420 protein-coding genes, 2 tRNA genes and 3 pseudogenes (2 of these 425 only partly in view) are annotated in these 452,708 nt (G+C 68.7%); 269 read left to right on the top strand and 156 right to left on the bottom strand.

The genetic code is table 11. The features are described from left to right. The 5 genes from DX914_RS14780 to DX914_RS14760 form a co-directional block, all read left to right on the top strand. A protein-coding gene (locus DX914_RS14780; protein ID WP_115860001.1) for a tyrosine-type recombinase/integrase crosses the window boundary here: on the top strand, positions 1-942 show its 3' portion. It extends 285 nt beyond the left edge of the window; only the last 942 of its 1,227 coding nucleotides appear in the window; the start codon falls outside the window, past its left edge; its stop codon occupies positions 940-942. After that, positions 939-1,829: a hypothetical protein gene (locus DX914_RS14775; protein WP_115859999.1), complete on the top strand. Its 891-nt coding sequence runs from the start codon at positions 939-941 to the stop codon at positions 1,827-1,829. Before DX914_RS14780 ends, DX914_RS14775 begins: the two co-directional genes overlap by 4 nt. A 64-nt stretch (positions 1,830-1,893) precedes the next feature. Beyond that, positions 1,894-2,718, top strand: a complete 825-nt coding sequence (locus DX914_RS20080; protein WP_147300690.1) for a DUF6602 domain-containing protein — start codon at positions 1,894-1,896, stop codon at positions 2,716-2,718. Positions 2,719-2,811: 93 nt separating this feature from the next. Next, positions 2,812-3,408: a hypothetical protein gene (locus DX914_RS20075; protein WP_147300689.1), complete on the top strand. Its 597-nt coding sequence runs from the start codon at positions 2,812-2,814 to the stop codon at positions 3,406-3,408. A gap of 41 nt (positions 3,409-3,449) precedes the next feature. Then, entirely contained in the window at positions 3,450-4,634 is a 1,185-nt protein-coding gene (locus DX914_RS14760; RefSeq protein ID WP_147300688.1) for a hypothetical protein, read from the top strand. A 176-nt stretch (positions 4,635-4,810) separates the two neighbouring features. On the opposite strand, the gene DX914_RS14755 is transcribed toward DX914_RS14760, so the two are convergent. Beyond that, positions 4,811-6,691, bottom strand: coding sequence for an ATP-dependent nuclease (locus DX914_RS14755; RefSeq protein ID WP_115859991.1), 1,881 nt, complete (start codon positions 6,689-6,691; stop codon positions 4,811-4,813). Between the two features lie 126 nt (positions 6,692-6,817). Continuing rightward, positions 6,818-7,651: a helix-turn-helix transcriptional regulator gene (locus tag DX914_RS14750; protein ID WP_158549334.1), complete on the bottom strand. Its 834-nt coding sequence runs from the start codon at positions 7,649-7,651 to the stop codon at positions 6,818-6,820. Positions 7,652-7,742: 91 nt separating this feature from the next. On the opposite strand from DX914_RS14750, the gene DX914_RS14745 reads away from it, so the two are divergent. The 9 genes from DX914_RS14745 (at position 7,743) to DX914_RS14705 (ending at position 20,417) form a co-directional block, all read left to right on the top strand. After that, complete coding sequence (locus DX914_RS14745) at positions 7,743-9,173, top strand: Wadjet anti-phage system protein JetA family protein (RefSeq protein WP_115859987.1); 1,431 nt, start codon at positions 7,743-7,745, stop codon at positions 9,171-9,173. Continuing rightward, positions 9,173-9,784, top strand: a complete 612-nt coding sequence (locus DX914_RS14740; protein WP_115859985.1) for a DUF4194 domain-containing protein — start codon at positions 9,173-9,175, stop codon at positions 9,782-9,784. Before DX914_RS14745 ends, DX914_RS14740 begins: the two co-directional genes overlap by 1 nt. Beyond that, positions 9,771-13,187: an SbcC/MukB-like Walker B domain-containing protein gene (locus DX914_RS14735; RefSeq protein ID WP_115859983.1), complete on the top strand. Its 3,417-nt coding sequence runs from the start codon at positions 9,771-9,773 to the stop codon at positions 13,185-13,187. Before DX914_RS14740 ends, DX914_RS14735 begins: the two co-directional genes overlap by 14 nt. Positions 13,188-13,215: 28 nt before the next feature. Next, positions 13,216-14,412: a Wadjet anti-phage system protein JetD domain-containing protein gene (locus DX914_RS14730; protein WP_158549332.1), complete on the top strand. Its 1,197-nt coding sequence runs from the start codon at positions 13,216-13,218 to the stop codon at positions 14,410-14,412. Then, the gene (locus tag DX914_RS20620; RefSeq protein ID WP_231118283.1) at positions 14,402-16,957 is read left to right on the top strand and encodes an AAA family ATPase; all 2,556 of its coding nucleotides are present in this window, start codon (positions 14,402-14,404) and stop codon (positions 16,955-16,957) included. The genes DX914_RS14730 and DX914_RS20620 overlap by 11 nt, the downstream gene beginning before the upstream one ends. Positions 16,958-16,964: 7 nt before the next feature. Further along, positions 16,965-18,227 (top strand): McrC family protein, encoded by a 1,263-nt coding sequence (locus tag DX914_RS14720; RefSeq protein WP_115859979.1) that lies wholly within the window; start codon positions 16,965-16,967, stop codon positions 18,225-18,227. A gap of 339 nt (positions 18,228-18,566) precedes the next feature. Beyond that, the gene (locus tag DX914_RS14715; protein ID WP_115859977.1) at positions 18,567-19,523 is read left to right on the top strand and encodes a DUF932 domain-containing protein; all 957 of its coding nucleotides are present in this window, start codon (positions 18,567-18,569) and stop codon (positions 19,521-19,523) included. A gap of 140 nt (positions 19,524-19,663) precedes the next feature. After that, positions 19,664-20,032, top strand: coding sequence for a JAB domain-containing protein (locus DX914_RS14710; RefSeq protein WP_231118282.1), 369 nt, complete (start codon positions 19,664-19,666; stop codon positions 20,030-20,032). Positions 20,033-20,099: 67 nt separating this feature from the next. Then, positions 20,100-20,417 (top strand): hypothetical protein, encoded by a 318-nt coding sequence (locus tag DX914_RS14705; RefSeq protein WP_115859973.1) that lies wholly within the window; start codon positions 20,100-20,102, stop codon positions 20,415-20,417. Positions 20,418-20,425: 8 nt separating this feature from the next. Here DX914_RS14705 and DX914_RS14700 read toward each other — a convergent pair whose 3' ends face one another. Further along, positions 20,426-20,836, bottom strand: a complete 411-nt coding sequence (locus DX914_RS14700) for a helix-turn-helix domain-containing protein (protein ID WP_115859971.1) — start codon at positions 20,834-20,836, stop codon at positions 20,426-20,428. Positions 20,837-20,984: 148 nt separating this feature from the next. Between DX914_RS14700 and DX914_RS14695 the strand changes: the two genes are divergently transcribed. The 12 genes from DX914_RS14695 (at position 20,985) to DX914_RS20710 (ending at position 33,484) form a co-directional block, all read left to right on the top strand. Next, positions 20,985-22,292 (top strand): J domain-containing protein, encoded by a 1,308-nt coding sequence (locus tag DX914_RS14695; RefSeq protein WP_115859969.1) that lies wholly within the window; start codon positions 20,985-20,987, stop codon positions 22,290-22,292. Between the two features lie 63 nt (positions 22,293-22,355). Continuing rightward, positions 22,356-22,568 carry a hypothetical protein gene (locus DX914_RS14690; protein ID WP_115859967.1) on the top strand — a complete coding sequence of 71 codons (213 nt, stop codon included), beginning with the start codon at positions 22,356-22,358 and terminating at the stop codon, positions 22,566-22,568. 20 nt (positions 22,569-22,588) lie between these two features. Further along, positions 22,589-23,317, top strand: a complete 729-nt coding sequence (locus tag DX914_RS14685; RefSeq protein WP_147300687.1) for a lysozyme inhibitor LprI family protein — start codon at positions 22,589-22,591, stop codon at positions 23,315-23,317. Positions 23,318-23,463: 146 nt separating this feature from the next. Next, a complete protein-coding gene (locus tag DX914_RS14680) occupies positions 23,464-23,958 on the top strand; it encodes an antirestriction protein ArdA (protein WP_158549330.1) in 495 nt (164 codons plus the stop codon). Positions 23,959-24,053: 95 nt separating this feature from the next. After that, entirely contained in the window at positions 24,054-25,019 is a 966-nt protein-coding gene (locus DX914_RS14675; RefSeq protein WP_115859961.1) for a YqaJ viral recombinase family nuclease, read from the top strand. Between the two features lie 24 nt (positions 25,020-25,043). Continuing rightward, the gene (locus tag DX914_RS14670) at positions 25,044-25,943 is read left to right on the top strand and encodes a recombination directionality factor (RefSeq protein WP_115859959.1); all 900 of its coding nucleotides are present in this window, start codon (positions 25,044-25,046) and stop codon (positions 25,941-25,943) included. 932 nt (positions 25,944-26,875) lie between these two features. Further along, the gene (locus DX914_RS14660) at positions 26,876-27,970 is read left to right on the top strand and encodes a DNA adenine methylase (protein WP_115859955.1); all 1,095 of its coding nucleotides are present in this window, start codon (positions 26,876-26,878) and stop codon (positions 27,968-27,970) included. Next, entirely contained in the window at positions 27,967-30,198 is a 2,232-nt protein-coding gene (locus tag DX914_RS14655) for an Eco57I restriction-modification methylase domain-containing protein (RefSeq protein ID WP_115859953.1), read from the top strand. The genes DX914_RS14660 and DX914_RS14655 overlap by 4 nt, the downstream gene beginning before the upstream one ends. A gap of 13 nt (positions 30,199-30,211) precedes the next feature. Then, positions 30,212-30,787, top strand: a complete 576-nt coding sequence (locus DX914_RS14650) for a hypothetical protein (protein WP_196778919.1) — start codon at positions 30,212-30,214, stop codon at positions 30,785-30,787. Further along, positions 30,777-31,913: an AAA family ATPase gene (locus tag DX914_RS14645; RefSeq protein WP_115859948.1), complete on the top strand. Its 1,137-nt coding sequence runs from the start codon at positions 30,777-30,779 to the stop codon at positions 31,911-31,913. The genes DX914_RS14650 and DX914_RS14645 overlap by 11 nt, the downstream gene beginning before the upstream one ends. Positions 31,914-31,916: 3 nt before the next feature. Beyond that, positions 31,917-33,221, top strand: a complete 1,305-nt coding sequence (locus DX914_RS14640; protein WP_115859946.1) for a 5-methylcytosine restriction system specificity protein McrC — start codon at positions 31,917-31,919, stop codon at positions 33,219-33,221. 140 nt (positions 33,222-33,361) lie between these two features. Beyond that, on the top strand, positions 33,362-33,484 hold the full coding sequence (locus tag DX914_RS20710) for a hypothetical protein (RefSeq protein WP_269204252.1): 123 nt from the start codon (positions 33,362-33,364) through the stop codon (positions 33,482-33,484). Between the two features lie 152 nt (positions 33,485-33,636). Here DX914_RS20710 and DX914_RS14635 read toward each other — a convergent pair whose 3' ends face one another. From DX914_RS14635 to DX914_RS14625, 3 genes are all read right to left on the bottom strand, one after another. After that, entirely contained in the window at positions 33,637-34,458 is an 822-nt protein-coding gene (locus DX914_RS14635) for a hypothetical protein (RefSeq protein WP_115859944.1), read from the bottom strand. Positions 34,459-34,636: 178 nt separating this feature from the next. Then, entirely contained in the window at positions 34,637-35,479 is an 843-nt protein-coding gene (locus tag DX914_RS20615; RefSeq protein ID WP_231118280.1) for an HNH endonuclease, read from the bottom strand. Between the two features lie 3 nt (positions 35,480-35,482). Continuing rightward, positions 35,483-38,281, bottom strand: a complete 2,799-nt coding sequence (locus tag DX914_RS14625) for a UvrD-helicase domain-containing protein (protein ID WP_115859942.1) — start codon at positions 38,279-38,281, stop codon at positions 35,483-35,485. Between the two features lie 211 nt (positions 38,282-38,492). Between DX914_RS14625 and DX914_RS14620 the strand changes: the two genes are divergently transcribed. Both DX914_RS14620 and DX914_RS14615 read left to right on the top strand, forming a co-directional pair. Further along, positions 38,493-39,374: a PDZ domain-containing protein gene (locus tag DX914_RS14620; protein ID WP_158549328.1), complete on the top strand. Its 882-nt coding sequence runs from the start codon at positions 38,493-38,495 to the stop codon at positions 39,372-39,374. Positions 39,375-39,783: 409 nt separating this feature from the next. Continuing rightward, positions 39,784-40,494, top strand: a complete 711-nt coding sequence (locus DX914_RS14615) for a MobA/MobL family protein (RefSeq protein WP_115859938.1) — start codon at positions 39,784-39,786, stop codon at positions 40,492-40,494. A 414-nt stretch (positions 40,495-40,908) separates the two neighbouring features. On the opposite strand, the gene DX914_RS14610 is transcribed toward DX914_RS14615, so the two are convergent. From DX914_RS14610 to DX914_RS14585, 7 genes are all read right to left on the bottom strand, one after another. Next, positions 40,909-41,118: a hypothetical protein gene (locus DX914_RS14610; protein WP_115859935.1), complete on the bottom strand. Its 210-nt coding sequence runs from the start codon at positions 41,116-41,118 to the stop codon at positions 40,909-40,911. A gap of 290 nt (positions 41,119-41,408) precedes the next feature. Then, complete coding sequence (locus DX914_RS14605) at positions 41,409-42,218, bottom strand: hypothetical protein (protein ID WP_115859933.1); 810 nt, start codon at positions 42,216-42,218, stop codon at positions 41,409-41,411. A gap of 488 nt (positions 42,219-42,706) precedes the next feature. After that, positions 42,707-44,200 (bottom strand): YfjI family protein, encoded by a 1,494-nt coding sequence (locus DX914_RS14600; protein ID WP_115859930.1) that lies wholly within the window; start codon positions 44,198-44,200, stop codon positions 42,707-42,709. 5 nt (positions 44,201-44,205) lie between these two features. Further along, a complete protein-coding gene (locus DX914_RS14595) occupies positions 44,206-44,634 on the bottom strand; it encodes a hypothetical protein (protein WP_115859928.1) in 429 nt (142 codons plus the stop codon). 9 nt (positions 44,635-44,643) lie between these two features. Further along, the gene (locus DX914_RS14590; protein WP_115859926.1) at positions 44,644-45,072 is read right to left on the bottom strand and encodes a helix-turn-helix transcriptional regulator; all 429 of its coding nucleotides are present in this window, start codon (positions 45,070-45,072) and stop codon (positions 44,644-44,646) included. Between the two features lie 110 nt (positions 45,073-45,182). Then, entirely contained in the window at positions 45,183-46,112 is a 930-nt protein-coding gene (locus DX914_RS20070; protein ID WP_147300686.1) for a hypothetical protein, read from the bottom strand. A 752-nt stretch (positions 46,113-46,864) separates the two neighbouring features. Further along, positions 46,865-47,725 (bottom strand): NmrA family NAD(P)-binding protein, encoded by an 861-nt coding sequence (locus tag DX914_RS14585; RefSeq protein WP_115859924.1) that lies wholly within the window; start codon positions 47,723-47,725, stop codon positions 46,865-46,867. 258 nt (positions 47,726-47,983) lie between these two features. Here DX914_RS14585 and DX914_RS14580 point away from each other — a divergent pair, with 258 nt between their 5' ends. The 6 genes from DX914_RS14580 to DX914_RS14555 all read left to right on the top strand — a co-directional run bounded on the left by DX914_RS14580 (position 47,984) and on the right by DX914_RS14555 (position 55,356). Continuing rightward, positions 47,984-48,469 (top strand): pyridoxamine 5'-phosphate oxidase family protein, encoded by a 486-nt coding sequence (locus DX914_RS14580; protein WP_115859922.1) that lies wholly within the window; start codon positions 47,984-47,986, stop codon positions 48,467-48,469. After that, entirely contained in the window at positions 48,466-48,849 is a 384-nt protein-coding gene (locus DX914_RS14575) for a hypothetical protein (RefSeq protein WP_231118296.1), read from the top strand. The genes DX914_RS14580 and DX914_RS14575 overlap by 4 nt, the downstream gene beginning before the upstream one ends. A 68-nt stretch (positions 48,850-48,917) precedes the next feature. Then, a complete protein-coding gene (locus tag DX914_RS14570) occupies positions 48,918-50,000 on the top strand; it encodes a sensor histidine kinase (RefSeq protein ID WP_115859920.1) in 1,083 nt (360 codons plus the stop codon). A gap of 2 nt (positions 50,001-50,002) precedes the next feature. Further along, on the top strand, positions 50,003-50,860 hold the full coding sequence (locus DX914_RS14565; protein ID WP_115859917.1) for a LytR/AlgR family response regulator transcription factor: 858 nt from the start codon (positions 50,003-50,005) through the stop codon (positions 50,858-50,860). Between the two features lie 279 nt (positions 50,861-51,139). Further along, complete coding sequence (locus DX914_RS14560; RefSeq protein ID WP_115859915.1) at positions 51,140-54,235, top strand: efflux RND transporter permease subunit; 3,096 nt, start codon at positions 51,140-51,142, stop codon at positions 54,233-54,235. A 23-nt stretch (positions 54,236-54,258) separates the two neighbouring features. Then, a complete protein-coding gene (locus DX914_RS14555) occupies positions 54,259-55,356 on the top strand; it encodes an efflux RND transporter periplasmic adaptor subunit (RefSeq protein WP_115859912.1) in 1,098 nt (365 codons plus the stop codon). A 43-nt stretch (positions 55,357-55,399) separates the two neighbouring features. Here the strand turns inward: DX914_RS14555 and DX914_RS14550 are convergent, their stop codons facing one another. Next, positions 55,400-57,310: a TonB-dependent receptor domain-containing protein gene (locus tag DX914_RS14550; RefSeq protein WP_158549326.1), complete on the bottom strand. Its 1,911-nt coding sequence runs from the start codon at positions 57,308-57,310 to the stop codon at positions 55,400-55,402. A 116-nt stretch (positions 57,311-57,426) separates the two neighbouring features. On the opposite strand from DX914_RS14550, the gene DX914_RS14545 reads away from it, so the two are divergent. Beyond that, positions 57,427-58,416, top strand: a complete 990-nt coding sequence (locus DX914_RS14545) for a GlxA family transcriptional regulator (protein ID WP_115859908.1) — start codon at positions 57,427-57,429, stop codon at positions 58,414-58,416. A 21-nt stretch (positions 58,417-58,437) separates the two neighbouring features. Here DX914_RS14545 and DX914_RS14540 read toward each other — a convergent pair whose 3' ends face one another. The 3 genes from DX914_RS14540 to DX914_RS14530 all read right to left on the bottom strand — a co-directional run bounded on the left by DX914_RS14540 (position 58,438) and on the right by DX914_RS14530 (position 61,487). After that, positions 58,438-59,388 (bottom strand): alpha/beta fold hydrolase, encoded by a 951-nt coding sequence (locus DX914_RS14540; protein WP_115859906.1) that lies wholly within the window; start codon positions 59,386-59,388, stop codon positions 58,438-58,440. A gap of 342 nt (positions 59,389-59,730) precedes the next feature. After that, entirely contained in the window at positions 59,731-60,450 is a 720-nt protein-coding gene (locus DX914_RS14535) for a LytR/AlgR family response regulator transcription factor (RefSeq protein WP_115859904.1), read from the bottom strand. Then, positions 60,447-61,487, bottom strand: coding sequence for a sensor histidine kinase (locus DX914_RS14530; protein ID WP_158549325.1), 1,041 nt, complete (start codon positions 61,485-61,487; stop codon positions 60,447-60,449). Before DX914_RS14530 ends, DX914_RS14535 begins: the two co-directional genes overlap by 4 nt. A gap of 356 nt (positions 61,488-61,843) precedes the next feature. On the opposite strand from DX914_RS14530, the gene DX914_RS14525 reads away from it, so the two are divergent. Further along, positions 61,844-64,987, top strand: coding sequence for a TonB-dependent receptor (locus tag DX914_RS14525; protein WP_115859900.1), 3,144 nt, complete (start codon positions 61,844-61,846; stop codon positions 64,985-64,987). A 45-nt stretch (positions 64,988-65,032) separates the two neighbouring features. Here the strand turns inward: DX914_RS14525 and yczR are convergent, their stop codons facing one another. Continuing rightward, positions 65,033-66,484, bottom strand: coding sequence for a MocR-like transcription factor YczR (yczR, locus tag DX914_RS14520; protein WP_115859898.1), 1,452 nt, complete (start codon positions 66,482-66,484; stop codon positions 65,033-65,035). A 60-nt stretch (positions 66,485-66,544) separates the two neighbouring features. Between yczR and yczE the strand changes: the two genes are divergently transcribed. Then, positions 66,545-67,225 carry a membrane protein YczE gene (gene yczE, locus DX914_RS14515; protein WP_115859896.1) on the top strand — a complete coding sequence of 227 codons (681 nt, stop codon included), beginning with the start codon at positions 66,545-66,547 and terminating at the stop codon, positions 67,223-67,225. Between the two features lie 25 nt (positions 67,226-67,250). Here yczE and DX914_RS20065 read toward each other — a convergent pair whose 3' ends face one another. Next, positions 67,251-67,841: a hypothetical protein gene (locus DX914_RS20065; protein WP_147300685.1), complete on the bottom strand. Its 591-nt coding sequence runs from the start codon at positions 67,839-67,841 to the stop codon at positions 67,251-67,253. 25 nt (positions 67,842-67,866) lie between these two features. On the opposite strand from DX914_RS20065, the gene DX914_RS14505 reads away from it, so the two are divergent. Beyond that, positions 67,867-68,391, top strand: a complete 525-nt coding sequence (locus DX914_RS14505; protein ID WP_115859889.1) for a hypothetical protein — start codon at positions 67,867-67,869, stop codon at positions 68,389-68,391. A 68-nt stretch (positions 68,392-68,459) separates the two neighbouring features. Here the strand turns inward: DX914_RS14505 and DX914_RS14500 are convergent, their stop codons facing one another. Beyond that, positions 68,460-70,214 (bottom strand): sensor domain-containing diguanylate cyclase, encoded by a 1,755-nt coding sequence (locus tag DX914_RS14500; protein ID WP_158549323.1) that lies wholly within the window; start codon positions 70,212-70,214, stop codon positions 68,460-68,462. Between the two features lie 310 nt (positions 70,215-70,524). Between DX914_RS14500 and DX914_RS20270 the strand changes: the two genes are divergently transcribed. Continuing rightward, positions 70,525-71,034, top strand: a complete 510-nt coding sequence (locus tag DX914_RS20270; RefSeq protein WP_158549321.1) for a lipocalin-like domain-containing protein — start codon at positions 70,525-70,527, stop codon at positions 71,032-71,034. Positions 71,035-71,061: 27 nt separating this feature from the next. On the opposite strand, the gene DX914_RS14490 is transcribed toward DX914_RS20270, so the two are convergent. From DX914_RS14490 to DX914_RS14425, 14 genes are all read right to left on the bottom strand, one after another. Beyond that, the gene (locus DX914_RS14490; RefSeq protein WP_231118279.1) at positions 71,062-72,153 is read right to left on the bottom strand and encodes a polysaccharide biosynthesis/export family protein; all 1,092 of its coding nucleotides are present in this window, start codon (positions 72,151-72,153) and stop codon (positions 71,062-71,064) included. Positions 72,154-72,268: 115 nt separating this feature from the next. After that, the gene (locus DX914_RS14485) at positions 72,269-73,120 is read right to left on the bottom strand and encodes a YdcF family protein (protein ID WP_115859885.1); all 852 of its coding nucleotides are present in this window, start codon (positions 73,118-73,120) and stop codon (positions 72,269-72,271) included. A 7-nt stretch (positions 73,121-73,127) separates the two neighbouring features. Beyond that, positions 73,128-74,189 (bottom strand): EpsG family protein, encoded by a 1,062-nt coding sequence (locus DX914_RS14480; protein ID WP_115859883.1) that lies wholly within the window; start codon positions 74,187-74,189, stop codon positions 73,128-73,130. Continuing rightward, positions 74,186-75,043, bottom strand: a complete 858-nt coding sequence (locus DX914_RS14475) for a glycosyltransferase family 2 protein (RefSeq protein WP_158549319.1) — start codon at positions 75,041-75,043, stop codon at positions 74,186-74,188. The genes DX914_RS14480 and DX914_RS14475 overlap by 4 nt, the downstream gene beginning before the upstream one ends. Then, positions 75,013-76,188: a polysaccharide pyruvyl transferase family protein gene (locus tag DX914_RS14470; protein ID WP_115859879.1), complete on the bottom strand. Its 1,176-nt coding sequence runs from the start codon at positions 76,186-76,188 to the stop codon at positions 75,013-75,015. Before DX914_RS14470 ends, DX914_RS14475 begins: the two co-directional genes overlap by 31 nt. Beyond that, positions 76,185-77,513 (bottom strand): lipopolysaccharide biosynthesis protein, encoded by a 1,329-nt coding sequence (locus tag DX914_RS14465; RefSeq protein ID WP_115859877.1) that lies wholly within the window; start codon positions 77,511-77,513, stop codon positions 76,185-76,187. Before DX914_RS14465 ends, DX914_RS14470 begins: the two co-directional genes overlap by 4 nt. Beyond that, complete coding sequence (locus tag DX914_RS14460; protein ID WP_115859875.1) at positions 77,486-78,649, bottom strand: glycosyltransferase family 4 protein; 1,164 nt, start codon at positions 78,647-78,649, stop codon at positions 77,486-77,488. The genes DX914_RS14465 and DX914_RS14460 overlap by 28 nt, the downstream gene beginning before the upstream one ends. Positions 78,650-78,925: 276 nt before the next feature. Continuing rightward, positions 78,926-80,128, bottom strand: coding sequence for a right-handed parallel beta-helix repeat-containing protein (locus DX914_RS14455; protein WP_147300684.1), 1,203 nt, complete (start codon positions 80,126-80,128; stop codon positions 78,926-78,928). Positions 80,129-80,400: 272 nt separating this feature from the next. Further along, positions 80,401-81,474 carry a right-handed parallel beta-helix repeat-containing protein gene (locus DX914_RS14450; protein WP_158549317.1) on the bottom strand — a complete coding sequence of 358 codons (1,074 nt, stop codon included), beginning with the start codon at positions 81,472-81,474 and terminating at the stop codon, positions 80,401-80,403. Next, on the bottom strand, positions 81,452-82,867 hold the full coding sequence (locus DX914_RS14445; protein WP_115859869.1) for an asparagine synthase-related protein: 1,416 nt from the start codon (positions 82,865-82,867) through the stop codon (positions 81,452-81,454). The genes DX914_RS14450 and DX914_RS14445 overlap by 23 nt, the downstream gene beginning before the upstream one ends. A 2-nt stretch (positions 82,868-82,869) precedes the next feature. Next, entirely contained in the window at positions 82,870-85,137 is a 2,268-nt protein-coding gene (locus DX914_RS14440) for a polysaccharide biosynthesis tyrosine autokinase (protein WP_115859867.1), read from the bottom strand. A 57-nt stretch (positions 85,138-85,194) separates the two neighbouring features. Further along, positions 85,195-86,979: a UDP-N-acetylglucosamine 2-epimerase gene (locus DX914_RS14435; protein ID WP_115859865.1), complete on the bottom strand. Its 1,785-nt coding sequence runs from the start codon at positions 86,977-86,979 to the stop codon at positions 85,195-85,197. 219 nt (positions 86,980-87,198) lie between these two features. After that, a complete protein-coding gene (locus DX914_RS14430) occupies positions 87,199-87,693 on the bottom strand; it encodes an arsenate reductase/protein-tyrosine-phosphatase family protein (protein WP_158549315.1) in 495 nt (164 codons plus the stop codon). 150 nt (positions 87,694-87,843) lie between these two features. Beyond that, positions 87,844-88,782: a LysR substrate-binding domain-containing protein gene (locus tag DX914_RS14425; protein WP_115859861.1), complete on the bottom strand. Its 939-nt coding sequence runs from the start codon at positions 88,780-88,782 to the stop codon at positions 87,844-87,846. A 106-nt stretch (positions 88,783-88,888) separates the two neighbouring features. Here DX914_RS14425 and DX914_RS14420 point away from each other — a divergent pair, with 106 nt between their 5' ends. The 8 genes from DX914_RS14420 to DX914_RS14385 all read left to right on the top strand — a co-directional run bounded on the left by DX914_RS14420 (position 88,889) and on the right by DX914_RS14385 (position 99,626). Continuing rightward, positions 88,889-90,001, top strand: a complete 1,113-nt coding sequence (locus DX914_RS14420; protein WP_231118278.1) for a hypothetical protein — start codon at positions 88,889-88,891, stop codon at positions 89,999-90,001. A 305-nt stretch (positions 90,002-90,306) separates the two neighbouring features. Beyond that, entirely contained in the window at positions 90,307-91,896 is a 1,590-nt protein-coding gene (locus tag DX914_RS14415; RefSeq protein WP_115859859.1) for an XVIPCD domain-containing protein, read from the top strand. A gap of 60 nt (positions 91,897-91,956) precedes the next feature. Further along, entirely contained in the window at positions 91,957-93,477 is a 1,521-nt protein-coding gene (locus DX914_RS14410) for a GH-E family nuclease (RefSeq protein WP_115859857.1), read from the top strand. A gap of 199 nt (positions 93,478-93,676) precedes the next feature. Continuing rightward, positions 93,677-95,872 carry a DUF5916 domain-containing protein gene (locus tag DX914_RS14405; RefSeq protein ID WP_115859855.1) on the top strand — a complete coding sequence of 732 codons (2,196 nt, stop codon included), beginning with the start codon at positions 93,677-93,679 and terminating at the stop codon, positions 95,870-95,872. 138 nt (positions 95,873-96,010) lie between these two features. Beyond that, positions 96,011-96,580, top strand: a complete 570-nt coding sequence (locus DX914_RS14400; RefSeq protein WP_158549312.1) for an RNA polymerase sigma factor — start codon at positions 96,011-96,013, stop codon at positions 96,578-96,580. Positions 96,581-96,583: 3 nt separating this feature from the next. Further along, positions 96,584-97,405 (top strand): hypothetical protein, encoded by an 822-nt coding sequence (locus DX914_RS14395; protein WP_115859851.1) that lies wholly within the window; start codon positions 96,584-96,586, stop codon positions 97,403-97,405. After that, a complete protein-coding gene (locus DX914_RS14390) occupies positions 97,402-98,499 on the top strand; it encodes an outer membrane protein assembly factor BamD (RefSeq protein ID WP_115859849.1) in 1,098 nt (365 codons plus the stop codon). Before DX914_RS14395 ends, DX914_RS14390 begins: the two co-directional genes overlap by 4 nt. Positions 98,500-99,059: 560 nt before the next feature. Continuing rightward, entirely contained in the window at positions 99,060-99,626 is a 567-nt protein-coding gene (locus DX914_RS14385) for an ankyrin repeat domain-containing protein (protein WP_158549310.1), read from the top strand. Here DX914_RS14385 and DX914_RS14380 read toward each other — a convergent pair. Next, complete coding sequence (locus tag DX914_RS14380) at positions 99,623-100,540, bottom strand: LysR substrate-binding domain-containing protein (RefSeq protein WP_115859845.1); 918 nt, start codon at positions 100,538-100,540, stop codon at positions 99,623-99,625. The genes DX914_RS14385 and DX914_RS14380 overlap by 4 nt on opposite strands. Before the next feature lie 114 nt (positions 100,541-100,654). Between DX914_RS14380 and DX914_RS14375 the strand changes: the two genes are divergently transcribed. The 4 genes from DX914_RS14375 (at position 100,655) to DX914_RS14360 (ending at position 104,387) form a co-directional block, all read left to right on the top strand. Continuing rightward, positions 100,655-101,359: a glutathione S-transferase family protein gene (locus tag DX914_RS14375; protein WP_115859843.1), complete on the top strand. Its 705-nt coding sequence runs from the start codon at positions 100,655-100,657 to the stop codon at positions 101,357-101,359. 156 nt (positions 101,360-101,515) lie between these two features. After that, the gene (locus tag DX914_RS14370; protein WP_115859841.1) at positions 101,516-102,544 is read left to right on the top strand and encodes an NAD-dependent epimerase/dehydratase family protein; all 1,029 of its coding nucleotides are present in this window, start codon (positions 101,516-101,518) and stop codon (positions 102,542-102,544) included. A gap of 98 nt (positions 102,545-102,642) precedes the next feature. Further along, complete coding sequence (locus DX914_RS14365) at positions 102,643-103,629, top strand: ABC transporter ATP-binding protein (RefSeq protein ID WP_115859839.1); 987 nt, start codon at positions 102,643-102,645, stop codon at positions 103,627-103,629. Continuing rightward, positions 103,626-104,387: an ABC transporter permease gene (locus DX914_RS14360; protein WP_115859837.1), complete on the top strand. Its 762-nt coding sequence runs from the start codon at positions 103,626-103,628 to the stop codon at positions 104,385-104,387. The genes DX914_RS14365 and DX914_RS14360 overlap by 4 nt, the downstream gene beginning before the upstream one ends. 284 nt (positions 104,388-104,671) lie before the next feature. Here DX914_RS14360 and DX914_RS14355 read toward each other — a convergent pair whose 3' ends face one another. The 3 genes from DX914_RS14355 to DX914_RS14345 form a co-directional block, all read right to left on the bottom strand. Then, on the bottom strand, positions 104,672-104,956 hold the full coding sequence (locus DX914_RS14355) for a DUF4031 domain-containing protein (RefSeq protein ID WP_115859835.1): 285 nt from the start codon (positions 104,954-104,956) through the stop codon (positions 104,672-104,674). 86 nt (positions 104,957-105,042) lie between these two features. Next, the gene (locus DX914_RS14350) at positions 105,043-105,552 is read right to left on the bottom strand and encodes a GGDEF domain-containing protein (RefSeq protein ID WP_158549308.1); all 510 of its coding nucleotides are present in this window, start codon (positions 105,550-105,552) and stop codon (positions 105,043-105,045) included. 21 nt (positions 105,553-105,573) lie between these two features. Then, positions 105,574-106,092 carry an MASE2 domain-containing protein gene (locus DX914_RS14345; protein WP_115859830.1) on the bottom strand — a complete coding sequence of 173 codons (519 nt, stop codon included), beginning with the start codon at positions 106,090-106,092 and terminating at the stop codon, positions 105,574-105,576. A 203-nt stretch (positions 106,093-106,295) separates the two neighbouring features. Here DX914_RS14345 and gloA2 point away from each other — a divergent pair, with 203 nt between their 5' ends. Further along, positions 106,296-106,691: an SMU1112c/YaeR family gloxylase I-like metalloprotein gene (gene gloA2, locus DX914_RS14340; RefSeq protein WP_115859828.1), complete on the top strand. Its 396-nt coding sequence runs from the start codon at positions 106,296-106,298 to the stop codon at positions 106,689-106,691. A 10-nt stretch (positions 106,692-106,701) separates the two neighbouring features. Here the strand turns inward: gloA2 and DX914_RS14335 are convergent, their stop codons facing one another. From DX914_RS14335 to DX914_RS14325, 3 genes are all read right to left on the bottom strand, one after another. Beyond that, positions 106,702-107,619, bottom strand: coding sequence for a rhodanese-like domain-containing protein (locus tag DX914_RS14335; RefSeq protein ID WP_115859825.1), 918 nt, complete (start codon positions 107,617-107,619; stop codon positions 106,702-106,704). Positions 107,620-107,747: 128 nt separating this feature from the next. Then, positions 107,748-109,172, bottom strand: coding sequence for a nicotinate phosphoribosyltransferase (locus tag DX914_RS14330; protein ID WP_115859823.1), 1,425 nt, complete (start codon positions 109,170-109,172; stop codon positions 107,748-107,750). 61 nt (positions 109,173-109,233) lie between these two features. Then, a complete protein-coding gene (locus DX914_RS14325; protein ID WP_115859821.1) occupies positions 109,234-110,283 on the bottom strand; it encodes a bifunctional nicotinamide-nucleotide adenylyltransferase/Nudix hydroxylase in 1,050 nt (349 codons plus the stop codon). A gap of 157 nt (positions 110,284-110,440) precedes the next feature. Here DX914_RS14325 and DX914_RS14320 point away from each other — a divergent pair, with 157 nt between their 5' ends. Beyond that, entirely contained in the window at positions 110,441-111,259 is an 819-nt protein-coding gene (locus DX914_RS14320) for a class I SAM-dependent methyltransferase (RefSeq protein WP_158549306.1), read from the top strand. A gap of 557 nt (positions 111,260-111,816) precedes the next feature. Here the strand turns inward: DX914_RS14320 and DX914_RS14315 are convergent. After that, a complete protein-coding gene (locus DX914_RS14315; RefSeq protein WP_115859817.1) occupies positions 111,817-112,263 on the bottom strand; it encodes a carboxymuconolactone decarboxylase family protein in 447 nt (148 codons plus the stop codon). Positions 112,264-112,362: 99 nt separating this feature from the next. Between DX914_RS14315 and DX914_RS14310 the strand changes: the two genes are divergently transcribed. Both DX914_RS14310 and DX914_RS20410 read left to right on the top strand, forming a co-directional pair. After that, complete coding sequence (locus DX914_RS14310; protein WP_115859815.1) at positions 112,363-113,265, top strand: LysR family transcriptional regulator; 903 nt, start codon at positions 112,363-112,365, stop codon at positions 113,263-113,265. Between the two features lie 331 nt (positions 113,266-113,596). Further along, positions 113,597-113,812, top strand: coding sequence for a hypothetical protein (locus DX914_RS20410; protein ID WP_196778918.1), 216 nt, complete (start codon positions 113,597-113,599; stop codon positions 113,810-113,812). An 83-nt stretch (positions 113,813-113,895) separates the two neighbouring features. On the opposite strand, the gene DX914_RS20405 is transcribed toward DX914_RS20410, so the two are convergent. Further along, the gene (locus DX914_RS20405; RefSeq protein ID WP_196778917.1) at positions 113,896-114,510 is read right to left on the bottom strand and encodes a nucleotidyltransferase family protein; all 615 of its coding nucleotides are present in this window, start codon (positions 114,508-114,510) and stop codon (positions 113,896-113,898) included. Then, positions 114,507-115,511 carry an XdhC family protein gene (locus DX914_RS20400; RefSeq protein ID WP_231118277.1) on the bottom strand — a complete coding sequence of 335 codons (1,005 nt, stop codon included), beginning with the start codon at positions 115,509-115,511 and terminating at the stop codon, positions 114,507-114,509. Before DX914_RS20400 ends, DX914_RS20405 begins: the two co-directional genes overlap by 4 nt. A gap of 158 nt (positions 115,512-115,669) precedes the next feature. On the opposite strand from DX914_RS20400, the gene DX914_RS14300 reads away from it, so the two are divergent. From DX914_RS14300 to DX914_RS14290, 3 genes are all read left to right on the top strand, one after another. After that, entirely contained in the window at positions 115,670-116,125 is a 456-nt protein-coding gene (locus tag DX914_RS14300) for a (2Fe-2S)-binding protein (protein ID WP_115859813.1), read from the top strand. 61 nt (positions 116,126-116,186) lie between these two features. Further along, positions 116,187-118,355 carry a xanthine dehydrogenase family protein molybdopterin-binding subunit gene (locus DX914_RS14295; protein ID WP_115859811.1) on the top strand — a complete coding sequence of 723 codons (2,169 nt, stop codon included), beginning with the start codon at positions 116,187-116,189 and terminating at the stop codon, positions 118,353-118,355. A 10-nt stretch (positions 118,356-118,365) separates the two neighbouring features. Continuing rightward, on the top strand, positions 118,366-118,935 hold the full coding sequence (locus DX914_RS14290; RefSeq protein ID WP_115859809.1) for a hypothetical protein: 570 nt from the start codon (positions 118,366-118,368) through the stop codon (positions 118,933-118,935). 500 nt (positions 118,936-119,435) lie between these two features. Here DX914_RS14290 and DX914_RS14285 read toward each other — a convergent pair. From DX914_RS14285 to DX914_RS14265, 5 genes and pseudogenes are all read right to left on the bottom strand, one after another. After that, positions 119,436-120,305 (bottom strand): annotated as a pseudogene (locus DX914_RS14285) (cation diffusion facilitator family transporter); the annotation flags it as partial. A gap of 59 nt (positions 120,306-120,364) precedes the next feature. Beyond that, a complete protein-coding gene (locus tag DX914_RS14280; RefSeq protein ID WP_115860228.1) occupies positions 120,365-123,583 on the bottom strand; it encodes an efflux RND transporter permease subunit in 3,219 nt (1,072 codons plus the stop codon). 34 nt (positions 123,584-123,617) lie between these two features. After that, positions 123,618-124,622, bottom strand: coding sequence for an efflux RND transporter periplasmic adaptor subunit (locus tag DX914_RS14275; RefSeq protein WP_115859805.1), 1,005 nt, complete (start codon positions 124,620-124,622; stop codon positions 123,618-123,620). Continuing rightward, positions 124,619-125,920 carry a TolC family protein gene (locus DX914_RS14270; RefSeq protein ID WP_115859803.1) on the bottom strand — a complete coding sequence of 434 codons (1,302 nt, stop codon included), beginning with the start codon at positions 125,918-125,920 and terminating at the stop codon, positions 124,619-124,621. Before DX914_RS14270 ends, DX914_RS14275 begins: the two co-directional genes overlap by 4 nt. A gap of 81 nt (positions 125,921-126,001) precedes the next feature. Beyond that, positions 126,002-126,364 carry a hypothetical protein gene (locus DX914_RS14265; RefSeq protein ID WP_115859801.1) on the bottom strand — a complete coding sequence of 121 codons (363 nt, stop codon included), beginning with the start codon at positions 126,362-126,364 and terminating at the stop codon, positions 126,002-126,004. A 130-nt stretch (positions 126,365-126,494) separates the two neighbouring features. Here DX914_RS14265 and DX914_RS14260 point away from each other — a divergent pair, with 130 nt between their 5' ends. From DX914_RS14260 to hemC, 5 genes are all read left to right on the top strand, one after another. Beyond that, complete coding sequence (locus DX914_RS14260) at positions 126,495-127,439, top strand: energy transducer TonB (protein ID WP_147300683.1); 945 nt, start codon at positions 126,495-126,497, stop codon at positions 127,437-127,439. A 63-nt stretch (positions 127,440-127,502) separates the two neighbouring features. After that, positions 127,503-128,186, top strand: coding sequence for an alpha/beta hydrolase (locus DX914_RS14255; RefSeq protein WP_115859797.1), 684 nt, complete (start codon positions 127,503-127,505; stop codon positions 128,184-128,186). A 2-nt stretch (positions 128,187-128,188) separates the two neighbouring features. Continuing rightward, positions 128,189-129,253, top strand: coding sequence for a sensor histidine kinase (locus tag DX914_RS14250; RefSeq protein WP_115859795.1), 1,065 nt, complete (start codon positions 128,189-128,191; stop codon positions 129,251-129,253). An 8-nt stretch (positions 129,254-129,261) separates the two neighbouring features. Further along, positions 129,262-129,993, top strand: coding sequence for a LytR/AlgR family response regulator transcription factor (locus DX914_RS14245; protein WP_115859793.1), 732 nt, complete (start codon positions 129,262-129,264; stop codon positions 129,991-129,993). Between the two features lie 115 nt (positions 129,994-130,108). Beyond that, positions 130,109-131,023 carry a hydroxymethylbilane synthase gene (gene hemC, locus DX914_RS14240; RefSeq protein ID WP_115859791.1) on the top strand — a complete coding sequence of 305 codons (915 nt, stop codon included), beginning with the start codon at positions 130,109-130,111 and terminating at the stop codon, positions 131,021-131,023. Positions 131,024-131,432: 409 nt separating this feature from the next. Here the strand turns inward: hemC and DX914_RS14235 are convergent, their stop codons facing one another. The 6 genes from DX914_RS14235 to DX914_RS14210 all read right to left on the bottom strand — a co-directional run bounded on the left by DX914_RS14235 (position 131,433) and on the right by DX914_RS14210 (position 137,845). Next, complete coding sequence (locus DX914_RS14235) at positions 131,433-132,107, bottom strand: DUF481 domain-containing protein (RefSeq protein WP_158549304.1); 675 nt, start codon at positions 132,105-132,107, stop codon at positions 131,433-131,435. Positions 132,108-132,199: 92 nt separating this feature from the next. Continuing rightward, positions 132,200-133,189: a dimethyl sulfoxide reductase anchor subunit family protein gene (locus DX914_RS14230; RefSeq protein WP_115859787.1), complete on the bottom strand. Its 990-nt coding sequence runs from the start codon at positions 133,187-133,189 to the stop codon at positions 132,200-132,202. Between the two features lie 103 nt (positions 133,190-133,292). Beyond that, positions 133,293-134,078, bottom strand: coding sequence for a 4Fe-4S dicluster domain-containing protein (locus DX914_RS14225; protein WP_115859785.1), 786 nt, complete (start codon positions 134,076-134,078; stop codon positions 133,293-133,295). After that, the gene (locus tag DX914_RS14220; protein ID WP_147300682.1) at positions 134,075-134,293 is read right to left on the bottom strand and encodes a hypothetical protein; all 219 of its coding nucleotides are present in this window, start codon (positions 134,291-134,293) and stop codon (positions 134,075-134,077) included. Before DX914_RS14220 ends, DX914_RS14225 begins: the two co-directional genes overlap by 4 nt. After that, on the bottom strand, positions 134,290-137,157 hold the full coding sequence (locus tag DX914_RS14215; RefSeq protein WP_115859781.1) for a molybdopterin oxidoreductase family protein: 2,868 nt from the start codon (positions 137,155-137,157) through the stop codon (positions 134,290-134,292). Before DX914_RS14215 ends, DX914_RS14220 begins: the two co-directional genes overlap by 4 nt. A 73-nt stretch (positions 137,158-137,230) precedes the next feature. Continuing rightward, positions 137,231-137,845 (bottom strand): hypothetical protein, encoded by a 615-nt coding sequence (locus DX914_RS14210; RefSeq protein ID WP_115859779.1) that lies wholly within the window; start codon positions 137,843-137,845, stop codon positions 137,231-137,233. Positions 137,846-138,015: 170 nt separating this feature from the next. On the opposite strand from DX914_RS14210, the gene DX914_RS14205 reads away from it, so the two are divergent. The 20 genes from DX914_RS14205 (at position 138,016) to DX914_RS14115 (ending at position 159,826) form a co-directional block, all read left to right on the top strand. Then, positions 138,016-138,984, top strand: a complete 969-nt coding sequence (locus DX914_RS14205; protein WP_115859777.1) for a helix-turn-helix transcriptional regulator — start codon at positions 138,016-138,018, stop codon at positions 138,982-138,984. Continuing rightward, positions 138,984-139,943, top strand: coding sequence for a patatin-like phospholipase family protein (locus tag DX914_RS14200; RefSeq protein ID WP_115859775.1), 960 nt, complete (start codon positions 138,984-138,986; stop codon positions 139,941-139,943). The genes DX914_RS14205 and DX914_RS14200 overlap by 1 nt, the downstream gene beginning before the upstream one ends. A 284-nt stretch (positions 139,944-140,227) precedes the next feature. Further along, positions 140,228-140,566 carry a hypothetical protein gene (locus DX914_RS14195; RefSeq protein WP_115859773.1) on the top strand — a complete coding sequence of 113 codons (339 nt, stop codon included), beginning with the start codon at positions 140,228-140,230 and terminating at the stop codon, positions 140,564-140,566. A 169-nt stretch (positions 140,567-140,735) separates the two neighbouring features. Continuing rightward, on the top strand, positions 140,736-142,883 hold the full coding sequence (locus tag DX914_RS14190) for a prolyl oligopeptidase family serine peptidase (protein ID WP_115859771.1): 2,148 nt from the start codon (positions 140,736-140,738) through the stop codon (positions 142,881-142,883). A 292-nt stretch (positions 142,884-143,175) separates the two neighbouring features. Beyond that, positions 143,176-145,329, top strand: a complete 2,154-nt coding sequence (locus tag DX914_RS14185) for a S9 family peptidase (protein WP_115860226.1) — start codon at positions 143,176-143,178, stop codon at positions 145,327-145,329. Positions 145,330-145,387: 58 nt separating this feature from the next. After that, positions 145,388-145,822 (top strand): YbaN family protein, encoded by a 435-nt coding sequence (locus DX914_RS14180; RefSeq protein ID WP_231118295.1) that lies wholly within the window; start codon positions 145,388-145,390, stop codon positions 145,820-145,822. 37 nt (positions 145,823-145,859) lie between these two features. Continuing rightward, positions 145,860-146,156 (top strand): LPS translocon maturation chaperone LptM, encoded by a 297-nt coding sequence (lptM, locus tag DX914_RS14175; protein WP_115859767.1) that lies wholly within the window; start codon positions 145,860-145,862, stop codon positions 146,154-146,156. After that, the gene (gene dapF, locus DX914_RS14170) at positions 146,153-147,004 is read left to right on the top strand and encodes a diaminopimelate epimerase (protein WP_115859765.1); all 852 of its coding nucleotides are present in this window, start codon (positions 146,153-146,155) and stop codon (positions 147,002-147,004) included. Before lptM ends, dapF begins: the two co-directional genes overlap by 4 nt. Next, on the top strand, positions 147,004-147,675 hold the full coding sequence (locus DX914_RS14165; RefSeq protein ID WP_425480689.1) for a DUF484 family protein: 672 nt from the start codon (positions 147,004-147,006) through the stop codon (positions 147,673-147,675). The genes dapF and DX914_RS14165 overlap by 1 nt, the downstream gene beginning before the upstream one ends. 195 nt (positions 147,676-147,870) lie before the next feature. Beyond that, positions 147,871-148,776 (top strand): tyrosine recombinase XerC, encoded by a 906-nt coding sequence (xerC, locus tag DX914_RS14160; RefSeq protein WP_231118276.1) that lies wholly within the window; start codon positions 147,871-147,873, stop codon positions 148,774-148,776. Positions 148,777-149,189: 413 nt separating this feature from the next. Continuing rightward, positions 149,190-150,326 (top strand): cytochrome P450, encoded by a 1,137-nt coding sequence (locus DX914_RS14155; protein WP_158549302.1) that lies wholly within the window; start codon positions 149,190-149,192, stop codon positions 150,324-150,326. Between the two features lie 306 nt (positions 150,327-150,632). Then, the gene (locus DX914_RS20060) at positions 150,633-150,896 is read left to right on the top strand and encodes a hypothetical protein (protein ID WP_147300681.1); all 264 of its coding nucleotides are present in this window, start codon (positions 150,633-150,635) and stop codon (positions 150,894-150,896) included. A 357-nt stretch (positions 150,897-151,253) separates the two neighbouring features. Then, positions 151,254-152,486 (top strand): cytochrome P450, encoded by a 1,233-nt coding sequence (locus DX914_RS14150; RefSeq protein ID WP_115859756.1) that lies wholly within the window; start codon positions 151,254-151,256, stop codon positions 152,484-152,486. Positions 152,487-152,507: 21 nt separating this feature from the next. Continuing rightward, on the top strand, positions 152,508-153,887 hold the full coding sequence (locus tag DX914_RS14145) for an MATE family efflux transporter (protein ID WP_115859754.1): 1,380 nt from the start codon (positions 152,508-152,510) through the stop codon (positions 153,885-153,887). A 1-nt stretch (position 153,888) separates the two neighbouring features. Continuing rightward, positions 153,889-155,169, top strand: coding sequence for a M16 family metallopeptidase (locus DX914_RS14140; RefSeq protein ID WP_115859752.1), 1,281 nt, complete (start codon positions 153,889-153,891; stop codon positions 155,167-155,169). Further along, positions 155,166-156,437 carry a M16 family metallopeptidase gene (locus tag DX914_RS14135; protein WP_115859750.1) on the top strand — a complete coding sequence of 424 codons (1,272 nt, stop codon included), beginning with the start codon at positions 155,166-155,168 and terminating at the stop codon, positions 156,435-156,437. Before DX914_RS14140 ends, DX914_RS14135 begins: the two co-directional genes overlap by 4 nt. Before the next feature lie 71 nt (positions 156,438-156,508). After that, positions 156,509-157,060: an ATP-dependent protease subunit HslV gene (hslV, locus tag DX914_RS14130; protein ID WP_115859748.1), complete on the top strand. Its 552-nt coding sequence runs from the start codon at positions 156,509-156,511 to the stop codon at positions 157,058-157,060. 166 nt (positions 157,061-157,226) lie between these two features. After that, positions 157,227-158,594: an ATP-dependent protease ATPase subunit HslU gene (gene hslU / locus DX914_RS14125; RefSeq protein WP_115859746.1), complete on the top strand. Its 1,368-nt coding sequence runs from the start codon at positions 157,227-157,229 to the stop codon at positions 158,592-158,594. A 90-nt stretch (positions 158,595-158,684) separates the two neighbouring features. Beyond that, complete coding sequence (locus DX914_RS14120) at positions 158,685-159,239, top strand: RNA polymerase sigma factor (protein WP_115859743.1); 555 nt, start codon at positions 158,685-158,687, stop codon at positions 159,237-159,239. Beyond that, the gene (locus tag DX914_RS14115; protein ID WP_115859741.1) at positions 159,236-159,826 is read left to right on the top strand and encodes a hypothetical protein; all 591 of its coding nucleotides are present in this window, start codon (positions 159,236-159,238) and stop codon (positions 159,824-159,826) included. The genes DX914_RS14120 and DX914_RS14115 overlap by 4 nt, the downstream gene beginning before the upstream one ends. A gap of 9 nt (positions 159,827-159,835) precedes the next feature. On the opposite strand, the gene DX914_RS20055 is transcribed toward DX914_RS14115, so the two are convergent. The 3 genes from DX914_RS20055 to DX914_RS14105 form a co-directional block, all read right to left on the bottom strand. Beyond that, the gene (locus tag DX914_RS20055; protein ID WP_147300680.1) at positions 159,836-160,801 is read right to left on the bottom strand and encodes a hypothetical protein; all 966 of its coding nucleotides are present in this window, start codon (positions 160,799-160,801) and stop codon (positions 159,836-159,838) included. An 86-nt stretch (positions 160,802-160,887) separates the two neighbouring features. Further along, positions 160,888-162,129 (bottom strand): hypothetical protein, encoded by a 1,242-nt coding sequence (locus DX914_RS14110; protein ID WP_147300679.1) that lies wholly within the window; start codon positions 162,127-162,129, stop codon positions 160,888-160,890. Positions 162,130-162,268: 139 nt separating this feature from the next. Further along, on the bottom strand, positions 162,269-162,724 hold the full coding sequence (locus DX914_RS14105; protein WP_115860224.1) for a nucleoside deaminase: 456 nt from the start codon (positions 162,722-162,724) through the stop codon (positions 162,269-162,271). 105 nt (positions 162,725-162,829) lie between these two features. Between DX914_RS14105 and DX914_RS14100 the strand changes: the two genes are divergently transcribed. Then, positions 162,830-163,957 carry a helix-turn-helix domain-containing protein gene (locus DX914_RS14100; protein ID WP_115859738.1) on the top strand — a complete coding sequence of 376 codons (1,128 nt, stop codon included), beginning with the start codon at positions 162,830-162,832 and terminating at the stop codon, positions 163,955-163,957. Here DX914_RS14100 and DX914_RS14095 read toward each other — a convergent pair. Further along, the gene (locus DX914_RS14095; RefSeq protein WP_115859737.1) at positions 163,937-164,596 is read right to left on the bottom strand and encodes a DUF2306 domain-containing protein; all 660 of its coding nucleotides are present in this window, start codon (positions 164,594-164,596) and stop codon (positions 163,937-163,939) included. The two genes, DX914_RS14100 and DX914_RS14095, sit on opposite strands and share 21 nt — an antisense overlap. A 153-nt stretch (positions 164,597-164,749) precedes the next feature. Between DX914_RS14095 and DX914_RS14090 the strand changes: the two genes are divergently transcribed. Continuing rightward, entirely contained in the window at positions 164,750-165,625 is an 876-nt protein-coding gene (locus tag DX914_RS14090; RefSeq protein WP_196778916.1) for a DUF417 family protein, read from the top strand. Here DX914_RS14090 and DX914_RS14085 read toward each other — a convergent pair. Continuing rightward, complete coding sequence (locus tag DX914_RS14085; protein ID WP_115859736.1) at positions 165,622-166,098, bottom strand: GNAT family N-acetyltransferase; 477 nt, start codon at positions 166,096-166,098, stop codon at positions 165,622-165,624. The genes DX914_RS14090 and DX914_RS14085 overlap by 4 nt on opposite strands. Positions 166,099-166,153: 55 nt before the next feature. On the opposite strand from DX914_RS14085, the gene ubiE reads away from it, so the two are divergent. From ubiE to DX914_RS14070, 3 genes are all read left to right on the top strand, one after another. After that, entirely contained in the window at positions 166,154-166,945 is a 792-nt protein-coding gene (gene ubiE / locus DX914_RS14080; RefSeq protein ID WP_115859735.1) for a bifunctional demethylmenaquinone methyltransferase/2-methoxy-6-polyprenyl-1,4-benzoquinol methylase UbiE, read from the top strand. Positions 166,946-166,985: 40 nt separating this feature from the next. After that, positions 166,986-167,459 carry a GNAT family N-acetyltransferase gene (locus DX914_RS14075; protein WP_115859734.1) on the top strand — a complete coding sequence of 158 codons (474 nt, stop codon included), beginning with the start codon at positions 166,986-166,988 and terminating at the stop codon, positions 167,457-167,459. A 189-nt stretch (positions 167,460-167,648) separates the two neighbouring features. Next, a complete protein-coding gene (locus tag DX914_RS14070) occupies positions 167,649-168,158 on the top strand; it encodes a DUF4189 domain-containing protein (protein ID WP_115859733.1) in 510 nt (169 codons plus the stop codon). Positions 168,159-168,204: 46 nt separating this feature from the next. Here the strand turns inward: DX914_RS14070 and DX914_RS14065 are convergent, their stop codons facing one another. Both DX914_RS14065 and DX914_RS14060 read right to left on the bottom strand, forming a co-directional pair. Further along, positions 168,205-168,537 (bottom strand): DMT family transporter, encoded by a 333-nt coding sequence (locus tag DX914_RS14065; RefSeq protein ID WP_425480688.1) that lies wholly within the window; start codon positions 168,535-168,537, stop codon positions 168,205-168,207. 3 nt (positions 168,538-168,540) lie between these two features. Next, entirely contained in the window at positions 168,541-169,281 is a 741-nt protein-coding gene (locus DX914_RS14060; RefSeq protein WP_115859732.1) for an SDR family NAD(P)-dependent oxidoreductase, read from the bottom strand. A gap of 219 nt (positions 169,282-169,500) precedes the next feature. Between DX914_RS14060 and DX914_RS14055 the strand changes: the two genes are divergently transcribed. The 5 genes from DX914_RS14055 to DX914_RS14035 are packed head-to-tail and all read left to right on the top strand — an operon-like array spanning position 169,501 to position 174,340. Beyond that, positions 169,501-171,444 (top strand): M1 family metallopeptidase, encoded by a 1,944-nt coding sequence (locus DX914_RS14055; protein WP_115859731.1) that lies wholly within the window; start codon positions 169,501-169,503, stop codon positions 171,442-171,444. 43 nt (positions 171,445-171,487) lie between these two features. Further along, on the top strand, positions 171,488-172,429 hold the full coding sequence (locus DX914_RS14050; RefSeq protein WP_231118275.1) for an alpha/beta fold hydrolase: 942 nt from the start codon (positions 171,488-171,490) through the stop codon (positions 172,427-172,429). After that, complete coding sequence (locus DX914_RS14045; protein WP_115859729.1) at positions 172,426-173,145, top strand: hypothetical protein; 720 nt, start codon at positions 172,426-172,428, stop codon at positions 173,143-173,145. Before DX914_RS14050 ends, DX914_RS14045 begins: the two co-directional genes overlap by 4 nt. After that, a complete protein-coding gene (locus DX914_RS14040) occupies positions 173,142-173,864 on the top strand; it encodes a GH25 family lysozyme (RefSeq protein WP_196778915.1) in 723 nt (240 codons plus the stop codon). The genes DX914_RS14045 and DX914_RS14040 overlap by 4 nt, the downstream gene beginning before the upstream one ends. Beyond that, positions 173,861-174,340, top strand: a complete 480-nt coding sequence (locus DX914_RS14035) for a GNAT family N-acetyltransferase (RefSeq protein ID WP_115859728.1) — start codon at positions 173,861-173,863, stop codon at positions 174,338-174,340. The genes DX914_RS14040 and DX914_RS14035 overlap by 4 nt, the downstream gene beginning before the upstream one ends. 66 nt (positions 174,341-174,406) lie before the next feature. Here the strand turns inward: DX914_RS14035 and DX914_RS14030 are convergent, their stop codons facing one another. Beyond that, on the bottom strand, positions 174,407-175,339 hold the full coding sequence (locus DX914_RS14030) for a carbohydrate kinase family protein (RefSeq protein WP_115859727.1): 933 nt from the start codon (positions 175,337-175,339) through the stop codon (positions 174,407-174,409). 322 nt (positions 175,340-175,661) lie between these two features. Between DX914_RS14030 and DX914_RS14025 the strand changes: the two genes are divergently transcribed. From DX914_RS14025 to DX914_RS13990, 8 genes are all read left to right on the top strand, one after another. After that, entirely contained in the window at positions 175,662-176,708 is a 1,047-nt protein-coding gene (locus tag DX914_RS14025; RefSeq protein WP_115859726.1) for a rod shape-determining protein, read from the top strand. A gap of 143 nt (positions 176,709-176,851) precedes the next feature. Next, positions 176,852-177,901: a rod shape-determining protein MreC gene (gene mreC, locus DX914_RS14020; RefSeq protein ID WP_115859725.1), complete on the top strand. Its 1,050-nt coding sequence runs from the start codon at positions 176,852-176,854 to the stop codon at positions 177,899-177,901. Continuing rightward, the gene (mreD, locus tag DX914_RS14015) at positions 177,898-178,383 is read left to right on the top strand and encodes a rod shape-determining protein MreD (protein WP_115859724.1); all 486 of its coding nucleotides are present in this window, start codon (positions 177,898-177,900) and stop codon (positions 178,381-178,383) included. The genes mreC and mreD overlap by 4 nt, the downstream gene beginning before the upstream one ends. 2 nt (positions 178,384-178,385) lie before the next feature. Further along, positions 178,386-180,515 (top strand): penicillin-binding protein 2, encoded by a 2,130-nt coding sequence (gene mrdA, locus DX914_RS14010; protein WP_115859723.1) that lies wholly within the window; start codon positions 178,386-178,388, stop codon positions 180,513-180,515. Further along, the gene (gene rodA, locus DX914_RS14005) at positions 180,512-181,627 is read left to right on the top strand and encodes a rod shape-determining protein RodA (protein WP_115859722.1); all 1,116 of its coding nucleotides are present in this window, start codon (positions 180,512-180,514) and stop codon (positions 181,625-181,627) included. The genes mrdA and rodA overlap by 4 nt, the downstream gene beginning before the upstream one ends. A 231-nt stretch (positions 181,628-181,858) precedes the next feature. Further along, positions 181,859-183,022, top strand: coding sequence for a lytic murein transglycosylase B (mltB, locus tag DX914_RS14000; protein WP_115859721.1), 1,164 nt, complete (start codon positions 181,859-181,861; stop codon positions 183,020-183,022). Continuing rightward, a complete protein-coding gene (locus DX914_RS13995; RefSeq protein ID WP_115859720.1) occupies positions 183,019-184,431 on the top strand; it encodes a septal ring lytic transglycosylase RlpA family protein in 1,413 nt (470 codons plus the stop codon). The genes mltB and DX914_RS13995 overlap by 4 nt, the downstream gene beginning before the upstream one ends. Positions 184,432-184,637: 206 nt before the next feature. Beyond that, positions 184,638-185,867 carry a D-alanyl-D-alanine carboxypeptidase family protein gene (locus tag DX914_RS13990; RefSeq protein ID WP_115859719.1) on the top strand — a complete coding sequence of 410 codons (1,230 nt, stop codon included), beginning with the start codon at positions 184,638-184,640 and terminating at the stop codon, positions 185,865-185,867. 547 nt (positions 185,868-186,414) lie between these two features. Here DX914_RS13990 and DX914_RS13985 read toward each other — a convergent pair. Beyond that, on the bottom strand, positions 186,415-186,981 hold the full coding sequence (locus DX914_RS13985) for a hypothetical protein (protein WP_115859718.1): 567 nt from the start codon (positions 186,979-186,981) through the stop codon (positions 186,415-186,417). 127 nt (positions 186,982-187,108) lie between these two features. Here DX914_RS13985 and DX914_RS13980 point away from each other — a divergent pair, with 127 nt between their 5' ends. The 5 genes from DX914_RS13980 (at position 187,109) to DX914_RS13960 (ending at position 192,603) form a co-directional block, all read left to right on the top strand. Then, the gene (locus tag DX914_RS13980) at positions 187,109-187,387 is read left to right on the top strand and encodes a DUF493 family protein (protein ID WP_115859717.1); all 279 of its coding nucleotides are present in this window, start codon (positions 187,109-187,111) and stop codon (positions 187,385-187,387) included. Continuing rightward, positions 187,387-188,067 (top strand): lipoyl(octanoyl) transferase LipB, encoded by a 681-nt coding sequence (gene lipB / locus DX914_RS13975; protein ID WP_115860216.1) that lies wholly within the window; start codon positions 187,387-187,389, stop codon positions 188,065-188,067. The genes DX914_RS13980 and lipB overlap by 1 nt, the downstream gene beginning before the upstream one ends. 58 nt (positions 188,068-188,125) lie before the next feature. Further along, positions 188,126-189,175, top strand: coding sequence for a lipoyl synthase (lipA, locus tag DX914_RS13970; RefSeq protein WP_115859716.1), 1,050 nt, complete (start codon positions 188,126-188,128; stop codon positions 189,173-189,175). Between the two features lie 258 nt (positions 189,176-189,433). Further along, on the top strand, positions 189,434-191,620 hold the full coding sequence (locus tag DX914_RS13965) for a carboxy terminal-processing peptidase (RefSeq protein ID WP_115859715.1): 2,187 nt from the start codon (positions 189,434-189,436) through the stop codon (positions 191,618-191,620). 122 nt (positions 191,621-191,742) lie between these two features. Next, positions 191,743-192,603 carry a bifunctional transcriptional activator/DNA repair enzyme AdaA gene (locus tag DX914_RS13960; protein WP_231118274.1) on the top strand — a complete coding sequence of 287 codons (861 nt, stop codon included), beginning with the start codon at positions 191,743-191,745 and terminating at the stop codon, positions 192,601-192,603. Between the two features lie 774 nt (positions 192,604-193,377). Here DX914_RS13960 and DX914_RS13955 read toward each other — a convergent pair. Then, on the bottom strand, positions 193,378-193,875 hold the full coding sequence (locus DX914_RS13955) for an Lrp/AsnC family transcriptional regulator (protein WP_115859714.1): 498 nt from the start codon (positions 193,873-193,875) through the stop codon (positions 193,378-193,380). Between the two features lie 81 nt (positions 193,876-193,956). Here DX914_RS13955 and DX914_RS13950 point away from each other — a divergent pair, with 81 nt between their 5' ends. From DX914_RS13950 to rarD, 3 genes are all read left to right on the top strand, one after another. Further along, complete coding sequence (locus tag DX914_RS13950) at positions 193,957-194,514, top strand: GNAT family N-acetyltransferase (protein ID WP_196778914.1); 558 nt, start codon at positions 193,957-193,959, stop codon at positions 194,512-194,514. A 78-nt stretch (positions 194,515-194,592) separates the two neighbouring features. Beyond that, positions 194,593-195,528, top strand: coding sequence for a drug/metabolite exporter YedA (yedA, locus tag DX914_RS13945; protein WP_115859713.1), 936 nt, complete (start codon positions 194,593-194,595; stop codon positions 195,526-195,528). Further along, the gene (rarD, locus tag DX914_RS13940) at positions 195,525-196,433 is read left to right on the top strand and encodes an EamA family transporter RarD (protein ID WP_115859712.1); all 909 of its coding nucleotides are present in this window, start codon (positions 195,525-195,527) and stop codon (positions 196,431-196,433) included. Before yedA ends, rarD begins: the two co-directional genes overlap by 4 nt. Positions 196,434-196,520: 87 nt before the next feature. On the opposite strand, the gene DX914_RS13935 is transcribed toward rarD, so the two are convergent. The 6 genes from DX914_RS13935 to DX914_RS13910 all read right to left on the bottom strand — a co-directional run bounded on the left by DX914_RS13935 (position 196,521) and on the right by DX914_RS13910 (position 202,125). After that, positions 196,521-197,825 (bottom strand): ABC transporter permease, encoded by a 1,305-nt coding sequence (locus DX914_RS13935; RefSeq protein ID WP_115859711.1) that lies wholly within the window; start codon positions 197,823-197,825, stop codon positions 196,521-196,523. Positions 197,826-197,844: 19 nt separating this feature from the next. Then, complete coding sequence (locus DX914_RS13930) at positions 197,845-199,002, bottom strand: ABC transporter permease (RefSeq protein WP_115859710.1); 1,158 nt, start codon at positions 199,000-199,002, stop codon at positions 197,845-197,847. Between the two features lie 99 nt (positions 199,003-199,101). Beyond that, positions 199,102-199,791, bottom strand: a complete 690-nt coding sequence (locus DX914_RS13925; protein WP_115859709.1) for an ABC transporter ATP-binding protein — start codon at positions 199,789-199,791, stop codon at positions 199,102-199,104. Between the two features lie 41 nt (positions 199,792-199,832). Beyond that, positions 199,833-201,128 (bottom strand): efflux RND transporter periplasmic adaptor subunit, encoded by a 1,296-nt coding sequence (locus tag DX914_RS13920; protein ID WP_115859708.1) that lies wholly within the window; start codon positions 201,126-201,128, stop codon positions 199,833-199,835. 128 nt (positions 201,129-201,256) lie between these two features. After that, positions 201,257-201,556, bottom strand: coding sequence for a winged helix-turn-helix domain-containing protein (locus DX914_RS13915; protein ID WP_115859707.1), 300 nt, complete (start codon positions 201,554-201,556; stop codon positions 201,257-201,259). Next, positions 201,553-202,125 (bottom strand): hypothetical protein, encoded by a 573-nt coding sequence (locus tag DX914_RS13910; protein WP_115859706.1) that lies wholly within the window; start codon positions 202,123-202,125, stop codon positions 201,553-201,555. Before DX914_RS13910 ends, DX914_RS13915 begins: the two co-directional genes overlap by 4 nt. A gap of 180 nt (positions 202,126-202,305) precedes the next feature. On the opposite strand from DX914_RS13910, the gene DX914_RS13905 reads away from it, so the two are divergent. After that, positions 202,306-203,484, top strand: coding sequence for a Fic family protein (locus tag DX914_RS13905; RefSeq protein ID WP_115859705.1), 1,179 nt, complete (start codon positions 202,306-202,308; stop codon positions 203,482-203,484). 69 nt (positions 203,485-203,553) lie between these two features. Here DX914_RS13905 and DX914_RS13900 read toward each other — a convergent pair whose 3' ends face one another. From DX914_RS13900 to DX914_RS13865, 8 genes are all read right to left on the bottom strand, one after another. Continuing rightward, the gene (locus DX914_RS13900; RefSeq protein WP_115859704.1) at positions 203,554-205,422 is read right to left on the bottom strand and encodes a Calx-beta domain-containing protein; all 1,869 of its coding nucleotides are present in this window, start codon (positions 205,420-205,422) and stop codon (positions 203,554-203,556) included. 338 nt (positions 205,423-205,760) lie between these two features. Beyond that, complete coding sequence (locus DX914_RS13895; protein ID WP_115859703.1) at positions 205,761-207,137, bottom strand: leucyl aminopeptidase family protein; 1,377 nt, start codon at positions 207,135-207,137, stop codon at positions 205,761-205,763. Further along, complete coding sequence (locus tag DX914_RS13890) at positions 207,134-207,868, bottom strand: HAD family hydrolase (protein WP_115859702.1); 735 nt, start codon at positions 207,866-207,868, stop codon at positions 207,134-207,136. The genes DX914_RS13895 and DX914_RS13890 overlap by 4 nt, the downstream gene beginning before the upstream one ends. 77 nt (positions 207,869-207,945) lie before the next feature. Next, positions 207,946-209,064, bottom strand: coding sequence for an AI-2E family transporter (locus DX914_RS13885; protein WP_115859701.1), 1,119 nt, complete (start codon positions 209,062-209,064; stop codon positions 207,946-207,948). After that, on the bottom strand, positions 209,061-209,465 hold the full coding sequence (locus tag DX914_RS13880; protein WP_196778913.1) for a hypothetical protein: 405 nt from the start codon (positions 209,463-209,465) through the stop codon (positions 209,061-209,063). Before DX914_RS13880 ends, DX914_RS13885 begins: the two co-directional genes overlap by 4 nt. A gap of 31 nt (positions 209,466-209,496) precedes the next feature. Further along, positions 209,497-210,096: a phage holin family protein gene (locus tag DX914_RS20610; protein WP_231118273.1), complete on the bottom strand. Its 600-nt coding sequence runs from the start codon at positions 210,094-210,096 to the stop codon at positions 209,497-209,499. Positions 210,097-210,102: 6 nt separating this feature from the next. Next, a complete protein-coding gene (locus tag DX914_RS13870; RefSeq protein WP_115859700.1) occupies positions 210,103-210,465 on the bottom strand; it encodes a hypothetical protein in 363 nt (120 codons plus the stop codon). A 73-nt stretch (positions 210,466-210,538) separates the two neighbouring features. Next, complete coding sequence (locus DX914_RS13865; protein ID WP_115859699.1) at positions 210,539-211,975, bottom strand: Do family serine endopeptidase; 1,437 nt, start codon at positions 211,973-211,975, stop codon at positions 210,539-210,541. A 599-nt stretch (positions 211,976-212,574) separates the two neighbouring features. On the opposite strand from DX914_RS13865, the gene DX914_RS13860 reads away from it, so the two are divergent. The 5 genes from DX914_RS13860 (at position 212,575) to DX914_RS13840 (ending at position 218,028) form a co-directional block, all read left to right on the top strand. Next, a complete protein-coding gene (locus DX914_RS13860; protein ID WP_115859698.1) occupies positions 212,575-214,728 on the top strand; it encodes an adenosylcobalamin-dependent ribonucleoside-diphosphate reductase in 2,154 nt (717 codons plus the stop codon). Between the two features lie 289 nt (positions 214,729-215,017). Next, positions 215,018-215,533 carry a hypothetical protein gene (locus tag DX914_RS13855; RefSeq protein ID WP_115859697.1) on the top strand — a complete coding sequence of 172 codons (516 nt, stop codon included), beginning with the start codon at positions 215,018-215,020 and terminating at the stop codon, positions 215,531-215,533. A gap of 103 nt (positions 215,534-215,636) precedes the next feature. Beyond that, positions 215,637-216,413, top strand: a complete 777-nt coding sequence (locus tag DX914_RS13850) for a TSCPD domain-containing protein (protein WP_115859696.1) — start codon at positions 215,637-215,639, stop codon at positions 216,411-216,413. 506 nt (positions 216,414-216,919) lie between these two features. Continuing rightward, positions 216,920-217,186 (top strand): hypothetical protein, encoded by a 267-nt coding sequence (locus tag DX914_RS13845; protein WP_115859695.1) that lies wholly within the window; start codon positions 216,920-216,922, stop codon positions 217,184-217,186. A 176-nt stretch (positions 217,187-217,362) separates the two neighbouring features. Continuing rightward, positions 217,363-218,028, top strand: coding sequence for a L,D-transpeptidase (locus DX914_RS13840; RefSeq protein WP_196778912.1), 666 nt, complete (start codon positions 217,363-217,365; stop codon positions 218,026-218,028). A gap of 104 nt (positions 218,029-218,132) precedes the next feature. On the opposite strand, the gene DX914_RS13835 is transcribed toward DX914_RS13840, so the two are convergent. After that, the gene (locus DX914_RS13835) at positions 218,133-218,789 is read right to left on the bottom strand and encodes a phytanoyl-CoA dioxygenase family protein (RefSeq protein WP_115859694.1); all 657 of its coding nucleotides are present in this window, start codon (positions 218,787-218,789) and stop codon (positions 218,133-218,135) included. 181 nt (positions 218,790-218,970) lie between these two features. Here DX914_RS13835 and DX914_RS13830 point away from each other — a divergent pair, with 181 nt between their 5' ends. From DX914_RS13830 to DX914_RS13820, 3 genes are all read left to right on the top strand, one after another. Further along, the gene (locus tag DX914_RS13830) at positions 218,971-219,327 is read left to right on the top strand and encodes an ArsR/SmtB family transcription factor (protein WP_115859693.1); all 357 of its coding nucleotides are present in this window, start codon (positions 218,971-218,973) and stop codon (positions 219,325-219,327) included. A gap of 49 nt (positions 219,328-219,376) precedes the next feature. After that, positions 219,377-219,808 (top strand): SRPBCC family protein, encoded by a 432-nt coding sequence (locus DX914_RS13825; protein WP_115860208.1) that lies wholly within the window; start codon positions 219,377-219,379, stop codon positions 219,806-219,808. A 135-nt stretch (positions 219,809-219,943) separates the two neighbouring features. Further along, complete coding sequence (locus tag DX914_RS13820) at positions 219,944-220,777, top strand: S1 family peptidase (RefSeq protein WP_115859692.1); 834 nt, start codon at positions 219,944-219,946, stop codon at positions 220,775-220,777. Positions 220,778-220,834: 57 nt separating this feature from the next. Here the strand turns inward: DX914_RS13820 and DX914_RS13815 are convergent, their stop codons facing one another. After that, on the bottom strand, positions 220,835-221,329 hold the full coding sequence (locus tag DX914_RS13815; RefSeq protein ID WP_115859691.1) for a lipocalin-like domain-containing protein: 495 nt from the start codon (positions 221,327-221,329) through the stop codon (positions 220,835-220,837). A 98-nt stretch (positions 221,330-221,427) separates the two neighbouring features. Between DX914_RS13815 and DX914_RS13810 the strand changes: the two genes are divergently transcribed. Further along, complete coding sequence (locus DX914_RS13810) at positions 221,428-222,276, top strand: LysR family transcriptional regulator (RefSeq protein ID WP_196778911.1); 849 nt, start codon at positions 221,428-221,430, stop codon at positions 222,274-222,276. Positions 222,277-222,291: 15 nt separating this feature from the next. Here DX914_RS13810 and DX914_RS13805 read toward each other — a convergent pair whose 3' ends face one another. Then, positions 222,292-223,233, bottom strand: a complete 942-nt coding sequence (locus DX914_RS13805) for a GlxA family transcriptional regulator (RefSeq protein ID WP_115859690.1) — start codon at positions 223,231-223,233, stop codon at positions 222,292-222,294. Positions 223,234-223,336: 103 nt separating this feature from the next. Here DX914_RS13805 and DX914_RS13800 point away from each other — a divergent pair, with 103 nt between their 5' ends. Beyond that, positions 223,337-224,140 (top strand): SDR family NAD(P)-dependent oxidoreductase, encoded by an 804-nt coding sequence (locus DX914_RS13800; RefSeq protein ID WP_115859689.1) that lies wholly within the window; start codon positions 223,337-223,339, stop codon positions 224,138-224,140. Between the two features lie 71 nt (positions 224,141-224,211). Next, positions 224,212-224,433 carry a DUF2798 domain-containing protein gene (locus DX914_RS13795; RefSeq protein ID WP_115859688.1) on the top strand — a complete coding sequence of 74 codons (222 nt, stop codon included), beginning with the start codon at positions 224,212-224,214 and terminating at the stop codon, positions 224,431-224,433. A gap of 206 nt (positions 224,434-224,639) precedes the next feature. On the opposite strand, the gene DX914_RS13790 is transcribed toward DX914_RS13795, so the two are convergent. The 4 genes from DX914_RS13790 to DX914_RS13775 form a co-directional block, all read right to left on the bottom strand. Further along, on the bottom strand, positions 224,640-224,900 hold the full coding sequence (locus DX914_RS13790; RefSeq protein ID WP_115859687.1) for a hypothetical protein: 261 nt from the start codon (positions 224,898-224,900) through the stop codon (positions 224,640-224,642). Continuing rightward, positions 224,900-226,210 carry a TFIIB-type zinc ribbon-containing protein gene (locus tag DX914_RS13785; protein WP_115859686.1) on the bottom strand — a complete coding sequence of 437 codons (1,311 nt, stop codon included), beginning with the start codon at positions 226,208-226,210 and terminating at the stop codon, positions 224,900-224,902. The genes DX914_RS13790 and DX914_RS13785 overlap by 1 nt, the downstream gene beginning before the upstream one ends. A gap of 19 nt (positions 226,211-226,229) precedes the next feature. Then, positions 226,230-227,375 carry an SPFH domain-containing protein gene (locus DX914_RS13780; RefSeq protein WP_115859685.1) on the bottom strand — a complete coding sequence of 382 codons (1,146 nt, stop codon included), beginning with the start codon at positions 227,373-227,375 and terminating at the stop codon, positions 226,230-226,232. A 104-nt stretch (positions 227,376-227,479) separates the two neighbouring features. Further along, positions 227,480-228,556: a hypothetical protein gene (locus DX914_RS13775; protein WP_115859684.1), complete on the bottom strand. Its 1,077-nt coding sequence runs from the start codon at positions 228,554-228,556 to the stop codon at positions 227,480-227,482. A 118-nt stretch (positions 228,557-228,674) separates the two neighbouring features. Here DX914_RS13775 and DX914_RS13770 point away from each other — a divergent pair, with 118 nt between their 5' ends. Then, entirely contained in the window at positions 228,675-229,094 is a 420-nt protein-coding gene (locus DX914_RS13770; protein ID WP_147300678.1) for a hypothetical protein, read from the top strand. Here the strand turns inward: DX914_RS13770 and DX914_RS13765 are convergent. The 3 genes from DX914_RS13765 to DX914_RS13755 form a co-directional block, all read right to left on the bottom strand. Continuing rightward, a complete protein-coding gene (locus tag DX914_RS13765) occupies positions 229,083-229,970 on the bottom strand; it encodes an RNA polymerase sigma-70 factor (protein ID WP_115859682.1) in 888 nt (295 codons plus the stop codon). The genes DX914_RS13770 and DX914_RS13765 overlap by 12 nt on opposite strands. A gap of 54 nt (positions 229,971-230,024) precedes the next feature. Then, positions 230,025-230,453 (bottom strand): cupin domain-containing protein, encoded by a 429-nt coding sequence (locus DX914_RS13760; protein ID WP_115859681.1) that lies wholly within the window; start codon positions 230,451-230,453, stop codon positions 230,025-230,027. Positions 230,454-230,543: 90 nt separating this feature from the next. Then, on the bottom strand, positions 230,544-231,023 hold the full coding sequence (locus DX914_RS13755; RefSeq protein WP_115859680.1) for a carboxymuconolactone decarboxylase family protein: 480 nt from the start codon (positions 231,021-231,023) through the stop codon (positions 230,544-230,546). 429 nt (positions 231,024-231,452) lie between these two features. On the opposite strand from DX914_RS13755, the gene DX914_RS13750 reads away from it, so the two are divergent. Continuing rightward, positions 231,453-232,481, top strand: coding sequence for a LysR family transcriptional regulator (locus tag DX914_RS13750; protein WP_115859679.1), 1,029 nt, complete (start codon positions 231,453-231,455; stop codon positions 232,479-232,481). A 147-nt stretch (positions 232,482-232,628) separates the two neighbouring features. Continuing rightward, complete coding sequence (locus DX914_RS13745; protein WP_115859678.1) at positions 232,629-233,399, top strand: SDR family oxidoreductase; 771 nt, start codon at positions 232,629-232,631, stop codon at positions 233,397-233,399. Positions 233,400-233,564: 165 nt separating this feature from the next. Here the strand turns inward: DX914_RS13745 and DX914_RS13740 are convergent, their stop codons facing one another. Both DX914_RS13740 and DX914_RS13735 read right to left on the bottom strand, forming a co-directional pair. Next, positions 233,565-236,528, bottom strand: coding sequence for a serine/threonine protein kinase (locus DX914_RS13740; RefSeq protein ID WP_115859677.1), 2,964 nt, complete (start codon positions 236,526-236,528; stop codon positions 233,565-233,567). Between the two features lie 13 nt (positions 236,529-236,541). Further along, positions 236,542-237,210 (bottom strand): ECF-type sigma factor, encoded by a 669-nt coding sequence (locus DX914_RS13735; protein ID WP_158549300.1) that lies wholly within the window; start codon positions 237,208-237,210, stop codon positions 236,542-236,544. A 231-nt stretch (positions 237,211-237,441) separates the two neighbouring features. On the opposite strand from DX914_RS13735, the gene DX914_RS13730 reads away from it, so the two are divergent. Continuing rightward, positions 237,442-237,807, top strand: a complete 366-nt coding sequence (locus tag DX914_RS13730) for a DUF11 domain-containing protein (RefSeq protein ID WP_115859675.1) — start codon at positions 237,442-237,444, stop codon at positions 237,805-237,807. Here the strand turns inward: DX914_RS13730 and DX914_RS13725 are convergent. Continuing rightward, on the bottom strand, positions 237,804-238,616 hold the full coding sequence (locus DX914_RS13725; protein WP_115859674.1) for an arginase family protein: 813 nt from the start codon (positions 238,614-238,616) through the stop codon (positions 237,804-237,806). The genes DX914_RS13730 and DX914_RS13725 overlap by 4 nt on opposite strands. A gap of 323 nt (positions 238,617-238,939) precedes the next feature. On the opposite strand from DX914_RS13725, the gene DX914_RS13720 reads away from it, so the two are divergent. From DX914_RS13720 to DX914_RS13705, 4 genes are all read left to right on the top strand, one after another. Then, entirely contained in the window at positions 238,940-239,236 is a 297-nt protein-coding gene (locus tag DX914_RS13720) for a hypothetical protein (RefSeq protein ID WP_196778910.1), read from the top strand. Between the two features lie 179 nt (positions 239,237-239,415). Beyond that, positions 239,416-240,567, top strand: a complete 1,152-nt coding sequence (locus DX914_RS13715; protein WP_115859673.1) for a sensor histidine kinase — start codon at positions 239,416-239,418, stop codon at positions 240,565-240,567. Then, positions 240,564-241,322: a LytR/AlgR family response regulator transcription factor gene (locus DX914_RS13710; RefSeq protein ID WP_115859672.1), complete on the top strand. Its 759-nt coding sequence runs from the start codon at positions 240,564-240,566 to the stop codon at positions 241,320-241,322. The genes DX914_RS13715 and DX914_RS13710 overlap by 4 nt, the downstream gene beginning before the upstream one ends. Before the next feature lie 209 nt (positions 241,323-241,531). After that, positions 241,532-242,617, top strand: a complete 1,086-nt coding sequence (locus tag DX914_RS13705; RefSeq protein ID WP_196778909.1) for a carboxypeptidase-like regulatory domain-containing protein — start codon at positions 241,532-241,534, stop codon at positions 242,615-242,617. Between the two features lie 7 nt (positions 242,618-242,624). On the opposite strand, the gene DX914_RS13700 is transcribed toward DX914_RS13705, so the two are convergent. Both DX914_RS13700 and DX914_RS13695 read right to left on the bottom strand, forming a co-directional pair. After that, a complete protein-coding gene (locus tag DX914_RS13700) occupies positions 242,625-243,641 on the bottom strand; it encodes a transporter (RefSeq protein WP_115859671.1) in 1,017 nt (338 codons plus the stop codon). 141 nt (positions 243,642-243,782) lie between these two features. Beyond that, positions 243,783-244,136: a hypothetical protein gene (locus tag DX914_RS13695; RefSeq protein WP_115859670.1), complete on the bottom strand. Its 354-nt coding sequence runs from the start codon at positions 244,134-244,136 to the stop codon at positions 243,783-243,785. Positions 244,137-244,274: 138 nt separating this feature from the next. Here DX914_RS13695 and DX914_RS13690 point away from each other — a divergent pair, with 138 nt between their 5' ends. Beyond that, positions 244,275-245,336, top strand: a complete 1,062-nt coding sequence (locus DX914_RS13690) for a DNA topoisomerase IB (protein WP_115859669.1) — start codon at positions 244,275-244,277, stop codon at positions 245,334-245,336. A 3-nt stretch (positions 245,337-245,339) separates the two neighbouring features. Here DX914_RS13690 and DX914_RS13685 read toward each other — a convergent pair whose 3' ends face one another. From DX914_RS13685 to DX914_RS13665, 5 genes are all read right to left on the bottom strand, one after another. Next, positions 245,340-245,903, bottom strand: coding sequence for a thioredoxin family protein (locus DX914_RS13685; protein ID WP_115859668.1), 564 nt, complete (start codon positions 245,901-245,903; stop codon positions 245,340-245,342). 2 nt (positions 245,904-245,905) lie between these two features. Next, a complete protein-coding gene (locus DX914_RS13680) occupies positions 245,906-246,610 on the bottom strand; it encodes a cytochrome c biogenesis CcdA family protein (protein ID WP_158549296.1) in 705 nt (234 codons plus the stop codon). Between the two features lie 76 nt (positions 246,611-246,686). Beyond that, positions 246,687-247,103, bottom strand: a complete 417-nt coding sequence (locus tag DX914_RS13675; RefSeq protein WP_115859666.1) for an organic hydroperoxide resistance protein — start codon at positions 247,101-247,103, stop codon at positions 246,687-246,689. A 37-nt stretch (positions 247,104-247,140) separates the two neighbouring features. Further along, on the bottom strand, positions 247,141-247,659 hold the full coding sequence (locus DX914_RS13670) for a cytochrome P460 family protein (RefSeq protein ID WP_115859665.1): 519 nt from the start codon (positions 247,657-247,659) through the stop codon (positions 247,141-247,143). Positions 247,660-247,674: 15 nt separating this feature from the next. Next, on the bottom strand, positions 247,675-248,694 hold the full coding sequence (locus DX914_RS13665; protein WP_115859664.1) for an alpha/beta fold hydrolase: 1,020 nt from the start codon (positions 248,692-248,694) through the stop codon (positions 247,675-247,677). Between the two features lie 281 nt (positions 248,695-248,975). Here DX914_RS13665 and DX914_RS13660 point away from each other — a divergent pair, with 281 nt between their 5' ends. From DX914_RS13660 to DX914_RS13635, 5 genes are all read left to right on the top strand, one after another. Then, on the top strand, positions 248,976-249,743 hold the full coding sequence (locus DX914_RS13660) for an alpha/beta fold hydrolase (RefSeq protein WP_115859663.1): 768 nt from the start codon (positions 248,976-248,978) through the stop codon (positions 249,741-249,743). Positions 249,744-249,787: 44 nt separating this feature from the next. Continuing rightward, positions 249,788-250,528 carry a response regulator gene (locus tag DX914_RS13655; protein ID WP_115859662.1) on the top strand — a complete coding sequence of 247 codons (741 nt, stop codon included), beginning with the start codon at positions 249,788-249,790 and terminating at the stop codon, positions 250,526-250,528. After that, positions 250,525-251,844, top strand: a complete 1,320-nt coding sequence (locus DX914_RS13650; protein ID WP_115859661.1) for a sensor histidine kinase — start codon at positions 250,525-250,527, stop codon at positions 251,842-251,844. Before DX914_RS13655 ends, DX914_RS13650 begins: the two co-directional genes overlap by 4 nt. 86 nt (positions 251,845-251,930) lie before the next feature. Beyond that, entirely contained in the window at positions 251,931-252,998 is a 1,068-nt protein-coding gene (locus tag DX914_RS13645; RefSeq protein WP_425480687.1) for a DUF5694 domain-containing protein, read from the top strand. A 112-nt stretch (positions 252,999-253,110) separates the two neighbouring features. Further along, positions 253,111-253,782: a hypothetical protein gene (locus DX914_RS13635; RefSeq protein WP_147300677.1), complete on the top strand. Its 672-nt coding sequence runs from the start codon at positions 253,111-253,113 to the stop codon at positions 253,780-253,782. A 19-nt stretch (positions 253,783-253,801) separates the two neighbouring features. Here the strand turns inward: DX914_RS13635 and DX914_RS13630 are convergent, their stop codons facing one another. The 6 genes and pseudogenes from DX914_RS13630 to DX914_RS13605 all read right to left on the bottom strand — a co-directional run bounded on the left by DX914_RS13630 (position 253,802) and on the right by DX914_RS13605 (position 261,045). Beyond that, the gene (locus DX914_RS13630; protein WP_115859658.1) at positions 253,802-255,607 is read right to left on the bottom strand and encodes an MFS transporter; all 1,806 of its coding nucleotides are present in this window, start codon (positions 255,605-255,607) and stop codon (positions 253,802-253,804) included. A 58-nt stretch (positions 255,608-255,665) separates the two neighbouring features. After that, on the bottom strand, positions 255,666-256,781 hold the full coding sequence (locus tag DX914_RS13625) for an N-acetylglucosamine-6-phosphate deacetylase (protein ID WP_115859657.1): 1,116 nt from the start codon (positions 256,779-256,781) through the stop codon (positions 255,666-255,668). Continuing rightward, positions 256,778-257,563: pseudogene (locus DX914_RS13620) on the bottom strand (DeoR family transcriptional regulator); the annotation flags it as partial. The pseudogene DX914_RS13620 and the gene DX914_RS13625, both read right to left, overlap by 4 nt. 30 nt (positions 257,564-257,593) lie before the next feature. Beyond that, positions 257,594-258,934: a D-tagatose-bisphosphate aldolase, class II, non-catalytic subunit gene (locus tag DX914_RS13615; protein WP_115860198.1), complete on the bottom strand. Its 1,341-nt coding sequence runs from the start codon at positions 258,932-258,934 to the stop codon at positions 257,594-257,596. A 16-nt stretch (positions 258,935-258,950) separates the two neighbouring features. After that, positions 258,951-259,877, bottom strand: coding sequence for an ROK family protein (locus DX914_RS13610; RefSeq protein WP_115859655.1), 927 nt, complete (start codon positions 259,875-259,877; stop codon positions 258,951-258,953). A 10-nt stretch (positions 259,878-259,887) separates the two neighbouring features. Further along, positions 259,888-261,045: an SIS domain-containing protein gene (locus tag DX914_RS13605; protein WP_115859654.1), complete on the bottom strand. Its 1,158-nt coding sequence runs from the start codon at positions 261,043-261,045 to the stop codon at positions 259,888-259,890. A gap of 333 nt (positions 261,046-261,378) precedes the next feature. Between DX914_RS13605 and DX914_RS13600 the strand changes: the two genes are divergently transcribed. From DX914_RS13600 to DX914_RS13535, 14 genes are all read left to right on the top strand, one after another. Continuing rightward, a complete protein-coding gene (locus DX914_RS13600; protein ID WP_115859653.1) occupies positions 261,379-264,744 on the top strand; it encodes a TIM-barrel domain-containing protein in 3,366 nt (1,121 codons plus the stop codon). A gap of 138 nt (positions 264,745-264,882) precedes the next feature. After that, positions 264,883-267,864 (top strand): TonB-dependent receptor domain-containing protein, encoded by a 2,982-nt coding sequence (locus DX914_RS13595; protein WP_115859652.1) that lies wholly within the window; start codon positions 264,883-264,885, stop codon positions 267,862-267,864. A 75-nt stretch (positions 267,865-267,939) separates the two neighbouring features. After that, positions 267,940-269,049, top strand: coding sequence for an RICIN domain-containing protein (locus DX914_RS13590; protein ID WP_115859651.1), 1,110 nt, complete (start codon positions 267,940-267,942; stop codon positions 269,047-269,049). A 105-nt stretch (positions 269,050-269,154) separates the two neighbouring features. Continuing rightward, the gene (locus tag DX914_RS13585; RefSeq protein ID WP_115859650.1) at positions 269,155-270,510 is read left to right on the top strand and encodes a Gfo/Idh/MocA family protein; all 1,356 of its coding nucleotides are present in this window, start codon (positions 269,155-269,157) and stop codon (positions 270,508-270,510) included. Between the two features lie 424 nt (positions 270,511-270,934). After that, positions 270,935-273,547 (top strand): Fe/S-dependent 2-methylisocitrate dehydratase AcnD, encoded by a 2,613-nt coding sequence (gene acnD / locus DX914_RS13580; protein ID WP_115859649.1) that lies wholly within the window; start codon positions 270,935-270,937, stop codon positions 273,545-273,547. Positions 273,548-273,732: 185 nt separating this feature from the next. Next, on the top strand, positions 273,733-274,920 hold the full coding sequence (gene prpF / locus DX914_RS13575) for a 2-methylaconitate cis-trans isomerase PrpF (RefSeq protein WP_115859648.1): 1,188 nt from the start codon (positions 273,733-273,735) through the stop codon (positions 274,918-274,920). Positions 274,921-275,123: 203 nt separating this feature from the next. Continuing rightward, positions 275,124-278,006: a ThuA domain-containing protein gene (locus DX914_RS13570; protein WP_147300676.1), complete on the top strand. Its 2,883-nt coding sequence runs from the start codon at positions 275,124-275,126 to the stop codon at positions 278,004-278,006. 352 nt (positions 278,007-278,358) lie between these two features. Continuing rightward, on the top strand, positions 278,359-278,859 hold the full coding sequence (locus DX914_RS13565; RefSeq protein ID WP_115859646.1) for a DinB family protein: 501 nt from the start codon (positions 278,359-278,361) through the stop codon (positions 278,857-278,859). A 164-nt stretch (positions 278,860-279,023) separates the two neighbouring features. Next, positions 279,024-279,935 (top strand): hypothetical protein, encoded by a 912-nt coding sequence (locus DX914_RS13560; protein ID WP_147300675.1) that lies wholly within the window; start codon positions 279,024-279,026, stop codon positions 279,933-279,935. A gap of 59 nt (positions 279,936-279,994) precedes the next feature. Continuing rightward, a complete protein-coding gene (locus DX914_RS13555) occupies positions 279,995-280,333 on the top strand; it encodes a hypothetical protein (RefSeq protein WP_147300674.1) in 339 nt (112 codons plus the stop codon). A 64-nt stretch (positions 280,334-280,397) separates the two neighbouring features. After that, positions 280,398-281,618: a helix-turn-helix domain-containing protein gene (locus DX914_RS13550; RefSeq protein WP_115859643.1), complete on the top strand. Its 1,221-nt coding sequence runs from the start codon at positions 280,398-280,400 to the stop codon at positions 281,616-281,618. Between the two features lie 43 nt (positions 281,619-281,661). Beyond that, positions 281,662-282,339: an NHL repeat-containing protein gene (locus tag DX914_RS13545; protein ID WP_231118271.1), complete on the top strand. Its 678-nt coding sequence runs from the start codon at positions 281,662-281,664 to the stop codon at positions 282,337-282,339. Positions 282,340-282,458: 119 nt separating this feature from the next. Next, on the top strand, positions 282,459-283,232 hold the full coding sequence (locus DX914_RS13540) for a DUF899 domain-containing protein (protein ID WP_115859642.1): 774 nt from the start codon (positions 282,459-282,461) through the stop codon (positions 283,230-283,232). Between the two features lie 22 nt (positions 283,233-283,254). Then, on the top strand, positions 283,255-283,881 hold the full coding sequence (locus DX914_RS13535; protein WP_115859641.1) for a hypothetical protein: 627 nt from the start codon (positions 283,255-283,257) through the stop codon (positions 283,879-283,881). A gap of 26 nt (positions 283,882-283,907) precedes the next feature. Here DX914_RS13535 and DX914_RS13530 read toward each other — a convergent pair whose 3' ends face one another. From DX914_RS13530 to DX914_RS20395, 3 genes are all read right to left on the bottom strand, one after another. Beyond that, positions 283,908-284,801 (bottom strand): hypothetical protein, encoded by an 894-nt coding sequence (locus DX914_RS13530; RefSeq protein ID WP_115859640.1) that lies wholly within the window; start codon positions 284,799-284,801, stop codon positions 283,908-283,910. Positions 284,802-284,927: 126 nt separating this feature from the next. Beyond that, positions 284,928-285,482, bottom strand: coding sequence for a hypothetical protein (locus DX914_RS13525; protein WP_115859639.1), 555 nt, complete (start codon positions 285,480-285,482; stop codon positions 284,928-284,930). Continuing rightward, positions 285,479-286,516: a hypothetical protein gene (locus DX914_RS20395; RefSeq protein WP_196778908.1), complete on the bottom strand. Its 1,038-nt coding sequence runs from the start codon at positions 286,514-286,516 to the stop codon at positions 285,479-285,481. Before DX914_RS20395 ends, DX914_RS13525 begins: the two co-directional genes overlap by 4 nt. Positions 286,517-286,829: 313 nt before the next feature. On the opposite strand from DX914_RS20395, the gene DX914_RS13515 reads away from it, so the two are divergent. The 7 genes from DX914_RS13515 (at position 286,830) to DX914_RS13485 (ending at position 295,855) form a co-directional block, all read left to right on the top strand. Continuing rightward, positions 286,830-288,011 carry a DUF4189 domain-containing protein gene (locus DX914_RS13515; RefSeq protein WP_147300673.1) on the top strand — a complete coding sequence of 394 codons (1,182 nt, stop codon included), beginning with the start codon at positions 286,830-286,832 and terminating at the stop codon, positions 288,009-288,011. Positions 288,012-288,081: 70 nt separating this feature from the next. Then, on the top strand, positions 288,082-289,596 hold the full coding sequence (locus tag DX914_RS13510) for a carboxylesterase/lipase family protein (RefSeq protein ID WP_158549295.1): 1,515 nt from the start codon (positions 288,082-288,084) through the stop codon (positions 289,594-289,596). 14 nt (positions 289,597-289,610) lie between these two features. Further along, positions 289,611-290,726, top strand: a complete 1,116-nt coding sequence (locus DX914_RS13505; RefSeq protein ID WP_115859636.1) for a sensor histidine kinase — start codon at positions 289,611-289,613, stop codon at positions 290,724-290,726. Then, entirely contained in the window at positions 290,723-291,484 is a 762-nt protein-coding gene (locus DX914_RS13500; protein ID WP_115859635.1) for a LytR/AlgR family response regulator transcription factor, read from the top strand. Before DX914_RS13505 ends, DX914_RS13500 begins: the two co-directional genes overlap by 4 nt. 126 nt (positions 291,485-291,610) lie before the next feature. Beyond that, positions 291,611-293,056, top strand: coding sequence for a serine hydrolase domain-containing protein (locus tag DX914_RS13495; protein WP_115859634.1), 1,446 nt, complete (start codon positions 291,611-291,613; stop codon positions 293,054-293,056). A gap of 46 nt (positions 293,057-293,102) precedes the next feature. Next, entirely contained in the window at positions 293,103-293,390 is a 288-nt protein-coding gene (locus tag DX914_RS13490; protein ID WP_115859633.1) for a hypothetical protein, read from the top strand. A 185-nt stretch (positions 293,391-293,575) separates the two neighbouring features. Further along, the gene (locus tag DX914_RS13485; protein WP_147300672.1) at positions 293,576-295,855 is read left to right on the top strand and encodes a DUF5916 domain-containing protein; all 2,280 of its coding nucleotides are present in this window, start codon (positions 293,576-293,578) and stop codon (positions 295,853-295,855) included. A 142-nt stretch (positions 295,856-295,997) separates the two neighbouring features. Here the strand turns inward: DX914_RS13485 and DX914_RS13480 are convergent, their stop codons facing one another. Next, entirely contained in the window at positions 295,998-296,909 is a 912-nt protein-coding gene (locus DX914_RS13480) for a sterol desaturase family protein (RefSeq protein WP_115859631.1), read from the bottom strand. A 106-nt stretch (positions 296,910-297,015) separates the two neighbouring features. Here DX914_RS13480 and DX914_RS13475 point away from each other — a divergent pair, with 106 nt between their 5' ends. Further along, on the top strand, positions 297,016-297,561 hold the full coding sequence (locus tag DX914_RS13475; RefSeq protein ID WP_115859630.1) for a hypothetical protein: 546 nt from the start codon (positions 297,016-297,018) through the stop codon (positions 297,559-297,561). Between the two features lie 3 nt (positions 297,562-297,564). Here the strand turns inward: DX914_RS13475 and DX914_RS13470 are convergent, their stop codons facing one another. The 4 genes from DX914_RS13470 to DX914_RS13460 form a co-directional block, all read right to left on the bottom strand. Further along, positions 297,565-298,596, bottom strand: a complete 1,032-nt coding sequence (locus DX914_RS13470; RefSeq protein ID WP_115859629.1) for a saccharopine dehydrogenase NADP-binding domain-containing protein — start codon at positions 298,594-298,596, stop codon at positions 297,565-297,567. Further along, entirely contained in the window at positions 298,593-299,483 is an 891-nt protein-coding gene (locus tag DX914_RS13465; RefSeq protein WP_231118270.1) for an alpha/beta fold hydrolase, read from the bottom strand. Before DX914_RS13465 ends, DX914_RS13470 begins: the two co-directional genes overlap by 4 nt. Further along, positions 299,480-299,617: a hypothetical protein gene (locus DX914_RS20390; protein ID WP_196778907.1), complete on the bottom strand. Its 138-nt coding sequence runs from the start codon at positions 299,615-299,617 to the stop codon at positions 299,480-299,482. Before DX914_RS20390 ends, DX914_RS13465 begins: the two co-directional genes overlap by 4 nt. 83 nt (positions 299,618-299,700) lie before the next feature. After that, a complete protein-coding gene (locus DX914_RS13460; protein WP_115859627.1) occupies positions 299,701-300,537 on the bottom strand; it encodes a helix-turn-helix transcriptional regulator in 837 nt (278 codons plus the stop codon). A 264-nt stretch (positions 300,538-300,801) separates the two neighbouring features. Here DX914_RS13460 and DX914_RS13455 point away from each other — a divergent pair, with 264 nt between their 5' ends. The 3 genes from DX914_RS13455 to DX914_RS13445 are packed head-to-tail and all read left to right on the top strand — an operon-like array spanning position 300,802 to position 303,456. Further along, positions 300,802-301,416 carry a hypothetical protein gene (locus DX914_RS13455; RefSeq protein ID WP_147300671.1) on the top strand — a complete coding sequence of 205 codons (615 nt, stop codon included), beginning with the start codon at positions 300,802-300,804 and terminating at the stop codon, positions 301,414-301,416. A gap of 56 nt (positions 301,417-301,472) precedes the next feature. Further along, the gene (locus DX914_RS13450) at positions 301,473-302,564 is read left to right on the top strand and encodes an AraC family transcriptional regulator (RefSeq protein ID WP_115859625.1); all 1,092 of its coding nucleotides are present in this window, start codon (positions 301,473-301,475) and stop codon (positions 302,562-302,564) included. Between the two features lie 58 nt (positions 302,565-302,622). Beyond that, positions 302,623-303,456, top strand: a complete 834-nt coding sequence (locus tag DX914_RS13445; protein ID WP_115859624.1) for a CPBP family intramembrane glutamic endopeptidase — start codon at positions 302,623-302,625, stop codon at positions 303,454-303,456. Between the two features lie 42 nt (positions 303,457-303,498). On the opposite strand, the gene DX914_RS13440 is transcribed toward DX914_RS13445, so the two are convergent. Genes DX914_RS13440 through DX914_RS13410 form a run of 6 tightly spaced genes read right to left on the bottom strand, consistent with a single transcriptional unit; the run spans position 303,499 to position 313,109 of the window. Beyond that, the gene (locus tag DX914_RS13440; RefSeq protein WP_115859623.1) at positions 303,499-304,173 is read right to left on the bottom strand and encodes a glutathione S-transferase family protein; all 675 of its coding nucleotides are present in this window, start codon (positions 304,171-304,173) and stop codon (positions 303,499-303,501) included. A 52-nt stretch (positions 304,174-304,225) separates the two neighbouring features. Next, on the bottom strand, positions 304,226-305,521 hold the full coding sequence (locus DX914_RS13435; protein ID WP_115859622.1) for a hypothetical protein: 1,296 nt from the start codon (positions 305,519-305,521) through the stop codon (positions 304,226-304,228). Beyond that, positions 305,518-306,492 carry a glycosyltransferase family protein gene (locus DX914_RS13430; RefSeq protein WP_115859621.1) on the bottom strand — a complete coding sequence of 325 codons (975 nt, stop codon included), beginning with the start codon at positions 306,490-306,492 and terminating at the stop codon, positions 305,518-305,520. The genes DX914_RS13435 and DX914_RS13430 overlap by 4 nt, the downstream gene beginning before the upstream one ends. Continuing rightward, positions 306,489-307,811 (bottom strand): condensation domain-containing protein, encoded by a 1,323-nt coding sequence (locus DX914_RS20265; RefSeq protein WP_158549293.1) that lies wholly within the window; start codon positions 307,809-307,811, stop codon positions 306,489-306,491. The genes DX914_RS13430 and DX914_RS20265 overlap by 4 nt, the downstream gene beginning before the upstream one ends. Continuing rightward, a complete protein-coding gene (locus tag DX914_RS13415) occupies positions 307,808-309,127 on the bottom strand; it encodes a glycosyltransferase (RefSeq protein ID WP_115859620.1) in 1,320 nt (439 codons plus the stop codon). The genes DX914_RS20265 and DX914_RS13415 overlap by 4 nt, the downstream gene beginning before the upstream one ends. Beyond that, positions 309,120-313,109, bottom strand: a complete 3,990-nt coding sequence (locus tag DX914_RS13410; RefSeq protein ID WP_115859619.1) for a non-ribosomal peptide synthetase — start codon at positions 313,107-313,109, stop codon at positions 309,120-309,122. Before DX914_RS13410 ends, DX914_RS13415 begins: the two co-directional genes overlap by 8 nt. A gap of 465 nt (positions 313,110-313,574) precedes the next feature. On the opposite strand from DX914_RS13410, the gene DX914_RS13405 reads away from it, so the two are divergent. The 4 genes from DX914_RS13405 to DX914_RS13390 all read left to right on the top strand — a co-directional run bounded on the left by DX914_RS13405 (position 313,575) and on the right by DX914_RS13390 (position 317,398). Continuing rightward, positions 313,575-314,000, top strand: coding sequence for a GNAT family N-acetyltransferase (locus DX914_RS13405; RefSeq protein WP_115859618.1), 426 nt, complete (start codon positions 313,575-313,577; stop codon positions 313,998-314,000). 127 nt (positions 314,001-314,127) lie between these two features. Further along, positions 314,128-315,078 (top strand): alpha/beta fold hydrolase, encoded by a 951-nt coding sequence (locus DX914_RS13400; RefSeq protein WP_115859617.1) that lies wholly within the window; start codon positions 314,128-314,130, stop codon positions 315,076-315,078. Positions 315,079-315,180: 102 nt separating this feature from the next. Then, positions 315,181-315,888 carry a hypothetical protein gene (locus tag DX914_RS13395; RefSeq protein ID WP_115859616.1) on the top strand — a complete coding sequence of 236 codons (708 nt, stop codon included), beginning with the start codon at positions 315,181-315,183 and terminating at the stop codon, positions 315,886-315,888. Between the two features lie 133 nt (positions 315,889-316,021). Then, positions 316,022-317,398 carry an amino acid permease gene (locus DX914_RS13390; RefSeq protein ID WP_115859615.1) on the top strand — a complete coding sequence of 459 codons (1,377 nt, stop codon included), beginning with the start codon at positions 316,022-316,024 and terminating at the stop codon, positions 317,396-317,398. Positions 317,399-317,530: 132 nt separating this feature from the next. Here DX914_RS13390 and DX914_RS13385 read toward each other — a convergent pair whose 3' ends face one another. From DX914_RS13385 to DX914_RS13370, 4 genes are all read right to left on the bottom strand, one after another. Continuing rightward, the gene (locus DX914_RS13385; protein ID WP_115859614.1) at positions 317,531-318,013 is read right to left on the bottom strand and encodes a hypothetical protein; all 483 of its coding nucleotides are present in this window, start codon (positions 318,011-318,013) and stop codon (positions 317,531-317,533) included. A gap of 80 nt (positions 318,014-318,093) precedes the next feature. Continuing rightward, entirely contained in the window at positions 318,094-319,623 is a 1,530-nt protein-coding gene (locus DX914_RS13380; protein WP_115859613.1) for an amidohydrolase family protein, read from the bottom strand. A 105-nt stretch (positions 319,624-319,728) separates the two neighbouring features. After that, a complete protein-coding gene (locus tag DX914_RS13375) occupies positions 319,729-321,435 on the bottom strand; it encodes a hypothetical protein (RefSeq protein WP_115860194.1) in 1,707 nt (568 codons plus the stop codon). A gap of 163 nt (positions 321,436-321,598) precedes the next feature. Further along, entirely contained in the window at positions 321,599-322,297 is a 699-nt protein-coding gene (locus DX914_RS13370; RefSeq protein ID WP_115859612.1) for a hypothetical protein, read from the bottom strand. Positions 322,298-322,478: 181 nt separating this feature from the next. Between DX914_RS13370 and DX914_RS13365 the strand changes: the two genes are divergently transcribed. Continuing rightward, the gene (locus DX914_RS13365; protein ID WP_231118269.1) at positions 322,479-322,898 is read left to right on the top strand and encodes a RidA family protein; all 420 of its coding nucleotides are present in this window, start codon (positions 322,479-322,481) and stop codon (positions 322,896-322,898) included. 10 nt (positions 322,899-322,908) lie between these two features. On the opposite strand, the gene DX914_RS13360 is transcribed toward DX914_RS13365, so the two are convergent. After that, positions 322,909-323,733, bottom strand: coding sequence for a hypothetical protein (locus DX914_RS13360; protein WP_115859610.1), 825 nt, complete (start codon positions 323,731-323,733; stop codon positions 322,909-322,911). Between the two features lie 294 nt (positions 323,734-324,027). On the opposite strand from DX914_RS13360, the gene DX914_RS13355 reads away from it, so the two are divergent. The 3 genes from DX914_RS13355 to DX914_RS13345 are packed head-to-tail and all read left to right on the top strand — an operon-like array spanning position 324,028 to position 326,590. Then, positions 324,028-324,798 (top strand): iron-containing redox enzyme family protein, encoded by a 771-nt coding sequence (locus tag DX914_RS13355; protein WP_115859609.1) that lies wholly within the window; start codon positions 324,028-324,030, stop codon positions 324,796-324,798. Continuing rightward, positions 324,795-325,229 (top strand): VOC family protein, encoded by a 435-nt coding sequence (locus DX914_RS13350; protein WP_115859608.1) that lies wholly within the window; start codon positions 324,795-324,797, stop codon positions 325,227-325,229. The genes DX914_RS13355 and DX914_RS13350 overlap by 4 nt, the downstream gene beginning before the upstream one ends. After that, positions 325,226-326,590 (top strand): aspartate aminotransferase family protein, encoded by a 1,365-nt coding sequence (locus DX914_RS13345; RefSeq protein ID WP_115859607.1) that lies wholly within the window; start codon positions 325,226-325,228, stop codon positions 326,588-326,590. The genes DX914_RS13350 and DX914_RS13345 overlap by 4 nt, the downstream gene beginning before the upstream one ends. On the opposite strand, the gene DX914_RS13340 is transcribed toward DX914_RS13345, so the two are convergent. Continuing rightward, positions 326,587-326,814 carry a hypothetical protein gene (locus DX914_RS13340; protein WP_115859606.1) on the bottom strand — a complete coding sequence of 76 codons (228 nt, stop codon included), beginning with the start codon at positions 326,812-326,814 and terminating at the stop codon, positions 326,587-326,589. The two genes, DX914_RS13345 and DX914_RS13340, sit on opposite strands and share 4 nt — an antisense overlap. An 84-nt stretch (positions 326,815-326,898) precedes the next feature. Between DX914_RS13340 and DX914_RS13335 the strand changes: the two genes are divergently transcribed. Further along, on the top strand, positions 326,899-327,291 hold the full coding sequence (locus DX914_RS13335; protein ID WP_231118268.1) for a putative quinol monooxygenase: 393 nt from the start codon (positions 326,899-326,901) through the stop codon (positions 327,289-327,291). Between the two features lie 10 nt (positions 327,292-327,301). Here DX914_RS13335 and DX914_RS13330 read toward each other — a convergent pair whose 3' ends face one another. After that, a complete protein-coding gene (locus DX914_RS13330) occupies positions 327,302-327,670 on the bottom strand; it encodes a GFA family protein (protein ID WP_115859604.1) in 369 nt (122 codons plus the stop codon). Positions 327,671-327,828: 158 nt separating this feature from the next. Here DX914_RS13330 and gnd point away from each other — a divergent pair, with 158 nt between their 5' ends. The 4 genes from gnd (at position 327,829) to DX914_RS13310 (ending at position 331,655) form a co-directional block, all read left to right on the top strand. Continuing rightward, positions 327,829-328,734, top strand: a complete 906-nt coding sequence (gnd, locus tag DX914_RS13325) for a phosphogluconate dehydrogenase (NAD(+)-dependent, decarboxylating) (RefSeq protein WP_115859603.1) — start codon at positions 327,829-327,831, stop codon at positions 328,732-328,734. 253 nt (positions 328,735-328,987) lie between these two features. Beyond that, a complete protein-coding gene (locus tag DX914_RS13320; RefSeq protein WP_115860192.1) occupies positions 328,988-329,728 on the top strand; it encodes an N-acetylmuramoyl-L-alanine amidase in 741 nt (246 codons plus the stop codon). Between the two features lie 256 nt (positions 329,729-329,984). Continuing rightward, the gene (locus DX914_RS13315) at positions 329,985-331,181 is read left to right on the top strand and encodes an MFS transporter (protein WP_115859602.1); all 1,197 of its coding nucleotides are present in this window, start codon (positions 329,985-329,987) and stop codon (positions 331,179-331,181) included. A gap of 183 nt (positions 331,182-331,364) precedes the next feature. Further along, the gene (locus DX914_RS13310; RefSeq protein ID WP_115859601.1) at positions 331,365-331,655 is read left to right on the top strand and encodes a hypothetical protein; all 291 of its coding nucleotides are present in this window, start codon (positions 331,365-331,367) and stop codon (positions 331,653-331,655) included. A 39-nt stretch (positions 331,656-331,694) separates the two neighbouring features. Here the strand turns inward: DX914_RS13310 and DX914_RS13305 are convergent, their stop codons facing one another. Beyond that, positions 331,695-333,032: an APC family permease gene (locus tag DX914_RS13305; protein WP_115859600.1), complete on the bottom strand. Its 1,338-nt coding sequence runs from the start codon at positions 333,030-333,032 to the stop codon at positions 331,695-331,697. Between the two features lie 151 nt (positions 333,033-333,183). On the opposite strand from DX914_RS13305, the gene DX914_RS13300 reads away from it, so the two are divergent. Further along, positions 333,184-333,780 carry a hypothetical protein gene (locus tag DX914_RS13300; protein WP_147300670.1) on the top strand — a complete coding sequence of 199 codons (597 nt, stop codon included), beginning with the start codon at positions 333,184-333,186 and terminating at the stop codon, positions 333,778-333,780. A 25-nt stretch (positions 333,781-333,805) separates the two neighbouring features. Then, positions 333,806-334,579 carry a lytic transglycosylase domain-containing protein gene (locus tag DX914_RS13295; protein ID WP_425480697.1) on the top strand — a complete coding sequence of 258 codons (774 nt, stop codon included), beginning with the start codon at positions 333,806-333,808 and terminating at the stop codon, positions 334,577-334,579. A gap of 4 nt (positions 334,580-334,583) precedes the next feature. On the opposite strand, the gene DX914_RS13290 is transcribed toward DX914_RS13295, so the two are convergent. Further along, entirely contained in the window at positions 334,584-335,087 is a 504-nt protein-coding gene (locus tag DX914_RS13290; protein WP_115859597.1) for a hypothetical protein, read from the bottom strand. 169 nt (positions 335,088-335,256) lie between these two features. On the opposite strand from DX914_RS13290, the gene DX914_RS13285 reads away from it, so the two are divergent. From DX914_RS13285 to DX914_RS13250, 8 genes are all read left to right on the top strand, one after another. Next, a complete protein-coding gene (locus tag DX914_RS13285) occupies positions 335,257-335,445 on the top strand; it encodes a CPXCG motif-containing cysteine-rich protein (protein WP_115859596.1) in 189 nt (62 codons plus the stop codon). A 269-nt stretch (positions 335,446-335,714) separates the two neighbouring features. Beyond that, positions 335,715-336,848 (top strand): winged helix DNA-binding domain-containing protein, encoded by a 1,134-nt coding sequence (locus DX914_RS13280; RefSeq protein ID WP_158549291.1) that lies wholly within the window; start codon positions 335,715-335,717, stop codon positions 336,846-336,848. Between the two features lie 320 nt (positions 336,849-337,168). Then, entirely contained in the window at positions 337,169-337,561 is a 393-nt protein-coding gene (locus DX914_RS13275; protein ID WP_115859594.1) for an EF-hand domain-containing protein, read from the top strand. A gap of 115 nt (positions 337,562-337,676) precedes the next feature. Next, the gene (locus tag DX914_RS13270) at positions 337,677-338,414 is read left to right on the top strand and encodes an HAD family hydrolase (RefSeq protein ID WP_115859593.1); all 738 of its coding nucleotides are present in this window, start codon (positions 337,677-337,679) and stop codon (positions 338,412-338,414) included. 131 nt (positions 338,415-338,545) lie between these two features. Beyond that, positions 338,546-339,007: a hypothetical protein gene (locus DX914_RS13265; RefSeq protein WP_115859592.1), complete on the top strand. Its 462-nt coding sequence runs from the start codon at positions 338,546-338,548 to the stop codon at positions 339,005-339,007. A 134-nt stretch (positions 339,008-339,141) separates the two neighbouring features. Next, the gene (locus tag DX914_RS13260) at positions 339,142-339,567 is read left to right on the top strand and encodes a hypothetical protein (protein ID WP_115860190.1); all 426 of its coding nucleotides are present in this window, start codon (positions 339,142-339,144) and stop codon (positions 339,565-339,567) included. Between the two features lie 8 nt (positions 339,568-339,575). Beyond that, positions 339,576-340,220: a hypothetical protein gene (locus tag DX914_RS13255; protein ID WP_115859591.1), complete on the top strand. Its 645-nt coding sequence runs from the start codon at positions 339,576-339,578 to the stop codon at positions 340,218-340,220. A 23-nt stretch (positions 340,221-340,243) separates the two neighbouring features. Then, complete coding sequence (locus DX914_RS13250) at positions 340,244-340,747, top strand: GNAT family N-acetyltransferase (RefSeq protein WP_115859590.1); 504 nt, start codon at positions 340,244-340,246, stop codon at positions 340,745-340,747. 137 nt (positions 340,748-340,884) lie between these two features. Here the strand turns inward: DX914_RS13250 and DX914_RS13245 are convergent, their stop codons facing one another. After that, positions 340,885-341,223, bottom strand: coding sequence for an EF-hand domain-containing protein (locus DX914_RS13245; RefSeq protein WP_115859589.1), 339 nt, complete (start codon positions 341,221-341,223; stop codon positions 340,885-340,887). A gap of 287 nt (positions 341,224-341,510) precedes the next feature. On the opposite strand from DX914_RS13245, the gene DX914_RS13240 reads away from it, so the two are divergent. The 8 genes from DX914_RS13240 (at position 341,511) to DX914_RS13215 (ending at position 348,699) form a co-directional block, all read left to right on the top strand. Next, a complete protein-coding gene (locus tag DX914_RS13240) occupies positions 341,511-342,353 on the top strand; it encodes a TIGR04255 family protein (RefSeq protein ID WP_115859588.1) in 843 nt (280 codons plus the stop codon). Then, complete coding sequence (locus DX914_RS20050; protein WP_147300669.1) at positions 342,350-343,042, top strand: hypothetical protein; 693 nt, start codon at positions 342,350-342,352, stop codon at positions 343,040-343,042. The genes DX914_RS13240 and DX914_RS20050 overlap by 4 nt, the downstream gene beginning before the upstream one ends. Before the next feature lie 157 nt (positions 343,043-343,199). Then, on the top strand, positions 343,200-343,919 hold the full coding sequence (locus DX914_RS20045; protein WP_147300668.1) for a hypothetical protein: 720 nt from the start codon (positions 343,200-343,202) through the stop codon (positions 343,917-343,919). Between the two features lie 47 nt (positions 343,920-343,966). Then, on the top strand, positions 343,967-344,965 hold the full coding sequence (dusA, locus tag DX914_RS13235; RefSeq protein WP_115859587.1) for a tRNA dihydrouridine(20/20a) synthase DusA: 999 nt from the start codon (positions 343,967-343,969) through the stop codon (positions 344,963-344,965). Between the two features lie 23 nt (positions 344,966-344,988). Further along, positions 344,989-345,873, top strand: a complete 885-nt coding sequence (locus DX914_RS13230) for an arginine deiminase-related protein (protein ID WP_231118266.1) — start codon at positions 344,989-344,991, stop codon at positions 345,871-345,873. Positions 345,874-346,055: 182 nt separating this feature from the next. Next, positions 346,056-346,430, top strand: coding sequence for a hypothetical protein (locus DX914_RS20735; RefSeq protein WP_331250650.1), 375 nt, complete (start codon positions 346,056-346,058; stop codon positions 346,428-346,430). 55 nt (positions 346,431-346,485) lie between these two features. Next, the gene (locus DX914_RS13220; RefSeq protein ID WP_115859585.1) at positions 346,486-347,169 is read left to right on the top strand and encodes a response regulator transcription factor; all 684 of its coding nucleotides are present in this window, start codon (positions 346,486-346,488) and stop codon (positions 347,167-347,169) included. A gap of 132 nt (positions 347,170-347,301) precedes the next feature. Continuing rightward, on the top strand, positions 347,302-348,699 hold the full coding sequence (locus DX914_RS13215; RefSeq protein WP_115859584.1) for an ATP-binding protein: 1,398 nt from the start codon (positions 347,302-347,304) through the stop codon (positions 348,697-348,699). Between the two features lie 146 nt (positions 348,700-348,845). Here DX914_RS13215 and DX914_RS13210 read toward each other — a convergent pair whose 3' ends face one another. Together DX914_RS13210 and DX914_RS13205 are read right to left on the bottom strand one after the other, a co-directional pair. Beyond that, on the bottom strand, positions 348,846-349,583 hold the full coding sequence (locus tag DX914_RS13210) for a M90 family metallopeptidase (protein WP_115860188.1): 738 nt from the start codon (positions 349,581-349,583) through the stop codon (positions 348,846-348,848). Between the two features lie 118 nt (positions 349,584-349,701). Beyond that, positions 349,702-349,956 (bottom strand): hypothetical protein, encoded by a 255-nt coding sequence (locus tag DX914_RS13205; protein ID WP_115859583.1) that lies wholly within the window; start codon positions 349,954-349,956, stop codon positions 349,702-349,704. Positions 349,957-350,092: 136 nt separating this feature from the next. On the opposite strand from DX914_RS13205, the gene DX914_RS13200 reads away from it, so the two are divergent. The 10 genes from DX914_RS13200 to DX914_RS13155 all read left to right on the top strand — a co-directional run bounded on the left by DX914_RS13200 (position 350,093) and on the right by DX914_RS13155 (position 357,320). Next, positions 350,093-351,904 (top strand): DegV family protein, encoded by a 1,812-nt coding sequence (locus tag DX914_RS13200; RefSeq protein ID WP_115859582.1) that lies wholly within the window; start codon positions 350,093-350,095, stop codon positions 351,902-351,904. 46 nt (positions 351,905-351,950) lie between these two features. Continuing rightward, a complete protein-coding gene (gene plsY, locus DX914_RS13195; RefSeq protein ID WP_115859581.1) occupies positions 351,951-352,610 on the top strand; it encodes a glycerol-3-phosphate 1-O-acyltransferase PlsY in 660 nt (219 codons plus the stop codon). Continuing rightward, positions 352,610-353,611, top strand: coding sequence for a bifunctional biotin--[acetyl-CoA-carboxylase] ligase/biotin operon repressor BirA (gene birA / locus DX914_RS13190; RefSeq protein ID WP_115859580.1), 1,002 nt, complete (start codon positions 352,610-352,612; stop codon positions 353,609-353,611). The genes plsY and birA overlap by 1 nt, the downstream gene beginning before the upstream one ends. Further along, complete coding sequence (locus tag DX914_RS13185) at positions 353,608-354,348, top strand: type III pantothenate kinase (RefSeq protein ID WP_115859579.1); 741 nt, start codon at positions 353,608-353,610, stop codon at positions 354,346-354,348. The genes birA and DX914_RS13185 overlap by 4 nt, the downstream gene beginning before the upstream one ends. Positions 354,349-354,457: 109 nt before the next feature. Continuing rightward, a complete protein-coding gene (locus DX914_RS13180; RefSeq protein ID WP_115859578.1) occupies positions 354,458-354,685 on the top strand; it encodes a hypothetical protein in 228 nt (75 codons plus the stop codon). A gap of 97 nt (positions 354,686-354,782) precedes the next feature. After that, positions 354,783-355,547 (top strand): SPOR domain-containing protein, encoded by a 765-nt coding sequence (locus tag DX914_RS13175; protein ID WP_115859577.1) that lies wholly within the window; start codon positions 354,783-354,785, stop codon positions 355,545-355,547. A 42-nt stretch (positions 355,548-355,589) separates the two neighbouring features. Continuing rightward, positions 355,590-355,665 (top strand) — tRNA-Thr (locus tag DX914_RS13170). A gap of 18 nt (positions 355,666-355,683) precedes the next feature. After that, positions 355,684-356,607: an arginase gene (rocF, locus tag DX914_RS13165; protein ID WP_115859576.1), complete on the top strand. Its 924-nt coding sequence runs from the start codon at positions 355,684-355,686 to the stop codon at positions 356,605-356,607. Positions 356,608-356,757: 150 nt separating this feature from the next. Beyond that, positions 356,758-356,907 (top strand): entericidin A/B family lipoprotein, encoded by a 150-nt coding sequence (locus tag DX914_RS13160; RefSeq protein ID WP_115859575.1) that lies wholly within the window; start codon positions 356,758-356,760, stop codon positions 356,905-356,907. Between the two features lie 212 nt (positions 356,908-357,119). Continuing rightward, a complete protein-coding gene (locus tag DX914_RS13155) occupies positions 357,120-357,320 on the top strand; it encodes a CsbD family protein (RefSeq protein ID WP_115859574.1) in 201 nt (66 codons plus the stop codon). Positions 357,321-357,406: 86 nt separating this feature from the next. On the opposite strand, the gene DX914_RS13150 is transcribed toward DX914_RS13155, so the two are convergent. After that, a complete protein-coding gene (locus DX914_RS13150; RefSeq protein ID WP_115859573.1) occupies positions 357,407-358,222 on the bottom strand; it encodes a hypothetical protein in 816 nt (271 codons plus the stop codon). 161 nt (positions 358,223-358,383) lie between these two features. Here DX914_RS13150 and DX914_RS13145 point away from each other — a divergent pair. From DX914_RS13145 to DX914_RS13135, 3 genes and pseudogenes are all read left to right on the top strand, one after another. Then, a pseudogene (locus DX914_RS13145) lies at positions 358,384-359,586 on the top strand (tryptophan--tRNA ligase); the annotation flags it as partial. Between the two features lie 648 nt (positions 359,587-360,234). Beyond that, a complete protein-coding gene (locus DX914_RS13140; RefSeq protein WP_115859571.1) occupies positions 360,235-361,158 on the top strand; it encodes an MBL fold metallo-hydrolase in 924 nt (307 codons plus the stop codon). Positions 361,159-361,321: 163 nt separating this feature from the next. After that, positions 361,322-362,425: a GGDEF domain-containing protein gene (locus tag DX914_RS13135; RefSeq protein ID WP_115859570.1), complete on the top strand. Its 1,104-nt coding sequence runs from the start codon at positions 361,322-361,324 to the stop codon at positions 362,423-362,425. 211 nt (positions 362,426-362,636) lie between these two features. Here DX914_RS13135 and DX914_RS13130 read toward each other — a convergent pair whose 3' ends face one another. From DX914_RS13130 to DX914_RS13095, 8 genes are all read right to left on the bottom strand, one after another. After that, positions 362,637-363,020: a VOC family protein gene (locus DX914_RS13130; protein ID WP_115859569.1), complete on the bottom strand. Its 384-nt coding sequence runs from the start codon at positions 363,018-363,020 to the stop codon at positions 362,637-362,639. A 10-nt stretch (positions 363,021-363,030) separates the two neighbouring features. Further along, positions 363,031-363,408 (bottom strand): bleomycin resistance protein, encoded by a 378-nt coding sequence (locus DX914_RS13125; protein ID WP_115859568.1) that lies wholly within the window; start codon positions 363,406-363,408, stop codon positions 363,031-363,033. A 22-nt stretch (positions 363,409-363,430) separates the two neighbouring features. Then, a complete protein-coding gene (locus DX914_RS13120; protein ID WP_115859567.1) occupies positions 363,431-364,777 on the bottom strand; it encodes a dihydrolipoamide acetyltransferase family protein in 1,347 nt (448 codons plus the stop codon). A 72-nt stretch (positions 364,778-364,849) separates the two neighbouring features. Further along, entirely contained in the window at positions 364,850-365,230 is a 381-nt protein-coding gene (locus tag DX914_RS13115; protein WP_196778905.1) for a cupin domain-containing protein, read from the bottom strand. Beyond that, entirely contained in the window at positions 365,227-365,580 is a 354-nt protein-coding gene (locus tag DX914_RS13110; RefSeq protein WP_115859566.1) for an SH3 domain-containing protein, read from the bottom strand. Before DX914_RS13110 ends, DX914_RS13115 begins: the two co-directional genes overlap by 4 nt. 10 nt (positions 365,581-365,590) lie before the next feature. Next, a complete protein-coding gene (locus tag DX914_RS13105) occupies positions 365,591-366,622 on the bottom strand; it encodes an alpha-ketoacid dehydrogenase subunit beta (protein WP_115859565.1) in 1,032 nt (343 codons plus the stop codon). Then, positions 366,619-367,692, bottom strand: coding sequence for a pyruvate dehydrogenase (acetyl-transferring) E1 component subunit alpha (pdhA, locus tag DX914_RS13100; RefSeq protein WP_115859564.1), 1,074 nt, complete (start codon positions 367,690-367,692; stop codon positions 366,619-366,621). Before pdhA ends, DX914_RS13105 begins: the two co-directional genes overlap by 4 nt. 445 nt (positions 367,693-368,137) lie before the next feature. Beyond that, the gene (locus DX914_RS13095) at positions 368,138-371,353 is read right to left on the bottom strand and encodes a lamin tail domain-containing protein (protein ID WP_158549289.1); all 3,216 of its coding nucleotides are present in this window, start codon (positions 371,351-371,353) and stop codon (positions 368,138-368,140) included. A gap of 191 nt (positions 371,354-371,544) precedes the next feature. Between DX914_RS13095 and DX914_RS13090 the strand changes: the two genes are divergently transcribed. The 10 genes from DX914_RS13090 (at position 371,545) to DX914_RS13050 (ending at position 379,558) form a co-directional block, all read left to right on the top strand. Continuing rightward, positions 371,545-372,420, top strand: coding sequence for a tryptophan 2,3-dioxygenase (locus tag DX914_RS13090; RefSeq protein WP_115859562.1), 876 nt, complete (start codon positions 371,545-371,547; stop codon positions 372,418-372,420). Continuing rightward, positions 372,417-372,833 carry an NUDIX domain-containing protein gene (locus DX914_RS13085; protein ID WP_115859561.1) on the top strand — a complete coding sequence of 139 codons (417 nt, stop codon included), beginning with the start codon at positions 372,417-372,419 and terminating at the stop codon, positions 372,831-372,833. The genes DX914_RS13090 and DX914_RS13085 overlap by 4 nt, the downstream gene beginning before the upstream one ends. 221 nt (positions 372,834-373,054) lie before the next feature. Continuing rightward, positions 373,055-374,590, top strand: a complete 1,536-nt coding sequence (locus DX914_RS13080) for a peptide MFS transporter (RefSeq protein ID WP_115859560.1) — start codon at positions 373,055-373,057, stop codon at positions 374,588-374,590. Between the two features lie 100 nt (positions 374,591-374,690). Then, the gene (locus DX914_RS13075; protein WP_115859559.1) at positions 374,691-376,169 is read left to right on the top strand and encodes a peptide MFS transporter; all 1,479 of its coding nucleotides are present in this window, start codon (positions 374,691-374,693) and stop codon (positions 376,167-376,169) included. 162 nt (positions 376,170-376,331) lie between these two features. Beyond that, positions 376,332-376,970 (top strand): dioxygenase family protein, encoded by a 639-nt coding sequence (locus DX914_RS13070; RefSeq protein ID WP_115859558.1) that lies wholly within the window; start codon positions 376,332-376,334, stop codon positions 376,968-376,970. A gap of 75 nt (positions 376,971-377,045) precedes the next feature. Beyond that, complete coding sequence (locus tag DX914_RS20040; protein ID WP_147300667.1) at positions 377,046-377,213, top strand: DUF2007 domain-containing protein; 168 nt, start codon at positions 377,046-377,048, stop codon at positions 377,211-377,213. 12 nt (positions 377,214-377,225) lie between these two features. Next, the gene (locus tag DX914_RS13065) at positions 377,226-377,489 is read left to right on the top strand and encodes a hypothetical protein (protein ID WP_115859557.1); all 264 of its coding nucleotides are present in this window, start codon (positions 377,226-377,228) and stop codon (positions 377,487-377,489) included. 62 nt (positions 377,490-377,551) lie between these two features. Further along, positions 377,552-378,199 carry a hypothetical protein gene (locus DX914_RS13060; protein ID WP_196778904.1) on the top strand — a complete coding sequence of 216 codons (648 nt, stop codon included), beginning with the start codon at positions 377,552-377,554 and terminating at the stop codon, positions 378,197-378,199. A gap of 34 nt (positions 378,200-378,233) precedes the next feature. After that, the gene (locus tag DX914_RS13055) at positions 378,234-378,650 is read left to right on the top strand and encodes a hypothetical protein (protein WP_147300666.1); all 417 of its coding nucleotides are present in this window, start codon (positions 378,234-378,236) and stop codon (positions 378,648-378,650) included. Positions 378,651-378,703: 53 nt separating this feature from the next. Continuing rightward, on the top strand, positions 378,704-379,558 hold the full coding sequence (locus tag DX914_RS13050) for a hypothetical protein (protein ID WP_115859555.1): 855 nt from the start codon (positions 378,704-378,706) through the stop codon (positions 379,556-379,558). 131 nt (positions 379,559-379,689) lie between these two features. Here DX914_RS13050 and DX914_RS13045 read toward each other — a convergent pair whose 3' ends face one another. Next, positions 379,690-380,523, bottom strand: a complete 834-nt coding sequence (locus tag DX914_RS13045) for a helix-turn-helix domain-containing protein (protein ID WP_115859554.1) — start codon at positions 380,521-380,523, stop codon at positions 379,690-379,692. Positions 380,524-380,618: 95 nt separating this feature from the next. Here DX914_RS13045 and DX914_RS13040 point away from each other — a divergent pair, with 95 nt between their 5' ends. Then, a complete protein-coding gene (locus DX914_RS13040) occupies positions 380,619-381,086 on the top strand; it encodes a DUF6265 family protein (protein WP_147300665.1) in 468 nt (155 codons plus the stop codon). A gap of 245 nt (positions 381,087-381,331) precedes the next feature. Here the strand turns inward: DX914_RS13040 and DX914_RS13035 are convergent, their stop codons facing one another. After that, complete coding sequence (locus DX914_RS13035; protein ID WP_115859552.1) at positions 381,332-381,808, bottom strand: MarR family winged helix-turn-helix transcriptional regulator; 477 nt, start codon at positions 381,806-381,808, stop codon at positions 381,332-381,334. A gap of 99 nt (positions 381,809-381,907) precedes the next feature. Here DX914_RS13035 and hppD point away from each other — a divergent pair, with 99 nt between their 5' ends. The 6 genes from hppD (at position 381,908) to DX914_RS13005 (ending at position 388,526) form a co-directional block, all read left to right on the top strand. After that, positions 381,908-383,002: a 4-hydroxyphenylpyruvate dioxygenase gene (gene hppD / locus DX914_RS13030; RefSeq protein ID WP_115859551.1), complete on the top strand. Its 1,095-nt coding sequence runs from the start codon at positions 381,908-381,910 to the stop codon at positions 383,000-383,002. A gap of 108 nt (positions 383,003-383,110) precedes the next feature. Further along, complete coding sequence (hmgA, locus tag DX914_RS13025; protein WP_231118293.1) at positions 383,111-384,433, top strand: homogentisate 1,2-dioxygenase; 1,323 nt, start codon at positions 383,111-383,113, stop codon at positions 384,431-384,433. Positions 384,434-384,526: 93 nt separating this feature from the next. Then, positions 384,527-385,159: a lectin gene (locus DX914_RS13020; protein ID WP_115860180.1), complete on the top strand. Its 633-nt coding sequence runs from the start codon at positions 384,527-384,529 to the stop codon at positions 385,157-385,159. Between the two features lie 268 nt (positions 385,160-385,427). Continuing rightward, positions 385,428-386,381 (top strand): sodium:calcium antiporter, encoded by a 954-nt coding sequence (locus DX914_RS13015; RefSeq protein WP_115859550.1) that lies wholly within the window; start codon positions 385,428-385,430, stop codon positions 386,379-386,381. A 49-nt stretch (positions 386,382-386,430) separates the two neighbouring features. Continuing rightward, positions 386,431-387,666 carry a Na+/H+ antiporter NhaA gene (nhaA, locus tag DX914_RS13010; RefSeq protein ID WP_115859549.1) on the top strand — a complete coding sequence of 412 codons (1,236 nt, stop codon included), beginning with the start codon at positions 386,431-386,433 and terminating at the stop codon, positions 387,664-387,666. Continuing rightward, positions 387,666-388,526, top strand: coding sequence for an NAD-dependent epimerase/dehydratase family protein (locus tag DX914_RS13005; protein ID WP_115859548.1), 861 nt, complete (start codon positions 387,666-387,668; stop codon positions 388,524-388,526). Before nhaA ends, DX914_RS13005 begins: the two co-directional genes overlap by 1 nt. A 3-nt stretch (positions 388,527-388,529) precedes the next feature. Here the strand turns inward: DX914_RS13005 and DX914_RS13000 are convergent, their stop codons facing one another. The 4 genes from DX914_RS13000 to DX914_RS12985 all read right to left on the bottom strand — a co-directional run bounded on the left by DX914_RS13000 (position 388,530) and on the right by DX914_RS12985 (position 393,262). After that, the gene (locus DX914_RS13000; protein ID WP_115859547.1) at positions 388,530-389,153 is read right to left on the bottom strand and encodes a hypothetical protein; all 624 of its coding nucleotides are present in this window, start codon (positions 389,151-389,153) and stop codon (positions 388,530-388,532) included. A 45-nt stretch (positions 389,154-389,198) separates the two neighbouring features. After that, positions 389,199-389,984, bottom strand: a complete 786-nt coding sequence (locus tag DX914_RS12995) for a hypothetical protein (protein ID WP_147300664.1) — start codon at positions 389,982-389,984, stop codon at positions 389,199-389,201. A gap of 80 nt (positions 389,985-390,064) precedes the next feature. Continuing rightward, the gene (locus DX914_RS12990; protein WP_115859545.1) at positions 390,065-390,955 is read right to left on the bottom strand and encodes a DMT family transporter; all 891 of its coding nucleotides are present in this window, start codon (positions 390,953-390,955) and stop codon (positions 390,065-390,067) included. Positions 390,956-391,204: 249 nt separating this feature from the next. Further along, entirely contained in the window at positions 391,205-393,262 is a 2,058-nt protein-coding gene (locus tag DX914_RS12985) for a TonB-dependent receptor (RefSeq protein WP_115859544.1), read from the bottom strand. Positions 393,263-393,555: 293 nt separating this feature from the next. Here DX914_RS12985 and DX914_RS12980 point away from each other — a divergent pair, with 293 nt between their 5' ends. From DX914_RS12980 to DX914_RS12955, 6 genes are read left to right on the top strand one after another with little or no spacing between them, the layout of a single operon-like run. Next, complete coding sequence (locus tag DX914_RS12980) at positions 393,556-394,785, top strand: isochorismate synthase (protein WP_115859543.1); 1,230 nt, start codon at positions 393,556-393,558, stop codon at positions 394,783-394,785. Continuing rightward, positions 394,782-396,437, top strand: a complete 1,656-nt coding sequence (locus DX914_RS12975; RefSeq protein WP_115859542.1) for a (2,3-dihydroxybenzoyl)adenylate synthase — start codon at positions 394,782-394,784, stop codon at positions 396,435-396,437. The genes DX914_RS12980 and DX914_RS12975 overlap by 4 nt, the downstream gene beginning before the upstream one ends. Then, positions 396,434-397,312, top strand: coding sequence for an isochorismatase (locus DX914_RS12970; RefSeq protein WP_196778903.1), 879 nt, complete (start codon positions 396,434-396,436; stop codon positions 397,310-397,312). Before DX914_RS12975 ends, DX914_RS12970 begins: the two co-directional genes overlap by 4 nt. Beyond that, positions 397,309-398,619 (top strand): condensation domain-containing protein, encoded by a 1,311-nt coding sequence (locus tag DX914_RS12965; RefSeq protein WP_115859541.1) that lies wholly within the window; start codon positions 397,309-397,311, stop codon positions 398,617-398,619. Before DX914_RS12970 ends, DX914_RS12965 begins: the two co-directional genes overlap by 4 nt. After that, a complete protein-coding gene (locus tag DX914_RS12960; protein WP_115859540.1) occupies positions 398,616-399,431 on the top strand; it encodes a siderophore-interacting protein in 816 nt (271 codons plus the stop codon). Before DX914_RS12965 ends, DX914_RS12960 begins: the two co-directional genes overlap by 4 nt. Next, the gene (locus tag DX914_RS12955; protein WP_115859539.1) at positions 399,428-400,231 is read left to right on the top strand and encodes a 2,3-dihydro-2,3-dihydroxybenzoate dehydrogenase; all 804 of its coding nucleotides are present in this window, start codon (positions 399,428-399,430) and stop codon (positions 400,229-400,231) included. The genes DX914_RS12960 and DX914_RS12955 overlap by 4 nt, the downstream gene beginning before the upstream one ends. Positions 400,232-400,310: 79 nt before the next feature. Here the strand turns inward: DX914_RS12955 and DX914_RS12950 are convergent, their stop codons facing one another. The 3 genes from DX914_RS12950 to DX914_RS12940 form a co-directional block, all read right to left on the bottom strand. Then, entirely contained in the window at positions 400,311-400,817 is a 507-nt protein-coding gene (locus tag DX914_RS12950; protein ID WP_115859538.1) for an Mpo1 family 2-hydroxy fatty acid dioxygenase, read from the bottom strand. A 46-nt stretch (positions 400,818-400,863) separates the two neighbouring features. Beyond that, positions 400,864-401,199 (bottom strand): DMT family transporter, encoded by a 336-nt coding sequence (locus DX914_RS12945; RefSeq protein ID WP_115859537.1) that lies wholly within the window; start codon positions 401,197-401,199, stop codon positions 400,864-400,866. Positions 401,200-401,282: 83 nt separating this feature from the next. Next, entirely contained in the window at positions 401,283-402,209 is a 927-nt protein-coding gene (locus DX914_RS12940) for a phosphoribosylaminoimidazolesuccinocarboxamide synthase (protein ID WP_115860176.1), read from the bottom strand. A 193-nt stretch (positions 402,210-402,402) separates the two neighbouring features. Between DX914_RS12940 and DX914_RS12935 the strand changes: the two genes are divergently transcribed. From DX914_RS12935 to DX914_RS12845, 19 genes are all read left to right on the top strand, one after another. Continuing rightward, a complete protein-coding gene (locus tag DX914_RS12935) occupies positions 402,403-402,744 on the top strand; it encodes a J domain-containing protein (RefSeq protein ID WP_115859536.1) in 342 nt (113 codons plus the stop codon). A 69-nt stretch (positions 402,745-402,813) separates the two neighbouring features. After that, positions 402,814-403,488, top strand: coding sequence for a ribulose-phosphate 3-epimerase (gene rpe / locus DX914_RS12930; protein ID WP_115859535.1), 675 nt, complete (start codon positions 402,814-402,816; stop codon positions 403,486-403,488). Continuing rightward, positions 403,485-403,958, top strand: a complete 474-nt coding sequence (gene rraA / locus DX914_RS12925; RefSeq protein ID WP_115859534.1) for a ribonuclease E activity regulator RraA — start codon at positions 403,485-403,487, stop codon at positions 403,956-403,958. The genes rpe and rraA overlap by 4 nt, the downstream gene beginning before the upstream one ends. A gap of 235 nt (positions 403,959-404,193) precedes the next feature. Then, the gene (gene yegS / locus DX914_RS12920; RefSeq protein WP_115859533.1) at positions 404,194-405,141 is read left to right on the top strand and encodes a lipid kinase YegS; all 948 of its coding nucleotides are present in this window, start codon (positions 404,194-404,196) and stop codon (positions 405,139-405,141) included. A gap of 155 nt (positions 405,142-405,296) precedes the next feature. Then, positions 405,297-406,787 (top strand): anthranilate synthase component I, encoded by a 1,491-nt coding sequence (gene trpE, locus DX914_RS12915; RefSeq protein ID WP_115859532.1) that lies wholly within the window; start codon positions 405,297-405,299, stop codon positions 406,785-406,787. Positions 406,788-407,009: 222 nt separating this feature from the next. Next, positions 407,010-407,780 carry an SIMPL domain-containing protein gene (locus DX914_RS12910; protein WP_115859531.1) on the top strand — a complete coding sequence of 257 codons (771 nt, stop codon included), beginning with the start codon at positions 407,010-407,012 and terminating at the stop codon, positions 407,778-407,780. 496 nt (positions 407,781-408,276) lie between these two features. Beyond that, a complete protein-coding gene (locus DX914_RS12905; RefSeq protein WP_115859530.1) occupies positions 408,277-408,456 on the top strand; it encodes a hypothetical protein in 180 nt (59 codons plus the stop codon). A 114-nt stretch (positions 408,457-408,570) separates the two neighbouring features. After that, the gene (locus DX914_RS12900) at positions 408,571-409,245 is read left to right on the top strand and encodes a winged helix-turn-helix domain-containing protein (RefSeq protein ID WP_115859529.1); all 675 of its coding nucleotides are present in this window, start codon (positions 408,571-408,573) and stop codon (positions 409,243-409,245) included. Then, entirely contained in the window at positions 409,242-410,588 is a 1,347-nt protein-coding gene (locus DX914_RS12895; protein ID WP_115859528.1) for a sensor histidine kinase, read from the top strand. The genes DX914_RS12900 and DX914_RS12895 overlap by 4 nt, the downstream gene beginning before the upstream one ends. Before the next feature lie 711 nt (positions 410,589-411,299). Beyond that, the gene (locus DX914_RS12890) at positions 411,300-411,878 is read left to right on the top strand and encodes an anthranilate synthase component II (RefSeq protein WP_115859527.1); all 579 of its coding nucleotides are present in this window, start codon (positions 411,300-411,302) and stop codon (positions 411,876-411,878) included. A 2-nt stretch (positions 411,879-411,880) separates the two neighbouring features. Then, entirely contained in the window at positions 411,881-412,225 is a 345-nt protein-coding gene (locus DX914_RS12885) for a hypothetical protein (protein WP_196778902.1), read from the top strand. Between the two features lie 12 nt (positions 412,226-412,237). Continuing rightward, positions 412,238-413,269, top strand: coding sequence for an anthranilate phosphoribosyltransferase (gene trpD, locus DX914_RS12880; protein ID WP_115859526.1), 1,032 nt, complete (start codon positions 412,238-412,240; stop codon positions 413,267-413,269). Between the two features lie 43 nt (positions 413,270-413,312). Continuing rightward, entirely contained in the window at positions 413,313-413,663 is a 351-nt protein-coding gene (locus tag DX914_RS12875) for an antibiotic biosynthesis monooxygenase family protein (protein ID WP_115859525.1), read from the top strand. Next, positions 413,656-414,888: a beta-aspartyl-peptidase gene (gene iadA / locus DX914_RS12870; RefSeq protein WP_115859524.1), complete on the top strand. Its 1,233-nt coding sequence runs from the start codon at positions 413,656-413,658 to the stop codon at positions 414,886-414,888. The genes DX914_RS12875 and iadA overlap by 8 nt, the downstream gene beginning before the upstream one ends. A gap of 36 nt (positions 414,889-414,924) precedes the next feature. Then, positions 414,925-415,767: a cyanophycinase gene (locus DX914_RS12865; protein ID WP_115859523.1), complete on the top strand. Its 843-nt coding sequence runs from the start codon at positions 414,925-414,927 to the stop codon at positions 415,765-415,767. Between the two features lie 12 nt (positions 415,768-415,779). Then, a complete protein-coding gene (gene cphA / locus DX914_RS12860; RefSeq protein ID WP_115859522.1) occupies positions 415,780-418,569 on the top strand; it encodes a cyanophycin synthetase in 2,790 nt (929 codons plus the stop codon). Next, the gene (locus tag DX914_RS12855; protein ID WP_231118265.1) at positions 418,570-420,378 is read left to right on the top strand and encodes a Mur ligase family protein; all 1,809 of its coding nucleotides are present in this window, start codon (positions 418,570-418,572) and stop codon (positions 420,376-420,378) included. Further along, entirely contained in the window at positions 420,330-421,166 is an 837-nt protein-coding gene (trpC, locus tag DX914_RS12850; protein ID WP_425480686.1) for an indole-3-glycerol phosphate synthase TrpC, read from the top strand. Before DX914_RS12855 ends, trpC begins: the two co-directional genes overlap by 49 nt. Beyond that, positions 421,163-421,900, top strand: coding sequence for a haloacid dehalogenase-like hydrolase (locus DX914_RS12845; RefSeq protein WP_115859520.1), 738 nt, complete (start codon positions 421,163-421,165; stop codon positions 421,898-421,900). The genes trpC and DX914_RS12845 overlap by 4 nt, the downstream gene beginning before the upstream one ends. A 108-nt stretch (positions 421,901-422,008) precedes the next feature. Here the strand turns inward: DX914_RS12845 and DX914_RS12840 are convergent, their stop codons facing one another. Next, positions 422,009-422,398, bottom strand: a complete 390-nt coding sequence (locus DX914_RS12840; protein WP_158549287.1) for a GNAT family N-acetyltransferase — start codon at positions 422,396-422,398, stop codon at positions 422,009-422,011. An 86-nt stretch (positions 422,399-422,484) separates the two neighbouring features. Further along, complete coding sequence (gene crp / locus DX914_RS12835) at positions 422,485-423,150, bottom strand: cAMP-activated global transcriptional regulator CRP (protein ID WP_231118264.1); 666 nt, start codon at positions 423,148-423,150, stop codon at positions 422,485-422,487. A 231-nt stretch (positions 423,151-423,381) separates the two neighbouring features. Here crp and speD point away from each other — a divergent pair, with 231 nt between their 5' ends. Continuing rightward, positions 423,382-424,176 (top strand): adenosylmethionine decarboxylase, encoded by a 795-nt coding sequence (gene speD, locus DX914_RS12830; protein WP_115859517.1) that lies wholly within the window; start codon positions 423,382-423,384, stop codon positions 424,174-424,176. A gap of 264 nt (positions 424,177-424,440) precedes the next feature. On the opposite strand, the gene coq7 is transcribed toward speD, so the two are convergent. Both coq7 and DX914_RS12820 read right to left on the bottom strand, forming a co-directional pair. Continuing rightward, positions 424,441-425,085, bottom strand: a complete 645-nt coding sequence (gene coq7 / locus DX914_RS12825; RefSeq protein WP_115859516.1) for a 2-polyprenyl-3-methyl-6-methoxy-1,4-benzoquinone monooxygenase — start codon at positions 425,083-425,085, stop codon at positions 424,441-424,443. A gap of 9 nt (positions 425,086-425,094) precedes the next feature. Further along, positions 425,095-426,279 carry a (Fe-S)-binding protein gene (locus DX914_RS12820; protein ID WP_158549286.1) on the bottom strand — a complete coding sequence of 395 codons (1,185 nt, stop codon included), beginning with the start codon at positions 426,277-426,279 and terminating at the stop codon, positions 425,095-425,097. Between the two features lie 156 nt (positions 426,280-426,435). On the opposite strand from DX914_RS12820, the gene rplM reads away from it, so the two are divergent. The 5 genes from rplM (at position 426,436) to maiA (ending at position 429,457) form a co-directional block, all read left to right on the top strand. Next, positions 426,436-426,864, top strand: coding sequence for a 50S ribosomal protein L13 (gene rplM / locus DX914_RS12815; RefSeq protein ID WP_115859514.1), 429 nt, complete (start codon positions 426,436-426,438; stop codon positions 426,862-426,864). 10 nt (positions 426,865-426,874) lie between these two features. After that, positions 426,875-427,267: a 30S ribosomal protein S9 gene (gene rpsI / locus DX914_RS12810; protein WP_115859513.1), complete on the top strand. Its 393-nt coding sequence runs from the start codon at positions 426,875-426,877 to the stop codon at positions 427,265-427,267. A 27-nt stretch (positions 427,268-427,294) separates the two neighbouring features. Beyond that, positions 427,295-427,369, top strand: a tRNA-Gln gene (locus DX914_RS12805). Positions 427,370-427,711: 342 nt separating this feature from the next. Beyond that, positions 427,712-428,698, top strand: coding sequence for a fumarylacetoacetate hydrolase family protein (locus DX914_RS12800; RefSeq protein WP_115859512.1), 987 nt, complete (start codon positions 427,712-427,714; stop codon positions 428,696-428,698). Positions 428,699-428,794: 96 nt separating this feature from the next. Beyond that, positions 428,795-429,457: a maleylacetoacetate isomerase gene (gene maiA / locus DX914_RS12795; RefSeq protein ID WP_115859511.1), complete on the top strand. Its 663-nt coding sequence runs from the start codon at positions 428,795-428,797 to the stop codon at positions 429,455-429,457. An 85-nt stretch (positions 429,458-429,542) separates the two neighbouring features. Here the strand turns inward: maiA and DX914_RS12790 are convergent, their stop codons facing one another. Then, entirely contained in the window at positions 429,543-430,658 is a 1,116-nt protein-coding gene (locus DX914_RS12790) for a PilT/PilU family type 4a pilus ATPase (RefSeq protein WP_115859510.1), read from the bottom strand. Positions 430,659-430,752: 94 nt separating this feature from the next. On the opposite strand from DX914_RS12790, the gene DX914_RS12785 reads away from it, so the two are divergent. From DX914_RS12785 to DX914_RS12765, 5 genes are all read left to right on the top strand, one after another. After that, the gene (locus DX914_RS12785) at positions 430,753-431,133 is read left to right on the top strand and encodes a DUF4398 domain-containing protein (RefSeq protein ID WP_115859509.1); all 381 of its coding nucleotides are present in this window, start codon (positions 430,753-430,755) and stop codon (positions 431,131-431,133) included. Next, positions 431,130-432,017, top strand: a complete 888-nt coding sequence (locus DX914_RS12780) for an OmpA family protein (protein WP_115859508.1) — start codon at positions 431,130-431,132, stop codon at positions 432,015-432,017. Before DX914_RS12785 ends, DX914_RS12780 begins: the two co-directional genes overlap by 4 nt. 343 nt (positions 432,018-432,360) lie before the next feature. Further along, complete coding sequence (locus tag DX914_RS12775) at positions 432,361-432,579, top strand: HP1242/YdcH family protein (RefSeq protein ID WP_115859507.1); 219 nt, start codon at positions 432,361-432,363, stop codon at positions 432,577-432,579. A gap of 217 nt (positions 432,580-432,796) precedes the next feature. Next, positions 432,797-434,167, top strand: a complete 1,371-nt coding sequence (locus tag DX914_RS12770; RefSeq protein WP_115859506.1) for a pyridoxal-phosphate dependent enzyme — start codon at positions 432,797-432,799, stop codon at positions 434,165-434,167. Beyond that, on the top strand, positions 434,164-435,105 hold the full coding sequence (locus tag DX914_RS12765; protein ID WP_115859505.1) for a 2OG-Fe(II) oxygenase family protein: 942 nt from the start codon (positions 434,164-434,166) through the stop codon (positions 435,103-435,105). Before DX914_RS12770 ends, DX914_RS12765 begins: the two co-directional genes overlap by 4 nt. A gap of 615 nt (positions 435,106-435,720) precedes the next feature. Here the strand turns inward: DX914_RS12765 and DX914_RS12760 are convergent. Further along, entirely contained in the window at positions 435,721-436,758 is a 1,038-nt protein-coding gene (locus DX914_RS12760) for a hypothetical protein (protein WP_147300663.1), read from the bottom strand. Between the two features lie 52 nt (positions 436,759-436,810). On the opposite strand from DX914_RS12760, the gene DX914_RS12755 reads away from it, so the two are divergent. From DX914_RS12755 to DX914_RS12695, 12 genes are all read left to right on the top strand, one after another. Continuing rightward, positions 436,811-437,989 carry a cystathionine gamma-synthase gene (locus DX914_RS12755; RefSeq protein ID WP_115859503.1) on the top strand — a complete coding sequence of 393 codons (1,179 nt, stop codon included), beginning with the start codon at positions 436,811-436,813 and terminating at the stop codon, positions 437,987-437,989. A 61-nt stretch (positions 437,990-438,050) separates the two neighbouring features. Further along, on the top strand, positions 438,051-438,881 hold the full coding sequence (locus DX914_RS12750) for an ABC transporter permease (protein WP_115859502.1): 831 nt from the start codon (positions 438,051-438,053) through the stop codon (positions 438,879-438,881). 10 nt (positions 438,882-438,891) lie between these two features. Beyond that, positions 438,892-440,286 (top strand): ABC transporter ATP-binding protein, encoded by a 1,395-nt coding sequence (locus tag DX914_RS12745; RefSeq protein WP_115859501.1) that lies wholly within the window; start codon positions 438,892-438,894, stop codon positions 440,284-440,286. A 74-nt stretch (positions 440,287-440,360) separates the two neighbouring features. Next, positions 440,361-440,951, top strand: coding sequence for a class I SAM-dependent methyltransferase (locus DX914_RS12740; RefSeq protein ID WP_196778901.1), 591 nt, complete (start codon positions 440,361-440,363; stop codon positions 440,949-440,951). Next, complete coding sequence (locus DX914_RS12735) at positions 440,948-442,309, top strand: class I SAM-dependent methyltransferase (RefSeq protein ID WP_231118263.1); 1,362 nt, start codon at positions 440,948-440,950, stop codon at positions 442,307-442,309. The genes DX914_RS12740 and DX914_RS12735 overlap by 4 nt, the downstream gene beginning before the upstream one ends. Further along, positions 442,302-445,697: a glycoside hydrolase family 99-like domain-containing protein gene (locus DX914_RS12730; protein ID WP_115859499.1), complete on the top strand. Its 3,396-nt coding sequence runs from the start codon at positions 442,302-442,304 to the stop codon at positions 445,695-445,697. The genes DX914_RS12735 and DX914_RS12730 overlap by 8 nt, the downstream gene beginning before the upstream one ends. A 3-nt stretch (positions 445,698-445,700) precedes the next feature. Continuing rightward, positions 445,701-446,612, top strand: a complete 912-nt coding sequence (locus DX914_RS12725; protein WP_115859498.1) for an NAD-dependent epimerase/dehydratase family protein — start codon at positions 445,701-445,703, stop codon at positions 446,610-446,612. 37 nt (positions 446,613-446,649) lie between these two features. After that, positions 446,650-447,519, top strand: a complete 870-nt coding sequence (locus tag DX914_RS12720; RefSeq protein ID WP_115859497.1) for a class I SAM-dependent methyltransferase — start codon at positions 446,650-446,652, stop codon at positions 447,517-447,519. A gap of 28 nt (positions 447,520-447,547) precedes the next feature. Then, the gene (locus DX914_RS12715; protein WP_115859496.1) at positions 447,548-448,321 is read left to right on the top strand and encodes a class I SAM-dependent methyltransferase; all 774 of its coding nucleotides are present in this window, start codon (positions 447,548-447,550) and stop codon (positions 448,319-448,321) included. Between the two features lie 66 nt (positions 448,322-448,387). Next, a complete protein-coding gene (locus DX914_RS20260) occupies positions 448,388-449,005 on the top strand; it encodes a hypothetical protein (RefSeq protein WP_158549284.1) in 618 nt (205 codons plus the stop codon). A 90-nt stretch (positions 449,006-449,095) separates the two neighbouring features. Then, positions 449,096-450,067 (top strand): phytanoyl-CoA dioxygenase family protein, encoded by a 972-nt coding sequence (locus DX914_RS12700; protein ID WP_115859493.1) that lies wholly within the window; start codon positions 449,096-449,098, stop codon positions 450,065-450,067. Positions 450,068-450,254: 187 nt separating this feature from the next. Further along, positions 450,255-452,597, top strand: coding sequence for a reprolysin-like metallopeptidase (locus tag DX914_RS12695; RefSeq protein ID WP_115859492.1), 2,343 nt, complete (start codon positions 450,255-450,257; stop codon positions 452,595-452,597). A 92-nt stretch (positions 452,598-452,689) separates the two neighbouring features. Here the strand turns inward: DX914_RS12695 and DX914_RS12690 are convergent, their stop codons facing one another. Further along, a protein-coding gene (locus tag DX914_RS12690) for an electron transfer flavoprotein subunit alpha/FixB family protein (RefSeq protein WP_115859491.1) crosses the window boundary here: on the bottom strand, positions 452,690-452,708 show its end. The gene runs 920 nt beyond the window's last position; the window shows 19 of its 939 coding nt (coding positions 921-939); the start codon falls outside the window, past its right edge; it ends in the stop codon at positions 452,690-452,692.

Below are 452,708 nucleotides of genomic sequence, written 5' to 3'. Positions count from 1 at the left end.
GCGACGACGTTCGGAGCCATTGCCGACGAGCTCCTGGTCAAGCGTGCGAAGGAAGGGCTAAGCCCCGGGTCGGTGAAGCGCGAGCGCCGGCTGATTGAGAAGGATATGGCCGTAATCAGCGGAATGCCGATCACCGACGTGACCGCGCCGTTGTTGCTGGCGTCGCTGCGGAAGCTGGAGCGGCGGGGCGTGGTCGAAACGGCCCATCGGGCTCGATCGTTCGCCGGGCGTGTCTTTCGGTATGCCATCGCAACGGGTCGGGCGGAGAGCAATCCAGCCAACGATCTCGCGGGGGCACTTGAGCAGCCGCAGGTAAAGCACTTTGCCAGCGTGACCGACCCCGCGAAGATCGGTGACCTGCTCCGGGCCATGTACTCCTACCAAGGGTCGCCGGTGACCGTGGCGGCTTTGAAGCTGGCGCCCATGCTGTTCGTGCGGCCAGGTGAATTGCGGAAGGCACTCTGGGCTGACATTGATCTAAATGCGGCGGAGTGGCGCTTCACCGCCAGCAAGACCGGGGCGCCGCACATCGTGCCGCTGTCATCCCAAGTCGTAGAAATCCTGGAGGATCTGCGCCCGCTCACGAGGCGGAGCGAATTTGTCTTCCCTGGGGTCCGGAGTGGAAAGCGGCCCATGAGCGAAAACACCATCAACGCCGCGTTGCGCTACCTTGGCTTCAATGGCGACACCATCACCGGGCACGGGTTTCGGGCTATGGCGCGGACCGTCCTGGATGAAGTGCTGGGCTTTCGGCCGGACTTCATCGAGCATCAGCTGGCCCATGCGGTGCGAGACCCCCTGGGCCGCGCCTACAATCGAACTGCACATTTGGCGGAGCGCAAGAAGATGATGCAGGCGTGGGCCGACTACCTTGATCAACTGCGCGAAGATGCGAGGAAGGTCGTCCCTATCCGGCGAGCCGGAAATGGCTCTTCGCGATGAGAATCGAAGAATCGGTTGTGCAGGGGCTGGTCGAGCAGGCGAACAGATTGCAGCTTGCAGCCATCATGCCGGCCGACTGCGGGCGCATCGATGTCGCTGCGGACCTTCAGGTGACGCGCGAGCGCCTAGCCAAGCGGATTGATGCGCACCTGCAGCCTTGGTTTGTCCTGTTGGATGAGAGTATTCAGTTTTTCGTGCAGTTCGAGCGCTATCTGTACGAATTTCCGCTTAGCAGCAACCTCACAAGTTTCGCAGTCACTGTCTCGAAGCTCAAACGCGACGTTATCTCGATACGCGATTTGCTGACCATCGGGCAGGATGTGACCGCGCGAGTCCTGGCGCGCACGTTTATCGAGGACATCGAGATCGCCATGGCGCTTGCGCTGAGTGCGGAGACCTGCGGTGCCTTTTCTAGTACGCACGACACAAACGAATTCTGGAACAAGCACATTGGGTACGGGAAGGTGTACGACAAGGTGCATCAGTATCTTCTGGCCTGTGGCATCGAGGATGAGCGGTCCAGGGCATTCGTCGACAGGCACCGCGACGCAAAGAAGATGTTCTCCGAGAGTACTCATGGTGGACGCCAGTCCTCGCTCATGAGTGCGTTTGCGCCATCACTGACAGAGAAAGAGGAAGTGCACTTTTTGCCCCTTGGTGCACTCACCTACGTCACGGCGCAACTGGCGCTATTCATTGCGCAGGAGACGCATGCGTTTGCAGGTTCTATTGTCAAGGGAGTAATGGTCGCCAACCCGTTGCATCTTTTCAGAGGCTTCCCAATCACAGGTCGGTACATGAATGCCGCCGGCTCTGCCTACGTGCTTCAAGAGCTTCTGATGCGCTATGAGGGGGAGCTGGAGGAGCAAGAGGCAAGATTCGCCTGAGGCTTTGCCCGGGCAACAACCTGCGACCCACAGCAGACATGCCCGATCCTTACAGGAGACGAATATGGGGGAGTTGGATTTGCCGCGTCAGTTCGGCCGAAAGGCCAGGCAAATGCTTATCGCAGTTGAAGAGGGTCGCGCAGCTCACAAGGCAAACAACATAAAGGCGAGCGGCGCTCCGTTCGAAGAGCAGTTTCGAAGCCTTCTTGCAGATAGCCTGCCGTCAACTAGTAAGGTTGCTAGCGGTTACTTCTATGGACCCAACTCAACTTGTAGTGGAGAGGTCGACGTCTTGGTGTACGAAGACAGGGAGGCCTTCCGGTTGGACCCTGCTCCTCAGGAACAGCACTATGTCCCTTGTACGAGTGCTTCGATTCTCGGCCAAGTTAAGAACTCAGCGAATGACTTGGCGGGAGCTATCCAGCAAGCCCAAAATTCCATTAAGGCATGGCACGAGATGCAACAGGAGATGGGTCAGGCTGGCGTAATGCTCGGTGGACCCACCCAAGAAAGGCCCATGACATTTGTGGTCTGCGGTGATTGCGACAATGCTCAGCGAAGCAAGCTAGCAGGCATTCTGCAGGCGAAGGGGCGCCCCTATGTCGACTACATTTTGCTGCTAGACAGAGGCGAAATCGTCGCTGGCAATCTGGACTTCTTTGAAGACGATGATCCGATCATCGGCTTCACGCAGTATCAAAACGTCAACTCCTTGCATGTATGCGAGCCAGGCGGCGCCGACGATCAGGTAGGTGTAGCTTTGCTATGGTTCTATTTCGCCCTAGTTTCGAAGTTGAATCTCGATCAGGGTAATAATCTGCGCTATCACTCGTTCTGTCGGCAGATCTCCAATCTCTATCCTCTTCGCCCCACCGAAAAGCTGATCTAGAGGATTACTTCCTGGACCATCTGGGTCGCCTTAACTTCTCGAGATGGTCTGAAATCCTCGTATAGCGAGAACGGATGTATGCCTCGACCGGACATGTCTGATCACCTGGTTCATTTCATGTCGGGCCCGACGTGGGAGGGCGCCTTCGCCACCCTGTGCGCAATCATTAGCGAACGGCGACTTCTCGGTAGCGGGCGTATCAATCGCGACGGCCATGTTTGCGTGTGCTTCAGTGAAGCACCGCTGCCGGTGGTGCCACAGGGGCCAGTCAACGCCGATGCATATTCGCGGTATACGCCATTCGGCGTGCTGGTGGATAAGCGTTGGCTCTTCGCTCGCGGTGGGCGACCGGTGATATATCAGTCGGAGCAAGAGTACGCGCAGTTGCCGGAAATAATGCAGTGGCGGCACATGCGCTACGAACCAGACGCCGATCCATCAGTGGACTTCACCTGGGAGCGCGAGTGGCGATTGAGGACCGACGCGTTGCCGCTGACTCCGAACAACGCCGTAATTGTGCTGCCGAACGAGGGATGGGAGGCGCGCCTTCACGATGCCTTCCACAACGATCAAGACTGGCAGGTCGAGGCTTACGTCCAGATTCTAGGTCGGGATATTGCTGAGGCCTGCCGCGAGGAATTCCCTTGGCGCGTGACCTGCTTGGGTACGCCCGATCCTGCGAGAGGCTAAGGACTATGGCTCCACTCCATCGTCGCCCAGAGGCGGTCTCGGTGACCGCCGCCCGTCCGCTGCCGCCGGAAATGGAAGTCATTCGTGCGAAGGCGCTCCGCGCCTTGCGCGATGTTCGATCCGTGCAGCACGACACGCGTGCTGTGTCAAATTTTTGGGTGGATGCGAAGCGAACCGACGCCGGACGACGGTTGCCAGAGTACTACCTGGTGTACTTCTTGTTGGTAGAACTGCTCGGGTTCCCGCACGAAGGCCCCGAGGAAAAGGTTGCCTGGACGATCCCGCTAGATTACCGCGGGACGCTGTATACCATCGAGCATCGCAAAATGGGACTCGGTCTGTTCATTCCCGACCCTGACGCGCACGCGGCGGAGGCGAACGAGATCGTCAACCGCATCGAAAAGGCGACGAAGGAGGCCCAGCCCTTTTTCGATTGGCTGGCCGACCAGCAGGTGGCGCAGTCGGCCGTCAACGTTGCCAATCACAGCCAGCCTCTCCACCAGCGGTACAAATTCCTTCGCGACTCCGCGCAAGCGCAATTCGACGCAGCCGAACGACGCCAAGCCGAGAGCCGTGCCGCAGCGGCACAAATTACAAGCCTCTCGGACTGGCCGAAACTGCACTTGCTGGGAACCCGGTTCGAGCCAGAGGGCGATTGGCTCGCCTTGTCGGCGGTGGAAGCGTTCTTTTCCTGGACAGAACACGCGCTGATTCATTTGGCTATCTTGCAAGGGCGAGTGACCACGGCATCTCAGGTCGCGACCTTGGCCGCTGGCGACTGGACCGGGAAGTTCAAGGCGGTCTTGGATCTCTCCGACGCGGGTGCACCTGCCTTGCTCAATCGCATCCTGGCCGTACGCCAAGACCTGCGCAATCACGTCGCCCATGGCGCGTTCGGAAAACAGGGCGAAGCTCTGTCGTTCCACTCCAGCGCTGGAGCAGTTCCTGTGTTGCTGCCCCACCGGACCGGTCCTCGGCACTTTCGAATCGGACATGGACTAGCTTTCGATGCCCGACGAGTGTTCGGTGTGTTGGACGAATTCGAGGCGTTCATGTTCGCTGGAGCGCGCGCACCGGCGCGCGTGTTCCTACTAGAAGAGCGCTACGACACCGTACTCACGATGGCAGCAACTTATGCCATCGCCATGCAGTCAATCAGTGAAATGAGGGATTTCCTCCGACATTGGGGCGATCAGGTCGATCGTTCAGCAAACATGGATTGGTGACCCCAGGCTCGTTCAACTCGAAGTGCAGACAGAAGCGTGCGTACGCTGATCAGGCCAAGTTTGCGTTTCGATTACGGCTGGCCAAGTTGGCGGTGTTTATCAGCTTTGGTCCACAGCCGGGACCCATAGTTGCCGCCAAGAGGAATATGTAAGCAGCTATGCCGTTCCTCGCGCGGCTACTTGCCCTCTGCCTTCGCCAGTATCTGCAGGAGCATCGCGGGCACAGTGCCTTCGGCCTTGAGTGTGGCTGATCGGTATGCAGTTTGATTCTTTGCGAGAGTGATGCCTGCCGAGACTTCAACGTTGTCACAAGCAGTTATCCATTCACTCCACTGGGCCGACAGGAACGATTCGAGGTGGTCCTCAAAAATAGCGACCTCCTGAGCAACAATGGTGGATGGAAAATCCTCTTCGGTTCGACCAAAGTATCTCAGTGCAGCACGATTCGCAGCAACGTGACCCCTGCGCTCATTATCAATCTTGTCTTGAGACTTTCCATTGGCCCTCGCGCGCATTTCAAAGCCGCAATCCGCATCGAAGAGCGCGAAGGCCGGGATGCCCATCGACGTCAGGATCGCGTGGGCCAGAAGGATCAAAGTCTTGCCTCCTGCGGGAACTATCGATACGCCGGCAGCCTCAAGCGAACCCACAGCTGTCTTGTCGCCAATGCCGTAGAAAACGGACGATTCTGTTACGCCTTCCACGATGAAGGCGCGATGCGAGAAAAGCGCCACGGCAAGCTGGTTTGCAACTATGCCATCCAGCCCGCGAACGACAGCATCCGCGTTCATTACCCCATTTAGCTTGGTCTTGACGTCGGCAACAGTAGCGAAGTGGACAGTGACCACAGGGGTCTCGTCGACTGATCTCGTCAGTCGCCTGACTTGATCGAAATGTCGAGCCTCAAGGAAGTAGGGGCTATGAGTCGCGTAGGTAACCTGGATACGCTTGCTAGCGTCCTCTGCAAGTGACCTAAGTACTTTTGCAAAGGTCTGGGCCTGAATCGGGTGTTGATAAAGCTCGGGTTCCTCAATTGCCAGGCAGATGACACCCTCAGCCGACGCCGAACCTGATTGTGCTAGAAGTTGGAGCGCGGAGATTAGAAGCGTTCGCTGAAATCCGTGCCCCTGTCGCTCCACGGCGGTCTCGGTTGTGCCATCGAGAACTGCCACATCGAATGTGGTTCGAGGTGCCTTTAGTTGCACCTCAGCAGGGGCAACTGTGATGGCCCGGCCAGGTGAGTAGGACGTGACCACCTCATTGAGCTGTGTCGTCATGGACTCGAGCTGCGCCTTGAACTTCTCTTCGTAGACTTTTTGCTGCTTTGCGCGCGATTCCTCGACGATTTGTGCGATCGCCTCATCAGCGGCTGCGCGATCAACTGAACGTTCAAGGATTCGACCGATGATGCTTGACTTCCCGTCGAGCGATTCCTCGCTCGCCCGCAGGTCGGCTGTGACCAAGACGAAGTCAAAAAGGCCACTCATCTTTCCGCCGCTGTTAAAGCCGAAGAAGTTCGTCTGTAGAAGCTCTGGCGCTTCAACGAGTTGGTTGGTGTGACCAGCCTCCCAGGTCGTCATCGCTTGGTTGGCAGCGTCGACACTGGTCCAGGCCGGGAGGCCAAGCGATGGGTCCGAGGTTCGTAGCTCGTTGTAAGCGGACTTCTTGTCGGCAGCGGATCCCTTTCCTCGGATCGCGTTGAACGGCGTGTAGCTCTTCGAGTTCGCAGATAAGCTCTCGGTCCCGTCTGGGCTGCGACGCTTCCATGCGGTGAAGGTTGTGACCCCTGTAGGGGCGTACTTGCCGAGTTCTTCACGATCCCTGTCGGTGATGTCAGTGAATGTGATTTGAACTTCGATGCTTTCGTCAGTCGCACCGAAGGAGCAGTCCTTCTCCGTCAGGGAGCCGGGCTTTCCGTTGAAGTACCAATCAATGGCACGAAGCACTGTTGACTTGCCTGCGCCGTTCGGCCCAATGAACGTCGTGACGGAGTCGAAGGGGATCGTCACATCCTTCAAAGTGCGGAAGTTCTTGATACGAACGGATTGGATCTTCATGTGGGTCTCATGCCCTTATGCCTTTTGCCAAACATTCGAGTCGCGACTTCCGACTCGCTGCGGTTAACAGAGCCTCTCGCTGGAACGACTCGGTGAGGTTTCAACTATGTGGGCTGTCAACGCAGCCTATAGCAGTGCTCCTGGTGGAAGTTCGCTGGACTCATACACCGCGAGAATGAAGTCTGGCGGGAGCTGCCTGCTCGTATCGATCGCCGCCCTGTACGCTTGGACAAGGTACTTGGACACGGGAAGGCGGACCTCGAAGACCCTGGCAACGGTGCCCGCCATGTACTCATCGCGAACTAGTTGGGCTTGCGCAGCATTCAGGTGTGGGTGCGGGATCAAGCGAAGGGTGATCAGCGTGTTCCACGCCTTGTCTTCTGCTGCTTCTGGCAGAGACGAATGCGCTGGATCGTCTACTCGGCTGATCCGACCGAGGTTGAAGTCACGAAACTCCTTCGCTCTGTCGCAGTACGCACGAACGTGCCAACGCGGTCCGGCTTGGATGAAAGCGTGGGGCCGGATCGTACGTTCGTGTACTTCTGGATTGTTGAGCGATCGATACTCGATCTGAACCTGCTTGCCCTCGCGAATCGCGGTGTGGATTCGAGAGAACGGCCCGTGCTGGATATGCGTGGCGTGCTGTTCGGCAGAGATCAGCTCGACGCCCGCTCGCAGTCCACGTAGGGCGAGCGTGCCGACTAGGGCTTCGTACTCATTGAATCGACCATCCGTGAGCTGTGGGCGCGCGTATGGCGTGACGACGTAGGCTCGGGCGCCGGTGTCGTACTGGCAGTTGTCGGGCACCAAGTGGGCGTAGGCGGCCATGTCGCGACTGAGGACGGTGCCGTGGACGTCGAAGATCTCGGCCAGCCGCGGTCGGGAGACCTGGCCCTCCCACAGCAGCAGAATCTCGACCGCTTTCAGGCGTTCTTGGTGGCCGCGGGGGGTCTTTGCCATAGCGCCGAAGTGGGCTGGGGGTTTCCGGTAGCATAAAAGTATCGGACGTTTTATGCTACCTATGCCGTGACCGGGGACCCGAGGCTCCAAATTGGACCAGGAAGCTGTCGCACCGCTGTTCGATCGACTGCCGGAAGGCATCTTCCGGCCCTTGGGCGTGGCTAACAGCCGCCACTACTGGGACGTTCTGTCGAGGGTGATGTCGACGCTCTGGGGCGACGACGGTCGCGCCCCGGGCGAAGAGGTGTCCAAGACCGTGGTGGTTCGGGTCATCGAGTCGTGCATCGTGGCGAATGATCCCTGGGACGGCGAGCTGCAGACCCCAGTGGGCGTGCTCAGCCACATGATCTTCAAGACGCTTTCCGAAGCGGGATGGTTCTCGGTGCGGCGCCGCGGCTTGGTCGATATGGTCACAGTGAAGCCGCGGATCGGCATGTTGTTCACGATACTCAACGAGTTCGCCCGGCAGGAACCCGAGTACATCGGCGGCCAGGTGCGATCGATTCTGCTCAACTTGCGCTCGGTCACCGAGGACAGCAGCGATCCCAATGCCTGCAGCGCCTACCAGACCGCTGCCAAGCAGGCCCGGCAGTGCATGGCGCACATCATCAATACCGGGTGTCGGGTGCAAGACTTGATGGACGGCCTGGTGGAGTTGGAGTCCGCACGCGACTTCGTCCATGGCTTCTTCACCGACTTCGTTGAGCGGGTGTACATCGCCGACTACAGCGAGCTACGGACCCGCAACCATCCCCTGCAGTACCGCGGCCAGATCATCGAGAAGACTTATGCGCTGCAGGATGACGAGGCTTCGCGTGAGCGACTGGTCAGCTGGTACGTCGAGCACATCGGCAAGGGTGATCGGGAGCGTGGGGAGGCTGCCTACCGGCGTGATACCCACCAACTGCTGCGCCTGAACAACATTGAGGATCACCTCGCCCGGTTGGACGAAGAGATCAACATCGCTAACCAGCGGGCGCTGGCGCTGATCGAGTACAAGCTGCGCGCCCCGAAACACCTGGACAAGCTGATCAGCCGGGCGTGCGCCGCGTTGGCGGGGATGGAAGAGGGTCACCCTGCGTTGCCCGGCGATGCCGGCGGCGTGCACTGGTCGGCGCTCGCGCTGGCCAAGCCCCGCAGGCCCTCCAGGGAGCAGGTGGCCACCGCAGTCGAGGCGATCGAGTTGTCGGATGAGGAGTTGGCGATGGAGTGGCTGCGCCGGCGCATGGTCGAGAACCGCAAGGTCACCGCCGTGCAGCTGGCCAACTATGTCGCGCGGATGCTCGACGACAAGCAGCGGGTGGACTCGGACGCGCTCGAGGTCGGGTCGATCAACGACTTGTGCTGCTACCAACGCCTGTTGCTGATCGCTTCGCGCGACGACGCGCCTCTGCAGTTGCGTCGGCACGACCCCGTCATGCAGATGCTGCGCGGGATCCGAGTGAGATTCGAGGATGAGCGCATGACGAACAACGATTACATGACGCATCGACGTTTTGTCGTCGAACGTGAGGGAGTGTGATGGCCAACTGGGAGCGACTGGCGGCACAGAGCAACGGGCTCTACGAGGAGCAGGATTACCAGCAGGCGGCCTATCGCCTGATGATGGAGCAGGTGATCTACGCCGGCGACCGCGGCGGACGCGTGCCTTATGAACTGGTGACTCGCCACCTGGGGGCTTTCCGCGACGTGTTCGAGCAGTTCGGAATGACGATTACCCATAACCCGCACCATGGCTACGTCGTCGTCATCCCACGCCACGCCTTCGGTGCCCGGATGCGGCTGGAGGAGACGCGGTTGGCGCTGCTGCTGCGACGGGTCTACGACGACCGGATCAACGCGGTCGACATCGTGGACGGGGAGGCCTTTGTCACCCTGGAGGAGCTTGAGCAGCTCTACAAGGATCTGCTGGGCAGGCAGTTGCCTGATCGGGGCGAGATGCGCGAACTGGTGCGCTCGCTCAAGCGCAACGGCATGGCCCGCGAGATCGAAGCGGCAGACGACCAACCCTTCCAGATCGCGATCCGCCCGGCGATCACCGACATCCTGGGCCAGACCGCGCTGCTGCAGCTAGCGGCCTACGGCGTCGACTCCGAAGTCGTCGAAGAGGAGGCCGACGATGAAGCAGCTTGAGTCGATTGGTCTGGTCCAGTATTTCCTCTACACCCGGCAAGATCTTGATGTCGGTTGGAACACGGCTTTCCTCGGGCCCAACGGTACCGGGAAGACGGCACTGCTCGATGCATTGCAGATCGTGCTGCTGGGCGCCGATCGCAACCGGATCCATTTCAACGCCTCGAGCGAAGGAAAGCGCCGGGCCCGCAGCCTCCGCGACTACTGCCTCGGCGTGTATGGGCAACGGCCGAGCGACGTGTGCCGGGACTCGGCCAACACCTATATCAACTTGGTGTTCCGAGATCCCGATACCGGTGTGGCGGTGACCGCCGGCGCCGCCCTGTCCGCGACCCTGGACAGCCAGGATCACACTTTCCACAGCCTCTACATCCTCCCCGGCGTCGCGCTACGCACCGAGCAGATGATCGAGATGCAAGGCGGAAAGGAGATGGTGCTGCCCTGGCGACGGATGCAGCACGAACTTGCCGATCGCTGCAGGGAGGTTGGTACCACGCCGGTGTTCACCATCAACGGCGAGGAGTTCTCCCGGCAGTTGTTCGGCGCGCATCTGGCCGAGCGCGGCGAGTCGCCGAACTATCGGGCGATCCGCACGGCTTTCGCCCGATCGCTCAAGCTCAACCGCGACGTCGACGATCTCAACGAGACCCTGCGCAGCCACCTGATCGAGGCGCGACCGACCAACGTCACTCAGTTTCGGGCCAGGCTGGACCAGTTCCGAGAGATCCAGCGCACGATCCAGGAGCTGGCCGAGCGCTTGGCCGAGGCCGAGGCCGTCGAAAAGCAGTACCGCGCAGTCAGGCAGCACTTCGTCAAGGCCGCCAACTACGGTTATTTGAAGGCCGTGTACTCGTCCGAACGGCTCGGCGAACAGGTCGGCGAAGCCGCGGACATGATCGAACATCTCACGCAGCAGGAGACTTCGGCGAAGGCGGCGCTGAGCAAGGCGGAGGCCGATGCCGCGGCGGCACACAAGCGACTGGTGACGGCGGAGGTCGCGCTGAACCAGGATCCGGAGTACCTGAGTCAGTTGGGCAGCAGGAAGGAACTGGACAAGAGTCGAGAGGATCTGGGTGGGTTGCGGGTCGGGTTCAAGGACGAGCTGGCCCGGCTGGGCGGCACAGTGCGCCGCTTAGTGGGCAACAAGGACCTAGCCGATATGCAAGGTAGCGGTGCGAAGGCGCTTGAGTACCTGTCCGCATTGACCCAACACGTGGGGCGGGAAGAGGAGATCCAGCCAGAGGACACTCTGGTGTTGGCCAACGCCATCGGTGCGCTGCAAGAAGCTGTCGATGATGTGCGGATGGAGCTCGCCCAACAGTCGGTCGAGGCGAACCAGGCGCTGGCCTTGGCCAAGGGCGACATCGCTCGGGCCGGCTCCGGTCGGGCGCCGCTTAGGCGCGAAGTGGCAGGTCTGCAGGCCCTGCTTGAGGAGGCCGACATCCGCACCACGCCCGTGTGCGATCTGGTCGAAGTTAAGGATCCGGAATGGCAGCCGGCCATCGAGGCCTACCTTGGGCGGAATGTCGACGCTTTGTTGGTTCACGATCCGGCGCAGGAAACGGCCGCGGTAGATCTCTACCGACGCAATCGTCGGGATATCTACGGCGCAAAACTCGCTCTGAGCACGCGTACCCGCCCGTGGCAGGCCCCCGGTGGGGGCAAATATGCTGCCCAGCTGATCGCCGGCGGCGACAAGGGCGCCGTGCGCTTCCTGCAGGGCGAGCTAGGCAAGGTAGCGCTGGTGGACAGCAGTGAGGAGCTGCGCGTGGGCCATAAGGCGCTCTCGCGTGATGGCATGGTCAGCTCTGGCGGCGGCATCGATCGCCTGCGCCTGTTGCCGACGGCAGGCCTGCGCATCGGTGGGCTCAGCAATGATGAGCAATTGCGGGCGGCGCGCGAGGCGCTGCGGAAGGCGGATGAGCATTACGAGGCGGTCAAGCATCGGCTGCAGTTGGTGGTGGACATCGGTCAGGCGCTCGCGTCGGCTGGCGACAGCGACACTATCCAGAAGCGTCTCCAGGCGACCGTCAGCCAGATCGTGAACCAGCAAGCCGCGATCACCCAAGTGGAGACAATCGTCGAAGCGGGTGCCTCCGGTGGCGTCGCCGCGCTTAAGGCTGCGGCAGCGGACGCGGCGAAGGAACACGAGGCGAGGGACACGGCCAAGATCGCCGCCTCGAACGAATTGACGCGGATTGGATCGGCCTTGGGTGGCATGCGCGGACAGCTCGAGCGGCTTGAGCGCGAACAAATCGACGCCCAGGTGGCTGAGTCGGCCGCACGCCAGAACCCACTGTGCGACCTCAATGCGGCCGAGGAGCTTCGGCAGGCAGTGGACGCCAAGACTGAGGAAGATGCGGCGGCGGCAATCGCCGAGTGCACCAAACAGCACGAGGACAGCACCCGACACGGCAACACCGCAAACATCAAGGCGTGGGGTCTCATGACCACGTACCTGGCCAACTACCAGCTCGAGAACCACGAGATCCGCGACCAGGATTGGCAGCAGGCCCAGTCTATGATCCTGGCCGAGATCAAGCGGATGTCCGAGTTGGAATTGATTGAGAAGAAGGACGAGGCCGATCGTGCTTACGCCGCCGCGGTAGACGTCTTCCGCTCTGACGTGGCTCACACCTTGCTCAACGGCTTCGACGCGATCGAGGAGCAGATCAAGGGGCTGAACCGGATACTCGACAAGGCGCCGGAGTTCACCAACGGCGAGCGTTACCAGTTCAAGGCCACCAAGGTCGACCAGCACCGGAAGCTCTACGAGTTCCTGCAACGCGTGCGGGAGATGGGTGAGAGTGAGGCCACGCTGTTTGGCGGCTCCGGTCCCATCCCGGAGGAATTCCGGCTGCTGGTGGAAGGCGATGGCAAGGGCTCGCCGCTGCAGCTCGAGAACAGTCCGCTCAACGACCATCGGTTGTTCTTCAGCTTCGACGTCGACATCTATGCCGGCGGCGAGCTGAAGGGGAAGCTCAGCAAACGGTTCGGACCCGGCTCCGGTGGCGAGCACCGCACGCCGCTCTACGTCATATTCGGTGCCGCGCTGGCTGCCGCGTTTGGCAAACCGGCGGGCACGCCGGGGTGCGGCGGGTTGATCATGTTAGACGAGGCGTTCGAGAAGATGGATGCCCAGAACGTGCGCGCGACTGCCGAGTACCTCAATGCCCTCGGACTGCAGATGGTCATCGCCGGCCCGGAATCGGACCAGGCAAAGATGTCGTCGTTCCTCGACGTGTATTGGGACATGGCGCGGTTCGGATCGAAGCGGATCCAGCTGTTCCGCAACGAGGTGAAGCCGGCTGCCCGGGAGTTGCTGGCCAGCGACATCGTCGCCCTGCATCCGGAACTGATGGAGGAGGCTTTGGCCGAGGTTGCGGAGCCCGCAGGTGGCTGAGGGGCGTCGGCCGGTGCTGTGTGGGTGGGTGGAAGCCGTCCTGCGCGAGCAGTTGCAGCGCGGCGAAAGGAAGCGGGTAACCGGATCCACGGCTGCCCCGCAGAAATCGAACCTCACGGCCACCAGCTCGATCTACTGGCGACAGGGCTTTGACGAGCGTATGCGCGGCCACGAGCAGATCCAGAGTGCGGTCAGGCGAGGCGCGGTGGTGGCGGGGTGGGGCGACCAAGGCGGCGAGGATCGACCCCTTGAGTGGGTGCGCGTGCGCGACGTGGATGTGTTGGCCGACCTGCTTGGCGTGAGCACGAACGTGGATCAGCTGCAGGCCGCCAAGGAGGGGCTGGCTTCTTGGCTGGAGCGCTACCCGCGTCTGAGCGAGGTGTTGCTGGCGTGGGCGGCGATGCGCCGCGTGCGCCTCATGGGGCCAGACTCTTGGAACTCGTGGCGAGATGCCCTGCACGTACTCGATGCCTTGGCAGCCAGACCAGGCGAGGATCAGGTCATCCGCGTGCTCAGTGGACGCCTGTTTTCGGATACGAAGCGGATCGAACAACTGCTACCGCAACTCGACGTCCTATCGGGAGAAGGGCTGGCAAGCCGACCACGTGGCAAGTGGGAAGTGCTCAAGACGCTCGGCTTGGTCAAGCAGCCGCTGCCCCTGATGGTCGCCGGGGTGGGCACCATCCTGATGCAGGAGGGGCCTGACTGCACAATCGCACGGCCTTACGTTGGTGTAGCACCGCGTAACGTGTGTGGCCTGGCGGCTACGCCGACGTGGGTACTGACGATCGAGAACCTGACGACGTTCCACTTGGTCGCTGAAGCGATGACAGGCAGAACGGATGGACTGGCAGTGTTCACCGGTGGCATGCCATCGCCGGCATGGATCACTGGTTTCCGTCGCCTCACCGAGAAGCTCTCGCAATCAGCGACGTTTTACCACTGGGGAGATATCGACGTCGGTGGTTTTCGGATTGCGGCTCGATTGCGGGAGGTCGCGGTGTCGGAAGACGTGTCGCTGCAACCATGGCTCATGGATGCAACAACGCAAGTCGGTGGAAAAAATGTGTCTGATTCGTTACGCGATGCCATGAGAGCAGCGGCGATCCGTGCGGGATGGTCAATGCTTCAAGAAATTCCAGCATTGACATTGGAGCAAGAGCTGGTCGAAGTGAAGCTGCCGAACTCTGAAAGAAAGCAAGGAAAGTCACCTGATGGCGAGTAAGTTCACTTGGATTCCCGTGTTCAAGGCAGTGGCTGCCTGGGTAGTCGACTACGAGACTCGACAGCCAGAGTTGGTCGGAATCCTCAAGGAAGTCGGCATTGATGCCGGTCTCGATGACAAAGACGAGACTGGGAATTCGATCTCTTTGCAGGAGATCGATCCGTTCACTTTCTTCTGCATGTTTACAAAGTACGGGATTGAGAAGCGGAAGCAGCTGTTCGCCAAGCTAATTCAGGTGGCAGAACTGAATGTGCCGCCACCGTCAGACTTTGATGGCGTCCCGACCGCAAATGCCATGAAGGTGTGGATGTTCCCGTTCAAGGCGAACCGCCAGGACTGGATGATCCCCACACTTTGGAAGCTCTTCGGGCAAAGCAAGGCAGAGCTCGACTCGGAGACTTTTGCACGCGCGCTACAGGTCCCAGGCACCGGATTCGCTAAGCTGACCGAGGCGTTGTTCTACGTGGACCCTGATCGCTATTTCCCGATCGACGGGCAGACCCGTCCTTGGCTTGAGGAAGCGGGTGTTCCCATTCCAAAAGGAACCCTGCCTGCATACATGAGCGCCCTGGACGAAGTGCGCAAGCGTTCGAATAAGCCGTTCGCACAGTTGTCCCACGACGCATGGGAGAAGAACCAGGACACGTCTTTTGACGCTCAGGTAGCAACAGACTACCTACGCAGCCGCTTCCCCGACACCTACAGTGGCACTGCGCACGTCGCCGCCTACCGCACGCCGACGGGGCGGCAACTGGCCTTCGATCCAGGCGTTAGTCCCGTCAAGAAGTCCACGCTGCAGGTCTTCCTCGATGCGCGTCCGCCGCAAGTTCCGGACGATCGGGTGGGTGAGTATCCGCCGGAGAAAAGCCGCAACCACCATCTGGGTAGTCATGCGCCGCGTCTGGCCGCCGGCCAGCAGGCCTACACCGTACGTGTGTCTTCGTTGCCGGAGCTGGTCGAACTCTGCGACTGGTACGAGTCCAAGCCTGGCGAGCAGTCCACTCCTTCGTTGCAACCATTGCCGCTTATGACAAATCAGCCGCTCAACCAGATCCTCTACGGCCCGCCGGGCACCGGCAAGACCTTCGCCACCATCAACAAGGCACTGGCGATACTCGACCCTGATTTTGCCGGGAAGCACGCTGGCAGTCGTGCAGCATTGAAATCACGGTATGACGAGCTGGTTGCCGAGCACCGAATTCGCTTTGTTACCTTCCATCAAAGCTTCAGCTACGAAGATTTCGTCGAAGGGTTGCGCGCCGACAGCGAAGGGGGCGTCTTGCAGTACCGGGTGGAGCCCGGCGTCTTTAGAAGCATCTGCGATGACGCCCGCGGTTCGGCCCAGGTCGCATCCGATATCGGTGTTCGAGAGGATGCGCGCATCTGGAAGATTTCCATCGATGGCACGGTGACCCCGAGTCAGACGCGCAATTACTGCTTCGCCAATGGCGAGGCGAGAATCGGCTGGAGCGCAGTGGGCGATCTGAAGAGCGAGCACCTGGTCGAGGTACCCGCTTATGCCAGCCTTGGCACCAACGACCGTAGCTCTCTGAGAGATTTCTCGCAGGAGATCGAGCCTGGCGACGTCTTGCTTTGCATTGGTTCGGAAGACCAGTTCCAGGCCGTCGGTGTCGTCCAGGGTGGCTATGAGTACCAGGCGACGCCACCTGCTGGCGTACGCCCCGATTACGTCAATGTGTTGCCGGTCCACTGGCTGGCTAAGGGCCTTTCACTGGACATTCGTCCGCTCAACGGCGGACGCAAGTTCACCTTGAAAACTGTGTATGAAATGGGTCGCTTTGGCTGGCCAGAGCTTGCCGACTATCTGGAAGCTTCGTCCATCAAGCTGGACGGCGCCGCGCCAGCCCAGCAGTCCAAGGGACTGCCGCACGTGCTCATCATCGACGAGATCAACCGCGGCAATATTTCACGCGTGTTTGGTGAGCTAATCACCTTGATCGAGCCTTCCAAGCGGAAGGGCACGGACGAAGCGCTGGAAGTCATTCTTCCGTACTCCAAGAAGAAGTTCAGCGTTCCGAACAACGTCTATCTGGTCGGCACCATGAATACGGCCGACAGGTCCCTGGCTGGCCTGGACATCGCCCTGCGCCGTCGCTTCAAGTTTGAGGAAATGCCGCCACGACCTGACGCCTTGTCAGGCAAGAACGTTGCCGGTATCGATCTGCAAGAGCTCCTGGTCACCATGAATCGTCGTATCGAGGTTCTGCTGGGACGTGACTACCTATTGGGGCATGCCTACTTCCTTGATATCGACAATCTCGCCGGGTTGTCTGACGTGTTCCGCCGGCAGGTACTTCCCCTGCTACAGGAGTACTTCTTCGAGGACTGGCAGCGCATCGCCTGGGTTATGAACGACCAGGCCAAACCGGACGACGCCCACAAGTTCCTGATCAAGGAAGTCGCCAGTCTCGGCGATGTCTTTGGTGCGGGCGTGGACCTTCCGCAAGGCAACGACTTGTGGCGCATCAATGACAAAGCTTTCGACAAGTCCGAAAGCTACGCCGGCATCCTCAGCGCCGGCTGACCACCAGATGCACGCTGTTACCGTCCGCGAGTACGCCCGGATCACGACCGGGCCGATGGCCGTCGCCAATGGGCTGGACCAGGCGACGGTGTCGGATGTCGCCTTTGACTGGGTGTGCAAGGAGAGCGAACGCCTGCGCAAGGCCGGCGCTGGGCTGGTCCAGTTGGAGGGTCGGCGCTGGCTGCGCCTGGACAACTACGTTGGCGTGCTGCAGGCGCCCGACGGGACCCGCATCGAGATACTGCCGAAGACCTTCGACGAAGGGGATGACGCCACCCAGGCTCGGCGACTGCTGCAGAAGATGCTTCAGCGATGCCTGCATCTAGAGCCGCGCATCAGCGCGCCTACCGGTCTACAGGTCTTTGACGGCCCACTGACCGAATGGGTGATCCAGCAGTTCCTGGCGGCCTTGGACACGCTGGTCAAGCGTGGCTTGCGCTTCGATTATCACGCTGTTGAGGAGGAGCGCCGGTTTCTTCGCGGCCGACTTCTGGTCGGTCGGCAGCTGCGTCAACCGCCCGGTCGCGCCCACTACTTCCAGGTGGAACACAAAGTCTTCGATGCTGATAGACCTGAGAATCGCCTTCTCCGCTCGGCACTGGATAAGGTGTGCAGGCAAGCCAAGGAGGCAGGTAATAAGCGACTGGCGTACGAACTGGCCCATCAGTTGCTTGAGATACCGCCAAGCCGGGATTTCGCAAAGGACTTTGCCCAGTGGCGAAGCGATCGATTGACAGCGCATTACCGGCCGGTGCGCCCATGGTGCTCGCTCATTCTCAACGAGCAGAATCCGTTGACGGTCCTGGGGGACTGGACCGGCAACAGCTTGCTGTTCCCGATGGAGAAGGTGTTCGAGTCTTATGTCGAGGCTTGCCTCCGTCGTGCACTGCGTCCAGGTCAAACGCTCAAGGCGCAGGCGGCGAGCCGGTATCTGGCGACGCATGACGAACAGCCGTGGTTTCAACTCAGGCCGGATTTTCTGCTTTTCGACGACGGCGCTACAACGGTGCTGGACACCAAGTGGAAGCGCCTTGATGCCAACAGGGGTAATTCGGAAGACAAGTACGGGCTGTCGCAGGCAGACTTCTATCAGCTTTACGCTTATGGTCAAAAGTACCTCGGTGGCTGTGGTCGGCTTGCGCTGCTCTATCCACAGACCGCTACTTTCCGTGAACCGTTGTTGCCGTTTTTCTTCAATGATCAGCTACGGCTGGACGTCATGCCGTTTGACTTGACCACAGGGCAAGTAGTCTGTGATGACTGGCTATAGCTAGTTAGTGGCCCCAGTCTGACGATCACAGAAGATCAAGTGAGATTGAAAGAAATTTCAAGCCTATAACACCTTATCGAAGCCGGTGGACTCCGGTTTCGCGTCATGGCGCTCCGCAATGAAGCGCCTGCCAAGGGTGTACTGATGTGAGCAGAGGCAAGTTTGAGGCGCTCTATTGCGTCATGGTTGTGGCCGCCGCCTTCCTGATGGGCATCGCTAGATGCGCCACCTGTCGGGGCCCCAGGTTCCCTTGATCCAATCCAACACTGGCACTCGCACAGGGCCCGGCATTGCGTCCGGGCCTTATGCGTTTATGCCGCCAACAATGAGGAGATCGAAATGCACTTGGTCGAAACGATGGCCTACACCGGCGAGCGTCCGTGGCATGGCTTGGGAAACCTGCTGGCGCCGCAGCAGCCCATTGCGGTGTGGAAGAAGCAGGCGGGCATGGACTGGAAGATCGAGGAGGCGGAGGTGCGCTATGTGGCCGGCAACAACGCCATTGGCGTCATCCATGCCTTCCCCGAGCACAAGGTGTTGTACCGCTCCGATACCCGCGCGCCGCTGTCGGTGGTGTCCAAGCGCTTCCAGGTCGTGCAGCCGGGCCAGATCCTGGAGTTCTACCGGGATCTGACCGCCAGCAACGGCTTCGAGCTGGAGACCGCGGGGGTGCTGCGCGAAGGGCGCAAGTTCTGGGCGCTGGCCCGGACCGGGCAGAGCACGACCCTGAAGGGCCGGGACAAAGTGGATGGCTACCTGCTGTTGGCTACGGCCTGTGATGGCACGATGGCCACCACGGCACAGTTCACCTCGGTTCGGGTGGTCTGCAACAACACCCTGTCCATCGCGCTGGGCAATGCTACCGGAGCCATCAAGGTGCCGCACCGCAGCCACTTCGATCCGGATGTGGTCAAGCGCCAGCTCGGCATCACTGTTTCGTCCTGGGACGGCTTTGTGGCCCGGATGAAGGCGCTGGTGGAACGTCCGGTGGATCCGGATTCGGTAGAGGGGCTGCTGCGGCGGGTGCTGACCTACGCCGCGCCGGACGGCAAGGCCACGGTGGTCAACGAGCATGCGGTGGCGAACGTGCGCGCGTTGTACGAGGGTGGGGGGCGCGGTGCGCAGCTGGCGTCCAGTCGGGGCACCGCCTGGGGGGTGCTCAACAGCGTGACCGAGTTCGTCGACCACCACCGACGGGCGCGCAGCGACGATCATCGCCGAGATGCGGCCTGGTTTGGGGCAGGTGCCCAGATCAAGCAGCGAGCCTGGGATGAAGTGATGAAGTTGGTGGCCTGATGCCGGCCCGGTCAGGCTTGCGAGTATCGCCGGCTGTCCGGGCGGCCCCTTCGGAAGGGGCCGTTCGGGCGCGGGAGGACCGGACCATCGGTCAGGCGCTGCGGATCCTCGAACAGCGGGTCCGCGTACCAGGGCCCTCGATGAGTGACGTGGCTACCTGCGGGGCGTTCTTCCGGCTGCGGCTGGGCAGCGAGGGGCGCGAGCACTTCGAGGCGGCGTTCCTCAATACCCGCCATCAGCTCATCGCCGTGGAGCGGCTGTTCTCCGGCACGCTGGATGGGGCGGAAGTGCATCCGCGCGTCGTGGTCCAGCGGGCGTTGGCCTTGAACGCGGCAGCGGTTCTGCTGGCGCACAACCATCCCAGTGGCAATCCCGAGCCTTCGGCGGCGGATCGAGCGCTGACGGCGCGATTGAAGGCCGCATTGGGGTTGGTGGAGGTACGCCTGCTGGATCACTTTGTGGTCACCGCGGGCGAGGCGGCGTCGATGGCGGCGCGAGGCTGGGTGTAAGGACGGGTCCGGCATGTGGCGGCATAGCGCCCGGCCAGCGGGCCGGGCATTTCTTGGGGAGACTCTTGTGGAGATTGCCGACCCCCTCGATCTGGCCTACATGGCCATCGGGGCCAAACAGGCGTTAGTCGAACACGACGATATCAGTTGCCGTGCCCGGTTCGAGGGCGAGCTGGATTTCATCCAGGCGTGTATCGATCAGGTGGGATGCCTGGATCGGGCCTGGCAGCGACAGAATGACCAGTTTCCCGGCGTGTGGTGCTACGAGGTGGCTGAGCCGTTCGGGTACGGCTATGGCGCGCATTTGCTGCGAGGCGGTGAGCCGGCACGGGCCGAGGAGATCCTGGGTGGCATCGTGGCGGCCGCAACCGAAGCGGCGGGGTAAGTCGGCCGTCAGGACTCGCCGGCCAAGTCCTTGAGTGCCTTGGGCTGCTCGCGCTTGGGCAGCTGCAGGAGCTTGATCAGCCTGGCCAGCAGGGCGGGATCCTGGACCAGTGCCGGGATCAACGTGGCCAGCGCATCCCGCTGGGGTTCGTCAGCCTGGGCCAAGGCCAGGATGGCATCGGCCATGGCCGCGTTGTCGGCCAGCAGGTAGGCCACCGGCACATCCAGCAGCTGGGCCAGCAGGCCCAGATTGTCAAAGCCGATCGCGGTGACCTGATGCTCGTAGCGGTTGATCCGCGAAGAGCCCTTGTCCTTACCGAGTCCCATGCGATCGCCCAGTGCACGTTGGCTCAAGCCACGCAGCTGCCGCGCCTGGACCAGGCGTGCGGCAAACAGGGCGCGGGGCGAGGAGTCGGACACCGGACATCGCGAGGGCGAGGGTGGGCCGAATCATGACTAAGCCTCTATCGGTGTGGCAGACTCTATCTTACAAATAGAGGTGTGGCTGTGCCGGAAGGGGCCGCGAGTTTGTCGCGGCGGGCAGTACGCAGGGGGAAGCAAGTCAGGCATGGATCCATACGAAATTCTGGGCATCCGCCCGAACGCCGGGCGCGACGAGATCGAGCTGGCCTATAAGGGCCGACGCAGCCAGTACCACCCGGACCGGTACGCGCAATCCGACGCCGAAACGCAGGCATGGGCTACCGTCAAGATGCAGGAGGTCAATCAGGCCTACCGGGTGCTCAACGAACCACGGTCACCCGCCGAGTTCGATCAGCGCAAGGCGTCGGCGAAGTCCGGGAGCCGCCCCCCTCCGATCCCAGAGGTGGACGTGGTGACCAAGGACGACGTCCAAGATGTGGCATCGATCCTGCTGAAGCCGGACTGGGAATGGTTCCACGACAAGGTGTATGCGCGGCCCCACATCCCGCGCAAGAAGCTGGAGGGGGCTATCGGTTCCTATGCACCGGCCGTAACACCCAGCGAGGTGCTGGTCTTGCTGGACGACACCGTATTCGGTGGTGCGAAGGAAGGCCTGCTGGTCACCGGGGATGCGATCTACTGCAAGCGGCTGTTCGAAGCGCCGCGGCGAATTCTGTTCCGGGACATCCAGTCGCTGGAGCCGGGTACGAAAAGCCGGGTGATGGTCAACGGCGATGAATTCTTCAAGGCTGACGCGATCGACCACTTGGCGATCCTGACCTTCGTCTCGCGCCTGGCAACCGCGCTCAGTTCGTCATCGATGCCGCCGGTGAATCGTGCGTCGAGCCGGTCGGTAGAGTCTAGCCGGATGCCCGGTCGCGAGCGTCTGTGGACGCTCCATCGGATTGCCCTGGAAGCGACTCGCGCGGAACTAGGGCGCAGGGCCTTCCTAATCGACGAGTTGCTCGATCGGCAGATGAGCTGCATCGCCGATCACTATGCCGTCTTGCGGAACATCATGGAACGCGATCCACGGCATCGAAATCGCCTGGTCGATGCTGATTGCGCCGAGCTCGCGCTGATGTTGTTGCTGATCTTGCACTTCTACAGCCTTTCCAGGTTGCCCAGTGGATTCAAGGAGATCGCCGGAGACCAGTTCGTCCGTCTGCACGAGGCCAGCGAGGTCTACAAGGCCGAATATCGTGCCGCATTTACGCGCCTGATGGGGCGGGAGGTGGAGATGAACGAGCACGATCTTCTGATGATGTCTGGCATGTTCTTTCATCGCGACGGCACCGGCGAGTTTGAGTTGAAGATGCCGCGAGAAGAGGCATTGTTGATGCTGTTGTCACGGCTGCAGATTTCAGGGGAAGAGGCCAGGGGCTTGATTCGAAAGTTCGAAGATCACGCAGAGTCCTGGTTCGCATCGCTGGTGGCCTTGGTGAACAAATAAGAGATTCAGTCCGGACTTGTACGTGGTTCGGGTGCAATGTGCTTGTCAACAACAGGGGGGTATATGGGTCGAGTTGTATTGGGTGTGTATGTAGTGCTGATTTTCGTGTTCGCCATCTATGGGAACTGGTGGGGTGATTACGCCTACAAGGGATTTGCCTTCAACTTTGGGCGGGCATTGATCTGGCCGGTAATCATCATTCCAGGGTTGGGGAAAGCGATCGGCATGCTTGTGCTGCTGGGCGTCATCGGCTTTCTGACCTTTGGGAGGAAATGACAATGATCCCGATGCGAGCAATGAACGTGCTTCTCGTCGCCGCCGCTTCTGTAGTGCTGGCGTCCTGTGGCGGAAAGATCCGGAGCGAGTTCGTGGCCGGATGCATGAGCCAAGGCGCGCCGAAAGAAAACTGCACGTGCCTCTACGAAAAGCTGGAAGAAAAGTACGGCGCGGACGCATTGGAGGAAATGAATGAGGGCAAGCGGATGCTCCCCGGCTTCACCGAGGCAACGGTCGTCGGCGCGGCGGAATGCAGTGGCGCTGACCCTTCCGCGGCCCTGAAGCAGCTGGGTCTTGACGGCGAGTCAAGCGAGTCGTCCAACAGCGAGCTTGGAGAACTGGCAGCTGAAGGTGTTGAAGCCGAGCAGCAGGAGTTGCCGGAGCAACCAGACGCGGCGGCAATGGCGGCCAATGAGGCCGACGCAGCGGCTGAATCCGCCAAGGCAGCGCAAGCGCCTGATGCGCCTGCGCCCGTCGAGGCCCAAGTGAGCATCAGTCCCAGTTTCGACTGCGCCAAAGCCGCAAGCCATGTCGAACTGTCGATCTGCAGAAATTCGCAGTTGGCTCAAGCTGACGTCAGCTTGGCCCAGGTATACAAGCTGGCAACGGCCTGCACGAAGGACAAGGTAAGACTGCGAGAGGCCCAACGGACTTGGATGTCTGAGCGTAACGCTTGCACGGATGACTCCTGTGTCGTTGAGGCGTACGCGCGCCGGAGCGCTGACCTTGCTGAGGAGTGCACAGGCTGACGCGATCCGTCGGCGTCAGACAGCGGGTCGCCCAGCGGATGGGCGACCCTCTTTCACACCGTGCCGTCGATCTATTCTGCTCCATGAGGCATTGATCGAGCCCTGAGGCCGCCATGTGCGGCCCTTCTTTTGTCTGGAGATTTCCCATGACCCGGATCTTGCTCTCTGTCCGGGCAGCCGGTGCGGAGGATAGCCGACACGATCAAAAATGGGTCGAGGTCGCTGATGCTGACGTGATCCGTCGAACGATAGCGCAGTCGCTGGGCGGATCCCACCAGGAGGGTGCCCAGGACTGGTGCGTTCTTGCCTACGAGGGATTGCCCGACTTCGGTCCCCATCCGGACCTGGATGAGTTGTTGGCCTGGCTGGATGCAGTGGACGAATACGGCCCGGCGTTCGAAGCGCTATGGGCTACCGGAGCCTTCGGGCGTGTGTTGCAGGCGGCGGAGGCATTCGCTGACAGCTACCAGGGCACCTATGCCGATGCCGCCAGCTGGGCGTCGCATACCCTCGCCTTGCTGGGGCACCGGATCGATGCCCAGACCGATCTGGATGCCTATGCACGCGCCTCGGTCGCCAAGGGCCGGGTGCGTTTGATGCCCGCGGTTGACGGCGGGATCCACGTGTTCTGGAACGACTGAACCCCTTTATAGGTCACGGCCGGAATCTCAGTCCGCACGATGGATCAACACACAGGCCGCCTCTTCGAGGGCGGCCCTTTCATTTGGAGAACGCGATGGGACGTAAGACGGCCTTGCGCCTGGTGGATACCCGCACGCTCGATCGCGGGCAGTGGCTTGAAGTGCGTAAGGGCGGTATCGGAAGCTCCGATGCCGCCGCGGCGGTGGGCCTGAGCCCGTACACCAGTCCGCTGGAACTGTGGACGCAGAAGACCGGCCGGGCGGCGGCCAACACGGACGTGGCCGACGACCTGGATTCGCCGATGTACTGGGGCACGCTGTTGGAGCCGTACGTGGCGGCGGCCTACATGCGCAAGACCGGTCGCAAGGTCCGCAAGCTCAACGCGGTCCTGCAGCACCCGACCTTTCCTTTCATGCTGGCCAACATCGACCGGGAGATCGTCGGCAGCCCCGATGTGCAGATCCTGGAGTGCAAGACCGCCGGCGAGTTCGGTTCGCGGCTGTGGCGCGACGGCGTACCTGAATACGTCCAGCTCCAGGTCCAGCACCAGCTGGCGGTCACCGGCAAGGCGGCCGCGGACGTGGCGGTGCTGCTGTGCGGTCAGCAGCTGGAGATCCACCGTATCGAGCGCGACGAGGACGTGATCGCCCGCCTGATCGTGCTGGAAGCCCGGTTCTGGGAGCACGTGGAATCGGACACGCCGCCGCCGGCCGATGGCAGTGAATCGGCGGACCGCGCCCTGCGCCAGCTGTATCCGGGTGGTGGGGCCACGCTGGACTTCAGCGAGGACCGGCGCCTGTCGGGCGTGTTCACCGAGCTCGTAACGCTGCGGCGCGAACTGGACGCCAAGGGCGGCCATGCCGAGCTGCTCAAGCAGACCCTGCAGCAGGCCATGGGTGATGCGGCACGAGCCGTGTTCGCCAGCGGCGAGGTGACCTTCAGGCGGTCCAAGGACGGGACCCGTCTGGACACCCAGCGCCTGACCGCCGACCACGCCGAGCTCGTGGCCGCCTACACGGTGGCCAAGCCCGGTGCGCGGCGGTTCCTGATCGTGGACTGATCTCTTCAACCCCAGGAGTTCGAGATGCTTAAAGGTTTGGCTATCACTCCGCCCGTGATCGGGCGGGTCTCCATTGGCCGGGTGGTGGAACGCAACGGCAAACGGCTGCCGGAGAAGGACGACCAGTTCACCCTGACCACCCAGGTCCAGAACCGGGATGGCTGGGTCCTGCACCCGCTGGACGAGGCGCTCAAGCGGGAGGCGGGCGGCAAGCTGCGCACGTTGCCGGTGCGGCTGCTGTTCAACGACCCGGCCCTGAATCTGCGCGCCGACTACTCGCTGTTCGACAGGACCTCAGGTCGCCCCATGTGTGTGGGCAATGGCGAGAGCTGCCGGCGGGTCGGCAACGACGGCATCGAAGCGCAGCCGTGTCCCGGTCCGGATGCGTGCCGGTTCGGGGCCGGTGACTGCAAGGCCTACGCCCGGTTCAACGTGGTGATCGATCAAGGCCAGGACGACACGCTGGGCAGCTTCGTCCTGCGCACGACCTCGTTCAACACCATCCGCACGCTGGCGGCCCGGCTGCAGTACTTCAGTGCGGTCTCCGGCGGGCACCTGGCGTGCCTGCCGCTGGAGCTGAAGCTGCGCGGCAAGTCCACGACGATGAGCCACCGGGCGGCGATCTATTACGTCGACCTGGTGGTGCGCTCCGGGATGAGCCTGGAGCAGGCGATCGAGGAGGCGAGGGTGCTGGGCCAGCGCCGGCGGGAGAGTGGATTCGATCAGGCGGCGCTGGATGAGGCTGCACGGCAGGGGTTTGCCAATGGGGCGTTCGAGGAGCTGGACGAGGACGTGCCGGCGGTGGTGGAGGAGTTCTATCCGGAGGGCGGGGCGCCGTTGGAGGCCGAGGCCGCTCAGCCCGTCGCGGCGACGAATCTGCGGGGCAAGCTGGAAGGTAAGGTCGCGCGCATGGCAACGGAATAGGGCGATGTCATGACGACAGAAGAATGTGCGCAGGCCCGAAGTGCGTGGAGCTGGAGGAAGAGGCCATGCTGAAGGTGGTTGGTGGTGTCGTGGTGTACGGGTTCGCTCTGTTCGGATTGGGTGTGTATCTGCATCGCGTGCGGGTCCAGCGAACTGAAGAGCAAGCGCCATAGTTGAGCCCGCCGGTCCGCCTTCGGGCGGGCTGGCGGGAGTGATCGACTCCATCCTTTTTTGGTGCATTCCTCCAGGACGCGCCTCAACGGCTCGTCTGAGGGCTATCGCCCCGTCTTCGGTGGACAGGTTACGAAGCGCCTGCAACCACGGGCGATGGCGAGGTGATGGCCCGCGCGCTCGGCGGAAACGGGTCCTTTGTTAAGCCGCGGTTCTGTCCCGGACATGGCCAGGACGTGGCCGTGGTCCAACGGGAAGAGCACCAAGGCACCCGGTGTCCCGAAGCCGACATCCCCATGAAGGGGTTGCGGGACTCTGCCGAGATCCCGTCCAGGTAAATCTGTACGTGAGGTCTGGTCTCAGCCTGTGCGCCGGGGCAACTTTAGGGTAGCTTGACCTGCCCAAAAAAATGGATACACATACGTGTATCCATCGGCTATGCTCGGGGTATGGCCATGAAAGATGCCGGACTACGGATCCGTGTCGAGCGCGAGCTACGGGATGCCTTCCGAGGCGCGTGTGCAGCCGAGAATCGGGACGCTTCCGAAGTGCTGCGTGAGTTTATGCGGTCATTCTCTGAGCAGCGGCACGCAGGGAGACAAACAAGTCTCTTCGCCCTGCCTGGACGGGAGAGAACAAGAGTCAGGCAATCGTCTGGGGCCAATAAGAACAAGTAGGGGATAGAAGATGGTCAAGTTCATTGACTCACGAATTTGCGAATTGGGTCTTGTTGCTCGGAATCTTCAAGCGAGGACGACAACATGACATTTCGATACATCGGGTCGAAGTCTAGGCTTGTCGACCAGATCAGCACCTACATGGGGCACCCTAAGAAGGGTGCCTTCTTTGTGGACGCCTTCTGCGGTACGGGCGCGGTGGCAGAAGCTGCCGCAGAGCGCGGTTGGAATGTGCGGATTAATGACAACCTGCATTCGGCGGTAATTTCTGCCGGGGCCAGGCTCATTAGCTACGAGCAGGCAACCTTCAAGAAGTTGGGGGGCTATTCCAAGGCTATCGCCAAGCTCAACGCAGCCAAGCCCGTGCACGGCTTTATGTGGCGCGAATATAGCCCCGCATCACTTGACTCCTGCGGCATCGAACGGCGCTACTTCACCCAAGAGAATGCGGCACGACTCGATGCCATGCGGGCTCTCATCGCCGATTGGAGCGAGGCTGGCACTATCGATGAGGTGGAAGAGCGGCTACTGATCGCAGACCTCTTTGGGGCTTTGAACCGGGTGGCCAATATTGCAGGCACCTTTGGCTGCTTCCTCTCCAAGTGGACCAGCCAGTCGCAGGACAAGATCGCTATGCGTTGCCGTGAACTCAAAGCTAACGGTGTGCGCGTGGAAGCCTCCGTGGGCGATGTGTTTGAGGTGCGCAACAATGCCCAGGACCTCGTTTACCTTGACCCTCCGTACACCAAGCGCCAATACGCGAGCTACTACCACATCCTTGAAACGGTGGCTCTAGGCGATGAGCCAGAGGTTGAGGGCGTTGCTGGCTTACGGCCTTGGAAAGATCGGGCCTCGGACTTCTGCTACAAGACTCGTGCCCTCAAAACGCTCTCGTCCTTGGTTCAGGGCTTAAACGCGCAGAAGGTGCTGCTGTCGTACAGCAGCGAGGGACATATCTGCATGCAGGACATGAAGGCCACGCTTTCGAAAATCGGCAAGTCCACCATGCGCCCCCTGGGGGCCATCGGTCGCTATCGGCCCAACAAGGTGGCCAGCAGTACTGCGTCTGATGTGAACGAGTTTTTGGTAGTGGTGGAGCGACCCCTGGTGCAGCTTCCCAAGCCCAAGATCAAGACCGTCAAGTCTACCCAGCCCGTCTTCGTGGATAGCTATGCATGAGTGCTCCACGGCCCGTTGAAGCAGAGTACTTAGCTCCAGCAGAGGCGGCCCTCACTCGGGCTGTTGGTGGTAAGCATGGGCCCGCCAGCTTTGAATTTCGACTTCAAGTATTGGAGGCTACTTCGGCCCGCTTCGGTGGGTTCGATCTGGCGGCTTTCCACGTGGTTTTTGGTGTTCAAAGCAAAAAGTCCGCCGCTGAACTCTTAGAACTGGCTGCGCCTGTGGCAAGCGCTATCGAACAATCGCCTATCCATCATGCGTTGGCACTGAGCGCATTGGCACGAGAGGCCCTGCGTGAGCAGGAGCGAAAGAATACAGGTGCGTATCACACGGATTTTCGGCTAGCTACCCGACTGGCACAGCTTGCCGCACCCAAGCTCAATCACAAGAGCAAGGTGATTGATCCAGCAAGCGGCGCGGGCATTTTGTTGGCAGCTTTAACCCATGCGGTGTGTGGCCTAGATCGAGCGAAGACGGCGCACTGGATCGCTCATGGTGTGTGCGCGGCGGACTTGTCGGCCAATTCGCTTCGTGCAGCCTTGCTGAGCCTGGCATCCTTCACCGATGATCTAGAAGCCCTCAAAGCCATGAGGGCCCGCTGGTATTGCGGCGACAGCCTGATGGCAGATCGTGAGGTCTGGGCTGCAATGGCCCCGGATGGCTTTGATGCAGTGATCGGTAATCCGCCTTGGGAGAAGGTCAAGCTCTCACGACACGAATTCTTGAAATCTTCAGGTGCGAAGCGCCACTACGGCGCCGAGATTCGCGGGTTGGATGAAGAGCGATTCGCCACCCAGCGCAATGAGGTCGCCAACTATTCCCGGAAACTGCTGGAGCGCTACCCCGACTTGGGCAATGGAGAGCCTGATCTCTACATTGCTTTTACAGACATCTTCTTTGATCTGTGCAAGGAGCAAGGCGTAGTGGCGGCACTCATCCCAGGGGGGCTCATTCGCTCACAGGGGACGCAAGCCATGCGCCGGAAGATTTTCGAGGCGAGCCAAAGTGTATCGCTGTCGATAATCGATAACCGTGCCAGGTTCTTCGCTATCGATACGCGATTCAAGTTCCTTGCGGTGGCTCTGGTGAAGGCTGGCGCTGGGAAGAGTAAACGCGAGCCCATCAAGCTCTTGCATGAGCGCGGTACTTCCACTGGTTTGGAAATCACCGGCTCTGCCACCATTGGCCGCGCAGCACTGGTAGCCGTTCGAGACGACCTGAGCCTTCCTGAAGTCCGAAGTGTTGCCGAATGGAAACTCTTCTCCAAGATTGCAGAGGCAGGCACCTCCTGGCAGGAGCCTGATAGCGGCTGGGCCCCAAAGTTCTGTCGAGAGGTCGATATGACAAAGGAGCGGCCTAAATTTTTGAGTCGTGCCACCCGCGGAGCGCTGCCGTTGGTTGAAGGCCGCATGGTGCAGGCCCACCGTTTTGGCGTGAAAGGTCACGTGTCTGGCACCGGTCGCAGTGCCCTGTGGGAGGCTTACCCGATCGGAGGCTCGCGGCGCTCCCCGCAGTTCTGGATTCGTCCCTCAGACATACCTCGTGCCAGTCAGCATCGTACGGATACGCTGCGGGCCGGCTTCTGCGACATCGCAGGCCAGACCAATGAACGTTCACTCATGGCGACCTTGATCCCCGCGGGTGTGGTCTGTGGCAACAAGGTGCCGACGATCCTCTTTCCCGAGGACCCATCAGAAGCGCGGCTGCTGGTATGGGTGGCTGTTGCAAACAGCTTTGTCTTCGACTGGATGCTCAGGCGTGTACTCACCACCACGGTGAACTATTTTCTACTGCAAAGCGTGCCGCTGCCGAGGCTGACAAAAGACGGCTTGCCGTGGAAAAAACTAGTGAGCGCCGCACACGAATTGCAGTCGCTCGATCACGCAGGTGCAAGTCGCATAACCCATGCGCGCATGGCTCAACTTCGTGCTGAAGTCGACGCAGAAGTAGCTGTTGCATATGGGCTCGACCTCAATGATGTAGAGCTGATTTTCCAAGATTTTCCAATTTTGGATCGAGGTCAGATCGCCTTGCCTGGCGAAAGTAAGTCCACGATCACCCGAGACAGTGTTTTGGCTGCCGTGGCGAAACGCACGGCAGGCCAAGGGGTGGCCTGGTCGCGCCGCGCGACAGAGGCATGTGCGTTGGGGGCTATGGCCTATGTTCCTTCTGAGCTAGCCCTGGGTGGTGGAGAAATCGAAGAACAGGGGGATCAAAATTATGGCTAGTCAGGCTGGGCAGGTGGCCCGCATCTTGTACAAGGAAATCGTTCCTGGAGACCTCAGGAAGATTTTGGCCGAGTCTAATGATTCGGATACAGGAGGTGGTGCGCGCGATTTCCGCTTCGGCTCCTACAAGACGCTGTTGCCTGTTATCGAGCAGATGTTCCCAGAGAAGGTCAAGGAAAGTCGAAAGCGCGATGGTGTGACCGAACAGATCGACGTGTTTCAGGGAGCGTTCTTTTGGCACAACGACAGCGGCCAGGTCGAACGCAAAGAATCCTTCTTCGAGCCACCCACTGATGCGCGCCCATCAGAAGGCCGAATTGCCCGCGTTCATGAGTACGGATGTTTTGATACCGGCCGCATGCCAGAGGGTGGCCAAGGTAATCGTGTATTGCTTCTCTTGATCCAGCTTCATGATGGGTCGGTGTGGCCCTACTATGCCGAAGAGAAAACACTGCGTATCAAGGGTAAGTGGGACCCGGTTGTTGCCAATGAACTTCTCGGCTGCTTGGACGCCAAGCGTGCTTCCAATCGAGCCGTGATTGGCTACCGTGACTTCACGAACGAAGGCAGGTATTGCAATGGCAAGTGAAGACTGCAAGCTGGCCTTAAAACTTCTGACTCGATCGCGCAATGTGCTTATTTCCGGTCCGCCTGGTACCGGTAAATCGAAGCTGCTTGCAGAGGTCGCGCTGGCTTTCGAAACAGCCTTTGGCATTGCTCCCGCCGGTGGTGCGCCTAAGCTCAATCCGGTGGGTGGCATCCCGATTCCGCCTGCTGCAGGCGGTGCCGTCAAGGATATTCCTGCGCCTACGAAGACGAATCGCCAGGTCTTTCGGACGGTCTTTCACCAGAATTCCAAATACCGAGACTTTTTGTCTGGCATCACACCGGCGGTCAACAAAGCGGCAGGTGCCCAGGATTTCAAGATCGTCAGGGGCACGCTCTACCGTGCGAGTGAGCATGCAAAGGCAGACAGTGGCGCGGCCCTCTTGATCATCGACGAGATCAACCGAGGCCCCGCAGTGCAGGTCTTCGGCGGAGCCATCGTGGCCATGGAGTCGGACAAGCGCTTGGCCGCAGATGGTTCCAAACGTTCCGAAACCCAGTTCTTTGAAATGTTGGATCCCGCCACGGGCGATGTGATCGAGTACGCCTTGCCGCACGATCTATACATCCTGGCCGCGATGAACCAAGCCGATGCGTCGGTCGAGCCCTTGGATGTGGCTTTCTTGCGTCGCTGGGAGCCGTTGAGGCTTGAACCCGATGAGAAGGCTTTGAGGGACTTCTATGGTCTGGGTGCCAAGGGTGCCGGCGCCTTGCCCGATCCACTCGCCAACGTCACCGATGCCTTGGAGGCCTCGGTGAGGGCTTGGGTAGCCGTCAACGAACAAATCTCGCTCGGCCGAGGTCCCGATTTCCAGATCGGTCATGGCGTTTTGATGTCGGATGTGAAGCCTCAAACGCTGCCTCTGCCTGAGGCGCTAGGTACGTTGTGCGTGGGCTGGGCCAAAGTACGAGCGCACATTGAAGAGGTCTTCTTCGGAGATACCCGAGGCATTGCAGCAACCCTCAATGCGTTGGATGGCCCTGCCTTCAATCCGTTCAAACTCACCGAGACAACTTTCGCGGACGATTTGCGGTTCGGACTTGAAGGTCCCACTAACTTCAACGAGGACAACATCTATCCCGCCCTGAGGGCCTTTGCCAAGGGGTAGTGTGTGGCTCATACCCGAACACGGTTATCGCTTGTCGAGTACGGATCACCCGTTGATCTGAGCCGCGAAATAGGCGCGGCGATTGGTGTGGATCGCACAAAAGCCAACAGCCTATTAATTGAGGCGGGCAACCGTGCCGCATCGAACTTGGGGCTTAAGTACAATCCCATTAGTGTCGATGCCATTGGCGCACGGGCCATTGACTTTGCTGGCCTCATTCGCTTAGCGCCGGCACTTGAATTGGAAGTGGCACCCAAGTTCTTGGGCCTTGATGACGTTGACGCCGCCTGGCGAGAGGACTTCTTCTTCCTCTCCACGCTCTCACGGCATGGGCGGCTTCTTGCGACCGAGCGCCTATCGGCCTCAGGTGGCACACCGCGTGACCTCTCCACGTTGGTGGCCCGATCCATCACTAGCATGTACGAGGCCCGAAAGCGCCGCCCTCTGCGCAGCTACCGCCTGGTGAGGGAGGCAGATTTCTTCATTGATGGAGATCCCGATCCAGTGGATCTCATCTTTCCATCACCCGATGGTTTTGAGCAGGAGGTCATCCGCTTTGATCGGCGCAATGGCTGGAATGCAAACATCGTGGCTGCTGCCAAGGAGCTTCTGCCCGAGGTGAGCGACCCATCAGCCGCAAGCTCCTTGGTGCGGCTGATCGAAGACCTTTCACCACAAAACGGCCCCGCAAACCGTCGTAAGTCCATCCCTGCGAGGCACAGGGCATGGAAGCCGTTGCACGAGCTTTCCATCGATGTACTTGGAGGACTGGGCCTCAACTACAAGCAGGGTCAAGCGCACGCGCCTGGCTATCTGGTTTCGACCTGGCGGGTGTGGGAGGACTTGTTGACGGTGGCGGCTCGCCTCGGATTCGGACGCTCGGCAGTGGTGCCACAAAAGGGCTTTACGCTGGGCACCAAGACCAAGATGAGTACGGGTGCCATGAGTGAGTTGAAGGTCTTTCCCGACTGCATGATCGAGGCTGATGGCGCAAGGCCCCAATTACTCCTGGACGCTAAGTACAAGGGGCACGTAGAAAAGGGGCGGCTTCGCATTTCGGAGGCTGACATGTACGAGGCGCTGGCCTTTTCTAAGGCCACGGGTCGCAACCTGATCGTTCTTGCCTACCCGGCCCAGCCAGGTGATGTGCCGCAACCTGTGGGCACGTGTACCGCCTTTGAAAGCGTGCAGGTGGGCGCTGTGCGAATCGTGGGAATTCAGGTCGAAACTCGCCACATCTCAAGGGCTGGTGCTCTAAAGGTTTTTTCCACCAACTTGGCGGATGGAATCGCGACGGTATTGCGATGACCTGGATATCAACGATCGTAGCAGCACGGTCAGCGTGCGGGTGGCGACCAAGAAGGACGAACAGGGGGCGGGATGTGACCGGTCAATTGCTTCACGCAATTGGCGTTGGTCCGTAAGGGAATATATCCGTAAGGAAAGAAATGACGACTGCACGCAAGCGCGTGGCCGATGCCGCGCTGAAGATCATCACGGCCAATCCCACCGGCATCTGGGTGGAGCAATGGCTGACGGAGAAATCCGAAGCCGAACGGGAAGAAGTCTGACGGCCATTGTCCGTTCGGACTGATGGCGCCGAGTGACGCCATCGTGGACCATGGCATTGCCGTCCTGGCCACTTCACCCGGCAACGGGGGACGGGGGCGAGAATCCCCACTCAAGCGCCGACGACCGGAGCCCCCGCAAGGGGGGCTTCGTTTCATCCACCCTGCTGTTGGACGCGTTCGCGCATGCGATCAATGGCGTCCTTGTAGTCGCTTGCCTTGCCACTGAGCAGCAGATCCAGCGCCACCCAGTTGCGCATGCTTGGGTGGATTGCGCCCAGGCCCATTGGTTTGGCGGGTTTCATGGCAGGTCCCAGCGTATAGACGAAATGCGGGATATTGGTCTCAGGCCATCGTGGATCGACGTCCTGGATATGGTCGGTCACGTCCACCTGCTCGATGAAGTGGACGCTGCGGAACTCGGCCAGGTAACGGAAGCCGATGTAAGACGGCGGGATGACCGGCCAACCGCTGCGATCGCTGCCGCCCACGGGATGGAAGTATTTGCCTTGCTCGACGACCACGTCGATCCACGTCAATGGGTTCGAGGGCTGGATTCGCGAGCGGTTGAGCGAGACCACGTAGGCCCGTGAATCGAACACGTTGGAGGTCATGCCGTATTCCTGGAGGTGTTGAACTAGCTGGGTAAGCCAGACCCGGTCGACCGGGCTGCGAGTGGCGTCGTGGGCGCGGCGTGCCATGGCCTGTAGGTCTGACCAGGACAGGTGAACTACCGGTACGCCAGCCAACCTCCCGGGCAGGTGACGCCTGGCCCAGGCTGCGTCGGCTGCACTGACCGATACCAGAACCTTGGCCTGGGCAGGCGAGGCCAACAAGCGGGGCAGGTAGCGCTCCAGTTGCCCCACGGTGGGCACGCGCCATCCCAGCTTGGCCTCGATGATGGCATGAAGCGCGGTACCGGAGGCCAGCTCCATGTCCGTGAACCCACGGTCCTCTGCGAACACCTGGCTGGCCACTACCAGCTCTGCCTCTGGGTCACATGCCAAGGCTCTCAAAACTTCTCGACGTAACGCGGGCACCTGGTCTAGGCACCAGCCGAAGGCAGCCGTGCCTGCGTTCTCATCGCAGCCGGCCAACCCAAAGCAGCTGGCGGGTGTGGTGTTTCGTATCAGCATGACTTCCTTGGGCCTGGGACTATTGAAGCGAGTGACAGGCCATGCACGCCTTTGCATGCTCGGCGAGGTGGGCCGGGTTGGGGCGGTGCTCCAACGCCACGGGCAGGGACGGGAGCCTGCCCAGCAGGGTCACATAGTCGGTGGCGAGCAGCGATGGTGCCAAGGCCACCGTGTGCTCGGGGGTGATCCAGAGCAGCTGGCAATCGAAGAGGGTGTGGATGTCGGCCCGCAGGAGCAGGCCGTTGTCCAGCCGGTTCGTGTGGTCGCCCTTGTAGGGCAGCACGTGTGCCGCCTCGAGCACCTCCACGGCCGAACACCCGGTTATCGCGCAGCGACCGCCGTAGGCGTCCAACAGCTTGGCGCGGAACAGCGGTTGGCCGCGGCGCTGGGCCACGGCGCGCATCGCCCACACGCGGGCTTTGTGGGCGCTGTCCAGCGGGGCATCGAACGCATCCGCCTGTGCCTCGGCTTCCACCTTGGCCTGGTCGTCCAGGGCCAGGGGCACCGCTTGCCACGTCCTTTCGGCGATCGGAATAAGGTTCCAGTGACCATGCTTGGCCGGGTTGAACAGCACGTAGCGGGTGCGCCGCGGTGGGCCAGGATCGGCCACCTTGAACAACCGGTCGTGGGGATGGTCCTGGTCGCTCCGCCAGTTCGTGCGTGCGTAGTTGTGATGGGCACGGCTGGCACTGTTGACTGTGAACAACTCCAGATCAGCGCGAGCGTTACCCAGCGGATCCTGAGGAAAGCGCTCGCGGTCCCATGCTTCCACCTCGGCCAGGGTGGCGCTGCCCAGCTCGGCGAGAGCGTCGGCCGCCCGCCAATACTTCACCCCGTCGCGCTTGGATCGTGGCTGGGCCATCGGCTACTTCCTCCGTGCCCGTGATGAATGCTGGGCCTGTCTGAACCGGTGAGTGGGCCTTGGCGGCTTGTAGCCGCACAAGGGAAAGTTGGAGCAGGAGCGGAACTCCCCATAGGGACCCGTGCGCAACACCAGAACGCCTTGCTTGCAGGCTGGGCAGGTCTCCTCTTGAACGGCTTTGCCCTCGGTGTCGGTGAGCACCACGGCTCCGTCTTCTTCGAGCTCCCGAAGGAACGTCGAGCATTGCCCCTTGGCGGTGAACATCGCGACGGTGCGGCGGGCCCGTGTCAGGGCCACGTAGAACAGGCGCCGTTCCTCGCCCAAGGGGAAGGTGTCGCCCTCCGGCATGGCCAAGGCCAGCACCGGATCGTCGGTGCGGGTGTTGGGGAAACTGCGTCCCCTCAGCGCGCTGAGCATCTCGGGCAGGATGACGTAATCCGCTTCGCTGCCCTTGGAGCGGTGGATGGTCAGGAACGACACGTCCACCCAGCGGTTGAAGCGCCCCGGATTGGCCGGTACATAATGCCGATCGGCGTTGTAGCGCCCCAGCACATAAACGGACACCTTGCCGTTGCGTCCCGGTGGAATGGTGCCATCCCGCACCTGTTCCGCCAGGTTCACCACGAACCGGTCGATGGCATCAGCCAGTCTTTCTTTGCTGTCCACCTGGAACGCCTGGACCACCGGGCCCTGACCAGGAGTGGTCGAATGCACGCGCTTGGCGATCTGGGAGGGGTTCTTGGAAATAAACGCGCTGGACACGTCGCACAACGCTTGGGGGCACCGGAAGGTTTGCTCCAGCTTGAGCACCTGTCCGTGGCCAAACCATTCCCGAAAGCCGGTCATCACCGACACATCGGCGCCGGCAAACCGGTTGATGGACTGCCAGTCGTCGCCGACGGCGAAGAAGAAGCGGCCCGTGTCCTGGACCAATGCGCGGCACAAACGGGCGCGGGCGCGAGAAGCGTCTTGGAACTCGTCTGCCATCACCAGATCGTAGGGCGATTCCACGCGACCACTTTCGAGATGCTCGGCGGCCTGGTTGAGCATGTCCTCGAAGTCGATCCCGTCTTCGGCCACCAGGGCTTCGTCCCAGGCATCCATCACGGGGCCGGCGATGTCGAGGAACATCTGGTGGCGAAGCTTGAATGTGTCCGCGGGCATCGCGTCGAGCCGCCGCTGCAGGTCTACAACGCTCAGGCCATTGCTCTTGGCGTGGCTCATGAACGTGCGCACCAGTCCGATGAGCTCGATGGACTCCATGGGCTTCTGCCCACCTTGGGGGATCTCCCGGTCAGGGTTCGGGTCCAGCACCACACCGCGGGACGTCAGTTCGTCCTCCATCCGCTGGAAATCGACGTTGGTGCGGATGCCATGGGACGTGGTCTCGAACAACGCGGTTCCCTTGTCCCTGTGCAATTGCCGCTTCCAAGCGACGCCCTCCAGGTAGCCTTTGAACTCCGGCGGGGGAAGGCCTTGGGCATTGAGTGCGAAGTGCTCGTGGTAGAGCTCCAGCTTGGGGTAGTAGAAATCGGGCTTGTATTGGCGGTGATCTTCGTCGGCGGTGCGGTGCTGATAAGGTGGCTCGTACTGGTAGTTGACGCCGTTCAAGAACAGCCAATTGGCGATCATCGCCTCCTCCTGGCTCTTCACCCGCTCCCCTTGGGTGGTTACCAGCGCGCCCTTGCCTTGAGCGTCCCAGACGTCCGCCGGTTCCGAAGCGCCAAAGGCCGGTAGATCCTTCCCAAAAACGAAACGGAATAGATCCCACTGCCGACGAAATGTGGGGAAGCGGTCCTTTAGCTGATCCACGATCTCGGTGAGCTTGCGCACTCCGCCGGCCGTGTCCGTAGCCCAGTCGGGAATGTCGGGTCTTTCCCCCGTGGCTTTGCCGATAAGGCGAAGGCCCAAGGCGTGAAAGGTGGAGGCCTCCACGGTCATGTCCGCCATCCCCAATCGCTCGAACGCCTGGGCGGCACGCTCCTTGAGTTCCTCGGCGGCCTGCTTGTTGAAGGCGAGTAGGATAATCCGCTTGGGATCCACGAACCCACGGTGGATGGCGTAGGTCGCCTTGGCCACCATCGTGGAGGTCTTGCCCGAGCCGGCCGAAGCTACGACTTGCACGCGGTTGTCGAAGCACACGACGGCGCGTGCCTGCTCCGGGGTCAGCGGCTTGCTCTCCACCCGGTCCAGCAGGTCCTTGCAGGCCACCAGTTCGCGTTCGACGTGTGCGGCATTTAGCGCAGCCCAGGCCCGCCGATGGTCGCCCTCCCAGGCGGCCAGTGATCGCTCTATCCCTTTGGCCGACGAGCCCAAACGCACCTGCACGCCGGGCTTCTTCAGACGATCACGCATGCCTTGGGCGTCAAGGCCAGGGCGAGCGGAAATGACCGCCGTTTGTTGCTCGTGGGTGAACCAGCGGCGTTGTTGGGCGCAGCGTTGTTCCTCGCTGGCCATGAGCGCCAGCCACCGTTCGATGGCTTGATGCTCGGATTCCAGGAACGCCACGTCTTCTCGGAGGCGCTTGTCCGCTAAAGCCACGTTCACCGCATGGGCAAGGGTGGCCCCTTGGGCGTTGGGCAGCCCATCGGCTTTCACCTCCCGGGCTTGCCCGAGGTGGAGGGTGATGTCCGTCCAGAACGTGCCGGCGTGAACGCGGTAACTGGCCTCGTCCTCAACATTGACCCGGTGGGTGCTGCCATCCAGCGTCAAGGCGAGTTCCAGGCCATCCAGGCGCAAGCGCCAATCCGATGATCCGGTCAGGTGCTGGCCCCACCACGAGGGGGCCCATTCCTTTGCCATTCCTTGTCCCACGTTTCCCCGGGGATACCGGCGTTGGGAGTACCCGCCCGCCGGCTGCCCCATGGTAAAGGGTGCAGGAGCTTGCGGTCATGCCGGGCCAGGCCCGCAAGCCGGAGGGGCGCCGTCGCACCTCGTGAGAGCACCCACGGGCAAGCTGGCATCCGTAAACTGGGCTGGGGAACGGACCTTGGGTCCGAACAAGGGGGAAGGGATGAAGCACCGTGTATGGTCCGGCGCATTGGCGCTGGCGTTGATCGCAGGCCAGGTCCACGCCGATCCGGCCAAGCTGGGTTCCACGCCTGCACCGGTGGTTACAGTAAAAGGACGCAGCGTCCAGGACGTTCAGAACGCCATCGTGGCGATGATGTTGCCCGCGGGGAAGACCCCGGTTCGGCAGGACCAGAACGTCATGGTCTACGAATTTCCGCTGTCGTTCTGGCAATCCATCGGCGTGCAGATGGTGCAGGGGAATAGCGGGTGGCAGGAGCCTAAGGGACGCTTGACCTTCACGATGGCCCAGTTGGGCTCCGATGTGATGGTGAGCAACAAGTTCGAGACCGTGGCCACCAACATGTTCAACGCCAGCAATTCGCTGGAGATCACCAATCCGGTGGTCTACAACGAGAACTACCTTGGCCTACAACTGGTGGCGGCCTTCGCAGAGGGGCGCGTCGTCCCCGGCGATCACAACGCGTTGGGCATACAGGCCTACGAAAAGCCCACCCGCAAGACCCGCAAAGTCGGGGCCGTGATCGAAACCCTGGTGCCCGGGGCGCCGGCCGAACAAGCCGGGCTGCGTCCCGGCGACATAATCACCCACATCGGTGGCGTCCCTCTCGCCGAACAGAGCCCGGCAGCCATTCAGTTGCTCGGCTACCTACAGATCGGGGAAGCCAAGTTGCAGGTGCTCAACAAGGGCGAAGTCGTCGTGCACAAGCGGCCAGCTCCCAACGCTCCTCCCGTCGCGGAGGCCACTGCCGCTACTCCTTCGCCTGCAACACCCATCATGCCCACTGCCGCGGGTTCTGCGGCTACCACCCCGGCTCAGGAGGGTGGGCAGGGATGGTGGCAGAAGCAGAAGCAGGGCGACTGATCGCTATGTGAGGGGTAGGGTGGTCTTGCAGCCGCAGGCTGTGGATGGTCATGACGACAGCATTCATCCTGAAACCATGCCAGTCCATGATGGCCGCTAGACACAACCAGTCTCTGTGCGACAGGGTTCCGCCTTGGACCATGCCAGCGTCCTACGGTGTGAGTTAGTACACATCGGATGATGTTCGGTATTTTCTTACATGCATTGACTATGCATATGAGAATAGGTCGGCATGCAGCATCAACAGTTGAGTGAGTGGATAGATCTGACTGTGCCAATGGTGCAGTAGGAGAAAAGCTGACGTGCACTAACCGTTTCTCACGAAGTAGCGCAAAACATCATCAATGACAGCAGGCCAGCGAGACGATCCTCGCTGGCTTTTTTTATGCTCAAGAGAAAGGGTTAACCTATGGAATCATTACACTTCGGTATCAGAAGCGGAAAACATGGCACCGCGTCCGATCACCTGGCCTACATCACCCGTCAAGGATCTTACGCAGCGCGCAATGACCTGGTGGAGACGGGCTATGGAAACATGCCCGAATTCGCCAAGAACGACCCCATGAAGCTTTGGAAAGCATCCGAGCGGCACGAACGAAAGAACGGGTCAGTATTTCGATCGTTCACAGTCTCTCTACCCAATGTGCTGATGGTCGATCAACTCAAGGAGCTCGCTTGGATTGAGGCACGCACGCTGGCGGGGATCAAGCCGTTCCAGTTCGCGCTCCACATGCCGTGCTCTTCACTTCAGGGAGAGTTAAACCCTCACGTCCACGTAGTCGTCTGTGACCGGATCCCGGATGGGATTGAGCGACCACCAGAGCTTATGTTCAGGCGCTATCATCCGACGAACCCCGAAAAAGGTGGCTGTCGTAAGGATAGTGGTGGAAAGACGCCGCAAGCCTTGCGCGCGCACCTGATCGATCAGCGTAGGGCCGTGACCGAGCAGATAAACGCAGCTCTTAGCAAGCACGGGCACACCATCCGGATCGATCATCGGACACTGAAGGAGCGGGGCATAGATCGCGCGCCGGAGCGCTACCTTGGGCCCGCGAAGATCCGCAAAATGACGAAGGAAGAACGAGAGGCGTACGTCAAGAAGAAGCGCGGAGAAAACTGAGCCGACATCCTCATCGGTGGGGCGCTGGTTGAGGCAGTCACCGCCACTTCCCGAGGGGCTCGATCCTTGGCTTCGGGGCAATTTTCCCCGATAGGCTCTGTCCGACTCCATGCTATTCGTGCCACAAGTAGCACGAATAGCATGGGCTTGATCCCTGATAGGAAAAAGCGCGGGCCGTGCCGCCTCCTGGCGTGGGACTGCGCCTTCTACCCGGGGCGGGCTCTTATCCGACGTCAATCGAGTCGTCATTCTGTCGACGTCATTCGTGTTGCCTTGGTCGATCTGCGTATTCGAGATCGCGTATGTCGCCAGTGTCTTGGTCCTTTATGATCGTGGCGATCCACTGTGGCAACGCACCAAAAGGCTCAGCCCCAACAGAGCTCGCCCGGACATGGATGAATCGCGTAGGCGTCGTCACTCCGCATCCAGGTGCTCATCGACCGCCTCGACATCCAGCGAACCCGTGAGGTAGTCCGCTTTGACCTCCACCAGCGCCGCGCTTCCAAGTCGTGTCCAGGCTGTCAGGTTGCTGCGTGCCATGAACAAGACCAGGTTTCCGCCGGATCGGATCGTCGCGTCGGTCGTATCCACGAGGAGCAGCGCTCCGTGGCTCACCAGCAGCATCCGTCTCAGCTCCGGAATCGATTTGGAAGGCAAACACTGCTGCCGAGCCGTGATGGCTTGGGATCACCGGTGCTGCGCAGCAAGGATGGCATCAGTCGTCCGAGTCAGATTTGTAATCCGCTTCGCGTTTTCTGTCCTCGCAGCCACAGTTTTGGTTGTAGATCCGCTCAAAGCTGTCCTCTCCATCGTCCTCATCCCTTGAATAGACGGTGCAGCCGCAGATATAGCACTCGTAGTAGAACGTCGTCATAGCCCTGCCATTTGACTGTTAAAGAAGGCGTGGCGCAGACTCAATCGGGCTTCGTTCCGTCTTCTCGCGCGAACTCGTTCCTGTTCTTCGTGAGGTCTTCAGCGATCTCCCTTTCCTCGCCGTCGAGATCAAATTTCCGTCCGAGCTCCCGGTTGAAATTTCGCTTGAATTCTTCGAAGTTCTCGCTGACACGAATGGCTTCATTCATGATCATGCGATATTCCATGTTGAAGTCCGCTTCCCGCTGCAGACGTATTTCAAGCTCGGCCAACATCCCGGGAAGTTCCCGCATGCTTGCCTTCTGCCATTTGTCATGGACCTTCTGTTCTTTGGCCATCCTGGCATCGACTCGCTGGAGTGACCTCTCGCGCGACGCCTGGTGCAGTGAGCTTGCAAGCCCTTCCGGCGTGCTGCGATAGACCGAGCGGACCTCTTTCCAGCCCCGCGCGGCTCCCGGGTTTTGTCCGAGATACTGCTCTAGGGCCACCAATGCCCACTCAGGGCACCGTCGGCTGCTGGGACGATCAGCTGGCATCATCCAAGCCTGCAGTGTTCGCACCGAAACCTTCTTGTTCGTTTGGCGACGTAGAACCATGGAAGCGAGCTCGAAATCTCCGCCGTAGGCTCCATGTAGAAGCTCTGACATCTCGCGCTGGATGTACCGGTCGCGGATGAACTGGACAAGCTCCTCGGCCAATGCGCTCACTTGCACTTCGGTGACGCTCGCCGGCCACTCGCCATCAAGGTGGACGTCCCACGTTGGGTGGACGGCGTCATAGGTGATCGAAAACACCAGTCCCGTCTCCAAGTGGGTCGCCGTCCGAGCGGGGTATTGATAGGACCAGGTCATGCTGCCTCCGAGATGTGCGCACAATGTAGTGCACAATGTGCGAGGATGCAATATGCGGCCTCTTTGGCTGTGTGGTGCCGGCCTGCGGTGCGCGCGGAGGCTGAACTAACGGAAGCGAACCCGACAGCTTCCGAGAAGTCCTGCACTGCCGTCCGCGGCCCGACCGCGGTTCAAGCTGCTGCTTTGTGCGCGATCGCGCTGACCCGGAGGCGCAGGTGCGACTGGGCGTTGGGCCAGCACCTGGCACAGGTTTCGGTCGCCGAGTTCGGGGCCTGCGAAGAGGTCGTCGATTCCAGGCGCGTCGTGCGGAAAAGCGATCCGGTCGAGTGGGGCGCCTGGTTCTATCGGAGCACGGCCACGCCTTTGCGCAAGGCCGGCCGGACCTATGGGGCGACGTCGATGAACGGGTCGCCTACTCGCAGTCCGGCGCAAAAAAAAGCCCACCGGCTTGGTGGGCCGATGGGCTGGCTGGTGTCTTGGTGGTCGAGTCAGTGGATCGGGAAGGTGTTGAAGTACGCGGGATTAAGTACGATGAATTCCTTGGCCTTCTTGTTCCATGCCTGCTTCACCGAGTTGATCTGGACCGCCTGGCGGCCGACCAGGATCTGGAGGGCGCTATTGAGGCGGTCACTATCGCGAATGCCGCCGTACTGGCGCACGTAGTTCTTCAGCACCGAGTCCTTGCCCTGAGCGTGGATGTACCGATACAGGAACGAGTAGACGCTGTCGGCATCCAACTCATCAGGCGACCGAATCAGCGGCGGGGAAAACAGCGCCTTGTACTCGAACAGGTGCCATCCGGCAATCTGCTCTGCGCGACCCAGGGTGTCAGCAGAGATCTGCCCGATCGCTGCGACGCGGGCTTCCGGGTCGTCCGGGAGGCTGGCGGTGTCGGCCTCGAAGTAGTGCAGGAGGCAGGCAATGCGGCCGACGATGTCCAGGTATTTGTTGCCGAAGTCGCTGATGTCGTGGAGGAAGAGCCCTGGGTAGAGGTCAGTCTCGACTTTTGTTGCGATCTGTAACCACAGCTGCTTGGCCTGCTCATCGAACTCGATGATGTCTCGAGTCATCCGCCCAGATTCGAGCATCCGCGTGTAGGCCGCGAGCAGTTCTTGGAGGCGCGCGTGGAAGGGCAGGAGATGAACGGGGGGCGGGCTAAACTGCGGCGGACGGAGGCCGTGGATCGATGGGGACCTGGAGAACAGGACGCGTGCGCAGAAGCCGGAGGCCCGCACCTGCGCTCCCCGCTTGGCGAAGAAGTCCGCCAGCACGTCGGGCTGGATCATGAAGCTGATCGTCAGGCGCGAATTCTTGGCGATGAGGTGGGTATGGTCAGCACGGTCAAGGGTCAGCAGTCGTTTGCCGTCCCAAGTGTTGTTGAGAAAGCCGAAGTGGCGCATCACGGTGCTGGCCAGCAAGGTTTGGCCTTCATCCGTCAGCAGGGCCATGGCCATGCCGTCGCCTTCCAGTGCTTCGAACATGGAAAGCTTGGTGGTGTCGGAATGAATGAGACGAGGGGACGGGGACAAGGTCGGCTCCTGGGCTTCAACAGCTGACAGATGTGCCTCCGCTGCGGCCGTGTCGCCCGCTTCCATCAGCCTCGCGTACTGGCTAAGGGCGCGCTTGTGCAATGCGCGCCAGCGCGCCGTTGCCAGCCTGTGCTTCTTCTTCAGGTCCTCCTCATGTTCCAAGGCCTCCATATCGTGATCATGGAGGGGGCGGCAGAGCGCCACTTCGGCCGCGGATTTGCGGTCACCTGAGGCCGCCGTGATGGCCTGATAGAGGGCGCACGGGCGGATCTGTCCGGACAGTGGATGCTTCCAGTCGACCAAGGGGCTCAGCGCCGTCGACAGGGCGGTGAGACAGGAGGTACCGGCGATGATGTCGGTGACCTGGATGTTCATGATCAGCTCTTCCGCTGCGCGACAGATGCGCGGCGGGAAAGCGTTGATGGGATAAGGACGCTGATTGACGGTGAACATGACGGTTACTCCGATGCGCTGGGGATCAGGGACGAGATGGGCGTTTTGGTGGAGCTGAGATTGGGAGTTGCGCTCTTGCGGGTGGGCTTCAGTGCCTGGCCGCACGTGTCGCAACAGATGAGATTCCCGTTCTCGTCACGGCGGGCGCGTTCCTGATCGAGCATGTCGTTGAACGTGCGGGCACAGACGTTGGCCTGGGCCAAGTCGTTGAAAGCAGTCAGGACATCACGCACAAGCCTTCCGCTCATGAGGTAGCTCTCAAGCCTCGGATAGAGTTCACGGAAACGCTGCTGCATCTGCTCGCGCTTGGTGGGTTTGGCCTTCGCCATCAGGCGGTCCAACTTGTCGTACAGCGCCTGCACGCCTTCGGTTTCGAGGCGCGTCTGCCTATCCCGGCGCCCCTTGGGCGCCGGGTTGTTGTTGTCGAGATTCATGGTTTGACCTTAGTTGGGGCGGTGCGCGTTCGCGCAGGATTCGAGGAAGGTCTTGATGTCGGTGTTCCACCACACCGTAGGGGACCGGTCGCTGTTGCCGAGTTTGAACGGCTTGGGCATGCGGGGGTCATACGACCTCGACGCCGGATCGAGGCGCCCATAGAGGGTGCTCTTGCTGATCCCGAGCATGTCGAGGACTTCGGGCAGGCGGATCGCGCGGTGGGAGGTCGTAAGTTGCGTGCTCATCGCCGCTTCCATGCGCCGAATGCGGTCGAAGATCTCCTCGAGGCGTTCCATGACGCGGACTTCGATCAGCGAATACAAAAACTGGAAGCCGCGTTCCACATCGTGGGGGCTCCCGTTGAGCGTCGGAAGGGCCGGGACGCTCGCGCCGCGATGGTCGCGGCGCCTGATCTGCTTGGTAGTGGGATTCAACATCTTCAGTTTCCTCGTTGTGAACCGAGCGCAGAAGTGCGCTGCAGTGCGAGGAAGGCTGACGTCGTCCACTTTATCTGTCAGACGCACAGCTAGCTGTTGACTTGACGCGCCTAGCGTCTTGTGTCTTGCGCGCTGAGCTGCTCAATTCGTTGGCACACTTGGCGATACTGGGCTGCAAGCTCCTGATACTTCGGATCTTTCTTGGCAGACCACCGCTTCAGTGTCGTGGTCAATCGGTAGAAGATTGGTTCCACATCCTTCTTTCCTGCTTTGGTTTGGTCGTCGTAGTCTTTCAGTACGCCTGCATATTTTGGTGTGGAATGGATGATCTTTGTAACCTCTTCCCACAGATAATCCTTCTTCATTTTCTTGTCGACTTGCATATTGCGGAGTACTTCGATGGCTACCGCGACCATCTCATCCCTGGCGCTCAGGCCCGTCAGTTTTCCGGCATCGCTTTTCGATTCAGACTCTGACTTTGTCGATTGCGTGATGCCAATGTACAGATGACATTCAATAAGAGCATGCAGAACTCGAGCATCATCTAAATCATTCCGAGCATTCTTTGCCTCTATCCAGTAGGCGACAGCAATCTCAAGCGCATCGTCCCTGGTTGCCCGTACCTTTGGCTTCACCGTTTTTCGCTCTTCCCGCAATGCATCGAACTCGTCAAGCCTCTTATTTCCCCAAGCGGCGGCAATGCGATTGTCAAACTGCGCTAGCCACTTTTGGTTCTTGATCACGTCCTCGTGAGTCTTCCAGCGCTCGTAGCTGGAGGCATTCTTCAGTTCGCAGAGCTTGTCGCACACCTTGTCCCAGATCTGCAGGAACGAAGTTTGATCACTCGCGTGAGATGCGCGAGAGTGCTTGATCCGCTCCAACGTGCTGTCGAGCAGTAGATCCAGGTTTGGGAGTCGTTCGCTGCTGTCATACCTACCCGTGTCTGGGAATGCCTTGGACTTGAACGTCGGGACCAAGCGCGGGGATGGGGCGGGTGCCTGGCCAAGAGCCTGGCTCAGGGAGGAAGGACGTGTATGCATGTGGTTTTTTCTACCGGCCAGTGCGGGGCTCTGCAGGAGTGTAGTCGGTGGCTTGCGGGCTTGCGGGCTTGCGGGCTTCCGGGCTTGGCCCGGGACATCGCCGAATGCGCCTGCGGTACCAGAGCAGAGGTGTCGAGCCAAGAATGAGGCGGCGTAAAGCGCCGCCTCGTTCTACTTGCGTATAGGCGAATGCTGGCGGCAACCTAGCTTGTCGCTGCTGCGCAGCTGGGATGTGGCCAGCGGCCCCGTCGGAGCGTCAAAGAAAGGGCCCGCGCGGTAGCTGGTCTGGGTGCTTTAGCCGGCACGCACGTTGCTGGCAGGTTGAGCATCACACTTGCGCCAGCGTCCTGCCCCGCTTTTCGAGGTGTTGATCGATTTCATTCCACCACGACGACGGCTGACGCAAGCCGAAGAAGGCTGGACCCCGAGAATGTCCAACCTGGTCTCGCTTTGTCCGGTCGCTGCCAGTCAAAAAGTGAGTCAAAGTGCGAGTCAAGCAATGTAAGGAGCCTTCTTGTAATTCAAAATATTCAATGGGTTGTCTGAACAATGCGGTTGCTGGTGGGCCCACCAAGGTTGGTGGCGCATGTCGACTTGCGCCGCCATCGGAAGTCTTACTCCCCCCAATTGTTGAAGAGCGATGGGAGGCTTCGGGCTCTAGGCAGCCAGCGCCCTTACGGGGGCCTCAGGTTGATGCACTCGGCAGCGCGGCCTGCAGAACTCAACCTGCGCTGATTTCCGTGGTCAGACGGTTACAAGCTGGCAGCCAGCGCATCGATGTAAGCATCCAGGCTGATCTCACCGCGTATCGGACGTTCCGCGCGATCGAAACCGCCGTCGATGGACACGGTGGTCATCCGGGCATAGGAAGTGGCGGCCGCCTCGGAGAAGCCTAGCGATTGAAACGCCTGTTCCAGCTGATCGCGCGGCGTCACTTCGACCCTCACCGGCCGGTTCAGCGCCGAAGCGAACGCGGCGGCGACGTCGTTGCAGGTGTAGTCGGCCGGACCCTCGACGTAGCGAACGCCGATGTCGTCGATGCCGGACGTCAGGCGCGCCGTCGCGGCGCGGCCCAGGTCCGCGGGGGCGACCATGGGGATGGGGAGGTCGGCCGGGAACATCGCCGAAAGGACGCCGTTTGCGCGAACGCTGTCGAGTTGGCTGTCCCAGTTGCTCATATAGTACGCGCCACGATTGATCGCCGCCGGGATGGACTGACGACGCAAGCCTTCTTCCAGCTCCCAGAGCACGTTGAGATCTCCCAACCGCTCGCCGGGTTGTGCGCCGCCGGTCGAGACGGCTACCACTTTCTCCAAGCCAGTGCCGTTCAACGCTTCCAGAATGTTCCGGACGGTACGGCGCTCGACAGCATCGGTGTCGGTGGCGACATCCGCCGGTGGGTTGAGCAGCAATGCGCGCTTGCCGCGCTTCAATGCGGCATGCAAGGAAGGGACGTCGTTGATATCCGCCTCGACGATCTGCGCGCCCTTGCGATGCCATCGGGCTGCATGGTCTGCATCGCGCGTGACCAGAAGCACGCCCTCGCCCTGGGCGAGCAGGGTTTCGACGGTGGCCGATCCGACATGGCCGGTGCCGCCCATGATCACATGCATACGGATTCTCCAATGCACTTGGCGCTCAGCGAAGGCTGCTGATGTTGCAGGCGGTGCTGGGACCGCTATGTGAAAGCGTGGCCCGAGCGAGCTAGCCCATAAATGCGACCAGATTCAATTTCATTTGCTGGTCATTTGCTGGTTCTTCCTAACACGGTCTTCGCATGCATCACGCGCGCCATTAACTCTTCCCCTGCCAAGGTGAACCGGTAGCGGCCCTCAGTCGCCCGCCGCGCCGCACCCACCAGGAGAGTAGACATGGCCGATTCCGAAGCCCTAGAGCGCAAGTTGTGGAAGCACCTGCATGACGACCGCACTGTCATGCTCGGGGCCGAGGGCGAAGGCGGTCACACCAGGCCCATGACGGCTCTGGCCGAGGGCGACCAGTCGCCGCTGTGGTTCTTCACCGCGCGCGACAACCAGCTGGTGCAGGGCCTCGGCCAGCCGCGTCAGGCCACCGTGGCCTTCGCGGCGAAGGACCACTCGCTGTTCGCCAGCATCGACGGCACTCTGCACCTGGACACCGATCCGGCCGTGATCGAGCGCCTGTGGAATCCCTTCATCGCCGCCTGGTACGAGGGCGGCAAGGACGATCCCAATCTGGCCCTGCTGCGCTTCGATGCGCGCAACGCGGAGGTGTGGTTGAACGAGAACAGCATGCTCGCCGGGGTCAAGATGCTGCTCGGCGTGGACCCCAAGCGGGATTACGCGGATAAGGTCGGCGAGGTGGATCTACGGCGCTGACACGCCAGGCGCCGCTCAGGACACCCGATGGGCGTTACATCGTGGTGGACGGACGCTTGTGGCGGACGAGCAACCCGCATTTGTCCGAGGCCGAGAGGGCCGAGGCGGTGAGCGAGCTGATGGCGGCGCGGCGTGCGGTCAAGGCTGCGGCGGAGGATGCCCAGGCGATGGCCGAGGCGCGGCGCCGCGTCGATAGTGCCAAGCGCCGGCTGGGCGAGCGGGGGCCGGTCTGGTGGACGGACGGGGCGCCAGACTACAACCGCCGGGCCATCGCCCGGACGCCCTATGCGACGTGGTATGCGGCGCTCGAGGGCCGGGGTAAGAGCCGGGGCGGGCCGGACGGTGCGCCGAATCGGCGAAGCGTTCGGATCGGCCGATGAACCGTTGCCGGCGGCGCCGGTTCTGGGGGTAGCATCCCCGCATCCGCGTCAGCGCGCTCCCGGCACCCATGGCCATTACCGCAACCCGTCCGTTCGATCTGCCGCGCGAGCGCCTGTTCTGGGTGCTGCATCTGGGTGGCTGGCTGGCCTATTTCGGGCTGGGCTATCTGCAGTCGGTGGCCTACGGCAAGCCGGCGGGTTACTGGGTCGTGCCCATGACGGCGGCCGTCACCGGTTCGCTGGTCACCCTGGGCCTGCGCTACCTGCTGCGCGGCAACTGGTCGCTGCCGCCGCGGCGACTGTTGGCGATCATGGTGGTGCCGATCCTGGCCAGTTCGGCGGTGATGGACCTGATCACGCGCCGGGTCATGATCGAGTTCTGCGATACCTGCGTGCCGATGAACAACGCAGCTTACATCGCCTATTCGCTGAGCTACATCTATGTGGTGCTGGCCTGGGTCGGCCTTTACATGGGGGTCAAGTACTACCACCAGTTGCAGGACGAGACGCGGCGGGCGCTGGCCTCGCGCACCATGGCCCATCAGGCGCAGCTGAAGATGCTGCGCTACCAGCTCAATCCGCATTTCCTGTTCAACACGCTCAATGCGATCTCAACCCTGATCCTGGATCGGGACAATCCCACCGCCAATCGCATGGTGCAGGGCTTGTCGTCGTTCCTGCGCCACTCGCTGGACAGCGATCCGATGCAGCGGGTAACCCTGCGTCAGGAGTTGGATGCGCTCACGCTGTACCTGGACATCGAGAAGATGCGTTTCACCGAGCGGCTGCGCATCGAGACCGACATCGAAGAGGATTGTTGGCGCGCGCTGCTACCTAGCCTGTTGCTGCAGCCGCTGGTGGAGAACGCGATCAAGTACGCGGTGGCCAAGCGGGTCGAGGGCGGCCTGCTGCGGATCGAGGCGCGGCACGATGGCGAGCAGTTGGTGCTGCGGGTCATCGACGACGGTCCGGGCTGCAACGCGCTGGAGAACGGCGATCTTCCGCCGGGCAAGGGCGTGGGCCTGCGCAATACGCGCGAGCGCCTGGCCGTGCTGTACGGCGACAGCGGCGGCTTCACGGTCCGCAATCGCCGACAAGGCATCGAGGTGGAGCTGCGCCTGCCGTTCGAAGCCAAGGGCGCCGGGGAGTAATCATGGATCGCAGTGTTCGCGAGCACGCCATCGAGCGCGCAGAGCGGCAGGCCCAGGCGCGATTGCGCACCATCATCGTCGACGACGAGCCGTTGGCGCGTCGCGGCCTGGTGCTGCGGCTGGCCGAGCACGCGGATGTGGACGTGGTGGGCCAGTACGGCGACGGCGCGGCGGCGATCGCCGCGGTGCACACGCAGCGCCCGGACCTGATGTTCCTGGACGTGCAGATGCCGGGCGTGGACGGCTTCGAGGCCCTGCGCCATATCCCCGCGGCGGAGATGCCGCTGGTGGTGTTCGTCACCGCCTACGACCACTATGCGATCCGCGCCTTCGAGGCGTCCGCCACCGACTATCTGCTCAAGCCGGTGGACGAAGGCCGGCTGGCGCAGGCGCTGGCGCGCGTGCGCTACGCGCGCAGCCAGCGCGATGCCAGCGGCCATTGCGCGCATTTGCTGGGCCTGCTCGGCGAGCTGAGCGGGCGCGAGCCGCTGGGCCTGGACGAGGCGCTGCGCCCGGACGCCATCGAACAGCTGCGCAGCGACAACAAGCTGGCGGTGCGCGACGGCAACCGCACGGTGCGCATCGACCTGGGCAGCATCCGCTGGATCGACGCGGCCGGCGACTACATGTGCATCCACACCGACGGCGAAACGTTGATCCTGCGCGGGACCATGCGCGAGCTGGAGAAGCAGCTGGACCCGCAGCGCTTTCCGCGCATTCACCGCTCTACGATCGTCAACGCCAAGCGGGTGGTGGAATTGCGCCCGCATACCAATGGCGAAGGCTACATCCGGCTGGATTGCGGCCAGGAACTGAAGCTGTCGCGCACCCACCGGGAAAAGGTCGCCTTGCTGATCTGAGGCGCGCCGATTCGCGGTGCGCATAGGCCCGTTCTCCCCCAGCGCTAGGGGGGATGCTTTAGCTATGCCCGACTCCTGACAACGGCATCGGACCTAGGCTCCTAAGCGGGCGGGGCCGGGAGCGGCGTGCGCGCAGATCGCGCCGACCGCACGCGCCGGGTTCCGGCAAACGCTTGGTCGCACCACCGCAACCACTGGCCGCAAGCTGTGACTTCCGGCCCATCGCCGGCTTGCAGGTGCGGCGCATCGTGCGCCGGCCTGCCTGCCGACGAATGCGCCATGAAGATCACCGAAGCCTCCCTGCGCAATCCCGCCGCCGTCGCCGTGGCCGTGATCATGGTCTGCGCCTTCGGGCTGATCAGCCTGCTCGACCTGCCGCTGCAGCTGTTCCCGGACATCGAACGCCCGCAGATGTCGATCCAGACCGGCTGGCGCGCGGCCTCGCCGCAGGAGATGGAATCGGAAATCGTCGAGCCGATCGAGGCGGTGATGCAGGGCCTGCCCGGCCTGGAGGAAATCGCGTCCAACGTGCAGGCCGGCAACAGCCAGATCGGCCTGACCTTCGCCGTGGGCAGCGACATGGACGCGATGCTGGTGGAAGTGCTGGCGCGCATGAACCGGCTGCAGCCGCTGCCGCGCGACGCCACGCCGCCGGTGGTGCAGGCCGGCGCGGACAACGCCAACAATTCGCTGACCTTCTTCTTCGTGCAGAAGCTGCCGGGCACGCCCGGCGACATCCTCGACTATCGGCAGATGATCGAGGACCGCATCGTGCCGCGCCTGTCGGCCGTGGACGGCGTGGCCGGGGTGGAGATCAACGGCGGCGCGCCGGAGGAACTCACCATTACCCTGAACCTGGAGCGCGCCGCGGCGATGGGCATCCAGATTCCGCAGGTGGCCGCGGTGGCCGCGCGCGCCACCGACGTGTCCGGCGGCGTGGTCGAGGCCGGCCGGCGCGAATACGTGATGCGCTTCGCCGGCCGCTATTCGCCCGAGGCCCTGGGCGAACTGATCCTGGCCTGGCGCGACGGCCGCCCGGTGCGCCTGGGCGATGTGGCGCAGGTCGAGGTGAAGCGGCCGGAGCAGCGCTTCTTCGCCTACCAGAACGGCAACCCCGCGATCGGTCTGCGCATCCTGCGCGAGAACGGCGCCAACGTCCTGGACACGCTGGATGAGGTCAAGGCGGCGGTCGAGCAGATACGCGAGAAAGACCTCAAGCCGCTGGGCCTGGACATACGCCAGAGCTTCGACGCTTCGGTGTTCATCAACCGCGCCGTGGGCCTGCTGTCGGGCAACCTGTTCGCGGGCGTGCTGCTGGCCATCGGCTGCCTGTGGTGGTTCCTGCGCGACGCGCGCGCCACCACCCTAATCGCCTGCGCCATTCCGATCTCGCTGCTGGCCACCTTCATCGTGTTGCAGCTGACCGGGCGCAGCCTCAACGTGATCTCGCTCGCCGGCCTGGCGTTCGCCGTGGGCATGGTGATGGACGCGGCCGTGGTCGTGGCCGAGAACATCGTGCGCCTGCGCGAGGAGGGCGTGCCCGCCGGCCGCGCGGCGCTGGAAGGCACCCGCCAGGTCGGCGGCGCGCTGTTCGCGTCCACGCTCACCACCGTGGCGGTGTTCCTGCCGGTGATCTTCATGGAGGACGTGGAGGGTCAGCTGTTCGCCGACCTGGCGCTCACCATCTCGATCGCGGTCGGCATCTCGCTGCTGATCGCCTTCACCGTACTGCCGGCGGCCGCGGGCAACTGGCTGCGCGTGGGCAAGCAGAACGCGCAACAGCATCACTATTGGACCCGGGTCAGCGAGTGGGCCCTGCGCACCACCACCGGCCGCCGCCGCCAATGGGCCTGGGTCGGCGCGCTGGTGGTGGCGCCGGTGGTGCTCACCTACGCGCTGTTGCCGCAGATCGACTATCTGCCGCCGGTGAAGCGCGCGGCGGTGGACGCCTTCTTCAACTTTCCGCCGGGCATGAGCCCGGAGCGGGTCAATCGCGAGATCGTGCCCACGATCCTGCAGCGCATGCGCCCGTACATGGATGGGGAGAAGGCGCCGCAGTTGAGTAACTGGTACGTCAACGTCTGGCCCGGCGGCGGCACCATCGGCGCGCGCGTGGTCGACCCGGACGATATCGGCGAACTCGAGCGCATCGTGCGCGACGAGATCGTGGTCGGCTTCCCCGATACCCGCGCCTTCGCCGGCGAGGGCGAGCTGTTCGGCAGCTTCGGCGGTTCGGCGCGGGCGATCCAGATCCACCTGCAACACGGCGACGGCGATGCGCTGGCGCAAGCGGCGGAAGCCGGGCGCAAGCGCCTGGCCGAGCTGTTCCCCGGCGCGAACGTGCAGGCCTGGCCCAATGCCGACGCCGGCACCCCGGAGCTGCGCATCACCGCCGACGACCGCCGCCTGGCCGAAGTGGGCTGGCAGCGGCCGGAGCTGGGCACGGTGGTGCGCGCTTTGGGCGACGGCCAATGGCTGGGCGAGCATTTCGACGGCGACCGCCGCCTGGCGATCATCCTGCGCAGCAATCGCGAGGAAGATTTCAGCCGCCTGGGCGCCGCGCCGCTGGCCACGCCGCAGGGCGGTTTGCTGAGCCTGGGCGAGCTGGCGCAGGTGGACACCGTGCTCGCGCCCAATCAGCTGCGCCGCATCGACCGGCGCCGCACCGTGACCCTGACGGTGGACCCGCCGGCGGCGATGTCGCTGGAAGAGGCGCTGGACATCGTCAACCAGGACGTGGTGCCGGCGCTGCGCGAGGCCTTGCCCGCCGACGCCGCGATCCGCATTTCCGGCAGCGCCGACCGCCTGGGCGAGGTCGTGCGCACCATGGGCATCAACTTCGCGATGGCGCTGGTGGTGCTGTTCCTGCTGATGGCCGCGATGTTCGGCTCGCTGCGCGACAGCGCCTTCGTCATGGCGACCCTGCCCATGGCCGTGTTCGGCGGCGTGCTGGGCTTGCACGCGCTGGATCTGGTGGCGGGGCAGACGCTGGATCTGCTGTCGATGATCGGCTTCATCATGCTGCTGGGCATGGTCATCAACAACGCGATCCTGCTGGTCGCGCAGACCCGCGAGGCGCAAGCCGCCGGCGCAAGCCTGGAGGCCGCGCTGCAGCAAGCCCTGGCGCAGCGTCTGCGCCCGATCCTGATCGCCGCCCTGACCGGCGTGCTGGGCGCCTTGCCGATGGCGATCAACCCCGGTCCCGGCGCGGTGATCTACCGCGGCCTGGCCGCGGTGTCGGTCGGCGGCGTCGCGCTCAGCCTGGTCTTCACCGTGGTGCTGGTGCCTGCGCTGCTGCGCCTGGCCGAGGCGCGCCGTCCCGTGCGCGTCCGCGACACGCCGGCCGATGACGCGCTACCCCAACCCCTGTCCTGATCTCCCTCCCCACGGAGCCCGCCATGCGCACTTTGTATAAAACCTTGATCGCCGCGGCGCTCACCGCCGCCGTGTCCGTCCCGCTGTGGGACTACGACGCCGACGCGAGCGCTCCCGACAAACCCGCCACGCCGCCGGCCATCGTGGGCGTGGCGGCCGCGGTGAGCACCGAACTCGCGCCGCGCCGCTGGGCGCCCGGCAGCGTCATCAGCCGCCAGGATGCGCGCGTGGCCAGCGAGCAGAGCGGCCGCGTGGTGCGCGTGGCCGAGGTCGGCCAGAACGTGCGCGCCGGCGAGCCGCTGGCGGTGCTCGACGACGCGGCGCTGCGCCTGCGCGAGCAGGAAGGGCAGGCGGAACTGGCCCGCATCCAGGCCCAACTCGATCAGGCCACGCGGCAGGAGCAGCGCTACGCGCAGTTGGCCGCGCAGCAGAACATCGCGCGCGCCCAGTACGAGCAACTGCGCTCCGAGCGCGACGTGCTGATGCAGGACCGTGCGCGTTCGCAGGCGCTGCTCGCGCAGACCCGGCATCAGCGTGCGCAGATGACCGTGCGCGCGCCGTTCTCCGGCGTGGTCGCCGAACGGCAGGTGCAACTGGGCGAGTACGTGGCGGGCGGCGCCGCGGTCGCCAGGCTGGTCGATACCTCGGCGCAAGAGGTGCGCGTGCGCGCGCCGGTGGACCTGGCCCGCTATCTGGCCGTGGGTTTGCCGGTGCTGGTGCGGGTGGACGGCCAGGAACGCACGCATCCGATCAGCGCGGTCGTGCCGGTGGGCGACGAGGCTTCGCGCCAGCTCGAACTGCGCATCGCGATGGACGCGCGCGAACGGCCGGTCGGGACCGCGGTGGAAGTGGGCATGCCCAGCGCCACGCCGCGCGTGACCGTGGCGGTGCAGCGCGACGCGGTGATCCTGCGCCGCGAAGGCAGCTTCGTGTTGCGCGTGGGCGCCGACAACAAAGCCGAGCGCCTGCCGGTGCGCACCGGTACCGAAGTCGGCGACCTGGTCGAGATCAGCGGCGCGGTGAAGCCCGGCGATCGTCTGATCGTGCGCGGCGGCGAACGGGTGGAGCCGGGGCAGGCGGTGACCGTGCAGGCGGCCGCGAGCAGGGTGGCGCTGCGTTGATCGCGGCTTGCCACCGATGCGCGCGGACCGCCGCGTGGTGACTTCAGTCCTTGGAGCCGAAATTGATCGTGAGCACGGCCCGGATCGTCCGCGGCGGAACCGGCGTCAGCAGCCCTGAGCGTGCGACCGTGTAGCCCTCCTCGCCGCTCAGGTTCGACGCGACGACGCGCAACTCGGCCGGGTGCTGGCCGAGGACGAAACGGCGGCGGGTGCCCAGGCTCAGGGTGGTGAGCGCTGGGGCTTTGAGGGTGTTGGCGGTGTTGGCCCAGCGCTCGCCGGTGTGACTGAGGCTGGCGTCCAGGGACCAGTTCTCGCGCAGCCGGTATTCGATGCTGGCCGCGGCCACCGTTTGGGCGACGCCGACGCCGTGCGATCCGACCAGGCCGGCGTCCACCAGCGGTCCGCTGACTTCGGAGTCGAAGCGGACCAGGCCGGCGACCAGGTTGGTGCGGTCGTTGAGTTTGCCGGCGATCGAGGCTTCGATGCCGCGATGGCGCACTTCGCCGATCAGGCCGAAGGAGCCGTCCTGGCGCAGGCCCTGGCTGGGTTTGGACACGTCGAAGAGCGCGCCGATGAAGGTCAGGCGCGGCGTGAGCGCGTGCCGCAGGCCCAGCTCCTTTTGCTCGGCTTCGCCCGGCGGCAGCACTTCGTCGCGGTTGCTCGCGGAGCCCGGCGCGGCGCCGCTTTCTTCCAGGCCGGTGACCCAACTGCCGAATAGAGCGGTGCGGCCGGTCAGGTTGAACACCACCGAGGCGTTGTGGTGCGTACTCAGGCTGACGCGCTGGGTGCGGTTGCCGGACAGCGCCTGCGAGGCCTTGTCGTAGCGTACGCGGTGCAGGCCGAAACGCAGTTGCAGGCGGTCGTTCCAGGTGAGGGCGTAGCCGGCCGAGGCGGTGAGCTGCTCGGTCCGGTCCTCACCGCGACGGCCGGACCACGCCACCTCCGCCAGGTCGGGCGGATCGCCGGAGAGATGGAACGCGCCCAGTGGGATGGCCTGGCTGGACGTGAACTCGTTGCGGGTGCGCGCGCCGCGCAAGGACAGGGTGGCGCGATGATCGAAGGCGCCGGCCGCGAACGAGCGCGCGATCCTGGCTTCGGCCGAGGTCGCGTGCTTCTCGCGTCGCGGTGTGCGCAGGGTGGTCGCGGTCGCATTCCCGGCCGCGTCCGCCGAGATCAGGGTGAAGTCGTTCTTGTCGATGTCGAAGACCGAACGGAACGCCGACAGGTCGACCTCGAAGCCGCCGAAGCGGCCGTCGAAGAGCAGGCCGGTGTTGGTGCTCAGGCCTACGGTCTCGGCCCAGGCAGGCGAGTACTGATGCAGCGGCCGCAACGCCGGTGGCATGGCCGTGCCGGACGGGGTGACCGCGTAGTCGCCGTCGTAGTGGCGCCGGTAGATCGAGGTGAACGCGCGCAAGCGCCGGTCGGGCGCAAGCTTCCAAGTGGCGACGCCGCCGGCGTTGACGCCCGAGCCCCGGTAGCCTTGCGGGTGCACCTGCAACGGGCGCCACAGCACGCCGCCAGCGACGCTGAAAGTGCCGGCCTGGGCCGAGCCGTCGGCCTGGACCACGCGTGTGCCGAAATCGCGGAAACCCAGGCCCAGGCGTAATTCGTTCTTGGCCCCGGCTTCGCGCAAGCGGTAGTTCACCACGCCCGACGGCGCCGGGTAATCCAGGCGCGCGGCGTTCACGCCCACGCGCACGCCGACGCTGGACAGCACCGTGTCGTCCATGGCCGCGGCACGGCCGAAATAGGCGCCGTCGATGCGGTAGGCGCCGCTGTCGTTGAGGTCGAAGCCGCGCACCTGGCTTTCGGTATACAAGCCGGATTGCTCGATCCCCGCGCGCTCGCCGAAGGCGTCGACCGCCGAGGTAAGCGCGTTGTCCTGCGCGAGCGCGGGTGTGGCGACGGCGCAGCTGATGGCAAGACTGGCGAGGCGTGGCGCGTTGCGGCTCATAGGCGGAACCCGGGCTCGAGGAAGGCCCGGAAATTCTGTGGTCCGCAACGCGATGCGCGCCCCGATGCAACGGCTCATACGATTGCATTTCTTGCCACCTGGCGTAATGTGCGCGAATGCGCAATCGCACTCGCGAAGTCTGGTTCGTGGTGTTTCCGGGATCGGAGCTGCTCGATCTCAGCGGTCCCTGGTCGGTGCTGGGGTATGCGAACGAAGTCCTGGGCTGGCCTGCCTACGCGCCCAAGATCGTCTCGGCGGCGCGAGGCGCCGTGCCTACCCGCCATGGCGTGGTGCTGGGCGGCGCCAGTTCCATCGAAGAAGCCGCGCGCAACGGCTTTCCCAATACCGTGGTGATCGCCGGCGCCACGCCGGCCAATGGCCGTTCCGCCGGTGAGATGAAGGTGGCGCGGTGGTTGCGCGAGCATTCGCGTCGAATCTCGCGCATCGTGTCCATCTGCACGGGGGCGTTCGTACTCGGCGAGGCCGGCTTGCTCGACCGCCGCTCGGCCACCACGCACTGGGTTTATCGCGACGAGCTGCGCAACCGCTTCGCGCGTGCGCGCGTGGAGAGCGAAAGCCTGTTCCTGCGCGACGGCCGGGTCTGGACTTCGGCCGGCATCACCGCCGGGCTGGATCTGATGCTGGCCATCATCGAAGAGGACCACGGCCACCGTGCCGCGCTGACGGTGGCCAAGAGCCTGGTGCTGTATCTGCGGCGCTCCGACCAGCAGGCCATGTTCTTCGACGAGAGCATCGTGCCCGCGCGCGAACTCGACAGCAGCGTGCATATCCTGACCGCCCTGATCCAGGGCCATCTGGCCAAGCCGCTGCCGATCGCCAAGCTGGCCAAGCTCGCGGGCATGAGCACGCGCACGCTGGCGCGGGTCTGCGAGCGGGATTTCGGCCAGACGCCGTCGTCGGTGATACGGCGCATGCGCCTGGAGCAGGCGCAGCGCATGCTCGAACACACCTCGCTGCCGCTGAAGACCATCGCGACGCGGACCGGGGTCGGCGATGAGGGCACCCTGTGGCGCCTGTTCCGCCGCCAGCTCGGGATCGCGCCGATGGAATACCGCAAGCGCTTCAAGCCCAGCCGCGCGGCCTGAAGCGGCGATCGTCTTAGACGGCTAGACGCCCCAAAGCGATCTGGCCTCCTCGGCGATCACGTCCGGCCGCTCCTCCGGCCAGAACAGCTTGCCGCCTTCCACCCGCCGCACGCCGCGGGAGCCGGGCAGGGTCCGGTCCAACCAGTGCGCCCACACGACCGGGAACAGCACGTCGCCGGTGCCCCAGACCATGCGCGTGGGGGTGTCCAGGCGACGGAGCTTGGGTTCGATCGCAAGCAGGGGGTTGGCCAGCAGCGCGGCCAGGTAGCGGTTGAGTTGCGATCTGCGCTTGGCGGAGGCGACCAGCGGCCTGAAGTAATAGTCGATGGCCGCATCCGTCACCTGATCGGGCTTCATGTAGGTGGCGCCGATGATGCCCTTCTCCGAGCGGGCATAGGCCGGATCGTCCAAATGCTTCTGCATCTTCGGGTCGTAGGCGCCGGCGATGCCCGCGTGGATGGAATTGAGCATCTGCGGCGGCGGACAGTTCTCGTGCACGTCGCAGTTGGTCAGCAGCAGCGTGCGGACGCGCTTGGGGTGCTGCACGGCGAACAGCTGGGCGATCGCGCCGCCGCTGTCGTTGGCGACGATATCGGCCGATGCGATGCCCAGGCGGTCTAGGAAGGCCGCGAGCATGTCGGTCTGGGCTTGCGGGGAAAGATCCTGCGGCTCGGGCGAGTCGGTGTAGCCCATGCCCATGAAATCCGGCGCGATGCAGCGGCGATGCGGCGCGAGGAGCTCTAACGATGCGCGCCAATGGAACCCGTTCAGCGGCAGGCCGTGCAGGAACAGGGCGGCCGGGCCGCGGCCGCGCTCCACGTAGGCGATGCGGCCGAAAGAAGTTGGCGCGTAGCGGCGTAGCGCGGCGAAAGCCGTCGTTTCCGCCGACTCGGCTTGCTTGCCCAAAGCGCTGCCGCAGGCAGCCAGGGCGGCGATCGAAGCGCAGGAACCCAGGAAGTCGCGTCGGTCCATGTGGGGTCGGTGTGCAGGCCTGAGTTCAGGCGGTGCAGGCATTGATGCAGCGGCGTTCCGGGCCCGGCAATGGGTTTGGGATGAACGACAGAGATTCGCCTGCGAACGTTGGTCGACCAAGTCCTGCGTTAGCCCGCGTCAGAGCGTCGCCCTTTGTTGAGGGGGTTTGAGGGGGATTTGCTTTGGCGCTTCGCTTCACGTCTGGAGGTGAAAGCAAATCCTCCCCGGCCCGCCCAGTCGGCAAGCACAGCTTGCCGGCGTTCGACCGTGCGCGAACCTGCGGTTCGCAAGCGCGCGTTCTCACCCTTTTTCAAAGGAGGGAGCAAAGCAGAGCGGCTGCTGCTACATGCCGGCGAGTCCCAGTGCATTGCGCAATCTATCGCGGTACATACGCCCGCCGGAAAGCTTCTGCCCATTGCGCAGCCGCAACAGGTACTGTCCCGATGGCAGCAGCTCAACATCGTGCACCGCGCCGATGCGCACCATGTGCGAACGGTGTATCCGGATGAACTGGCCCGGATCGAGCTTGGCTTCGAGCGCGGTCAGGGTCTCGCGTGCGAGATGCCGCTCCTGCCCGCAATGGACCTCGACGTAGTTCGCGCTGGCGACCAGCGAGTCGATGGTCTGCACCGGGACCAGGCGCTGGCGTGCGCCCGCCTGCAACAACAGGCGCTCGGGATAGGCGGGGCCGCGTGCGGCCACGCGGGCGCGCAGGCGCTCGATGGTGGCGCGCAGGCGCCGGGTGGTGAACGGCTTGAGCAGGTAGTCGACCGCGTCGGTCTCGAACGCGCGCACGGCGTGTTCGGAATGAGCGGTCACGTAGACGATGCAGGTGTTCCCTGCAGCGACGTCGGCCGACACCTGCAGCCCGTCGATGCCCGGCATATGGATGTCGAGGAAGGCGGCATCGAGCCGATGCGAGCGCAGCGCCGCCAGGGCCGACGCGCCGTCCGCGCACTCCGCCAGGACCTCGACCCCGCCGTGCTCGTGCAGCAGGCGCGACAGGCGCGCGAGCGCCATCGGCTCGTCGTCCACCACGATCGCGCGCAGGGGCCGGTTCATGCCGCCGCCTCCACACGCAACGGCAGGTCGATGCGGACGCAGGTGCCACCGCCCGGCGTAGCGGCCACGTCGAAGCCGAAGTCCTCGCCGTAAAGGTGTCGCAGCCGCGCCTGTGCGCTGGCCAGACCGACGCCATGCCCCGGCGGCGCCGCCGCCTGCGCGTCGCCGTCGTCGCTGACCTCCAGCCGCAAGCGATGGTCCTGGCGGCGCGCGCTCACCCGAATGCGGCCGGGCTGGGTGCGCGGCGCAACCGCGTAGCGGATCGCGTTTTCGACCAGGGGTTGCAGCAGCAGCCGCGGCACCACGGCCGGGGACAGCGATTCATCCACGTCCAGCTCGAAGCGCAGGCGCGAGCCCAGGCGCACTTGCTCGATCCCCACGTAATCCTCGATCAGTTCGATCTGATCGCCCAAGGTCGAATGCTGCGTGGCTCCGCCATCGATGCTTTGCCGCAGCAAGCCGCCCAGGCCCACCACCATGCGGTCGGCGGCGCCCACGTCGCGGTGCATGACTTCGCTGATGGAATGCAGCGCGTTGAACAGAAAGTGCGGGTCCAGCCGCGCCGCCAGCGCTTCGAAGCGCGCCTGCGACAGCTGCGACTGCAGCTCGGCCTGTTGCTGCTGGCGCAGCCGGTCGCGCTGCGCGAACAGCAGGGCGTGGGCCACGCCGACGATCATCCAGGCGGTGAGCAGGTTGCCGAGAAAGCTGCTGCGCAGCAGCGCGGGCCACCCTGGCAACTGCGTGTACCAGCCCACCCAAGGATTGAAGGCTGCGGTGCATAGCGCGCGAGCCGCGATGATCCCGAGCACGGCCAGGCTCAGCCAGCCCAACGAGCGCAGCATCGAGCCGCGCTCGATCGGATGGCGCTGCACGCACCAGAACAGCAGCAGGGTGAACGGTATCCACAGCGCCGCCTTGGCCATCTCGGTGCGCAACAGCGTGGGCCAGCCCACCTGCCCGGAGAAGGCTTCGTGCATCTGCCCGGTCCAGATCAGCCCGGTGAGCAGCCACCAGGCGCCGACCCAGGTCCAAGTCAAAACCGTTTGCCGTTGCATAGGCCCAGCGCCGGGAGCGTTCGAGCCGGCAGGATGCTGTACAACCGGCCCGTTCCACCACCGCCGCGGCGGGGCCTGGGCGGGCAGGGGCAGGCATTGCTGCGCGGCAGCATGCATGCGGCCTAGCACTGTGCTATTTCTGGCGCCTCGAATTAGAACGATCTAAACGCAGGGCGATCGTTCGTACAGGGACCAGGCAGTACAGGGCGGCATAGGACGCTACCAGGCCACACGGCAGATCCGGTCTGCCGGCACGGGGGTGCGTGGCTTCAGAAATTGGATCGATCTAAACAGTGTCGCGTCAGCAGCCGATCAATCTTTGGGAGAGGGTGATTGAAATGAAATGCACGCCTAGCGCACGCATTCGCAATTCGCTGTCCGCCGCCATCGCCGTCGCGCTGGCTGCCGCCGTGGTTCCGCAGGGCGCCGCCTACGCGCAGGAGTCCAACGCGGCGCCGCCGGACGCCACCGCGACCGATCTGGACGCGGTGGTGGTCACCGGTTACCGCTACGCGATCGAGAAGAGCCTGGAGCAGAAGCGCAACGCCAACGCCGTGGTCGAGGTGATCACCGCCGAGGACGTGGGCAAGTTCCCCGACAAGAACGTGGCCGATGCGCTGCAGCGCGTGCCCGGCGTGGTCATCACCCGCGACGGCGGCGAAGGCAAGAACGTGAGCGTGCGCGGCCTGGCCGCCGACCTCACCCTGACCCAGTTGAACGGCAACTACATCGCCACCTCGGAGAGCAACGACGAGGCCACGCGTTCGTTCAACTACACCCTGCTGCCGTCGAACATGCTGTCCAGCGCCGAGCTGTTCAAGACGCCAGAGGCGCGCATCGACGAAGGCGGCATCGGCGGCACGGTGATCCTGCACACGCGGCGGCCGCTGGACATGGAATCCAACTCGGGTTTCGTGACCATCGAAGGCACCACCTCCGACACCAGCAGCGGCGTCGACGCCCAGGCCTCGGCGCTGTATTCCTGGCATAGCGACGACAACCGCTTCGGCTTTCTGGTGGGTGCGACCCAGCAGAAGCGCAACAACCGCAGCATGGAGGTCACCACCGAGGACTGGCAGTGGTATAGCGACCGCGTCGATGCGAACGGCAACATCATCAACGACTACGTGTGGAATGTGCCCGGCAGGACGCGCAACCCGCCGGTCGACGTGCACGGCAATCCGCTGCCCAATGCCTCGAATTTCTGGGGCCGCTCAGGCATCTACAACCAGAACGGCGGCCACTACTCCGGTTTCTTCATGCCCACCTCGGTCAACTTCGCGGTGCGCGACGAGGAGCGCGAGCGCAAGGGCGGCCAGCTGACCTTCCAGTTCAAGCCGACCGACAACCTGACCCTGACCGCCAACTATTTCCGCTTCGAGCTGGAAGGCGACTACATCCAGAACATGCTGAAGGTTCCGGAATGGAACCTGGCGCGCGTGGCCGGCGACGGCAACTGGACCGGCGGCCGCCTGCTCAACGGCTTTACCTTCGATCCCAGCGGCACCATCGTCACCGGCGCCGAGTACGAGCGCAAGAACGGCAGGGCCTATTACTGCAGCGAGGACCAAGCGGCCGCGGCCGGTCTGCCGCCCGGCGGCTGGGGCCCGGACGACTGCACCATTCCCACGCCGCAGCTCACCGGCAACTACAGCCGCGAGAAGGCGTTGTCGCAGACCGCCGACCTGAGCCTGGACTGGGACATCAGCCCGCTGTGGAAGGCCTCGTTCGGTGGCGGCCGCACCTGGTCCGAGGGCGGGCCGTCGATGAACTTCCGCATGTCGGCCAAGCCGCGCCGGCAAGTCAACGGCGTGTGGCAGCCCGGCAATACCTACAGCGCCTGGGACCTGAGCGGCAAGCCGACGGCGACGTTCTCGCCCAATCTGCAAGACCAGCTGATGAACGGCATCGCCGAGATCGACACCGGCTCGACCGATTCGTCGTGGATGGAAACCACGATCGAGCAGCGCCACTTCCAGGCCGATTTCAGCAAGCTGTTCGAGAGCGGCTGGCTGGATTCGATCCAGTTCGGCGCCAAGTACAGCGACGGCGAAGTGCACCGCAATACCGGCAACACCTATTGGGTGTGCCAGGGCGCGGACCCCAGCGATTACAGCAAGCGCTACCAGGCCGGTTGCGACAACACCGCGGGCGTGGCGCAGCCGGGCTTCTTCCTGGGCAAGCCGATCGGCAACATCGAGGGCGGTTTCAGCGCCAACGTGTTCCCGGGCATCGACTATCCCGCGTACATCCGCTATTTGAACAACCGCTACGGCGGCGTACAGAACCGTCGCGAAGAGGACTTCATCTACAACGTCGACGAGAAGGTGTCCTCGGGCTATTTCCAGGCCAATTTCCGCACCGAGCGCGTGCGCGGCAACATCGGCATCCGGGTAGCGCGGACCAAGCAGCATGCCGAGTCCAGCGATTCGGTCGAGCGTTTCGTCGACTACTTCGCCGACAACGCCGGCGGTTCGCCGATGTCCTGCACCGACCCGGCCGCCGGCGCGCTGCTGAACTCCAACACCGGCTACAGCTGCGAAAGCGGCTTCGTCCGGCTGCCCAATGCGCTGGCGCAGCAGAAGACCTACGAGCTGGCCTCGCTGGACAAGACCTATACCGACATCCTGCCCAGCTTCAACATCGCCTGGGACATCACCGACAACCTGGTGCTGCGCGGCGCGGCGTCGAAGGTGATCGCGCGGCCCAGCTACACCAGCATCGCCTACCCGGGCGGCCTGAGCTTCTACTCCGACGAGTACAGCAACGACCGCCGCGTGGCCGGCGGCACCACCAACCCCGGCTGGTACGGCTCGGGCAGCAACAAGGGCCTGGAACCGTTCGAGGCCAACCAGTACGACATCGGCCTGGAGTGGTACTTCAAGCCGGGCGCGGTGGCGGGCGTGGGCCTGTTCCGCAAGGACGTGAAGAACTTCACCGTGCCGGTGGTGCGCGACCTGCAGATGACGGTGGGCGGGCAGACGGTGACGGTGCAGGACTACTCCACCCAGGCCAACGGTCAGGACGGCGTGTCGCAGGGCATCGAGCTGTACGGCCAGTACACCTTCGATTTCGGCTTGGGCATCCAGGCCAACTACACCTACAACGACACCAACCTGGCCTCGATCGTGCTCGATGGCGAGACCATCGGCGAGTCGCCGCTGGTGGGCAGCGCCAAGAACCAGGCCAACATCACCGTGTTCTACGAGAACGAAAAGTTCCTGGCGCGCGCCTCGTTCAATCGCCGCGGCGAAGTGGTCGGCGGCTTGAACAACGGCTTCACCATCTACACCGAGCCCTACGAGCAGTTGGATTTGAACGCCTCGTACAACATCAACGACAACCTGGTGGTGACCGGCTCGGTGCTCAACGCCACGCGCGAGGAACAGCGCACGCACCTGGGCAACGACACCAAGGCGCGGTTCTATTCCAACACCTATTCGGGCCGCCAGCTGTACCTGGGCGTGACCTACAAGTTCTAAAGGCCCGCTCCCCCGCGTCGTTGCGGCGCGGGGGAGTTTGCGAACCTAAAGAATGACCGCGCGTGCGCCTTCGTGGCGCGCGGTCGGCCGCGCCGGCGTCCTGGCCCAAACCTCGGCGATGCGCCCGACGGCTTCGATCAGCTCCGCTTCCGGCCGCACGTAAGGAATGCGCAGCCACTGATCGGCGCCGCCTTCCACGCTGAACATCGGGCCGGGCGGCACGTGCACGCCGGCGGTCTCCAGGTTCGCCGTGAGCTGCGTGGCGCTGCCTTCCGGTAACTGCAGCCACAAGGTCATGCCGCCGGCGGGCAGGCGGAAACGCCAGTCGGGCAGGCGTTCGCGGATGGCGCCGGCCAAGGCGTCGCGGCGCTGGCGCAGTTGCTCGCGACGGGCCGCGAGCACCTCGCTATCGTCCAGCAGTTCGGTCACCACCAACTGGTCGAACAGCGCGGTGCCCAGGTCCAACTGCAGCCGCGCCTTGATGAGCCGGTCCATCAAAGCCTGCGGCGCGCGGATCCAGCCCACGCGCAGCCCGCTCCACAGCAGCTTGGACACGCTGCCGACGGTGATCGCGTCCGGCGCGTGCGCGGCGAAGGGCAGGGGTATGGGGGCGTCGGTCAGGGCGATGGCTTGCAGCGATTCGTCCACCAGCGGAACCGTGCGCGTGGCCTGCAGCGCCGCCGCGTAACGCGCGCGCTGTGCGTCGCTCATCAGAAAGCCGGTGGGGTTCTGGAAGTCGGGGATCAGATAGGCCAGGTGCGGGCGTGTTTGCCGCAGTGTGGCCTCGATGCCGTCCAGGTCCCAGCCTGCATCGCCCAACGCATCGCCCATGGGCGAGGCGACCAGGCGCGCGCCGCCCAGGCGCAGCGCCTCGATCACGTTGGGGTAGACCGGCGATTCGATCATCGCCCGGTCGCCGGGCCGCGACAGCGCGCGTGCGACCACGGCGGTCGCCGCGAGCGCGCCGGAGGTGACCATGATCTGTTCGGGGTCGGTGGCCAGACCGCGCTGCGTGTACCGCTGCGCGATCAATGCGCGCAGCGCCGGCAGACCGGTGGGGCGATGGCCGTCGCCGCCCAGGTAGCAGGGCAGGCGTTCCAGCGCGCGTTCGTACGCCGGCGCGGTGCCGGGCAGCGCGGCGGTGGACGCGCAGTTGAGGTCGATGCTGCCCTCGGACGCCTGCGCGCCGGCGTGCGAGCGCAGCGCGTGCTGGTGCGCGCGCTGGCGATCCTGCGGCACGGCGGCATACGTGCCGGCGCCCTGGCGAGCGGTGGCGAAACCCGCGGCGACCAGATCCACGTAGGCGCGGGTCACGGTGTTGCGCGAGACGGCCAGGGTCTGCGACACCGCGCGCTCGCTGGGCAGGCGCGTGCCCAGGGGAATGCGGCCGTCGCCGATCAGTTCCTGCAGGGCCTGGCGCAGGCCGCGGTAAGCCGGCTTGCGCGGAAACTGGCCGACCAAAGTGGCCAGGTGCTCGGGCGTCAGGGAGCGATTCATGAGGCCACTATGGCAGAAGTGGCTCTATCTGGTAGGGCCAATCGTCCAGATACTGGCCCCATGAACCCCAATACCTCGCCCCTAGGCCTGGCCAATCTCGGCCCCCTCGCCCAACTCCGCGCCGGCCGCCTGCCCGAACGCATCGCGCGCCTGCTGGTGGGGCTGTGGCTGTACGGCGTGTCCAACGCGCTGCTGATGGAAAGCGTGCTCGGCGGCTCGCCGTGGGTGGTGTTCCACCAGGGCGCGTCGCGGCACCTGCCGTTGTCGCTGGGCGCGATCATGGTTCTGGTCGCGGTGCTGGTCCTGCTGCTGTGGATCCCGCTGCGGCAGATGCCGGGGCTGGGCACGGTCGCCAACACCTTCCTGCTCGGGCCGTTCACCGATTTCAACCTGCAGCTGCTGGCCACGCCCGAATCCCTGCCGCTGCGCTGGGTCTATCTGATCGGCGGCGTGGTGATGTGCGCGATCGCCACCGCGCTGTACGTGGGCGCGCAACTCGGGCCCGGGCCGCGCGATGGTCTGATGACCGGCTTCGCGCGCCGCACGGGCTGGTCGATCCAGCGCGTGCGCACCGGCATCGAGATCGTGGTGCTGACCCTCGGCGTGCTGATGGGCGGCGTGATCGGCTTCGGCACGCTGGTGTTCGCGCTGGGCGTGGGGCCGCTCACCCAGTTCTTCATGCGCTATCTGGTGCTGCGCCTGGAAGCCCCTGCACCGAAGGCCGCTGCGCCGGTTTCGTAGCGCGCGGTGTGGTGCATCGCGCGGTTCAGCGGGGCGCGTTGAGTTCGGGTGCCGGCGCGGCCTGCGTGTCGTGGCCGCGCGACGCGACCGCACCGGACGCGGCCAGAGCGCGCTTGAGGTCGGCCGTGTCGATCAGCAACTGCCCCAGGCGCGCGGCTTCGCTGCGCCGGCCCTGCAGCAGGGCGGCGGCCTGATAGGCCAACAGCCTGGAAGCGAGGGTTCTCAGTGCGTCGGTGCCGGGTTCGGCGCCGTCGTCGTTGGCCGAAGGTGCGCAGCGCAAGCCCCATCGGCGGAAGGGCGGCGCGGGCGGCGTGATGAGCATGGTCGGCTCGCTGGTTGAAAGGTTCGGGTCGCAAAGGGCGATCGGCTCGGATGCGGATCGCGAACCCACTCTAACCAAGCCCAGGCGCACCGCCTGAGACCGCCGGCGCGGGATCGTCTTCGCGCACGGCAGGTAGGGGCACGGAGCCCGATCCGCGTTTCCTCCACTGTGGCGGCATGCGTCTGCCGGGCCGGAGACGTCCGGCAGCGACGCCGCCGCAATGGGGGAAAGACGCCGATCGCCCGTCGCATCCTGTGCGATGCGGATCCGGTTGAATTCCCAATAGGCAACCAAGGATGTTTCCTACAAGGAGCAATACATGATCGTGCGTATGGCGATGGCGGCGGTAGTGGTGGCGGGTCTGTTCGGTGCGGCGCCAGCGGCGCAGGCGGCGGGGCAGTCGTTCGAAGTGATCTGCCCGATCGAGGTGAGCGACGGCTCCGGCGAGTGCGGCGGCGGTGGCGATGGCGGCGGGACCGGTGGCGGCGGCGTGTCGCCGACCTATGTGCTGCAGGGCGTGATCCAGAACCAGGGCTACGAGACCGGCCCGGGCGGCGGCAAGCGGGTCAAGATCCGCGGCTACTCGCGCTTGGCCAACATGAGCAACGACCGCGTCGATGCGGATTTCATCAGCGTGCGCTGCAACGCCTACGACAACCTGGGCGGCTACACCACCGACTACGACGACGAGAGCAACGGTGCGCTGGTGGATGTGCACTTCGCCTCGAACTTCGTCTACGGCGTGAGCACCTACCGCCGGATCACGGTGGTCTGCGTGCATAACGCCACCAAGGGCGTGAACACCTACAGCTCGACCAGCACGGCCGAGATCGACATTCCGTAATCGGCATGCGGCGGCGTCCGCCGGGTGCGGGCGCCGCTGCCGGGTTTGGTCGCGGTGTCGGCGCGGCCCTAGCTGCGGCTGGGCGTCTTCAGCCGGTAGGTATTGCGTCCGGCCCGTTTCGCCTCGTACAGAGCGGCGTCCGCGGCCGAGATCAGGGCCTTGGCATCGGTAGGCCGGCCGGAGCAGCCGATGCCGACGCTGGTGGTCACCGACAACTGACGGCCGTCGGTGGCGATGGGAGCGCGCATGACCTGGATCAGCTTGCGGGCGATCGCTTCGGCCGCTTCCGGCAGGGCCGCGTCCTCGACCAGCACCACGAACTCGTCGCCGCCCAGGCGGGCGACGAAATCCGACGCGCGCACGTTGTTCAGCAGGCGCCGCGCGAATACCCGCAGCACGTCGTCGCCGGCGGCATGGCCGTGGGTGTCGTTGATGTGCTTGAAGTGGTCTACGTCCAGGTACATCACCGCCACTTGCAGTTCGTGGCGTTGCAGCCGCTTGAGCGCGTCGGACAGGCGTTCCTCGAACTGGCGCCGGTTGGCCACGCCGGTCAGGGTGTCGATGCGCGCCAGCTGTTCCAGTTCCTGGCGGCTGGCCGCCAAGGCCTGCTCCATGGCGATGCGGGCGCTCACGTTGCGGCCGGCATAGATGATGTCCATCTCGCCTGCGCGGTCCTCGCTGGGAATGGTGCGGGTGACCGCTTCCACCCACAGGTAATGGCCGTCCTTGTGGCGCACGCGGTAGAGCGCGATCTGCGGCTCGCCGCTGGCGATCACCTCGCGCATCACCCGTGATTGCTGGGCGCGATCTTCGGGATGCACCAGGTCCCAGCGCGAGCCGAGCATGTCGGCCGGGTCCCAACCCAGCATGTCCTTGGCCGAGGGCGAGACGTACAGGCGTTCGCCGTCGGCGCGCATGCGCACCACCACGTCGTGGGAGTAGTCGGCCAGCATGCGGTAGCGGTGCTCGCTTTCCCGTACCCGCGTGGTCAGGCGCTTGCGCTCGGCCATGGCCAACGCCACCGGTATCGTCATCAGGCAGCCGCCGGCGATGTAGATCTGCAGCAGCGCGATCCGGCCGGAAGGGCCGATGTCTTCCACCAGCCACAAGGGGCCGTGGCCGGTAGCGGTGGCCACGCTGCCGATGGCCGCGAGCAGGATCACGCCCACCGCGACGCCGGCGAAGCGGTGGCGGAACGCGCCCAGCAACAACGGCGGATAGGTGGCGAACAGCAGCGGGTAGCGCACGCTGAAGGCCAGCAGGCCCACGCCGGCGATCAGGGCCATGCTCCAGATGAAGCTCCAGCGCCGCCCGCGCGGGGCGATGATGCTCAACCCTTCGCGGTGCACCACCAGCGTGGTGGTGGCCACGATCACCATGCCGACCACGTGCGCGGCGAACCAGCTGAGGAAGTAGGCCGCGAACGCGCCGCCGTACTGGAGCGAGATGGCCGACGCGGCGATCAGCCCGGACACCGCGCACGCCGCCAGGGTGCTGCCGGTGGCGATGCCGCCCAGGCCGATCCAGCGCTTGGGGTCGCCCACGTTGGGCACCAGCCGCCGGACCACGCCGGCCACGATCAGCACTTCGATCAGATTGGCCGCCGCGATCGGCACCGCGTAGGCCGGCGAATTTCCCGACAGCAATTGGCTGGCGAGCTCGGCGGCCGCACCGATGGCGACGTAGCCCGGCCACAGGGCGGTGCGGCGGGACAGCAGCCAGCCGGCGAAGATGCCGTTGCCGATCCAGATGGCCGCCAGTTCGTCTGGGTTGCGCGCCAAGGCCAGCGACAACCAGCCGGTGACGCAGATCAGCAGCGCCATCGCGAGCCGGTCCGCCCACAAGCGTCGTGGCGGCGGCGTATGCCTGTCCACGTCGACCTCTCGTCCCGGAGAGTTGCCTGGAATCTTAGCCAGCACGGGTGAGCGGCGCGTCTGCGCCGGATGCGAATGTGCGCGCGGTTGTGAAAGGCAAGTGAGCCCGCCGCGCTTGGGGCGCCGATGGCCGCCCCGGGGCACCGCAGGGCGCACATCGGTGGGTGGCTTCGTTGCGGCGCGCGCCCGACAGCGTTCCGTGGATGCGCCGTCGCGGACTGCTATGGTGGCGCGACCTTCCGCCTCCCTGCCTGACGCCATGAAGCACGCACCTATCGTTACCGCCGGCGCGCTCGCGTCGCTGCTGTTCGCTCTGTCGCTGGGTTCGTCGGCGCGCGCGGCCGATGTCGCCGACTCGCTGGTCGGCACCTGGCGGGTGGAGCGCATGACCGACACCGATCTGGCCACCGGCAAGGTGGAGCATCCCTACGGCGAGCGGCCCAAGGGCTACATCGTCTACGACCCGACCGGGCATCTGCACGTGCAGGTGATGCGCATGCCGGCTACGCCGCCGTTCGCCTCGGGCGACGATGCCAAGGGTTCCGACCGCGAAGTGCGCGCGGCTTACGACGGCTACGTGGCCTACTTCGGCACTTACGAAGTCGACGCCAAGCGCGGCGTGGTGGTGCATCGCGTCGATGGCAGCCTGATGCCCAGCTACACCGGCACCGATCAGCCGCGCCCTTTCCGGGTCGAAGGCGACGTGCTCACCATCGAAGGCGACAGCGAAGGCGTGCACTTCCTGCGACAGCTGCGCCGCGTGCGCTAGGCAGCGCGGCGCTGCAATCGGCCGCGCTCAGTCGCGGCCGATGTTGTACTGCGCGGACGCGGCGTTGCTGATGATGCCCGACAGCGGCAACAGCTGGGACAAGAAGCGGTTCCATCGGGTGACGCCGGCCGGGCCCACCCAGACCACGTCGCCGGGGCGCAGGCGGAAGCGATCGCCCAGTGCGAACGCAGCCGGCGAACGGGCGTTGAGGTGGTAGACGGTGGCCGGCGTGTTCTGGGTTTCTTCGATGCCGCGGATCACGTAGACGGCTTCGCCCTTGGCGCTGACCGGGTTGAGGCCGCCGGTGCGGCCCAGGGCCTGGGTCAGGCTCATGTCGGTGGTCTTGAAGGTCAGCGCCTGCGGGCGCAGCACTTCGCCGACCACGTAGACCTCCTTGCGGTCGTTGAAGGGCAGGAACAGGTGGTCGCCGGGGCGCAGGTAGATGTCCGGCGCCACGCTGCCGTCGCGGTTGAGCGCGTCCAGGTCCAGCGCGTAGTTGCGGCCGTTGCGGGTGAGCACGAAGCCGGCCAGGTCGGCCTGCTCGACGTTGATGCGCGCGCGGCCGATGGCCTGCGACAGGGTCAGCGGCACGGTGGTCAGTTCCTGCGGCGCGGTGTCGACGAAGGCGCCCTGCAGCGAGACGCGGCTGCCGTAGCCGACCACGTTGACGTCCAGCTGCGGATTGCGCAGGTATTTGGACAGGCGCGAAACCAGGGTGTCGCGCAGCGCCTGCACGGTCATGCCCGATACGTTGAGGGTGCCGGCGTAGGGGAAGAAGAAGGAGCCGTCGGCCTGGACCAGGCGGCCGTTGGTCACCGCCTGCTGCTGGTTGCCCGCGGGCGAGGTCAGCTCCGGATGTTCCCACACGGTGACCAGCACGGTGTCGCCCGGATGCAGCTGGTAGTCCTGCGCGCGTTGGTTGAGCAGTTCCGGCGCGACCTGCGCTTTCGGGCGCTCGGCGGCGACCAGCTCGGAGGTGATCGGCACCATCCTGGCGTCGCTGCCGGCGATCTCGGTGGCGTCGCCGGCGGACTGACGGGTCATCTGCTGGCCGGGCACGCAGGCGGCGCAGGCCAGGGTCAGCAGGGCGATCGAACTAGCGGTAAGGGCGGTCTTCAAGGTCGGGTCCTCGTGTGCGCGGCAGCTGCCGGCATGGCGATGCCGGGGCGCGTCCTTGCCGGGGTGCCGATCGATGGGCGCGCCGCGTTCCCGCACGCGCGTCGTTGCCGCGGGCCTAGGTCGGGTTCGGCCTCAGCGGCGTGATGGGGGTGGGTCTTGGAGAGGAAGCGTGGTTCGAGTGCGTTGCGCCGATGCGCGGCATGTTGGATTCGAGTCTGAGAGCGACCGCCAACAGCCCCGCGTATTCCTTGAACGCGCGGCCGCTGCGCCACAGCGCGCTGCCGGACGGCAGCCAGCGCCGCCACCAGCTGCGCCGCGCCGAGCGTTCGGGCACAGGCGCGGCGTAGGCGTCGACGCCGGCGCGCTGGAATTCGGCATAGGCGCGCGGCATGTGCACGGACGAAGTCACCAGCAGCACGCGCTTCAGGCCCAGGCGTTCGGCAAGTTCGGCGGTGTAGCGTGCATTGTCGCGGGTGTTGCGGCTGCGTTCCTCCAGCACCAATGCGGATGCGGGCACGCCCAGGTATCCGATCGCCCTGGCCATGGTGCGCGCCTCGCTGCCGCCGTCTTCGCCGCCGCCGGACAGCACGATGCGCGGCGCGCGGCCGGCCTGCCAGGCACGCGCCGCCGCGGCCAGGCGGCTGCTTTCCAGCGCCTGCGGGCGCGGGTTAGGCGCGTCGAGCCAGGCGTAGCGGCTGCCGCCGCCGAGCACCACCACGGCGTCGGCGCGCGGCAGCTGTGCGGTGTCCACCACCGGATAACGCTTCTCGAGTTGATGGCGCAGCCAGTCCGAAGCGGCGGGCAGCGACCACAGCGCCGACCAGCCCAGGGCCGCGGCCACGACCGCGATACCGGCGCGGCGGTAGCGGATCAGCAACAGCGCCGCCAACCCCAGCAGCGCCGCGCTCAAGGCGGGCGGATAAGTCAGGGTGACGGCCAGCTTCTGCAGGGAGGACAGGAAAGTCATCGTTTCTTCAGATCACGATTTCATGAGTGACGTAGTAATAGAACACCGCGCAGGACGCGATCAGCCCGAAGCGCAGCAGCAGCGGGTGTCGCAGCGGCGCCAGGCGGTTGTGGTAGACCACCGCGGCCAGGATCAGCGAGGCCGACAGCCAGGCCGGCAGCAGGTAGCGGTTGGAGAAATAGCCCCAGCCGATGGCGAAGAACGGCAGGGTCATCACCAGATAGATGCCGGTGCTGTCCTTGATGCGCTCGCGGTGTTCGGCGCGGATCAGCGGCGACAGCAGGTAGGGCAGCAGGTACCAGAAGATCGAGAACACCGCGAAATCCCAGCGCACGCCCGAACGGTAGTAGCGGTTGGGCGTGTAGGACATCACCAGTTCGTACAGGCCTGGCAGCGCCGCGCGCACCAGCACCAGCGACAGACCGCTGACGTAGAGCGCGAACGCGGCCGCGGCGACCAGACGCTGGGTGCGCGCGCCGAACAGCAGCAGCGGCGCGAAGGCCAGGTACAGCAGCGAGGACAGGTGCAGGCTGCTGGCGACCGCACCGTACAGCACGAAGCCCAGCCATTTGCGCTCGCGGAACGACAGCAGAGCAGTGAATACCAACAGCGCCGCAAGGCCCTGGCGTACCGCGTTGATACTGGCGTTGACGAACATGGGCGAGACCAGCAGCAGCATCAGCGCCACGCCGAGGAAGCCCAGATAGCCGCGGCGCTCGCCCAGGTAGGTGAAGTAGCGGTGGCTGGACACCGCCACGGTGACCAGCATCAGCGCGAACAAGGCGGTCTGGTAGCCGGTGACGCCGACATCCAGCTTCCACAGCAGATAGCTCAGATAGACGAAGCCCGGTTCCAGGCGCGTTTCCGCGGTGCCCTGGCCCAGGGTCTCGAAGAAGCCGGCGTAGGTGTGGGTGTCGGTGCCGATGTCGGGCGAACGCGTGCCCACCAGCCAGCAGGCGAACACCGCCACCGCGGCCAGCAGGATCAGGCTCAGCGCGGTGCGCGCGGCCAGGTCGGCCGAGCGCTGCGGGCGCGGCGCGGAGGTGGCGATGCCGGGCAGGGCGCTCATGTGCCCGCTCCCGCGCCGGCCGCGCGGCGCCAGGCCAGCAGCAGGTACTGGCGGCCGCGGCGCAGCCAGCCGAAGCTGCGCGCGAAGCAGTGCTCGGGCAGGCTCACCAGCCCTTGGCGCAGCAGTTCGCGCCGCACCTCGCGGCCGGCCGCGTGCATGGCGCGCAGGTCCTGACTGAGGCCGCCGGCGCCGAAGTTGGCTTTGTGCCAATACGCCAACACCCGGTCGAGCTTGGCGCAGCGGTAGCCGGAGAACACGATCTGGCCCCAGAGCAGGAAGTCTTCGACGCGGCGGAAGCGCTCGTCGAAACGGAACGGCAGGTCGCGGCGCAGCATCACCGAGGCCGTGGGGAAGGGGTTGTGCAGCAACAGCCGGCCGCGGCCGATGGGCCGGGCGCGCGCGGGCGTGCCGTCGCATTCGGGAAGCGTGCCGCGCTCGCGCACCTGCATCTTGTGCGCGATCAGGGCCAGGCCCGGATCGTCGCGCAGGGCCTGCATCTGCCGTTCGATCTTGTCCGGCGCCCAGGTGTCGTCGGCATCGAGAAACGCCACGTACTCGCCCTGCGCGCGCTCCCAGCCCGCGTTGCGCGCGCGCGAGGGGCCGGCGTTGGCCGCCAGCGACACCACCTGGATCCAACCGGGCGGGTACTGCGCGGCCAGGCGGTGCAGGCAGGCCAGCGTGTCGTCGCCGCTGGCGTCATCGACCAGGATCAGTTCGGCCACCGGCAGGCTCTGCATGGCCACCGAGGCCACGGCCTCGGCGATGCTGCCGGCGCAGCGGTAGCAAGGCACCACGGCGCTGACCGGCGCGGGCGCGCGGTCGCTCAGGGCGGCAGGAGTGCAGTGCTCGACCATGGGGCACATTGGAATATGCGCAGCGCCTGCTGCGCGTATAGATTCGGTGAAACATCGGCGAGGGTGCCGCCTGCGTTCAGCATGATCGACAGCGCGGCCTCGAATGCTGCGCAGTCATGATGCTGAGCGTGGATATGCAAGGCTTGCGGCAGGCCGATGTCGTCGGCGAAATCGCGGCATTTGGGGTGGTAGTCGATCAACGTGAACGGCAGGCCTTGCAAGTAGGCGACGATGGCGCCGTGCAGGCGCGCGCTGACGAAGGCGTCGCAGCGGGCGATGGCCGCGGCGGTGGCCAGCGGATCGCCGCCGCGGTAGATCTGCAGCTCGGTGGCGATACCGCGCTCGCGCAGACGCGCCTGCAACTGCGTGGCGATGGCGGCGTCTCCGTGCTGCGGGTGGCCGTTGAGCGCGAACACGCAGGCCCGTATCGGGCGCTGCGGGGCGATGCGCACCAGCGCCTGGACGATCGCGTCCTGCCAGGCCTGCGGCGTGGGGGCGGGGTGGTCGGCGCGCACGGTGTAGCGGCAAGGCGCGATGCCGATCGTCGCCGGATCGTTGTCGTTGCGCTCTCGCTCCTTCGTAGGTGCCACCAGCGGCAGCAGGCCGGCCAGGTCGCGGCCGGCGTGGACGATATCCTGCAGGCCCATGTCCTGCGCCAGCGCATGCGAGCGACGGTCGCGCACGGCGATGTAAGCGAAGCGGCGCGCGAAGTCGGCTGCCGCGGTTTGTTCGGCTGCATTCGCGAACGGCCCGATCGACACGCCGACCGCCGCCAAGCGCACGCGCCCGCGCCGTTGCGCGGCCAGCATCAGCGGCTTGCGGAACGACGGGCGACCGTTGATCACCGAGCCGCCGCCCAGCACCAGCACGTCGGAAGCGCGCAGGCCGCGCACGAAGCCGACCCAGCGGCTGAGCCCGCCCAGCGCGCCGCTCGCACCGTACAAAGCGGACGGCAAGGCGCGCGGCCAGGTCGCGCGCAACTCGCCGTCGGCCGGTTCGGGGCCGACCAGCAGGGGCTCGGCCTGCCAATAGCGCCGCGCGCCGGCCGCGCACAGCACGCCGAACAGGTCGTCGCCGAAGTTGCGCATGCCGTAGTAGCCGGTAAAGCCCACGCGCAGCGGCTGCGCCTGCAGTGCCGCGTTCATGGCGTCTCCCGCCGCGGCGCGATCCGCCGCACGCTGCGCCACATGGCCAGCAACAGCAGGGCCTCGGCGGCGACCGTGGCCCAGGCCGCGCCGAGTTCGCCGTAGCGCGGAATCAGTACGGCATTGAGCGCGATCGCGGCCACGGCGGCGGCCAGCATGGCGTACACACGCTGGCGCATATGCCCTTCGGTTAGCAGGGCCGAGCCCACCGACGTGGACAGGAAGCGGATCGGCGCGCACACCGCGAGTACGGCCAGCACCAAGGCGGCGCCGCGATAGGCCTCGCCGAAGGCCAGCGGCACCAGCCAGGGCGAGAGCGCGGCCAGCGCGATACCCGTCGCCAGACCCGCAGCCAGCATCGCCAGGTTGCCCAGGCGATGCACGCGCCAGAACCGATCGGGCTCGTGCGCGGCCCAGCGGTGCAGGCGCGCGAGCAGGAACTTCTGGTAGACCACGGCTGGGAACAGGTAGACCGCGGTCATCACCGCCAGCGCCACGCCGTAGCGACCGGCCATGGCATCGTTGCCCAGGTACTTCAACAGCACCGTGCCGATCTGGAAGAACACCGGATACAGCACGGCCGCCAGGCCGTAAGCCCAAGCCTGCGAGGTAAGCTGGGCGACGCTGGGATCGTCGCTGATGGCGATCCCATCAGCGCGCGGACCATGGCCCTGCAAGTCGATGCGGCCGCGCCAGATCGCGCGCAGCTGCGGCGCGGCCAGCGCCAGCGCCGCCACCGCGACCAAGCCATAGCCGAGCGCGACCTGCAGCGCGGAGACCGAAGCGGCGGCGAACGCCAGCGCCGCCACCAGCAGGCGCCCGCCGGGGATCAGCAACTGCCAGGCGGCCAGCGCGCGATGGCGTTCTTCCAGGCGCAGTTTGCTGCCGACCAGATCGACCGCGAACAAGCCCAGCACCACGGGCAGCAGAGCCAGCAGCGTCGCACGCGTTTGCGCGTCCACGCCGTAGCCCCAGCAGGCCCAGGCGGCGATGCCCGCCAGCGCCAGCAAGGTGGTCGACAAAGAGAAACGCAGCGACGGACGCAGCCAGCGTTCCGCGCCCCAGCCTTCGCGGCCGTAGGCCTTGAGCCGGAACTGCGACAGGCCGAAGCCGGCCAGCGGCGCGACCATGCTCACCGTGGCCAGGGACGAAGCGAACAGACCGTAGCTGTGCGTACCCAGGCGCCGCGCGAGCAGGCTCTGCGCCAGAAACACCATGACCGCGCCGGCCGCGGTCGCCAGCCACAGCAAGGCGATCGCGGCCGCGGCGCCGCGCCAGGCCCGCGCCGGGCCGCGGTTCATCGCGACGGTTGCGGCTCGGGCCATGACGGCGTCGGCAACAGTTCGTCGTAGACCTCCATGGTCCGTTGGATCACCTGGCGCTCGTCGAAGTGCTCGACTGCGCGGCTGCGCGCATTGCGGCCCAGGCGTTGCAACAGCTCGCGGTCGTCGTCCAGGCGCGCGAGCAGCGCGGCCAGCGATTCGGCGTCGCGCGGCTGCACCTGCAGCCCGTCTTCGCCATGCCGGGTCACCACCTCGCGGCAGCCGGGCATGTCGGTGGTGACCAGGGCCAGGCCGCTGGCCGCGCCTTCCAGCAGGCAGCGCGGCACGCCTTCGCGGTAGTAGCTGGGCAAGGCCATCACGTCGACGGCATTGAGCAAGGTGGGCATGTCCTCGACATGGCCCAGCCAGCGCAACAAGCCTTCGGCCTGCCAGGCCTCGACCTCCTGCTGCGATACCGAGTTCGGATTGCCCGGGTCGGGCGTGCCGGCGAGCAGGAATTCGATGTCGCGGCCGCTGTCGCGCAGCAGGCGCGCGGCGTTCACGAACTCATCCACGCCTTTCTCGCGCAGCAGGCGCGCGGCCAGCAACACGCGCAAGCGCTGTTGCGCGTTCTTGGGCTGGCCGGGACGGAAGCGCCGGGTATCCACGCCGGAGCCCATGATGACCCGGATGCGCTCCTCGGGGACCAGGCCCGACGCGGTCATGGTTTCGGCGTCGTCGGGGTTCTGCAGAATCACCCGCGAATGGCCCTGGCCGAGCACGCCGCGCATCAAGCCGCTGACCACCGGACGCAGCAGGCGCGCCTTGATCCGGTCGCTGGAGAACACGTAACCCATGCCGGCCACCGCGTGCACGATCGCCGGCACCCGCGCCGCGCGCGCGGCCAGGCCGCCGTAGACCGCGCATTTGACCGTGAAGTTGTGCAGCAGGTCGGGCTGCTCGCTGCGCAACAGTTGGAACAAGCGCTGCAGGGTGCCCAGCTCACGCCAGGGATTGAGCCCGGCGCGGTCCATCGGCAAGGTCAGCCAGCGCAGGCCGTGGCTGCGGAAGCGCTCGCCGAAGCTGCCCGGTGGCGACAGCATCACCACCTCGGCGCCGCGGTCGCGCAGCTGCAGAGCCATCGCCAGTCGAAAGTTGTACAGATACCAGTCGGTGTTCGCGAACAGCACTATGCGCATCGGCAAGGTCGGTCGCGCATCGCGTGCAGCGGTGTTGCGGCGATGCGGCGGTCGAATTCGGACGTCGGGGGAGCGGCGATTGTAGCCACGCGCTTTTCCGCGGCCTTTACATCGCGATCACTTCTTCGCGTTGCGAATGAATGAACCAACCCCGTTCACGCAACGACGGCGCGCGATCGCGCGCTTCGTTGCGCGCGCTGCGAACGCAGGCGGACCTGCGTCGCATTCAGAACGAGCAGTGGCGCGAAAAGCGGCGGCGCATCGCGCCGCCGCCGTTCACTTGGCGTACGAGTTTGTCGTCACGCGCAGGTCCACGCAGTCGGTCGTGGCCTGAATATGCGCGCCGTTGCCGTTGTTGCCGCCGATCAGGCCGGTCAACGACGTCAGCGGCAGATCGGTCGTGTTCACCCCATGCATGCGGGTATGGTTGTTGCGGAACACGTTGCCGCTGACCTGGTAGGAAGTGGTGGCCGAGCGCAGCATCACGCCCATCAGATGGTTGTGGGAGATGCGGTTCTGGGCGATGTAGCCGCTGACCGGGGCGATGGTCAGGATGCCGTAGCCGCCGTTGTACTCGATGGTGCAGCGCTTGATGGTGACGCCCTTAACCCGCTTATAGACCTGAATGCCGTTGCCCTGGTTGCGGTGGATCAGGCAGTTTTCGACGTGCACCGTGGTCGTGGTGCCCAGGTCGTTGGCGTCGGGCTCGATGTCGATGCCGCAGCCCGGCGCGATGCCGGTGTTGTAGCTGAACTCGGAGTCGTAGACTTTGACCTCGCTGGAGCGGCCGATGGACAGGCCCTGGCGGCGGTTGCCGGTGGACACCACGTTGGCGATCACCACGCCCTGCGAGGGCACGGTGGGCTGGTTGGTGACGATGGCGCCGCCGACGGAGATGCCGTCGCCCCAGCATTTGGACAGATGGATATCGCGGATGGTCACGCGCGAGGCGCCGCGCACCATGATGCCGTGGCCCCACTCACCGCTGGTGCCCAGGTGGTTGTCGCGGTCGCCGACGATGCGGCCGCCGGAGATCTCCACGTCGCTGACCTTGTAGACCATGAGCACGTAGGCGCGCTCGGCGTCGTTGCGTTTGGCCAGCAGGCGCGCGCCGTCGGCCAGCTGCAGGTGCATTTTGCTGCGCAGGTAGAGCTTGCGCACGGGATCGATCACGTAATCGCCCGCGGGCACGTAGACGGTACCGCCGGTGGCCGGCAGGGCGTCGATCACGGCCTGGAAGGCGGTGGTGTCGTCATGGTCGCCGTCGCCGTAGACGCCGTGATCGCGCACGTTCAGCACCGCGCTGCCGCGCGCGCGCACCGGCGGCACGTAGGCGTCGGTGGGCGTGGCGCCGGTGGCGGCGAAGGCGAGCTTGGGCAAGGCCGCATAGCCGAGCACGGCCGGCACGGACAGCAGCAGGGACTTGCGGAGAAAATCGCGGCGAGACGGTACCGCCCCGCCCATACGGGCTGGTTTCACTGAAGGCTTCCTGGGGTAACCCCGGTCTAGGCGTGAACGTTGCGGGTTCCGGCGATGCGCCGGGAGCGGGCGCCGCGCTTGCGCGTCGTCACCCGAAGGTCACTTCGGTGACCGGGGCGCAATCTAACCCAAGCGTTCTGAACGCAAAGATGCTATGCGCGTATTTGTGCGCCAACGCAAAATCGCGCGCTGAATCGTTCAGACAAGCGCGCATTCAAGTCGATTAACAGCCGTTGCGACGGCAGCGAAAAAACGCGGTTGCGCGAACGCGCTCAGTCCGGATAGCGATTGTCGGCGGCCACGCGTACGTCGCGCGCTTCGGGCGCGACCGACAGCTGGGCCGAACGCGGGCTGCCGCGCTTGGGCGCGTTGCCGACGAACTCGTTGCCGCTCACCGCCACGTCCGCGCTGCCGGGGCGCAAGGCCAGCCCGCCCAGCCCGTTGCGGCGGATGCGGTTGCCGGCGATCTCGCAGTCGCTGGCGCCGATGACCAGCACGCCATGGCCCTGGTTGGCCTCGATGGTGCAGTCGCGCACCCGGATCAGCGAACTGCGCTTATACAGCTGGATGCCGGCGCCGCGGTTGCCGCGCACCCGACAGCCGGCGATGACCACGTCGTGGGCGATGTCGCCGGCATCGGGCTCGATGTCGATGCCGCAGCCGGGCAGGGCGCCGCCGGTGTCGGCGAACTCCGAGTCGTCGACGCGCACGCGCCTGGAGCGGCCGATGGTCAGGCCCTGGCGGCGGTTGCCGATGCAGCGCACGCGCAGCAGGGCGATATCGCGACTGGGCACGATGCGCCCGCCCGCGCCCTTGGCGCCGCCGATGGAGATGCCGTCGCCCCAGCAGTCGGAGATATGCAGGTCGCGCACGGTCACCTGCGCGGCGGCGCGGATCATCAGACCGTGGCCCCATTCGCCGGCGTCGCCCTGGTGGCGATCGCGTTCGCCGACGATGGCGCCGCCGGAGATTTCGACCTGTTCCACGCCGGTGGCGTCGAGCACGTAGGCGCGCGGGGCCGCGTTCGGACGCGCAAGCAGGCGCGCGCGCGCGTCCATCCGCAGGTGCATGCGGTTGCGCAGTCGCACGCTGCGCAACGGGTCGATCAGGTAGTCGCCGGCGCCGACCGCGACGGTGCCGCCGGCCGCCGGCAGCGCGTCGATGGCGGCCTGGAACGCGGCGGTGTCGTCATGGCGGCCGTCGCCGCGCGCGCCGTGCGCGCGCACGTCGATGCGTGCGGCGCCGCGCGCGGGCCAGGCCAGCGCGCACCAGGCCGCCGGCAGCACGCCAAGCAGGGCGCGCCGCAAGCGGTCGGCACCGGCTTCAGGCCGCGCGCGCGGAGCCATGCGCGCTCGCGCCGGCGGCCTGCGCATCCAGCCAGGGCAGGACGATGGCCAGCAGGTAGAACTTGGAGGCGTGATACTTGTTGCCCAGACGGCCGCGGTGGCGGTCCAGCCAGGCGGCCGCGCCGGGCAGGTAATCGCGCGCGCGCTCGGCGTAGTCGCGCACGTGATCGTAACGCTGCGCGGCCAGCCCGCGCAGGTCGAAGCGGAACGAGCCCTTGCGTTCCACGTACGGCAGCTCGTCGAAGCGGCTGGCGATGTGGCGGCGGATCAGCAGCTTGTTCAGGCCGGTATCCGGGTCCACCTTCTGATAGCGCGGCACCTCGCGGTGGATCCATTCGCGCAGCGCGTGATCGCACAGTGGGTAGGCGGCGCCCAGGCCCAGCGCCTGGGCCACGTACAGGCCCTTGGCGAAGGCGCCGGCCGAGCCGGCGATGGAGGTGGACATGTCGCGCCATTCCCAGTCGCTGGTGGCGGTGCCGATCTCCTGCGCGAACAGCTGCAGGCGCTGGCGCGACTGCCGGGCGATGTCGCGGCCGAACAACGCGTCGACCTCGCCGTCGCTGAAGCGCGAGCCCGGGAACACGCGCTCAATCGGGTTCATCTGCAGGGTGCTGAGCAGGTAGCACAGGCGGAAGCTGTCGCGCACCAGCGGCAGCTCGGCGGCCGCGGCCGGCAGGCGCAGCCCGCGCGCCAGCCACGACAGCAGGTGCTGGCGCGCGCTCATCGGCGTGCCGAAGTAGCTGTCCGCGCCGAGTCCGTCGACGACGCCGTCGCCGCCGCGCGCGGCGATCTCGGTGCCCAGATCGACGTAGGACAGCAGAGCGAAGTCGGCGGTCAGCAGCGGCATGCGCGGCAGCAGGGCCAGGTAGCGGTCGTAGGCGCGGCCCGGGTCGCAGACCAGGGCTTCGTGGCGCAGGCCCAGCGTGCGCGCGACCTGCGCGGCGGAATCGACCTCGTCCTCCTCGCGCCCGCCCAGGTAGGTGATGCAGGTGGCGTCCGGGCGCGCATCGGCCAGGGCGATGGCCAGGGTGGTGGAGTCCTTGCCGCCGCTTTGCAGCAGCCAGGGCGAGAGCATGCCCGAGCAGCTGCGCTCCACCGCCTGGCACAGACGGCGGTGGTACTGGGCCAGCCAGTCCTGCTCCACCCGCGGCTCCTCGGGCGTCTCCCCGGCGTTGCGGAACTTGAAGCGGAAGCGCGGCGCGGCATGCATGTCGTCGTGCGGACAGAAGCCGAAGGTGACCAGGCGCACGCCTTCGTAGATCGAGTACGGCGGATAGACGAAGGCATTGCGCAGCAGGTCGGCCACCGACACCGGGTCCAGCGCCGGCCGCGCGGCGGCGTCCAGCGGCGAGAAGTCGGGCGTGCCGTAGTAGGGCGACATGGTGATCTGCATGCTCAGCGCCCCGCGGCCGCGCCGCCGATCGCGCGGTAGTCGTAATAGCTGTAGGCGTACTGGCCGGAGCCGCGCTTCTCCACGGCGTTGAAGATCGCGCCGCGCACGTTGACGCCGTTCTGCTCCAGCCGCTGCTTGGCCAGGGCGATCTCGCGCTGCTGGTTCAGGCCCCAGCGCACCACCATCAGGCAGGTGCCGACCTGATGGCCGATCACCGCCGCGTCGGTCACCGCCAGCACCGGCGGGGTGTCGATCACGACCACGTCGTAGCCCTTGGCCAGCTGCTTGAGCAGGGACGCGAAGCGCGGATGCATCAGCAGTTCGGACGGATTGGGCGGCACCGAGCCGCGCGAGATGAACGACATGCTCTCGGTGCCGGGCACCTTGCGCACCGCGTCCTCGGCCTGGATCTGGCCGGAGATCAGTTCCGACAGGCCGCCCTCGGAGCGCACGCCCACGGCCTGGTGCAGGGTGCCGCGGCGCATGTCGGCGTCGATCAGCAGCACGCGCTGGCCGGCCTGGGCCATGGTCACGGCCAGGTTGGCGCAGACGAAGGTCTTGCCCACGCCGGGGCTGGGCGCGGCGATCATCAGGATGTTGTTCTTCATCTCCATGCGCGCGAAGTGCAGGCTGGTGCGCAGGGTGCGCAGCGCCTCCATCGCCAGGTCCGAGGGCGAGCGCAGCGCGAGCAGGCGCTGGCGGCCGTCGCGACGGCGCAGACCCGGACGCCCGGCGATCTGGCGGCCGCGCGCGCTGAACGGAATCGAGGCGTAGACCGGCAGGCCCAGCAGTTCGATGTCGATGGGATCCTCGACACCGCGGCGGAAGGTCTGCCGCAGCAGCACCAGCGCGATCATCAGCACCGCGCCCACCGCCGTGCCCACGGCCAGGGTCAGCAGCGGCTTGGGCCAGGCGGGGCTGTCCATGTTCACGCCGGCCGCGTCGACGATGCGCGCGTTGCCGACCGCGCTGGCGCGGGCGATGTTGAGCTGCTGGGCCTGGTCGAGCAGGTTGGCGTAGGTCTGGTTGATGACTTCGACGTCGCGGTTCAGGCGGAACAGGCCCTGCTGGGTGTCGGGCAGGCGGCCGATCTGGCCTTGCAGGCCTGCCTTGTCGCGTTCGAACTGATCGAGCTGGCGCGCCAGCGCGGCGTACACCGGGTGCGAGGGGGTGTAGCGCGCGGCCGCTTCGGACAACTGCATCTGCAGCTGGCGGATGTTGGTGTCCAGGGCCACGCCCTGGGTCAGCAGGGCCTGGTTCTGGGTGGCCACGTCCATAGTGTGGGTGCGGGTCTGGAAGGCGTTGAGCGCGGCCTGGGCGTTGGCCAGTTCGCGGCGCACGTTGGGCAGCTGCGCGCTGACGAATTCCAGGCGCTTGGCCGCCTCGGCCGAATTGCGCGCCACGTTCTGGCGCACGTAGGCGCGGGTGATCTGGTCCAGCACCTCGCGCGCGCGGATCGGGTCTTCATGGGTGTAGGTCAGCGCGATCACGCCGGAGTTGCGGCCCTGCTCGCTGACGGTGATCTCGTTCTTCAGCGCGGCCATCACCGCCATCGGATTGAACTTGCGCACCTGGAAGCGGGTGCCGGGGCGCGCGTTCAACTCGGCGATGGTCATGCGCACGCCGTTGGCGCTGGCGGGCTGGCCGACGCGGCCCTGCACCAGCTCGCGGCCGTCGGGGCCGAACAGGGTGTAGCGCCCGGCGTCGCCGGCCTGCAACTGCAGCGGGGTATCGATCAGCGCTTCGGGCAGTTCCAGCGCGCCCACGTCGATGCGCTCGCCGCCCCAGCCGTACTGGTTCAGGCCGAACCAGGGCTGGCCCAGGCTGCCGGGTTGCAGGCGCTGTTGCGCGCGTGCGATCACGCCGCCGACCACCGGCAGCTGCATCGGCTGCGCCGACACGTCCAGATCCAGGCGCGTCATCGCCTCGCCCAGCACCCGGCGCGAGGTCAGCAGCTGCGATTCGGTGGCCGCCGGCGAGGCGTCCATCGGCGGCAGCGGCGCGGCGCCGTTGCCGTTCACGCCGGGCACCGACGGCGGCCGGCTTTCCACCTGCACCACCGCGGTGGCCTGGTACTTGGGCGTGGCCAGCAGCACGTAGGCGGCGGCGACCAGGAAGAACAGCAGGGTGCCGAAGGCGATAGTCCATTTATGCGCGCCCAAGGTCGAGACCAGGTTGGGCAGGTCGATGTCGTCCTCGCGCGGATTGGCGGTGGCGGTTATCGGGATGGGCTGCAGCACTTCGCTGCGGGGGATCAGTTGCGTGGCCATGGTCTTCACTCTCGCGATGGTCGTTCCTGGGCGTCGCGGCCGAGGCCCGGGTGGCGCTCAAGGGCTTTGCCAGGCCCGGTCGGCGGCGGAAGAAAGGGGCGAACCCGCGCCCCACGACGAGGGGACAGCGGTGTGAGCTGCAGGGCGCAGGTTCGCCAAGGCATCGGCGACGCGGGCGCAGGCGTCCGCGTCGTTATCGGGATCGCCCGCCACCAGCACGCGTTCGGCGGGCACGCCCAGTTCGATCAGCTGGCGGCCGGCATCGTCGTCGGCGGCCACGTGCAGCGCGGCCAGCGACAAGGCGATGCGGCGCGAGGGCTCGTCGATCGCCTCGCCGTCGGCGCGTGCGACGACGGGATCGACGCAGATCACGGGCACGTGGTGGTAGTGGGCGGCGAGCGAGGCGACCAGGGTCGCGCTGGTATCGCCGGGCACCAGCACCAGGTCGGGCTGCACTTCGTCCATCACCCGCTGCAGCCCGTCCAGCGAGACGGCCATGATTTCGCTGCCCGCATGTTCGGGCGCGGGCATGCCGACCTCGATGTCGGCGGCCAGGCCGAATTCGTCCAGCACCTGCGCAGCCGCGGTGGCCTCGCCGGGCGTGGTCACGCACAAGGTCGATTCGAAACGTTCGTCCTGGGCCAGGCATTGCGCGATCGGCGCGATCTGCACCGAGTCGGGCGGGTCGGCGAACAGGCACAGGGTCTTGAGCGGCGGCGCTTGTTCGGCCGCGTGGTCCGCCGCGATGGGCGCATCGTCGAAATGGGGCGCGGCAGCAGCGTAGGCGGCCGCGCGACGCGTTCGCGCCGATTGCATCCGGCTCAGCAAGGGCGCCGCGCCCAGCACGTAGGCGACCAGCGCGATCAGGAACACCGCGCCGCTGACCGGCTCCGGCGCTTCGCGCAGACCGTAGCCCACACCCACCAGCAGCCCGTAGAAGGCCAGGATCAGCACCAGCGCCGCGCGCGGCTTCAAGCCGGTGTCCAGCAACAAGTGATGGATATGGCGGCGGTCGGCGTGGAACGGCGAGCGGCCCGCGCGCATGCGGTGGTACATCACCGACAGCGTGTCCATCACCGGCACCGCCACGCACCACATCACGTCCACGGGCGCCAGCCGCCCGACGCGCGGGTGGCTCATGTAGATCAGGCTCCAGGCCAGGACGAAGCCGATCAGGGTGCTGCCGGCGTCGCCCATGAAGATCTTGCGGCCGTCGGGCCAGCCCAGGTTGACGAACAGATAGGGGATCAAGGCGGCGAACAGCACTTGCAGCAGGAACAGCACGCCCGGCGCCGACCAGTGCATGCCGTCGAACAGCAGGATCGCGGCGATGCAGGTCATGGCCACCGACGCGGCCAGGCCGTCGATGCCGTCGAGCATGTTGAAGGCGTTGATCAGCCCGATCACCGCCACGACGGTGAACGGGATGCCGAACGGCCCCAGGCCGAACTGGTCGCCGATCACCGCGAACTCGCCGAGGTTGCGCACGTAGTAGCCGGACATGACGATGACCAGGCCGGTGGCGCCGGCCTCGATCAGCAGCCGCGCGCGTACGCTGAGCTGGTGTGCGTCGTCGATGGCGCCGGCGACCACGATCATGCCAGCACCCAGCATCAGGCTGGTCATGAAGCGGTCGAAGTAGCCCAGATAGCTGAGCCCGATCAGGGTGCCGAGAAAAAAGCACAGGCCGCCGATCAGCGGGATCTTGCCGCGATGGCGTTTGCGCTCGTCGGGCTTGTCCACCAAACCGATGCGGCGCGCCCAGGGCCGTATCGAAAAAATCGCGAACAAGGTCACCGCCAAGGCGATGGCGCTAGCCGCTACCAGCTTGTGGTCGTTCATGCGCACGCCTCGGGAGGGGACGGATCACGGAAATACGGATGCTGCTTTCCGTGTGCGTGCGCACAGCAACAACCACTGCATGCATCGACGAGCGGGTGCGGTGCGAAGACCGTTCGCGCATCGAGGCGGAAGCGAGCCTAGTGCGAAAAAGTTGATGATTAGATGAAGGTTTCAGATTCACCGTGGTGAATCCGCGCAAGCGCTACGCTGGGGTTCAGTTCAATGAACATCATCACGTTCTACGACACAGTTATGAGCGCTAACGCACGCAAGCGCGATGCGTGCGTCGGTTTGCAGTTTCGGTGTCCAGGCGCGCACGCAGGCTTCGATGCGTGCGCAGATTTCGTCGAATTGCGCTTGCGAGCGGCCGTAGGGGTCGTCGATGTCGTGGTGATCCAGCCAGCGCGACAACAGTTCGCACTTGCTCTGCGCCGCGGGCGCGAGCGCGAGCAGCGCAGCGATATGGCGCTGTTCCATCGCCAGCACCAAGTCGGCCGCCGCTAGCGCGTCCAGGCTGAACTGGCGTGCGCGATGGCCGTCATCGCTCAATCCGAGCCTGGCCAGTGCGCGCTGTGCATGGGGCTCGATCGGCGCGCCGGCCACCGCGGCCAGGCCCGCCGATTCGATCCGCGCGGCCGGCAGCGCATGGCGCAGCAACACCGCGGCCATAGGGCTGCGGCAGAGATTGCCGCGGCACACGATCAGGATGCGCACGCGCCGGGCCTGTTGCGGAAGGCGGAGTTCATAAGTGCGCCTCATGGGGCGCTCTAGTGCAGCATCGCGTGCGTTCTCGTTTTGCGAACGACGCAGGTCGCATTCATTTATGTGGCGAAGTTCATCAAGCTGACGCGCAGCGGCAGGCGGTCAAGTCGCCACGGTCACCGCGCGACGCACGAACGACTGCGCCGCGGCCAGATCGCGTGCGGCCTCGTCGGCGATCCACTCGCCGAAACGCGCGATCTTGCCGCTGTGCTGGCGCACCAGCGGATACACGAACCAGAACGCGCGGCCGTCGCTGGCGACGAAGTCGTGCGCGGGCACCAGGCGACCGGCTTGGATTTCGTTGCGGAACAGGATCGGCGAGCCGATGGCGATGCCCTGGCCGGCGACGGCCGCGGCGATGTCCAGGTATTCGGCCGACAGGTTGGTGCCGAAGCGCCGCGAGGGCAGGCCGTCGGCATGACCGCGCGCGCGGTACCACAGACGCCACCAGTCCGGCCGGCCCAGCAGCGGCACCTCCGGCGCGGTGCGCGGATCGGCGAGCGCGGCGGCGGCTTCGCGCAGCTGCGGCGCGCACAGCGGCATGAAGATGCTGGGAAACAATTCGGCGCTGCGCAGGCCCGGCCAGCGGCCGTGACCGTTGCGGATGGCCGCGTCGTAGCGGCTGGCGCTCAGGTCCTGGGCTTCGGCCGACAGATCCAGTTCCAGTGCGATCTCAGGGTGCTTGGCGCGGAAGCGGCCGAGCTTGGGCGTGAGCCAGCTGGTGCCCAGGCTCGGCAGGGTGGTCAGCGCCAATTGCGCCTCGTCGGCTTCGGCGGCCTGGGCGAAGCTCGCGCGCAGCGCGGCGAAGGCGCTGATGGCTTCGCGCGCGATCAGCTCGCCCGAGGCGGTGAGCACCACCCGGTGCGGGTGACGCAGGAACAGGCGCACGCCGGTTTGCTCTTCCAGCCGGCGCACGTGGTAGCTCACCGACGCGGCGGTGGTGTCCAACTCCTGCGCGGCCTTGGCGAAGCTGCCCAGCCGCGCCGCGGCTTCGAACGCACGGATCGCCGATAGGGAAGGGAACCGCCGTTCGCTGACCATAAGCCTGACTTAGCCTCCCGCCTCAACCCTGAGTGGTCGCCGCGCCGGCCGGCTGGCCATGCTTCGGCTCGACGCATTTTCGCAAACGCCGAATCCGGAGTGTCCCATGCCGCTGCGCCCGCCTGCCTTCCCCTACTCCCGAGACGCCGAGCTGTTGCTGCCCTCGCGCCGCCGTCTGTTGCTGGCCGCCGCGGCCGCCGGCGGCGTCGCCGCGCTGGGCCTGCCGCCCTGGCTGCAGGCGCACGCGGCTGCCGCGCCGGCTCGCGCGCACGACTGGGACTGGCTGATCGGCAACTGGGACGTGCACCACCGGCGCCTGCGCGAACGCCTGGCCGGCAGCGACGAGTGGGAGGAGTTCGGCGGCAAGAGCGCGGTGTGGTCCACGCTGGGCGGCTTGGGCACGGTGGACGACAACCTCGTCGAGCTGCCGGGCGGCCGCTATCACGGGCTGGGCCTGCGCGCCTACGACGAGGCCAGCGACCGTTGGGCGATCTGGTGGATCGACGGCCGTAACCCAACCCATATCGACCCGCCGGTACGCGGCGGCTTCGACGGCGACGGCGGCACCTTCTACGGCGACGACACCTTCAAGGGCAAGCCGATCACCATGCGTTTCCGCTGGCACGACATCCACGGCGCCAAGCCCTGGTGGGAGCAGGCGTTCTCGCCCGATCAGGGCCGCAGCTGGGAAGTGAACTGGCGCAATTGGTTCACCCGCACCGCGGCCGAACCCAGTCCGCTGCCGCTGTTGCCCGGCTACGAGCGCGATTTCGATTTCCTCGCCGGCCGCTGGAAGGTGCAGCACCGGCGCCTGCGTCAGCGTTTGGCCAATAGCGACCAGTGGGACGAGTTCGACGGCAGCTTCGTCAACTGGCCGGTCCTGGGCGGCCGCGGCAACGTCGGCGACAACGTGATGAATTTCCCCAGCGGCACCGTGCGCGGTGTCGGCTTCCGCGCCTACGACCCGGCGCGCAGGCAATGGCTGAGCTGGTGGCTGGACGGACGCGCGCCGACCGCGATCGGCGCGCCGTTGCGCGGCGGCTTCGCCGACGGCATCGGCCGCTTCGATGGCGACGACAGCCACCAGGGCCGGCCGGTGCGCACGCGCGTGACCTGGACCAACATCACCGAGCGCACCGCGCGCTGGTCGCAATCGAGTTCGGCCGACGAGGGCAAGACCTGGGAGCTCAACTGGGTCAGCGATTTCAGCCGCGCTTGAGCGGCGGCTCGCGCCGCGGTCATCCGCCGCCGCGGCGCGCACGAACCGGACAGCGGTTTCTCGATCCGGACAACTAGCGGCACGATCCGGATGCTGCGGCCGCGCGTTCGTCGGCGCGTGCGCGCCGCTGCGCCCGCGTGGCGTTCCGGAGACCGCACGCGGGCGCTTATAGTTACGCCCGACCCCGGGCCGGAGAGCCCCGCATCGCCCGCGCCCGACGTGGGCGCAACGAACGGGTCGGTGCCGGGCGCCGCGGGGGAGCGTCGCCTTTTCACGGATGTCGAGTTTCGACAAGGAGACGCACCATGGGCCACCAACGCATTCCCGTGCGACTGGAAAGCGGTCGCGATGTCACCCTGGTCAAGTGGGAAGACGTGCCGCCGCCCGCGCACGGCGACGCGCTGCAGTCCAAGCCCTGGAATGCCAGCCACAAGCGCAGCGGTGTGGCGTTCTACGAGTCCACCATCCAGTACATGCGCAACGACTGGGCCATCGCCCACATGTCGCCCACGCCCGTGTCGCTGACCGACCGCAGCGGAAAGGGCCACAACCTGCTGCTGTTCCACAACGCTTCCACCGACACCTGGCATTCCGCCGACGCCCTGGACATCGACCACGCCAGGCCGTGGAAGGAGCACCTGACGGCGCTGAAGGTCGACAACTACGCCGACGCCAACCGCGCCTACAACGACGTCGGCAACCTGCGTCTGCTGCCGTCCACGGTCAACCGCGCGCGCAACAGCTTCGAGAACATGCTCGAGGAGCACGGCAACGACTCGCCGGAAGTGGCGGCTTGGGTGAAGAAGAACTTCGGCTACGACGCCGCCGCGTCGCACCCCGCTTTCGACGAGGGCAGCGATCTGGCCCGGCGCACCAAGGCCACCACCGGCGCGAGCTGGGAGCCCGAGGACGGCCGCAAGGGCCTGAGCTTCGATACCCGCGTGCTGGACAAGTGGTACAACCATCAACTGGAGCAGACCTACGCCGGCACCGTCGAACTGACCAGCCCCACCACCGGCAGGAAAACCGAAGTGCCGCTGTTCCAGTGCGCGGCGACGCGTCAGCTGGTCACCCGCGACGCCTTCGACATCGATCACGAGGTTCCGTTCGAGATCCTGGCCACCGAGATGGTCAAGTACGCCCAGGGCGGCACCACCAAGGCCAATGCGCTGGACGCCTACAACGAAACCAGCAACCTGCGCCTGATCTCGCGCAGCGCCAACAGTTCGCACGAGTGGGAGCTCAACCAGTTCGGCCAGTACCGCGATGCGGGCTCGGAGCTGTCGGACGATTCCGACCTGGAGAACGACGACGATCGTGCGTTCATCGACGACGACGAGGAACCCGAACTGGCGGCGAAGGGCATGGACCTGAGCGACGACAAGCCCGGCAAGTCCAAGCCCGGGCCGTCGGCGCCGCTGCCATCCTTCGGCGGGCCGTTCGGGATGGCCGCCAGCTCGTCGTCGAGCCCGCAACCGTCGATGTCGGCGTTTGCGACGCCATCGTCGATGGCCGCGAGTTCGTCCTCGCCGCCGCTGCTGGACAATCCACGCCACCCCGACCACCGGCTCTACGACCAGGCGCTGAAGAGCTTGCGCGCGCTGCCCGCACACGGCGGCTTGTCCGAAGAGCAGCAGCGCAACGCGGCCAGTTCCATGGCGTACGCGGCCAAGGACGCCAGGATGGGCGGGATCGACCGCGCGTTCCTGACCGATGGCGGGACCTTGTTCGCGGTCCAGGATCCGGAGCTGCCTTCCCGCCGCGCGGTCGGCCTGTCCGCCGCCGATGCGGTCAAGGTCACGGTGGAGCAGAACACCGCTTTCATCGACCGCTTGCCGGCGGTGCCCAAGCCGGGCGCGCAGGCGCAGTCGCAGGGCCATTCTTTCACGTTCTGACGGCACCGCCGTCGCACGCCATTCAAGGACGCGCACGCGTCGTAGCAAAGGAGTTTTGCCATGCCCTTCGAAGACGTCACCCTGAAAAGCGGTCACCACGTCACGCTAGTCAGCTACGGCGAGCATCGCCCTACCGAGCACGGAGCGACGCTGCAAAACAAGGCTTGGGACCAAAGCGACACGCGCGAATCGCTGGGATTCTACGATTCCACGATCGAGTACATGCGCAACGAGTGGGCGTTCAAGAACATGCGCGGCGAGATGGTGCAGACCAAGGACCACGGCACCGTGGCCTTGTTCCATAACCCCACCACCGATACCTGGCACAGCATCGATGCCCTGGACATCGACCATGCCACGCCGTGGAAGCAGCACTGCGTCAACAAGGGCGTCGACAACCAGGCCGATGCGATCCGCGCCTACAACGACGTGGGCAACCTGCGCCTGTTGCCGGCGGTGCAGAACCGCGGTCGCGACAGCGCCGATCTGGTCTACAACACCCATGGCCCCAATTCGCCGGAATGGCAGAAGTGGGTCAACGACCGCCTGGGCTTCGATCCCAGCGCCCAGCGCCCCGTCTACGATCAGGAGCGCGACCTGGCCCGCCGCAACAAGTCCACCATGGAAACGCCGTGGTCGCCCGACGAAGGCCGCAAAGGCCTGAGCTTCGATGCCGCCGTGGCGGGCAAGTGGTACGAAGCCAAGCTGGGCGAGGCCTATGCGACCTCGGTCAATCTCAAGAGCCCGACGACCGGCAACGTGACCCAGGTCCACCTGTTCAAGTGCGGCGCTTCGGGACAGCTGCTCACCCGCGACGCGCTGGACATCGACCATCGCGTGCCGTTCGAGATCCTGTCCAAGGACATGCTCAAGTACGCGCCCGACAGCGGCCTGACCCGCGCCCATGCCAAGGATGCCTACAACGACACCGACAACCTGCGCCTGGTCGGCCGCAGCGCCAACAGCGGTCACGAGTGGGAGCTGGACCGGCACGGTCAGTTCCGCGACAAGGTGGAGATCAAGCCCATGCGCGGCGACTACACCGAGGAACAGCTCACGGTGTCCTCCGGCGTGCGCGATCAGGTCCGCAACGCCGTGCATCAGGTCTACGGCGGCGGCTTCCAGATGATGCAGGGCGGCTTCGGCAGCCCGCCGCCGCTGGTGCCGCAGCAGCCGTCGTTGGGGTCGGTGCTGCAGCCGCCTTTGGGCCAGCAGCAGCCGATCCTGATGAACGACCAGCGCCACTCGGATAATCCCCTGTACTGCAACGCGCTCAAGTGCGTCCAAGCCGAGTACACGGCCTGGTCGCCGCAGAAGCAGCAGGATTTCGCCTCCTCGGTGGCGCTGTTCGCCAAGCAGAACCACATGCCGGAAATCTCGCGGGTGTTCACCCACGAAGGCGAGGTGTATGCGGTGCGCGACCACGGATTCAGCGGCGCTCGCGACGTGATCCACCACCCCGAGAGCAATATGCTCAACCGCAGCATCCAGCAGAACACCCAGGAGATCAACAACGTCACCGCGCCGACCCAGCAGGGCTGGCAGCAGGCGCAGCAGCAGAACCGCGGCCTGGTCCAGTAGCGCGTATCGCATCGCAACTCCGATCCCTTCGGCGCCAGGCCCTCACCGGCCTGGCGCAGTCGTTTGCGCCGTAGCGAAATCCGGCTAACCGCGCTCGTGCGGCCGCATCCAACCCGGTAGAACGCAACGCACCGGGGATCGCATGACTACGAGAGAACGCGGCACGCATGCCTGGGCATGCGCTGGATTGGTATTGCCTATGGCCTTCGCCGGCGGGGCGCAGGCGGCCATCGTCGTCGACGGCAAGCTGGACGAGCCCGAGTGGCAACAGGCGCGCGTGTACACCGACTTCAAGGTCACCGAGCCCTACCGGCTGGAAGCGCAGGCGGCAGGCCTGGGCACCCGCGCGCGGCTGCTGTCCACGCCCGAGGGCATCGCCGTGGCTTTCGAACTGGAACAGTCGCCGGCGTTCAAGCGGGTCAAGCCGCGCTTGGAGCGCGACCAGAACCGCGCCGCCGACCGGGTCACCGTGGCCATCGATTTCGACGGCGACGGCCGCAACGCCTACAGCTTCGGCGTCGACCTGTCCGGCTCGGTGCGCGACGGCGTGCTGGCCAACGAGAACCTGCTGAACCTGGACTGGGACACCGACTGGTCGTCGGCGGTCAGCGAGAACGAGCAAGGCTGGCAGGCCGAATTGCTGATTCCGTGGACGGTGGCACCGATGCGCGGCAGCGATGGCGCCAGCCGCAAGATCGCGGTGTATTTCGGCCGCAGCCTGGGCAGCAACGGCGAGACCCTGGCTTATCCGGCGGTGGCGCCGTCGCGTGGGCGCTACGTGTCCGGCTTCGAACCGGTGCAGATCGCCCAGTACCGCAAGTCGTTGCTGTACGTGTGGCCTTATCTGACCGCGAACCACGACCTGATCGGCGGCCGCACCCGCTACGACGCCGGCCTGGACCTGTTCTGGAAACCTTCGCCGACCTTCCAGCTCAGCGCCACGGTCAATCCGGATTTCGGCCAGGTCGAGTCCGACGACCTGGTCATCAACTTCGACGCGGTGGAAACCTTCTACAGCGACCGCCGTCCGTTTTTCACCGAGAACCAGGCGATCTTCGATCTGACCACGCCCGATTCGGGCCGATTGATCCACACCCGCCGCATCGGCGGCGATGCCGACGACGGCAGCGGCGCCAGCGACATCGACGCCGCGCTCAAGCTCAACGGTTCGCTGGGCGCCCTGGGCTACGGCGTACTGGCGGCCAGCGAACACGGCCCGGCTGGCCGCGACTACTACGCCGCGCGCCTGCAATACCCGCTGCGCCCCGGCTTGAACCTGGGCTGGCTGGGCAGCGTGGTGGAGCGGCCCTACCTCGACCGGCAGGCCCAGGTGCAGGCGCTGGACCTGAGCTGGAAACCCAATGCCGAGTTGATCGTCAACGCGCAGGCGCTGGGCAGCTTCATCGAGCAGGCCGGTATGCGCCGCGACGGCCTGGGCGCCTGGCTGCGCATCAACTGGACGCCGAACCAGCGTTGGCGCTACGAGCTGGAAGCCACCCACTTCGGCGATCGCCTGGACTTCAACGACCTGGGCTTCCAGCGCCGCGCCAGCCTCAACGAGCTGGAACTCACCGGCGTCTACCTGCATCGCGTTCGCCGCGCCGAATCCACTCTGGCCAGCACGCGCTGGTCGGCCGAACTGCAGGCGCGCAGCAACGACCGGGGCGACCGCCTGCCGACCTATCTGCTGCTGGGCGGTAATCTCAACTACCGCAGCGGCGACCTGGTCTATCTGGAAGCCAGCTTGATCAGCGCGGGCTGGGACGATCTGATCTCGCGCGGCAACGGCCTGTGGCGGCGCTCGGGCCGCTACGACGCCGAAGCGGGCTATGTCAGCCGGCGCTACGGCGACTGGGCCTGGAGCGCGTCGGGGTCGCTGCTGCCGCGCGGCCTGGGCGCGCGGCCCTCGCGCGAGCTGGTGTTCGGCGCCAACTGGTACCCAAGCGAGCAGTTCAACGCGAGCTTCGAGTTCGGCCCCGACTGGGGCCGGGACTGGCTGTTGTGGGAGGGCGGGCGCGACTTCGGCCGCTATGCGCGCCGCGGCGACTTCGCCAGCCTGGGCCTGAGCTGGTTCCCCGCGCGCGGCCACGAACTGCGCCTGAAGTCCGAATGGGTGGCCGTGCGCGGCAGCGACGGCCAGCGCTATCGACTGTCGCCGCAGGGGCGGTTGATCGCCAGCGGCGAGGCGCGGCCGGATTTCGACGTCAACAACTTCGGCCTGCAGCTGCGCTACCGCTACCAACTGGGGCCGCAGTCCGAACTGTTCCTGGCCTACTCGCGCGGTGGCATCCGCCGCAGCCAGCGCGAGGGCGTGGATACGGGCGGCTTGCTGGACGAGGCGTTGTCCTTGCGCGATGCCGATCAGTTCCTGGCGAAGGTCCGTTACCGCTTTTGACCGTGACCGACCGTGCCTGAATCGGCGATTCGAAAGCAAACCCAGGCCGATGCTTTCGTTCGCCCGGCCTGGTGTCGCATCCAGGCTAACCAACGCCGCTCAGCGTGCATCCTATGGGACATGGACGGTGGGGACCCTATGGACAATTCGGTGCAGGCGGCCTGGGTGCGCGCACGTGCCGGCGACCCGCTCGCGTTCCGCGAGCTGGTTCAGGCGCATGCGCGCCCCTTGTTCCAGCTGTGCTTCCGCATCACCCGCGACGCCGCGTTGGCCGAGGACGCGGTGCAGGAGGCGCTGTACAACGCCTGGCGCGGTCTGGCGGGCTTTGACGGGCGCTCGGCGTTCGCGACCTGGCTGCACCGTATCGCCGCCAACGCCGCGCTGGAGCAATTGCGACGCAATGCGCGCCATCGCGATGGCGCGTTCGAGGGCGGCGACGACGAGGACGGCGCCGACTTCCTGCACACCCTGCCCGACGACGGCCCCGATCCGGAGGCGCGCGCGGTCGGGGTCGAACTGGGCCGCCGTATCGACCGGCAGATGCAGCGCCTGAGCGACGCCGAGCGCGCCGCCTTCATGCTGCGCCATTACGAGGGCGAGCCGCTGGAGCGCATCGCCGACACCCTGGGGATGAATATCGGCCAGTGCAAGCAGGCCATCTTCCGTGCCGTGCGCAAGCTGCGCGACGCGCTGGAACCGTTGAGGTAAGCCATGCACATCAGCGACGACGACCTGATCCTGTACCACTACCGCGACGGCCTGCCGCCCGAGCGCCTGCGCGAGATCGCAGCGGCCCTGGCGGCCTCGCCCGAACTCGCTCAGCGCTACACCCAGCTGCGCCGGGTGCTGGCCGCGGCCGATGCCGCGGCCTTGCCGCCTTACGATCCGAATCTGGAAGCGCGGCTGTGGCAGCGCCTGCAGCCGCGTCTGCAGGCCGAGTCCGCGCGAGCCGGCAACGTGGTGCCGTTGCCGACGCGTGCGCTGCCGCCGCGCGCGAAGCGGTGGCGCCATTGGGACGCGGGCCTGGCCGCCGCCGCGGTGTTGGGCGTGGCCGCCTACCTGCCGTTCGCGCTGAACCGCGATGCGATCCAACCGCAGATGCCCGCGCTCACCCAGGCCCCGCAGCGGGCGCCCGAACCCGCTTCGTCCGAGCGCGCCTCACGCGTGCTGGACGCTTACGTGGCCGGTCATCTGCGCAGCACCGAGGGCGTCCTGCTGAGCGTGGTCAACAACCAGGGCGGGGCGCTGGCGGCGGTGGACCCCGAGTACGCGCGCGAGCTGGCCGACGACAACCGCCTGTACGCCGAAGCCGCGGCGCAGCGCGGCGACCGCGCCCTGGCCGGGTTCCTGCGCTCGCTGGAGCCGACCTTGATCGAACTGGCTAACCGCGGGCCCGATGCGGGCATCGAACAAGACAAGGCCTTGCGCGACTACGTCGAAGGCAACGACCTGGTGTTCCAGCTGCGGGCCGTGGAAACACGGCTGCAGCAACGCCAGGGTGCGCGGGCGAACGAACGAGGGCTGGCCACATGATCCGCACTCCCACCGCAACACCAGGCAAGCGCACGCGCCCGGCCTGGGCCGCGCTGGCGCTGGCGGCGCTGCTCTGCACCGGCGTCGCCAGCGCGGCGCCGGCCGATCCGGGCGGCGAACTCAATGCCTTGTACTGGCAGGGTCACGGCGCGCTGGGCAGCGGCGATTGGGCGCTGGCGCAGCGCCGCTTCGCCGACCTGGAACGGCGCCTGCGCCAGAGCGAGCCGCAGGCGGCCGACGCGGCGATCTATTGGCAGGCCTATGCGGCCATGCGCGCCGGCCACGAGGCCGAGGCGCGTGCCGCGGTCGTGCGCCTGCGCCAGCAATACCCGCGCAGCCGCTGGAACCGCGATGGCGCGCTGCTGCTGCGCGGCGACGGCGCGCGCGCCGGAGCCGTGGTGAGCGGCGAAGACGCGATCGAGGCGCTGCTACGGCTGCCGCCGGCGCAAGCGATACCCAAGCTGGTGGCGATCCTCGCCGACGCCAGCAGCACCCTGCGGACCAAGCAGCGCGCGCTGTTTCTGCTCAGCCAGATGGACGACGCCGGCGCGCTGGCGCAGGTGGCGGTGGTCGCTCGCGGCCGCGATCCGCAGCTGGGCGAGCGCGCGGTGCGCATGCTGGCGGTGGCCGGCGCGGACGACGCGCTGCGCCAGGTGTACGCCGCAGCGCCGGACCGCGCGCGTCAGCTGATCGTGCTCAAGGCGCTGGGGGTGGCCAACGACGAGCGCATGCTCAGCGAGGTCGCGCGCAGCAATGCCGACCCGCAGCTGCGGCAGGCGGCGTTGCAGGCCTTGGGCGTGGCGGGCCACAAAGCTGCGGCAGCGGAAGTGGCGCGCAGCGCGGCCGACCCGCAGACGCGCATCGCGGCGCTGCGCGCCTTGGGCACCGCGAATGCGACCGGCGATCTGTTGGCGATCTATCCGGGCGTGCGCGCCAATCCGGCGTTGCGCGAAGCGGCATTGAAGGCGTTGCTGGTGGCGGCCAACGAAGGCGAGGTGCTCAAGCTGTATCACCGCACCACGGACGCCGGCGAGCGGGGGTCGATGGAGCGGGTGTTGCGGGAGGCGGGGGTTCAGGTGAGCCCGCGCCGCTGAGGCTTCGTGCAGGTCTGCCGCTTTGGATCGCGGTCTCCCACAGCTAGTCTTCCCCTTTTGCTTGTCTTCCCCCTTTGGAAAAGGGGGGTTGAGGGGGATTTGCTTTTGCTGTTGCTCCTAGAGGCAACAGCAACAGCTTCCGCATGCTACGCACGCGGGTCACTTTCTCTTGCTCGCCCAAGAGAAAGTAACCAAAGAGAAGGGCAGACCTATTTCGACGCCGTGCGCGGCGAGTTCGTAGCGTTCGCGGTGATTTTCCGATCGGGCATCCTGCCCGAGCGGAAAACGGCGCACATCCTGTGCGCCGCCCCCCGCCTTCGCGGGGGCAGGCTCTTCGGGTCTTCCGATTGGGGCCGCGAGGGCGGTAACGGCGTTGTAGGTCAGGAGCATTCGCTGCGCTCACCCCCTCACCCTAGCCCTCTCCCGCAAGCGGGAGAGGGGACTGATTCGACGCTGCTGCTTTAGCCCCTCTCCCGCTTGCGGGAGAGGGGTTGGGGTGAGGGCCGCAACTACGCCGTACCTCCCGCCAACACAAACCCACCGAGGATCCCAGCATGGCCATGCCCCGCAAACTCCTGTGCATCGCGCTCGTCGCCGTCATCGCGCTGCCGGCCGCCGCCAGCCCGCGCAACGACGGCGCCGCCCTGATCGCCGCCGTGCGCGAGCATCGCCCCGACGAACTGCGGCGCCTGGCCGCCAACGGCGCCGACATGAACGCTGCGGTCGGCGGCGAAGGCAACGCACTGATCGTGGCGGCGCGTCTGGGCGATCTGGCCCTGGTCGATATCCTGCTGCGCCTGGGCGCAGCGCCCGACCGTGCCGTACGCGGCGACGGCAATGCGTTGATCGCCGCGGCCGCGCGCCCGGGCAACCTGGCGATGCTGCAGCGGCTGGTGGCGGCCGGAGCGCGCGTGGATGCGGTGGTCGAGCACGACGAAACGCCGCTGATCAACGCCGCGCGCAGTGGCGACGTGGCCCACGTGGCCTATCTGATCGGCCGCGGCGCCGACGTCAATCAGGGCGTATCGGTGCGTCTGGCCGACGGCAGCGCGCAGTGGCGCACGCCTTTGAATCAGGCGCGTTCGCCCGCGGTGCGCCGTTATCTGAGCGAGCGCGGCGCGCGTTAACTCTCGTCGCCTATCTCGCCCAGGCATTCGGCCAGGAAGTCCGCGGTCGCGCGCACGCCGGGCAGCAGCCCGCGGCGATGCGGCATCAGCAGGGTGGTGGTCACCCGGCCGGCGTTCCAATCCGGCAGCACCCGCTGCAGCCGGCCCGCACGCAGCGCGTCGCGGCCGAAGGCCAGCGGCAGGCAGACGATGCCCAGGCCGGCCTCGGCCGCGGCCTGCAGCGCCACCGATTCGTTGGCGCTCAGGCGCGGGCGCGGTGCGACCAGGGCGCGCGTGCCGTCGCGGTGCTGCAGGGCCCATTCGTTCGCCGAAGCGGAGGTCAGCAGGCCTGCGTGCTCGGCCAGCTCCTGCGGCTGTTGCGGCCTGCCGTGCGCGTCCAGATACGCCGGCGCCGCCAGCAGGCCGATGCTCTCCACCGCCAGCGTGCGCTGCACCAGTCCCGAGTCCGGCAGCGGCGCGAAATGGCTGCGCAGGCCGATGTCGTAGCCCTCCTGGACCAGATCCACGTAGCGGTCGCTGACGTTCACCTGCAGGTGCAGGCGCGGATAGCGCTGCGCCAGCTTGGGCAGCTGCGGCGCCAGGTACAGCTGCGCGGTGGGTACCGAGGCGGTGATGCGCACGCTGCCGCTGGGCTCGGACAGGCGCTGGCGCACGCTGGCCTCGGCGGCCTCGGCCTCGATCAGCGCCGCGCGTGCGTGTTCGTAAAAATCGCGGCCGGCCTCGGTGAGCACGAAGCTGCGCGAGGTGCGGTGGATCAGCCGCGCCTGCAGCTGGGTTTCCAACTCGGCCACGCGCTTGCTGACCGTGGATTTGGGCAGCGCCAGGCGGCGTGCGGCGGCGGCGAAGCCACCGTGTTCCACGGCGACCGCGAACAGGGCCAGGTCGTTGAGGTTGAGCACAGTAAGTCCATGCATGTGGACGATAGGTCCACATTTTGCAGTCTACACGGACAAAGTCCACATGCGTACGCTTTCTCCAAGGTCGCACGACGGCCCCAACCCCAACCTCACCGCAATTCTGGAGTCCTTATGAACCCGCTTCCCATCCTGTACTACGGCGTCCCCTCCGGCTGCTCCTTCGGCTCCATCGTCGCCCTGGAGTGGCTGGGCCAGCCCTACCAGCTCAGCCGCATCGAGATGCCCGAGGAAGTCACCGCCGACGAGTTCCGCCGCATCAACCCGGTGGCCGAAACCCCGGCGCTGATGGACGAGCAAGGCCGCGTGCTGACCGAGAGCATGGCCATCCTCAACCACATCGCCGCGCGCGGCGTCGGCCGCATCGGCTATGCTCAGGGCACGCCCGAGTTCGACCGCCTCAACCGCACGCTGGCCTACCTCAACACCAGCTTCTTCAACGCTTTCGCACCGCTGTGGCACGCGCTGGAGCATCCGTCGGCCGACGATGCGGCGCTCAAGCGTTACGGCCGCGACAAGGTCGAGAAGGTGCACGCGCAGCTGGAAGCCATGATCGGCGACGGCCCCTGGCTGCTGGGCGAGCAGCGCACCGTGGCCGATGCCTACTTCATCGGCATCGCCCGCTGGAGCCAGTACCACGACGTGGTCGACCGCAGCGCCTATCCCAAGCTGCAGCGCCTGTTCGAAGCGCTGGAAGCCGATCCGGCGGTGAAGTTCGCCCACGCGATCGAGGACAAGACGCCGGCGCTGAGCGCGGGCGGCTTCCGCGGCGAGATCAAGTTGGCCGACACCCTGCCGCGCCTGTTGCAGGCGGCGTGAGCGGATGCGCGGACGCGATGCGAACTGCGTCGCGTCCGCGCGTTTGCCTGCGTTCGGCCGGCCGCGTTGGTGACATTCGTCAATACCGCCCGCGCCGCCGCGCTGCGAAGCTGTACCCATGGCGCCGCAGCGGGCGCCGCGATCTCGGAGACGGCGATGAAGGCGAAGCAACGCGCATTGGTGTTGGGCGCCAGCGGCGGCATCGGCGGCGAACTGGCCGTGCGCCTGCTCCAGCGCGGCTGGGAAGTGCATGCGCTGCAGCACCGCAGCCGCATGACCGGCACGCGCGGCAACGGCATCTACTGGTGGCGAGGCGACGCCATGCAGCGCGAGGACGTGCTGCAGGCGGCCAAGGGCGCGTCGCTGATCGTGCATGCGGTGGATTCGCTGCTGTGGCGCGACACCGGTTCGCAGCCGCTGGCCATGCTGGAGCACAGCATCGAGGCGGCCGTGGCCAACCGCGCGCGTGTGCTGCTGCCGGCGCCGATGAGCGTGTACGGCGCCGCATCCGGCCTGCTGGACGAGGACGCGCCGCAACGGCCGCTGGGCCAACGCGGCCTGCTGCAGGTGCGCATGGAGCAGCGGTTGCAGGCAGCCACCGCGGAAGGCGCGCAGGCGCTGATCGTGCGCAGCGGCGATTACTTCGGCCCGCATGCGGTGCGCAGCTGGTTCTCGCAGGCCCTGGTCGAGCCCGGTCGCGCGCTGAGCAGCCTGCGCTATCCCGGCCGCGCCGGCACCGGCCATGCCTGGTGCTACCTGCCCGATGCGGCCGAGGCCATGCTGCGCCTTCTGGAGCGAGCCGAGCGCCTGGGCGCGTTCGAGCGCTTCCATCTGCAGGGCCATTGGGATGCCGACGGCGGCGCCATGGTCGCGGCGATCGCGCGCGCGGCGGCGGGCGCGCGCTTGCGGGTCAAGCCCTTCCCCTGGTCGCTGCTGCGCCGCAGCGCGCCTTTGCTGCCCTTGTTCCGCGAACTGTCGGAGCTGCGCACTCATTGGCAGGAGCCACAGCGTCCGGACAACCGCCGCCTGCTCGCCCTGCTCGGCGAGGAGCCGCGCACCGATCTGGATAGCGCGGTACGCGAGACCCTGTACGCGATGGGCTGCATAGACAGCGCCGCGCCGAAGCGCGCCGCCGCGCGCAAGCGCAAGCCCGCCGCCGGCGCCGCCCTGGCCGCGGCGGCCTGATGCGCTGATCGCGTCAAACATCGTGCACGCGGGCTCGGTTACAGTGTCCGCGTTCGCGCCGCGCGCCGGGCGCGCGGCCCCACCGTGACGGAGCTTGCATGCCCGCCGATTCCTCGCCCGCCGCGCACGGCGGCGACATCGTCGTCGTCGAAGGCCTGACCAAGACCTATGCCGGCGGCTTCCAGGCGCTCAAGGGCGTCGACCTGCGCATCCGCAGCGGCGAGATCTTCGCCCTGCTCGGGCCCAACGGCGCCGGCAAGACCACCTTGATCAGCATCGTCTGCGGCATCGTCAATCCGGGCGGCGGCACGGTGCGCGTGGACGGGCACGACATCGTCCGCGATTTCCGCGCCGCCCGCGCCAAGATCGGCCTGGTGCCGCAGGAACTGTCCACCGACGCCTTCGAAACCGTGTGGGACACGGTCAAGTTCAGTCGCGGCCTGTTCGGCCGCGCGCCCGATCCGGCCTATCTGGAAAAGGTGCTGCGCGACCTGTCGCTGTGGGAGAAGAAGGACGCCAAGATCATGGCCCTGTCGGGCGGCATGAAGCGGCGCGTGCTGATCGCCAAGGCCCTGTCGCACGAGCCCAAGGTGCTGTTTCTGGACGAGCCCACCGCCGGCGTGGACGTGGAGCTGCGCCGCGACATGTGGGCCATGGTCTCGGCGCTGCGCGAAAGCGGAGTGACCGTGATCCTGACCACGCACTACATCGAGGAGGCCGAGGAAATGGCCGACCGCATCGGCGTGATCAACCATGGCGAACTGGTGCTGGTGGAAGACAAGACCGCACTGATGCGCAAGCTGGGCAAGAAGCAGCTGACCCTGCACCTGCAGGCGCCGCTGCAACGGCTGCCCGAGGCGCTGGCGAGCCCGGCGCTGGAGCTGACCGCCGACGGCCACGAACTGGTCTACACCTTCGACGCCCAGGCCGACGAGACCGGCATCGCCCAGTTGCTGCGCCGCTTGGGCGAGCACGGCATCGATTTCAAGGACCTGCAGACCGCGCAAAGCTCGCTGGAGGAGATATTCGTGAGTCTGGTGCGCGGTGGCGGCAATGGCGGCGCGGGCCGCGGAGCTCAGGCATGAACGTGCACGCGATCCGGGCGATCTACCTGTTCGAGATGCACCGCACCTGGCGCACGCTGATGCAGAGCATCGCTTCGCCGGTCCTGTCCACCTCGTTGTACTTCATCGTGTTCGGCTCGGCGATCGGCTCGCGCATGGTCGAGATCGACGGCATCCGCTACGGCGCCTACATCGTGCCGGGCCTGATCATGCTGGCACTGCTGACCGAGAGCATCTCCAACGCCTCCTTCGGCATCTACATGCCCAAGTTCACCGGCACCATCTTCGAGATCCTGTCGGCGCCGATCTCCTTCATCGAGGTGGTGCTGGGCTATGTGGGCGCGGCGGCGACCAAGTCGGTGATCCTGGGCACGATCATGCTGGCCACGGCGCGATTGTTCGTGCCGTTCGAAATCGAGCACCCACTGTGGATGGTCGGATTCCTGGTGCTGACCGCGGTCAGCTTCAGCCTGTTCGGCTTCATCCTCGGCGTCTGGGCCGACGGCTTCGAGAAACTGCAGATCGTGCCGATGATGGTGGTCACGCCGTTGGCCTTCCTGGGCGGCAGCTTCTATTCCATCCACATGCTGCCCTCGCCCTGGCAGCAGCTGTCGCTGTTCAATCCGGTGGTGTACCTGGTCAGCGGCTTCCGCTGGAGCTTCTACGGGGTGTCGGACGTGAGCATCGTGCTCAGCGTGAGCATGACCTGCGTGTTCCTGCTGCTGTGCCTGGGGGCGATCTGGTTGATCTTCCGGACGGGGTACAAGCTCAAGACCTGAGTGATCGCCATTCGCTCTTGCCCGTCAGCTCCGCGAAGGCGGGGTCCGGAGACTTCGGAGTCATGCCTGGATGAAGCCCTGGATGTTCGGCTCCGCCGAAGTAAAGCGGAGCCCGCGTTCGCGGGAATGACGAGCAAAAAAGCGGGGGCTCACGCTCTTGCTCGTCATCCCCGCGAAGGCGGGCATCCAGAGACATCAGAGTCATCCCCGGATGAAGCCCTGGGTTCCCGCGTTCGCGGGAATGACGAGCAAAGGGCGCTGCGACGCTAGAGTCGAAGGGCGGCCTAAGGCCGTTCGCCGCGCCCCTGCGCCTTGGCATTGGCGATGACCGCGCGCACCAACTCGCGGTCGCGGTGGCGCGAAATGGCGGTGGCGCCCAGGGCGATCGCGCGCTCGCGCAGCTCGGTGTCCACGTCGTAGTGGGCGCCGCTGCGCTTGTCCTGGAACGCGCGCCGCGGCAGGCCCAGCTGCTGGGCGAAGGCGTGCAGCTCGTCCAGGGTGTCGGCCATCAGGTGGGCCCAGCGGCGGCCGCGCCAGGGCCAGACGGCATCGTCTACGTAGACGGTCATGCGCGATCCGGTGGGGGAGGGCCACAGTATCGGCCAGCCCGTGGCGCCGGTCACGCCGCCGCGCCACGCCGGTTCAGCCATCTATCTCAGTCGGCGATCTCGACCCGGTCGCGTCCCGCGGCCTTGGCCCGGTACAGCGCGGCGTCGGCCTTGCGCACCCAGGCGCCGGTATCGGCCAGGCCGGGGTCGGCGGCGGCGATGCCTACGCTGATCGTGCAATGCAGGCCGTGGCCGAACGTGCGTTCACGCACCGCGGCCAACGCGCGTTGCGCCACCGCTAGCGCGTCGCCGGCGTCAGCCTGCGGCAGCAACACCGCGAACTCGTCGCCGCCGTAGCGGCCGGCGATGTCGGCTGCGCGCAGGCAATGGCGCAGGCGCGCGGCGAATTCCTCAATGACCTGGTCGCCGGCGGTATGCCCCTGACTGTCGTTGATGCGCTTGAAGTGGTCGATGTCGATCATCATCAGGCAGGCCGGGCGGCCGACCTGGCGGCAGCGTTCGAGCTCGTCGCCGGCGGCTTCCAGCCAATGGCGGCGGTTGGCCAGGCCGGTGGCCGGATCGGCCACGGCCAGTTGCTGCAGCAGCTTGTTCTGCACCCGCACCTTGTGGCCCAGCGCTCAGGTGGCGATGCCGATGCTCAGCGGATAGGCGATCAGCAGCGGCAGCGAACCCAGGATCGCGAACTGGCTGGTGTGCGGCGAGAACGCGAAGCCGTTGAGCGCGGACACGATCAGGCAGCTGCCCATCATCCACAGCAGCGCGCGCGAGGCGAACTTGCTGCCGCCCACGCTGAGCTTGTCCATGGTCAGCATCACCGCCAGCAGCGCCGAAGGCAGCAGGTTGAACTGCATCAGCGCGATCCATACCCCGCCCATGGCCGAGTCGAGCGTGAGGTTGCGGAATTCGGTCCGGCTGGGGTTGTCGCTGCGCCGCGCCAGCCAGTACGCCAGGTGCGGCCAGACCAGGCCGTTGAACGCCAGCAGCGCCCACAGCGCGGGCGCGGGCTGGGTGGGGTACAAGCCGGAGCCGACGCAGAGCATGCCCAGGCCCAGGCCGATGCTGCGCATGCGGTGGATGCGCTGGACGAAGCGCCGACGCGATTGAGCGAGATCGTCGGCGATGGCTTTCAACGGCATGGCGACCGCCTGTGCGAGGGGCTGGGTCGGGCGATGTCGTGGGGGAAGCGGCTCGTCCTGGCGGCCATTGTCTCAGATCGGCGTGGGCGCCATGTCCAGGCAAGCGCGACGGCGGCTTGCGCAAAACCGTGCCGATCGTGGCGTTTCGACCTTGCGCCACCGCGGCAGGCCTAGAATGCGGGCTTCCGAAAAGGGCCGCCGCCATGCTGATCTCCGCCCTGCACCACGTCGCGCTGATCTGTTCCGACTATGCGCGCTCCAAGCATTTCTACACCCAGGTGCTGGGCCTGCCGGTGATCGCCGAGGCCTACCGCGCCGCGCGCGATTCCTACAAGTTGGACCTGGCCCTGCCCGGTGGTGGGCAGTTGGAATTGTTCTCGTTTCCCGATCCGCCGCCGCGGCCTTCGTATCCGGAAGCCTGCGGCCTGCGCCATCTCGCGTTCGAGGTCGCCGACATCGACGCGGCGGTCGCCGCATTGCAGGGCCATGGCGTGACGGTGGAGCCGGTGCGCGTGGACGAGTACACGGGGCGGCGCTACACCTTCTTCGCCGATCCCGATGCGCTGCCGCTGGAACTGTACGAGCGCGCGTCCGACTAAGCGACGTCCATCAATCCCGCGCGATCGCGTGCCCTTGTTCGGCCCAGGCGGTGAAGCCGCCGGCCAGGGGCCGCACGCGCCGGTAACCGCGTCGCTTGAGCTCCTGCGCCAACACCGCCGCCGAAGCTTCGTTGGGGCAATCGCAGTAGACGATCACTTCTTCGTCCATGCCGCGCGGCGCGTCGGCCAGGCTGGCCACGAACACCGCACCGGGAATCCAGCCCGAGGCGGCGCGGCTTTCGGCGCGGCGCACATCGAGGATGGTAGGCACCCGGCCCTCGGCGATCAGCGCGTACAGTTCGCTCACGCTGATGCGCGCCATGCGCAGCTGGCGCAGGAACCATTGCCGCCGCAGCCATTTGTAGGCCACGAACGCGGCGATCAGGGCCAGCAGTACCGGCAGCGCGTAATGGCCCAGCGCTTCCAGCCGGTCCAGCACCTCGTTGACCGCTTCGTGGAACACCGCGCCCACGGCCACCGCCACGCTGGCCCAAAGCAGGGCGCCCAGACCGTCGAACAGCAGGAAGCGGCGGGTGCTGGTGCCGGTGTCGCCGGCCAGGGTGGTGGCCACGGCGGCGAAACCGGGCACGAACTTGGCCAGGATCAGCGAGGGCGCGCCCCAGCGCGCGTAGGCGCCGCGCGTGCTCAACACGCAGGAATCCGGCGACAGCGACAGCCGGCACATCAGCCGCAGCAGGGCGTTGCCGAAGCGGCGCCCGCCCAGGAACCACAGCCAATCGGCCAGCAACGCCGCGGCGGTGGCGACCAGGGCGATCGCCGCCAGGCTTTCGCCGCGATCCACCGCGACCGCGGCGGTGACGATGATGGGCGGATAGGCCGGCACCGGCAGGCCGCCCTGGTCCAGCAGCACGGCCGCGAACACCACCAGCAGGCCGTAGCTTTCGATCAGGTGCAGCAACAGGTCCATGGTCGGGTCTCGTTCGGCGCAGCGCCGCACGGGGCAGCAAGCTCAGTGTCGGCCCGGCTCCGGCGCCGCACAATCGGCGCCGGAGAGAAGCAGCGTTGCGCCCGGGCGACGCCGGCTACAGGCAGGCGTCACAAACGCGCGGCGTCGGCGCGGGCGCGTACCTGGGCGAAGCTCCAGTCCTGCAGCAGGCGGCCGTCCTCCCACACCGTGAGCATGGCGTCCTCGTAGCCGGCCGGCAGCGGGCTGTCCTGCACGCTGGCCGCGTCGGCCGGCACCGGCACGGTCTTGAAGTGGCCGTACTCGCGGTGGCGCAGCAGGCGCATGCGGCCGCGCTTGCTGGCCTTGCCCTTGTCGGTGACCGGGTCCTTGTAGACGTCGATCCATTGCCCGTCCACGCGCGCGGCCGAGCACTTGAGCGCGAACTTCTGGGTGTCGCGGTCCAGCCGCTGCAGCAGCGCGCCGCCCATGCCGAAGGCGAGGTTGTCGGTGGCGTAGCCGTAGCTGGTGGCGCGTTCCAGGATCGCGCGGATGCTGGACGGGTTGATGCCGTCGCCCTGGATCACGCGCACGTGGTTGAGCACCTTGTAGCCCTTGCCGTTGACGGTGTGGCCGAAGGCCTCGTCGAGCAGGCTCAGGCACTGGTGGACCACGTCGACCGGGTCGCCGGAGTCGGGGCGCACCACCAGGGTGGCGCCGGAGGCGATCACGTCCTCGCGCAGCGTGCGGCCCCAATGTTCGCGGATCGCGTGGTAGATGTCGTAGCTGTCGGAGACCACGGCCAGGATCGCGCCGGGCTTGCCGAACCGGCGCAGCATGTTGCGGTAGGCCTCGACTTCGCGCTCGCGGCCCCAACTGGTGATGGTGCTGTGCTCGGCGGCGGGAATCGAATAGCCGGCCATGGGCTCGTGGTAATAGGCGCGCGCGGCCAGCAGGCCCGACACGGTGTCGGTGCCGAGGAAGTTGACCAGGTGCGCGGCGCCGCCCAGCGCGGCCGACTCGGCGCTGGACACGCCGCGCGCGCCGAAGTCGTGCAGCTTGAACGGCAGCTGCCCTTCCGGGTCGTCGCTGGTGCGTTCCAGGAACTGGCGCAGCGTCTGCTTGGCGTGCCAGCTGGTGGTGGCCACGGTTACCGGGTACCACAGGCGCAGCAGCAGGGTCTCGATGTACGACGGCACCCAATAGGCCTGCGGATCGGTGGACTCGATCGTGACCAGGGCCTGGTGGGTGGGCACCACGGCGCCCTCTGGCACGGCGCGGATGCGCAGCGGCAGCAGGCCGCCGTGGCGCTGCACGATGTAGCGCCAGCCTTCTTCGTTGAACGGCTCGCCGTGCGCGGCGAACAGCTCGCGCGCCTCGACGATGTCGGCCTCGGTCACCGGCTTGCTCAGGTACTCCTTGAGGATGCTCTGCAGGCCGAAGAACACGGTGCGGTCGTACAGGCCGCCGCGCGATTCGATGTAGAAAAACGTCCCGTCGGTGTCGGGCGGGTACTGCAGCCAGTGGCTGGCCTTGTAGCTGTCGGTGTTGAGCAGCAGGTTGTTCAGGCATTGCATGACGGAAGCTCCTTCGCGTCGGAACGGCCGGCGGTCTGTCCGCCGGCGGGCGGGGCGGCGATCAGCCGCCGCCGAGAAAGTATTCGAGGATGTGCAGGTGGTCTTCGTACAGCTGCGGCCCCATCTCCAGCGCCTCGCTGATCGGAATCCAGCGCGCCTTGTCGGCGTCGTCGCCGCCGCGCACCTCGGGCAGTTCGCCGCTGGGGAAGTCGAAGTGGAAGGCGTGGGTGATGGTGCGGCCGCGCAGGCTGCGTTCCGGGTGGTCGAACACGCGCTGCCCGCGGATCGAGCCTTTCAGCACCGGCAGCGGCAGCTTCAGCCGGGTTTCCTCGCGCAGCTCGCGCAGGCAGGCGTCGAGCAGGCCTTCGTGCTGGCCGACGAAACCGCCCGGCAGCGCCCACAGGCCCTTGCCCGGTTCGGCGCGGCGCCGCACCAGCAGCACATGGCCGGAGTGCACCACCACCGCGTCGGTGGTGACGAAGGTGGGCGGGTAGGGCGCGTCGGCCCAGGCGGCGCGGTAGGTGTCGATGAAGCGGTGCTCGGCCACCAGTTGGTCGAACGCGGGCGAGTTCTTGCGGAAGGCCTCGAGCATGTCGAACACCGGCGCCGGCACGTTGGCGCGGATCAGCATCAGCCCGCCGTGGCTGTCCACGTGCTGCGCTTCGTACAGATAGCGGCGCAGTTCGGTGGCCGACAGGGCGGCGGTGTGGCGCACCTCCACCAGCGGCCACTGCGGGAATTCGCGCAGGTAGTAGCTGGAGGCGTCCTTGTCCTGGCCGATCAGGCCGACGCGGGCGTCGGCCTGGCCGCCGTCGGCGGCGATGGCTTCGGCCACGGTGCGCTGCACGCCGGCGATCCACAGGCTTTCGTTGTACAGGCGGTCGCGCAGCGGGCGCACGATCACGCGTTCGCCGGCATCGGCCAGGGCGGCCTGGATCATCACCGCGCGCTCGGCGACGGTGAAGGGGTTCTTGATGGTGCGGGGGGTGTCGGCCGAGCCGACCAGGACGATGAGCTTGTGCGCCTTGGCCAGGGCGGCGCGGGCGACGGCGGCGTGGCCGTTGTGGAACGGCTCGAAGCGGCCGATGAAGACCAGGTAATCGTGTTCCATGAGGCTCCCTCACGGTGCGTTGTAGGCGGCCCCGGGTCTGTCCCTGGGCCTGAGCGAAATGCTACGCCGGTCGCATTGCGCCCGCAACGGCCGTGCGCGTCTACGCCTGGCGCTCACATCCGGCGGCGCAGTATCGGCATGGAGACGCCGCCCAGCGATGGAGAAAACCGTGCGCTTGCAGGGCAGCCAGCAGACGCTGTTGATCACGCTTTACGCCAAGGCCTTGGACAATCGTTCGCCGCGTCCGCTGCTGGGCGACGAACTCGCCGACGAGGTAGTGCGCCGCATCGATGCCGACTTCGCCCGCTTTCCGCTGCGCGGCGGACAGATCGCCGGCCTGGCGCTGCGCGCCAAGGTGCTCGACGACTGGGCGCGCGAATGGTTGGCCCGCCATCCCGACACGCTGGTGCTGCACCTGGGCTGCGGCCTGGATACGCGGGTGTTCCGGATCAATCCGCCGGCGGACCTGGACTGGATCGACCTGGACTATCCGGAAGTGATCGAGCTGCGCAGGAGCCTGTTGCCGGAACGCTACGGCAGCTACCGCATGGCGGCGATGGACGTGTCCAGCAAGGACTGGCTGGCGCCGATCGCCGGCGGCCGGCCGGTGCTGGTGATCAGCGAAGGTTTGTTCCCGTACCTGGAGGAGGCCGATGCGCGCCTGCTGGTGCAGCGGGTGGTCGACCGGTTCCCGCGCGGGCAGTGGCTGTGCGACATCTACAGCCGTTTCGCGGTGCGTTGGCTGGCGCGCTCGTGGGTGGCGCGCACCACCGGCGCGCAGTTCGGCGATTGGGGCTTCGACGATCCGCGCGAGATGGAGGCCTGGCATCCGCGTCTGGCGTTCGTGGACGAGCCGCGGCTGAGCGAGCGGGCGGAGGTGGCGTTGTTGCCGGCGCGGCAGCGGGGGCTGTATTGGGCCTACGATCGATGGGCGTGGTTGCGCAGGCTGGGGCGGATGGCGCGATACCAGTTCTGAGAGATGCGCGGATAAAGCGACGTTTGCCCCCTGTAGGAGCTGCGCAAGCTGCGACCGGGAGTCCGCAACTACGACGAGTGCTTGGGTTTTTGCGGGATGTGCTTTCTGTAGGAGCGGCGTGAGCCGCGATCAGCTCCGAACTTGCGCAGGTGTTTGGGTGTGCTGGTTTAAGCAACAGCCACAGCTTCCGTCCGCAAGCGGCCGGGTCACTTTCTTTTGATAAGCGTCAAAAGAAAGTAACCAAAGAAAAACGCTTCACCGGAGCTCCCCTGCGAGAGCGGAGTTTGCGCCGGGATTTTTCGATGGCACATCCTGTGCCAGCGAAAAACGGCGCACCTCCTGTGCGCCGCCCTCCGGGTCTTCCATTTGCGCTGCGAGTTCGGTGCCCGATCAAGAGCATTCGCTTCGCTCACTCCCTCACCCTAGCCCTCTCCCGCAAGCGGGAGAGGGGACAGATTCGACGCCGCTTGCTGCTTTTAGCCCCTCTCCCGTTTACGGGAGAGGGGTTGGGGTGAGGGCACGCGAAGTTGCCAGTTGCGGCGCCAACCTCGCCAGCCTCAATCCCGCGCGATCGGCGGCGCCTTGCGGAACGGGATCGCCAGGCGGTTCCAGGCGTTGATCATGATCACCGCGTAGTTCAGCGCGCCCAGCTCGGCCTCGTCGTACACCGCGCGCACGCGGGCATACAGCGCGTCGGAGACGGGAGCGTCGGCGATGCGGGTGACCGCGTCGGTCCAGGCCAGGGCGGCGCGTTCGCGTTCGGTGAACGGGCCTTCGTCCGGGACCCGCAGCAGGGCCAGGCGCTCGGGGGTGTCGCCATGGGCCAGGGCTTCGCGGGTGTGCAGCCACAGGCAGTAGGCGCAGCCGTTGATCTGTGAGGCGCGCACGTTGATGAGATGGATCAGGCCCGGGTCCAGGCCGCTGTCCTGGACGGCGGCGTGCAGGGCGCCCATGGCCTTGAGGCCGGTGGGCAGCAGGGTGTTGGTGTCTAGGCGTTGCGACATGGGATTCCTGGCATGGGGCGGCCGCGACGCGGCGGGAGCGGACAGGCTAGGATGTTCAGAACTGAAATACATTCCGCCGTAAGTGCAAGCGGTGATTACATGAATGAACAAGGTCCGGACTGGGACGATTACCGTTACCTGCTGGCCGTGGGCCGCGCGGGTTCGCTCAACGGCGCGGCCAAGCGCCTGGGGGTGAGCCACCCCACGGTGTTCCGTCGGATCAACGCGATCGAGCGCAAGCTCGGCGCGCGCCTGTTCGAGCGCGCGCGCGAGGGTTACGCGGCCACGCCGGCCGGCGAGGAGCTGCTGCGCATCGCCTCCGAACTGGAAGAACGCATCCTCGACGGCGAGCGGCGTCTGTCCGGGCGCGATGCGCGGCCGGCCGGTACGCTGCGGGTGACCACGGTGGAGCCGATCCTGTACGGCCTGCTGCCGCCGTTGCTCGCGCGCTTCCGCCGCGAGTATCCGCAGATCGTGCTGGAGCTGACCGCCGACAACGCCACCCGCGACCTCAGCCGGCGCGAGGCCGACGTGGCGCTGCGGCCGGGCGGCACGCCGCCGGACAGCTTGGTCGGCAGCCGCATCGCTCATCTCGCCTCCGCGGTGTACCGCCCGCGCGCCTGGCGCCTGCGCGAGGGCGCCGACCTGTCGCAGCTGGACTGGGTGGTGCCCGACGACAGCCTGTCGCATACCTCGCTGTCGCGGTGGGCGCGTGCGAACGGCCATCACCAGCGCGCGGTATTGCGCAGCAACAGCCTGATGACCTTGCGCGACGCGGCCGCCGCCGGCATCGGCCTGGCGGTGCTGCCTTGCTACATGGGCGACGAGCATCCGCGCCTGGCACGCGTGGGCACGCCGTTGCCGGGGGTGGGCGCGGACCTGTGGCTGCTGACCCATCAGGACCTGCGCCGCACCGCGCGGGTGCGGGTGTTCCTGGAGGCGATGCGCGTGGGTTTCGCGCAATGGCAGGACCGTTTGATGGGCGTGGCCGCGCGCGACTGAGGCGGGCGCAGGGGGTGGGCGCAAGACGCGTGACCGCGCTGCCGCGACCCATCGCCGCGCGTAAGGCTGCGTTTCAGACTGCGAGCCGCCGGTTGCGCGAGCGCCGGTGCCGAGGCGGCCGGCACGCCCTCGCGGACCGGGGGTAGGAAAACTCCTACACGCGGTCGGGCAGTCCGATGACGTTATCCGCGTCACATAAGGCGCAGATTGATCGCGTCCCCGACAGCACGGCCTTAGGCATGGGCAGGACGCCACAGCCAGGGAGACGGACGCCGAGACGTGGAATGTCGGAGCTGGGCCGGGGACGCCCTAACACTCGAAAGGATGCGCCATGTTTCGCGTCGAACTGAGCCAGCGTGACGGCAACGACGGCAAGGCCCTGACCAGCACGATCGCCGGGCTGGCCCAGGACTACCTGAGCCCGGAGGCCGCTTTGGAAGCGGTGCTGCCGCTGGTCCAGCAGTACGCGATCCGCACCCGCCAAGGACTGTGGCTGCGCATCGTCGATGCGCGCTCGCAGCCGGTGTTCGGCACGCTGGTCCCCTAGGCCCGCGTGTAGCCCTTGCCGCCCGGAACGGTGGACGAACGGTCCGGGCGGCCAGGGCGCCTCTCTCAGCGCCCCCTTGCGATCTATGCGTCGCGGTCGAGCAGGCCGCGCGCGATCGCGCGCGCGACGTCGTCTTCGTCGTCGATGTCCAACTGCAGCGCGGGATCGTCGAGCCAAGCCAACTGCTGTTCCGGCACGCGCGCGAGCAACGCGCCGTAGCCGCGATCGCCCTGCAGTTCCGGTGCCCGCGCCAGCCAATCGGCGGTCAACACCGCCGGGATGCCAGGCGCCTGGCCATGGCGTGTGACCGCGCAGCGCGCAGGTGCGGCTTGAGCGGCATCGAGCAGCGCCAGCAGATGCGCGAACTCCAGCGCCGGCTGGTCGCAGCCCAGGATCAGGGTAGGGCCCGGATGCTGCGCCAGCGCGGAGGCGGCCAATTGCAGACTGGTCGACAGGCCCTGCTCCCATAGCGGGTTGAGCCAGCGCTCGCCGGGCAGGCCTGCTATCTCGTCCTGCAGTTCGCGATGGCGCGCGCCCAGCACCACCAGCAGATGCTGTGGCCCGGTGTGCGCGGCCAGGCGCACACTGCGGTGCAGCAGGCTTTCGCCGGCGCGGTTCAGCAGTTGCTTGGGCCGGCCCAGGCGGCGGCTACCGCCGGCGGCCAGCACCACCGCGGCGTGCGAACCGTAAGCCCTCATGCCGCCGCGTGCCGTCGCGCCTGCAACTGCGCGGCGATGCTCAGGGCGATCGCTTCGGGACCGTCGCCGCCCAGGCGCAGGCCGATCGGCGACTGCAGCCGCGGCGCCAGCGCCGCACGTGCGTCCTCGGGCAGCACCTGGAACAGATCGTCGCGGCGGCGCGCAGGGCCGAGCAGGCCGATGTAGCCGATCGCGCTGGACGCCAACGCCTCCAGCGCTTCGCGGTCGAGTTCGAAGTGGTGGTGCATGACCAGCGCGGCGTCGTGCGGGCGTGCGGTGGCGAGCGCTTGCGCAGGCGAGCGCGCGAGCGCGGTGTCGGCCAGCGCGGCATGCGCCTGCCAGCGTTCGCGCCGTTCCACTAACGTCACCATCCAGCCCAAGGTGCGCAGCAGCGGCAGCAGCGCCGGCGATTCGGGGCCGGCGCCGAACACCAGCACCGACGGCGGGCGCGCGATTTCCAGCATCCACGAATTCGGGCCCGCCCCCAGCCACGGCGGGCGTGCGACCGGGAACGTCCACGGCTGGCGCTCGTCGCCGACGGCGGCGCGCAGCGCGCCGTCGATGCGGATTTCCAGGCGCAGGTCGCCGTGGCCGCGCCGCCATTCGTCGACCAGCGCCGGCCATTCGCGCAGCCCCGCCAGCGGCAGCAGGGCCAGGCGCAGGCGGCCGCGGCAGCCGACCGCGGAACCGGCGAACAAGTCCTCGTCGTTGCGGGTGTCGATGTCCATCCATTCGATCCGGCCGTAGCGCGCGGCGGTGGCGGCCAGGGTTTCGATTTCCGGTTCGATGCAGCCGCCGCTGAGCCAGCCGGCCTGGCCCTCGCGCGCGCCGAACAGCGCGGCCGCGCCGGGGTGGACGTAGGTGGAGCCTTCGGTTTCCAGCACCAGCGCCAGGGTCGCGGCGTCGCCGCGCTGCTGCGCGCGCGCCGCGGCTTCGAGGATGCCGCGCACGCCGCCGGCGGCGGACGGAGCGGGGTTCGCGGCGGACGGACTGTCGGGCACGGCGGGTTCCCTGGCACGGCGCAGAGCCCGATCATGGGGCCGGTCCATGACGCGGCGCAACGCGCCGACGGCCGGGCGCAGGTCTGGCGTTTTAGGCATTGGCGGGCGCCCCGGTCCCGGCGTATGTTGGGTCTTCCCCAGCCGCCGCGAGGGACGCTATGAAACTGCACGTCAACGGTGCCGAGCACGAGATCGACGCGCCGCCGGACATGCCGCTGTTGTGGGCATTGCGCGATCTGCTGCAACTCACCGGGACCAAGTTCGGCTGCGGCATCGCCCAATGCGGCGCCTGCACCGTGCATGTGGACGGCGCCCCGCGCCGTGCCTGCGTGACGCCGGTATCGGCGGTGGCAGGGCAGAAGATCGTCACCATCGAAGGCCTGTCGCCCGACGGCCGCCACCCGGTGCAGCAGGCCTGGGCCGAGCTGGACGTGGTCCAGTGCGGCTACTGCCAGTCCGGACAGATCATGTCCGCGGCCGCGCTGCTGGCCAAGGTGCCCGCGCCCACCGACACCGATATCGACCAGGCCCTGGCCGGCAACATCTGCCGCTGCGGCACCTACCCGCGCATCCGCGCGGCGGTGAAGCGCGCGGCGGGATTGGGCAAGGCCTGACAGACGCACACCGCGCCGCCGCGCCGCGCAGGCGCAGCCGCGCGTCACCCCGGAGGTTGCCGTGAACGCAACGCCCCTCGCTACACGACGCCAGTTCCTCAAGGCCGGTGCGCTGGCCGGCGGCGGACTGGTGGTCGGTTTCCTGATTCCCGGCGCGCGCCGTTTCGCCATGGCCGAACCCGCGGCCGCTGCGGCCGCCGCCGCGCCGTTCGTGCCCAACGCCTTCGTGCGCATCGGCGAAGACGACAGCGTGACCGTGTTGCTCGCGCATTCGGAAATGGGCCAGGGCATCTGGACCGGCCTGGCCATGCTGATCGCCGAGGAACTGGACGCGGACTGGTCCAAGATCCGGGTCGAGCACGCGCCGGCCGCGCCCGCGTATGCGCACACCGCGTTCGGCGCGCAGATGACCGGCGGCTCCACCAGCATCTGGTCGGAGTTCGACCGCTACCGCCAGGCCGGTGCGACCGCACGCGCGTTGCTGGTGCAGGCCGCGGCGCAACGCTTCGGCGTGCCCGCGACCGAGGTGACCACCGCCAACGGCGTGGCCAGCGGCGGCGGCAAGAGCGCGCGCTACGGCGAGCTCGCCGCCGAGGCGGCCAAGCTGCCCGCGCCGGCGGCCGCAGCCGCGCTCAAGGACGCCAAGGACTGGAAGATCATCGGCAAGCCGACCAAGCGCCTGGACACGCCGGAGAAGATCACCGGCAAGGCGAAGTTCGGCATGGACGTGCAGTTCGAGGGCCTGCTGACCGCAGTGGTGGCGCGCCCGCCGGTGTTCGGCGGCACGGTCAAATCCTTCGATGCCAGCGCGGCCAAGGCCGTGGCCGGCGTGCGCGATGTGGTCCAGGTGCCCACCGGCGTGGCCGTGGTCGCCGATCACTACTGGGCGGCCAAGCTCGGCCGCGATGCGCTGAAAGTGGAATGGGACCTAGGCCCGAACGCGGGCCTGGACACGGCCAAGCTGCGCGAGGAATTCCGCAAGCTCGCCGCCACGCCGGGCGCGGTGGCCGCGCAGGCCGGCGACGCCGCTGCTGCGCTGGCCAAGGCCGGCAAGACCGTGGACGCCGAGTACAACGTGCCCTATCTGGCGCACGCGCCGATGGAACCCTTGAACTGCACGGTCAAGATCGACGCCAGCGGCTGCGACATCTGGACCGGCACCCAGTTCCAGACCGTGGACCAGCAGGTCGCCGCCGGCATCCTCGGGCTCAAGCCCGAGCAGGTGCGTATCCACACCCTGTTCCTGGGCGGCGGCTTCGGCCGGCGCGCCACGCCCACCTCGGACTTCGTGTCCGAAGCGGTGCAGGTGGCCAAGGCCGCGGGCAAGCCGGTCAAGACGGTGTGGTCGCGCGAGGACGACGTGCGCGGCGGCTATTACCGGCCGATGTACCTGCAGCAGGCGCGCGTGGCGGTGGATGCGGAAGGCTATCCGGTGGCCTGGCAGCACCGCATGGTCGGGCAGTCGATCATCATGGGCACGCCGTTCGAGGCGATGATGGTCAAGAACGGCGTCGACGCGACCTCGGTCGAGGGCGTGGCCGACTCGCCCTACGTCAAGGATCTGCCGAATCACCGGGTGGAGCTGCATTCGCCCAAGACCGGCATACCGGTGCTGTGGTGGCGCTCGGTCGGCCACAGCTACAACGCTTTCGTCATGGAAAGCCTGATCGACGAGCTCGCGCATGCGGCGGGCAAGGACCCGGTCGAATACCGGCGCGCGTTGCTCAAGGCGCATCCGCGCCATCTGGCGGCGCTGAATCTGGCGGCGGAAAAAGCCGGCTGGGGTTCGCCGGTGGAGAAGGGGCGCGGGCGCGGCGTGGCGGTGCACGAGTCTTTCGGCAGTTTCCTGGCGCAGATCGCCGAGGTGTCGGTGGAGAACGGCGCGATCCGGGTGCACAAGGTGGTGTGCGCGATCGACTGCGGCGTGGCGGTGAATCCGGAGGGCGTGCGTGCGCAGATGGAATCGGGCATCGCCTTCGGTCTGGGCGCAGCGCTGCACAGCGAGTTGAGTTTCCAGGACGGCCGCGTACAGCAGTCCAACTATCACGACTACCGCGTGCTTCGGATCAACGAAATGCCGGTGGTCGAGGTCCACATCGTGCCCAGTACCGAGCGCATGGGCGGCGCCGGCGAGCCCGGCACCGCGCCGGTGGCGCCGGCGGTGGCCAATGCGGTGTACGCCCTGACCGGGCAGCGCCTGCGCGAACTGCCGTTGCGGCTGAAGGCCTGAGGAGGATTCCATGCGCATCGTGCTACTCGGCGGACTGATCCTGGCGCTGGCCGCCTGCGGCCCGCGGCCCAGCCCGGAACAACGCGCGCAGGCCGTGGCCGCATTCGCCACCGTGCAGCAGGTGTTCCAGCACCCGCGCTGCCAGAACTGTCATATTCCCGGCGACCAGCCGCTGCAGTTCGACTCCGGCCTGCCACATGCGATGGGCGTGGTCCGCGGCCCTGACGGCAAGGGTGCGGCAGGCTTGCCGTGCTCGACCTGCCACGGCGAGAAGAACCTGCCGGCCAGTTACGGCCCGCACGCGCCGCCGGGCGCGCCGCATTGGCAGCTGCCGCCGCCGGACCACAAGATGGCCTGGATCGGGCTGCCGCCGAAGCAGCTGTGCGAAATGATCCAGGACAAGAAGAGCAATGGCGGCCGCGATTTCGCGGCGCTGCTCAAGCACGTCAGCGAGGACAAGCTGGTGCTGTGGGGGTGGGAGCCGGGTGGGGAGCGCAAGCCGGTGCCGGTGGCGCATGCGGAGTTCGTGGCGGCGTTCAAGACGTGGGCGGATGCGGGTGGGCCTTGTCCTGACGCTTGAACGTGCCTTGCTGCGGCTAAGTCTGCCTTTCTGCTTCCCCCTTTGCCTGTCTTCCCCCTTTGGAAAAGGGGAATTGAGGGGGATTTGCTTTGGCTCTTAGGAGCAACAGCAACAGCTTCCGTCCGCAAGCGGCCGGGTCACTTTCTTTTGATAAGCGTCAAAAGAAAGTAACCAAAGAAAAACGCTACGCCAGAGCGCCCTTGCGAGAGCGGTGAGGGCGCGGGGATTTTTCGATGGCACATCCCTGTGCCAGCGAAAAACGGCGCACTTCCTGTGCGCCGCCCCCCGCCTTCGCGGGGGCAGGCTCTTCGGGTCTTCATTTGGGACGGCGAGTTCGGGGTTCGAGCGGGGATCAAGAGCATTCGCTGCGCTCATCCCCTCACCCTAGCCCTCTCCCGCAAGCGGGAGAGGGGATGCATCCGACGCCGCTGCTGCTTTAGCCCCTCTCCCGCTTGCGGGAGAGGGGTTGGGGTGAGGGCCGCCCCTCAATGCCTCACGTCGCAAGCCTGGTTCTCGATCTGCAAAGTGCAGTGCTCGATGCCCCAGCGCTCATCGAGCTGCTGCGTCAGTTGGCGGCGCAAGGCGTCCGCATCCGTGTCGGCGGCCACCACCAGATGCGCGCTCAAGGCCGGCGTGTCCGAGCCCAGCGACCACACGTGCAGGTCGTGCACTTCGCGCACGCCGGGTGCGGCGCTCAGCAGTGCGCGTATTTCGTTCAGGTCCACGCTCGCCGGCACGCCTTCCATGAGCACGTTGCCGGCCTCGCGCAGCAAGGTCCAGGTGCGTGGCAGCACCCATAGGCCGATCAGCACCGCCAGGGTCGGGTCGATCCAGGTCCAGCCGGTGAAACGGATGGCGATGGCGCCGGCGATCACCGCCACCGAGCCCAGCATGTCGCTCCAGACTTCCAGGTAGGCGCCTTTCATGTTCAGGCTTTCGCCGCTGCCGGCCTTGAGCAGGCGCATGGCGACCAGGTTCACCGCCAGGCCCAGCGCGGCGATGGCGAGCATGCCGCCGGTGGCGATCTGCAGCGGCTGGCCGTAGCGGCCGATCGCTTCCCACAGGATGTAGGCTGCCACCGCGAACAGCAGCAGGCCGTTGGCCATGGCGCCCAGCGCTTCCATGCGCGCGTAGCCGTAGCTGCGCTTGGCGTCGGGCGGTTTGCGGCTCAGCCGCACGGCGGTCAGCGCAATCATCAGCGCCAGGGTATCGGTGCCCATGTGCGCGGCGTCCGACAGCAGCGCCAGGCTGTTGGTGAGGAAAGCGCCGATCACCTCGGCGATCAGGAAGCCGCCGGTCAGCCCCAGCGCCCACCACAGCGGGCGCTCGTGGCGGATCGCCCTGCGGCCGTGCTCGTGTCCGCTGCCCATGTCGATGCTCCGGTTGCGGCGGCGGGCCGCGCCTGCGCGCGACCCGCCGCGGATGCGCGTCAGTGCGCGGGGGCGGGCTGCGCGGGCGCAGTGCCGTCGTCGCGGCGGCCGTCTTCGTCCTTGCGGTGCAGCCAACGGTAAAGCACCGGCAGCACCAGCAGCGTCAACAGGGTCGAGGACACGATGCCGCCGATCACCACCGTCGCCAGCGGCCGCTGCACTTCCGAGCCGGCGCCGACGTTGAAGGCCATGGGGATGAAGCCCAGCGAAGCCACCAGCGCGGTCATCAGCACCGGCCGCAGTCGGCCGAGGGCGCCGTCGACGATGGCGTTGTCCAGCGGGTCGCCCTGTTCGCGCAGCTTGCGGATGAAGGCGATCATGACCAGGCCATTGAGCACCGCCACGCCGGACAGGGCGATGAAGCCCACGCCGGCGGAGATCGACAGCGGGATGCCGCGCAGGGCCAAGGCGATCACGCCGCCGGTCAACGCCAGCGGCACGCCGCTGAACACGATGGCCGCGTCCTTGGCCGAGCCGAAGGCCCAGAACAGCAGGGCGAAGATCAGCACCAGGGTCACCGGCACCACCACCGCCAGGCGTTGGCTGGCCGAGATCAGCTGCTCGAAGGTGCCGCCGTAGCCGATCCAGTAGCCTTCGGGCACCTTCACCTGCGCGTCGATGCGTTGGCGTAGCTCGGCGACGAAGCCGCCCAGGTCGCGGTCGCGCACGTTGGCGGTGACCACGATGCGGCGCTTGCCGTTCTCGCGGTTGATCTGGTTCGGGCCCAGCACCGATTCGATCTTGGCCACTTCGCGCAGCGGCACCGTGCGCGGCGCGCCGGCGGCCCAGGTGGCGTCGCGGCTGGACTCGTCGCGGCCGCCGTCGGCGGCGTTGGCCGGCAACGGGATCGGCAGGTCGGCCAGCGCCGCCGGGTCCTGGCGCAAGGCTTCGGGCAGGCGCACCACCAGATCGAAGCGGCGGTCGCCTTCGAACAGCTGCCCGGCGACCTCGCCGCCGACCGCGGTGGCCACGGTCTCCTGCACCGCCGCCGGATTCAGCCCGTACACCGCCAGCGCGCGCCGGTCGGGTTCGATGCTGAGCATGGGCAGGCCGGTGACCTGTTCGGTCTTGACGTCGGCCGCGCCGGGCACTTGCTTGGCCAACGCTTCCACGCGCTGGGCGACCTTGAGCAGCTGTTGCAGGTCGTCGCCGTAGATCTTCACCGCCACGTCGGCGCGCACCCCCGAGATCAGCTCGTTCATGCGCATCTGGATCGGCTGGGTGAACTCGAAGTTGTTGCCGGGCAGGCTGCGCGCCACCGCTTCGATCTCCGCGGTCAGCGCCTGCTTGCGCTTGCCCGGATCGGGCCACCGTTCGCGCGGTTTGAGGATCAGGAAGGTGTCGGCCACCGACGGCGGCATCGGGTCGCTGGCGACCTCGGCGGTGCCGATCTTGCTGAACACCCGCTCCACTTCCGGCAGCGCCAGGAACGCCTGTTCCATGGTTTTTTGCATGGTCACCGACTGGCTCAGGCTGGTGCCGGGGATGCGCATGGCCTGCACCGCCACGTCGCCCTCGTCGAGGCTGGGCACGAACTCGGTGCCCATGCGCGAGGCCAGCAGGCCGCTGCCGATCACCAGCGCTGCGGTCGCGGCCATCACCGTGACCCGGCTGCGCAGCGCCCAGTCCAGCGCGGGCGCGTAGCGGCGCTTGATCCAGGCCATGGCGCGGTTTTCCTTTTCCGCGACCTTGCCGCCCAGGAACACCGCGATCGCCGCCGGCACGAAGCTCAGCGAGAGCAGCATGGCGCCGGTCAGCGCCAGCACCACGGTGATCGCCATGGGGTGGAACATTTTTCCTTCGATGCCGCTCAGCGCGAAGATCGGCAGGTACACCGCGGTGATGATGCCCAGGCCGAACAGGCTGGGGCGGATCACTTCGGCCGTGGCCGAGGCGGTGAGCGCGTGGCGCTCCTTGAGGTTCAGCTCGCGGCCCAAGGCGTGCTGGGCTTCGCCGAAGCGGCGCAGGCAGTTCTCGATGATGATGACCGCGCCGTCCACGATCAGGCCGAAGTCCAGCGCGCCCAGGCTCATCAAATTCCCAGAGACGCCGCCGCGGACCATGCCGATGATGGTGAACAGCATCGCCAGGGGGATCACCAGCGCGGTGATCAGCGAGGCGCGGAAGTTGCCCAGCAGCGCGAACAGCACGATCACCACCAGCAAGGCGCCTTCGATCAGGTTCTTGGCCACGGTGCCGATGGTGCGGTCCACCAGCGCGGTGCGGTCGTAGACCGGGTTGGCGCTCACGCCCTGGGGCAGGCTGGCGTTGGCCGCCTGCAGCTTGACTGCGGCGGCCTGCGAGACCTCGCGGCTGTTGGCGCCGACCAGCATGAACACCGTGCCCAGCACCACCTCGTGGCCGTTCTGGGTGGCCGCGCCGCTGCGCAGCTCCGGCCCTTCGCCGACCTCGGCCACGTCGCGCACGCGGATCGGCACGCCGTCGCGGCGGTCGAGCACGATGTCGCCGATCGCGGCGATGTCGGCGATCTGGCCGGGCACGCGCACCAGGAACTGCTCGCCGTTGCGCTCGATGTAGCCGGCGCCGACGTTCTGGTTGTTGGCCGCCAGCGCCGCGACCAGGTCGCGCTGGCTCAGGTTCAAGGCCATCAGCCGCGCCGGACTCGGCGTGATGTGGATCTGCCGCGCGTAGCCGCCGATGGTGTTGACCTCGGTGACGCCGGGCGTATTGCGCAGCTGCGGCCGGATCACCCAGTCCTGCAGGGTGCGCAGGTCGGTGGCGGTATAGGGCGTGCCGTCGGGTTTGCGTGCGCCCTCCTGTGCGTCGACGGTGTACATGAAGATCTCGCCCAGGCCGGTGGCGGTGGGGCCCAGCTCGGGCTCCAGGCCGTCGGGGATCTGCGACTTCACCTGTTGCAGGCGTTCGGCCACCTGCTGGCGGGCGAAATACAGATCGGTGCCGTCTTCGAACACCACCGTCACCTGCGACAACCCGTAGCGCGACAACGAGCGGGTGTAGTCGAGCTTGGGCAAGCCCGCCAACGCGGTTTCGATCGGGAAGGTCACCCGCTGCTCGGCTTCCAGCGGCGAATAGCCCGGCGCCTGGGTGTTGATCTGCACCTGCACGTTGGTGATATCGGGCGTGGCGTCGATCGGCAGCTGGCGGAAGCTCCACACGCCCAGCGCGATCAGCGCCACGGTCAGCGCCAGCATCAGCCAGCGATGGCCGATGGCGAAGCCGATGATGCGTTCGAGCAGGCCGCCACGTTCCTGCGGCGGCAGCGGGTCGCGGTCAGTGCTCATGCGCGGCCCCCGCTTTTTCGATGTCGGCCTTGATCAGGAAACTCTGCTCCACCACCACCTGCTCGCCGGGCTTGAGGCCGGACAGCACCTCCATGCGCCGCGCATCGCGCTGGCCGATGCGGACCGGCCGCGTCAGGTAGGTATCGCCCTGGCGCACGAACACCACGTCCTGCCCGTCCATGCGCTGCAGCGCGGTCAGCGGCACCGCCAGCGCCACCGGCTTTTGTTCCACCGTGACCCGTGCGCGCACCGCCGCGCCGGGGCGCCACAGGCCGTCGGGATTGGCGATGGACGCGCGCGCCACCGTGCTCTGGCTGGCGGTGGCGGTGCCCGGCAGGATGCGGTCGATGACGGTCTGCGTGCCGCTGTCCTCGCCCATGCGCGAGACCGTGACCGGCAGGCCCGGGCGCAGGTGCGAGGCGTCGGCGCCGAATACGTGCAGGTCCACCCACAGCGTGGACAGGTCGGCGATCTCGAACAGCGCCGTGCCTTCCACCGCGACTTCGCCGACCGAGGCGTTGCGCGCCAGGACCACCCCGGAGATCGGCGTGGACACGCTGTAGGTGGTCAGGCTGAGGTTGCTGTCGATGCTGGCCAGGGCCTGGCCGGCCTGGACCCGGTCGCCTACGTTGGCGCGCAGCGAGCGCACTGGGCCGGGGTAGCGCGCGGTGATGCGCGCGACGCGGCCTTCGCGCGGCGTGATCAGGCCCTGCACGTCGTGCTCGTCGGCGATGGTGCCGGGGCCGGCGGCGGCCACGACCACGCCGGACTTGCGCGCGATGGCGTCGGGGATACGCGTGCTTTGCGGCGCTTGCTCGTCGTGGCCGGCCTCGTTGCCGTGTTCGCGCTGCGCGTGTTCGTCGTCGTCGTGCGGCTGCTGCGCAGCGTGCGCTTCCTGCGCGTGGTCGGCATCGGCGGCGGGGGCTTCGCTGCCGCCGCAGGCGCTCAGGCCCAGGGCCAGCAGGCCGGCGGCCAGGATCAGTTCGGGCTTCATGGCGTGGCTCCGGGGGCGGGGGCTAGGAAGGATTCGCCGGTCAGGCGCTGCAGTTCGATCAGGGCCAGCTGCGCGTCCACGGCGGCGTCCAGCCGTTGCTGGCGCACGGCCACGCTTTCGGCCTGCAGCATCGCCAGTTCCAGGTAGCTGATCGCGCCGGCGCGGTAGGCGGTGTCGGCGGCGGCTTCGGCACGGCGCAGGCGCGGCAGCACGTCCTGGCCCAGCCGCTGCACTTCCAGCGCGGCGACGCGGTAGCGGCCGTGCGCTTCGACCAGGGTGGAGTACAGCGACAGGCCCTTGGCTTCGCGTTCGGTCTCCAGCACCGCCAGCGCCGCTTCGGCGCCGCGAATCTCGGGTTCGGCGCGCGCGCGCTGGCCCAGCGGCATCGACACCGCGCCGAGCAGGGCGGTATCGCGGCTGTCCTGCTGGCGGATCACGCCCACTTGCCAGCCCAGGTCGGCGCTGGCTTGGCTGCGCGCCAGGCGCACGCGCGCCTCGCCGATGCGCCGGGCCTGCACGAAGCGTTCGAGTTCGGGCGTGCGGTCGAGCAGGGCGGCCAGCGCGGCCGCGTCCTGGATCGCAGGCAGCGCGTAGGCGTCGCCGGCGACCTGGGCGAAGCCGGGATCGCGTTCGCCCCACAGCGCGGCCAGGTGCTGGCGCGCGGCCAGCAGGCTTTGCTCGCCGCGGCTGCGGTCGAGTTCGGCGCGCGCCAGCGCGGCCTGCGCGGTGAGCAGGCCGGACTCGGGCGAGGCGCCGGCCTGCAGGCGCACGCGCGCGGCGGCGACGCTGCGCTTGCGCTGGCCGATGTCGAATTCGGCCAGTTCGATGCGCTGCTGCGCGGCGACGATGGCCAGGTAGCGGCGCGCGGCCTCGGCCAGCAGGTCCAGGCGCCGGCTTTCGCGCTCCACCGCCAGCGCGTCGATATTGCTTTGCGCCAGCGCGCGGCGCGCGTCCAGCTTGCCGCCGCGTTCGAACACCGAGGCCAGGCTCAGGCTGACCTCGGCGCCCTTGAAGCCGCTGAGCGCGCCGCTGCCCAGCGCGTTGTCGACCGCTACGCCCAGGGTCCAGGGCGGGCGCTGCGACTGCGCGTCGCGCTGCGCTTCCAGCACCCGGCGTTGGCCGGCGAACAGGCGCAGATCGGGATGGGCCTGGCCGATGCGCGCGTAGGCATCGTCGAGGGTGAACCGCGCTGGGGCAGGCGCGGCGGATGTTGCAACAGGAACGTTAGCCGCCCGCGCCGGCGTCGCAACGCACAGCGCGGCGGTCAGGACGGCCGAAGCCGCCGGACGCAACCACATGGGGAAGTCTCCGCAATCGGACAGGGCGCCGCGGCGGCACGCGGCCGCGCGGCGTGGAGCCGGCAGACGCCGGCGTCGCGATCAGGCGGAGATGGGCGGGCGGAACGGAGTGGCGGTGGGCGCGGGCACGAACTCGCCCGGCGCGCGCGCCTGCACGGCGGGCGCGGGCAGCGCCGGCGCGGCGAACGCCAGCGCCGGCAACAGCGCGGCCTGCAGGCCGCAGCAATGGCTCAGGTGCCAGCGCGGGTCGCAATCGCCCTGCTGGTCGTCGCCGGGTTCGGACGGCGGATGGTCCTGCGCCTGCGCGTCGATCGCGGCCATGCTGTGCGACAGCTCCAGCGCCTCGTCCGAAAACGCCAGCACCGGCCGCACCACGGCCAGCGCGATCAGCAGCCCGAACAACAGGCAGCGCAGCACGGCGGACAGGGGCGGCAGGGCGGACATGGCGCCTAGGGTACGGAGCGGGCGCGGCGATACACAATTGCATCGCCGCCGCGCGTCAGCATCGGTACATGCCGCATCGCCGTCACATGCGCCGGTCAGACTGCGCACCTCGTCTACAGGGGGCGTGGGTATGAATCGGGTACGCGTGGTCGCGACCCTGGCGTTGCTGGGCGGCTTGTCGGCGTGCACGCCGCAGCAGGCGCCGCCGGCGCAGGACGCGGCACCGGCCGCCGCCGCAACGCCGGCAACGGCACCGCCGCCGGCCGTCGTCGAAACCGACGGCGAACGCCTGCGCTTGCGCGCCGACGCCGCGCTGCAGGCGCAGCGCCTGGTCGCGCCGGCCGGCGACAACGCCGTGGAGTACTACCTGGCCCTGCGCGAGCGCGGCCACGAAGAGGCCGCCGTGGCCGCGGCATTGCAGGAGTTGCAGCCCTACGTGCTGATCGCCGCCGAACGCGCGTTGGCCGAGGCCGACCTGAGCGAGGCGCAGCGCTTGCTGGACCTGCTCGCGCGCACCGACGCGCAAGCGCCGGCGCTGCCGCGCCTGCGCGAGCAACTGCAAGGCGCGCACCAGGCCCAGGCCGCGCGCGTGGCCCAGTTGCAGGCCGAAGGCGAGCGCCAGGCCCTGCAGCGCGCGCAGGCCGAAGCGCGCGCCGCGGCAGCGCGCACCGCAGCGGCCGCGCCGACCGCTGCCGCACCGGTCGCAGCGCCGCCTGTTGTCGCCGCGGCGGCGCCGCCGCAAGCGCCGCCGCCCTCGGCCGAGCCCGTCGCGCCGCCGCCCAGTGCACCGGTCGCGCGCGCCCCGGCCCCAGCGCGGCCGCTGCCGCGCCTGCTCAACGATTCGCCGCCGCGCTATCCGCTCAGCGCGTTCAACCGCCGCATCGAAGGCAGCGTGCGGATCGCCTTCACCATCCAGCCCGACGGCAGCGTGAGCGCGCCCACCCTGGTGTCGTCGACGCCGCCGGGCGTATTCGACGAGGCCGCGCTGGCCGCGGTGTCGCGCTGGCGCTTCGAGGCCGGCGGCGAGCGCGTGTCCACCGTGCGCACGCTGACCTTCCGCCTGCCCAAGGGCTGAGCCGGCGCCGCTCGCGGCGGCCGGCGCTGGCGGCTGGCCGGGCCGGCAGCGCACAATGCGGCGATGACCACCGCCGCCCCCCTGTTGGACGCCATCGAACACGAAACCGGCCCCGCGCCGTCCTGGTCCGTGCTGTGGTTGCACGGCCTGGGCGCCGACGGCAACGACTTCGTGCCCATCGTGCCCGAGCTGCGCCGCGCCGACTGGCCGGCCCTGCGCTTCGTGTTCCCGCACGCGCCGGTGCGTCCGGTGACGATCAACAACGGCGTGCGCATGCGTGCCTGGTACGACATCCGCGACTTCAGCGATCTCAACAACCGCGCCGACGAAACCGGCGTGGACGAGTCGGTGACCCAGGTCGAGGCGCTGATCGCGCGCGAGGCGCAGCGCGGCATCGCGGCCGAGCGCGTGCTGCTGGCCGGCTTCTCGCAAGGCGGCGCGATCGCGCTGGCCACCGGCCTGCGCCGGCCAACGCCGCTGGGCGGTCTGATCGCGTTGTCGACCTATCTGCCGATGCCGCAGCGGCTGGTCGGCGAAGCCACCCCGGCCTCGCGCAAGCAGCCCTTGTTCATGGCCCACGGCCAGTACGATCCGGTGGTGCCCTACGCCGCCGGCATGGCCAGCGCGGCCAAGCTGCGCGAGCTGGGCCTGACCCCGGACTGGCACGCCTATCCCATGGCCCATCAGGTCTGCGCCGAGCAGATCCGCGACCTCGGCGACTGGATGTCGCGACGCTTCGCCGCCTGAGCATGAACACCGGCGGCGGCGAGCGCGAACCCTGGCTGCCCGACCTGTGCCGCCTGCCGCGGCTGGTGGTGATGCTGAGCATGGCCGAGCTGATCGTGGTCGTGCTGGCGCTGGCGCCCGACGGCGGCGCGCGCTGGACCTGGTCGCGCTTCGTGTCCGGCAGCACCTTCGCCCTGTGGCTGGCGCTGACCGTGTCGGTGCTGCTGTGCGTGTCGCGCGAGCGGCTGTCGCGCCTGCCGGCCAGCCTGGGCGGGTTGATGGCGGTGGCGGCCGCGGCGCTGATCGGCGCCGCGTTCGCGGCCATGACCCATTCCATCGACAACGCCGTGGGCGCCAGCCTGGTCCCGCCGGGCGTCACCTTCTGGCGGTTCACCTTGGGCACCGCGGCGGTCAGCATGCTCGCGGTGGGCGTGGTGCTGCGCTACCTCTACGTCAACGACAGCTGGAAGGCGCAGGTGCGCGCCAGCGCGCGCGCCGAGGTCGACGCCCTGCAGGCGCGGATCAAGCCGCATTTCCTGTTCAACAGCATGAACACCATCGCCAGCCTGGTGCGCAGCGACGCGGTGGTGGCCGAGCGTGCGGTGCTGGACCTGTCCGATTTGTTCCGCGCCGCGCTGGGCGCCGGCGAGTCCGACTCCAGCCTGGCCGAGGAGGTCGAGCTGGCCGAGCGCTACCTGGCCATCGAGCAACTGCGCCTGGGCGAGCGGCTGACGGTGGAGTGGCGCAAGCACGAGCCGCTGCCCTGGACCCTGCCGATGCCGCGGCTGGTGCTGCAACCCCTGGTCGAGAACGCGGTGCTGCACGGCGTGTCGCGGCTGCCGGCCGGCGGCGCGGTCGAGATCGAGCTGGCGGTGGAGGGGGCCAGCCTGGCCCTGCGGGTCCGCAATCCGGCCCCGGCCCCGGCCGAGGACGCGGACAACGGCGGCACCCGCCACGCCCAGCGCAGCATCGGCCAGCGCCTGCGCTACGCCTATGGCCCCCAGGCCCGGATGACCGCCGGCTGGGCGCAGGGCTACTATCTGTGCGAACTGCACGTGCCGACCGGGGTGGAGGCGCTGTACCGATGAAGGGCGCAATGAGGGTGGTCATCGCCGACGACGAGCCGCTGGCGCGCGAGCGCCTGCGCACGTTGCTGGCCGAACAGCAGGGCGTGGAGATCGTGGCCGAGGCCGCCGACGGCCAGCACGCGCTGCACGCCTGCGCCGAACATCAGCCCGACCTGGTGCTGCTGGACATCGCCATGCCCGGCATCGACGGCCTGGAGGCCGCGCGCCACCTGGCCGCGTTCGAGCCGCGCCCGGCGGTGGTGTTCTGCACCGCCTACGACGCGCATGCGCTGTCGGCGTTCGAGGCCGAGGCCATCGACTACCTGGTCAAGCCGGTGCGCGCCGAACGCCTGAGCGCGGCGCTGGAACGCGTGCGCACCTTCGCCGCGGGCCGCGAACGCGGCGGCGACGAACCGGCCACCGGCCAACGCCGCACCCACCTGTGCGCGCGCCTGCGCGGCAGCCTGCGCCTGATCCCGATCGAGGACGTGCACTACCTGCACGCCGAAGAGAAGTACGTGATCGTGCATCACGCGCGCGGCGAGGACCTGATCGAGGAATCGCTGAAGTCGCTGGAAGACGAGTTCGGCGAGCGCTTCGTGCGCATCCACCGCAACTGCCTGGTCGCGCGCCACGAGATCGTCGAGCTCAAGCGCTGCCCCGACGGGCACGTGCAGGCGGTGCTGCGCCACGGCAAGCAGCCGCTGGAAGTCAGCCGCCGCTGCGTGTCGGCGCTGCGGGAGACGTTGAAGCATCTGTAGCGGGTGGGGCAAATCCCCCCGACCCCCCCCTTTTTCAAAGGGGGGAGCAATGCCGTTCCCCCCTTTGAAAAAGGGGGGCTAGGGGGGATTTGCTCCCCGGGCGATAATCCCGCCCATGACCCGCCTCCGCATCGCCACCCGCAAAAGCCCGCTCGCCCTGTGGCAGACCGAGCACGTCGCCGCCCGCCTGCGCGCCGCCCACCCCGGCCTGGAGGTGAGCCTGGTGCCCATGAGCACGCGCGGCGACGAGGTGCTGGACCGCTCGCTGGCGGCCATCGGCGGCAAGGGCCTGTTCCTGAAGGAGCTGGAGCTGGCGATGCAGCGCGGCGAGGCCGACTGCGCCGTGCATTCGCTCAAGGACGTGCCGATGGAGCTGGAGCCGGGCTTCGCCCTGCCGGCGATCCTGGAGCGCGCCGACTATGCCGACGCCTTCGTCAGCCCGCATTACATCGACCTGGCCGCGCTGCCGCAGGGCGCGCGCGTGGGCACGTCCTCGCTGCGCCGTCAGGCCCAGCTGCGCGCGCGCCGCCCGGACCTGCAGTTGCTGGACCTGCGCGGCAACGTCAACACCCGCCTGGCCAAGCTCGACGCGGGCGAGTACGACGCCATTGTGCTGGCCGTGGCCGGGCTGGAGCGCCTGGGCCTGCAGGCGCGCGTGCGCACCCGCCTGGCCGCGCCGGAATGGCTGCCGGCGCCGGCGCAGGGCGCGATCGCGATCGAATGCCGCGACGAGGACCTGGCCACGCGCGCCCTCTGCGCCGCGCTGGATCACGCCGACACCCGCACCTGCGTGGAGGCCGAGCGGGCGATGAACCGCGCCCTGCACGGCAGCTGCCACGTGCCGGTGGCCGCGCACGCGCTATTGGACGGCCCGCACCTGCATCTGCACGGCCTGGTCGGCGCCGCCGACGGCCGCCAGGTCCGCGCCCAGGCCCTGGGCCGCGGCGACGCGCCCGAATGCCTGGGCCTGGAAGTCGCCCAGGCCCTGCTGGCGCAAGGCGCCGGCGATTTCATCGCCGCGGCGCTGTAAACAACGCAGCCCCGCCTGCCCCTGTAGGAGCGGCGCGAGCCGCGACCGCGAAGCCACACCTACGGCGCCAGTCCGCAACGCTACCGCTTTGGGGTAGGAGCGGCATAAGCCGCGACCGCGAAGCCACACCTACGGCGCAGCCTGCATCGCAGCGGCTTTCTGTGGGGGCGGCGTAAGCCGCGATTTCTCCGAGTACCGAGATAACCATCGCGGCTTACGCCGCTCCCACAGAAAGCGGGGCGGGTGGTTGCTGTAGAACTCGGGAGTTGCGCCGTTTGCGCTAGGGCGCGGTCGCGGCTCGCGCCGCTCCTACAGGGAGGAAGCGAAGGGCGCAGTCGTTGTGGGTTCGCGGTCGCGGCTCATGACCGAAGGGAATCCCGTGGGACGCCGCTCCTACCCCAAAGCAGGATCAAAAACGCCGGCGCAGTTCGATCGAGCTTTCGGCCGATTCGCTGCCGCCGCCGCCTTCGGAGTCGTGGCGGATGGCGAAGTCGGTTTCCAGGGTCCAGTCCGGCCACAGCTGCACATCCAGCTGCACCGACTGCTTGACGAAGGTGAAGCCGTGGCCGCTTTCGACGAACACGCGCTGGCGCCACTGCGCGCGGTCGCCGATGCGTTGGCCGAAGTTGACCTCGCCGCGCATCACCGCGCCCGGGCGGTTGATGCCGTCGTCGTACAGCGGCGCGAGCCGGTAGCCGGCGCCGAATTGCAGGCCCAGCTGGGTGGGGCCGTCGCGCAGGGCCTGCACGCCGTAGCGGGTGCCGATGCGGAAATCGTTGGAATACGAACCGCGGCTCTCGCGCGGCGTGGCCGGCGCGTTCAAGCCGATGTAGCGGCGGTTGCCCGGCAGGCTGGGCGCGCGCGCGCGCGGCGTTTTGGGCATGCCGCTCAAGGCGCGCGTGGGCTGCGGCGGCGACGCCAGCGCCAGCCGCCATTCCTCGTCGCCGCAGCGCGTGGAAAAGCAGTACAGCCGCATCTGCGCCGGATCGCTGGCCAGGGCCATCAGCGTCGGGTCGCCGGCGACCGGCATCGGCAATGTGACGAAGGGGCTCCCCAACAGGGCGAGCCCGAGCCAGGCGGACATCGTCGTAGGGTACGGCGGAGAGAGTGGAAAGCATGCCATGGAACCGGTTACAGGCCCAAGACGCGGCCTGAACCGGCGTTCACGCCCCGCTTTCAGTAGTACAGCGTGACCAGGTGCCGGGCCTGGGCGAAGAACAGCCAGCGTTCGACCAGGGCGCCGGTCAGCGCGGCCAGGGCCGCCAGCGGGAAGCTCAGGCCGGCCAGTCCCGGCGCCAGCCAGGTCAGCGCCGCCAGCAGCGCCGGCACCGCGCCGAACAGCGCCAGCGCGATCAGCCGCAGCTTGCGCGCGTGCTTGCGCGCGAGCACGTAGCCCATTTCGCGGGTCAGGTAGTTGTCCTGGGTGTGCGGACGTTCGAACACGTCCAGACTGCGCCCGGGCAGGCCGACCGCGTCGGCGCGGGTGGCGGTGAGCGGCGCGGTGTCGATGGCGCGCCAGTAGCGCAGCTTCATCGCCGCCAGCGCCACCGCCAGCACCGCCAGGGCCAGCGCCAGATGACGCAGTTCTGCGCGGTCGGTGCCGGTCATCGGCAGCAGCGCGGCCAGCAGGCCCCAGCCGGTGAGCAGGGCGAAACCCAGGTACACCGGCACCACCAGGCGGTGGCGCCAGGCCGGAATCGGCGGCAGCGAGGCGTAGATCATCGCCGTGCACACCACCGTCAGCAGCGACAGCACGGTCAGCGCGCCGCCCAACCACGGCGCCCACGCCGCCAAGCGCGCGGCGGTGTCCAGGTCGCCGCGCGCGACCGGCAGTGCCAGCGCGGCCAGGGCCAGCGCCGGCACGAAGCTGGCCAGCGACAGCACGCCCTCGCGCGACAGCCACGAGGTGCGCCACTGCGAGAACGCGCGCCAGGCACGCAGCGGCTTGCCCAGATGGAAGGTCGAGGCGAGCAGGCCGACTGCGGCCAGAACCAGGCCCGGCGCCAGCAGCCACAGCATCACGAACGCCGTGGCGGTGGGATCGTCGGAGATCGCATGCAGCGAAGCCAGCCGCGAACTGGCGAGCAAGGCGCCCAGCCAGGCCAGCAGGCCGTAGCCGGCACCGGACAGGGTGGTGAACAGGATGACCGAGAAGGCGGGATGCATCAGCGCACCGGCAGCGGGTTGGGCGTAAAAGCCGGTGCTGCGATCGATGCGCGCACCGTCTTCGCGGCAATGAAGACAGCGGCGGACTCGGCGGGTTGCGCGCTCATCGGGACAACACCTTATCCAGCCAGCGCAGTACCGGCGGTAGCGCCGCGGTGTCCAGCGTTTCCTGCGGCGGCGCAGCCTTCGGGTCGGACTCGCCCGCGCGGCGCGGCCGCGGCGGCAGGTACTTGTTGGTGGGTTGGTAACCCAGCTGCGGCATCAGGTCGACGCCGCCGCGCTCGGCCACCAGCTTCGACACCTTGGACTCGGGATCGCCGAGGTCGCCGAAGTGGCGTGCGCGAGTGGGGCAGGCCTGCACGCAGGCGGGCTGGCGCTCGGCCTCGTCCAGGTGTTCGTTGTAGATGCGGTCGATGCACAGCGTGCATTTCTTCATCACGCCTTCGACCTGGCTGTATTCGCGCGCGCCGTAGGGGCAGGCCCAGGAGCACAGCTTGCAGCCGATGCACTTGTCCTCGTCCACCAGCACGATGCCGTCCTCGGCGCGCTTGTAGCTGGCGCCGGTGGGGCAGACGGTGACGCAGGCCGGGGTCTCGCAATGCAGGCAGGAGCGCGGGAAGTGCAGGGTCATCGCCGGCTGCGGCGCGGCCGCCGCGCTGCCGCAACCGCCGGCAGCCGGCGCTTCGGCCGCGATCTCGTAACTGTGCACGCGGTTGAACCAGACCCCGCTGGGGTCCTTGCCGTAAGGGCTCTCGTCGGTCAGCGGCGCGGCGAACCCGCCCGCGTTCCATTCCTTGCAGCTCACCGCGCAGGCATGGCAGCCCACGCAGGTGTCCAGGTCGATGACCAGGCCCATTTTCTTCTTGCCCGGCGGCGGCAGGGCGGTCATGGCTTGCGCGCCGTGGTGATCAGCCACACGCCCAGCGCGAACAGGGCGATGCCGAAGCTCACGCTGGGCAGCAGGCCCACCAGCACCGGCGTCAGCGAACCGCGCCCGCCGGCGCTGCCGACCGGGTCGAACACGCCCACGCCGATCAGGATCACCAGGGCGAAGCTCAGCGCGATGCAGGCCCAGCCGGTCAGCATGCGTAGGGGTCGTTTCATCGGCGCGCCTTGTCGCGGAAGGCCGCGCCGTAGCGCAGCGGTCGGTTGTCGGCCGTGCCCAGGGCCAAGGGCGCGAACTGCGGCTGGCTCTGGGTGTCCGGCTGCGCGCGTTCGATGCGCACGCGCAGGTCGAACCACGCCGCCTGGCCGGTGACCGGGTCGGCGTTGATGTAGTCGCCGCGCGGGGTGAGGTCGGAAATCAGGTGGTTGAGCAGGAAGCCCTGGCGGCCTTCCGGCGCGTCCTGGCCCAGGCGCCAGGCGCCCTTGCGCTTGCCGATCGCGTTCCAGGTCCAGACCGTGTCGGGCTGCACGTTGCCGGCGAACTTGGCCTGCACGGTGATGCGGCCCTGGTGCGACTCCACCGTCACCCAATCCTCGTCGCCGATGCCGTAGCGCGCGCCGGTGTCGGGGTGCAGGTACAGATAGTTGCGCGCGGCGATCTGGCGCAGCCAGGCGTTCTGCGAACCCCAGGCGTGGTACATGAACATCGGCCGCTGGGTCACCGCGCTGAGCGGATAGCGCTGCGCGCTGCCTTCACCTGGGATGTCGTCGACCTGGGCGCCCTCGAAAGGCTCGTACCAGATCGGCAGCGGATCGAAATAAGTGGCCACGCGTTCGCGATGACGCTGCGGCGGCTGGCGCTCGCCGTGGCCTTGCGCGGCCAGGCGGAATTTCTGCAGGGTCTCGGAGTACAGCTGCAGCACGATGGGATCGGCGTGGCCGATGAAGCCCATCTTCTGCGCCCAATCCAGATAGCCGCGGTTGGCCATCTTGAAATAGCGCGCGTGCTCGGGAATCTCGCTGCGCCAGTAGCCGCCGTTGTCGATGTAGCGCTGCAGCTGCTCGGGGTTGGGCGGGCCCTTGGCTTCCAGCTCGCCGCGTTCGCCGCGCCAGCCCGCCAGCAGGCCCACGCCGGGCGCGCGTTCGTGGCGCTGTATGTAGTCGGCGTAGTCGCGGTAGCGCGCGCTGCCGTCTTCCAGGACCAGGCCGGGCAGGCCCAGGCGTGCGCCCAGGTCGATCAGCACCGACTGGAAACCGCGCACGTCGCGGCCTTCGCGCTGCTGCTTGGAATCGACCACCGGGTGGCGGATCGCGTCGATCGCGCTTTCGGCGTCGGAGATCGGCCGGTCCAGCATGCTGATCGCGTCGAAGCGTTCCAGGTAGGTGGTGTCGGGCAGGACCAGGTCGGCGTAGGCCACCATCTCCGAGGCGTAGGCGTCGGCGTAGATGATGCGCGGTATGCGGTAGTCGCCGTTGGCGTCCTTGTCGGTCAGCCAGCCGATGGTCTCGCGCGTGTTCATCGCCGAGTTCCAGCTCATGTTGGCCATGAACATCATCAGCGTGTCGATCTTGTACGGATCGCCGGCCCAGGCGTTGCGGATCACGCTGTGCATCATGCCGTGCGCCGACAGCGGGTAGGCCCAGGAATAGGCATGGTCGATGCGGCGCGGCTCGCCGTGCTCGTCCACCACCAGGTCTTCGGGCGCGTGCACGAAGCCCAGCGGCGCGGCGTCGAGCACGCCGTTGGCCTGGCGCGCCTTGCCCGGCCGGTTCGGCGGCGCGATCGGCTTGGGGAAGGGCGGCTGGTAGCGGAACGAGCCGGGCGTGTCGACCGCGCCCAGCAGCAACTGCAGCAGGTGCAGCGCGCGGCAGGTGTGGAAGCCGTTGCTGTGCGCGCTGATACCGCGCATGGCGTGCATGGCGACCGGGCGGCCGACCATCTCGTCGTGCTCGCGGCCCCAGGCGTCGGTCCAGGCGATGGGCAGGCGCAGCGGTTGCTCGAACGCGGCTTGCGCGAGTTCGCGCGCGATCCGGCGGATGGTGTCGGCGGGAATGCCGCAGCGCTCGCTGACCGCATCGGGCGCGTACTGCGGGTCCAGGTAGCGCTCGGCCAGCAGGTGGAACACCGGCACCGCGTTGCGGCCGTCGGGCAATACGTACTCGCCGACCACCGCGGGCGAAATGTCCACCGCGTCGGCGCGCGCGAACGTGACGGCGTCCGCGCCGCGCAGCGCGCATAGCGCGTGGCCGTCGGCATCGCGCGCGAACAGGCCGTCGTCGGCGCCGCCCGGGTTGCGGACCACCAGCCAGTGCGCGTTGGCGTAGCGCACCAGGTAATCCAGGTCGATGCGGTCGGCCTTGAGCAGTTCGTGGATCAGGGCGAAGGCGAACAGGCCGTCGGTGCCCGGGCGGATGCCGATCCATTCGTCGGCGATGGCGCCGTAGCCGCTGCGCACCGGATTGACCGCGACGATCTTGGCGCCGTGCGCCTTGAGCTTGCCCAAGCCGAGCTTGATCGGGTTGGAGTCGTGGTCTTCGGCCACGCCCCACAGCATCAGGTAACGCGTGCGCTCCCAGTCGGGCTCGCCGAATTCCCAGAACGAACCGCCCAGGGTGTACAGACCGCCGGCGGCCATGTTGACCGAGCAGAAGCCGCCGTGGGCGGCGTAGTTGACCGTGCCGAACTGCTGCGCCCACCAGCCGGTCAGCGCCTGCGACTGGTCGCGGCCGGTGAAGAAGGCCAGCTCGTCCGGGTTGCGTTCGCGGATCGGCGCCAGCCAGCCGGCGGCGATCTCCAGCGCCTGGTCCCATTCGATCTCGCGGAACTCGCCGCTGCCGCGTTCGCCCACGCGCAGCAGCGGCTTGTCCAGCCGCGCCGGCGAGTAATGCTGCATGATCCCGGCCGAGCCTTTGGCGCAGAGCACGCCCTGATTGACCGGGTGCTCGGGATTGCCTTGGATATAGCGGATCTTGCCGTCGGCAAGCCAGACCTTGATGCCGCAGCGGCAGGCGCACATGTAGCAGGTCGTGGTCTTGACCTCGTCGCCCGGCGATGGCGAATAGTTCAGCGTCGGCTCTCGCATCCGGTCATTGTGCCTGCGTGCGTCGAATCGAGCGAGTTTGAGCGGGCGAGCTTGCGCCGACCGGAGGCGCGGCTCAGGGGCGGCAGTAGCGGCGTTCGAAATCCACCGCGCGTTCCAGCGCGGCGCGGTCGCCGCCGGCGGCCAGCGCGGCGATGTCGGCGCGGTTCTCGGGGCAGGGCGAACTGCGTCCGCCGAACAGTTTGCCCACCGCTTCCACCGCATTGGCCGCGCTCATCGGTTCGCGCATCGGCAGGCCCAGGGTCGCGCCCGCGCCGGGCAGGCGCGGCGTGCGCTTGGCGAAAGGATCGGCGTCGGTCTGCATGCCCGGCGGCGGCCGCGCGGGCGCGGCGGGTGGCAGGTACACCGCCGACAGCGGGCGCGCTTGCGGCGCTGCGGCGTCGGCGGGGATGTCGATCGGCGCTGGCGGCATCGGCCGGGCTTGCTGCGGAGCGATCCGCGTATCGCGGCGCGGGCGCGCGGCGATGGGTGCGGGCGAGGGCGAGGGCGTGGCGGCGGGCGGACGCGAACGCGGGACGAACCGCACTTGCAAGGCGTCCTCGGGCGCAGGCTCCGCCGCGGCCGGCTCAGGGCGCAGGTAACGGTTCAAGCCCAGAACGATCAACAGGTGCGTGGCGATCACGATCGCAGCGGCCAGCGCCTGGTCGCACCACCACGTCCGTGTCCGCATGCCCGGCTTCCGTTCTCAGGTCGCGCATCTTGCGCCGCGGGCGGTTAAACAGCCGTTAGCCGCGGTGCCCATGCGCGCGCCGTGATCGGCTTCTCGTCGACGGCAGTAGCGGCTGCGTGGGCGCGGGTGCCATGCTAGGCGCCGGACTACGCATCCCCCCGACGCCTGCCATGGAACGCATCGAACGCATCCACGCCCTGCACCGCATCCTGACCGCGGCGCGTTACCCGGTGACCGTGCAACGCCTGCAGGAGGACCTGGAGTGCTCGCGCGCCACCGTCTACCGCGACCTGGCCTACCTGCGCGACTACCTGATGGCGCCGGTGGTCGGCAACGGCGAGGCCGGCTTCCGCTACGACACCAGCGAAGGCGACCGCTTCGAGCTGCCCGGCCTGTGGCTGAGCTCGGAAGAGCTGCACTCGCTGCTGGCCGCGCAGCAGTTGTTGCTGCGCAGCGGCGGCGGCGTGCTGTCCAACGCCCTGGCGCCGCTGCAGCACCGCATCGAAAAGCTGCTGGACGAACACGCCGGCGGCCGCCGCGTGCCGGTGGAGCGGGTGCGGGTGATCCCGCACCGCACCCGGCGCCTGGACGAGACCGCGTTCCGCACCGTGGCCACCGCGGTGCTGGACCGCAAGACGCTGAGCTTCGAATACCGCGCGCGTTCCACCGACGAGCGCACCCGCCGCAACGTCTCGCCGCAGCGCCTGACCCATTACCGCGAGAACTGGTACCTGGACGCCTGGGACCACGAGCGCGAGGCGCTGCGCAGTTTCTCGGTCGACCGCATCAGCGCCGCGCGCATCGGCGAGGGCGAGGCCCGCGACGTGCCCGACGAGGAACTGGACCGGCACCTGGCCTCCAGTTACGGCATCTTCTCCGGCACGCCCAAGGGCTGGGCCACGATCCTGTTCAGCGCCAAGGCCGCGCGCTGGGTCGCCGACGAGCACTGGCATTCGCAGCAGCAAGGGCGCTTCCTGCCCGACGGCCGCTACGAGCTCAAGCTGCCCTACAGCGCCGGGCGCGAGCTGCTGATGGACGTGATGCATTACGGCAGCGACGCCGAGATCGTCGAGCCGGCGGTGCTGCGCGAGCAGGCCAAGAGCATGCTGTCGCTGGCCCTGGGCAACTACGACCGCTGATGGCCGCAGCCGACGCTCCGCGCATCCGCAGCGACGAGGCCGTCGCGCTGGTGCTGGGCGCCGGCGGCGCGCGCGGGCTGGCCCAGATCGGCGTGATCGAGGCGCTGCAGGCGCGCGAACTCAATGTGGTGGCGGTGGCCGGCTCCTCCAGCGGCGCCCTGGTCGGCGGCCTGTACGCGGCCGGCAAGCTCGAGACCTACCGCGACTGGCTGCTGAGCCTGAGCCGCACCGACATGCTGCGCCTGCTCGACCCGGCGCTGGGCCAGGCCTCGCTGTTCCGCGGCGAGCGGCTGATGCACGCGCTGCGCGAACTGGCCGGCGAACCGCGCATCGAACAGCTGCCGATCGCCTTCACCGCGGTGGCCGTGGACCTGCTGCGCCAGCGCGAGGTATGGCTGCGCGAAGGCGACCTGTGGGACGCGGTGCGCGCGTCGATCGCCATCCCCGGCGTGTTCACGCCCTACGAACTGCACGGCCGCGAACTGGTCGACGGCGGCCTGCTCGCGCCGCTGCCGATCGCGGCCACGCGCCTGTCCGACGCCCACCGCCTGATCGCGGTGGACATGCACGGCTGGCCGACCCGGCCGCCGGGTACGCCGGCGCGGCATGGCGCGCCGGTGGAACGCATCGCCGATGCGGCGCACGACGACGCCGACGACGGCGGCGGCCACCGTGGCGCGCGTCTGCTGCGCTGGTTCGGCGAGCGTTGGCGGCGCAACGAGGAGGAAGACGGGAACGAGGGCGGCGAACACGAGTTGGGCTTCAGCGAACTCATGGCGCGTTCGCTGGACACCATGCAGGCGCAGATCGCGCGCGTGCACCTGGCTCTGGACCCTCCCGAACTGGTCATCCGCATCCCGCGCGACGCCTGCCAGTTCTACGAGTTCTGGCGCGCCAAGGAACTCATCGCGCTGGGCCGCGCCGAAGCCGACAAAGCCCTGGACGCCGCCGGCTACTAAAGCCCGCCTTTGCCCTGGGGTAGGAGCGGCGTGAGCCGCGACCACGCCACCCCGGCCACCTGCGCATGTCGCGGCTCACGCCGCTCCTACCCCACAGCCGTTTGCGACAGCGCAGTGGCCGCCGCCGGACGGCTGGAGGTTTTCGGGATGCGGGGCAATCGCGGCTTACGCCGCTCCCACAGAGAGCAAAGCGCGGACGCTCAGCCGGGTCGCAGCCTCTGAGACATCCACCGGCCAAGGTGACTCCACCGGGTCCCCAGACCCGCCCGCCACCGGAGCCCGCCATGCGCCAGACCGCCGCCCCCACCGCCCGCCGCGCCGACGCCGACGCCGTCGATCCGCGTATCGAACAGGCCCTGCGCTACGCCGTGGCCATCGGCGCCGCGCTGGTGCTGCTGCTGCCGGCCGCGCGCGCCTTCAGCGCCCAGATCGGCTGGCTGCCGCTGTGGCTGCTGGCCATGCCGCTGACCGCCTGGTGGGCGCTGCACCGCTTCCGCCTGCCGCTGCGGGCGCAGGACCCGGTCGCCGCCGCGGCCCCGCGCCGCCGTCGCGCGGGCGCGCAGGCCCGGCGCCGCGCGCGGCCGGCCGTGGCCGGAGCCGCGGCGGTCGCCCGCGCCGCTTAATCGTCCTCGGACCGGTCGTCCGGCCAAAGTCGGCAAAACACCATTCCGCCCGGCACACGGGCCGCCGCGCAACGCGCCGGCGCGCCCGGCTCCCCCTATGACTTCGGACAGGCGGGCCCGGCGGGGGCCTGTGCTAGCGTTCGGCCTTTCCCCGTTTTGCGGAGCGCCGATGTCCTCGCTGTCCCAGCCCAGTAAGCCGCTGCTCGTTTCCGTGGCCGCGTTATCCATCGGTATTGCCGGCCTGACCGCCCCGGTCGCCGGTGCCGCCCCTGCCAAGGAAGCCGCTGCCGTGACCGACGCGACCGATCCCTATGCCTGGCTGGAAGACGTGCAGGGCGAGCGCGCGCTCGCCTGGGTGCGCGAGCGCAACCAGGCCGCCGAGGCCGAACTGGCCGACAGCCCCGAGTTCAAGAAGCTCGAGGCCGACATCCGCGCCATCCTCGACTCCGACGCCAAGATCCCCGGCGTGATGAAGATCGGCGACCACTATTACAACTTCTGGAAGGACGCCAAGCACCAGCGCGGCCTGTGGCGCCGCACCAGCCTGGCCGAGTACCGCAAGGACAAGCCGAACTGGGAAACCGTGATCGACCTGGACGCGCTCAACCAGGCCGAGGGCGAGAACTGGGTCTGGCACGGCGCCGACTGCCTCAAGCCCGACTACCAGCGCTGCCTGATCGCGCTCTCGCGCGGCGGCGCCGACGCCGACGTGACCCGCGAGTTCGACCTGGCCAGCAAGACCTGGGTCAAGGACGGCTACTTCCGTCCCGAAGCCAAGGGCGGCCTGGGCTGGATCGACCGCGACAACGTCTATGTGTTCACCGACTTCGGCCGGGGCAGCATGACCTCGTCGGGCTACCCGCGCATCGTCAAGCAGTGGAAGCGCGGCACCCCGCTCAGCGCCGCCACCGTGGTCTACGAAGGCAAGCCGGAGGACATGTACATCGCCGCCGGCCACGATTCCACGCCCGGCTTCGAGCGCGATTTCGTCTCGCGCACTATCGCCTTCTACAACAACGAGCTGTACCTGCGCGGCGCCGACGGCAAGCTGACCAAGGTCGACGCGCCCAACTCGGCCGAGAAGGGCGTGCACCGCGAATGGCTGAGCCTGGAGCTGCGCGAGCCTTACACCGCCGGCGGCAAGACCTATAAGCCCGGCAGCCTGATCGTCACCCGCTTCGACGACTTCATGGCCGGCAAGCGCGAGTTCACCGTGCTGTTCGAGCCCACGCAGCGCAGCTCGCTGGCCGGCGCCACCTGGACCCGCAACAAGCTGGTGCTCAACGTCATGGAAGACGTGAAGTACAAGCTCAGCGTGCTGACCCCGGGCCCGGGCGAATGGCAGCGCGCCGAATTCGTCGGCGCGCCGGCGTTCGGCAGCATCGGCGTGAGCGCGGTCGACGACGACCACAACGACGACGTGTGGCTGACCGCCACCGACTACCTGACCCCGTCGACGCTGTCGCTGGCGACGCTGGGCCAGAAGCCGGAAACGCTCAAGACCATGCCGACCTTCTTCGACGGGTCGGGCGACACCATCGAGCAGCACTTCGCCACCAGCAAGGACGGCACCAAGGTCCCGTACTTCATCGTCCGCCCCAAGGGCCTGAAGTACGACGGCACCGCGCCGACCCTGCTCTACGGCTACGGCGGTTTCGAAGTGTCGATGACCCCGGGCTATTCCGGCAGCGTCGGCAAGGGCTGGCTGGAGAAGGGCGGCGTGTACGTGGTGGCCAATATCCGCGGCGGCGGCGAGTACGGCCCGCGCTGGCACCAGGCCGCGCTCAAGGCCAACCGCCATCGCGCCTACGAGGACTTCGCCGCGGTCGCGCAGGACCTGATCGCGCGCAAGGTCACCTCGCCCAAGCATCTGGGCGTGCAGGGCGGCAGCAACGGCGGCCTGCTCACCGGCAACATGCTCACCCAGTACCCCGAGCTGTTCGGCGCGGTGGTGGTGCAGGTGCCGCTGCTGGACATGAAGCGCTACAGCCACCTGCTGGCCGGCGCCTCGTGGATGGCCGAGTACGGCGATCCCGACACCGCCGATTGGGAGTTCATCAAGACCTTCTCGCCCTACCATCTGTTCGACGCCAAGCGCGACTACCCGCCGACCCTGTTCACCACCTCCACGCGCGACGACCGCGTGCACCCGGGCCACGCGCGCAAGATGATGGCCAAGATGTCCGAGGCCGGTAAGAACGTGCGCTACTACGAGAACATCGAAGGCGGCCACGGCGGCTCGGCCAACAACGCCCAGGCCGCGCACATGAGCGCGCTGGCCTACACCTTCCTGTGGAAGCAGTTGTCGGGCAAGTGATGTAAGCCCGTCCCTGGGCGCCGCTCGGCGCCCGGGGACGGCCGTCATTCCGGCGCAAGCCGGAACCCATGTTGCGTTTGCACCGGCATTGAGCCTTGCGTGAACGCGCGAAGTCGAAATGGGTTCCGGCTTGCGCCGGAAGGACGCAATCGGAAAGAAGGGCCAGGGGGAAGGCGATTCGGCCAAGCGGGTTCAGATCCGCCCCCCTCCCGGCCCGCAACGCAGCATTGAGGAACCCTCCGGCGGACCCCATATGAAAATCTCGTTCCTTACCTTCGCGGCCACGCTCCTGATGACCACTTCCTTCCATACCGTAGCCGCCGACGCAGCGCAGCCGCCGCACCCGGCCAAGAAGCCGCACACGGTCAAGGCGCCGTTCGGCGCGCAGCGCCAGGACGAGTACTACTGGCTGCGCGACGACAAGCGCGAGAACCCGGAGATGCTGGCCTATCTCAAGGCCGAGAACGCCTACGTCGATGCGCAGATGGCCGCGCTGAAGCCGCTGGAGGACAAGGTCTATAACGAGATCGTCGCGCGCATCAAGCAGGACGACAGCTCGGTGCCGTACCGCGAACGCGGCTATTGGTATTACGGCCGTTTCGAGGCCGGCAAGGATTACCTGGTCTACGGCCGCCGCAAGGACGGCGCCGGCGTCGACGCCGTGTCGATCCAGCAGGCCAACGGCGCGGCCGATTTCGCCGGCGAGCAGGTGCTGCTGGACGTCAACGCGCTGGCCGCGGGCAAGGACTACTACAGCGTCGGCGACTGGGAAGTCAGCCCCGACAACAACCTGCTGGCCTATGCCGACGACACCAACGGCCGCCGCCAGTACACCATCCGCTTCAAGAACCTGGCCACCGGCGAAACCTACGCCGACGCCATCGCCGGCGTGTCGGCCAACCTGGTCTGGGCCGACGACAACAAGACCCTGTTCTACGTCGAGAACGATCCCGAGACCCTGCTGACCAAGCGGGTCAAGAAGCACGTGCTGGGCACCGATCCCAAGCTGGACCCGGTGGTCTACGAGGAGAAGGACGACAGCTTCTACATGGGCATCGATCGCACCCGCGACGACCGCTACATCGTCATCCACGTCAGCAGCACCGTGTCGGACGAGATGCGCTACGCGCCGGCCGCCGACCCGTCCCGGTTCACCGTGCTCGCGCCGCGCACCCGCGACGTGGAATACGGCGCCGACCACTTCGACGGCCGCTGGGTGATCCGCACCAACGCCGACGGCGCCACCAACTTCAAGCTGGTCACCGCACCCAGCGCCTCGACCTCGCGCAAGGACTGGAAGGACTGGGTCGCCCACCGCGACGACGTGTTCGTCGAGGGCGTGGAACTGTTCGACGGCTACGCCGCCATCGCCGAGCGCTCCGATGCGCTGGAGCGCGTGCGCATTCTCAAGAACGACGGCAAGGACGAATACGTCAAGGCCGACGAGCCGGCCTATTCGATGGGCCTGGACGCCAACCCCGAACCCGGCACGCCGTGGCTGCGCTACAGCTACACCTCGCTGACCACGCCGGCCACGGTGTACGAGCTCAACGTGCAGACCGGCGAGCGCCGCCTGCTCAAGCGCCAGCCGGTGCTGGGCGGCTACGACCCCAGCCAATACGTGACCGAGCGCGTCTGGGTGCCGGCGCGCGACGGCGCGCGCATTCCGGTGTCGCTGGTCTACAAGAAGGGCTTCCGCAAGGACGGCACCGCGGCGCTGCTGCAGTACGGCTACGGCAGCTACGGCGCCTCGATGGACCCGGGCTTCAGCGTGACCAACGTCAGCCTGCTCGACCGCGGCATGGTCTACGCCATCGCCCACATCCGCGGCGGCCAGGAAATGGGCCGCAAGTGGTACGACGACGGCAAGCTGCTGCGCAAGAAGAACACCTTCACCGACTTCATCGACGTCACCGACTACCTGGTCAAGGCCGGCTACGCCGCGCCCGACCGCGTCGCCGCCTACGGCGGCAGCGCCGGCGGCCTGCTGATGGGCGCGATCAGCAACATGGCGCCGGACAAGTACCGGGTGATCCTGTCGCAGGTGCCCTTCGTCGACGTGGTCACCACCATGCTCGACGCCAGCATCCCGCTGACCACCAACGAGTACGACGAGTGGGGCAACCCGGAGCAGAAGAAGTACTACGACTACATGCTCTCGTACTCGCCCTACGACAACCTGTCCAAGCAGGCCTACCCGGCCATGTTCGTCGGCACCGGCCTGTGGGATTCGCAGGTGCAGTACTTCGAACCGGCCAAGTACGTGGCGCGCCTGCGCGATCTGAACACCGGCAAGCACCCGCTGCTGTTCCGCACCAACATGGAAGGCGGCCACAGCGGCAAGTCCGGCCGCTTCCGCCAGTACCGGGAGCGTTCGGAAATGTTCGCCTTCATGCTGGGCCAGCTCGGCCTGGCCGGCGACGGCACCGCCGCCGCAACGCAGTAGCGCGTGCGCAGCGCGGCCACGGCGCGCGCCGTGGCCGCATACTGGCGGCATGACCGACCTGCCGCCGCCCGAACCGCCCGCGCCGGTATCTCCCCCGCCGGCATCGCCCCCGCCGGCATCGCCCAGCCGCTTCCGCTGGGCCTGGTGGTTGCTGGCCTATGCCAGCCTGGGTCTGGGCATCGTCGGCATCGTGGTGCCGGGCCTGCCCACCGTGCCCTTCGTGCTGCTGTCGGCCTTCGCCGCCGCGCGCGGCTCGCAGCGCCTGCACGCCTGGCTGCTGGCGCACCGCCAGTTCGGGCCGATGATCCGCGATTGGCAGGCCCATGGCGCGGTCAGCCGCCGGGCCAAACGGCTGGCCGTGGGCATGATGGCGGCCTGCGCCGCGATCATGTTTATGACAGCGCCGAAATGGTGGATGGCCGCGACCGGCACCGGGATCATGACCGTGGTCGCAATCTGGCTCTGGGCGCGACCTGAACCGCCGCCGCGCTGAGCTTCGTTCGGCCGCGCGCGCGGGCTACACTGCGGCCATGAATGCACGCCCCCTGCTGTTCCTGACCGCCCTCGTCCTGGGCCTTTCCGCCTGCGGCAACAAGGGCCCGCTGGTCCTGCCGACCAAGCCGGTGCCGGTGACCGCGCCGGCGCAGCCGGCCGGCGAAGTGCCGGTGCAGATGGCGCCCGAGGCCACGCCGCCGTCGCTGCCGGAAAAGCCGGCCACGCCGCCGGCCGAGCCGGCTCCTGCCACGGATGCTCCCGCCACGGATGTTCCGGCCACAGACACCCCGCCCAGCGACGATCCGACCCCCGCCGCCGACGGCGGCCGATGAGCCCCCACGCGGAGCGTCCGATGCAACGCTTCAGCAAGATGCACGGCGCCGGCAACGACTTCGTCGTGCTGGACCTGCGCGGCGGCCTGGCGCCGCCCGACGCGCGCGCCTGCCGCCTGCTGGCCGACCGCCATTTCGGCGTGGGCTGCGATCAGATCCTGACCGTGGAGGACGCGCGCGAGCCCGGCTCGGTGGCCAGCTACCGGATCTGGAACGCCGACGGCTCGCCCTCGCAGCAGTGCGGCAACGGCGCGCGCTGCATCGCCGCCTGGCTGGTGCGCGACGGCGTGGCCGGGCCCGGCGATTTCGCGGTCGACAGCCCGGTGGGCGCGCACGCGGTCGAGCGCCTGGACGGCGGCTACTACCGCATCGGCATGGGCGAGCCGCGCTTCGATCCCGACGCCATTCCGCTGCACGGCTTTCCCGGCGCGCGCGACCAGTACGTGATCGACATCCACGACACCGTGATCAGCTTCGGCGCGGTGTCGATGGGCAACCCGCATGCGGTGATCGAGGTCGACGACGTCGCCGCGGCGCCGGTGGAAACCATCGCCTCGCTGCTGCAATCGCACGAGGCGTTTCCGGAATCGGTCAACGTCGGCTTCGCCCAGGTCGATGCGCGCGATCGCATCCGCCTGCGCGTGTACGAGCGCGGCGTGGGCGAGACCCTGGCCTGCGGCAGCGGCGCCTGCGCCGCCGCCGCGGTGCTGATGCGCCGCGGCCGCATCGATCGCGACGTGGCGGTGGTGCTGCCCGGCGGCGAGCTGCGCATCGTCTGGCCCAGCGACGACGCGCCGCTGTCGATGTCCGGTCCTACGGCTTTCGTATACGAAGGGGAATGGGCGTAATGAACGATCACGACAAGCTGGGTGCGCACGAGGTCGCGGCCTGGCTGCGCCGCCATCCGCGCTTCCTGCAGCAGTTCCCGGACCTGGCGCTGAGCCTGGTGGTGCCGCGCGAGGAAGGCTCGGCCGCCTCGCTGGCCAGCTACCAGCTGGAGGTGCTGCGCGACAAGAACCGCGAGCTGTCGCGGCGCCTGCAGGAACTGTTCGGCAACGCCCAGGAAAACGAGCGCCTGTCGGTGCGCACGCACCAGCTGACCCTGGCGCTGATGCGCCAGACCAGCGCCGCCGACACCCTGCGGGCGATGGCTGCGACCCTGGCCGAGGACTTCAACGGCGAGCGCGTGCGCCTGGTAGTGTTCCAGTCGGTGGCCGGCCTGGACGACGCCGAGTGGCTGCAGGTGATCTCCGCCGACGACGCGCGCCTGCAACCCTTCCGCGACTGTCTGGCCGATGGCGAGCCGCTGTGCGGCCGCCTGCAGCCGGAAAAACACGCGCTGCTGTACGGCGATCAGGCCGACCAGGTGCAGTCCACCGCCCTGCTGCCGCTGCCGGGCGTGGGCCTGGTCGCGGTGGGCAGTCGCGACCCCAACCGCTTCTTCCCCGGCATGGGCACGCTGTTCCTGCGCATGATGGGCGAGTCGCTGGCGACGGCGTTGAAGCGCTTCGAGGGGTGAGGCTGCTTCGGCGCGTGGGGTAATCACGGCTTACGCCGCTCCCACAAGCGCAGCGCGCTGGCGCCTGTAGGAGCGGCGTGAGCCGCGATACGGCCGCCCGCGCAGCTCCCGCCACCCTTCCACTCGACACGCCGCCGCGTGCATCGCAAGATGCCCGCGACTCCGCGCCACCGCGGAAGCTGGAGCCCGCGCCCCGTGTCGGCCGCACAGATCGACGCCGCCCCGATAGAAAGTTTCCTCGCCCACCTGCAGGTGGAGCGGCGCGCGTCCGTGCACACCGTGGACGCCTACCGCCGCGACCTGTCGGCGCTGGCCGACTGGTGCGCGGCGCAGGGCGCGTCGCCGTTGCGGCTGCAGGCCGAACAGCTGCGCGCCTTCATCGCCGCCGAGCACCGCCGCGGGCTCACGCCCAAGAGCCTGCAACGACGCTTGTCGGCCTGCCGCAGTTTCTACGGCTGGCTGCTCAAGCAGGGCCGCATCGACAGCAGCCCCGCCGCGGCGATCCGCGCGCCCAAGGCCGCGCGCAAGCTGCCGCAGGTGCTCGACCCCGACGAGGCCAAGGCGCTGGTCGAAGTGCCCACCGACGCGCCGCTGGGCCTGCGCGATCGCGCGCTGCTGGAACTGTTCTACTCCTCGGGCTTGCGCTTGAGCGAGTTGTGCGGCCTGCGCTGGCGCGACCTGGATCTGCCCGACGGCCTGGTCAGCGTGCTCGGCAAGGGCAACAAGCAGCGCAGCGTGCCGCTGGGTTCGCACGCGCGCGCGGCCTTGGCGCAATGGCGCGCGTCCACCGGCGCGGGCAACGAGGCGCCGGTGTTCCCCGGCCGCGGCGGCGGGCCGATCACGCCGCGCGCGGTGCAGCTGCGCCTGCGCCAATTGGCGCAGCGCCAGGGCTTGTTCAAGCGCGTGCATCCGCATCTGCTGCGGCATTCCTTCGCCAGCCATGTGCTGGAATCCTCCGGTGACCTGCGCGGCGTGCAGGAACTGCTGGGCCACGCCGACATCGCCACCACCCAGATCTACACCCACCTGGACTTCCAGCACCTGGCCAAGGTCTACGACGCCGCGCACCCGCGCGCACGGCGCAAACCCTCGGCCGAGTAGGGCGCGCGGCGGCCGGCGCGATGCCGGTCGCGGCTTTCGGTCGGCACGTGTCGATCGGCCGCAAAAAAAATCCAACCGGATGTGGGCAGGTCCGGGCTTGCCTGATTCTTCCGCGTCGCGCGACTGCGATCGCAGCGCGGCCTGCCGGTTTCGCTGAGCGCTATGCGTGGCGGCGCGCAGGTGCATCTTGCGACGCAGCATATCGGCGCGAAAGCGCTGGATACGCCATCGAATGTGCAGTCGATAGTGGCGATTCGGCGCGTCTTGACACCGCCTTGACGCTTTTTCGTGGTCGTACCTATACTCAAATTGCGATTTGCAGATGCAGGATTGCATCGCCGTATGCAGATCAGAAACACCAAAAACGCGTAACACGTATCAACACCCGTGATTTCAGGATCGGAGGGCGTGTGTTGAAGGAAGAGGTTTGGTCCGGCTTCGAGCAGGACCCGCTGGGCTTTCTGGACCGTGAGCTGTCCGGCGCCGGCGACATCGTCCGTACCGGACGCAACGAGTATTGCGTGGGCAACCCCGCCGAAGCGCGGACGGTGCTCAGCAACGCCAACGGCAGCTATGCCGAGCATTCCGATTTCTTCCACACCCGCTACGGCTACTTCGAGCCGCGCTCGGCGCAGCTGGACATGCGCCGCGAAGCGCGCGGCCTGCTGCGCGAGTACCTGAAGTCGCGCCCGCCGGGCGAGTTGCGCGAGTTCCTGCGCCGCGAGCTGGGCGCGAGCAGCCGCTGGCCCGACACCGGCAACCGCCTCACCTACCGCTATCTGTTTCCGCTGCTGCTGTCGCCGGACCGGCCGCAAGGCCTGCGCGCCTTGCTCGACCAAATCGTCGAGCGTTCGGTGCTGGCCGGCGCGCGCGCGCGGCAGCCGCGCTGGCGGCGGATGTGGCTGCAGTTCAACACCACCTGGCGCTTGTCGCAGGCCATCGGCGAGCGCCAGACGCAGCCGCGCACGCCGCCGGCGGACCTGCTGGACGTGGTGGCCAACGCCGCCGAACCCGACCGCCGCCAGGACGAACTGAGCGAAGTGTATTTGTCGTTTTTGTTCGCGGTGGCCGGCTCGGTGGGCTTTGTGCTGGCGTGGTCGCTGTATCTGTGGGGCACGCATGCGCGCCGCGACGCGCCGGCCGAATGGATCGTGCACGAAGCCCTGCGGCTGTGGCCGGTGGCCTGGCAGCTGGGCCGGCGCCCGGTGCAGGCGCACGACCTGTCGGGCGTGCGCATGGAGACCTCCGACGAGGTCGTGGTCTGCCCTTACCTGGTGCAGCGCAATGCCGCGCACTGGCAGGCGCCGGCCGAATTCCGTCCTGAGCGCTGGGCCGACGAGGACGCCTGGCGCAACCCGGCCTTCATCCCGTTCGGGCACGGGCCGCACCGTTGCGTGGCCGCGGACCTGGCCACGCAGTTGGTGGCCGACATGCTGCAAGTGATCCGCGAGCTGGGCGAGGTCGGCGTGACCGCGCACGACCACCGCCCCACCGTCGCCGCGGCCATGGCGCCGCCGCCGTTCACCCTCACCATCGCGACCACAGGCTGAGGGGACCGCCGATCCGAAGAATTCGCGACGGCCGCCGCGCGGCCGCCGCAACCAGGGCACCGCGGCGCGCGGAGCAAGGTTCGCTCAGCGCGTCGTGGCGTAAACCAGTCGTTACCCACATATCTCCAAGGAGGATTTCGATATGAAGAAGGTCATTTGCGCGATGCGGGCCGCTTTCGGTGTGCGCGGTTCGGCCAACAGCATCGGCGGCTGGCGTTGGCTGACCTACCACAACATCTGATGTGGTAGCGCCAGGGGCGGCCGCGCGCCGCCCCTGGTTTGGATGTGCGTTTCGACGATCGGTTCATGAAGCAGCGGCTGCGCAGCGACGAAGGCGCGCGTGGCGCAAACAGCATTCGCGACGGCCGCAAAGCGGACGCCGCATACAGGCACTGCGGCGCGCGGAGCACGGTTCGCTCGGCGCGTCGCGGCGCAAACGCAGTCGGTACCCACATATCCCAAGGAGGATTCGATATGAAGAAGGTCATTTGCGCGATGCGCGCCGCTTTCGGCATTCGCGGTGCGGGCAACAGCATCGGCTGGCGTTGGGTGCACTACCACAACATCTGATGCGGTAGCGCCCAGGGGCGGCCTGGTGCCGCCCCTGGTTTCCGGGCGCACCGGTCATCGAAGAATTCGCGGCGGCCGTCATGCGGACGCCGCAACCAGGCACCACGGCGGGCGGCGTAGGACGCCACCGATCGCCTTGGCGCAAACGCTGTCAGTCCACCATCCATATCCAAGGAGAGCTCGATATGAAGAAGGTCATTTGCGCGGTGCGTGCCGCTTTCGGCCTGCGCGGTGCTTCGCACTGCGGCATCACCACCTGGCGTTGGGTCATGTACCACAACATCTGAGTGGTAGCCGGGGGCGGCCAGCGCCGCCCCCGGGTTCGGATCGGCCCCACTACAGCCAAGGACGCGGACCATGCAGGACACGAAGATCTTCGAAATCCCCTCGGTGCAGGCGTTCCGGCGCCGGCTGCGGGAGGAGGGCCCGGTGTTCCAGCTGCAGGAACAGGCGCTGGTGATCTTCGACCCCAAGATCGCCGAACGCGTGGAGGCGGAGAACTACGCCGATCTGACCATGCTCGACGGCTTTTCCGATGTGGTGCGCGGACGCGAGAGCGAGGCGGTGTCCTGGCACCAGGTGCGCGGCGCCTGGCTGACCCAGATGCGCACGCTGACCAGCGCCGAGGGCTTCCGCCGGCTGGCGCAGCGCATGCAGGGCGTGCTCGACGCCGAAGCCGGGCGCGAGCAGGACTTCGTCTGGCTGGCCGAGCGGGCGATGCTGGAGCCGCTGATTCCCGCGATCATCGGCGGCTTGTCGCCGCGCGCGCACAAGCGCGTGGTCGACGAGGTGCTGTCCAAGGTGGCGCTGGTGCTGTCGGACATCGACGCGCACCGCTGCCCGCCGCTGCACCGCTCCAAGATGTGGCTGTACCAGTTCGTCAGCAGCGTGGAAGTGCGCCGCGAGCTCAAGGGCCGTGCCAGCGGCAAGCGGCCGCGGCAGCAGGACCTGACCGACCCCATGGTGGACATGCTGCCCGACCTGGGCGTGGACCGCGCCACCGATGCGGTCACCGCGCTGCTCACCGCGATCACCAGCTCGCCCGGCGCGGCCGCGGCCTGCTTGTTCTACGAATGGCAGCGTCAGCACGAGTGGCGCGAGCGCATGACCGCCGAGCTGTCGGCGCACACGCTGGACGCGCTGTGCGAATCGCCGGTGCGGCTGGCGCCGGTCACCGCGCGCTTCGTCAAGGAGATCCTGCGCATCTGGAGCTCGCCGCCGATCGTGACCCGGCGCGTGCGCGGCGACATCTGCCAGGAGCAGGTCGACCTCAAGACCGATCAGGTCTACGTGCTCAGTTCTTTCTTCGTCCATCACGACCAGACCACCTGGTCGGACCCAGAGACGTTCAATCCCGACCGCTGGCTGGCCGAGAGCCGCGAGCAGTGCCCGCACGGCAGCTACGTGCCGTTCGGCTGGGCGCCGAAGTCCTGCGTGGGCGCCAACCTGGGCTTGGGCCAGCTGATCCTGATGGCGCACCTGCTGGCCACGCGCTATCGGCTGGACGTGCGTAACCCGGACGAGGCCAAGATGGCCATCGCCTCGGTGATCCGGCCGATGGATTTCCATGGCCAGGTGCGGCGTGTCTGAAGCGGGCGACGGAGCGGACCCATGCGCGATCTGACCGAAGGCTCGATCCCCCGTCACCTGCTGCGCATGTTCGGCGTGCTGATGCTGAACTCGCTGGCGGGCACGCTGTTCGCACTGATCAACGTCTACTGGCTGGGACGGCTGGGCCCGACCGCGCAGGCCGCGGTGACCCTGGCGGCGCTGCCGATCATGCTGGTACTGGTACTGCTGCCGGTGTTGAGCATGGGCGCCGGCGTGCTCATGGCGCATGCGGTCGGCGCCAAGGACCGCGAGCGTGTGGACCGCATCTTCAACGAGGCGCTGGGCGCTTCGGTGCTGGTGTCGGGCCTGGTCGCGCTGGTGGCGTGGAGCAATCGCGGGGCCTTCAGCGGGCTGATGACCTCCGACGCGGCGACCGCGGCGGTGATCGCGTCCTACTACGCCTGGTTCATTCCCTCCGTCGCGATCCAGATTCCGATGCTGGTGTTGGCCTCGCTGCTGGAGTTCACCGGCAACGTGCGCGCGGGCGTGATCGCGCAGACCTCCACCGTGGCCCTGGGCGCGGTGCTTACGCCGGTATTGATGTTCGGCTGGCTGGGCGCGCCGGCGATGGGCGTGGACGGCGCCGGCCTGGCCATGCTGTTGGCCTGCGCGCTGACCATGCTGGGCCTGCTGCTGTACTTCGCGCGCAAGGACGCTTACCTGCGCCTGCGTCCGTCGATCTGGCTGAGACGGCCCAGGGAACTGGGCGAGGCGCTGAAGATCGGCGTGCCGGCCGGCCTGGGCGCGGGCGTGATGAGCGTGTCGCTGATGACCGTGGGCCTGCTGCTGCGGCCGTTCGGTCCGATCGAGCAGGCCGGCTTCGCCATCGGCCAGCGCGCGTTCCAGGCCGGGCTGATGCCGGTGACCGCGCTGGCCGGCGCGGTCTGCATCCTGGTCGGGCAGAACTACGGCGCAGGCCGACGCGACCGCGTGCGCGAGACCCTGCGCGCGGGCTGGAATTTCGCCGCGGTGCTGCTGCCGCTGCTGCTGCTCGCCTTCGTCGGCGGTGCGCCCTGGATCGCCGCGAGTTTCTCCAGCGACCCCGGCGCGGTCGCGGCCAGCACCTTGTTTCTGCGCATCACCGCGCTGGACCTGGTGCCGCTGTGCCTGGCCGGAATCGCCTTCGCCACCTTGTCGGGCATGGGCAACACGCGCGCCGGCTTGAAGGCCCAGCTGCTGCAGGTGGGGCTGTTGATCGCGCTGGCGGGTAGCCTGTCGCAGCTGGCGGGCTTCCGTCCGCACTGGATCTGGATCGCGATGGTCGTCGCCGGCGCCTCGCAGCTGCTCATGGCCTGGCGGTTCCTGCGCCGCGAAGGCGGCCTGCTGCGCGCGGCACCTGCAGACGACGTGCAGGCCGCACCCAGCGGCGAGGCCGCCTAGCGTGGCGGCCGTGCGCGAGCAGGGCTACACCGCGCAGCGCCTGGCCGGCAACGGCCTGAACGTGCTGCACCTGCCATTGCGCACCGCGCCGGTGGCGTTGCTGATGCTGACCTACGATGTCGGCAGCCGTCACGAAAGCATGGGCACGCGCGGCGTCAGCCACATGCTCGAGCACATGATGTTCAAGGGCAGCGCGCGCTACCACAAGGGCGAGGGCCGCTCCATCCACCAGCTGCTGCTGCCGCTGGGCGCGCAGGTCAACGCCACCACCTGGTACGACCGCACCAACTACTTCTCGCTGGTGCCCCGCGACAGCCTGGACCTGGCCGCGGACATCGAAGCCGACCGCATGGGCGAGCTGCGCCTGGATGCGGACGAGTTGGACACCGAAATACAAGTGGTGTTGAACGAATACGACCGCTGCCTGAGCGATCCATTGGAACAGCTGCACCAGGCGGTGTGGCAGGCGGCGTTCCCGCAGCATCCCTACGGGCGGCCGGTGCTGGGCGTGCGCGAGGATATCGCCGGCTTCCGGCGCGAGCAGTTGTACGCGCACTACCGCCGCCACTACCGGCCCGACAACGCCACCCTGACCGTGATCGGCGACGTCGACGTCGATGAGGCCATGGCGATCGCGCAGCGCCGTTTCGGCGACATCGAACCCGGTGGCGCGATCGCGGCCGTCGAGGCCGCGGCGCCGCCGCAGGACGGCGAGCGCCGCGCCAGCGTGAGCGGCTTGGGCGCGCCCGGCATCGTCATGCTCGCCTATCGCGCGCCGCCCGGCCTGCACGCGGACGCCGACGCGCTGGAACTGCTGGGCGCGATTCTGGCCGGCGGCCGTTACTCGCGCCTGCATCGCCGTCTGGTGCCGGCAGGTTTGGCGCTGGAAGTCTGGCCGAGCCTGTCGCGTCTGCGTCAGGCGGGGCTGTGGCAGCTGGGCGCCGTGCTGCACCCGGAGGCCGAACACGGACGCCTGGAGCAGGCCATGCGCGAGGCCTTGGCCGAGGTGGTGCGCGACGGCGTAAGCGAGGAAGAACTGACGCGCGCACGCGCGCGCATCCGCGGCCAGCTGCTGACGTCGCGCGACGGTCCGCTGGCCATCGCCATGCAGTTGAACGAGGCCATCGCCGCCGGCGACTGGCGCAGCTACGCGCTGGCGCCCGAGCGCATGGCCGCGGTGACCGCGACCGAAGTGGCGCGGGTCGCGCGCGCCTACCTGCGCGAGGACGCGCTCACCGTGGGCTGGCTGGCCGACGCCGAGCGCTTGGAGCCGGCGGCATGAACGCCCTACCGCGCCAGGCCGGTCCGCAGGTGCTGACGCTGGCGCTGCCCAACGCGCATTACTACGGCCTGCGTGCGGCGGTGCCCGGCGTGGCCGCGCTGCAAGGGCGGTTGCGCACCGGCGCGGTCCGCGATCCGGCGCAGGCGGCCCTGGCGCGCCTGACCGCGGCGCTGGTGGCCTATGGCGGGCGGCAGCACGAAGGCATGGACTTGGCCGAGCGCATGGAAAGCTGCGGCGCCAGTTACTCGGTCGAGGCCGAAGACGAGGGCCTGCGCTTCAGCGCACGCGCCGGCAACGACGATCTGCCGCAGGTCGCCGACTGGCTGTTCGAGTGCCTGCGCGCGCCGGAGTTCGACCAGGCCCAGCTGGACGCCGAGCGCGGCCGGCTGATCGCTGAGTTGGACTATCAATCCATCGATCCCGGCTTTGCGGCGGCGGGCGCGTTGACGCGCCTGCTGTACCCGCCGGCGCATCCCTTGTACGAGGCCGACGCGCCGCTGCAGATCGCGCACCTGGAAGCGGTCACGCTGGAGCAGGTGCGCGGCTACCATCGCCAACGCTACGGCGCCAACGAACTGCGCATCGCGGTGGTGGGCGACGTCGATCCTGCGCGGGCGCTGCGCTGGATCGAGCGCGGCACCGCGGGGTGGGCGCCGACCGCCGTCGCATCGGGCACGGGTAGTGCCGATGCGGTGCCGGCGCAAACCGAAGACCTGCAACTGCTGCTGCCGGAGCAGGACAGTTACGGCATCGCCCTGGGCCAGCGTGTGGCCTTGGGACGCACTCATCCCGATTACCTCGCGCTGCGCCTGGCCGACCGCATGCTCGGCGGTTCGTTCGCCTCGCGCCTGGTCGCGCAGGTGCGCGAGCAGCACGGGCTCAGCTATGCCTTGCGCTCGTCGCTGGTAACGCCGCACCGCGGCAGCGGCCACTGGCAAATCGCGCTGTCGGTCAGTCCGCAGCATCTGCAGGCGGCGCTGGCGGCCACGCGCGCGGTGATCGCCGAATTCGCCGACGGCGTGGGCGAGGAAGAATTCGCCACGGCGCGCCGCGCCGCGATCGGTGCCTACCAGATCGGTCTGGCCACCTTGGACGGCCTGGGCGAAGCCTTGCTGTCCGCCGCCGAGCAAGGTTGGGAAACCGACGATCTGCTCGCTTACGAACGGCGCATGAGCCGGATCGGCTGGGCGCAGCTGAACGATGCGATCGCCGAGCACCTGCGCCCGCAGCAGTGGCGTGGCGTGGTCGCCGGCCCGCACCAGGGCTGAGCCTGCCGCGGCTGCGGGCTTGAACCGGTTGCGGGCGGCCCCACCTCGGAGGGGTCAGCCTCGGAGCAGCCATGGACCCCAGCCAAAACCCCAATGTCTTCCACGCCACCACCATCGTCTCGGTGCGGCGCGACGGCCACGTCGCGGTTGCCGGCGACGGTCAGGTGACGTTGGGCCACACGGTGATGAAGGGCAACGCGCGCAAGGTGCGGCGCCTGGGCCGCGACGGCCAGGTGCTGGCCGGTTTCGCCGGCGCCGCCGCCGACGCCTTCACCCTGTTCGAATTGTTCGAAGCCAAGCTGGAAAAGCACGGCCAGCTGACCCGCGCCGCCGTCGAACTGGCCAAGGATTGGCGCACCGAGCGCCGCCTGGGCAAGCTCGAGGCGTTGCTGGCGGTGGCCGACCGGGAAACCTCGCTGATCATCAGCGGCACCGGCGATGTGATCGAGCCCGAGGACGGCATCATCGCCATCGGTTCGGGCGGCATGTACGCGCTGTCGGCCGCACGCGCGCTGCTGGCCCACACCCAGCTGGACGCGCGCACCATCGCCACCGAGGCCATCGGCATCGCCGGCGACGTGTGCATCTATACGAATCGCAACGTGGTCGTGGAAGAGCTCTAAGTCGTGATGAGGCCCACCCCCTGGCTTTGGCTCGTCATCCCCGCGAACGCGGGGATCCAGGGCTTCATCCAGGCACGACTCTGAAGTCCTTGGATTCCCGCCTTCGGGGGAACGACGAATCGGAACGGCGCCGGTCGCCGCAGCTTTTACGAATCACGAATCGCAAATGACCAATCACACCTCCTCCACCATGACCCCGCGCGAAATCGTGCAGGAACTGGACCGCCACATCGTCGGCCAGCATGCCGCCAAGCGCGCCGTCGCCATCGCCCTGCGCAACCGCTGGCGGCGCATGCAGCTGGCGCCGGACCTGCGCAACGAGGTCATGCCCAAGAACATCCTGATGATCGGCCCCACCGGCGTGGGCAAGACCGAAATCGCGCGGCGCCTGGCCACCTTGGCCAACGCGCCCTTCGTCAAGGTCGAGGCCACGCGCTTCACCGAGGTCGGCTACGTCGGCAAGGACGTGGAGCAGATCGTGCGCGACCTGGCCGATACCGCGGTCAAGCTGTACCGCGAGCAGGCCAAGCACCGCGTGCGCACCCAGGCCGAGGACCGCGCCGAGGACCGCATCCTCGACGCGTTGCTGCCCAAGCGCATCCCCGGCGGCTTCGGCTTCGGCGCCGAAAACCCCGCGCAGGACCACCAGGCGCCCGACAACGACACCCGCGCCAAGCTGCGCAAGCAACTGCGCGCCGGCGAACTGGACGAGCGCGAGATCGAGATCGAAACCGCGGTCAACGTCGGCGTGGACATCATGGCGCCGCCCGGCATGGAGGAAATGGGTCAGCAGCTGCGGCAGATGTTCTCGCAGGTCGCCGGCGGCAAGACCCACAAGAAGCAGCTCACGATCAAGGCCGCGCGTCCGCAGCTGATCGAGGAAGAGGCCGGCAAGCTGGTCAACGAGGACGACGTGCGCCAGGCCGCGATCGAGGCCTGCGAGCAGCACGGCATCGTCTTCATCGACGAAATCGACAAGGTCGCCAAGCGCTCCGAGAACGTCGGCGGCGGCGACGTCAGCCGCGAAGGCGTGCAGCGCGACCTGCTGCCGCTGGTCGAAGGCTCCACCGTCAGCACCAAGTACGGCGTGGTCAAGACCGACCACATCCTGTTCATCGCCTCCGGCGCCTTCCACCTGGCCAAGCCCAGCGACCTGATCCCGGAGCTGCAGGGCCGCTTCCCGATCCGGGTGGAGCTGGGCGCGCTGAGCAAGGACGACTTCGTGCGCATCCTCACCGAGCCCAAGGCCGCGCTGACCACCCAGTACGTGGAACTGCTCAAGACCGAGGGCGTGAACCTGAGTTTCAGCGCCGAGGCCGTGGACCGACTGGCCGAGATCGCCGCCCAGGTCAACGAGCGCCAGGAAAACATCGGCGCCCGCCGCCTGCACACCGTGCTCGAGCGCCTGCTCGACACCCTGAGCTACGAGGCCCCGGATCGCGACGGCCAGGCCGTGGTCATCGACCGCGCCTACGTCGACGCCCACCTGGGCGAACTGGTCCAGGACCCGGACCTGAGCCGTTACATCCTCTGACCGGCGCCGGCCGCCGCGATCCGCGGCGGCCGTGTCATGTTTTCCCCGCCCGCCCCGACTATGCGGTGAGGGGAGCAGGGAACACCGGTGATGGACGAAGCCGCGAACGCGGTAGCCAGCGAAAGGGACGGGACCGCCGCGCAGGCGCACGGCGGCGCCGCCGTGCCCGATCTGGACAGCGTGCTGCGCGAGCATGGGCCCATGCTCGACCGCATCGCCGGCAGCTACCAGTCCGAACCGGGCCGGCGCGAGGACCTGCTGCAGGAGATCAGCCTGGCGCTGTGGCGTGCGCTGCCGGGCTGGCGCGGCGAGGCTTCGCTGCGCACCTTCATCGCCCGGGTCGCGCACAACCGCGCGATCGACTACCTGGCCCGGCACCGCCGGGTCGAGGACAGCCTGGACGAGACCCACCCCGATCCCGGCGACGATCCGCTGCGCCATGCCGAAGCGCAGCAGCGCCGGCGCAACCTGCTCGACGCCGTGCGCCAGCTGCCGCTGGGCCAGCGCCAGGTCGTGGTGCTGGCGCTGGAAGGCTTTTCGCTGCGCGAGACCGGCGCGGCATTGGGCCTGGAAGAAAACACCGTGGCGCAGCGGCTCAGCCGCGCGCGCCGGCAACTGCGCGACAGCCTGGGAGCCTCGGCATGAGCGACGCGGATTTCGATTGGACCGCCCTGGGCGACGAATGGCGCGCGCAATCCGGCGCCGGCATCGACGTGGACCGCCTGCGCGAGGAGGTCGGCAAGCGCGGGCGCGCGTTGCGCAAGGCGGTGTACGGCGAACTCAGCCTGACCGTGGCCACGCTGGCGGCCATCGCCTGGCTGATGCTCAAGACCGCGCCTTCGGACGCGATGCTGCTGGTGTTCGCGCTGCTGATCCCGACCTCGATCGGTTTCCAGGCCTGGTCGCTGTGGCTGCGCCGCCGGCAGCTGCGCGACGACGGGCTGGACGCCGCGGCCATGCTGGAATTGGAGATCGACCGCGCCAACACCAGCCTGCGCTACTGGCGCTACGGCACCTGGTTCGGCGTGCTGCTGATCCTGGTCGTGTTCGCGATCGTGATCGGCGCGCTGCCGCAGGAGCACGCACGCGACGTGCACGGCAACACCGGCGCCCTGGTCGGCGGCGGCCTGGGCGTGCTGGTCTCGGCCTGCATGGCCTGGTTCAAGGCGCGCCGCAACATCCCGCGCCTGGCCTACCTGCGCGAACTGCAGGAGCAGCTGCGCGACGGCTGATGAATAATGCTAATCCCAACTATAGGGTAGCCATTTGAAGTGTGCATCGGAGTGGTCTTCCGATGCTGAGGACAGTACATAGACGTTGTTGTCCCCAAAGGGAAAATCTTTTACGGTCAGGTCACCTGGGTCGAGAGTGGCAAGAATTATGCCGAATTCCGCCTCGATGCCGCTCAACATCCTCGTCATTCTGGACAGAGTACCTCCTCGTAGTCCAGATTTTGATCTGGATGTTTCCAGTTCAAACAGTATTTCTTGCTTGTTCTTCTTGAACAAAATATCAGGAATACCGTTTACGCCATAATCCCGGGTAGGCTCTAGCTCGATCGTGATGTCGGGATCTACGGCTTTAATGAATCCCGCCAAGTTGCCGATGATAGCTGGCTCGCGTAGACCTGAAATCTGCGTTGAGTTGTTTTCGAGAAAGAGCGTTATCAAGCGCAGCAGGTGATCTTGGAAATTACCCGCGGTCTCCGGCGATATTTCCACCTTCGCCAGCCTCTTGGTTTCTTCTTCGGCTCTTTGGGCGCTAAGTTTTTCGATAACTTGGTCGAGAAGAACAATTGCGAATGCTGCAACGCTAACAATAGCTAGCAGTGCCTCTTGTTCTTTGAATAGGAGCGTGTGGTCGTGAGTTGAAGGATTTCGCCATCCCTGTCGATAGTTTTTAAACAAATCCAAGACTCTATCGGTTAGGTGTTTTCCGTCGATAAGATGCTTTTCGATCTCGCTTGGCGACTTCTTCATGCCATTCGTCCCAGTTAGGACTACGTAGGCTTCTTTAAGCATTCCTTCGAACGCTTGATTCGTGCGGTAGATGGTGTCGTTGAATAAGTCTTGATCCGCACTTTCTCGTCCTAACTTTAGGTGGCGAGTTGCAACATGTATGTGGCGTATAGCCGCTCGGATCCCATCGAGGGTTTCTAGATCTCCGACCCCTTCCATCCGTAGATCAAGTTCTAAAAGAACGTCCATGTACTTCTCACGCCCTCTTTCCGTTCAGACTGCGGGAGCTTCCCACAAACGGCACGCGGGATCGTCCCGCGTGCCGCCTCTGTGCTTTAACGCGTTTCCAAGCGGGACCAGCCTTGCGGCGCCGCCATCGACGGCTTCAGCTCCAGCCCGGTGTCGAAGCGCAGCTCGCGCACGTCGATGGAGTAGGCCACCGCGCCGGTGCGGTCGCGGCCGACCAGCCTGAGCAGGGCGCCGGTCTTGTCGTCCACCCACATGCGGAACGTCGCGGCGCCGAGCTTCTCGCCCAGGTAGTCGGCGTGCTTGCCGGCGACCACGGTGGCTTCGCGGCCGAGCAGGCGCTGGCGGCCGGCGATGCGCACGTCCTCGGTGGACAGCCAGAAGGCGTAGTTCTGCGGGGCGATGACGTTGTCGGCGCCGATCGCGCCGCTGGCGTCGCCGCGGTGTACGAACACCGCCTCGCAACGCGCGTTGCGGTACACACGCGGGCCGCCGGGTGCGGGCAGGTCGGCCAGCAACGTGGTCTTGTAGGCCTTGGCCTGCGGATACAGGCTGAGGCTGCTGCCGTTGCGGGTGGCGTGCTCTTCGACCCGGTCCTGGCCGCGGGCGATGCGCACGAAGCTGCTGCGCTGCGTCCTGGACACTTCGAAGTCGATGGCTTCGTTCTGGCCGTTGTTGCGGAAGCGCAGGTCCACCGAACCGACGGCGTCGCGGTAGGCGTCGGGCGCGTCGAGCATGCGCTGCTGCAGCGCGGCGATGCGCGGATCGGCGGGCGTGGCGGACGGGCAGCGGCCGCTGAAGTCGCGATTGGCCTCGGTCACACGCGGCGCGGCGTCGGCGGCGGCGGCCAGGCCGTCGGCGTAGTACAGCTGCACGATGTCGGCGCCGTTGCGGCCGTTGCCGCTGGGAGTGACGGTGAACAGGTAGCCGCGACCGTAACCGGCGTAGTTCCAGCCGCCCGGTGCGGTGTTCTGGTTGATGACCGCGGTCTGACGGTAGGCGTTGCTGGTGTCGATCACGCCGTAACGCGCGTAGGCGTCGGTGAAGGCGCTGTTGTTGAGCCAGGCATAGAAGCTGTAGCTGCGCTCGACGCCGGGGAAGAACCAGCCGTACCAGCCGGTGTTGGTGGAATTCAGGCGGTCGTCGCCGTTCCAATCGCCGCGCTGGCCGCTGCGGTAAACGTAGTTCAGGCCGCCCATGTTGTCGCAGGGGTATTGCCCCGCGGCGCGGTCGTTGTCGCATTGGACGCTGCCGGCCCAGGCCGGGGCGGCGAACAGGCCGGTGGCGACCAGGGCGCAGGACAACAGCGCCCGCTTACGCATTGCGTTCATTCGATCTCCTTGTGGTACCACTGCATGGATGGACGCACCAATCCATTGATCACCCCTGCATCGGCAGGGTAACACTGTCGGACGACGGTGCGTGTCAGCGTGGACCACGCGGATCGCGCAGCCTGAGACCGCGTTTGGTTCAGTCTTCGCCTATGTCTTCGTTCCAAATCTCGGGGTGCTGTGCGATGTAGCCGCCGAGCATCTCGATGCATTCGCCGTCGTTGAGATCGACGACCTGGACGCCGCTCTCGCGCAGCCAGGCTATGCCGCCCTGGAAGTTCACCGATTCGCCGACCACCACGGTGCCGATGTTGAACTGGCGCACCAGACCGCTGCAGTACCAGCACGGCGCCAGCGTGGTGACCATGATGGTGTCGCCGTAGCGGCGCTGGCGCCCGGCCTTGCGGAAGGCGTCGGTTTCGCCGTGCACGGAGGGGTCGCCTTCCTGGATGCGGCGGTTGTGGCCGCAGCCGAGCAGGCGGCCGTCGTTGTGGTACAGCGCGGCGCCGATCGGAATGCCGCCCTCGGCCAGGCCCTGACGGGCTTCGGCGACGGCGGTGGCGAGCAGGGCGCGGTAGTCGGGGGTCGCGATCATGCGGAAACTCCGGGTGCGGATGCGCAGTCTGGCGCCTGCGCGCGCCGGCGGCCAGCCCGGCACGGGCATAATCGGCGCGGACCGCCACGGGGATACGGCCGCCGCATGATCTTTTGGAGCGTGGTATTCGCGATCGGCGCGGCGCAGGCGGCGCTGCTGGCCATGGCGCTGTGGCGGCGCCCGGTCAATGCGGCCGGCAACCGCATGCTGGCCGGCTGGATCGCGCTGATCGGCTTCGACCTGGCGGTGAAGGCGCTGTACTTCCGCGACCCCGGCCCCGAGCTGATCCGCCTCTATCACTTCGTCGGCCTGTTCCCGTTCCTGTACGGCAGCTTGTTCTACGTCTACGTGCGCACGCTCACGCGCGGTTGTGGCTTCGGCCGCGGCGACTGGGTGCATCTGCTCGGCTTCGTGGTGGCGCTGCTGCCGAACCTGGGCACGTTCGTGCAGGACGCCGCCGGCGACCGCGCGCTGTACCTGCACATCCGCAACGGTGGCGCCTGGCCCGGCGGCGCCTGGCTGGACGTGTTCCTGTTCGCTTACAGCCTGAGCTACGTGGTGGCCGGGCTGGTGTGCGTGCGCCGCTACCGTCGTGCGTTGCTGCAACGGCGCTCCGACGCCGACCGCATGTCGCTGCACTGGATCGACGCGATGGCGGTCTCGCAGATCGTGATCTGGTGCATTGCCCTGACCCAGTTCCTGTTCGACATCCCCTGGATCGACTATCCACTGATCTACGGCGCGGTGTCGGCCTGGGTGTTCGTGGTCGGTTACCTGAGTCTGGCGCAGGCGCCCGTTGCGGCGTTGGAGGATCCCGAAGCGCCCGACGAAGCGCCGCCGCCGGCCGCCATTGCGGCGGCCGACGATCCGCGCTTTCCCGCGGTGGAAGCCAAGCTCTCGCAGCTGATGAGCAGCGAACGCCTGTACCGCGAGCCGGCCCTGACCATCGCCCAGCTGGCGCGGCGCAGCGGCTACCCCGAATACCTGGTATCGGCGGTCATCAACCGCCGCTTCGAGGGCAACTACTGCGATTACATCAACCGCCAGCGGGTCGAGGCCGCGCGCGCCTGCCTGGCCGACGGCGACGATGCGCGCACCATCCTGGACATCGCCTACGACTGCGGCTTTACCTCCAAGTCGACCTTCAACGCCGCGTTCAAGCGCCAGCTCGGGCTCACGCCCAGCGCCTACCGCCAGCAGCGCGCGGCTGGCTCAGCGAGCCAGCGCGGCTAGCCGGCGCCGCGCATCCAGGCGCGCGCGCCTGCGTGGCCAGCGCAGCAGCAGTTCGCACACCGCCAGGTTGAAGGTCCAGCAGGTCCAGGCGGCGGTGATGTACACGGCCAGGAACGGCCAGTGCATGGCCGCCGCGCCGATGCCCAGCATCAGCCGCAGGGTCACCGCCGAGGCGGTCAGGGCCACGCTGCGGAACATCCAGCGGCGGTGGCGTTCGTAGTCGCCGATCAGCGCATAACGGATGCCGGTGGCGGTCGTGCCGATCCACACCAGCGCCAGCAACACGAAGCCGCTGCCGCTGGCCCAACCGCCTTGGGCCTGCGGCGCCAACGCCAGCGCCGAGATCGCGCCGACCAGGATGCCGCCCGCGTACAGGCCGCCGCCGAGCCGGTGCAGCCGCGGCCAGCGCCGGCGCAGGCCCGTCAGAAGTTGCAGCGGCGCCAGCAGCAGGGCCAGGCCGCCGCCGAACAGGTGGCCGGGCACGGCCCAGCCGGCCACGGCGAAGTTCGCGTCGAACGGGTTGCCGATCGAGGCGTTGCGCACATAGAAGAAGGCGAAGGCGTACGCCGCCACCGCCACGCACAACAGCCCGAACGCCAGCGCCGCCAACCAGCGCAACCCACGCCACACCTGCCGCATACGTCACCCCTGAGCCCTATGAGAGAGCTCCAGGGTCGGTGCGGTGGCGCTGAGCGTCGTCCGATCCGGCCGATTCGTACGCCCGCGCGCATCCGATGGCCTACGGCGGCCCTCTTTAGGGGCGGGTGCCATTGCCCGAGACCGGAGACGCCGATGCCTTACCCCGCCGAAAGCCCGTCGCTGGCGCATGTCTGGAACCTATCGGCGCGGCTGCTGGGCCTGCTGACCCTGTGGTTCGGCCTGATGCGGCCGCTGCCGTTCGAGCAAGCCGCGCTGGCCCGGCTGTTGTCCGGCTACGCCTGGCTGCCGTCGCCCGCCTGGGCGGAGTCCATCGGCTGGGCGCTGGCGGTGCTGCAATCGGCGATCGGCCTGGCCCTGCTGCTGGCGCCGCGCGGCCGCGTGCGCAAGGGCGCGGCCCTGCTGGCGGCGGCGTACTGGGCCGCGGGCCTGGCCTTGCTGCTGGGCCCGGCGGCCTGGATCCACGACCCGCCGTACCGCGGCTTTCCGGTGATCGGCAGCGGCCAGACCCTGCTCAAGCACCTGGGCATCGCCGCGCTGGCCCTGGGCCTGTACGCGCGCGAACGCGGCTGCGGCGACGGCGCGCGACGGGCGCTGTACGGCCTGTGGCTGGGCCAGCTGCTGGTGCTGGTGTGGATCGGCCTGATGAAATTCACCGCGGTCGAAGCACAGGGCGTGGCCGGGCTGATGCGCGCCAGCCCCTTGTTCGCCTGGCTGTACGGGCCGCTGAGCGAGCAGGGCGCGTCCAACCTGATCGGCGCGATCGAGCTGGCGACCGCGGCGCTGATCGCGCTGTGGCCGTGGCGTCCGCAATGGGCGCGCTGGGGCCTGTGGGCCGCGGTCTCGACCTACCTGTTGACCAACAGCTTTCTGTTCACCACGCCGGGCTGGCAGCCGGGGTACGGCTTCCCGTACGTCGGCGGCACCGCGCAGTTCCTGCTCAAGGACCTGTTGCTGCTGGCCGGCGCCGCGGTGCTGGCGCTGAGCGCGCCGCCGCGGCGTCGCGCCTAGGCGCGCGCCCGACGCAGCAAGTCGATGTGCGGGATGCCGTCCTCGACGTAGGGCTCCGAGCTAGGTTCGAAACCGTGCTTGCCGTAGTAGCCCTGCAAGTGGGCCTGAGCGCCGATCTGCACGTCGGCGCCGGGCCACTGCGCCTGGATCGCGTCCAGAGCGCGCTCGACCATGAGGTCGCCCAGCCCGCGTCCGCGGTAATCGGGGGCGGTGAGAACCCGGCCGAAACTGACCTGCGGGTAGCTCAGGCCGGCCGGCAGGATGCGCAGATACGCCGCCAGCGCGCCGTCGCCGGCGTAGCCCAGCAGGTGCAGGGCCTCGGGGTGGCGGTCCTTGTCGTCGGGGTCCAGGTAGACGCAGTTCTGTTCGATCACGAACACCTGCGCGCGCAGGCGCAACAGGTCGTAGAGCTGGTCGCGCTCGAGCCGGTCGTAGGGCTGGACCAGCCAGCGCAGGGCAGGGGACGTGGGCATGGCCGCGATTCTGCCAGTTCGCGGGCGCCGCGGACGGCCGTGCGATAATCCCGGCATGAGCGAACAGACCCACAAGCCCGGTACCACCCACTTCGGCTTCCGCGACGTGCCCACGGGCGACAAGCAGAAGCTGGTCGGCGAGGTGTTCTCCTCGGTCGCCAGCAGCTACGACCTGATGAACGACCTGATGAGCCTGGGCATCCACCGGGTCTGGAAGCGCTACTTCGTCGCCACCGCCCAGGCCAAGCGCGGCGACCGCGTGCTGGACCTGGCCGGCGGCACCGGCGACATCGCCCTGCTGCTGCGCGACCGCGTGCTGCGCTCGGCGCACGAGGTGGCGCAGGGCAAGGAGCCCGGCGGCATCGTCCTGGGCGACATCAACGGCGCCATGCTGCGCGTGGGCCGCGACCGCATGACCGACCTGGGCAAGGTCGCCGGTTTCGAATACGTGCAGCTCAACGCCGAGGCGCTGCCGTTCCCGGACGCCAGCTTCGACCTGGTCACCATCGCCTTCGGCCTGCGCAACGTCACCGACAAGGACGCCGCGCTGCGCGAGATGAACCGCGTACTCAAGGTGGGCGGCCAGGCGCGGGTGCTGGAGTTCTCGGAGGTCAAGGCCGAGTGGTTCAAGCCGATCTACGATTTCCATTCGTTCAACGTGCTGCCCAAGCTGGGCAAGCTGTTCGCCAACGACAGCGATAGCTACCAGTACCTGGCCGAGAGCATCCGCAAGCATCCGCCGCAGGACCAGTTGAAGGCGATGATGGAGGCCGCCGGCTTCGCCCGTTGCGACTACAAGAATTTGTCGGCCGGCATCTGCGCGATCCACACCGGCTACAAGGTGTAAAGGGGCCGGCGCCGCAGGGTTCGCGCGCGAGCGCCCGACCATGCACACGTTCGGCGCCATCCGGCTACGCGACTACCGCGACAGCGACTGGCCGCGCCTATGCGCGATCCACGACGCCGCGCGCCGCGACGAACTCGCTGCCGCGGGCCTGGAAGCGGCCTACCTGACCCTCGCGCAGACGGCAGACAACGAAGGCCTGTTCGACGCGCGCGTGGTGGTGGCCGAGGTCGATGCCCTGGTGCAGGGCTTCGCGGCGTATTCCGACGACGAACTGACCTGGCTGTATTGCGACCCCAGCGTGTACCGGCGCGGCATCGGCCGCGCCTTGCTGCGCCGTGCCATCGCCGATGGCGCAGGCACGATGTACGCCGAGGTGCTGGTGGGCAACGACGCGGCGTTGGCTCTATACCTGTCCGAAGGCTTTCGCGTGCTCCGCACCGTGCAAGGCAAACTGGCCGGCAACGAAGCCTATGCTGCGTCCGGGCATTACCTCGAACGCATCGACGCCAACTGAGCGCCTGCATCGCAGCCGATCGCACGGCCTGCAGCCAGTGTCTGTTGCGCATCTCGCCCGAACCGGCGCAAGTTGCCCACGTGTCGGCGCATGTCGGTGGTGCCGGCACGGCCGATTGCTTAGGCTCCGGTGCGAGCTCGATATGGAACGGTCGCCGTGAAATTGCTGTTCGCATCGCTATCCACGCTTATGCTCCTGGCCATCGCCGCCCCGGCCTCGGCCGAGGACGGCTGCCCCGACGGCATGCGGCCGAACCCCACGCCTACGGGCACTCCGGGCGCCAACCAGTGCGTACCGGGAGGCTCTGGCGGTGGCTGGCCGCCCGTGGACAACACGCCGCGCGGGCCCAAGGTCTACAACGGTTACGGCGCGCTCGCATTCGCGCAAGCTTCTGTGGCGGTCGGCGCCAGCGACAAAAACGATCTGTTCGGCAGCCGGCGGCAGGCCGAGCGGTCGGCCATGCAAAGTTGCAAGGCCAACGGCGGTACCGACTGCAAGATCGTGCTGAGCTTCGTCAACGAATGCGCGGTGGCGGTGATCGGCGCCGATGCCAGCGGCAGCAAGCTCGCGATCTACGCCGGCACCGGCAAGGAAGTGGCCGACGCGAAGGCGCAGGCCGAGGCGCAATGCAAGGCGCAAGGCTCGCCGATGTGCAAGCCGGCTTATGCCAACTGCGTGGAGCAGTGGAACGACTGGTGAGGCCCCGGCGCGCGTGCGCCAGGGCGCGGTGTCGTGCGACCGCGCGTCATCCGATTACTTTCAAACCGATCACCCCACCCACGATCAGCGCCAGGCAGCCCAGGCGCAGCGCGTTCGCCGGCTCGCCGAAGGCGACGATACCGGCCACCGCCACGCCCACCGTGCCGATGCCCACCCACACCGCGTAGGCGGTGCCCACCGGCAGCCACTTCAGCGCCAGGGCCAGCATGGCGAAGCTCAGCACCGCCGCGCCCAGGCCGATCACCGAAGGCCACAGGCGCTCGAAGCCTTCGCTCTGTTTCAGCGCGATGGCCCAGACGATTTCCAGCAGCCCGGCGCCGACCAGCAGCGACCAGGCCAGTAGCGAGGCGCGGCCCACGGCTCAGGCCGAGAAGCCGCCGTCGACCGAAAGCACGGCGCCGGTGACGAAGCGCCCGCCGGGGCCGGCGAGGAAGGCCACCGCGTCGGCGACGTCGTCGGGTTCGCCGTAGCGGCCCAGCGGCAGGCCCGCGCGCTGCGCGTCGGCGCCTTCGCCGTCGGCGGGGTTCATGTCGGTATCGATGGGGCCGGGCTGGACCACGTTGGCGGTGATGCCGCGCGCGCCCAGGTCCTGGGCCAGGCCCTTGCTCAGGCCGACGGTGGCGAACTTGGTCAGCGAGTACAGGGTCATGCCCGGCGCGCCGATGCGTTCGCCCAGGCAACTGCCGATGGTGATGATGCGGCCGCCTTCGCCCAGGTGCCTGGACGCGGCCTGCGCGGCCACGAACGGCGCCTGCACGTTGATCGCGATCGCGCGCTCGAAGCTCTCGCGCGACTCATCTTCAAACGGGCCGTACATGAAGATGCCGGCGTTGTTGACCAGGATGTCCAGGCGGCCGAATTCGGCGACGGTACGCTCCACCGCCGCGCTCACCGCGGCCGGGTCGGCGCTGTCGGCCTGGATCGCCAGGCCGCGGCGGCCGGCGGCCCGGATCGCCGCGACCACCTCCTGCGCCTGCGCTTGCGAGCTGGCGTAGGTCAGCGCCACGTCGGCGCCGTCGCGCGCCAGGCGCCGCGCGGTGGCCGCACCGATGCCGCGGCTGCCGCCGGTGACCAGGGCGACCTTGCCTGCCAAAGGATTCATGTCCGAACTCCGGGGTTGGGGAAGGGCCCCGATGCTAGGCAGGCGCCGGCGCGCGCGCAGCCGGTCCGGCGGGACTGAGTGTTGCGCCGCCGCGGGCCGGAACTCTGCGTTGCGGCGCCGGCGCTGACCGGCGCGCGCGCAACCGCCATGCTGTGCGATGCCCCGGCGCGGGCGAGGCGCTACACTCGAAGGCTCGTCCCTTTACGTACCGGGCCTTCCATGCGTTATTCGATCCTGACCGTCTGTCTCGCCGCGGCGCTGGCCGCCGCCTGTTCGCGCGATGCCGCGCCGCCCGCGCAGGGCACCGCCACCCCCGCCGCCAACACGGAGACCGCCGTGACCCCAGCCGCCGTGGTCGATGCGCATTCCTACGCCGAGCCGGGCAAGGTCCGGATCGACGACCTGGCCCTGCAGCTGGCGGTGGACTTCGAGCACAAGCAGCTCGGCGGCTCGGCCACCTACACCCTGAACTGGGTCGACAAGAGCGCCACCCAGCTGGTGCTGGACACGCGCGATCTGACCATCGACAAGGTCGTAGGCGAGCGCAGCGACGGCAAGTGGAACGACCTCAAGTTCGCCCTGGCGCCGGCCGACAAGCTGCTGGGCAGCAAGCTCACCATCGAAGCGCCGGACCGCAACGCGCGCATCCGCGTGAGCTACAAGACCTCGCCGGAGGCCTCGGGCTTGCAGTGGCTGACGCCGGCGATGACCGAGGGCAAGAAGACGCCCTTCATGTTCAGCCAGTCGCAGCAGATCCACGCGCGCTCCTGGGTGCCGCTGCAGGACACGCCCAGCGTGCGCTTCACCTACACCGCGCACGTGACCTCGCCCAAGGACGCGATGGTGCTGATGAGCGCCGACAACGATCCCAAGGCGCCGCGCGACGGCGACTACGAATTCAAGATGCCGCAGCGCATCCCGTCCTACCTGCTGGCCATCGCCGCCGGCGACCTGGTGTTCCAGCCGATCTCCGCGCGCAGCGGCGTGTGGGCCGAACCGGCGATGGCACCCAAGGCCGCGGCCGAGTTCGCCGACACCGAAAAGATGATGGAGACTACCGAGAAGTTGTACGGCCCCTACCGCTGGGAGCGTTACGACATCCTGGTGCTGCCGCCGTCGTTCCCCTACGGCGGCATGGAGAACCCGCGCCTGACCTTCGCCACGCCCACCGTGGTGGTCGGCGACAAGTCGCTGGTGTCGCTGATCGCGCACGAGCTCGCGCACAGCTGGTCGGGCAACCTGGTCACCTTCTCCACCGCCAACGATGCCTGGCTCAACGAAGGCTTCACCAGCTACGTCGAGAACCGCATCGTCGAGTCGCTGTACGGCAAGGAGCGCGCCGACATGGAGAGCGTGATCGGCCGCAACGAGCTCAAGGCCGAGTTCACCGACGACAACAAGGCGCTGCAGTCGCTGGCGGTCAAGCCGGGCGACCTCAAGGACCCGGACGACAACCTCACCGGCACCGTCTACACCAAGGGCGCCTGGTTCCTGGAGTTCCTGGAGCAGCGCTTCGGCCGCGAGAATTTCGACGCCTTCCTGCGCGGCTACTTCGACCACTTCGCGTTCCAGAGCATCTCCACCCAGCAGTTCGTCGACTACGCCAAGGCCAACCTGCTGGACAAGTATCCGGGCAAGGTGACCCAGGCCGAGTTCGACGCCTGGCTGTACGAGCCCGGCATTCCGGCCAATGCGCCGGCCACGCCGTCGGCGCGCTTCGACGCGGTCGACGCCGCGCGCAAGGCCTGGCTGGACGCGGGCACGCTGCCGGACAAGGCGGCCAGCGACAAGTGGACCACGCAGGAGCGCGTGCACTTCATCGAAGGCATGCCCGACACGCTCAGCGTCGATCAGCTCAAGGCGCTGGACGCGGCGTACAAGTTCACCGGTACGCCCAACGGCGAGATCGCCCAGCGCTGGTACCCTCTGGCGGTGCGCAGCGGCTACACCCAGGCCAACGAAGCGCTGGGCGCGTTCCTGCAGCGCGTGGGCCGGCGCAAGCTGGTGATGCCGACCTACAACGAACTGGTCAAGACGCCCGCCGGCCTGGCGCTGGCCGAGCAGATCTTCGCCAAGGCCAAGCCCAGCTATCACCCGATCACCACCGGTTCGGTGGAAGCGGTGATCGCCAAGGCTAAGGCCGCGCCGCAACCGGCGCAGTAAGGACGCCGTGCGCCGGCGTCGCCTTCTGATCGCGGCCGCCCTAGTGGCGGCCGCGTCGTTTGCGCTGCTGACGGCGCTGCTGTGGCGCGACCCCTACCGGGTGGTGCTGGCCGACTACACCCGCCAGCGCATCGCCGCGGGCCTGTCGCGCGACAGCGTGGTCGTGGCTGGTCACCGCTGGGTTTACGCCTACAACGACGAGGCGCCGGCCAACGCGCCGGTGCTGGTGCTGGTGCACGGCTTCACCGGCAGCAAGGAGAACTGGTACCCGCTGGCGCAGCGTTTGCGTGGCCGCTACCGGTTGCTGATCCCGGACCTGCCGGGCTGGGGCGAAAGCCAACGCGTGGCCGGCGCCGATTACGGCTTCCTGGCGCAGAGCGCGCGCGTGGCCGCCTTCATCGAACAGGTGGCGCGGCCGCGCGGCGGCCAGGTGGTGCTGCTGGGGCATTCCATGGGCGGCGGCATCGCCGCGCTCACCGCCGCGCGCCACACCGGTGCGGTGGATCGCATCGGCCTGCTGGACGCGGCCGGCGTGCGTTTCCGCGACAACCGCTTCGGCGAGCAGGTGCTGGCCGGCGCCAATCCGTTCGCGGTGGTCGACCAGGCCTCGCTGCGCCGTTACATCGATACCGTGTTCTACGACGGCCGCGCCAAGCCGCTGATCCCGTGGCCGGCCGACCGCATCTACATCGCCCGGCGCAAACGCGACGCGGCGTTCGAGCAGGCGGTGCTGGATCGCATCGGCCGCGGCCCGGAACGCTTTCTGCCCGGCGAGGCGGCCGCGGGCATCCGGCAACCGGCCTTGCTGCTATGGTGCCGCCAGGATGCGGTCATCGACGCCAGCGCGCTGGAGCTGTATGCGCAGCGCATGCCGCAGGCGCTGCGCGTGCTGCTGGACGGCTGCGGGCATATGTCGCCGATCGAACAACCCGACGCGGTCGCCCAGGCCGTCGTCGGACTCATAGAAAAGGGCCAATCCCGATGAACGCAAAGTTCCCGTTGCTGATCGCCGCCGCGCTTGCCGTCGGCGCCTGCCAACCCGGCCCGGACCCCAAGGCGGTGGCCGCCGCGCAGGCCGCGGCCGACGAAAAGGCCGCAAGCGACATGGCCAAGTCCTTCGACGAAGCCGTGGCCCTGGGCAAATGGGACGTGGCGCGTGCGCACGGCGACATCCTCAACGCCAAGTACCCCAAGAGCCAGGCCGCCGCGCGCATCCACGAGCAGTACGAAAAGGCCAAGGTCGAGGCGGTGAACACGCTGGAAGCGCGCCGCCTGGCCGCGCTGTGGACCTACCAGAGCCAGCCGGCCAAGGGCGGCGAGCAGCGTTCGGCCGCGCTCTACGCCAAGGAGTACCTGGACACCGATGGCGGCGGCCCGCACGAGGTGCGGCTGATCTTCCGCGACCATCCCGAGTGGGGCCGCACCAGCTATCTGGTGCTGCAGGCCGGCGACTTCGACTGCTACGGCGGCTGCAAGGTCAAGCTCAAGGTCGACGACGCCGCGCCCAAGCCGGTGGCGGCCAGCCGGCCCAAGACCGACGAAGCCATCGCCATGTTCATCGAGGACGAGCGCATGCTGTGGCGCACCGTGCGCGGCGCCAGGACCATCGCCATCGAGTTCCCGGTCAAGGCCGGCGGCACCCGCACCGCGGTGTTCGAAGTCGGCGGCCTGGACGCGGACAAGCTGCCGGGCTGGAAGTGAGTTCGCGCTGGCCGCGCGCGCTGGCCGCGCTGGCGGCCTTGGCCGTGGGCGGGGCGCTGGCGGCGGCGCTGGGCTGGCAATGGTTCCTGCATTGGCAGCCCGACCGCGTGCGTTATCCGTTGCGCGGACTGGACGTGTCGCACCATCAGGGCCAGGTCGACTGGCGCACGGTGGCGGGCGACGATGTCGCCTTCGTCTATCTCAAGGCCAGCGAAGGCGGCGATCATCGCGACCGCTTGTTCGAGCGCAACCGCGGCGAGGCGCGTGCGGCGGGGCTGGCGGTCGGCGCGTATCACTTCTACACCTGGTGCAAGTCCGGCGACGAACAGGCGCGCAACTTCCTCGCCGCCGCCGCGCCGGCGCCCGACGACCTGCCGCCGGCGGTGGACCTGGAGTTCGGCGGCAACTGCGGGCGCGCGCCCGCGGGCGCGGAGTTGCGGCGCGAACTGGACGCCTATCTGGCCGAGGTCGAAGCGGCTTACGGCCGTGCCGCGCTGCTGTACGTCACGCCCGAGTTCTACGCCGCCTACCGCGAGCAGCTGCCGGCGCGCGCGCTGTGGCGCCGCGCGATCGTGCGCGCGCCAGACGCGAGCGGGCCGTGGACGCTGTGGCAGTACCACAATCGCGGCCGCGTGCGCGGCATCGCCGGCCCGGTGGACTTGAACGTGTTCGACGGCGACGCGGCGGCGTTCGCGCGCTGGCGCGAGGCGCGGCCATGAGCGCGGACAAGGTCGCCATCGCCCTGTTGGCCGACCACCCGGCGGCCGTCGGCGATCTGCGGCGTTTGTTCGAAAGCGAATGGCCCGATTACTACGGCGCCGATGGGCCCGGCGATGCGGCCGCCGACCTGGCCGCGTTCTGCAGCCGCGACGCGTTGCCGATCGGCGTGGTGGCGCTGCACGAAGGCGCGGCGATCGGCGTGGCCGCGTTGAAGTCCGCCTCGATCGACGAGTGCCCGCAGTTCGCGCCTTGGGCGGCGGCGGCCTTGGTGGCGCCGGCCTGGCGCCGACGCGGCGTGGGCGCCGAACTGATCCTGGCCTTGGAGGAGCTGGCGCGGCAACGCGGCCATGCCGCGCTCTACACCGGCACCGCGACCGCCATCGGCCTGATGCGGCGCCTGGGTTGGGAGTATCTGCAGACCGCGCGCCAGGGCGGGCAGGACGTGGCGGTGTTCCGCAAGCGTCTGCGCGACTGAGTCGGGCAAAAAAATCCCGGCGCGCGGCCGGGACTTTTTTGCGCGGGTCGCGCGATGCGCGGCCGCTTACAGCGCGTAACCGAACTGCTGCTTGAACTGCTCGGCGAACTCTTCGTAATCGAAGCGCTGGTTCTGCGTGCCCGGATGCTCGACCTTGAGCGCGCCCATCAGGTTGCCCATGCGGCCGATCGTGAGCCAGTCGTAGCCCTTCTCGATGCCGAAGATCAGTCCGGCGCGGAACGCGTCGCCGCAGCCGGTGGGATCGGTCACGCGGCGCTCGTGCGCCGGCGGGATGTCGTAGGTCTTTTCCGGCGTGTGGATCTGCGAGCCGTGCGGGCCGCGCGTGGTGATGTAGGCCTTGACCCGCTTGACGATGTCGCCCTCGCTCCAGCCGGTGCGTTCCTGCAGCAGGTTGGACTCGTAGTCGTTGACGGTGACGTAGTCGGCCTGCTCGATGAAGTGGCGCAGCTCTTCGCCGTTGAACAGCGGCATGGCCTGGCCCGGATCGAAGATGAAGGGAATGCCCGCTTCGGAGAATTCCTGCGCGTTCTGGATCATGCCCTCGCGGCCGTCGGGGCTGACGATGCCGAAGGTCACGCCCTTCACGTCGCGCACGTGGTTCTCGTAGGAACGCATCATCGCGCCCGGATGGAAGGCGGTGATCTGGTTGTTGTCGTGGTCGGTGGTGATGAAGGCCTGCGGGGTGAACAGCTCGTCGATCACCTTGACCTGGTCCAGACGGATGCCCTGTTCCTCGAACCATTCGCGGTAGGGCCCGAAGTCCTGGCCCACGGTGGCCATCGGGATCGGATCGCCGCCCAGCAGCTTGAGGTTGTAGGCGATGTTGCCGGCGCAGCCGCCGAATTCGCGGCGCATGCGCGGGACCAGGAAGGACACATTCAGGATGTGGACCTTGTCCGGCAGGATGTGGTTCTTGAACTGGTCGGGAAACACCATGATGGTGTCGTAAGCCAGGGAACCGCAGATCAGTGCAGACATCGCTATAACCCCAAGGTAAGGCGGCCGCCGGACCGGCGCGGCCAAAAAAACGGCGGCTCCTGCCGCCTTGGCGGCGTAGGTTAGCGGCTGCGGAGGCCGACGGCCAGTTTGTGACCGACTGCCGGGTTCGGCGCCCGCCCCGGGGGCGGGTGCCGGGGCGGGGCCGGCGAGGGCCCGGTCCGGGCCGGCCGGGCGGCGGCCGGGGAAGCTGCCCCTGAACGGCGGAAAGCGTCGGAAAGCGTTGTTTTTCCTTGCCCGGTGGGGGGGCGGTTGTTAGGCTAGCGAACCCCTTCGCGCCTCCCTTTTGACGGCCTATCCCCCGATGTTCAAGAAGTTTCGCGGCATGTTTTCCAACGACCTGTCCATCGACCTGGGCACGGCCAACACCCTCATTTATGTGCGCGGACAAGGGATAGTCCTGAACGAACCTTCGGTGGTCGCGGTGCGCCAGGACCGCGTGATCGGCGGCAACCGCACGGTGGCGGCGGTCGGTGGCGAGGCCAAGCAGATGCTGGGCCGCACCCCGGGCCACATCACCACGATCCGGCCGATGAAGGACGGCGTGATCGCCGACTTCACCTATACGGAAGAAATGCTCAAGCACTTCATCCGCAAGGTGCACAAATCGCGCTTCCTGCGCCCGAGCCCGCGCGTGCTGGTGTGCGTGCCCTGCGGCTCGACCCAGGTCGAGCGCCGCGCGATCAAGGAATCGGCCGAAGAGGCCGGCGCGCGCGAGGTCTACCTGATCGAGGAACCGATGGCCGCGGCGATCGGCGCCGGCATGCCGGTGACCGAGGCGCGCGGCTCGATGGTGGTGGACGTGGGCGGTGGCACCACCGAGGTGGCGGTGATCGCACTCAACGGCATCGTTTACTCGGCTTCGGTGCGCATCGGCGGCGACCGCTTCGACGAGGCGATCATCAACTACGTGCGCCGCACCTACGGCACCCTGATCGGCGAAGCCACCGCCGAGCGGATCAAGCTCGACATCGGCTGCGCCTATCCGCAGCAGAAGGCGATGTCGATCGAGGTCTCCGGCCGCAACCTCGCCGAGGGCGTGCCGAAGATGATCATGATCAACTCCAACGAAGTGCTGGAAGCGCTGCGCGAGCCGCTGGCCGGCATCGTCTCGGCGATCAAGCTGGCGCTGGAGCAGACCCCGCCGGAACTGTGCGCCGACGTCGCCGAGCGCGGCATCGTGCTCACCGGCGGCGGCGCCCTGCTGCGCGACCTGGACCGCCTGATCAGCGAGGAAACCGGCCTGCACGTGCAGGTGGCCGACGACCCGCTGACCTGCGTGGCCCGTGGCGGCGGCCGCGCGCTGGAGCTGGTGGACATGCACGGCAACGAGTTCTTCGCGCCGGAATAAGGCGCGCTGCCTGGGGCGGCGGCCGCTGGCGCGCCGTCCCGGTTTCCGCAACACCCGCGGGCGCTGCCGGCGGCAAGGCGCGCGATGCAGCTGGCTGCTTCGCGCGGTGCTGACAACCTTTTACACCCCGACTCCCGGCCTCAATGCCCTCTTACGCCGGCCCACCCACCGCCGCCCGTCTAGGCGATGTCGCCGGCACCTTGCGGCTGCTGGCCTACCTGGCGCTGGCGGTGGTGCTGATCGTGCTCGACCACCGCGGCGGCTGGCTGCACCGCGCGCGCCAGCAGGCGGCCACGGTGGTGGCGCCGCTGTGGGCGGTGGCCGGCTGGCCCGGGCGGCTGGTGGAGCGCATCTCCGACGACGCCGGCACCCTGGCGCAGTTGACCGAAGACAACCGCCGCCTGCGCAACGAACTGCTGGTGAATCAGGCGCGCATGGCGCGCATGCAGACCGTGGCCGCCGACAACGTGCGTCTGCGCGGCCTGCTCGAGACCGCCCAGCGCGGCAACCTGGACGCGGTGCTGGCGCCGATCCTGGACATCGACCTGGACCCCACCACCCAGCGCCTGGTGCTGGACGCCGGCAGCCGCGACCGCGTGCGCACCGGCCAGAGCGTGATCGACGCCGGCGGCCTGCTCGGCCAGATCATCGGCGTGACCCCGTTGCACGCCAACGTGCTGTTGATCACCGACCCCTCGCATGCGGTGCCGGTGGCGGTGGCGCGCAACGGCGCGCGCCTGGTGGTCTACGGCGACGGCCGCAGCGACGTGCTGCGCCTGGCCAGCGTGCCGCTGTCCAGCGACGTCAAGGTCGGCGACCAGCTGGTGACCTCGGGCCTGGGCGGACGCTTCCCGCCGGGTTTCCCGGTCGGCACCATCGCCGCGCTGCGGCCCGACGACAGCCGCGCCTTCCTGGTCGGCGACGTGACCCCGGCCGCGCAGCTGGACCGCGGCCGCGAGGTGCTGGTGCTGCTGTCGATGCCGCCGCCGGTGAACACCGAGGAATTCGATACCACCCAGGCGCCGACCGATTCGGCCGCCGCGACCGGCGTGCCCGGCGCCGCGACCGCGACGAACGCACCCGTCGCGAACACACCCGCAACGAACACGCCCGCTACCAGCGCGCCCGCCGCAAATCCGCCGGCGTCGCCCGCGCGCGCGACCCCGTCCACCGCCACCGAGCCACGCCGATGACCCGCACCCGCCAACATTGGGTGTTGCCGGTCAGCCTGCTGGCCGCGCTGCTGCTGGGCCTGCTGCCGCTGCCGGCGGCGCTGCAGCCGCTGCGCCCGTACTGGCTGGCGCTGGTGCTGGCCTACTGGGTGATCGAGGAGCCCGACCGCGCCGGCCTGGGCTTCGCCTTCATCGTCGGCCTGGTCGGCGACCTGGTCTACGGCGGCCTGTTCGGCGAGCAGGCGCTGCGCCTGGTGGTGATGAGCTTCATCCTGCAGCGCTTCCGCGCGCGGCTGCGCTTCTTCCCCTTGTGGCAGCAGGCGCTGTGGGTCGGCGGCCTGATGCTCAACGACCGCATCGTCACCGCCGCCATCCACGTGGCCCTGGGCGAGCCGACCCTGCCGGCCTCGTTCTGGCTGGCGCCGGTGTCGGGCCTGCTGCTGTGGCCGCCGATCTTCCTGCTGCTCGACGCCTTGCGCCTGGGTAGCTGGCGGAGGCGCTGAGCATGGGCCCGCGCCGCCGCATCCTGAAGAATCCGGCCGCCGAGGCCGAGCAGTTCCGCGCCCGCGCCGCGCTGGCCTTCGCCTTCGTGGTGCTGGGCGTGCTCGGCCTGGGCTTCTGGTACTACCGGCTGCAGGTGCTGCAGCACGCCGATTACGTGACCCGCTCGGAGGCCAACCGCATCAAGCTGCGGCCGGTGGTGCCCGGGCGCGGCCTGATCTACGACCGCAAGGGCCGGATCCTGGCCGACAACGTGCCCGCGTTCCGCATCGACGTGACCCCCAGCGAGGCCGGCAAGACCGAGACCTGGCTGCCGGCGCTGTCGCAGCTGATCGCGCTCTCGCCCGAGGACATCCAGCGCTACGAGAACGAGCGCAAGGCCTCGCGCGGCTTCAAGCCCATCACCCTGAAGCTGCGCGTGAGCGACGAGGAGGCCGCGCGCTTCTCGGTGGACCGCTGGCGCTACCCGGGCGTGGAGCTGGTGTCCTACCTCAACCGCCGCTACCCCTACGGCGAACTGTTCTCGCACGTGATCGGCTACGTCGGCCGCATCGACAGCAAGGACCTGGAAACCATGGGCGAGGGCAACGCCGCCCTGACCCATACCGGCAAGACCGGCATCGAGCGCTATTACGAACAGGCGCTGCGCGGCAAGGTCGGCTACGAGAAGATCGAGACCAACGTGGACGGCCGGCCGATGGGGCAGGTGGGCCACGTGCCGGCGCAACCGGGCGCCGACCTGCGCCTGAGCATCGACCTGGACCTGCAGCGCGCGATGGTGGCCGCGTTCGGCGATTTCGACGGCTCGGCGGTGGCGGTGGACCCGCGCACCGGCGAGGTGCTGGCCATGGTCAGCCTGCCGGGCTACGACACCAACCTGTTCGTCAACGGCATCTCCAACGCCGACTACCGCGCGCTGATGGACAACCCCTCGCGGCCGATGTTCAACCGCAACGTGCTCGGCGGCGGCCCGCCGGGTTCGACGGTGAAGCCGCTGATCGGCCTGGCCGGCCTGGACAGCGGCCTGCGCACGCCCGAGGACAAGGTGTTCTCCACCGGCGAGTTCCATATTCCCGGGCAGAAGCGCGGCTACCGCGACGCCCACGGCGGCGCCGGCTGGACCGACCTGCGCAAGTCGATCTCGCAGTCGGTGAATTACTACTACTACAAGCTGGCCTACGAGATGGGCATCGGCCGCTTCGAGCAGTACATGCGCAAGTACGGCTTCGGCGCGCCCACCGGCATCGACCTGGCCGGCGAGAATTCCGGCGTGGTGCCGTCGCCGGCGTGGAAGGCCAAGCGCAACAAGAAGGAAGGCTGGTACCCGGGCGAGACGGTGATCGCCGGCATCGGCCAGGGCTATTGGATCGCCACCGCGCTGCAGCTGGTGCGCGGCACCGCGGCCATCGCCAACGGCGGCGACCTGCGCCGCCTGCACCTGGTGCGCGAGCGCCGCGACGGCTACGAGGCGCCGTGGGCGCAGGTGGCCCAGCCCGTGCCCACCCGCATCACCGACAACGCCGCGCACCTGCGCGCGGTGCAGGAAGGGATGATGCAGACCATGCTGCCCGGCGGCACCGGCGCCAGCCTGGTGCGCGGCGCGCCCTACGTCAGCGCCGGCAAGACCGGCACCGCGCAGAAGATCAGCCGCCGCGGCAACGTCAGCCTCAACCCGCATTCGCTGCCCTACCACCTGCGCCATCAGGCGCTGTTCGTGGGCTACGCGCCGGCCGAGAACCCGACCATCGCGGTGGCGGTGGTGGTCGAGCACGGCGGTTACGGCGCCAGTTCGGCCGGCCCGATCGCGCGCAAGATTTTCGATGCCTGGCTGCTGGGCAAGATGCCCGAGCCGGATCCCAAATCCGAACCGGACCCCGCGCACGGCGACGCGATCGCGCCGCTGGCTGCGCCGGTCGCCGCCGCGCTGGCGCCGGCGGGCGAGGGCGTGGCGGCCAACACCCCGGCGCCGGTATCGCCGGCCTTTGCCGTGGGCGCGCTCAGCCGCGAAGCGCTGGCGCGCGAGGCGGCCAAGGGTCACGCCAACGCGCCCAACGCCAACGCCGTGCGCGCGCCCGCAGGCGCGCCGCCGCGCGCGCCGGCCGCCGCACCCGCACAGGCGGAGCCGCGCCGGTGAGGCAGATCCTGCGTTGGCTGTTCGACCTGGTCGTGCGCGCGCTGCGCACCGTCGACCTGCCGCTGCTGGGCGCGCTGCTGGCGCTGATGGCGATCGGCCTGGCCGTGCTGTACAGCGCCGGCGACCACTCCATGCGCATGGTGCTGGCGCAGGGCTCGCGCTTCGGCGTGGGCCTGGTGGCGATGTGGGCGCTGTCGCGCATGCCGGCCTCGCAGCTGCGCAACTGGACCCCGATGGTCTACGGCGTGTCGCTGCTGCCGCTGCTGCTGGTGCTGCTGATCGGCACCGGCAAGCACGGCCGCCACTGGATCGACCTGAAGGTGTTCTATTTCCAGCCGGCCGAGCTGCTCAAGCTCAGCCTGCCGATGATGGTGGCCTGGTACCTCAACCGCCGCGCGCTGCCGCCCAAGTTCCTGTCGGTGCTGGTGGCGGGCGTGATCATCGCCGTGCCGACCCTGCTGATCCTGCTGCAGCCGGACTTCGGCACCGCCATGCTGGTGGGCATCAGCGGCGCGTTCGCGCTGTACCTGGCGGGGTTGCCGTGGTGGTGGTTCGGCGCGGCCTTCGGCGGCGTGGCCGCGGTCGCGCCGGTGGCCTGGTTCTGGCTGCTGCGGCCGTACCAGAAGGACCGCATCCTGACTTTCCTCAACCCCGAGTCCGATCCGCTGGGCACGGGCTGGAACATCATCCAGTCCAAGATCGCCATCGGCGCCGGCGGCCTGACCGGCAAGGGCTGGCTGCAGGGCTCGCAGTCGCACCTGAACTACCTGCCCGAACACACCACCGACTTCATCTTCGCCGTGCTCAGCGAGGAGTTCGGCTGGCTGGGCGTGGCCGTGGTGCTGGCGCTGTACCTGTTCGTGGTCGGGCGCTGCCTGTGGATCGCGGCCGAGGCGCGCGACGGCTATTCGCGCCTGATCGCCGGCGCGCTGGGCCTGGCGTTCTTCGTCTACGTGATCGTCAACGGCGGCATGATCGCCGGCCTGCTGCCGGTGGTGGGCGTGCCCATGCCGCTGCTGAGCTACGGCGGCACCTCGGCGGTATCGCTGCTGGCCGGCCTGGGCGTGGTGATGGCGGTGCGCGCGCACCGGCCGGTGCACGGCGGCCGCTAACCGCTCCCTTGAAACAGTTTCCCCCTTTGAAAAAGGGGGGCTAGGGGGATTTGCTCTTGCCGTTGCTTCCGGCGAAAAGCAAATTCCCCTCAATCCCCCTTTTCCCAAGGGGGAAGCCAAAAGCGGCGGCAGTTTGCGGGCCGCGTCCAATAAACAACAAAACCTGACTACCCCCGCCAAACAAGCTGAATTCGCGCTCTCATGCGGAATTCGCGTGCTACCCTCGCGTCGATGATCCGACGCCACGTACTCGCCCGCGCCGTAATCAGCGCACTCACGCTCGCGCTGGCCGCGTGCGCCACTCAGGCGCCGCCGCCCACCGTCGCGACCCAGCCCACGCCTGCGACGCCGCCGCCGGCCGCGCCCGCGGCCAAGCCCGACCCGCTCGCGCACCTGCCGCCCCCGGTGGTGCCGATGCCGTTGGAGCAGGCGCGCGCCGCGTTCGTGCGCGACACCGCGGCCAAGTACGCCATCGACCCGGCCTATATCGAATCGGTGCTGGCGCGGGCGCAGATCCGCGAGGGCATCGTCGCGGCCATGTCGCGGCCGGCCGAGGCCAAGCCCTGGCGCGACTACCGCCCCATCTTCATCACCCAGAAACGCATCGACGGCGGCCGCGCCTTCCTGGCCCAGCACCGCGAGCGCCTGGCACGGGTGGAAGCGCAGACCGGCGTGCCGGCCGAGGTCATCGTCTCGATCCTGGGCGTGGAAACCAGCTACGGCGGCAACACCGGCAGCTATCCGGTGATCGACGCCCTCTACACCCTGGCCTTCGCCTACCCGCGCACCGGCGATCCGGCCAAGGCCGAACGCGAGAACCGCCGCGAGGCCTTCTTCCGCGACGAACTGGCCCAGCTGTTCGCCATGGGCAAGGAAACCGGCATGGACGTGGCCGGCCTGACCGGCAGCTACGCCGGCGCGATGGGCTGGGGTCAGTTCATGCCCTCCAGCTACCGCCAGTACGCGGTGGACGGCGACGGCGACGGCAAGCGCGACCTGTTCAACAACCTCGACGACGTGTTCGCCTCGGTCGCCAACTACTTCGTCAAGAAGGGCGGTTGGGTGCGCGGCGGCCCGATCGTGGTGCGCGCCAACCGCGACGCCAGCGCCCAGGACTTCAAGCCCGAAGGCCTGGAGCCGAACATTCCGCTCAGCGACCTGGCCACGCGCGGCTACCGCCCGCTGGCGAACGTGGCGCCGACCGAAACGGCCACCCTGCTGAACCTGGACGGCGTGTCCGGCCGCGAGTACTGGCTGGGTTTCCGCAACTTCTACGCGATCACCCGCTACAACATCTCCGCGCACTACGCGATGGCGGTGTACCAGCTGTCCGAGGCGATCGCCGGACGCGAGAATCCGCTCACCGCCACCAGCACCGGACAGCCCCCGGCATGAAGCGGCTGATCGCCGCGATCCTGCCCCTGGCCCTGGCGGCCTGCGCTTCGGCCCCCAGGAAACCCGCTTCCGAATCGGTGGCCTTGCCCGACCGCGATCGCGTGCACTCCAGCGGCCTGCCCACGGCCGGCGGGCGCAAGAAATCGCCGTACGCGCCGGCGCAGGAAGACGCCAGCAAGCGCGGCAACTACACCGCCGGCGGCCTGTACGCGCCGGGCGTGCGCGACAGCACGCCGGACTACGTGCCCAACGTCGACGCGATCCCCGAGCCGGACGTGGTCGCCGAACCGCGCTCGCGCTTCGGCAACCGCTCGCCCTACAGCGTGCTGGGCAAGACCTACCGCGTGCTCGACAACCACGACGACTACGTGGAAACCGGCACCGCCTCGTACTACGGCCAGAAGTTCCACGGCCGCCGCACCTCCAACCTGGAGGTGTACGACATGTACGCCTTCACCGCCGCGCACAAGTCGCTGCCGCTGCCCAGCTTCGCCCGGGTCACCAACCTGGACAACGGCAAGTCGGTGGTGGTGCGGGTCAACGACCGCGGCCCCTTCCACGACGGCCGCGTGATCGACCTCAGCTACGCCGCCGCGGTCAAGCTGGGCATCACCCAGCGCGGCACCGGCCGGGTCGAAGTGCGCGCGCTGCACCCGGGCGAGGACGCGCCGCCGGTGCTGGCCGCCGCGCCGAAGCCGCCCGAGGCCAAGCCAACCGAGTCCAAGCAAGCCGACACTGCGCCCAGCGCCATGGACCGCCTGGTCTCGGCCATGCCCATCGCCAGCGCCCAGGCCGGCGAGCTGCCGCCGGGCGTGCGCGTGGCCACCGGCAAGCCCGCGCCGGTCGCGGCCAAGTCCGCCGCGGCCGCGCCCAAGGCCGGCACCGGTGGGGATTACCGCTTCGACATGATGCAAAACGGCAAGACCATGAGCGCGGACGAGTTCGAGGCCTGGATGAAGGCGCGCCAGGTCCGCGTGGCCACCGGCAAGGCCGCGCCCGCGGCCGCCGCGCCCGCGCGCAAGCTCAGCCGTGCCGAGCGCCGCGCCCTGGAACAGCAGCGCAAGGCCGAGGCCACCGCCGCGCTGCCGGCGCCGGCCAAGGCGCCGCCGCCGCCCAGCCCGGCCAAGGCCGCCACCGAGGTCGCCGCAGCCATCGAGCGCAGCCCGGCCGCGCGCGATGGCGACGTGACCCTGCAAGTGGCCAGCTTCAGCGCACGCAGCAACGCCGACCGCGCCCTGGGCATGCTCAAGGACGCCGGCATCGGCGACGCCCGCCTGCTGGACGGCAACGCCAACGGCCAGAAGGTCTGGCGCCTGCGCGTGGGCCCCTTGCAGGCCGAGCGCGCGCCGGAACTCGCCGCGCGTATCGTCGGTCTGGGTTTCGGCCAGCCCCAGCGCGTACGCGACTGAGGCCGCAGGCCATCCGCTCCGGCCGCGCGCCGGAGCCGCGCGGGGCAGGAGGTCCCGCGCCCCGCTCGCGGGCCGGCACGGCCGCGGTGGACAGGCGGGAGGGGCGCGAGCCCGCTCCCGGCACTGCCGAAGTGCCCTGGAGGGCGTTTACGGCGCAGAATTCCCAGCCTTGGCCGGCACCGCCGGCCCCCCGGAGTAGTTGAACGATGAAAGCCCGCTTCACCCCTCGTGCCGCCGCGGTCGCCGCGCTCGCCGCCTGCCTGGTCACCTCGACCGCGGGCCTGGTCCTGGCGCAGACGCCCGTTCCCAAGCCCGCCGCCGCCCTGCCGCCGGCCAGCGACGCGCTGCCGGTGCCGCCGCCGCCGGCGATCAAGGCCAGCGCCTGGGTGCTGATGGACGCGGCCAGCGGCAACGTGCTCGCGGGCGAGAACATCGACACCAAGGTCGAGCCGGCCAGCATCACCAAGGTCATGACCAGCTACGTGATCGCCGCCGAAATGAAGGGCGGCAAGGTCAAGGACACCGACCTGGTGATGATGAGCGAGAACGCCTGGCGCAAGGGCGGCGCGGCCACCGACGGCAGCTACTCCGGCTTCGCGGTCAACAAGACCGCGCCGCTGATCGAGATGGAAAAAGGCATGGTGGTGCAGTCGGGCAACGACGCCGCCATCGCCCTGGCCGAGCACGTGGCCGGCAGCGAGGACGCGTTCGCCTCGCTGATGAACCAGTACGCCGCGCGCATCGGCATGAAGAACACCCACTTCATGAACCCGCACGGCCTGTCGCAGGAGAACCACTACTCCACCGCGCGCGACCTGGCGCTGCTGGGCCGCGCGCTGATCCACGACTACCCGGTCGCGTACTCGTACAACAAGATCAAGGAACTCACGGTCGGGCCGATCACCCAGAACAACCGCAACCGCCTGCTGTGGCTGGACCCGTCCGCCGACGGCATCAAGACCGGCCACCATTCCGGCGCAGGCTACTGCCTGATGGGCTCGGCCAAGCGCGGCGACCAGCGCCTGATCTCGGTGGTCATGGGCTCCACCTCCGACGACCAGCGCACCGTCGACAGCCAGGCGCTGCTGAACTGGGGCTTCCGCTTTTACGAAACCCACCGCCTGTACGACGCGCGCAAAGTCATCGCCAAGCAGAAGGTGTGGAAGGGCACCGCCGACGAAGTGCAGCTGGGCGTGGCCGAGCCGCTGCTGGTGACGGTGCCGCGCGGCAAGTACGCGCAGCTCAAGCCGAGCATGGACGTGAGCAAGACCCTGGTCGCCCCGATCAAGCAGGGCCAGGCGCTGGGCACGGTGAAGGTGGTGCTGGACGGCAAGGTCATCGCCCAGCGCCCGCTGGTGGCGTTGAGCGCGGTGGAAGAGGGCGGCTTCTTCAAGCGCCTGTGGGACGAGTTCTGGATGTGGTGGGAGTCGGAGTGATCCGGCACCGCAGCGCACAGACGACAAGGCCGGCGTTCGCCGGCCTTGTTTTTTTGCCAGCTCCAACAGCGACGACAGCCGCGCTCACCCCTGTAGGAGCTGCGCAAGCTGCGACCGCGAATCCGCAGTTACGACCAAGCCCTCGGTCGGCGTGGGGTCGGCTCTGACGCCTTGGGGTAGGAGCGGCGTAAGCCGCGATCCGCTCCGAACTCGCGAAGGTGTGTGGGTGTGTTGGTCGAAGCAACAACAACAGCTTCCGTCCGCAAGCGGCCGGGTTACTAAAGAAAAACGCTTCGCCAGAGCTCCCGTGCGAGAGCGATGCGCGCGCCGGGATTTTTCGATGGCACATCCCTGTGCCAGCGAAAAACGGCGCACCTCCTGTGCGCCGCCCCCCGCCTTCGCGGGGGCAGGCTCTCCGGGTCTGCAATTCGGGCTGCGAGTTCGGGGCCCGAGCGAGGATCAAGAGCATTCGCGCTGCGCGCTCATCCCCTCACCCTAGCCCTCTCCCGCAGGCGGGAGAGGGGATGCATCCGACGCCGCTGCTGCTTTAGCCCCTTTCCCGCTCGCGGGAGAGGGGTTGGGGTGAGGGCCGCCGCCCCCACAGCTGCGGATACCGCGAGATATAGCGGCTCAACGCGAACATCAGCGGGATCGAGACCGACAGGGTGCACAGCAGATGGAAGACGTACGTGAGCGCTGACTTCATTCCGATCTCCGCGCCGGGAACGCGAATGCCCGCCGCTTCGGCCGCCAGCGCGCTGTGCGCGGTGAACCCCTGCATGCCGCCTATGATCAGGGTCACGAACCACATCGCGATGAGATACACCACCCACAGCCAGCGCGGCCCCACCCGCTGCACCCGGATATAGCCGTACAGGCCCGCCGCACCCAGCGCCAGCAGCAGCGGCACCATGAAACCCGCCATCCGGTACGGCCAAAACGGCGTGTTGGCGGGCAGCAGGGTCTGCTTGTACACCTGCAGTCCCAAGGTCACCGCCGCCGCCAGCGCCACCAGCGCGAACTGCAGCCACCAGGCCGTGCTGGGCCGCCGCTGCGCCTCGGGCGGTATCACCACGCTGTTCGGGGCGGCGTAGGCCTGGTCGATGGGCTGCATGCGGGGCTCCGGCTGGGCTGCGAGCAGCGTAGCAAGCCGCGTGCCGGCCGACCTTCGTTCCACCGCAGCAACGCACCGGACGGCCGTTCGGCTTGGGTTCGGGGCCCCCCGGACCCATAATTCGGCCATGGACATCCAATCCGACAACCCCGACCACGGTTTCCAGTTTCCCGGCACGTTCGAGCTATCCGCCATGGGCGCGGCCGAAAAGGACCTGGAAACCCGCCTGCCGACCCTGCTGCTGGACGCCGGGATCGAGGTGCTGCACGAATCGGTGACCTGGAAACACTCCAGCACCGGCCGCTACGTCTCGGTGCGGATCAGCTTCCGCGCCGAAAGCCGCGAACAGTACGACCGCGCCCACCAGGTGCTGCGCGATCATCCGGAAGTGAAGTGGACGCTGTGATCGACGCGGTCGCGGCGGTGCTGGGCGCTGCGCCCGCGCTGCCGGCCGCGCAACTGCGCGATCTGGGCCGCCAGCCCTACGAACCGGTCTGGCGTGCCATGCAGGCCTTCACCGACGCCCGCGGCGTCGATACCCCCGACGAGCTGTGGCTGGTCGAGCACGATCCGGTGTTCACCCTGGGCCAGGCCGGCAAGGACGAGCACGTGCTGATGCCGGGCGACATCCCGGTGATCCACGTCGACCGCGGCGGCCAGGTGACCTACCACGGCCCCGGCCAGATCGTGCTCTACCCGCTGCTGGACCTGCGCCGGCTCAAGGTCGGCGTGCGCGAGTACGTGGACCGGATCGAGCAGGCGGTGATCGACACCCTGGCCGACTGGAACATCGAGGGCGCGCGCCGCGACGGCGCGCCCGGCGTGTACGTGAACGGCGCCAAGGTCATGGCCCTGGGCATCCGCGTGCGCCGCGGCTGCACCTTCCACGGTCTGGCCTTCAATATCGCCATGGATCTGTCGCCGTACCAGCGCATCAACCCCTGCGGTTACCAGGGGCTGCAGGTGACCTCGGTGGTAGACTTGGGCGGCCCGTCCGGCATGGACGCGGTCAAGCCGGTCCTGGTCGAACACCTGGCCCGCCAGTTCGGCCTGACGGTGGAAGCCGCCGAGCCGATGCGCTTCTGAGCGCAGATTCCCGGCCGCCCGCGCGGCCGGGGCCAACAACAAGAGCCGACCCAGCGCCATGACCGATCCCGCCTCCAAGACCATCCCGCTCACGGTCGTCAGCGGCGGCGCGCCGGACGCGCCGGTGCCGGGTGCGCCGGCGGTGCTGCAGTCCAACACCATGACCCCGGGCGCCAAGCAGCTCGGCGGCGACAAGATCAACCGTTCGCCGGTGCAGTTCGCCGAAGCGCCGGTGCTGCGCAAGCCGTCCTGGATCCGCGTGCGCATTCCCTCGGGCAACTCGGTGGCCCAGCTCAAGGCCAAGCTGCGCGAGAACCGCCTGGTCACGGTCTGCGAAGAGGCCAGCTGCCCCAACATCCACGAGTGCTTCAGCCACGGCACCGCGACCTTCATGATCCTGGGCGAGGTCTGCACGCGGCGCTGCTCGTTCTGCGACGTGGCCCACGGCCGGCCCAAGCCGCCCGACGCCAGCGAACCGGCCAACCTGGCCCGCACCGTCGCCGACATGGGCCTGAAGTACGTGGTCATCACCAGCGTCGACCGCGACGACCTGCGTGACGGCGGTGCCCAGCACTTCGTCGACTGCATCGCTGCGGTGCGCAGCGAAAGCCCGCGCACCAAGATCGAGATCCTCACGCCCGACTTCCGCGGCAAGGGCCGCATGGAGCGCGCGCTGGAGATCCTGAACACCCATCCGCCCGACGTGTTCAACCACAACGTCGAGACCGTGCCGGACCTGTACACCAACGTGCGTCCGGGCGCCGACTACCAGTGGTCGCTGACCCTGCTGCAGAAGTTCAAGGCCCAGCACCCGCAGGTGGCGACCAAGTCCGGCATCATGCTGGGCCTGGGCGAGACCATGGAGCAGGTGCAGGCCACCTTGCGCGACCTGCGCGCGCACGACGTGGACATGATCACCATCGGCCAGTACCTGCAGCCCACGCCGCACCACCACCCGGTGCTGCGTTACTGGACGCCCGAGGAGTTCAAGGCGCTGGAGGACTACGGCATGGCGCTGGGCTTCACCCACGTCGCCTCCGGCCCGCTGGTGCGCTCGTCCTACCACGCCGACCGCCAGGCCATCGAAGCGGGCTTCGCCGCGGCCTGAGCCCTATCCGGGGCGCCCGCTCCGACCCCGACTCGCGGCTCCCGGCGTTCATCACCCTAAGCGCCGGCGGCGCTCCCTAACGCCCCGCTAACGCCCGTCGCCGCCAAGCTGAACGACATCCGCCCCCGGATGCCCGAAACCGTGGCCGCCGCGCGTGACAGGCACGGCAACTTTCGGCACTGTGGGCTGGTCCAAGCCCAGCACATGCTCGCTCCCATACTCGATAGCCAGCCGACCCCGGCCGTGAAGACCCCCGCGATGACCGCCAAGACCACACTGTTCGCCTTTCTGTTGACCGCCCCGCTGGCGCTGCTCGCGCGCGCCGACGCCGGCGGCGCGGCCGCCGCGCTGCCCAGCGCGCCCACCGCCGACCAATCCACCGCGGCCAAGCTGGTCTACGGCGTGCTGTCCGACAGCCGTTACGCCTACCGCCCGCGTGCGCTCGACGACGCGCTGTCGGCCGACATGCACAAGCGCTATCTGGAATCGCTGGACGCGGGCAAGCAATACTTCACCGCGCAGGACATCGCCAAGTTCGACGTCTACAAGACCCAGCTCGACGATGCGATCAAGGGCGGCGACCTGACCCCGGCGTACACGATCTTCGCCACCTTCAAGCAGCGCGTCGACGAACGCGTGGCTTACGCGCGCGGCCTGCTCAAGCAGGACATCTTCAGCTTCGACGGCAGCGACCGCTTCGAGTACGACCGCGAGAAGGCGCCGTGGGCGGCCGACACCGCCGCGCTCGACGCGCTGTGGCGGCAGTCGGTGCGCAACGACTGGCTGCGCCTGAAGCTGGCCGGCAAGAAGCCCGACGACATCCGCAAGACCCTGGACAAGCGTTACCAGAACCTGGCCAAGGGCTTCGCCGAGCTCAAGGGCGAGGATGTGTTCCAGACCTTCGTCAACAGCTACGCCAACGCGATCGATCCGCACACCGACTATTTCACGCCCAAGTCGGCCGACAACTTCAACATGACCATGTCGCTGTCGCTGGAAGGCATCGGCGCGGTGCTGCAGAAGCAGGACGACGTGGTCGCGATCCGCGAGATCGTGCCCGGCGGCCCGGCCAGCAAGTCCGGCAAGGTCAAGGCCGGCGACCGGGTGATGGCGGTGGGCCAGGGCGACAGCGGGCCGATGGAGGACGTGGTCGGCTGGCGCATCGACGATGTGGTCGCCAAGATCCGCGGCACCAAGGGCACCAAGGTGCGCCTGGACATGGTGCCGGCCGAAGCCGGTCTGGACAGCAAGCCCAACCGCATCGTGCTGGTGCGCGACAAGGTGCGCCTGGAAGACCAGGCCGCCAAGTCCGAAATCATCACCATCCCGGCCGCCGACGGCGCGCCGGTCAAGCGCATCGGCGTGATCAAGCTGCCGGGTTTCTACCAGGACTTCGAGGGCCGCCGCCGCAACGCCAACGACTACGCCTCGGCCACGCGCGACGTCAGCAAGCTGCTGACCAAGCTGCGCGCCGACAAGGTCGACGGCGTGGTGCTGGACCTGCGCTACAACGGCGGCGGTTCGCTGGACGAGGCGATCGAACTCACCGGTCTGTTCATCGACCGCGGCCCGGTGGTGCAGGTGCGTCAGTCCGGCGGCCGCGTCGAGGTCAACGGCGACGACGACACCGGCATCGCCTGGGAAGGCCCGCTGGCGGTGCTGATCAACCGCGGTTCGGCTTCGGCCTCGGAGATCTTCGCCGGCGCCATCCAGGACTACGGCCGCGGCCTGGTGATCGGCGAGACCACCTTCGGCAAGGGCACCGTGCAGAACATGCTGGACCTGGACCGCTGGCCGGCCAACGAAGGCCCGCGCTTCGGCCAGGTCAAGCTGACCATCGCCCAGTTCTTCCGCGTCAGCGGCGGCTCCACTCAGAACAAGGGCGTGGTGCCGGACCTGTCGTTCCCGGCCTCGGTGGACGCCACCGAGTACGGCGAGAGCACCTACGACAACGCGCTGCCGTGGACCAAGATTTCGGCGGTGCCGCATGTGCGTTACGGCAACTTCGCGCCGCTGCTGCCCAAGCTGTCCACGCTGCACGACGCGCGCGTGGCCAAGGACAAGGAATTCCAGTGGTGGTCGCAGGACGTGGCCGAGTTCCGCGCCGAACGCGCCAAGAAGTCGATCACCATGAACGAGGCCGAGCGCCGCGCCGAGCGCGACCGCGACGACGCCAAGCGCAAGCAGCGCCAGGCCGAGCGCAAGCAGCTGGGCCTGGACCTGGATCCGCTGGCCGACGACAGCGGCGACGACGGCCTGCAGTCCAGCGAGCGCAACCTGGCCCAGGAAGTGGCGCGCGAGAAGGCCGCGGAAAAGCGTCCGGACCCGCTGCTGCGCGAATCGGCCGCGATCCTGGCCGACGCGGTGCGCCTGCTCAACGAAGACCGTCAGCTGTCGGCGCAGGTGCTGCCGACGGCGAACCAGCCGGGGCATTGGGCCGACTGAGCCTGGGTCTGCGGCAGGTTGAACGGGGGCGCGTTCCGCAAGGGCGCGCCCTCGCCGTTTGCGGGGCGGGGCGGCGCAAGAATCGGATATCGCGCCGGCGCCGTCCGGCCTAGTCTGCAGCCATGAACGCCATGACCCCGATCCGCGATCTCACCCCCGCCGCTCTGGTTCCCGCCGACAAGCTGGATCGCGCGCGCGCGCTGCTCGACGCCGGCGAGCCGACCCTGGCCGAACTGGCCGCCGCCGTGGGCCTGAGCCCCTCGCACCTGCAGCGCCGCTTCGCCGCGCGCTACGGCCTGAGCCCGGCCGAGTACCTGGCCCAGCGCAAGCTGGGCACGCTGAAGTCGGCGCTGCGCGAAGGCAGCGACGTCAGCGCCGCGCTCTACGACGCCGGCTACGGCTCGCCTTCGCGCGTGTACGAGGGCGGCGCCGCGCGCCTGGGCATGACCCCGGCGCGCTACCGCGCCGGCGGCGCCGGCGAGCAGATCCGCTGGAGCCTGGCGCAGACGCCGCTGGGCCTGGCCCTGGTGGCGACCACGCAGCGCGGCGTGTGCATGGTGGAACTGGGCCGCGACGCGGCCGCGCTGGAAGCCAAGCTGCGCGCCGAATTCCCGCAGGCGCAGCTGGAGCGCGTGGACGCCGGCCGCGACGAATTCCTGGCCCCGCGCCTGCGCGCCGTGGCCGACGCCCTGGGCGGACAGGCGCCGTCGGTGCCGGTGGACCTGCTGGGCACCGCGTTCCAGCGCAAGGTCTGGGACGCGCTGATGAAGATTCCCGCCGGCCAGACCCGCAGTTATGCGCAGGTGGCCGAACACATCGGCGCCCCCGGCAGCGCCCGCGCCGTGGCGCGCGCCTGCGCCGGCAACCGCGTGGCGGTGGTGGTGCCTTGCCACCGCGTGGTCCGCGGCGATGGCTCGCTGGGCGGCTACCGCTGGGGTTTGCCGTTGAAGGAACAGTTGCTGCGGCGGGAGCGGGCGGCGTAGGGGCTTGCAGCGGCCCTCACCCCAACCCGCACCCCGGCCCGACCGCAGTGCGGTCGGGCGTTCGGTGCAGCGCGAGCCAGTGGCTCGCAAGCGCCGCCCCTCACCCCGCACGCGGGAGAGGGGCTAAAAGCAGCAGCGTCGGATGCATCCCCTCTCCCGCTAGCGGGAGAGGGTTAGGATGAGGGGGTGAGCGCAGCGAATGCCTTTGATCCTCGCTCGGGCACCGAACTCGCCGTCCAATAGAAGACCCGGAGGGCGGCGCACAGGAGGTGCGCCGTTTTTCGCTGGCACAGGGATGTGCCATCGAAAAATCCCTGCGCCCGCTCCGATCTCGCAAGGGAGCTCTGGCGAAGCGTTTTTCTTTGGTTACTTTCTTTTGACGCTTATCAAAAGAAAGTGACCCGGCCGCTTGCGGACGGAAGCTTTTGCTGTTGCTTTAACCAACACACCACACACACCTTCGCGAGTTCGGAGCGGATCGCGGCTCACGCCGCTCCTACAGAAAGCACATCCCGCAGAGACCGGAGCGTTCGCCGTAATCCCGGGGTCGCGGTCGCAGCTCACGCAGCTCCTACCCCAAAGCTGGGAGCAGGCAGCGCCAGGCCTCCGCGAGTTCGGAGCGGATCGCAGCTCACGCCGCTCCTACCCCAAGGCGCCAGAGCAGACCCCCGCCGACCGAGGGCTTGGTCGTAACTGCGGATTCGCGGTCGCAGCTTGCGCAGTTCCTACCCCGAGGCAGGGAGCCGGCGGCGTGACGGCGGATGCGAGCGGACCTCAGCGCCGTCGGCCGGCGCGCACTCCGTCGCGCGTAGGCAGCACCAGCCCATGCTTGACCACGTCGAACACCAGATGGGTTTCGTAGCGCTTGATCGTGCCCTCGTCCAGGAACAGCCGCTCGGCCACCTGCCGGCAGTGCGCCACGCCCGTGGTGGCCAGGATCACCAGGTAATCCCATTGCCCCGCCAGCACATAGCACTGCTGCACCTCCGGCGCCGCACGCATGCGCGCGTAGAACGCGGCGTGGCGGCCGGCCGACTCGCGCTCCATGGTCACGTAGACCGCGGCCAGCGTCGCGCCTACCGCCATCGGATCCAGCACCGCCACCTGCCGCATCAGCCCGTGCTTGCGGTAGCGGCCGATGCGCCGCTGCACCGCGCTGGGCGACAGCCCCACGGCGTCGCCCAGCGCGGTCAGCGTGGCCTCGGCGTCGCGTTGCAGCAGCGCCAGCAGCTTGTGGTCCAACTCGTCCAATACCAGGGGTGTACGCGCCATGCAAAATTTTTGCGTTTAGGCGGGCATTTTTTCAAGCACCTGTTTCGGCACAGGCATACGCTGATCGACTCAGTCACGCCGATGCTCCGCATGCAGCGCTTCGCCAGCCCTCCCTCCCTCGTCGATGCCGCCGCCTCGCGCTACGGCCTGCGCGAGGCGCTGCCTGCGGACATCGCCGCGGTCCATGCCCTGATCCGCGCGCATGGCCCCAACCCCTGGAACTACCTGCCCGAGCCCGAGCTGGGCGCGCATCTGGCGCGGATCGGCGCCGGCCTGCAGGCGGTGGTGGCCGAGCACGCCGGCGCGCTGGTGGCGGTGGCCACCTTCGAGGCCAGCGACGAGTTCGCCTGCTACCAGCCGGTGGGCCGCGAGCGCGCGCGTCACGGCCATATCGGCGAAGTGGTGGTGCACGGCGAACACCGCGGCGCCGGCCTGGGCGCGCGCCTGCTGGCGGAGGCGATCGCGCGGCTGCGCCTGCGCGGCCTGCGCGAGATCTATGTCGAACGGCACGAAGAGAACGCAGGCTCGGCTGGCATGATGCGCAAGGCCGGCTTCGCCGTCGTCGACACCTATTCCGATCCCGTACGCCGCGCCGTGGGCAGCCGGCGCACGGCGGTGTGCCTGCACCTGCCCGACTGATCCGGGTTTCATCGCTGCACGTCCTTAGCTGTTCGCTTCTTTCCCCTCCGCCTTCCTCCCCCAAGGAACTCCCGCCTCATGAGCGCCGCCTCACCCACCGCAGCAAGACTGGCCCCCGGCGCGATCGCGGTCGCCTTCGCCCTGGCCTCGGTCTACATCCTGTGGGGTTCGACCTACCTGGCCATCCGTTTCGCCCTGGAAAGCTATCCGCCGTTCCTGCTCGGCGCCATCCGCATGTTCATCGCCGGCGCGCTGATGTACGCCGTGCTGCGCTGGCGCGGCACCGCGCCGCCCACGCGCAAGCAATGGCGCACGCTGTGGCTGCTGTCGATCTGGATGGTGCTGCTGTCCAACGGCCTGGTGAACCTGGCCGAGACCGAGGTCAGCTCGGGCCTGGCCGCGATCGCGGTGGCGTCGATGCCGCTGTTCGCCGGCGTGTTCGCGATGCTGCGCGGCCGTCACCCCAGCCGGATCGAATGGGTGGGCCTGGTGATCGGTTTCCTCGGCGTGATCTGGCTCAACGCCGGCAGCGCGCTGTCCAGCTCGACCCTGGGCCTGGTCTGCCTGATCGTGGCGCCGATCGCCTGGGCCTGGGGCTCGATCTGGAGCCGCGATCAGGACCTGCCGTCGCCGTTCATGGCCGCCAGCGCGCAGATGCTGACCGGCAGCGTGTGGATGCTGGGCGCGGCCGCGGTCACCGGCGAGCGCATGAGCGCGATGCCGACCTTCGAGGCGACCGCGGCGGTGGCCTACCTGGTGGTGGCCGGCTCGATCTTCGGTTTCACCGCCTACATCTGGCTGCTGCATCACGTGCGTCCGGCGCTGGCCACCAGCTACGCCTACGTCAATCCGCCGATCGCGGTGCTGTTCGGCGCGCTGCTGGCCGGCGAGCGCTTCAGCGCGCACGACCTGGGCGCGATGGGCGTGATCCTGGTCGGCGTGGTCATCATCACCCTGGCCAAGGCGCGCGCGGCCAAGGCCATGCCGATGCCGGCCAAAGAGACCCAGGCATGAACGCGGCCAGCGAAAGCCGCCGCGGCCTGTGGATCGCGGCGGCCTCGTTCGTGCTGTGGGGGCTGATGCCGCTGTACTGGCACCTGCTCAAGGTCGTCCCCTCGCTGCAGATCGTCGGCCACCGCATCGCCTGGAGCGCGGTGCTGGTCGCGGCCTGGCTGTGCTGGAAGCAGGGCTTCGCTTGGTTGCGCGAGGTATTCGCGCAGCCGCGCAAGGCGGCGATGCTGGCGCTCAGCGGCTGCCTGATCGCGTTCAACTGGGGCCTGTACATTTGGGCGGTCAATGCCGGCCACGTGGTCGAAACCAGCCTGGGCTATTTCATCAATCCGCTGGTCAACGTGGTGCTGGGCGTGCTGCTGCTGCACGAGCGCATGAACCGCGTGCAGTGGACGGCGGTGGTGCTTGCCGCCGCCGGCGTGGTCTGGCTGACCTGGCAATACGGGCAGCTGCCGTGGATCGCGATCGCGCTGGCCTTGTCGTTCGCGACCTACGGCCTGATTCGCAAGCTGGTCGCGGTGGAGGCGGTGACCGGCTTGGGCATCGAAAGCCTGTACCTGTTCCTGCCCGCGCTGGCGGTGCTGCTGTGGGGCGAAAACCACGGCCAGGGCGGCTTCCTGGGCGGCTGGGGCCTGGGCATCGACGCGCTGCTGGTGCTGGCCGGCGCGCTGACGGCGCTGCCGCTGATCGGCTTCGCCTACGCGGTGCGGCGCGTGCCGCTGTCGGTGGTGGGGCTGATGCAGTACATCGCGCCGACCCTGCAGCTGCTGATCGGCGTGTGGATCCTGCACGAGCCTTTCGACGAAGCGCGCCTGATCGGTTTCGCCTTCATCTGGGTGGGGCTGCTGGTGTTCGCCGGCGAAGGCTTGTGGCGTTCGCGGCGGCAGGCGGCGGCAGCGGCGGTTTGAGCGCGCGGCCCAGTCCGCGCCGGCGAACCCCGGAAACGAACGAGGCGCCGCGAACGGCGCCTCGTCGATACCGCGTTGGGTTTGCGCTCAGGCCGCGCGCAACGCCGTGGTCACCGGCAGCCGCGCCGCGCGCAAGGCGGGGAACAGGCCGCCGACCAGGCCGATGCCCAGCGCCCACTTCAGGCCGGTCCACAGCAGCTCCGGCGAGACCTTGAACTGGAACACCACCTGGCTGAAATTGTTGCCCAGCGTCGACACTTGGTAGCCGTTGAAGATCAGCCAGGCCACCGCCGCGCCGAGCAGGCCGCCGAGCAGGGCCAGCAGCATGGTTTCCAGCATCACCGCCACCACCACCGGCAGGCCGCGGAAGCCGAGCGCGCGCAGGGTCGCGATCTCGCGCGCGCGGCCGGCGACGGCGGCGTACATGGTGTTGAGCGCGCCGAACACCGCGCCGATGGCCATGATGGTGCCGATCACCGTGCCCAGGATCTTGATCAGCTTGGTCAGGCCTTCGGACTGCTTGGCGTAGTAGTCGCTGGTGGTCTGCACGTCCAGTTTCAGCCGCGGATCGCCGGCCATGGCCGACTTGAGCTGCTTGAAGCCGTCCTTGCCGGCCAGCTTCACCGTCACCGACTGGAACGAGCTGCGCTGGTAGGTGGAGGCCAGCACTTCGCCGTCGGCCCACAGTTCGGAGTCGTGCGAATCGCCGGCGGCGAACACGCCGACCACGGTCCACTGCTGGTTGGCCAGTTCGATCTGCTTGCCCACTTCCAGGCCGCGGAACTGCTTGGCCGCGCCCTGGCCGGCGATCAGTTCGCGCAGGCCGGCGCCGAACTTGCGGCCCTGCACGATCTTGACGTTGGGGCGCAGCTTCCACGCTTCCTGGCCCACGCCGCGCAGCTGCGCGTTGGCGTCGCTGCCGTCGGACACGGTGGGCAGGTTGATCACCTGCGACAGTTCCGCCGAGACCTGGGCGCGGCCGCCGGCGTCCTTGGCGATGCCGGCCAGCGAGGAGATCAGCGGCACCTGGTCGCGGGCGATGACCGAATTGGTCTCGGCCTGCGAGCCGCCACGCAGGATGATCGCGGTGTCCTTGCCGCCGGTCTGCTTGAGCGTGTTCTGGAAGCCTTCGCCCATCGCCAGCATGGCCACCAGCACGCCGACCACGCCGGCGATGCCGATCACGATCACCGACGACGCGCCCCAGCGCTGCGGCAGGCCGGCGATGCCGACGCCGGCCACGGCCAGGGTCTGCTGGCCGCGCTTGGTCAGGAACAGCCACAGCAGCAGCGCGACCGCGATGGCCGCCACCGCGTACCAGGGCAGCATCACCCACACCGCCAGGCTCGCCAGCAACAGCAGGACGATGCCGAAATTGATCAGGAATTTCATGCTTCGGATCTCCTAGGTCTCAGCGGCCGGCGAGGGCGTCGACGATCTTCAGGCGCATGCCGCGCAGCGCGGGCAACAGGCCCACGGCGATGCCGATGGCCACCATCAGGCCCACGCCCAGGGCCCAGGTCTGCGGCAGCACGGTGGGCAGCTGGATCACGCCGCCGCTGGCCGCGCTCACCCCCGGCATGATCACCGCGGCGATGCCCAGGCCGATGCAGCCGCCGATCACGATCAGCAGGATGGATTCGGTCAGCACCAGGCCCAGCACGCTGCGGTCGCTGAAGCCGATGGTCTTGAGCACCGCCAGTTCCGGAATGCGTTCGCGCACCGCCTGGGCCATGGTGTTGCCGGTCAGCAGCAGCAGGGTGAAGAACACCGCGCCCATGATCGCGCTCACGATCAGGCCGATGTCGGCGAACTGCTTGGCGAAGGACTGGTTGAACGCCTGTTCGGTCTGGGTCTTGGTCTCGTGATCGGAGTTCTCCGACAGCTTGTCGATCTCCTTGGCCACGCGCGAGGCCTGGTTCACGTCGTCGAGCTTGACCGTGTACCAGCCGACCTGGCTCTTGACGTAGTCGTTGGACTCGTCGAAGTACTTCCAGTGGAACAGCAGCATGTTCTCTTCGCCCTTGCGCTTGCTGTCGGCGACTTCGAAGATCGCGCGCAGCTTCAGCGGCCAGTCGTTGCTGCCCTTGGTCGGAAAGATCGTGGCCTGCAGCGGGATGGTGTCGCCCACCTTCCAGCCGTGGCGCTTGGCCAGCGCGGCGCCGACGATCGCGCCCTGGCGGTCGTTCAACCAGGCTTTGACCTGCTCGGGCGGGACCTTGTACTCGGGGAACAGGTCCAGGTAGTTCGGGCTGACCGAGAAGTTGGGGAAGAAGTTCTTCGGATCGCGGTAGATGCCGCCGAACCAGGCCGCGTAGGCGGCCTTCTTGACGCCCGGCTGGGCCTCGATCCGGGTCAGCAGGTTGTAGGGCAGCATCTGCGTGATCGACAGGCGCGAGGCCACGACCAGGCGGTCGGCACCGGCGACGCTGCCGCCGGAGTTGAAGGCCACGCGGACCGAATCGAGCATGCCGAACAGCAGGAACGCGGCCACCACCGACAACAGCGTCAGCAGGGTGCGGGTCTTGCTGCGGAACAAGGCGGCCCAGATCAGGTGCAGGTATTTCATGTCTGCAATTCCTTTGGTGTAGCCCGCGCCTTCGCGGCCGGGCGGTCCCTACGACGGGGCGGTGACGAGCGCACGCGAACGTGCCTCGTCGAGCGCGCTTCAGTGCCCCGAGCCGTTGGCGGCCAGGGTGCCCTTGTCGAGGTGGATCGTGCGGCGGGCGTGGTCGGCGGCCTTGGGATCGTGGGTGACCATGACGATGGTCTTGCCGTGGTCGCGGTTGAGCGACTGCAGCAGGGCCAGGATCTCCTCGGCCGACTGGCGGTCCAGGTCGCCGGTGGGCTCGTCGCAGATCAGCAGGGTCGGGTCGGACACGATCGCGCGGGCGATCGCCACGCGCTGCTGCTGGCCGCCGGAGAGTTCGTTGGGGCGGTGCTTGCCGCGCTCGGCCAGGCCCACCAATTGCAGCGCGATCTCGGCGTTGCGCTTGCGCTGGGAGGCGCTGAGCTTGGTCAGCAGCAGCGGCAGTTCCACGTTCTTCTGCGCGTTCAAGGTCGGCATCAGGTTGTAGAACTGGAACACGAAGCCGACGTTGTTGCTGCGCCACTGCGATAGCTGGCCGGCGCTCATGCGGTCGATGCGCTGGTTCTCGATCTCGATCTCGCCGCTGGTGGGGTTGTCCAGGCCGCCGATCAGGTTGAGCAGGGTGGTCTTGCCCGAACCGGAGGGGCCCATCAGCGCGACGAAGTCGCCCTTGGGGATCTCCAGGTCGATGCCATGCAGCACTTCGACCTTTTCCGGGCCGCGCTGATAGGTCTTCTTGAGGTTGCGGATCGAAACCAGCGTATCCATTGCACGTCCTCGCGCGATAGCGATTAGAGGGATGTCGGGTGTTATTCGCTGCTGGGGGCCGATTCGTCACCGGCCTGGGCGTTGTCTGCGTTCTCGGCGGCCACGCGCACGCGCGCGCCGTCGCTCAGCGATTCGGGCGGATCCAGCACCACGGTCTCGCCGCCGCTCACGCCTTCCAGGATCTCGCGGTCGTCGCCCAGGCTGCGGCCGGTCTTCACTGTGCGGCGCAGGGCCTTTTCGTTCTCGACCACGAACACCGCGTCGGCACCGTCGCGCTGGGTCAGCGCTGCGGCCGGCACCAGCACGCCGGGCTTGGGCTGGTTGGCGGCCACCGGCTTGGCCGGCTCCAGGAAGCTCACCCGCACGCCCATGTCGGGCACGATGCGCGGATCGCCCTTGACCTTCAGCGCGATGCGCACCTTGACCGTGGCCTTGCCGCGGTCGGCGGCGGGAATGATCGCGATCACCTCGGCCGGAATCTTCCAGTCCTGGTAGGCGTTGAGGGTGGCCTCCACCGGCATCTTCGGCTGCACGCGGCCGATGAAGGACTCGCCCACGTCCACTTCCACTTCCAGCGAGTCCATGTCGACGATGGTGCCGATGCCGGTGCGGGTGAAGCCGCCGCCGGCCGACAGCGGCGAGACGATCTCGCCCGGCTGCGCGGCCTTGGCGGTGACCACGCCGGAGAACGGCGCGCGCACCACGGTGTTGTCCACGCCGATGTCGGCGATGCGCAGGCGGTCGCCGGCGACCTTGGCGTTGCGCTGCGAGGTCAGCAGCGAGGCGCGCAGCGCGTCGCGCTCGGCCACGGCCTGGTCGTACTGCGAGCGCGCCACCAGCTGCTGCTTGACCAGCGCCGACAAACGCACAGCGTTGGCCTCGGCTTCCTTGAGCTGGGCCTGCACGCGCGCGGTGTCGCTTTGCGCGGCGCCGAGCTGGGCGTTGGCCAGCGAGCGCTCGGCATCGGCGTCGATCGGGTCCAGCGTGGCCATGACCTGGCCCGCTTCCACGCGCATGCCTTCCTCGATCAGCACCTCGCGCACGCGGCCGGTGATCTTGGCCGAGACCGTGGCCATGCGCCGCGCCACCACGTAGCCGGTGGCGTCCAGCACCGAGGCGTTGCCGCCGCCGGCGCCGCCGATGGCCACCGCGCTCGCGGTGCGCACCTGCGGCGCGTTGTCGCGGCCGAACAGCGCCCAGCCGCCCACGCCCAGCAGGGCGAGCACGCCGACCGCGCCGAGTGCGATCCATAGCCCGCGTCCACCGCCGGAGGGCTCGGGCGGCGCCTTGCGGTCGATGCGGAGTTCCTTGAGGAGATCGGAAGAGGAAGTGGCCATAGCCCAATCGGACGAAAAAGTGTGCCTAGTGTGACCGTAGGCCGTTCAGGCGCCAACCTGCCGGAAGTCAGAATCTGTCAGTAGCATTTGTCACATCCCGTTACTTGTCCCGAACTTGCGCGTACGCCTCAGGCGCCCGTGCCGGCGATCAGCGAGCGCAGCGCATCCAGGTGCCGCTGCAGCGCTTCGCGCCCCGAAGGCGTGATGCGGTACCAGGTCACCGGCTTGCGTTCGACGAAGTCGCGCCGCAAGGCGAGATAACCCTCGTCCTCCAACCGCCGCAGCTGCGCGCCGAGATTGCCGTCGGTGAGCTGCAATTGCTGCTTGAACGCGGCGAAGCTGATCTCGTCGTGGCGCATCAGAAGCACCGCGATCGCCAGGCGCACGCGGTGCTCGAACGCCGGATCGAGCCCCTCCAGCGCCTTCATGCCGTGGCCGCCGCCTTGCGCTGCGACAGCGTCGACCAGCCAGCCCAGGCCAATGCGGCTGAGGTCGCCACGCCGGCCAAAGTCCAGATGTAAGGCGGCGAGAACAGCACGATCGCGGCGTAGGCCACGTACATCACCAGGCCGCTCCACAGGATCGGCCGGTCCAGGTGCACGCCGGCCAGCGCATAGACCGTGCCTGCGGTGAGCAGGAAGTTGGCCACCCCGGTTTGCACTTCGAAGCGGCCCAGCGCGATCGGCAGCGCGGTCAGGGCGAAGGCGATGCTGGCCACCAGCCAGTGGTAGCCGTAGCGGCGCGCGAGCCCGCGATCGATCACGCCGCTGCGGCGGCTGTCGCGCGCGCCCAGCCACAGGCTGAGCGCGCCGCCGCCCAGGCCGGCGATCAGCCAGTAGGGCCCGGACAGGCGCGGCGCCCAGTCGGGCAGGGCGAAGCCGACCAGCACCAGCGCCGCCCACAGGAAATAGATCGCCGGCACGCCCGCCGGCCGTTCGCGCCGGCGCAGGGTGCGGGTCACGTAGTCCAGGTCGCTTTGCAGGTCTTCGCGGGTCATGGCGGCAGCCGTCCAGGGTGTGGATATAGAGAACTCTGTAATTCAGAGTAAATCAAGCGCCATGGCCGCGCAAGCGTGCCGCTCCTCGGGGCGGGTTCCTTCGAAAGTCGTCCAAAAAAACGAAGAATATTGAATTAAAATTCAAAAGAACTAGACTCTTTTGAACTTTAGGTGCCTACCATGCGCCTCGACCAGATCGCCCCAGCCCTTCGCGGTTACCTCGTCCCCCTGGCGGACAAGCCGAGCGTCAGGGCGATGGTCGCCCCGCCTGTTCCGCGCCAGATGCCGTCAGGAGGCGAGCGTGTGCATCGTGGCTTCACCCAGGCGACCTTGGCTCTCGGGCGCCTGGAAGGGGCGGTCCCGCACTGGCAGAACCCGGACCTGCTGACGCGTACCCTGGCCCGCCGCGAAGCCGTCCAAAGCTCCCAGATCGAAGGGACGCGGACCGACCTGGATCAACTGCTGACCTACGAGGTCACTCGCAGCGCCGAAGGCAAGCCTGCCGATGTGGGCGTCACCCTACGCTACGTGGAGGCGCTTCAGCACGGCATGGCGTGCGTTCGCGCGGGCGGCCGCGCCGCCCTTACGCTGCAATTGCTCAACGAGTTGCATGGGATTCTCATGCGGGAGGACGAGAGAACCGGCTTGGTCGTTGCCGACTATCGCGATCGCCAAGCCTGGATCGGCCAAGGTCGAATCGAGGATGCCGCTTTCGTTCCTGCGCCGCCCGAATGCATCCCGGCCTGCATGCAGGATCTGGAGCAAGGCATGCTGCAGTACCGTGCGCTGCCGGAAGAGCAGACCGAGTTGTCGATCGTTGCGCAATTGGCGATCGCTCATGCCCAGTTCGAGACTATCCATCCCTATGAAGACGGCAACGGCCGTGTCGGCCGACTGATCATGCCGTTGATCCTAGCCGCGGAACGACATCCGCCGCTCTATCTCTCCGGCACCTTGCTGCGCAATCGCCGGGGCTATTACGACGCGCTCAACAGCGTGCAGATCCAAGGCAACTGGGCCCCGTGGTTCAGTATGGTGTGCGATGCGGTCGTCGAGGCCGCCGACGAGTCCATCAAGATCGCTCAAGACCTGAGCCTACTTGTCGAAGAGTGGGGCGAGCGCACCCAGGAGTTCCGCCGGGATTCCGTGGCTCGGCGCCTTCCGCAACTATTGGTCGGTCAGCCGGTCGTCAGCGTCAAGGACGTCGCGCGATTGTTGGAGGTGTCGGATCGTGCGGCGCTCACGGGTGTCGATCAGCTGGTCGCAAAGGGAATCCTGACCCCTCGCGACGAGAGAAAGTGGGGCCGTACCTTTCATGCCAGGGAGCTGGTCGACCGTCTCAACCAGGCACCCCGCTAGCTTCGATCAGACGCGCGCCCCGGAGCGCCGCTCATCTGGCTTGCTCCGCAGGCCCGCGGCGAGCGCAGCTCAGTAGTCGCCGGGATTCGCGCTGAAGATCACCGGCACGTTGACGCTGACGCAGGCGCCGACCGGCAGGTTGACCCCGGCCACCGCCACCGAATTGCCGCCGACGCTGCCGCCGCTGGCCGGGCAGGTGCCGCCGCCGGTGCCGCTGCAGGTCCAGGGCGCGGTCAGGGTCACGCCGTTGGGCAGGGTGTCGGCGATGGCCGCGCCGGTGGCGCCGTCGGGCCCGGTCGGGTTGCAGGCTTGCAGCACGTAGGTGGTGGTGGCGCCGGGCGTATAGGTGCTGGGGTTGCCGGTCTCGCTCTTGGTCATCGTCAGATCGGCGCACAGCGGATCGACGATGGCGCTGGCGCTGTTGTTGGCGCTGCCGCCGGGCACCGGCGTGGTGAAGCCGGCCTGAGCGCTGGCGCCCTCGGCTAGCGGCGCGTTGGTGGCGATGCTGGCGGTGTTGGTCACCGCCGTGCACTGGGTCGCGCCCAGGGTGGCGTTGATCACGTAGGTGACCGAACCACCGGCCGCGCCGTTGCCCGCGGGCAGGGTGGCGTTGCCGCCGATCGGGCCGCTGCCGCTGGCGGCAGGGCATAGCCCGCCGTTGCTGCCGGTGCAGGTCCAACTGGCGAACGTGAGCCCCGACGGCACCGCGTCGGTCACCGGCGCCACCGCGTCGTGCGCGGTGGTGTCGCCCACGGTCGGGCGCGCGGTGTTGTTGCGGTAGGTCACGGTGAACTGGGTGCTGCCGCCGGCCGGCGGGGTGGCGTTGCCGCTGACGGTCTTGGTGGCCTGCAGGTCCACGTCGTTGTCGACGATGGTCAGGGTGGCGGTGTTCTGCACCGTGGCGCTGCCGCAGGTCGTGGTCGAGGCGATGGTGTAGGCGCTGGCGTTGGGCAGCACCTGCACCAGCACGGTTTCGTTGTCCTCGATCACGTTGTCGTCGACGATGGTGATCGGAATCGGAAAGCGGTTGTCGTCGTAGGTGCCGGCCGGAATGGTCACGTTGACGTTGGCGCCGGCGGTGTAGTCGCTGCCGCTGGTGGCGGTGCCGCCGGTGATGTTGACCAGCACGGTGATGCCGCCGGCGGGGACGGTGCCGGTGATGCGGATCGTGGGCAGCGAGGCCACCGCCTGGCCTTCGCGGGTGGAGTAGCTGACCGGGTCGAATTCCAAATAGGGCCGCAGGGTGACCTGGATGTCGTCCAGGAAGTTGCCCGAGCCGCCGCCACCCACGGCCTGGAAGCCGAAGTTGTGGTTGCCGCTGGTGCCGTTCCAATTGAAGCTGCCGGAATAGTCGGCCCAACCGTTACCGCCCGCGGCCACGGTGCAACTGAGGTTGTCGACGTTGCCGCTGTCCAGGCACACCGGCACGCCACCGGCCACGGTGGTGCTCGACAGCACCGCGACCGTGTTGGTCGTGCTGTCGATGTTGAAGTTCATCACGTCGGGAGTGACGTTGCTGTTGCGTCCGCGGTGGCTGAGCTTCCAGTCCACGCGCTCGCCGTTGGTCAGGCAGATGGTCTGCGACAGACGCGAAGCGGTGTAGGCGTTGAGCTCGGCATGCTGGTTGCCCGCGCGCGGCGGCACACTGCTGAAGCTGGGGCCGCGCCAGATCTCGATGGGGCCGGTGATCGCCGCGCCTGCGGGCTGGCCGGCCAGGGTGCAGCTGCCGCTGACGACGTTGGCGGGATGGTCGGTGTCCCAGCCGGGCACGACGGTGGACGACACGATCAAGTAACAGCTGCTGCCGGTCAGCACCGGCTGCTCGAAGCCCAGATTGACGAAGGTGCGTTGCACCTGTGCGGCTGCGCCGGGCGCGTAGGCGGCGGCGATCAAGGCCAGGCAAAGCGCGCCGGCACGGCGCGGTGTACGTTGCGGCATTCCCCTTCCTCCCTGAATCCGCCGCGTGCGCGGGCGGCGGACCTCATGTATCGAATCGCCATGGCCGCGGGCGGGCCCGCAAACAGGCGATTACGACGCAGCCACGCTAGGCCGCTGGCATGATTACTGACTTTCGCTAGTGAATTTACACGCAAACTGCGCTTTTTGGGGCATGGTTTTGTGCTGAATTCGGCAGCTTGCACTTGTGCCTGCGTCGTCGTTGCCATGCGATCCACGGCAGGCGCATACGAACGCAAGCGTGCGTCGACGCCGCTTTCGAATGCGACGGTGCTGTGTGCGCCGCCGCACATAGGGGCGACGGCGATTCCACGCCGGAATCAGATGCCGGCGCGCGCCTTGAGCAGCGCGTACACCGCGCGCAGGCCCTGGGCTTCGCCGCCGGCGGGGCGGCCGGGCCGGTCGCTGTCGTTCCAGCTGTACACGTCCAGGTGCGCCCAGGGCAGGCCCGCGGGCACGAAGCGCTCCAGGTACAGCGCCGCCGTCACCGAGCCGGCCATCTTCGACGGGCCGCCGTTGGCGATGTCGGCGATGGCGCTGGTCAGGTAACGCAGGTAGGGGCGCCACAGCGGCATGCGCCACAGCGGATCGCGCTGGTGCATGCCCGCGTCCAGCCAGGCCAGCGCCAGCGCGTCGTCGTTGCTGTACAGCGCCGGCAAGTCCGGGCCCAGGGCGATGCGCGCCGCGCCGGTCAGGGTGGCGAAGTCCAGCACCAGCGCCGGCGACAGTTCGCCGGCATGGGTCAGCGCGTCGCACAGCACCACGCGGCCTTCGGCGTCGGTGTTGTCGATCTCCACGCTGATGCCCTGGCGCGTGGCGATGACTTCGCCCGGGCGGAACGCGTCGGGACCGACCGCGTTCTCCACCGCCGGCACCAGCAGGGTGATGCGCAGCGGCAGCTTGCGCGCCATCACCAGCTCGGCCAGGGCGATCGCGTGCGCGGCGCCGCCCATGTCCTTCTTCATGTTGCGCATGCCGTCGGCGGGTTTCAGGTCCAGGCCGCCGGTGTCGAAGCACACGCCCTTGCCCACCAGCACCACGTGCGGGTGCGCGCTGTCGCCCCAGCTCAGGCGCAGCAAACGCGGCGCGCGGTGCGAGGCGCGGCCCACGGCATGGATGGCGGGGAAGTTCTGCGCCAGCAACTCGTCGCCGACCACGGCGTCGAACTGCGCGCCGTGGCGCTGCGCGATCTCCTGCGCGATCTCCTGCAACTGCTCCGGGCCCATGTGCTCGGTGGGCGTGTTGATCAGGTCGCGCACGCGCAGGCTGGCCGCGAGCAGGTCGAAGGTTTCGCCGTGGCCCGGTTCGATCAGCAATTGCGCCGGCGCGCGCAGCGGCTGGCGGTAGCGGCTGAAACGGTAGCTGCCCAGGCCCCAGCCCAGTTGCAGCGCGGCCGTCGCGGCGGCGTCGCGCGCGCCGGCCACGCGCCAGGCGCGGATCGGCAGGCCGAACGGCGCGTGGCCGTAGGAATACGGGTCCAGCGGATCGCCGATGCCGAGCACCGCGCCGCCCAGGCCGCCTTCCAGGCCGGGCAGGGTGAGCAGGGTGCCGGGGCTGGCGTCGAACTGCTGCGCCGCCACCCAGGCCGCGATCGGCGCCGGCAGCGTGGCCTGCCAGGCGGCGAATTCGGCGCGCGTGACCACATGCAGGGGCAGCGCGTCGGCGGCGTTATCGGTAAAGCCCAGCGGTAGGTTCATGCGGCGGCGGTGTCCGGAGTGTCGTGGGCCGCGTCCAGCCAGTCGGCCAGCGCGGTCAGGGAATCGAATTCGAGGTCGGGGCGCAGGCCCGCATGCGGCCAGTCGCGGCGCAGCCCATCGTCGCCGCAGCGGTTGATCCAGCAGGTGCGCAGGCCGGCATGGTGCGCGCCGACCACGTCCAGCTCGATGTCGTCGCCCACATGCAGCACCTGCGCCGGCTCGCAGTCCAGGCGCGCGCAGGCGGCGTGGAAGATGCTCGCCGCCGGCTTGGCCGCGCCGTGCTCGCGCGCGCCCAGTTGAAAGCGGAACAAATGCATCAGGCCGATGCGCTTCAGGTCGGCGTTGCCGTTGCTGAGCGCGGCCAGCGGCACGCGCGCGGCCAGGCGGTCCAGCGCGGCCAGGCTGTCTTCGTAGTGCTCGACCTCGCAGCGCGCGGAGAAGAACACGTCGAACGCGGGTTCGACCAGGGCCAGGTCGTCGCCGGCCTCGCGCAGCATGCGCTCCAGGGTGAGCTTGCGCTGGCGGGTGAAGTCGTGGGCCAGCTGCGGGTGCTCGGCGGCCACCTGGTCGCGCAGTTCGCGCATGGCCGCGGCCGGCCAGCGCTGCGCGGTGCGCGGCGCGTGCTGCAGCAGCCAGGCGGCCAGCGCCTGCTCGGCGCGCACGATCACCGGCGCGATCGGCCACAGGGTGTCGTCGAGGTCCAGGGTGATGGCGCGAACGGGAAAGCTCATTCGCCCATTTTAGCGTCTAAAGCGTGCGCGGCCCGGCGCTTTCCCCGCCGAATCCGTAGGGGTTTTCACCTACGGTCTCATTCCAGCAGCTTGGACCAGGGCTCCAGTCCCTCGATCCGCGCCAGCACCAGCTTCACGCACACCAGCAGCGGCACCGCCAGCAGCAGGCCGACGATGCCCCACAGCCAGCCGAAGCACATCAGCGCCAGCATCAGCACCAGCGGCGACAAACGCATGCGCCGGCCCAGCACCAGCGGCGTGACCAGCTGCGACTCGATGGTGTGCAGCGCCAGGTACAGCCCGGCCGGCAGCAGCGACGGCCACAGCTCGTCGAAAGCCACCAGGCCCATCACCAGCATCACCACCATGCCGATCAGCGGGCCCACGAACGGTGCGAAATTGAGGATCGCCGCCATCGTGCCCCACAGCAGCGCCTCGGGCAGCGGCACGCCCAGCCAGAACAGCGCGCCGGCCAGGGCCAGGCCTACGGCGGAATTGATCAGGCTGATGGTGAGCACGTAGCGCGAGATCTCGCGCTCGATCGACTGCAGGATCTCCACCGTGATCTTGCGCTGGTGCTGGCGCGGCAGCAGCGCGATCGCGTTGCGCTGCAGGCCCTCGCCGTACACCATGAAGAAGAAGGTCAGCAGCACCACCGCCAGCACCGAGGCCAGGTACTTGGGCGTGGACGTCAGCGACTTGTAGGGATCGTTGAGTTCGGTCTTGACCACCTGGATCGGCTTGGCCGTGCTCTCGCCGCCAGCGGCGCGGGCGATGTTCTGCGCGGCGCGGTTGGCTTCCTGCACCGGCTTGGTCATCTCGCGCAGCTTGGGCGCCAGCTGCTTCATTTCCTTGGGCACCTGCCGCACCCATTCGCCCGCCGGCTCGATCAGCTGGTTGGCCAGCAGCCCGGCCAGGGCCAGCCCGCCCACCAGCACCACCAGCGCGGCGGCGAAACGCGGCAGGTACAGCTTGCGCAGCAGGCGCAGGATCGGGTTGCCGACCAGGGCGAAGAACGCGGCCAGCAGGATCGGCAGGATCAGCGCCTGCGCGGCCCACAGCGTGGCACCTACCGCCAGCGTGGCCAGCACCACCACCGAGGCCGGCGCGCGCGGGCGCGGCGGGCGTGCGGGCGCGGGCGCCGGATCGGGTTCGGCGGGCGCGGGTGCGGCCGGTTCGGCGTCGTCGGCGTTCAAAAGTCGATCGGGTCGGCGGTGGAACGCACAGCTTGCACGGTCGCTTCGGCGCGCGCCACGGCGGCCTCTTCGCTGTCGTCCACCGCCGCCGCCGCTTGCTGCGTGGCGGTGGCCGCGCGCTGGGCCTGATCGGCCGCCGCCGCCGCACCGCCGCCCGCGAACAGGCTGGAGACCATCGAGATCGCCTGCATCAGGCCGCCGCTCTTGGCCGCGGTGCGCAAGGGCTCGGCGCGGCCGACCACGAAGCCGCTGACCAAGCCGGCGACGACAATGCGCCCCGGCGTCCAGCTCTCGCGCCAGGTGCCCTTGATGTGACCCCAGTGCGCGACCAGGCGCCGTTCCTGCGCCTCCACCACGTCCTCGGCCTGGTGCACTTTGGCGATCAGCTGATCGAAGCTCATCTGCGCTCTCGTAAGCGAACGGGTGGGGCGGTCAAGGCGGGGTCAGGTCGACGCCGCGCTCGTCCTTCTTCGGCGCGTCGCCGCCGGGCGCATCCGGCGGCCAGCGCCGGGTGGCCTCGCGCGCGGACTCGGGCGAGCCCGGTGCCGGGGTGAAGTCGGCCAGCTCGCCGATGCCCAGCCGCGCCAACTGCCGGCGCGTGGCCTGCATGCGGGTGTGTTCGAAATAGCGCACCGCCTGCCAGCCGGCCCAGGCGGTGACCGCCAGACTCAGCAGCGCGCTCAACAGCAGGGCCAGCGACCAGGGCATGCCCAGGGTGCGGCTGAGGAACACGATCAGGGTGGCCATCAACAGCAGCCAGGCCGAACCGCCGAAGGCGATGGCCACGCCCATCAGCGCCAGCGCGCGGCCCAGCGCGCTGCGCGCCAGCGAGATGTCGGCCGCGACCAGGCTGCGCAAGGCCTTGGCGGTATCGCCGGCCGCGCCCAGCCCGGCGCGGCCGCTGGCGCCCAGGGCGCGCAGCGATTCCAGCAGGTCGGCGTCGGCGCCCGCGGCGGGCGCGTCCGCCTTAGGGTCGCGCGCCGCGCCGGCCTCGGCCGACGGCGGCGCGCGCCCGTCCCCTGTGCTTTGCATGCGCGCTTACTTGTCGCCGCTGCGGGCGAGCTTGGCGATGATGAAACCGGCGGCGAAGGCCACCGCGAACGAAGCCAGCGGACGCTCGCGCACCAGGTCCGCCGCGCTGTCGATCAGGTCGCGGCCCTTGTCCATCAGCGCGTCCACCTGCTCGCGCGCGGCACCGCCGGCCTGCTCGGCCGCGGCCAGACCGGCCAGGGCGCCGTCGGCCAGGTCGGCCTTGACGTTGGCGCGGCCGATCTTGAGTTCGTCGCCGGCCACGCTGGCGGCGCTGCGGATCGCCTCGCCCGCGTCGGACGCGGCCTGCTTGAGGTGGGATCCGGCTTCGCCCAGGTTGCTCTTGAGGGCGTCGGTCGAGGTGGGGCTCATTGCGTTCTCCTGTCTGAGGGCGGAACTGGGGTGTGCGCCGGCGGCCTGAAGATGATCCATCCCCGGAACCGCTTTATTGCATGGGCAGGTTGCCCACACGGTTACCGCGCATCACGCGCAGGACCAACTGTGCCGGAGGCCGCGTGAAGCTCGCGCGGAAGCCGGGCAGGTCGTCGAAATCGCCGGCGTTGGCAGCCACGATCACGTCGTCCTTCTGCAGGCCGTTGCGCTCGGCGCGGCTGCCGCGCGTCACCGACTCCACCATGACCCCGCTGGCGCCGGCCTGGCGCAGGCGCTCGGGCAGTTCGGCGAAGCTGGCGCCGGTCAGGCGCTCGTCCAGCTCCGCGCCGGCATAGGACTTGGCCTGCTCGCGCAGGGTCGCGCTGAGCTGCAGCGCCTGGCCGTCGCGGCGCACGTCCAGCGCGACCTTGCCGCCCACCGTCTGCAGGCCCTCGAAGTTGCGCAGCGCGTCGCGGCCGTCGATGCGCTGGCCGTTGGCGCTCAGGATCACGTCGCCCGCGCGCAGCCCGGCTGCGGCCGCGGCGCTGCCGGCGAACACCCGCGCCACCAGTGCGCCGCGCGGCTCGTCCAGCTTCAGCGCCTGCGCCAGCCGCGCGTCCACGTCCTGCGCCTCCAGCCCCAGGGTGCCGCGGCGGACCACGCCGTTGTTGGCGATCAGCTGGTCCTTGATGTTGCGCGCCAGGCTGGCGGGAATGGCGAAGCCCAGGCCGATGTTGCCGGCCATGCTGCCCTGCGGGTTGAAGCTGGCGGTGTTGATGCCGATCAGCTCGCCGTTGAGGTTGACCAGGGCGCCGCCGGAATTGCCCGGGTTGATTGACGCGTCGGTCTGGATGAAGTTCTGGTAGCCCAGCCCGCGCAGGCCGCTGCGGCCCACCGCCGAGACGATGCCCGAGGTCACGGTCTGGCCGATGCCGAAGGGGTTGCCCACCGCCACCACGAAATCGCCGACCTTGAGCGCGTCCGAATCCGACAGGCTCAGCGCGCTGAGGTTGTCGGCGGCGATCTTCATCACCGCGATGTCGGTGTCCGGGTCGGAGCCGACGAAGGCGGCCTTGAGCGTGCGCCCGTCGCTGAGCGTCACCGACACCTCGTCGGCGCCCTCGATCACGTGGTGGTTGGTCAGCACGTAACCGTTCTTGGCGTCGATGATCACGCCCGAGCCCAGCGACTCGTTGATCCGCTCCTGCGGGATGTTGGGGAACATGCGCCGGAAGATCGGATCGTTGGCGAACGGGTTGCGGATGCGGATGGTCTGCTTGGTGTGCACGCTGACCACCGCCGGCGTCACCCGCGCCAGCATCGGCGCCAGCGAGGGCACCGGCTGGCCGCCCACCGCGGTGGGCAGGGCCGACACCGCCGGCAGCGCGGCCGCCGCGGGCGAGGCCTGGGCCGGCGCCTCCAGGCCGTCGCGGATCGCGGTCGCGGCGAAACCGCCGAAAGCGGCGGCCAGGGTCAGGGCGAGCAGGGTCGGCAGGGGGCGGGGGCGCATCGTGCAGCGGTTCCGTATGGTCGGATGAAGGGGGGCGGCGAGTGCTCAGGGGGGCGGTCCGGGACCGTCCCTGAACGGATGCAGCCAGTCTCCGTGAAGACCGCTAAATATGCGATGAAGTTTCCCATCCGTGCACGCGTATGCACCCTGTGCACAACCGTTGTGGCCGTAATACGCAGCCGTTTACGTAGCGCGCAACGCCCATGAGGGATATTCCCCATACACGTGATTGTCATCAAAAAAACCGTTGACACCGCCAGGGGTCGGGCGTAGCTTGAGTCCTCGCTTCGACACTACATCTTGTGGTCGTCCTAGCGACGGGAGCCCAAGCTTAGGGGTTCGGCTTGGGTCGGTTACGCGCCAGCGGGGGGCGGCGCATGACAGGAGCAGGCACGGCCCGGACGCCAAACACCAACCTCGCACGCGGCGCGTAAAGGCGCGTTCGCGCGCGTAGCCGTCGGCGGTCACGGCCCGTCCGACGAAAGCGGCACAGCGGCACCCAGTACCACCCCGATTACCAAGAAACCACCAACAACTAGACACACCGGCGGCGGGCGCAACAGCACGGCCCGCCTCCTGCTGAAGGAGACAGATCAGGCATGAGCACGGTTCGCCTAGAGGCGGTCAAGACGGAAGCGGCTGACAAGGACATCCCGCTGCAGCCCGCATCCCAGGACATCTGGGACAAGAAGTACCGGCTTAAGACCAAGAACGGCGAATCTGTGGATGCCGACATCGACGGCACCTATCAGCGCGTCGCCAAGGCCCTGGCGGACGCCGAGCCCACGGCCGAGAAGCAGCAGTACTGGAACGAGCGCTTCGTCTGGGCCCTGCGCCGCGGCGCGATCCCGGCCGGCCGCATCACCTCCAATGCCGGCGCCCTGGAGCACAAGCCCGCCACCTCCACGATCAACTGCACCGTCTCGGGCACCATCGAAGATTCGATGGACGGCATCCTGGAGAAGGTGCATGAGGCTGGCCTGACCCTGAAGGCCGGCTGCGGCATCGGCTACGAATTCTCGACCCTGCGGCCGCGCGGCGCCTTCGTCGCCGGCGCCGGCGCCTACACGTCCGGTCCGATGTCCTTCATGGATATCTACGACAAGATGTGCTTCACCGTGTCCTCGGCCGGCGGCCGTCGCGGCGCCCAGATGGGCACCTTCGACGTCAGCCACCCCGACGTGAAGGACTTCATCCGCGCCAAGCGCGAAGACGGCCGCCTGCGCCAGTTCAACCTGTCGCTGCTGATCACCGACGGCTTCATGGACGCGGTCAAGCTCGATGCCGACTGGCCGCTGGTGTTCCCGGTCAACATCAAGGAACGCGGCGACCTGGACCTGGACGACGCGGCCAAGGTGGTCTGGCGCGACTGGCCGACCCAGCGCAACTACATCGTGCGCGACGACGGCCTGGTGGCCTGCAAGATCTACGGCCACATCCGCGCGCGGCACCTGTGGGACATGATCATGGTCTCGACGTACGACTACGCCGAGCCGGGCTTCATCCTGATCGACCGCGTCAACGAGATGAACAACAACTGGTGGTGCGAGACCATCCGCGCCACCAACCCCTGCGGCGAACAGCCGCTGCCGCCCTACGGCGCCTGCCTGCTGGGTTCGGTCAACCTGACCAAGTTCGTGCGCAACGCCTTCACCGACCAGGCCGAGTTCGACTGGGAGGAATACAAGGAAGTCGTGCGCGTGTTCACCCGCATGCTCGACAACGTGGTCGAGGTCAACGGCCTGCCGCTGGAACAGCAGCGCGCCGAGATCATGCGCAAGCGCCGTCACGGCATGGGCTTCCTCGGCCTGGGCAGCACCGTGACCATGCTCAAGATGAAGTACGGCTCCAAGGAGTCGTGCGAGTTCACCGAGCGCATCGCCCGCGAAATGGCCGTGGCCGGCTGGGAAATGGGCCTGGCGCTGGCCAAGGAGAAGGGCGCCGCCCCGATCATGGACGAGGCCTTCGCCGTCACCGCCGAAATGCTGCGCAAGCGCCCGGAGATGAAGAAGGACGGCTGGAAGGTCGGCCAGGAGATCACCGGCAAGGTGCTGCACGCCAAGTACTCGCGCTACATGCAGCGCGTGGCCGAGGTCGCGCCCGAGCTGGTCGACGAGCTGGCCCGGATCGGCGCCCGCTTCACCCACCACAGCTCGATCGCGCCCACCGGCACCATCTCGCTGTCGCTGGCCAACAACGCCTCCAACGGCATCGAGCCCTCGTTCGCGCACCACTACAGCCGCAACGTGATCCGCGAAGGCAAGAAGTCCAAGGAAAAGGTCGACGTCTATTCCTTCGAGCTGCTGGCCTACCGCGAACTGGTCAACGCCAAGGCCATGCCGTTCAGCGACGAGCCCGGCGCGCAGCTGCCGGACTACTTCATCGCCGCCGACGACATCACCCCCAAGGAGCACGTCGACGTCCAGGCCGCCGCGCAGAAGTGGGTGGACTCCTCGATCTCCAAGACCGCGAACGTCCCCACGGACTACCCGTACGAGGACTTCAAGGACATCTACCGCTACGCCCACGAGCAGGGCCTGAAGGGCTGCACCACCTTCCGCTTCAACCCGGCCGCCTTCCAGGGCGTGCTGGTGAAGGAAGCCGACCTGGAGAACACCACCTACCGCTTCGAGCTCGAAGACGGCAGCGTGCTGGAGGTCAAGGGCAACGAGCAGATCGAATACGACGGCGAAATGCACACCGCCGCCAACCTGTTCGACGCGCTCAAGGAAGGCTATTACGGCAAGTTCTAAGGCCGGGCACCTGCCTTTCCCCCCTTTGTAAAAGGGGGGCAGGGGGGATTTCCGCGACACCCAGTTGCGTCGAGCCCCCATCCAGCTTTACGGCGGAGGCGACCGTTCAAACGCCTCGCGCGCTGCCCGGCCAGCGGCGCGTTTCCCCAGCCAGGCTCGCGTGCGCGGCGCGTCGCTGTTTCCGCGGGCGAAGCAGGTATAGCATCGCCTTGCAACACCCCAAACCCGATACGCCCCGATTAGCCGTACCTACAACGCGACACGCCGAATGAGCCCACTAGGAGGGCCTATGAGCAACGGAAATGGTGTGACGGCGACCCTGACCCAGGCCGCCGAAAACGTGAAAGAAACCGCCTCCAACATCGGCAGCGCCATCGCCACCCGCGCCGAAGACGCGGTGAAGACGGTCAAGACCACGGCCACCCGCGCGCGCAAGGCCGCCAAGAAGGCCGTGGGCACCGCCAAGAAGAAGCTCGCCAGCGCCAGCGCCAAGGCCAAGAAGGAAGCCGCGGCCCTGAAGGCCAAGGCCACCGGCAAGAAGCCGGCCAAGAAGGCCGCGAAGAAGGCTGGCGTGAAGAAGGCCGCTAAGAAGGTCGCCAAGAAACCCGCCGCCAAGAAGGCGGCCAAGAAGGTCGCCAAGAAGCCGGCGGCGAAGAAGGCCGCCAAGAAGGTCGCCAAGAAGCCCGCCGCCAAGAAGGCGGCCAAGAAGGTCGCCAAGAAGCCGGCGGCGAAGAAGGCCGCCAAGAAAGTCGCGAAGAAGCCTGCCGCCAAGAAAGCGGCCAAGAAGGCCGCGAAGAAGAAGTAAGCCGTAGCTCCCCACCCTCTCCCGCACGCGGGAGAGGGGCGGGAACCGGGCCCCGCGCCCACACCAGAACTAGAACTAGCGACACGCAAGCAGGAGCTGGCCGATGGCCGTCAAGATCGAAAAGAAAATCAAGGGCTACAGCGTCGTCACCCCGGAAGACAAGGCGAAGGAATCGGCCAAGGCCGAGGTCGCCGCGCGCAAGGTCGAGGAACTGCCCAGCGCCGACGTCATCCAGATGCACGAGCGCATCGAGCGCCCCGAGATCCTGGTCGGCTCCACCTACAAGATCAAGTCGCCGCTGTTCGAGCACGCGCTGTACGTGACGATCAACGACATCGTCCTCAACGCCGGCACCGAGCACGAACTGCGCCGTCCCTTCGAGATCTTCATCAACTCGAAGAACATGGACCACTTCCAGTGGATCGTGGCCCTGACCCGCATCATGTCCGCCGTGTTCCGCAAGGGCGGCGACGTCACCTTCCTGGTCGACGAAATGAAGGCCGTGTTCGACCCGCGCGGCGGCTACTTCAAGGCCGGCGGCGTCTACATGCCCTCGCTGGTGGCCGAACTGGGCGCCATCGTCGAAGACCACCTCAAGTCGATCGGCCTGCTGCACGACCCGGAAATGAGCGACGCCCAGCGCGCCCTCATCGCCGAAAAGCGCCGCGCCTACGAAGACCGTTCAAAAAAAAACTCTGACGTAAGCCACGCCGTCGCCGAATCCAGCGCCGCCGGCGCCGCCGAAACCATCGAAGTCACCGGCGAAGGCGTGTCGTTCCCGCCCTCGGCCACGCTGTGCCACAAGTGCAGCGCCAAGGCGCTGGTGATCATGGACGGCTGCGCGACTTGCTTGAACTGCGGTTACAGCAAGTGCGGGTGAGCGGGGATGTGGGCATGACTCGCTAGACGAGTGCAACAAGTAGCCATCGACACCGGATGGGGCTCCGCGGAGCCCCATTTTGTTTGTGCCGGGTCGTTTCCTTGCAGTGCGGATATCGAGCGGCTCCGGCGTCGACCGGAGCCCAAGCCGGGGCAAGCCGGGTCGAAGATCTCGTGCTCGTCCAGCAGGCTCGTCGGTGCTTGCGTAGGCGGCCGTGGCATTGCTGAATAGGGGCGGCTAGGGGTCTCACGGTCGGTTGGCGCGAAAATGGCGCGCCTCTTGACGTTCGCTGTTCGCCCTCGATAGCGAGCGCGAGCCAAGGGCAAGTTTGTGATCGTCGATCAACTACGGCGAATCCCGCTGGAAAGCAGCACGATGCAAGTCACAAATCGTGCATTTCCACATCTTCACGAACCATATACGTACGCCAACCTCAGCTGAAGGCAAGGTCATTGCTTCGGCGAAAAGCTCGCTATATTCCGAGCTCCATGACGAAGGAGATTGGAATGCTGACCAAGCAACATCTGAAGACGGCGCGCATGATCGGTGTGGCGCTCGTCGCTACCTTGGGCCTGGGCGCCTGCGCCACCTACAAGGAAGAGTTCGCGGGGATCAACTCTCGCCTCGATCAGCTCGATGCGAAGGTGCAGGGTGCGGCCCAGAGCGCCGAATCGGCCAATCAATCCGCGCAGCAGGCCAACCAGCGCCTGGATCAGATCGAAGGCCGCGTGCAGCAGCTCGAACGCGCGCCCCGTCGCTCGCCGCGCGGCTAATCGCGCTTGCAAGCAATGCTGTGAACCCGGAAACCGGTGGCCCTGCTGGCCGCCGGTTTCCTTTGTTTGATGAGATCTTGGTAATGAGGAGCCTTCCTATTCGCATCTGCCTACATCCTGCGATCCGGGTCGCTCGTGGCGCGCTGGTATGCGCGCTGGCCTTGGCGAGCATCGGCGTGGCCAATGCCAAGGATGCCCCTGCCAAGGAAGCCGCCGCGCAAACGGTGGACGCCGCCGATCAGCTTCCGCCGGGCCAGGACGTGTCCGATACGGTGATCGAGTTCGCCGGTTGGGTGGTCGCGAGCAAGGACAACCACGGCTATCCGTTCGCGATCATGGACAAGGCCGCCGCGCAGATCCTGGTGTTCGGCGGCGATGGCCGACTGCGCGGCGCGGCGCCCGGGCTGTTCGGCTCGGCGACCGGCGACCACACGGCGCCCGGCATCGCGGGTCTGGCGCTGCGCGAGATTCCGGGCCGGGACCGCACGACGCCCGCGGGGCGCTTCGTGGGCGGTTTCGGCCCGTCGATCGACGCCGGACGTGTGCTGTGGGTGGACTACGACTCCGCGGTCTCCATTCATCCGACCGCTACCGGCGTGCCGGCCGAGAAGCGTCCCGAACGTCTTGCATCGCCTGAGCCCGACGACAACCGCGTCACTCACGGTTGCATCAACGTCTCGCCGGAGTTTTACGAAGGCATCATCAGTTCGACGTTCGAGCGCGGGGGGATTTTCTATATCCTGCCGGACACGGCGTCGTTGGCGGAGACCTTCCCCGACTTCGCGCAGAGCCGCTCGACCGGGCAGCGCAAAGGAAAGCGCGCGCGCTCCGCGCGCCACTGAGCGGCGCGTCCGCGCTGCCTTGCGTATGCGGGGCAGCAGCGAAGTCTTAGTCGGTTGAGCGTGGGCCGCTCGAAGACCCGCGCGCTTTTTGCGGCACTGGCGCCCTAGGGTTCGAATCTTTCGCTGGTGTCCATGCGCACGCTGCGCAAGCGCGCGGTTTTCAGGTGCGCCGCATAGTTGGATTCGGCGAAGTAACCGATCAGTGCGGAGCGGCGGCGCAGGTCGCCGGGATTGATGCTGCCCGCATGAACCAGGTCGGCGTCGAACACCAGGATGTCGCCCGCGCTGCCGGCCAGTTGCAGGCTGCGGGACTCGTCGTCGGCGCTTGGCGCTGGAGCGTCCGGCGTCGGCCGGTGGCTGCCGGGCACCAGGCGGGTGGCGCCGTTGTCGGGTCCGTAATCGTCGAAGTAGGCGAGCGCGTTGACGGTGTCGCCCGGCCGCTGCGCGGACAGGTCGCGGTGCAGTCCCTGATGGCCGCCCCCTGGCAGGGGCTCGCGGCCCTCCACCTGGGACAGGAAGTAGCGCTCGCCGATCAGCGCGCCCACCGCGGCCAGCAGGCGCGGCCGCCGGCAGACGGCTTGCACGATCGGGTCCAGGTCCAGCAGCGAATGGCGCCAGCCTGGGCCGCGCGGCACCGGCCAGTGCTCCGACGCTTGTACGCCCGCGTCGAACGCGCGGCGCAGATCGGGTAGCCAATCCAGCGGGATTTCGCCGCGGAGCAGTACGTATCCGTCGCGGTGGAGTTGCTCGCGGTCGATCATGGGTTCCGGCTTCGCGTACGCGTGCCGGTTCTTTTACCGGGTCGGTGCCCGGAAGGACAGGGCGCAGGCCGGGCGAGCGCGGGGCGGCTGCGCTGCCGTTCGGCGACCGCCCGTCGCCGGTCGTCGAGGGGGGGGCGATCGCGGCTTGCAAACCGCCAGCGCGCGTCTTACAGTGAACCATATGGTTCACTATCAAGCTCGGCTCGACGCGACCTTCTCCGCCCTCTCCGACGTCACCCGGCGCGGCGTGCTGGAGCACCTGGGGGCTGCGGAAGCCTCCATCACCGATCTGGCCGACAAGTTCGGAATGACCCTGACGGGCATGAAGAAGCATGTCGGGGTGCTGGAGCAGGCCGGCCTGGTGACCACCGAGAAGGTCGGCCGCGTGCGTACCTGCCGCATCGGCTCGTGCCGTCTCGAGGAAGAGCTGGCGTGGATCTCGCGTTATCGCCAAGTGTGGGACGCGCGCTTCGACGCGCTGGACGGCGTCATCGCCGAACTCAAACAACAGGAGAAGGCTCGTGGTCGCAAGAAATGAGGTCGAATCCCAGCGCACGACAGTGCGGAAGACGTCGGAGCGCGAGGTCATGGTCACGCGAACCTTCGACGCGCCCGCGCGGCTGGTGTTCGAAGCCTGGGTCCGGCCCGAGCTGTTCCGGCGCTGGTGGGTGCCGCGCTCCCTGGGCATGACGCTGCGTTCGTGCGACCTGGACGTGCGCACCGGCGGCGAATACCGCCTGGTGTTCGGCGACGATCCCGCTCACGCGATGGCGTTCTTCGGCAAGTACCTGGAGGTGGTGCCCAACGAGCGCATCGTATGGACGAACGAGGAAGGCGGCGAAGTGGGATCGATCACCACCGTGACCTTCGAAGAGCGCGACGGCAAGACGCTGCTGGTGCTGACCGAACGGTATCCGACCAAGCAAGCGTTGGACGAGGCCGGCACCGGCGCGCAGGACGCGATGCACGAGACGTTTGCGCAGCTCGACGGGCTGCTGGTCGAACTGGCCGCGGCTTGATCCGGTCCGCGGCGGACCGACGGGCGTGAAATGCCTCGGCGCCGCTGGCCTGGTGCCCGAGAATTACCGATACTCGAATGGGGCTCTGCGGAGCCCCGGTCTTTTTCGACAGATCGTCTCTCCGGGGTTGCCTTGATGCGTCGCGCCGTCTTTCCGCTACTGCTTTTAACCTCGTTCGCCGCCGGCGCCGTCGTCATTCGCGACGACGTACCCGACCGGCGGCATCGCATGGCGATCTCCGAATTCCCGGCCCTGGCCGACGTACCCGGCGAAGGCCATGGCGTCCTCATCGCGCCGCGCTGGGTCCTGACCGCCGCCCACGCCGTCGGCTGGCAGAAGGCCGTCGATGTCGTGGTCGTCGGCGGCACGCCGTATGCCGTAAACCGCATCGTCGTCCATCCCGGCTACCGGAAGCCGCCTCAAGACCTGATCGACGCGGCGATCAAGTCGGGCGACTGGGCGGCCTTCCTGGAATTCATGACCGCTTCCGACGATATCGCCCTGATCGAGTTGACCGAGCCGGTGCGCGACGTAGCGCCCGCACGGATCTACCGCGGATCGGCGCTGGGCAAGGTCGTTCGCCTCATGGGCCGCGGCGCCACCGGCAAGGGATCGGAAGGCCACCATCCGCACGGCCCCAATCGGACCGACCTGCGCCAGGGCTACAACCAGATCAGCAGTTCCGACGGCCGCTGGATCGGATACACCTTCGACGCGCCGCCGGCCGCCCTGCCGCTGGAAGCCTCCTCCGGCAACGGCGACAGCGGCGGACCGATCCTGGTCGCCGTCGGCGACGAATGGCAGGTCGCCGGGATCACCGCATGGAAGCGCGTGCAGGGCAATCCGGTGGACACCTGGCCGGGCAAGTACGGGCAGACGAACTACGGGGTGCGGGTGGAGCATTACCGGGATTGGATCGAGAAGACGATTGCAGGTGATGCCACCGCAGTCGCGCCGCCGGGCGCCTAGCGCCCCGGTGCCGATCGCCACGCCGACGCAGCGCGGCGCGCGGCACCCGCGCCCGCGTCATTCGACCCGCCGCCACACCGAAATCGGCACGCTGCCGCCGGCCCGCGGCGGCACCTGGTAGCGCAGGGTGCCGCCGTCCAGTTCGTAACGGCGCCTTTGCGTGGTGCCTTCCCAGTTGGGGAAGGACGCGCCCTCGATCGAGAACACCAGCATTCCCGCACGTTCGTCGATCGAGATCGTGCCGTAGTGGGTGCTGCTGCCCAGGACCGCCGATCTGAATTCGTCGGCGCTGCCATCGGCCTTGCTGTGGCTGGCGAAGGGCAGGCGCTCGGACTTGAATATCTGCAGCGAATAGCGCCCCCGCGCATCGACGATCAACCTGCCCTTCGGGTTTGCGCCGTAATCCCGCGCCGTTTCGCCGTCCGGCAGGATCTGGTCGGCGGCGACCAGGGTCCAGGTGCCTTGCAGCGGGAATGCATGCACGGGCACTCGCGCGTCGCGCGCGGCGAACCCCGCAAGCATGGCGACCAGGGCGCCGGTCAGTGTCTTCATCGCGGTGTGTCCTTATGGGTCGGGAGCGGTGCCGATCCTAGGCCGGTTGATAGATAAGAAAAACTGATCTAAAAATATATCTGTCATTTCAAAAGCGAATGAATCAGATGAAGGCCATGGACGTCGACGCGGTCCGGGCGTTCCTGCTGGCGGCGGAGCTGCAGAGCTTCACCCGCACCGCCGACGTGCTGGGCACCACGCAGTCCGCGGTGAGTCTGAAGCTGCAGCGCCTGGAGACGCAGCTCGGCCGCCGACTGCTGGAGCGCACGCCGCGGCATGTGCGCCTGTCGGCCGAGGGCTTGGCGTTTCTCGGCGTGGCGCGCGAACTGGTCTCGTCCCACGATCGCGCAGCGGCCGCCTTCGAGACGGAGCAACGGCGGCTGGCGATCGGCATCAATCAGCAATTGGTCGGCTCCGAGCTGCCCTTGCTGCTGCGGCGACTGCGCGACCACGATCCGAATCTGCGGGTGGAGATGCGCATAGGCGGTACCGGCGAGCTCATGCGCGGCCTGGACGATGGCGAGCTCGATGCGGTGCTGGTGTTGCGCCCCGAGGACCGCGGCAAGCGGGGCAAGGCGGTGGGCGCGGAATCTTTCTCGTGGTTCGCTGCGGCCGATTGGGCGCCCAGAGCCGGCCAGCCCCTGCCGTTGGCGACACAGGGCGAGTCCTGCCGGGTCCGCGCCGAGGCGGTGCGCGCGCTGGAACGTGCCGGCATCGCCTGGGATGAGGTATTCGTGGGCAAGGGCGCCGCGATTCTGGGGGCGGCCGCCGCCGCGGGCCTTGCGGTGGCGGTGCTGGCGCGGCGTGCGGCGCCTGCGGGCACGGTCGATGTCAGCGGGCTCCTGTCGCTACCGCCGATACGCGCGCAGGACGTGATGCTCTACAGCAAGCTCAGCGACCGGCGGACGCGCGAAGCGCTGCGCGTGCTTACGCTGGCCTTTCAGTAGCCAGGCCGGTCCCGCTCACGCCGCGGTCAGCCGCGCGTTGCGCCGCAGGAACTGCGGCGGCTGGCCGAAGCTGCGCACAAACGCGCGGCGCATGCGCTCCGGGTCGGCGAAGCCGGTTTGGATGGCGATTTCGTCGATGCTGTGACGGCTCTGCTCGACCAGCATGCGGGCCGCCTCGACGCGCAGTTGTTCCACCGCCTTGGCCGGCGACTGCCCGGTTTCGCTGCGGAAGGCGCGGCTGAACTGGCGCGGGCTCAGGTGCGCGGCCGCGGCCAGTTCCTCCACCGACAAGGGCGCGCCGAGGTTCTGGCGCGCGTAGGCCAGAGCGCTCTGGATGCGGTCGGACTTGGCGTCCAGCGCCAGCAGCGCCGAATGCTGGGACTGGCCGCCGGCGCGGCGGTGATAGACCACCAGTTTCTGCGCCACCGTGCGTGCGAGGTCGGCGCCAAAGTCCTTCTCGATCATGCCCAGCGCGAGGTCGATGCCGGCGGTCATGCCCGCCGACGTCCAGATCGGGCCGTCGATGATGTAGATGCGGTCGTCCTCGACGCGGGCGCGGGCGAACTGCCGCTGCAAATCGCGCGCGTACATCCAATGCGTGGTGACGCGACGGCCGTCCAACAGGCCGGCCTCGCCCAGGACGAAGGCGCCGGTGCAGACCGAGGCGGTGCGGCGGCTCGCCGACGCCAGCCTGCGCAACGGCTTGATCAGGCCCGGGCCCATGGGCGCCGGCTTCAGCAGGCCGGTCACGATCAAGGTGTCGAGCTTCTGTCGCGCCAGGGCGCGGGTCTGCACCGGGACGCCGAACGAGTTGGGAACCGCGCCGCCGTGTTCGGACAGGAAGCGGATGTCGTAGCGCGGCTCGGCGGTGCTGACGTTGGCCAGCTCGAACGCCGACGCCGCGGCCAGGCCCATGATTTGGAACTGCGCCGGCAGCACGAAACCGATGCTCAGCATGGGCTGGATCTCCTATGTCCTAAAACGAGGTATATACGACATTTACGCCATGGGCAAGGCCGCCTAGATTTCCACCGTCACCCAACGGAATCTGGAGCCCGCAATGACCCCCTTCCATCAAGGCACCGCGCTGATCACCGGCGCGTCCTCCGGCATCGGCGCCGTCTACGCCGATCGGCTGGCCCGCGCCGGCTACGACCTGATCCTGGTCGCACGCCGCGCCGACCGCCTGCGCGACCTGGCGCGGGAGCTCACCGACCTCACCGGTCGTTCGGTCGAAACGATCGCCGCCGACCTCACCCGTCCCGCCGACCTGGCCGTGGTCGAGACCGTGCTCAAGACCGATGCCAGCATCACCATGCTGGTCAACAACGCCGGCGTCGGCGCGACCGCGCCGCTGCTGCAGTCCGACGCGGCCGAGATGGATCGCATGATCGCGCTCAACGTGGGCGTGCTGACGCGCCTGGCTTACGCCGCCGCGCCGACCTTCGTGGCCCGTGGCCACGGCACCATCGTCAACATCGCGTCGATCGTGGCGCTGGCGCCGGAGTTGCTCAATGGCGTGTACGGCGGCAGCAAGGCCTTCGTGCTCGCGTTCTCGCAGTCGCTGCAACACGAACTGGCCGACAAGGGCGTGCGCGTGCAGGCGGTGCTGCCCGGCGCCACGGCGACGGACTTCTGGGATGCCGCGGGCCTGCCGGTGGCGCACCTGCCCACGGACATCGTCATGCCGGTGGAAGCGATGGTCGACGCCGCGCTGTCCGGGCTGGCCCAGGGCGAACAGGTCACGATCCCGTCGCTGGCCGAGCTGAGCGATTGGACCGCGTTCGACCAGGCACGCAAGGCGCTGAGCCCGAAACTGTCCCGCTCCGTTCCCGCCGCGCGTTACACCGCGACGCCCCGGTAAGCCGATAGCGCCGGCGCGCATCGGCGCGCCGCCGCAACCCCGCCCGCACCCACTGCCCTGGAACCTCCGCCATGAACACCGCCATGAAGCGCAAGATCGCCTTCGCCCTCTCCATGGGCGTGGTGACGACCGGCATCATCTCCCTCGTGCTGATCGCGCTCAATCGCGGCCTGGGCGACGGGTTCGTCCTGGCATGGCTGCGCTCCTGGGGCGTGGGCTACGTGATCGTGATCCCGGCGATCCTGCTGATCGGTCCGCGTCTGCAGGCCAGGATCGACCGGCTGATCGCCTGAGCCGCGGAGCACGCCGACGTGTTCGCTGTCGCTCCGAAACGCATGTTGGCGACCGCTTTTCTGTTCGCCAGTTCGTTCGCGGCTGCTTTGGCGCTCGCGCTTGCGAACACGAGGCCTCGCAGTTCGTGCCGGTCGCGAACGAACCGGCGGCGGAACTGCACGTCGACCCGCCGCTGGCGCGCGGTGCTGCGGGATCGCGGGCGCAACTAGCCCGTATCGACCTCGATGCGCTGCACGCGCTTGCGGTAGGCGGTTACGTTGTTGCCGTCGATCTCCGTTTCCCGCGTCCCCGTCACCTCGCCGATCTGCCGGTCCGAGCCGGTCACCGGCTGCGCCTCGACCGTGGTCTCGCGTTCGAACGCGTGCGACTTGTCGGTGTTGCGGTAGTAGCGGTACAGCGTCCAGTACAGGCCGGTGGCGCCGGCCGGGCCGAGCAGGAGCAGCCACAGGCCACTGTCGTCGCTCATCAGGAGTTCCCCACGATCCACAGGGCGATGCCTTCGAGGAAGGTGCCGACGGTGATGGCGGTCAGCAGCAGCTTCCACTGTTGCACGGGCACGCTGCCCATGGTCTCGCCGGTACGGCCGTTCACCGCGATGTAATGCAGCATGCCGCCGTTGCTGCCGGGCTGGTGGTAGGAATACAGCCATACCGGCAGGTACATGGACACCCAGCGCGTGCCGTGCACGTCCAGCCGTTCCTGCTCCCAGCGCACGCCGCGATCGTAGCGGCCGACCGAGTCCTCGACCTGGGCGCGGGCGATCGACAGCAACTGGTCTTCCAGCCGCGGGCGCAGCCGCTGCACGTCGGTGTTGCGCTTCTCCGAGCTGAAGCCAGACAGATAGGACGCGTTCCACTTCACCGCGTTCTTGGTGTCGAACGGCAGGATGGTGTTGATGATGTTGTTGGTGTTGACCCGGGTGTCCAGGTTGCCGCGCTCGGTGGAGGATTCCAGCGGCAGGTCGTCGACGGTGAAGTCGACGTGCCGTTCCACGCGGTAGACGTCTGCGTCGTAGTAGGTCTTCTTGTTGTCGCCGCTGCCCTGGGTGTAGCGGCGCGTCTGGATTTCGCCCTGGCCGACGATGTCGGCGCTGGCGTTGCCGTCCACGATCATGTACGGCAGGTACACGCCGACCACGTTCTCCGGCGTGAACTGCTCCTTGAACGCCTTCAGCGCGAAGAAGCGGCGCTTGTCTACGAATTGGCGGATACGGGCGACGGCATCGTCTTTGCGGATGTGGAACGGCAGCACCGCATCGGGCACGGCGCCATTGTCCACCTGCTCGTTGACGCCGAAGACGTGGCGGCACCAGTGGCAGCGCGCGGTCATCGCGGTGTCGGTGTTGACCGTGACCTCGGCGCCGCAGCCGGTGCATTTGAAGCTCATCAGGCTGGCGGCGTCGGCGGCGATGTCACGCGCGCCCGAGGCGACGATGGTGCCCTTGAGCTGGGCCAGGCCCTCGCCCAGCCCGAACTCTTCCTCCACCCGCGCGCCGTGCCACTCGTGGCGGCAGTACAGGCAGATCAGCAGGTCGCTGCCGGCCTTTTGGCGGATGTCGGACGCGCCGCATTTCGGGCAGCGGTTGAGGCCGTCCTTGAGTTCTTCGGAGGACGTGTCGATGGCGACCGGATCGGGCGCCAGCAACTCGTCGCGGATCGGCTCGGGCAGGACGGCCGGATCGACCGGCGAGCTGCCGGGCAAGGGCGGCACGTCCTGCGGCGAGCCCGGGCCGGTGTACGGCGGCAGCGGCGGCGGCGAACGGGTGGAGTTCGACATGGGGCTACGCGGCTCCGGCTTACAGGCCCAGCGTCTTGGTCTTGAGCGCGTCGTAGTCGGCCTGGGTGATCAGGCCCAGGTCGAGCATCTCCTTGGCCTTCTTCAGCTTGGCGATCGGATCGTCGGCCGCAGGCGCCGCCGGCTGCTGCAGGCTGCCCACGCCGGCGCCCATCATGCCCGTCGCCATGCCCACGCCGACCAAACCCGCCGCGCCGCCGTTCTCGCCGGCGGCCTGGATGCCCGCGGCGACGCTGGCTTGCAGGTTGGAGTTGCCGCGCGCGCCCGACAGTGCGTCGGCGCGTTGCACGGTCTTGAGCAGCTCGCGCGTGGTCGCGTCGTATTCGATGGAGACGATGGCGGTCTTGACGATGGCCAGGCCGCGGTCGGACTTCCACTGGTAGGCGGTTTCGACCGCGTCGGACAGGCTCTTGGCGAAACCCAGCGAGTCCTGCTGGATCTTGGTGATGCGGTTGCCCTTGTCCGCGTCGTTGGTATACAGGCTGAAAGCCGGGGCGAGCGAGCCGACGACTTCGTTGAACAGTTGGCTGGCGGCGGCGTTGTCGACGTCGGTGAAATCGAACACCTGGCCGGGGCGCAAATAGCTGGCCGGCACGAAGTTCTTCACGAACAGGATCGGGTCGACGATCTTCAGCGTGTAGGAGCCGCGCGTGAGCGCGCCGACCTGAGTGTTGAGGAAGCCGTCGTTCCAGTAGATCTCCGACTGGGTGCCGAAGCGGTTGTCCGGCAGCTCCTTGAGCGAGACGAAGAACGCGGCCTGCTGCGAACCCGGCTGGCCGCCGAACTTGAAGCGCTCCCAGCTTTGCTTGATCAGCGAGCTGACCAGGCCGTCGCCGGCGAAGACGGATTGGGAATTGAGGTCGTCCGAACGCCACTCGTAGCCGCCCGGCTCGGCGGCGAAGCCGGTGATCGCGCCGTCCTGGAACAGCAGCAGCCCGTAGCCCTCGGGCACCACGATCTTGGACCCGTTGCTGATGATGTTCGAGGAACCGCTGGTGTTGGAACCGCGGCCGGCATTGGTACCGCGCGGCACCGCGGCGAACAGTGCCGCGGTCGACGGCAGGCCGTCGGGAACCGTATAGAAGTCCTTCCACTGGTCGGCCAGCACGCCGCCGACCGCACCCGCCACCGCTTGTATCAGACCCATGACTATCCCCGCGATTCCTGGCCGGGCACCGTACCCGCCTTGCTCGGCGGAACTATACAGTCCCGCGCGGCGGGTCGGAGGCGGGTTCGCTCGGTCCGTCGTGCTCAGTCGGTCTTGCCGAACACCCGGCTGCAGGGCGGTTGTTCGTACTGCGCCTTCGCGCCCTGGGTCACGTAGTCCACGATCACGCCGCCGTGCAGCTCGAAGTGGGCGGTGCACTCGGACACGCGCTCCCAGCTGACCGGCCCCGGCATGGGCGCGCACACCAGCGGCTTGTCCATGCCGTTGACCGGCTGCGGGGACTGACCGGCCGGGCAGCCCTGGGTGGGCGCGTAGACGGTGTCGACCACGCGTTGGTAGTAGCTGACGATGCGTTGGCCGGAACGGTCCTCGGTTTTCGTGGGCGCGCCCCACACCCGCAGCAGTTCGGCTTCGGGCTGGCCGATCCAGGGCTCCAGGGCGCGACGCACGGGTGCGTACTCGCGCTTGCGGCGTTTTTCCAGGCGCCGCAGCGGTTCCTGGGCCTGGGCGAAACGCTCGGCCTCGGCTTTCTCGTTCTGCACGGTCTGGCCGGCCAGAGCGTTGGCTTCGGCCAGGGCCTTTTCGCGGCGCGCGTTGAGGCTGGCCATTTCGCGTTCGAGTTCGGCGGCCGAGCGCGGGGTGCTGGCGGGCCGCTTGCCGTCGCTCCACATGCTGTTCCAGGCCAGGTCGCCGACGTCGGCGGTGGTCAGCGGCCCCAGGTACATCCAGCCGCGCTCGCGCTGGTCGGCCTTGCGCGCGGCCAGGCGCTTGGCGCTGTCCTTGGGCCCCATGTCGCAGGCGAAGGCGATCAGCGCCTCGCCCACGGCGTTCTTCGGCGGCTGCGCGGGCTGGTCGGGCGCGGTGGTGAGCTTGCCGCCGCGCGGCGAGATCTGGATGAGCTTCTCCTCCAGCGTGTTGCGCCCGCAGTCGATGATCATGTTGGACGACACCCAATCCGGCGCCTTGGCGTTTTCCAGGATCGTGATGGTTTCCAGCTTGTAGGTCTTGTCGGCGAACGGCACCGCATCCAGGTAGGTCTCGTCGACGACGACGAAGAGGCGGCTGGGTTTGTCGCCGCCGGCGTAGACCAGCCAGCGTTCGCCGGCGAAGGCGGGCGAGATCGCCGTGGCGAGGGCGGCGGCGACGTACAGGTGCTTCATACGGGTTCCTTGCGAGCGGCGCCTTGGTGCCGGCCATGGATGGGCTAGCCCGAATGGCTCGGGCATTCGTTACAGTGATCGGCGCCGCCACTCCGCGACCGGGCCCTGCGACCCAGCCATGAAAGCGCTGCATGCGATGGTATTGACCCTAGGCTTGTTCGCCACGGCGAACGCGGCATGGTGCGCCGAGCCGTTGGCGTTCTGCGTCGAAACGGGCGAGGTGCAGCTGCTGGAGCGGTTGTCGGCCAATGCGCAGTTGATCGAACGCATCGAGGTGGACTACACCTCCACGGAAGCCGAAGGAAAGGAGCGCCTGCGGGCCCTGCTCAAGCGCAGGGCCTACGTGCATGCGGCGGACTTCATCACCGGTGTGGAGACGCACAGCGAGCAACTGGATCGCTGGCACTACCTGCATGTCGGCAGCGCCGATGCGTACTTATGCAGGCAGGGAACGCTGGCGCGGGCGTTCGGCGACGGGGTGCCGTCTGCGCGCAGCGATCCCGCTAATTCTTACGCGCAAGCCGGCCTAGTGCAGTAGCGTCAGTCGGTCCGCGGCGATGCGCCGCAGCTTGTCCGGATTGCGCTGCACGTACACGCCGGTGATGCGCTCGCCGTCGCTGTCGTAGTACTGCGCCGATTCCAGCTCGTCGCCGAAGTAGCGCAGCAGGCCCAGGCGGCCGTTGATCCAGGCCAGTTCCAGGCGCAGCTCGTGCCCGCGCCGCAGCGTGCAGGCGTACAACAGCTGGGCCACGCGCGCGCCGCCCACCATGGGCTGGGGGAAGCTGCTGACGATGCCGCCGCCGTCGCCGATCAGGCTGGCCGAGTCGGCCATCAGTTCCTTCATCGCCTGCAGGTCGGCGTTGGACCAGGCCTCGGCGAAGCGGCGCATCAGCCGCTGGTGGGCTTCGGCCGAGACCACATAACGCGGGCGCTCCTCGCGCAGCTGGCTCTTGGCGCGGTGCACGATCTGGCGGCAGGCGGCTTCGTTCTTGTCGAGCACGCGGGCGATGTCGGGGTAGTCGGCGTCGAACACTTCGCGCAGCAGGTAGGCGGCGCGCGCCTCGGGCGAGAGCCGTTCGAGCACGGTCAGGAACGCGAGCGAGAGATCGCTGCTGGCTTCCTGCAGCTCCTCGGGTGTGGCGGGAGCTGCGGTGATGACCGGCTCGGGCAGCCAGATGCCCGCATAGCGCTCGCGTTCGCTGCGCGCGCGGCGCAGGCGGTCGATGGAGCGCCGGCTGGTGGTGGTCACCAGCCAGGCTTCCGGGTCCAGGATCTCGCCCGGCGCGGCGGCGTTCCAGCCCAGCCAGACGTCCTGCACCACATCCTCGGCTTCGGCGAGGGAGCCGAGCATGCGGTAGGCCACGCCCAGCAGGCGCGGCTGCAGCTGAAGAAAAAGGTCGGTACTGGGGTCCATGAATCCATGGTCGCACTGCGGGGCGGGCTTGTGACGCCGCGCCGCGGCCGTCCGTCAGGGCACCGGAATCAAGGCCGGCTTGTCGATGTCCTTCAGCAGCAGCACCAGGAACTTGGCCGGCTCGGTCTGGCTGGCGTTGCGGCCGATCGTGTGCAGGTCCGCGGGGCCTTCGTGGAAGCTCTGGCCGGCTTTCAGGGTGACTTCCTTGCCGCCGGCCACGCCCATCACGATCGCGCCCTCCAGCACGTAGACGAAGGCGTGGGCGTCGTGGCGGTGGACCGGGTCGGCACCGCCGGGCGGATACTCGACGGTGATCATCAGCGCTTCCTTGCCCGGGTATTCGGGCAGGCGCTGGGTCATGACTTCGGCGACGGTAGGCGGCGGCGCGTTGCCGGCGGCGGCGTGCGGGGACGGGCCGTGGGCCGCGGCTGCGCCGGACCACAGTAAGACGGTGGTGAGACAGAGCGATGAGGCGATGCGCATGGCGGGCTCCGGTGGTGGCCGTTAACGGGCGCCGGGCGCGCGCGGCACCCGGCGATGCGGCTTAGACGGCGTTGCTCAGGACAGCGTCGCTTAGGACAACTGCGCCTTATCCAGGCCGAACGCCTGATCGTAGGTGCCGGGCACGGTACGGAAGCCGACGTTGACGCGGTTCCAGGCGTTGATCGCCATCACCAGGAAGGTCAGGTCCGACAGTTCCTTTTCCGACAGCTGGCCGCGCACGCGCTCGTACAGCTCGTCCGCCACGCCCTGCGCCGGCAGCTGGGTCAGCACCTCGGTCCAGGCCAGGGCGGCGCGCTCGCGCGGAGCGAACAGGTTGGAATCGCGCCAGCCGGCGACGTGGTGCAGGCGCAGCGGGCGTTCGCCGTGGATGGTGGCCTGCTTGACATGCATGTCCAGGCAGAAGGTGCAGCCGTTGATCTGCGAGGCGCGGATGACGACGAGATCGCGGATGGGTTCCTCGATCGCGCTGTCCTTGGTCAGCAGGTTGAACTCGACGAACTTCTTGAACAGTTCCGGCGACTGCTTCTGGTAGTCGATGCGTTGGCTCATGGTGTCGCTCCAGGGAGTAGGGGAGGCCCGAAAGGCCGGTCCGCCTTTCGGTTCGGACCAATCTAGGCAGCGCCACGCTGGGCGAGTAGAGCGGTGCGCGGACGCGCGGTGTTGAGCGCTGTGCACCAATGCGCCGGTGGCTGTCACAAGCCGCGGCGCGGCTGCGACCTGGAGGTATGACTAGCGCGCAAATCGAGGAAGCCGCCGCCGCGCCGGCCTGCGGCGCGGACCGGGTCTGGACCGAGTTCATGGCCGCACTGGCGGCCTTGGCGCCGGAGGTGCGTGCGGCCTTCCTGCTGCACGAGGTGTTCGAGGCCGACTACGAAGCCATCACCCGCATGACCGGCCTGCCGGCGGAGCTGTGTCGCCGGCATGTCGAGTACGCACGCGCCTGCGCCGGTTGGGCAAAGAGGAACAGGCGCCGCCGCTATGAATACGATGACTCCGTTAGCCACCGACCGGCCGGACACGCTGTCCACCAGCTTCTCGGCCAGCTACGCCGGCGTGGTGGCCTTCATCGCCGTGGCCAGCGAAGGCAGCTTCGCGCGCGCCGCCGACCGCTTGGGCGTGGGCCGCTCGGCGGTGAGCCGCAGCGTGCAGCGCCTGGAAGACCACCTGGGCGCGCGGCTGTTCGTCAGGACCACGCGCTCCACCTCGCTGACCGGCGAGGGCGAACTGTTCCTGGAAAACTGCCGCCCCGGCGTGGAGCGCATCATGCAGGCGCTGGAGGAGATCCGCGACCTGCGCGACGGGCCGCCGCGCGGGCAGCTGCGCATCGGCGCCACGCCCGCATTCGGCCGCAAGGTGCTGGCGCCGCTGCTGGGCGAGTTCCGCGCGCGTTATCCGGCCATCGGCGTCGAGCTGGTGCTGGACGAGCGCACGGTCGACCTGGCGGTGGATCGCATCGACCTGGTCTTCCGCGACGGCCGCTTGGACGACAGCCAGGTCATCGCCAAGCAACTGGTGCCGATGCAGATGCTGGTCTGCGCTTCGCCGGAGTACGCGCGCCGCCTCGGCCTGCCCGCGTCGGTGGAGGAACTGGCCGATCACGCGTGCATCAACCGCCGGCTGGGCAACGGCCGCCTGCGCGCTTGGGAATTCCGCATCGACGGCCGCGCCCAGCGCGTGTTCCCGCAAGGCGATTGCGTGTACAACGACGACGAGCTGATGCTGCAGGCGGTGCTGGACGGGCAGGGCCTGGCGCAGTTGCCCGCGTTCCAGGCCTGCGAACTGCTGCGCAGCGGCCGGCTGGCGACCTGCCTGGGCCGCTACGCGCCCGACGACGGCGGGCATTACCTGTGCTACCTGAGCCGGCGCCAGTTGCCCAAGCGCATGCGCGCCTTCATCGACTTCGCCACCACCCACGTACGCGCACTGAATCTGGATTGCGCGAGGTGGGGCGAGTACCACGCTCAGAGCGAGGCGCCGTACGCCGCCGCGGCCGAAGCGGCGGCGTGAGCGCGTATTGGTGCCTTGCCGGCAACACCGTGCGGCCCGACGCCCGCCTAGCGCGGCCCGGGCGCCGTGCCTAGCATGGGGTCGGTGTTCGCCGCCGCATCCGTGGCGCGGCGGACCGACCCAACACGGCAAGGATCGAGGCGCAGCATGAAAATCGTGGTGATCGGCGGTACCGGACTGATCGGCAGCAAGGTGGTCGCACGCCTGCGCGAGCTTGGGCATGAAGCGGTGGTCGCCGCGCCGTCCACCGGCATCGACATCCTGTCGGGCGCGGGGCTGGACGAGGCCATGGCCGGTGCCGAGGTCGTGGTCGACCTGGCCAACTCGCCCTCGTTCGAAGACGCGGCGGTGCTGTCGTTCTTCCAGACCGCCGGCCGCAACATCCTGACGGCCGAGGCCCGGGCCGGCGTGCGCCATCACCTGGCCCTGTCCGTGGTCGGCACCGACAAGCTCTCGGCCAGCGGCTACTTCCGCGGCAAGATCGCGCAAGAGGCGCTGATCCGCGGCTCGGCCGTGCCCTACACCATCGTGCACTCGACCCAGTTCTTCGAATTCCTGCCCGGCATCGTCCAGTCGGCCAGCGTGGGCGACCAGGTGCATCTGTCGCCGGCGCTGGTGCAGCCCATCGCGTCGGACGACGTGGCCGACGCGGTCACCCGGCTGGCGCTGCAGCCGCCGGCCAACGGCATCGTGGAAATCGCCGGGCCCGAGCGTGAGCCGCTGTCCGGCCTGGCCCGGCGCTTCATGGCGGCCAGCGGCGACGCGCGTGTAGTGGTCAGCGACGAGAACGCTCTGTATTTCGGTGCGCGGTTGCAGACCGACACCCTGGTACCGGCCGGCGCCGCCTGGCAGGGCGCGATCGGCTTCGAGCGCTGGTTCGCCCAGACCGGCTCCACGCGCAAAGCGACCGGCGGCTAGTACGGATACGCGTGCGGCGAGCCGCCACCCTGCCGCCGCCTTCGCCGCGCTCATCGGCCTGCCGCCGCGCATTGCGGCGACGATCCGCATGCGCTGTACGCGTTCGACGATGACCTAAAACGATGTTCCGGGACCGGCCGCGGACGGGTTCCGGCGCCGGCACGCTCAACGCCCTTGGCAGCGTTCGGCCCCGGCATTGGCCGGCGCCAGCGCCGGATACAGCAGCGAAGACGAGTCGTCGTTGTGCAGGTTGCCGTGGCGGCGGAAGTGCTCCAGATAGGCGAGCGCGTCGCGGGTGATGAAGCTATGCGCGCCGGTGACGCCCAGATCGGTGTCGTAGGCTTCGGTCAGCAGGCGCTCGGCCTCCGCGCGCCGGCAGGTCTGATGGGCGTAGGCCGCGCGGTACAACAAGGCGTAGTGGGTCATGACCTGGTTGGCGAAGCCGGGCTTGCCGCGTAGCTGTTCGCGGATGAGGGCGAAATCGCGGTCCGCGCCCGCGGGGTCGCCGCGCAGATAGCGCGATTCCGCCACGCTGTTGCGGGTGAACATGCCGTAGAGGTCGTCCGGCGCGAAGTAGCGGCGGACGTTCTCCTGGCTCACGCGCAGCCACGACGCGCCGGCCTCCAGGTTGGCCGCTCCGCCCTTCCGGGTCAGCGCCCGCCCCAGATACAGCTCCTCCCATGGCGCGGGCAAGTGGCCGGCGCGCTTGATCCGGATGTTGTCCTCGAACAACCCGATCAACTCCTCGAAGTCGCCGGGCCGTTGCAGCGAAGGCGCCAGATCGCCCAGGCGCGCGGCGATGCGGTACTTGGCTTGCAGCGTTTGCGGATGCGTGGGCCCCAGCGTGGCCTGGTAGATGGCCAGGCCGCGCCGCAAGACCGCCAAATTATCGCGCGCGTCGTTGCTGCTGCGGATGTTGGAACCGGTGATGATCGCATAGGCATAGGTCGGATGGTCGCGGCCATAGCTGGCTTCGATCAGGCGTTCGCCGGTCAGCGTTTGCTCTTGCGCATCGACCTGGTTGCCGCTCAATAGCTGGGCCTGCCCCAGATAGATCCAGGCGAGTCCGGTCTTGGGGTGCCGTTCTCCCAGCGTGCGATGGCGGCTGTCGACCAGGCGCTGGGCCACCGCGATGTCCACCGTCGAGCTGGCCGCGAAAGAAACCAGCAGCAGGCGTTCGCGTGCGTCGTCGGCCAGTACCGGGTTGATCGGATCGGCAAGGAGGATCGCCCGCGATGCGTCGTCCCGCGCCTGCTGGAAGCGAAGCAGCAGGGTTCTGAAACTGCTGCGCAGGATCAGCAGTTCGGCCAGCAGTTCGCGATCGGTGGTGGCGCCGTGCTCCGGGATGTGTGCGAGAGCCGCATCGATGGTGCGCAGTGCGCCGTACGGGTCGCCCTGTCCCCATTGCGCGGTGGCCAGCTGCGCCTCGAAGCCGGAGCGTGCGCGGCGCGAACGGGGATCGTCGCGGTCTTGCAGCTGGCCGATCCAGCGGCGTGCCAGCGCCTGGGCCTGCGCGTGCTGCGCGTGCGTGTTGAGCAGGGCCAGCTGCGTGGCGGCGACATAGCCGTCGCGGTCGGCTTGTCCCTGCAACACGGCCTGCGCCCGTTCCGCCAACTCCTGCGCGTGCCCATAGTCGCCGACGACAGCGTAGCCGCGGGCCAGAGCGGCCAGGCTGCGCGCGTGCAGCTCGGCGTGCTCCGCCAACGGCATTTGGTTCAGTTCCTGCTCGGTTTTGCCCAGCAGCTCACGAGAAGAGAACGGCGTGGCGCCTATGCCCGACAACGTCGCGTTGCCCAGGGTGGAGGCGAACAGGCGGCCGACGGCCTCGCTGGCCTGCGCTTCGCTGGCCATGCGTCGTTGTTGATGCAGCATCACGCCGAGGGAGGACGCCAGCGCCAGGAGCAGCATCGCGACCAGGCCCATCGTCAGGCGGTGCCGACGCAGGAAGCGCCGCACGCGGTAGTAGCGCTCGCCGCTGCGGGCTTCGACCGCGCGTCCGTCCAGCCATCGCTGCAGGTCGTCGCCTAAAGCGCGCGCGCTGGCGTAGCGCCGCTCCGGATCGACCGCCACCGCTTTGGCGGCGATGGCATCGAGGTCGCCGCTCAGGCGGCGGGACAGGTCTTCTGGGTCGGCGGCCGCGCGCTGCCGGGCCTGTTCCTGCGTCGCGCGCGCGGCATTGGCGGACAGCGCATCCGGCTCCTTGGGCCGCATCGCCGGCAGCATCGACCAGATGCCCCACTCCGGCGCCGGCGCGCCCGCGCCCAGCAACCGGTACATCAGCGCGCCTAGCGCATAGATGTCTCCGGTAGGGCCATAGGCGGCACCGGCCATCACTTCCGGCGCGGCGTAGGCGCGCGAAAGCGCGATCTGCGGGTGATCGGCGGCGATGTTCGGGCCCAGCGCCGCGGAAATGCCGAAGTCGACCAATTGCAGGCGGCCGTCGTCGGCGACCAGCAGGTTGGAGGGCTTGAGGTCGCGATGGAGGACGCCGCGGCTATGGGCATAGGCCACGGCGTCGCACGCCTGCTTGAGCAGTTCCACGCGCGCGCGCAAGGCGGCGCCGCGCGTGTCGCACCACAGGTCCACGGCGACGCCGTCGACGTAGCGCATGGCGAACCAGGGCTGTCCGTCGCTGCCGATGCCGCCGTCGAGCAGATCGGCGATGCCGGGATGGTCCAGCGCGGCCAGATGGCTGCGCTCGGCCAGGAACGCATTCATCAGCGCGGGCGATATCAGCCTGGAACGCACGCATTTCAACGCCACCCGCTTCTGGTACTCGCCGTCGTCGCGATAGGCCTCGTACACCGTGCCCATGCCGCCGTCGGCGATGGCGCGGTGGATGCGCCAGGGGCCCAGGCGGGTGCCGATGCGCGTCTCGCAGACCGCTTCGTCGGCCGGCGGCGCCGGCTGCTCCCGGCGCGCTACCGTTTCCAGCGCCGGCGTATCCAAAGGGCTGGGAGCCGCCGCTGCCGCGACCAGCGCCAGCAAGGCCGTGAGCAGTTCGGGATCGCTGTGCGTCAGCGAATCGCGCATGCCCGCGCGAGCGGCCTCGCCCAGGTCGGTATAGCGGTCGAACAGCGCCAGGGCGCGCAGTTTGGTCCTGATGGCGGCCGACGGCGATGGCGGCATGCGGGCGCGCAGGCTATTCCGCGTCGTCGTACAGGGCCGTGTCGCCGAGCACGCTGCTCAGAAAGGCGCGTGCGCGCACCCAATCGCGGTGCACGGTGCGCGGCGTGATGCTCAGGATTTCGGCGATCTCGGCATCGGTCATGCCGGCGAAATAGCGCATCTCCACGACCTGGCCCAGGCGCGGTTCGGACTCGGCCAACAATTCCAGCGCCTGGTGGATAGCCAGCATGCGCTCCAACTCGGGATCGTATTCGGCCTCGGCATCGGGCCGGCTGCTGAGGATCGCATCGCCGCCCACGTCGCGGCGCTTGGCGGCGTGGCTCTGACGGATCTCGTCGATCAGGGCGTAGCGCATCGCCCGCGCCAGCACGCCGACCAGGTGGTCGCGGTTCTGGTAAACCAGCGGCGACTGGCTCAGGCGCAGCCAGGCGCGGCTGACCAGCGACGTGGACGAGCGCGCCGGTCCCGACCAGTGCTTGCGGATCTGCTGCTGCGCCAGCGCATGCAGCTCCTGGTACAGCACCGAGTAGATGCGGTCCCAACGGATGGCCTGCTTGTTCTGGGCCTGGGCGATCAGTTCGGTGACCGATTCCAGTGCGCTGTCCGGAATGCCGGGCGGGTCGGCGTCGGTGGCGGCAGCGGCGGGGAGCGCGCCGTCGCACTGTGTTTCGCGCGCTTGCATGCCTGGATCTCTCGTCCTGAAAGGTGGCGGCATGCGCGGGCATGTCGCGATGAAATGATTCCGCTTTCGCCGGCGATAACGCAACGGATTCCGACGGACGCTCATGGCAGTGTGCCTGTCCGGTCGCGTCCGCGCACGTGCGGTAGCCGGCGTTTGCGAGCGCGCGATGAGTGTCCGTTCAGCCTGGTTCGGGCCGCTCCCAAACCTGTCTGAGTCCAGTACCGGAGCGCGATTAAAACACCATGGCCATGGCCTAAACGCGACCTCCGTTCGCCGGGCGACACCGCCGTTCGCGGCCCGCCCCGCACTTGCACGCTGACCGTCAACACCCACGGCCCCGGCGCGGTGACCGGCGCGGTGGTGCGCGACGCGCCGGGCGCCGGGATCGCCTGCCCGGCGGCCAATGCCGTGACCGTCACCGGCAACGGCGTGCCGGCGGGTGCGTTCACCGTCGCCAGCCGGACCGGCGCCGGGATCGCGTTGGGCGCGCTGGCTAGCGGGCAGAGCGCCACGCTCGCGTTCCGGTGCACGGTGAACTGCCGCGGCCGTGGCGCGGCGACGTGCGCGGGTCGCGTCTCGGCGACCGTCGCGGCCTAGCGGCCGACGGCCGCCTCGCAAAGCCTTTCGATCACCCGGCTGCCTGCGCGGGCCTGTTGCTGGTCGGCCGGGGCGAATTCGGTCACGGTGAGGCCGACCAGATCGGCTTCGCGGGAGATGCGGCGCAGCAGGGCCACGGCCTCGTCGACGGCCAGAGCGCCTTCGGGATAGGCGACGTACGGGAACTCGCGCGGATCGAGCGCGTCGAGGTCGAAATGCACGTGCACCGGCCCGTCGATGGGCGCCTGCGGGTCCAGCCGGCGCAGGTCGAGTTCGCTGCGCAGCGCGTGATCGCCCGCGTCGCCCAGTTCGTCGCGGACGCCGAAGTAGCGGAAGCGCGAGGGCTCCAGGGGCGCGCCCAGATAGGGACGCATGGGTTCGGGCGCACGTCCCAGGATCGCGCTCACCGGCATGCCGTGGAAATTGCCGCTGGGCGAGGTGGCGGGCGTGTTGCCGTCGGCGTGGGCATCGATCCAGATCACCCGCAGGCCAGGATGCAGGCCGTTGAGATAGCCGATCACCGCCACGTCCACCGCGCAGTCGCCGCCGGCGGTGAGCACGCGGCGCGCGCCGGAGCGCGACAGGATGTCGTGCGCGCTGCGGAACTGCGCGAACACCGCGTCCCAGCGGTTGACGCCGTGCGCGTCCTGCGCCGGGCCCTCATGCGCCGGCACGCGTACCAGCGGCGCGTAGCGGCCGCACACCGCCGCGGCGGCCTCGGCGCCGCGCGGCAGGTGTTCGTGACGGCCCGAACCCTGCCATTGCGGGTAAGCCAAGGCCAGATCGAACAGGGTTCGTTGCAGGGCCATGCAGTGCGCTCCGCCTTCTCGAGCAGGCAGTCTGCGCCCAGACCCGCGCGGGGGAAAGCGCGATCTGCGTGGATCGGGCGGCCGCCGGCATCGGCCATCGTCGGGCCCGGCGTGCGCAACGAGCGGTGCACCGGCTGCCGTGCTGGATTTTGGCCGCAGGGTTCGGTGCGGACCGAGGCGTTCGACACCTCGCCGGTGCTGTTCGTCACCTCCGGCTTGAGCGGCACGAAAGTCCGATTGGATGATGCGGCCCGTCTAGTGCGGCTCCGCCGTATGCGCGGCAGGCATGGACGCCCATGAACTCACCCTCTCAGGATTCGCACATGCATTCCAAGCCTTCGCTCCTCGGCGCCATGCTGATCGCCAGTCTGTCCGTCACCGGCTGCGCCGCCGTGGCGTCCAAGACCAACACGCTGACCGACGAACGCATCCTTTCGGAAACCGGCGGCGTGCTGGGCCTGTCGCCGTCGGAGCTGACGCTGGTCGAGCGCCGCACCGAAGGCGTCAACACCTACGTGACGCTGAAGGCCAAGAACGGCAAGACCTACGCTTGCACCGTCAACGGCGGCAATCTGTTTTCCTTCGGCATGACCAACCCGCCCGTCTGCAGCGCGCGCTGAGCGCGCGCGATACGCGACCCGAGCGGGCTGGCCCGTGGCGCCGCTCGGGTCGCGGGCGGGAAGGGCGGTAACGGTGCCGGACCGACTTCGCCCGCGTCGATCCCGCTCTCCCGCCGCCCTTCATCCGCCTGGCTCCTGCACAATACGAATCCGCCCCGGGGCCAGGACCGAAGCGCGCGATGTCCGACCGACTCACGATGCCGCCCCCTTCCTTCGGCCGCAGACTGCTGTCGGATCGCCGGCGCGCCTCGATCCTGGTCGCGGGCGTCGTGGCGTGGTGGACGCTTTACGCTCTGATGCTGGCCGGCCAAATGGTCGACCTGCGGTCGGCGTCGGGCCAGGCCTACGGCTGGCCGCAAGCCTTGGTCTCCGCCTTCGGCAGCAGCTGGGCCTGGGTGCCGATGACGCTGGCGGCCTACCTGTCGGTTTCGCGCTTCCCCCTGGGCCGCAAGCGCTTTCTCGCCGGCCTGGCGATCAACGTGGGGCTTATCGCCGGTTTTATCGTCTTCAAGGCGATCTATGCCGTGGTGACCAACCCGATCTTCGACTGGTATCCGGCGTTGCCGCCGGTTACCGAGATTCTGGTCACCAGCTTGAGGAACAACGTGATCCTGGGGGTCATGGTGGTGGCGACCATACACGGCGTGGTCTATTTCGAGCGTATGGAAGAGCGCGAGCATCGGCTGGCCGCGCTGGAAACCAACTTGGCCCTGGCCCGGCTGGAGGCGGTCAAGGCGCAGATCAACCCGCATTTCCTGTTCAATTCGCTCAACTCCGTGGCCGAGCTGATGCAGGTGGACATCGAGCAGGCGGATCGGATGCTGGTGGCCATCTGCGAAATGCTGCGCGACGGCCTGCGCGCGGACCAGAAGCAGGAGCGGCCGCTACGCGACGAGCTCAAGCACGTGACGAACTACCTCATGATCGAGGAAATCCGCCTGGGCGAGCGCATGACCTCGCATATTCGCGTCGACGAAGCGTGCCTGGACGTTCCGGTGCCGTCCCTGTCGTTGCAGCCTTTGGTGGAAAATGCCGTCGTCCACGCGATCGCCCGTTCGCGCACGCCCGGGTGGGTCAGCGTCACGGGCTGGATCGACGGCGCCGATCTGCATGTGTCCGTGGAGAACTCGCGCGCCTTGGAAGGCGCACGCAAAGGCGGCAACGGCATGGGGCAGCGCGTGGTCGAGGAGCGCTTGCGCCTGCTGTACGGGGATCGCGGGCGGATGCACAAGCACGAGCAGGAGACCGACGTCTACCGCGTCCAGATCCAGGTACCGCTGCCGGAGCGCGGCGATCCGTCGGGCCGGTCGGCGCAGGGCGCGCCGCTATGACGCTCAGCGCGGTCATCGTGGACGACGAGCCGCTCGCGCGGCAGCGCTTGCGCCGCCTGCTGGGCAAGGTCGCGGGTTCGCTGATCAACGTCGTCGCCGAATGCACCGATGTCGACGAGCTGATACGGCTGGCGCGGCGCACGCGGATAGACGTGCTGTTCTTGGATATCGAGTTGCCGGGAGGAGATGGCTTCACAGCGCTGCGGCGCTGGAACGGACCGCCGCCGCAGGTGGTGTTCGTTACCGCTTACGAGCAGCATGGCGTACGGGCGTTCGACGACCGGGCGGTGGACTACCTGCTCAAGCCGGTGTCGCCGCAGCGGCTGCGCGAAACGGTGTCGCGTCTGGAGGCACGCCTGCCTTCCGCTGCCTCTGGCGGCCCGACCGCGGATGTGCGCAAGCTTCCGCTGCCGGTCGGACGTCGCGTCGCGATGGTGGACGAAACCGATATCCAGGTGATCCGCGCGCAAGGCAACTACTTGGACATCGAGACCAAGCGCGGGACCTTCACCCTGCGCCGTCCTCTGGGCGACTTCGTCCAGGAGCTCGACGGCAGCGCCTTCATCCGCGTGCACCGTTCCTCCGTCATCCGCATCGCCGCCACGGTCGAGGTACTGGCCTTGGGCTCGGGGCGATACCAGATCACCCTGGATTGCGGGCGCGCGATCGTGAGCGGCCGGCAGTACCGCGAGGCGGTCCAACGGCACTTCATCGCCTGGATGGCCGAGCCGGGCGCCGCCGCGCCACGCAAGTGACGGCTGGGTGGCGGGCGCCGGATCGGTAGCCGCCGGTGAAGTGGTGCGGACCGCACCGCCGCGGTGACGAACGACATTCGCAAGGCCACGGTGCGCGGACATGCTCGCATCAACGCCTGCCTCCGCATCCTCCCTCCGGGCCTGTGCGTCCGGGATGCGGCGATCGGCGCCTTTCGAATCAGCTGCGCGACTGCGCAGGAGTTCCCGCCATGTCCAAGCCGAGGTGGGCATTCGCCGCCCTCGCATACCTGCTCGCGCTCGCGCCGACGCCAAGCGGAGCGGCTCCTTCTTCGGCGGAAGAGGGAGGAATCGTCGTGACCCGATCCATTCAGGGCGCATGGTTGCTCAAGGACGATCCCGCGCAGCCCGGACGCAACTGCGCCGTGCGGTTCTTCTCCGCGCGCAAGAACGCCGCCGGCATGGCCTTGATCGGGCCCACGTCCCGCTCGAAGAGTTCGATGATCCTGCTGGACGGGCCGGACATTCCCGCGCCGCCGGCGCCGAAAGAAGTGCGTATCGATGTCGACCAAAGAGGATTGGCGACTACGAGCATGCGCGCCAACCAGATGCCCGGCCCGCACTCCAGCGGCATGCTCGCCGTTCAAGTCGGCGATTTGCGCCAGACCATGGCGTCCATGCGCGCCAGCGAGAGCGACATGAGGGTCCGGATGGACGGCGCCGAGGTGCTGACCCTGAACTACGACGGTTTGAACGAAGCGCGCGAGGCGATGTCGGCCTGCCTGGACGGCAAGCGATACGCGGGCAAGACCGTCAGGGAAGCCACGGCGGAGATCCGGCCGCTGGGCGCCTCGACCATCGCCGGCAGCGCCTACTACAAGGGTGCCCTGCTGGCGAAGAAGCAGTACCCGCCGAAGGGCAGCCAGGCGGTGGGGCTGATCTGGATGACCGACGAGTTCAAGGCCTGGTACGAGCAGGTCAAGCGCGACAAGAAGCTTCCGCCCACCATTCCGGAAAGCATCCTCAAGCACTTCATGTCGACCACGATCGTCGACGACCAGGGCGGCTTCCGCTTCACCCGCCTGCCGCCCGGCGAATACATGCTGATCGCCAACTATTCCTATAAGGAAAACGTGAGCCGGCAAGAGGTGATCGGGCGCACCGACGTGTATGCGGGCAACCGCTACATCGGCTCGAACGACCATATCGCATCCTGGTCGTACGATGTGATGCAGGGCACTTCGTATCACAAGACGGTGTTCGTCCGGCGCGATGGCGACACGGTGACGGTCAGCCTGGACAAATCCCAGTTGATTTGCTTTTTCGTCTGCCTGTAGCGCGGGCTCAGTCCCGCTTGCGCCAGAACGCCAGGTAGGCCAGCACCACCGTCAGCGTCACCAGCAGGCTCACCAGGATCGCGAAGCCGTGGGCGTGGCCGGAGAACGGCACGCCGCCCACATTCATGCCGAACAGGCCGGCGACCAGGTTCACCGGCAGCGCCAGCACCGTCACCACGGTCAGCACGAACAGGGTGCGGCCGGTCTGTTCGTTGACCAGGGCGGCCAGTTCTTCCTGGATCAGCTTGACCCGCTCGACCAGGGCTGCGGAATCGCCGATGGAGGTGGCGAACTCCTCGGCGGCCTGGCGCAGGTCGGCCACGTCTTCGCGGTCGATCCAGGCTGGCGGGCGGTTGAGCAGGCGGAACAGCGCGGTGGGCTCGGGCGCGAGCAGGCGCTGCAGGCGCACCAGGCTGCGGCGCAGCGCGCCCAGTTCCTTGCGGTCGGTGCTGATGCGGTTGGCCAGCAGCCGGTCCTCGATCTCGTCCACGCGCGCGGTGGATTTGCGCAGGATGTCGGCCAGCACGTTGGCCTGGCCGCGCAGCAGATCGGCCAGCAGTTCCACCGGCGAGCGGAAGGCCTGGCCGCCGCGCACCGCGGTGCGCAGCTGCTCCATCGAACGCAACGGCCGCAGCCGCGCGCTCACCACCAGCCGCGGCGCGATGCACAAGCTGGTGGTGCCGACTTCGGACGCGTCGAAGGTGGTGTCGAACAGCACGTCGTGGATCACCGCGACCAGGCGGCCGTCGTCGAGTTCGAGGCGAGTGGATCCGACTTCGCTGCGCAGCGATTCCAGGAAGGCGTCGGGCAGGCCGAGCGAGCGGCGCAGGAAGCGCTCGGCGCCTTGGTTGGACAGCGAGAAATGCAGCCACAGGAAATCATGCGAGGCCGACGCTTCGTCGTCAGCCAGGAACGCCGCTACGTCGTCGGCGCCGATGGGTTCGGCCGCGCGCTCGGGCGAGAACCGGTAGCCCCAGATCAGCCCGTCCTTGTCCGAGCCGTAGGAGGTATCGATGCTCCGCATGCGGGAATCCGGTGTCTGTACGCGCGCAAGAGTAGCCGATCGCGCTGTCCGCCGGTTTGCGCTAGCGATACACGGACCGGCTTGTCACGCCGTTGTCATGCACCGAGCCGGATGCGGCAGGTTTGGATCGCTTCAGTGCGGTCAGCTCGTGCCGTACGCCGCCAACAGCAGCAGCGCGAATGCGGCCACTGCCGCGAGCGCATGCGCGATCACCAGCCACTTCGGCAGCAGGCGTTGACGCCACTTGTAACCCAGGCTCATCACCGCGCCGCCGGCCGCGGCCAGCAGGAACAGTGCCAGCGCCAAGGTGGCGGTGGGTGGGACAGGCGTGGTACAGATCGCGTAGGCCAGCAAGGTCAGGCCCGATGCGGCCAGCAGCCCGTGCAGCATGGCCAGCCAGGCCGGTGGGTTGTGCCGGCTCGCGAAACGGATGGCGGCCATGGTCAGGCCGCCCAAGGCGGTGATGGCCAGCACGATGGCGGCGGTCTGGAGCATGTCGCGTCTCCAGCAGGGGGAGTTCGAGCTTAGGCCCGCTGCGGTGATCGCGCCGTGCGAGGCGAGTGAGGCGCAGGTGACGAACCCGCGGCGGCGTCTTGACGCGCCATCCACGTGGCCACGCTTAGTCCTGTCGCCATGGCCGTCAGACGCTCCTCCAAGACCCGCGCGCGTCCCAAAGGGCTGCGCTATGTAAACGACGGCGAACCCGGCATCCATCGCCGCCGCGCCGGCCGAGGTTTCGCCTACCGAGACGCACGCGGCCGCGCGGTACGCGCTACGGCTACGCTGCAGCGCATCCGCGCGTTGGCGATACCGCCGGCCTATACCGACGTGTGGATCTGCGCCGACGCGCGCGGCCATATCCAGGCCACCGGCCGCGATGCGCGCGGGCGCAAGCAGTACCGCTACCACGCGCAATGGCGCCAGCAGCGCGACGAGGGCAAGTTCGATCGCGTGCTCGCCTTTGGCCGCGCGCTGCCGGCGCTGCGCCGGCGTGTGCGCCGCGACCTGCGCCTGCCCGGCTATCCGCGCGACAAGGTGTTGGCGATGGTGGTGGCGGTGATGGCCGAGACCCTGCTGCGCATCGGCAACGGCGAGTACGCGCGCAGCAACCGCTCCTTCGGCCTGACCACGTTGCGCAACCGTCATGTGGCGTTCTTGCGCGGTGGCCGCGCGCTCCTGAGTTTCCGCGGCAAGGGCGGACAGGCGCAGCAAGCCGAGCTCAACGACGCGCGCCTGGTGCGAATGATGCGCGGCGTGCAGCAGCTGCCGGGGCAGGCCTTGTTCCAGTACCGCGACGACGAAGGCAAGGTGCAGCCGGTGGACTCGGGCGCGGTCAACGCCTACCTGCGCGAGGCCATGGGCGCGGAGTTCACCGCCAAGGACTTCCGCACCTGGGGCGCGACCCTGGCCGCGTTCAAGCGCCTGGCGGCGACGCCGCTGCCGGTGCCGGGCCGTAACGGCGCGATCAGCGAACGCGCCTGGGCGAGCGCGGAGACCGAGGTGGTGGGCGAGGTCGCGCAGTTCCTGCGCAACACCGTGACCGTCTGCCGCAAGGCCTACATCGATCCGCAGGTGTTCGCCGGTTGGCGCGACGGCCGCCTGGCGCGCTGCGCGGACGGCGCGCGCAGCGAGGCGCAGTGGGAGCGGGCGGCGCTGAAGTTCCTGCGCGCGAGCCGCCGCTCCGCTGCGCGATGAGCGTCAGCGCGCCGCCTGGCCGCCGTGCGGCCGGGCCAGCAGCCGCTGGATCGTCGCCTCGGTGGTCGCGTAGTCGCCTTCTCCGAAATGCTGGTAGACGATGCGGCCGTCCTGATCGATCAGGTACAGCGCCGGCCAGTAGCGATTGTGGTAGGCGTTCCAGGTTCGATAGCCGTTGTCCTGGGCCACCGGGTAGGTGATGCCGAAGCGCCGCACCGCGGCCTGCACATTGTCCGGATTCTTTTCGTAACCGTATTCGGGCGTATGCACGCCGACCACGACCAGGCCCTGATCGCGGTACTTGGCATGCCACTGTTTGACGTAAGGCAGCACCCGGATGCAGTTGATGCAGGAGTAGGTCCAGAACTCCACCAGCACCACCTTGCCGCGCAGCTGGCGCAGGGTCTGCGGCGGGCTGTTGAACCAGCGGTCGATGCCGGTGAATTCGGGCGCTACCGGCGCCGGAGAGCTGTGAGTAGGTTCGACTGGATCGGCGATCACTTCGGGCGAACAGGCCGAGGCGAACAGGCAAGCGGTGAGCAGGGTCAGGGCGGAAGGCAGTTTCATGGTCAGAGTCCTTGCGAGAGGGGAGGAAGCCATTGGGTGGCCCAGGCCGAGACCAGCGCGTCGTACTGCAGCAGTTGCAGCACGGCCACGCCGATGGCGATGGCGCCGAACAGGCGGCGGAAGGCGGTGGCGTGGCGTTGCAGGAACGCAAGACGCGCGCTCACCCAGTGCCCGCCATAGGCGATCAGCAACATGGGCAGGCCCGCGCCCAGCGCGTAGACGCCGAGCAAGGCGCTGGCCTGGCCCGGCGCTTGCGCGCTGGCCGCCAGCGACAGCACCGAGGCCAGCACGGGGCCGGCGCAGGGTGTCCAGGCCAGGCCCAGCGAGGCGCCGACCAGCAATGCGCCGAGCTTGCCGGCGATAGGCGGACGCGGCGGTGCGACAGGCGAACGCAGGGGCAGCAGCGCCCGCATCCGCGCGAGCGCCCATTCGAACGGCGCGGGCCACAGGCAGGCCAGGCCGGCGAGCAGCAGGACGACGATGGACGCGGTGCGCACGTTGCCCTGCAGCTGGCCGGACGAGGCCGCCAACGCGCCGATCAACAGCCCGCTAGCGGCGAAGCTGGCGGTGAAGCCCGTCACCACCAGCAGCGGCTGCACCCGCCCGCGTCCGGCACTGGTGGCCAGCACGATCGGCAGCACCGGCAGGATGCAGGGCGAGAGGATGGTGGCCATGCCGGCGGCCAGGGCCAGAGCGAATTCGATCATGGGGATGCCTGCTGGGCGTTGGCACCGCGCGGCAGCGCGCAGGGCGCTGCCGCGTGCTTGGTGCGCGCGACGGCGTTCAGACCAGACGGATCTGCACGTCGATGTTGCCGCGCGTGGCCTTGGAGTAAGGGCAGGTGCGGTGAGCCTGATCGACCAGGGCCTGTGCCTGCTCCGGCGCCAGGCCGGGTAGCGACACATCGAGGCGGGCCTGCAGCTGGTAGCCGTCGCCGATCGTGCCCAGGTCGATTTCGGCATCGATCGCCAGTTCCTTGGGCACGGCGATCCGCAGCTGGCGCGCGGCGATCTTGATCGCGCCTTCGAAGCACGCCGACCAGCCGGCGGCGAACAGTTGTTCGGGATTGGTGCCCGGGCGGCCGCTGCCGGGCGGCGACAGGGCGATGTCCAACTGGCCGTCGTCGCTGCGCGAGCGGCCCTCGCGGCCGCCGGAGGTGTGGGTCTTGCCGGTGTAGAGCACGGTGTCGAGCGCGTTCATGGGGAGTTCCTTGCGGTGGGTGGGTGAAGCCGTGCGCTCAGGGCGCCAAGCGGGTGAACACGTAGTCGCGGTCGCGCACGCGAGAGGCGTGGCAGGCATGGCAAGTGCGGTGCTGGACGGCATCCGCGGGACGTCCGTCGATGAAGCGCGCATAGCCCCAGCCGCCGGTGGCGGCGTAGCGCCGCGCGTCCTTGACCATCACTTGCACGGTGGTGGCCTGGCCCGGAATCGACGCCGGTGCGAAGTCCGGCGAAGGCAGGTGCTTCCAGGCGCGTTTGACCAGCACGCTGCCATCGGGGAAGGGGCGCACGCCCTGGCGATAGGCGCGGATGGCCACTTCGTTGGCGACGACCGCGCGCAGTTCGTCCAGCGGCGCGGCCTCCTGCGCGGGCGCGACCAGCGGCCACTCGGGATAGCCCTCGGGCAGGCCTACTCCGTAGATCGGCGCGACGGGACCGGGGCGTTCGTCGCTGCGTCCGTCGTATCGGCAGGCCAGCACTGCCAGTACGAGAGCGGCCGCGGCGGCGGCCGGCAAGAGATAATGGAGACGGTTCATGACGAGGCTCCTGCCTTACAGACGGGTGGCATCGACGACCGCCTGCACGAAGGCTTGCGGCGCTTCCTGCGGCGGGTTGTGGCCGATGCCGCCGCGCAGCAGGCGGTGTTCGTACTTGCCGGTGAACTTGGCCGCGTACGTCTCCGGCAGCGGATGCGGAGCGCCGTTGGCGTCGCCTTCCAGGGTGATCGTGGGCACGCCGATGCTCGGTGCCTGCGCCAGTCGCTGCTCCAGCGCCGCGTACTTGGCCTCGCCCTCGGCCAGGCCCAGGCGCCAGCGGTAGTTGTGGATGGTGATGGCGACGTGGTCGGGGTTGTCCAGCGCGGCGGCGCTGCGGGCGAAGGTGGCGTCGTCGAACTTCCACTGCGGCGAGGCCAGGCGCCAGATCTGCTTGGCGAAGTCGTGGGTGTACTGGGCGTAGCCGTCGCGGCCGCGGTCGGTGGCGAAATAGAACTGGTACCACCACTGCAGCTCGGCCGCCGGCGCCAGCGGCTTGCGGCTGGCCTGCTGGCTGCCGATCAGGTAGCCGCTCACCGACACCAGCGCCTTGACCCGCTGCGGCCACTGCGCGGCGACGATCGCGGCCGAGCGCGCGCCCCAGTCGTAGCCGGCCAGGGTGGCGCGTTCGATCTTCAGCGCGTCCATCAGCGCGATCACGTCGGTGGCCAGCGCCGCGGGTTCGCCGTTGCGCGGCGTGTCGGCGGAACGGAAGCGGGTGCTGCCGTAGCCGCGCAGGTGCGGCACGATCACCCGGTAGCCGCGCGCGGCCAGTTGCGGCGCGACCTGGGCATAGCTGTTGATGTCGTAAGGCCAGCCGTGCAGCAGGATCACCACTTCGCCATCGGCCGGGCCCAGGTCGGCGTAGCCGACGTTCAGATCGCCCGCATCGATGTGCCGGTCGGCGACCAGCGGCGCGACCGGCGTCGCCGCAGCGGGGGCCGGAGCGGCGGCCTGCGCGGCGCCGGCCAGAAACCATTGCGCGGCCAGCAGCCAGGGCGTCAGGCGGGCCGCGGCGCGGAGGGCATTCGTAGGCATGGTCGTACTCCCGAGGGTGGAGGGGGCGGCAGGCCCCGTTGGCGATGGGGGCCATTGCACGCCGCAGGCTTGTCGCCTCCGTGTTCCCGGGAGCGGGGTTTTGTCGGGTATTGGCGCGAAAGCGCGCCTGGATACACAGGCTTACAAAGCCGGCGGATTTGTATCCGAATGTAGGCAGCCGGCCGGGCGACGCATTGCGATACCAAGCGGCGGCAATGGCGACAAACCCGGCTTACGCGGCGGCGCTGCAATGGCGGCTCCCAACCGCAAGGAGCACTGCCATGTTGCGTTCCACCGTTCTCACCTTATGCCTCGCCGCCGCCGTCCTGCCCGTGGCGCACGCCGGCGAACGACGCGCCGAAGCCAAGCCCACCGTGGTGCTCGTGCACGGCGCGTTCGCCGACGCCTCCAGTTGGGACTTGGTGGCCGAACGCCTGCGTCAGCGCGGACTGCCGGTGGTGGCGGTGGACAACCCGCTGACCTCGCTGGACGCCGCCGCCGCCGCCACCCGGCGCGCGATCGCGCAGGCGCCGGGCCAGGTGGTGCTGGTCGGCCATTCCTGGGGCGGCACGGTGATCACCCAGGCCGGCGACGATCCCAAGGTCAGCGCGCTGGTCTACGTGGCCGCGTTCGCGCCGGACGCGGGCGAGAGTTCGAGCCAGCAGCTGCAGCGCTACCAGATGACGCCCGGCGCGCAGAAGCTGCAGAACCAGGGCGGCTTTCTGTCGCTGTCGCAGGAAGCGGTCGCGACCGACTTCGCCCAGGACCTGGCGCCAGAGGCGCAGGCGCAGGTCTACGCGCATCAATTGCCGCTGAAGGCCTCCGCGCTGGCCGAGCGTGTCGATCGCGCGGCGTGGAAGTCGCGGCCCAGCTGGTACGTGGTCTCGCGCCAGGACCGCACGCTGTCGCCAGCGCTGCAGCGGGACACCGCCCGCCGCATCGGCGCCGAACTGCGCGAGGTCGACGCCGGACACGTTTCTCCGCTGGCAGCGCCCGACGAGGTCAGCCAGGCCATCGTGGACGCCAGCGCGGCCGCGCCCGCGCGTTAACATTCGCGCTGCGGGCATCGCGCCCGCCGCCGGCGGAGAGCAGCATGAGCCACATCGATCACATCCTGGTCGTCGACGACGACCGCGAGATCCGCCAGATGGTGGGCGAGTACCTGCGCCGCAACGGTTTGCGAGTGAGCCTGGCCGCCGACGGCCGCGAGATGCGCGCGGCCCTGGACACCAGCGACGTGGACCTGGTGGTGCTGGACGTGATGATGCCCGGCGAGGACGGCCTGTCGCTGTGCCGCAACCTGCGCGCGGGCAAGCACCGTGCGGTGCCGGTGATCCTGCTGACCGCCCGCGACGACGAGACCGACCGCATCGTCGGCCTGGAAATGGGCGCGGACGACTACGTGACCAAGCCGTTTTCGCCGCGCGAGCTGTTGGCGCGCATCAGCGCGGTGATCCGGCGCGCGCGCATGCTGCCGCCGAACCTGCAGGTGTCCGAGGCGGCGCGCCTGATCGGCTTCGGTCAATGGCGCCTGGACACCGCCTCGCGCCACCTGCTGGACGAAAGCGGCACCGCCTACGCGCTCAGCGGCGCGGAGTTCCGCCTGCTGCGGGTGTTCGTGGACCATCCGCAACGCGTGCTCAGCCGCGACCAGCTGCTCAACCTCACCCAGGGCCGCGACGCCGAGGTGTTCGACCGCTCCATCGACCTGCTGGTGAGCCGTTTGCGCCAGCGCCTGGGCGATGACGCGCGCGAGCAGACCTACATCAAGACCGTGCGCAGCGAGGGCTATGTGTTCTCGCAGCCGGTCGTGCTGATCGGCGACCAGGCATGAACGCCACGGCGCCGCCACGCCGCCTGCGCCTGCTGCCGCGCACCCTGGGCGCGCGCCTGCTGCTGATCCTGGCCACGGGTCTGCTGCTGGCGCATGCGCTGTCGTTCGCGCTGCTGTTCTACGAACGCGCCATGGCCACGCGATCGATGATGCTGTCCGGGCTGGAGCAGGACATCCAGGTCAGCGTGGCCCTGCTCGAACACCTGCCCGCGGCCGAGCGCGCGCAGTGGCTGCCGCGCCTGGAGCGACGCACCTACCGCTACCTGCTGCGCCCCGCGCAGGCCGGCACGCCGCTGGACGGCGACCGCGCACGCCAAGTCGCCGGGCTGGTCGACGACGCCTTGCAGCACCGCTACTCATTGCGGCCGCGCGCGGTGTCGGCGTCGCCGGAGCGCTACGAACTGGAACTGACCTTGGCCGACGGACAACCGCTGACCGTGGAGTTCACGCCCGCGCCGATGCCGATCGCGCGCTGGCTGCCGTGGATGCTGGGCGCGCAGGTGGTGCTCCTGCTGATCTGCGCCTGGCTCGCGGTGCGCCTGGCCACGCGGCCGCTGGTGCGGTTGGCCGCCGCGGCCGAGCGCCTGGATCCGGCCCAGGCCGGACCGGCCCTGTCGCAGGAAGGGCCCCGCGAAGTCGCGCAGGCGGCGCGCGCGCTCAATGCGTTGCAGGCGCGCGTGGCCGCGCACGTGTCCGAGCGCATGCAGATCCTGGCCGCGATCTCGCACGACCTGCAGACCCCGATCACGCGCATGCGTCTGCGCCTGGAGTCGTTGGACGACAGCCCCGCGCAGGCGCGCCTGATCGAGGACGTGGGCCAGATCAGCCAGCTGGTGCGCGAAGGCGTGAACTACGCGCGCAGCGCCAACGCGGTGACCGGCGCGCCGGTGCGGCTGGATCTGCCATCGTTCCTGGACAGCGTGGTCGCCGATTACGAAGACATGGGCAAGCCGGTGACGCGCGGGCGGGGCGAGGCAGGCGCAGTGCAAACCCACCCGCAGGTGCTGCGGCGGATCGTGCAGAACCTGATCGACAACGCGCTGGCCTACGCGGGCGGCGCGGAAGTACGGCTGCGCGCGGGTGACGGCGGCGGCCTCTGCATCGATGTGCTGGATCGCGGTCCCGGCATTCCCGAAGACCAGCTCGACGCGGTGCTGCAGCCCTTCCACCGCCTGGAACCGTCGCGCGGCCGCGCCAGCGGCGGCACCGGCCTGGGCCTGGCCATCGCCGTGCAGCTGACCCAGTCGCTGGGCGGTCGGTTGCGCTTGAGCAACCGCGAGGGCGGTGGCCTGCGGGCCAGCATCGAACTGGCCTGAGAGCGCAGCACAACGAACTTTCGACACTGTCTGCCACCGGAGCCCCCGGCTAAGGTGCCGCTACCCTCGCGCCCAGGAGTTGCACCGTGCATAAGGCACTGACGATCTGCGTGTTGCTGTCGTCCTTCCTCGCGTCTTCGCCGGCCGGCGCGCAGGTGGATCTGTCGACGCTGGACCGCGACATGCCGGGGGAACCCACGCGACTGCTGGTCCTGGGTAGCGTGCACTTGAACGCACTGCCCAAGGGCTTCGAGCGCGACTCGCTGCAGCCCCTGCTGGACAAACTGGCCGCGTTCAAGCCGGACGTGATCACCATCGAAGCGATTTCCGGCGAACAGTGCGATCTGGTCGCGCGTCATCCGACGATCTACAAGCCCGAAGACATCGCTCAATACTGCGGCAATGCCGACGCGGCGCGCGCCGCGACCGGTCTGGATGTGCCGGCCGCGATCGCCGAGGCGCGGCGGCTGCTCAGTCAATGGCCCGATTCGCCCACGCCGGAGCAGCGCCGGCGGCTGGCCGCGGTGTTCATGGCCGCCAACGAGAAACCGTCCGCCGTGGTCCAGTGGCTGCAGCTGCCCGAGGCCGAGCGACGCGCCGGCGACGGCCTGGAAGAGGCGCTGGTGGCCGCCTTGCAGAAATCCGTGCAGTACAACAACGAGAACTACGCCATCGGCGCCGTGCTGGCCGCGCGCCTGGGGCTGCAACGCCTGCATCTGGTCGACGACCACACCGGCGACAACATCGACGTGGCCGACGGCGCCGCCTATGGCCGCGCGGTGCAGCGGGCCTGGAGCGCCGCGGAAGCGGCCGCCAAGCCGATGCGCGACCGCCAGGCCGCCCTGTCCAAGAGCGGCGACATGCTCGCCTTGTACCGCTACATCAACCGCCCGGACGTCCTGCAGCTGGCGATCGAGAGCGACTTCGGCGCGGCACTGCGCGATCGCTCGCCCGAACGCTACGGACGTCTCTACGTGGCCGGTTGGGAGGCGCGCAACCTGCGCATGGTCGCCAACATCCGCAGCGCGTTCCGCGAGCGCCCCGGTGCGCGCGTGCTGTCCATCGTCGGCAGCTCGCACAAGCCCTGGTTCGATGCCTGGCTGGGGCAGATGCAGGGCGTGGAGCTCGTCGACGCGGAGCAGGCGCTGAAGTAAGGCGGCGGCAAGCGCCGGCGATATTCACGGGCCTTGCCGGCTTCCGTTCCTGATTAGCGAACCCGTGGGGCTGCGGCCCCGCGGCTATGTCGTCCGCATCAGGAGAATCGCGATGGGAAGCAGCCAAAGCCGGCCGCCTGCGCCGCCCAAGTCCAGCATCACGGTTCCCGATGAGGGCGCCAGGAGCAGCGCCGGCAGTGCCGCGCCGCCTGCTGCTCCACCGGCAGCGCCGCCCAGCAACCCGCTGCTGGACCTCAGCTCTGCCTCGCAAGCCGAATTCAACGCGCTCAGCGCGGACGACCAGCAGAGCATGAGCGCGGCCGTCACCGACCCGCACAGCTTCATCGGCCTGAACGCGCTGACGCTGCAGGATGTGATGAACTTCCCGGCCGATTTGCGCATGCCGCTGGTGGGCGTCAGCAATGCCTTCACCCGCGCGGCGCAGAACTTCTGGGTCGCGTCCACGCGCAGCGCCTCGCAGGCCACCACGCTGGCCGAACAGTTCTTCCAGCGCTCGCTGATTCCCTGCTACGGTTCGGTGGGCGCCAGCAACCAGGTGCCGATCAACGCCACCGCCAGCTACAAGAACGGCTTCGTCAATGCGTTGATGCTGGGGCTGGCGGTGCCCGATCTGCCGGCCAGCGCCACCTCGAGTTCCGGGCCCCAGCTGACCAAGGCCGATCGGGAAGTGCTGAAGAACTGCGTGGTAGCGGACTACGTCAAAGCGGCGACCAGCTTCGGCACTTCGCTGACCGGCGAGGCCACGCTGGCCGGACGCGGCTGACGCGCCCGGGCGCAGCGGCTCAGCGGAAGTTCGCCTCGATCTGCTCCAGCGACTTGCCCTTGGTTTCCGGCAGCGCGAACGCGGCGACCAGGAAGTAGACCACGGTGCAACCGGCCCAGAAGAAGAACATGCTGGCGTAGCCGTAGTGGCCGACCGTGGGCAGGAAGATCGCGGCGATCGAGGTCGACACGAACTGGTTGATGAGCAGGGCGATGCTCATGCCGTTGGAGCGGATGCGCGTGGGCATCAGCTCCGACAGCGCCAGCCACACGCACACGCCCGGGCCTACCGCGAAGAAGGCCACGAACACCAGGATGCAGGCCGCCACCGCCCAGCCGTGCGCGGCGGTGGGCACCGGGCCCAGGCTGGCGCGCTCGATCCGCAGCGGCGCCTGCGCGGCCTGCGCCGGGTCGGGGAACGGGTTGAGGTGCAGGCGGCGGAAGGTCGCGCCGATCACGCTGTCGGGCTGTACGCTGTCCTCGCGGCGCAGCAGCAGTTCCGGTTCGCCCAGCGCGTCGCTGCGCAGCGAGCGCACGTTGCTGAAGCCGCCGTAGGAATAGGACACGGTCAGCTGCTGCGGTCGTGTGCCGTCGCTCGCGCCCAGACGCTGCCATTGCGCGGCGTCCATGCGCAGCTGCAGCGCATCGGCGCTGACCTGCTGTTGCAAGGTCTCGCGCACGTCGGCGCGACCGCGCTCGGCGCTGAGGAACAGCAGGCCCGCCGCGATCAGCGCCAGGGCGATGCCGCCGCTGCCCAGCATCAGCAGGAACTTGCGGCCCTTGCGGTCCACCAGCACCAGCGCGACCACGGTCATGACCACGTTGAGCAGCTTGATCGCCACGTCGGCGCCGTTGGCCACCGCGCCGGGCAGGCCGGCCTGATTGAAGATGTTGACCGCGTAGGCCAGCACCGAATTGATGCCGGTGGCTTGAGTGCAGGCCAGGATCACGCAGGCCAGCAGGAACGGCCAGACGTAGCGGCGGCTGAGCAGGCGGTCGCGCGCGGTCGCGCCCGCCCGGTCGTCGGCCGCGTCGGGCGCGAGCATGCTCTGCAGCGTGGCCTCGACCTGGTCGGCCGGCACCGTGCGCCGCAGCGCCGCGCGCGCCTGTTCGATGCGCCCGCGCCGCACCAGCCAGCGCGGCGATTCGCTCAGCAGCAGCACGCCCACGCTGAACACCAGGCCCGGCAACAGGCAGCTCCAGAAGATCGTGCGCCAGGCGTGGTCCTTGGCAGCGAACAGCACCCGGCTTTGTTCCTGGGCCGACAGCGACTGCGCCGACGCGGCGGCCGCGTCCACCGCCTGCGCGTGGTACAGGCCGATCAGCGCCGCCAGCAGCAGGCCGGTGGTGAGCAGCAGCTGGAACATGGCCGCGCCGCGGCCGCGCCGCTCCGGGCTCAGCACTTCGGCCAGGTACAGCGGCACCACCACGCCGATCAGGCCGCCGCTCACGCCTTGCAGCAACCGGCCCAGCAGCAGCGGCACATAGCCCGAGGCCAGGGCCATGATCGGAATGCTGGCGGCGAACAGCACGCCGGCCAGCAGCATGGCGCCGCGGCGTCCGATCCAGTCCGCCACCAGGCCGGCGAACAGCGAGGACAGCACGCTGCCCAGCAGCACCGCGGCGACCACGAAGCTCAGTTGCTGGCTGCTCAGATGCCAGCTCGCGCTGGCGGTGGCCTCCAGATAGGGCAGGGCGCCGGCGATGATGCCGATGTCGATGCCGTAGAGCAGGCCGCCCATGCCGGCGATGAACAACAGATAGCGCAGCTGCCAGCGCGGCGAGGCGCGGTCGGCGGGCGCGGGCATGGCGATGGCGTCGTTCATGGGGCCGGTCCTGTCGTGGAATGGTGCCGCAAGGCCTGCGGCGGGAATGCGCGGGGCTTCAGTCGAGCGCGATCGCTTCGCCTTCGACGTAGACCTGGCGCGGCTGCAGTTGCGCGTCCAACACCACCAGATCGGCACAGGCTTCGGGCTGCAGGCGGCCGCGGTCGTGCAGGCCCAGGTAGTCGGCGGGATAGCGCGACAGGCGCTGCGAGGCGTCGGCCAGGTCCAGGCCCAGCGCGACCAGATTGCGCAGCGCCTGGTCCATGGTCAGCGCGCTGCCGGCCAGCGAGCCGGTGGCCAGGCGCACGCAGCACTGGTGCTTGTGCACGCGCTGCGAGCCCAGCGCGTACTCGCCGTCGGGCATGTCGGTGGCGGCGGTGGCGTCGGTCACGCAGTACAGCCGCGGGATCGCGCGCAACGCGGCGCGGATCGCGCCCGGGTGCACGTGCTGCAGGTCCGGAATCAGCTCGGCGTACTGCGCATGCGCGAGCGCGGCGGTGGCGATGCCGGGGCGGTAGTGGTCCACGCCGGTCATGCCGTTGAACAGATGGGTGAAGCCGGCCGCGCCGGCCTGCAGCGCGGCCACGCCGTCGTCGTAGCTGCCGGCGCTGTGGCCCAGCTGCACGCGGATGCCCATGGCGCTCAGCGGCGCGATCAGCGCCTGGTGGCGGCCGATCTCCGGCGCCAGGGTCAGCACCCTGATCGGCGCCAGCGCGTGCAGCCGCTGCACCTGTTCCAGCGTGGCCTCCACCGTCAACGGCGGCTGCGCGCCCAGGCGCTGCGGGCTGATGTAGGGGCCTTCCAGATGCACGCCCAGCACCCGCGCGGCGCCGGGCCTGCGTTCGGCGATGGCCGCGGCCAGGCCGCGCAAGGCGTGGACGATCTCGTCCTCGTGCGCGGTCATGGTGGTGCCCAGCAGGGCGGTGGTGCCGTGGCGGGCGTGGGTGCGGGCGATGGTGTCGGCCGCGTCGCCGCCTTCCATCAGGTCCACGCCGGCGCCGCCGTGCACGTGCAGGTCGATGAAGCCGGGCAGGATCCACGGCAGTTCGTCGCCGTCGCCGCCGTGCGCGTCGGCGCGGATCGCGCGCACGCGCCGGTCGAATTCGATCTCGCCGCGCACCCAACCGCGTTCGGTCAGGATGCGGCCCTGCAAGGTGCGCGGCGCTGCGGTCAAGGCGGTGGCTCGGCGATGATCACTTCGATGCCCAGCTGCTGCAGCCCGTCGCGGTACTCGGGGCTGATGCCAGGGTCGGTGATGATGGTCTGGACCTGGTCGAGGCGGGCGATGCGGTGCAGGCTGACGCGTCCGAACTTGGACGCGTCGGTCAGCACCACGATGCGGCGCGCGTGTTCGACCATGCGATGGTTGAGGCTGGCTTCGGCCTCGTGGTGGGTGGTCAGGCCGAACTGCAGGTCCAGTCCGTCCACGCCCAGGAACACGGTGTCGAAGCTGTAGGGATTGAGGCTGGCCTCGGCCTGGCTGCCTTGCAGCGACAGCGACTGCTTGCGCAGCAGGCCGCCGGTGAGCAGCAGCTCCACGCCCGGCGCGTTGGCCAGTTCCCAGGCGATGTTCAGGCCGTTGGTCATCACGGTGACCTCGCGATGGCCGCGCAGGTGGCGGGCCAGGGTCATCGTGGTCGAGCCGGAGTCGATGATGATGTTGTCGCCGGGCTTGACCAGCTGCGCCGCGCGCGCGCCGATGGACTCCTTCAGCGGCAGGTTCAGTGCGTCCTTCTCGTGGATGTCCTGTTCCGGCGGAGGCGTGCGCACCAGCGCGGCGCCGCCGTGGTTGCGGGTGGCCAGGCCCTGCGATTCGATGTGGCTGAGGTCGGCGCGGATGGTCACCGACGACACGCCGAAACGCTCGACCAGATCCGAGACCTGCACGTTGCCGTGCTGGACCAGCAGCTGCAGGATCTGTTGCCGGCGTTGGCGGGTATTGCGCATGGGGGCCTTCTTTGCGGACTCGGAGCGGGTGACCGCAGCTTAGCGTTGCGAAAGCGCTTTGGCGCCGTCGCTTTCGTTGTCGACCGCGGTGCGCGTGCCGGCGCCGTTGCGTGCGCAGGCGCGCGCGTACTCGGCCAGCCGTTGCGCCACCTTGTGCCGGATCAGCGCCAGCGGCTCGGCGGCTAGGCGCCCGGCTTCGACCTCGCGCTGCTGCTCGGGCAGGAACTGGCGCAACAGGATCTCCGGCAGCGGCTGCGCGCTGAGGTTGTCGATCAGGGTGTGCACCGCCGTCTGCAGTTCCGGCTCGCCCCAGTAATAACGGCAGCGGTCGCTGAGGGCGTAGGCGCGCAGCAGGCGCAGCTGCTGCGCGTCGCCGCTGTAGTGCTTGACCCAATGCTGCGGGCGCTCGCGCATGACGCGGTCCAGGGTGTCCACCAGGTCCGAGCGCCGTTCGGCCGGGACCAGCGACTGCTCGATCGCGGCCAGCGCGAACAGCGCCTCGCGGTAGGCATAGGTCGCCGCCGGCCCGACCTTGAGGATGGCGTAGTGGTCGCGCACCAGCGCGTGCAGCCCGGCCTCGTTCTGGTAGTCGGTGGAATGCGCCTCGAACACCAGCCGCGGCTGGGTCTCGATGAAGTCCGACAGCGCCGCGGCCGCCGGCGCGTCGTAGTGCTGCACCTGGCTGTGGTCGAAATCCACGCCCGGCTGCACCACCATCGCGATCACCCGTTCCCAGGCCGGGGCCAGGTCCGGCGCGGCGAACGCGCGGCGGTGGATCTCCAGTGTGGCCGCGGCGGCCTCGGGCCGGGTCACCGCCACGCCGCCGTGGAGCGAGGCTTCGCCGCCGGGCACCGGCACCTCGGTGCCGATCACGTACACCGGCGGCGGCCGGCCGGCCTCGCGCGCGCTGCGTTCGGCGATGCGCGCCAGTTCCGCCGAACGCGCCGCCACCGTGTCGTCCGGCAGCGGCGTGGGGTCGTCGGCGCAGGCCATGCTGCAGTCCAGGTGAATCTTGTGGAAGCCGGCGGCGGCGTAGGCGGCGATGAGTTCGCGCGCGTGCGCCATCGCCTGCTCGGCGGGCAGGCGCTGCCAGGCGTTCGGGCCCAGGTGGTCGCCGCCCAGGATCAGGCGCTGCTCGGGGAAGCCGTGTTCGCGCGCCAGCGCCAGCACGTAATCGCGGTACTGCGCCGGGGTCATGCCGGTGTAGCCGCCGAACTGGTCGACCTGGTTGGACGTGGCCTCGATCAGCAGCGGCGTGCCGTAGCGCTGCGCGACCTGCATCGCCGCCACCAGCACCTGTTCGTTGCTGCAGCACACGCTGTACAGGCCCACGTTCTGGCCGGAGCGGTGGGCGGCGATCAAGGCGGACACAGCGGACACGGTGCGGACTCCAGGCTCAGGGGGCGGGTGCGTGCTGGCGCGCGAGCAGCGCCGCGCCGCGCGCGCCGCCGGCATCGCCGAAGGCCGGCGGCAGGATCGGCGGCACGCGCACGCCGCGGAACAGATGCGCGGCCACCGCGCCGGGCAGTTCGCGGTACAGGCGCTGCGATTTGGACAGGCCGCCGCCGAGCACGATCACGTGCGGGTCCACGGCCATGATCAGGCTGGCCAGGCTGTGGCCGAGCAGGTCCAGATGGATGTCGAGCGCGCGCAGCGCCGGCGCGTCGCCTTGTTCGGCCAGGGCGATGATGGCTTCGGCATGCGGCGCATCGCCGCCCAGGCCGCGATGGATCGCAGCCAGGCCGCCGCCGGACACGTAGCGCTCCACGCAGCCGCGCAGGCCGCAGGCGCAATCCAGCATCGGCAGGCCGTGCCTGGCCAGCAGATGCGCCGGCACGCTCCAGTGGCCCCATTCGCCGGCGATGCCGTTGTAGCCGGCGATCAGGCGGCCGCCCAGGCAATAGCCGCCGCCCGCGCCGGTGCCGAGGATCGCCCCGAACATGCTGGGGTAGCCCTCGGCGGCGCCGCCATGGGCTTCGGACAAGGCGAAGCATTGCAGGTCGTTGCCCAGCTGCAGCGGGCGCCGCAGCAATTCTTGCAGGTCGTGACCCACGCGCTGCCCGGTCAGCGCCGGCACGTTGGCGCTGAGCTGGCGGCCGTTGCTGCGGTCGACCACGCCGGGCAGGGCGATGCCGACCGCGTGGCCGGCCTGCTGCAGTTCGCGGTCGGCCGCGTCCACCAGTTCCGCCACCGCGCGCAGGAAGCCGGCGTAGTCCTGGGTCGGCGTGTCGATGCGGCGGCGGTAGCGCACCTGCAACGCGTCGTCGCAAGCGGCCAGCTCGATCTTGGTGCCGCCGATGTCGATGCCGTAATGCAGCTGCATGGCGTCGCGCTCAGTCCAGCCGGTGGATGGTCACGCCCTGCACGACCCGGTTCACGGTGCCGTCGGGGAAGGGGTTGTCGGGCGTCAGGCCCAGCGCCGAGGAGCGCTGCAGCGCATAGCGTTGGGCGAAGCACAGCCACAGCGGCGCCAGCCACGGATCGGGCAGGTCCGGCGCGGCCAGGGCGTAATCGTCTTGCGCGCCCACGTCGCTGTGCGGACCCACCGACAGCACGCGTCCGGCGATGCCGTCGCGGCGCAGTTCGTCCAGCAGGTCCTGTTCGTAGCGGCGCGCCAGCGGCTGCGCGCTGCGCAGCACCACCACCAGCGTGTCGCCGTCGATGGTGGACTTGGGGCCGTGGCGGAAACCCAGCGGCGTGTTCGCCAGCGCCAGCACGCGCCCGGCGGTGAGTTCCAGCAGCTTGAGCGCGGCTTCGCGCGCCAGCGCTTCCAGCGGGCCGCTGCCCAGGTAGATCACGCGCGAGTACGGCGCCTGCGCCAGCGCGACCACCGGCGCGTCCCACTGCGCCAAGGCGAGGCGGGCCTGCGCGGCCAGCGCGCGCAGCGCCCGCACGCGTTGCGGCCACGGCGTATCGGCGAACACGCTCAGCGCGGCCAGCAGCATGCAGCTCAGGCTGCTGGTCATGGCGAAGGCGCGATCGCAGCTGGCCTCGGGCATGAGCAGGGTGCAGGTGTCGGCGCGGCCCTGGCCGCGGCGCGCGAGTTCGCCGTCGCGGTTGCAGGTGATGTCGAGGAAGCGCGCCTGGGCCACGCGCTCGCGCACCAGGTCGACCGCGGCCGTGCTTTCCGGGCTGGAGCCGCTGCGCGCGAACGACACCAGCAGCGTCGGCCGCTCGCGCTGCAGGTACAGCGCGGGGTGGGTGAGCAGGCTGGTGGTGTGGACCACGCGCACTTCGGCAGGCCACTGCGCATCGATCTGGTCGGCGACCATTTCGGCGATGAAGCCGGAGCTGCCGGCGCCGGTGAAGATCACCCGGTGCTGCGGCTGCTGCAGCCAATCGGCGAGGAAGTCCTGCAGCTGCGCCGACTGCGCCTGCAGCGACTCGGCCAGGGCCTCCCACAGCGCGGGCTGCTGGGCGATTTCTTCGGCGGTGTGGCCGCCGCCCAGGCGCTGCCAGGCGGGCAAGTCGGTGAGCGAAGGAGCGTCCATTCATCGGTCCTGTTGGGCAGGGGCACGATCTGCGTTTTCTTTCGAAATGTCAAATATCGAAAGATTTTGGAAGCTTTTCTAGTGATGGGGTTTCGCAAGCGCCGCGAGCGTTCTTTCGCCAGCCGACGAACGGTAGGCGCTGTAAGTGCACGCCATTCTTACCTGTTTTAGTAGATGAATAGCCGTTTAGGAAAGTGTTGCTCCGCAACAACTTTCGTTTTACCCGTAAAATCCTTCATTTATCTTTGCAATTTGTTGACATATTTCGAGACCCTGCCCTAGAGTCGGCCGCACTGGTTTCGTTCGCGCCGAAAGGCGAGCTTGGGGGCAAGGTTGGAAACCCGCGTGCGCTGTCGACGATTGCTGGCGCTGGCCCTGTGGCCGGCCTTGCTGGTCTGTACCCTGCCGGCGCTGGCCGACGGTGTGGGCAACCTGCGCAGCGTCGATGTGGCCACCGCGCGCGACGGCCGCGCGGCCTGGCAGATCGATACCGACACCGGTGCGCGCCTGCGCATCGAACTGCTGCGCGCCGACACCCTGCGCGTGCAGGCCGGCCGCCAGGGCAAGCTGACGCCGCCCGGCGACAAGGCCGCGCCCATCGTGCTGCCGCAGGCCGACGCCGCCCCGCAATACAGTTTCGAAGAAGACGCGCAGGAGCTGCGCATCCGCACCGATGCACTGGTGCTGCACATCCAGCGCCAGCCGCTGCGCCTGGCGCTGGACCGCATCGACGGCGGCCGCGCGCTGCCGCTGTGGCGCGAACTGCAGCCGCTGGACCTGTCGCCGCAACAAAGCGTGCAGGTGCTGTCCAGCGCCGCCGACGAGCATTACTACGGCGGCGGCCAGCAGAACGGCCGCTACGAGTTCAAGGGTCGCGAGCTGGAGATTTCCTACTCCGGCGGCTGGGAAGAGGGCGACCGTCCCAGCCCCGCGCCCATGCTGCTGAGCTCGCGCGGCTGGGGCATGCTGCGCAACACCTGGAGCGACGGCAATTACGACCTGCGCCAGCCCGATCAGGCGACCTTGCTGCATCGCGAGGATCGCTTCGACGCCTACTACTTCGTCGGCGCCAGCCTGCACCCGCTGCTGGAGCGCTACACCGCGCTGACCGGCCGCGCCGGCCTGCTGCCGCGCTGGGCGCTGTCCTACGGCGACGCCGATTGCTACAACGACGGCGACAACGCCAAGAAGCCCGGCACCGTGCCCGAAGGCTGGCGCGACGGCCCCACCGGCACCACGCCGGACGTGGTCGAGAGCGTGGCCAAGCAGTACCGCGAACACGATATGCCCGGCGGCTGGATCCTGCCCAACGACGGCTACGGCTGCGGCTACAAGCAACTGCCCGACGTGGTGCAGGCGCTGTCGCGCTACGGCTTCCGCACCGGTCTATGGACCGAGAACGGCGTCGACAAGATCGCCTGGGAAGTGGGCAAGGCCGGCAGCCGCGTGCAGAAGCTGGACGTGGCCTGGACCGGCAAGGGCTACCAGTTCGCGATGGACGCGAACCGCTCGGCTTACGACGGCATCTTGAACAACTCCGATTCGCGCCCGTTCCTGTGGACGGTGATGGGCTGGGCCGGCATCCAGCGCTACGCCGTGGCCTGGACCGGCGATCAGAGCAGCAGCTGGGATTACATCCGCTGGCACGTGCCGACCCTGATCGGCTCGGGCCTGTCGGGCATGGCCTACGCCACGGGCGACGTGGACGCGATCTTCGGCGGCAGCGCCGAGACCTACACCCGCGATCTGCAGTGGAAGGCCTTCACTCCGGTGCTGATGGGCATGTCGGGCTGGGCCGCCAATGCGCGCAAGCACCCGTGGTGGTACGACGAACCCTACCGCAGCATCAACCGCGACTACCTCAAGCTGAAGATGCGCCTGACCCCGTACATGTACGGCCTGGCGCGCGAAGCCGAACGCAGCGGCGCACCGCCGGTGCGCGCGCTGATGTGGGATTACCCGCAAGACCCGCAGGCGTATACCGAAGCGCACAAGTACCAGTTCCTGCTCGGCCGCGAGCTGCTGGTGGCGCCGGTGTACCGCAGCCAGGCCGCCAGCCGCGGCTGGCGCCGCGGCATCCACCTGCCGGCGGGCCGTTGGATCGACTACTGGGACGGGCGCCAGCTGCTGGCCGGCGCGCAGGGCCGCGACCTGGACCGTCAGGTCGACCTGGCCACGCTGCCGGTGTTCGTGCGCGCCGGCGCGATCCTGCCGATGTACCCGGCCATGCTCTACGACGGCGAACGCCCATTGGACGAGCTGACCCTGGACCTGTATCCGCAGGGCGCCTCGCAGTACACGCTGTACGAGGACGACGGCAACACCCGCCGCTACGCCAAGGGCGAATACAGCGAGCAGGACATCGCGGTGCAGGCGCCGGAGCAGGGCAGCGGCGAGGTGCGCGTGCGCATCGCGCCGGTGCGCGGCCAATACGCGGGCCAGCTGCCGCAGCGCCGCTACGCGCTGCGCGTGCTCAGCCGCGCGCGTCCCGACGCGGTGGAGCTCGACGGCCGCGCGCTGCCGGCGCTGGCCGACCGCGCCGCGCTGCAGGCGGCCGATGAAGGCTGGTACTTTGATGCGGCCGAGCGCCGCGGCACCCTGCACGTGCGCAGCGCCAGCACCGACATCCGCCGCGCGCTGGAGTTCCGCCTGGCCTTCGCGGTCGCCGCCGCGTCGGCCGACGACGCGTTCCCGGCCGCGCCCGAACTGGGCCGCGCGCTGCCGCCGGACAGCCTGCTGGTGGTCAACCGTCCCGCCGAAGAGCCCGGCCATCCGCTGGAAAACGCCTTCGACGACGATGCGGCCACCTGGTTCCGCAGCGTGCGCAACCAGGCCGTGCGCACCGGCGCGCACGAGTGGACCCTGGGCTTCGGCGAGCGCCGCCTGATCGACGGCATCGAACTGGCGCCGCGCAACGACCAGCATTGGAAGCACGGCCAGGTGCGCGACTACGAGGTCTACCTGGCCGACAGCAACGGCGAGTGGGGCGCGCCGATCGCCAGCGGCAAGCTCAAGCTGCAGCAGGCCGCGCAGACCATCAGCTTCCCCGCACGCGCCGGTCGCCTGCTGCGCTTCCGCGTGCTCAGCACGCAGAACCCCGACGGCGACGCCGCCGGCAGCACCGATCCCATGGTCAGCGCCGCCCAAGGCGGCACCGCGCGCGCGTTCGACGCGTTGCAGCCGCGCGATGTCGGCCCGATCGCCTTGTCGACTTTCCGCGTGCTCGAGCACCGCGGCGACGAACGCCCCGCGCAGCAGCGCTATCTGTCCGAACTGCCGCTGCCGCCGGCGCTGGCCGGGCGTGTGGCGCTGGATCGCGCGCCGGGCGGGCAGGGCGAGATGCGCATGAACGGCCTGCTGTTCCGCCGCGGCCTGGGCGTGGGCGCCGACAGCCGCATCGACCTGCAGCTGCAGGGCGGCTGGCGCCTGCTGCGCGCCGACCTGGGCGTGGACGACCGCTGCCGCGACGCGGGCGGTTTGCAGTTCCAGGTATGGGGCGACGACCGCCTGCTCTACGACAGCGGCCTGGTGCGCGCGCCCGGCGTGGTCAAACCCGAACTCGACATCCGCGGCCTGCAGCGGCTGAGCCTGCGCACCCTGGGCGCGCAAGGCGCGCGCCCGGCGCAGGTCTGCGGCAATTGGGCCAATGCGGTCCTGATCGGACAGGAGGGCGACACCGCCGTCATCGCCACGCCTTAAGCCAGCGTCACCACCAGCATTGCACGTCCGACTGCGGCCCCGCGCCGCGGCATCGGAGTTTTGTTGCCCAACGCAAGCCAACCCGCCCGCGCCGCGACCCGCGTCGCCCGAATCGTGGTCCTAGAACTGGAGCCGAAGATGTTGCATTCAAGCCAACGCTGTCGCCATCGCCGCATCCCCGTCAATGCGCTGTCCTTCGCCTTGGCCGCCGCCCTGGTCGCCGGCCCGCTGCACGCGCAGACCGCCGCGCCGGACGCCGCATCCAAGGACGACGCCACCGAGATCGAGCGGCTCGAGGTCACCGGTACCAACATCAAGCGCACCGACGTCGAGACCGCCTCGCCGGTGCAGGTCATCAGCAAGCAGGACATCGAGAACATGGGCGCGCGCACCCTGTTGCAGGTGCTCGACAACCTGCCGGCGGCGCGGCCGGCGCAGGTGGACTCCAAGTCGCTGTTCACCGGTTCCGACGGCGCCTCGCAGGCCAACCTGCGCGGCCTGGGCGCGCAGGGCACCCTGGTGCTGTTGAACGGCCGCCGCCTGTCCTACTACGGCGCGCCCGCGGGCTTCCAGACCCAGTTCGTCAACATCGACGCGATTCCGGCCGCGGCGATCGAACGCATGGAAGTGCTGACCGACGGCGCCTCGGCCGTGTACGGCACCGACGCGGTCGCCGGCGTGATCAACGTGATCACCAAGCGCGAGTACCGCGGCGCCGAGATCAACCTCACCACCGACTTCGCCCCGCGCTTCGATTCCTACGGCGAGCACCAGCTCAGCCTGACCGGCGGCTTCGGCGACCTGGACGAGGACCGCTACAACGTCTATGCCTCGGTCAACCTGTACCGGCGCGACCCGATTCCGCTGTCGGAGTGGTACGACAAGAAGCCCGAGCAGTTCTACGTCAACAACCCGAACTACATCAACAACCTGCGCCTGGGCACCGGCAGCGCGCCGGGCGTGTTCAATCCCGGCAGCTACTTCGCGATCGATCCGGTCACCGGCCGGCGCACCCAGGAAGCCGCGCCGGGCTGCCAGAACGTGGTGATGGAAGCCGCCGGCCCGCGCTGCATCTGGCAGACCTGGCTCAACAACGAGATCGACGGCGGCGCCGAGTCCGAGCGCGCCACCGCCTACGTCAGCGCGCGCTTCCTGCTGGGCGAGACCACGGAGGCGTTCGCCGAGGCCACGTACACCGACATCGACCTGCGCGCCAACGGCGGCACGCCGCGCAGCTTCGGCACCACCACCGGCAACCCGACCAGCTGGTTCTCGCGCAACACCGGCAACACCGTCAACCAGTTCCTCTACCCTTACCTGGGCCCCAACAACGTCTACAACAAGGCCAGCCCGGCGCTGCGCGCGATCAACGGCGGCGTGGTCGGCCTGCAGTACCTGCTGCAGGACGTGGGCGGCGACTACTTCGGCCAGCGCAATACCGACAAGAGCTACCGCGGCATGTTCGGCCTGCGCGGCGCGCTGGGCGACTGGAACTGGGAAAGCGCGTTCACCACCGCCGGTTCGCACTCGGTCACCTACCAGACGGTCAACGTCAACCTGGAAGGCTTCGAGCGCGCGTTCGGCCCGTTCACCATCGACCCGGGCACGGGCCGCGTGATCATCTCCGACAACCCGGCCTACAAGTTCGGCGAGATCAGCGAGGCCAACGCCAAGCTGCTGCGCGAGGCTTACCCGACCTTCGACATCGAGTCCTGGACGCGCCTGCACACCCTGGACGGCAAGATCGAAGGCCCGCTGTTCTCGCTGCCCGCCGGCGAGGTGCGCGCGGCGTTCGGCTTCAACCTTAGCCGCGAAACCTTCTTCACCCCCGGCAACGAGGACGCGGCCAACGGCCTGATCACCCAGCAGGGCGGTTCCTGGTTCGACGGTAAGCGCACCACCTATGCGCTGTTCGCCGAGTCGGTGGCGCCGATCACCGACAAGCTGGAGCTGGAACTGGCCGCGCGCCTGGACAAGTACCCGAACTTCAACGCCAACCTGGCGCCCAAGATCGGCCTGAAGTACCAGGCCTTCGAGCAACTGCTGCTGCGCGGCACCTATTCCGAAGGCTTCCGCGCGCCCAGCCTGGCCGAGTCCGGCGAAGGCGGCGTGTTCGCGCAGATCGGCGGCTACCGCGACGAAGTGCGCTGCAACGAGACCAACGCCATCGCCAACCTGCTGCTGCAGTCCGCGCGCCCCGGCGACGTGGACCTGGGCCGTACGCTGCGCAATTCCGACTGCAGCCGCAACGTCGCGCGCCTGACCCAGCCCAACCGCGACCTGGAGCCAGAAAAGGCCAAGATCGCCACCCTGGGCTTCGTCTACGAGCCGACGAACTGGCTGTCGGTCTCGGCCGACTACTGGTTCATCTACCGCCGCAATGAAATCGTCGCTCCGGACTACAGCAAGCCCGACGACATCATCGCCATGACCCGCTTCGGCATCACCGATGCCGACCGCGCCAACTTGGCCGCGCTGGCGGCGATGTGCGCCGACCCGGCCAGCGGCGTGACCTGCCCGGGCACGCTGCCCGGCTACAGCATCGGCAACATCTCCAGCGTGATCGGCCAGTACAAGAACCGCGGCCGCACCCTGGTCGACGGCTTCGACATCGACGCGCGCAGCCGCTTCGACCTGGGCGACTGGGGCCGCTTGAACGTGGGCGTGGCCGCGACCATCGCCCGCCGCAACATGTACAACACCGGCGACGAGTCGGGCTGGCTGTACGGCAATACCGTGGGCTACTACAACAACCCGCGTCTGCGTGCGACCTTCAACGTGGACTGGAACTACGGCGACTGGAACACCAGCTTCTACGTCAACTACGTGGGCAAGACCAAGTGGGCCTACGATCGCATCGACGAGCAGGACAACAACGCCGAAACCTGCACCGGCAGCTACGTGTCGGTGCAGCCCAGCAAGTGCGACGGCGCGCCGGCCTGGTGGACCGCCAACCTGGGCGTGACTTGGCGTCCGACCGAGAAGCTCACGGTCGGGGCGACGGTGAAGAACCTGTTCGACCGCCATCCGTTCTACGACCCCAACGACTGGATGACCTTCCCCGGCTACACCAACAACTTCGGCCGCATCTTCAGCGTGTCGCTGGGCTACAAGTTCTGACCGCCGCGCGCGCGGCCGCTTCCCAGCGAAGCGGCCGCCGTGCATGCACGCCACGTCTTTCGCAGGAGGGTTCCCATGCGCACCATCCGCTACGCCGTGCTGTCGCTGTGCCTGTTGCTGTCGTCCAACGCCCATGCCCTGGTCGCCGGCGGCATGGTCGCCATCGACCGGCAGTGGCCGGCCACCGAACTGGGCTATCTGGACCTGAGCTTCCCCACCACCATCACCGACGAGCCGGGCAAGGACGGCTACACCTACTGGGCGCACCAGTTCTGGTTCAAGGGCGGCGACGGCGGCTACGTCGGTCTGCAGCAGCGCGACGGCCACAACAAGGCGCTGAACTTCTCGATCTGGAAGGCCACCGGCTGGACCGCCGAACCGGGCACCCAATGCGCCTACTTCGATCACGAAGGCAGCGGCGTGCAGTGCTGGGTCGATTACGCCTGGCGCCAGCGCGTCACCTACGACATCCGCATCGTCGCCGAGGCGCCCGGGCGCTGGGCGGCCTACATCGACGACACCGCCGCCGGCACCCAGCGCAAGGTCGCCACCATCCAGGTGCCCGCGGCCTGGGGCGGCCTGACCAACCGCACCAACACCTTCCTGGAGGACTACGCCCAAGGCAGCCAGGAACGCGCCAGTTGCGCGGCCGTGCCGGCCAGCAGCGCGGTGCTGCATGCGCCGCGCGCCGAACAGGGCAGCGTGAGCCCGACTTCCAGCACCGCCACGACCTACGGCATCTGCGCCACGATCGCCCGCGCCGCATGCACGGCCGAGCAGGACTGCATCGCCGCGGCCAACGTCTACGGCACCCTGGGCAGCCCGCAGCGCCTGCTCAACGAACAAAGCAGCTATTGCCTGGACACCTTGTCCGGCGGCGCCCGCGCCGGTCTGTGGGATTGCTCGGCCAATGCCAACCAGCAGATCGAGCGCGACGACGGCTTCCGTCTGCTCATGCGCTCGCGCAGCAAGTGCCTGCAAGCCGATACCGACGGCAGGGTGCAGCTGGCCGATTGCGGCAACGGCGCGCGCCAGCGCTGGATGCCCATCCCCGGTTCCAACGAGCTGTACAACGTCGGCGCGCGCAAGTGCCTGGACCCGATGAGCGGCGCGGTGCGCGGCGCCTGGCTGCAAACCCACGCCTGCCTGGCCAACGGCTACCAGCGTTGGCGCCTGAAACCTTGACCGGCCGTTGCATATCGTGCCCCGCACGAGCCGGCCGGCCCCTACACCCCAACCGCGCGTGGCAAGCTGAAGGCGTAACCGGCCGCGGATGCAAAGGAGCACACCATGAACCGTAGAGATTTCATCCTGGCCGGCGCCGCGATCGGCGCCACCGCCCTGCTGCCGGAAACGCCGGCCTGGGCAGCCAAGCGCCGCGTGCGCCTGGGCCTGATCGGCACCGGCATGCGCGGCCAGGTGCTGATGCGCGAGCTGGTGCGGCGCGACGACGTGGAGCTGGTGGCGCTGTGCGACATCGAGCCGATCATGCTCGACCGCGCCCTGGCCATGGTCGACAAGGCCGGCAAGCCCGTGCCCAAGAGCTACGGCCGCGACGGCGACGTGCACGCCTACCGCCGCCTGCTCGCGCAGCGCGATCTGGACGGCGTGATCATCGCCACGCCCTGGGAGTGGCACGCGCCGATGGCGATCGAGGCCATGCAGGCCAAGATCCCGGTCGGCTGCGAAGTGGTCGCCGGCGTCAGCCTGCAGGACCATTGGGACGTGCTCGCCGCGCAACAGCGCACCGGCACGCCCTACATGCTGCTGGAGAACGTGTGCTACCGCCGCGACGTGATGGCGGTGCTGCAGATGGTGCGTGCAGGCCTGTTCGGCGAGCTGGTGCATCTGCAGGGCGGCTACCAGCACGACCTGCGCGCGGTGAAGTTCAACTCCGGCGACCCCGACCAGCCCTACGGCAGCGGCGTGGAGTTCGGCGCCAAGGGCTGGTCCGAGGCGCGCTGGCGCACCGAGCATTCCGTGCGCCGCAACGGCGAGCTCTACCCCAGCCACGGCATCGGCCCCTGCGCCATGTACACCGGCATCAACCGCGGCAACCGCTTCACCCACATCAACAGCTTCGCCAGCAAGGCGCGCGGCCTGCACGAGTACACGGTGGACAAGAGCGGCGGCAGCAGCCACCCCAGCACCCGGGTCAAGTTCAAGCTCGGCGACATCGTCACGACCACCCTGGCCTGCGAGAACGGCGAGACCATCCTGCTGCAGCACGACACCTCGCTGCCGCGGCCGTACTCGCTGGGCTTCCGCGTGCAGGGCACCCATGGCCTGTGGATGGACCTCAACCAGTCCGTGCACATCGAGGGCCGCAGCCCCGCGCACAAATGGGAACCGTTCCAGGGCTACCAGGACCAGTACGATCATCCGCTGTGGCGCAAGTACGCCGCCGAGGCGGCCGGCGCCGGCCACGGCGGCATGGACTACTTCGTGATCCACGCCTTCGTCGAAGCGCTGAAGGCCGAAGCGCCCATGCCCATCGACATCTACGACGCCCTGGCCTGGAGCGCGATCACGCCGCTGTCGGAACAGTCGATCGCCGAAGGCTTCAAGACCCTGGAGTTCCCGGACTTCACCCACGGCGCCTGGAAGTCGCGCAAGCCGATCTTCGCGTTCGACGCGACTTATTGACCCGGCTCGCACGTAGTTGATCGAAGAGCAAATCCTCCTCAACCCTCCTTTTCCAAAGGAGGGAGCAAAGCGGTTCAGCAGTTCCGGGCCACACGCCCCGTAGCCAGCTTTGCTTCCCCCTTTGGAAAAGGGGGATTGAGGGGGATTTGCTTTTGCTATGGTGAGCCCTCGCGGCTCAAAGCCTAGCCCGTCTTAGCGCCGTCAAAGTGCTTCCGGGCGACGGCCCCAGCGACCCACTTTGCCGCTCCTGTCCACACGGCCCTGGGCCATCGCCCCCCGTCTTCGGACCAATTGCGGGATAATTCCCCCCGGCCGGCGCCCCCGGCCGCGGCGTCGCCGCCACTTCGCCATCGCCAGGCCGCCGGTCGCGGGCCCGGGCGCGCGCCGCGACGCCTTCCTCCGCTACCCAATCCAGCCGCCAGCCATGAATACCGACTACCGCAAGCCGCTCCCCGGGACCGCGCTCGACTACTACGACGCCCGCGCCGCGATCGACGCCATCGCGCCCGGCGCCTATGCGCGCCTGCCCTACACCGCGCGCGTGCATGCGGAAAACCTGGTGCGCCGGGCCGAGCCGGCCAAGCTGGCCGCCTACCTGGGCCAGCTGATCGAACGCCGCCGCGACCTGGACTTCCCCTGGTTCCCGGCGCGCGTGGTCTGCCACGACATCCTCGGCCAGACCGCCCTGGTCGACCTGGCCGGCCTGCGCGACGCCATCGCCGAGCGCGGCGGCGACCCGGCGCAGATCAATCCGGTGGTGCCGACCCAGCTGATCGTCGACCACTCGCTGGCGGTGGAGGCGCCGGGCTTCGACCCGCAGGCCTTCGCCAAGAACCGCGCGATCGAGGACCGCCGCAACGAAGACCGCTTCCACTTCATCAACTGGACCAAGCTGGCGTTCAAGAACGTCGATGTGATCCCGCCGGGCAACGGCATCATGCACCAGATCAATCTGGAGAAGATGTCGCCGGTGATCCACGCCGATAACGGCGTGGCCTACCCCGACACCTGCGTGGGCACCGACAGCCATACCCCGCACGTAGACGCCCTGGGCGTGATCGCCATCGGCGTGGGCGGCCTGGAGGCCGAGAGCGTGATGCTGGGCCGCGCCTCGTGGATGCGCTTGCCCGATATCGTCGGCGTAGAGCTCGCCGGCAAGCCCGCGCCGGGCATCACCGCCACCGACATCGTGCTGGCCCTGACCGAGTTCCTGCGCAAGGAAAAGGTGGTCGGCGCCTACCTGGAATTCCGCGGCGAAGGCGCCGCCGCCCTGACCCTGGGCGACCGCGCCACCATCTCCAACATGGCGCCCGAGTACGGCGCCACCGCGGCCATGTTCTTCATCGACGACAAGACCATCGACTACCTGCGCCTGACCGGTCGCGAGGACGAACAGGTGCGTCTGGTGGAAACCTACGCCAAGCACACCGGCCTGTGGGCCGATGCGCTGGACACGGCCGAGTACGAGCGCACGCTGCGCTTCGACCTGTCGACGGTGGTGCGCAACATGGCCGGCCCGTCCAATCCGCACAAGCGCCTGCCCACTTCGGCCCTGGCCGAGCGCGGCATCGCCGGCGATCTGGCGCAAGCGCGCGAGCAGGAAGCGCAGGGCCTGATGCCCGACGGCGCGGTCATCATCGCCGCCATCACCAGCTGCACCAACACCAGCAACCCGCGCAACGTGATCGCCGCCGGCCTGCTCGCGCGCAACGCCAACGCGCGCGGCCTGACCCGCAAGCCCTGGGTCAAGACTTCGCTGGCGCCGGGCTCCAAGGCGGTGCAGCTGTATCTGGAAGAGGCCAAGCTGCTGCCCGAGCTGGAACAGCTGGGCTTCGGCATCGTCGCCTTCGCCTGCACCACCTGCAACGGCATGAGCGGCGCGCTGGACCCGAAGATCCAGCAGGAAGTGATAGCGCGCGACCTCTACGCCACCGCTGTGCTTTCGGGCAACCGCAACTTCGACGGCCGCATCCATCCCTACGCCAAGCAGGCCTTCCTGGCTTCGCCGCCGCTGGTGGTGGCCTACGCCATCGCCGGCACCGTGCGCTTCGACATCGAGAAGGACGCGCTGGGCACCGATGCCGATGGCCAGCCGGTATACCTGAAGGACCTGTGGCCCAGCGACGCCGAGATCGACGCCATCGTCGCCAGCAGCGTCAAGCCCGAGCATTTCCGCCGCGTCTACGATCCGATGTTCAAGTTCGGCGCGCAGCACGGCCAGTCGGTGAGCCCGCTGTACGACTGGCGCCCGCAGAGCACCTACATCCGCCGTCCGCCGTACTGGGAAGGCGCGCTGGCCGGCGAGCGCACGCTGCGCGGCATGCGCGCGCTGGCGGTGCTGGGCGACAACATCACCACCGACCACCTCTCGCCGTCGAACGCGATCATGCTCGACAGCGCCGCCGGCGAGTACCTGGCCAAGATGGGCCTGCCGGAAGAGGACTTCAATTCCTACGCCACCCACCGCGGCGATCACCTCACCGCGCAGCGCGCTACCTTCGCCAATCCCAAGCTGCTCAACGAAATGGTGCGCGACGAGGCCGGTAACGTGCGCCAGGGTTCGCTGGCGCGGATCGAGCCGGAAGGCCAGGTCACGCGCATGTGGGAGGCGATCGAGACCTACATGGAGCGCCGTCAGCCGCTGATCATCGTCGCCGGCGCCGACTACGGCCAGGGTTCCTCGCGCGACTGGGCGGCCAAGGGCGTGCGCCTGGCGGGCGTGGAGGCCATCGTCGCCGAAGGCTTCGAGCGCATCCACCGCACCAACCTGATCGGCATGGGCGTGCTGCCGCTGGAATTCCAGGCCGGCACCAACCGCATCAGCCTGGGCCTGGACGGCACCGAGACCTACGACGTCATCGGCGAGCGCACCCCGCGCGCGACCCTGACCGTGGTCATCCACCGCCGCAACGGCGAGCGAGTGGAAGTGCCGGTGACCTGCCGCCTGGACACCGCCGAAGAAGTGTCGATCTACGAAGCCGGCGGCGTGCTGCAGCGCTTCGCCAACGATTTCCTGGAGTCGGCGCAGGCGGCTTGAAAACAGGGCGCGGCGCCCGCGCAAGCCGGCGCTGCCCCGGATCGTCATCCCCGCGTAGGCGGGGATCCAGGGCTTCATCCAGGCATGACGCTGAAGTCTTTGGATTCCCGCTTTCGCGGGAATGACGAGCAAGAGCGACATCGCAACTCCAGCTTTCCCAATCACCAACGCCGAGCCCGACCCCCATGGCCCATCCCCCGCAAATCCGCATCCCCGCCACCTACATGCGCGGCGGCACCAGCAAGGGCGTGTTCTTCCGCCTGCAGGACCTGCCGGTCGCGGCGCAGACGCCGGGCACGGTGCGCGACGCGCTGCTGCGCCGCGTGATCGGTTCGCCCGATCCCTACGCCAAGCACACCGACGGCATGGGCGGCGCGACGTCCAGCACCAGCAAGTGCGTGATCATCGCGCGCTCGGAGGTGCCCGATCACGACGTGGATTACCTCTACGGCCAGGTCAACATCGAAAGCGGCTTCATCGACTGGAGCGGCAACTGCGGCAACCTGTCCTCGGCGGTGGGCCCGTTCGCGATCGCCGCCGGCCTGATCGACCCGGCGCGCGTGCCGCGCGACGGCGTGGCCGTGGTGCGCATCTGGCAGGCCAACATCGGCAAGACCATCGTCGCCCACGTGCCCATGACCGCGGGCGAGGTGCAGGAAACCGGCGACTTCGAACTTGACGGCGTGACCTTTCCGGCCGCGGAAATCCAGCTCGAATTCCTGGACCCGGCCGACGAAGGCGAGGGCGGTGGGGCCATGTTCCCCACCGGAAATCTGGTCGACGAACTCGAAGTGCCGGGCGTGGGCACGTTCCAGGTCACCATGATCAACGCCGGCATCCCCACCATCTTCATCGATGCGGCCGCGCTGGGTTACACCGGCACCGAGTTGCAGGACGCGATCAACGGCGACAAGGACGCGCTGGCGCGGTTCGAAGCGATCCGCGTGCAGGGCGCGCTGCGCATGGGCCTGATCGACAGCCCCGAGCAGGCCGCCACGCGCCAGCATTCGCCCAAGGTCGCCTTCGTCGCGCCGGCGCAGGACTACGTGTCCTCGGCCGGCAAGCGCATCGCCGCCACCGAGCTCGACCTGCATGCGCGCGCGCTGTCCATGGGCAAGCTGCACCACGCCATGATGGGCACGGCCGCGGTCGCCATCGCCACCGCCGCCTCGGTGCCGGGCACCCTGGTCAACCGCGCCGCCGGCGGCGGCGAGCGCGAGGCCGTGCGCTTCGGCCATCCCTCCGGCACCCTGCGCGTCGGCGCGCAGGCGCGCCAGGTCGACGGCCAATGGACCGTGACCAAGGCGGTGATGAGCCGCAGCGCGCGCGTGCTCATGGACGGCTGGGTGCGCGTGCCCGGCGACTCGTTCTGAAGCGTGGGCGCGGCCGCGCGCCGCGCCCTCGCAAGATCGGGTTCGACCCGATCCGGCGTTCGGGCGGGTAGCGCCGCACGCGACTGGCTTCCGGCCGTGCGACTGCGGCGCCAGGGCCGGGCCGCGACAATTGCTATCGGCAGAACATAGGCCGCACGCCTGTTACTCCGGCGGCAGCGGCGTAGCCTCGGCAGGCGTGGACGGTGCGCCAGCGCCGTCCGGAGGCGCAACGCATGATCGACGGCCGGACCTCGCTATCGCCGCAGCACGCACTGCGCGTCTTGTGCATGCTCGCCCTGCTGCTGGCGCTGGCCGCCTGCGAGCGCGCGCCGCCGCGCAAGCTGGTGATCGTCGGCGGCCCGCATCGCGAAGGCGCGGGCCGCCACGACTATCCGGCCGGCGTACGCGCGTTGCAGCGCCTGATCGAGACCTCCCCCGATACCCGCGACGCGTTCGCCGTGGTCGCCTATCCCGACGGCTGGCCGCAGAACCCGGCCGCCTTCGACGATGCCGCCGTGGTGATCTGGTACTTCGACGGCCTGGACCGCCACCCGCTATGCGATCCCGCGCGCCGCGCCGCGTTCGCCGCCGCGATGCGCCGCGGCACCGGACTCATCGCCCTGCACCAGGCCTCGACCGTGCCGCCCAGCGACGATCTGGGTTTGACCCCATGGCTGGGCGGCGTGCGCGTGGGCATGTACGACCGCAGCACGCAGTGGGCGCAGCTGCAACCGCGCGCGGCGCATCCGGCCACGCAGGGCCTGAGCCCCTTCGGCTATCGCGACGAGTTCTATCCCAGCTTCCGCTACGCCACCGGTGGCACCCGCACCGCGTTGCTGAGCGCGGACCTGCATCCGCAATTCCGCGACGGCCGCGCGCTGTTGGAAGACCGTGCCGAGCGCACGGACCTAGCCTGGGCCTACGAGCGCGAGGGCGGCGGGCGCAGCGTGGTCTTCAGTGGTGCGCACTACTTGGAATCATTGCACCAGGCCGGTGTCGCGCGCCTGCTGCTCAATGCCGCGCTGTGGACCGCCGATGCGCCGGTGCCGGAAGCGGGCGCTGCGCTGCCGGCCTTGCCGGCGCCGGCCGCCATGCCGCCCGCGCCCACGGCGACCGTGGCACGCGCGACCGTGGCACGCGCGACCTTCCACGTGGACAGCGAGCGCAGCGGCTGGCGTTCCGACGAGCGCGTGCTCGCGCCCGACAACGTCGATGAGCGCGGCTTCGGCCTGGTCTGGGAATCGCCGCCGCTGGACGCGGTGGATGGCCAACCGCCGCGGCTGTATGCCTCGCCGCTGTATATCGACCGCCTGACCCTCGGCGACGGGCCGCAGCGCGGGCAGACCTTCGCCGTGGTCATCGCCGCCAGCAGCAACGGCTACGTCTACGCCATCAACGCCGCGCGCCAGGGCGATCTGGCGCCCGGCCGCATCCTCTGGCGCAGGCGCCTGAGCGAGCCCTGCCGCTTGCAGCCCGCGCCCTTGGACGGCGTGCCCACCGGTGTGCTCAGCACGCCCATCGCCGACGTCGCGCGCGGGCGTTTGTACGTGACCCACTGCGACGCCCAACAGCGTTGGCAGGCCTACGCGCTGGACCTGAGCAGCGGCGCGGTGCAGCCGGGTTGGCCGGTGCGCCTGGACGAGGACACGTTCAACACGCTCAATGCCAACCAGGGCCCCAGCCGCGTGCCGCCCACGCGCCGCTACGACTTCCGCGTGCAGCGCGGCGCGCTCAACCTCAGCCCCGACGGCCGCCAGCTGTACGTGGTGTTCGGCGAAACCGAGACCGGCTGGCTGGTATCGGTGGACACCGATCGCGCACGCGTGCGCAGCGCCTTCGCCGCCGTGGCCATGCCACACCGCGGCAGCGGCGGTATCTGGGGTGCGGGCGGTCCCGCGGTGGATCGGGAAGGGCAGGTGTACGTGGTCACCGGCAGCGGATTCGAAGGCTACCGCGACGCGCCCCACGACTGGACCCAATCGGTGCTCAAGCTGGCGCCGCCGGCCGCGGGCGGCTTCGTGCTGCGCGGCACCTACACGCCGTTCAACCATTGCAGCAGCGCCAAGATGGACATCGACCTGGGCTCCGGCGGCATCGCGCTGTTGCGCGCGCCCGCGCAGGCCGGCGCGCCGCGGCTGCTGGCCTTGGGCGGCAAGCAGGGCAATGCCTATCTGCTGGATCGCGACCGTTTGCCGGGCCGCCTCGATCGGCGGCCCCCGTGCAGCCAGGACGCCGCCAGCGACGGCTCGTTGCTGCCGCCAACCGCGCAGCCGCAATTCGGCACGCGCGGCCCGCTGAACGTATTCGGTCCCTATTCGGAGCAGGACGCCGCGCTGGACCTCGCGCGCTCGCGCTCGGTGCCGGCGACTTTCCGCGACGCCCAGGGCCACGATTACCTCTACCTCAGCGGCAGCACCAAGCGCGCGCCGGGCTCCGCCGACAGCGTGGCGCCGTCGCTGGTGCGCTTGCAGGTGGAGCGCCCCGCCGGCGGTGCGCCGTACCTGCGCATCGACCGTCGCGCCGACCGGGTCATGAAGAATCCGGGTTCGCCCGTGGTCACCAGCAGGGGGGCCGATCGCGCCATCGTTTGGGTGCTGGACGAAAACGCACCGCGCTCGGCCCAGCTCAGCGGCACCGGCGCGCCACAGCCGGTGCTGTACGCCTTCGACGCGGCTACGCTGAAGGAGCTGTGGCGCAGCGCGCCCGGTGAGCTTCACACCAGCGGCAAGTACAACGAGCCGGCTTTCGGCGGTGGCCAGGTTTACGTCGGCACCGATCGCATCCAGGCGTTCGGTTTGGGCGGACGGCGCACGGCGGCGCGACCGGTGGCCGCGCCCGCTCCGGTCGACGCCTCGCCTGTCGCCGCCTCGCCGCTCTCACCGTCGCTCAGCCCCGCCGCCCTCTACGCCCAGCGCTGCGCCGCCTGCCACGACCATCCCCAGGGCAACATCCCGCCGCGCGCCGTGCTGGCCACCCGGCCCAAGGACCGCATCGTCGAAGCGCTCAGCCGTGGCGTCATGCGGCCACAGGCGGCTGGCCTGGACGAGCGGCAGGTTCGGGCGTTAGCGGATTACCTCCGCCAATGAACGCATGGATTCCCTTGCTGCTGATCCGCACTTTTAGCTTTGCCTGCGCTCTGCCCTCACCCCAACCCCTCTCCCGCAAGCGGGAGAGGGGCTAAAGCAACGGCGCCGGACGCATCCCCTCTCCCGCTTGCGGGAGAGGGGCTAAAGCAGCGGCGCCGGACGCATCCCCTCCCCCGCTTGCGGGAGAGGGGCTAAAGCAGCGGCGCCGGACGCATCCCCTCTCCCGCTTGCGGGAGAGGGTTAGGGTGAGGGGGTGAGCGCGAAGCGCGAATGCTCTTGATTCAAACACCGCCACCAATCGGAGTAGGCCTCCCACACGCCCACCAGCGCGCCTCAAGCCGAGCCCCAGCCCATGTCCGTCGCCACCCTGCAATCCCTTTTCGGCTACAAAGCCTGGGCCAACGCCGAACTGTTCGCGCTTCTGGCCAAGGTGCCGTCGGAGCACATTGTCCAGTTGCATGCCTGCATCCGCACCCTCAACCATGTCTACGTCACCGACCGAATTTTCCGCGCCCACCTCAGCGGCGCGCCGCGGCCGTTCGACGCCACCAACACCGAAGACACTCCGACCCTGGCGCAACTGCAGGCCGACGTTCAAGCCACGGACGCCTGGTACCTGGACTACGCCGCCGGCCTGACCGAGCCGGTGCTGGGCGAGGTGCTGGATTTCCGCTTTACCGACGGCGACCGCGGCCGCATGTCCCGGGAGGAAATGTTGCTGCACGTCATCACCCACGGCGGCTATCACCGCGGCAACGTCGGCGAGCTGCTCGGTTCCATCGGCATGGCCGCACCGCGCGATCTGTATACGAAGTTCCTGCACCAGAGCGAGCCGGCGCGGCGCGGAAACTAACGCCGGCCGGTGCCCGCCGGCGGCCCTGGACCCGCCCCCCGAAGCCAGGCGTATGATGGCTCCGCCCGCCGCGAAGGAACCCGACGGCAAACACGGCCTCCGCCGGCAGGCGCAGTTCGCAGGACACGCCCGACGCCTACCCACCCCTTCAGGGAGGAAGTGGAATGCTCAAGCGACTCATGTCCATCTTTCGCGACGAGCCGCCGCCGCCGCAACCGCCGCCGCAGCAGCCGCAAGGCCCCGGCGCTCCGCAGCAGGCGCAGCAGCCTCACCAGGCCGCCGTGCCGCCGGTGCAATCCGTCCAGCCCGCCTTCGACCACGCCGACCCCCGGTTCGCGCTGGATGCGCCAGGCCGCGAACGCTTGCAGGCCTTGGACCCGGGCGTGCGCCAGGACGTGGTGGCCGCGTTCAAGCCGTCGGACGATTACATTTCCGCTCGCGGCGTCACGCTGCAGAGTCTGATGGACATGAACGACCGTGAGCTGCCGGAGATGCTGTGGGCCAGCAAGCAGTTCGGCGCGCTCAAGCCCGACGACCGGGCCGAGATCGTGAGGTCGCTGGATAATCCGCACAGCTTCATCAGCCTGGCGCGCATGGACGTGCGCGAGCTCATGCTGGTGCCCGACAAGGAACGCCCCAACCTGGTCAAGCAGAGCAACGACTTCGCTGCCAAGAACGCGGACAAGTGGAATGGCGGGCCGCGCGACGAGCAGACCGCCGAGGCACTGGGCGAGCAGTTTTTCAGTAAGAAGATGCTGCACATGTACGGCACCATCGGCTTCAGCAATCAGGTGCCGCTGAACGAAACCATGCGTTACCAGTACGCCTTCGTCAACGCAGCGAAGCTAGGTTTCGACATGCCCAACGTGCAGGCGAATGTGGACCTGTCCAAGCTGGAACGACGCGAAGCCGAGCCGTTCCGCCATGAACTGCGCAACAGCGCCGCCCGCGACTTCGTCCAGACCGCACAGACCTTCGGCACCGTCATGGGCGTGGAGCACACCATGGTCGGTCGCGGCGTGGACAGCGGCGAGCAACAGAGAGCCCAGTCGTCCGGCCATCCGCAGATTAAGTAGCGAGCGCACCCACCCGCCCGGCCCGGTTCGGCACCACCGTCAGCGTTTCAGGAGGCCTCATGCAACGTCTCACCCTAGCGGCGGCATTGCTCATGTTCTCGGCGACCACGCAGGCTTACGAATGGCCGCTGGGCGTGCCCAGCGATTCCAAGGCGCAGCACTACATCCTGGAGATCGGCGGCAAATGGCCGGGCCGCACCGCCATCACCAAACGCACCGATGCCAGGGGCACCACCTACGCCAAGCGCTTCTACGACTGCCTCAACCACAGCGTGAAGTTCCTGGGCACGGGCGATACGTTGGCGCGGATGGCGCTGTCCAAGTCCGAAGCCGACATGACGCCCATCGCGGCCGAGTCGGTGGCCGATTACGTAGGTCGCGAGGCCTGCAAGCGCTAGCGATTGCGGCCATCGGGATGGGCGGCCGTTCGGCATTTGCCGTTTTGCGCAGTAGCATCCCCCAATGGACTCCCTGATCGCCGCCGCCGGGCGCGCCCTGGCCGTGGGCGACGCGCTAGGCGCGCTCAAGCTTGTGGCCCTGCGCGAAGATCCGCCGGCCTTGGCCCTGCGCGGCATCGCGATGGCGCAGCTGGGCGACTACCCGCGGGCGCGGGATTTGTTGCGGCAGGCGGCGCGCGGCTTCGGGCCGCGAGAGGAGCGCGCGCGGGCGCGCTGCGTGGTGGCGGAGGCCGAAGTGGCCTTGGCGATGCGCGAGTTGGGCGGTGCGCCGCGAACCCTGACCGAGGCCGGGGCGGCGTTGGCCGCGCGCGGGGACCTGGCCAACGCCTGGCAGGCGCAGCTGATCGCGGTACGGCGGCTGCTGCTGTTGGGGCGTCTGGACGAAGCGGGTGCGGCGCTGGCGGCGCTGGATGCGTCGGCCTTGCCGCCGGCTTTGGCCGCGGTGGCGGAACTGGCGACGGCCGAACTGGCGCTGCGGTCTTTGCGGACCGCAACAGCGCGGGCCGCGCTGCAGCGCGCGGCCGCGGCCGCGGCCCACGCACAGGTGCGCGCCCTGCAGGCGGAAGTGGAGGAGGCGCGCGTCTCCTTGAGTCGACCGGCCGCGCGCCTGATCCACGGCGGGCACGAGCAACCCCTGCGCCTGGACGAAGTGGAGGCGCTATTGGCCTCGGATGCGTTGGTGGTGGATGCGTGCCGGCGCGGACTGCGCAACGGCGCGGCTCGGCAGCCGTTGGCGCGGCGGCCGGTGCTGTTCGCCCTGCTGCGCGCCTTGGCCGAAGGCTATCCGGGCGATGTGGAGCGCAACGCGCTGATCGCGCGGGTATTCCGCACGCGCAAGCCCGACGACACGCATCGCGCGCGTCTGCGCGTGGAGATGGGGCGCTTGCGCAAGACCATCGCGGCGATGGCGGAGATCGAAGCCACGCCGGAGGGCTATGCCTTGAAGCCACGCGGCGGCGGCAAGGTGGCGGTACTGGCACCGCCCATCGACGGCGAGCAGGCTTCGCTGCAGGCGCTGTTGGCCGACGGCGCGGCCTGGTCGACCTCGGCCTTGGCCCAGGCGCTGGGCGACAGCCAGCGCACGGTGCAGCGCGCGCTGGCGGAGCTGGAGGCGGCAGGAAGGGTGCGTTCCATCGGCCGGGCCCGTGCCCAGCGCTGGCTGGCGCCGTCGCTGGCCGGATTCGCGACGATCTTGTTACTCCCCGCCGCGCTGCCGGCTGAGTAGATTGGCCCCATGGCGCCATGACGTGCGCCTTCAGGAGACCGCCATGAACCGCAAGTCCGAGCAGCAAGCCACCGCAATGCCCGTGAGCACCGCCGAGATCGTGCGCGAATATGCGCCCCTGGGCAGCGGCGGCGACATCGGCGGCGTGACTTACGACGGCCGCGATGTCTGGGCCGCCGCCGGTTCCCGGGTGATCGCGCTGGACCCGGCCAGCGGCGAGATCGTGCGCAGTCTGGACTGCGCCGCGCACGCGGGCACCGCGTTCGACGGCAAGCATCTGTACCAGATCGTCGAAGCGCGCATCGACAAGATCGATCCGGCCACCGGCGACGTGCTGGCGTCGATCCCGGCGCCCGGGCAGGGCGGCGATTCCGGCTTGACCTGGGCCGAAGGCAGCCTATGGGTGGGCCATTACCGCGAGCGCAAGATCTACCAGATCGATCCGAACAACGGCGCGGTGCTGCGCACGATCGAGTCCAACCGCTACGTGACCGGCGTGACCTGGATGGACGGCGAGCTGTGGCACGGCACCTGGGAAGGCGACGAAAGCGAGCTGCGCCGCATCGACGCCCACACCGGCGAGGTGCGCGAACGCCTGGCCATGCCGGCCGGCACCAACGTGAGCGGCCTGGAGTACGACGGCGCGGATTTGTTCTATTGCGGCGGCGGCCCCACCGGCAAGATCCGCGCCGTGCGTGCGCCCAGGCGCGCCGCCGGCTGAGCCCTGCGGCGCGCTGCGCCGACCCGAATCTCTTTCCCGCCGACCTGCGGCTTCGACGCCGCAGACGGCAACGCCTTGCCGACGCACAGGCGCCGGCCTACACCCCACGAGGAACGCACATGAACACCGCGATCGCCGATACCGGCATTACCGACCACCCCGTCGTGTCCCGCGCGCAATGGCTGGCCGCGCGCAAGGCGCTGCTGCAGCGCGAGAAGGAACTGACCCGCCTGCAGGACCAGATGGCGCGGGATCGCCGCGCGCTGCCCTGGGTCAAGGTGGAGAAGGACTATGTGTTCGACACCCTGGACGGGCCGCGCCGGTTGGCCGAGCTGTTCGACGGCCGCAGCCAGCTGATGGTGCAGCACTTCATGTTTGCGCCGGGCTGGGAGCAGGGTTGCAAGAGCTGCTCCTACATGGCCGACCACAACGACGGCGCCAACCTGCACCTGCCGCAGCGCGACGTGACCCTGGTGGCGGTGTCGCGCGCGCCGCTGGCCGAGCTGGAGCGCTTCCGCCAGCGCATGGGCTGGAAGTTCAATTGGGTGTCGTCCTACGGCACCGATTTCAATCGGGATTTCGGCGTGAACTTCGATCCGGACGCCATGTCGACCGGCAAGGTCGATTACAACTACGTGCGCCAGCCGTTCCCGCACGAAGAGGCGCCCGGCATCAGCGTGTTTTACCGCGACGAGGCCGGGCAGGTGTTCCACACCTATTCGACCTACGGCCGCGGCGTGGAAGTGATGATGCACACCTACCCGCTGCTGGAACTCACGCCCAAGGGCCGCGACGAGGACGAGCTGGAGTACACCATGGCCTGGGTGCGCCACCACGACCGTTACGAGAACGCGGCCAAGCCGGCCGCGTCCTGCTGCTCGACGCAATCCTGAGCGCGGGCGAAGGAGCCGTGTCGTGGACGCTTGGTGGCCATGGCTGGCGGTGGCGGGCTTGGGCGCCTTGCACGGCCTGAGCCCCGCCAACGGCTGGATGTTCGCCGCGGCCTGCGGCCTGCGCGCCGGCGATGGCGCGCAGGCCAGGCGCGTGTTGCTGCCCATCGCGTTGGGGCACACGGTGTCGGTGGGCGTGGTGGTGATGGCGGTGATGCAGGGCGTGTTGATGGATCGCGTACTGGTGCAGCGCGCCGCCGGTGCGCTGCTGATCGCGGCGGCGGTCTGGCGCGGTTTGCGTCCGTCGGCGCCGGCTGCGAACCGCGTCCACAGCGATCACGCCGGCATTGCGCTGTGGTCCTGTCTGATGGCCACCGCGCAGGGCGCCGGCTTGATGCTGGTACCGGCGCTGGTGCCGCTGTGCATGGCCGGCACGCCCGCGCGCGAGATCGCTGCGCGCGGTTCCGTGCCGCTGGCTGTGGCGGCGATGACGCTGCACCTGGCGGCGATGCTGCTGGTGACCGGCGCTATCGCCGGCGGTGTTTGCCGCGGTCTTGCGCATCGCCCCGCGTGGTTCGGCGCGACGCAGGCGCGGCGCGCGTGGACGGCGGCGATGGGCGGTGTGGGGCTGTGGTTGCTGCTTGGGCTTTAACTGCGAGCCGCAGCGCCGTCGCGCCGCTACAAACCCAGGCAAGCCTTCAGATCAGCCGGCATCGACGCCGGATCGTCCAGTTCGTAGGTCTTGCCCTGATTCACCGCGGCGGTGGAGCCTTCCTGCAAGGTCACCCCGCGCACCACGCTGCCCAGCTCGTCCTCGCTCAGCGAGCCCAGCAAGGTATCGCGGCTGTAGGTCTTGCCCGGATTGTCCTTGCGCAGCTCCTTGAGCAGGGCGGCGGTGTAGGCCTCGGGATCGTTGCCCTTGTTGAGCACCGCGCCGTTGTCGGGCGGCGCATGGGTGGCGGCGAACTGGTAGAGGCTGCGGCCCTTGTTGGCCTGCAGCCACTGGTACAGCGCGTGGATGCCGGTGGGCAGGTCGGGGAAGATCGCGAAGCTCTGGCAGGTCTGATAGGCGCCGTAGTCGGCGCGGTTCTTCAGGCAGGTGAGCGCGCCGGGGTTGTTGTTGCGCCAGGTCGGGCGGCCGCCCACCTTGACCACATCGCGGTAGCGCACGTAGTCCTGGCCCTTGCAGCTGCCGACCACCGGCTCGGGATCGCGCGGCCAGTTGCAGGCCAATCCGTCGAGTTGATCGCGGAACTCCTGCATGCTCTTGGCGCAGGCGCCCTTGTCCGAGACCTTGGCGAAGCGTACGTAGCAGTTGGCGTAGGTGACGTTGCACACGTTGTTGACCGTGTCGGCGAGCTTGCGGCAGCTCTCGGCGTCTTTATGGCAGGGCACGTTGGCGCGGTCGGCGCACCAGGGCAGATGCGGATGGCTGTCGTCGGTGGCCGGTTTGCATTCCTCCACCTTGGCCACCGGCGGCGGCGCGGCCAGCGCGGCGCCGGCGCAGAGCAGGGCGGCCAGGGTCAGGGGGCGCAGGGCCCGAGCTTGCAGGGGAAGAAGTTGCAGGGTCATGTCACGCTCCTTGTGCGGCCGATGCGGCGGCTCTGAAGGAGCGTAACGCGGTGGCGTTGCCGCGGCGGACATAAAAAAGCCAGGGCGGAAGGCTCCGCCCTGGCCAACGCATGCAACGCTATGGCATCAGCCCTTGGGCTGCGCGCATCCCTTGTTGAGCGTGGCGACCAGCTGGGCATTGGCGTCGGTCAGCGCCGCCGACAGGGCTTCGAAAGCCTCGTCTTCGGAACCGTTCCAGTTCATGGTCGCGGACTGGGCGCGGATCACGAACGGCGCCTGATCGTCGACCTGCACGCTGTACACGGCCACCGGGATCTTGGTGACCTGGTTCTGGGTCAGGTACAGCTGCTTGATCTGCACGCTAACCTGGCGCGTGGCCGCGTCGGCTGCCGGATCGTCGGCCACGGCCATGCCGGTCTTGCGCAGTTGCTCGCGCACCAGCGTGGGCGCGTCGTCCAGCATCAGCTGGTGACGGCCCAGGCCGCCGGCGTGATTGCGGTCGGCGCGCAGGTCGGCCACTTCGGTCAGGCGATAGGCGCAGCTCAGGCGCGGCAGCTTCCTGGCCGCGACCGGCGCGGCCGCGGCCAGACGCTCGGAGCGGACCATGACCTGATTGACGGGGCGGGCGCAGGCGCTCAGCGCCAGCGCGGCCGCCACGGCCAGGACCAGCGCGCGGCTCACAGGCCGCCCGCGCCGGTGTCGGCCGGCGCCGGCGTGGCGTCGGCGGCGGGCGCGGCCTGCACGGCCGGCGCGGCGGCCGGCGCCGTTGCGGCGTCCGCTGCCGGCACCGCGGCTTCGGCCACCGGCGGCGCGACCGGCGTGGCGGCGGCCGCCATCGCGGTCATCTTGCCGGCGTTGAGCAGCTCGTAGCCGTTGAGGCTCTGCATCCAGCTGTTGCCGCTGCGCACCCACACGTGTTCCTGGGTGTTGCGCAGCGCGCGGCCGCGGTAGATGCGGCCGGAGAACGGGATCTTGTCGTTCTTGACCTTGGCCGCCGCCTCGGTGCGGCCGGCGGCGGAGAAGTCGTAGGCCAGCATGTCGGTGACTTCGGCGATGCCGCGGTTCACCAGGCTTTCCACGCCGGCCGGGCCCATGCTCAGCCAGCGGCGGTCGATCGCGCCTTCTTCGCCGGGCACGTCGGTGACGGTGTACTGGTACGCGTACGGGCGGCTATAGCGGATGGTTTCCTTGAGCTTGCCGTTGCTCTTGCGCTCGCGGTGCACGTAGCGCACGTCCATGCGCACGGCCAGGCCGTCGAGGTTGTAGGAGAACGAATAGCGCGGGGTGATCACCAGCACGTCGCGCGGCAGGGTGCCGTCGTCCTTGGCCTTGGCCGCGTCCCAGGGCGTGGCCATCACGGCGATCTGCGGATTGGGCGAGAAGCCTTCGCGCGCCAGGGTCGCGCGCAGCGCCTGCTCCATGCGTTCGTTGAAGCGGTAGTCGAGCAGCAGGTTGCGCAGGTCGGCCACGCGCTTCTCGGCGTTCTTGGTCTGCGAGTTCTGCACCGCACTGCCGATCAGCGCGCCGATCAGGCCGAACTGCGAACCCATCGCCGAGGCGGTGTTGGGCACGTCGATGGCCACTTCCTGCTGGCTCATCACCAGCTCGACCGGCAGGTTCTGGGCGATCGGATTGGGCAGCGCAACGGGCTTGGCCGCCGCGGCGCTGAACGAAATGCAAACGGCGGCCAGCGCCGCCATCGTACGAACGAACATGAGTGTCCCCTGTAAGCATCGGTCACGCCGCCCCCCGGCGGCGGCCGCCAAGACGGCGGCCGCTGGAGTTTTTCACGACCGGGCAGGGCCGTAAATGGCCGTGCGCCAGGACGGGCGACGAGCCGAATATCCGCTGCGGCGGGCAGTGAGCAGCGGCCCGAGCCACGCCCAAGTCCGCCGGCGCGGCAGTCCGGGCAGGGCGGCCGGGGCGGCCTGAATGGGCGCTGGTGCGGGCCGGAGCGGTCGTGGATGATGCCTGCGTTGCGGCCGCGCGCCTGTGCGCCGCCGCCGACTGGCCACCCTGGAGCTGCACATGACGATCTCGGACGAACCCACCTGCCTGCGCCGCCCGTCGGCGCTGGCCGCGCTGCTGCTCGCACTGGCCGGCGCTGCCGTGTTGCCCGCGCCCGCGCTCGCCCAAGGCTATCCCTGCGGCGGTGGCCCCGGGCCGGGCGAAGTGCAGATCGGCACCACGGGCGGCTCGCACGGCATCGCCGTGATTCCGGTGTGCGCGCCAGCGGGCGGTGGCGGCGGCTACGACTCGGGCCCGTCGGGCGGCGCGCCCCGCTACGCGCCGGGCATCGCGGTCGACAACTTCGTCGCCGTCGCCGGCCACCCGGGCATCTCCGACGTGTGGGCCACGCTGGGCCAGTACCGGTTGGACGCCGCCGAGGCGGTGGTGATGGATGCCTGCAACAAGACCATGGGCGGCGGCTGCACGGTGCTGTACTCGGGCCGCAACGTGTCGGTGGTGGTGACGCGCGACAAGCAGGGCAAGATGCGCGTGGCCGCCGGCCAGGACCCGAAGCAGGTACTGAAGGACCTCAAGGCGGTGTGCAAGAGCCAGGGCACCTCGTGCAGCTTCGACAAGGCCTTCCACGCCACGCAGCGCGAAGAGGCGGTGATGGCCACGGCAGTCTTGCGCGATGACTTCGACCGCGAGGGCGTGTTCAAGGAGTACTACTTCCCGCCGCGTTCGACGGTGCCGCTGCCCAGGCGCGGCGTGCCGGACGCGGGCTACGGCGTGGGCGGTGTGCTCACCAGCAAGCTGCCGGAGCTGCCGGGCATCCGCAACGTGCACTATTCCGACAAGGGCGCCTGGCTGCTGCGCTCCGGCGACCGCAAAGGGCTGGGCTGCTCGCTGACCTACGTGCGCGACGACCAGCGCGTGCTGTTCGTGGGTCCGACCAAGACCGAACCGCGCGGCGCGTTGATGATTTCCAGCAAGGCGCTGCCGGACACGGCCGAGCCGCGCGAAACCTCGGCGACCATGACCGGCGACCGCGGCAGCGTGAAAGTACGCGTGTTCCACATGCCCACCGGCGTGGCGAACGAATCGCTGCTGATCATGCCGACCGACCTGGTGGCCACCATCGCGTCGATCTCCGACAGCTCGCCGCTGGGCATCGAGCTGGACGGCAAGCCGGTGGTGAAGATGCAGATCGAAGGCGGCGCCAAGGCGCGCGCCGCCATGCAGCAGTGCATGCGGCGCTGAGCCTGCGCCGAGCGAATCCATTCCCCGGTACGAGGCCATGGCGATGAAGGCAGCTCATGGATTGGCGTCGATGGTGTTGATCTGGGTCGCGCTGATGGCGGCGCCGGCCATGGCGACGGTGGTGGCCACGCAGTCCGGCCGCGTGCAAGGCGCGAGCGCGGACGGCGTGCTGGCCTACAAGGGGTTGCCCTATGCCGCGCCGCCCGTGGGCGAGTTGCGCTGGCGCGCGCCGCGCGCGCCGGAGCCCTGGACCGGGGTGCGCCGCGCCGATGCCTACGGGCCGGCCTGCATGCAGACGCCGGGCGCGGCGGCGCGCGAAGGCGCCGGCGATGTCGGGCCGCTGAGCGAGGACTGTCTTAGCCTCAATCTGTGGACGCCGGCGGCGGACGCGGGCAAGCGGCCGGTGCTGGTGTGGATCCACGGCGGCGGGCTGGTGCTGGGCGCGGGCAGCCAGAGCGCTTACGACGGCGCGCCCCTGGCGCGTCGCGGCGTGGTGGTGGTCACGCTCAACTACCGCCTGGGCGCGCTGGGCTTCTTCGACCATCCCGCTTTCGACGCGGGCCAGACCCGCGGGCCGGTCAACTTCGGCCTGCTCGACCAGATCGCGGCGCTGCGCTGGGTGCGCGACAACGTCGCCGCGTTCGGCGGCGATCCCGGCAACGTGACCGTGCTGGGCGAGTCGGCCGGCGGCATGAGCGTGCTGGCCTTGTTCGCTTCGCCGCAGGCGCGCGGCCTGTTCCATCAGGGCATCGCCCAGAGCGCGCCCGGCGTTCCCAGCGCCACCCGCGAGCGTGCGCGCGAAGTGTCGGCAAACATCGCCACGGCGGTGGGGCTGGACGGCGCGCGCGCCACCGCCGCACAGTTGCGCGCGCTGCCGGCGCAACGCCTGTTCGGATTGCAGGGGCAGGGCCTGAGCCTGGCGCCCGGCTTCGTGATCGGCGACGCGGCCTTGCCGCAGACCATCCTGTCCGCGTTCGAGCAGCGCCGGCAGGCCCGGGTGCCCCTGATCCTGGGCAACAACAGCGATGAGGCCACAGTGGCCGCGTCGTTCGGCGTGGACCCGGCCAAGGTGGTGCAGCGATTGGGCGCCGCGCGCATCTTCGTCAAGGCGCTCTACCCCGGCGTGTCCGATCCGGCGCAGCAGGGCCGCGAGGCCGTGCGAGATCTGGTGTTCACCGCCTTCGCGCGCCGCATCGCCATGCTGCATGCGCCGGTGGCGCCGACCTGGCGCTACTACTTCAGCCATGTGCAGACCGATCTGCAGCCGCAGCCGCCGGGTGTGGCCCACGGCGGCGAGATCGTCTACGCCCTGGGCACCGGCGAGGTTTGCGGCTGCCTGCCGGTACCGATGTCCGCGGCCGATCGCGCGGTGTCCACGGCGATGAGCGGCTATTGGCTGGCCTTCGCGCGCAACGGCGTTCCGGCGGTCGCGGGTGTGCCGGCGTGGCCGCGCGATACCGCCGCCTCGCCGCAGGTGCTGGAGTTCGCCGCCGCGCCGGTGCTGCGCCCGCGTTTCATGGGCGCGCGCTTGGGGACCATGATCGTGGCGCTCAAAAACATAGGCCGCTACCTGGACCGCAAGTAAGCCGGCATCGTCCCTTGGCCATTCCCACGCCCCCGCCGCAGTCCGTCGCCGTGCACGAGGAGGCGACGCGTTCGCTGCCCCCGTTCTGGCTGCCGGTGCTGGCGGGCTTGCCGTTGGCCGCGTGCCTGCTGCTGATCGCGCTGCCCAATCTGGAGTACGGCGCGGCCATGGCCACGCGCACCGCGCATCTTTCCGCGCTGGTGTTGTGGCTGCTGCCGCTGACCTGGCTGCAGCGCGCGTTGTGGCGGCGCGAACTGGCGCCATGGGCGATGGCGGGCCTGCTGCTCGTGGCCACTTATGCGATGGCGTTGTCGGTGCGCCTGGCGGCGATGGTCGTCGCGGCGCTGGCGGCGGGCCGCACGCCCGCACCGACGTTCGACGAGAGCCTGCTGCTGCGCGGCCTGGAGGGGCCCTGGCTGGCGCTGATCGCGTACTGCGCCCTGCACGCGATGGTGATCTATTACACCCAGTTCCGCGACGAGCAGCTGCGCCGCGTACAGGCGCAGGCGCTGGCGCGCGAGGCCGAACTGATGGCGCTGCGCTATCAGTTGCATCCGCATTTCCTGTTCAACACCCTTAACGCCATTTCCAGCCTGATGGCCGACGGGCGCGGGCGCCAGGCGCAGCAGATGCTCGCGCGCCTGGGCGAGTTCCTGCGCGCCACCCTGGACGGCGCGCGCGGGCACGAGGTCTGCCTGGCCGACGAACTCAGCCTGACCGAGGCCTACCTGGACATCGAGAAGGCGCGCCTGGGCGAGCGCCTGCAGTTGCAATGGCAGTTCGGCCCCGATGTGCTGGACGCGCGGTTTCCGTATCTGTTGTTCCAGCCCTTGGTCGAGAACGCGATCCGCCACGGCATCGCGCCGCGCAGCGAGCCCGGTCGGCTCGATCTGCGGGTGCAGGCGTTGGAGGGACAATTGCAGGTGGAGGTGGTCAACGATTTGCCGAAGACGTCCCTGCCGTCCGGGACCGATGCCGGCACGGGCCTGGGGCTACGCAACGTCCGCGAACGCCTGGACAAGCTTTACCCAGGGGCATACACCTTGCAGGCCGCTCGCGACGACGACGGGCGCTACCGCGTGCGCCTGCGCCTGCCGCTGCGCCTGGGCGCGGACGGGGCGCCGGCATGATCCGGGTAGCGGTGATCGACGACGAGCCGCTGGCGCGCGACGGCGTGATCGCGCGCCTGGCCGAGCACTCCGACATCGAGGTGGTCGCGCAGTACGGCGACGGCCCTGCGGCGCTGGCCGGCCTGCGCGAGATCTCGCTCGATCTGGCGTTCGTGGACGTGCAGATGCCCGAGCTCAACGGCCTGGACGTGCTCGCGGCCTTGCCGCCCGCACAACGGCCGCTGGCGATCCTGCTCACCGCCTACGACGCGTTCGCGATACGCGCCTTCGCCCTGAACGCGGTGGACTACCTGCTCAAACCGGTGGACGAGGAGCGCTTCGCCGAGGCGTTGGAACGCGCCAGGCAGATGCTGGCCTGGCGCCGCCGGGATGCGCATGCCTGCGCCGACGACACGGTCGCGGCCGCGCCGCGGCCGGCCTCGCGTCTGGCGGTGCGCATCGGCCGGCGCGAGGTCTATGTCGACGTGGACGATATCGAATGGATCCAGGCCGACGGCGACTACGCCTCGCTGCACGTGGATGGCCGCACCTACCTGCTGCGCGAGTCCCTGCACCGTCTGAGCGCGCGTCTGAATCCGGAGCGCTTCGTGCGCGTGCACCGCTCCTCGATCGTGCGCGCCGACCAGGTGGTGGAGCTGCGCCAGCTGATCAATCGCGACGCGGTGCTGCGGCTGCGCGACGGCACGCCCTTGCGGGTCAGCCGCACCTACATCGATCGGCTGACCGCGGTGCTGCGCGAATGCGGCGGTAGCGTCTAGGCCGGCAGGCGATCGCGCCCGCCAATTCACGGCTCGGCGCTGCAGCTATTCGACTGGCCGCCGTCGTGGCGCTACGGGCCGCGATGCGGTCCTATAGTCGGGCTCCTTCCCCAGGAGCCGCCGTGCATGTCTTCAGTTTCGTCACTAGACCGCCTGCGCTGGTGCCTGGCTTTCGCGGCCCTCATTCCGGTCGCCACGGCCGGCGCCGCCTGCGGCGCCGCGACCGACGATGCGCAAGCGGCGCAGGCTTCGCAGGCGATGCTCGACGCGCTGGTCCGCACCAACGGTGTGCCCGGCATGGGCGCGGCGGTCTGGCGCGACGGCCAGGTGGTGTGGACCGGCTGCGCGGGCTGGCGCGATCTGGAAGCGCGCCAGCCGGTGCAGGCCGATACCGTGTTCCGCCTGGCCAGCGTGTCCAAGGTGATCGCCGCCACCGCCGCGGCCAAGCTCAACGAGCAGGGCAAGCTCGATCTGGATGCGCCGGTGGCGCAGCTGTTGCCCTGGCTGCGCAACGGCTGGGCGCCGATCAGCGTGCGCCAGCTCGCGGCGCATACCTCGGGCCTGCCGCATTACGAAGGCGACGACATGCGCGCCGGCGAACGCCACTACGCCAACGGGCGCGAGGCGGTGGCGCTGTTCTCCTCGCGCAAGCTGCGCTCGGCGCCGGGCACGGAGTACCGCTATTCCTCCTGGGGCTACACCCTGATCGGCGCGACCATCGAGGCCGCGTCGGGCCAGCATTTCCTCGATTACGTCGCGCAGCAGATCACGCCGGGACTGAGTATCGCCGCCGACACCGATGGCCGTGGCGAGCGGGTGTCGCGCATGTACGAAATCGACGGCCGCACCCGCCGCCTGGCCGAGGTGCGCGACTTCAGCTACACCTGGCCCGGCGGCGGCCTGGCGGCCACGCCCGAATCGCTGGTGCGCTTCGGCGGCCGTTTGCTGCAAGGGCAGATCGTCTCGCCGTCGACCTTCGCTGCGATGCTGCGCCCGGCGCGGCTGGCCGATGGCGGCCCGGTCGTGGAAAACGACTACCGACTGGCGCTGGGCTGGCGCGTGTCCGACGACGCCGACGGACTGCGCATGGCCCACCATGCCGGCGTCACCGCCGGCGCCCGCAGCTCGCTGGTGCTGTGGCCGGATCGGCAGCTGGCGTCGGGCGTGCTGTCCAACGCCTTGTGGGTGGCATCGATCGACAAGACCGCGATGATGCTGGCCGCGCCGTTCCTGCCGGTGCCGGCAGGACTGCACGCCAACGCCTGTCCCGTCGGCGTCACCGTCTATCGCGGTCGCCTGGGCGATCGCGAACTGCAGGGCGCCGTGCGCTTCCGTCAGGAACATCGCCGCTGCATAGGCGAGCTCGATGCCGCCGCCGCGCTGACCCAGCACTTCGCCTCCGCGACCGCGTGGCCTAACCGGAGCCTGAGCCTGATCGGCCTGGACCCGCGCGGCGATTTCGGGCGCGCCGCCCTGGTCACCCCGCACGGTCTCTACGACCTGCGCGCGCAGGGCGACGGCCGCTTCCAGGCCAAGTTCAGCGAGCAACTCACGCTGGAGCTGCAGTTCTGACCCGGCCACGCGCCGCCTTCATTCCTACACACCACAGGACCACACCATGAACTTCCGCATCGTCGCCGCGGCAGCCGCCGTCTGCCTGCTCGCCGGCTGCTCGTCCATCGCCGCCAAGACCAACAACCTCAGCGACGAACGCATCCTGTCGCAAACCGCGGGCGTGATCGGGACCAGCCCCGGCGAGCTGCGCCTGGTCGACCGCCGCACCGAAGGCACCAACACCTACGCCACGGTCCGCACCACGGCGGGCGCCTCCTACGCCTGCATCATCAACGGCGGCAACTTGCTGTCCTTCGGCATGACCAACCCGCCGGTCTGCAACAAGAAGTGAGCCCACGGCCGCGGCTTCGATCCGGCTAGCGGCGCTGTCCCCCACTGGGTTCCGATGGCGGCGGCGCTGCGGCGCCGGTGCCGTGGCCGCGCCGCCGCGCGCCGCCGTCGCCGGATACCCGCAACCCAACCCTTGCGGTCGCGCTGCTGCCTGCGGCGCGACCGCGGCCGCTCCCGGGAAACCGCATGAATCTGCAACGGATCGCTCACCGCGGGCCGCGCCGTCCTTCGTTCGCTGTGGTCGTCCGTAGCGCCTGGCTCGTGCTGGCCTTGAGCGTGTCCGCTCCGGCGATGGCGGCGATCGTGGTCGACGGACGCCTGGACGAAGCCGAATGGGCGCAGGCGCAGCGCTACGACCGCTTCCTGGTCACCGAGCCCTTCCGCCTGGACCCGCCGCCGCACGGCGCGACCACCGTGGCCAAGCTGGTGTCGACGCCGCAAGGTATCGCGGTGGCGTTCGAGGCCGCGCAGCCCAGCGCGCTGCCGCGGGTCAAGCCGCGGTTGCAGCGCGATCAGCCGCGCGCCGCGGATCGGGTCAACGTCAGCATCGATTTCGACGGCGATGCCCGCAACGCGTATAGCTTCTCTGTCGATCTGTCGGGCTCGATCCAGGACGGCGTGGTCGACAGCGAGCGCCTGCTGAGCCTGGATTGGGACACCGACTGGACCTGGGCAGTGGACGAGGACGAGCAGGGCTGGCGGGCGGAGCTGCTGATTCCTTGGTCGGTCGCGCCCATGCGCGGCAGCGACAGCGAGCGGCGCAAGGTGCGCGTGTACTTCAGCCGCACCTTGGGCGCCAGCGGCGAGGTGCTGGCGTATCCGGCGGTATCGCCGGAGCGCGGACGCTTCGTGTCCGGCTTCGAGGAACTGGAAATTGCGCAGTACCGCGCCTCGCTGCTGCGGGTGTGGCCCTACCTGACCGCGCGCCGCGACTTCGTCGGGCAACGCAGCCAGTATCAGGCCGGCCTGGATCTGTTCTGGAAGCCCTCGCCGAGCTTCCAGCTCAGCGCGGCCTTGAATCCCGATTTCGGCCAGGTCGAGTCCGACGATCTGGTCATCAGCTTCGACGCGGTGGAAACTTTCTACAGCGACAAGCGCCCGTTCTTCACCGAAAACCAGAGCGCCTTCAATCTGACCACGCCGGACGCCGGCCGGCTGATCCACACCCGGCGCATCGGCGCGGCCGCGGACGACGGTTCCGGAGCGGCCGAGATCGACGCGGCGGTGAAGCTCAACGGCTCGCTGGGCCGCATGGGCTACGGCGTGCTGGCCGCGTCCGAGCGCGGCCACGCCGGCCGCGACTTCTACGCCGCGCGTCTGCAGTACCCGCTGCGGCCGGGCTTGAATCTGGGCTGGTTGGGCACTTATGCGCACCGGCCGTATCTGGACCGCGAGGCGCAGGTGCAGGCGCTGGACATGAACTGGCGGCGCGGCGACGAACTGATCCTCGACGCCCAGGTACTGACCAGCGCGATCGCGCAGGCCGGTTCGCGCCGCAGCGGCCAGGGCGCGTGGCTGCGCATCAACTGGGTGCCGTCGGAGCGTTGGGACTACGAGTTGGAAGCCACCCATTTCGGCCGCGATTTCGACTTCAATGACCTGGGCTTCCAGCGCCGCGGCAACCTCAACGAGTTGGAGCTCACCGCGGCCTATGAGCACCCGATCGCCGCGCCCGAGTCGCGCCTGGCCGGCACCGGCTGGGTCGGCGAGCTGATGCTGCGCAGCAACGACAGCGGCCTGCGATTGCCGGTGTGGCTGCGCCTGGGCCACCGCCTGGACTTCCGCAGCGGCAACCGCCTGTACCTGGAAACCAACCTGATCGGCGCCGGCTGGGACGACCTGATCTCGCGCGGACATGGCCCGCTACGGCGCCGCGACCGCTACGACTTCGAGGCCACGTTCACCAGCCGGCGTTACGGCGCCTGGGCGTTCGAGGCGGCGTTGCTGGGCGTGCCCGTGGGCCTGGGCTCGCGCCAGGATTGGACCACGCGATGGCTGGCGAACTGGTACCCGGCCGACACCTTCAACGCCAGCCTGGAGTTCGCGCCCAGCGCCAGCGGCGATTGGCTGGTGTGGGAGAGCGGCGAGCTGTTCGGCCGCTATGGCCGTCGCGGCGAATCGGTGGCGCTGGGCATGAACTGGTTCCCGGCGCGCAAGCACGAGTTGCGGCTGAAGAGCGAATGGGTGGCGATCCGCGCCGACGCGGGTCGGCGTTATCGCCTGACGCCGGGCGGCGGACTGGTCGCCACGGGGGAGACGCGCCCGGACTTCGACGTCAACAGCTTCGGCCTGCAGCTGCGTTATCGCTACGAATTCGGGCCGCAGTCGGAACTGTTCCTGGCCTATTCGCGCGGCGGCTTCCGCCGCAGCCAGCGCGAGCGCGGGGATACCTTCGATTTGCTGGACGATGCGTTGGCCTTGCGCGATTCGGATCAGCTGTTGGCCAAGTTGCGTTATCGATTCTGAAGTCGCCGCAAGAGCATTCGCGCTTTGCGCTCACCCCTCGCCCCAACCCCTCTCCCGCAAGCGGGAGAGGGGCCAATTACGCCGCCGTCGCTTTAGAGCCCCTCTCCCGTTTACGGGAGAGGGGTTGGGGTGAGGGCCGCCTTCAGCGCTCGCCGCGCTCCTGCGCCCGCGACGCCACCGTATCCGCATCCCCCGGCTCACGAAACGGCAGCAGGTACATCCGCCACAGCCCCGGCTGACTGGGCCCGATACCGGTCTGCGCCACCGGCCCTTCGCTGTAGGTGCCGAATAACCGGTCCCAGACGATGGCGTTGCAGGCGTAGTTGGTGTTGCTGTCCTCGAACACCGCCGAATGGTGGCGGCGATGGTGATTGCTGCTGGTGACCAGCCAGGAGAACCCCGGCGTGCGCATGCTCACGTTGGCGTGGGCGAGCACGGCGTTGGCCACCAGCAGCATGCCGGCCGCGTCCACCGCCAGCGGCGGCGCGTCGGTGACGCTGGCCAGCAGCAACAGCGGCAGGATCAGCAGCACCACTTCGAAAGGATGGTTGCTGCCGGCGTTGATCGCGTGCAGGTTGTGGAAGCCGTGATGGAAACCGTGCCCGGTGGCGCGCCACAGCCAGGCCCAGCGGTGGATCGCACGATGCGCCCAGTAATAGAGCAGGTCGGCGGCGAAGAACAGCAGCGCGACCTGCAGCGGCAGCGGCCAGCGGTCGGGCCACAGATTGCCGCCGCCCGCGTCGCGCAGGCCGGACAGCGCGGGCACCAGCAGCGACTCATAAGCGTTCAACATCAGGGCCGAGGCCAGCAAGGCCAGTGCGTACACGCCCCACAGCCGCAGTTGCGCCATGACGCCCAGATGCCATTGCGGTTGCGCCGGCACCCAGGCCTCCAGCGCCGCGGCAACGATCAGGGTGGCCGGAAAGATCATCAGCGTGGCCGGATCGTTATGGCCCAGCGCCCACCACAGCGCGAACAGTGCGGCCAGCAGCAGGGGATGCGCCCAGCGCTCGACGGCGCGAGCGCTGCGCGATTGCAGTACCACACGGTCCATACGCGACCTCCTGTCGCGGCCCAGCCAGGCTGGCCTACCGGCGTTATAGGTCCTGCCGCGGGCGCCGTCCCCTGCCGGAAGGCAGGTGCGCTGCTAACCTGCGCGCATGTGCCACTTCATCACCGCCACCTTGCCCGCCAGCGCCGACGCGGCCGCCCTGGATGCGATCGCGCGCCGCCATGGCCGCCAGCTGCAGCCGCTGCACAGCCCGGGCGTTCAGGCGCAGCTGGGCGCGGACCTGCGCTATTACCTGACCACGCCCGGGCATTGCGACTGCGGCACCGCCCTGGGTGCGCGGGTGCGGCGTGCGGCCCCGCGCGACGAGGCCGAGGAAGCCAGGCGTCTGCGCCGTAAAGGCTGGAGCGAGGGCAAGATCGAGCGTGCGCTCGCCCAGCGTCGGCAGCAACGCGAAAACGACGATGCTGCGCAGGGAAGCGTTGCGGGCCAGGAACTGGAGACATGGCGTGCCTTCATCGCCGAGGCGCTGTCGATGCGCAACGTCTCCTCGTTCGGCCTGCTGGTGCACCACTACCACGGCGCGATAGACGCCGAGTTCGCGCTGCAGGGCCGCGAAACCCTCACGCTGGACCAAGCCACGCCGCAGCGGCTGGGCGAGTTGCGCGAAGACGTGCTCTACCTGTTCCGGCGTTAGCGCTCAGGTCGGGTAACTCACCGAGAACGCGTTCGGCGACAAACAGGCCAGAAAGTCGCGCGCATCGAACGCCGCCCCCGGCGACAGCACCCCCCGCCCGCGCACGCGTCCGTCGAGGACGCGCTCCATCGCCTCCACCAGCAGCGGCGCGCTGACGGCGTAGATGTCGCGGCCCTGAGCCAAGGCGCGGCGCACGCGGCCCTGTCGCTGCACGCGCACGTCGACGACGAAACGTTGCGCCGAGCGCCCGCTGGCGTCGGCGGCCTGCGGCAGCGGCGTGTCCGGATCGCGTACGTCGCGCACCGGCGCCAGGTTCATGTAGGAATGCACTTCATCGCAGTGCAGGTGCCGCGACAAGGTCACGGTTTCCGACAGCGGCAGGGCCAGCGCTTCCTGCTCGCCGAACGGCGGCGGAAACGACCACAGGCGTTGCGGCGGCGGACTGGCCAGGGGCGTGAGCTGCCCGCCCGACACCACCACGCGCGGCCACTGGTTGCGCTGGCCGGTGAGGCGAGTGCCGGTGGTGGCGTGCCAGCTATCCAGGCCCACCGCCACGTCGATGCGTTCAGCGTCGCTGGCGCCCTGCAAGGCCGCGGTGGCGAGCAGGTCGGCCAGGCCGCCGAAGAAGGCCATGGCCGGTACCGCGACCACACCGGCGGCGCGTGCCGGCGCATCGTAGTCTCGCGCCAGGTCGAGCACCGCGCGCTGCTCGGCGCAGCAGTCCAGATAGGGCACGCCGGCGCGCAGCGCCGCTTGCAGCAGCGGCGCGCCGGTGTCCAGGAACGGGCCGGCGCAATGGATCACGCCGACCGTGCCCTGCAGTGCGCGGTCCAGCGCCGCGGCGTCGTCGATGGCGGCCGCCTTCCAATCCAGCTCGGGCAGGTCGGCGGCCATCGCCTGCAGCTGGTCCGCATCGCGCCCGCACAGCACCGGCGTCCAGCCGCGCCGCAGCAGTTCGGCGACCACGAAACGGCCGGTGTGGCCATAGGCGCCGTACACCGCGATGCGGCCGGGCGCGCAGGCGTCGAGCTTCATGCGGGCGCTCCCTGCGTGGTCTCGGACACAGGCGCATGCGCGCTCCAATGCGCGCGCAGGGCGCGGTTGAAGTCCTGCCAGCGTTCCTCGGGGAAGAAGATGCGCGCGCCGTCGAACTCCACCGGCTGGCCGGCGCCGGGAATGGTCTGTTGCAGCCAGTGCGCCCACTGCAGCGGGAAGTAGGCGTCGTCGGTGCCCCAGGCGATCAGGGTCGGCGTTTGCAGGCGGCGCAGGCCGTCCTCGATCGCCAAGGTGTGGCGGCAGTCGAAGGCGTTGACGAAGCGCTCCAGCTCGCGCAGCCGTTGCGGGTCCAGGAACGGGCCCAGGTAGGCGTCGATGGTCGCATCGCTGACCTGTTGCGGCCGCTCGTAGGCCGGCGCCAGCGCCTCGCGGAACACGTTCTTGTCGGCGCGCATCGCCGTCAGCGTATCGCCCAGGCCGCCGGCGGCGACCATGGCCACGAAAGGCTTGAAGGCTTCCGGCGGCCAGTTGTCGTGGGCGTCACAGTTGCTCAGCGTCAGGCTGCGCAGGCGCTGCGGATACAGTGCGGCGAAGATCTGGCAGATGCCGCCGCCGCTGTCGTTGCCGACCAGGTCGACGCGGTCGATGCCCAGCGCGTCCAGGAACTGCGCCAGCATGTGCGCGTTGGCGGTGACCGACGCGTCCTGGTCGGGCGCGGCCTCGGTATGGCCGTGGCCGAGCAGATCCAGGGCGATGCAACGGCGCGCGTCGCCGAGTTCGGCCAGCTGCTGGCGCCACAGGTAGCCATTGAGCAGCACCCCGTGCACGAACAGTGCGGCCGGGCCCTGGCCGCGTTCGACGTAGGCGATCCGGCCCGAGGGCGTGTCGGCCCAACGGCGGTCGGCGAAGTAGGCAGCGGCGCTCACGGCTGCACCTGGGCTTCGCGCAGCTTCTGCGCGCATTCGTCGCAGCACACCTCGACGGTGCGGCCACCGACGCGGACTTGGATGGCGTTCTCGTCCAGCTCGCAGTCGCAAGCGGCGCAGGTCTTCTCGTTCATGGCGGTCTCCTGTGGCCCGCGAATCGGGCCGGTTCAGGAGACCATCGCGGCGCCGGCGCCGCTGTCGAATTCTTTAGCGACCGTCAGGCGCTCTTGGCCAGCGCCGAGCGCCGGAACGCCGAGGGCGTGCGGCCGTAGGCCTGCTTGAAGGCGGCGCTGAAGTGGCTGTGGCTGGAAAAGCCCAGGTCCAGCGCCAGCGCCGACATGTCCGCGCTGCGCGGTATCAGATCCAGCGCGCGCGCCAGGCGCAGACGCAGGTGGTAGCGGTACAGCGGCAGGCCTTCGACCTGCTGGAACGCTTGCGTGAGGTAGACCGCCGAGCCGCCGATCTCCGCCGCGATGTCCTCCAGGCTCCAGCGCCGGGTGGGATCGCCGGCCAGCAGCACCTTGACCCGGTTGACCAGGCGCCGCCGCGACTGGGTGGCCGCGGTGGCGTGCGTGGTGCGCGGGCCCAGGCTGCGGCAGAGCAGGGTCAGGGCCAGGCTTTCGGCTTCCAGCGGTTCGATGCCGCCGTGCTGCAGGCCGTGGCGCAGCAGCGCCACCAGCGCCTGCGCGCGCGGGTCGATGCGCAGCGACTGGCGGCGGAAGCCGACTTCGTCGCGCGGCTGCAGCAGTTCGGCCGGCGCGAGTTCGCGCAGCAGCGGCTGCGGCACCGACAGCACCAGACTGGCGTCGCCACCGGTGACGGGGTGGCTGACCTGATAGCCCTCGCCGGCATTGAACAGCAGCGCGTGGTTGGCATCGGCCACCGACTGGTCCTGGCCGACGTGGCGCAGGTACAGGCCGCGGTAGGGAAACACCAGGTGGGTCGAGGACGCGCATTCCTCGGCGCTGCGGTGACGGCAGCGCCCGTGGCACAGCACATGCCGCACCGCGACCGAGCCGGTGTCGAGCAGGCGGGTGACCTCGAATTCGGACATGCAAGCGCGGGTTCGGCAGCGATAGGGGCGAGTCTAGCGCGCGCCGCGCACACAGGCCTTGACCTCGCGGGTCATGAATGCCGTGCGCCACGGCTGCTATTGAGTCGCCGCGCCGCAGCCGCTAGCGTGGCCGCCGGGCAGGGAGACCGCGGCAGCGTGCCCGGTCGGCGCCCGCACAGGGGGAAGCATGCAGCAGGCCACGCAGGGCAGGGGGCGGCGCGCGCGCCGCGCAGGCGAGACGACCGTGCGCGAGGGAGGGGGCGAATGAGCGCACAGACCCACACTCGCGTAGTGGCCGGCGACGGCCTTGAATGGGAGCTGGCCATCGCCGAACTCGACACCGAATCGGCTGCGTGCGAGTCCACGAACGAGGCGGTGAGCCTGGTCGCCGATGCGGATGCCGATGCCGATGCAGTGGCCGCCGATCAGCTGTACCTGGCCACCTGGAGCACCTCGCGCTACCTGCCCGGCAACCTCAACGGCAGCTGCAGCGCGGTGTCGCCGCAGGCGCGCATGGCGTTCCGCCTCACGGTCAAGAACGCGCGCTACGGCCACCTGCAGATCACCGTCGACACCTGGGACGCGCTGGGCAACTACCCGGGCACGAGCACGGTGGTGCTGGCTTCGGAAGTGGCGCTGCAGCCGGGCACGGCGATCGTGCTGACCGCGCCGGGTTCGCGCGCGATGGCGCGCTTCCGCGGCGCGCGCGTGAGCGGCGGCAGCGGCACCATGACCGTGGAGGTCAGCGCGCCGTGGACCGCGCGCCGCGACGGCCGCGTGTGTCACAGCGGCACCAACAGCTTCAACCGCACCATCGCCCTGACCCGGGCGGCCTTGCACGCGCTGCAGGAGGGCGAGGCCCGCTTCGCCGCCGACTAGTCCGCATGGCGCCGGTGCCGCGCCCGCCGCCACAATAGGCCGCCCGGAGGATCTGCATGCATAGCCTGGACCTGTTGTTGCGCGTGGCGCCGGCCACCGTCCTGCTGTTGCTGGGCGGACTGCTGCTGCGCGACGGCAAGGGCCAGCGCATCGTGCGCGCCTTCGGGCTGCTGAGCCTGGGCCTGGCGGGCTTCCTGGCCGGCAACACGCCGTACCCGGAACTGCTGCTGCCGGCGCCGGTGGCGACCTGGGTCGGCCTGCTCAGCGGCCTGGCGGCGCTGTTCCTGTGGTGGTTCCTGCTGGAGCTGTTCGACGACGGCTTCGCGTTGGGGCCGCGCGAATGGGCGGTCAGCGGCGCCTGGCTGCTGCTGGTGCTGCTGGACCGTGGCCTGCTCGGCGCGCGCTACGCCGGCATCGGCCTGTCCTGGGGCCTGATCGCGATGGCGCTGGCCATGGTCGCGCACGTGCTGTGGCGGCTGCTGCGCGACCGCGAGGGCGACCTGGTCGAAGAGCGGCGACGCAGCCGTCGCTGGATCGCCGCGGCCTTCTCGGCGGCGCTGCTGGCCGACCTGGGCGCCGACATCCTGATGGGCTTCAGTTGGAAGCCGGCCTGGTTCAGCATGCTGCAGAACGCGGCGATCGGCGCGATCGCGCTGGGCCTGGCGCGGCTGCTGCTGCGTGCCGACGCCCAGGTCCTGGTCCACCGCCTGGCCGAGCGTGAGACGGCCGAACCGCAGGCCGTGCGCAGCCAGGAGCGCGAGAACGCGCTGCTGGCCCGGATCGAACAGCTGATGCGCGAGCAACGCCCGTACCGCGACCCGGCGCTGGACTTCGCTTCCTTCGTGAAGCTGGCCGGCGCGCCCGAGCCGGAGGTGCGGCGGCTGGTGAACCACCGCTTGGGCGCGCGTCACTTCCGCAGCTTCCTCAACGCCTACCGGCTCGAGGACGCCAAGGCGGCGCTGGCCGATCCGGCCCGAGCGCGCGACAAGCTGTTGGCGATCGCGCTGGACGCCGGCTTCGCCTCGCTGTCCTCGTTCAACCGCTGCTTCAAGCAGGCGCAAGGCGAGTCGCCCAGCGCCTATCGCGCACGCCAGCTGCCGGAAACGGCGGCCGAGCCGGATTGGGAACTGCCCAAAACGCGATTTTGACGCGCCCGCAACGGGTTTTGGGCAGCGCAGGCGCCGCCGATTGCCTAACGTGGGCGGCATGAATCCGCCTACGCCGTCCTCCACGCAGGTCCGCACTCCCGCGCCTTGGGCCATCGCCTTGCTGGCGCTGGGCGCGTTCGCCTGGCTGGACGGCTTCCATCTGGATCTGTTCCGGCAACTCGCGGCCGAGCGGCAATGGCAGGGCGGCGCCCGCCTGTGGGCGCTGACCGTGATCGGCTACGGCCCGCAGTTCGTGGTGGTGCTAGGGCTGGCACGGCTGCTGTTCGGCCCTGGTCAGACCCTGTACTCGCTGGGTCTGGCGCCGGACCGCTGGCGCATCGGCCTGCTCGCGGCCGTCGCCTGCACCGCGATCCTGCCTCTGGGCTATGCCCTGATCGCCCCGCTGTCGCTGACGCCGCAGTTCGGCAGCGCCGTATTGCGGCAAGCGTTGCTGTCCGGTGTGGGCGAGGAGCTGCTGTACCGCGCCTTCCTGTTCGGCCTGCTGTTCCGTTACGCCGGCTGGGGCTTCCTGCCCGCGGCGCTGGTCTCGGCCCTGTACTTCGGCGCCAACCATCTCTACCAGGGACAGGGCCTGGCCGATTCGGCCGCGATCTTCGCCCTCACCGCGCTGGGCGGGCTGTGGTTCTCCTGGCTGTACGTGGAATGGCGCTGGAACCTGTGGCTGCCGATCGGCCTGCACGTGCTGATGAATCTGTATTGGGACCTGTTCGCGGTGTCCGACACCGCGCTGGGGCCGATGGCCGCCAACCTGCTGCGTTTCGCCGTGATCGGCCTGTCGCTGGCGCTGACCCTGCGCTACGCGCGGCGCCGTGGCGGCCGGCTGATCGTGGGCCGCCATTGGTGGTGGGGCGGCCCGGCACGCCCTGATTAGGCCCGGCTTCGCGTGTGCGTGGGTCTGCGTTGGCCGTTTAGCTCAGCGGAAGCGTTCCGGCACGCGCTCGTAGTAAGGAAAGTTGGGCAGATACGGCCGCGCCTCGTCCAGCACACGCGCATACGAAGGCCGCTGCAGCAGGCGCTCGAAGTACGCGGCCAGGGCCGGGTGCTGCGGCGCGAACGGCTCGACGAAGCCGGCGTAGAACAGCGCCGGCGCGGCCGAGCAGTCGGCCAGGCCGAAGTCCTCGCCGGCCGCCCATGGGCGTTGTTCGAGCTGACGTTCGGCTACCCCATAGGCCAGGCGCAGCAGGTCGCGGGCCTCGGCCACGCCGTGCGCGTCGCGTTCGCCTTCCGGGCGCAGGCGGTCGACCACGATCTTCTGCATCGGCACGCTCACGTACAGATCGAAGAAGCGGTCCCACAGCCGCGCCTGCAATGCGGCTTCCGGATCGGCCGGCAGCAGCGGCTGGGCGCCGGGATAATGCTGCTGCAGGTATTCGATGATGATGCTGGTTTCCGGCAGGGTGCGGTCGCGCGCGGCGTCGTGCAGCACCGGGATCTTGCCCACCGGCCACAGCGCCAGGAACGGCGCGCAGTCGGCGGGATCGGCCAGGTCGACGATGCGCGCCTGGAACGGCGTGCCCGCTTCGTACAGGGCCACCAGGACCTTGTGGCAGAACGAGGCCAGCGGATGCAGATAGAGCGTGAGCGCCATGGCGCGGTTCCTGGGCGGCGGGTCGCCACAGGGTAGCGCGTCTCGTCGCGCTTCAGCCGACCAAGGCCGGCGCTTCCGCCGGCATCGGCGCCACGCGCTCGGTCTGCCCCAGCTGCTCGCGCAGTTCGGCCATCAGCGCTTCGCGCAGGGCCAGCAAGCGGTCGGGGTTCAGGCAGTGCTCGTCGGCCATCAGGTAGAAGCGCAGCTGCCCGTGCAGCGCGTACACGATCAGGCCCAGCGCGCGCACCGTGCGCGAGTGCACGTACAGGCGGAAATCGTCCAGCCGCAGCGGCGCTTGATCGTCCAGCAATTCCAGCGCGCCCAGGTTGGACAAGGTGAAGCGGTTCCAGCTGCCGTTGAGGCCCAGCGAGTTGCCCAGGCGCACCAGCGCGTTGAGTTGCGAGGGTGCGGGCGGGCGGATCAGTTCGCAGAAGTGGTAGCGGCTGGGGATTTCGCTGGTTTCGCGCTCGATCTGTTCCTGCAACGAACGGTGCGCGGCGCGCACCTGGTCCCAGTAGTCGGTTTCGGGCGACTCGCCGGTGCGGTACTTGAGTCCACCGCCGCCGTAGAACAGGCGGTCGTCGGCGAGCGCGGCGATGCGGCCGCGGCGGCCGTCCATGGGGCTTTCGATCCAGGCCGGCAGGCTGTCGCGCCCCAATGCGGCCAGCAGCGCGCGGTCCAGCGCCACCAGCAGGGCCGCATGCACCGACACGCCTTCGCGCTTGCAACGCAGGCGCAGGGCGCTGGACAGCACCGCGCCGGCGTTCCATTCCAGGTGGTGTTCGCGGTTCTGCGGTGGCGCCAACGGCGGCAGCAGCCGCAGCAGCAGGCCGATCGCGCGCGCCAGCCAGCGCCGCCGCCACGGATGCGCGGGCCGGTAGTCGCCGACGATGTCGGCCGCGCTGATCGGCGAATACGGCGTCAGCGGTGCGTCGTCGTACAGTGCGCGCAGGGTCTCGCGCGCCACGATCAGCAGGCTCATGCCGTCGCAGATGCGGTGCGAGGCGACGAACAACAACTCGCTGCGCTCGATCCCGCGCAGCCAGACCACGCGCAGCTGCGGCTGGCCTTCGGGGTAGGGCCGCAGCAGTTCGCGTTGGGCCTCCTCGCGCGCATCGTCGCGGCCGCGCAAGGGCTGGATGCGCAGCGGCACCGCGCCGGCGCCGTCGTCCACGTAGTGCAGGCCGCCGCGTTGGCTGCGCAGGGTCGCGCGCAGCGCCGGGTGCTTGGCCTGCACGCGCGACAGGGCCAGGCGCAGGCGCGCTTCGTCGATGCGGCCTTCGATCCGGATCGCGTAGACGATGCTGCCGTCGATCAGGTGTTCGATGGTCGACAGCCTGCGGCTCATGGCGCGCTCCCGGGCGCCGATCCGGCGGCCACAGGCGTCGCGGTTTGGCGACGCGCGCCGGTGCAGTACGCGTGCAGGCGCGGATGCAGGCTTTCGAAGGTGCCCAGGCGGCCGCGGCGCCCGTCCCAGTAACCGCAGGCGATCGCCGCCAGCTTGCGCCGCTTGTCCGGCTCGAACAGCGCCACGCACAGGCCCTGGTGCAGCGCCAGCGCGCCGGCCAGCCAATGGAAACCCCAATGCGCCTTGTACAGGCGCAGGCAATGCACCGCGTTGCGCGCGCCGTAGTAGCGGCGCCAAGCCACGTGGTGGGTGGTGTAGAGCTTGCCGTGGCGCTCGATCTGGCCGGTGGTCTGCTCCAGGGTCACCGCGGCGTTCATGTACACCGGCACGCCCTGGCTGGACGCGCGCAGGCCGTACTCGATGTCCAGATACTCGATGAAATAGTCCTCGCGGAACGCGCCCAGCGCGCGGTAGGCCGCCGCCGAAATCGCCGAACCGGAGGAGATCACGAACAGGGTCGGGAACAGGCCGCTGCGGTGGTCGTTCATGCGCACCGGCCGCGGAAAGCGGCGGCCTGGCGGAAAGGTCGGCATGCACTTGCCCAGGTTGACCTCGTACACGCGCGGGCCGAGCACGAAGCGCTCGTCGCCGATCTGGGCGCAGGCCTGCATCATGCCGTCGAAGAACGTGGCCTCGATCCTGGAGTCCTGGTCGAGCAGGAAGATCACCTCGCAGCCGCGCGCCAGCAGCACCTCCGCGCCGCGGTTGTAGGCGCCGGCCAGGCCGCCGCGGTTGCGGTTGACCAGCACCGCCAGGCCTTCGCGGTGCAGGGCGTCGTGCAGTTCGGCGTCGGGCTCGGGCGTGTTGTCCACCGCCACCAGGTCGGCGCAGATCGCGCGCGCGTGGCGCAGGTTGGCGACGAACTCGGCGTTGGGGCGGTACAGCACGAAGATCAGGCCGTAGCGGGTCATGGCGCGCGTACCGGGGCGGCGTTGGCGGGATGGGTCTGGGCGGCCTCGCCCAGGGCTTGCAGCAAGTCGGTCGCGCGCTCGCGGATGCGCAGTGCCTGCGCGCGCGGCAGCGAGTCTTCGTCCGAGGCCAGCACGAACTCGAGCCGGCCGGCGTAGCCGGCGATGGTCAGCAGCTGCGCCGGCGTTTCGCCGACCAGCCCGGAGATGCCGCGCACCGCGCGCAGGCGCAGGCCGCGGTAGTCCTGGGCCAGCGGCAGCCGGCCCAGGTTGCTCAGGGTGAGCTCGGCGCCGGCACGCTGGGCGCGGCCGTAGGCGGCCATGCGCGCGTACACCGGGTGCAGCAGTTCCAGGCCCAGGAAGTTGCGCACGGTGCGTGGGCCCAGGGCTTCGATGCGTTCTTGCAGGTCGTCCTGCAATGCGCGTGCGCGCGTCCAGAACGTATCGCGTGCGCGGCCGTCGAACGGCGCGCCCGGTTTGAGTTCCACCGTGGGGGCGATGCCGAACAGCGCGTCGTCGCCGATCGCCGGCAGCAGCCGGCGCATGTCCACGGGCGCGCGGTAGCGGCGGACGCGGCGGCCGCAGACCTCGCGAAAGGCCTGGATGTGCGCCAGCGCGAGCGCGGCGTACAGGCTCACGCCTTCCTGGCGGCAGCGTTCGGACAGGCGCCGGGTCGCGGCTTCGTCCAGGGTCCATAGCTCGCGATAGACCGCGCCGTAGTGCTGGGTGGGCCGCTGCGGCAGCAGGCGCAGCAGCAGCCGCAATGCCGCCGCGCGCCAGCGGATGCTGCGCTGCAGGCGCGGATCGTGGCGCACGATCGCCGGCACCAGATCGGCGAAGGCGGGTAGGGCATCGCGCGGGGCGGGCGTTTGCTCGGGGTAGGCGCAGGCGCGCAGCAGGCCGTCGAGCAGGGCGATCAGGGCGCGGCCGTCGCAGATGGCGTGGTGACAGACCACGATCAGCTCGTGGTGGCGCTCGCCGCGCAGCCACAGCACGCGCGCCAGCGGGAAACGCGCGCCGTCGATGGGCGTTTGCAGTTCGCGGTCGGCCCAGGCGTTCCAGTCGTCGTGGCCGGCGCGCGCGACGATGCGCAGCGGCAACGGGGGCGCCGATTGTTGCGGCACGAACCAGGGGCGGCCGTCGTGGGTCTGGATCAGGCAGCGCAGCAGGGGATGGCGTGCCTGCAACTGCGCCAGGGCGCGGCGCAGGTCGGCTTCTTCGAGCGTGCCGTCCAGGCTGGCGGTGAGGATCACGTTGCCTGGCAGCAGGCCTTCGCCGTAGAGCGCGCGTTCGTACAGGGTCAGCGGCCGCGCCGTAGTCATGCCACGCTCCGCAACGATGGCGATGCGGACAGCAGCCCCCAGTCGCGCAGTTGCCGCACCGCGGCGCCCACACCGTCCTCGGCGCGCACGCTGCGGCCCAATGCCGCGGCGGCCTCGCGCATCGCCGGCTGCTGGGTGGCGTCGATGGCCGCGGCCAGCGACGCCGCATCCAGGGCCTTGCGTTGCACCGCCGGCGGCGCCACGCCGCGGCGCTGCAGGCAGCGCGCCCAGAACGGCTGGTCGCCGTAGAACGGCACCACCACCGAAGGGATGCCGGCGCGTACCGCTGCGGCGGTGGTGCCGGCGCCGCCGTGGTGCACGGCCGCGCACATCAGCGGGAACAGCGCGTCGTGCGGGGCGTGGCGCAGTATGTAGGTGCGCTCGTCGCGCTGGCCCTCTTCGCCGTCCAGGCCGCCCCAGCCGGTGGCGAGCACGGCGCGGCGGCCGCTGCGCGCGAGCGCGTCGAGCACGGTGCGGGTGAAGCCGGCCGCGTCGTCGTTGACCATGCTGCCGAAGCCCACGTACACCGGCGCCTCGCCCGCATCGAGAAAACGCTGCAAACCGGCGCTGGGGCGCCAGTGACTTTGATCGAGGAACCAGTAACCGGTGACCTGGGAACTGGCCGGCCAGTCCGCGGGGCGCGGCAGCAGCTGCGCGCTGTAGCCGTTGATCGTGAGTTCCTGCTGCGGGCGCCGGCCCAGGTGCGGACCGTACCAGGGAAAGCGCGGCAAACCCAATTGCGGGCGCACGCGCTCGTTGATCGCCGGCTGCATCACGTACCAGACCAGCAGGTGGATCAGCTTGTACAAGCCCAGGCTGAGCGCGCCGGGCAGGCGTTCGCGGGTGCCGGCCAGCACCATCGGCGGCAGCAGGCGCGAAGGCGTGAGCGGCTGCAGGCGCGCGATCGCGAACGGGATGCCGCGCGCTTCCGACAACGCCTTGGCCAGTTGGATCGCGTTGCTCACGCCGATCAATAGGCCGGCGCCTTCGCTGGCGGCCAGGCCTTCGGCCACCCAATGCTCGGCCCAGCGCGCGTAGCGCTCGCGGAAGGTGCGCGCCATCGCGTACAGATTGAGGCCGCGCTCGGAGATGCTGCGGTCGCCGTCGAGCAGATCCTGGAAGTCGGCGGTCAGCGGCCGGAACTCCAGACCGCTATCGCGCACCAGGGGCTCGAAATTGGCGCTGGTGACGATGCGCACCGGGTGGCCGGCGCGCTGCAGGCCCTGACCCAGGGCCACGCAGGGGCGCACGTCGCCCAGGGTGCCGATGGTGAAGATGGCGATGGGCTTGGCGAAAGGTGCGAGCGAGTCAGGCATGGGCGAGCGACCGGTGCTGCGCGTCGTCGTCGCTGCCGCGTTCGCGCGCTGCGTCCAGGCGCTGGCGCAGCACCTGGCCGATGCGCGCGGCCGGCGCGGGGTCCAGCACGCCTTCGTGGTGGCAGTCCAGCGCGTGCAGTTCGAAGCGGCCGCCGATGTAGGGCTGCCAGTCCTCCGGACGGTGGCGCACCCACGGCGGCGGTTCGGCATGGCGCTGGGTGGCGTGGAAATAGACCAGGTCCAGGTCCAGCCGCGGCGGCGCGTGCCGGCGTGCCAGGCTCAGGTTGTTGCGCATCACCGCGAACGCGCGTTCGACGAAGCGCGGGTTGTCGCGCGCGATCTCATGCAGCAGCGGCATCGCCCGCGCGTTGTGCGCGAGCAGGGCCGGCGCCAGCTCGTCCAGGCTGCGCGGCGCCGTGTCCGCGGCCGCGGCGATGCCCAGGAAGTCCAGCGCTGCGCGTGCGTCCTCGGCCGGGTCATCGGCGCGTGCCTGCGGCGCGAACAGATAACTGTCGATCATCGCCAGCAGTTCCACCGGCTGGCCCAGTTCACGCAGTTGCGCGGCCAGTGCGTGGGCGATGGTGCCGCCCAGCGAGCGGCCGAGCAGGCGGTAGGGGCCCTCGGGCTGCAGGCGCTTGATCTGGGCGAGGTAATCGGCGGCGATCGCTTCGATGCTGGCCGGCAGCGCTTCGTCGCCGCGCAGGCCGCGCGCCTGCAGTCCGTACACCGGCAGCGCCGGGTCCAGATGCCGCAGCAGCCCGGCATAGCCCAGGCTGAGGCCGGCGATGGGGTGGATGCAGAACAGCGGCCGCGGCGGCGCGCGTTCCGGCCGCGGCGGCGGGCGCCGCAGCGACAGCACCGGGCCCAGCGGATCGCCGTGCTCGTGCTCGGTGCGCTCCAGCAGCGCGGCCAGGCCGGCCACCGTGGAGGCATCGAACAGGCTGGCCACCGGCAGGCGCTTGCCGAAGCGTTCGGGCAGGCGCGCGATCAGCTGCGCGGCGGTCAGCGAATCGCCGCCCAGGTCGAAGAAACTGTCGTGGATGCTCACCTGCGGCAGCGCCAGCAGCTCGGCCCACATCGCCGCGAGCTGGCGTTCGAGTTCGTTGCGCGGCGGCGCAAATCCGGCGCGGTCGCCGCGCTCGGGCGCCGGCAGCGCCTTGCGGTCGAGCTTGCCGCTGGCCGTCAGCGGCAGCGCGTCCAGCGGCACCAGCGCGGCGGGCACCATGTAGTCGGGCAGCTTGCGCGCCAGATAGCGGCGCAGCGCATCGGTCTGCAGGGCCGCGCCCGCGGCCGGCACCACGTAGGCGATCAGGCGCAGGCCGCCTTCGCCGACGGCGGTTTCGGCGACCACCGCCGCTTCGGCCACGTCGGCGTGGCGCATCAGCTGGCTCTCGATTTCGCCGGGCTCGACCCGGTTGCCGCGCACCTTCAGTTGCTGATCGCCGCGGCCCAGGTATTCGAGCACGCCGTCTTCGCGCCAGCGCACCCGGTCGCCGGTGCGGTACATGCGGCCGCCGCGCGGGTCGAAGGGGTCCGGCAGGAAGCGCTGCGCGGTGAGTTCGGGCCGGTTGAGATAGCCCTTGGCCACGCCCGCGCCGCCGATGTAGAGCTCGCCGGCGCAACCGGCGGGCATCAGGCCGCCGGCGCTGTCGAGCACGTACAGTCGGGTGTTGAGCAGCGGGCGGCCGATCGGCGGCGCAGCCAGGTCCGCTGGCGTCAGTTGGATCGCCGTCGAATAGACCGTGGTTTCGGTGGGGCCGTAGAGATTGCTGACCTTGTCGGCCAGGCGCGCCAGGCGCTGCGCGAGCTCGGCGCTGAGCGCTTCGCCCGCGGCCAATGCGTGCACGCCGGACAGATCGGTGTCGCCGTTGGCCAGCAACATGCGCCACAGCGACGGCGTGGCCTGCACGTAGCCGATGCGGTGCTCGCGGATCAGCTCGGCCAGGCGCGGCGGGTCGCGGACCACGTCCGCCGCGGCGATCACCGTCTGCGCGCCCACCACCAGCGGCAGGAACAGTTCCAGCGCGGCCACGTCGAACACCGCCGTGGTCACCGCCAGGAAGCGGTCGCCGGCGTGGGGCGAGAGCTGGCGCCGCATCGCTTCTAGCAGGTTGTCCAGATTGCGGTGGCTGACCTCCACGCCCTTGGGCAGGCCGGTGGAGCCGGAGGTGTAGAGCACGTAGGCGCCGCCTTCCGGTGTGGAGCGGTCCAGCGGCAGCGGCGTCGCGCTGGGGCCGCACAGGTTCATGGTGGCCGCGGTCACGCCCAGGCGCGACAGGCGCGGCGCCAGTTCCGGCGTGGTCAGCAGCAGCGCCGGACGCGCGTCGTTGAGCATCGCGGCCAGGCGTTCGTCGGGCGCGTCCGGGTCCAGCGGCAGATAGGCCGCGCCGGCGTAGCCGATGGCGAGCATGGCGGTGAGCAGGCGCTCGTCGCGCGGCAGCGCCATGGCGACGATGCGGCCGGGCGTCACCCCGCGCTCGACCAGGCGCTGCGCCTGATGCTGGCTGCGCAGCAACAGCTCGCGGTAGCTCAGTCGGCGGCCGTCGCAGCGCACCGCGGTGGCATCGGGGCTGCGCGCGGCCTGTTCGGCGAAGCGCGCGGGCAGGGTGGCGGCCTGCACCGGCGCGGCAGTGTCGTTCCATTGCAGCAGCAGACGATCGCGCTCTTCGCGCTCGAGCAGGTCGATGTCGCCCAGCGCCGTCGACGGGTCGGACAGCGCGGCTGCGAGCAGGCGTTCCAGCCGGCGGCGGTGGGCGTCGAGCTCGTCGGCATCGTACAGGGCCGGGTTGGCGTCGAAGTCGAAGCGCAGGCCGTTGTCGTCGCCGCGGTCGTAGACGAACACGGTCAGGTCCTCGGCCGTGCCGTTGGACAGGTTGCGCGGCGTGCCCAGGGCGCCGGCGAACTCCAGCACGTAGTCGAAGGGCTCGATGTTCACACCCAGCCAGGCCACGCGCTGACCTTGTCCGACCAGGCCCAGTTCGCGGCGCAGGTCCTCGTAGCGGTAGCGCTGATGGCGTAGCGCCTGCGCGACCACGCGCGAGGTCTGCGCGATCAGTTCGCTCAGGCGCATGGCCGGCGACAGCGACAGCCGCAGCAGCACCGCATTGGCGACCATGCCCGGCGTGCGCCGCAGGGCATGGTTGACCCGGCCGCTGACCGGCATGCCCAGGACCAGATCGGACGCGCCGGTGGCGCGGTAGTAATAGGCCGCGACCAAGGCGATCAGCACCTGCGGCAGGCTGGCCGAATAGGTCTTGCCCAGCGCGCGCAGGCGGCGCGTGGCGATGCCGTCGAGCACGCCGCTGCTGCGGCGCAGGCCGGTGCCGTGGCGCCGGCTGCGGCGCGACAGCGTGGCCGGCTCCGGCAGTTCGGCCAGCTGCGCGTGCCAGTACTCGCGGTCGCGCCGGCAGCGGTCGCTGGCGCGGTATTCGTCTTCGCCGGCCAGCAGCGAGGCCAGGCTGGGGAAGCGCGCGGGCTCGGGCTCGCGGTTGACGGCATAGGCGGCATAGATCTCGGCCACGCGGCGCGCGATCAGCCCGCCGCCGTAACCGTCGAGCACGATGTGGTGGGCGCGGTGGTACCAGACGTGGCGCTCGTGGCCGAGCTTGAACAGCGCGCAGGCCCACAGCGGTCCGGCGTCGAGTTCGGCGTGCGCGGACAGTTCGTCGGCCATCCAGCCTTCGGCGGCGGCGTCCGGATCGGGCTCGCCGCTGAGGTCGAAGTAGGGGAAATGGTCGATGCGCTCGCCCACCACCTGCTGGTGCGGCACGCCGTCGATGTCGACCAGGCGCAGGCGCAGCGCGTCGGCCTCGGATGAGACCTGGCGCAGCGCGCGCAGGAACAGGCCCGGGTCGATCCAGCCACGGATCTCGATGGCTTCGGCCAGATTGAAATTGGCGCCGGGCCCGGCGATCTTCTGGCCGAACCAGAGACCGAGCTGGGCCACGGACAGCGGCAACGGAACTGCATGCGCTACGTTCATCGCACGGGGCTCCTTGTGCGCATCGCCGGAATACGGCGGCTGCCTGCCGCCTCCGGTTCGATGTTGTCGTCCAGACGTATGAGTTCAGAACCGAACTCGACTACAGGCTGCCATTAGTGGCGCGTGCAGAACTGTGAAGCCGATTGTGTATTCGCCACGTATCACGCCGGCGTCACACACCGCTTGCGAAAACGGCGCCGACGATCACACCACGGCCAAGATGCGCATAGCGGTTACGCCCTGCGCATCTTTAGCCGTGTCCGCAGGAAAAGCGCGATCGGTCTCGGCGGCGCGGCGACAGTGACGGGATCTTGAAAGCATCGATCGCCGCGGCCTCGAGCGCGCCGGAGTCGAATGCCACGCGGCTGGATGCCGGCTCCGGATGGAATCGCTTCCAGTGGCAGCCTAAGGTAGGGTCACGTGCGCACCAGACCGGGGCGCCGCAACTCAAACGGGACGACGACGATGGAATGGCGGGAAGACTGCGAACGTGTCGATTGGGAAGAGTTGTCGGCGCTGTACCGGGTGGCGCCCTTGGGCGATAAGCCTGCGCGCGATCTGGCCGTGGTGTACGGGAACAGCCGCTACGTGTGCTTCGTCTACGACGAGCAAGGCCTGATCGGCGCCGGCCGGGCCCTGGCCGACGGACTGGACTGCTCTTATCTGTGCGACATCGCCGTGCACCCGCGCGCGCAAGGCAGCGGACTGGGCAAGGCCATCGTCCAGCGCCTGGTGGCGCTGTCGACCGGCCACCGCAAGATCATCCTCTATGCCAATCCGGGTAAGGAGGGCTTTTACCTCAAGCTGGGCTTCCTGCGCATGCGCACGGCCATGGCGATCTTCGGCAACCGCGAACGCGCGCTGGCGACCGGGCTGGTCGCGGAGGACTGAGCCGGCCAGCGGGGCCGAAAAAATCTTTCGCCGGCCGTGTCGATCCGCGCCGCCGCCGTTCGTCGCTCCAGTGAATACCGAATTCCAGCGCCGCCGTGGCGCCGGATCGCCGACCTGGAGACCGACCATGAAACTCGCCACCCTGGCCCTGTGGGCCTGCACCACGCTCGCCGTGCTTTCGCCGGCCGCCGCGATCGCGGCCGAAACCCCCGCCGCGCCCGCGCGCCCCGCCGTCACCGTCAATGCCGACGTGACCAAGGCGCGCAAGGAAATCGGCGGCATCAACTACTACTACGAAGTGCGCGGCAAGGGCGAGCCTCTGCTGTTGTTGCATGGCGGCCTGGGCGCCATCGAAATGTTCGGCCCGGTGCTGACCCAGCTGGCCGAACACCGCCAGGTGATCGCCGTGGACCTGCAGGGCCACGGCCGCACCCCGCTGGGCCAGCGGCCTTTCAGCTGCCAGGCCATCGGCGACGACCTGGCCGCACTGACCCGGAGCCTGGGTCATAAGCAGGTCGACGTGATGGGTTACTCGCTGGGCGGTTGCGTGGCCCTGCGGATGGCGATCCAGCATCCGCAGCAGGTGCGCCGGCTGGTGCTGGTGTCGGCCGGCTACTCCGACGACGGCTTCTATCCCGGCATCCGCGCGCAGCAGAACGGCCTGACCGGCGCGATCGCGCCGATGATGAAGGACACGCCCATGTTCCGTACCTACGAGGCGATCGCGCCGGACGCCAGCGAGTTCCCGCGCCTGCTCGACACCCTGGGCGAGTTCATGCGCGCGCATTACGACTGGTCGGCCGAGATCAAGCAGCTCAAGGGCCCGGTGATGCTGGTCTACGGCGACGGCGACATGTTCAAGCCCGAGCACATGGTGCGCTTCTACCAGTTGCTCGGCGGCGGCCTGCAGGACGCAGGCTGGGGCCGCGAGACCCTGTCGCCCAATCGCCTGGCGATCCTGCCCGACCTGACCCACTACGACATCTTCGCCTCGCCGCGCCTGGCCGCCACCGCGCTGCCGTTCCTGGACGGTCGCAGCGATGCCAAGAGCTGGGCGGAGCAGGTGCCGGCGCAGTAAGTGCGGCAACGGCGGCCGCCGCTCTCGATGAGGGTGGCGGCCGCTGGGCATGTGCCGTGAACGGCGCTACGCTGCGGCCAGGGGAGCGCAGGGACGACGCGTATGCAGGGCGAGGCGAAAGCGGGCTTCAGCTATACGGAACTGGAGCGGCGGTTGAAGGCGCTGCCCGAGGGGCCGGTGAGCGTGCTCAATACACCGCGGCCGTTCGCCATCGCCAGCATCATCGGCAACTTCGGAATCATCCTCGGCTTGCTGCCGTCGTTGCTGATGACCTTCATGACCCAACAGATGTGGATGGTCACGATGGCGAAGATCGGCCTGATGGTGGCGATCATCGGCTCTGCGCCGGAGTTCATTCGTTCTTTGTGGGTCGTGCCGCGCAGCTTGTGGCGTTGGCGCAACGAGCAAGTGATTCAGCTTGATCACGACATCGTGCAGTTCCGCGAAGTCGTCGTTTGGGTGAGCCGCTTCCCGGAGAAAACGATAGGCGAGCACCTGCGCTTCGTGCGACGCGCGCAGGCGCGTGTGGCATCCAAGATGGGCCTCCTGACCGGCGGTGTGGACAAGCTTGGCGTCGCGCCGCTGCTAGTAGCACTGGGCATACAGCTCAAAGCTTTTTTGGATTGGGGGCAAACGCCTTACTGGCAGTTGCTGATCGGCCTGCTGCTGGCGATCGCCTATTTGATCGCTTTCGTGGCTCAGCTGATGCGGCTGCGGATGCAGCTGTATGAGTACGTGTTGGAAGAGGCACTGGAAGCCCACGTCGGCCGTAGCTATTCGCCCGGTCCCGTCGCTGGTTCACGGCCGTAAACCTCGGTGGGGGGCGGCGCCAAGAGCAAATCCCCCACAATCCCCCTTTTTCAAAGCGGGAGGTAAAAGCGGCCACCCTGGCGCGCTCCCCTGCTGTATCGTTCGGCCTTCGCCCGCCGCAGCCGAAGTCCCGATGAGCCAGACCGCCCTGTCCGCCCCCGCCGCCGAAGCGCCGCAGGGGGCCGCGATGAAGCCGCGCCAGTTGGTGATGATGGGGCTGGGCAGCGCGATCGGCGCGGGGTTGTTCCTGGGCTCGGGCGTGGGCGTGCAGGCGGCCGGGCCGGCGGTGCTGCTGTCCTACCTGATCGCCGGCACCCTGGTGATCATCGTGATGCGCGCGCTGGGCGAAATGGCCGCGGCGCGGCCGGCCAGCGGCGCCTTCTCGGTGTATGCGGCCGACGCCATGGGCGCCACCGCCGGCGCCACCCTGGGCTGGCTGTGGTGGGCGCAGCTGGTGATCGTGATCGCAGCCGAGGCGGTGGGCGCGGCCGGGCTGCTGGCCACGCTGTGGCCGGGCGTGTCGGTGGCGGCGCTGTCGGTGCTGTTCATGGCGGTGTTCACCGCGATCAACCTGCTGGGCGTGCGCAACTTCGGCGCCTTCGAATTCTGGTTCGCGATCCTCAAGGTCGCGGCCATCCTGGCCTTCATCGCCATCGGCATCGCCCTGCTGGCCGGCTGGCTGCCGGGCGTGAGCTCGCCGGGGCTGTCCAACTTCACTGCCCACGGCGGCTTCGCGCCCAAGGGCTGGGGCGGCGTGGGCGCGGCCTTGCTGGTGGTGATCTTCGCTTTCGGCGGCACCGAGATCGTGGCCGTGGCCGCGGCCGAAACCCAGGACCCGGTGCGCAGCATCACCCGCGCGATCCGCACGGTGGCCTGGCGCATCCTGGTGTTCTACATCGGCTCGCTGAGCGTGATCATCGCGGTGGTGCCCTGGACCAGCGAGGCGCTGAAGTCGCCGTTCGCGGCGGTCCTGCAGGTGGCCAACATTCCGGGCGCCGCGGCCGCGATCACCCTGGTGGCGGTGGTGGCGCTGCTGTCGGCGCTCAACGCCAACCTCTACGGCGCCTCGCGCATGATCTACTCGCTGGCCGAACGCGGCGAAGCGCCGCGCTTCCTGGGCGCGGCCGACCGCCGCCAGGTGCCGGTGGCGGCGGTGCTGGCCAGCGTGGCCTTCGGCTTCTTCGCCGCGCTGCTGGAGCTGTGGTACCCGGAAAAGGTGCTGCCCGCGCTGCTCAACGTGGTCGGCTCGACCTGCCTGCTGGTGTGGGCCATGTCGCTGATCTCGCAGCTGATCCTACGCCGGCGCGCCGACCGCCTGGGCACGCCGCTGCCGTTCCGCATGGCCGGCTTCCCCTACCTGACCTGGCTGGGCCTGCTGATGCTGGCCGGCATCTTCGCCCTGGCGCTGCTGACCGAGGGTCCGCGCATGCAACTGCTGTCCACGGCGGTGTTCACCCTGGGCATCGCCGCGCTCAGCGAGGTGGCTCGTCGATTGCGCTCGCGCGGCTGAGTTGCTGCAGCAAATCGAGCGTTCTTTCGAGCCGGCCAGTTCGCGCCCGCTGTAGCTGTCTTCGCGGCTCAGCGCTTTGTTGATGGCGTGACTCGGGAGGTGGTTGCCGGACAGGGCGCTGGCCGCATGCGGTTACTTGGAGGGATGCAGCGATATCGCGACTTCTAAAGCAACTCTAGAATAGGCAACCCCGCCATCGCGTGCCGGCTGCGACTTTAGCTCGTCAAGCGCATAAACCATCTCTACCCAGAATCCTTCGCGAAAAAGCGCAACATCCCGCTCGTCATTGGTATAGATGCCGACAGAGCGAATAGAGCCATCGTGTGCGATCAAATCAATCGTGTCGTTAGCGTCGCAGCTATCCTGGCTAACAACATATGCACGGCTTATCTGGCCAGACACAAAAAGCAGCGGCATGTTCCTGAGCTCGATGTTGCTCCACCACTCTGGTGAGCCGAAAAGGCCATGAGTCCCTTTCAGCCCCATAAAGGGTCTCGACTCATCTTTGGTCAGAGTCTGCGTTAGAGCGACTCTCTCGGGATCGCTCTCCAGTTCACTGGAGAGCGAAAACACCCGCTTCATCGGGAAGCCCAAACGATCAAGATCTAACAGCATTTGTGCTGCCCTTAGGTGCTATGGCTCAAAGCGGAGAGTACCAGCCTGCAAGAGCTGAAATGACCTGCGATGGGCCAGGTTCACCGCTTGCCTGGCGTCCCGGATTGTCCTTTGGCATCCAGTGCACTACGAAGACGCTCCGAAAGCTCGCGATCGGAGGGCGCAAGCGCTTCGATCATCGCGTCGATATCGGACGCAGGTAACCATCTGCCTCGCGCGAATACGCCGTGGATGCGGCCGACATTGCGGATGTCGGCCAGCGGGTCGGCATCCAGCAGCACCAGGTCGGCGCGCTGGCCCACGCGCACCGCGCCGTTGCCGCCGTCGCGGTCGAACAGGCGGTGGGCGTTGATCGAGGCCGCGCGCAGCACTTCCAGTGGGGTCAGGCCGATCTCGCGCAGCTCGAGCATTTCCTGGTGCACCGATATGCCGAAGGCCAGGCTGGGCAGGGCGGCGTCGGTGCCCACGGTCAACGGCACGCCGCGTTTCCATAGTTCGCGGGTGAGCAGGCGCGAGAAGTCGTTGCCGGCGGAGAAGGTGTCGGCGCCGGGCTGATTGCGGAACTTGGCGCTGAGGTAGTTGTTGCCGGCGGGCGCCCAGTCCAGGCGGGTGATCGGGTCCACCAGGGCGTCCCAGCCCGGCGGCGTCGGCGGCACTTCGTGCTGCACGTACATGTACACGATCTGCTTGAGCGTGATCAGGGTCGGGGTCACGCCCTGCTTGCTGCGCACCACCTGATCGACGAGCGCGTCGATGTCGCGCGGGGCCAGGTTGGATTCGCGGCCGAATCGGCCCAGCTCTTCGGCGTGGGCGATGTTGTCCAGCGGGTGCTCGAAGGCGTAGGCGCGGTCGGCGCAGCCGCCGCAGCCCAGTTCCGGCAGGTGGCCCGAGGTCGGCAGGCCGAGCCGGCGCGATTCCTCGACCACGGCGCGGTAGGTCTCGCGGTTGAGGAACTGGTAAGGCTTGATGAAGTCGTAGCCGCGTGCCTTGGCCGCGCGCACCGCGGCGATGCCGTCGGCGGCGGTGGTCGGCGCCTCGGGCTTGGACGCGGGCACGTTGTCCGGGCGCGGCACCAGGATCTCGGCGCGCGGGCCGTTGATGCGCTTGGCCACGTACAGGCGTGGGCCGATCATGCGCCCGGCGGCGATCTCGTCGCGCAGCCACAGCAGATCCTCGTCGCTGCGCACGCCGCCGCCCATGTTGGCCGCGCCGGTCACGCCGGCCTTGAGGAAGCTCAGCATCACGCGGCGGTCGTAGGCGTGTTCGCTGCCCAGATCCAGGCCGGCGATGGCCGGGTTCTTGCTGTCGCGCGGCGCACCTTCGGTGGCGATATGCACGTGCGCGTCGACCAGGCCGGGGATCAGGTACTTGCCCTGGCCGTCGATGCGCTGGGCGCCGCGCGGGGCGCGGGCCTGGCCGCGCTCGGCGACCGCGGCGATGCGGCCGTCGCGGATCAGCACGTCGCGATGGGCCAGCACTTCGTCGGTGTCGGCGGGGATTACGGTGACGTCGGTGATCAGCCAATCGCCTGGGGCGGCCGCGGGCTTGGGTGCGGCGTTCGCGGTCCAGACCGCGGCGGCCAGGGTCAGGGCGGCTAGGGTGTGCTTCATCCGGTGCTCCAGGCGTGCGGGGGCATGATACCGGCACGCGTTGGGGCGTCCGGTCATGGTGCGATGCAAGGCAGGCGCCGGAGGTTTACAGCGATGATGCGCCGCCTATGCATGCACCCAGAACGCGCTTTCGGCGAAGCGCTCGTCGCGCCACCAGTGCGCGGTGCTGTTGCCGTAGCGGAAGTTGCTGTGGCCGGCCTGGCTTTGCAGCGGCCGGTCGACTTCGCCCGCGGCGGTGCGGTGCGCGCGTTCGTTCGCGGTTTCCGGCACCACCGGCACGATGTGGCCGGATTTGCCCTCGGCCCGGCGCCGCGCCACGATCAGGCTCACCGCGCCCTGGTTGGCCTCCTCCTGCAGGCGCGTGGCGTTGGCGATCTGGCGCCAGCCGAACTCGCCGCCGAAATCGCGCAGCCAGCGGAACAGGTCGTTGGCGCGCATCTCGAACAGGGTGTCGCCGATCAGCGCCGGCACGGTCTGGCCGCGGCGCAGCTTTTCCACCGCCGGCGCGCTCCACCACACGCGCGGCAAGTAGACGCCGGCCAGGTGGCAGTAGTCGTGGGCGTAGATGTTGCAGAAGGTCAGGCCGGAGCGCGGTTGGTAGCGTTTGTGGCTGGGCTTGTCCACAGCCAGCCAGTCGATGATGCGGGCCAGGTCCTCGCGCCGCTGCGGCGCGTCGATGCCGGTGCGCGCGGGCTGGCCGTCTTCATTGAGCGAATGCGCGGTGGCGTTGTCGCGGCGGCGGGCGATGTGGCCGGGCGGGCGCGGCATGAACGCGGCGATCAAGCCGCTGCTGGGCGCCGCGCCCGCGGGCCGCATCACCGGGATGTCCTGCAGGCTGTTGTCGCGCCTGAGGAACTGGCTCGAACAGAAGCCGCGCAGCAGCGCGCCGAACAGGCTGGTCTCCACTTCCATGAAACCGGCCACCGCTCGGCCGCTGATCGCGCGCACCGGATGGCCGTCGGGCAGCTCGCCGATCACGTTGGCGGTGGCCGGCTGGCTGATGCGCGGCTCGCTGCGCAGGCGCAGGGTGGAAATGCGTGTGTCCACGCGGAAGAACGGCCCGCTGGCGGTGACCGGCGCGGGCGGCGGCAGCGGCGCCTCGCCGGGGCGCGGTTCCGGCAGCGGTGCCGGCGCTGCGGGTGCCGACACGGTCTGCGCCTGGCGGATGAAGTCGAAGATCGCCTGGCCGTAGAAGCGCTGGCCGTCGAAATGGCCTTGCTCCAGGCCGCGCTCGGGGCGGAAGCGGCCGGTGTTGTAGACGATGGCCACCGCGCTCAACTCCATCGTCGTCAGCGAGCTGCGGGTGTGCAGGCCCAGTTCGCGCAGACCGCGCTTGAGCTCGGCCACGCAGTGCGCCAGGCTGTCTTCGAAACGCTCGTAGCGCCGCTGCAGGAAGTAGTCCGGGTCGTCGCGGAAGAACTGCAGGTCGCGCTGGAAGATGCCGAAGCCATGGCAGAACTTGTTCGGGCGCGAGGCCGCGCCACGGTAGGCTTCGATGTGCGCGGCCATGTCGACCAGGGCCTGGCGCGCGATCTCGAACATGGGCTGGCCGCGCGGATGCGCGACCAGGTCGCTCTTGGTCTTGGGAAACGCGCTGCGGCCGGCGTTGGCGTCGAGCGTGTCGCCCACGCACAGCGCCAGGATGCGTTCCTCGCTCATCGAGGTGCGCCGCAGCAGCGGCCAGACCTCGCCGGTTTCCTGGCAGGCCAGGGCGGTGATCAGGTCCAAGGTGAGCGGGGTGCCGGCCAGTGCCGGCGCGATGCGCGCGGCGAAGCGCGTCTTGAACCACAGCATGTCGGCGCTGTTGGGCATGGCCAACCTCCTTGTCGGGCGTCGCGTCCGCCCGCGCCGATTCTCGGCGCGGTACACAGCGGACTAACGAGGCCGCGACACGGAGTCGGCCATGGCGGCGACGAGCGGTCGCCGCCAGGCTCCATTCTCCGCCGCAGTTGCGACGCGCCGGTCGGCGCGCCGCTCAGGGCAGGTAGTTCAGCGCCGCTTCGTCCAGCGCGGCGCAGGGCTGCGGATTGTTGAACAGCGCGTCCAGGTCCACGCCGGGCTCCGCGTCCAGGGCCGTGGCCAGGCAGCTGACCTGCTTGATGACGCGCGCGTTCTCCTGCCAGTCGCACCAGTTGGGCTTGGCGTTGCCCAGCGCGTTCTTCTTCCAGACGTTGCGCGCGCCGCCGCACATGCTTACCACCGGGAATGCGTACCAGCGCCCGCCGCTGTCCTGCTTGCCGAAGTCGCCGGTGGCCGCGCAGGTCAGCTGGTCGCGCCGGCACACGCGCGCGCACTGGTGCAACTGGATCGGCGGCAGGTTGGACGCACAGCCCTTGTTGGCCAGCTCCAGGTTGCACTCGCAGTAGTCGTTCGGCGCGTCGGCGATGCGGGTGACGTTGTAGCGGATCGCCAGCGCGGTGGAGGCGACCTTGCCCTTCACCGCGGCCTTGAACGCGGCGGCATCGGCGGCGTTGGCTTCCTGCAGCGAGATCAGCGGCCGTCCGGCGGCGTCGTGCTGGATGGTCGGCCAGGACTGCACACGATAGACATGCAGCGTTTCGCAGGGGTCGCCCGCGGGGCAGGCCGCGTCGGCGCGGCCGCTGTGGAACGTGGTGGCCAGGCCGGCCGCGGCGGCCAGCGTGACGAGTACGAACTTGTGCAGGGCGGGGCTCATGGCGCGTCTCCGTACGGACGTGAAAGGGACGGCGTTCGCGCGTGAGCGCACGCCTGCCCCTGAAAACGCCGCCGGGTCGCGCTTGTGATGCGCCATGTCACGGCTGCCCGCGTCGGATCGTCGTCCCGGTATACCCCGCGGCGCGGTCGCGGCGGTTCACTTCTCAGGAATCCCCATGGCCATGTTTCAGACCACAGCCGTACTCGCCCTGTCCAACCCCGCCGGCCTGTACGATCCGGCGCCCAACGGCTATTCGCACCTGGCCGCCGTCAGCGGCGCCGCGCGCTGGCTGCTGGTGGCCGGGCAGGGCGGCGAAAGCGCCGACGGCCGCCTGGATCCGGACTTCCGCGCGCAAGTGCGGCAGGCGCTGGCCAACCTCAAGACCGCGCTGGCCTCGGCCGGCGCCGGGCCGGCCGACGTGGCCAAGCTCACCGTGCTGATCGTCGACCACAGCCTGGAGCGACTGCAGGTATTCGGCAGCGAACTCGCGCTGGCCTTTGGCGACGGACCCAAACCGGCGTGCACGCTGATTCCGGTGCCGCGACTGGCGCTGGACGGCATGCTGTTCGAGGTGGAGGCGATGGCCGCGCTGGCGGAATGACGAACCGTCCTCAAGATTCGCCGGGCGCCGCCGCGGCGGCGTCGCGGCGCTGCGCGATCGAAGCCCGCATGCGCCGCAACGGCCCCTTCAACGGCAGGACCAGGCTGCGATACACGCGCGACAACGCGCGCCGCGATGCCGGCACGCGGTGCGCCAGCCCTTCCTCGATGGTGTAGACGCAGGGCGCGCACAAGCCGCAGGGCCGGCCGCGCAGCGGCCGGTGGCAGAACCAGGTCATGTCCATGATCGCGTCCCAGCCCTCGGCCGCGGCCTGGCGGGCGATGCCCAGCTTGTCGATATGGAACAGCGGAAAGCCGAAGCCGCCGAACAAGGCGAACTCGGCGCCACCGGCATGCCGCGGGTCCACGCGCATGCTGCGGTAGCCGCCGGCGTGCACGAACTCGGTCGCGTAGGGCCGCAGCAGCGCCTGCACCTTGTCGTCGACGTGCACGCCCAGTTCCATGTCCGCGATCGCGTGGCGTTCGCAGAAGGCGGGCAGCCAGGCGTACTGGTCGCCGATGTAGCTGCGCCGGCGGATCTCGCGCAGCGCGGCGGCCATGTGCGGGGCGACCGAGATCTGGTCGGCATCGGCGATGCGCAGCGGCCGCAGCAGATCGCGCGTATGCGGATAGGTCTCGCGCAGCCGCTCGCCGATGCGCTCCATCGTCGCCAGCTCCACCGGGGTGGAAGGCCGGGTCGGGTCTTTCAGGTAGTAGGGCGTCACCGCCAGCCGATGCGACAGCAACAACTGCAACAGGCGGAAGGTCGAATCCCAGCCGCCGGTCCAGAACAGATTCACGCTGCTGGCTTCGATGGCGGCGCGTGGCGCATTCATCGGGATGGAGCCTCTTTGACGCCGCCCGCAAGACATCGCCGCGAACGTTGCGCGTAAGCGCATGCTTGCGAAAACCAGATGAACCGAAGTTAAGGCCGCGACAGCGTCGCCGACGAACGACGGCTTCATGTGAACTGCGCAATTTGTGAATGCGATGCAGGCAGCATCGCCGCCGTGCACAGGCCACGCTAGGTCATGTTTGTGGATGAGGAGTGAACTTTTGCACTGCGAGCGGCGAGTAGTCTCGTGGCCTTCCTCGCGCAACGCGCCCACGTCATCGCTCGAGTTCACGCCATGCAAGCTAGCCCGGAACCCATGGAGGCGGTGGCCGTTCCGACCACCGCGCCCGTCCATGCCTTGACGGTGGAGTCGTTCTGGCGATTCGCCGATCAGGCTAAAGAGGCCACCGAGGCCTTGGCCGCGCAGAAGATGGCGCTGCTGCCGCAATTGCCGGTAGAGGCGCTGAGGCAGATCTGCACGCAGTACCGTTTTTTCACCATCGACTACATCAGCGACCTCGCCCTGCTGCTGGCCAAGCTGCCCTTCGGCGGCTTGCGCAGCCTGCTGGGGCAGATCCTGGCCGAGGAGTTGGGCGAGGGCGATGCCGGCAAGGCCCATCCGGTGCTGTACGACCGTTTCCTGGGCAGCATCGGCGTGGCGCCGGATTCGCTGGAACGGCGCCTGCCCGCCAACCGCGCCATCCTCAGCGGCCTGACCGACGAACTGTCCGCGCGCGGACCGGCCTTCGGCCTGGGCTTGCGCGGCATGGGCGGCGAATGCCTGTGCCAGACCTATCTGGCGGTGATGTTCGAGCACCTGCAGCGTCACCCGTATATGCGCGAGCATGCCGACGAGATCGACTGGGTGTTCTGGACCATCCACACCGGCGAAGAGGACATCATCCACGGCGAACTCACCCGCCAGGCCATCGACGACTACGTGCGCGAAACGCCGTCCGCGCTGCCGGAACTCGCGCGCGGCTACGAGCGCAGCATCACCGCCTGGAACCTGTTCTGGCAGAACATCTTCGATGCCTATGCGCAGCCGTCGAAGGTGCTGTCGTGAACGCCGCCGCGCCCCGTGCGATCACCCAGTTCCACCTGGCGTTTCCGGTACGCGACCTGGACGAGGCCCGGCGTTTCTATGGCGAGGTCATCGGCTGCCCACAGGGCCGCAGCGACGTGAACTACCAGGACTTCGACTTCTTCGGCCACCACCTGGTCGCCCACATCGCCGACGACCCAGGCGCGCTGCACGACAGCCGCTTCGACGGCGAGGCGGTGCCGGTGCCGCATTTCGGCATGAATCTGGATCGCAATGCCTGGGAAACCCTGGCGCGGCGCCTGAAGACCGCCGGCGTGCCGTTCCACGAGGAGCCGCACCTGCGCCTGAAGGGCAAGCCCGGCCAGCACGTGACCATGTTCCTGTTCGACCCTTCCGGCAATGCGTTGGAGTTCAAGTCCTTCGACGATCCCGAGCAGACCTTCATTCCATGAGCGCGCAACGCGAGGCGGCGCCCGAGCCCGCGCCGTCGCCGGCCGCGCGCAGCGACCGCGAACACCTGCTGCGCTCCTGGTCCAGCTATGCCGATGCGCCACCGGCGGTGATCGCCGGCGGCGAAGGCGCGCACTTCTGGGACGAGCAAGGCCGGCGCTGGCTCGACTTTTCCAGCCAGCTGGTCAACCTCAACGTGGGCCACCAGCACCCGCGGCTGGTCGCCGCGATCCGCGCGCAGGCCGAAACGCTGTGCACGCTGGCGCCGTACCACGCCAATGCAGCCACCAGCGAAGCGGCACGGCTGATCGCCGACGTCGCACCGCCGGGCTTGAACCGCGTGTTCTTCACCAACGGCGGTGCCGAAGCGGTGGAGAACGCGATCCGCATGGCGCGCCTGCACACCGGCCGGCACAAGGTGCTCACCGCCTACCGCAGTTACCACGGCGCCACCGCCGGTGCGATCGCCGCCAGCGGCGACCCGCGGCGCTGGCCGTCGGAGCCGGGTCCGCCGGGCATTGTCCGCTTCTGGGGGCCTTACGCCTACCGCTCCGCCTTCCACGCGGCCGACGCGGCGCAGGAATGCGAGCGCGCTTTGGCCCACCTGGCCGACACCATCGCCGCCGAAGGCCCGCAAGGAATCGCCGCGATCCTGTTGGAAACGGTGGTCGGCGCCAACGGCGTGCTGGTGCCGCCGGACGGCTATCTGCAGGGCGTGCGCGCGCTGTGCGACGCGCACGGCATCGCGATGATCGCCGACGAGGTCATGGTCGGTTTCGGTCGCTGCGGCCAGTGGTTCGCGATCGACCATTGGGGCGTGGTGCCGGACCTGATCACCTTCGCCAAGGGCGTCAATGCCGGCTACGTGCCGCTGGGCGGCGTGATCCTGAGCGAGGCGATCGCCGAGCGTTATGCCCACCGCGCCTATCCGGGCGGCCTGACCTATTCGGGCCATCCGCTGGCTTGCGCGGCGGCGGTGGCCTGCATCGGCATCTATCGCGACGAAGGCCTGATCGAGCGCGCCCGCGTCCTGGGCGAAACGGTGATCGCGCCCGAACTGGAACGGCTGCGCCTGCGCCATCCGTCGGTCGGCGACGTGCGCGGCCTGGGTGCGTTCTGGGGGCTGGAACTGGTGCGCAATCCGGTCAATCGCGAACCGCTGGTGCCATTCAACGCGAGCGGCGCCGAGGCCGCGCCGATGGCCGAGTTCGCGGCCGCCTGCAAGCAGCGCGGGCTGTGGCCGTTCGTGGTGGCCAATCGGCTGCACATCGCACCGCCGCTGGTCATCGCCGAACAGGATCTGCGCGAGGGCCTGGCCATCGTCGACGCCGCGCTGGACGTGGCCGACCGCTACTGCGTCTAGCCGACGCCGTCGTCCTCCAGCACCAGCCCGCGCGCGGCCAGCATGGCCTGCACGCGATCCACGGCGTAGGCGTAATCCTCCGGCGCCGCCTGGTCCAGTACCGGGTTGGCCACACGCGCGAACGCGGCCAGCACGTCGTGGCGGTCGCTACCGTCTTCGATCTGCGGCAGCTGCGCTTCCAGCGCGGTCAGCTCGGCTTCGAGGCGTTCGCGGCTCAGGGGCATGACGCGGCTCGCGGCGGGGATGATGGCCGGAGTATCGGAGCGGCTCTTGCGTGGGCGCGTGAAGAGCGCGGTAGCATGCCGCTCATGGACCCTACCCGACGCACGTTCGTCGCCACTGCCGGCACCCTGGTCGCCGGCGCCTGCCTCGCGCCGCTGCGCGTGGCCACCGCAGGAGACTCGAGAATGCACGGATTGATCGGCAAGATGACCGCCGCCGCCGGCAAGCGCGATGAGCTGGTCGCGATCCTGCTGGAGGGCGTGCACGAGATGCCAGGCTGCCTGAGCTACGTGGTCGCCCACGACCCCAAGGACGCCGACGCGGTCTGGATCACCGAAGTCTGGGACAGCGAGGCCAGCCACAAGGCCTCGCTGCAGCTGCCCGCGGTGCGCGCGGCCATCGCCCGCGCCATGCCGCTGATCGCCGGCTTCGGCGAGGGCGCGACCACCGTGCCCGTGGGCGGGCACGGTCTGGGCTAGACGGCCGCCGTCACCACAGGTTCTTGCCGTCGATCACCGTCACCGGGATCGCGTCCAGGTCGAAATTGTCGAGCAGGCGCGCGTTGATGCTGAGCTTGGGGTTGTCGAAATCCGGCTTGAAATCGACCCAGTCCGGGCTCACCCCGTAGGTGGTGCAGCCGCAAGTGGCGCAGAAGTGGTGGGCGATCATGCCGGTGTTCCAGCGGTAGGTCGCCACGTCCTCCTCCGGCGTGAGCAGGCGGAACTGATCGGGCTTGTAATAGGCCCAGAGCCCACCGCGCTTGCTGCAGTACGAACAGGTGCAACGGGTGACTTCGGTGGGGGCTTCGGTCACTTCGAAACGGGTCTTGCCGCAGTGGCAGCTGCCTTGCACGGGCATGGGCGGTGTCCTTGGTGGGCCAGGGGATCATGATCGCCGGGGCACGTGTCAGTTCCTGTCAGCAGCGGCCGCGCAACGCAGCGGTGCGTGAGGACCGTGTTGCGGGCCCGCCCGGCCGGCCCCATACACTGCCCCAACACTAACATCGGGAGCGGGCGATGGATTTGGGAATGGTCGGACTGGGCCGGATGGGCGCGAACATGGCGCAGCGCCTGGTGCGCGGCGGCCACCGCGCCGTGGGCTACGACCCCGGCGCCCAGGCGCGCGAGCGTGCCGCGCAGGCGGGCGTGGACGCGGTCGACAGCCTGCAGGCCCTGGTCGCGGCGCTGTCCGCACCGCGCGCGGTCTGGCTGATGGTGCCGGCCGGACAGGCGGTGGACGACACCCTGGCTCAGCTGCTGCCCCTGCTGGCGCCGGGCGATACCGTGATCGACGGCGGCAATTCCAACTACAAGGACAGCGTGCGCCGCGCCGAGCAGTTGGCGCAGGCCGGGTTGCACTACCTGGACTGCGGCACCAGCGGCGGCGTCTGGGGCCTGAGCGAGGGCTACAGCCTGATGATCGGCGGCGACGCGGACGCGGCGGAGCGGCTGCGGCCCTTGCTGGAAACCCTGGCGCCGACGCCGGATCGCGGCTGGGGGCGGGTCGGGCCCAACGGCGCCGGCCACTACACCAAGATGATCCACAACGGCATCGAGTACGGCCTGATGCAGGCCTACGCCGAAGGCTTCGCGATCATGCAGCGCAAGGCCGAGTTCGGCCTGGACCTGCACCAGGTCGCGCAGATCTGGCGCCACGGCAGCGTGGTGCGCTCCTGGCTGCTGGACCTGAGCGCCGACGCGCTGGGCCGCAATCCCACGCTGGAGGGCATCGCGCCCTATGTGGCCGATTCGGGCGAGGGCCGCTGGACCGTGGCCGAGGCCATCGACCTGGACGTGGCCGCGCCGGTGATCACCGCCTCGCTGCTGGAGCGCCTGCGTTCGCGCGAAAAAGACTCCTACGCCGACAAGCTGCTGGCGGCCATGCGCAACGAATTCGGCGGCCACGCGGTCAAGGCCGGTTGAGAGCGACATGTTGAACGCGGGCATGAGCGCGCCGCCGGGTGGCGGCCCCCGGCACGGCGCCGCGCGCGCCCTGGCCGGAGGACGCGCGACGGAACCGTCGCCGGAGGCCGCCGCAGTCGGCGCCGGGTGCGTGCGGGCTACGCCCGTGCGACCATCCGATGACAGTGCAGGGAGTCGCGTCAGCGTGCCTTCGTCGTTCGCTACTGAAAACGCAAGCCGGGCGCGCGCCGTGAACGCGTGGCGTCGCGCGCGCATGGCGGCGGTGTCGCTGCTGTTGATCGCGCTGGCCGCCTGCGCCAGCGCGCCGCCGCGCAACCCGCTGGCGCAGTGGCACGGCTCGCCCAACTACAACCCCCGCCGCGCGCAGCTGATCGTGCTGCACCACACCGACATGGACAGCGCACAGGGCGCCTTGCAAGCGCTGAGCACGCCCGCGCCGGGCCGCCAGGTCAGCTCGCATTACCTGATCGGCGCCGACGGCCATCTGTACCAGCTGGTGGCCGACCAGGACCGCGCCTGGCATGCGGGCATCGGGCGTTGGGGCGAGCTGGACGATCTGAATTCCGCCTCCATCGGCATCGAACTGGACAACGATGGCAGCGCGCCGTTCGCCGAAGCGCAGATCCAGACCCTGCTGCGTTTGCTGCAGGACCTGACCACGCGCTTGAACATCGCGCCGCAGGCGCTGGTCGCTCACGGCGACATCGCGCCCACGCGCAAGAACGACCCCAGCGCGCTGTTCCCGTGGAAACGCCTGGCCGACGCCGGCTACGGCCTGTGGCCGCGCGCCGATGCCGCCGCGCCGCCGGCGGGTTTCGATCCCTGGGCGGCGATGCGCCTGATCGGCTACGACTTGCGCGACCCGGCCGCGGCGCGGCGCGCGTTCCAGCGCCGCTTCCGCGGTCGGGAGTCCGAAGACTGGCTGCCGGGCGACGACGCGGTGCTCTACGATTTGCAACGCCAGCTCATGGCGATGCCCGCGCCTGCACCGTAAGCGCGCCACAGCGAATTGGGACAGTGATTCCCAGATCGCCGATTTTTCGTCGAAGCCAATAGCCGCGCGGCCTGCAGCGCATTGATCCGGTAGCGGAACGCTGACGCCGCAACGCGCGCATTTATCGCCGGCTCACGCGTGCGTAGCGTGCCGTCTTCCGCGCCAGCCGCGCCGCCCACCGCTTTCCCTTCCGCGTACCGCACCCGCCGCAGCCGTGCTGCTGCGTCGTTGGCGGGCGCCCGTGACGGAGTCTCCCGTGCCGTTGTTCCCCATCCTGTTGTTGTCGGCCGCCGGTTTCACCGTGCTGACCACCGAGTTCATCCTGGTCGGCCTGTTGCCGCCGCTGGCGCGCGATCTGGGCGTGAGCATTCCCCAGGCCGGCTTGCTGGTGTCCTTGTTCGCTTTTGCCGTGGCCGCCAGCGGTCCGTTCCTGACCGCCTACTTCTCGCGCTTTGAGCGCAAGCGTTTGTTCGTGATCGTGCTGGTGCTGTTCGGCCTGTCCAACGCCGCCGCGGCGTTGGCGCCCAATCTGGGCGTGATGGCGCTCGCGCGGCTGATCCCGGCCTTGGGCGTGCCGGTGTTCTGGGCCCTGGCCAGCGAAACCGCGGTGGACCTGATCGGCCACGAACGCGCCGGCCGCGCGATTTCGATCATTTCCTTCGGCGTGATCTGCGCCACCGTGCTCGGCGTGCCCATCGGCACCCTGATCTCGGACGCCTACGGCTGGCGCATCGCCTTCGCCGCGCTGTCGGCGGTGGCCTTCGCCAAGGCCGCCCTGCTGCTGTGGTTCCTGCCGGGCCAAACCCGGCAGCAGGACGCGCTGCCGTTGTCGCAGCAGTTCCGGGTGCTGCGCGATCCGCTGCTGGTGGGGCATGTGGCATTGTCGGTGGTGCTGTTCACCGGCATGTTCACCGCCTACACCTATCTGGCCGACATGCTCGAACGCCTGGCCGGCTTCGACGGCCGCTGGATCGGCTGGACCCTGATGGCCTTCGGCGCGGTCGGCCTGATCGGCAACAGCCTGGGCGGGCGCATGGTCGACCGCCATCCGATCCGCGCCTCGCTGATGTTCAGCGCACCGATGGCACTGGGCCTGATCGCGGTGGTGCCGGCTGTCGGTTCCATGGTGGGCCTGATCCTGGCGCTGGCGCTGTGGGGCGTGACCCAGGCGGCGCTGTTCCCGGTCAGCCATGTGCGGGTGATGAAGGCTGCGCCGGGCGCGTCGGCGTTCGCGGCGTCGTTGAACGTGTCCGGCGCCAATCTCGGCATCGGCGTGGGCGCGCTGATCGGCGGCCGGGTGATCGATGCGGTCGGCGTGGGCGGCTTGGGCTATGCGGCCGCGGCCATCGTCGCGGTGGCGATCGCGCTGTCGCTGTGGCTGATGGCGGCGCAAGCGCGCGCCGCGGCCGATGCGGTGGCCGACGCCGAATCATGCGCGGACGGCGCGACTTGACCGAATCTGGCGGCAACGCCGTGCGCGGGTTTCACCGCTGCGAGCTCGCTTAGGATCGAAACGCCGGCCACGCGCCGGCGGGGCGACCGGGGACGCGCACGCCTACTCACGACAGGACGGACGCGCCGGTGGTCCGGCCTCTTAGCAGGCAGGGAAACCATGCGCGCTTTTCGCTTCAGTCCGATGTTCGCCAGTGTCATTCTCACCGCGGCGCTGTCCGCGGCTTCCGTGGCCGCTGCTCAGGAAGCGGCTCCCGTCGCTGCATCCGAAGCCGCAGCCGAGCGCCCCGCCGACGAGCGCATGGTCTGCGAACGGGTCAAGGCCATCGGCAGCAACAAGGTCGAGCGCGTGTGCAAGACCGCCGCGCAGCGCGCCGCGGAACGCGAATCGTCGCGCGCCAGCCGCGAGAACATGAACCGCACCATGGAGCAGCGCAACGTCTGCGCCAGCGCGAGCTGCGCCGGCTCGCGCTGAGCGGGATCGATGGCGGCCCCGGCCTGGCCGGGGTCGCCGTTACGGCGCCTGTTGGGGCTTGCGCCGCAAGGCGTACACGCCCGCGCCGACCACCAGCGCCACCGCCGCGGCGATCAGGTTCTCGATGCTCGCGCTGGCCAGCAGCCCCAACGACAGCAGCGTGGCCAGGATCGGAATCAGCGGCCCGCCCGGCAGACGCAGCGCGCCGGGGCGATCGCCGTGGCGGCGGCGCAGCACCAGCACCGACACCGCCGTGCCCAGATAGGTGCACAAGCGCGAGACCACGGACAGCAGCGCCAGCTGCACGAACGAACCCGACAGCGCCAGCACCAGCGAAATCAGGCCGATGCAGAGGATCGCCACCACCGGCGTGCGGAAGCGCGGATGGATGGCCGCCAGCGCGCGCGGCCCGTAGCCGTCGCCGGCCAGCGCCAGCAGGTAGCGCGGCGCCATCATCACCGTGTTGCTGTTGGTGCCCAGGATCGACACGCTCGCGCCTACGGTCAGCACCAGCGCCAACCAGCCGCCGCTGAAGCCCGCGGCCGCGTCGGCCAGCGGCGTCTTCGACTGGGCCAGGCCGGGCAGGGTGCCCATGGCCACCCATTGCACGGCGAAGTAGATCGCGGTCACGCAGGCGATCATCGACAGCAGCGCGAACGGCACGTCGCGTTGCGGGTTGCGGTATTCGCCGGCGGCGGCGGGCAGGTTTTCGAAGCCGGCATAGGCGAACAGCAACAGCAAGGCGGCCTGCCCCAGGTCGCGCAGCGGAATCGCGTGGCCGCCGAGGTCGCCGGCCGCGTCCACCAACAGCAGATCCACGTGCGCCGCGCCCAAGGCCACGAACAACAGCAGCGGCAGCACCTTGGCGATGGCCAGCACCACGCCCGCGCGCGCGGCGCTGCGCACGCCGACCACGTTGATCAGCACCAGCAGGCCCAGCGATCCGGCGACCACCGCCACGCGCCCCGCACCTTCGGCCGCGCCCGGCCAATAGCGCGCGATCGCCTCGGCCAGACCGTTGCTGAGCGCGGCCGCGGTGGCGATGCGGGTCAGCAGCAGCATCCAGCCGACCTCGAAACCGATGAAGGCGCCGAAGGCCTCGCGCGCATACAGGTAGCCGCCGCCGGGCTGGTCGAAATAGCTGGCCGCCTGCGCGTAGCACAGCACCAATAGGCTCACCGCCACGCCGGCCAGCAGCACCGCCCACAGGCTGGACGGGCCCAGCAGCAAGGCCGCGGTGGCCGGCAGCAGATAGATGCCGCTGCCGATCACGTCGTTGATCGACAGGCCCAGCAACTGCCAGCGGCTGACCGCGCGCAGGGTGCCCGGGGCGGTGGCGGCCGGCGGCGCGGCGCGTTCGGTCGGAGGGGGCGTCACGGCGTCACCGGGCTGGGGCGTAGCCGGCAGAGTGCCCCAGGCGGCGGCCGGGAATCCAGCGCCGGCCGTTGGCTGCCGATCACGATGGCGGCGCTACTATCCGCAAGCTTCGGCCCGCCCCCGGCGGGCCGCCCCCCAAAGGAGACCGACCATGCTGAGAGCGCTGATCCTGTCCGCCGCCATCGTCGCGGCCCTGGCCGCGTGCAAGCCCGGTATCGATGCAGCCGTACCGGCGGCCGAACCCGCCGCGCCCGCGGACGCCACGGCAGCGGCTCCCGCGCCTGCGGACGCCGCGGCGGCACCGGTTGCCGCCGCACCCGCACCCGCAACGCCTGCCGTGCAGGCGCCCGAGGCCGCCGAGGCCGCGTCGCAGGTGAACCAGTCCATCGAGCAGGTGCTGGGCGATCCCGCGCAGTACGAGCCGGCGATCCGCGCGTTTCAGAGCGCCGTGGCCGCGCACGATGCCGCCGCGGTCGCACGCATGGTCGAGTATCCGTTCGCCGCCACGCTCGACGGCAAGCAGACCCAGATCAAGGACGCCGCCGCGTTCGCCGCGGCCTACGACCGCATCGTCACGCCCGAGATCGCCCAGGTCATCGCCAAGCAGAACTATGCCGAGCTCGCGGTCAGCGGCAAGGGCGTGATGTTCGGCAACGGCGAGGCCTGGATCAACGGCATCTGCCGCGACAACGCATGCAAGCAGGTCGACGTGCGGGTCGTGGCGATCCAAGCGGGAGCGGCGAATTAACCAGCGCCTGCCCCTGCCGGCCGTGCTGCTGCTGGGCGTCGCGCTCACGCTGGCGTACGCCGGCGACGCGCACGCGCGCAAGGTCTACCGCTGCGTGGGCCGCGACGGCACGGTGAGTCTGTCCACCGCGCCGGAGCCGGGCTCGCGCTGCGAAGCCAAGGAGTTCGACGACAACGTCGCCAAGGTGCCCAACCTATGGGGCTCGATGGGCGTCATCAACGGCACCTTGTACGAGCGCCAGCAGGACGGCCAGACCGTCTACAGCACGCGCAACCTGCCCGGTTCGATCAAGGTGCTGTCCTTCACCGTGGAAACGCCGCCGGGCGAGCCCGCGCATGTGGGCCTGGGCAACATCGGCAAACCGCAGTTGGACAAATTCGCCGCACACTTCCGCACTGCGGCCAAGGCCAACGGCGTCGACGACGCCTGGCTGCGCGCGATCGCCCACGCCGAGAGCGGCTTCAATGCCGCCGCGGTGTCGCCCAAGGGCGCGCAGGGCGTGATGCAGCTGATGCCGGCCACGGCCAAGGAATACGGCGTGACCGATCCGTTCTCGGCGCAGGATTCGATCAACGCCGGCGCGCGCCATCTCAAGAGCCTGGTGCGCCGTTACAAAGGCGACCTCACCTTGGCCGCGGCGGCCTATAACGCCGGCATCGGTGTGGTCGCACGCTACGGCGGCGTGCCGCCGTACCGCGAAACCCAGGCCTACATCGCCAAGGTCCAGGCCCTGCATGAGAGCTACCGAAGCGCGCTGGCCGCGCAGCCGGCGAAGTCCAAGCGCGGCAAGAAGCGCTGAGGGCCTAGGCCACCGCGGCCTTGTGCGCTTCGAACGGCAGCGGCGTGGCGCCGCTCTGGGCGACGATGCGCGGCTCGGCGGCGGTCAGCAATTCCTTGCTGCCGTCCACCACCACCAAAATGCGGCCGGCCTCGATCTCGTCGTGGAACTTGCGCCGGATCGGATCGGGCAGCGATGAACCCACCAGCGCCGACGCCCAGCAGCCGACCATGGCCCCGGCCATCGCCGCCGCCGCTGCGCCGGCCAGGGTCAGGGCGATGGGCGTGGCGGCCACCACCGCCAAGCCCGCGGCCAAGCCGGCCGCGCCGCCGATGCCCGCGCCGCGCAGCGCCGCCGGCATCAGGTCGGTATCGGCTTCCTTGCGATCGTTGGGAATGGACTCGAGCTCGATGTCGGAACGTGCGATCAACAGGATGTCGTCGTTATGCACACCGGCGTCGCGCGCGGCGCTGACCGCCGCTTGCGCGCTGTCGAGATCGGGCGTGCTGAATACATGGCGGATCTTCATGCGGCCTCCTGACGGTGGCCGGTGCGCATCCACGCCGCGCACCGTGCGGGTGGGCGGCCGGATCGCGTAGAGGTTACGCCCGGCCGTCGCGGCGAGCTTGCTAGCGTCGAGGTTACTGGGGTGTGACGGCCGCAGTGTTAACGTTGAGGCACAGCTATCGGAGGTCGCCATGCAGCCCTATGTAGAAGTGTCGTGTCCGTATTGCGGCGAGACCATCGGCCTGGTGCTGGACGCCAGCGCAGGCGACCAGTCCTACATCGAAGACTGCCAGGTCTGCTGCCGCCCGATCACGGTAACGGTGGCCTTCGACGAAGAGGGCGAAGTAGACCTATCCGTCTCCGCCGAAAACGACACCTGATCCGCCCTGCTTTGGGGTAGGAGCGGCGTGAGCCGCGACCGGTTCCCCCTAGATCAAAAGCATTCGCGCTACGCGCTCACCCCCTCACCCTAACCCTCTCCCGCAGGCGGGAGAGGGAACCAAAAGCGATGCCGCTTGCAGCCTTTAGCCCCTCTCCCGTTTACGGGAGAGGGGTTGGGGTGAGGGCGCGCGAACCGTCACCCTCGGGTCGTCACCCACGCCCGCCCCCACAACCCGCTCCCGTATCATCCCGACAAACAGGAGCCCCCATGCCCGCCCAGCCCCGCGCAGCCAACACCGGCGAAGGCGCCGTACTATCGCTACGCGCCTTGAACCGCGCCCTGCTGCAGCGGCAGGGCCTGCTCGAACGCACTGGCGCGTCGCCGGTGGCGATGATCGAACAATTGGGCGGCCTGCAAGCCCAAGCGCCCAACCCGCCTTACCTGGGCCTGTGGTCGCGCCTGCGCGACTTCCGCCCCGAACGCCTCACCGAGCTGATGCAGCAACGGCAAGTGGTGCGCGCCACCATGATGCGCGGTACCCTGCACCTGGTCAGCGCCGCCGATTACCTGGCCTGGCGCGCCACGCTGACGCCCATGCTGCAGCGCCTGTTCCTGCACAGCGACCAAGGCAAGGCGGTCAAGCACATGGACCTGCAGGCGCTGAGCCTGTCCGGCCTGGAACTGCTGTCCGCGCAAGCGCTCAACGCCACCGCCCTGGGCGCCGCGCTGCAGGGCCGCTGGCCGCAGGGCGATGCCTCGGCGATGGCGCGTTGGGTACGCGGTGTGGCCGCACTGGTGCATGTGCCGCCGGCTGGGGTCTGGGATTCGCACCAGCAGGCTTGCTTCGCACCAGCGGCCCAATGGCTGGGCCAAAGCCTGGCCGAAGCCGACGCCGCCGATGCCATGGTGCTGCGCTACCTGGCCGCGTTCGGTCCCGCCAGCGTGCGCGACATCGCCACCTGGTCCGGCCTGCAAGGCGTGCGCGCCATCGTCCAGCGCCTGCGCCCGCAGTTGCGCGGCTACCGCGGCCCCGACGGCGAGGAACTGTTCGATCTGGCCGACCGGACGCTGCCGGACGCCGACACCCCCGCTCCCGCGCGGCTAGTCGCCGATTTCGACAATCTGCTGCTCGCCCACGCCGACCGCACGCGCGTGCTCGATGCCCGCCACAAGGACGCGGTGTTCACCCGCAACGGCATCGTCCGCGCCACCGTGCTGCTGGACGGCTTCGTGCGCGGCACTTGGAGCCTGCAGCGCGAGCCCGGCGCGACATCCGTGACCATCGCGCCCTTCGCCGCGCTGAAGAAACCCGAGCGCGCCGCGCTCGCCGCCGAAGCCGAACACTGCCTGGCCACTTTCGCGCCCGGTGTAACGCACGAAATACGCATCGAATCGGCCTGAGCGGCACCGCGATGCGGTGCGCCATCGAATGCAAACGCATACATCAGCCCATGCGTGCACCGCCGCATTCGTAAACGTTGTGTTTGGTTCAGCCACATCCGGCATGGTCGTGCGCCGCGCAAAGCCGCGCTACGTCACGTTTCGACGCCGCAAGCGGTGGGCGCCTAACCGCATTGCCGCGGCCAGTGGTTAAGCGAACGTAGCTTTAACGCTCGCAGCGCGCGATCGGTTCAGACGTGCCTGGGCAAGGTGCAGTCGTGCGGTGGCCCCCAAGCAACACGACACCTGCGCAGCACATCAACTCCAGGAGAGATCGCCCCATGAATACCCTGTCCCGCAAGTCGCTGATCGGTGCTTTCGCCCTCGCCGCCGCGCTGTCCGCGCCGATGGCCTTCGCCCAGGAAGCCGAGCAGGCTCCGCCGGCCGATCAGGCGCAGAGCGCCGACGCCGCCCAGACCAGCGACCCGGCCGCGACTCCGGCTACGCCTGCCGCTCCGGCGGCCACCGCCGCCGCTCCGCAGAAGAAGAGCTGGAACGACGTGGACGCCGACAAGAACGGCAGCCTGAGCAAGGCCGAGGCCGAGGCCGTGCCGGCGCTGACCCAGGTCTTCGACAAGGCCGACAGCAACGCCGACGGCGCGCTGACCGCCGAGGAATACAAGGCCTACGTCGCCAAGGCCCAGACCGGCAAGACCGGCCAGCACGGCGGCTAAGCGCAACATCGCTACCGTTTACAGGGGTGTGGACTCCCCTGCGGAGGAAGGGCGGCTACGGCCGCCCTTCCTGTTGCGGTATCGGCCCAGCGCGCCGGCGCGGCATAATGCGCGCATGAACCGCAACGACTCGGCCGGCATCCGGCTGGTCGGCTTCGACGCCGACGACACCCTCTGGCGCAGCCAGGATTATTTCGACGAAGCCCAGCTCGACTTCGAACGCATCGTCGGCGGCTACGTCGACCTGCACCAGTCCGGCGCGCTGCAGCGCTTGTACGAGACCGAGAAGCGCAACATCGCCCTGTTCGGCTACGGCGTGAAGGGCATGGTGCTGTCGATGATCGAGGCGGCGGTGGACATCACCCAGCAGCGCATCAGCGCCGCCGACCTGCACCGCATCGTCGAGCTGGGCAAGGACTTGCTGCGCCACCCGGTGGAACTGCTGCCCGGCATCCCCGAGGCGGTGCGCGAGATCGCCTCCGAATTCGACGTGGTGCTGATCACCAAGGGCGACCTGTTCCACCAGGAAGCCAAGGTGCGCCAGTGCGGCCTGGCCGACCTGTTCCGCCGCATCGAGATCGTCAGCGAGAAGGACGCGGCGACCTATGCGCGGCTGTTCGAGGAATTCGGTCTGCCGCCGCAGCAGTTCGCGATGATCGGCAATTCGCTGCGCTCGGACATCGCGCCGGTGCTGGCCTTGGGTGGCTGGGGCGTGCACATGCAGTACCACACCACCTGGGCGCACGAGAACGAGGCCGAAATCGCCGCCGACGAGCCGCGCCTGCGTCGCGTGGACGGCGCCCCCGCGCTGCCGGCCGCGGTCCGCGAATTGGCGCTCGCCGCGCTCGCCTGAACGCCCGACGACGGCCGCCCAACGGCGGCTGAGCGAAACCCGCCGCCAGCGTCCGGATTACAAACGCGTTCACCCTCGCGGTCGCATCGTCGCACCGTGCCCGCAATGGTGCGGGCGATGAGGAGAACGAGATGAGCGCACTGACCCGATGGCTCGCCCCGGCTGCCCTGGCCGCCGGTCTCGGCGCGGCCGCGCTGGCGCCGGCGACCGCGCGGGCCCAGAGCGACGACGACCTGGCCCGCGTGATCGTGAACGTTGCCGACGTCATCATGCGCGGCAACACGCCGTACTACCGCTACGGCAATTACGGTTACGACGACCGCCTGATCGTGGTTCGCGACCGCTACGGCCGCCCCACCTATTACCGCAACGTGCCGCGTCACTCGCCGCCGTACGGTAACGCTTACGGCTACTACAACAACCGCCCCTACAACCGGGCGAACTGCAACAAGCACGGCAAGTGCAAGACCGAGTACTACGACGCCCGTTACGACCGTCGCTACGACAACCGCTATTACGACGCCCGTTACGATCGCCGCTACGACAACCGCTACTACGATCGTTACGACCGCCGCTGGCGCGACGACGACTGATGCACGACCGGCCGGCGCCGCACTTGCGGCGCCGGCCTCGCGTGCGGCCGCAGCCGGCCGCCGCATTCGGTGCTAGCCTGCGCCCCTGTCCGCCCGGAGCCGCTCCTATGAAGCCCGATCCCATGAAGCCTTTGCTGCTCAGCGCCCTCATCGCCTTCGCCGGCCTGGGCGCCGCATGGGCGCCGCCGGCCCAGGCCGAAAACCCGACCTGCAAGCTGCGCTTCAACCTGGCCGGCTGGTCGGCGTTCTACAAGACCTATTCCGGCAGCGGCACGGTCAGCTGCAGCAACGGCCAGAGCATGGCGGTGAAGATCAGCGCCAAGGGCGGCGGCCTGAGCTTCGGCAAGTCGCGCATCGACAACGGCGTGGGCGAGTTCGCCGGCGTGCGCAGCATTTCCGACGTGCTCGGCAGCTACGCCACCGCCGAGGCCCATGCCGGCGCGGTCAAATCCAGCAAGGCCCAGGTCATGACCAAGGGCGAAGTCTCGCTGGCCCTGGCCGGCAAGGGCGAAGGCTGGGATCTGGGCGTGGCCTTCGGCAAGTTCACCATTTCGCAGTGAGGGCCGGCATGGACGGCGACCGCACCCGCATCGCGACCCCATCGCCCCTGCGCCGCCGCCTGCGGCTGCGCGCCATGGCGCTGTTCGCCTCGCTGGCGGCGTTGTTCGGCGTCGGCCAGAGCTGGGCGCAGGACTACGCCTTCGGTTGGGATCCGCGCAGCGGCGATGCCTGGGTGGACACCTGGCTGGGCGACATCAACCGCTACGGCGGCCGCTACCGCGAACCCTTCGTCGACGAGATGGTGCGCAACTATGGCGCGCCGCGCGACCTGGTCAACGATCTGCTCGGCAGCCGCCGCTGGGCGCCCGGCGACGTCTACTACGCTTGCGCCCTGGCGCAGGTGCTGGGCCGCCCCTGCCGCTATGTGGTCGACGAATGGGAGCGCAGCCATGGCGAAGGCTGGGGCGTGGTCGCGCAGCGCATGGGCATGAAACCCGGCTCGCCCGAATTCCACCGCCTCAAGCGCGGCTTCGTCCCCACCTACGACCGCTGGGGCCGCCCCATCACGATCGACAGCGAACTGCGCCGCGACTTCCCCAACCGGCCCACGGTCAAGAGCCAGCGCCCGCCGGCTTCGGCGCGCGTGGGGCAGGGCAGGGGCCCGGCCAAGGCGCAGCCGCCCGGCAAGGCCAAGGGCCAAGGCAAGGACTGAGCCGCGCGCCGTATGATCGGCGCATGAGCGAACCATCGAACATCCCCAGCACCGACGGCGTCCGCGTCGTCGACTACGCGCCCCAATGGCGCCAGGACTTCGCCCGTCTCAACCTGGAATGGCTGGAGCGCTGGTTCGTGGTCGAGCCCATCGACCGTGTCGTGCTCGGCGATCCGGAGACCCACCTGCTCGCCGACGGCGGCCGCGTGCTGTTCGCGGTCAACGCCGCCGGTCAGGCCTTGGGCACCGTCGCCCTGAAGCATCATGGCGACGGCATCTATGAGCTGACCAAGATGGCCGTGGACAGCCGCCTGCGCGGCGGCGGCATCGGCCGGCTGCTGATGCTGGGCGTGCTCGACGCCTACAGCGGTCTCGATGGCCGCGAACTGTTTCTGGAGTCCAGCACCAAGCTGGCGCCCGCGCTGAAGCTGTACGAAAGCGTCGGCTTCCGCCACTACCCCGCACCGCGCCCCGGCTCGCACTACGTGCGCGCCGACGTGCACATGATCTGGCACCGCCCCGAATAGGGCAGCGCCCATCACCGACGGCAGTCCCGGAGTCCGTCATTCCCGCGAACGCGGGAATCCAGCGCTCGCGGTTCGCTCTCGCTCCTGGCCCACCGTCATTCCCGCGAAGGCGGGAATCCAGCATTCGCCGTCCGGCCTCACTCCTTACCCCGCTTGTTATCCATCGGCCGCTCATTCGGCGGCGGATCATCGGCATTGGCTTTGCCGCCGTTATGCGTGGCCATCGCCGCATGCGCGGCATCCATCTCCGCCGCCGTCACCTTACCGTCGCGATTGGCATCCATCTGCTCGAACATCTTCTTCGCCCCCGCCGCATGCTCCTCGGCGGTGATCACCCCATCGCGATCGGCATCGATCACCGCGATCTTCTCGGCCGAGGTCATCGGCTTGGGCTTGGGCGTTTCCTGGGCCAGGGCCGGCGTGGCGAGCAGCGCGAAAGTGGCGGCGAGAAGCGGGGTACGGATCTGCAGTCTCATGGCGAACTCCTGAGTCGTTCCCACTGCAGTTCTAGGTTCTCCCGTAGCCCATGACGTCGTCGTGTATGCCCGCCTTCGGTTGGCGCATCTCAACCAAGGTCTAGGCACTGGGGGGAAGATAGCCTTGTCAAGAATTTATCTTTAAAATCAATAGCTTGATGGATCTGCGGCGTCTTGAATGCCCAGTAAATATTCGACGAAATTTGCGACCTGAGTCTTCACAGGGAACTATGCGGGGCGTTCAAAAGTGTATACTTTGATCGCCTATGTGTTTAGTTGGGTGAAAAATGATCAACAAGGAAGGCGTGCTGCGTTCTGCCCCTCTCTACTTCGTGTTATGCGGAGTTCGATTTAAGTTACGAGAGTCACTTCCTTCTTGGATTGGCGCCATTCAGGATCGTTTGTATGCGGACTTTCCCCGCCTGAGTCGAGTTCGTCAAAGTCCGGCGGCCGGCGGAATGGAGCTTGCTATTGACCCACCGGACTTTGATCCGGCGCAACCAGGTGCTGCCTTCCTTTTTACCAGTGGTGACCAGTCCACTTCGATTCAGATTCATAAAGGAGGCTTGACGGTCTTCACAAGGTCGTATCTGCACTTTGATCAGTTCGCGGCGAGCGTGTCATCTGCCGTTGATGCGATTTTGACCTCCTCTAATTTCTTGGAAGTCGAAACAATCGGTATCAGGTATTTGGACTACATTCGTCCTAGAGATGGCGAGCGTCTCTCTCAGTACATCGATGCTGGTCTTCTGCCTTTCCTACCCTCCTGGGAGGGCTGGAATGGTGAGGTTCTGACTGGTACCAGTTCAAGTACCTACAGGATTGGAGATGACAAGCTCACCGTCCGATTTGTAGGGGCAGGGCACCCAGTGGTTCCAGCTGATCTGGCGCTTGCTTTTCTGTCGAATGTCAGTGTCGAGGACGGAGCCTTCACGAACCCAATTCCTGTAATGGTCGGGCAGCAGGGTGCTTTAGATATAGATGCCGTAAAAAATGGATTTTTGCTAAATGCCGGAGATGTGAGACAAGTTGAGGATGAAGTGCGACGGCTTCATTGTCTAGCAAATCAGTTTTTCCGCCAGGTCTGTAGTGATCATGCATTCTCCAGATGGGAAGAGGAGTCTTTATGAGTCAGACAGCGCAGTCTTTTGTTATTTATAGGAATTTAGAGGGGCAGCAGGCAATTAAATTTTTTGTTCCTTCTGCTGACCCTACTAAGAGTTCCACAACGAGTGCCGCGCTTGGATTCGGTTGCGCAACCTTGCTGGGTGTGGCATTCGCTGGTGGTGTGATGGCGGGAGTTAGTGCTCCAACCAGTCCTGTTGTGCAGATAGAAAACAAGGCTATCCCTCATCTATTGAGATCTAGTAAGGAGGCAGCGCCTCATGCAGATCCTGATGGCGCTTCGCCAGATCAATGGGTTCAAGACATTGAATGGATAAGGTTTCAGTCAGATATTAGCGTTACGGCGCTGGCAGGTCTTTTTAATGTAACTAGAAAGACGTTTTATGGATGGATGAGTGGTGAGGTTGTGCCGCGTTCGCATCGCATTGTCCGTATAGCTGCTCTGCGCACAGCACTTTCGCTGCTGCCCACGCGTGAAGAGCGAAACGCCGTCTTCGGGCTGCTGGATCGAAGAACCGGCTCCAGGGTGACGATTAGGGATATGCTTGCATCGAATTCGGAAGAAGACGGCGTGCTGGATCAGCTGACGGATGCGATTAAGGAATTTGATCTACACATTCAGAAAGGGGCGGCGAGAGCCAAAAGAACTGGAGTCAAGTCCAGGGCTTACGAGTCTGAGTTCCCAGCAGCCTGAAGAGGGCTTTGACGTTGCGCTAATTGTTCGCAACGGCTGGTGGCAGGGCTCCGTTCTGCAACTTCCTGAAAATCACAATGAGCCTCATTTTGAGGGTCACTCATGTTGGTTGCTCGCGAGTCAGACGTGCAATGTTCAGAACCCGGACATTGATCGAGTGCCCTCGGTCGAGTTCATTCGTGCTCGTCCGCTTGACACGAGTGAATACAACGATGGGCTAACAAATGGCGCAAATCCGCGGCAGCTCCATGTGGAGGCTGCCGGCGCCGATGGTCGAAAAGTGCTTCTCAGCCTTAAGATTGAAGAGCGAATCTGGGTGCCGCGGATGCACTTGGCGCGTCTGATACCCAATGGTTTTAGGCTAGAAGATTCAGAGGCAGACATCACCAAAAGAGCAAAAGAGGCGTTCTCCGCATGGCTTGCGCGTAGCTACGTTCGGGTCGAGCTGCCGAATGATTTCGTCGAATTGTTCCAAAAAACAAAGCTTAAGAAATTTTTCGCCGATATAGCAAAGAAATACACGCACTATGTCCAGGGTATTTATTTGGATATCCGTCCTCAGTCTGATGCTTCGGAAGCGATCTATTCGCCCACTCAGGTGGCCCAATTTGTGGGCCCGTATAGGCTGCATGTCACTGTTGTAGTTCAGGATCCAGATGTGATGGAGGCAATTGAAAGCGATCTCGCTGGTTTAGAGGAGGAGCGAGTTCCTGTGCCTGGAGGTAAGGTCTCTCGGATCGCTGCAGCGACAGCCGAGGGAATGGAGCTGACCACGGACGTGGTTACGATCGATGGCTGGACTGTTCGAGATTTGATGGGAAGTATTCGTTTTACCGATTGGGACCATCTTTCCACTTTTGAAGAAAGTGGACCCTAATCCAGGCCGTTTAATGGTGCGAGTGTCTCGGCCCGTACAATGCTGTCATGACAGCACCACCCTCGATCCCACTCGCCCAACTCCGCCTCTCCGTCGCCCCCATGATGGACTGGACCGACACCCAGTGCCGGGTGTTCCACCGTGCGCTTGCTCCTAACGCGCGCCTCTACACCGAAATGGTCCACGCAAACGCCGTGATCCACGGCGACCGCGCGCGCTTGCTGGCGATGGACCCCGTCGAGCATCCGGTGGCGTTGCAGTTGGGCGGCAGCGAGCCGGAGCTGCTGGCGCAGGCGGCGCGGATCGGGGCCGAGTACGGGTTCGACGAGGTCAACCTCAATTGCGGCTGTCCGTCGGACCGGGTGCAGGCGGGGCGGTTCGGGGCCTGTCTGATGCGGGAGCCGGCGTTGGTGGCCGAGTCGGTGGCGGCGATGGTCGCGGCCTGTCCGGTGCCGGTGACGGTGAAGTGCCGCTTGGGCGTGGACGACGATCAGCATTACGAGGTGTTCCTGGCTTTCATCGAGCAGGTGGCGGCGGCGGGCTGCGGCATGTTCGTGGTGCACGCGCGCAATGCCTGGCTCAAGGGGCTGTCGCCGAAGGAGAATCGCGAGGTGCCGCCGCTGCGCTACGACTGGGCCTACCGGCTCAAGCGCGACCGGCCGGACTTGCAGGTGATCGTCAATGGCGGCATCGCGACGCTGGAAGACGCGACCGAGCACTTGCGACACAGCGACGGGGCGATGCTGGGCCGCGCGGCTTATCACGATCCTTATTTGCTGCACCGGCTGGACGTGGCCTGGTTCGGCGGCGAGCTGCGCAGTCGCGCCGACTTGCTGCGCGGGCTGCGTCCGTACGTCGAAGAGCAGCTGGCGCGCGGCGTCTATCTGAAGCACATCACGCGTCATTTGCTCGGCCTGTTCCATGGAGAACGCGGCGGGCGCGCGTTCCGGCAGGTGCTCAGCGAGGGCGCGCACAAGCCCGGCGCGGACTGGTCGCTGATCGAGCGCGCGCTGGCGCTGACCGAAACCCGGGCCGACGCAGCTTGATCGGGCGCGACACAACCGCCTTCTTGGCCGTCGCTCGCGAGGCCGCGCCGGATTTCGGCCCTGCCACGGCGCGTGCGGCGTTCCTGGTCGCGCCCGACGGCTTCGCCCGCGCCGAGCAGTCGGCCGACGACAATCGCTACATGGCCGCGGCCGAGGCCTTCGATGCCGGCCGCGCCCAGGACCAGCACCGCGCCCTGCACCGGGCGCTGTCGACGGTGCTGCCCACGGTTTGCTTCGCCGGCGATCCGGACACCCCGGATGCGCTGTTCCCGAACAACGTCTACGCCACCGCGCCGGGCCGCTATTTGGTCGGGCGCATGCGCCACCCGGTGCGGCAGCGCGAGGCCGGGCGCGCCGATATCCGCGCGTTCTTCCGCGACGTACTGGGCTACGCGGAGCACGATCTGTCCCGGCAGCCGCACCCCTGCGAGCTGACCGGCGCCCTGGTCATCGACCGCGCCCGCGGCCTGGGCTACTGCGGCCTGTCCGAGCGCTGCGACGAGACCGGGGCCAGGCTGATGCACGAGGCCCTGGGCCTGCGCGCCACCCTGCTGTTCGACCTGGCTCCCGGCGAGTACCACACCAATGTGGTCCTGGCGGTGCTGGCCGGCCGCGCGGCCCTGGTCTGCCCGAACGGCTTCGCCGACGCGGCCGTGGTGGCCGCCATCGCCCAGGTCTACGGCGCCGGCACGGTGATGCTGTCGCCGCCGGAGCATGCGGCCTTCGCCGGCAACGCCATCGCCCTGTCCGCCGACCGGGTCTGGATGAGCGCCGCGGCCGCCGCGGCCCTGACCCCGGCCAGCCGGGTGGCCCTGTCGGACGCCGGCTTCGCCGTGGCCGAGGTGGCGCTGGACGCGATCGAGGCCGGCGGCGGTTCGCTGCGCTGCTGCGTGGGCGAGATCTACTAGCCGGGGCGGGGCACTGGTGCGCCTGGTGGGACAGTCGCGGCCGGGGCAGGGGCTGAACGTCCGCTGCGGGCGGCCAAGGTGTAAAGAAAAAGTTCAGACCGGATTCACCGCCCCGTTTCGAGAATGCCACCTCATTCAGCGCGGCTGCGCTATTGTTCCGATGCCATAAGCCCCGAGGTCCCATGCCGTCCCTGTCCGCCCGCCTGCTGGCCCTGCTCCTACTCGCCGCCCTTGCGGCCGGGACCGGTGCGGCCTGGGCGCAGGATCGGGGTCGCGGCCAGGGCCAAGGCCAGGGTCGCGACCGCGACCGCGACGACGGCCATGACCGGCACGAGGGCCACCGCGCGTTGTCCGATGCTGTACGCCGCGTCGAACGCGAGAGCGGCGGCGGCCAGGTGCTCAGCGCCGAGCGCGTGCCCTTCGACGGCCGCGACGTCAGCCGGGTCAAGGTCGTCGACCCCAGCGGACGGGTCCGTGTCTACATGGACGACCCGCAGCAGGGCCGCAACCGTCGCGACGACGGCCGTACACGCGGCGACGACAACGACAACGACTAACCTCTAGGTTTAGAGGACGCGCTCCGGCGCGGTCGACTCAAATAAGGGAGTGCCCATGCGAATTCTGCTGGTCGAAGACGAAGCCCCGCTGCGCGAAACCCTGGCCGCGCGCCTGAAGCGTGAGGGCTTTGCGGTGGACGCCGCTCAGGACGGCGAAGAAGGCCTGTACATGGGCCGCGAAGTCCCGTTCGACCTCGGCATCATCGACCTGGGCCTGCCGAAGATGTCCGGCATGGAGCTGATCAAGGCCCTGCGCGACGAAGGCAAGAAATTCCCGGTGCTGATCCTGACCGCGCGTTCGAGCTGGCAGGACAAGGTCGAGGGCCTGAAGCAGGGCGCCGACGACTACCTGGTCAAGCCCTTCCATGTGGAGGAGCTGCTGGCGCGGCTCAACGCCCTGGTCCGCCGCGCGGCGGGCTGGAGCAAGCCGACCCTGGAATGCGGCCCGGTGATGCTGGACCTGGCCGCGCAGACGGTCAGCGTCAGCGGCACCAACGTGGACCTGACCAGCTATGAGTACAAGGTGCTGGAGTACCTGATGATGCACGCGGGCGAGTTGGTCTCGAAGGCCGACCTGACCGAGCACATCTACCAGCAGGATTTCGACCGCGACTCCAATGTGCTGGAAGTGTTCATCGGCCGCTTGCGCAAGAAGCTGGACCCGGACGGCGCGATGAAGCCGATCGAGACCGTGCGCGGCCGCGGCTACCGCTTCGCCATCCCGCGCAGCGGGGACTGACGGCGGCCTGCGCCCGACGGGCGCGGGCGTCGGCTAGTGCATGCGGCTGCACGCGATGACAACCGATCCACACCTGCCGGGCGCGAACGAGGTTCGCGCCCGGTTTTCGTTCGTCTGCACGGGGCGTGACGCATGAGCTGGGGCCAGCCGCGTTCGCTGCGCGCGCGCCAGCTGCTGGCCGCCAGCCTGGGCCTGCTGGCGTTCCTGGCCCTGGCCGGCTACGCGCTGGACCGCGCGTTCCTGGACACCGCCGAGAACAATCTGCGCGAGCGCCTGCACGGCTATGCGCTGGCCTATGCGGCCAAGGGCGACTTCGACCGCAGCGGCGAGTTCGTCGAACCCTACGAGCCCATCGACCCGCGCTTCGATCAGCCCGGCAGCGGCTTGTACGCCGAATTGGTGCTGCCCAATGGGCATTGGGATTCGCCCTCGGCGCAGGGCCCACTGCTGCCGGCCGCGTCCATGCTCAGGCCCAGCGAGCGCCGCTTCGAAGGTCCGCTGCCGATCACCGAGATCAACGGCAGCGTGGGCGAGGCCTACCGCTACGGCATCGGCCTGACCTGGGCCGCCGGCGGCGATCCGCGCGCGGAATTCCCGTACACGATCTACATCCTGGAGAACACCACCTCGCTGCGCGGCCAGGTCGCAGTGTTCCGCGAGGCGCTGTGGCGCTACCTGGGCGGCGCGGGCGTGATCCTGCTGCTGCTGCAGGCGCTGATCATGCAATGGAGCCTGCGCCCGCTGAAGCGCGTGATCGAGGAGCTCAAGCGCGTGCAGCGCGGCCTGGCTTCGCGCATGAGCGAGCGTCACCCGCGCGAGCTGGAGCCGCTGACCGAAAGCATCAACGCCTTCATCGAGAGCGAGCGCGAGAATCTGGACCGCCAGCGCAACACCCTGGCCGACCTGGCGCACAGCCTGAAGACGCCGCTGGCCGTGTTGCGCGCGCGCCTGGACGACAACGCGCCCGACGCGGAGTTGCGCGAGGACGTGGACCTGCAGTTGCGGCGAATGAACGACCTGGTGTCCTACCAACTGGCGCGCGCGGCCTCGGGTGGCCATGCCCTGTTCGCCGCACCGGTGGCGATCGAGCCGCATGCCGAGCAGATCGTGCGCGGGTTGGAGAAGGTGTACGCGTCCAAGGGCGTGCTGTGCGAATTCGAGGTGGCGCCGGGCGTGCAGTTCCACGGCGAGCCCGGCGACTTGCAGGAACTGTTGGGCAACCTGCTGGAGAACGCGTTCAAGTGGGCGCGCTCGCGCGTGCTGCTGACGGTGATGCCGGGCGAAACCGCGCCGAACCGCCGCCCCGGTCTGTTGCTGGCGGTGGACGACGACGGCCCCGGTATTCCGCCGGACAAGGTGGCGCTGATCCTGCAGCGTGGCGTGCGCGGCGACGAGCGCGTGCATGGGCACGGCATCGGGCTGGCGATCGTGCAGGACCTGGTGCGCGGGTATCGCGGGACGCTGGATGTGGTGCAGTCCGAGGAGCTGGGTGGGGCGCGGTTCGAGGTGAAGCTGCCGCCTGGGCTTTGAGAAGCAAAGGCAAGGGCGAATCCCCCCTAGCCCCCCTTTTTCAAAGGGGGGAACTAAAGCGGGCGGCGAACGATTTGCGAATCCCCATCGACGTACCCCCCTTTTGAAAAAGGGGGGCTGGGGGATTTGCTTTTGCTGCTATCCGCTCAAGCGAACGGCGACGGCCCATACAAGCGCCGCAACTGCGCCGCCACCGTCGGCAAGGCCTCCTGCAGCAGCGCCGGATCGCTGAAGTGGTACTCGGTGGCCACCGCGAAGAATTCCTCCGGCGCTTCGGCCGCGTAGGAATCGATCAGGGTCTCGCGGCCGGAATCCACTTCGTCGACGAAGCCGTCGTACGCCGCCTGGAACTCGCGCGCCCATTCGCGCTGCCATTCGCGCGGCAGCGGCGGGGTGCCGTCGAGCACGCCGTCGAGCACGTCGAGCTTGTGCGCGATCTCGTGCGCGGCCACGCAGTAGCCCGCGCGCGGGTCGGCGCAGTCGGCCAGCACGTCGGCCCAGGACAGCACCACCGGCCCGGCTTCCCAGGCTTCGCCGATGAGCTCGTCCTGCCATTCGTGCAGCACGCCGGCCGCGTCGATGTGGCTGCGGTTCACCCGGAACGCATCGGGGTAGACGATCAGCTGCGACCAGCCGCGCAGGCCTTCGGCGCCGAACTCCAGCAGCGGCAGGCAGCACAGCGACGCGAGCATGCAGCGCTGCTGCGCGCTCAGCGTGAGCTCGCCGATCGGGCTGATGGTCTTCTCGTGCAGGAAGCGCGCCGTCAGTTCGCGCAGCCGCGCTTCGCGTTCGGGTTCCAGCACGCGCGCCCACGGCACCGCGTCGGGCGTGGCGCGCCACAAGGTGTCGTCGATGGCCGGCGGTCGGCGCAGGCGGCGCAGCAGATCGAACAAGGCGGGCAGGGCGATGACGGAAGGAGCGACAGGCTAACCGCTGCCGCGCCGCGGCGCACGGCCGCAGCGTTCTTCGTCAGGTTCTCAAGGTACCGGCCGAACGCTCAGCTCAGCGGAACATGCCCGGCAGGAAGTTGTGCCAGCGCGGCGACTGCAGGCGGCCGTTGTTCTCGTCGCTGTGCACCGTGGGCTTGGACTTGGCATCGCTGCGCGCCGGCGCGGTGGTGCGCGTGGCCGGACGCACGGTGTCCTTCTTCTGCGAGGCGGTTTCCGGGCAGCTTTCGTTCGGGCTCAGCTTGACCTCGCGCGCGGCGACGCTCGCGCTGGCGAGTGCGATCAGCAGGCACAGGCAGATCCGTAGCATGGCGGAATCCTCGAAGGACCTGGCACTACCGTCCCCAGGCAAGTCCGGACTATAGCGCGAAACCGCGACCGCCGTTGCGGCCGGCCGTGCTGCGCCGCAGCAGGTCCCGACGGGCGGTTGCGGCAGACTCCGCGCCATGAACCTGCGCCCGCCCCTGACCGCGCCGGCCCTGCGCCGGGCCCTGATCGCCGGGGCCCGGCGGGTCATCGCCAGCCGCGACGGCCTGAACCGGATCAACGTGTTTCCGGTGGCCGACGGCGACACCGGCAACAACCTGGCCCACACCCTGGGCAGCCTGCTGAACGGGGCCCTGAGCCGGCGCAGCCGGCACATCGGCGAGCTGCTGCTGCGCATCGGCAACGATGCCATCGACGGGGCGCGCGGCAATTCGGGGGCGATCCTGGCCCAGTTCCTGCACGGCGTGGCCGAGCACGCGCGCAGCCAGCCGGTGCTGGACGCGACCACCCTGGCCGCCTCGGTGCGGCGCGGCGCCGACAGCGCCCGCGCGGCCCTGGCCCAGCCGGTGGAGGGCACCATCCTCAGCGTGATCTCGGCCTTCGCCGACGCCCTGGACGAGGCCGCGCGCGGCGCCGAAGGCGGCGACCCGCGGCCGGGCTTCGCCAGCGCCCTGGCCAGCGCGCGGGTGGCGCTGGCGCGCACGCCGCAGCAGATGGCGCTGCTGCAGAAGGCCGGCGTGGTCGATGCCGGCGCGCAGGGGTTCGTCGATCTGCTCGAGGGCATCGCCGAATTTGTCGACGGCGGGCCGCGCGCGCTGCGCGTGCACGGCGCGGCCGCGGCCGCCAACGAGGCGCCGGCGCCGGCCGATGCGCACCCCGCGCACGAGCACGTCGATCCCGAGCGGCGCTGGTGCGCCGAATGTCTGGTGCTGGGCGAAGGCATCGAGCGCGACGCGCTGCGCGCGGCGATCGAGGCGGTGGGCGCCGATTCGCTGGTGTTGGCCGGCGGCGCCGCGCGCATGCGCGTGCATGCGCACGTGGGCCGCCCGCAGCAACTGTTCGACGCCTGCGCGGGCCATGGCGCGGTCGAAGGCATGAAGGCCGACGACATGCTGCTGCAGCAGCGCAGTACCGAATCCGGGCTGCGTCTGGCGGTGCTCACCGACAGCGCCGCCGACCTGCCCGAGACGGTGCTGGAACGCCATGCCGTCCACGTGGTGCCGGTGCGGGTGAGCGTGGACGGCCGCGATTACCTGGACAAGGTCGGGCTGACCACGGCCGAGTTCTACCGGCGCATGGCGGCGTCGGCGGATCTGCCCAAGACCAGCCAGCCGCCGCCGGGCGATTTCCGCCGGCCCTTCGATTTCCTGCTCGCCCACCATCCGCAGTTGATCTACGTGGGCCTGTCGCGCGCGGTGTCGGGCACGCTGCAGTCCGGCGAGCACGCCGCCGCGCGCGCCGATGCGGCGCGCGTGCACGTGTTCGACAGCATCAACGCCGCCGGCGGCCAGGCGCTGCTGGCCTGGCGCGCGGCCGAACTGGCCGAGGCCGGCGCCGACCTGGCCGCGGTGCTGGCCGAACTGGAGCGGCTGCGGCCGCTGACCCTGACCTGGGCGATGGCGCGCGACATCTCGCACGCGGTGCGCGGCGGCCGCATTCCGGCCTGGGCCGGGCCGGTGGTGCGCTACAGCGGCCTGACTCCGGTGGCGCGGATGAAGGCCGACGGCCGCCTGGGCGTGGCCGGCGGCTTGCTGGCGCGGCGCAGCGCGCCGGAGAAGTTCGCCGGCTACGTGGCCCGGCGCCTGCCCGGCGGCACGCGCTGGCGCGCGATCGTCGGCCACTGCGATGCCCACGACGACGGCACGCGCCTGCTCGAATGCCTGCGCCGGCGCGTCGAGTTGAGCGAGGCGCACCTGGTCGAAACCGGCCCGGCGATCGGCGCGCACGCCGGCCGCGGCGCATTGCTGGTGTCGGTGCAGCCGGCGCCGTGAGCGCGGCGCGCGCCATCGGCCGCGCCGCTCGCGCATAATTCCGCGCATGCCGCCCGCGCCACTCCCGACGATCGCCCCGCTGAGCATCGCGCTGATCGTCGCCGCCTATCTGATCGGTTCGCTGTCGGGCAGCCTGCTGCTGGGCCGCCTGCGCGGCGTGGACATCCGCCAGCACGGCAGCGGCAACGCCGGCGGCACCAACGCGCTGCGCACCCAGGGCTGGCGTTTCGCCCTGGGCGTGGTGCTCATCGATGTGGGCAAGGGCGCGCTCGCCGCCTGGCTGGCACTGCGCTACGCGCCGGTAGGCACCGGGCTCAGCGTGACCGGGCACGGTTACGCGGCCGCACTGGCGGCGGTGCTGGGCCATGTCTGGCCGTTGTGGCACGGCTTCCGCGGCGGCAAGGGCGCGGCCACCGCGGTCGGCGGCCTGCTGGTGCTGTGGCCGTATGCGATTCCGTTCCTGCTGCTGATCTGGGGCCTGGTGCTGATCTCCACCGGCTATGTCGGCGTGTCCACGGTCTGCGCCGCGGTCGGCGTGGCGGTCCTGGCCTGGCTCAGCGGCGCAGGCAGCGAACGCTTGTGGTTCGCCTCGGTGCTGGCGCTGCTGATCGTCTACACCCATCGCGGCAACCTGCAGCGCCTGCGCGCCGGCACCGAGTCCCGCTTCGCCCGTGCGCGACTGCTGCACCGTTTGCGCAAGCGCTGATGGACGAACGCGCGCTGCTGCAACGTTTGATCGACGGGCCCGCTTCGGGCGACGCGCTGGCGCGCGCCTGTGGCCAGAGCCGCACCGCGGTGTGGAAGCGCATCGAAGCGCTGCGCGAGGCCGGCGTGGCGATCGAGGCCAAGGCCGGGCGCGGTTACGCGCTGAGCCAGCCGCTGGACCTGCTGGACGGGCAGGCCATTCTGGCGGCGCTGCCGCCCGCGGCACGCACGTCGTTGGCAGAGCTGGAAGTGGCCTGGACCATCGATTCGACCAACAGCGAACTGCTGCGCCGGGCCACGCCCGCGCGCGGTGCGGTGGCGCTGCTGGCCGAGCGCCAGACCGGCGGCCGTGGCCGCCGCGGGCGCGAATGGGCTTCGCCCTTGGCCGCGCATTTGTATCTGTCGCTGGCGCGCGGCTTCGGCGGCGGTCTGGCGCGGCTGGGCGGCCTGAGTCTGGTCGCCGGCATCGCCGCGGTCGAAGCCTTGCAGGATCTGGGTTATGCCGCGGTGCGCTTGAAGTGGCCCAACGATGTGGTGGTCGTCGGCGACGCCGGCCTGCGCAAGCTCGGCGGCCTGCTGATCGAAGGCGGCGGCGAATACGCCGGGCCCGCGCGCGCGGTGATCGGCTTGGGGCTTAACGTACGCATGCCCGCTGCGGCCGCCGCGGCGATCGACCAGCCCTGGTGCGACCTGCATGGTTTGTCGGGCGGCGCGGCGCCGGCGCGCAACGCGGTGGCCGCCGCGGTGCTGGCGCGGCTGCTGCCGGCGCTGGATGAATTCGACGGCGCCGGCCTGGCGCCGTTCCTGCCGCGTTACGCGGCGCTGGATGCGCTGGCCGGCGCGGCGGTGGCGGTGCACGGCGGCGACGGCCGCCGCCAGCACGGCGTGGCTCTGGGCCTGGCCGAGGATGGCGCGCTGCGCGTGCGCCTGGACGAGGGCGGCGAGCGCGCCTTCCATGCCGGCGAAGTCAGCGTGCGCCGCGACGATGGAGCTTCGGCATGAGCGCCTGGTTGTTCGACTTGGGCAATACCCGGCTCAAATGCGCGCCGCTGGGCGCGGACGGCCGCATCGGCGAAGTGCTGGCGCTGCCGCACCGCGAAGACGATGTCGCCGCGGCGCTGGCGCAGGCGCTGCCGGCGCGCATCGACGTCGCCTACCTGGCCAGCGTCGCTTCGCCTTCGTTGCGCGCGGCGGTGATCGAGGCGCTGGCCGCGCGCTGCGCGCGCATCTCGGTGGCGCGCACGCAGGCGCGGCTGGGTGCGGTGCGCATCGCCTATGCGCAACCGTACAAGCTCGGCGTGGACCGATTCCTGGGCCTGCTCGGCGCGCATGCGCGCGGCGCAGGCGCGACCCTGGTCTGCGGCGTGGGCACCGCGCTGACGGTGGACCTGATCGATGGCGACGGCCTGCACCGCGGTGGCCGCATCGCGCCCTCGCCCACGCTGATGCGCGAGGCGCTGCATGCGCGTGCGGCGCAGCTGCCGGAAAGCGGCGGCGACTATGCCGAGTTCGCGGCCGATACCGAGGACGCCTTGGCCTCCGGCTGCGACGGCGCCGCGCTGGCGTTGATCGAGCGTAGCCTGGCGCAGGCGCAAGCGCTGCTGGGCGCGCGTCCGGCGCTGCTGCTGCACGGCGGCGGCGCGCAGGAACTGCCGCCGCAACTGCCCGAGGCGCAGCCGGCGCCATCGCTGGTGCTGGAAGGGCTGGCGATCTGGGCCGGCGTGGAGCGCGCCAGCTGAAGCGTGCCGGTGGCCGTCCGCGCCGCCGTATCGGCCGTCCGTACGCCTTTTGCGTGCCGCCGCTCGCAGCCGCTGTGTAGGATCGACCCAGTCCATTCCGGCCGGCCCCATGCTGCTGCGCGCCCTGATCGTCCTGCTGCTGGTGATGAACCTCGGTGTCGCCGCCTGGTGGTGGTGGCGCGAGCCGCCGGCGGCCGCGGCCAAGGCGCCCACGCCCGGCGTGGCCACGCTGCGGCTGCTGAGCGAGGGCGGAGCAGCGCGCAAGCGCGTGCCGCCAGCGGCCACTGCGGCCGCATCCGCGGTGCCCGCCGCCACCGCCGCCGCCGCGACGCACTGAGCCGCGCGCACGCGGCGAACGCGACGCGCGTCGCAAGGCGCGCGTCCGAACGGTCGTTGTCATGCGAGCGCCCGCCGCGCGGGCATAGAATCGCGCCATGCTGGTCCGCGCGCTGCTCGTGCTGTTGTCGATGCTCAACCTCGGCGTTGCCGCGTGGTGGGGCCTGCGCACGCCGCCTGCGCCGCCGTCCGCCGAGGCGGCGCCGCTGGGCGTGGCGCGCCTGCAACTGCTGGCCGAACGCACGGCCGCGCAGCAGGCGCCGCGCAAACCCGCGCCCACGGCCGCTCCGGCGCCGGCCTTGCGCGATGCGACCGCCACACCGGCCGTGCCCGCGGCCGAACCCGCCGTGGTGGCGAAGGCCGAACCGCCGGTGCCCGCGCCTGCCGCCGAAGCCGCGCCCAAACCCGGCCGCTGCTACAGCTTCGGCCCGTTCGAGAACGCCGACATGGCCGCGTCCGCGCGCCAGTACCTGCAACCGCTGGCGCAGCGCATCGGCGTGCGCGAGCAGCGCGCCGCGAGCGCGCGCGGCTGGCGCGTGCAGCTGCCGCCGCAGGGTTCGCGCGAACAGGCGCAGGCGGCCGCGCAGCGCATCGCCGCGGCCGGTTTCAGCGATTACTTCGTGGTCGCCGACGGCGCCGAGGCCAACGCGATCGCGCTGGGCCGCTACCGCACCGAGGACGCCGCGCGCCGGCGCGAACAGGCGCTGAACGCGGCCGGGTTCGCCGCCAAGGCCGAACCGCTGGGCGACGCCCGCGCCAGCACCTGGCTGGACGTGGCCGCCGGCGAGGGCTTCGACCCCGACGCCGCGCAATCGGCCATCGCCGTGCAGCGCCGCAGCATCGACTGCGCCTCGATGCGCTGAGGGCGCCGCATCCCCTGCCCGCGGGCTAGAATGTCCCACTTCGCCGGCATAGCTCAGTTGGTAGAGCAACCGCCTTGTAAGCGGTAGGTCGTCAGTTCGATTCTGACTGCCGGCACCAGGACAGGAAGGAGTCGCCATGAGTCGCAGCTATCCGCCGGTGTCTTTGATCGGCGCGCCCACCGACGTAGGGGCCGGCCATCGCGGCGCACGGCTGGGGCCGGAGGCGCTGCGCATCGCCGGCCTGGGCGAGGCGCTGAGCGCGCGCGGCGTGGACGTGGTCGACCGCGGCAACCTGGACGGCCCGCGCAATCCCTGGCAGAAGCCGGTGGAAGGCTACCGCCACCTGCCCGAAGTGGTGGCCTGGAACCGCCTGGTCATGGATGCGGTCGCGGCCGAACTGGCGCAGGGCCGCATGCCGATCCTGCTCGGCGGCGATCACTGCCTGGGCCTGGGCTCGATCACCGCCGTGGCCCGGCATTGCCGCAATACCGGCAAGCAGCTGCGGGTGCTGTGGCTGGACGCGCACGCCGACTTCAACACCAGCCGGGTCACGCCCTCGGGCAACATCCACGGCATGCCGGTGGCCTGCCTGTGCGGCATCGGCCCGGAGCCGCTGACTACGCTGGGCGGCGAAGCGCCGGCCATGCGCGCCGAGGACATCCGCCAGATCGGCATCCGTTCGGTGGACCCGGGCGAGAAGCAGCTGATCAAGCAGCATGGCCTGGACGTGTACGACATGCGCTACATCGACGAGATCGGCATGAAGCGGGTGATGGAGGAAGCGCTGGAAGGCGTGGACGAGAACACCCACCTGCACGTGAGTTTCGACGTCGACTTCCTCGACCCCAGCATCGCCCCGGGCGTGGGCACCACCGTGCCCGGCGGCCCCAATTACCGCGAGGCGCAGCTGGTGATGGAGATGATCGCCGACAGCGGCCGGCTGGCCTCGCTGGACATCGTCGAACTCAATCCGATCCTGGACAAGCGCAACCGCACGGCCAAGTTGTCGGTGGATCTGGTGGAAAGCCTGTTCGGCAAATCCACGCTGATGCGCGACTGATCGGCCACCGAATCGGCGCATGAACGGAAGCCGGCGCGGCGCCGCCGGCTCCACACGGGCTTCACATCGGCTCGCTTCATCATGGACCCAAGGGCGCGATGGCGTGCCCGAACGGGTGACACGAACGTTCCTGCGTCCAAGGAGAATTCAATGAAGCGTCTGACTGCTCTGCTGCTGCTGGCCCTGTTCTCGATGGGTACCTTGTCCGCATGCAACACCGTTGCCGGCGCCGGCAAGGACGTGCAGAAGGCCGGCGAGAAGGTCGAAGAGAAGGCCGAGGAAATCCGCGACGGCAAGTGATCGCGCCTCGCAGCGTCATGAAAAAGGCCGGAGCGATCCGGCCTTTTTCTTTGGCCCCCGTCGCCGCGCAACTGAATCGTTCACCGCGTTCACCCTCGTCAAGCCGCAGCTAACGCAATCGCGACCCGGCGCGAATGCCGCGCGGGCCACACTGCGCAGGCGGTACCGCGGCAGCGGTCCGCATCTCCCCCAATGAGATCGAGGACAAGCAGATGAACAAAGACATCATCGCCGGCAAGTGGACCCAGATTAAGGGTAAGGCCCAGGCCAAATGGGGCGATCTGACCGACGACGTGTTCGACGTCGCCCAGGGCGATTCCAAGTACCTGGCCGGCAAGCTGCAGGAGCGCTACGGTTGGGAACGCGAGCGCGCCGAGAAGGAAGTGCGGGATTTCGAGAACACGCTGAACTGACCGCTGCCGCCGGCGCATCGCGCGCCGGCACCCCACAACGCGAACGGGCCGGGTGCGAACCCGGCCCGCTTCTTTGCGTGTACGCCTTACCAGCGCGGCGGATCGGCGACGAAGCCGTTGGGGAAGGCGCGCGGTTCGTCGCGGCGGTAGTCCGGATAACGCGGGTAGCGCGGCACCACGCCACGCGCGGCCAGGCTGGCGTAGTCGTCGTAGCGCAGCTGGGTGACCTGCGCCGGCGAGCGCGAGGCGCGGTCGAAACCGGTGCGCGACACCGGCGACCACTCGCGCTGGCCGTGGCCGGTGCCGATGGACTGGGCGGCCATGCTGTCGGCGCGCGACTCGGCGGCGGCCGGCGCCGGCGCCGAGGATTTGGCCGCATCGCGCGCGCCGCCGTAGCGGTCCTGCTCGCGCTCGCCGCGCGCGATCGGCGCCGGGTAGTCGTAGCGGTAGCGCGGCTGCGCCTCTTCGAACACCGCCACGCCGATCACGCCGACGTTGTCGGGGCGGCCGGTGCGCGCGGCGTAGCTGTCGGGCAGGTCGGTGAATACGAACTGGGCGACGTCGTCCATGGACTTGCGCCAGCCGTTGATCTCGGTGCTCTGCCAGGGCTCGAGCACGTAGCCGGCTTGTGAGGGGTGGGCGGTCTGGCCGGTCACGGCATTGACGCCGTCCACCGACAGCACCACCAGCACGCGCTGCGGGCTGGTGTTGGTCAGGCGCACGGCGTAGCGGTGGCCGGGGGTGCCGGCGATCCACTGCTGGCCGCGGTGGGGGTAGGCCGGCAGCCAGTCGCCGCTATCGCGGTCGACCACGGCGACGTCGACCAGCGGTCGCGCCGACAGCGGCGAGCAGGCGGTGGCGGCGATCAGGGCGCCGGCGAGCAGTACGAGGGAGCGCAGCATGGTCGGTTCTCCGGTGTGGGCACGGTTGCGAACGCGCCGCCGGCGAGGGTGGGGTTAGCGCCGCCGGTGCCGTTGCCGGCCGCTCAGCTTGGCCCGGGCTGGGGCCGATCCGGCCGGGTACAGCGGGTAAACTGGCCGGCCACGCTCCAAGCCGACCCGCAATGACCTCGACCCGCGTCCTGACCGGCATCACCACGTCCGGCACCCCCCACCTGGGCAACTACGTCGGTGCGATCCGCCCGGCGGTGGCCGCCAGCCGCACCCCCGGCGTGGAGAGCTTCTACTTCCTGGCCGACCTGCATGCGCTGATCAAGGTCACCGAGCCCGAGCGCGTGCAGCGCTCGACGCTGGAGATCGCGGCCACCTGGCTGGCCTGCGGCCTGGAGCCGGACAAGGTCTGGTTTTACCGCCAGAGCGAGATCGTCGAGATTCCGGAGCTGGCCTGGTTCCTGACCTGCGTGGCCGGCAAGGGCATCCTCAACCGCGCCCACGCCTACAAGGCCGCGGTGGACAAGAACCGCGCCGAAGGCGAGGACGAGGATGCGGCGATCAACGCCGGCTTGTTCATGTACCCGGTGCTGATGGCCGCCGACATCCTGGTGTTCAACGCCCACCAGGTGCCGGTGGGCCGCGATCAGATCCAGCACATCGAGATGGCGCGCGATTTCGCCCAGCGTTTCAATCACCTGTACGGCGAGCACTTCGTGCTGCCCGAGGCGCTGATCGAGGAGCACGTGGCCACGCTGCCCGGCCTCGACGGGCGCAAGATGAGCAAGAGCTACGACAACACCATTCCGCTGTTCGCGCCGCGCGAGACGCTGAAGAAGCTGATCTACTCCATCGTCACCGACTCGCGCGCGCCGGGCGAGGCCAAGGACGCCGACGCGTCCAACGTGTTCCAGCTGTACCAGGCCTTCGCCAGCGGCGCCGAGACCGAACGCATGCGCCAGGCCTTCGCCGACGGCATCGCCTGGGGCGAGGCCAAGCAGGCGCTGTTCGAGCGTATCGACGCCGAGATCTCGCCGCTGCGCGAACGTTACGAGGCGTTGATGGCCAAGCCAGCCGAGATCGAGGCGATCCTGCGCGACGGCGCCCAGCGCGTGCGCCGCACCCACGGCATGGCCTTCATGCAGTCGCTGCGTTCGGCGGTGGGCCTGCGCGACCTGTCGCAGGTGTCCGAGCAGAAGGACAAGAAGGCGGCCAAGGCGGCCGCACCCAGCTTCAAGCAGTACCGCGAAAGCGACGGGCGATTCTATTTCAAGCTGGTCGATGGCGATCGGGTGCTGCTGCAGAGCGTGGGTCACGAGTCGGCGCGCACGGCCGGGCAGCTGATCGCGCGCTTGAAGCAGGAAGGCGCGGCAGCGGTGCATCATGCCGGCGCTACCGCCGTGCATGCGGGCGAGGAGCTGATCGGGCATCTGCACGAGGGCGTGGAGTTCGCCGAGGTGGTGGAGGCGTTGGCGCAGTTCGTGGTTGAGGGGGAGTAAGCCTGTCGGGGCGAGTTGCGTTGCCGTTTGCGATGCTGCGGGCCCTCACCCCAACCCCTCTCCCGCAAGCGGGAGAGGGGCTAAAGCAGCAAGCGGCGTCGGATGTATCCCCTCTCCCGCCTGCGGGAGAGGGCTAGGGTGAGGGGGTGAGCGCGCAGCGCGAATGCTCTTGATCGGACACCGAACTCGCCGCCCCAATAGAAGACCCGAAGGGCGGCGCACAGGACGTGCGCCGTTTTCCGCTCGGGCAGGAGGCCCGATCGGAAAATCCCGGCGCCCGCTCCGTGCTCGCAGGGGAGCTCTGTCCAAGGACAGCGTTTTTCTTTGGTTACTTTCTTTTGACGCTTATCAAAAGAAAGTAACCCGGCCGCTTGCGGACGGAAGCTGTTGCTGTTGCTTAAGAGCAGAAGCAAATCCCCCTCAATCCCCCTTTGTCAAAGGGGGAAGACAAGCAAGGGCGGGACAAGCAAGAGGGGCGACAAACAATGGGCGTAGACTGCGGATAACGCAGCGCAAGCCACGCCCATGACCGATCACGGCATCACCACCATCGATACCGGCTTCCACCGGCCGGTCTTCGATGCCGCCTATCTCATCGTCGAACAGGGACGCGCCGCGTTCGTCGACTGCGGCACCCAGCACTCCGTGCCGTCGCTGTTGGCCGCGCTGGACGCGCAGGGCCTGGCGCCCGAGCACGTGGACTGGCTGATCCTCACCCACGTGCACCTGGACCATGCCGGCGGCGCGGGCGCGCTGATGCGGCGCCTGCCGAACGCGCGCCTGGCCGTGCATCCGCGTGGCGCGCCGCACATGATCGATCCTTCGCGCCTGGTCGCCGGTGCCACCGCGGTGTACGGCGAGGAGGAGATCGCGCGCAGTTACGGCGAGATTCTGCCGATACCCGAAGAACGCGTGGTGGTCGCGCGCGACGGCCACGTCGTCGACCTGGCCGGACGTCCGCTGCTGTGCATCGACACGCCCGGGCACGCGCGCCATCACCTGTGCGTGTGGGACGAGCACAGCCGCAGCTGGTTCACCGGCGACACCTTCGGACTGTCCTATCGCGAACTCGACAGCGCGCGCGGGGCATTCGCGATCCCCACGACCACGCCGGTGCAGTTCGAGCCCGATGCACTCAAGCGTTCGATCCGCACGCTGCTCGCGCGCGATCCGCTGGCCATGCGGCTCACCCATTACGGCCCCGTCACCGACGTGGCGGCGATGGCCGACGCCTTGCTGAGCCAGATCGACGCGATGGTGGCGCTGGCGCGCGCGGCCGACGGCCGGCCGGACCGGCATGCGCGTCTGGTCGCATCGCTGGGCGAGCTGTACCTCGCGCGCGCGGCCGCGCATGGCTGCGCGCTCGCGCCCGAGCAGGTGCGCGAGTTGCTGGCCATGGACATCGAACTCAATGCCCAGGGCCTGGAGGTCTGGCTGGACCGGGCCTAGGCGGCGGCTTGAAGGCGGCTTCCAGGGGTTTCCGGGGCAGATTCAGCTGCCTGAATGGCGCCAGGCTTAACGGGCGCGCTACCGCCCCGGCAGCTGTGAGGGCGGTCACAAGACCGGTGCTGCCGCAGCGGTAGCCTGCGCGTGTTCCTTACCTGCCACCCCGATGTCTCTCGCCCGACTACGCGCCGTACCGGCGCCCACCGAGGAGGCGCAGCGCCAGGACGCGCTCGACGCCTACGCGGTGGTGGACACCGTTTCCGAACAAGCCTACGACGACCTGGTGCGCCTGGCCGCGACGCTGTGCGATGCGCCGGCGGCGGCGATCTCGTTGATCGATCGCGACCGCCAATGGTTCAAGGCGCGCTTGGGTTTGGATCAGACGCAAACGCCGCGCGCGTTGGCGATCTGCGACTACGCCATCCGCACGCCCGAGCAAATGCTGGTGGTGCAGGACGTGGCCGACGATCCGCGCTTCAGCACCCGCGTGGTCAGCCTGGGCGGGCGCCCGCTGCGTTTCTACGCAGGCATGCCGCTGCTCAGCCCCGACGGTCATGCGCTGGGCACGATCTGCGTGCTGGACGCGCAGCCGCGCGAGCTGCGCCCGGCGCAGCGCGCCGGCCTGGAAGCGCTGGCGCGGCAGACCCAGCATCTGCTCGAGCTGCGCCGCTACGCATTGGAGCAGCGGCGCCTGCTCAACGAGCGCGAGGCCTTCGCCCATCGCCTGGAAGCGGCGCAGGCCGACCTGCAGCGCCGCCACGAGGAACTCAAGCACAGCGCCAGCCACGATGCGCTGACCGGCCTGCTCAACCGCGCGGCGCTGGCGCAACTGCGTGGGAGCCCCGAGGCCATGCGCGAGCTGGAAAGCGCGCCGTATGCCTTGCTGCTGCTGGATGTGGACCACTTCAAGCAGGTCAACGACCGCTACGGCCACCTGCTGGGCGACCGCGCGCTGCGCGCCGTGGCCGATGCGGTGGCCAGCAGCGTGCGCGAGGGCGACGTGGCGGTGCGCTACGGCGGCGAGGAATTCCTCATCGTGCTGCCGGCCACGCGGCTGGCGCAGGCGTACGAGATCGCCGAACGCATCCGCGCGCGGGTGGCGCGCTCGTCGCTGCCGTTCGCGCTGACGGTGTCGGTGGGCGTGGCGGCGGGCGAGCCCGGGCGCGATACGCCGGAGCGGGTGTTCGATCGGGCGGATCAGGCTTTGTATCGGGCCAAGAACCTGGGGCGGGATCGGGTGGTGGCGGACGATACTATGTTGCGGGAGTGAGGGTTGTTGGGCGAGGCGGTGGCAGCAACGGCAACAGCAACGGCAAATCCCCCTAGCCTCCCTTTTTCAAAGGGGGGAACTTAAAAAGGGGTGCTTAAAAGGGGGGTGTTGCGCTGCTGTGCGGAGTTCGCGGTTCCCGCTTTGGCTTGTCTTCCCCCTTTGGAAAAGGGGGATTGAGGGGGATTTGCTCTCAGCAGCGACTGGGCCGCCCTTAGTCCCACACCGTAGGCGCCGGCCCCAGCTCCGGATGCTTCATCCGCACGATGCAGAAGCGGTGCCCCGTGGGCGCTTCCATCACCCACCAGCGCTTGATGAAGGCTATGCGCTTGGCGCCCAGTTTCTCCAGGCGGTCGGCTTCGGCGTCCAGGTCGTCGGTTTCGATGTCCAGGTGCACGCGCGAGGGGTGCTCGACCTTCTGCACCATGATCGCCAGGTGCGCACCGTGGCCCGGCAGGTCGACGTAGAGCGCGCCTTCGTCGTCGTCGGTTTCGCCGTGCTGCAGGCCCAGGGCCGCGCTCCAGAAGCGCGCGGCGTCGGCGATCTCGCCGGTTTGGCAATCGATGATGAAGCCGGCCAAGCGGCTGCGATGACTCATGGCGTGGACCTCACGGAGCGTCGAAGGAGGCGATGGGCTGGCCGAACTGCAGCAGGTAGCCGTTGTTGTCGTACACGGCGAACTCGCGCATGCCGTAAGCGAAATCCTCGATGGGATAGCACACGCGGGCGGCATCCTTGAGCGTGCGCCACCAGCCATCGACATCATCGGTGCGCAGGTATAAGGAACCGGTGAAGGCCGGCGCCGTATCGTTTTCGTGCGCGTTGAAACCGCTGAGCATCAGCTCCACGCCGTCGCGCTGCAACGCGATCCAGCCCTCGTCGACGCTGCCGGCGCGCTGGGCGAAACCCAGCGTGCCGGTGTAGAACGCCGCCGTGCCGTCCAGGTCCGGCGTGCGCAGCATCGGCGTGAGCGCGTGCAGGCTCATGCGGCTTTGCGTTCGGCGCGCTCTAGTTGGGACGCGCCAGGTCGTCCAGCATGGTCTTGAGGAAGCGCGCGGCCTCGCCGCCGGTGCAGGCGCGGTGGTCGAAGGTCAGCGACAGCGGAATGACCTTGTGCGATTCGAAGCCGCCCATCACCGGAGTCATCTGATGGCGGCCCTTGCCGGCGGCGATGATGGCCACGGTCGGCGGCACGATCACCGGGGTGGCGTAGCGCCCGGCGAACATGCCGAAGTTGGACAGCGAGATGGTGTAGCCCGACAGCTCCGAGGCCGGAATGCTGCGGTCCTCGACCTGGGTGCGCAGGCGGTTGACCGCCTCGCGCACGCCGCGCGCGTCGAGCACGTCGGCGTTGCGCAGCGCCGGCACGAACAGGCCGTCGTCGGTGTCCACGGCGATGCCGATGTCCACGTGCGGGTGCAGGGTGCGGGTCAGCGCTTCGCCGTCGAACCAGGCGTTGAGCGCGGGCACGGCCTTGCACGCGGCGACGATGGCGCGGACCAGGCGGCCGGTGATGTCGTTGCCCGGCGCCCAGGCGTGGATGTCGGCGTCGTCGGTGAGGGTGGTGGGCACGACCTTGGCGTGCGAGTCGGCCATGACCCGGGCCATGTTGCGGCGCACGCCCTTGAGCTGTTCGGGCTGGCCGGTGACGGACACGCCCGGCGGCTGGGTGCGCATGGGGCGGCCGGAGGCGGACAGCGCGCTGCGCTGCGGCGCGGCGGCCGGCGCTGCGGCTGCAACGGGCGCGGCCGCAGTGGCGCGCGCCGGTGCGGCACCCACGGCCGCGCTGCCGTCGGCGGCGGCGCGCTTGACGTCGTCCATCGTGACCACGCCCTCGGCGCCGGTCGCGCGCACGCGCGACAGGTCGACGCCGAGCTTGCGCGCGAGCGCGCGCACCGCCGGCATGGCCTTGATCCCGCCGACGGCCACGGCCTGCTCGCTGCGCACGGCGTCGGAGCTCTGCATGGCGCCGACCACGGTGCCGCTGTCGGCGCGTTCGGCCGGAGCCTCGGGCGCGGCAGCGGCGGGCGCCGGTGCTGCGGCCGGTGCGGCGTGGCCGCCGCCGTGGTGGTGGCCGGTGTCCTGGCCGTCGGCGCGCTGCGGCAGGTTCGGGTCCATCTCGAACTCGGCCAGCATGGTGCCGGTGACGATCACGTCGCCCGCGGCGCCGGCCAGCTTCAGCACCTTGCCGGACACCGGCGAGGGCACTTCGACCACGGCCTTGGCGGTTTCCATCGACACCAGGGTGTCGTCCAGGCGCACCGTGTCGCCCACCTTCACCGCCCACTCGACGATGGTCGCGTCGGGCAGTCCTTCGCCGAGGTCGGGGAGCAGGAAGGTCTTCTTGTCGGTCATGGTTCGGCGGTCTCTAGGTTGTGCGGTTGCGGATCGTAAGGTGTCCGCCGGACGCGCCGGCGGCGGAAAGGGTCAGACCCACACGTCGTTGCGCGCGGTCAGGTCGCCGCCGGCGTCGCCGGTGTTGACCACGCCGCGCGGCTCGATGATGAGGGCATGGCATTCGTGCTCGGCGCGGGTGATGTGCTCCACGCCGCGCGGGATCACGTACATCTCGCCTTCTTGCAGGGTCACGTCGCGGTCGCGGAAGCCGATCTGCATGCTGCCGCGCACCACCATGAACACTTCGTCGGTGTGCTCGTGCGCATGCCAGACGAATTCGCCCTGCAGCTTGACCAGCTTGAACTGGTAGTCGTTCATTTCGGCGACCACGCGCGGCGACCAGTGCTCGCTGAAGCGGGCGAGCTTGTCGGCCAGGTTGATCGCGTCGTCGCTCACGTCGGCCCCGCTCATGGTCCGTCCTCGTCGATGAGATCCAGCGCGCGCGTCGGGATCCAACCCTCGTCGCCGCGCGCGTTGCTCGCCCACCACCAGTCGGCCAGTTCGTACTGCAGCGTCACGATCTCGTCGGCCTCGGCATCCAGTTCGCGGGTGTCGTAGTCGTTGAGCGCGGTCGCCGGGCCGTGGTCGCCGTCGAACAGCGCCGCCGGCACCCAGCCGCCGTGGCCTTCGGCCAGGGTGGTCCAGACGAACTGCGGCCAGTCGCGATCGCGGTCGCCCAGGGTCACGCGCTGGCCGCGCGCGACCCGGATCGGCGGGCGATCCGGGGCGCGGTGGGCGACGACGACGCGGGCGCGGCGCATCGCCCGGGGCTCAGCCCGCCGCCAGCGCGCGCTTGGCCGCGGCGACGATGCGTTCCACGCTGGGCAGGTATTTCATTTCCAGGCGGAACAGCGGGATGTGGGTGTCGTAGCCGGTCACGCGTTCGACCGGCGCGCGCAGGTCGTACATGGACTCCTCGGCCAGGCGCGCGGCGATCTCGGCGCCGAAGCCGGCGGTCTTGGCTGCCTCGTGCACGATCACGCAGCGGCCGGTCTTGCTCACCGATTCGGCGATGGTGGCGAAGTCCAGCGGGCGCAGCGTGGCCACGTCGACGACTTCGGCGCTGATGCCCTCGGCGGCGAGCTTGTCGGCCGCTTCCAGCGCTTCCTTGACCTGCGCGCCCCAGCTGACCAGGGTCACGTCGCTGCCGTCGCGCAGCACGTAGCACACGTCCAGCGGCAGCGCCTCGCCGTCGTCGGCGACCACTTCCTTGTACTGGCGGTAGATGCGCTTGGGCTCCATGAAGATGACCGGATCCGGGTCGCGGATCGAGGCCAGCAGCAGGCCGTAGGCGCGCGCGGGCGAGGACGGCATGACCACGCGCAGGCCGGGCACGTTGGTGAAGATGGCTTCGTTGGCCTCGCTGTGGTGCTCGGGCGCGCGGATGCCGCCGCCCCACGGTACGCGCAGCACCATCGGGCAGTGCAGGCGGCCGCGCGTGCGGTAACGGAAACGCGCGGCGTGGCAGATGATGTGGTCGACCATGGGGTAGACGAAGCCGTCGAACTGCGATTCGGCGACCGGCTTCATGCCCTGCGCGGCCATGCCGACGGTGAGGCCGGCGATGGTGGTTTCGTCCAGCGGCGTGTCGAGCACGCGCTCGGGACCGAACTGCTGCTGCAGGCCGGCGGTGGCGCGGAACACGCCGCCGTTCACGCCCACGTCCTCGCCCAGCACCAGCACGGTCTCGTCGGCGCGCATTTCGTAGGCCAGGGCCTGGGTGATGGCTTCGATCAGGGTGATCGCGACCGGCGCGGCGGCGGCCTTGGCGGTGTCGACCTTGGCTTGGGTATCGACGTTCATCGGCGGCCCTCCAGGGCGAGCGCGGCGGCGCGTTGGGCGAGCAGGTCCGGCGGCGGATCGGCGTAGAGGTAGTCGAACATGGCTTCCACCGGCTGCACCGGGGTTTCCAGGTAGGCGTTGATTTCCACGTCGACCTTGGAAGCGCATTCCTCGGCCCAGGCCTGTTCCTCGGCCTCGTTCCACACGCCCTGCGCGGTCAGGTAGGCGCGCAGGCGCGGCACCGGGTCGCGGGTCCAGGCGTCCTTGACTTCCTCTTCGCCGCGGTAGCGGCGGGCGTCGTCGGCGGTGGTGTGATCGTGCAGGCGGTAGGTCATGAATTCGATCACGCTGCCGCCGTCGCCGTTGCGCGCGCGCTCGGCGGCGCGGCGCATGCCTTCGAGCACAGCGATCAGGTCGTTGCCGTCCACCTGCAGGCAGTGCAGGCCGCCGGCCAGGCCCTTCTGGGCCAGGGTCTTGGCGCCGGTCTGGGCCGAGCGCGGCACCGAGATCGCCCAGCCGTTGTTGATCACGCACAGGATCAGCGGCAGCTGGTAAGCGCCGGCGGAATTCAGCGCGGCGTAGAAGTCGGTCTTGGACGAACCGCCGTCGCCGCAGCAGGCCACGGCCAGGTTCTTTTCCTTGCGCAGCTTGAACGCGAGCGCGGCGCCGGCGGCGTGCAGGCACTGGGTCGAGATCGGCACGCACCAGGAGAAGTCCTTCTTCGGCCCGGAGAAGTCGTTGCCGCGTTCGTCGCCGCCCCAGTACATCAGCACTTCGCGCGGCAGCACGCCGCGCATGAACTGCGCGCCGTACTCGCGGTAGCTGGGCGCGAACACGTCGTCGGGCTGCATCGAGGCGCCGATGCCGACGTGGGTGGCCTCGTGGCCCAGGCAGGCGGCGTAGGTGCCGAGCTTGCCGGTGCGCTGCAGGGCGATGGCCTTGCTGTCGAACACGCGCACGAACAGCATCTGCTTGAACAGCGGCAGTAGCTGCTTTGCGTCGCGGAAGGCGGGCGGCAGTTCGGCCACGGGGGTGCCGTCGGGGCCGAGGTATTGCAGGTATTCGATTTCGAAGCTCGCGGCGACGGTCATCGCTGGGCAATCCCTAGTTAAGGAGGGGGGAGGCCCGAACCGTGTCGCGCCCGGATCCAGTGCCGGCGCGCGGACCGTTCAGACTGGCTGGGCCCGCGGTTGCATGCTGCGGGCCTGGCGCTGCGGCAGCGGCCCTTGCGGCGGCCGTTGCGTGGTGCGCCGATGATACCCAAAGGCGTGTTAAGCGCCGTTGCGCGCTGCGGCATGCAAAAAATCGCCGGACGGGCTAGGCGGGCGGCGGACGCAGGCGTATGGAGCGCCCCACTTTGGGGTAGGAGCGGCGTGAGCCGCGACCGCGACCACACAACTACGACGACACCGCCGCTGCATTTGCAGGTTCGGGTCGCGGCTCACGCCGCTCCTACCCCAAAGCCAAAGATGGGTTGCGCAAAGGAAAAGGGCGCGGCTTGCGCCGCGCCCTTCGCGTGTTGCTATGCAGCCGGAATCAGCGACGGATCTGCACGCTGATGCTGTCGCTGTTGTTGCTGACGACCGGGTCCGGGGTCTGCGCGCTGACGGTCGCGTCGAACACCAGGGCGCTGCCCACGGCCGGACGTTCCGGCACGACCACGGCCAGCGCGAACCACTGGGTACCGCGGTTCAGGTGGCTGCTGCGGTTGCACTCGGCGCGGAAGCCGGTGGGCACCGCGGTGCGGGCGCAGGTCCAGCCGGCCGGCGCGGCCACGGCCGCGGCGGACACCGCGACGTTGCCGGTCAGCACCAGCTTGGGCTGGGCGGCGGCGTCCGGGCCGGCGTTGGTCACCGGCACCAGGAAGGTCGCGATGGCGCCCTTGCGCACCGGCAGCGCGCCGCCGGCGATCTGCACCGACAGGTCGGCCAGGGTGGTGACGACCACTTCGGCCGAGGCCTGGTTGTCGCCGTTGGCCGGATCGCGGGTCTGCGACTGCGCCGCCACCGCCATGCGCAGCGGGGTGCCGCTGGCCAGGACCGGCAAGGTCACGCTGAGCGAGAACGAGGCGGAGGCCTGCGAAGCCAGGGCCGGCACTGTGCACGAGACCGTGGTGGTGGCGGCGTCCTGCACCGGCGCGGCGCAGGTCCAGCCGGCCGGCGCGGTCGCGACCGGCGCCACCAGGGCGTCGAACACGAAGGCCACGGCGGCGTGATCGGCTTCGCTGGGACCGTGGTTGACCACGGTGGCCGTGTAAGTCGCCGTTTGGCCGGCGCGGGCGCTGGCCGGGGTCGCGGCGGCGGTCACCGCCAGGTCGGCGCTGCGGAAGGCCGGCACGGTCAGGGTCAGGCGCACCGGGTCGTGGTCGGACACGCGCAGCGGCTGGCTGGCGTCGCCGAAGCGGAACACGCCGAAGTCGGCGTTGATGCGGGCGTGGTCGACCGCCAAGCCGACGTTGTCCATCACCAGCGCTTCGTTGACCAGCACGTGATCCAGGGTCTGCGCGTTGCCTTCGAACACGTAGGAATAGCGCTGCGCCGGGTCGGCGATCAGCTGCGAACCGTCGACGAAGATCGAGGTCAGCGGGCTGTCGACGTAGGTCAGCACCTGGTCTTCCGGCGCTTCCTCGCCCTTGATGATGCCCAGCACGTCGGTGTAGCCGTCGTTGAACTCGAACGCGTTGAAGTCGCCGACCAGCACGATCTTCTCGCTCGGGTTGGTCTGCTGCAGTTGCTCGATCAGGCCGGCCAGGTAGGCCGCCTGCGCGCCGCGCTTGGCGCGCACGCGCGCACCCTCGGTGGCCCAGCCGCTGCCGCCCGGGGCGACATCGTCGATGCCGTTGAGCGAGCGCAGGTGGTTGGCGATCACCGTGATCGGGTACGAAGCGCCGTTGTCCTGGTGCACGATCGCGCGCAGCAGCAGCGGCGGGCGGTCGTTGAGCAGGGCGGTGCTGCCGTTGGGGTTGGCGAAGGTGGCGGTCTTGCCGTACTGCACCACCTCGACCACTTCCACGCGCGGCTGGGCGCCGCTGTCGCGGGTGGCGACCAGGAAGCCGACGTTGATGCCGCCCGGATCGTTGCCCGAGACCAGGTAGGGCACGTAGCCCGGAGCGCTGGCGCAGCTGCTGTTGATGCGGTCGGCCAGGCGGCCCAGGATGCTGACGTTCTCGACTTCGACCACGCCCAGGATGTCGGGCGTCTTCAGGTACTGGCAGATCGCGGCCGAGGTCTTGCCCAGGCGCTTCTCCACCGCTTCGGGCTTCAGCGTCGGCGCGCCGTTGCTCTCGGCGATTTCGTCGAAGAAGCGCAGCAGGTTGAAGCCGCCGATGGTGATGTCTTCGTAACCGGCGTCGGCCACCGCTTCGGGCTGCTTGCCGCCGGCGAAGGTCGGCGGGGTGGCGGTGTCGGGCAGCAGCGCCCAGGTGCCGGCGAAGTAGTCCAGCACGCCGAGCAGGCCGGAGATCTGCGCCTGGCCGTCGACCGACAGCGCGGCGGCGCCGATCTGGCCGCGGCTGCGCACCATCAGGCGTTCCTGGTTGGTGTCGAAGCGCGGCGGGTTCTTGCCGGCCGGGATCGGAATGGTGTCCATGATGCCGATGCCCGGCTCGCGGAACGGCACGGCCACCTCGGGCAGGCGCACGTAGAACACGCCGTCGCTGGACGAGTTGGCGTCGTCCTCGTCGATGCTGCCGTCCGAACCGGAGACCGCCACGGACTGGGCCACGCTCACGCGCATCGCTTCCAGGCGTTCCAGCGTGCCCGGGGTGGCGTTGGCGCCGAGTTCGGCCGAGGTCAGCTCGATCGCGGCGGGCAGGGCCACGCCGGTTTCCAGCAGTTCCACCGTCGGCGAAACCAGTTCGGTGATGCTGAGCTGGTTCGGGTTCGAGGCCGGAGTGAATTCGTCGACCTTGGCGGTCACGCGCACGCGGTTGCCCACGGCGGCGCTGGCCGGCGGCGCGGCGCCGGTGAACACGAACACCGCGTCGGAGGTGTTCGGGTCGCCGTCGTCGTTGGCGCTCTGCAGGAAGAAGCCGTTGTTGAACTTGCGCGCGGTGACGATGCCTTCGGTCACCACCAGCTTGTCGTCGTAGGCCGACAGCAGGCCGCTGCCCTGGATCTGGGCGATGGTCAGCGCGACCGGCGGGTCCGGCGGCTGCGGCGGCGTGGTGCCGGTGTTGCGCGGCGTCGGCGCACCGGTGCTGAAGTCGGCGCTGTTGTTGCCGGTGTCGGTGGCGCCGTCGTTCTTGCGCAGCGCCGCCGTGGAGTTGGTCAGCGTCGCGGTGGGCGCGGTCTCGGAGCAGTTGGCGGCGGTGCCGTAGCCGACGAAGTCGACCACGGTGGCGCCGCCGACCGGGCAGGCGCCGCTCAGCGAGGTGTTGTTGTTGACCAGCGCGACCTTGCCGGCGGTGCCGGCCATGGCCAGGGTGCCGGTCGCGTCGGGCGTGGGCAGGTCGACGGTGCCGCCGGCGCCGTCGGCCTGCTTGATCAGGTAGTAGCCGCCGGCGGGAATGCTGCCGGTGAGCGGCGTGCGTGCCCACGTGGTGCCTGCGGAGGATGCGTACTGCACGCTCCATCCGCTCAGGTCCACCGGCGTGGCGCCGTTGTTGCGCAATTCGATGAAGTCGCTCTTCAGCGTGGCGCCGGAATTGCCGCCTCCGCCGTATACCTGGCTGATCACGACCTGCGCCTGGGCGCCGCCTGAGATCAGGAAAGCCAAAGCCACGGCCGCGCAGCGGCCTACGAACTTGTCCATGTTGTTCCCCGTTGGATGCCGCCCGCCGAAGGTCCCCCAGGAATTCATCCTGACGCGGGCAGGCAGGATTGTGCCTCAATCGTCACAAAACGGCATTTCAAAGGCATGACCGCATACCATACGGTCATAGGGGTCCACCGTCCGGACCGCGGGCGCTGCGGTACCCTTGGCGCCCCCGCTAGAGAACCCTAATGACCGTCGAGAAGAACCAGCGCGAACTGGAGACCGGTATCCACACCGATCTGCAGGGCCGGATCACCTATGCCGGCTACCTGCAACTGGACCGGCTGTTGTCGGCGCAGCACGGCCGCTCCGATCCGCCGCACCACGACGAAATGCTGTTCATCGTTCAGCACCAGGTCTCGGAGCTGTGGATGAAGCTGGTCATCCACGAGCTCAGCGCCGCGCTGGAGCACCTGCGCCGCGACCAGGTCTGGCAGTGCCAGAAGGTGCTGGCGCGCTGCAAGCAGGTGTTCCGCCAGCTCACCGAGCAATGGTCGGTGCTGGAGACGCTGACGCCGTCGGAATACATGGGATTCCGCGACACCCTGGGCCCGTCGTCGGGCTTCCAGTCGCTGCAGTACCGCACCATCGAATTCATGCTGGGCAACAAGAACGCCGGCATGCTGCGCGTGTTTGCGCACGATCCGGCCGCGCAGACCGAGCTGGAGCGCGTGCTCGCCGCGCCCAGCCTGTACGACGAATTCCTGATGTACCTGTCGCGCTTCGGCCACGACATCCCGGCCGTGCACTTGCAGCGCGACTGGCGCGAGCCGCACGTGGCCGATGCCGCGCTGCAGCCGGTGTTCGAGCGCATCTACGAAAACACCGACCGCTATTGGCGCGAGTACGCGCTATGCGAGGACCTGGTGGACGTGGAAACGCAGTTCCAGCTGTGGCGCTTCCGCCACATGCGCACGGTGCTGCGCATCATCGGCTTCAAGCGCGGCACCGGCGGTTCCAGCGGCGTGGGCTTTTTGAAACAGGCGCTGGAGCTGACCTTCTTCCCCGAGCTGTTCGAAGTGCGCACCAGCATCGGCCCGGGCGGCACCGCGCCGCCGGCGTGAGCGCGCGCCTGCACGAGTGCGTGGGCGCGCTGCTCGTGCGCGAGGGCCGCGTCCTATTGGGGCGGCGTTGTCCGCAACGCGAATTCCTGGCCGGGTCCTGGGACGTGATCGGCGGCCATGTCGAAGCCGGCGAAAGCTGCGAACAGGCGCTGGCGCGCGAGCTGGGCGAAGAACTGGACGTGGTGCCGACGCGCTGGCAGGCGCTGGACTGCCCGGAAGGCACTGAGCCGGAACCCTGGCGGCTGCAGCTGTACGCGGTCACCGCCTGGCGCGGCGAGCCGCGCAACGCCCGGCCGGACGAGCACGACGAACTGCGCTGGTGCGCGCTGGACGAAGCCGTGGCCCACCTGGGGCCGGCGCATCCGGGTTTCGCCGCGGCGCTGGCGCGAGCGCTGGCGATCGGCGCCGGTTGAGCGCAGCCGGCTAGCTCGGGCATGGCCAGCGGCGGGATTCGGCAAATCCGCGCCCCGTTCAGGCCAAAACGGACGGCACAAGAAGCGTGCTGCTGCATTGCAGCAATACCCCGCCGTCTTCACAAAGGTTTGACGCCACCGGCAGCAGTCGGTAAATCTCCCCGATCCCGTGCCGTCGGCGTGGGCAATTCCATTCAGTTTCGACACACGGGGGACACCGCATGAGCGGAGCCGCAAGCACCGAGGGTCACGCACCCATTCCGGAATTCAAGCAGGTCCTGGGGCATCCCAAGCCTCTGTGGATGCTGTTCATGTCGGAATTCTGGGAGCGCTTCGCGTTCTACGGCATCCGCTGGGCGATGGTGCTCTACATCGTGGCGCAGTTCCACGGCGGCGACGCCGGCTTCCAGAAGCCCGCCAGCGAGCTCTACGGCGCCTACCTGGCCCTGGTCTACGCCTCGGCCATCTTCGGCGGCTACATCGCCGACAAGCTGATCGGTTATCAGCGTTCGATTTTGCTCGGTGCCTTGATCATGGCCACCGGCCTGTTCCTGCTGGCCTCGCCGACCGAGCAGATGTTCAAGCTGGGCCTGGCCACGATCATCGTCGGCAACGGCCTGTTCAAGCCGATCATCTCGACCATGGTCGGCAAGCTCTACCTGCAGGGCGACGAGCGCCGCGACTCGGGCTTCACCATCTTCTACATGGGCATCAACCTGGGCGCGTTCCTGGCCCCGCTGCTGACCCAGTACCTGGCGCAGAAGGTGTTCGGCGTCAACGGCACCCCGGCCTACAAGGTGGTGTTCATCGCCTCGGGCATCGGCATGGTGCTGAGCCTGATCTGGTTCTGGTTCGGCCGTTCCCAGCTCAAGGGCATCGGCCTGCCGCCGCCGGACAAGACCGGCCTGACCCGCAGCGTGCTGGTGCTGGCGGGCGCGGCGTTGATCGCGATCCCGGTGTTCTACTTCCTGCTGACCATCAATGCGATGGTGCTGCAGTACATCCTGATCGCGCTGTTGATCGTGCCGGCGATCATGCTGGTGGTCGAGGGCGTCCGCGAGGGCAAGGTCTCGCGCGACAAGGTGATCGCGATGCTGATCATCCTGACCTTCAACGTGTTCTTCTGGTGCTTCTTCGAGCAGGCCGGCAGTTCCTTCAACTTCCTCGCCGACAACATCGTCGATCGCAACATCGGCTTCGAAGGCTTGTTCATGGCCCTGGCCGGCGAGCCCTCGTTCCCGGTGTCGTGGTTCCAGAGCGTGAACTCGGTGGCCATCATCACCCTGGCCCCGATCATCGCCTGGATCTGGATCCGCATGGGTCGGGCCAATCCTTCGATCCCGCGCAAGTTCGGCCTGGGCCTGATCTTCAACGGCCTTGCGTTCCTGCTGCTGATGTTCGCGCTGATCAACCTGATCGCGCCGGACACCGGCAAGATTCCGTTCTGGACGCTGTTCGCGGTGTACTGGATCCAGTCGGTGGGCGAGCTGTGCCTGTCGCCGATCGGCCTGTCGATGGTGACCAAGCTGGCGCCGGTGCGCCTGACCGGTTTCGCCATGGGTGCGTGGTTCCTGTCGATCGCGATCGGCAACAACCTCGCCGGCATCTTCGCCGGCCAGGCCAGCGGCGAGACCGGCATGACCACGGCCTCGGCCCTGGCTGCCTACACCACCGGCTTCTACATCCTGGCCGGCGCGGGGGTGCTGCTGTTCCTGATCGCACCGCTGATCAACCGGCTGATGCACGGCGTCAAATAAAGGCGCCGCCGCCATCGGTTTTCAAAGCGCGCGCCACGGTCGGTCACCCCGGCCGTGGCGTCGCCGCATCTGACGTCCCGAATTCATAGAGCGTACCCGCATGAGCACCAGCAAACACGTCGAACCCGAATTCATTCCGCCGCCGCCCGGCGAACTCGTCGGCCACCCGCGCGCGCTGTGGATGCTGTTCGGCGCCGAACTGTGGGAACGCTTCGCCTACTACGGCATGCGCGCGCTGCTGGCCGTGTACGTGGCCAGCACTTTCTTCAGCCTGCTGCCGGAAGGCGAGGCGCGCGCGCAGGCCAGCCTGACCTACGGCGCCTACACCGCGCTGATCTACGCCACCGGCCTGTTCGGCGGCTTCGTCGCCGACCGCTACCTGGGTTACCGCCCCTCGATCATGCTCGGCGGCGTGATCATGGCCGTGGGCCTGTTCCTGCTGATGATCCCGCAGTTGAACTGGTTCCTGGTGGGCCTGGCGGTGATCGTGGTCGGCAACGGCCTGTTCAAGCCCAACATCTCGGCCATGGTCGGGCGGCTGTATCCGCCCAACGACCCGCGCCGCGATTCGGGCTTCACCATCTTCTACATGGGCATCAACGTCGGCGGCGCGCTCGCGCCGCTGGTGTGCGGCACCATCATCGGCAAGTACTACGGCTACCGCTGGGGCTTCTGCGCGGCCGGCGTGGGCATGATCTTCGGCCTGATGATGTTCCACTGGATGCGCGGCCAGCTCGGCCGCATCGGCGAATCGCCGGCGCCCGAGCGCAACGCCTCGCGCCTGTTCAAGGTGCTGCTGGGCTGCGCGCTGTCGGTGCCGGTGGTGTACCTGATGCTCAGCCGCACCCAGATCGTGGGCTACATCCTGCTGGCGATGATGATCGGCCTGACCATCTACTTCGTCGGCGGCAGCCTGCGCAGCGGCGACAAGATCCAGATGCACCGCTACATCGCCATGCTGCTGCTGTTCCTGGCCAAGATCCTGTTCTGGGGCATGTTCGAGCAGGCCGGCACCTCGCTGAACTTCTTCGCCAAGGACCACGTCGACGCGCCGTTCGACTTCACCCTGTTCCAGTCGGCGAACTCGGTGTTCATCATCCTGCTGGCGCCGCTGTTCGCCTGGGCCTGGCCGCGCCTGGACGCGCGCAACTGGAATCCCTCTGTGCCGCGCAAGTTCGCGCTGGCGCTGGTGCTGGTGGCGATCGGCTTCACCGTGCTGGTGGCCGGCATCGCGACCATGGCCGACGGCAACGGCCGCATTCCCTGGGAGCTGCTGATCCTGGCCTATCTGTTCAACACCATGGGCGAGTTGTGCCTGTCGCCGATCGGCCTGTCGATGGTGTCCAAGCTGGCCGCACCCAAGGACACCGGCATGGCCATGGGCGCCTGGTTCCTGTGCTCGGCCATCGGCAACTACGTGGCCGGTCTGGTCGCGGCGGTGGCGTCCGGCGGCGACCTGGGCGGGTTGGCGCAGTACTCGGTTACCTATACGCACATCGCATATGCCGGCTTCGGCATGGGCGCGGCGTTCCTGCTGTTCGCGCCGTTCATCAATAAGTTGATGCATGGGGTGAAGTGAGGACGATATGAAGGCCGCGCAACCGTAGTGCAGTGGATAACCGATGAGCGCGCCGGGGTCAGTCATCTATACCTGGCGCGCGGTTTGATTTCGGTCACGGCGGTATCGGTGGAGTTTCACGTACTGAGCGAGGTCTAGTCCGCATTGCCTACGGGAGGGCTCATGCGCATCGTGCTGTTGCTCGGCTTGCTGTTGGCGTGTGCCGCAGCGTCAGGGCAGGCCAGGGAGCCGGTCATCGGTTTGCCTTGCGAAGGCTGCGAGGCCGTCTTTGACGGTCTGCCGGCGCAGCTCAGCTCGCGGGCGCGCATCGCGCCCAAGTCCGAACCCGGCGCGCCCATGGTGGTGGTCGGGCGGGTCCTGGATGCCGCAGGACGGCCGCGTGCCGGCGTGGTGGTCTATGCCTACCAGACCAACAGCCAGGGCGTGTATCCGCAATCGCCGTCGGTGCGCGACCCGGAGACGCGCCGGCAGGGCACGCTGCGCGCCTGGGTGCGCAGCGACGCCGCCGGTCGCTACGCCTTCGACACCATCCGCCCCGGCAGCTATCCGGGCGAGGACGTGCCCGAGCACATCCATATGCACGTGATCGAGCCGGGTTGCTCGACCTACTACCTCGACGACATCATGTTCGCCGACGATCCCAAGCTCACGCGCAAGCAGCGCGACAGCCTGGTGCGCGAGCGCGGCGGCGACGGCGTGTCCACGCCGGCCAGGAAAGACGGCGTGTGGTACGTGACCCGCGATATCCACCTGGGGCGCAACATTCCGGGCCATCGCGCCTGCGCTGCGCCGAACCGGTGATCGCCAGTCGGGCCGGCGGCCCGGATTCGGGTAGGCTCTGCGCATCCGTTGTTTAGCCCTGTTTGGCCGTCAGCCATGCTCTTGACCGTAGGCCGTTACTTCGACCCCTGGGAAGCGCACATCCTGCGCGCCCGCCTGGAAGCCGAGGGCATTCCTGCCAGCGTGGCCCGCGCCACGTTCCCGACCGGCGCCTCGCGCCTGAGCTGCGGCGCCTGCGGTCACCGCTGGTGGTACGGCGACTGAGGGCGGGCGGCGATGTCGGAACCGGAAATCTACTGCCCCTGCTGCGCCTGGTGGCCCGGCGGTGCCGATCGTTGGGAGTGCACCCGCAACGGCTGCGGCACGCAATGGAACACCTTCTGGACGCGCGGGGTCTGCCCCGGCTGCGGCCATCAGTGGCGCAACACCGCCTGTTTGCGCTGCGGGGAGTTTTCCCCGCATTCGAGCTGGTATCACTATCCCGATCCCCAGGAGAGCGAGGCGCCGGAACAAACGCGGATCGTGCAGGCGGGAAGCTAACCCCGGACCGTTGGGTGAGCCGTTTTGGACTTGCGCCTGTCGTCACTTCTTTTGGGGGTCCCATGTACCGTCTGATCCATACCCTGGCTCTGCTCTGCGCACTCGTCGTGCCGTCCTTGGCCCTGGCCACCGCCCAGATTCCGGACGTGTTGCTCATCGACGGCAAGGAGCATGCGCTCAACACCAATCCCCTGGATGCGCATCTGCAGGCCAAAGGCTGGACGCCTCCGAAGGAGGGACTGATTTCGTCGGCCAACTGGCGCGGCTACGTTGCCCGCTGGGCGGTCGCCGATGGACAGCTGCTGCTGAAGGACGTGACCATCATGGTCGAGGCCAAGGACGAGGAGATGGCCCGCAAGAGCATCCTGGCCGACCTGTTCCCGGGCAAGACCCAGATCGTCGCCGACTGGTACACCGGTGCGTTGATCGTGCCCGATGGGAAGATGATTCACTACGTGCACATGGGCTATGGCTCCACCTACGACCACTATCAGGTGCTGCGGGTCTCGTCCGGCCGCGTGATCGAGCAGCTGTCGATGAGCGGCGAGGAGTTCAAGCAATATCGTGCGCGTAAGTTCGAGGCGTTCAAGCAGACCGACGAGTTCAAGAAGGCCTACGCGGAGTTGAAGCGCGACAGTCAGAGCCTGAGCGAGGAGCAGATGCTGGGCTTCATGGCCAGCTTCTTCGCCGAGCGGTATTTGGCGCTGTAGGGTCCTGCCCATAGACGGGCATCGGGGGTAAGCGGTGCGTGCATACGTCGGAAAACATCTGCTTTGGATTGCATGCGCCTTGTTCGCGGCGACGGGCTGTGCTGCTTTCCGAGGGGAAGCCCCTCCCAACGACTTTGCCTTGCAGTGGCGAGCGCAATCCGCTGAGCTCTTCTTCTACGATCCCGATGGCCGGCCGATCTCGGCCTTTCAGTCGAACTTGGTCGGGCTGCCGGGCTACTTGTTCACCGAAGAAGGCGGCGTCAGGTTGCACCCCGGCGAGCATTGGATTCAATTTCGTTGTCCTCAGTACGATGGTGTCAACGTCTCGCATTGGCTGCCGATGGTGAAAGCACGATTCGAGACGGGGCGCGCCTATGAATTGCATTGCGATGGCTCTCAGCCGGTGATTCGCGAGCGAATTAGAACGGATGACATGAAAGAGCGCGACTAGCGGTGAAATGTTGCTTGCGCAAGGCGGCGAGAGATCCTCAGGAGTTGCATGCCATGGAAGAACACCGTGAAACGGATGCCAACGAGTTCGACTGGTTCGCGCGCGACCGCGAAGGCCGGCTGGGCTTGTTCTCCACCGCCGGCGACGGGCCGATTCCCGCTTCAGCGAGGCAATCGGCCGTCGCGCACGAAGTGGTGGGCGAGCTCATCGAGATCAGGGACTGGGGCTCCGCAGCGGTGTGGCAGAGCTATGCCCGCGCAGGCTTGTATGCCTACGACTGGTCCCAGAGCGAGGCCTGCTACGTGCGGGTCGAGAAGCCCGAGTCGGCCATGTCGCCGGTGCTGCAAAGGGCGGTGGAGGCCATTCCTGGTCTGCCCGAACTGGATCTGTCGTTCGAGCAAGCCCAAGCGGTCGCTGGGGATGGGCCGGATTTCAGCGAGGACTGCTCGCTGGCGGCGACGGAGCAGGAGCGGCAGCGCGACGCGCTGGCTTCAAGATCGTCGAAGCGGATACTGATCAAGCTGATCTTGGCCCTGGCAGCATTGCCGGTGTCGCTGCTGTTGGTCCGATTGAGCGGGTATTTCTTCGTGCCGTTCCTGATCGCATTGCCGCTGGCGGTCTTGTACTGGCTGGACCTGGGGCAGGCGCTGCGCAACGATGGCTCCGGTGGCCGGCTGCGGTGGATGCTGGGCATCGTTATGGGTGTGCCGCAAGCCCTGCTGGGTCTGTGTTGCGTCGTTGCCGGCATCGCCATCCTGGTCTGGCTGGTCTACAACACCTTCATCGAAAGGCAGCCCGAGTATCGAAGCAATCCGGGCGGTTGGTTGTTCGCTCCCATTTTGGTGCTGGCGGGAGTGGGCTGGTTGTTCAGCGCGTTCCGCGGCGACAAGCCGGGCGACAGGCCCTAACGGCGCGGCGCATCCATTCGCTGCACGCGCGCGGCCTTACCGAGGCGCGTCACGAGAAATCGACGGCGGCCAAGCCTGGTCCCTGTGGATGCACATCACCCTGCGCAAGTGGGACGGATAAGGCGTCTGCTTCAGGCGCGCGCGTGCCCGCGCACGAACGCGGCCGCCAGGCGCAGCGCATCTACGCCCTCGCGATCGCCGCGCAAGGCGCTTACCAGCCGCGCGGGCGTGGTGCCGGTCCAGCGGCCGAGGTCGTGGGTGGCGTGGGCCTGGTCGGTGTAGCCCAGGCGGGCGGCGGCGTCGGCGATGGCGGCGCGTTCTTCGTCCAGGACGCGCAGCAGGCCCTGCAGGCGGCGCACGCGGGCGTATTCCTTGGCGCTCATGCCCACGGCGGCGAGGAAGCGCGATTGCAGGCTGCGCAGGCTCAGGCCGACGGCGGCGGCGAGGTCGGCGATGCGCAGGTCGCCGTCCTGGCGGTCGAGCAGGTCGACCGCGTGTTCGATGGCGCGGTCGGGCGCGGTGGCGCGCGTCGCGAGCAGTTGCCATAGCGGCGCAGCTCGGTCTTCGCGGACGAAGCCATGCGCCGCTTCGGCGAAGGCGCGCGCGAACGCGGGGTCGATCTCGCCCAGGTCGGGAATCGCGTCGCGCAGCGCCGGCAGCCGCGCGCCGGCGACCAGGCCGGAGGCGGCCGGGGTCAGTCGCACGCCCAGGCAATGCACGGGGCCGGTGGCTTGCAGCCGGATCGGCCCCAGCTGCTGGCCGGCGAACAGTAGAGCGGCCTGGGTCTCGATCCGGCCGTCGCCGCGGTGCAGGCGCATGGGCGCGCCGAAGTGCGCGATCAGTTCGCAGCGGCCGTCGGCGTAGACGGTCTGGATGCCGGCATCCGGGGCCGGGTCGCGCAGCACCCAGACGCACTGCACCTGGCGACGCAGTTCGGGCGGGGCGGGGTGCTCGGCGTAGTCCATGACACCATCAAAGCGCGGCCCTGCGCGTTTTTACAAGCCGGCGGCGGCGGGGCGCCGCTAGCGTGGCGTCCGTCATCCATCAGCAGGGGATTGCCATGAAGTGCATTGCGACCGGAGTGGGGCTGGGTCTGTGTCTGTGGTCGGCTGGCGCCTGCGCCGGCGACGGTTTGGATTGGCTGGCCGGGCAGTGGTGCAGCCAGGCGGGGGAGGAGCGCATCGAGGAGAGCTGGCTGCCGTTCGCCGACGGGCGCAGCTACGGCGTCTCGCGCACCCTGCGCGGCGGGCGGGTCAGCGGTTTCGAGTTCCTGCGCATCGAGCCGGTGGACGGGGTGGCGACCTACCTGGCGCAGCCGGGCGGGCGTGCGGCCACGGCGTTCAAGCGCACGACGGGTGGCGAAGGCTGGGTGCGGTTCGAGAACTCGGCGCACGACTTTCCGCGGCGCATCGAGTACCGGCGCGAAGGGGAACGGCTGCGCGCGGAGATCGCGGGACCGGGGCGCGACGGCAAGGAGATGCGGATTCCGTTCGAGTACGCGCGCTGTAAGGGTGCACCCACCCCGTAAAGGTTGAACCTAGTAAGGGTTGAAACCCCGTAAGAGCGCTGAGTCCTCCCCGCTATTCCGGAGCAAGCCGGAACCCGGCATCCTCCCGTCATTCCGGCGTAAGCCGGAACCCATGTTGCGGTTGCTTTTGCATGCCTGCGCGAATCCGTGCCGAGCGCAAAGTCAAAATGGGTTCCGGCTTACGCCGGAGTGACGGGGTAGGGCTTCCGCCGGAATGACGGCGTAAAGGCCGTGGCTGGGTTCGGCTACTTCGCAGCCGGTAGCTCCGCCTCGGCGCGGATCTCCAGCTCGTCCAGGCGGTCGAGCAGGCGGAACAGCAGGCCGCGCTCGGTGGCGTCGATCCCGTCGAGCAGGCGGCGCTCGAAGGCCAGGGCCAGCGGCGCGACCTCGTCGTAGATCTTGTAGCCGTCGGGCGAGAGCTGCAGCACCGAGCGGCGGCGGTCGTCGTCGTGGGTCTCGCGCTCCAGCCGGCCGGCTTCGGTCAGGCGGGCCACGGCGCGGCTGACCGCGACCTTGTCCATGGCGGTGCGCTGGGCGACCTCGTTGGCCGACAGACCGGGGTAGCGGCCGAGCACCGCCATGACCCGCCATTCGGTGATGCTTAGGGCGAAGCGCTCCGAATAGACCCGCGCGATCGCCCCGGAGACCCGGTTGGACAGCACCGACAGGCGGTAGGGCAGGAAATGCTCGAGGTCGAGTTCGGCGTGGCGGGGCTTGTTCATGTTGCGGTGTACCTTGCCGGCATTGGTTTCATATGAAACTATAAGGGTTTCGCAACAGGCCGTCCGTCGCCGGTGCGGCCGCTACCCGGGAACAATGCCATGAATGCGCAGCCCAACCTCGGCATGCAGGTCACCACCTTCGAAAATCCGCTGGGCATCGACGGCTTCGAGTTCGTCGAATTCGCCGCCCCGGCCGGTCGGGGCGGGATGCTGCACGACTATTTCCGCAAGCTCGGCTTCACCGCCGTGCTGCGCCACAAGCAGCGCCCGATCACGGTCTACCGTCAGGGCGGGGTGAACTTCCTGGTCAACGAGGACCCGGACAGCTTCGCCGCCGAGTTCGCGGCCAAGCACGGGCCCAGCGCCTGCGGCTTCGCCATCCGCTTCAAGCAGCCGGCCGCCACCGTGTTCGACACCGTGGTCGGCAACGGCGGCGAAGCGGTGACCGAGAAGGCCGGCAGCAAGGCCGTGGATGCGCCGGTGGTCAAGGGCATCGGCGACTGCATGCTGTACCTGGTGGACCGCTACGGCGCCGCCGGCTCGGTGTACGCGGACGACTACGTGGCCATCGAGGGCGCCGAGCCCAACCCGACGGGCTTCGGTCTGACCTTCATCGACCACCTCACCCACAACCTCTACTTCGGCAACATGCAGAAGTGGTCGGACTACTACGAGCGGCTGTTCAACTTCCGCGAGATCCGCTACTTCGACATCAAGGGCGCCAAGACCGGCCTGGTGTCGAAGGCGATGACCGCGCCGGACGGCATCGTGCGCATTCCGCTGAACGAGTCCAGCGACCCGAAGTCGCAGATCAACGAGTACCTGGACGCCTACAACGGCGAAGGCATCCAGCACATCGCCTGCTTCACCGACAACATCTACGACACGGTCGAGGCGATGCGCGCGCAGGGCGTCGAATTCCTGGACACGCCGGAGACCTATTTCGAGGTGATCGACCAGCGCGTTCCCAACCATGGCGAGGATGTGGCGCGCCTGGCCAGGAACAAGATCCTGATCGATGCCGATCCGGAAACCCATCAGCGCAAGCTGCTGCAGATCTTCACCCAGAACGCGATCGGCCCGATCTTCTTCGAGATCATCCAGCGCAAGGGCAACGAAGGCTTCGGCGAGGGCAACTTCCAGGCGCTGTTCGAGAGCATCGAGCGCGACCAGATGCGCCGCGGCGTGCTGTAAGGTTTCGCGCAGACGCACCCTCACCCCAACCCCTCTCCCGCAAGCGGGCGAGGGGCTACCGAGCGCAATCGAATGAACACCGCCAACGACCGCGACAACGTGATTCCGATGCCCGAGCAGCAAGCCCAGCGCGCGGACGCGCGCGGCTACATGAGCGGCTTCGGCAACGAATTCGCCACGCAGGTCTATGCGGGGGTGCTGCCCGAGGGGCAGAACTCGCCGCAGCGGGCGGCGTTCGGGTTGTATGCCGAGCAGCTCAGCGGTACCGCCTTCACCGCGCCGCGCGCGGAGAACCGGCGCAGCTGGCTGTACCGCATCCGTCCCGCGGCGATGCACGGCGCGTTCGCGCCGTATGCGCAGCCGCGCCTGCACAGCGAGTTCGAGCGTGGTGCGGTGTCGCCCGACCAGCTGCGCTGGGATCCGTTGCCGTTGCCGGAAACGCCGGTGGACTTCGTCGACGGCCTGTACACCATGGCCGGCAACGGCTCGCCCGCCGCGCAGCACGGCGTGGGCGTGCATCTGTATGCAGCCAATCGTTCGATGGACGGGCGCTACTTCTACGACGCCGACGGCGAGCTGCTGATCGTGCCGCAGCTGGGCCGCCTGCGCCTGGCCACCGAGCTGGGCGTGCTGGACGTGGAGCCGCAGGAGATCGCGGTGATCCCGCGCGGCGTGCGCTTCCGCGTGGAGCTGCCCGACGGCGCATCGCGCGGCTATGTGTGCGAGAACTTCGGCGCGCTGATGCGCCTGCCGGACCTGGGTCCGATCGGCGCCAACGGCCTGGCCAATCCGCGCGACTTCCTGACCCCGAATGCGAGCTACGAGGACGTGGAAGGCGAGTTCGAACTGATCGCCAAGTTCCAGGGCCACCTGTGGCGCGCCGACATCGGCCATTCGCCGCTGGACGTGGTGGGTTGGCACGGCAACTACGCGCCGTACAAGTACGACCTGCGCCGCTTCAACACCATCGGCTCGATCAGCTTCGACCATCCCGATCCGTCGATCTTCACCGTGCTGACCTCGCCCAGCGACACGCCCGGCACGGCCAACATGGACTTCGTGATCTTCCCGCCGCGCTGGCTGGTGGCGCAGCACACCTTCCGCCCGCCGTGGTTCCACCGCAACGTGGCCAGCGAGTTCATGGGCTTGATCCATGGCGCCTACGACGCCAAGGCCGAGGGCTTCGTGCCGGGCGGCGCCTCGCTGCACAACTGCATGACCGGTCACGGCCCGGACGCGGAGACCTTCGAGAAGGCTTCGCACGCGGACTTGAGCCAGGCGCACGTGATCGCCGACACCATGGCCTTCATGTTCGAAACCCGCGCGGTGATCCGCCCGACCGCGCAGGCCTTCGACGCGGCGCACCGCCAGCGCGGCTATCAGGCTTGTTGGGCCGGACTGCGCAAGCATTTCTCGCCGCCGTCGGCCTGAACGAACCGCCGCGGCGCTTCGCGCGCCGTTCACGCGCGGCCGCTAGGCTGCGCGCGTCCTGTCTACCGCCGGATGACGACGATGCGCAATGCGATGCGACCGTGGCTACTGACGTTCCCCGTGCTGTTGGCCCTGGCGGCCTGCGGCGAGCGCGCGCCAGCGCCCGCCGGCCCCACCGCCGCCGACCCGCCGCCGGCGTCGTCGCCGCCGGCCGACCAGCCGCCCGAAGACGTGCCGCCGGCCACCGCGCCCGCGCCGCTGCAACCGGTGGCCGGTGCGATGACCCGCATGGACGGCTACGGCGACCTGCGCCTGGGCATGAGCACCGACGAGGCCAAGCAGGCCTGGGGCGGCGAGCTCAACGGCAAGCCCAGCGACGATCCGGCCGCCTGCTACTACCTGTGGCCCAAGAGCGCCAAGCTGCCGCGCGATTTCGCCCTGATGATCGAGGCCGGCAAGTTCGTGCGCTACGACGTGGGCACCGCGAATGAGGCCGCACCCGGCGGCGGCAAGGTCGGCATGGACGAGGCGGCGCTGCGCGCGCTGTACCGCGACGGGCTGGAGGAAACGCCGCACAAGTACGTCGAGGGCGGCAAAGTGCTGTCCATCGCCGCCAGCGGCGTGGCGCCGTCCAAGCTGGTGTTCGAGCTGGACGCGGCCGGCAAGGTCACGGCCTGGCGGGTGGGTCTGCTGCCGCAGGCGGATTACGTCGAGGGTTGTTCCTAAGCGTAGGTGCGCGGGCTTGGGGGCGAATCGGCAGACAAGCCTCTTCCTCATTGCTCGGGCTTACCCCCGTCATTCCGGCGAAAGCCGGAACCCATTTTGACGTTGCTTTCGGCTCCCGCGGCCATCAGCCGCGAAGATCAACAGGGGTTCCGGCTTTCGCCGGAATGACGGGGCGTGGAGGGCGGCACAGAGCCGCTCCGCACCTCGGGCTGGACGCGCAGGCCCGCGCTCGGCATAGAATCGGGCGTCGATCGCTAGGGGAATAGCCATGCTCGAAGCCGTGGGCTTGTTCGTGCTGGGTCTGCTGCTGCTGGCGCTGGGCGGCGACTCCATCCTCAAGGGCGCCTCCGGGCTGGCTCAGCGCTTCGGCCTGTCGCCCTTCGCCACCGGCCTGGTGCTGGTGGCCTTCGGCACCTCGCTGCCGGAACTGGCGGTCAATCTGCACGCGGTGCTGCGCGGCGAGCAGAGCCTGGCGCTGGGCAACGCGGTGGGCAGCAACGTGATCAACTTCGGCCTGACCCTGGGCCTGGCGGCGATGGCCGCGCCGCTGCTGGTGCGCTGGCGCTCGCTGGCGCCGCTGCTGCTGGTGCTGATCCTGGGCACCGCGGCGGTGATCGTGCTGGGCCTGGACGGCGTGCTCAGCCGCGCCGAGGGCGCGGGCCTGGTGATCGCCTTCGTCGCGGTAGTGGCCTACGCCGCCGCGCGCGCCCGCCGCGAGGCGCCGGAGCTGCAGGACGCGATCGCCGCGTTCGCGCGCACCCGCACCGACCTGTGGCTGAACCTGCTGCGCTTCGCCATCGCCGCGGTGCTGCTGTACTACGGCTCCAAGTTCGTGGTCGGCGCCGCGCCGCGCTTCGGCGCCGCGCTGGGCCTGACCCCGCTGCTGACCGGCTTGCTGCCGGTAGCCATCGGCACCGCGCTGCCCGAGGCCGCCGCGGCGGTGCTCGCCGCGCGCCGCCGCCAGGGCGACATCGTGGTCGGCCACGTGATCGGCTCCAGCCTGTTCAACCTGCTGATCGTGGTCGGCGGCATGGCGGCCTGGAACGCGGTGGCGCTGCCGGCCTCGTTCGTGCGCTTCGAACTGCCGGCGGCGATCGCCTTCGCGCTGATGCTGTACCCGATGCTGCGCGGCGACCTGCGGGTCAGCCGCGGCGAAGGCGCGGTGCTGCTGGTGGCGCTGCTGGCCTGGATCGGCTTCGAGCTGGCGCTGCTGACGCGCTGAGGCCCCTCGGGCGCGCCGTGCTCACGGCGCGCGCCGATATACTGGTCGCATGAGCGCTCCCGTTCCTTCGACGCCCCAGCGCCCGCTGTCCACGCGTGCGCTGCGCCGGCTCAGCGAGTTCTTCCGCCTGGAGGCCGCGGGCGGCCTGATCCTGATCGGCGCCGCGGTGCTGGCGCTGATCGCGGCCAACTCGCCCTTGCACGAGGCCTACGAGGGCTTCCGGCAGATGCCGGTGCAGGTGCGCGTGGGCGCGCTGGACATCGCCAAGCCGGCGCTGTTGTGGATCAACGACGGCCTGATGGCCATCTTCTTCCTGCTGGTGGCGCTGGAGATCAAGCGCGAGATGCTCAGCGGCCAGCTTGCCGGCCGCGACCAGCTGATCCTGCCGCTGGTCTGCGCCACGGCCGGCGTGGCGGTGCCGGCGCTGTTGTTCTATGCGATGAACCGCGGCGACGCCGAGGCCATGCGCGGCTGGGCCGTGCCCACCGCCACCGACATCGCCTTCGCCCTGGGCGTGCTGGCGCTGCTGGGCTCGCGCGTGCCGGCGGCGATGAAGCTGCTGCTGTCCACCATCGCGGTGATCGACGACCTGATCGCGATCCTGATCATCGCCCTGTTCTATTCGCATGGCCTGTCGGCCACCGCGCTGATCTGGGCGGCGGTGGCCTTGGCCGGCATGTGGCTGCTCAACCGCCGCGGCGTGACCGCGCTGGCGCCGTACCTGCTGCTGGGCGTGGTGCTGTGGGTGTGCGTGCTCAAGTCCGGCGTGCACGCGACCCTGGCCGGCGTGGCGACGGGACTGATGATTCCGCATACCGGCAAGGGCGCGGCCGCCGCCGACGCTCATTCCCCGCTGGAAACGCTGGAGCACGCGCTGCACCCCTGGGTGGCCTACGCGATCCTGCCGCTGTTCGCCTTCGCCAACGCCGGCCTGGTGCTGGGCGGCCTGACCCTGGGAGACATGCTCACGCCGTTGCCGGTGGGCATCGTGCTGGGCCTGGTGCTGGGCAAGCCGATCGGCATCGTCGGCGTGGCGCTGCTGCTGCGTGCGCTGGGTTGGGTAAAGCTGCCGCCGGGCCTGGACCTGCGCGCGATGCTGGGCCTGGGCCTGATGTGCGGTATCGGCTTCACCATGAGTTTGTTCATCGCCTCGCTGGCCTATCAGGACCCGATGCGTTACGACGAGGCGGTGCTGGGCGTGCTGGCCGCGTCGCTGATTTCGGCGGTGCTGGGCTATGTGTGGTTGCGTGCGGTGCTGCCTGCGCCGACGGCAGGACGCGGCTGATGCGGCATGCCTTGGTGTTCGGGGCCAGCGGCCAGATCGGCCAGCCCCTGCTGGGCCGCTTGCGCCGCGATGGCTGGTGGATCACCGCGGTCTCGCGCGAGGAGCAGAACGACGCGCCGGGTCTGCACTGGCTGCGCGGCGATTTCGCCCAATTGCCCGAGCTGCCTGCGCGCGTGGAGGCGATCTTCAGTTGCGGCCCCTTGGACGGTTTCGCGAACTGGTATGCGCGCTCGCGCCTGCCGGCATCGCGGATCGTCGCATTCGGCTCGACCAGCGTGGACACCAAGCGCGGCTCCTCCGATCCTGAGGAGCGCGACGTGGCCACGCGCCTGCGCGAGGCCGAAGCGCTGCTGTACGCCGAAGCCGCCGAGCGCGACGCCGCCGTCACCGTGTTGCGGCCGACCCTGGTCTATGGCGCCGGCCGCGACGCCACCTTGTCGCGCATCGCCGAGATGGCGCAGCGCTGGGGCCGTTTCGTGCTGCCGCGCAACGCCACCGGCCTGCGTCAGCCCGTGCACGTGGACGACCTGGCCGCCGCCGCCTTCGCCTGCGTGAGCGCGCCGGTCAGCCACGGCCGCAGCTATGCGCTGCCGGGCGGCGAAACCTTGAGCTATCGCGACATGATCGCGCGCGTGCTGGCGGTGCTGGAGCCGCCGCCGAAGCTGATCGAGCTGCCGTCGCCCTTGTTCAACCTGGCGCTGCTGGCGGCCCAGGCCGGCGGCCATGCCACCGGCCTGGGCGTGGCCGCGGTGCGGCGCATGCGCAACGACCTGGTGTTCGACGACGCGCCCGCGCGCGCGGACTTCGGTTACGCGCCGCGGCCGTTCCGGCCGGAGCGCGCGATGTTCGACAGCCGCTGAGGCCTACAGCTCGAAGTCGCCGGGCTTGGTCTGCACGTTGGCCTGGTAGCCGGCGATGGCCAGGTAGATGCGGCGGCCGTCGCTGAGCTCGAACCCGTAGCCCACCGGCTTGTCGTAGCCGAACCAGGCGGTGGCGTGCTGCACGTCGCTGCCGAACACGCGCGGGTCCAGGCGCACGCCGCGCAGCGGCGAGTTCTTGCCCGGGTCGACTTCCTTCAGGCTGGCGTAGCGCTGCAGCTCGCCGGCCGTGCCCAGCGCGATCAGCGCCAGCGCGTCCACCGCATCGGTGGTGAGCGCCTTGCCGGTGACGCCGGTGGCCTTGTCGCGCCAGCGGGTGATGCCGCCCTGGGCGACGAAGGTGAGTTCGTTCTTGGCGCCGGGACGCAGCACCATGCGGAAACGGTCGGGACGTTCGAGCAGCAGCTCGACCGCGTCGTTGGAGGTGAGCGTGTGCTGCACCTTGCCCTTGGCCGGCGGCGCGTACTGGCTGATGCGGGCGACGATGCGCGCGCTGTAGCCGGTCTTGTCCATGGCCTGGAGCAGGGCGGTGGCCGAACTGGCGGCGTGCAGGGCCAGCGGTGCGAGGCAAGCCAGGCCCAAGGCGGCCAGGCGCAGAGAGAGTTTCATGGCGAGGGTCCGTCCGATGCGAAGAAGGGGGCGACGCGCGCGGCGTCAGCGGCAGGCCATGCGCGCGACCGTGCGCAGCGGCCGCGGCGGCTGCTGCATGGTCGCCGAGCAGCGCGCGGCCAGGTCGGGCGCGTTGGCGCCGATGGTGCGTGCGTTGGCGAGGTCGGCTGGGACGCCGTCCGCGCCGGGCACCAGGCAGCGGCCCGGCAGCAGGTTGGCGCTGAAGGTGCCGGAGGTGCCGGACGCCTCCACCACGACCGGCACGCCGTTGGTGTTGCACAACTCGACCAGACGCATGTTGGGCGACAGGCGCGGCGGTCCGGGCAGGTCGGCCGGCAGGTTCACCGGCGTGTTGCCCGCGCATACGCCCTCGTGCAGCAGTTCGCTGTCGACGGTGCCGGTGATGCGGCTGTTGTTGTGGGTGTAGTCGCGCAGGTTGGTGCGCTGGACGAAGATGCGGGTGCTGCCGTCGAAGCGCGAGGTCGGGATGGTCACCGCGTCGCGATCGATGTCGAAGGTGACGGCGACGTTGTCGGCCGTGGGGTTGAAGGTGAAGCTGTCGGTGTAGGCGCGCACCGTGCGCGGCGGGAAGGCTTCCGGCGCGCTGGTGATGACCATGGTGGGGAAGTGCGCGGCGCAGTCGACGTCGGCGGGGCAGGTCTCCTCCATCAGCAGGTCGTAGGACGCGGTGACGGTGTCGCCGGGACAGTACTGCAGCGGCGTCACCCGGCCCATGCCGTAAAGCGGGCTGCGGTCGAGCCGGCAGCCGGCGATCAGAACGCCGGCGCAAAGCACGGCCACTAGAGCCGCGGAGGGAGTGCGTGTCGTCATGGCGTTGCGTCCTTTCCGGCCAGGGGCGGCCTGCACAGACGATCAACGCAAGTCCGCCGCGCGGGCGGACAGGGCGCGCGCTAAAGCGTTTCCACGGCCGCCGGCGCGCGCGATTTGGCCAGCGCGCGCAGGGCGATGATGAGCACGCCGCCCAGCACCATCGCGCCGCCCAGCAACAGGCGCGGGCCGGGCCGGTCGCCCCAGAACGCGACGCCCAGGCCCATGGCCAGCACCGGCACCAGCAGCAGCCAGGGCGTGACCTGGGCCACCGGATGGCGCTGCACCAGCACGTAGTACAGGCCGTGGCCCAGCAGCGAAGACACGAACGCGGCGTAGCCCACGCCGAACCACGCCACCCAGCTCACCGAATCCAGCGCGGCGATGCCGCCGGGTTCCAGCACCAGGCTGATCGCCAGCAGCGGCAGCACGCTGAACAAGGCGGTCCAGCCTTGCTGGCTGTACACGTCGAGCCCGCGCAGGCCCTTCATCAGCACCGTGCCCAGCGCCAGGAACGCGGCCGAGATCAGCATCAGCAGCAGCGACATGGGCTTGTCGAGCACCAGCGGATCGAAGCCCAGCACCAGCACGCCGGCGAAACTCACCGCGATCGCCGCGCCGGTGCGCCAGGCGAAGCGCTCGCCCAGCACCCACCAGGCCAGCAGCGCGGTCATGGGCACGTAGCTCTGCATCACGATGGCCGGCGAGGACAGGTCGCCGGCCAGCTTCAGCGCGGTGAAGCTCAGGCCGAAATGCAGCACGCCGATGCACAGGCACACCGCGATCAGCCGCGGCCACTGCCCGGGCGTGGGCCGCTTGACCAGGAACGCCAGCGGCAGCGCCAGCGCGGCGAAGCGCAGTCCGGTGAACAGGAACGGCGGGATCTCGCGCAGCGCGTAGGCGGAGGTCAGGAAGTTGATCGCCCAGGACAGGACGATGAGCAGGAGCAGGACGATGTCGCGGACGGGCAGCATGGCGCTAGTGTCGCCGATCCGGCGTCATGCGCCTGTTGCGGTGGCGGAACGTGGGGTTTCCGTTGGTTGGCTTACGGCGTTATTCCGTCGGTCCTTCGAAGGCGGGAACCTAGGGCTTCACCCAGGCATGACGCTGAAGGTCCTGGATCCCCGCTTTCGCGGGGATGACGGTTTCGGGGCCGCGCCGCGATTCCAAGCCTCCGTCGTTCCCGCGAAGGCGGGAACCCAGGGCTTCATCCAGGCATGGGCTCAGAACAGATAGCTCAGCGACACCCTCAGCTCCCGTCCCTGCGCAGGGAAGCCGATGTACGTGCCGCTGGAGTGATACCCATAAGTGCCGTGGTCGTAATAGCTGCGATCGAACAAGTTGCTCACCGCCGCGCCCAGCTTGAGCCGGCGGGCCGCATCCAGCGACCACTCGCCCATCACGTCGGCCACGGTGTAACCGGGCTTGGGCGGCGCGGTCGGGGTGATGTTGTTGTCCTCCGCCTCGACATGGCGCGCGCGCAAGCCGTAGCGGGCGCGCGGCGAGGCCCGCCAGTCGAAGCGCGCGGTCCAGGTGCGGCCGATCGAGGTGCCCAGGCCCAGGTCAGCGTCGTTGAGCGGACGGTCGTTGAAGCGGGTGTCAGAATTCCACACGCCCAGCGCCAATTCGTAGGCATCCCAGCGACGCCCGGCCTCGGCCTCGTAGCCTTCGACCTCGGCGCGCCCGACATTGGCCCAGCGGCCCCATTCGGCGCCGACGTCGCCGGTGTAGACGGCATTGATGTAATCGTCGATGTGCTGGCGGAAGCCGGTGGCGCGCGCGAACCAGCCGTCGCGCTCCCAGGCCACGCCGATCTCGGCGTTGTCGGCGCTTTCGCCTTCCAGGTCGCCGTGGTGCACGTAGAGCGCGCTGAAGAAGGCTTCGCGGATGGTCACGCCGCGGAAGGCGTCGGCGTAGGCCGCGCGCAAGGTCAGGTGCTCGGTGGGCTGCCATTGGATCGAGGCGTTGGGGCTGAAGCGCGCCTGCGAATTGGCCGCGCCCGCGCCCGGGCCGGATGCGACCCGATGGCGGTAGTCGTCCCAGCGCGCGCCGGCCGACACGCGCCATTGTTCCGACGGCGTCCAGGTCGCCTGGCCGTAAGCGCCCAGGACGCTCACCGTCTGCACCGTGCTGGCCCAGAACGGGCGCGGCACCGCCTGCTGGCGCGCGTCGAGCTCGTCGCGGCGGTAGTCCACGCCATAGACCAGTTCCAGCGCCGACCAGCGCGCGGTGTTGCGCAGGTCCAAGCCGTAGCTGGTCTGTTCGCCGCGGCCGTACAGCTGGCCGGTGGTGTTGCGGCGGTTCTGGTAGTCGCTGACGGTGCGGAACAGCGTGGCCTGCACGTCCACGGCCTCGCTGGCCGGATCGTAGCGGTGGTTGTAGCTGGCCGTCTCGCGCGTCATCTCATGGTCGGACAGGATGAAGCGGCCGGCGAAATTGATCATGTGCGGGCGCTCGTAGTAGGTGCCCGTGTCCGACAGGTGTTCCAGCGACAAGTCGGCCGTGTGATCGCCGAAATGACCGGTGAAGCGCGCCTGGCCGCGTTCGTGGCGGTAAGCGGTGGGCGTCACCCGGCGCCCATCGCCGGTGTCGTAGTCGCCGCCGTCCTGCAGTACGTAGGTGGCCATGGCGCCGAAACGGTCGGACCAGCGGCCGAACGCGGAGACCACGGCCTTGTAGCTGTTCTCGCCGTTGAAGCCGCCCGCGCCCTTGACCAGCACGCCAGCGTCGCGCTGCGGGTCGCCGTAGAGGGCGAGCATGTCGAAGGCGTCGCGCGTGGTCACGCGCAGCGCGCCGGTCAGGGCGCCGGGACCGGCGGTGGCCGCGCCGGCGCCGGCATCCAGTTCGATCGACTTCACGAACTCGGGTTCGATCTGCACGCGCGTCTGGTGGTGATACAGCTCGGCCGGCTGCGGCGCGTTGTCAATGGTGACGTTGAGCAGGGTGTCTTCGAAGCCGCGCACGTAGATCTTCTGCGCCACCGGCGCGCCGCCGCCCACGGCTACGCCGGACTGGTTGGACAGCAGGTCGGCGACGTCGCCGGCCTGGGTCAGGTCGATCTCGGCGCGGTCGATGGCGAAGTTGCCGGGTTCGCGTTCGGCGATCACCACCACTTCGTCCAGGTCCGTGGCTTGCGCCCCGGCGGTCTGCGCAGCGGCGACGGCCGGCGCCAGAGTCAGGGCGAACAAGGCAAGACGGAGCGCGCGCGTCAGCGGCGCGGCGGCGATAACGGGGCGCAGCGCGGCGGCGCCCGCTGCGAACGGGCGATCGGGATAAGACATGGGTTGACGTCCTTGAGTGGAAGACGGTGGCAGCGCGCTCGTTGCGGCGTGCGGCGTCTTGCTGGACGTGTTCGGCGCGAGGGCCGGAGTCTGGCTGGTGCTGCGCGCATTATCGACGGCGTCCGATAACCGCGCAACCGATCGTCTGCGCGAACTGCGACGGCGGCGCGTTGCAATCGCAACGTCGCCGCTCGTAGAATCGCCGCTCGCAGTGCGCTACAGGGACGCGCACACTGCCAGCCGGCGTTATCGCCTGCCAGCTTTCGTTTCCACAAGCTCGCAGGTTGAGACCGATGAACGCCATTCCAGGCACGCTAAGCGTGCCCTACGATTCCCTTACGCCCAGTCCGCCGCGCGCGACGTCGCTGCTGCGAGCCTACCGCCGTCACGACACCCTGTTTTCTTCGTCGCAGGTGCAACTGCATGCGCGCGGCGTGCTGGAGACGGTCGACGCCAGCGCTTGCGACGGTCTGGCCGAGACCGCGCGCGAGGCGCTGCAGCGCACCGCGCGCAAGATCGGGCGGCTGCCGCTGCTCGGCGCCGTGCCGTTCGCGGCCGATGCGCCGGCGCGCTTGTGGATTCCGCGCCAGGCGGTGTTCGCAGCGGGGCAGGCGCGTCACGGCGGCGAACGCCGCAGCCTGCCGGTGCCCTTGCCCCACTGCGACGGGGTGCTGCCCCAGCCCACGGCGCAGGGCTATCGCGACAGCGTGAGTGCGGCGCTGCAGCGCATCGACGCCGGACGCGTGGCCAAGGTGGTGCTGTCGCGCAGCCTGCGCATGCAGGCGCGGGTGTCGGTGCCCTGGTTGCTGGAGCGCCTGCTGTCGCGGCATCCCGACGGTTACACCTACGCCATCGATCTGACCCGGAACGGGGACAGCGCGAGCCTGGTCGGCTCCAGTCCCGAACTGCTGCTGCGTAAGCGCGGCGCGCAGGTGCTGTCCAATCCGCTGGCCGGTTCGATCCCGCGCGTGGCCGATCCGGCCGAAGACGCGCAGCGCGCGCAAGGTCTGCTGAGTTCGGCCAAGGACCGGCACGAGCACGCGCTGGTGGTGGATGCGGTGGCCGCCGCGTTGGCGCCGCATTGCCGCAAGCTGCAGGTGCCGGCCGCGCCCAGCCTGCTGTCCACGCCGACCATGTGGCATTTGTCCACGCGCGTGGAAGGCGAGCTGCTGGACCCGGCGGCCAGCTCGCTGCAGCTGGCATTGGCGTTGCACCCCACGCCCGCAGTCTGCGGCTATCCCACGGTGGCGGCGCAAGCCGCGATCCGCGAGCTGGAAGGCTACGACCGCGGCTTGTTCACCGGCCTGGTCGGCTGGAGCGATCCGGAGGGCGATGGCGAGTGGGCGGTGACGATCCGCTGCGCCCTGGTCGAAGCCGATGCGGTCACCGCCTACGCCGGCGCGGGCGTGGTACGCGGCTCGCAGCCGCAGGCGGAATTGGACGAAACCAGCGCCAAGCTGCGCACCATGCTCAACGCCATGGGCCTGGCCCAGGTGCTGGACGTTCCGGAGTCCGCGGCATGAGCGTGGACGAGGCGTTACCGGGATTCGTGCCCTGGCCGTCCGAGTTCGCGCAGCGCTACCGCGCGCTCGGCTACTGGACCGGCGTCGACCTGTACGCGGATTTCGCCGCATCCGCCGCGCGCCATCCGCAGCGCACCGCCCTGGTCTGCGGCGAGCGGCGCTGGCGCTATGCGGAACTGGCGCGCGACGCCGAGCGCGTCGCGGTGGGGCTGCGCGCGCTGGGCCTGGGCCCGCGCGATCGCGTGCTGGTGCAGCTGCCGAACGTGGCCGAGTTCTACCTCGCGGTGCTGGCGCTGTTGCGCATCGGCGCGCTGCCGGTGTTCGCGCTGCCCGCGCACCGGCGCGCGGAGCTGGCTTACTTCGTCGAGCACACCCAGGCCCGCGCGGCGATCGTCGCCGATATGGAGGCCGGCTGCGACCACCGCGCGCTGCTGCGCGACGTCGCTGCCGCGCAGCCCTGTCTGCGCGAGATCGTCGTGGTCGGCGACGCCCAGGAACTGCGGCCGTTCGCCTCGCTCTACGGCGACGGATCGCTGCCGCCGCCGCCGGACGCGAGCGAGGTCGCGTTCCTGCAGTTGTCCGGTGGCAGCACCGGCGTGCCCAAGCTGATCCCGCGCAGCCACGACGACTATCTGTACAGCGTGCGCGAGAGCGCGCGGATCTGCGGCCTGGGGCCGGAGTCGGTGTACCTATGCGCCTTGCCGGCTGCGCACAACTTTCCGATGAGTTCGCCCGGCGCCTTGGGCGTGTTCCATGCCGGCGGCTGCGTGGTGCTCGCGCGCAGCGCCGAGCCCGCGGCCTGCTTCGCCCTGATCGAGCGCGAACGCGCGACGCTGACCGCGCTGGTGCCTGCGTTGGCGCTGGCCTGGCTGGAATCGCGCCAGCGCGCGCGCTACGACCTGTCCAGCCTGCGCGTGCTGCAGGTGGGCGGCGCCCACCTGGCCGAGGACGTGGCGCGGCGCATTCCGGACGCGTTCGGCTGCCGCCTGCAACAGGTGTTCGGCATGGCCGAAGGCTTGGTGAACTACACACGCAACGAAGACGCCGAGGAGCTGGCCTACATCAGCCAGGGCCGGCCTATCAGCGCGGCCGACGAGATCCGCGTGGTCGACGACGAGGATCGCGACGTGGCGCCGGGCGAGGTCGGCCATCTGCTCACGCGCGGGCCCTACACCATCCGCGGCTACTACCGCGCGCCCGCGCACAACACCCAGGCCTTCACCGCCGACGGCTACTACCGCACCGGCGACCGCGTGCGGCGCCTGCCCGGCGGGCATCTGCAGGTGGTGGGGCGGGCCAAGGACCAGATCAACCGCGGCGGCGAGAAGATCGCCGCGGCCGAGGTGGAAAGCCATCTGCTCGCGCATCCGGGCGTGTTCGATGCCGCCCTCGTGGCCATGCCGGACCGCTGGCTGGGCGAGAAGGCCTGCGCCTGGGTGGTGGCGCGCGAGACCGCCGCGCCCAGTGCGCGCGAGCTGCAGCGCTTTCTGCGCGAACGCGGCATCGCCGCCTACAAACTGCCCGACCGCATCGAATTCCTCGACCGCCTGCCACGCACCGCGGTGGGCAAGGTCGACAAGCGCGCGTTGCAAGCGCGCGCCTTGGGTCCTCTTACCGGGACCGTTCCCCCTACGCCTGGAGCCTCCGCATGACCATCCCCCGCATCGCCCCCTATCCCATGCCGCCCGCCGAGGCCTTGCCGCCGGCGCGGGTGGACTGGCGCCCCGATCCCGCGCGCGCCGTGTTGCTGCTGCACGACCTGCAGGACTACTTCCTGGATTTCTACGACCGCACGCAGGCGCCGCTGCCTGAGTTGGTTGCGAACGTGCGGCGCGTGCGCGACGCCTGCGATGCCGCCGGCGTGCCCGTGGTCTACACCGCGCAGCCGCCGGTGCAGAGCCCGCAGCAGCGCGGCCTGCTGCAGCCCTGGTGGGGGCCGGGCGTCACCGCCAGGCCCGAACGCGCCGCCATCGCCGAGGCCTTGGCGCCGCGCCCCTTCGACACGGTGCTGGACAAGTGGCGCTACAGCGCCTTCGTTTCCAGCGACCTGCGCGCGCGCATGGAGGCGCTGGGCCGCGACCAGCTCATCGTTTGCGGCGTGTACGCGCATATCGGCGTGCAGGCCACGGTCTGCGATGCCTTCATGCAGGACATCCAGGCCTTCCTGGTCGGCGATGCGGTAGCCGACTTCTCGCTGCAGGAGCATCGCCAGGCGATGGACTACGTGGCCGGGCGCTGCGGCGTGGTGCTGCCGACGGGCGCTTGCGTCCAAGCTCTGGCCACGGGCGGACGCCCGCCGCTGAATCTGTTGGCGCTGCGCACCGAACTGGCGCAGGTGCTGGAGCTGCCGCTGGCGGCGCTGGCCGAGCAAGACAATCCGTTCGAGGCCGGTCTGGATTCGATCCGCCTGATGGCCTTGCTGGAACGCTGGACCGCCGACGGCACCCAGCTGGGCTTCGTCGAACTGGCCGAGCGCGAGAACCTGGCGCAGTGGTGGCAGCTGATCGAGTCGCGGAGGGCGGCATGAGCCGCCAGGCCCTGGCGCTGACCGCGCCGCAGTACGGCATGTGGGCGGCCCAGCAGTTGGATCCCGACAGCCCCTCGCTGTGGACCGCAGAGGCCGTCGAGCTGCGCGGTGAACTCGACACCGATGCGCTGTTGCGCGCCATCGCCACTGCGTTGGGCGCTTGCGATGCCTTGCACATGCGCTATCGCGAGGAGGACGGACGCGTAGCGCAACGCCTGGACCCGCGCCGCGAGGTGCCGGTGCAGCGGCTGGATTTCTCGCTGGGCGCGCAGGGCCGCCTGCTCGCCTACGGATGGATGCAGCAGGATCTGCAGGCGCGTGCCGACCTGGCCGCAGGGCCCTTGTTCGCCACCGCGCTGATCCGCCTGGGGCCGGGCCTGCATCTGTGGTACCTGCGCGCGCATCACGTCGCCCTGGATGGCTACGCCTACCTGCTGCTGATCAAGCGCGTGGCGCAGCTGTATTCGGCGCAGTGCGCGGGCGTGGCCGCGCCGGAGCCGCGCGACTGGTCGCTGCAGCCGGTGGTGGCCGAAGACGCGGCCTACCGCGATTCGCCGCAGCGCGAACGCGATCGCGCGTTCTGGCGCGAGCGCGTGGCGGCCGCGGCGGCGCCGGTCACGCTGGCGCCGCCGCGGCCGCCGGCGCCCAGCGCGCGTTCCTGCCGGCAGCGCCTGCCGCTGGCCGACTACGCGCGCTGGCAGGTGGCAGCGCGCGCCTGCGGCGTGGACTGGGTGGCCTGGCTGCTGGCCGGCATCGCCGCCTGGATGCACCGCGCCAGCGGCGCGGGCGAGGTCACGCTGGGCCTGCTGGCGATGAACCGCCTGGGTTCCAAGGCCTTGGCGGTGCCGTGCATGGGCATGAACGTGGTCCCGCTGCGCATCGCCGTGGAGCCGCAGGCGTCCTTCGCCGAACTGGCCGCCGCGGTGGCCGCGGAGTTGCGCGCGCTACGCCCGCACCTGCGCTACAACTACGAAGACCTGCGCCACGACGCCGGCATCGCCGGCACCCACGCGCAGCTATACGGGCCGGTGGTCAACCTGATGCCGTTCGATCGCGCCTTCGGCTTCGCCGGGCTGGTCAGCCGCGCGCATCCGGTCTCGGTGGGTTCGGTGGAAGACCTGGACATCACCGTCTCGCCGCTGGCCGACGGTATCCGCTTCGACATCGAGGCCAATCCCGACGCCTATGCCGCGCCGCGCTTGCGCGCGCTGCACGCGGGCTTGCTGCAGGTGGTGGAGGCGGCCATGGCCGACCCCACCCAGGCGGTGGCCGAACTGCCGGTGGACGCGGCGATGGAGGCGGCATGAGCGCGCGACCCGCGCCGCGCCTGCTGCAGGTGCTGCGCAACCAGGCGCGCACGCCACGCATGCGCCGCGTCACCCTGGGCGGCGCGGCGCTGGCCGGCTTTCCGCCGGGTAGCGAAGGCGCGCACATCAAGCTGCTGTTTCCATCCGCGCCCGGCGCGGCGCCGGCGCTGCCGGAGCTGACCGCGCAAGGCCCGCGCTGGCCCGCCGGCGCGGCGCGGCCGCAGGTGCGCACCTACACCGTCGCCGCGCACGACGCATCGGCGCAGACGTTGGACGTGGACCTGGTGGTGCATGCGCACGGCGGCTGCGCGTCGGCCTGGGCGCAGGCGGCGCAGCCGGGCGACGCCATCGGCCTGATCGGCCCCGGCGGCCCGCCGCTGTACCGGCCGCAGGCCGCGCGCTACCTGCTCATCGGCGACCCGAGCAGCTACGCGCTGGTGCATGCGGTCATGCGCAAGCTGCCGGCGCAGGCGCTGGGCGACGTGCTGATGGAAGTGCCGCATGCCGACGAGATCCAGCCACTGCCGCCGCGCGAGCGCATGCGCGTGCAATGGCTGAGCGACGCACCGGGGCGCCTGCTCGCGGCCTTGCGCGCGCTGCCCTGGCCGCCGGGCGAAGTGTCGGCGACGCTGGCCGGCGAGAGCGGGGTGGTGGTGGCCGCGCGCAACTTCCTGGTCGGCCAGCGCGGCGTGCCGCGTTCGGCGATGTACGCCGTGCCGTACTGGCGCCGCGGCAGCGACGAGGACGCGTATCACGACGAGCGCCACCGCCTGATGGACGCCTTCGCCGACAGCGACGAGGCCGCCGCATGAGCGCATCGCCGCCGCTGTCCGAATTCGACGGCCGCCTGATACTGGTGACCGGCGCGGCCCAGGGCATCGGCGCGGCCACCGCGCTGCGCCTGGGTGCGTCCGGCGCGCGCCTGGCCTTGTTCGATCGCGACGGCGACGCGCTGTCGCACACGCTCGCGCAACTGCAAGCCGCCGGCGTTCGGGCCCAGGCCTGGACGGTCGATCTGGCCGATGCCGCGGCCACGCGCGCCGCCATTGCCGAAGTCGAGCAGGACGGCGGAGCTATCGAGCACCTGGCGCACGTGGCCGGCGTACTGCGTACAGGCGCACTGCTCGACGGCGCCGATGCGCTGGCCGATTGGGACGCCTGCATGGCGGTGAACGCGCGCGCGCTGGTCGGCATCGCCCAGGCGCTGGCGCCGGCCATGGCGCGGCGCAGGCGCGGCAGCATCGTGGTGGTCGGCTCCAACGCCGCCTCCGCGCCGCGCATCGGCATGGCCGCCTACGCCGCGTCCAAAGCCGCGGCCAGCCAGTACCTGCGCTGCCTGGCGCTGGAACTGGCGCCGCACGGCGTGCGCTGCAACCTGGTCTCGCCCGGTTCCACCGACACCCCGATGCAGCGCGCGTTCGCGGCCGACGAGGCCGCGCGCAACGCGATCCTCGGCGGCGATGCCGCGCGCTTTCGTCTAGGCATTCCGCTGGGCCGCATCGCCGCGGCCGAGGATGTGGCCGAAGCCGTGTGCTTCCTGCTCTCCGAGCGCGCGCGCCATATCACGCTGCACGATTTGCGCGTGGACGGCGGCGCTACGCTGGATGCGTGATAGAAGATAGCGAAGAGGAGTTAGCAGGTAGCAAGAGCGGTGCGCTCTCGCTATCTGCTAACCCCTAACCGCTAACTCCTCAGTACGACCACCCCAACTTGCGATACAGCTTGGCCAGCACCCAGACCGGGCCGATCAGCAGATAGCGCAGGTCGGTGAAGAAGCTCGGGCGCTTGCCTTCGAACAGCTTGCTGTGGCCGATGAACTGGCCGATCCAGGCGACTACGAACACGCCGATGCCCAGGTACAGCAGCCCGGTCGGGCCCAGCACCGCGTACAGCCAGTAGGTCAGCCAACTGGACAGCACGAACATCACCAGCATGCCCAGGCCGAGCTTGCGCGAGGCTCGGTAATAGAACATCCAGGCCGCGAACATGGCCAGGCCGGCCCACAGCCCGGGGCGGAACCAGGTGCCGGGCGAGGGGATGCACCAAAGCAGCGCGATCACGCTCCAGGCGATCGCCGGCACGCAGATCACGTGGATCAGCTGGTTGCCGTGGTTCTGGTGGTCGCTGGAATAGCCGGCGAAATAGCGGTCGATCGGGCGCTGGCCCGTGTGCTGCGAGGATTCGGCGACAGTGCTCATGACGGGCTCCCGGGCTGGTCAGGCGTGACGCAAGGGCGGGCGCCGTTCAATGCGCCCCAGTACGGGAGAATAGCTGGATTACCGCCACGCCGGCCACGATCAGGGCGATGCCGGCGATGGCCGGCGCGTCCAGGGGCTGTTTCAGCACCAGCCAGCCGATCAGGGCGATCAGCACGATGCCCACGCCCGACCACAGCGCGTAGGCCACGCCCACCGGCACGGTCTTGAGCACCAGGGACAGGAAATAGAACGCGGTCGCATAGCCGGCTGCGACGATCAGCGAGGGCCCCAGGCGGGTGAAGCCCTCGGAGGACTTGAGCGCGCTGGTGGCGACGACCTCGGCCAGGATGGCCGCGGCGAGGTAGAGCAGGCCCTTGGGCATGGCGGGCTCCTGTGTGCGGGCGCGGGCGGGCGATGCGGTTCGCCTAGGACTCACCGCATCCTACGGCCGCTGCGGCGGCCGGATCAGTCGACCGAAATGCCTGCCAGCTTCTGCAGCGCCTCGGCGTACTTGGCGCGGGTGCGCTCGATCACGTCGGCCGGCAGCGGCGGGCCGGGCGGGGTCTTGTCCCAGCCCAGCGCTTCCAGGTAGTCGCGCACGTACTGCTTGTCGTAGCTGGGCGGGCTGGTGCCGACTTGGTATTCGTCGGCCGGCCAGTAGCGCGAGGAGTCGGGCGTGAGCATCTCGTCCATCACGTACAGGCGGCCGTCGGCGTCGGTGCCGAACTCGAACTTGGTGTCGGCCAGCAGGATGCCGCGCTGCGCCGCGTAATCGGCGGCGTAGCGGTACAGGCGCAAGGTGGCGTCGCGTACGGCCTCGGCCAGCTCGGCGCCGACGGTGCGCACGGCGGTGTCGAAGTCGATGTTCTCGTCGTGGTCGCCGACGGCGGCCTTGGTCGAGGGGGTGAATATGGGTTCGGCCAGCTGCTCGGCCTGGCGCAGGCCGTCGGGCAGGGCGATGCCGCTGATGCGGCCGGTGCGCTGGTAATCCTTCCAGCCGCTGCCGATCACGTAGCCGCGCGCGATGCATTCGATCGGCACCGGCTTGAGCCGCTTGGTCACCACCGCGCGCTGGGCGTAGAGCGCCGGGTCGGTGCCCGAAGGCAGCACCGCGGCCACGTCGATGCCGGTGAGGTGGTTGGCGACGATGTGCGCGGTCTTGCCGAACCAGAAGTTGCTGATCTGGCAGAGCATCTCGCCCTTGCCCGGAATCGGGTCGGGCAGCACCACGTCGAAGGCGCTGAGGCGGTCGGTGGCCACGATCAACAGGTAGTCGCCGGCGGGCGTGCCGGCAGGCAGGCGATCGGCGGGCAGGTCGAACACGTCGCGGACCTTGCCGCGGTGGCGCAGCGGCAGGCCGGGCAGATCGGAGGCGGAAAGGGCGGAGCGCAGGTGCGTCGACAACGTGGGGTCCCCAATGGCGGCGGGCGGAAACCCCCGTGCGCCGCGTGCGCGGGCGCGACGGGGCCGGGCAGTGTACGCCGGCCGGGCGTCGTGTGCAGGTAATCGTGCCGGTATCGGTGCAGGTAAACTGGCCGCCTGGGTCGCGGGCACCGCCGCGGCGGTTGCGGCGGACGGCGCAGGCATGGCGAACAAACGCTGGTACGGCAAGCTGTTGGGCTTCTTCGCCGGCGCCGCGCTTATGCGCGGCAACCCCTTCCTGGGCGCCCTGCTGGGCCTGCTGATCGGCCACGCCTTCGACAGCGACTGGTTCCGCCTGGCCCGCGACGACCCCTACGCCAAGCTCGGCCTGACCGCCGAGGCCAGCGACGCCGAGGTCGACCAGGCCTACCGCCGGCTGATCTCGCAGTACCACCCCGACCGCATGGCCGGCGCCGCGCCCGAACTGCGCCAGCAGGCCGAGGACCGGGCGCGCGAAATCAACGGCGCCTACGACCGGATCAAGACCCTGCGCCAGCGCCGCTGAGCCGCGCCGCGCTGGCCCCGGGCCCGGCGCGGAGGCGACAATGGCGGCCTGTCCGCCCGAGCCCCGCCCATGCAGCCCACCGTGATCGCCCCGTCCATCCTCTCGGCGAACTTCGCCAAGCTCGGCGAGGAGGTCGACGCCGTGCTCGCGGCCGGCGCCGACTGGGTGCATTTCGACGTCATGGACAACCATTACGTGCCCAATCTGACCATCGGGCCGATGGTCTGCGAGGCGTTGCGCAAGCACGGCGTGACCGCGCCGATCGACGTGCACCTGATGGTCCAGCCGGTGGACCGGATCGTGCCCGACTTCGCCAAGGCCGGCGCCAGTGTGATCAGCTTCCACCCCGAGGCCAGCGCCCACGTCCACCGCACCGTGCAGTTGATCAAGTCGCACGGCTGCCAGGCCGGCCTGGTGTTGAACCCGGCCACGCCGATCGAGGTGCTGGACTGGGTGTTGGAGGACCTGGACTTGGTGCTGCTGATGTCGGTCAACCCGGGCTTCGGCGGCCAGAGCTTCATTCCCTCGGCGCTGGACAAGCTGCGCCGCGTGCGCGAGCGCATCGACCGCAGCGGCAAGGCGATCCGTCTGGAGATCGACGGCGGGGTCAAGGCCGACAACATCGCCGAAATCGCCGCCGCCGGCGCCGACACCTTCGTCGCCGGTTCGGCGATCTTCAACGCCGGCGACTATGCCGACGTGATCGGTCGGATGAAGGCGGCGGTGCAGGGCGCGCGCGGGTGAACACCTGCGACCTGTGCGACCTGCACGGTGAGGCGGTGCGCGTGCTCGAACTGCCGCTGCGCGATTACGGCGGGCGCGCGGCCTTCGCCGGCACGGTCAGCACGGTGCAGGCGCACGAGGACAATTCGCGCGTGCGCGAAGCGGTGCATGAAGCCGGCGCCGGCCGGGTGCTGGTGGTCGACGGCGGCGGCTCGCTGCGCCGGGCCATGCTCGGCGACCTGCTCGCGGCCAAGGCGGTGGAGAACGGCTGGGCCGGCGTGGTCGTGGTCGGCGCGATCCGCGACAGCGCTGCGATCGGCGCGATGGAGTTGGGCGTCAAGGCTTTGGGCACCTGCCCGCGCAAGACCGAACGCCGCGACCAGGGCCTGCGCGACGTGGCCCTGGAGATCGGCGGGGTGACGGTACGGCCCGGCGACTGGCTGTGCGCCGACGAGGACGGCGTCGTCCTGGCTGACGCCGTCCTCCGCTGACTGCCGTGTAGCTCCTTAAGGACACGGTGCATCCGTACACCGTGTCCGAAAGCGGCGCCGCGGGCACCGCCTCTGAATAATTGGAGGCAATCCAGCCTCCGCCCGTCGTCCCTGATATGGCCTCTTACTCTGCGCGTGACCAATGACGCGGTGATGACAGGGCCGTGGCGCCGCGTTCACCGCCGCTTAGCGCGGCGCTGCTAGCCTCGCCGCTCCATACACAGGGGGTTTACGCATGCCGCAGCCGCACTGGCGCCTGATCCTCAACGGCAAGTCCGCCGGCGACGATGCGTTGCGCGAAGCGGTGCGCACCCTGCGCGAGCGCGGCATCGCCCTGGACGTGCGGGTGACCTGGGAAGCCGGCGACGCCGAGCGCTACGTAGCCGAGGCCATCGCCGACGGCGCCTGCACCATCGTCGCCGCCGGCGGCGACGGCACCCTCAGCGAGGTCGCCACCACCCTGGCGCACCGCGACGAGCCGGCCGACGCGCTGCCCACCCTGGGCCTGGTGCCGCTGGGCACGGCCAACGACTTCGCCGGCGCGGCCGGCCTGCCCGACACGCCCGCCGAGGCCCTGGCCCTGATCCACACCCGGCCCGCGGTGCCGATCGACCTGCTCAAGCTGCAGGCGCCCGACGGCGTGCACTGGGCCGCCAACCTGGCCAGCGGCGGCTTCGGCACCCAGGTCACGGTGGAGACCGATGAGGGCCTGAAGAAGATGCTCGGCGGCCTGGCCTACCTGGTCACCGGCATCGCCAAGCTGGGCCGGATCGAAGCGGTGCAGGCGCGCCTGCGCGGCGAGGATTTCGCCTGGGACGGCGGTTTCATCGCCCTGGGCGTGGGCAACGGCCGCCAGGCCGGCGGCGGCCAGCCGCTGTGCCCGGAAGCGCTGATCGACGACGGCCTGCTCGACGTGACCGTGGTTCCGGAACTGAGCGGCGAAGTCGGCGCCACCGTCGCCACGCTGGTCACCCAGGGCCAGCACGCGGCGCTGGAACGCGTGGCGGTGCGCGCGCGTTCGCCGTGGCTGGAGATCGAGGCGCCGCAGCCGCTGAGCCTCAACCTGGACGGGGAGCCGGTGCAGGCGCAACGCTTCCGCATCGATTGCGTGCCCGCGCGCGTGCGCATGCACCTGCCGGCCGACTGCCCGCTACTGCGCGGCCGCGCCGATACGCCGGCGTAGGCGCGTGCCCCCGTCGCGCCGCGCGCGCGAAGCCGTTACAGTGGCGCCCATGAGCTTCTGGGCGAACCCGCATTCCTTCCGCGCCGACGTGGGTTGGCGATGGTGGCGCTTGACCACCGTCGCCCCTGCCCACCCGTCTCCGAAGGAATCGCTGCGTGATCTCGTCCGAACTCTTCCAGCAACAGGCCGCTAACGGCTACACCCGCATCCCCGTCGTGCGCGAGGTGTTGTCCGACCTCGACACGCCGCTGTCGGTCTACCTCAAGCTCGCCGACGGCCCGCACACCTACCTGTTCGAATCGGTCGAGGGCGGCGAACGCTTCGGCCGCTATTCGATCATCGGCCTGCCGGCCAAGCGCGTGTACGCCTTCGCCGGCAACACCTTGTTCGTTACCGAAGTGGGCGAACTGGTCGACAGCCGCGTGGTCGACGATCCCTTCGCCGAAGTCGAGCGCCTGCGCGCCGAGCACTGCGTGCCGCAGATCGAAGGCCTGCCCGGTTTCACCGGCGGCCTGGTCGGCTGGTTCGGCTTCGAATGCGTGCAGTACATCGAACCGCGCCTGGCCGGCCCGCAACGCGACGGCAGCCTCAAGCCCGACGAACTGGGCACCCCCGACATCCTGCTGATGCTCAGCGAGGAAGTGGCGGTGTTCGACAACCTCAAGGGCCGGCTGTACCTGATCGTGCACGCCGACCCCAGCGAGCCGCAGGCCTACGCGCGCGCCAACCGCCGCCTGGATCAGCTCAGCCACCGCCTGCGCCATGCCGGCGCCGGTTATCCGGAGACGCTGGACCCGGCCGGGCTGGAGGAGGGCGACTTCGTCTCCGGTTTCACCCGCGAGGGCTTCATCGCCGCGGTGGAACGCTCCAAGGAGCTGATCCGCGCCGGCGACATCTTCCAGGTGGTGCTGTCGCAGCGCCTGAGCGTGCCGTTCAAGGCGCGGCCGGTGGACGTGTACCGCGCGCTGCGCGCGTTGAATCCCTCGCCCTATATGTACTTCCTCGACGTGGGCGAGACCCAGGTGGTGGGCTCCTCGCCCGAGATCCTGGTGCGGTTGCAGGACGGCGAGGTGACCGTGCGCCCGATCGCCGGCACCCGCCCGCGCGGCAAGACCGTGGAAGAGGACGTGGCGCTGGAAGCCGAGCTGCTCGCCGATCCCAAGGAGCGCGCCGAGCACCTCATGCTGATCGACCTGGGCCGCAACGACGTGGGCCGCGTGGCCCAGGCGGGCACGGTGGAAGTGGGCGAGCAGTTCGTGATCGAACGCTACAGCCATGTCATGCACATCGTCAGCGAGGTCACCGGCAAGCTCAAGCCGGATCTGAGCTACGCCGAGGTGCTGCGCGCGACTTTCCCGGCCGGCACGGTCAGCGGCGCGCCCAAGATCCGCGCGCTGGAAGTGATCCGCGAGCTGGAACCGATCAAGCGCAACGTCTATTCCGGCGCGGTGGGCTACATCGGCTGGCACGGCGACGCCGACACCGCCATCGCCATCCGCACCGCGGTGATCCAGGACGGCCGCCTGTACATCCAGGCCGGCGCCGGCATCGTCTACGACTCCGACCCCGAGAAGGAATGGGAAGAGACGATGAACAAGGGCCGCGCGCTGTTCCGCGCCGTGGCCGAGGCCGCGCGCGGGCTCTGAGCCCTCGCTCTGGGGTAGGAGCGGCGTGAGCCGCGACCTGCTCCGAACTCGCGCAGGGCTTTCATTGGCGCGGTCGCGGCTCACGCCGCTCCTACCCCAAAGCAGAGCCTGGCGCGGCGGACTTAACCCCGTCGCGACGCATCATGCGTTGCCAACACCGTGCGTCCTGCGGGGGCAGGGCGCGCCTACCTGGCCCCATTCCGTCCTCGAGGAGACGACCGCATGACGCTACGCCTATCCGCCCTGCTGGCCCTGGCCCTGCTGTCCCACGCCGCGCAGGCGCAGGTCAACGCGCTGCCGCCCACGCGCCACATCCTGGTCTACGGCGACGCGCAAGCGCGCGCGGTGCCCGACCGCTACAAGCTGGCGATCCAGTTCGAGGCGGTGGACGCCGATCCCGCCGCCGCGCGCGCCCGGGTCGAAAGCCAACTCGGCGCGACTATCGCCAAGCTCAAGGCCGCAGGCGTGGCCGACCGCGAGATCGTCGCCACCTCGCTGCAAATCGACACGCGCCGCCGCTACGACAATCAGGAGCGGCAGGAAGTGTTCGTCGGCACCGGCGTGCGCCGCAACCTGACCGCGCGCTTCGACGACAAGCAGGCGCTGGAGCGGTTCCTGGGCAGCGTGACCACGTCCAAGGAGCTGTCGATCTCCAATGTGAGCACCGAGCTATCCAGCGAGGCCGAACTGCGCCGCCAGCTGCGGCAGAAGAGCATCGCGTCCTCGCGCGAGAAGGCCGAGGTCATCGCCCAGGCCTACGGCGCCAAGCTGGCCGGCGTCTACAGCGTGTCCGACGTGGCGCCGCAGTTCCAATACGGCGTGCGCGAGGGCAGCTGGCCGGCGATGTATGCCTGGAACGGCGATAACCGGACGCTGGACCGCATCGAGGTCACCGGCAGCCGCCTTCAGTACAACGCGGCCGCGCCCTCGTTCCAGAACGGCTACGTCGATTTCGACGACAAGATCTACACCGTGTTCCTGCTGGCCGACTAGGCCGATTGGAACGGTGTACGCGACATCTCGCGACACCCCGCCCCGTCATTCCCGCGAACGCGGGAATCCAGAGCTCCACCCAGGCAGACACCCCGCCCCGTCATTCCCGCGAACGCGGGAATCCAGGGCTTCATCCAGGCAGCCGCTCCGCCCCGTCATTCCCGCGAACGCGGGAATCCAGGGCTTCATCCAGACAGCCGCCCCGCCCCGTCATTCCCGCGAACGCGGGAATCCAGGGCTTCATCCAGGCAGACGCCGCGGTCGCTGGATTCCCGCCTTCGCGGGAATGACGAGCAAAGCGCAGGCGTTGCGTTCCACGCGCCCACCCAACATTACCGATAGTTCATGTGCCGGAAAGCTCCCCGGCAAGACGCCGCGCGCAATCTGTCCCTGCGGTGGGCCCACCCCACCGGCAGACCGAGATTCCCTCCGCGATTTGCGCATCTCTAATTTCATCTACCCACCGTCCGTCCCATCCGTGTCCAGGAGCCCCACCATGAACGTCCGCAATGCCCTGTTCGCGCTCGCCCTGACCGCCGTCGCCGGCTCGGCTTTCGCCGCTGCCCCGGCCCCGGCCCCCGGCGCCGCCGCCCCGGCCAAGACCGCCGCCGTGAAGCAGAAGACCCACAAGGCGAAGAAGGCCGAGGCCAAGGCCGCCGAAGCCAAGAAGAGCTGATCCCCCGCACGATCCCTGGTTCGATTGCGTCCCCGAAGCCCACCTACGACCCCAGGTGGCTGCCCCGCCGGCTTCCTCCCGGCGGGGTATTCTTTTGCGACACCGGGAGTCGGCATGCGCGTCCTGCTGATCGAAGACGATCTCCATACCGCGGGCTTCATCGCCAAGGGGCTGCGCGAAGACGGCCATGCCGTGGACCAGGCCGACAACGGCAAGGACGGCCTGTTCCTGGCCACCACCGAGCCCTACGACGCCCTGGTCCTGGACCGCATGCTGCCCGGGCTGGACGGCCTGACCCTGCTGCAGACCCTGCGCGGCGCCGGCAACCGCACGCCGGTGCTGCTGCTGACCGCGCTGGGCGAGGTCGATCACCGCGTCGAAGGCCTGCGCGCCGGCGCCGACGACTACCTGGTCAAACCCTTCGCCTACGCCGAACTCAGCGCGCGCCTGGACAGCATCGCCCGCCGCGGCAGCGCGGGCGGCAGCGAGCCCACGCGCCTGCGCGTGGCCGACCTGGAGCTGGACCTGCTCAGCCGCGAGGCGCGCCGCAGCGGCAAGCGCATCGAGCTGCAGCCGCGCGAGTTCCGCCTGCTCGAGTACCTGATGCGCCAAGCCGAGCGCGTGGTCACCCGCACCATGCTGCTGGAGGCGGTGTGGGACTACCACTTCGATCCGCAGACCAACGTGATCGACGTGCACATCAGCCGGCTGCGGCAGAAGATCGATCAGGGCTATCCCAAGCCCCTGCTGCACACCGTGCGCGGCGCCGGCTACCGGCTGGGCGCATGAGCCCGGCGCCGCGCTCCGCCAGCGCGCGCCTGGCGCTGGCGGTCACCGCCTCGTTCCTGCTGGCCTTCGTGCTGTTGGGCGTGGGCGTGCACTACGCGGTGTCGGCGCTGCTGGACGGCGACGCGCGCGAAGTGGTGCGCGCCGATGCCGCCGGCCTGGTCGAGCTGTATCGCGAAGGCGGGCGCGCGGCGCTGGCCGATGAACTGCGCGAGCGCGGCGCGCAGGACGATACCGACGCCGTCTATGCCTTGTTCGACGCGCAGGGCCGGACGCTGGCCGGCCATTACGAAGATGCCTTGCCGCGCGGCGGCCGCAGCCCGCATTGGATCGCCTTCGCCCAGCACCAGGGCGACGAGCGCCTGCGCGTGGTCGCGCAGCTGCTGCACCTGCCGGGCGGCGAAACCCTGCTCACCGGCGTGCGCCTGCGCTCGCAGGACCGTTTCCTGGCGCTGATGCTGCGCACCGCGCTGGCGGCGCTGCTGGTGGCGGCCACGCTGGGCGCGGCGATCGGCTGGCTGACCTCGCGCTGGGTGTCGCGGCGCCTGCGCCACCTGGACGACACCGCCGCGCGCGTGGGCGAGGGCGAACTCGCGCTGCGGGTGCCGCTGGACGGCAGCGACGACGCCTTCGACCGCCTGGCGCGCCGCTTCAACGGCATGCTCGACCGCATCGAAGACCTGCTGGGCGGGGTGCGCCACGCCACCGACCACATCGCCCACGATCTGCGCACGCCGCTGACCCGGCTGCGCAACCGTCTGGAGGAACTGCGCGAGCGGCCCAGCGGCCAGAGCCGCGACGCCGAGCTGGACGCGGCGATCGCCGAGACCGACCAGCTGTTGCAGTCCTTCGGCGCATTGCTGAGGCTGGCGCGGATCGAGGCGCAGGCGCCGGCCATCCAGGCGCCGCGCCTGGACCTGGCCGCGCTCGCGCGCGACGCCGCCGATCTCTACACCCCCAGCGCCGCCGAGCGCGGCATCGTGCTGCTGACCGAACTGGCGCCGGGCTGGGTGCAGGGCGACGCCGACCAGTTGTTCCAGCTGCTGGTGAACCTGCTAGACAACGCGCTCAAGTACGCACCCGCCGACAGCGCGGTGCAGTTGCGCGTGCACGGCGAGAGCACCGGGGTGCTGCTGCAGGTCGACGACCGCGGCCCCGGCATCCCCGAGGCCGAGCGCGAGCGCATGTTCGACCGCTTCCAGCGCATGGAGGCGCACCGCGGCTCGCCAGGCACCGGCCTGGGCCTGAGCCTGGTGCGCGCGATCGTGCAGCGCCACGGCGGCCGGATCAGCCTGGGCGACAACGGACCGGGCCTGCGCGTGCGGGTGGTGCTGCCGGCGGCCTAGCTCCCGCAGCCGTGGCCTACCGCCCAATACGCGATCGCCGCTCACGCCGCTTCTACAGGAAGCAGAGCGGCGATCGCTTAGGGTAGGAGCGGCGCAAGCCGCGACCGCGCCATGGCGACTACGACGCCAGCCCCGGCACCGAACGAAGCTCGCGCCGTGATCGGCCGATACGCGGTCGCGGCTCGCGCCGCTCCTACCCCGGGCCCAGCAGGTGCGCCTCCTGTGGGAGCGGCGTAAGCCGCGATCAGGCCCCGAACTCGCGACGGCCCCCACTGACGCGGTCGCGGCTTACGCCGCTCCTACCCCAAAGCGGGGCAGTGGCCCCAGCCGCTCGCCGCGCCGCGCCGCAGCGGTTACAGTAGGGCCATGGGTTCCTCCGCGATCCGACTCGATTCCTGTAAAGCCGGCCAGGCTTGGCGATGGTGGCGCTGCGCGTCCGACCGCCCCTGTCCGTCCATCGAGGAATCCCCGCTTGACCCCCAGCCGATGTCCGTCGCCCGCGCCTGAAGGCCGCGACCCCCGCCCATCGCATTTCCCCGACGCCGTCACGCCGCGCAGGCCCCGTGCCCGCGTGCGCGGATGCCTGCGCCCGCCGCGCATAGCACAATGGCGCCCCAGCGCCGGCCGTCCCCCGTGCGGTTCCATGGCTGCGCGCCCGCTTCCGTCTTCCCCCCGACCGCGCATCGCGCGACCCGAACGAGTGGCCCCCTCATGCTGCTGATGATCGATAACTACGACAGCTTCACCTACAACCTCGTGCAGTACCTGCAAGCCTTGGGGGCGGAAGTGAAGGTGATCCGCAACGACGACCTGTCGGTGGCGCAGATCGAGGCGCTGCAGCCCGAGCGCATCGTGATCTCGCCGGGGCCGTGCACGCCCAACGAAGCCGGCGTGTCGTTGCAGGTGATCCGCGAACTCGGCGCGCGCGTGCCGATTCTGGGCGTGTGCCTGGGCCATCAGAGCCTGGGCCAGGCCTACGGCGGCGACGTGGTGCGGGCCAAGACCATCATGCACGGCAAGACCTCGCGCATCCGCCATGAAGGCCGCGGCGTGTTCGCCGGCCTGCCGGACCGCTACGAGGCCACGCGCTACCACTCGCTGGTGGTCGCGCGCGACACCCTGCCCGACTGCCTGGACGTAACCGCCTGGACCGAGAACGAGGACGGCGGCTTCGACGAGATCATGGGCCTGCGCCACCGCGAGCATCCGGTGGAAGGCGTGCAGTTCCACCCCGAATCCATCCTCACCGAGCACGGCCACGCCCTGCTCAAGAACTTCCTGGAGCGTTGACCGTGACCCGCCCCCAGCTCGCCCTCGCGTTCGTCCTGACCGCCGCGGCCTTCGCCGCCCCGGCGGCGACCAAGCCGTCCAGCCACGCCTGCGCCGCCGACGCGCTGATCCAGGCGCAGAAGCTGCTGGAATTCCACACCGACGGCGACGACCGCGCCAAGGTCTCCGGCCCGGCCAAGCCGCTGCCGTCGATCGTCAACCCGGCCAACAAGCAACAGCGTTTCGACGTGCTCGAGGTCTGGGGCTACGTCTACAAGGGGCAGTACCGCATGCGCCTGGAGTACTGGCGCGACGGCAAGGACTGTGTGCTGATGGGACAGGAAATTCTCGAACACGCCTCGCTCTGACCGGACCGCGCCATGCCCATCACCCCCCAAGAAGCCCTGCAGCGCACCATCGAGCACCGCGAGATCTTCCACGACGAGATGGTCGAGCTGATGCGCATGATCATGCGCGGCGAAGTCTCCGACACCATGACCGCGGCCATCCTCACCGGTCTGCGGGTGAAGAAGGAAACCGTGGGCGAGATCGCCGGCGCGGCGACGGTGATGCGCGAATTCGCGCGGCCGGTGCAGTTGGCCGACCGCAGCGGCCTGGTCGACATCGTCGGCACCGGCGGCGACGGCGCGCACACCTTCAACATCTCCACCGCCAGCATGTTCGTGGTCGCCGCGGCCGGGGCCAAGGTGGCCAAGCACGGCAACCGCAGCGTCTCGTCCAAGTCCGGCAGCGCCGACGTGCTCGAAGCGCTGGGTGCGGCGATCGAGCTGCAGCCCGAGCAGGTGGCGCGGTGCATCGAGCGCACCGGCATCGGCTTCATGTTCGCGCCCGTGCATCACCCGGCGATGAAGGTGGTGGCGCCGGTGCGGCGCGAGATGGGCGTGCGCACGCTGTTCAACATCCTCGGCCCGCTGACCAATCCGGCCAATGCGCCCAGCATCCTGATGGGCGTGTTCCATCCCGACCTGGTCGGCATCCAGGTGCGCGTGCTGCAGGAACTGGGCGCCAAGCGCGCGCTGGTGGTGTGGGGACGCGACGGCATGGACGAACTGTCGCTGGGCGCGGGCACCCTGGTCGGCGAGCTGCGCGACGGCGTGGTGCGCGAGTACGAGGTGCACCCGGAGGACTACGGCATCGCCATGGCCGCCAGCCGCAATCTGCGCGTGAATGATGCGGTCGAGTCCAAGGCGATGGTGCTGCAGGCGCTGGAAAACCACGACGGCCTGCCACGCGAGATCGTCGCCCTCAACGCCGGCGCGGCGCTGTACGCGGCGGCCGCCGCCGACAGCATCGCCGAGGGCATCGCGCTCGCGCGCGCCGCGCTGGCCTCCGGCGCCGCGCGCGCCAAGCTGGACGAGTTCGTTGCCGCGACCCGGCAGCTGGCGTCCTGATTCTCGCGCCTCTCTTCGCCAGCGTTCGCCAGCGAGCCCGACCATGAGCGACCCCTTCACCGAACTGCCTGCCCCGCCGTACTACGCGGTGATCTTCAGTTCGCAACGCACCGGCCAGGACGACGCCGGCTACGGCGAGGCCGCAGAGCGCATGGTCGAGCTGGCCGCGCAGCAGCCGGGCTATCTCGGCGTCGAGTCCACGCGCGGCGCCGACGGCTTCGGCATCACCGTCAGCTATTGGGCCGACGAGGCCTCGATCGTGGCCTGGAAGCGCAATCTCGAACACGCCGCCACCCGCGAACGCGGCCGCAAACACTGGTATGGTCGCTACGAACTGCGCGTGGCCAAGGTCGAGCGCGCTTACGGCTGGGCCAGGGGACCGCAGGATGAGTGAGACCGCGTCGCACGCCGGACTGCGTCTGCTGCGCAACGCCGAGGTGTACGCGCCGCGGCCGCTGGGCCGCCAGCACCTGCTGCTGGGCGGCGGCAAGATCCTGTGGATGGGCGCGCAGGCGCCCGAGCTGCCCCAGGCGGTGCTGGCCGACAGCATCGACCTGCAGGGCCGGCGCCTGATTCCGGGCCTGATCGACGGCCACGTCCACGTCACCGGCGGCGGTGGCGAAGCCGGCTTCCGCACGCGCGTGCCGGCGCCGACGCTGTCGCGCTACACCCGCGCCGGCGTGACCAGCGTGGTCGGCCTGCTCGGCACCGACGATCTGGCGCGCAGCACGCGCGAGCTGGTCGCGGCCGTCTACGCGCTGCGCGAGGAGGGTCTGAACGCCTGGGGCTATTGCGGTGGCTACCATCTGCCGCCGGCCACCCTGACCGGCAGCGTGCGCGGCGACGTGGTCTTCATCGAACCCTTGATCGGCGCCGGCGAGGTCGCGATCAGCGATCACCGTTCCAGCCAGCCGACCCTGGACGAACTGCTGCGGCTGGCCTCGGAAGCGCACGTGGCCGGACTGATGAGCGGCAAGGCCGGCATCGTGCATCTGCATCTGGGCGACGGCGCGCGCGGCCTGGAACTGGTGCGCCAGGCGCTGGAGCGCAGCGAACTGCCGGCGCGCGTGTTCAATCCCACCCACGTCAACCGGCGCAAGGCCCTGTTCGAGGAGGCGCTGGAGCTGGCGCGCCGCGGCTGCTGGATCGACCTCACCGCGTTTCCGGTGGAGGAGGGCGAGGATGCCTGGAGCGCCGACGAGGCGCTGCAGCGCTACCTCGACAGCGGCGCGCCGCCGGAGCGGGTGACGGTGAGTTCCGACGCCGGCGGCTGTCTGCCGTGTTTCGACGCGGATGGGCGCGTGTGCGGCATGGACGTGGGCGAATCCGGCGCGCTGCTGGACAGCCTGAACGCCGTGCTGGCGCGCGGCGTCGCGCTGGAGCGTGCGCTGCCGGCCTACACCCTCAACCCCGCGCAATTGCTGCGCCTGGACGGCAAGGGCCGCATCGGGGTCGGCGCCGATGCCGATCTGGTGACCCTGGACGAACGCGGCGCGGCGCATGATGTGTTCATCGGCGGCGTCGCCCACCTGCGCGATGGCGCGATCGTGCGCCATGGGCAGTTCGAAACCCCGGCGCGGCCGACCGGTGCAAGCGCACCGATACCGCCCCAGCACTGATTAGCCCGATCCAGTTTACGTAGAAGCGAGCATTAGATGGCACCCAGCAGAATCCCCGACGGCGAGCAACGGGGTTGGATCGTTCCGATCGGCGGAGCGGAAGACAAAGAGCACGACACCGCCATCCTGCGGCGTTTCCTCAAGCTCAGCGGCGGCTCCTCCGCCGACCTGGTGGTGATCCCCACCGCCAGCCGCCTGGCCGATACCGGCGACCGTTACGAGAAGCTGTTCCTGGAGCTGGGCGCGGCCCAGGTCGAGGTGATGGACTTCGACACCCGCCGCGACTGCCACGAGCCGGGCCGGGTGCAGCGCCTGGAGCGCGCCAGCGGCATCTTCTTCACCGGCGGCAACCAGTTGCGCATCTCGACCATGCTAGGTGGCACGCCGGTGGCGCAAGCGATCCGCGCGCGCAACGCCCAGGGCGTGACCGTGGGCGGCACCAGCGCCGGCGCCAGTATTCTCAGCGAGCACATGATCGCTTACGGTGTGGAAGGCGCGTCGCCGCGCGCCGACAGCGTGCGGCTGGCGCCCGGCCTGGGTCTGACCAACCGCGTGGTGATCGACCAGCATTTCCGCCAGCGCGACCGTCTCGGCCGGCTGGTGGCCTCGCTGGCCTACAACCCGTTCGCGGTCGGCATCGGGCTGGACGAGGATACCGCCGCCTTCATCTCGCCCGACAACACGATCGAGGTCGAGGGCAGCGGCTCGGTGACCGTGGTCGACGCCGACGACCTGCAGTTCTCGTCGATGCACCTGGTCGGCGAAAACGAGCCGGTGTGCCTGCTCGGCCTGGGCGTGCATATTCTCACCAAGGGCGCCACCTTCAATCTCAATACCCGCAAGGCATCCGCCGGTTCGCTGGCACCCCCCAAGACATGAAGTGAGGTTCACATGCGCATACTCGAACGCACCGTCTACGTCGGCCCTTCGCTGTATGCGCATTTTCCGGTCATACGGCTGGAACTGGACCTGCAGGCGCTGGAGCAGTGGCCGACCGCGCGCCTGGGGCCGGCCTTCGTCGACGGCCTGCTGGCGGCGCTGCCGGGGCTGGCCGAACACGGCTGCTCCTACCGCGCGCCCGGCGGCTTCGTCCGCCGCCTGCGCGAGGACGAGGGCACCTGGCTGGGCCACGTGCTCGAACACGTCGCGATCGAACTGCAGAACGTGGCCGGCGAGAACGTCACCTTCGGCAAGACCCGCAGCATCGGCGACAACCGGCCCGGCGTGTACTCGGTGGTCTACGAGTACGCGCAGCGCGAGGAGGGCATCGCCGCCGGCGAGCTCGGACTGAAGCTGCTGTGTTCGCTGCTGCCGGCCGCCCTGCGTCCGGCCGGCAGCGTGCCCGAGGACTGGGAGTGGGAATCGGCGCGCGACGACTTCATCCGCTACGCCCAGCGCCGCGCGCTGGGCCCGTCGACCGCCTCGCTGGTGCGCGCCGCCGAGGCGCGCGGGATTCCGTGGCTGCGCCTGAACACCCAGTCGCTGATCCAGTTCGGCCACGGCAAGTACCAGCAGCGCATCCAGGCCACGGTCACCGGCCGCACCCCGCACATCGCGGTGGAACTGGCCAGCGACAAGGAAGAGACCAACAAGATCCTGGCCTCGCTGGGCCTGCCGGTGCCACGCCAGGAACTGGTGACCGACGCCGCCGGCGCGGTGCGCGCGGCGCGCCGGCTGGGCGGGGCGGTGGTGACCAAGCCCTATAACGGCAACCACGGCCGCGGCATCACCATCAACATTTCCGGCGAGGACGAGATCCGCGCCGGTTTCGAGGCCGCGCGCGAGCATTCGCGCTCGGTGATCGTGGAAACCTACGTCGGCGGCGACGACCATCGCCTGCTGGTGGTCAACGGCGAGCTGATCGCCGCCACCCGGCGCACGCCCGGCCATGTGGTGGGCGACGGCAAGCGCAGCATCGCCGAGCTGGTCGAGGCGGTGAACCAGGACCCGCGCCGCGGCGTCGGCCACGAAAAGGTGCTTACGCGACTGGAACTCGACGCCCAGGCCGTGCTGATGATGGAGCGCGCGGGCTACACCGCCGAATCGGTGCCGGCCGACGACGAGGTCGTCTACCTGCGCTCCACCGCCAACCTCTCCACCGGCGGCACCGCCACCGACGTCACCGACATCATCCATCCCGACAACCGCGACATGGCGGTGCGCGCGGTGCGCGCGATCGGCCTGGACGTGGGCGGCGTCGACTTCATCTCGCCCAACATCGCCGAGAGCTACAAGAACGCCGGCGGCGGCATCTGCGAGATCAACGCCGCGCCGGGCTTCCGCATGCACGTGGCGCCCAGCGAGGGCACGCCGCGCGACGCCGCCGGCCCGGTAATCGACATGCTGTTCTCGCCCGGCACACCGGCGCGGGTGCCGATCGCCGCGGTCACCGGCACCAACGGCAAGACCACCACCGCGCGCATGCTCGCGCACATCGCCAAGATGGCCGGCTACACGCCGGGCCTCACCACCACCGACGGCGTCTACATCGACGGCCAGCGCACGGTCGAGGGCGACATGACCGGTCCGGTGTCGGCGCGCATGGTGCTGTCCGATCCGCAGATCGACCTGGCCGTGCTGGAAACCGCGCGCGGCGGTCTGCTGCGCGCCGGCATGGGCGTGTCCGAGGTCAACGTCGGCGCGGTCATCAACATCCAGTCCGACCACCTGGGCCTGAAGGGCATCGATACCTTGGAGCAGCTGGCCGAGGTCAAGCGCGTGGTGGTGGAGATCGCCAAGGATTGCGCGGTGCTCAACGCCGACGATCCCAACGTGCTGAAGATGTCGGCCTACACCGACGCCAAGGTGATCTGCTACGTCACCATGAACCCGGCCCATGCGCTGGTGCGCGAGCACATCCGCGCCGGCGGCCGCGCCTGCGCGCTGGAGGCCGGCGTCAACGGCCACATGATCACGCTGTACGACAAGGGCAGCCACATTCCGCTGCTGTGGACGCACCTGATCCCCGCGACCATGGAAGGACGCGCGCTGCACAACGTGCAGAACGCGATGGTGGCCGCGGCGATGGCGTTCTCGATGGGCATCAAGCTCGACGCGATCCGCCACGGCCTGCGTACCTTCGACACCACGTTCTTCCAGGCGCCCGGGCGCATGAACGTCTACAACGAGCATCCGTTCAAGGTGCTCATGGACTACGGCCACAACGCGCACGCGGTCGGGGTGATGGCCGACCTGGCCCAGCGCCTGGACGTGGGCGGACGCCGCCTGGTGGTGCTGGCCGGCCCCGGCGACCGCCGCGACGAGGACCTGCACGCCATCGCCGAGGCCGTGGCCGGCAAGTTCGACCACTACGTCTGCCGCCGCGACGACAGCCTGCGCGGCCGCGACGGCGACGAGGTGCCGCGCATCATCGCCAAGGCGCTGCAGGCGCGCGGCGTCGACCGCGCGGCGATCAGCATCATCCCCGACGAGCAGACCGCGATCGATACGGCGCTGCGCATGGCCCAGGCCGGCGACCTGCTGCTGGTGTTCGCCGACGCGCTGGCGCGCTCGTGGAAGCAGATCATCCACTTCCAGCCCGAGGGCGGCGTGGCCGCGGCGACGGCGCGCATCGAGCTGCCGCCGCTGGAGCAGACCCTGGACGAGGCGGTGGTCGCGGCCATGGAAGGCGTGGTCCGCGACGAACGCGGCCTGCGCTTCGAACGCGAAGAGAGCGACTGAGTGACGGCGGAGTCCAAGCCAGCGGCCGCGCTGCCGGAGTACGAGTTCCCGTTCGAGGATTCGCGCCGGCTGACCGGGGCGAATCTGTATTTCGACTCGCCCGGCGTGGTGCTGGAGACGCGCGGCCGGGCCGCCGCTGGCGCGCTGATGCGCTGGCGCGAGAACATCGCCGCCGTCGGCGTGTTCGCAGGCTCGCGCTTCGACCGCGTGGTGGTCCGTGAGCATGCCACCGGGGCCTCGCTGGCGATCGCGGCATTGCCCGATCAGCTCTATGCGGCCACCGAGATCAACGAGTGGGCGTGGTCTTCCGCGGTTGGCTTGCGCGACCAGGAGGCATTGCCGCCGTTTGCGCCGGGCTACGCGCCGCCGTGGAGCCGCGGCATCGCATTGCATACGCTACGCGCTCTACTGTTTGCCGAAATGTCGCCCGATCTCTTTCTCTTGTGGGATCTGGCTCAATCGCATGGATTGCCTGCCTACATCGACGACGAAGCCGTGTCGATTGGCGAGGGCATCGGCAGCCGAACCTGGCCGCTCGAACAACTCCCAGATGCCGGCGAAGTGCCTTGGCCGCAACTGCACGCTATCCCCAAGGCCATCGTTACTGGCTCCAACGGCAAGACCACTAGTGTGCGCGTGCTCTCGGCGATGGCGCGCGCGCAGGGCTGGCATACCGCGCACAGCAGCACCGACGGGCTCTACGTCGGTGGCGAATGCATCGACGGCGGCGACTATTCCGGCCCGGTCGGTGCACGCACGCTATTGCGTCGTCCCGATGTCGAAGCGGCGATCCTGGAAACCGCTCGCGGCGGTTTGCTGCGCCGCGGTCTCACGCCACAAGCCGCGCGTGTGGCCCTGGTTACCAACATCAGCCCCGATCACTTCGGCGAGTACGGCATCCACAATCTCGACGACCTGGCTCAGGTGAAGCTCACCGTCGCGCGCGGCCTGGCCGAGGATGGCCTGCTGGTGCTCAATGCCGAAGACGAGCTGCTGGTGCGGCACGGCGCGGATCTGCCGCACCCGATCGGCTGGTTCGCGCTCGACGCGTCGCACCCGCGCCTGCAGGCGCACCGCGAGCAAGGCGGCGCCACCTGCGCCGCGCGCGACGGCCGCCTGCGCCTGCACTACCAAGGCCGCGACCACGACCTGGGCGAAGTCGCCGCGATGCCGCTGACCCTGGGCGGCCGCGCGCGCTACAACCAGGCCAACCTCAGCGGCGCGGCCCTGGCCGCGGCCGCGCTGGGTGTCGCGCCCGAGCGCATCGCCCAGGTGCTGGCGGGTTTCGGCAACGCTGCGGCCGACAACCCCGGGCGCCTGCAGCGCTGGGTCTACGGCGACAGCGAGGTCTACCTGGACTACGCCCACAACCCCGACGGCCTGGGCAAGCTGCTGGAGGTGGCTGCCCGGCCCGGGCGCCGGCTCGGCCTGTTGCTGGGCCAGGCCGGCAACCGCGAGGACCGCGATATCCGCGAACTGGCGGCGGTCGCGGCCGGATTCGGCCCGGACCGGGTCGTGCTCAAGGACCTGGAGGGCTATATGCGCGGCCGCGCCGCGGGCGAGGTCGCCGCGATCCTGGGCGACGAACTGCGCCGACGCGGGCTGGCCGAGAGCGCTTTGGAGGTCTGTCTGGACGAGGTCGAAGCCGCCACCCGCCTGCTGCGTTGGGCCGGGCCCGGCGACGTCCTTGTACTGCCCGTCCACAACAGCCAGGCCCGCGATGCGGTCGTCGTCTTGCTCGATCGGCTGCAACTGGGACAATGGCGCCCCGGCCGGCCCCTGACGGGCGATGTGGAGATGAAGGAATGACCGATGTCCTGCGCACGATCCTCGCCCGCAAGGTGGAGGAGATCGAACAGCGCAGCCGCGTGCGTTCGCTGGACGACCTGCGCGCGCGCGCGGCCGGGCAGGCGCCGGCGCGCGGTTTCGTCGATGCGATCAAGCGCAAGCACGCCGCCGGCGCGCCTGCGGTGATCGCCGAGGTCAAGAAGGCCAGCCCGTCCAAGGGCCTGATCCGCGCCGACTTCCGTCCGGCCGAGATCGCGCGCAGTTACGAGGCCGGCGGCGCGGCCTGCCTGTCGGTGCTGACCGACGTGGACTTCTTCCAGGGCAGCAACCTGTACCTGGGCGAGGCGCGCTCGGCCTGCCAGCTGCCGGTGCTGCGCAAGGACTTCACCATCGACCCCTACCAGGTGTACGAGGCGCGGGTGATCGGCGCCGATGCCATCTTGCTGATCGTGGCCGCGCTGGAAGACGGCCCGATGATCGAGATGGCCGGCTTGGCGATGGAGCTGGGTATGGACGTGCTGGTGGAAGTGCACGATATCGACGAGCTCGAACGCGCGCTGCAGACCGACTGCGAGTTGATCGGGGTCAACAACCGCAACCTGCGCACCTTCGAGGTCTCGCTGGACACCAGCATCGCCCTGCGCGAGGCGGTGCCGCGCGACCGCACCCTGGTCACCGAGAGCGGTATCGCCACCGGTGCCGACGTGGCCAAGATGCGCGGCGCCGGCATCGAGACCTTCCTGATCGGCGAAAGCTTCATGCGTGAGCCCGATCCCGGCGCGGCGCTGCAGCGGTTGTTCGCGGCATGAGCGCGGCGGGACGCTTCCCGCCCGCGCGCGACGACGCGCCGCTGGTGGTGTTCGACTTCGACCACACCCTCTACGACGGCGATTCCGGCAGCCACCTGTTCGCCTGGCTGATCAAGCGTTCGTGGTGGCGGCCCCTGCTGGCGTTGCTGATCGCGCCGGTGTTCGGCCCGCTGATCGCGTTCCTGCCGACCCGGCGCGTGGGCATTTCCGGCTTCGTCTGGGTGGGGTCGATCGGCATGGGCGGGCGGCGCGAGTTCGACGCGGCCATCGACCGCTACGTGGCTGCGCATACCGACGAGATCCGCCATCGCCTGCTGCCGGTGGCGCTGGACGTGCTGCACCACCACCGCGAGCGCGGCGACCGGGTGGTGATCGCCACCGGCGCCCCGCCGGAGCTGGCGCGCGCGATCCTGGCCTTCGTCGCCCATGAGGACGTGCCGGTGGTCGGCACCCTGGTCGGCCCGCGCCTGGGCGCGGTCGGCGCGCTGCGCCACTGCCACTCGGAAATGAAGATGACCATGCTGCGCCAGGCCGGCTACACCGCGCCGGTGGAGGTCGCCTATTCCGACAGCAGCGCCGATCTGCCGCTGCTCAAGGCCGCGCGCCGGCCGGTGGTGGTCAACCCCAAGGCCCGCCGCATCCCCCTGTTCCGGCGCGTGCTGCCGCCCGGCACGCCGATCCTGAATTGGGGTTGCCCGGGGCGCGGCGGCGACCCGGTGGCGTCGGCGGCCTGAGCGGCGCTGTTGCTGGCTTTGGGGTAGGAGCGGCGTAAGCCGCGACCACGTTCTACCCCGAAGTGGACGGTCGCGGCTCACGCCGCTCCTACCCCAAGGCGGCGTTCGCTAGTCGCCTAACGCCTTCACAAACCGCTGCGAGCCATCGCTGTACCCGCAGTCGCGATAGAACGCGTGCGCCTGCTCGCGCTGCTGATTGCTGGTCACTTCGATGCGCGAGACCCCGGAGCGGCGCGAGATCAGCTCGACTTCGCGCAGCAGGCGCCGGCCGATGCCCTGGCGCTGGCAGGCCGGCGACACCACCAGCGCGGTGATGCGCGCCAGCTCGGTGCCGTGGACCACGGAGTAGAGGGTGTACAGCGAGACCAGGCCGCAGGCGTCGCCGTCGATCTCGGCCAGCAGCAGGTGCTGGCGCGGGTCGTGGCGGACCACGGCGATGCGCTCGGCGGCTTCGTCGCGGTTGCAGGGGTAGCCCAGGTCGCCGAGCAGGCGGGCCACGTCATGGGCATCGCCGAGCTCCGCCGGCCGCACCCGGGGGGCGGTCTCGGCGGAGGTCGCGGCGCGGCCCATCGCTGGCGCGGGGCTCAGCGGGTGCCGTACAGGACGACGGTCTTGCCGCGGGCGTGCAGCTTGCCGTCGGCCTGCAGCTTCTTGAGCACGCGGCCGGCCATTTCGCGCGAGCAGCCGACCAGGCGCGAAAGCTCCTGGCGCGACACGCGCAGCTGGGTGCCCTGCGGGTGGCTCATGGCCTCCGGCTCGCGGGCCAGGTCGTGCAGGGCGCGGACGATGCGGTCGGTCACGTCCAGGAAGGCCAGGCGGCCGGCCTTGCGGCTGGTGTCGAGCAGGCGGCGCGAGATCTGCGCGCCGATCGCGTACAGCAGCTTGGGCGCGTCCAGCGACAGCCGGGTCAGCAGCAGGTCGTAGAGGCGCTCGTGGCCGATTTCGGCCAGCTCGCAGGTGCTGCGCGTGCGCAGGATCACCTCGCGGTGGTCGCTTTCGATGAACAGGCCGAGTTCGCCGACGAACTCGCCCGGGCCGAAATAGCCCAGGACCAGCTCACGGCCGTCCTCTTCCTCGGTGATGATGCTGACCGAGCCGGACACCACGTAGTACAGGGTGCTGGCGGGGTCGCCCGGGCGGAACACGTCGGTCCGCGAGGGGTAGCGGCGACGGTGGCAGTGCGCCAGGAAGCGTTCGATGGTTGCGCCATCCGGCAGCAACGGGCTGTTGGTTCGGCGCAGGGCAGTCAAGGGGGCTACCGGGTTGGCGGACATGGGAGTGTGCTTGGGTTATCGGGTGAGCTTAGGACGAACCGGGGGATTGGGCAAATCGCGTCACCCTGCGGCACTCTACGTCACCCCGGCCCGTTTCGGGCAGTCCTTACAGTAATGTGACGGCCCTCGCGGACCGGGCCGCGTTTCCCCCCGGGGCCGTTTGCCTCATAATGCCGGCCCTCGCCGTCCGACCGGGATTCCCCTACCGTGGTCAAGCCGTTGCCGCGCCTGCGGTTGCAGGGTTTCAACAACCTCACCAAGGCCCTCTCGTTCAACATCTACGATGTTTGCTTCGCCACGTCCGAAGACGAGCGACAGCGCTACATCGAGTACATCGACGAGGCCTACAACGCCGACCGCCTGACCCAGATCCTCACGGATGTGGCGGAGATCATCGGCGCCAACATCCTCAACATCGCGCGCCAGGACTACGATCCGCAGGGCGCGTCGGTGACGATCCTGATCTCGGAAGAGCCGGTGATCGACAAGAAGGATGCGGGCAAGGAGCTGATCTCCGACGCCGTGGTCGCGCACATGGACAAGTCGCACATCACCGTGCACACGTATCCGGAGACTCACCCGGACAACGGCATCGCGACGTTCCGCGCCGACATCGACGTGGCCACCTGCGGCGTGATCTCGCCGCTGAAGGCCTTGAACTACCTGATCGAAAGCTTCGAGTCCGACATCGTCATCATGGACTACCGCGTGCGCGGCTTCACCCGCGACGTGAAGGGCCGCAAGCACTACATCGACCACAAGATCAATTCGATCCAGGACTACCTGGCCAAGAACGTGAAGTCGCGCTACGAGATGCTCGACGTCAACGTCTACCAGGAAAACATCTTCCACACCAAGATGCACCTGAAGGAATTCGACCTCGACACCTATCTGTTCGAGGAGAAGGCCAAGAACCTGTCGTTCAAGGAGCGCATGAAGATCGAAGCGCGCTTGAAGCGGGAGATCGAAGAGCTGTACCACGGCCGCAATCTGGCCGACTGAGCGCAAGCTCGTTAGCGAAAAGGCCGGCGCAAGCCGGCCTTTTTCGTTGCGGCGCCGGCGCAACCGCTTCGGGGTAGGAGCGGCGTGAGCCGCGACCGCGCCACTTCGGCCACGACGTGGTCGCGGCTCACGCCGCTCCTACCCCAAGGCAACGGTTTTTGCTCTGCGTGTGAGCGGCGTGAGCCGCGATCGGACAATCCGCTCCCACAGTGGCCGTCGTCGCCCCCGCAGCTTCCGCAGGGCGCGCGGCTTCCGCAGACCGGCTTACACCCGGTAAGCGACCGCCTTCATCAGCTTCGACGCCGCTGCCATCAGGCTGGGTACCGGCGGCGGCAGCACGCGCGCGCCGGCCGCTTCGGCGTTGGCGGCGTGGCGGGCCTCGTCGTCCTTCATGGTGCGCAGGATCGCGCGGCTGCGCGCGTCGGCCGGCGGCAGCGATTCCAGGTGCTCGTCGATGTGCGCTTCCACCTGGTGTTCGGTCTCGACCACGAAGCCCAGGTTCCAACCGTCGCCGCGCAGCCCGGCCAGCGCGCCTATGGCGTAGCTGCCGGCGTACCACAGCGGGTTGAGCAGGCTGGGGCGGCTGTCCAGTTCGTCCAGGCGCTGCGCGCACCAGGCCAGGTGGTCGGTTTCTTCCTGCGCGGCTTCCAGCAGGTGGGCGCGGGTGGCGGCATCGCGCGCCACCGCGGCCTGGCCGCAGTACAGCGCCTGCGCGCACACCTCGCCGACGTGGTTGATGCGCATCAGCCCGGCCGAATGCCGGCGTTCGGCGTCGTCCAGTTCGATCTGGGCGGTGTCGGCGGCGGGATTGGGGCGTTCGGCGTAAGGGCGGCCGAACACGGTGTCCAGGGCGCGCTGCGCGTCGTCGAGCAAGCGGTCCAGCGGGGTCAACGCACGGGTCGTGGTCATGCGCGCAGTTTACGTCGTCGCGCCGTTAGCCGCCGGTGTAGCCGCGGCGGGCTGCGCCAGTTCGGCCAGGAATTGCAGCGGGTGCTGCACCGGCGCGGTCAGCGCCGCGCCCAGGTGCAAACGGCAGCCGATGTTGGCGCTGAGCAGGCGGGTGGCGCCGCTGGCGGCGAACTCGCGCAGCAGCGGCGCGCGGAAGTCGGCCGCGCGCGCGGCGTCGGTGAGCATCTGGGTGCCGGCCGCGCCGCAGCAACCCTGGCCCGCGCGCAGTTCCACCACCTCCAGCTCCGGCACGCGCGCGAGCAGGCGGCGCAGCGCCGGCACCGAGCCGACCACGTTGCGTTGGGTGCAGGGCAGGTGCAGGGCCACGCGCTCGCGGCGCGCGCGCAGGCGCAGCTGCGGCGCCTGCGCGTCGAGGAAGGCGATCGCGTCCTGGGTGCGGGCCTGGCCGTCCAGCGCGTGCGCGACCGACTCGTGGCAGCCGCTGGCCAGGGTCAGCACGGTGTCTGCGCCCGCATAGGCTGCGCGCGTGGTCTGGCCCAGTGCGGTGGCGCGCACCAGGTCGCCGGCGTGGGCGTGCAGGCTGCCGCAGCAGGTGTCGCGCGTGCTGGTGTCCACCGCGTAGCCGAGGTGGGCGCAGAGGCCGGCGACGGCGGTGCGCAGTTCATTCTCATAGACGTTTGCGACGCAGCCCGCGAACAGCGCCACCCGGCCGCGTGGGGCGGGCGGCGGCGCAGGCGTGGCCGCGGCCGCCCGTGCCGACGGCGGCCGCGGCAGGGCGCGCCACGCCTGGGGTAGGGCCGGATAGGCGAGCCGGTAGAAGCGCAACAGCGCGCCCAGCGCGGCTGGGCGCGCGGCCAAGGCCTCGGCCCAGCGCTGCCGGCGCGAGGGCGCGCGGCGCTCGCGCTGGTGGCCGCGGGCCAGGGTCAGCAGCTCGCCGTAGCGCACCCCGGCCGGGCATACGGCCTCGCAGCTGCGGCAGCCCAAGCAGTGGTCCAGGTGGGCGTCGGCGGGTTCGGTGGGCGGGACCGTGCCCAGGGCCCAGGCCCGGGCCAGGGCGATGCGCCCACGCGGGGACTCGGATTCGATCCGCTCGCGGCCGTAGGTGGGGCAGGCCGTCAGGCAGAGCCCGCATTGCACGCACTGGTCGGCCAGCGCCACCAGCGGGTCGGCAGTAGGCGGGCGGGCGGCGGACATGGCCGGCGATGCTAGCACGCAGGCCCCGGGCGGCTTGCGCCGGCCCGGCGGGGCCGCTATCATTCCGCCTCTTTTGTTCCACCCACAACGCGAGGCGAGCTTTCGCCGGCCCAGCGCCGCCCGAAACGAGCCCGACCAGGTATCCATAGAACTCCGATGAAGACTTTCACCGCCAAGAACGAGACCGTCCAGCGCGACTGGTACGTCGTCGACGCGTCGGGCAAGACGCTCGGCCGCTTGTGCTCCGAACTCGCGCGCCGCCTGCGCGGCAAGCACAAGCCCGTCTACACCCCCCATGTCGATACCGGCGATTACCTCGTGGTGATCAACGCCGAAAAGATCGCCGTCACCGGCAACAAGCTCCAGGACAAGATGTACCACCGGTTCACCGGTTACGTCGGCAACCTGAAGAGCGAGACCCTCGGCCAGGCGCTGGAGCGCCACCCGGAGCGCGTCATCGAGATCGGCGTGAAGGGCATGCTGCCGAAGAATCCGCTCGGCCGCGCCATGTATCGCAAGCTCAAGGTCTACAAGGGCTCCGAGCATCCTCACACCGCCCAGCAGCCGCAGCCGCTGGACATCTAAGGTTACGAACATGGCTATCCAGCAGAACTACGGCACCGGCCGCCGCAAGTCCTCCACCGCGCGAGTGTTCCTGCGCAAGGGCGACGGCAAGATCACCATCAACCAGCGTTCGATCGAAGAGTTCTTCGGTCGCGAGACTGCGCGCATGATCGTGCGCCAGCCGCTCGAGCTGACCCAGTCGGGCGACAAGTTCGACGTCACCGTCACCGTCTCCGGCGGCGGCATCACCGGCCAGGCCGGCGCCATCCGCCTGGGCATCGCCCGCGCGCTGGTCGAGTACGACGAGTCGCTGAAGCCCGAGCTGCGCAAGGCCGGCTTCATGACCCGCGACGCCCGCGAAGTCGAGCGTAAGAAGGTCGGTCTGCACAAGGCGCGTCGCGCCACGCAGTTCTCGAAGCGCTAATCGGTTTTTTGCTACACTCAGTTCCATAGCCCCGTCGCCAAGCGGTAAGGCACCTGACTCTGACTCAGGCATTCGGTGGTTCGAATCCATCCGGGGCTGCCAAACAGACGGAACGTTCCTTCGGGCGCGATCCGGAAACGAAGAACCCGCCGCAAGGCGGGTTTTTTGTTGGCCGCGTTTTGGCGCGTTTGGGCGGCCCGCTTCCGGTTGTGCACAACCGTCGTTGCGGCGAAAGCCGGAACCCATGGCGCTGGGGCGGTTGCGGCTGCTGGTTCCAGGGCAACGTCAACATGGGTTCCGGCTTTCGCCGGAATGACGGATCGGAGAAACGCTGCGCAAGGCCACGGGATTGCGCGATCCTGTACCGCTCGCGCGGCGGTCCCCTCGCCGCGATTCGGTTACAATTGAAACCATTGCGCTGCGGCGCCTGCGATTGAGGTCTCGATGAAGCTGGGTTCCCTGAAGGAAGGCGGCCGCGACGGCACGCTGATCGTCGTCTCGCGCGACCTGACCCGCGCCGTGCGCGCGGCCGGCATCGCCGACACGCTGCAGCGCGCGCTGGAGGATTGGTCCAACATCGCGCCGCGCCTGAACGCCTTGTCCGACGCGCTCAACGCCGGCAGTGCCGACGGCGCCTTCGAGCTGGACCCGGCCGCGCTGGCCGCGCCGCTGCCGCGCGCCTACGAATTCGTCGACGGCAGCGCCTACCTGCCGCACGTGGAGCGCGTGCGCCGCGCGCGCGGCGCCACCGTGCCGGAGAGCTTCTACGTCGATCCGCTGATGTACCAGGCGGTCAGCGCCGGCTTCTACGGCCCGCGCGATCCGGTGCGCGTGGTCAGCGAGGACTACGGCATCGACCTGGAGGCCGAGGTGGTGATCGTCACCGACGACGTGCCGATGGCGGTCACGCCCGAGCAGGCGGCCGGCCACATCCAGCTGATCGGCCTGGTCAACGACGTGTCGCTGCGCAATCTGATTCCGGACGAGCTGGGCAAGGGCTTCGGCTTCCTGCAATCCAAGCCGCGTTCGGCGCTGAGCCCGGTGTTCGTGACCCCGGACGAGTTGGGCGAGGCCTGGCAGGGCAGCAAGGTGCACCGTCCGCTGCTGACCCACATCAATGGCGAGTGGTTCGGCGCGCCGGAAGCCGGCGTGGACATGCAGTTCGATTTCGCCCAGCTGGTGGCGCACGCGGCCAAGACCCGTCCGTTGTCGGCCGGCACCATCGTCGGCTCCGGCACCGTGGCCAACGAGGACACCTCGCTGGGCGCCTCGTGCTTCGCCGAGCGCCGCACCGTCGAGACCCTGACCCTGGGCAAGCCGCAGACGCCGTTCATGAAGTTCGGCGACAGCGTGCGCATCGAGATGCTGGACGCGCAGGGCAACAGCATTTTCGGCGCGATCGAACAGCGCATCGAACGCCAGTCCGCCTGACGGCAGCGCCGCGGCGGACGAGAGGTATCGCCGCCGCGCCCGCCACCGGCTAAGGTGGCGGGCGATCCGGCACGACGGCAGATCCAAGGACAGGCAGTGGGCGAGCAACTCCGGCTGTATTCGTATTGGCGTTCCAGCGCGGCCTATCGCGTCCGCATCGGCCTGAACCTCAAGGGCCTGCCGTACGAGATCGCGCCCGTGCACCTGGTGCGCAACGGCGGCGAGCAGCACAGCGAGAGCTACCGCGAGGTCAATCCGCTGGGCCTGGTGCCGGTGCTGGAGCACGGCCACCGCAAGCTGCGCCAGTCGATCGCGATCCTGGAGTACCTGGACGAGACCTGGCCCGAGCCGGCGCTGCTGCCGGCGGTCGCGCGCGACCGCCAGCGCGTGCGCGCGCTGGCCCAGACCATCGCCTGCGACATCCACCCGCTCAATAACCTGCGCGTGCTGCAGTACTTCGACCGCACCTGGAACGTGCCGCACCCCGAGCGCGAGGACTGGGTCAAGCACTGGGTGGGCGAGGGCTTCCGCGCGATCGAGGCCATGCTGACCGATCACCCCTCCACCGGCCGCTACTGCGAAGGCGACACCCCGACCCTGGCCGACTGCTGCCTGGTGCCGCAGGTCTACAACGCGCGCCGCTTCGGCGTGCCGCTGGACGAGTTCCCGACCATCGTGCGCATCGAGCAGGCCTGCCTGGAGCTGCCCGCGTTCGACGCGGCGCGGCCGGAGAACCAGCCCGATCGTCCGCCGGAGTGAGCGGCCGGCGCTGGAGACTGGGCAGCGGGTCGAAAAAAAGCCGGGCGATTCGCCCGGCTTTTTCGTTGCTGACTTGCCGCCGCGCTCAATGCGCGGCGTTGGCGTCGTACATGTCCGCGTACGGATCGTGCTCGCCGCTGCCGCCCTCGGACAGGCGGAACTTCAGCGCCAGGCCGTCGCGCGAGTCGGCGGCCTTGAGCGCCTCCTCCATCTCGATCTTGCCTTCCTTGTAGAGGCGGAACAGGCACTGGTCGAACGACTCCATGCCTTCTTCCAGCGACTCTTCCATGGCCTGCTTGATCTCGTGCACCTGGCCGCGGCGCATCAGGTCGCGCACGTGCGGGGTGTTGATGAGGATCTCGGCCGCGGGCAGGCGCCGGCCGTCGGTGCCGACCACCAGACGCTGCGAGATCACCGCCTTGAGGTTCAGCGCCAGGTTCATCAGCACGTTCTTGTGCGCCGACTCGTTGAAGAAGTTGAGGATGCGTTCCAGGGTCTGGTCGGCGTTGTTGGAATGCAGCGTGGCCAGGCACAGGTGGCCGGTTTCGGCGAAGGCGATGGCCGCCTCCATCGTGGTGGCGTCGAGGATTTCGCCGATCAGGATCACGTCCGGCGCTTCGCGCATCGCGTTCTTCAGCGCGTTGTGGAAAGCGTGGGTGTCCAGGCCGACTTCGCGCTGGTTCACGATCGACTTCTTATGCTTGTGCAGGTATTCGATCGGGTCCTCGATGGTGAGGATGTGGCCCGAAGTGTTGCTGTTGCGGTGGTCGATCATCGACGCCAGCGTGGTCGACTTGCCCGAACCGGTGGAGCCCACGATCAGCACCAAGCCGCGCGGGGCCATGATGATGTCCTTGAGCACCTGCGGCAGCTGCAGCTCCTCGATGCTGGGGATGATGCTGCGGATGGCGCGGATCACCATGCCGACTTCGCCGCGTTGCTTGAACACGTTGATGCGGAAACGGCCGGCATCGGGCAGCGCCAGGGCCATGTTCAGCTCCAGGTCGCGCTCGAACTGGGGCACCTGGCCCTCGTCCATCAGCGAATAGGCGATTTTCTTGACCATGCCGGGGGGCAGGCCGGTGTTGCCCAGCGGGTACAGCCGTCCCTCGACCTTGATGTAGACCGGCGCCCCGGTGGTCAGGAACATGTCCGACGCGTTCTTTTCCGTCATCAGCTTCAGGAAATAGCCGATGTCCATGCATGCACCCCTTGTTGTCGGCCGCGTACCGTTGCAAGCACGCCGCCGGCTTCCGACAATGGCCGCGCGCACTCCTTACGTCACGGCAACCCCTATGACCGCAAGCTTCGCACACTTCCGTTTCCCGCTGCTGGCCCTAGTTCTCGCTTCGGCACTGAGCGCCTGCGCCTCGCTGCCGCCGCCGACCTCGGAACTGTCGGCGGCCCAGCAGGCGGTCACGCGCGCCGACGGCGCCGATGCCGACCAGTACGCGCCGCAGGATCTGGCCGCCGCGCGCAGCGCGCTGGGCCGCGCCCAGGGCGCGATGTCCAGCGGCCGCGAGGACGAGGCCCGGCGCCTGGCCGTGTCGGCCGCCGCCGATGCCGACCTGGCCTGGGCCAAGAGCCGCGATGCGGTGATCAACGCCGAACTGGCCCAGCGTCGCGCCGAGATCGCCGACCTGCGCCGCCGCCTGCAGAACGGAGACGCCCGATGAAGCTGCGCCAGACCCTGCTGTGCATGCTGCTGGCCGCGGCCCTGGGCGCCGCCCTGCCGGCGCAGGCGGCCGAAGACCCCGAGGTGGCGCGGCTGTCGCGCCGCCTGTCCACGCTCGAGGCCGACCCCTCGCTCAACACCTTCGGCGCCTACGAGCGCCTGCAGGCGCGCCAGGCGATCCAGGCCCTGGCCGAAGCCGGCCGCCGCGACCGCGACGGCGCCTACTACGTGGCCGAGCGCCGGGTGCAGGTGGCCGAGATCGTCGCCCGCAGCCAGGCCGCGCAGCGCGAGGTCGACCGCCTGGACCGCGAGCGCAGCGACCTGCTGGTGGAAGCCAGCCGCCGCGACGCCGAGCGCGCGCGCGCCGAAGCCGAACGCCTGCGCCTGCAGGCGCAGATGCAGGCCGAGGAGGCCGAGCGCCTGCGCGCCCAGGCCGCCGCCGACGCGCTGGCGATCCAGGACGCCGACGCCGCCCTGGCCACCGTCACCGATGCGCAGACCGCCAAGCTCAACGCCGCGCGCGAGCGCGAGGCGGCGCTGGCGCGGCAGGAGGCCGAACTGGTCGGCGGCGGCAAGCTGCCGGCGTCCAGGCGCGAGGCCCGCGGCGAAGTCTTCAGCCTGGGCCGCGATGCCTTCGCTGCCGGCAAGTCCAGCCTGGGCGGTGGCGCCGCCACCCAGGTGCGCACCGTGGCCGCCTACGTCGAGGCGCTGCCGGCCGGCAGCGTGCGGGTCGAGGCCCAGGCCGGCGACGCCAAGCTGGCCCAGCGCCGCGCCGAAGCGGTGCGCGACGCGCTGGTCGCCGGCGGCACGCCCGCGGCCAAGATCGCGGTCAGCGGCAAGGCCGGCAAGGGCGACAAGCTCGACATCGTGCTCGGTCAGAAATAGTTAAAAATCAGTAAGTTGGCGGTATAAGGCGCGCCGTGGCACCGCGACGGCACGCCGGCTGTGCCGCATCGGCGGAAACGCGACGGCCGGCCTTGCCGGACCCGAAAAGGAGGAGTAGGGTCGGATACCCAAGCGGCTCGATTTCCGCTTGGCGAGAGCCAGGCCGATGACGCAAACGACCATCCCGCAGGATCCCGCCACCGCAAGCCAGTCGGTGGCCGGCCTGCATCAGGTCGGCCCCGCGCCCCGCCTGGCGCCCCTCACGGACCCCCCGCGACGCCCTGGTCTTTAGGCCGGGGCGTTTCTATTTGGGGTGCTTGCATTTCTGCTGAAGGAGGCTTTCATGTTCGAAGAACGACCGCAGCCCGAGATCGACGCGCTCATCAAGAGCAACCCCGAGTTCAAGCAGCTCTACCAGCGGCACAAGGAACTCGACAAGAAGGTGATGGACGCCGAGCTGGGCGTGTTGCCCATCGACGATGTCACCCTGTCGCAGATGAAGCGCGAGAAACTGGCGGCGAAAGACCGATTGACCCACCTGTACGACGCGCAACACCACTGAATCTTCTTCAGCGCGGGCGGTGGCGGCCATCCTCGTCGGCCGCCACCGCCCGCGGCTACCGGACCGGCGCCGCGCCGGCGCCCGCGACCGGTTTTTCTCCCGAATCCCATAAGCCCATGCCGATGCCGTCCGCGGCAGGGCGCTGGGTGCGCGAGCGCCGCTAGAATGGGCCCAGTCCCGCCGCGTCCAGCGCGGCCCAGCAGAGTCCGCCTAGCGCATGGCCATTCACCAATCCGTACTCGAACTGATCGGCCAGACCCCGATCGTCAAAGCCCAGCGCCTGGACACCGGCGTGTGCGAGCTGTACCTGAAGCTGGAATCGCAGAACCCCGGCGGCTCGATCAAGGACCGCATCGGCCTGTCGATGATTGAAGCGGCGGAGAAGGCCGGCAAGATCAAGCCCGGCGACACCCTGGTGGAAGGCACCGCCGGCAACACCGGCATCGGCCTGGCCCTGGTCGCGCAGCAGAAGGGCTACAAGCTGCTGCTGGTGGTGCCGGACAAGATGAGCCGCGAGAAGATCTTCAACCTCAAGGCCATGGGCGCGCAGGTGGTGCTGACCCGTTCGGACGTGGCCAAGGGCCATCCGGATTACTACCAGGACCTGGCCGAGCGCATCGCCCGCGAAACCCCCGGCGCCTACTTCATCAACCAGTTCGGCAACCCCGACAACCCGGCCGCGCACGAGTTCGGCACCGGCCCGGAAATCCTCGAGCAGATGGGCGGCCAACTCGACGCGATCGTGTTCGGCTGCGGCAGCTCCGGCACCATGACCGGCCTGTCGCGCGCCTTCGCCAAGCTCTCGCCCGGCACCGAGCTGGTGCTGGCCGATCCGGTGGGTTCGATCCTGGAGGAGTACATCAACCGCGGCACGCTGTCGGACAAGTCCGCCAGCTGGATGGTCGAGGGCATCGGCGAGGACTTCCTGCCGCCGATCTCCGACTTCACCCGGGTCAAGCGGGCCTATGCCATCAGCGACCAGGAAAGCTTCCTGACCGCGCGCGAGCTGCTGGAGAAGGAGGGCATCCTGGGCGGTTCGTCCACCGGCACCCTGCTGGCGGCGGCGCTGAAATACTGCCGCGAGCAGACCCAGCCCAAGCGCGTGCTGGTGTTCGTCTGCGATACCGGCAACAAGTACCTGTCGAAGATGTACAACGACTACTGGATGCTGGACAACGGCTTCATCCAGCGCCAGCAGCACGGCGACCTGCGTGACCTGATCCTGCGCCCGTACTCGCAGCGCGACACCGTGGTGGTGGGGCCCAACGACCTGCTGGTCACCGCCTACCAGCGCATGAAGCTGTACGACGTCTCGCAGCTGCCGGTGATGGACGGCGACAGCATCGTCGGCATCGTCGACGAGAGCGACGTGCTGCTGCACGTGTACGGCGACGAGGCGCGTTTCCGCGATCCGGTGTCCACGGCCATGGTCAGCAAGCTGGACAAGGTGGCGGTGGATTCGCCGATCGAGACCCTGCTGCCGGTGTTCGACCGCGGCCACGTCGCCATCGTGGTCGACGGCGACCGGTTCCTGGGCCTGATCACCCGTATCGACCTGCTCAACTTCCTGCGGCGGCGCGTGCAGTGAGCGCCGCGGCGGCCGAACGCTGGCTGCCGGGCGACCGCCTGCCCGACGCGCGCCTGCGCGACGCCGAGGGCGCGGGCCTGAGCCTGCACGCCGAATGCGCGGGCGCGCCGCTGTGGCTGGCCACGCCCGCCGATCCGGCCGCGGCCGCCGCATTGCCGCCGCCGCCGGCGGGCATGCTGGCGCTGTGCCTGGGCACCAGCGCGCTGACCGCGGCGCCGGGCTGGCGCGCCTACACCGCCGATCCGCGCTGGCTGGCCGCGCTGGGCGCGGGCGTGCTGTGGCTGGCCGACGCCAACCTGCGCCTGCAGGTCGCCCGCGCGCTGCCGGCCGGCGAGCCGCCGCTGCCCGGCGATCCCGCGCCGGCCTTGCTGCCCGCGCAGACCCTGGCCGCGGCGCCGGTGCTGCAGATTCCGGATGTGTTCGAGCGCGACTTCTGCGCCGAGCTGATCCGCCACCTGGACCAGGACTGCGGCGGCGGCGACGCCTCCGGCGTGCTGGTGCTGGAGAACGGCGAGCAGCGCTTCGAGCTGGACCCGTCGGTCAAGCTGCGCCGCGAGAGCTTCCCGCGCGATGCCGCGCTGGACGCGCGCATGCACGAGCGCCTGCTGCGGCGCGCGCTGCCGGAGATCGCGCGGGTGTTCCAGTTCCAGGTCGCCAGGCGCGATCCGTTCAAGCTGCTGGCCTATCCCGAGGGCGCGGGCTACTTCCACGCCCATCGCGACAACGAAACGCCGGACGTGGCTTATCGCCGTTTCGCGCTGTCGGTGAACCTCAACAGCGGCGCCTACGAAGGCGGCGAGTTCCGCTACCCCGAGTTCGGCCCGCACCTGTATTCGCCGCCGGTGGGCTCGGCCCTGGTGTTCTCCTGCTCGCTGCTGCACGAAGTGCGCCCCGTGCGCCGCGGCACCCGCTACGCGATGACCACCTTCCTGTCCTGACCGCACCGCCGCTTTGGGGTAGGAGCGGCGTAAGCCGCGACCGCATACCCCGGCTACGACAAATGCTGCGATGGCCTCCCGTAGGAGCTGCGCAAGCTGCGACGCGAATCCCCACCTACGCCGCAACTCAAGTTCTCTTTTGCTTCCGCTTTAGCTTGTCTTCCCCCTTTGAAAAAGGGGGGGGTGAGGGGGATTTGCTTTTAGCTCCAAGCAACAGCAAAAGCTTCCGTCCGCAAGCGGCCGGGTAACTTTCTTTTGATAAGCGTCAAAAGAAAGTAACCAAAGAAAAACGCTGCCCTTGGACAGAGCTCCCCTGCGAGATCGGAGTAGGCGCGGGGATTTTCCGATCGGGCATCCTGCCCGAGCGGAAAACGGCGCACGTCCTGTGCGCCGCCCTCCGGGTCTTCTATTGGAGCGGCGAGTTCGGTGCCCGAGCGAGGATCAAGAGCATTCGCGCGTTGCGCTCACCCCCTCACCCTAACCCTCTCCCGTAAACGGGAGAGGGGACAGATCCGACGTTGCTGCTTTTAGCCCCTCTCCCGCTCGCGGGAGAGGGGTTGGGGTGAGGGCGCGCGAACCTGCGGTGCTATTCGCGCGCAGCGCTCGACCGCCCTCCTAAGTCCTTGCGGTTCGATCCAGTCGCCGCAGCACGCTCTGCGCATGCTCCGCCGGCAACGCCGAGTCGGCCCAGCGCAATCCTGCCTCGATCTCCAGCGCATGCGCCCGCGCCGCCGCGTCCAATTCGCGCGTGCGTGCATCCGCGTCGTAGGCCTGCTCCGGATCCTTGGCATAGCGCTGCAGCAAGCCGGAGCCGCCGATGCGTTGCGCCCAGTCCTCCGGCACCGTCAGGCCGAAATGCGCCGCCAGCCCTGCGGTCGCGCCGACGGGGTCGGCCAGCACGTCGGCGAAGTCCAGGTGGGTGAGCCGGCCGGCCAGGCCGGGCTGCGTGCTCAGGCGCTGCCAACGCAGCTGTTCGGCCAGCCACAGCCGCGCCAGGCGTGGGCCGTCGCCGTCCGCCGCAGGCAGTTCATCGGTGCCGAATCCGGCCAGCCGCAGCGGCTCGGTCGCCAGAGTGTCCGCGCGCAGGCCCGGGTCGCGCAGCATGGTCGCCAGCCAGCTGCGCAGGTCGATCCAGAGCAGGCAGGCGCGATCCGGGTGGCCGTCCAGCAGTGACGCGGCGAGGGTGGTGACCACGCTGGTGGGCTTGATGACCACGGCACGGGTGTCGGCGAATCCCCTGTTCAGCAAGCGCCGGGTCGGCGCAAGCCAACGCGCCGTGGCCGGATCGGCCGCGCCGTGGGCCAGAGCGAGCAGGGGCAGGGGCTCGCGCAGCCCTAGGACGCCCGGTAGCAAATCCAGCAATTTGCTGACTAAACTGGAGCCACAATGGCCTATATGGAAAATCCAGCGGCTCGGGGGCAGGGCGGCGGCGGGAGCCGGATCGGCCAGCGCGACCTCGATTTCCTCCAGTCCCACCTCCCAGCCGGGGATATCTCGGTGATGCAGGGCGCGCCGGTCCAGAAAGCTGGCGCGGCGGTAATCCGCGGGCTCGAAATGCAGCACCCAGCCGCGCCCTCCGGCCGCGTCGAAAGCGAACAACGGGAAGGCTGCACTGTGACTGAAGTCGGGCGGCAAACGCCGGGTCGAATGCATGGGCGATGGTAGAATTCGCGTTTGCCCATGCTAGCCGAAGCGGAAGGATGCAATGACTGAACGAAACGCGGATGGCGGCGCGCACAAGCCCGGACTCGGCACGATCGCCATCCATGCCGGCCAGTCGCCCGACCCCAGCACCGGCGCGGTGATGACGCCCATCTACGCCACCTCGACCTACGCCCAAAGCAGCCCGGGCGTGCACCAGGGGTTCGAATACTCGCGCAGCCACAATCCCACCCGTTTCGCCTACGAAGGCTGCGTCGCCGGCCTGGAAGGCGGCAGCCGCGGCTACGCCTTCGCTTCGGGCCTGGCCGCCACCTCCACGATCCTGGAACTGCTGGACTCGGGCAGCCATGTGATCGCCATGGACGACGTCTACGGCGGCACCTACCGCTTGTTCGAGCGCGTGCGCCGCCGTTCGGCGGGCTTGGACTTCAGCTGGGTCGACCTCAGCGACGTCGCCGCGTTCGAGGCCGCGATCCGTCCCGAGACCCGCCTGGTCTGGATCGAAACGCCGACCAACCCGCTGCTCAAGCTGGTCGACATCGAACGCATCGCCACCCTCGCGCGCAAGCGCGGCCTGATCGTGGTGGTGGACAACACCTTCAGCTCGCCGATCCTGCAGCGCCCGCTGGAACTGGGCGCGCATCTGGTCATGCATTCGGCCACCAAGTACCTCAACGGCCACTCCGACATCGTCGGCGGCATGGTCGTGGTCGGCGACGATGCCGGCCTGGCCGAGCAGCTGACCTTCCTGCAGAACGCCGTCGGCGGCGTGCAGGGCCCGTTCGACAGCTTCCTGGCCCTGCGCGGCCTGAAGACCCTGCACCTGCGCATGAAGGCGCACTGCGAGAACGCGCAGGCGCTGGCCGAGTGGCTGCAGTCGCACCCGTCGGTGGAGAAAGTGATCTACCCGGGCCTGGCCGCGCACCCGCAGCACGCGCTGGCCAAGCGCCAGATGCACGGCTACGGCGGCATGGTCAGCATCTACGTCAAGGGCGGCCTGGACGGCGCGCGCAGGATGATGGAGCGCTGCAAACTGTTCGCCATCGCCGAGTCCCTGGGCGGCGTGGAAAGCCTGATCAACCATCCGGCACTGATGACCCACGCCTCGATCCCGCCCGACCGCCGCGCCGCGCTGGGCATCGCCGACAACCTGGTGCGCCTGAGCGTGGGCGTGGAGGATGTCGCGGATCTGCGCGCCGAGTTGCAGGACGCCCTGTCCTGATGGCGCCGTCGACCGCAACGCGCGCTGCCCGCGCCGGCGCGCGGGCCGGGAGGGCGCGCCGATGAATCCGCACCTGCGCCATCCCTCGGGCCTGGTGTCGATGTTCGGCAGCCTGCGCCGCAACTGGCAGCTGATCGCGCAGATGACCAAGCGCGACGTGATCAGCCGCTACCGCGGTTCGCTGATCGGCCTGGCCTGGTCGTTCTTCAACCCGCTGCTGATGCTGGCGATCTACACCTTCGTGTTCTCGACCATCTTCAAGGCGCGCTGGGGCGTGGGCCACGAGGACACCCGCGCGGGCTTCGCCGCGATCCTGTTCGTCGGCGTGATTGTCCATGGCCTGCTGGCCGAATGCATCATCAAGGCGCCCAGCCTGATCCTGAGCAACGTCAGCTACGTCAAGCGCGTGGTGTTCCCGCTGGAGGTGCTGCCCTGGGTCGCGATCGGCTCGGCGCTGTTCCACGCGCTGGTGAGCTTCATCGTGTTGATGGTGGCGCAGCTGGCGCTGGGCCACGCCATTCCGTGGACGGCGGTGTTCTTTCCGGTGGTGGTGCTGCCGCTGGTGTTCGTGGCCATGGGCTTCGGCTGGATCCTGGCCGCCACCTCGGTCTATGTGCGCGACATCGCCATGATCACCGGCCTGTTCACCACCGCGCTGATGTTCCTGGCGCCGGTGTTCTATCCGCTGTCGGCGCTGCCCCAGCACGTGCGCCCCTACATCCTGCTGAACCCGCTGACCTTCATCATCGAGCAAAGCCGCGCGGTGCTGATCGCGGGGCAATTGCCGGACTGGCTGGGCCTGGCGGTGTACGCCGCGCTGGCGGTGGTGTTCGCCTGGGCCGGCTACTGGTGGTTCCAGCGCAGCCGCAATGGATTCGCCGATGTCGTCTGAACCCCCCGCCATGAGCGCAAACGAACCGTCGCCCGCGGCCGGTGCGGACGACCGCGAGGTCGCCATCCGGGTCGAGTCGGTGTCCAAGTGCTACCAGGTCTACGCCCGCCCCGAAGACCGGCTCAAGCAGTCGATCGTGCCGCGCCTGCAGCGTCTGGTCGGCCGGCGTCCGCGCGCGTACTTCCGCGAGTTCTGGGCGCTGCGCGACGTGTCGCTGGAGATCCGCCGCGGCGAGACCGTGGGCATCATCGGCCGCAACGGCTCGGGCAAGTCGACCCTGTTGCAGACCATCTGCGGCACGCTGACCCCCACCGCCGGACGCATCGACGTCAACGGCCGGGTGGCCGCGTTGCTGGAACTGGGCGCGGGCTTCAATCCGGAATTCACCGGGCGCGAGAACGTCTACATGAGCGGCGTGGTGCTGGGCCTGACCCAGGAGCAGGTCGCGCAGCGCTTCGACGACATCGTCGCTTTCGCCGACATCGGCGAGTTCATCGAGCAGCCGGTCAAGACCTACTCCAGCGGCATGTACGTGCGCCTGGCGTTCGCGGTCATCGCCCATGCCGACGCCGACATCCTGGTCATCGACGAGGCCTTGTCGGTGGGCGATGTGTTCTTCGGTCAGAAGTGTATGCGTTTCCTGCGCAAGTTCCAGGAAACCGGCACGGTGATCTTCGTCAGCCACGACGCCACCGCGGTGACCGCGCTGTGCGAACGAGCGGTGCTGATGGAGGCCGGGCAGGTGCGCATGAGCGGCGACGCCAAGACCGTGTGCGAGGCTTACCACGCGGCCACCTACGATCAGTCCGTGCGCACGCCGGGCGCGCGCCGCGCGAGCGAGCGCGGCGCGGCCGAGCCGGCGCGCCAGGACGTGCGCACCGAGCGGGTCAACCGCTCGGCGCTGCGCAACGACATCGAGGTGTTCCGCTTCGACGCCGATCGCGCCGGTTTCGGCACGGGCGCGGCGACCATCGCCGATGCGCGTCTGACCGACGCGGACGGCGAGCCCATGCCGTGGATCGTCGGCGGCGAGGTGGTGCGGCTGGAGGTCGAGATCGAGGTCCACCGCGAACTGGCCAGCCCCATCGTCGGCTTCCTGCTCAAGGACCGGCTGGGGCAGCCGCTGTTCGGCGACAACACCTACCTGAGTTACCAGGACCAGCCGGTGCGGGTGGGGGCGGGCGGCGCGCTGTCGGCGCGGTTCGAGTTCGCGATGCCGATCCTGCCACCCGGCCACTACACCTTCGACATCGCCGTCGCCGACGGCACCCACCTGGAACACGAACAGGCCGACTGGGTCCACGACGGCCTGGTGATCGAATCGCACAGTTCGCGCGTGTCCACCGGGCTGGTCGGTATTCCGTTCCGCGAGATCAGCCTGCAGGCCCGGGAGGGCGCGGCATGAGCGCGTCCCCCTCGCACCCCCATTCCCCCGCCAAGCCCGGCCGCCGCGCGCGTCCGGCCCTTCGGAGCGCTTAAGTGCACGTCAGCTCGTACGAACACATGCAGGACCTGGTGGCCCGCCATCTGGACGCGCAGCAACCGCTTTCGGTCGTGGACATCGGTTCCTACGACGTCAACGGTTCCTACCGGACCCTGTTCGGCAACGCCAAGTGGTCCTACACCGGCATCGACCTGGAGGCCGGCCCGGGCGTGGACGTGGTGCTCAGCTCGCCCTACCGCCTGCCGTTCGCCAGCGGCTCGGTAGACCTGGTCATTTCCGGCCAGGCCTTCGAGCACGTGGAGTACTTCTGGATGAGCTGGCTGGAGATGGTGCGGGTGCTCAAGCCCGGCGGCCGCATCTTTCTGATCGCGCCTTCACGCGGTCCCGAACACCGCTACCCGCAAGATTGCTGGCGGTTCTACCCGGACGGTTACCGGGCGCTGGCGAAGTTCGGGGGCTGCGAGCTGCTGGAAGTGACCACGGACTGGACCCTGGATCACCACGACCCCAGCAGCCGCGATTGGGGCGATACCGTGGGCGTGTTCCGCAAGCCGGCGCTGGGGCTGCGCGCACGCGCGTTCCAGGCGGCGATGCGGGCCGCGTTCCGACTGCACAAGAGCGCATGACCATGACCGGATTCCAGCTCAACGCCAGCATGTGCATACGCCCGGCCAAGCTGCCTCCCAGCGCCTGGCAGGGGCATATTCCGTTCGCCGCCTGGCTGGTCGAGGAGCTCAAGCCCTCGATGCTGGTCGAGCTGGGAACCCATAACGGCGCCTCCTACCTGGCGTTCTGCCAGGCGGTGAAGGGCAACGCGCTGGCGACCAACTGCTTCGCCGTCGACACCTGGCAGGGCGACGAGCATGCCGGCCACTACGGCGAGGACGTGTTCGCAACCCTGTTCAATTACCACCAGAAGCACTACGCCGGCTTCTCGCAGCTGCTGCGCATGACCTTCGACGAGGCGTTGGCCTGCTTCGAAGACGGCACCGTCGACCTGCTGCACATCGACGGCCTGCATACTTACGAAGCGGTCAAGCACGACTTCGACACCTGGCTGCCCAAGATGTCCAGGCGCGGCGTGATCCTTTTCCACGACACCCAGGTTCGCGAGCGCAACTTCGGCGTGTGGCGGCTGTGGGACGAGCTGAGCGCGCGCTATCCTTCGTTCGAGTTCCGCCATACCCATGGCCTGGGGGTGTTGCTGGTGGGCGACGATCTGCCCGATTCGGTGCGCCGCCTGGCCGAGCTGGACAAGAGCGAGGCGGGGACCATGGTCAACGCGCTGTTCGAATCGCTGGGCAATGGCGTGCGCAACGCCGAAACCGCCGAGGTGATGAGCGCGGGCGTGATCGAGCGCGATAGCCATATCGGCCACTACCTGCACGTGATCAAGGAACACGAAGCGCGGATCGGCCAACTCGACCAAGGCCTCGCCGACCGCGACGCGCAGCTGGCCGCCCATGGCCGCGAATCGGTCGCGCGCGAGGAGCTGATCGCCCAGCTCAAGGGCGAGCTCGACAGCTACCAGGCCAACGTGCTCAAGCGCGTGGACCGCGCCGACGAGCGCGCCAACGCGCTGCCCGAACTGCAGCAACAGCTCGAATCGCTGCGCAAGAAGCTCGACCGTCAGGGCGCCGAACTGGTGGCGCTGTCGGAAGTGCTCAGCGACAAGGAGCGTGAGCTGCTCGGCACCACTCATATCGCCGACCGTCAGGGTTCGCAGCTGGCGACCTTGAGCGAGCACGTGTCGGACTTGAACGAACGCCTGGAGGCGTTGGCGCGGCAGGGCGCGGAATCGCTGTCCTCGCTGGAACGCCTGCATGCCGAGCTGGACGTGTCGCACCAGCATGAGGCCGAACTGCAGCAGGACCTGCTGCAGCGGCAGGGCGAACTGACCGAAGTCTTCAACTCCTTGAGCTGGCGCCTGACCAAGCCCTTGCGTTGGATGTCGCAGCACCTGCTCGGGAGAGCCCATGGGTAAGTTGAGGTCATGGATCGGCCGGTCGCTGCAAGCGACCTACCGTGGGCTGCCGTTCGATTGGGAGCAGCGGCTGGCGGTCAAGGATTGGTTGTTCCGTAATTTCCGTTTCGTGTTCGGCAAGACCAATGCCTACCAGCGCTGGCAGGACTACGGCGGCGGCCTGCCGCGGCGGCCGGCCGCGCTCGCGGCGCCGGTACCGGCCACTATGCACGCGATCGCGCCGGTGACGGCCGCGGTGCCGACGCCGTCGCCGAAGACCGCCGCGGTGCTGGCGCGCCACGTCGAGGAACTGCGCGCGCATTCGGCGACCGCGCCGGGCCCGGACTACGTGCCGATGCCGGCCGCACTGACCGCGCCGGCGCAACTGGCGGCCAAGGCCATCGCCTTCTACCTGCCGCAGTTCCACCCCATCGCCGAGAACGACGAGTGGTGGGGGCGCGGCTTCACCGAATGGACCAACGTGTCCAAGGCGCTGCCGCAGTTCGTCGGCCACCACCAGCCGCACCTGCCGGGCGAGCTGGGCTACTACGACCTGCGCGTGGTCGACGTGATGCGCCGCCAGGCCGAGCTGGCCAAGCTCTACGGCCTGCACGGCTTCTGCTTCCATCACTACTGGTTCTCCGGCCGCCGCCTGCTGGAGCGCCCGCTCGATCAGCTGATCGCAAACCCGGACATCGACCTGCCGTTCTGCCTGTGCTGGGCCAACGAGAACTGGACCCGGCGCTGGGATGGCCACGACGAGGACATCCTGCTCGGCCAGGACTACTCCCACGACAACGACCTGAACTTCATCCGCGACGCGCTGCCTTACCTGCGCGACGCGCGCTACATCCGCATCGACGGGCGGCCGCTGCTGATCGTGTACCGGCCCTCGCTGCTGCCCGACTGCAAGCAGACCCTGCAGGTGTGGCGCGACTATTGCCGCGAGCAGGGGCTGGGCGAGATCTTCCTGGCGATGGTCCAGTTCGACCTCGACGATCCGGTGCCCATGGGCTTCGACGCGGCCCTGGAATTCCCGCCGCACAAGCTCGGTCGCGGCCTGCGCTCGATCAACCACACCCTGGACATCGTCAATCCCGGTTACACCGGGCACGTGCTCGATTACAACGAACTGGCCGACCGCGGCAAGCACTGGCCAGTGCCGAAGTACCCGCTGTTCAAGGGCGTGGTGCCGCGTTGGGACAACGAGGCGCGCAAGCCGGGCAAGGGCTACAGCTTCGCCCACTCCACGCCGGCGCGTTACCGCGAGTGGCTGGAGCACGCGGTGGCGTACTCGCGCGAGCATCCGGTTTGCGGCGAGAGCGTGGTCTTCATCAACGCCTGGAACGAGTGGGCCGAAGGCGCGCATCTTGAGCCCGACCGCCGCTACGGCTACGGCTACCTGCAGGCCACCCGCGACGCGCTGGCCGGCGATACCGCGCGGCGCAAGGTGCTGGTGGTCTCGCACGACGCGCATCCGCACGGCGCCCAGTACCTGGCGCTGAACCTGGTGCGCGAGCTGGTCCGGGACGTGGGCGTCGAGGTGGAGGTGTTGCTGCAGGGCGGCGGCCGCCTGGAGGGCGATTTCGCCGCGCTGGCCAAAGTGCACAAGCCCTACGAAACAGGCGAGGACGTGGCTGCGCTGGCCACGTCGCTGTACCGCCAGGGCTTCGGCCTGGCCATCGCCAACACCGCCGTGGCCGGACGCGTGGTGCAGCCGCTGCGCGCGGCGGGCATGCGCATCGTCGCGCTGGTGCACGAACTGCCCGGCGTGATCCGCCAGTACGGCCTGGAGGAAGCGGTGCGTGCGATCGCCCGCGACGCCGACCGCATCGTGGTCGCGTCCCAGGCGGTCAGCGACGGACTGGCCGAATTCGTCGACCGCGCCGCGATGCGCGCCGAGCTGGTCACGCGCCCGCAAGGCCTGTTCACCCGCAGCCGTTACCGCGGCCTGGACGACATGGGCGAGGCGCGGCACCGTCTGCGCGCGCGGCTGGATCTGCCCGAGCGAGCCAAGATCGCGCTCACCGTGGGCTATGCCGACCTGCGCAAGGGCGTGGACCTGCTGGCCGAGGCCGCAGTGCTGGCCTGCGCGCGCGATCCAGACCTGCATGTGGTCTGGGTCGGCCACCGCGACGTCGATCTGGAGCGGCGCATCGACGCGATCCTGGAGCGGGGCGGCTGCGCGTCGCGCTTCCATTTCATGGGCCTGGATTTCGATACCGACGACTACTACGCCGGCGCCGACGTCTATGCGCTGGCCTCGCGCGAAGATCCGTTCCCGTCGGTGGTGCTGGAAAGCCTGTCGGTGGGCACTCCGGTGGTCGCTTTCGCCGGAACCGGCGGCGGCGCCGATCTGGTCGCCCACACGGGTGGTCTGGTGGTGCCCGCGTTCGACGTGGATGCCTATGCCGATGCGCTGCTGCGCGTGGCCGGCGACCGCGCCTTGCGCGCGCGCCTGGGCGCTGCGGGCGCCGCGCTGATCGACGCGGAATACTCTTTCCGCGGTTACGCCATGGACCTGCTCGCGCTGGGCGGCAACGGGCTGCCGCGGGTATCGGTGGTGGTGCCGAACTACAATTACGCCCACTACATGGCCGAACGCCTGGCCTCGATCGCCGAGCAGAACCTGCCGGTGTACGAGATCATCGTGCTCGACGACTGCTCCTCCGACGACAGCCTGGCCGAGCTGCAGCGTCTGCGCAGCCGGATCCGGCCGGAGCCGCGGGTGGTGCCGGCCGAGCGCAACAGCGGTTCGGTGTTCCGCCAGTGGCTTAAGGGCGTGGAGCTGGCGCGCGGCGACTACGTCTGGATCGCCGAGGCGGACGACCTGTCCAAGCCCGAGTTCCTGGAGCGGCTGAGCCAGCTGCTGCACAGCCACCCCGACGCGGTGATGGCCTACAGCCAGTCCGAGCAGATCGACGAATACGGCCAGGTGCTGGCGCCGGACTACCTGGGCTACACGGACGAACTGTCGACCACGCGCTGGCTGGAGAACTACGTCGCCAGCGGTGCCGACGAGGTCGGCGCGGGCCTGGCGGTGAAGAACACGGTGCCCAACGTCAGCGCCGCGCTGTTCCGGCGCGAACCGCTGCTGCGGGTGCTGCGCGAGCACATCGACGAGATCGCCGGCTACCGCATCGCCGGCGACTGGCTGGTCTACCTGCGCCTGCTGCAGCACGGCAAGCTGGCGTTCGAGGCCAGCGCCTGCAACCGCCATCGCCGGCACGCCTCCAGCGTGACCTTGGGCTCGGCCGCGCGCCTGCACTACGACGAAGTGGCGCGCGTGCAATCCGCCGCCCGCGCCCTGTTCCCGGTCGACGCGCGCACCCGCGCCGCGGCCGAGGCCTATGCGCGCTCGCTGCGCGCGCACTTCGGCCTGCCCGAGCACGATCTGGAGACCAGCTGAGCCATGAGCGTGCTGGTGATCGGCGGCAACGGGTTCCTCGGTTCCAGCCTGGTCGAAGGGCTGCGCGCCGCCGGTGCCGCGGTGCGCGTGCTCGACGTGAGCGCGCCGCGCGCGGACCTGGATTGGGCCGGCGTGGACTACCGCCATGGCGGCCTGGACGACGCCGGCGTTTTGGCCGAAGCGCTGGCCGGTGTGGATCGCGTCTACCATTTGGCCAGCACCACCGTGCCCGGCAGTTCCAACCGCGACCCCGCCTACGACGTGTCCAGCAACTTGCTCGGCAGCCTGCGCCTGATCCAGGCCATGGCCGACAACGGCGTGCGTCGGATCGTGTTCTTCTCCTCCGGCGGCACCGTCTACGGCAACCCCGAGCGGCTGCCGGTGCACGAAGACCACCCTCTGCGGCCGATCTCGTCCTATGGCGTGGTCAAGGTGGCGATCGAGAATTACCTGCTGATGTATCAGCGTTTAGGTGCATTGGATCCACTGATTCTGCGCCCGTCCAATCCCTACGGCCCGCGCCAGTCCACCTCCGGCATGCAGGGCGCGATCGGCGCCTTCCTGGGCAAGGCCCGGGCCGGAGAGGGGGTGAGCATCTGGGGCGACGGCGGCATCGTGCGCGACTACCTCTACATCGACGACCTGGTCGAGCTGGCCGTGCGCGCGGGCGCCAGCGACGCCTGCGGCATTTACAACGCGGGCAGCGGCTGCGGCCAGTCGTTGAATGAGCTTTGCGCGCTCGTGCGAGAATTGACCGGCCGGCCGTTGCCCGTCGAGTATCTGCCGGGCCGCGATTTCGACGTGTCGGAAATCGTGCTCGACATCCAGGCCGCGCGCAGCCGTTTCGGCTGGGCGCCGCGGGTGCCGCTGCGCGACGGCATCGAGCGGACCTGGCAAGCCCTGCAAGCGCAGTAACGGAACGCCCCTTTCAAGCGGAAACGAAGAGAACCCCATGGATCACAACCGCAGCACCGCGAATTCCACTTCGGCCGGCGAAGCCTGGCTGGGCACCCTGATCCAGAGCCTCAATTCGACCCAGCTCAGCCCTCTGGGCGAGCAGCTGCCGGCGTTTCCGACCGAAGAGCTGCAGCGCAACACCACCGGCCTGTCGTCGGAGGCCGCGCTGCGCCAGGCCTACGCGTTCTACGAGAACGTGACCGATGCCGCTGCGCGCATCGGCCTGCCGCTGGACCGCAACACTCGCGCTCTGGACTTCGGCTTCGGCTGGGGCCGCATCTCGCGCGTGTTCATGCAGCACCTGAGCGTGCACAACATCCATGGCCTGGATGTGGACCCCTGGTTCGTCGACATCACCCGCGACCTGTTCAAGTCCGACCAGTTCCAGGCCTGCGCGCCGTTCCCGCCGTCGGCGCACGCCGACGCGTCCTTCGACCTGATCTACTCCTACTCGGTGTTCTCGCACCTGTCCGAGGCCGCGTGCCAGGCTTGGATGCAGGAGTTCGCGCGTCTGCTCAAGCCCGGCGGCATGGTCGCTTTCACCACGCGCCACGAGACCTTCTTCGACTTCTGCGCGTGGGCCAAGACCCAGGATGCCTCGGTGTCGCCGTACATCGCCGCGCTGGGCCAGCTGTTCCCCGACCTGGATGCGGCCCGTGAAGCCTACCGTCAGGGCCGCATCGTCCACGCGTCGTCGGCCGGTGTCGGCGGCGGCGGTCCGCGCGACGAGAGCTTCTACGGCGAGACCTGGATTCCCGAGCAGTACGCGCGCAGCCAGTTCGGCGACCAGTTCGAATTCGTCGCCGGCTATTTCGACGGCGGCAAGTACGACCAGGCCTGCTTCGCATTGAAGCGCAAGGGCTGATCCGGCCCATTCCCGACCAGGACCGTCCATGTACAACCTCGATCTGATCGGCAAGACCGTCGCCGACTACAACGCCTATGCGGTCGACACGGAGATCGCTCCGAACGACCTGATGAACAACCAGTGGTATTTCGAGGTCGGCCGCAGCGCGGTCGAGGTGATCCTGGCCGGCATGATGGCCAGCTACGTGCACCGTGTGGACCGCGTGCTGGACTTGCCCTGCGGGCACGGTCGCGTGCTGCGCCATCTGGTGCGGATGTTCCCGCATGCGCAGTTCCACGCATGCGATCTGGACACCGATGGCGTGGCCTACTGCGCGCAGCGCTACAACGCGGTGCCGGTGGTGTCCAAGCCGGAGCTGACCGAGGTCGATTTCGGCACCCAGTTCGAACTGATCTGGGTCGGCTCGCTGTTCACCCACGTGGCCGAAGAGCAGACCGAACGCTGGCTGGCGCACCTGGCGCGCTTCCTGGCGCCCAACGGCATCGTGGTGGCGACCATGCATGGCCGCTGGAGCGAGCACGTCAACCGCCGCAGCCCCTACCTGGGCGCCGACCGCTGGCCGCAGGTGATGGCCGGCTACAACGCTCGTGGTTACGGCTACGCCGACTACGTGCAGGCCGAATCCAGCCAATACGTGCCTGGCAACTACGGCATTTCGATGGCCAAACCGCAGGCGATGATGCGCCTGCTGGAACCGATCCAGGGCGTGCGTCTGTTCTCCTACAACGAGCGCGCCTGGGCCGATCACCAGGACGTGATCGTGTACGGCCGCCCGTCCTATGATGAATCCTGGGCCTGAACCCGGCCGGCGGCGCCGCGGCGCCGGCCCCGCACCACCGCCGCGTATCGGCGAACGAATCGAGACATGACGACCATGAACAAGAAGCTTGCATTGGGCCTGGCCGGCGCTTTCGCGATCGCCGCGACCGCCGGCTGCTGGAAGGACAACTCGTCCGACGCGGCCAAGACCGACGCCGCGCCGGCCCCCGCCGCGGCGCCGGCAGCGCCCGAGCCCGCGCCGGCCGCGCCGGCCGCGCCGGCGAAGCCGGCCAAGGTCGATCCGGTCGCCGCCGCGGACCTCAAGGCCGGCCTGGCCGCGATCGCGCCGCGCGTGGTCGCCACCGGCGATGCCTACGAAAAAGTCGCGCCGCGCCAGGACGACCGCTATTCGCTGCATCCGGACACCGGCAAGAACGCCAGCATCGAATTCGACGTCAAGGGCCTGCAGTCGCTGACGCTGTCGCCCTACATCGCCGACTTCAGCACCATCCCCGATTGCGACGGCAATCCCGAAGCCGGCGTGGTGCGCATGCGCTGGAGCCTGGACGGCGGCAGCCCGAACGAGGTCGCGGTGGATCGCGGCTATGCCGCCACCATCGACGTGGACACCAGCAAGGCCTCGCGCCTGAAGGTCGAGGTGGACGAGGCCAACGGCGTGCATTGGTGCGACTGGTTCGGCCTGGGCGTGGCCAACGTCAAGTAACGGCGGCGAACGGCTGCGCGCGCTACGGCGCGGCCGGTGTTTCCGGCGGGTCCGCCCGCCTACGAGTACGTATCAATCGGAGCAGTGGTTATGGCGGTGATCGGCAAGAACGAGTGGATGGCTTCGCAGCCCTGGATCGACCGCGACGGTCCCGATTTCAAGCGCTACCTGGACAAGTATTCGCAGGCCTGCGACTTCGACCTGGAGCAGAAGCTCAAGGATTGGCAGCGCGACGGCATCGTGATCTTCGAGAACATCGTCGACCCGCGCCTGATCGACGCCCTGTTCAGCGACATCGACTACCTGCGCAAGCACCACATGGACTTCGATCTGCTGGCCGAGCTGAAAGGCCAGCAGGGCCACGTGCGCGACTTCAGCGCCGCCGACCTGGAATCGGACGGGGTCAAGTTCAACAGCATCCAGACCATTTCCTACGCCGCGGCCAAGCTCAGCCTGACCCGCGAACTGATGCAGTTCCTGCGCGTGGTCTTCGACGACGCGCCCTGCGCGACCCAGTCGCTGACTTTTTACAAGGGCAGCCAGCAGCCGATCCACATCGACTACCCCTACGTGCGCACCCAGACCAAGCTGGCGCACCTGGCGGCCAGTTGGATTCCGCTGGAGGACATCCATCCCGATGCCGGCCCGCTGGCCTATTACCCGGGCTCGCACCGTCCCGACGTCTCGGACTTCTTCGACTGGGGCCAGGGCTCGATCCTGCTGGAGCCCGACAGCGACAAGAACCCGACCCAGTTCGCCGAGTACCTGTACGCGCGCATGCGCGAAATGCAGGTGCAGCCGCGGGTGTTCCTGCCGCGCAAGGGCGATGCGCTGATCTGGCACGGCAATCTGGCCCACGAGGGCACGGCGATCCGCGATCAGGCGCTGACCCGCATGTCCTACGTCACCCACTACACCTCGCTGGGCGCCTACCCGCCGGCGTTCCTCAAGCCGGGCGCGCCGGAGCAGGGCGTGATCTGCGCCGAAAACGGCGGCTACATCTTCGAGCATTCCTGGCAGCACGACCTGCGCCAGCTGCCCAGCATCGCGCTGCGCGGCTGAACCCGGGCGCCGCCGTCGGCGCCATTCAGATTGGCGCTGCGGCCGGCGGTTCGGCGCAAAGGCCGACGGCCGGCGCAGTTTGCCGCTGACGTCGCATTGACACGTTAATTTTGGCGCTATCCTTGAGCCCAGCCCGCCGAACCGCGCGGGCCAGACTCCGGGGTATACAACCGTGCGACATCTAGTCTTGGCCGTCACCCTGCTGGGCCTCGCCGCCTGCAGCATGGATTCCGCCGATTCCGAACACACCGCCGCCGGCGTCGCCGCGCGCGGCGATGCGCCGTCCGCGGCGCCGCAGCCGCAACGCGCCCGGTCCGGTTCGCAGGCCGCGCGTTTCGTGCCGCAGCCGGCCCGCGCCGGTTACGCCAAGCTCGCCGACACCGGCGTGCTGCTGGGCTACGATCGCCGCGCCGCGATCCGCCGCGAAGGCGCCTACACCTCCTATCCGGTGGCGATCAGCGAAGAGCACGCGATGCGAGCGATCGCCGACGGCCGGATGACCGTGACCACGCCCGATGGCCGCAACCTGCAGCTGAACTACGAGCGCCACGTCGAACATCCCGACGGCAACTGGACCTGGGTCGGCCGTCTCGACGGCGCCGGCGTGGGCAACGAGGCCGTGATCACCTTCGGCGAGAAGGCGGTGTTCGGTGTGATTCCCGAAGGCGACGGCAACAACCTGCGCCTGACCATGGCGCAGGGCCGTTCCTGGTTCGTGTCCACCGACCGCAGCAAGCTGCCGGGCCTGCAGGATGCCGCCGGCGACGAGCCCGACTACCTCGTCGCCCCGTCCCTGGCCGGTGCGATCGCGGCCCGCAAGGCCGGCGGCCCCGCCGCGGCCGGCGCGCAGGCCGAGGGCGCCGTCGCTGCCGCCGGCACCACGGTCGACGTGCTGGTGGGCTACACCAACGGTCTGGCCACCTTCCTGGGCGGCCAGTCGCAGGCGGTCACCCGCCTCAACAACCTGGTCGACATCACCAACCAGGCCTACCTCAACAGCCAGGTGCCGGCCACGCTGCGCCTGGTCGGCAGCCTGCAGGTCAACTACGCCGACGCCACCGACAACGGCGACACCCTGGAGAAGCTGACCGGCTACAAGTCCGGCACCGGCACCATCCCGGTCGACCCGGCCTTCACCACCCTGCGTGCGACCCGCGATCAGGTCGGCGCCGACCTGGTGTCCGTGGTGCGCAAGTTCCGCACCCCCGAGAACGACGGCTGCGGCATCGCCTGGTTGCTCGGCGGCGGCGGCAGCGGCATCGACAACAGCGACGCGCCGTTCGGCTACTCGGTGGTCAGCGACGGTACCGACGTTAACGAGAACGACAACAAGACCTACTTCTGCCGCGAAGAAACCTTCGCCCACGAACTGGGCCACAACATGGGCCAGGCCCACAACCCGGAAGACAGCAGCGGCACCGGCGCGCACTCGTACTCCTACGGCTACCGCGAGGCGACCAACGACGGCTTCTACACCGTCATGGCCTACCGCCTGGCCAGCAGCAACCAGAGCGCGATCCGCTACTTCGGCAATCCCAACGTCAGCTTCCAGGGCCGTCCGACCGGCAGCGCCACCGCCGACAACGTGCGCAGCCTGGTCCAGACCATGCCGCTGATCGCCGCGTTCCGCGCCAACGTGATCCCGACCAACCCGACCCGCGCCGCCAACGACATGGACGGCAACGGCCGTTCCGATCTGGTGTGGTGGAACCAGGGCCTGGGCATCCTGGCGTACTGGAGCATGAACGGCGCGCAGATCGCCAACGGCTACAACCAGGGCCTGGGCGCCACGCTGACGCCGTCGACCATCGGCCGCTCCACCACCAGCGGCCGCGCCGACATCCTGATGCGGCGCACCTCCGACCGGATGATGTTCTCGTTCCAGTCGCAGCCGCAGGGCTTCGTCCAGTACAACGTCGGCAATTACGGCGACGGCTGGGTCGTGGCCGGCCAGGGCGACATCGACGGCGACGGCAAGGACGACATCTTCTGGCGCCATCCGGTGGCGGGCTATTTCGCCTACTGGCTGATGGACGGCCCGGTGTACAAGGGCGGCCAGACCTATACGCCGCCGCCGGAGTACCTGATCGCGGCGATCGCCGACTTCAACGCCGACGGCCGCGTCGACATCGTCTGGAACTCGCCGGGCGCGCGCACCATGTCGATGTGGATCAGCGTGGGCTCGGGCTTCTCGGTGTCGCAGATCGGCCAGTACGGCGCCGACTGGCGTCTGATCGGCGCAGCCGACGTCACCGGCGACGGCAAGGCCGACCTGTTGTGGCGCAACACCACCAACAACTACGTGGCCTACTGGCGCATGGACGGCGCGACCTACATGGGCTCCTACGCGCAGGGCACGCCGACCAACTACGTCTTCGCCACCAGCGGCGACTACAACGGCGACGGCTTCGCCGACCTGATTTGGCAGCGCCCCAGCGACCGCGGCCTGTTCCTGTGGACCAACGCCAGCGGCGCGTTCAACGAGTCGCAGATCGGCCAATACGGCGCGGACTGGACGCTGCAACCCTGAGTGCGGTCCACACGCCGCCCGCGCATCCGCGGCGGCGCGAAACGAAAAAGGCCGCCCTGGGGCGGCCTTTTTCTTGGCGTGCGCGTTGCGGCTTACAGCGCCTTTTCCAGC

This window comes from Lysobacter silvisoli (assembly GCF_003382365.1).
Classification (GTDB): Bacteria; Pseudomonadota; Gammaproteobacteria; order Xanthomonadales; family Xanthomonadaceae; genus Lysobacter; species Lysobacter silvisoli.
The sequence above is the reverse complement of the archived record's forward strand: the minus strand, read 5'-3'. Positions and strand labels throughout refer to the sequence as shown.

Excerpts from the sequence above, each read along its gene's own strand:
- DX914_RS14215 (WP_115859781.1), bottom strand. The coding sequence starts at position 137,157 with ATGCGAGAGCCGACGCTGAACTATTCGCCATCGCCGGGCGACGAGGTC.
- DX914_RS14115 (WP_115859741.1), top strand. The coding sequence starts at position 159,236 with ATGAGCGACGCGGATTTCGATTGGACCGCCCTGGGCGACGAATGGCGC.
- DX914_RS13810 (WP_196778911.1), top strand. The coding sequence starts at position 221,428 with ATGAATCAGATGAAGGCCATGGACGTCGACGCGGTCCGGGCGTTCCTG.
- dusA (WP_115859587.1), top strand. The coding sequence starts at position 343,967 with ATGACAGCACCACCCTCGATCCCACTCGCCCAACTCCGCCTCTCCGTC.
- DX914_RS14545 (WP_115859908.1), top strand. The coding sequence starts at position 57,427 with ATGCGCAATCGCACTCGCGAAGTCTGGTTCGTGGTGTTTCCGGGATCG.
- DX914_RS13555 (WP_147300674.1), top strand. The coding sequence starts at position 279,995 with ATGCAACGTCTCACCCTAGCGGCGGCATTGCTCATGTTCTCGGCGACC.
- DX914_RS14680 (WP_158549330.1), top strand. The coding sequence starts at position 23,464 with ATGACCCGGATCTTGCTCTCTGTCCGGGCAGCCGGTGCGGAGGATAGC.
- DX914_RS13300 (WP_147300670.1), top strand. The coding sequence starts at position 333,184 with ATGCTGAGAGCGCTGATCCTGTCCGCCGCCATCGTCGCGGCCCTGGCC.
- DX914_RS13650 (WP_115859661.1), top strand. The coding sequence starts at position 250,525 with ATGAACGCCACGGCGCCGCCACGCCGCCTGCGCCTGCTGCCGCGCACC.
- DX914_RS13290 (WP_115859597.1), bottom strand. The coding sequence starts at position 335,087 with ATGAAGATCCGCCATGTATTCAGCACGCCCGATCTCGACAGCGCGCAA.
- DX914_RS14405 (WP_115859855.1), top strand. The coding sequence starts at position 93,677 with ATGGCCTTCGCCGGCGGGGCGCAGGCGGCCATCGTCGTCGACGGCAAG.
- DX914_RS20735 (WP_331250650.1), top strand. The coding sequence starts at position 346,056 with ATGCCGTCCCTGTCCGCCCGCCTGCTGGCCCTGCTCCTACTCGCCGCC.
- DX914_RS14410 (WP_115859857.1), top strand. The coding sequence starts at position 91,957 with ATGCCCTTCGAAGACGTCACCCTGAAAAGCGGTCACCACGTCACGCTA.
- DX914_RS12955 (WP_115859539.1), top strand. The coding sequence starts at position 399,428 with ATGAGCGCATCGCCGCCGCTGTCCGAATTCGACGGCCGCCTGATACTG.
- DX914_RS13510 (WP_158549295.1), top strand. The coding sequence starts at position 288,082 with ATGGTGTTGATCTGGGTCGCGCTGATGGCGGCGCCGGCCATGGCGACG.
- DX914_RS14565 (WP_115859917.1), top strand. The coding sequence starts at position 50,003 with ATGGATCGCAGTGTTCGCGAGCACGCCATCGAGCGCGCAGAGCGGCAG.
- DX914_RS12975 (WP_115859542.1), top strand. The coding sequence starts at position 394,782 with ATGAGCGTGGACGAGGCGTTACCGGGATTCGTGCCCTGGCCGTCCGAG.
- DX914_RS14615 (WP_115859938.1), top strand. The coding sequence starts at position 39,784 with ATGGAATCATTACACTTCGGTATCAGAAGCGGAAAACATGGCACCGCG.
- DX914_RS14300 (WP_115859813.1), top strand. The coding sequence starts at position 115,670 with ATGAAACTGCACGTCAACGGTGCCGAGCACGAGATCGACGCGCCGCCG.
- DX914_RS13130 (WP_115859569.1), bottom strand. The coding sequence starts at position 363,020 with ATGAGTCATCGCAGCCGCTTGGCCGGCTTCATCATCGATTGCCAAACC.
- DX914_RS13360 (WP_115859610.1), bottom strand. The coding sequence starts at position 323,733 with ATGAATGCGCCACGCGCCGCCATCGAAGCCAGCAGCGTGAATCTGTTC.
- plsY (WP_115859581.1), top strand. The coding sequence starts at position 351,951 with ATGCCGCCCGCGCCACTCCCGACGATCGCCCCGCTGAGCATCGCGCTG.
- DX914_RS14380 (WP_115859845.1), bottom strand. The coding sequence starts at position 100,540 with ATGCATGGACTTACTGTGCTCAACCTCAACGACCTGGCCCTGTTCGCG.
- DX914_RS14415 (WP_115859859.1), top strand. The coding sequence starts at position 90,307 with ATGGGCCACCAACGCATTCCCGTGCGACTGGAAAGCGGTCGCGATGTC.
- DX914_RS14560 (WP_115859915.1), top strand. The coding sequence starts at position 51,140 with ATGAAGATCACCGAAGCCTCCCTGCGCAATCCCGCCGCCGTCGCCGTG.
- DX914_RS13135 (WP_115859570.1), top strand. The coding sequence starts at position 361,322 with ATGTCTCTCGCCCGACTACGCGCCGTACCGGCGCCCACCGAGGAGGCG.
- pdhA (WP_115859564.1), bottom strand. The coding sequence starts at position 367,692 with ATGACCGTCGCCGCGAGCTTCGAAATCGAATACCTGCAATACCTCGGC.
- DX914_RS14535 (WP_115859904.1), bottom strand. The coding sequence starts at position 60,450 with ATGAACCGGCCCCTGCGCGCGATCGTGGTGGACGACGAGCCGATGGCG.
- DX914_RS13435 (WP_115859622.1), bottom strand. The coding sequence starts at position 305,521 with ATGAGCCGCAGGCTGTCGACCATCGAACACCTGATCGACGGCAGCATC.
- DX914_RS14385 (WP_158549310.1), top strand. The coding sequence starts at position 99,060 with ATGCCCCGCAAACTCCTGTGCATCGCGCTCGTCGCCGTCATCGCGCTG.
- mreD (WP_115859724.1), top strand. The coding sequence starts at position 177,898 with ATGACCCGCACCCGCCAACATTGGGTGTTGCCGGTCAGCCTGCTGGCC.
- DX914_RS13550 (WP_115859643.1), top strand. The coding sequence starts at position 280,398 with ATGGACTCCCTGATCGCCGCCGCCGGGCGCGCCCTGGCCGTGGGCGAC.
- rarD (WP_115859712.1), top strand. The coding sequence starts at position 195,525 with ATGAACGCGGCCAGCGAAAGCCGCCGCGGCCTGTGGATCGCGGCGGCC.
- DX914_RS14395 (WP_115859851.1), top strand. The coding sequence starts at position 96,584 with ATGCACATCAGCGACGACGACCTGATCCTGTACCACTACCGCGACGGC.
- mrdA (WP_115859723.1), top strand. The coding sequence starts at position 178,386 with ATGGGCCCGCGCCGCCGCATCCTGAAGAATCCGGCCGCCGAGGCCGAG.
- DX914_RS13910 (WP_115859706.1), bottom strand. The coding sequence starts at position 202,125 with ATGACCCGCGAAGACCTGCAAAGCGACCTGGACTACGTGACCCGCACC.
- DX914_RS13405 (WP_115859618.1), top strand. The coding sequence starts at position 313,575 with ATGGAATGGCGGGAAGACTGCGAACGTGTCGATTGGGAAGAGTTGTCG.
- DX914_RS13200 (WP_115859582.1), top strand. The coding sequence starts at position 350,093 with ATGAACCTGCGCCCGCCCCTGACCGCGCCGGCCCTGCGCCGGGCCCTG.
- DX914_RS13310 (WP_115859601.1), top strand. The coding sequence starts at position 331,365 with ATGTTCGCCAGTGTCATTCTCACCGCGGCGCTGTCCGCGGCTTCCGTG.
- DX914_RS13275 (WP_115859594.1), top strand. The coding sequence starts at position 337,169 with ATGAATACCCTGTCCCGCAAGTCGCTGATCGGTGCTTTCGCCCTCGCC.
- DX914_RS12945 (WP_115859537.1), bottom strand. The coding sequence starts at position 401,199 with ATGCCCAAGGGCCTGCTCTACCTCGCCGCGGCCATCCTGGCCGAGGTC.
- DX914_RS13930 (WP_115859710.1), bottom strand. The coding sequence starts at position 199,002 with ATGAAATACCTGCACCTGATCTGGGCCGCCTTGTTCCGCAGCAAGACC.
- rocF (WP_115859576.1), top strand. The coding sequence starts at position 355,684 with ATGAGTCGCAGCTATCCGCCGGTGTCTTTGATCGGCGCGCCCACCGAC.
- DX914_RS13020 (WP_115860180.1), top strand. The coding sequence starts at position 384,527 with ATGCGACCGTGGCTACTGACGTTCCCCGTGCTGTTGGCCCTGGCGGCC.
- DX914_RS14070 (WP_115859733.1), top strand. The coding sequence starts at position 167,649 with ATGCTCCTGGCCATCGCCGCCCCGGCCTCGGCCGAGGACGGCTGCCCC.
- DX914_RS13220 (WP_115859585.1), top strand. The coding sequence starts at position 346,486 with ATGCGAATTCTGCTGGTCGAAGACGAAGCCCCGCTGCGCGAAACCCTG.
- DX914_RS13015 (WP_115859550.1), top strand. The coding sequence starts at position 385,428 with ATGCTCGAAGCCGTGGGCTTGTTCGTGCTGGGTCTGCTGCTGCTGGCG.
- DX914_RS13370 (WP_115859612.1), bottom strand. The coding sequence starts at position 322,297 with ATGAGCCCCGCCCTGCACAAGTTCGTACTCGTCACGCTGGCCGCCGCG.
- DX914_RS13935 (WP_115859711.1), bottom strand. The coding sequence starts at position 197,825 with ATGAAATTCCTGATCAATTTCGGCATCGTCCTGCTGTTGCTGGCGAGC.
- DX914_RS12760 (WP_147300663.1), bottom strand. The coding sequence starts at position 436,758 with ATGCATTCGACCCGGCGTTTGCCGCCCGACTTCAGTCACAGTGCAGCC.
- DX914_RS14165 (WP_425480689.1), top strand. The coding sequence starts at position 147,004 with ATGAACGATCACGACAAGCTGGGTGCGCACGAGGTCGCGGCCTGGCTG.
- DX914_RS14670 (WP_115859959.1), top strand. The coding sequence starts at position 25,044 with ATGCTTAAAGGTTTGGCTATCACTCCGCCCGTGATCGGGCGGGTCTCC.
- DX914_RS12775 (WP_115859507.1), top strand. The coding sequence starts at position 432,361 with ATGTTCGAAGAACGACCGCAGCCCGAGATCGACGCGCTCATCAAGAGC.
- DX914_RS12900 (WP_115859529.1), top strand. The coding sequence starts at position 408,571 with ATGCGCGTCCTGCTGATCGAAGACGATCTCCATACCGCGGGCTTCATC.
- DX914_RS14235 (WP_158549304.1), bottom strand. The coding sequence starts at position 132,107 with ATGTCCGCCTGGCTCGGGCTCGCCCTGTTGGGGAGCCCCTTCGTCACA.
- yczR (WP_115859898.1), bottom strand. The coding sequence starts at position 66,484 with ATGAATCGCTCCCTGACGCCCGAGCACCTGGCCACTTTGGTCGGCCAG.
- DX914_RS13105 (WP_115859565.1), bottom strand. The coding sequence starts at position 366,622 with ATGAACGTCGATACCCAAGCCAAGGTCGACACCGCCAAGGCCGCCGCC.
- DX914_RS14265 (WP_115859801.1), bottom strand. The coding sequence starts at position 126,364 with ATGTCCGCCCTGCCGCCCCTGTCCGCCGTGCTGCGCTGCCTGTTGTTC.
- DX914_RS13785 (WP_115859686.1), bottom strand. The coding sequence starts at position 226,210 with ATGTCGAACTCCACCCGTTCGCCGCCGCCGCTGCCGCCGTACACCGGC.
- dapF (WP_115859765.1), top strand. The coding sequence starts at position 146,153 with ATGAGCCCCCACGCGGAGCGTCCGATGCAACGCTTCAGCAAGATGCAC.
- DX914_RS12800 (WP_115859512.1), top strand. The coding sequence starts at position 427,712 with ATGAAGCTGGGTTCCCTGAAGGAAGGCGGCCGCGACGGCACGCTGATC.
- lipA (WP_115859716.1), top strand. The coding sequence starts at position 188,126 with ATGACCGATCCCGCCTCCAAGACCATCCCGCTCACGGTCGTCAGCGGC.
- DX914_RS13415 (WP_115859620.1), bottom strand. The coding sequence starts at position 309,127 with ATGCCTGACTCGCTCGCACCTTTCGCCAAGCCCATCGCCATCTTCACC.
- DX914_RS14270 (WP_115859803.1), bottom strand. The coding sequence starts at position 125,920 with ATGTGGTTGCGTCCGGCGGCTTCGGCCGTCCTGACCGCCGCGCTGTGC.
- DX914_RS13950 (WP_196778914.1), top strand. The coding sequence starts at position 193,957 with ATGCTCCGCATGCAGCGCTTCGCCAGCCCTCCCTCCCTCGTCGATGCC.
- DX914_RS12755 (WP_115859503.1), top strand. The coding sequence starts at position 436,811 with ATGACTGAACGAAACGCGGATGGCGGCGCGCACAAGCCCGGACTCGGC.
- DX914_RS14585 (WP_115859924.1), bottom strand. The coding sequence starts at position 47,725 with ATGCATGTGATCATGGGCGGCACCGGCCATGTCGGATCGGCCACCGTC.
- hmgA (WP_231118293.1), top strand. The coding sequence starts at position 383,111 with ATGCCCGAGCAGCAAGCCCAGCGCGCGGACGCGCGCGGCTACATGAGC.
- DX914_RS14045 (WP_115859729.1), top strand. The coding sequence starts at position 172,426 with ATGAACGCAAAGTTCCCGTTGCTGATCGCCGCCGCGCTTGCCGTCGGC.
- DX914_RS13400 (WP_115859617.1), top strand. The coding sequence starts at position 314,128 with ATGAAACTCGCCACCCTGGCCCTGTGGGCCTGCACCACGCTCGCCGTG.
- DX914_RS14620 (WP_158549328.1), top strand. The coding sequence starts at position 38,493 with ATGAAGCACCGTGTATGGTCCGGCGCATTGGCGCTGGCGTTGATCGCA.
- DX914_RS14500 (WP_158549323.1), bottom strand. The coding sequence starts at position 70,214 with ATGGCGCTGCTGATCTGCGTCACCGGCTGGTTGTCGCTGGCCTTGGCG.
- DX914_RS13180 (WP_115859578.1), top strand. The coding sequence starts at position 354,458 with ATGCTGCTGCGCGCCCTGATCGTCCTGCTGCTGGTGATGAACCTCGGT.
- trpC (WP_425480686.1), top strand. The coding sequence starts at position 420,330 with ATGGCGCCCCGGCCGGCCCCTGACGGGCGATGTGGAGATGAAGGAATG.
- DX914_RS14690 (WP_115859967.1), top strand. The coding sequence starts at position 22,356 with ATGGGTCGAGTTGTATTGGGTGTGTATGTAGTGCTGATTTTCGTGTTC.
- DX914_RS13705 (WP_196778909.1), top strand. The coding sequence starts at position 241,532 with ATGTCCAAGCCGAGGTGGGCATTCGCCGCCCTCGCATACCTGCTCGCG.
- DX914_RS13780 (WP_115859685.1), bottom strand. The coding sequence starts at position 227,375 with ATGGGTCTGATACAAGCGGTGGCGGGTGCGGTCGGCGGCGTGCTGGCC.
- DX914_RS14360 (WP_115859837.1), top strand. The coding sequence starts at position 103,626 with ATGAACGTGCACGCGATCCGGGCGATCTACCTGTTCGAGATGCACCGC.
- DX914_RS13895 (WP_115859703.1), bottom strand. The coding sequence starts at position 207,137 with ATGAACCTACCGCTGGGCTTTACCGATAACGCCGCCGACGCGCTGCCC.
- DX914_RS14330 (WP_115859823.1), bottom strand. The coding sequence starts at position 109,172 with ATGCAATGCCTGAACAACCTGCTGCTCAACACCGACAGCTACAAGGCC.
- DX914_RS13385 (WP_115859614.1), bottom strand. The coding sequence starts at position 318,013 with ATGCTGTTAGATCTTGATCGTTTGGGCTTCCCGATGAAGCGGGTGTTT.
- DX914_RS14195 (WP_115859773.1), top strand. The coding sequence starts at position 140,228 with ATGCGCCAGACCGCCGCCCCCACCGCCCGCCGCGCCGACGCCGACGCC.
- DX914_RS14205 (WP_115859777.1), top strand. The coding sequence starts at position 138,016 with ATGGAACGCATCGAACGCATCCACGCCCTGCACCGCATCCTGACCGCG.
- DX914_RS13335 (WP_231118268.1), top strand. The coding sequence starts at position 326,899 with ATGGACCCTACCCGACGCACGTTCGTCGCCACTGCCGGCACCCTGGTC.
- DX914_RS14420 (WP_231118278.1), top strand. The coding sequence starts at position 88,889 with ATGCCGCTGCGCCCGCCTGCCTTCCCCTACTCCCGAGACGCCGAGCTG.
- DX914_RS14440 (WP_115859867.1), bottom strand. The coding sequence starts at position 85,137 with ATGGCCACGCAACTGATCCCCCGCAGCGAAGTGCTGCAGCCCATCCCG.
- DX914_RS13470 (WP_115859629.1), bottom strand. The coding sequence starts at position 298,596 with ATGAAGCTCGACGCCTGCGCGCCCGGCCGCATCGCGGTGTACGGCGCC.
- DX914_RS14550 (WP_158549326.1), bottom strand. The coding sequence starts at position 57,310 with ATGAGCCGCAACGCGCCACGCCTCGCCAGTCTTGCCATCAGCTGCGCC.
- DX914_RS14370 (WP_115859841.1), top strand. The coding sequence starts at position 101,516 with ATGAAGGCGAAGCAACGCGCATTGGTGTTGGGCGCCAGCGGCGGCATC.
- lptM (WP_115859767.1), top strand. The coding sequence starts at position 145,860 with ATGAATGCACGCCCCCTGCTGTTCCTGACCGCCCTCGTCCTGGGCCTT.
- DX914_RS12950 (WP_115859538.1), bottom strand. The coding sequence starts at position 400,817 with ATGAGCACTGTCGCCGAATCCTCGCAGCACACGGGCCAGCGCCCGATC.
- DX914_RS20615 (WP_231118280.1), bottom strand. The coding sequence starts at position 35,479 with ATGGCCCAGCCACGATCCAAGCGCGACGGGGTGAAGTATTGGCGGGCG.
- DX914_RS13890 (WP_115859702.1), bottom strand. The coding sequence starts at position 207,868 with ATGAGCTTTCCCGTTCGCGCCATCACCCTGGACCTCGACGACACCCTG.
- DX914_RS13915 (WP_115859707.1), bottom strand. The coding sequence starts at position 201,556 with ATGAAGGCGCTGGAGGGGCTCGATCCGGCGTTCGAGCACCGCGTGCGC.
- DX914_RS14590 (WP_115859926.1), bottom strand. The coding sequence starts at position 45,072 with ATGTTGAATCCCACTACCAAGCAGATCAGGCGCCGCGACCATCGCGGC.
- DX914_RS13075 (WP_115859559.1), top strand. The coding sequence starts at position 374,691 with ATGAGCACCAGCAAACACGTCGAACCCGAATTCATTCCGCCGCCGCCC.
- DX914_RS14715 (WP_115859977.1), top strand. The coding sequence starts at position 18,567 with ATGCACTTGGTCGAAACGATGGCCTACACCGGCGAGCGTCCGTGGCAT.
- DX914_RS13610 (WP_115859655.1), bottom strand. The coding sequence starts at position 259,877 with ATGCAGCTGCATTACGGCATCGACATCGGCGGCACCAAGATCGAGCTG.
- DX914_RS13795 (WP_115859688.1), top strand. The coding sequence starts at position 224,212 with ATGAACACCGCCATGAAGCGCAAGATCGCCTTCGCCCTCTCCATGGGC.
- DX914_RS20390 (WP_196778907.1), bottom strand. The coding sequence starts at position 299,617 with ATGAACGAGAAGACCTGCGCCGCTTGCGACTGCGAGCTGGACGAGAAC.
- DX914_RS14375 (WP_115859843.1), top strand. The coding sequence starts at position 100,655 with ATGAACCCGCTTCCCATCCTGTACTACGGCGTCCCCTCCGGCTGCTCC.
- DX914_RS14365 (WP_115859839.1), top strand. The coding sequence starts at position 102,643 with ATGCCCGCCGATTCCTCGCCCGCCGCGCACGGCGGCGACATCGTCGTC.
- DX914_RS13185 (WP_115859579.1), top strand. The coding sequence starts at position 353,608 with ATGAGCGCCTGGTTGTTCGACTTGGGCAATACCCGGCTCAAATGCGCG.
- DX914_RS13485 (WP_147300672.1), top strand. The coding sequence starts at position 293,576 with ATGAATCTGCAACGGATCGCTCACCGCGGGCCGCGCCGTCCTTCGTTC.
- DX914_RS13175 (WP_115859577.1), top strand. The coding sequence starts at position 354,783 with ATGCTGGTCCGCGCGCTGCTCGTGCTGTTGTCGATGCTCAACCTCGGC.
- DX914_RS13460 (WP_115859627.1), bottom strand. The coding sequence starts at position 300,537 with ATGTCCGAATTCGAGGTCACCCGCCTGCTCGACACCGGCTCGGTCGCG.
- DX914_RS14425 (WP_115859861.1), bottom strand. The coding sequence starts at position 88,782 with ATGGTCAGCGAACGGCGGTTCCCTTCCCTATCGGCGATCCGTGCGTTC.
- DX914_RS14325 (WP_115859821.1), bottom strand. The coding sequence starts at position 110,283 with ATGGAACACGATTACCTGGTCTTCATCGGCCGCTTCGAGCCGTTCCAC.
- ubiE (WP_115859735.1), top strand. The coding sequence starts at position 166,154 with ATGAGCGAACAGACCCACAAGCCCGGTACCACCCACTTCGGCTTCCGC.
- yegS (WP_115859533.1), top strand. The coding sequence starts at position 404,194 with ATGCCGCAGCCGCACTGGCGCCTGATCCTCAACGGCAAGTCCGCCGGC.
- hemC (WP_115859791.1), top strand. The coding sequence starts at position 130,109 with ATGACCCGCCTCCGCATCGCCACCCGCAAAAGCCCGCTCGCCCTGTGG.
- DX914_RS13835 (WP_115859694.1), bottom strand. The coding sequence starts at position 218,789 with ATGATCGACCGCGAGCAACTCCACCGCGACGGATACGTACTGCTCCGC.
- DX914_RS13790 (WP_115859687.1), bottom strand. The coding sequence starts at position 224,900 with ATGAGCGACGACAGTGGCCTGTGGCTGCTCCTGCTCGGCCCGGCCGGC.
- DX914_RS13775 (WP_115859684.1), bottom strand. The coding sequence starts at position 228,556 with ATGAAGCACCTGTACGTCGCCGCCGCCCTCGCCACGGCGATCTCGCCC.
- DX914_RS14055 (WP_115859731.1), top strand. The coding sequence starts at position 169,501 with ATGCGTTATTCGATCCTGACCGTCTGTCTCGCCGCGGCGCTGGCCGCC.
- DX914_RS20610 (WP_231118273.1), bottom strand. The coding sequence starts at position 210,096 with ATGCAAAGCACAGGGGACGGGCGCGCGCCGCCGTCGGCCGAGGCCGGC.
- DX914_RS13500 (WP_115859635.1), top strand. The coding sequence starts at position 290,723 with ATGATCCGGGTAGCGGTGATCGACGACGAGCCGCTGGCGCGCGACGGC.
- hppD (WP_115859551.1), top strand. The coding sequence starts at position 381,908 with ATGAATGCGCAGCCCAACCTCGGCATGCAGGTCACCACCTTCGAAAAT.
- DX914_RS13850 (WP_115859696.1), top strand. The coding sequence starts at position 215,637 with ATGGCCGTCAAGATCGAAAAGAAAATCAAGGGCTACAGCGTCGTCACC.
- DX914_RS12875 (WP_115859525.1), top strand. The coding sequence starts at position 413,313 with ATGAGCGACCCCTTCACCGAACTGCCTGCCCCGCCGTACTACGCGGTG.
- DX914_RS12865 (WP_115859523.1), top strand. The coding sequence starts at position 414,925 with ATGGCACCCAGCAGAATCCCCGACGGCGAGCAACGGGGTTGGATCGTT.
- DX914_RS13060 (WP_196778904.1), top strand. The coding sequence starts at position 377,552 with ATGTACCGTCTGATCCATACCCTGGCTCTGCTCTGCGCACTCGTCGTG.
- DX914_RS12995 (WP_147300664.1), bottom strand. The coding sequence starts at position 389,984 with ATGACGACACGCACTCCCTCCGCGGCTCTAGTGGCCGTGCTTTGCGCC.
- DX914_RS14735 (WP_115859983.1), top strand. The coding sequence starts at position 9,771 with ATGAAGCAGCTTGAGTCGATTGGTCTGGTCCAGTATTTCCTCTACACC.
- DX914_RS13865 (WP_115859699.1), bottom strand. The coding sequence starts at position 211,975 with ATGCGCCCCCGCCCCCTGCCGACCCTGCTCGCCCTGACCCTGGCCGCC.
- DX914_RS14580 (WP_115859922.1), top strand. The coding sequence starts at position 47,984 with ATGGCCGATTCCGAAGCCCTAGAGCGCAAGTTGTGGAAGCACCTGCAT.
- prpF (WP_115859648.1), top strand. The coding sequence starts at position 273,733 with ATGGCCCATCCCCCGCAAATCCGCATCCCCGCCACCTACATGCGCGGC.
- DX914_RS13740 (WP_115859677.1), bottom strand. The coding sequence starts at position 236,528 with ATGCCGCCATCGCCGTCGGCCGCCATCAGGACCAAACTGCGCGCCCTG.
- DX914_RS14475 (WP_158549319.1), bottom strand. The coding sequence starts at position 75,043 with ATGGTCGAGCACTGCACTCCTGCCGCCCTGAGCGACCGCGCGCCCGCG.
- DX914_RS20055 (WP_147300680.1), bottom strand. The coding sequence starts at position 160,801 with ATGGACGTTCTTTTAGAACTTGATCTACGGATGGAAGGGGTCGGAGAT.
- DX914_RS13990 (WP_115859719.1), top strand. The coding sequence starts at position 184,638 with ATGAAAGCCCGCTTCACCCCTCGTGCCGCCGCGGTCGCCGCGCTCGCC.
- DX914_RS13820 (WP_115859692.1), top strand. The coding sequence starts at position 219,944 with ATGCGTCGCGCCGTCTTTCCGCTACTGCTTTTAACCTCGTTCGCCGCC.
- DX914_RS13480 (WP_115859631.1), bottom strand. The coding sequence starts at position 296,909 with ATGGACCGTGTGGTACTGCAATCGCGCAGCGCTCGCGCCGTCGAGCGC.
- DX914_RS14465 (WP_115859877.1), bottom strand. The coding sequence starts at position 77,513 with ATGGCCCGAGCCGCAACCGTCGCGATGAACCGCGGCCCGGCGCGGGCC.
- DX914_RS14220 (WP_147300682.1), bottom strand. The coding sequence starts at position 134,293 with ATGAAACGACCCCTACGCATGCTGACCGGCTGGGCCTGCATCGCGCTG.
- DX914_RS13160 (WP_115859575.1), top strand. The coding sequence starts at position 356,758 with ATGAAGCGTCTGACTGCTCTGCTGCTGCTGGCCCTGTTCTCGATGGGT.
- DX914_RS14605 (WP_115859933.1), bottom strand. The coding sequence starts at position 42,218 with ATGACCTGGTCCTATCAATACCCCGCTCGGACGGCGACCCACTTGGAG.
- DX914_RS13380 (WP_115859613.1), bottom strand. The coding sequence starts at position 319,623 with ATGAAGCACACCCTAGCCGCCCTGACCCTGGCCGCCGCGGTCTGGACC.
- DX914_RS14110 (WP_147300679.1), bottom strand. The coding sequence starts at position 162,129 with ATGAACGCAATGCGTAAGCGGGCGCTGTTGTCCTGCGCCCTGGTCGCC.
- DX914_RS12715 (WP_115859496.1), top strand. The coding sequence starts at position 447,548 with ATGTACAACCTCGATCTGATCGGCAAGACCGTCGCCGACTACAACGCC.
- DX914_RS13985 (WP_115859718.1), bottom strand. The coding sequence starts at position 186,981 with ATGCAGCCCATCGACCAGGCCTACGCCGCCCCGAACAGCGTGGTGATA.
- DX914_RS13680 (WP_158549296.1), bottom strand. The coding sequence starts at position 246,610 with ATGATCGAATTCGCTCTGGCCCTGGCCGCCGGCATGGCCACCATCCTC.
- DX914_RS13920 (WP_115859708.1), bottom strand. The coding sequence starts at position 201,128 with ATGGCCACTTCCTCTTCCGATCTCCTCAAGGAACTCCGCATCGACCGC.
- DX914_RS13590 (WP_115859651.1), top strand. The coding sequence starts at position 267,940 with ATGCGCACCATCCGCTACGCCGTGCTGTCGCTGTGCCTGTTGCTGTCG.
- DX914_RS13495 (WP_115859634.1), top strand. The coding sequence starts at position 291,611 with ATGTCTTCAGTTTCGTCACTAGACCGCCTGCGCTGGTGCCTGGCTTTC.
- DX914_RS14570 (WP_115859920.1), top strand. The coding sequence starts at position 48,918 with ATGGCCATTACCGCAACCCGTCCGTTCGATCTGCCGCGCGAGCGCCTG.
- DX914_RS14445 (WP_115859869.1), bottom strand. The coding sequence starts at position 82,867 with ATGCAGATCACCATGTCGCCCTACTACGGCACGCCCGACTTCTCGCCG.
- DX914_RS13390 (WP_115859615.1), top strand. The coding sequence starts at position 316,022 with ATGAGCCAGACCGCCCTGTCCGCCCCCGCCGCCGAAGCGCCGCAGGGG.
- DX914_RS13560 (WP_147300675.1), top strand. The coding sequence starts at position 279,024 with ATGCTCAAGCGACTCATGTCCATCTTTCGCGACGAGCCGCCGCCGCCG.
- DX914_RS13710 (WP_115859672.1), top strand. The coding sequence starts at position 240,564 with ATGACGCTCAGCGCGGTCATCGTGGACGACGAGCCGCTCGCGCGGCAG.
- DX914_RS13605 (WP_115859654.1), bottom strand. The coding sequence starts at position 261,045 with ATGGACGCTCCTTCGCTCACCGACTTGCCCGCCTGGCAGCGCCTGGGC.
- DX914_RS20405 (WP_196778917.1), bottom strand. The coding sequence starts at position 114,510 with ATGAGGGCTTACGGTTCGCACGCCGCGGTGGTGCTGGCCGCCGGCGGT.
- DX914_RS12770 (WP_115859506.1), top strand. The coding sequence starts at position 432,797 with ATGGCCATTCACCAATCCGTACTCGAACTGATCGGCCAGACCCCGATC.
- DX914_RS14200 (WP_115859775.1), top strand. The coding sequence starts at position 138,984 with ATGGCCGCAGCCGACGCTCCGCGCATCCGCAGCGACGAGGCCGTCGCG.
- DX914_RS14290 (WP_115859809.1), top strand. The coding sequence starts at position 118,366 with ATGCGCATCGTGCTACTCGGCGGACTGATCCTGGCGCTGGCCGCCTGC.
- DX914_RS14245 (WP_115859793.1), top strand. The coding sequence starts at position 129,262 with ATGAGGGTGGTCATCGCCGACGACGAGCCGCTGGCGCGCGAGCGCCTG.
- hslU (WP_115859746.1), top strand. The coding sequence starts at position 157,227 with ATGACCAATCACACCTCCTCCACCATGACCCCGCGCGAAATCGTGCAG.
- DX914_RS14660 (WP_115859955.1), top strand. The coding sequence starts at position 26,876 with ATGACATTTCGATACATCGGGTCGAAGTCTAGGCTTGTCGACCAGATC.
- DX914_RS14695 (WP_115859969.1), top strand. The coding sequence starts at position 20,985 with ATGGATCCATACGAAATTCTGGGCATCCGCCCGAACGCCGGGCGCGAC.
- DX914_RS20040 (WP_147300667.1), top strand. The coding sequence starts at position 377,046 with ATGCTCTTGACCGTAGGCCGTTACTTCGACCCCTGGGAAGCGCACATC.
- DX914_RS13340 (WP_115859606.1), bottom strand. The coding sequence starts at position 326,814 with ATGCCCCTGAGCCGCGAACGCCTCGAAGCCGAGCTGACCGCGCTGGAA.
- DX914_RS14250 (WP_115859795.1), top strand. The coding sequence starts at position 128,189 with ATGAACACCGGCGGCGGCGAGCGCGAACCCTGGCTGCCCGACCTGTGC.
- DX914_RS13880 (WP_196778913.1), bottom strand. The coding sequence starts at position 209,465 with ATGAGCTTCGATCAGCTGATCGCCAAAGTGCACCAGGCCGAGGACGTG.
- hslV (WP_115859748.1), top strand. The coding sequence starts at position 156,509 with ATGGACCCCAGCCAAAACCCCAATGTCTTCCACGCCACCACCATCGTC.
- DX914_RS13070 (WP_115859558.1), top strand. The coding sequence starts at position 376,332 with ATGCGCATCGTGCTGTTGCTCGGCTTGCTGTTGGCGTGTGCCGCAGCG.
- gnd (WP_115859603.1), top strand. The coding sequence starts at position 327,829 with ATGGATTTGGGAATGGTCGGACTGGGCCGGATGGGCGCGAACATGGCG.
- DX914_RS13980 (WP_115859717.1), top strand. The coding sequence starts at position 187,109 with ATGGACATCCAATCCGACAACCCCGACCACGGTTTCCAGTTTCCCGGC.
- DX914_RS13815 (WP_115859691.1), bottom strand. The coding sequence starts at position 221,329 with ATGAAGACACTGACCGGCGCCCTGGTCGCCATGCTTGCGGGGTTCGCC.
- DX914_RS20080 (WP_147300690.1), top strand. The coding sequence starts at position 1,894 with ATGGGGGAGTTGGATTTGCCGCGTCAGTTCGGCCGAAAGGCCAGGCAA.
- DX914_RS13995 (WP_115859720.1), top strand. The coding sequence starts at position 183,019 with ATGAAGCGGCTGATCGCCGCGATCCTGCCCCTGGCCCTGGCGGCCTGC.
- DX914_RS13040 (WP_147300665.1), top strand. The coding sequence starts at position 380,619 with ATGAAGTGCATTGCGACCGGAGTGGGGCTGGGTCTGTGTCTGTGGTCG.
- DX914_RS12970 (WP_196778903.1), top strand. The coding sequence starts at position 396,434 with ATGACCATCCCCCGCATCGCCCCCTATCCCATGCCGCCCGCCGAGGCC.
- DX914_RS13695 (WP_115859670.1), bottom strand. The coding sequence starts at position 244,136 with ATGCTCCAGACCGCCGCCATCGTGCTGGCCATCACCGCCTTGGGCGGC.
- DX914_RS12730 (WP_115859499.1), top strand. The coding sequence starts at position 442,302 with ATGGGTAAGTTGAGGTCATGGATCGGCCGGTCGCTGCAAGCGACCTAC.
- DX914_RS20395 (WP_196778908.1), bottom strand. The coding sequence starts at position 286,516 with ATGTTCGTTCGTACGATGGCGGCGCTGGCCGCCGTTTGCATTTCGTTC.
- DX914_RS13090 (WP_115859562.1), top strand. The coding sequence starts at position 371,545 with ATGACCGTCGAGAAGAACCAGCGCGAACTGGAGACCGGTATCCACACC.
- DX914_RS13285 (WP_115859596.1), top strand. The coding sequence starts at position 335,257 with ATGCAGCCCTATGTAGAAGTGTCGTGTCCGTATTGCGGCGAGACCATC.
- DX914_RS12720 (WP_115859497.1), top strand. The coding sequence starts at position 446,650 with ATGGATCACAACCGCAGCACCGCGAATTCCACTTCGGCCGGCGAAGCC.
- DX914_RS12785 (WP_115859509.1), top strand. The coding sequence starts at position 430,753 with ATGACCGCAAGCTTCGCACACTTCCGTTTCCCGCTGCTGGCCCTAGTT.
- DX914_RS14090 (WP_196778916.1), top strand. The coding sequence starts at position 164,750 with ATGCCTTACCCCGCCGAAAGCCCGTCGCTGGCGCATGTCTGGAACCTA.
- DX914_RS12845 (WP_115859520.1), top strand. The coding sequence starts at position 421,163 with ATGAGCGCGGCGGGACGCTTCCCGCCCGCGCGCGACGACGCGCCGCTG.
- DX914_RS13120 (WP_115859567.1), bottom strand. The coding sequence starts at position 364,777 with ATGACCGACAAGAAGACCTTCCTGCTCCCCGACCTCGGCGAAGGACTG.
- acnD (WP_115859649.1), top strand. The coding sequence starts at position 270,935 with ATGAATACCGACTACCGCAAGCCGCTCCCCGGGACCGCGCTCGACTAC.
- DX914_RS14025 (WP_115859726.1), top strand. The coding sequence starts at position 175,662 with ATGTTCAAGAAGTTTCGCGGCATGTTTTCCAACGACCTGTCCATCGAC.
- DX914_RS14390 (WP_115859849.1), top strand. The coding sequence starts at position 97,402 with ATGATCCGCACTCCCACCGCAACACCAGGCAAGCGCACGCGCCCGGCC.
- DX914_RS13655 (WP_115859662.1), top strand. The coding sequence starts at position 249,788 with ATGAGCCACATCGATCACATCCTGGTCGTCGACGACGACCGCGAGATC.
- DX914_RS13240 (WP_115859588.1), top strand. The coding sequence starts at position 341,511 with ATGATCAACAAGGAAGGCGTGCTGCGTTCTGCCCCTCTCTACTTCGTG.
- DX914_RS14655 (WP_115859953.1), top strand. The coding sequence starts at position 27,967 with ATGAGTGCTCCACGGCCCGTTGAAGCAGAGTACTTAGCTCCAGCAGAG.
- DX914_RS13800 (WP_115859689.1), top strand. The coding sequence starts at position 223,337 with ATGACCCCCTTCCATCAAGGCACCGCGCTGATCACCGGCGCGTCCTCC.
- DX914_RS13475 (WP_115859630.1), top strand. The coding sequence starts at position 297,016 with ATGTGCCACTTCATCACCGCCACCTTGCCCGCCAGCGCCGACGCGGCC.
- DX914_RS14075 (WP_115859734.1), top strand. The coding sequence starts at position 166,986 with ATGCACACGTTCGGCGCCATCCGGCTACGCGACTACCGCGACAGCGAC.
- DX914_RS13540 (WP_115859642.1), top strand. The coding sequence starts at position 282,459 with ATGAACACCGCGATCGCCGATACCGGCATTACCGACCACCCCGTCGTG.
- DX914_RS12745 (WP_115859501.1), top strand. The coding sequence starts at position 438,892 with ATGAGCGCAAACGAACCGTCGCCCGCGGCCGGTGCGGACGACCGCGAG.
- DX914_RS13700 (WP_115859671.1), bottom strand. The coding sequence starts at position 243,641 with ATGCGGAGCATCGATACCTCCTACGGCTCGGACAAGGACGGGCTGATC.
- DX914_RS12910 (WP_115859531.1), top strand. The coding sequence starts at position 407,010 with ATGACGCTACGCCTATCCGCCCTGCTGGCCCTGGCCCTGCTGTCCCAC.
- DX914_RS13725 (WP_115859674.1), bottom strand. The coding sequence starts at position 238,616 with ATGGCCCTGCAACGAACCCTGTTCGATCTGGCCTTGGCTTACCCGCAA.
- gloA2 (WP_115859828.1), top strand. The coding sequence starts at position 106,296 with ATGCTGATCTCCGCCCTGCACCACGTCGCGCTGATCTGTTCCGACTAT.
- DX914_RS14335 (WP_115859825.1), bottom strand. The coding sequence starts at position 107,619 with ATGGACCTGTTGCTGCACCTGATCGAAAGCTACGGCCTGCTGGTGGTG.
- DX914_RS12905 (WP_115859530.1), top strand. The coding sequence starts at position 408,277 with ATGAACGTCCGCAATGCCCTGTTCGCGCTCGCCCTGACCGCCGTCGCC.
- DX914_RS14645 (WP_115859948.1), top strand. The coding sequence starts at position 30,777 with ATGGCAAGTGAAGACTGCAAGCTGGCCTTAAAACTTCTGACTCGATCG.
- DX914_RS13735 (WP_158549300.1), bottom strand. The coding sequence starts at position 237,210 with ATGCAAGCGCGCGAAACACAGTGCGACGGCGCGCTCCCCGCCGCTGCC.
- DX914_RS14610 (WP_115859935.1), bottom strand. The coding sequence starts at position 41,118 with ATGCTGCTGGTGAGCCACGGAGCGCTGCTCCTCGTGGATACGACCGAC.
- DX914_RS20265 (WP_158549293.1), bottom strand. The coding sequence starts at position 307,811 with ATGACTACGGCGCGGCCGCTGACCCTGTACGAACGCGCGCTCTACGGC.
- DX914_RS14085 (WP_115859736.1), bottom strand. The coding sequence starts at position 166,098 with ATGCCCACGTCCCCTGCCCTGCGCTGGCTGGTCCAGCCCTACGACCGG.
- DX914_RS13000 (WP_115859547.1), bottom strand. The coding sequence starts at position 389,153 with ATGAAACTCTCTCTGCGCCTGGCCGCCTTGGGCCTGGCTTGCCTCGCA.
- DX914_RS14435 (WP_115859865.1), bottom strand. The coding sequence starts at position 86,979 with ATGAACGACCACAAGCTGGTAGCGGCTAGCGCCATCGCCTTGGCGGTG.
- DX914_RS14255 (WP_115859797.1), top strand. The coding sequence starts at position 127,503 with ATGACCACCGCCGCCCCCCTGTTGGACGCCATCGAACACGAAACCGGC.
- DX914_RS20050 (WP_147300669.1), top strand. The coding sequence starts at position 342,350 with ATGAGTCAGACAGCGCAGTCTTTTGTTATTTATAGGAATTTAGAGGGG.
- DX914_RS13410 (WP_115859619.1), bottom strand. The coding sequence starts at position 313,109 with ATGAACGTAGCGCATGCAGTTCCGTTGCCGCTGTCCGTGGCCCAGCTC.
- DX914_RS13760 (WP_115859681.1), bottom strand. The coding sequence starts at position 230,453 with ATGCGCATCGCCTCATCGCTCTGTCTCACCACCGTCTTACTGTGGTCC.
- DX914_RS13155 (WP_115859574.1), top strand. The coding sequence starts at position 357,120 with ATGAACAAAGACATCATCGCCGGCAAGTGGACCCAGATTAAGGGTAAG.
- DX914_RS13530 (WP_115859640.1), bottom strand. The coding sequence starts at position 284,801 with ATGACCCTGCAACTTCTTCCCCTGCAAGCTCGGGCCCTGCGCCCCCTG.
- DX914_RS13255 (WP_115859591.1), top strand. The coding sequence starts at position 339,576 with ATGGACGGCGACCGCACCCGCATCGCGACCCCATCGCCCCTGCGCCGC.
- DX914_RS20410 (WP_196778918.1), top strand. The coding sequence starts at position 113,597 with ATGTTTCGCGTCGAACTGAGCCAGCGTGACGGCAACGACGGCAAGGCC.
- DX914_RS13870 (WP_115859700.1), bottom strand. The coding sequence starts at position 210,465 with ATGAGCCCCACCTCGACCGACGCCCTCAAGAGCAACCTGGGCGAAGCC.
- DX914_RS13635 (WP_147300677.1), top strand. The coding sequence starts at position 253,111 with ATGGGAAGCAGCCAAAGCCGGCCGCCTGCGCCGCCCAAGTCCAGCATC.
- DX914_RS20060 (WP_147300681.1), top strand. The coding sequence starts at position 150,633 with ATGAAGCAGCGGCTGCGCAGCGACGAAGGCGCGCGTGGCGCAAACAGC.
- DX914_RS14260 (WP_147300683.1), top strand. The coding sequence starts at position 126,495 with ATGAATCGGGTACGCGTGGTCGCGACCCTGGCGTTGCTGGGCGGCTTG.
- DX914_RS12985 (WP_115859544.1), bottom strand. The coding sequence starts at position 393,262 with ATGTCTTATCCCGATCGCCCGTTCGCAGCGGGCGCCGCCGCGCTGCGC.
- DX914_RS14345 (WP_115859830.1), bottom strand. The coding sequence starts at position 106,092 with ATGCCGTTGAAAGCCATCGCCGACGATCTCGCTCAATCGCGTCGGCGC.
- DX914_RS14275 (WP_115859805.1), bottom strand. The coding sequence starts at position 124,622 with ATGAAGCCCGAACTGATCCTGGCCGCCGGCCTGCTGGCCCTGGGCCTG.
- DX914_RS14320 (WP_158549306.1), top strand. The coding sequence starts at position 110,441 with ATGGAGAAAACCGTGCGCTTGCAGGGCAGCCAGCAGACGCTGTTGATC.
- rpe (WP_115859535.1), top strand. The coding sequence starts at position 402,814 with ATGCAGCCCACCGTGATCGCCCCGTCCATCCTCTCGGCGAACTTCGCC.
- DX914_RS13080 (WP_115859560.1), top strand. The coding sequence starts at position 373,055 with ATGAGCGGAGCCGCAAGCACCGAGGGTCACGCACCCATTCCGGAATTC.
- DX914_RS20710 (WP_269204252.1), top strand. The coding sequence starts at position 33,362 with ATGACGACTGCACGCAAGCGCGTGGCCGATGCCGCGCTGAAGATCATC.
- DX914_RS14100 (WP_115859738.1), top strand. The coding sequence starts at position 162,830 with ATGATCTTTTGGAGCGTGGTATTCGCGATCGGCGCGGCGCAGGCGGCG.
- DX914_RS13280 (WP_158549291.1), top strand. The coding sequence starts at position 335,715 with ATGCCCGCCCAGCCCCGCGCAGCCAACACCGGCGAAGGCGCCGTACTA.
- DX914_RS13345 (WP_115859607.1), top strand. The coding sequence starts at position 325,226 with ATGAGCGCGCAACGCGAGGCGGCGCCCGAGCCCGCGCCGTCGCCGGCC.
- DX914_RS13965 (WP_115859715.1), top strand. The coding sequence starts at position 189,434 with ATGACCGCCAAGACCACACTGTTCGCCTTTCTGTTGACCGCCCCGCTG.
- DX914_RS13565 (WP_115859646.1), top strand. The coding sequence starts at position 278,359 with ATGTCCGTCGCCACCCTGCAATCCCTTTTCGGCTACAAAGCCTGGGCC.
- DX914_RS13825 (WP_115860208.1), top strand. The coding sequence starts at position 219,377 with ATGGTCACGCGAACCTTCGACGCGCCCGCGCGGCTGGTGTTCGAAGCC.
- DX914_RS13320 (WP_115860192.1), top strand. The coding sequence starts at position 328,988 with ATGGCGGCGGTGTCGCTGCTGTTGATCGCGCTGGCCGCCTGCGCCAGC.
- DX914_RS14460 (WP_115859875.1), bottom strand. The coding sequence starts at position 78,649 with ATGCGCATAGTGCTGTTCGCGAACACCGACTGGTATCTGTACAACTTT.
- DX914_RS14755 (WP_115859991.1), bottom strand. The coding sequence starts at position 6,691 with ATGAAGATCCAATCCGTTCGTATCAAGAACTTCCGCACTTTGAAGGAT.
- DX914_RS14230 (WP_115859787.1), bottom strand. The coding sequence starts at position 133,189 with ATGCATCCCGCCTTCTCGGTCATCCTGTTCACCACCCTGTCCGGTGCC.
- DX914_RS13005 (WP_115859548.1), top strand. The coding sequence starts at position 387,666 with ATGCGGCATGCCTTGGTGTTCGGGGCCAGCGGCCAGATCGGCCAGCCC.
- DX914_RS14525 (WP_115859900.1), top strand. The coding sequence starts at position 61,844 with ATGAAATGCACGCCTAGCGCACGCATTCGCAATTCGCTGTCCGCCGCC.
- DX914_RS13365 (WP_231118269.1), top strand. The coding sequence starts at position 322,479 with ATGTTTCAGACCACAGCCGTACTCGCCCTGTCCAACCCCGCCGGCCTG.
- DX914_RS13205 (WP_115859583.1), bottom strand. The coding sequence starts at position 349,956 with ATGCTACGGATCTGCCTGTGCCTGCTGATCGCACTCGCCAGCGCGAGC.
- DX914_RS13925 (WP_115859709.1), bottom strand. The coding sequence starts at position 199,791 with ATGGATACGCTGGTTTCGATCCGCAACCTCAAGAAGACCTATCAGCGC.
- DX914_RS13765 (WP_115859682.1), bottom strand. The coding sequence starts at position 229,970 with ATGGACCCCAGTACCGACCTTTTTCTTCAGCTGCAGCCGCGCCTGCTG.
- mreC (WP_115859725.1), top strand. The coding sequence starts at position 176,852 with ATGCCCTCTTACGCCGGCCCACCCACCGCCGCCCGTCTAGGCGATGTC.
- rpsI (WP_115859513.1), top strand. The coding sequence starts at position 426,875 with ATGGCTATCCAGCAGAACTACGGCACCGGCCGCCGCAAGTCCTCCACC.
- DX914_RS20270 (WP_158549321.1), top strand. The coding sequence starts at position 70,525 with ATGAAGCACGCACCTATCGTTACCGCCGGCGCGCTCGCGTCGCTGCTG.
- DX914_RS13515 (WP_147300673.1), top strand. The coding sequence starts at position 286,830 with ATGACGATCTCGGACGAACCCACCTGCCTGCGCCGCCCGTCGGCGCTG.
- DX914_RS14470 (WP_115859879.1), bottom strand. The coding sequence starts at position 76,188 with ATGAACGCGGCACTGCAGGCGCAGCCGCTGCGCGTGGGCTTTACCGGC.
- birA (WP_115859580.1), top strand. The coding sequence starts at position 352,610 with ATGGACGAACGCGCGCTGCTGCAACGTTTGATCGACGGGCCCGCTTCG.
- DX914_RS14400 (WP_158549312.1), top strand. The coding sequence starts at position 96,011 with ATGGACAATTCGGTGCAGGCGGCCTGGGTGCGCGCACGTGCCGGCGAC.
- DX914_RS12790 (WP_115859510.1), bottom strand. The coding sequence starts at position 430,658 with ATGGACATCGGCTATTTCCTGAAGCTGATGACGGAAAAGAACGCGTCG.
- DX914_RS14625 (WP_115859942.1), bottom strand. The coding sequence starts at position 38,281 with ATGGCAAAGGAATGGGCCCCCTCGTGGTGGGGCCAGCACCTGACCGGA.
- yedA (WP_115859713.1), top strand. The coding sequence starts at position 194,593 with ATGAGCGCCGCCTCACCCACCGCAGCAAGACTGGCCCCCGGCGCGATC.
- DX914_RS13690 (WP_115859669.1), top strand. The coding sequence starts at position 244,275 with ATGGCCGTCAGACGCTCCTCCAAGACCCGCGCGCGTCCCAAAGGGCTG.
- DX914_RS14685 (WP_147300687.1), top strand. The coding sequence starts at position 22,589 with ATGAACGTGCTTCTCGTCGCCGCCGCTTCTGTAGTGCTGGCGTCCTGT.
- DX914_RS20260 (WP_158549284.1), top strand. The coding sequence starts at position 448,388 with ATGACGACCATGAACAAGAAGCTTGCATTGGGCCTGGCCGGCGCTTTC.
- DX914_RS14710 (WP_231118282.1), top strand. The coding sequence starts at position 19,664 with ATGAGTGACGTGGCTACCTGCGGGGCGTTCTTCCGGCTGCGGCTGGGC.
- yczE (WP_115859896.1), top strand. The coding sequence starts at position 66,545 with ATGAACCCCAATACCTCGCCCCTAGGCCTGGCCAATCTCGGCCCCCTC.
- DX914_RS13585 (WP_115859650.1), top strand. The coding sequence starts at position 269,155 with ATGAACCGTAGAGATTTCATCCTGGCCGGCGCCGCGATCGGCGCCACC.
- DX914_RS20075 (WP_147300689.1), top strand. The coding sequence starts at position 2,812 with ATGTCTGATCACCTGGTTCATTTCATGTCGGGCCCGACGTGGGAGGGC.
- DX914_RS13545 (WP_231118271.1), top strand. The coding sequence starts at position 281,662 with ATGAACCGCAAGTCCGAGCAGCAAGCCACCGCAATGCCCGTGAGCACC.
- DX914_RS14120 (WP_115859743.1), top strand. The coding sequence starts at position 158,685 with ATGGACGAAGCCGCGAACGCGGTAGCCAGCGAAAGGGACGGGACCGCC.
- DX914_RS13855 (WP_115859697.1), top strand. The coding sequence starts at position 215,018 with ATGAGCAACGGAAATGGTGTGACGGCGACCCTGACCCAGGCCGCCGAA.
- DX914_RS14060 (WP_115859732.1), bottom strand. The coding sequence starts at position 169,281 with ATGAATCCTTTGGCAGGCAAGGTCGCCCTGGTCACCGGCGGCAGCCGC.
- DX914_RS12895 (WP_115859528.1), top strand. The coding sequence starts at position 409,242 with ATGAGCCCGGCGCCGCGCTCCGCCAGCGCGCGCCTGGCGCTGGCGGTC.
- DX914_RS14720 (WP_115859979.1), top strand. The coding sequence starts at position 16,965 with ATGCACGCTGTTACCGTCCGCGAGTACGCCCGGATCACGACCGGGCCG.
- DX914_RS13755 (WP_115859680.1), bottom strand. The coding sequence starts at position 231,023 with ATGAGCCAACGCATCGACTACCAGAAGCAGTCGCCGGAACTGTTCAAG.
- DX914_RS14775 (WP_115859999.1), top strand. The coding sequence starts at position 939 with ATGAGAATCGAAGAATCGGTTGTGCAGGGGCTGGTCGAGCAGGCGAAC.
- DX914_RS20620 (WP_231118283.1), top strand. The coding sequence starts at position 14,402 with ATGGCGAGTAAGTTCACTTGGATTCCCGTGTTCAAGGCAGTGGCTGCC.
- DX914_RS13905 (WP_115859705.1), top strand. The coding sequence starts at position 202,306 with ATGCGCCTCGACCAGATCGCCCCAGCCCTTCGCGGTTACCTCGTCCCC.
- DX914_RS13050 (WP_115859555.1), top strand. The coding sequence starts at position 378,704 with ATGGAAGAACACCGTGAAACGGATGCCAACGAGTTCGACTGGTTCGCG.
- DX914_RS12735 (WP_231118263.1), top strand. The coding sequence starts at position 440,948 with ATGACCATGACCGGATTCCAGCTCAACGCCAGCATGTGCATACGCCCG.
- DX914_RS12935 (WP_115859536.1), top strand. The coding sequence starts at position 402,403 with ATGGCGAACAAACGCTGGTACGGCAAGCTGTTGGGCTTCTTCGCCGGC.
- DX914_RS14485 (WP_115859885.1), bottom strand. The coding sequence starts at position 73,120 with ATGACTTTCCTGTCCTCCCTGCAGAAGCTGGCCGTCACCCTGACTTAT.
- DX914_RS13750 (WP_115859679.1), top strand. The coding sequence starts at position 231,453 with ATGAATACGATGACTCCGTTAGCCACCGACCGGCCGGACACGCTGTCC.
- DX914_RS13660 (WP_115859663.1), top strand. The coding sequence starts at position 248,976 with ATGTTGCGTTCCACCGTTCTCACCTTATGCCTCGCCGCCGCCGTCCTG.
- DX914_RS14540 (WP_115859906.1), bottom strand. The coding sequence starts at position 59,388 with ATGGACCGACGCGACTTCCTGGGTTCCTGCGCTTCGATCGCCGCCCTG.
- DX914_RS13440 (WP_115859623.1), bottom strand. The coding sequence starts at position 304,173 with ATGGCGCTCACGCTCTATCTGCATCCGCTGGCCTCGTTCTGCCACAAG.
- DX914_RS14450 (WP_158549317.1), bottom strand. The coding sequence starts at position 81,474 with ATGGCTCCGCGCGCGCGGCCTGAAGCCGGTGCCGACCGCTTGCGGCGC.
- DX914_RS13115 (WP_196778905.1), bottom strand. The coding sequence starts at position 365,230 with ATGAGCGGGGCCGACGTGAGCGACGACGCGATCAACCTGGCCGACAAG.
- mltB (WP_115859721.1), top strand. The coding sequence starts at position 181,859 with ATGATCCGACGCCACGTACTCGCCCGCGCCGTAATCAGCGCACTCACG.
- DX914_RS14185 (WP_115860226.1), top strand. The coding sequence starts at position 143,176 with ATGACCACTTCCTTCCATACCGTAGCCGCCGACGCAGCGCAGCCGCCG.
- trpD (WP_115859526.1), top strand. The coding sequence starts at position 412,238 with ATGCCCATCACCCCCCAAGAAGCCCTGCAGCGCACCATCGAGCACCGC.
- DX914_RS14480 (WP_115859883.1), bottom strand. The coding sequence starts at position 74,189 with ATGAGCGCCCTGCCCGGCATCGCCACCTCCGCGCCGCGCCCGCAGCGC.
- DX914_RS13900 (WP_115859704.1), bottom strand. The coding sequence starts at position 205,422 with ATGCCGCAACGTACACCGCGCCGTGCCGGCGCGCTTTGCCTGGCCTTG.
- iadA (WP_115859524.1), top strand. The coding sequence starts at position 413,656 with ATGAGTGAGACCGCGTCGCACGCCGGACTGCGTCTGCTGCGCAACGCC.
- DX914_RS13330 (WP_115859604.1), bottom strand. The coding sequence starts at position 327,670 with ATGCCCGTGCAAGGCAGCTGCCACTGCGGCAAGACCCGTTTCGAAGTG.
- DX914_RS14035 (WP_115859728.1), top strand. The coding sequence starts at position 173,861 with ATGAGCGCGGACAAGGTCGCCATCGCCCTGTTGGCCGACCACCCGGCG.
- DX914_RS14675 (WP_115859961.1), top strand. The coding sequence starts at position 24,054 with ATGGGACGTAAGACGGCCTTGCGCCTGGTGGATACCCGCACGCTCGAT.
- DX914_RS13095 (WP_158549289.1), bottom strand. The coding sequence starts at position 371,353 with ATGGACAAGTTCGTAGGCCGCTGCGCGGCCGTGGCTTTGGCTTTCCTG.
- DX914_RS14740 (WP_115859985.1), top strand. The coding sequence starts at position 9,173 with ATGGCCAACTGGGAGCGACTGGCGGCACAGAGCAACGGGCTCTACGAG.
- cphA (WP_115859522.1), top strand. The coding sequence starts at position 415,780 with ATGCGCATACTCGAACGCACCGTCTACGTCGGCCCTTCGCTGTATGCG.
- DX914_RS12965 (WP_115859541.1), top strand. The coding sequence starts at position 397,309 with ATGAGCCGCCAGGCCCTGGCGCTGACCGCGCCGCAGTACGGCATGTGG.
- DX914_RS13450 (WP_115859625.1), top strand. The coding sequence starts at position 301,473 with ATGCATAGCCTGGACCTGTTGTTGCGCGTGGCGCCGGCCACCGTCCTG.
- DX914_RS12725 (WP_115859498.1), top strand. The coding sequence starts at position 445,701 with ATGAGCGTGCTGGTGATCGGCGGCAACGGGTTCCTCGGTTCCAGCCTG.
- DX914_RS13150 (WP_115859573.1), bottom strand. The coding sequence starts at position 358,222 with ATGCTGCGCTCCCTCGTACTGCTCGCCGGCGCCCTGATCGCCGCCACC.
- DX914_RS14595 (WP_115859928.1), bottom strand. The coding sequence starts at position 44,634 with ATGAATCTCGACAACAACAACCCGGCGCCCAAGGGGCGCCGGGATAGG.
- DX914_RS13860 (WP_115859698.1), top strand. The coding sequence starts at position 212,575 with ATGAGCACGGTTCGCCTAGAGGCGGTCAAGACGGAAGCGGCTGACAAG.
- DX914_RS13955 (WP_115859714.1), bottom strand. The coding sequence starts at position 193,875 with ATGGCGCGTACACCCCTGGTATTGGACGAGTTGGACCACAAGCTGCTG.
- DX914_RS14750 (WP_158549334.1), bottom strand. The coding sequence starts at position 7,651 with ATGGCAAAGACCCCCCGCGGCCACCAAGAACGCCTGAAAGCGGTCGAG.
- coq7 (WP_115859516.1), bottom strand. The coding sequence starts at position 425,085 with ATGACCACGACCCGTGCGTTGACCCCGCTGGACCGCTTGCTCGACGAC.
- DX914_RS14210 (WP_115859779.1), bottom strand. The coding sequence starts at position 137,845 with ATGCGGACACGGACGTGGTGGTGCGACCAGGCGCTGGCCGCTGCGATC.
- DX914_RS13455 (WP_147300671.1), top strand. The coding sequence starts at position 300,802 with ATGAGCGCACAGACCCACACTCGCGTAGTGGCCGGCGACGGCCTTGAA.
- DX914_RS13745 (WP_115859678.1), top strand. The coding sequence starts at position 232,629 with ATGAAAATCGTGGTGATCGGCGGTACCGGACTGATCGGCAGCAAGGTG.
- DX914_RS13770 (WP_147300678.1), top strand. The coding sequence starts at position 228,675 with ATGAAAGCGCTGCATGCGATGGTATTGACCCTAGGCTTGTTCGCCACG.
- DX914_RS13665 (WP_115859664.1), bottom strand. The coding sequence starts at position 248,694 with ATGCCTACGAATGCCCTCCGCGCCGCGGCCCGCCTGACGCCCTGGCTG.
- DX914_RS13045 (WP_115859554.1), bottom strand. The coding sequence starts at position 380,523 with ATGGACTACGCCGAGCACCCCGCCCCGCCCGAACTGCGTCGCCAGGTG.
- DX914_RS13265 (WP_115859592.1), top strand. The coding sequence starts at position 338,546 with ATGAGCGCACTGACCCGATGGCTCGCCCCGGCTGCCCTGGCCGCCGGT.
- DX914_RS13670 (WP_115859665.1), bottom strand. The coding sequence starts at position 247,659 with ATGAACCGTCTCCATTATCTCTTGCCGGCCGCCGCCGCGGCCGCTCTC.
- DX914_RS13830 (WP_115859693.1), top strand. The coding sequence starts at position 218,971 with ATGGTTCACTATCAAGCTCGGCTCGACGCGACCTTCTCCGCCCTCTCC.
- DX914_RS13395 (WP_115859616.1), top strand. The coding sequence starts at position 315,181 with ATGCAGGGCGAGGCGAAAGCGGGCTTCAGCTATACGGAACTGGAGCGG.
- DX914_RS13110 (WP_115859566.1), bottom strand. The coding sequence starts at position 365,580 with ATGCGCCGCGCCCGCGTCGTCGTCGCCCACCGCGCCCCGGATCGCCCG.
- DX914_RS14505 (WP_115859889.1), top strand. The coding sequence starts at position 67,867 with ATGATCGTGCGTATGGCGATGGCGGCGGTAGTGGTGGCGGGTCTGTTC.
- DX914_RS13250 (WP_115859590.1), top strand. The coding sequence starts at position 340,244 with ATGAGCGAACCATCGAACATCCCCAGCACCGACGGCGTCCGCGTCGTC.
- DX914_RS13805 (WP_115859690.1), bottom strand. The coding sequence starts at position 223,233 with ATGCTGAGCATCGGTTTCGTGCTGCCGGCGCAGTTCCAAATCATGGGC.
- DX914_RS13445 (WP_115859624.1), top strand. The coding sequence starts at position 302,623 with ATGAATCCGCCTACGCCGTCCTCCACGCAGGTCCGCACTCCCGCGCCT.
- DX914_RS12820 (WP_158549286.1), bottom strand. The coding sequence starts at position 426,279 with ATGTCCGCCGCCCGCCCGCCTACTGCCGACCCGCTGGTGGCGCTGGCC.
- DX914_RS12700 (WP_115859493.1), top strand. The coding sequence starts at position 449,096 with ATGGCGGTGATCGGCAAGAACGAGTGGATGGCTTCGCAGCCCTGGATC.
- DX914_RS13065 (WP_115859557.1), top strand. The coding sequence starts at position 377,226 with ATGTCGGAACCGGAAATCTACTGCCCCTGCTGCGCCTGGTGGCCCGGC.
- DX914_RS14150 (WP_115859756.1), top strand. The coding sequence starts at position 151,254 with ATGCAGGACACGAAGATCTTCGAAATCCCCTCGGTGCAGGCGTTCCGG.
- DX914_RS13140 (WP_115859571.1), top strand. The coding sequence starts at position 360,235 with ATGACCGATCACGGCATCACCACCATCGATACCGGCTTCCACCGGCCG.
- DX914_RS13490 (WP_115859633.1), top strand. The coding sequence starts at position 293,103 with ATGAACTTCCGCATCGTCGCCGCGGCAGCCGCCGTCTGCCTGCTCGCC.
- DX914_RS14145 (WP_115859754.1), top strand. The coding sequence starts at position 152,508 with ATGCGCGATCTGACCGAAGGCTCGATCCCCCGTCACCTGCTGCGCATG.
- DX914_RS13215 (WP_115859584.1), top strand. The coding sequence starts at position 347,302 with ATGAGCTGGGGCCAGCCGCGTTCGCTGCGCGCGCGCCAGCTGCTGGCC.
- DX914_RS14600 (WP_115859930.1), bottom strand. The coding sequence starts at position 44,200 with ATGTTCACCGTCAATCAGCGTCCTTATCCCATCAACGCTTTCCCGCCG.
- DX914_RS13845 (WP_115859695.1), top strand. The coding sequence starts at position 216,920 with ATGCTGACCAAGCAACATCTGAAGACGGCGCGCATGATCGGTGTGGCG.
- DX914_RS13630 (WP_115859658.1), bottom strand. The coding sequence starts at position 255,607 with ATGAACGACGCCATCGCCATGCCCGCGCCCGCCGACCGCGCCTCGCCG.
- DX914_RS13245 (WP_115859589.1), bottom strand. The coding sequence starts at position 341,223 with ATGAGACTGCAGATCCGTACCCCGCTTCTCGCCGCCACTTTCGCGCTG.
- DX914_RS12980 (WP_115859543.1), top strand. The coding sequence starts at position 393,556 with ATGAACGCCATTCCAGGCACGCTAAGCGTGCCCTACGATTCCCTTACG.
- DX914_RS12990 (WP_115859545.1), bottom strand. The coding sequence starts at position 390,955 with ATGCTGCCCGTCCGCGACATCGTCCTGCTCCTGCTCATCGTCCTGTCC.
- DX914_RS14355 (WP_115859835.1), bottom strand. The coding sequence starts at position 104,956 with ATGACCGTCTACGTAGACGATGCCGTCTGGCCCTGGCGCGGCCGCCGC.
- DX914_RS12750 (WP_115859502.1), top strand. The coding sequence starts at position 438,051 with ATGAATCCGCACCTGCGCCATCCCTCGGGCCTGGTGTCGATGTTCGGC.
- DX914_RS13960 (WP_231118274.1), top strand. The coding sequence starts at position 191,743 with ATGAACGCCATGACCCCGATCCGCGATCTCACCCCCGCCGCTCTGGTT.
- DX914_RS13375 (WP_115860194.1), bottom strand. The coding sequence starts at position 321,435 with ATGCCCAACAGCGCCGACATGCTGTGGTTCAAGACGCGCTTCGCCGCG.
- DX914_RS14310 (WP_115859815.1), top strand. The coding sequence starts at position 112,363 with ATGAATGAACAAGGTCCGGACTGGGACGATTACCGTTACCTGCTGGCC.
- DX914_RS14190 (WP_115859771.1), top strand. The coding sequence starts at position 140,736 with ATGTCCTCGCTGTCCCAGCCCAGTAAGCCGCTGCTCGTTTCCGTGGCC.
- DX914_RS13595 (WP_115859652.1), top strand. The coding sequence starts at position 264,883 with ATGTTGCATTCAAGCCAACGCTGTCGCCATCGCCGCATCCCCGTCAAT.
- DX914_RS13035 (WP_115859552.1), bottom strand. The coding sequence starts at position 381,808 with ATGAACAAGCCCCGCCACGCCGAACTCGACCTCGAGCATTTCCTGCCC.
- DX914_RS20070 (WP_147300686.1), bottom strand. The coding sequence starts at position 46,112 with ATGCATACACGTCCTTCCTCCCTGAGCCAGGCTCTTGGCCAGGCACCC.
- DX914_RS14135 (WP_115859750.1), top strand. The coding sequence starts at position 155,166 with ATGAACGCCCTACCGCGCCAGGCCGGTCCGCAGGTGCTGACGCTGGCG.
- DX914_RS14105 (WP_115860224.1), bottom strand. The coding sequence starts at position 162,724 with ATGATCGCGACCCCCGACTACCGCGCCCTGCTCGCCACCGCCGTCGCC.
- DX914_RS13715 (WP_115859673.1), top strand. The coding sequence starts at position 239,416 with ATGTCCGACCGACTCACGATGCCGCCCCCTTCCTTCGGCCGCAGACTG.
- nhaA (WP_115859549.1), top strand. The coding sequence starts at position 386,431 with ATGAGCGCTCCCGTTCCTTCGACGCCCCAGCGCCCGCTGTCCACGCGT.
- DX914_RS14030 (WP_115859727.1), bottom strand. The coding sequence starts at position 175,339 with ATGTCTGCACTGATCTGCGGTTCCCTGGCTTACGACACCATCATGGTG.
- DX914_RS14225 (WP_115859785.1), bottom strand. The coding sequence starts at position 134,078 with ATGACCGCCCTGCCGCCGCCGGGCAAGAAGAAAATGGGCCTGGTCATC.
- DX914_RS13685 (WP_115859668.1), bottom strand. The coding sequence starts at position 245,903 with ATGAAACTGCCTTCCGCCCTGACCCTGCTCACCGCTTGCCTGTTCGCC.
- DX914_RS13270 (WP_115859593.1), top strand. The coding sequence starts at position 337,677 with ATGAACCGCAACGACTCGGCCGGCATCCGGCTGGTCGGCTTCGACGCC.
- DX914_RS14315 (WP_115859817.1), bottom strand. The coding sequence starts at position 112,263 with ATGTCGCAACGCCTAGACACCAACACCCTGCTGCCCACCGGCCTCAAG.
- DX914_RS14555 (WP_115859912.1), top strand. The coding sequence starts at position 54,259 with ATGCGCACTTTGTATAAAACCTTGATCGCCGCGGCGCTCACCGCCGCC.
- rplM (WP_115859514.1), top strand. The coding sequence starts at position 426,436 with ATGAAGACTTTCACCGCCAAGAACGAGACCGTCCAGCGCGACTGGTAC.
- DX914_RS12960 (WP_115859540.1), top strand. The coding sequence starts at position 398,616 with ATGAGCGCGCGACCCGCGCCGCGCCTGCTGCAGGTGCTGCGCAACCAG.
- DX914_RS12780 (WP_115859508.1), top strand. The coding sequence starts at position 431,130 with ATGAAGCTGCGCCAGACCCTGCTGTGCATGCTGCTGGCCGCGGCCCTG.
- DX914_RS13720 (WP_196778910.1), top strand. The coding sequence starts at position 238,940 with ATGCATTCCAAGCCTTCGCTCCTCGGCGCCATGCTGATCGCCAGTCTG.
- DX914_RS13125 (WP_115859568.1), bottom strand. The coding sequence starts at position 363,408 with ATGAGCCTGCACGCGCTCACGCCGATGCTGCGCACGCCGGACCTGGAC.
- DX914_RS14095 (WP_115859737.1), bottom strand. The coding sequence starts at position 164,596 with ATGCGGCAGGTGTGGCGTGGGTTGCGCTGGTTGGCGGCGCTGGCGTTC.
- DX914_RS13430 (WP_115859621.1), bottom strand. The coding sequence starts at position 306,492 with ATGACCCGCTACGGCCTGATCTTCGTGCTGTACCGCCCCAACGCCGAG.
- DX914_RS13675 (WP_115859666.1), bottom strand. The coding sequence starts at position 247,103 with ATGAACGCGCTCGACACCGTGCTCTACACCGGCAAGACCCACACCTCC.
- DX914_RS13355 (WP_115859609.1), top strand. The coding sequence starts at position 324,028 with ATGCAAGCTAGCCCGGAACCCATGGAGGCGGTGGCCGTTCCGACCACC.
- DX914_RS12890 (WP_115859527.1), top strand. The coding sequence starts at position 411,300 with ATGCTGCTGATGATCGATAACTACGACAGCTTCACCTACAACCTCGTG.